Here is a 461,373-nt window from a genome sequence, read left to right on the forward strand (position 1 = left end):
TGGTATTTGGGTTATCTGTAACCTAGGGATAAAGCTGTATTTGCATTTTTGGAAGAAAAATGAGCATACCATGTTTTAACCAATGCCTTCCGTTATACACTTTTGGACAAACAGAACCATTTGAAAAAACAGTTCTGCAGGATAGATTTTGACTCAGAAAAAGGGACCTACGTGAAAAACGTATGTCTTTTCAATTCCTTTTGTAAAAGTAGGGAAATCATGGACATAAAAAAACGGTTTGTTAGCACACAAACCGTTGATTTATAAAGGTTTTCACCTTGTAGCGAGAGAGGGACTTGAACCCTCGGCCTCCGGGTTATGAACTTTAACCGCTATTTTTTGGATTTTTCAACCTATTGAAAAACAAGTAGTTATTAAATATATTTTTACTTTTTTAGTGTGAACCGTATACGGTAGCGTATGCGGTTTACTTTATAAAAATATTGAACTTTTATATATACTCCTAATAATATTTGTAAAGTGCACAATATTAAAGAAGATTGATTAGAGGTTCTAACGCTGCCGCTCCTACTTTAGCATTTCGTTAACATTTTAACCCTTATAATTAATTGATTATCAAGGTTTTGTTTTTTAAGAACTTTTCTTAAAATTTACTTTTTCACTCTAAAATCACCTGAATGAGTTAACAAATCGGTCAACAGAATTTTATTATGTTTCTTAACCTTCGGTAAATAGGTTGCTATAGAAATAGGTTCGTCGGGTAACAAGGATTAGAACATTTGCCCAAATCACTCTAATCAGTAGTTTTTTTGGTAGGTTTTAGCGTTTTAAATTTGTCGTAAACAAAATTCTAAGTAGAAACAATTGAATTTTGTTAACTTACCTATTCATTCAATTGATTTTGCAGGCAAAAGACAAACTCATAGCACACTTGAGGGGAATCATTCAATTATCCCCTAATGATGAAGTCATTGTTAGAAATAGCTTCAAGGAGATATGTCTAGCAAAAAAGGAGGTTTTACTATTTACAGGGGAAATATCCTCACACATGCAATTCATTTCAGAAGGATGTCTAAGAGCCTACTATATGGATGAAGAAGCAAAAGAGCATATTGTTCAATTTGGTATAGAAGGATGGTGGGTGAATGATTTATACAGCTACCTTACAAATACTCCTGCTAAACAATTTGTACAAGCTTTGGAAAAAAGCACCATATTGCAAATACATAGAGACACCTTAAATAGCCTCTATAATGAGGTTCCCGCCATCGAACGTTTCTTCAGATTAAAATTTGAAAAGGCATATGTTGCTTTTCAATATCGTACGATTGATGCTATGGCTAAAACAGCTGAAGAACGTTATTTAGAATTCCGCGCAAAATACCGGGATATTGAACAAAGGGTTCCCCAGTACATGGTTGCTTCTTATTTGGGTATTACCCCTGAATTTTTAAGTGCACTGCGAAAAAATTTGAAATAAAACTACTTTCTTAAACCACCTTAAGATTATTGCCTTTTGTTACCGATAGGTTTGTACTGATATTCTAAAATTCAGTACGAAATGAAAAAAATAATCGCATTTGCAGGAAGCAACAACCCGGCTTCAATAAACCAAAAATTGATAAAATACATTATTCAGGAATTTCCAAAGTCCCGAATTGAATTCCTAGATCTTAAAAAATATACATTACCTATTTACAGCCAAGAAATAGAACAAAAAGGCATCCCAAATCAGGCCAAAGAACTTTTTCAACTATTTACCTCCGCAGAAGGATTTATTCTAGCTTCACCTGAGCATAATGGTCTTCCTTCGGCTTTTTTAAAAAACACCATCGACTGGCTTTCAAGAATAGACCAGCGTTTCTTTGGGGACAAACCTCTTCTTCTCTTAAGCACATCACCAGGGGCAACTGGAGGTAGCACACATTTAGAAATCTTAGCCAACTTGGTACAGCGTTGGGGAGGTCAACTTGTAGGTCAATTTTCTTTGGGCAATTTTCAGCAGAATTTTAATGATGACACCAAAAGTCTTAATAATTCAAAAGAAGAATACGTTTTGAAAAATCTTGTAGAAAGCTTTTTAAGGAATCAACCTGTTAGTGAGGAAAATGACGCCAAGGATGTAGAAAATCTAATGAATAAAGTAACCACTCAATTCAAATCAAAGGGGTTTTTATAGTTAAATACCAACTCCCTCGAATTTAAGATACACGATTAAAAAAATACATGACAAAATGAACAAAAAAATAATTGAACATTTATTCGAGTTTTGGAAACATATAGGCCTTAATGGTGGTTTTCTCAAAAAAGAAAAGGGTTTTGACAGTACCAATCCTACTGAAAACTCATGGCCCAGTAAAATTTTCAATGTCAATATTGAAGACCTTGACCTAAAAGATCTCCAGCAAAAAATACAGTCCGGAAAGCTACCCAATTCAGTAGCGGTGTATGAACAGGATATTCCTGGAAAAATACTGACATCCAATGGGTTTGTTTTGACTTCTACATTAAAGGCCATGGCATTGACAACTAATGAAATTTCATATGAAAACATCAAGGCTTCCGATTTTCTAGAGGTATGTTCGGAATATGATGCTGGGCTATTCGCAAAAGTAGCATCCAAGTCCTTCGGATACCCCGTTAAAAGGTCCACGATAATTCCCCTATTTGATGACCCTGCATTTAAACTTTTTCTAGGAAAACACCAGAACTCTTTTCCGAGTTGTGGCATGATTTATTTGGATAAAAACGGTATTTCTGGTATCCACATGATTGGCACAAAGTCTGAATACAGGGGATTGGGACTTGGAAAAAAGATGACACAACTTTTAGTCAACGAAGCCTTAAAGAACCAAAGCAAGAAAGTATACTTAGTCGCTTCGGAAGCTGGAGAAAGAATATATGCCAAAATGGGGTTTGAAACTTATGGTGTTTTGGAAAGTTATGGGTTACAGATGAATTGAATACGAGATGTAATTCTTTATGACGGGGTAATTGTTTGTATCAACAAATGTAAAACAATTACCCTTTTTAATGTAATCAGCCGAATAAATCTGATAGTTTACTTTCAACCCATTTCATTTCTTAAACTACCTTAATATACTCCTAATTGCTTGATTATAAATTTGTTGTGAATAAATATTAGCAACAATGTCTAGAAAAACATCTTTACTCATTCTGATTTATTTGACCGTTTTAAGCGTTGCGGGTCAAGAATTGAACTTCTCACCAGATTTAGTATTTGGCAACCGTTCTGTAACCTATAAACATCTAATTAAATATTCGATCAACCCAAGACTATCTGTTGACAATTTGACACTATTCGATACCGAATATGAAGAGGATGCCAACAATATCTACTTTGTCAGGAATAATCTCTCTTATAATTTCAATGAAAAAATTAAGCTCAACACAGCAATAGGGATTAAAAACCCCGGAGCATTCTGTACAGTGTCTTTAGGTTTTTCCTCGAGAATTACCAATTTTTCCTTTGCCTATACTGCTGGCAGTACATATCAAAAGGGGTTTTCATTTGAGCAATCCGTGGTATTAAGTTATACGCCGGATATAGGTCAAAACTATAAAGGCTATATGAATCTGCTAGCAACCGCAAACATAAATGCTAACGGATATATCAGAGGATTGCAACAGTTTAAAATCGGAATACGAAAAAAACAGCTGATAACTGGGTTGGCTTTAAATCTGGATCAGTTCAACAACTCCCGAAAAAAACTACAAAACATGGGCGTATTTATAAAGTATAATTTTTAACCTTAAATATTCAATACAATGAAAAGAAACAAAAACCTTGCAATTTTTATATTAAGATTGGCAATACCATTTACCATGTTGATTTATGGTATCAACAAAATAATTGATGGTACTGGATTTATTGGAAGTCTCTTAGAACAATATGGTTTGCCGAAGATGATGGCGAATGGGGTATTTATTGGCGAGATAGTGGCACCTTTAATGCTCATGATAGGATATAGGACCAGATTGGCCGGATTGATTTTCTCCTTTAATTGCTTATTGGCGATTGTAATGGCGCAAACCCAAAATTTATTTAAATTGAACCAATTTGGGGGGTGGTCTTTGGATTTATTATTTATTTATCTCATCGCTGGAATCGTATTTTACTTAAGTGGCGCTGGCAAATATGCCTTGTCAAGATCCAATCATTGGGATTGACCCTTTGCTTAAATAAATTTTGTTAACTATTAAAATAAAACAATGCATTCTGTAATCTATAAGTTCAATGTTACCGAGGGTTTTGAAAGTGACTTTGAAATTGCCTGGAAAAAATTGACCGAAGCATTTATGACCTATTCAGGTGGTCTAGGCTCACGACTTCACAAAGATGAAGTAGGTAATTATATGGCTTACGCCCAATGGCCCGATAAGGAAACGTGGGAGAAAGCACGAAAAAAGCTTCCTGAAACCACCGATGAACTTATTCAAGCAATGAAGAAAAGCTGTGAAAGTACGGATGTGCTTTTCCATTTGGATGTTACAAAAGATTTGTTAAAAAAGGACTAAAAAACAGGGTACTTAAGAAGATTCTATAAATTCTTAATTTAGTGTCCTATGGAAAATGAGATAGTAAAACTGATTTCAAGATTTCTAGAACTTACTAACGAAGAGGCACAAGCCTTTGCTGAATGTATTCCGATAAGATGCTTTAAAAAAGGCCATATACTTTTAAAGGAAGGACAGATTTCCCGGGATTCTTATTTTGTTATTGATGGCTGTATCAGAAAATATTACATTATTGACGGTGAAGAACGAACAACGGAGTTTTATGTTGAAGACGAATCCATAGCGTCGTTACAAAGTTATAAGAACAAAACACCGGCAAACCACTATTTTGAATGTGTTGAAGATAGTAGATTGGCTGTTTTAAATGATGAAAAGGAACAAGAGTTGTTTAAACGTGTTCCTAGATATGAAACCTTGTGCAGGATGTCAATGGAAAGTGATTATGGCGAGCAACAAGAAGCCTTAGCTAAATTCATAATCTCTAGCCCAGAGGCACGTTATAGGAATCTACTAGAAACCCGCCCCGATTTACTACAACGGGTGCCACAATATCATTTGGCCAGTTATTTAGGGGTAAAACCTGAATCTTTGAGTAGAATTAGAAAACGATTAGCTAAAACATAGGTTTTATTATAAACGATTTTACCTGTCTTTAGTCAGACCTTTCTAAAAAGAATGCCCCAGAAATGAATCCCAGGGCTTCGAAATAGTTGAGATTAATTAAGTGTTGCTATTTATCTCTTTCGATCACTTTTACAGTTTTATGATCTACCATTCCCAATGAAAGAATACGAAGCCATAAACTAGACTTTGTTTCAATGGTGTACTTTTCAGCATCCAAATCAGTAACAAGTGCTTCTACATTACTTTCCTTAACATTAATTCCAAGTAAATGTAGATCACTTGTTTTTTTAAAGGTTAACTCCCTTGTCTTTTCTCCAAAAACCTTCCCTCCATTTTCAAATGGTTTTGTTTCTGTATTCACTGCAAATTGTTGCACTGAGCAGGATGATATTGATGCGAATACCAACACACCTAATATTACTTTTTTAATATTCATAATGTTATATTTATTATGAAACAAAAGTATTATGGGATTAAACCTTATTCATTGACTTTAGTTAAGAACCATTTTCTATTCAACTACCATGGTCTAATCTTTCCCTGATGCCAAAACTTTCCAGTTTCTACTTCATTGTTTAATAAGTTCAAAATATCTTCAGCAACCTCTTTAGGTAATCGAGGTGCAATTTTACCTCCCATGTCGGTTTGTGTCCAACCTGGGTCTAGTGACGATACCGTTATGTTATTACGCTCTAATCGCTTTGCCAACAATTTTGTGTACATATTTAAAGCGGCTTTAGACATTTTGTAGTGAGGCTGAAAGGCATCAAAGTTTTGTTCGCTAAATGAGCCCCAATCAGACGTGATATTGATAATGTGAGCTTTAGATTTAAATAATGGCAATAGTTTTTCGGTGAGTTTAATAGTACCAAAAACATTGATATCGAATGTCTTTTTCAATTGTTCCATATTGATTTTTGACGCATCCCATTTTTCTAGTAATATGCCTGCATTGTTTATTAAAAAGTTGAGTTTTATATCTCCTAAATTCACTGCAAATTTGGTAATGGAATCACTACTAGATAAATCGAGTTTAAAACATTGAAAATTAGCATTATCTAATGGATTATTTCCTGAGGTAGAGGAGCCAATCACCTTAAAACTTGGCTGCTTTGTCAACACCTCAACCGTTGCCAGACCAATACCTCTACTGCTTCCTGTAACTATTCCATGTTTCATGTTAAATGCCATTTTACTATTGATTTTTTATTTACTTCGGCTCCTAACTTTTTATAAAAACGAATCGCTTTTTCGTTATTGCTTTCAACTTCCCATTTTATGAGTTCAATATTGTTTGAAGCACAAAGATCTTTTGCATACTGCATCAATTTTTGCCCTATATTGTTTCCTCTAAATTGTTTGCATACAAACACATCATCAATAGCCATGTATGTACTTCCTTTCCAAATAGAATAGTTCCATGTATAAGTAACATAACCTATTAAAACACCTTTATTTTCTACTACTATGGCTTCGAATTTTGGAGGCTTAACATTTGAAAATCCTAATTCAGTCATTTGATTTAAATCTGTTTTAAGGTATTGTAGTTGACCTTCATATTTAGCAAGTTCCTTAATTAAACCGAACAACTCTTTTGCATCTTTCTGGCTAGCTTTTCTTATGGTTGTCATTTTGCAAGTATTTATTCTACCAATATTCTTTAATCATAAAAATTTTTCCATTCTTAAACTCGAAAAGTGCCATTTGTTCGTCACCTTCAACCACTCTACCATCTTCTTTTGTGATGAAGCGTTTGCTTACTGTAATTGCATTTAAACCATAAATAATGTTCTCGATTCTAATATCAACAACACTTCCATCATAGCCTCCATTCTTTTGATTACGTTTGTAACCATTATAGAGGTCTTCACGGGTATAAACCCCACCATAATTTGGATGTACATAGGTAAAATCATCGGTAAACAGTTCAAAGATTTTACCGATGTCTTTTAAGGTGGAGTTTTGTTGAAATACTTTTAGGTTGAGCTCATAATACTGATTCAAAACATAGTTGAGCGAATCTTTATGGGTATTTAGGTTGTTTTCTTGTGCCTGAGCCAAATAAAGACCAATAAACGATAGCGTTATTAAAAGTGCAGAATTGAATTTCATGCTTTCTGTTTTTTTAATTTCATGTGTAAAATCGGGTAGGGTTTTCCGGAAGCATCCAATTGAGATTTCCCAATGATTTCAAAGTCAAAATGTTTATAAAATCCAACAGCTTGTTCATTCTGTTCATTGACATCTACTTTGGTTACATTAAGGCTATTAATTGCGTATTCCAATAAAGTTTTACCGATGCTTTTTCCTCTATGTTTTGGGTGAATGAACAGCATTTCTAAGTTTTGATCAGCCACTCCTAGAAACCCAATAATTGCATTATTATCATCCCTATAACATCTCAATTCAACAGCATCTAGATATGTATTTAGAATTAAAGGCTTGAAATAGGCATGTCTTCTTCTTTCAAGAAGTGGTGCGTAGCCCTTACAGATGCCTCCCAGACACCTGCAACTTCTTTATATTCAAATTTGTCTATACAGTCTATTCCATGTTTCATTTTAAATTTCCTTTAATAATTTATGATTTCCCGAGGATCCAATTAGAAATCCCATCTAAAAAGCCATCCACAAATTTCCTGTCAAGTGTTGCATACTCATCCCTGCTCCCAGTTGTAGCCTTTTGGAAAAAATGATTGGCCTTGTCAAACGTTAGAAAATGATAATCGGTACCAGATTTAAGAAAGGCATTTTCCATTCTATCCTTGTTTTGGAAAATAGGCACCTGAAAATCCAAACCTCCAAACAAACCCAATACAGGTACTTTTAGTTGTTCGTAATCTTTTGAAGGGTCTTGATAGAGAAATGAGGTAAGTGAAGGCAATCCATATATTATTTTGAATTCATCAGCTTTTGCAATTGCTTGTTGTTTTATTTTTAAAGAGTCTACATCATGTGACGAACTCATTTTAGACAAAATGTTTTCGGTTGTTTGTTTGAATAAATGGTATACTTCATCAATATTCTTATCATCTTCAATTGCTCTCATCAATTTATTGTGTGCTGACACATCAGCTTCAATTAAATATTTTGGTAAATCTGTATGCTCATAATCTTGTCTCACCTGGTAAGTAACAACCTCTATTAGCGGTACGGCCGGTGCACCCATTAAAATCACTTTTTTTACAGACATATTTCCAGCAGCAACCTTTCCAGCAAGAATACCCCCTTGACTGTGCCCAAATAATATGAAATCATAGAATGGATGCGCTGCTGAAGATTTAAAATAAGCCATAATATGCTCCAAATCCCTTGAATGATCTTCGAGGGTACTATTGACAAAATCACCAGTACTTACGCCTACTCCTCTATCGTCATAACGGAACGAAGCAATTCCCTTTGATGCCAAATGGTGGGCAATAACTTTAAAAATTTTGAAGCCTTCTAATGTTTCGTCTCTATCCTGGTCACCACTTCCTGAACTCATAATGACTAAGGATGATGCATTTAACTTTGTTGGAATCGATAAGGTTCCTCCAATTTTAACATCATCCGCTTGGATGATTAAGTCAATCTCTCGCGAATTTTGATCATTACTGTCAATTTTCTGGGCAATTATATTCTGATGCCACAGAAGAAAAATAATTACTATGGTTATTAATTTTTTCATTTTTTTATTTATCGAATTCAATATCTTTTGCATAGGACGCTAAACTTAGAAGGTCATAAGATTTTTTTAAATCTCCCTGTATTACTGATACCGCACTATGATCAACTAGCAATGATCTAGAAACGGATTGTTTATTTCCCTGAACAATTTGTTTTATTGCTGCCTTAGCATCTTCTTTGCCTTTTGTTTCGTAAGCAAATAAGACTTTAACAGCGTTTTCTTCAGCAGTTATGGCTCTATGTTTAGGTGTGTATCCTATTTGCTTTACCATGGCTTCTGCCATTGCCCATACGGACCAAGGATTTTGACCAGTAATTACATTATTATCGTGACTTATTCTTTCAAGATACATTATGCCTTCGTTAAATACCGCTCCTTGAGATATCAGTTCGTCTTGTAATAAAAAAGGAAATATGGATACTGCATTTGGAATTAGTAATAACTCTTCCTTATTGGTAAAGCTACTTACCTGCATATTTTTTAAAAAGGACTGTCCATCATCTAAGGTAATATTTACAAATGCTGCAGGTCCATGACAGACTGCACCTATTACTTTGTTATTCTTATGGAAATCTTGTATTAGAGATTGTATAAATCTATTGTTTGGAAAATCAAACATCGCTCCTTTTCCTCCAACAAAATAAACAGCTTCATATATTTCGGGATTCACATCTTTTAATGATATACTATTATTGGTTTTGGATTGTGCAATTGAATCATTCAAAAATGCATAATCAAATATTCCCATATCATCATCATCTAACACCACAGGCGGTTTACCTCCCAAAGGACTTGCTACATCAACATCAAAACCATTGGCTTTAAAAACATAGTACGCTCTTGCTAATTCTGTTAGTTCATATCCTGTGCCTTTGCCACTTGTACCCATTATATCTGTGTTGGTTACAACAGCCAGTATTTTTCCGCGATAAGCTGGCACCTCTTTAGTGATGTAAGTGATATCACTTGCTCGACTATGAACTAGGGTTTCATCTTCTGCTGGCAATAGACTCGCTATATAGATACCAATAACAATAAGGATAGACACAATGAGGGTTAGCGTAGTGAGTATCCATTTAATAATTCTATATTTTTTAAACATGATTTATTTTTTAAATTGAATTTTACAGTCTTTAATTTCACATTGATTTAAAAAGCTCGTCAATTTTAGATTTAGCACTTTCATCTGGTGCGACTTTATAGAATTCTTCAAGTAAATCCAACGACGTTGGTTTTTTGGGATATTGATTGTTCTTCAAGAAATTTTTAAGCGCTTGGTTCACTTGTTGCTCTCCAATTAATTCGCTCAATTTTACCATAGCAATAGCTCCTTTAGAATAAGCAATATGTGTGTATCCAGGTTTTACTTTAGAAAGTGGTTGGTTGTCATACAATCCTTTCTCGTTGTCATAAATTTGCTGATGAATCTCTAATCGTTCCTTCATTTTTTCATGACCATGCATTTTCTTATACAACATCATTTCGGTGTACATAGCCAGAGTCTCCGTAAGCATTGAGGCTCCTTCTCTGTAGTCAGGATTTATTTGACTATTTCCCCACCAAAGGTGTGATAATTCGTGTCCTGCCAATTCATTAATGACATCTTGTTTTTTATTACCTTCTAGGTTGGTATGAAATATCATATCCTCTGTCATAAATATGGTAGATGGATAAGCCGTTGCTGCAAAACCTTTAGTGAATGCGGATATTTCTACAAAACTGATTGTTTTAAAAGGGTATTCACCAAAATTATCAATGCAATAATCAAGGGTGATTTTAGCATTTTTGATAAGATAATCTACATTGTCAAAATGCTTTTTTGAATAGTAGACATTAATAGTTTTGTCTTTATGTTGAATCGATTTATGCTCATATTCGGCAGAAGCCAATGCAAATCGGAATGGTACATTTTCTGCACTGTATTTATAGTAGTTTCTGTTATTCGCAGTCCATTGCTTTATCAAGTCTCCAGTACCTATAGCTGTTTGAGATTTTTCGGTAGAAATGTTCATTTCTAAATTGATAAAATCATTTTTGAATACTTGTGGACTTTCTAATGCTTTTAATTCTGAAGCCTTGCCTAAATTAAATTCAGCCCGTATTTCTACATTATCAATTTCTCTATCGTTTTGATACCCAAAAGTTGGATAGTAATTACTGATTCTCATAAAAGAACCGTTATTTACAATGGCATTAAAGGATTGGTGTCCGTTTACCGCAAACCATTTGTAGGATAAACTAAAGGTTAAATTAGCTTCTTCGTTAGGCTGTAATGGTTTATCCAAACTAATTTCTGTGACATGTTCTTCAATTTGTGTTTTTTCAAAACCACTTTCAAACAAAGCTGTTTCAATTTCTAAATCTGGATGAAAATTGACTAAAACTTTATGAATAGCTTCATTGGTTTGGTTGCTTAAAACATAATGCCCACTTATTTCATAGGCGTTTTTAGAAGGGTAAAGATGAATATCTGTGGTTACATCTGTAATTGTTGGTTGTGGTATGGCTTCATATTTTCTATAAGACTTTTCATAATTCACCGCTTCTAAAATTGTTTGTTCTTCATTTTTGGGCATATAACTTTTCATGAAAAATATACCGCTAGTAGCACCTACAATTAGTAAAACTAAAACGAGTACGGACGTCTTTTTGTTTATCACTTTCGTCTTTATAAAACTGTTTATCAACCAGATAAACGCTATGAAGCCTAATCCAAAAAAGAGGCGTTGCGAGAATGCTGACAGATAGATTCCGTAACCATTAAAATCACTATAAATGCCATTATAACCAGAGAATATGTGCAATAATGGGTAAGAAATTATATATTTTAACAAGGGACTAGCCAAAGCAAAAACGCTTACAGTAGAAACACCTAAACTAACATATCGGTTATTTATCGTATCATTTATTAATAGTAGAAACGCTGAAAATAGAATTAAAGGAATTGCATTGAAGATAAAGACACCTAAATAGGCTTTCCAATCAATACTAAAATAGCCATAACTAAATTGAAAAATCAGTGCTTCAACAATGAGAACTATTGTAAAAAAACAGACGAGTACTATTGATGAAATAAAATGACCCTTTAATTTGCTCTTTGAAAAATAAATGCTTTTTTCAATTAATGCGAAATTAGAAGCATGACTTCTCCAATATAAATCATTAACAAAATAGGCTAAAATCAACACTCCAAATAAATGAAAGTTTGATGAAATGGAAGTCGCTAAAAGACCAGATGTTGCATACTTTTCTGGCAATCGTATGCCTTTATCAATATCAGCATACATTTCCATACCTATATAAAATACGAGTAGCAAGGAAACAGCCGCAATAACTACACTTTTAAAAAGATAAATTAAGTCTAATTTGGTAAAGGATAATGCCGATTTAAAATCCATTATACTTCCAAAATTTAACTTTGGTGTCTTTATTGATTTTATATTCACTACAGTATTAATGGCATTGACTTTTATATTCTTTTTAGATTTTTGACTTTGTTTTCTTGAGAATGAGAAAACTCTATAACTAGACCACAAAAAGAATAAAGAAATAAACAGAAAAATCCCTCTGTTTAATAAAAACATTTTGGTTAGTGGAACAATACCATTATTTTTTTGAAGTACGGAAAATGATCTTGCTTCAAAAAAATACGCAGATAAACCAAATGGGTCCAATATAGCAGAGATTTGTTGCACTTCTATCGATTGTGGCATACTCCCAGACATAAATGGTGAATTAGAAAACACCAATAATACCATGTAAAGAACATAAAGTAACAGTCCACCAATGACTACTACTAATTTTTTATGTGTTGAATAGGCTATAAAAAATAAAAAGCTACAAACGAATAATGCATTGAGTATTCCAAAAACAAGTAATGGATATACATAATACCATAAATTCAAACCCATCTGCATTTCGTCACCAGTTCGTAAATTTTGACCTATGACAAAACCTAAAATTAATAAGCTAAAACTTAAAAATGTTTTCAGGTAAAAAAACCAAAACTTACCGGTTAGGTAGGTCAATTTGGAAAAAGGAAGTGAAAAAATCACCAAATCGAACTTTGCATCCCATTCCTTAAATAAAATTTGATTGGAATATAGAATAGCCAGAAATATCATGGAAAGACTAAATATACCCATCATAAACCCAATGGTATATGGTGAGTTTAGGTATATGCCTTCACCAGCAGTCATGTTGAATTTATTACCGCTAAATATTCCTAAAAGCACAAAGAGTAAAAACATTGGATATACTGCCCATCGCCTTGTGATTTGATTTAACTCGTATTGGAATATAGCATTCATAATGTAAAACATTTTAGGCAAGCGTTTTAAAATACACATGCTCCAGTAAAGGTGTTACGGCATCAAATCCTTCAGGTTTTGTTTTAGAAAAGATGGTAATATGTAGTACCCTTTCAATTAACTGCTTACTAATTATTTGATATTTTGATTGGTACTGTTCCAGTTCATCATTATTGATTGACTTTGACCAAATTTTATGTTCCAGTTCAGAAATAAGCGCTTTAGGCTTACCCGTTTTTAAAATCTGTCCCTTATTCATAATGGTCATTTCTGAACATAAATTCTTTACATCTTCAACCAAATGTGTAGACAGAATGACAATAACCTCATTACTAATGTCACTTAATAACATATTGAAACGATTACGTTCTTCTGGATCCAGGCCTGCCGTTGGTTCATCTACAATTACGATTTTGGGTTTTCCCAATAAGGCCTGAGCCACACCAAAACGCTGTTTCATTCCACCTGAAAACGTATAGACCTCTTTGTTTCTATAATCCCAGAGATTTACTTTTTCCAGTAAAGATCGAATTTGAGTTTCACGTTCTTCTTTATTTTCCAAGCCTTTTAAAATAGCGATGTGATTTAATAGATTATACGCGTTAACTTTAGGGTACACTCCAAAATCTTGAGGTAGAAATCCTAAATTCTTTTTGATATAATCAGGATTGTTAACAATATCTATATCATTGAAACCAATACTCCCTGACGTGGGTTTTTGTAGTCCAACGATGGTTTTCATTAAAGAAGATTTTCCTGCTCCATTGGGTCCCAATAATCCAAACATGCCGTTTTTAACCTCTAAAGAAATATTCTGTATTGCTTGGTGACCATTTTTATAGGTGAGTTTGAGATTATTAATTGTTAAAGTGTTCATCTTATTTTTTTTTAATCGTGCTAATTGCTCTTGCTTTCTTTTTTAATAATTTTTCTGAATCCGGATACTTTTTCAGTAAAAGATTGTAAAAGTCAATTGCCTCTTTAAAGTGATTGTGTTTCTCATAAAATGAAGCAAAGTCAGAAACCACATATCCCATGTTACTATTCATCAACTCATTAATAAATCCCTTTTTATTTAAAGCGTTTAACAGTGTTTCAAAGTGATAAAAATCGTCTGCACGCATGGCACTTCTGATAATGGTAAATTTAGACCATAGTCCAAGTTCTGGTGAAAAACCATGTCTTTTGGCTCTTTCTTTAGTGTATTGGTAGGCATAGTCAATACCACCAGCATTGATAAACTTTTGAAGGTTATTGACTTCAAATTCTTGATAGTATTTATAATAATTTCGAAGCCCATGATACAGGGTTGGGTAACCTGTTGAACGGTGTTGTTCTATATCAAGTTTTAAGAAAGACCATTTTAATCCTTTTATATTTTTTTGAGTTAGTAATGAGTCTAATTTAACGGCACTGTGTTTTACATCATATTCATCTGGGCTTACAGAAAAGTAGAGGTTTGTTGGTAATGCTGAAACATCGTTTAACTTGTCTATGGCATCCATTATAGGGAAGGCACTTGCCATGATATGGGCATCAAATAATGTTGGGTTAGATAGCATCGTGTTAAACACCAAACTTGCACCATACTCCCAACCAAAAATTAGGTTTTCATTATTCGTTCTAAAGCTTTTATTTAAATAGGGAATCAGCTCTGCACTCAAGTATTTTATGAAAGTATCTTTTCCTTCACCTAATTGTTGAAATCGTTTGGGATACTCGGTATAGATACCGACCACAATAAAATCAGGCGTTAATTGAAATTGTTTAAAAGACTGACTCAAGCTAACGGCATAATTAAAAAGTCGTTGTCCATCTAACACATAAAGTACAGGGTAGTGTTCTTTTGAATCTTCATAATTAACAGGAAGATAGATTTGAATCTGCCTTTCTTCATTTAAAACTTTAGATTTAATCAAGTGGTTTGTGCCTACAATATTATGGGCGACGCTGTTTTGAGCATTACCGCAAATAACAGATAGATAGCAAATTATATATACAATGGTTCCTTTTTTCATTGTCGCTATTATTCTAATTGATCACTGTACGTTAATAGGGCGCGGTATATTTCCCTAACTGATTGCATATCGTTTTCGGTCTCAGATGAATTGACAAAAACGATGATTCCACGTTTGTTTTTCTTCATAAAATAGGCATGGGATATAACTCCAGGGTCGTTACCGCTATGCCCTATTTTTTCGTGGTCAATAGTCCAGAACATATTCTTTTTAAAATCATCATCACTAGGGTCTTTTAACATTTTTTCATAGCTAGAAGCTTGTATATCATTTTGTTCTCCACTATACCCCTTGATTACAGCAGACAAAAACTTACTAAAATCCTCAATATTTGTCATAAAACCGCCATCACCATAGGTGATGAACTCATAATTTGGAATGGGGTAACCATACCAATATAATGTTGACATATTTTCTAACGGATTGCTTTTTGAATGCCATCCTGAGTCATCCATTTGCAATGGGTTTAAGATATGCTTTTGAAGAAAATCTGTGTAGCTATCGCCGCTTACAATTTCAATGATATAGGCGGCGATATTAGCGCCCATATTACTGTACTTATAAGAAGTGCCGGGTGAATTGCTTGAAAAGTTTTCAGGAGTGAACCATTTTCCTGCTGTACTGTACTGATTTTTGATAAAGCGTGCTGCAGGAATCATTTTATTGTTGTTAAAACGATGGATGTCTTCTTTCACATTTGGCCGTATATTTTCAGGAAGGTGCTTATAAAAACGAGGTATTTTTTCCTTAAAAACATAGATTCTATTATAATATTCAGAATCCAAAATACTAGAGGTATGGTTGGCCAATTGCCGAATCGTAATGTGCTTATCTTTGAATTTCGGATTGTAAATTTTAAAAGGCAAATACGTATTAACAGCATCGTCAAGCTGCAATAAACCAAGTTCCTGAGCTTTAATTAAAGCCATTCCGAGTAATGTCTTAGAGATAGACGCTATAGGCTGTACAGTAGTAGTTGCATATGGTGTTTTTAGTTCTTTGTTTGAAAACCCAAATCCTTTTGCATAAACAATACTATCTTTATTTACAATAGCCACACCAAAACCAACCAAATTGCTATGGTTTTTTATTTGCTCTAACTCACTGGTAATTAAATCATTTGGGTTTTGTGATACACCGGAAACAACTATTAATAGAAAAACTATTAATACGATAAGTTTTTTCATGCTTATTTAATTATGGATTTATACCATTGTTTTATCACAATAGGTAGCTTTCTCAAAATCCCTTATGTTTATTGAGATAATTGGCACCTGAGAAAACATGGCCTTTAGTTCTGTTACAATTTGCTTTGACAGATTCGCTTTCTTTTCGGTATTTCGTCCTTGCATGATATTGGCAAATACATGGATAAAATCATCTTTGGTATTCCCTGTATTATAGTATTGAAAAGGATTGATCCGTACTTTAATATCTTCAGGAGTAAACAATCCTGTCGATGCTGCCGTATCATACACCTTTTGCATGATATTTTCCGGTGTTTCTAATTTGATGATCTGCTCTGAGCAGTGTATAACAAAATGTGGCATATCGTTTAATTTTTAAGGTTTGCATTAATTACAATTGAAGCTATATCTCTAGTCGCCTTCGTTGGTGAATGACAGTCACAATTGCTAAAGCCCACTACGTAAATGTCTAAACCTGGCACATAAACGCCCATGGATTTAAATCCAAAGATACTTCCGCCATGCTCTCTTGTTGAAATACCATCTATATCCTTTAAATGCCACCCATAGCCGTAATTAATTTGTTCTCCATTGTTTAATGTATAATCGGTATATACCTTTTTCTTTGACACTTCAGTTATTAATGAATTAGTATTAATAGCCTCTTGCCATTTTAGCATATCGTCAACGGTTGACATTAATGAGCCAGAAGCATAAGGAATACTTAAACTCACCTGCATTTTGTTGGTAAACGCCCCTTTGTTGTGATAACCATAAGCTCTATGCTTTACAATTTTCCTATCGCTTGCATAACGGGAATTGTTCATTCCAAGCTTTTCGAAAATGTTTTGTTCTATAAAGTCTTCATAAGTTTTATCAGATACTATTTCTATGATGTAACCTAAAACCACATAACCGGAATTATTATAGGAAAACTGTTTTCCTGGTTTAAAATCAACGGGTTCATCCTTAAAGAAATCTACCAGCTCTTTTGGTGTCTGGTCTATTTTGGCGATGGTCATGATTGTTTTCATTTTGGTGAAATCCTTTATGCCCGACGTATGCGTCAATAAGTGATGGATGGTGATATTACTTCCGTTAGGGTAATCTGGAATATAATTTGAAATGGCATCATTTACATTTAATTTCCCTTGTTCCTCCAGCATTACGATGGCCATGGCTGTAAACTGCTTGGTCATGGATCCTATCTGAAACACATTTTCAGGATTCATCTTAACATCAAGCTCTATGTTTGCTTGACCAAATGCTTTCCGATAGATAGGCTCTCCATCTTTGGCTACCAAAAACACCGCTCCAGGTTCCTCCGAGGCTTTAAAGACAGTAGTTAATACACTATCAATTTGAGTTTCTAAGGATTGTGAATATGTAGATTGCATCGCTAAAATGGCAATGACAAAAGGCATGATTTTTTTTAAATATTCTAATTTCATAATGTTCATTTTTTGATTGATTATTTACTTGATGTATAATTAAATCAAACTTAACTGGTTAATTAGCCAATAATCTTAAGGTATCTTAATAAATGAATTGACAACGCTTCTAAACTTTTTTATGAAGGGTAATACACTAAAAGAGGTTGTAAAATTTATATGTTTTGAATTTTAAAAGGTCGTTTCTTAAAACCCTTAATTAATAGCCAGGCGGTAAATGAGAATTCACCAATCACGGATGGCACAACTACTATGATTTCGAAAACATCTTTATAATCAATATAGTTAGACATTATAAGCTTGGCTGCGCCATCTATTAAATAGCCGAATGCTGCTAACACTAATAAAATGCTCAGTGTTTTTGGAATATATGCTGATTTTATGGCCAGATATCCTAGAACAATTAAGTGAATTCCAAAAAATAACAATCCGATAGTCCAAAGTGTATCAAAATCTAATAACAACTCCGTCACTAGTTGTTCCAATTTAATAGAGCTAGAGAGGTTACTTGTTAATTGATAAATGTGTAATAATTTAAGTAGAGCAACACCAAAAAACAGAGCGTGAAGTAGTCTGAAAAACGAAGCTAGATAAGATAGATTTTTACTTATCGGTTTTGTTAAACCGAAAATTGACCAAATCAATATAGCATCAAAAAAAAGCATGACTACAAACCCAAACAATCCGTTTCCAAATTGCGAATGATTATTAATAAAATTTGAAGTCGTAATTGATGTGTTATTAGGGACTATAAGGCTTTCAAGTACCGAAAAGTTGGCGTAAAAACCAGATAAAAAAATCATCAAATAAGCAATCCCTGATATTTTTGCTAGTTGTTTCATGATGACACGTTTTAAATTTTATGCAAAATTATCGGCTCTCAAAACAGATTTCATTGACTTTAGTTAAGAAGTAAATTAAATCATATCATAATGATAGCCAGTTGTGAAACTACCTTGAATTAGCTCTTTATTTCTTAAGCTAGCTTAATTTTTACCAGAATCCTTTACAATAATTTTGTGTTATTAAAGTAAAGATCATGAACCAAAACATCAATATGATATTAGCCATCGTGGGTGGAGTTTTTCTGGCCATGCAAGGTGGATTTAACGCACAGCTGGGTGTTCAACTTAGAAATCCATTAATGGCGTCATTAGTAGCGTTCTTTTTCAGTATGGTTTTCGCTTTACTGATGGTATTAATGAGCCTCAAAAACTTTCCGAAAGTATCGCTACTGTATGATATACCTAAATATTTATGGTTTACAGGGGCACTTTTTAGTGTTTTTGGAATTTATCTTTACTACTACACCATTCCAAAACTGGGAATGTCAACGATGATATCACTTGGCTTGTTTGGTCAACTTTTATTTTCAGCAATCGCAGGACACTATGGATGGTTTGGAATGCCACAAGAACCTATGGAATTTAAAAGGATCTTAGGAGTAGCGGCAATGTTTATTGGAATATTCCTGATAAAAGAAAATTGAATTATAAAGTGAATATAAAATATGAATTTTAAAACAACTATTATGAGACTATTAGAAAATCTAAAATGGCGTTACGCTACTAAAAAATTTGATCCATCAAAAAACATACGTGATAAAGACCTTGAAAAACTAAAGGAAGCCATACAATTATCCGTTTCGTCCTATGGCCTGCAATTATATAAGGTACTAGTTATTGAAAATCAAAAATTAAGGACACAGCTTAAAAAGGCTTCATGGGATCAATCACAAATTACAGATGCTTCACATCTATTTGTTTTCTGTAATTATACAGATAGAAGCGAAAAGTATATTGACGATTATATTCAAGCCACAGCAAAAATTCAAGGTACATCTTTGGATAAGCTCACTGTCTATGGCGATTTTATGAAAAAGAGTCTATCTCAAAAAACTGATTCGGAATGGATAAGTTGGTCTGAAAAACAAACCTATCTGGCATTATCTAACCTATTGACGGCTTGTGCGGAATTAAAAATTGATGCATGTCCCATGGAAGGATTTGAACCTGACAAATACAATGATATTTTAGGATTAAAAGAAAAAGGTCTGAATGCAGCTGTGATTGCTCCAGTTGGCTTTCGATCAGAAGACGATCATACTCAATTCAGGAAAAAAGTTAGAAAGCCTAAAGAGCTGCTTTTTCAATCTTTATAAACAATCTTTGTCTTACAAAGAACCGGGTTAAAAAAATCAATTTCCATTTTATTGGGGTGGGAAATACAAATTAGGGTTTGGAATCTTTAGCCTTATGGCTTTTGAAAAATCTGAATTATAATATTGAATCTATTAAATCTTGCAAAGTGAAATTATCAAAAATACATATTGTCATTATTTTTCTCTGCCTTCTCATTACTATCTTCAGTTTTATGAATAAACCTCAAGATAGCAACGCATCACTTCGATTGGAGCTTTTCAGTTCTAATGTAGAACGATCAGTTAACTTTTATAGTAAAATTCTAAATTTTTCTATAGAAGGAGATTCAATTAATCAATCCTATCAGCAAGTGATAAATGGTGCTGTGATTTTGGGAATAGGACCTGAAGCTAAGTTGCCGGGAGACCATTATTTAAAATTGAAAGAGAATGATTCACGCCGTGGTATCGGTGTAGAAATTGTACTGGAAGTTGATGATGTATTGTCCGTTTATCAGCGAGTGAAGCGAAGCGGATACCCAATACATGCAGAGATTAATGATAGACCATGGGGGCTTACCGATTTTCGATTGATTGACCCCGATGGTTATTATATTAGGATAACTTCTAGAAAGCATTAAATACTTTCCAATCTGTTGTACGAAATAATTACTCCGCCTTTAGAAGAACTGAGACGGTCAAACTTCAAATAGGGGAGAGTTAAAAACAAATCAATTTATACAGTTTTGGTACTCTTTTCATATATTTATGTTAAGAAAGCGTCAAAAAGCCTTTCGGGTAGACCTATTCGGTTACCTATTTTGACAAAGTGATTCTAACCGTTTGGTTATTAAGGGAATAGAGAAGGGGTTTTAACCCTGCCACCCCGACTAATAAAAGCCAGACATCTTGTCTGGCTTTTTTTTCCAGCTTCAAGCTTAAATTTTTAAACAAGAGAAATAAAAAGTACAGGAAACCGAAGGTTTGCTGGCTATTACTGAGCAACATACACAACAGGTTCAGCGAAGCTAACCCTGATACACCGAATTGATTATCAGATATTTACAAATTTAATTTCGTGATTCTTTTTGGTGCTTCATTATACCCTAATAAGTCCCCCAAAGGAAGGATTCTTTTATTCTCAAAACTTCAAATTTTCATCCTTGTCCCATAGGCCCCAATAAGCCCCCACATCCCCTTCGGTACCCACTTTCCATGATTCGTCAAAAGAAGAGAAAAAGAAAATTTCAATTTCTGCTTCCTGTGACCATTTTTGGGTATTTATGAAATATTTCAAAAAGTTTTGGTACGAAGGAAGCGCACCACGTAAATTAGTACCTTGACTGGGCCATCCAGTTTCCGTAATGATAACTTTTTTCCCTTGAGCCGCTTCCTGTGCTTGACGGTACATATCCTTCATATATAAAAGTGAGTAGTCCATTTCACATCCCTCCCAAAAAGGATAACAGTTCGCCAAAATTATATCACAGGCCTCAGAGACTTTTGGATGGTCCCGAAACTCATAATAGGCATCTACATAGCCCACTGGAACGTCTTCGATCTCTACTTTGCCTCGATGAATATAATCCAATAGTTCAGACTCGGTCAAATCACCCCTATACAGTACTTCGTTGCCTATCGCAGCGATATCGACCACACCCTCATTTGTCAGTTGAATTAAGCCCTCAAGCTCCTTTTCATTGGATTCCCTATCGTTTCCGAGCCATGCACCCACAAGTGTTTTCATGCCGTATTCCTTGGCTAATCTAGGAATGTTCTCATTGCCTTCGGTACATGAGAATGACCGCACCCATTTCGTGTAGGGTTTTATTATTTCCAGCCGTCTTCGAATTTGGTTATCAGACAACTGGTCACCAGGTTTTTGGCCTTCAACATAGGGGCTAAAACATAGGCCATGCATTCCCTTTTCCAATGTTTTCCTTGCCATGGACATTAACTCGTCCTCGTTGTAACCCTTAAAGTTATAGGTTGCTAAGGATAAATATTTTTCCGCTCTACTTGAAGACATAGTTTTTCCTATGATTTTGATTAATTTTTTCGGGCTTCCAAGGCCGCCCTAATTTCATTGGCCCGTTCCTCTGTCACATCATAATTGCGCATAATCCACATGGCGACCAAAGTTCCTACCATAGGAAAAAAGCAGAAAAAAGCATGAAGGCCATCTACCGCACCTTGTTGTTCGGTCGTCATCAACTCAGGATTAAATCCTACAAAGGCAATGATCGCCCCACTCAATGCACCGGCCAAGGCAAAACCAACTTTTACCATCCACCAATAAATTGCACCAAATATCCCCTCTCGCCGCTTTCCGGAGTTCAATTCATCAATATCGATGACATCGGCCGTCATTGACATCATGATGGTAAATAGGCTACCGATCCCAAAGGAGAAAAACGGCAAACCTATAATGTATAACCATGGTTTTCCGGGCACAAACAAAAAGTACAGCATAATGTATCCTATCACTGAAATTGCCTGGGCGAGCATAAAGGCCTTTTTCTTGCCCATTTTCTTGGACATCCATGCCACAATGGGTATAACTATGAACGTGGTGCCCAAAGCCCCCAAGCAACCAAACAATGCCACCCAAATACCCGTTGCTTCTGCATCACCGTTGAAAAGTTTGTAAACGATTACAAAAAAGGTTAGTGCGGCCACGGTATTGAAGGCATTGAATATTAAAAAGGTAGCTCCACAGATTTTTCTGAATTCGGGGATTTTAAAGGCCTCCTTGAAGCTTTTGAGTATTTTCATTAAACTACCTCCAATATTTGCAGCGTTCAAAGGTTCGTAATCTTCTTGCAGTGTAGATTTGCTCTTAATGAAAATTGCGGGTACAATGGCCGCTAAGGCACACGGTATTGCCACCCAAATCGCCAATTCCCTTACTGCGACATCTGCTGAAGGAAACCAATCAGGATCGTACATGATAATCCAGAACCAAGGGGCGATGACCCATGCCCATTGACCGATCCATTGGGCAACGGCCATAATATTGGTTCGTTCGTGAAAATCGTCGCTCATTTCATAACCCATGGCCACATAAGGCACACTAAAAAAGGTAAGCCCTAAATAAAAAATGATGGACCATAAGAAGAAATACCAAAAATTATATTCCAACGAATTATCCTTATATAATTGCCACATGAAAATATAGGCGATACCCATAATGATACCTCCAATAAGTACATATTGGCGGCGTCTTCCCCATTTGGATTTGGTGTTATCCGATATAAATCCCATGATAGGGTCTGTAATGGAATCAAAGATTCTAGGGAAGAAATAGATAAGGGACCACATCCATCCAGGGAAACCCAAATCTTGGACCAGTACCACCATAAAAATCCCTAAAATGGCCGGAAACATCTGATTGGCGAACATGCCAATCCCAAAGGCCAGTTTTTGTCCAAAAGGCACTTTTCTACCTACAATAAATTCGTTTGTTGCACTCATATCGTTTGGTTGGTTTTAGTTGTTGATTTCGTTGTTAATGGAGGGAAGGGCCACATCATTTAAAAGTAGCTCCAAGTCACCGCTATATGTTTTTGAGATGGTGTTTCCATCCCTTACCATTCCTTCAAGGATTCCTTCATCTACAAGGTTCCAAAGGGCATATTTCGCGTTTCCATCTACTGTGAAAAGTCCGAAATGATTTTCTGAACCGTTCGGATTTTGCGCATCTTTCCAAGGCTCATCAAAGGCTTCGAAATAGAAACATGAAATTCCTTCGGCTTGGGTCCAGTTACGCATCAATTGGTAATAAATGGCCGACTTATATTCATCACATGCCTTTGAACCTTCGGGGCCGTAAAGTCCATCGGAATGGCTTGCCCAACCCGTTTCGCCAATATGGACCGGTTTGTCAACGCCTAGGTTCTTCATATATCTTACCACACTGTTGTACTGTGATTTGGCATAGTCCAAAGCTCGTTGCATCGCCGCATTAATTTGCTCGGTTTGTGAAAGGGATGCTTCATCATTTGTGATGCCCCAAAATTGCGGATTGTAATGGGTATCGTGCATGGGATAGGTATGTACTGATAGGTAGTCGACCGCTTTGATCAATTCGTCCAAATCCTTAACATGGTATTCTGGGCCGCCACCTCCCCAGGAGGCAAAATTGTCGGAACTCGTAATCCATAGATCTGAGGGCAGTTTTCCTTCTGATTTTAATGCCTGTAAATGGTTCACCCACTTAAGGATGATTTCCGGTTGCACGTAATAGGATTCCGCCCATTTGACCATAGCCTCGTTGCCAACGGCAATGACCTTTACAATATCCTGATAATCATTGGCCAAGGCAACGGCCCGTTTTATCTCATCGGCGTTTTGTTCACTTTCAATGTTGTGATCTACCGGTTTTCCTGTCCATGCGTTTTTACAATCGATCCATGCGCCCAGCATAACATACATTTCAAAGGTTTCGTCCTCATTTTTTAGTTCACGAATGGCCTTGAGCACGTTTGATGCATGGGGCAACTGCACATTGTAGGTTCGCAATACCCGTATACCCATAGCATTTAGCAAACGCATATCTTCCTTGAGCTGGTCCATGGTGGGTTGTAGTTGTCGTGAATTTTTTCGGTATCCGCCATACGAGATGGCCTGGTATTCTGGGTTGCCCAATATATCTCTTGCAGTCACTTGTTGTTCTTGTTTTTGTTGGTATGGGGGATTCTCATTTGCTTTTTCCTTACATGACACCAAAAGCAATATGCTTAGTATCCCTATGATATTCCGTTTTAATTTCATGGCTATCATTTTAATCGGGATGGGTTTAGGGCCACTTCAATTCGCGATACTTCGCCTTTTCGCTTGAATACAGATTCCGATAGTTTGCGATTAAGACAAAGGGTATCCATCGATTTTTTAGTACCGTCCGTAAAACCGATTATTAGGGATTCATTTTCGGCCATTTTATAAATTATTGGAACCTGACAGTAGGTGAAGGCTATCGTGTTGGATGGCAGGGGTATTTCGTTTGCAATTCCATCCACTCCAATATAGGTGAAGTTTTTACCCGCTTCCAAAAATTCGCTCTTACGCAATAAACAGGGTTCAAAGCATAATTTTCCTTCGTTAACAAAAGCTCCCAGTTCTCCAAATCGGCTTAAAATGTCCTCTTTTACCTGTCCTGTCATCCCCGGCTGTTGGGCCCCCTTGCCTGCCGGTGTGTGCGAGTAGGGGTCTGTGGGGAAGGCACCGTAAAGGGTAGGGGATTTGTGTACCCCGATCCCTTCATTGATTTCGTAATAGTGTTCCAGTAACCTGCCTACGATTTCAGGGTTTTCTCCTTCATGTACCGCTTTTAGACAGCACTCCTGGACCGCCAAAAACAGCTTGGAAACCATGTGCCAGTAGATGGAGCCCAAACCTTCGTAACCGTAAAAGGTACCCGATCTGCCGGTGAAGGCCTTATGGTTGAAAACTTCTTCAAAAACCTGAAGAATATAGTTCCGTTCTGATGGAATTAAGTTTTTATATTCTTTATTACTAAGGGAATCCAAGGCTTTGGTGACATCGTTGGCGTTGTTGAAGTTCCCGTTAAAGTGGTAAGAGCCGTCAACCGATCTTACAATGAGTTCCTTATTGCCTTCTTTTACCAACTTGGTAAGTAATTTCGATTTTTTGACCGATGCTTCCGGGATGTTGTTTTTCTCCAAAAACAGGGGAAGCTCCTTGTTGGGGTACAACAAATAACTGTATTGGTCTTCACGAAAAAGTTTACTGTGCTTCAATGCATCCAGCACGTTCAATGCTTCTTTTGAGGATAAATATCCTGAGCTTAGAACGGCCACCTGACCTTCAAGCATCTCTTCCAGGTAGGAAATGGACACTCCATTGTCTGGGGTAACGGACATAAGATTATAGGCATGGTACAAATCGTCTTTTCGCCTGTTGGCCTTAATGGAGTGTTCTAAATACCTAATTTCGAGTTCAATGAACGCTTTCAATTCCTCCAGGGATACACTTCTTTTTTCACCCGAAAAGGAATTTTCATAAACCTGATTTCGAAAGGAAGCGCCCGCCTTGCCTAGTCCATCTAGGATATTTTTTCGGGTTTGGTCATTCATGGGGCCGGTCAGGGCTTCATTATGCCTGGCCAACGTTTTTGCTACGGAATCGAAAAATTCAAAAAGTTCAATAGCGATGGTAAACTCTGGTTTTTCTATATTTTCAAAAATTTCTTTAAAAAAGTTCAAAAACCGGCGTAGGTAATAGAGCGTTACCATGGAGACGCCGTTACCTACCAGCGCGTTGTTGGCATCGTTCCATTCCGGCCGTTGGGTGTTCATCCAGATACCGCCCTCTGGAATAAAATTGGAAAGCTTTGCCAAGGTCGTTGCCAAAATCTTTTCCAGAAAATTCGCCCTTACGATGCTTCCGTTAGAATCTTGTAAAAGTGCACCATCCGCACCTAGTTCGGCCCGTTTTTGTCGGATTTCCTTATCCAGCTCTTCGTCGAATAAAATCGTATCCTTTGGGTTTTCTAGAAGCTTTTCGTACGATTTAATTTTGTACGGTACGTTGGCATACACAAAAACTTCCTGGTCCAAAAGGCTTTCCAACTGTTTGGGATTATGACTTTCGAACCGTTCCAAAAATTTAAGCAGATAAATTATCTGGTGATCGCCCCAGTACCCAATATAACTCCAAGGGTCGTCCGGCTCAATTGTTTCCCAGTCAAAGCCCCCTTTGGTCACTCGGTACGGATTGTATCCGTCAAAAGTAGATGCGTTCAGGAATTTGTGGATCATACTTTCCAAAAACTCTGGGTAAGAAATGGAAAGAGCCTCCCAATTCTGGAAGATATCCCTCCAATTGCCTTCGTAATCCAAAATTTTGGATCCATCAACTTCACTACGCGTATTGATGGAGAAACGGTTCCATGGCCGGCTAGGATCTCCGTGCCTTCTGCTAAATTTCAATGGTAGGTATTCCAAGCAAAGGCGTTTGAAATGTACATCTGTATTCGATAGCGCCTGCTGCTTTAAATCATTGGCCGCAAAAATTTCCGGTAGGGCATCAATCGGGGCACTATTATTTTTAGCTACCTCTTTGTTGGCATTTACTAGGTACGCCCTAAAATCCCGTTTTTCGATATCGTAATTGTGGTCAAAAATACCACCGCGCATGATGTTAAAGAGCGTATTGGAAAAGTGTCTGGTATCCCTCAAGACATCTTTAGTGTCCTGTAGCCCATCCGAAGCCGCGCAAAGACCAATCAGGTTTTTCGTCCCCAAATCTATATCCTCCTGGATTTTTTGGTAAAGCCCCGTATCCTCTTTGATACTTTTGTCCAAAGCGATTATGGCACTGTGGTCCTGGTTTACGTTCGCCACCAATTGCCATTCCTTTTTGGAATTTGGGGGCAAAATTAAATCGGCATGGATGAAATAAGCTCCTTTTTCTGCCTTCACATCGGTTTCCGTGCCTATGGTACCCGTTCTTCTAAAATGATCTAATTGAAGGGAGGAAACCAAATACCCTAAATTATCAAGACCTAGTGACCAAACCACATTGGCCTTTAGGGCCTCGCTGGGTTCCGCCTTGTCCACAATAATGGCACTCAGGGCATAGATGCCAAGGCCGGAATTCTTTAATAATTGATTTCTTTTATAGGCATCGACCAGATTGCTGGAATTGGTCTGGGTATAGCTTCCCACACCGTAAGGAAGCACATTTTGGATACCGTCCAAAACGGAAATTTCAATTTTTGAATCGCAGTTGTTATGAATCTGGGACTTACGCACAAAACCAAAACGGTTACTTGAATTCCACTGATAGGAAAAAGTCAATTGCAGGTCATGGTTTATTTCTTCAAAAATTAATTTATTGCCATGACTGTTTTTATATAGGTTTCGAGTGGTACGATAAGCAGTTTTTCCAAGGTTTGAAAACGGTTCCCAAATCCATACGGTGTCGTCCTTATGAACCCTAAAAATGCTTTTGCTACCCGTTATTTCTGCCGATTCTGTGATTTTATCGTCCGTATAATAAGGAAATAGGGAGAATTCGGCATTTTTACGGCCAGCTGTCAATCCGCCATTGCTTGAAATGAACATCCAGTGATTGGAATCACTTACGATACTCATGAAGAAAGGCCGCATGGAATCGTAATTGCCAATTTTAAAATAGCTTTCGTTCTCTATTTCGATATATTCTAAGGGTACCTTGGATTTTTCGGTCATTTCCGGTAATTATTTTTTAAGATTTATTGAAAAAGGCCGGCCTATTTTCAAACCGGCCTTTTCAACCCAAAATCAGCGTTAATTCTGTCGTTATTCCTGGGTTATGTCATCAAAATAGTAGATTGCCTCCGTAGCAACCGGTACTTGGTTGGACTCATCATAATCTGGGAAGATGACGATTTTATCATAACCATCGGTCAGATCAAGCGGTGTCGATGAAAAATCGAATGTCAACTCAACCCAGGTGTTGGCTTCCGTAACCGTTTGGTCTACGTTGTAGGTGACAATGGGGCCTTGGTTCCCTTCTTTCTCCAACTGAAAGCGTACATTGACACCTGCATTTGGTGACCATATTTTCATTTTAAAAGTTGTACCGCCCGTCGCTGAAAGGTCTTGTGGAAAGACATTAAACGCTCCTGAATACCAGGCGGAGCCTACAATTTTGTTAAACTGATATACCGTGGCCGATGTATTGATCCCACTTTGATCGGGGTTGGTCGCATTAGCACCATTGGCACCATTGTCAAAGGCACCTGTCAATGTACCGCCATCCTCAAAATCTACAACGATTCCAGAACCATCACCTGTATTTCCACCGCCGGTACCTCCTCCGGATCCTGTGTCACACGTAGCATTGAAAGCGACTGTATCCAAGGTGTCAGGGGCCGTAGATCTCCAGTTTCCTGCAAAAGATAACTTACTCCACTCAATGAAAAGTTCTACATTTTCAGGTGCTCCATTGGGGAAGAAAAATTCTCCCGCCCAAACTCCGGGTGAAACTTCCATAGGTGCCATTGAAATACCGGCATCGTTAGGAACCCACGCGCCAGCGGGCAATACCAATAAGTCGACCGGGTCGCTATCCGCGGAAGAGATTTCAACGCGCATGGTAGTAGCGTTTACGTTAAAAACGGACAAGAAAATATCTGAACCTGCATCACCCCCAAAGGCTTGGATCTGGGTGTTACAAAAAGCGGTCACCTCACCGGTACCTCCGCCATTTCCTGGGTTGGAATCACTGCCATCGCCACCTTCAACCAAGGAGACATTATCAATAACCACTACACCAACTTCACCTCCCATATCAAATAGGACCCGACTATTGGCGCCACCAAAATCAGAAGCGGCCAATTGCAACGTAAACGTTTGCGTCTCAGGGGTCAGGTTTACAGAAACGCTCGTGTTTGTAAACGGTGCTTCATTCAAACCGATTCCGGCTAACATCGTGCGTTCACGATCGGAAGAAGCATCAAAGGTCAAGATATAGTTGGTTCCTTGGGTAATTGCCACAACTTGGCTAAGGTTTACGTCGAATACGTTACCTGCGGCCATGACATTTGCAAAATTGAAGCTGTTTCCACCATCTTCCTGTACGTTGGCCGCATTCCCGATCCATGGGGTTACGCCTCCCTCAAAATCACCATTGGTCAATAGTCCGCTGTCAAAACCACTATCACCACCTCCGGTGTTGGAATCACTACCATCTCCGCCCTCAACTAAGGATACATTGTCTATTACCACGGTACCTATGGCTGCGCCCATATCGAACAATACGCGACTATTGGACCCGCCAAAATCAGTTGCGGCGAGTTGTAGCTCAAAGGTTTGGGTTGCCGTTGTCAAGTTAATTTCCACGTTTGTATTGGTGAAAGGGGCCTCGTTTAACCCTATACCTGCCAATATGGTCCTTTCCCTGTCCGATGAAGCATCAAACTTTAAAATGTAATTGGTGCCTTGGGTTATGGCCACAACTTGGCTCAAGTTCACATCAAATGGGTTACCCGCTGCCTGTACATCTGCAAAATTAAAGCTGTTTCCCCCGTCTTCCTGTACGTTGGCAGCATTGCCAATCCAAGGTTCCACACCGGCCTCAAAATCGCCATTGGTAAGCAGGCCACTATCAAAATCGTTTCCTCCATCTCCACCATCGCCTCCGTCATCCGGTATGGTAATCGTAAAGTTCGCGGTGGCCGTATCAGAATCACCGACCACATTTGAGGCTGTCAATGTTACCGTATAGTCCCCATTTTCATAGACCTGTGTGGGGTTTTTGGCCGTAGACGTATTTCCATTTCCAAAATTCCACGAATAGGTAGTGGCGTTTTGGGAATTGTTGGTAAACGTGACCGTACCCGTGGTCTGGTCTATGGATTGGGTGAAACTTGCAACAACTTCCGGTAAAACTTCATCATCATCACTACATCCAAGAAATAAAAGCAATAAAGCCGACATGGAAATTAATTTCCCTTTTTTAAAAAATGATTTCATAGTTAAATGTTTAATTAGTCAATTTTCTGTTTATAAAGCAATTCCTTAATTAAATACGCGTACATAGTCTACCAGCATAGTCTGGGGAAACCGGGTTTCAGAATTGGGTGGCCCCACGAAATTTCCTCCTACCGCTACGTTCATTAATAGAAAGAATGGCTTATTAAAAACCCATTCCCCAGTTACATCTTCTGGAGTTATTTGGTTGTAGAGCACATCGTCCACATAGAAGTTGATGGCAACTGGAGACCATTCAATACCAAAAATGTGATACCCCGTATCGAACCTGTCGTTGCGCAGTTCATATTCCTTTGAAATGGCATTTCCCGCCGAATAGCCTGGACCGTGCACACTACCAACTAAGATGGTGGGGTTTTGACCCCTGTATTCCATGATATCGATTTCACCGGCTCCGGGCCACGGGTTCTCATCAATATCCGCACCCAACATCCAAAAGGCGGGCCAAATTCCTTGGCCTGTTGGTAATTGTATTCTTGCTTCAAAACGACCATAAGCCTGTTCAAATCGGTTTTTGGTCAACAATCGGGCGGATGTATAGCCCACACCCTGGAAGGATTCCTGGCGGACCGTAATTTTTAAGTTGCCGTTTTCTATGGCCACGTTCGTTGGACGATCTGTGTAATACTGCAATTCTTGGTTTCCCCAACCGTCGCCATTAGGTCCCCGTCCAATATCAAAGCCCCATACATCTGGATTTGGGGCACCGTCTGTATCGAATTCCTCCGAAAGTACCACATTGGTCAAGGTCGTTACCGTCTGGGTTTCATCCACCTCACACCCGATGAATGAGCTGATAAAAAGGCCCATAAAAACTTGATACACAGTATTTTTCACAATCTTTCTTTTTCTATTAAGCATTTGAAGTTTCTTTTTCTTATTACCTGTAATAATAGATGTTGTCAACAAAAATGTCTGAAATGGTGCTGTCCGATACAAAGAACAATAGACCAATTTGTGAGCGATCGCCCAACCCTGTAAAGTCGGCCAATGGGATATCAAAACTGACCCATTCGTCTTGTCTTAGATCGGAGGCCGCCAGGGTCACCGAACCGGAGGTTTCGCCATTGCCAACGGAGTTTAACAATTGGATCCTTATAAAATCTCCCGGGTCAATGGCTTCATTGACCTTGATATCGATATGTAGTGTGGTCATGGCCGAAGCATTGATCGGTGCCACGTTCAAGAAAGTACCAATGCCCACAAAGTTGAGTTGGGTATAGTTGATGATCCTGTCCCCGTTAAAGTCTAGCGGCGGTGAGCCACCTTGGGTGGTTTGTCCGTCAGGGGTAAAAAAGCCATTAAAGTAATCTACCGCAACGTTCGCATAGGCATCGCTAAAAACCGAGATGACATCTTCAGGCGCCCGTGACGGCGGGGTAGGGGCGAATTCAAAGGCACTTTCAACATTCAGCTCCAAGGAACCTTCGGCAGGATTGTTTGCCAAGGAGGCTGTAATGGTTGTTTGACCAAGACCCGTAACCGAAATATTTCCCAACTCATTTACCTGGGCAACCCCATTATTTGATGATGAAAAGTCAAAGTACGACGGTGCGGCAATCACGGTAATATTTTCCCCGGATTCCAAGTTCACGGTTTGGGTAAGGCCGGTCAATGATTGACCAATGTTCACAAAACCGGGCTGTTGCACGTCTGCACCGTTTAGGATTGCCGGCCTCGGCTGCCCCAAGGTTCCGGTCTTTTCAAATTTTATTTCATCAAACCACAAGGTATAACCGCCTTCGTCAAATTCGTTTTCGGCACCCTCGGCTAGCCAAAACAATCCGGTTTGATTAAAAAGTTTTGAAGGGTCTGGTATGGGTATGGTGTATTTTTCCCATCGGGTACTTATTTGTAAATTCTGGGTGGTCACTTGAAATTTATTTCCTGTTTCCCCCTCTATACCAAATCCAATTTCGTTTATATCCGCCGCTTGGGAAGCCTTGGCATAAAAAGTGAGGGCATCAAAACCGGATAGGTCCCTTTTTACCGTTGTGTTAAACGTAGCTCCCACAAAACCTACACCAAATGGTGGTACATCAAAACGCATGGAGGCATTGCCAGCAAAAAATTCATCGGTATCCACGCTGAATGCTTCTGGATCCGCACCCCCATCCACAAATGGAAAATAATCCAAACCTGCCGAGAAGGTATCGATGAAAACGTCACCATTAGGCGGAAAGGACGCAAATTCCACGTCTTCTGAAAAGTTCCGTTCACATCCCAACAGCAAGGTCAGAACAATCACGGAAAACAAGGTATTTGTAGTACTGATATATCTGTTGTTTTTCATCATTCCGTTATTATTTACCAATATTGATATGTACATAAGTCATGATTTCCCATTCCGATCCGTTGGGGAAGCCTACTGGGCTAATGATCGGTTCGTTTGAAAATTCCTCGGCGGCATTGGGCGCGTATCTCGGTGAAAATTCGTTCAAGGAGCGCCAGATACCCCGAATGCCCACTTGGGTACTGGGGAGGATGAACCAGTCCGGTTTGCCCAAGGTCGTGGAGACATCCAACATCAATTGAAGGGGGAATGTCAAGTTAAAATCACGATGGTAATCAAAGGGCCCCCAATCGTTCACCTTTACATGGGAGGAAAGTTTATAATTCTTGTAAATGGCCCTGATATCCCCACCAAATCGTTTGATAAGGCGTTGGCTATCACCATTTCCCTGACCATTGCCATAATAGAAGTTACCGATAAAGCCCAGGTCCGGTCCTATTTTTGACACCATGCGGGAATGTATTTCCCAGAGGTCCTCGGCAGGAGCCGAGTTGGGGAAGGCAAAAAACTGCCTGTTGGCCAGGAAGCCAATGTGGGCGTCCATGGTGGTTGGCAAGTGCCTGTAGACAAAACCGAGGTTCATCGCAAACGGGGCGTCCTCCGCACGGTCATTGTCCCATTCATACATCCAGGTGCCCGGCGTAGGATCAAAGGATATCAATAGTTCACTACCGATGGTCTCCCTGTTGGCACGTACCGAGAAAGGGTCGTCGATGATATTCCTCAAACGGCCCGGTCCTTGAACATCATTGGGCATCGCCTCTACCAATGGTTTCTGGATCATAAAATTAGGGGCGATCTGGAATTTGCCCGAAGCAATGGTAAAACCTGTCAAAAGGCTGGTAACGTTGCCACTTCCTGTATCGCGTAGTTTCCATCCGGTAAATGTCAATGTCTGGTCCGCCCCGCCATTGGCAATAAGCCCCATGGCAGAAGCTTGACCGTACCAATTGAATTTACCGCCTTCGTACGTAATCTTGACTTTTCCGCCCCAGTTGTCGCTTGCCTGTATACGGTCTTCAAAAACAATGTAATTGCCCGTTTCGCCGCGCACATCTTGAAACGTTAGGCCGTTCAAAGGGCTCCCGGACCAAATGCCACCCAGTTCCACACCAAATTTTCCAAATTCCCGCTCTATGGCGATTGCCGCACGTTCTGTGGGCCATGGGGGTATCACACCGCTTCGTACTTGGTTGAGGTCCAATATTCGGCGACCGTTTTCATCCAGCTCCACATCGGTCTCAAAATCGCGATGATAAATGCCCGTAACGTTGAATTTACCAATATGCTTCCGGTATTTGAACAACATGGTAGGATTGGCACCCCACCACAATTGAGGCCCTACCGCGACCTTTAAGCCCTTTAAGGGTCCTTTGCCATCAATTTCAGCGCCCAAGATTTCCCCATTGTAAATATCGAGGTTTGGGCCGTAGTTGGCTTCAGGGTAAAATCCGAAGAAATCGCCTTCATAGCCCCAGTGGTAGTGCCCGGTCCTGTAGAATCCGCGAAGATCGAATTCCTTGGCGTTCCATTCAAATTCGGCCTGGTATACCCGTACCCTGTTTACGTCCGAAACTACTACATCTCCGCGATCGGTGCTCACGTCTATAGGCCGTGAATTGTTTTCGTAGAAGATTTCGTTGATGGGATTCTGGGCGACATTGCCCACCACGTTTAGATTCACTTCTGCCCGCATATTTGGAGCCGGGTTGCCTTCAACGCCTACAAAATAGGATTGCATATGGTCGAAGCCCAGTTGGTTTGGGAAGGTATTTGGGTCGTCTGGGTCTGGATTGTCGGGGGTAGTAATTAGACTTCCCCCCGTACTAAACGTAGCGAATTTAGCTAGTAAGTTGCTTATCCGTAATAAACTGCTTTGTTCAGAATTTAAAGCCGCCTTATCTCCCCTCGCCTTAAGTACGGCGTCCATAAGAACGATATTGTCAAAATAGTTTTCCAAAAAGTTCAAATCCATACCGGGTTCATACGGATTCAATTTATGGGCCTCTTGCAATGCGTAATAAGCTGCCCGAGGATATAGGTCATAAAGTCCTCGTGAGTTCGTTTGACCTTTTGCGCAGATACCGAACCATTCTTCGTTCATGTTATTAACACCTTCGCCCGCCAAATCCCTGGAATAGCCCCCATTGGACCAGGAGGCATTATTGTCGTGGACATCGGCGTTCTTACGGTCGTCAAACCCATATTTCCACCAGCCATCACTGAACTGAAAGGTAAACCCTCCTATGGAGTTGCCAGATTTCCCTAGACCTGCGGCATTGGCGTAGATTTCTTCCCAATTGCCCACCATATAATAGGCCTGAGATAATTGATCTTCCTTATTCTCCACCGCGTTGTATGCGTCCGCACCAAACTCGGTAAACATGATGGGCTTGTTCAATTTTTCCTTGACCACTTGGAACATGTCCCCAAAAGAAACACCTCGGTATACATTTGTGCCATAAATATCAACATCCGGACACTCCTCGGCAATAATATCTATGAATAGAACATCACCGTTGCAAAGTGCAATAGGATGGTTGCCATCAATAGTCTTCATTTTTTTCGTCACTTCGTTCATAAGGCGATACATGGGCCTACCACGTTTTTCACCAATGAACTGCTTTTCTTGTTCATCATCTGGGAAATCCTCCGTTTCCGCACCTTGCCAAAAAAGTCCGTAGTTGTTTTCGTTGCCCAATAAGTACATAAGTAGGCCAGGAGTGTCTTTGTACTCTTCTACGAGCAGGGTCAATTCTTGGGTCAACAATGCTTGGGTTTTAGGATCGTCGTAAACAGTTACGGGTGTCCAAACACCATCTATGGTCAATCCATACCTGCCAAAGGAGTGATTGAGCAAGGTATAAATGCCATACTCCTCATAGATATATTTTATCCATTTGGCAGGAACCCCCGTATATTGTCGTATTACATTGACCCCCATGTTTTTTAACAGGGACATCTCCGTATCCAATCCCGCTTTGATAATATCGTCCGACTTTTCCCAAAATCTTGCATTTACCGTATTGGTACCGATGGGAATGTAATCCCAGTTCATCCCATTGATCATAAAATCCTCACCGTTCACCTGAAGCTTGGTACCATTTTGGGTTTGAACCAAGGCCACTTTATCTGTTTGGGAATAACCAGAGAGTGAGCAAAGGGAGATGAATAATGCGAGAAACCTAATCTTCATGTTATATTTTTTAAAGTGTTAGGAATAGAGATATGCCAAGTATTTCGTGAATCAGGCAATCTTTTGATTGTTTTTTAGAGTTTTATCAAAAATAGCCTCGAATTTTAAGGTATTCTTAAATTTCACCGCTACAAAAAACATACACGGCAAAAAAACACTACAGAAATTCCCAAAACCCTAGTTTGAATAGTGTTTTACACCTTGTTTAGTTTTGTGTTCAATTCAACTAATGGGGCTAAAAAATAAAGCTTGTATAGGTGATGTAGTGGTAAAACAAACCACTGTAGGGTGGTCCTTATAGGTTTAAGATATAATCCACCAGGTTTTTGTCGTGTTCTAGGCCCAGTTTTTTCCGAAGCCTGTATCTCTTTACTTCAACACTTTTTGTAGAAATATTCAAAAGCGGTGCAATTTCCTTGGACGAAAGATTTAAGCGTAAATAGGCGCAGAGTCGAATGTCATTTTGGGTCAAATTTGTATGGAATTTGTTTAGCTTACCCAAGAACTCCTTATCGGCATTGTTGAAAGCTTCCTTAAATAGTTCCCAATCGTCATTCCTATTTAAACTTTCATCAATAATTTTTGTAATAGGTGTTTTTATAGTTGGGTCTTTGACCTTTTGCTCCAACTGTTTTTTTACCTCGTTTAAAACCTCGTTCTTTCTCAAAAGGCTCATGGTAGAAGCGGCGAGTTCACTACTTTTCATTCGAACGCGCTGTTTTAGCTGTTCATTTTTAAGGCGTACAATTTCTTTTTCATTTTCGGCCTTGGCGATCCGCATTTCCTTTTCTGTCCTTTCCACCAACTTTTGTTGTCTTTGTTTGTAATGTCGCCTGTATGCCAAATGCATGAAAAATAGTCCTATGATTCCCAAAACTGCATATAGTGCGATTGCCATATTCGTTTGATACCACTTCTTTTTGATGGTAAAAGAAAATGTTGCTGTTTTTTCGGCAAGACTATCACCAATTTTGGAACGGACCTCAAATAGGTAATCTCCATAGGGCAGGTTGCTGAAAGTTGCCGTATGGTTCAAGGACCAATCGCTCCATGTATCATAGATACCACGTAACCTATATTGGTATTTTGGCCGGATGTATTTTCCGTACTCTGGGGTGTAATAGGAGATTACTACATTGTTCTCATGATTTTCTAAATCGCCTTTTTCGTTTTTGTCCAAAAGTTGACGGTTATTTTTTTCCATCGTGGAGGACGATACTTCGATCTCCGCTATTTCTACAATGAAATTTTTGTCCTTATTCTTATTACTGTCCAAAATAATATAGCCCAGTCCTGTTCCTAATATATATTTACCTGGATTTTCCAGGGGTGCGATATTTTCATACCCCGAAATACTATTTCTACTGGATTCACCCAACTCGATTTGTGTAACGACCTTTTTATTGTTCAAACTACTTTTTGAAACCTTATTGATGTTGTCCTTGGTAAAGAACCATATTTCATCATTAATGGCGGCCATTTTGCCGGAAGTATAGTTGGATTCCCCATATATACGGCTAAGGAGACTATCCTTAACAAATTTATCGGCATTATCGACATACTTGAAAACACCTTTTTTATCCGCATATAACAGTTCCTCCTTGGCGGAAACAATGGCCGAATTATCCCCACGAAGCAGGGTATCTATCACAACCGATTTGACCCTCTTAAATTCATTGTCGGGGGTAATTTTAAACAAACCCTTGTATTCATGGTTTACGAAAATAAAACTGTCAAAAAGCTCAACGAACCGGGAAGAATTTCCAAAACCATCGATCTTATTACGTAATTTCCAAATATTGTCCTTTTTTTCCAAGATATATAGACCGTCATAGGCCCCCTGTATCACAAGGTCCCCATAATTCCCTACGGGCTGGAGGTTCCATGAACCCTCAGTGCCTTCAATCTTCCTCGCTTTTTTATCCTCAATGACAAAGGTGCCAGTGTGATGACAGCAAAAAAGTTTCCCGTCTATTTCCTTAAGTTGCCATACCTGGCCCTCCGTACCTTGTACAAATTGAAAATTGGACTTTGAATTAATGGGCTTATAAAACAGCCCTTGATTGGTACCTACATAAACCCTTTCATTAAATACTAGGGCGCTGTACACGCTTCCAATATCCCCAACGATATCGTCATAAATCAAAAAAGGAGAATTTAGGTCTACATGTCCAAGACCGTTATCAAGTCCAAGCCAGATGCTCTTGTCCATATCTTCGAACAACGAGAGTACCGTATTGTTCCTAAGGCCATTTTCCATGTAAATTTGATAAAGTAGCTTGCCTTCTGGGTTGAGCAAAAAAAGTCCATTGGATATGGTGCCAATGGCAATGGTATTATTTGATAGTCGTAAAGCGGTATAAACCGAGGCATCCACCAAATTCACATCTATCTGTGTTGGCCATGGTTCTACTTTATCCCCTGAAATTTGATAGAATCCATTATGTCTGGTCAGTATCAGTATTTTACCATTGAAATCCATGATTTCAACAACCTCGTCACTTGTGACCGACACCTCATTATTGACCAGTTCCTTTTCCCCATTTTTAATTTTATAAAGTCCATCGTCAATAGTATGGTAGAAAACCGTTTTTCCCAATTTCCAAATCCTTGGCAAGGTCGTTCTTGCCTCTAGATATTCCAATGTTTGCCTTGCCTCGTCATAGATGTATATCCGTTTTTTGGACTGGAACAGGACTAGGTTATCTACTTTTAGGATATTCCAAAACTCCTCGTCCTCTAAGAGTTTGTCCCGGAACCTGTTGGAAAGGGATTCATATATCAATGTACCTACCTGGTTTTTTGTCCAATATCCAAATTCCATGTAGCAACCGGTGTAGATTTTTTCATCGATTACTCTTACAGACCGCATAATCGTTTGATTGGGAGACGGATATAAGAACCATTCTGCACCATTAAACTCAAGAAGCCCTTTGTTGTTCGCTACATAGATAAGGCGATTATTGGACTGTGAGATTGACCAGTTTTGGTTTTCCGCACCAAAATCTGAAGGTGAAAAATTCTTGATTGGCGGAAGTTCCTGACCCTTTACAATAGAAGTGAATATTACAAGAAATAATACAACGTTTTTCAACTATAATTAATCTTTTTCTTAAAGATATAATTTTTACACATCTTTAGGACAGTGTTGTTTATCGTAATTATTGCAGCAAACTTTCATCAAAAAACAAAACCTTATTGAACTGAGCTTTTGATAAATAATACTGGGAATTTAGAAAAGTCAGCAAATCTTGTATATACTTTAAACCGTGATGGGGTATTATTATGCAAGATTAAAGGTTTTGTTTGAATTTTTGTGGGTGATTTTTGCTTATATATTACTGCATTTGATTGATTATATTTTATCAAATACGTTGAATAAACTTGGAGGTTACACGATTTGATTCTGAATCAAACATAGTATTTGGTGCCACAAGGTGTGAGAGTTCGAGTCTCTTCGCCTGTACAAAGGGAAAAGCCGACTTTTAGAAGTCGGCTTTTTTGTTAATCAAAAATATGTGGAACTACATTTGATATTTGGTAGATCAATCCTTCTTCGAGTTTTCCCATTTTTCCACCATGGGTTTTAAGATCTCTTCTTCAACCCCATAAACCTTTCCTTCCTTTGCAAGGGGCATAAATTCGTCAATATACCGTTGGCTAAGGGCCTCGGAATCTCCGTATAGCTTCCGCAGGGCATCCAGTTTTTGGTGGAGGTCTTTCTGTATATTGGCATAGGCAGGGTCATCATAATAATTGTGCTGCTCCAACGAATCTTTTTTTCGGTCTATCAATTCCCAATAATCCATATCAAAATAGTAATGGATCAGTTTGTAATCCTTTGTAATTACCGCATAATGTCTGTTTACGTTGTGTTCGGAGGGGTGCTCGTAGTAATGGTAATATACGGCATCCCTGTCCCAATTTTCCATGTCATCGGTCAACACCGGCACCAAACTTTTTCCTTGCATATCCGCTGGTTGCTCCACTCCGGCAACATCCAAAAATGTTTGGGCAAAATCCAGGTTTTGCACTAGTTCATCGGAAACACTTCCAGGTTTTATATGGTTTTTCCAAGAAACCAACAAAGGTGTTTTTAGGCTTTCGTCATACACGAATCTTTTATCGAACCAACCATGTTCGCCCAAGTAAAATCCTTGGTCCGAGGTATAAACGACAATGGTATTTTCCATCATATTGTTGGCTTCCAGATAATCCAGCACCCTACCTACGTTTTCATCAACGGATTTAATAGTGCCCAGATAATCCTGCATATAGCGCTGATAGCGCCATTTGGCAATATCGGTTTCGGTCATGTTGGGTAAGTTCGCTATAAATTCATCCGCAATGGCCCTATAACAGGTGTCAAATGTAGCTTTCTGGGTGGAGTCTAATCGGCCCACCGTCATTTCATACCTACGTTTATCAAAACCAATTTGCTCCTCCAATCCCAATTGATCCATAACTTCTGGATATAGTTTACTGTCCGCTGCCCAGCCCATATCACCGTCAACCTTCATTTTGGCGACTTTTGCGGCAGGCATACCTTCATGGGTGTCGAACAAGGTGACCGGCTCCGGGAATTTTTTCTGGGTAAACTCGGCCATATGACGTTCGGCCATCAACCACGAGCGGTGTGGTGCTTTGTGCAAATACATAAGCATAAAGGGTTTATCCGCTTGACGTTCGTTTTCCAGCCAATCAAGGGTCATATCGGTTACAATATCTGTTACGTATCCCTTTACATTGATCTCGCCTTCGTTTTTTGTGATGAAGTCTGGGTTATAATAGAATCCTTGTCCAGGTAAAATCTTGAACTGGTCAAAACCTTTGGGATTGTTACCAAAATGCAGTTTTCCAAACATTGCCGTTTGGTACCCTGCCTTTTGTAGGAGTTGGGGAAAGGTTACATTCGTGGTGTCAAAAGGGGATACATTGTCTATTTTTCCGTTTAGGTGTGAATGTTTTCCGGTAAGGATGGTCGCCCTAGATGGGGCACAGATACTATTGGTAACGCTTGCATTCGTGAAAAGCATCCCCATTTTTGCTATCCTGTCTATGTTGGGTGTTTCGATTAAGCGGTTATCATATGCCGAAATGGCCTGATAGGCATGGTCATCGGACATAATAAAGACAATATTTGGCTTTATGGGTGTTTCTTTTGCATCCTCATTACATCCAAAAAAAACAGAAACACATAGTAGAAGAGCTACAAAATTGAAGATGTTTTTGAATATTAGATATTTTGAGTCGGTTTCAGTTTTCATAGATAAAATATGTTTTAGCGAATAAATTAGGCTTTAAAGTAGTAATATTAGTATTTGGATTACATGTTTATCTTTTTTTGGGATACCTAGGGAATCCTATGGAGATCTTTAAAGGCGCTATATGTTGGTAACGTAATTTGTTGATATTTCTTAATTGAGTTCATATGTTGGATGTTAGTCAAAATTCATACGCTGTGATTGTAGTGGTATCATCGGATTTTTAAAGGTTCAATCTTGTTATAAGCTTTTGTAAAATTTTAATTTACAAATTATATGTTTATAGGACTTCGCCAACTGCTGGATTAAATTAGAGGAGATGTTTATTTGGCATGTAATTTTGAAACTTACCTATTATTTTGTTGGAACAAATGAGTTTGTAAGTCAATCGTATTGTTTTTCTAAATATTTAGCGACTAATACGGCTCCTCAATTTGCATGTAAATACAATTTAATTTTTTGTGATTTTTTATTAAAATATCAATTATTTTGAGAAATCAACAATATTTTGATGTGTGTATTATACACTTAATAATTAATCGGTTTTTGTGCATTTGTGATTATTTTTTCACCCCCTCTACCCCAAAATTCATGAATTTGATAGTTCTTCCCGTTTGAAATTTACCTAAGATCAATTCCGTTAAGGTAATTTTAAGGAATGTTAATTTTTTAACATAAAACAATCATAATAGGTGTGTTTGATTAAAAACCGGTCGAACCATTGACATTAATTTATTTTAACTAACAACAATCAATATTAACTTAAACCTAAATTATTTATGAAGAGTACATTCTTTAAAGGTTTTCTGCTGTTTTGTGCATTTTTATGCATTGGATTGGCAAAGGCCCAAACAGTAACAGGTACGGTTTCTGACCCAATGGGTCCTTTGCCCGGTGCCAGTGTTTTGATTAAAGGCACGACGACAGGTACCCAAACTGATTTTGACGGTAATTATACCTTGAATAATGTAAATGACAACGCTACATTGGTGTTTAGCTACATTGGTTTTAAAACGGTTGAAGTTCCTGTAAACGGTCAATCTACCATCGATGTTACCATGGAGGAAGATGCCAGTAAATTGGATGAAGTTGTTGTGACTGGGTACGGTTCGCAGGCTAAGAAGGACTTAACAGGTTCCGTCTCTGTTGTGGATACAGAGGATCTTCTCGCAGTTCCTGCAACAACATTTGCTCAGCAACTGCAAGGTAGAGCTTCAGGAATAAGTATTATCAACGATGCTAGACCTGGTGGTGAGGCTACCGTGAGAATTAGAGGATTTGGTACCGTTGGCAATAACGCTCCTTTATACATTGTTGATGGTGTTCCTACTCAGTCTCAAGCAAATTTTAATCCAAACGACATTGAATCGCTTCAAGTTCTTAAGGACGCATCTGCCGCCTCCATTTATGGTTCCCGTGCTGCAAATGGAGTTATCATCATTACCACGAAAAAGGGTAAACTTGGACAGCCTACCATTTCATACAACTCCTATTATGGGATAGGTTCTCCAGAGAAAGATCCGGAGGCACTAAATGCCCGTGAACTGGGCGAGTATCTTTACTTGGCCGATATCTATGCAGGAAAAGTGCCTAGTCATGGTCAATATACTTTTGGCCCCAATGGAGAAGTTACGATTCCTGATTTTGTCTTTCCAAGTGGAGCGAACGAAGGTGATCCGGGGACGGATCCAAGTCTATATGCTTTAGAGGAAGGTAATATTTATGCCATTACTCGATCTGCGGACACAAATTGGTGGAACGAGGTTACTCGATCGGCCCCAATTCAACAGCATAATATTTCCGCATCAGGGGCCACTGAAAGTGCCAGATATGCATTTAGCTTGGGGTATTTTGAACAAGATTACCTTGTAAAGTTTGCCAGCTATAACAGGATTTCTTTACGGGCAAACACAGAATTCAAGGCATTCAACAATAAGTTGACTATTGGCGAGAATTTTACTGCCTCTTTTGACAATCAAAAAGGTAATTTTCAGAATGACCAGGAACAGAATGCGGTTTCCGCTGCCTACAAGCACCATCCGTTATTGCCCGTACGGGATATAGCCGGCAATTTTGCGGGTAGTAGGGGGGCAAACCTTGGTAACAACTTTAATCCTTTTGCGGTTTTGTCTAGAGATCAAGATGATAGGACTTATAGGTTGCGTTTATTGGGAAATGTTTTTGCTGATCTGGCAATTACTCCAAATTTGAGTATCCGTTCAAGTTTTGGTTTGGATAGTAGGGTTCAAAGGGAACGTGATTTGGGAAGACCGCAACCCGAATATGTTGAGGGTAACTTCATCAACAGTTCTACAGCAAGGGAAGAATATGAGTATCAATGGACCTGGACCAATGGATTGACGTATACCAACACGTTTAACGATGCCCACAACGTTACCGCTTTCCTGGGAGTTGAAAGTATACAACAATTTGAGGAACGTTTTGGGGCTTCTAGACAACGATTTGCCTTTGAAACGACCAATATTCTAAGTTACCTTAATTTAGGTAATGCCACTACAGCGACCAACTATGGTTTTGTGGAACAGGATTATTCGCTTTGGTCTCAGTTTGGAAGAATAGATTATGACTACAACGGTAAATATTTGGCGCAGTTTACATTAAGAAATGATTCCTCCTCCAGATTCCAATCGGCCTCCAGAAGTGCAATCTTCCCTGCATTTAGTTTGGGTTGGCGCATTTCGGACGAGAGTTTTATGGATAATATAGGATGGATCGACAACCTTAAATTGCGGTATGGATGGGGTCAGACAGGGAATCAGCAAATAGGGGACTATAATGCGTTTACCACCTTTCAATCCAACATTGGCACGGGAGGTTATCCTATAGACGGCAACCCTTCATCCCCTGCGATTGGTTTTGCGCCCCAGGCCTTTGGTAACCCTAACGCAAAATGGGAAACTACGACGACCAATAACATTGGTTTGGATCTTACTGCTTTGGATAGCAGACTTTCCTTTGAAATTGATGTTTATAACAGGGTTACGACGGATATGTTGTTCCAGATTCCTCCAACCTATACAGCTGGACAAGCGGATGCTCCGCGTTTCAACGTAGGTGGTATTACCAATAATGGTGTAGACTTGGCTCTGGGCTTTAGTGACAAAAAAGGTGATTTTGGCTATAGTATCAATACAAATTTTTCACACTATACAAATAATGTTGACAAATTAGATGATAATCCTTCCACTAGATTCTTAGGGGGTTCCAGAAGGGTACCATCGCTTACCGTTACTCAGGCAGGATCTCCACTTTCTTCCTTTTTTGGATTTAAAACGGTTGGTATTTTCCAATCACAGGCAGAGGCGGATGCTTGGCCGGAATACGGCACCTATAATGCTCCAGGTAAGTTAAAGATTGCGGATATAAATGGAGATGGCGTTATAAATGATGACGATAGAACAGTAATAGGTAATCCACATCCGGATTTTGTTTACGGTATCAATTTGGATTTCACCTATAAAAATCTGGCCTTGAACATTTTTGGAAACGGATCTCAAGGCAATGATATTTACAACTACGTACGGTACTTCGCTGATTTTAACACCTTCCAAGGTAACCGCTCAAGAAGGGCTTTATATGATGCTTGGCAGCCTACAAATCCTCAAGCAGATCCATCTACCTGGGTTGCTGCCAATCCAGGTGCCACCGTTCCCATAATGGATGCAAACGATCAAGTAAGTAGCCGTCCATCTTCTTATTTTGTTGAAGACGGTAGCTACTTTAGGATAAAGAACGTACAATTGACATATAATTTCACTGACAATCTGTTGAATTCACTTCCGGGAGTTTCCAGGGCGTCAGTATACATTCAAGGACAAAACTTGGCTACTTGGACAAAATATTCAGGTCTAAATCCCGAAATTCAAACACCAAATAGTATAGATATTGGTTACGACGGAGGTTTCATGCCTGTAGCAAGGACTTTCCTATTGGGACTTAATGTAACTTTAAATTAAAAAAATTATGTTAGATATAATTAATATGAAAAAGAGAAATTTTATTCTTAGGGCCGTCATAGCCTTCCTGGTAATAGCGACAGGCTGTAGTGACGATTATTTGAACAGGGAACCGGAGGGTCGGTTCAGTGAAGGTGATGTTGCGACTCCAGAAGGGGTTGAGGGTCTTTTAATTGCTACATACACAATGGTTCCAGGCGGTGGACTTACTGGTCAGACCTGGCACAATGATATTCATAATTGGGTTTTCAACATTGCCTCAGATGACGCTTTGAAAGGTACTGACGCCGGTGACCAGCCGGAACAGTCCTTTATTGAGGCTTACGATTTTCAAGCCTTCAATGTGCATATTCGAGATAAATGGAGAGGACTTTATAAAGGAGTTGCTGGAGCCAATAATGTAATCAATACATTGGCACTTGTTGAAGAAGGAATAACAGATGAAAGAAGAGCACAAATTGTTGCAGAAGCAAGGTTTTTAAGGGGACTCTTTCATTTTGAGGCAAGAAAAATGTGGCGTATGCCCGTTTACATCAGTGAGGAAAACTTCGTCCTTAACGATTTAGAAAGCACCAAGATTCCTAATGATCGTGAAATATGGCCATTAATTGAGGCCGATTTTGAAGCGGCTGCTGCCGTATTGCCGGATACACAAGGTGATGTAGGTAGGCCAACTAGTTGGGCTGCTAAGGCATTTTTGGCAAAAGCAAAAATGTATCAGGGATGGGATGACAATGGTGTTGCAAACACTGCTAAATTGGGTGAAGCGAAAATAATTCTGGATGATATCATTGATAATGGGCCATTTCAGTTGGTGGATAAATTTGAAGACAACTTTTTGGTGGCCACACGAAACAATGCAGAATCTATCTTTGAAGTTCAATATGCTATAAATAGTGCTACTGGTGATGCTGCTAATAGAGGCATTGGTCTGGCGCACCCCTATACAGACCCATGGGGTTGTTGCGGTTTCTATCAAGTATCACAAAACTTGGTCAATGCCTACCAAACCGAGAATGGCTTGCCATTATTGGAAACATTTGATGATACAGATGTTTCACCAGATACTAATGCCGATGGTTCCTCAGTAGTGACCACTACATTAGACCCAAGAGTCGACCATACTGTTGGAAGGCCAGGGATTCTTTATAAAGGCTTTAAAATCTATCAAACCGATTTTGTACGTGATCTTTCCTATGCGGGCCCATGGTTTTCCATGAAACATGTTGCGGAGCCCGAGGCATTCGGTCAAGGTGGCTGGCAAAACCTTTCTGCCAATAACTATCGCATCATGAGGTTGAGCATGATTTATTTGTGGCTAGCTGAAGCAGAAGTTGAATTAGGTAACTTAGAGAGGGCGAGAGAATTGGTAAATGCTATAAGGAGTAGGGCTGCTAATCCGGAAGGTTTCGTACCTAATGCCATTCAAGGTGTAGAAAGAAACGATTTTACCATTGAAGAAGGTACGCCGGCCGCCAATTACGATATTGCAACCTATGACGACCCTTGGACCGATCAAGATTTGGCCCGACAGGCAGTACGTTTTGAGACGAGACTGGAGTTCGCAATGGAGGGTCATAGATTTTTTGATCTTCAACGATGGGGTGTGTCAGCCGAGGTGTTGAATGCCTACATTGCAAGTGAGTCACAACATCGTGCCTACCTGCAAGGTCGTTCTTTTACCGCTGGAAAGCATGAGTTTTTTCCAATACCCTTGGAAGCTATAGATCGTTCCGCATTGGATGGGCAGCCAACATTGACCCAAGATCCAGCATATTAGAAAGTATTTTTTTAAGTTAATTGTTTAAAATGCCCGAAGAAACATTTCTTCGGGCATTTTTCTAGTTTTGGGTTACAGTATTAAGAGTAGGTATTAAAATTGTCCGTAACTATCTGTTTGATTGATTTCTGGATATTTCATGGAACGGATATCCAATTTTATCGACTATTAAAGAGAATAAGTTTCTTTCTGAAAGATACCATTAAAGAATGATTCTTTAAAACTCTTGTTCATACATAGGAAAAGCGTTTTATGCTATGCCATTTGACTATTATTTTGGTCGTTCCTTTAATAATTCTTTTCTCTTTCTAAAATTCATGAATTTTACAGAATTGCCCTCTATTTTCAAGTTAAGTGACTGGTTTTTAACGTAAATTGTATATGTAGTTTAGGGCTACAAAATGTTAGAGTTAGTTTTTTTAATTTCAAAAAGGTAGTACTGGTTCCCGTACTACCTTTTTCTTTTTATAAAATTGTCTTAACCTTTTTGTGTTTCTTCGTTTAACTGTTTTATGAAGAACGACGGTAATATGCCCTGTCTCTTTTTAAAGGCTGAATTAAAGGTGTTAAGATTATTATAACCTACTGAGGCTGCTATATAACTAAGTTTTCTATTACGAAATTCTTCGTCCTGTAAGAGTTTTGTTAGGAGATGATTAATCCTAAGTTCATTTATGTAATTGTTGAAGTTAGAGCCTTTTTCAATATTGATTACTTGAGATAAGTATTTGGGATTTGTCTTGAGCTTTTCAGACAATTGATGTAGATTACAATCAGAATCTATAAAGAAAAGCTCTTCTTCCAGTTTTTTTAATCTTTTTAGTATTATTTCTTTTATGTTATCGTCTATAGTTGTAACAGTTTTATCGTCGTTTTTTATCTCTGCAAGTTTAGTGGGAATCTTTTTATTTTCTGTTCTTAATTGCGCCTCAAGATTTTCAATTGTTCGTCTGTAAATTACCTTGTTTTTTTCCTTGAATTTAACGTAGACGATAACGACGAACAAACCAAATACCAGAATTAAGACCAAAGCCGTTATAATGGCGGTTAATTCAGCTCTTTGTGACATGTTCTCTAATTCCAATGCCTGCTGCTTTAAGCCAGCTTCCTTTATCTTCCTTCTAGCTTCCAAAATAACGATGCGTTGCTCCTTTTCATTGTTGAATAAAGAGTCTCGAATGGCATCATACATTGTCTTATTCTCAATTACTTTATCCGGTTCACCTACTTTATCATATAAATCCATTAGAACCAAGATATTGGATTTTATAACATCGAAAGCATTTATGTTTTCTGCAGCATCCACACTCTTTTCATAGGTGAGAATGGCGCTGACTGTATCCTTCGTTTTAAGAAATAGCTCCGCCTGTATCATCAGTGCTCTAGGTAGTCTGAATCTATAGTTGTTGGCGTTCACCATAGTTATTGCCTGTTCCAGGTAGTTTTTAGATCGTTCGTACTCCCCAGTTGAAAGGTAAATGTCTGCCATGTTCATGTAGACCACGCTTTGAATATAACTGCCTGGGGAGTAGAGATTTTTTTCCAATTTTAAATAAAAGTCATAAGCCTTTAGGGCAGCTTCTTTATCCCCGAGTTTTGCGCACATTCTTGCTATTTCATCTACTTTTTGAAAAATGTAGTGGGTGTCCTTCTGTTCAATAATATAATCTAGTCCTTTCAAACAGTGCTCCAAAGCTTTTTGATAGTTTTCCAAACGGAGATAATAATGGGACAAAGCTGCATGGGCTTTGGATAAGATGAATTTATTTTTGGTAGTTTCGGCTATATCTAAGAGTTTCAGTCCTGTTTCCAAAGCCTTATCATATTCCCCTCTTTCGGTATATATGTCGGCTTTTAGGTTTTCAAATTCAGCGTACGTTTGTGGATATCTGCTATAATTGATTACTTTTTGTAATCCATTGATGACTTCCATGGAACGATTGAAATTTCCTTGGACAAACATGAGATAGGCCATATTGTATTTGGCCTTATAAATTCCATGTTGATAATTCAATTGCTCGGATACGGCCAGTGCTTCTTGGTTATAGTTGTTTGAGATTTCAATGTTACGGTATTTATAGAGGTGACATAATTGAAGAAGGATATCGGCTTTTTCCTTGCCAAAAACATTGTCCTTCATTGCTGTTAATGTATTGATTTCCTTATATTTATTTTGATCTTTTGTTTCGGAAACCAATTTTTCAATTCGAGTAAAATACCCCGTAATACTGTCTGTTTTTTGTTTTTGGGAAAATACTGATGCGTGTATTGTAATGAAAACAATAACGAATATTTTGGAGCTTCTGTTCAAACCGTCATTATCTATCTTAGAGAACTCTAAAATATTAAATTTACTGGTCAAATACTATTTCTGTTTTGCCCTATATTATTAAATTCATTTGATTTTCTGTAATCATTTAAAAGTTAGATAATTGAGAGTTCAAGGGCTTTGTACTCTGAATAATGTAATAGAAGAACATAAAAAAACCCTCCATAAGGAGGGTGAATTAGAGATTGTAGATTTTAATCTATAATTGAAGGATTTAACGGTTTAAATTAGGCCAAACAAGGCCAATAAGGATCCTACTGCAACTACTGCCAAAAAAGCGTTCATCGCAATAATCAGAATTGACAAGTAAGCGTCAACCCCAGTTTTAAATGATAAATTGTTCATAACATTACCTACTTTAAAGTTATTTACAATAAAGTACGCATAATTAAATCTTTAATTGTATTTGTTGTTGTCTAACAGTGGTTTAGCGTTGTGTAAGACATAAATTTTGTAGTCGGACATCTTGAAAATTAGGCCTTTTGTCGATAATCTCGAACGTTTCGCCGATGTTATAAACAAAAAAGGATGGCCCCATCACGGTGCGCATCCCAAATTTACATTTACTGTAATTACTAATCGATAATGCCCAACCAATCCAAAATTAGAGCTATTGGAATGGCCACCAAAATTCCTATCAGGCAGGCAATCATAAATTTTAAAAAACCATTGAGGAGTTTCACCCCAAAAGATAGTTCCTGTTCCATATTCTTATTAGCGTTCTTTTCTCGATAATCGAGATTCATACAAGCCAACTTCACGGCGGTTGTATAAATTTAGTTTTAATATAATCTCTTAGTTACTTTACTCTGAAAGTCTTCTCAATATACCGATTTTAAAACAAAGTTTCTGAAAAACAGGGGCTTAATTCGATTAAGGGAGAAAAATGCCCTTTAAAAAACTATAACACTGCCTTGCCTTCAATTCAAAATTCAATCTTTGGTAAGCAGATGTATCATGGCAATTCCAGGTTTTAATGTGTCCAAAGCTTTGTTCCGTTTGGGCTTGATTTGTTTTTCAGGAGGTCGGGTTTTAAAAGAACTGGAATCAATTCTTATAGAGTCCATTTTCTGAGGGGCTTCCCTATTCTTGTTATCCCTCGAATTCACAAAGGAATCCCAACAAGAGCTAAAAATAAAGGGGATGAGAAGGAGTAAAGGATAGATGATTTTGGGGCATTTCATCTGTTCTATGACTTTGATTACTTCAAATATGTACGGATTCCTTCCATGATTTGGATGCTAGCCCCTTTATTATTTAAGATATATTGTGAATTTATCTGTCCTATTTTTTGGGAGGTTATTGCATCCTGAAGCAATTTGTCCGCAGCACTTTTAAATCCTTTTTCATCCTTAATGGGAAGTATACCTCCCAGTTTCACCAAATCCTCTACTTCCAAAAAACCCTTATAATTAGGGCCGATAATTACAGGAATCCCAAAAACGGCAGGTTCCAAGGTATTGTGCAGGCCCGTGGCAAATCCACCCCCCACGAAGGCCACTGTTGCATAGCTATAAATTTTTGTCAATACACCTATGGAATCTATAATCAATACCTGCGTGTCATCTTTGGTTTTTTGTGAAATACTGGAATATAGTTCGGCCTTTTTTTGAATGGATTGAAAGAGATGGTTAATAGGGCCTTTTTTTATAGTATGGGGCGCGATTATGAATTTTAGGTCCTTTGGTGCATGGTTGATGTAGTTTGTCAGTATCCGTTCATCATCGGGCCATGTACTGCCCGCAACAAGGCATTTATTTTGTCCGCAGAAATTCTCAATAATTTCCAAGGTATTGTCCCTTTTCAAGATTTTGGATACACGGTCCAAACGCGTATCCCCCGCAATACGCACATTTTTTATGTTAATTCCTTCAAGTAGCTCCAAGGATAGTTTGTCTTGTACATAAATGTGCGAAAACCTGTAAAGGGCCTTTCGCATGAATCTACCGTAGTTTTTAAAATAGATTTTATCGGCACTGAACCTAGCCGAAATCAGGAGACTTGGGATTCCACTACTTTCCAGGGCAAAGAGATAATTGGGCCAGATTTCGTATTTGATAAAAATGGCCAACTCCGGTCTGGCGGCATCCAAAAATGAGCGCACGTTTCGCGGAGTGTCCAAAGGCAAATACGTGGTGAGGTCCGCTGGCGAAGCGTTCTTTTTCACTTCGTATCCAGAGGGCGAAAAAAAGGTCAGTAGTATTTTGTGCCGGGGATATTCCTTTTTCAATTCCTCCAAAATGGGCAGTCCCTGTTCATACTCCCCCAAGGAGGCCGCATGTAACCAGATAATCCTATCGTTTTTGGTGAATTGAACTTTCAGCGACTTCACAACCCCTTTACGCCCATTCACAAATTTTGAGATCTTTGGATTTACAAAGCCTACCAATTTTAGGATTTGCCAAGTTAGCACGACTATAAAGGAGTAAAGATGGCGCAATTTGATTTGTTTGCGACTAAATTACGGTTCTTTCCAGAAAATCATTGTGGCACGTTTCGTATTTTTGCCCTGCTTCATATAATGCCACAACATGAAAAAAATACAAATGGTAGACCTTGGCGGTCAGTATCAGGAAATAAAGGAACAGGTCAATGCGTCCATTTCCCAGATATTGGAATCCACTTCCTTTATTAATGGTCCGGAAGTCCATGCATTTCAAAAGGAACTGGAGGAGTATTTGGGAGTGAGACATGTCATTCCTTGTGCGAACGGAACCGATGCCCTACAAATTGCCATGATGGGACTTGGCTTGAAACCAGGGGATGAGGTCATTACGGCCGATTTTACCTTCGCTGCTACCGTAGAGGTAATCGCCCTGTTGCAACTTACGCCGGTCTTGGTGGATGTAGATCCCGAAACCTTTAATATAGATATAAAGGCCGTTGAAAGGGCCATTACTCCAAAAACCAAGGCAATCGTTCCCGTGCATCTCTTTGGGCAATGTGCCAATATGGATGCCATCATGGCCTTGGCGGAAGAACATAATTTGTTCGTAATCGAGGATAATGCACAAGCCATAGGAGCGAAATATTTGTCGGCCGATGGAACAAGGAAAATGGCCGGAACCATTGGACACGTAGGGGCAACCTCCTTTTTTCCGTCAAAGAATTTAGGCTGCTATGGGGATGGTGGGGCCATTTTCACCAATGATGACGATTTGGCGCATACCTTAAGGGGCATCGTAAACCACGGTATGTACGAGCGTTATCATCACGATGTAATTGGGGTAAACTCCAGGCTGGATTCCATTCAGGCTGCTGTGCTTCGGGCAAAGCTCCCAAAGTTGAATGGGTATTGCAATGCCCGTAGAACGGCCGCCAGGAAATATAATGCGGCTTTAAAAGGCCATAAGGATATTGTACTCCCAAAAACGGTCAATTCCTGTGAGGGTATTTGCGAAACCTGTGATTGCCATGTGTTCCATCAGTACACAATACGGATAACCAATGGAAAGCGTGATGGTCTGGTAAGGTTTTTGGCGGAAAACGATATTCCCTGTGGAATCTATTACCCTATTCCCTTACATCGCCAAAAAGCATATTTGGATGCAAGATATGACGAGGCCGATTTTAAAGTGACCAACCAATTGGTGAATGAGGTCATATCCCTGCCGATGCATACGGAATTGGATGATGAACAAATCGCCTTCATTACCGGGAAGGTTATCGAGTTTATGAACAATTAAACAAAAACAAAGAGTACTTTTCGCACTTGTAAACTAAAATTATGAAAATACTCGTAACCGGAGGTCTAGGTTTTATTGGTTCCCATACTGTTGTGGAACTTCAGGCAAAAGGATTTGAGGTCGTCATCATCGATGATTGCTCCAATGCCGATGAAAAAGTGCTTGAAGGCATCGAAAAAATATCGGGGAAAAAACCAATCTTTGAGAAATTTGATTTAAAGGAACGGGAGAAGGTAAAGGACTTCTTTCAACGCTACCCAGATGTGGAGGGAGTTATCCACTTTGCGGCTTCCAAAGCCGTGGGCGAAAGCGTTGAAAAACCTTTGTTATATTATGAAAACAATATTGGCACCTTGGTCTACATTCTCAAGGAATTGAGCAAAAAGAACAAGGCCAGTTTTATATTCAGTTCTTCGTGTACGGTTTATGGGCAGGCGGATACAATGCCCATTACTGAAAACGCCCCTGTAAAGGAAGCGGAGTCACCTTATGGTAATACAAAGCAAATGGGCGAGGAAATCATTAGGGATACCTGCAATGTAACCCCTAATTTAAATGCCATTGCACTGCGCTATTTCAACCCCATGGGAGCACATCCCAGTGCCGAAATAGGGGAGTTGCCCAATGGAGTACCACAAAATCTGGTGCCTTTCATTACCCAAACGGGTGTTGGGCTTAGAAAGGAACTTTCGGTTTTTGGGGACGATTATCCCACGGAGGACGGAACTTGTATCAGAGACTATATTTATGTCGTTGATTTGGCAAAGGCACACGTGGTAGCTTTGGAACGTTTGTTGGCCGGGAAGAATACCGATAATTATGAGGTCTTTAATGTAGGTACGGGAAAAGGAAGTTCGGTTTTAGAGGTTATTGGTAGTTTTGAACGAATTTCAGGCAAAAAATTGAACTATAAGATCGTAGGAAGAAGACCGGGCGATATCACAACGGCCTATGCCGATACCACCAAAGCCAATTCCGTGTTGGGTTGGAAATCACAATATACTTTGGACGAGGCTATGAAATCAGCCTGGGATTGGGAACAAAAAATCAGAAAATGATTTCCTGAGTAAGGAATCGGTTCTAAGGGGAAATATGGTTATATTTCCCCTTATTTATTTTAGACACGTATCGTATGAAGAATCTACTGGTATTTTTAATGTTTTTGATGGTAGGCCTGGTGAGCGCCCAGGACACCTACCTGCAATGTGGAAAAATTTTGGATGTAACATCCGGCAAGCTGCTTGAAGAAAGGACCATTGTTGTTTCCAACGGATTGATAAAAAGTATCCGAAATGGCTTCGTTTCAGGTACTAATGCCGATCAGGTAGTGGATTTGAAATCAAAGACCGTCCTACCCGGTTTTATTGATATGCACGTGCATATTGAAAGTGAATCCAGCCCTTCCCGATACTTGGAGCGATTTACCAAGAACGAAGCCGATGTTGCGTTCCAGTCCACCATCTACGCCAAGAAAACTTTGATGGCGGGATTCACCACCGTTCGTGATTTGGGTGGTTCTGGTGTGAACATCGCACTAAGAAACGCCATTAATAAGGGCACCATTGTGGGGCCTAGAATATTTACGGCCGGTAAGTCCATTGCCACTACGGGTGGTCATGCAGACCCCACGAACGGCACTCGGGATGACCTTATGGGGGATCCGGGTCCAAAGGAGGGCGTGGTAAATTCCCCGGAAGATGGTAGAAAGGCAGTGCGCCAGCGCTATAAGAATGGCGCGGATGTCATCAAGATAACGGCAACAGGGGGCGTGCTGAGCGTCGCCAAAAATGGGCAGAACCCCCAGTTCACCGTTGAGGAGGTACGGGCGATTACGGAAACGGCCAAGGACTATGGAATGCTCACCGCCGCACACGCCCATGGTGATGAAGGTATGCAGCGGGCCATAAAAGGAGGGATCAAGACCATTGAGCATGGAACGCTGATGTCCGAAGAGACCATGGAATTGATGATTCAATACGATGCGTATTTGGTCCCAACGATTTCGGCAGGTCAGGAAGCGGCACGGTTGGCAAAGATACCGGGATACTTTCCGCCGGTGGTGGCCAAGAAGGCCTTGGAAATTGGCCCCTACTCGGAGAAGACCTTTGCCAAGGCCTATAAAAAGGGAGTTCCCATTGCCTTTGGTACGGATGCGGGTGTTTCGCCCCATGGTGATAATGGGAAGGAGTTTGGATATATGCATCGGGCTGGCATGCCCATTCTTGAGACCTTGCAGGCGGCAACGATTACCAATGCCAAACTTTTGGGGATGGAGACTTTAGGACAGATAAAGGAAGGTTTTATAGCCGATATTGTCGCGGTCAACGAAAATCCCTTGCAAAATGTGGGCGCCTTGGAAGATGTCGTTTTTGTAATGAAAGAGGGCGAGATCTTTAAATCGGTATCTGAATAGGAAATTATACGGAGAAGGTGGAGGAAAAGAAGGTATTGGAATTATTGCAAAGGTCACAGGAAGAAGGGCTTTATCTGGATTTGTTACAGCAAATACAGAAGGATTTTCTCTTGGCGAACTGCAATTTAAAACTGGAAGATGCTATTTCTCCCCAAAACCTGTCCCTCCTGGTAAAGGAAAAATTGTACGTATTGCTCATGGAACGTTTTGATGAGTACCTAAACCTGCTGTATGTCATCGATGTCCCTGAACATACACTTCGACAAATAGATGCCATGGATGCCGTAGAGGTCGCGGAGCAAGTATCTTTTTTTGTTTTGGAAAGGGAATTGAAAAAGGTACGATCAAAAAGGCGTTATGGAAACTGACCTTAAAAAAACACACGAATGAAGGGCAATAAAGCATTGGTATAAATACTTCTATCCTCATCGAATAGGAGATTATACCTTAATCCTACCGTTACATTATACGTACTGTATCCAATTCCTAAAAATAATGCCGGGGACCAATAATTATCCTTTATAGTGTTGGGAAAGGCTTCAAAGGTTCTATTAATTCTCAATTGCTCCAATTCTGCGGAGAGCTGTATTTCCGGAATGGGATTGTAAAGGGAAAGAAGACTGCCTCCATAGGCCATTAGTTCGTCATCGTCGAATTTCGCATAGTTGAAATTGAGACTCGTCCCGGCAGAAAACCGGTCGCTAAATGGATAAATAGCACTAGGCGATACGGAAGCATTGAAACCACCGCTAAAAAAGTTAAGTCCAAGACTTCCCCCGTACCTAACATCCCGCCAAAAACTGTTGGTTATTTGGGTATTTTGGGAATAAATAAAAGACAGGGCGCACACTGAAAGACAAGTCAAAAGGATTTTTTTATCCATTGATTTTAAAAATTTGTTTGAAACCTTAAAATTTTCCAATAATACCAATCAGCATTCCGTTAGATATTGTAAATGTTGTATTTTTGTACAAATTTCTTCTAAAGATACAGAAAGTAATTCATGGATAAATATTCCTTTTTGAATGCTGTTCATACCTCCTATTTTTCCGAGTTATATGATAAGTATTTGATCAATCCGGATAGTATTGAACCTAGCTGGCGTGCCTTTTTTCAAGGCTTTGATTTCGGTATTGAAAGTTCGTTGGACGAATTGGATATCGACCCAGAAAACAGAAGTACCGTTACCATTAACGGCAACCAAGTGGAAATGCCGGAATCCTTGCAAAAGGAGTTTCAGGTCATTAGGTTGATAGACGGTTACAGGAGCAGGGGGCATTTGTTTACAAAAACGAACCCCGTTAGGGAAAGAAGGCAGTACGAGCCCACATTGGACATCGTGAACTTTGGTCTTACGGAGGCCGATTTGGATACGGTCTTCAATGCCGGCGATATCATTGGGATAGGGCCCAGTACGCTTCGCGAGATAATCGCCCATTTGACCAGTATCTATTGTGACTCCATAGGTGTGGAGTATATGTATATCAGAAAGCCGGAACGGATCAAATGGATTCAGAATTGGATAAATGTAAACGACAACCACCCCAATTTTAGTCCGGAGCGTAAAAAGCATATTCTAAAGAAATTGAATCAGGCCGTTTCCTTTGAGGGCTTTTTGCATACCAAGTACGTAGGCCAGAAACGATTTTCACTGGAGGGTAACGAATCCTTGATTCCCGCGTTGGATGTCATAGTGGAGCGTGCCGCGGAAATGGGCGTAAAACAATTTGTAATGGGAATGGCCCATAGGGGAAGATTGAACGTACTAACGAATATTTTCGGGAAATCCGCAAAGGATATTTTTAGCGAGTTCGATGGAAAGGATTATGAGCAGGAAATATTTGACGGGGACGTGAAATACCATCTGGGCTGGACTTCGGACCGCATGTCCGATAACGGAAACCAGATACGTATGAACATCGCACCAAACCCATCGCATTTGGAAACAGTAGGTGCAGTAGTTGAGGGTATTGCCAGGGCGAAGCAGGATGCCCATTATCAGGACGATTTTTCAAAAGTGCTACCTATTGTGGTGCACGGCGATGCCGCCATTGCAGGCCAAGGCTTGGTCTATGAAGTGGTCCAAATGGCCAATTTGGACGGCTATAGGACAGGAGGAACCATACATATAGTAGTAAACAATCAAATTGGTTTCACCACAAACTATTTGGATGCAAGAAGTTCCACCTATTGTACCGATGTTGGTAAGGTAACTTTAAGTCCTGTACTCCACGTCAATGCCGATGATGCGGAGGCCGTAGTCCATGCCGCTTTGTTTGCCCTGGAATATAGGATGCAGTTCGATCAGGACGTATTCTTGGATCTTTTGGGATATAGAAAATATGGCCACAACGAAGGTGACGAACCTCGGTTCACCCAGCCCAAACTATACAAGGCCATCGCCAAGCATATGAATCCACGGGATATTTATGCAGAACGTTTGATCAAGGAAGGTGTCATAAACGAGGGTTATGTGGCTGAGCTTGAGAAACAGTATAAGGATAGTTTGGAGGTAAAACTGGAAGATTCCAGGAAAGAGGACAAGACCATTATTACGCCGTTTATGGCCGATGAATGGAAAGGTTTTGAGAATGTGCGCGAGTGGGAGATGATGGACCCCATCGATACCACCTTTGAAAAGGAAAAACTGACCGAGATCGCCAAGGTCATAACCGAATTGCCAAAGGGTAAAAAGTTTTTACGCAAGGTGGAGAAGTTGGTGAAAGACCGACATAAAATGTACTTTGAGGACGACTCCTTGGACTGGGCAATGGGAGAACTATTGGCCTACGGGACCCTACTGCAGGAAGGTTTTGGGGTCCGTATGTCCGGTCAGGATGTGGAGCGGGGAACTTTTTCGCACAGGCATGCGGTCATGAAAGTTGAGGAAAGTGAGGAGGAAGTGTTGCTTCTGAACAATATTTCAAAGGAACAAGGAAGGTTTCAAATATATAATTCGCTCCTATCAGAATATGGTGTGGTAGGCTTCGATTATGGGTACGCCATGGCAAGTCCCAATACCTTGACCATTTGGGAAGCCCAATTTGGGGACTTCAGTAACGGGGCCCAGATTATGATCGACCAATATATATCGGCGGCAGAGGATAAATGGAAGCTTCAAAATGGTCTGGTAATGTTGTTACCACACGGTTATGAAGGTCAAGGCGCGGAACACTCTTCGGCCCGTATGGAAAGATATCTCCAGCTATGTGCAAGGGACAATATGTATATCGCCGATGTAACCACCCCGGCCCAAATGTTCCATATCCTTAGGAGACAAATGAAGGCGAATTTTAGAAAACCGCTTATTATCTTTACCCCAAAGAGTTTGTTGAGGCATCCAAAGGCAGTTTCTACGGTGGACGAGCTGGCGAATGGTAGTTTTAAAGAAGTGATAGACGATGCTACGGCAGATGTCAAGAAAGTAAAAAGCTTGGTTTTCTGTACCGGTAAGTTTTATTACGACCTTCTTGCCGTTAAGGAGGAATTGAATCGGGATGATGTGGCCTTGGTCCGTGTGGAGCAATTGTTCCCACTGCCAGACCAGCAGATGAAGGACATTATCGCAAAATATAAAAATGCGGACGATATTGTTTGGGCACAGGAAGAACCAAGAAATATGGGCGCATGGAGCCACTTGATGATGCATTTTAGCGATGTGGGCAAATTTAGGGTGGCCTCCAGAAGGTTTTATGCCGCCCCCGCCGCCGGTAGTGCCGTTAGGTCTAAAGCTAGGCATCAGCAAGTAATAGACTATGTTTTTGATAAGACCAAGGATAATATGTCCAAACCAAAATAACAAGAATTAAGAATAGCAAATAATAGAAAGAATGATTCTAGAAATGAAAGTTCCCTCACCTGGGGAATCCATAACGGAAGTTGAGATAGCGGAGTGGTTGGTTGAAGATGGCGATTATGTAGAGAAGGACCAGGCCATTGCTGAGGTCGATTCTGACAAGGCAACCTTGGAATTGCCGGCGGAGGCAAGTGGGACGATAACCTTAAAGGCAGAGGTTGGGGATGCTGTAGCCGTGGGTGCCGTTGTGTGTCTTATTGATACTAGCGCCGAAAAGCCGGATGGGGCAAGTAAAGCTGCAAGTTCCGCGTCGGGTGGGGACGAAGGCTCCTCAAGTAATGCCGCAAAGGATTTGGATAAACAACGAGAGGAAAAGGATACGAAAAAGGAAAGCGAAAAGGCGCCACAGCCCCCTCAGGCAAAGGAAACCTATGCTTCTGGAGTGGCTTCACCAGCTGCAAAGAAAATTTTGAACGAAAAGGGAGTCGAGGCTTCTAACGTTACAGGAACCGGAAGGGATGGAAGAATTACCAAGTCAGATGCCATGAACGCAAAGCCATCCATGGGCTCACCGGTTTCTGGAGGTAGTAGAGGCGAGACCCGATCTAAGCTATCCATGCTGCGAAGAAAAGTGGCGGAACGTTTGGTTTCGGCAAAAAATGAAACAGCCATGTTGACCACTTTCAACGAAGTGGATATGTCCCCAATATTCGAGTTGCGAAATAAATACAAGGACGATTTTAAAGAGAGACACGGTGTAAGTCTAGGGTTTATGTCCTTCTTTACCAAAGCAGTCGTAAGGGCCTTGGAAATGTACCCTGCCGTTAACTCCATGATAGATGGTAAGGAAATGGTGTCCTACGATTTTTGTGATATAAGTATTGCGGTATCAGGTCCAAAAGGGTTGATGGTTCCTGTAATCAGAAATGCGGAAAATCTTTCCTTTAGAGGTATTGAGGCCGAAGTAAAACGTTTGGCGATACGCGCAAGGGAAGGAGAGATAACGGTAGATGAAATGACAGGCGGTACCTTTACTATTACCAATGGTGGCGTGTTTGGTTCCATGTTGTCCACCCCTATTATCAATCCGCCACAAAGTGCCATTTTGGGAATGCATAACATCGTGGAGCGTCCCATTGCTAGGGATGGTGCCATTGCCATAGCCCCGATAATGTATGTAGCATTGTCTTATGACCACCGAATTATTGATGGTAAGGAATCCGTCGGGTTTTTGGTGGCCGTAAAAGAGGCCTTGGAGAGTCCGGAAGAATTACTGATGGGCAATGATGTTAAAAAGGCATTAGAAATGTAATTCCATATGTACCTAAAAATAAAAGCACCGAAATATCGGTGCTTTTTGCTTTTATAACTTTTTGACCTTTAGGTACAGTGCCTTCTTTTTGTAATCGATTATGGCTTTACCTTCGTTCAGCACATCGGCACCAATGATGCCATCAACGGGTTCCGCATCATGACTTATAAGGGCAGTATTGACGTGAACAAGATCGAACAACACTATTTTCAGCTTCTTGTGGCGCCATTTGCCAATATCTATAGTGTTTTTTTTGGAGGTGAGCGTTTCCATGTCGGTGGCCCCGGCTCCGGCCGCTTTTATTTTGGATTCTTTGGATTTCAAATTAAAATAATCGATTTTGTCAAAGCCGATACACGTATTGGAAGCTCCTGTATCCAGAATAAATCTTCCCGGTGTACCATTGATAATAGCAGAAAACTCCAAATGATTTGTTTTGGTAAGGGTCAGGGGAATTTTGTCATATCCCTTTTTCTTTAGGTATTTTTTTAGGGAGTGCATAGAAGTTTAGTTTACATCAAATGATGGGGCGAATACTTGGATTAGGCTTAAAAAAGTCAAAGATAAACCTATTTTTGCGGTATGATTATAACGGACACCCATACACATTTGTATAGTGAAGCATTTGATGAAGATAGGGAAGGCATGATTCAAAGGGCCATGGACCAAGGAGTCACCCGATTTTTCGTTCCGGCCATTGATTCCACGTATACGGAGCGAATGTTGCAATTAAAGAATCGCTTTCCTGAAAATGTTTTCTTGATGACGGGGCTTCATCCAACACATGTTAAAGAAAATTTTGATGAAGAGCTTCGGCATGTGGAAGATTCGGTAAAAAAGCGGCAATATTATGCAATTGGTGAGATTGGCATCGACCTGTATTGGGATAAGACTTATTTAAAGGAACAACAGGAAGCTTTTGCCAGGCAAATACGACTTGCAAAAACCATGGAGTTGCCCATCGTTATTCATTGTAGGGATGCCTTCGATGAAGTATTTGATGTATTGGAGCAAGAAAAAGGAGGAGCGTTAAGAGGTATTTTTCACTGTTTTACCGGAAATTTGGAACAAGCGGAGCGGGCATTATCATACGATATGAAGTTGGGAATAGGCGGGGTTGTAACGTTTAAGAATGGAAAAATTGATACTTTTCTACATCAAATCGACCTGTTGAATATCGTTCTTGAAACGGACGCACCTTATTTGGCACCTGTGCCGTACCGGGGGAAGCGAAATGAAAGTGCCTATGTTGTGAACGTCTTAAAAAGGGTTGCCGAGATTTATGGCATGGAGGAAGCGGTTGTGGCCGCTGTGACTACTGAGAATTCAAAGGAGGTATTTGGGATTTAAATTATAAAGTAAGGTTTGGACACAAGAAAAATTCTTTTGATGTATACGGGGGGAACCATAGGAATGGTAAAGGACTACCAAACGGGGGCTCTCAAATCCTTTGATTTTAATGAACTTTTAAAACATGTTCCGGAACTGAACCAATTGGACTGCACTATAGAAACCATTTCCTTTGAAAACCCATTGGATAGTTCGAACATGAATCCCGCCGAGTGGGTACGAATTGTCACCCTGATCGAGGAACACTATGAAAATTATAACGGTTTTGTAATCCTGCACGGAAGCGATACGATGAGCTATACGGCATCGGCATTGAGTTTTTTATTGGAAAACCTGGATAAGCCTGTCATCCTTACCGGTTCGCAGTTGCCCATTGGGGATTTACGTACGGATGCCAAGGAGAACCTGATAACATCCGTCCAGATCGCCGCCCTTCAAAAAAATGGAACATCGGTCATTAGGGAGGTGGGCTTGTATTTTGAATATAAATTATATAGAGGGAACAGGACCACTAAGATTAATGCGGAAAACTTTAGGGCTTTTGCATCATTAAACTACCCGCACTTGGCGGAATCCGGAGTACATTTGAATGTTTTTTCGGAATATCTTTTACCCAAGAAACGCAATAAGAAATTGGTAGTTCATAAAAAGATGGACGAAAATGTGGCTTTGGTCAAATTGTTTCCGGGAATGAACAGGAACGTATTTGAAAATATTTTAAAAACCGATGGGCTGAAGGCACTCGTCTTGGAAACCTATGGGTCCGGAAATGGTCCTACTGCAGATTGGTTTTTAGGTTCGCTAAAAAAATCTATAGCTGATGGCTTACATGTCATAAACGTTACGCAGTGTTCTGGGGGCAGTGTGTTGATGGGTAAATATGAGACCAGTTCCGCGCTAATGGACATGCAAGTAATTAATGGTAAGGATATTACCACGGAGGCTGCAATTTCAAAGGCAATGTACATGCTCGGGAGTGGGGTTTCAAACAAACACTTTAAGACAGTTTTCGAGACTTCATTACGTGGAGAAATGCACTAAAATTAACGGGTAATATTTTATTGTCTAATATTTTTTTTGTTATTTGCCCCACCTTAAAAAAGGCGAAAAATAGAGAGGTGGCCGAGTGGTCGAAGGCGCACGCCTGGAAAGTGTGTATACACCAAAAGTGTATCGAGGGTTCGAATCCCTTCCTCTCTGCGAATAAGTTTTACTTTTTTTATATTGATTTTTTTTTATCTTTAACCCTATTAACTAACTAATTTAAGTTTGAAAAAATGAAAAAATTATTTCCAAGCCTAGCTGTTGCTGGGGCGTTTGTAGCAGGTACAAATATGGTAAGTGCAAAAGTGGCGGCGGTAGCTTTGCTTGTTCAAGACGCGGCTCCTGAAGCGGATAGAGGATTTACCCAAGTGTTGAAAGAGCAGTTCATCCAAGGTGGTGCTGGCTTCATGGGGATTGTACTTTTGTGTTTGATTCTTGGTTTGGCCGTTGCTATTGAAAGGATTATCTATTTGAATATGGCTAGTACTAATACTGCCAAATTAAAACAACAAGTTGAGGATGCATTGGCATCTGGTGGAGTTGAGGCCGCTAAAGAAGTTTGTAGAAATACAAAAGGACCTGTTGCTTCTATATATTACCAAGGTTTGGATAGGGCTGGAGAAAGTGTTGAATCTGCAGAAAAAGCTGTTGTGGCATATGGTGGTGTTCAAATGGGTCAGTTGGAGAAGAATGTATCTTGGTTGTCCTTATTTATCGCCATTGCACCGATGCTTGGTTTCATGGGTACGGTAATTGGTATGATTCAGGCCTTCCAAAAAATCGCTGCGGTTGGTAACTTGAGTGCCTCTCTTATTGCAGGTGATATTCAGGTGGCGTTGTTGACTACGGTATTCGGTCTTATTACGGCTATCATACTTCAAATTTTTTACAACTATATTATCGCCAAGATTGATAGTATCGTAAATGATATGGAGGATTCATCGATCACTTTGATTGATATGTTGGTAGACCACAAAAAATAAGTTCCACATTCAATACCTAAAAATAATATCATGCAAAAAATTATAAAAATAGCATTGATTGTCATTGGCTTACTTAGTGCGGTACTTTGGTATATGTTGCCAAGTAGTGACATGCCGGCAGCCGAGGCAGCTCAAAGCGGAGCAATGAACGGAATGTTCGTTATCACATATATTCTTTTAGGAATCGCTGTGGTAGCTGCATTGTTGTTCACCTTAAAAAATTTGTTTTCTAATCCTCAAGGCCTAAAAAAGACGCTATTTGTAGTTGTTGGGTTGGCAATAGTCGTTGGTATTTCATACGTACTTTCAAGTGGTACGGATGTAGCACCTGAGTACATGGCTATGTCTAGCGAGTCTACGGTGAAAAAAATAGGAATGGGATTGAACGTGTTTTTCATTTTGACGGCAGTTGCAGTTGTTTTGATGGTTCTTCCTGGGGTTAAGAAACTATTTGGTAAATAAAAAATAAGTTATGGCTAGAAGAGCAGGAGCACCAGAAGTAAATGCAGGTTCCATGGCGGACATAGCGTTTTTACTGCTCATCTTTTTCTTGGTAACTACTACTATAGAAACGGATGCAGGTTTGGACCGTATGTTGCCTCCAATTGAACCGCCCGATCAAGATGTTGTAATTAAGCAAAAGAATATCTTTCAGGTAAACATAAACAAAAATGGTCAGTTACTGGCTGATGATGAGTTGATAGAAATTTCGGATTTAAGGGAGAAGGCCATGGCGTTCTTGGATAACGGGGGAGCACCTCAAGGAAGTCCCGATTATTGTAGCTACTGCAAGGGGTCTAGAGACGCATCTTCATCTGACAGTCCGGCAAAAGCGATTATCTCCTTAAAGAACGATAGGGAAACAAAGTATTCTACCTATATCACCGTTCAGAATGAACTAGTGGGGGCCTACAATGATTTAAGGGATAGGGAAGCACAAAGATTATATGGTAAGAATTTCGTGGAGATGGAGGCAGAATACCTTAATCCTGAAACTTCGGACGAAGCGAAGGAGGAGCTTAAAGAAAAAGTTCAGCGTATTCAGGAGTTATTTCCTCAAAAATTATCCGAAGCTGAAACCACTACCAATTAATAAAGAAGAAAAACTGAAACACTATGTCTAAATTTGCAAAGAAAAAAGATGGTGAAGTACCTGCGGTCTCAACCGCATCGCTTCCTGACATTGTATTTATGCTTTTGTTTTTCTTTATGACGGTAACGGTTATGAAGGATAGTTCCCTAAAGGTCGAGAATGTGTTACCCAATGCCAATGAGGTCAAGAAATTGGAGAAAAAGGATAGGGTAATTTACATATACGTAGGTAAGCCAACCAGGGAGTACGAAAAGGTATATGGAACGGAGCCTCAAATACAATTGAATGATAAGTTTGCCAAGCCATCGGAGGTAGGTGACTATATCTTAATGGAAAGAGCCAAGAAACCTCAAGAATTACAGAACGTATTGACCACTGCTTTAAAAGTTGATAAAAATGCCAATATGGGTCTTATATCAGACATTAAGCAAGAGTTACGTAAAGTGAATGCATTAAAAGTAAACTATACAACGTATGAAGGGGACGCCTTTAGGAACCTTCAATAGTTTGTAATTTTTCAAACTTATAGAAAGCGCTTCAAATTTTTTTTGAAGCGTTTTTTATTCGTATCAACAAAGATATTAATACCTTAAGGCACGAGCAACTTGCAAAAAGCAGCTTCTTTGTTACAATCTTAATTCTCATTTAAAGTATTTTTCGTGAATAATTTTGGAGTATGAGGCTTTTCATATTTGTGTTGACTTTCATTTTTGGCTTGGCATGTTTTGCCCAAGACACCTCTTCTGAATGCAAGGAGCGGTACTATGAAGATCAATTTTATATGGGTATTACGTACAACTTTATTCGGAATCGACCGCAGGGCTTTAATCAAAGAAACCTATCCTATGGACTCCAAGGTGGTATTATAAAGGACGTGCCATTAAATGAAAGAGGAACGAAAGCGCTTGGAATCGGCTTAGGTTTTGCCTTGAACACCTATTACTCCAATTTAGTGGTTTCAGAGCTTCTTGACGGCTTTTCCTATAATTTTGGAGGTACTATCCCGGGTTTTAAAAGAAGTAAGGTGGAGACGCATTTAATTGAGTTTCCTTTGGAGTTTAGATGGCGCAATTCCACACTGGAGGATTACAAATTTTGGAGAATATATGCAGGAGTGAAATTTGGATACGTGGTTGGGGCCAGGTCTAAATTGGTAACTTCCGACTATAGGGATGGCTTTTTCAATACAGATGTAAATAGTTTTCAATACGGACCAACTTTTAATGTTGGTTATAATACCTTCAATGTCCACATTTATTATTCGTTGACAGAATTATTGGGGGATAACGCAATTCTAAATAATGAGTCAATTGATATTAAGCCATTAAGGATCGGTTTAGTTTTCTACATTCTATAACCAAAACTTTACCGTAAGAAGTTGGGACAAAAGTCCGATCAACAAACCTACAATAATTTCTAGTTTTGAATGTGCCTTAAGGTACAACCTAGCGGAAACAACAATACCTGTCATCAAGGTCATGAAGCCAATGGCGATAATGATGTTTATCTCAAAATGGATGCTAAGGTTGATTAGGTACATGAGTATACCCGTAATCCCAACCGCATGTAAACTAGTCTTAAAATTGAAATAAATCAGCAATAAGCATGCAAATGAGGCTCCCATGAGTCCCACGAAGTAATAGTACAGTTCCGCGATGTAGTTGTTGGGGATTACCTTGAACAATATCAATCCTAGTAAGATGATATGTATGAATAAAGGGTACCTTCTTTCGTTGACAGAGTTTAAAAAAATGGAATTGGTTACCCCCAGGTTTTTTAGGATTAAAAAGGTTATTATTGGGATAATAACCGTTAGGATAAATATGGGCAGGATATTGCCGCTTTGTATTTCTAGGGGACTGTACTTTGGGGTGGTCAAGAAATAGGCTGCAGTACCCGCAATCGGTACAAAAATTGGATGAAAAATATAGGATATTGTATGAAAGAAAAGTTTCATCAAATTTCCTTTCTCAATCTGGCAACCGGAATATCCAATTGTTCTCTATATTTTGCAACCGTCCTCCGGGCAATAGGATATCCTTTTTCCTTTAGGATAGCCGCAAGTTTGTCATCCGTCAGAGGTTTTCTTTTTTCCTCATTTTTGATGACCGTTTCCAATATTTTTTTGATTTCCTTGGTAGAAACGTCTTCCCCCTGATCATTTTTCATGGATTCTGAAAAGTATTCCTTGATCAATTTTGTTCCATAGGGGGTGTCTACGTACTTGCTATTGGCCACCCTGGAGACGGTACTCACGTCCATATCTATTTCATCGGCAATATCCTTTAGGATCATAGGGCGCAGGTTTCGCTCGTCCCCAGTTAGGAAATACTCCTTTTGATACTGCATAATGGCGTTCATGGTAATGAACAAGGTCTGTTGGCGCTGTCTGATAGCATCTATGAACCATTTGGCGGCATCCAATTTTTGTTTGATAAAAAGGACCGTATCCTTTTGGGATTTGGTTTTGTCCTTGGATTCCTTGTAGCCTTTGAGCATGTTGCTGTACTCCTTGGATACGTGCAATTCCGGTGCGTTACGTCCATTAAGACTAAGTTCGAGCTCCCCTTCCACTATGCGGATGGAAAAATCTGGCACTACATGTTCTATGATTCTAGTATTACCAGAATAGGATCCACCCGGTTTTGGGTTCAATTTTTCTATTTCAGAGATAGCATCCTTTAATTCTTCTTCGGTAACATTGTGCTTTTGGATAAGCTTTTTATAATGTTTTTTGGTGAATTGATCAAATGACTTTTTAAGAATGGCCTTTGCCAACTCGATACTTGGGGTAAGCTCTTTCCGTTCCAATTGAATAATAAGGCATTCTTCCAAAGACCTGGCCGCTACCCCGGGAGGATCCAATTCCTGTACAATGGACAACACTTTTTTTATCGTTACCTCGTCCGTAAAGACATTTTGGGTAAATGCAAGATCATCCAAAATATCCGAAATTGGTCTTCTAATGTACCCGCTTTCATCCACACTGCCCACTAGAAATTCGGCAATTGCCCATTCCTCATCGTTCAGGTATACCGTATTCAGTTGATTGATTAAATATTGATTGAACGTTGTTCCTGCAGCATAGGGAACGCTCTTTTCATCATCGTCAGCACTATAATTATTGGATTGTGTCCTATAATCCGGGACTTCATCATCACTAAGATAGTCGTCTATGTTGATATCATCGGCAGCTATGGTCTCGCTATCGGATTCGTTCTCGTACATATCGTCATAATCATCCGTAGCAGTGTCCAGATCTTCCTTACCGCTTTCCAATGCGGGATTCTCCTCCAGCTCCTGTTTTAAGCGTTGCTCGAACGCCTGTGTGGGTAGCTGAATCAACTTCATCAACTGAATCTGTTGAGGAGACAACTTTTGGGAAAGCTTAAACTGTAAGTGCTGTTTTAACATCTCTTTTATTCACTATCTATAAAAATAACCAAATACGCTTAGAATTCGGCATTCTGTGGCGTTCTTGGGAATGGAATGACATCCCTTATGTTACCCATTCCCGTTGCAAATAACACCAAACGTTCAAACCCCAAGCCAAAACCGCTATGAACCGCGGTACCGAATTTTCGTAAATCCAGATACCACCAAAGTTCTTCCTCGGGGATATCCAAGGCGGCCATTTTCTGCTTAAGAACATCCAAGCGCTCCTCCCTTTGCGAACCGCCAACGATTTCCCCAATACCGGGAAAAAGGATATCCATGGCCCTAACGGTCTTCCCGTCCTCGTTTAAACGCATATAAAAGGCCTTTATTTTTGCCGGATAATCAAAAAGGATGACAGGGCATTTAAAGTGTTTTTCAACTAGATAGCGCTCATGCTCGCTTTGTAGGTCAGCTCCCCATGCATCGATTAAATATTGGAATTTCTTCTTTTTGTTGGGACTGCTATTCCTTAAGATTTCGATGGCTTCCGTATAGGTAACACGTTTAAAATTGTTGTCCGTAATAAACTTCAATTTTTCGATCAGGGCCATTTCACTACGTTCCGCCTGTGGTTTTGTTTTCTCTTCATCCAGCAATCGGGTTTCCAGAAACTTCAGGTCCTCTTCACAATGATCTAGGACATAGCGAATAACGTATTTGATAAAATCTTCGGCCAGATCCATATTGGCATCCAGGTCATAAAAGGCCATTTCCGGTTCGATCATCCAAAATTCCGCCAGATGCCTGGAGGTGTTCGAATTTTCTGCTCTAAAAGTAGGTCCAAAGGTGTACACCTTGCCCAATGCCATAGCGTAAGCTTCGGCCTCCAATTGCCCTGAAACTGTGAGATTGGTTTCCTTTCCGAAGAAATCTTCCTTAAAGTCGACCGTTCCATCTTCTTTTAATGGGGGGTTCTTTTCGTCCAATGTGGTTACCCGGAACATCTCGCCGGCACCCTCGGCATCTGAGCCGGTAATAATCGGTGCATGAAAATAATAAAATCCATTATCCCTAAAATACTGGTGGATTGCGAAGGCTAGGGCAGAACGTACGCGCATCACCGCGCTGAACGTGTTGGTGCGAACCCTTAGATGTGCCTTCTCCCGTAAAAATTCCAAAGAGTGCTTTTTGGGCTGAATGGGATAAATCTCCGGATCGGCACCTCCATGAACGAAGATATCCCTTACCTGGATCTCAACACTTTGTCCCTTACCCTGACTTTCAATCAAGGTCCCTGTAATCTTTAGGGCGGCACCGGTATTTATTTGCTTTAATATGGCATCATCGAACTTTTCAAAATCCACAACACATTGAATATTATGGAGTGTGGAACCATCATTTAGGGCGATAAACCGATTGCTTCTAAAAGTTCGTACCCATCCGTTCACCGTAATTTCCTGTAATAATTGCTTTCCTGTTAAGAGTTCTTTGATGCTTACTGAGCGCATTTTAAATCGATTGAAAATTAAAAGCCAAAGATAGGTTTTTGGCCCAAAAGAATGAATGAATAAGGATTGGTTTTAGCGGTACCTAATCGTTTTCCTCGTCCTGTGGCAGTATATCTATTTGCGGTTCCTTAAGGGTTTTCTTGTTGGCGATGCTTTTCTCTAGGGAGAGCAGTAAGGAAGGTAGCAAAATCAAGTTGGCCAACATGGCGAACAATAAGGTGGCGGAAACAAGAGCCCCCAAAGCGACCGTTCCCCCAAAATTGGAGATGATGAACACTGAAAATCCAAAGAAAAGTACAATGGATGTGTAGAACATACTAACACCTGTTTCGCGTAAGGCCGCGTACACGGATTTTTTGATCTGCCATTTTTTAGACTCCAATTCCTGTCTATACTTGGCCAAGAAGTGTATGGTATCGTCTACGGAAATACCAAAGGCTATACTGAATACCAAAATGGTTGAAGGTTTAATAGGTACACCAATGAATCCCATGATGCCCGCGGTAACGATCAAGGGCAACAAATTGGATATGAGTGATATTACGATCATCCTAAAGGACCGGAATAGATAGGCCATAAAGAGGGCAATTAATCCAATGGCCAGCGCAAGTGACATTACCAAGTTTTTAACGAGGTACTTGGTTCCCTTCAAAAATAGGAGGGCACTACCGGTCATGTAGACGGAATAACGTTCTTCGGGAAATATTTTAGTGATATTCTCCAAAAGACGTTCCTCGATCTGTTCCATGCGGCTAGTCTTTACATCGCGCATGTAGGTAGTCATACGGGCCACTTGTCCTGTGCTGTCCACAAAACTATCCAGCAGATTGCTCTCATCCGATGATTTCCGGGCCACATCCATGATAAAGGTATTTTCCTGGCTGGTGGGTAATTGATAATACTTTGGGATTCCGTTGTAAAATGCCTGTTTGGAGTACTTCACCAGATTCACTACGGATAGGGATGGTGAAAGTTCCGGGATTTCGGCAATCACTTCACCAAATTGGTCCATTCTTCGTAGGGTGGCCGGCTTCATGACGCCTTTGGGATTCTTCGTGTCCACCACAATTTCAACAGGCATGATACCATCAAACTCATTTTCAAAAAAGCGTATATCCTTAAAAAATTCGGCCTTTTTGGGCATATCCTCAATGGGGCTTCCTGAAATATTTATTTGATAAATTCCGATGATGCTCACCACCAACAAGCAAATGGAAATGATATAAACGGCGATTCTTCTGTTACGGACGATATTTTCCATCCAATTTACGAAGGCATCTATCCATCTTTTGTTCAGGTGTTTTAAGTGCCTGGTTTTTGGAAGGGACAGAAAACTATAAACGATGGGTATAATCAAAAGTGACAATATGAAAATCCCGATAATATTGATGGAGGCCACAATACCAAATTCCTTCAGTAACTTACTATCGGTTATGATGAAGGTGGCAAAACCCGATGCCGTCGTAATATTGGTCATAAGGGTGGCATTTCCAATCTTGGAAATTACCCGTTGTAATGATAAAGCCTGATTTCCATGTTTTTTGACTTCCTGTTGATATTTATTTATCAGGAAAATACAATTGGGGATGCCAATTACGATGATCAAGGGAGGAATCAATGCCGTAAGAACGGTTATCTCATATTGTAAAAGGCCTAATACCCCAAAGGCCCACATCACCCCAATTATAACAACACACATTGAAATGAAGGTAGCCCTGAAACTTCTAAAGAAAAAGAAGAAGATGAGTGAGGTCACCCCAAGCGCGGCCAAGATAAACTTGCCAATTTCGTCTATGATATTCTGGGAATTCATCGTACGCACGTAGGGCATTCCAGAGATACGAACGTCCAAGTTGGTATCTTCCTCAAAGGTTTCGATCAGTCGGCTCAGGTCTTGTAAAATAAAATCCTTTCGGACACTGGTATTCACAATATCCTTGTCCAGATACATAACTGTTCTTATGGTGCCGGATTCTTTGTTGTAGATCAGGTTTTCGTAGAAAGGAAGTTCGTTGAAAAGGTGCTGGGTGATACGATTGACCTCAGCCCTGGAATCCGGGGTTTCCTCGATCAAAGGGCGCATCACGAATTTCTGTTCAACGGTATCCTTGACAAGTTCTTTCAGGTTATCCGTAGAAAGGACAAAATCGACTTCGGGGAAAGCCTCCAATTGCTTGCTCAGTTTGTTCCACCGATTGAAATTTTGCGGAGTGAACAAGGCGGAATCCCTGATGGCGAACACTACGGCGTTGCCTTCCTCGCCAAACTGATCCAGAAACTCCTGGTATTCCAAATTTATGGGGTGGTCGTCCGGAAGAAGATTGGCCTGGGAATTGGAAAAACGCATGTTTTCCCATTGTATGGCGAGAAATATGGTAATTCCAGCAACCAAACATAAAATAAGAATCCTATTCCTCAGTATTATCCTGGCCGTTTTTGGCCAAAACCCTTTGGTAAGTTTAGCAACCATACTTGTTTTTAGGCGATTGCAAAGGTAACCATTGTGGTTAATTGAACCTAAAAAGTATTGGAAGAATATAAATACGAAAGAGAGCGGACCACTGGTCCGCTCTCTTTGCTTCATACTATTAAAAATAGATTAATAACTGGATTCTTAATCAATTCTTTTTGTAGCGGCATTTAACTTACCATAAAAAATCCCTCGATGAAAGCAGGTTTAATTAAACCTTCATTATCTCGGCCTCTTTTGCGCTCAGAAAATCGTCGATTTTCTTAACGTATTTGTCCGTTAGTTCCTGCACATCTGCGGTAGCGTTTTTTTCAAGGTCTTCGGAAACGTCCAAATCCTTGATTTCCTTATTCGCATCCTGCCTGGCACTTCGTACGCCTACTTTTGCGTGTTCTGCTTCGGCCTTTGCCTGTTTGGTCAATTGGACCCTGCGTTCCTCAGTAAGTGGGGGCACGTTGATTATGATAAGGTCGCCATTGTTCATAGGGTTGAAGCCAAGGTTGGCGTTCATAATCGCCTTTTCTATTTCGGGTAGCATTCCTTTTTCCCAAGGTTGTACGGAAATCGTCCTACCATCCGGTGTATTGATGTTGGCTACCTGGGACAATGGTGTTTGTGATCCATAATACTCTACCAATACGGAAGATAGCATCGCAGGACTGGCCTTTCCTGCCCTGATTTTAACAAAAGCCCTCTCCAAATGGGCCACTGCGGCATCCATACTTTCCTTGGCTGAGTCCAAAACAAATTGTATTTCTTCGTTCATATCAAAATTTTGTATTCAAAAGCACAAATTATACCAAAATTACATGTTCACGGTAGTTCCTACCGCTTCACCATCTACAATTTTCAATAGGTTTCCTTTTTTGTTCATATCGAACACAACAATGGGAAGTTCGTTTTCCTGACTTAGGGTAAAAGCAGTGGTATCCATAACCTTTAGTCCTTTTTGAAGAACGTCCTTAAACGAGATGGTATCAAATTTGGTGGCATTTTTATCCTTTTCTGGGTCTGAGGTATAGATTCCGTCCACCCTGGTTCCTTTTAAAATGACATCGGCTTCAATTTCAATGGCCCGTAAAACAGCCGCGGAATCCGTTGTGAAATATGGGTTTCCTGTTCCGCCCCCAAAGATAACGACGCGTCCCTTTTCCAAATGACGCATCGCCCTTCTTCGTATAAAAGGTTCTGCGACCTCGTTGATTTTAATGGCAGATTGTAATCGGGTCTGAACATTCTTCATTTCCAAGGCACTTTGTAATGCCAAACCGTTGATAACTGTGGCCAGCATACCCATATGGTCACCTTGTACCCTGTCCATTCCGGTAGCGGCTCCGGCCAGCCCTCTAAAGATGTTGCCCCCGCCAATAACAATGGCCACTTCGATACCTTTATCCACTACTTTTTTAATCTCTTCGGCATATTCATCCAATCTTTTGGCATCTATACCATACTGTTTTTCGCCCATTAGGGCTTCACCGCTAAGTTTTAAAAGTATCCTTTTGTATTGCATTGTTTGATTTGTTTCAGAGCAAAAATAATGAAAAAAATCTATGGTGGACATGGTGATAACGGGGCCCCTAAAACATAATTATTTACTAATCGAAACGGCTATCATTGGTATTTTTAATATCCTTGCAGGAGGATTTGATTTTTTGACTAATAATTTGTTTTAATGATAGAAAGAATGAAAAAAGTATTCTTTTATGTAATTGCAATAGCCTTTCTTTATGGTTGTGGTGCTGGTAAAAACTTAACGACCATTGATAAGGGGCCTGTCCAGGTCTTCATTGATTTGGTCAACGTTACCAATGATCAAGTGAAAGTAATAGTGGATCCCGGTGCCTTTACGGTAGGTCAAATATCTTTTAGAATTCCTAAAACGGTTCCTGGTACCTACAGTGCCGATGATTACGGACAATATATAGAAGGTCTTGTTGCGTATGATTACTCAGGGAATCCTATGCAGGTATCAAAATTAGATGTAAACACGTGGAACATTTCCAACGCCACGATGTTGGACAAGATATCTTATTTTGTAAACGATACCTATGATACCGAAAACGAAGTGGAGGATGCCGTTTTCTCGCCGGCTGGAACGAACATAGAAAAGGACTCCAATTATATGCTGAATTTGCATGGATTCGTAGGTTATTTTGATGGATATAAGGAAATACCCTACCGATTAATCATCGAAAAACCTTCCGGTTTGGAAGCGGCTACTTCCTTGAACCAAGTTGTATTGGACGATGCTATCGAAAATGGGGATGTATTTATGGCAAATAGGTATTTTGAAATTATTGATAACCCAATTTTCTACACCAAACCGGATAAGGAGACATTCAAGGTAGGTGGGATTGAAGTTACTTTAAGTATATTTTCGCCAACGGGAGCCTACCGAGCTAGTGATTTACGGAATCGAATGGAGGGCATGATGAGCGCACAAAAGGCATTTTTGGGAGATATTGATGCTACAAAAAGATATAATATTTTATTGTACCTGTCTACTATGGAGGATACGGATGCCAGGGGCTTCGGTGCCTTGGAACACCATACGTCTACTGTCGTGGTGTTACCTGAGGCGATACCTCAGGACAGATTGGAACAGGCCATGGTAGATGTGGTTTCCCATGAATTCTTTCACATTGTGACACCACTTTCCGTGCATTCCAATGAGATTCATTACTTCGACTACAATGACCCTAAAATGTCGCAACATTTATGGATGTACGAAGGAACTACAGAATATTTTGCCAACCTGTTTCAGGTGCATGAGGGGCTAATAGAAGAAGCGGAATTTTATGAAAGGATGCGCACTAAAATGGATAATGCAAAAGGCTATGATGATGCCATGTCCTTTACCACCATGAGCATGAATATCTTGGAAGCACCCTACGAAAGTAACTACGCGAATGTCTATGAAAAGGGAGCATTGATCAATATGGCTTTGGACATTTTAATCCGTGAAAAAAGTAATGGGGAAAAGGGAGTGCTTTGGTTGATGAAGGAACTTTCAAACAAGTATGGGGTAGATGCCCCTTTTGAGGACGACAAACTTATTGATGAGATTGTATCTATAACATACCCCGAAGTACGGGATTTTTTCAATAAGCACGTAATAGGGAACACACCCATAGATTATTCCATATACCTTGCTAAAATGGGATTGACCCTAAACGAAGTAGAGGAGCAATCAGGTTATTTTTTGCAAGGTGAAATACCTTATATCGATGTGGATCAATCCAATAATGACGCTATTTTCGTTCGAAAGGGAATCGAGTTAAATTCTTTCTTCAAAGGTTTGGGCGTTCAAGGAGGGGATGTTATCAAAAGCATTAACGGAACGGCCATAAACCTAGAGTCGATCAGACCAATTATAGGACAGAGTTTTGGATGGGGTCCTGATACGATGATAAAATTGGAATTGGAAAGGGATGGAGAAGTCGTAACGGTAGAAGGTGCCGTTGGAACCCCTACGATAGTTTTGAATAAGATTACCCCTATTGAAGATGTTTCAGATGAAATCAAAGCACTTAGAAACGCTTGGCTAAAAGGGTAGTGTCTGAAAAATTATGCAATAAAAAAATGCCGGACCAATGTCCGGCATTTTTTATTATTAGAGGGAATCGATGCTTATCCTAGCGCAACTCGCTTAAATCCGGTTACTTCTAAATTTGAATCTACCGATTTTACATACTGGGCAACACTTTGCTTGCTGTCCTTGATGAAATCCTGGTTCACCAAGGTGTTATCCTTGAAGAACCTGTTCAATTTTCCTTTTGCGATGTTGTCCAACATAGCTTCAGGCTTACCTTCTTGACGAAGTTGGTCCTTTGCGATTTCTATTTCTTTGTCGATAATGGACTGATCAACACCTGCCTCGTTCAATGCAACAGGGTTCATTGCCGCTGCCTGCATGGACACATCCTTGGCAACAACGTCTGCACCTTCTACTGCCGCTGAAAGACCTGTTAGGACGGCAATCTTGTTACCGGCATGTATGTATGATCCAACAAAAGGAGCGCTTAACCTTTCAAAACCTCCTATTTCGATTTTTTCGCCAATGACGCCAGTTTGCTCTGTCAATTTATCCTGAACGGTCATTCCTTTAAAGTCCGCAGCTAAGAAAGCTTCTTTGGTATCATAGCTTATAGCCAAATCAGCTAATTCGTTGGCCAAAGTAACGAAGGAATCATTTTTGGCCACAAAGTCGGTTTCACAGTTAAGCGATATGATTACACCGCTTGTGTTGTCATCGTTTACTTTGGCGATGGCGGCACCCTCTGAGGAATCCCTGTCGGCTCTATTTGCAGCGACTTTTTGTCCCTTTTTACGAAGAATTTCGATGGCTTTGTCAAAATCACCTTCGGCTTCAACCAAGGCTTTTTTGCAGTCCATCATACCAGCACCTGTTGTTTGTCTTAATCTGTTTACTTCTGCGGCTGTAATCTTTGCCATTTTCTATGTTTTTTGTTCCCTTTAAAGGGAGGTTTAATTATCAATTATTTATAAGAGTGCCTTTATTCAATACCACCTTTAACACTGTCCTGCCATTCCTTAAGCTCGTCCCATTGACCGTCCGCGGCCATTTGGGCCTGCTTTGGCCATGAAGTTGGGTCTAAATGCGCCATTCTGGAACTTGCTTCTGTCAAGATTTCTTTCATTTCATCAGCATCGGCTTTGGCAACCTTTGCATATGTATCCAAACCGGAATTTATAAGAGCCTCGGCAGCTTTTGGCCCCACACCTTCAATTTTGGTAAGGTCGTCGGCCTCGGCCTTTTTATCCTTCTTCACCGCTTCCTTTGTCGCCTCAACGTCAACAGTTACGTTAGGAACCTTGTCTACAACAGGGGTTGGTTTGGTGTCCACGTTGTCTGGAGTTGGCTCTAGTTTTTCCTTAGCTTCTTTCTCTTTCTTTTTGGAGCTTTTCTCTTTCTTTTCTTCTGAACCTTCCGCTTTTTCAGATTTGCGTTCGGCTAGACCTCCGGCAACTGCGTCGGTTACCTGGGTCATAATGATTTCAATCGATTTTGAAGCATCGTCATTGGATGGAATAACGAAATCCACATCCCTGGGGTCAGAATTCGTATCGACCATGGCAAAAATTGGAATGTTCAATTTTTGGGCTTCTTTCACTGCAATGTGTTCCCTCATGGTATCCACGATGAACAACGCACCTGGTAAACGGGTCATTTCAGAAATGGAACCAAGGTTCTTTTCCAATTTAGCCCTTAAACGGTCTACTTGTAGACGCTCTTTCTTGGAAAGGGTGTTGAACGTGCCGTCTTTTTTCATCCTGTCAATGGAAGCCATTTTTTTAACGGCCTTACGGATGGTTACAAAGTTGGTCAGCATACCACCTGGCCATCTTTCAGTGATGTAGGGCATGTTTACGTTCGATGCCTTCTCTGCAACGATGTCCTTCGCCTGCTTTTTCGTAGCAACGAAAAGAATTTTCCTTCCCGATGCAGCAATTTTAGCCAAAGCCTCATTGGCTTCGTCCAATTTCGCAACAGTTTTGTAAAGATTGATTACGTGGATACCGTTACGCTCCATGTAGATGTAAGGAGCCATGTTGGGGTTCCACTTTCTGGTAAGGTGGCCAAAATGCACACCTGCTTCTAATAATTGTTTTACTTCGACTTTCGCCATTTTTAAATTTAGTTTACGTTCTTTTGAAATAGCAATGACAAAGTGGTATCCTAATTTAAAGAAGGAAGCCTTCATCATTTAGATGCTAAACTAAGTTACCTTCATTTTAAATGGAATGAAGGATTTTTAAGTGTCCGAAAAGCGGACTTTCAATGAACTTGTTAATAAAAATACCGGAATTGCACCGGCAAGATCAATATAAACAAGCATCCGCCAAATGACGGATGCTTTGAAAAAATCGTTGGATTAACGCTTGGAGAATTGGAATTTCTTACGGGCTTTCTTCTGACCGAATTTCTTCCTTTCAACCATTCTTGGATCCCTTGTCAACAAGCCTTCGGGTTTCAAGATTGCACGGTTTTCACTATCCACATCGCACATGGCTCTGGAGATTGCCAATCGAATCGCTTCGGCTTGACCGGTAATTCCTCCACCAAATACGTTTACGCGTACATCAAAGTTATCCGTAGTATCCGTAAGTGTAAAAGGTTGTTTTACCTTATACTGTAAAGTAGCGGTTGGAAAATAAACGTTTAAATCCTTGTTGTTTATGGTAATAGTTCCATTTCCTTGGGAAAGGTAAACTCTGGCAACAGCAGTTTTTCTTCTACCTATTTTGTGAATCACTTCCATTACTTAATATCTTTTAAATTAACCGCAGTTGGTTTTTGTGCTTCCTGACCATGTTGGGCACCAGCATACACCTTAAGGTTTCTGAAAAGGTCCGCGCCCAATTTGTTCTTTGGAAGCATGCCCTTAACAGCTTTCTCGATAATGGCAGTTGGGTTTTTGTCCAACAAAACCTTCGCATTTGTGAAACGCTGTCCTCCTGGATAACCCGTATACCTTTGATACGTTTTGTCTGCCCATTTATTGCCGCTTAGGGTAATTTTCTCAGCATTGATGACTACAACATTGTCACCGCAATCAACATGTGGAGTAAAACTTGGTTTATGCTTTCCTCTCAATAAATTAGCCACTTTTGAAGACAAACGACCTAACGTTTCTCCTTCGGCATCTACCAACAACCATTCTTTGTTTACGGTTGATTTGTTGGCGGATATGGTTTTATAACTTAGTGTATCCACTGCTACTGTTTTTAACTATTATTCTATTCAATCCCGTGAAATGGGCTGCAAATGTACAATTATTAAAATGAATTGCAAATACTTGTTTCTAAATATTTTCAGATTTTTCCACGACTAATTTTGGATTCGATAGGAAAGGATAAAAATAGTTGTTCCCAGTACTTGGAAGAAAATGATATTTGGCAAATTATGATAATTTAAATTTGAAAATTAAAGCGTTAAAGCTTTGTGAGGGTAACCCTGATACTTTCGCCGGAACTGAAATATTTTTGAATGGAAGACTTTAATTGTTTCCAGGAAAATATTCTATCAACTTGGACGTTCTAAACTTTGGATTACGTACTCTTGACATGATGTTATTATATGTACTTAAAGAATTAATAATCAATTAGGTGAAATTTTAGTTCAAGCAAGGTGTTAATTGGAAAAAATGAGATGGATATATTCGATTTAATTGCTTCAGGTAGAAAACGTTCCATTTAATAGCAAAACCAACGTACATAAAAAACAAAAAATAAAAGATATGTAGTAAGCTACTACAAGTCTTAATACCCACTGAGATGTCCCGATAAGCTTCACGATGGCGAAATCGAAGATCCTTGAACACCCATGCTAAACAAATGAAATGATGTGAATAATTACAACACTGTGCTGAACGTAGCCAAAGCATGATCTATGACAAACAATAAAAATAAACAAATGAAAAAGACGTATTTGACGATTCTTACAACAGCCTTTTTGGCCATTTCCTGTAGTTCCGACAAAGGGAACGGCTCAGATATTGATCCAACTGCAAATATTGTGGGTGCCTGGGAGGCGACCGAGCTTCGTGTCGATGAAAATACGGCAAGTGACAATGCCATTTTTGCCAGGGAAGCCCTTGCATACCTAACGGATCAAAACTGTACTATTATAACGTTACAGTTTAATGCCGATTTGACGGCATCGGCAACAAATTCAACCGATTATTTGGAGATTGATACAACCTCTGGTTTCGATATTCCATGCCCCACAACCTTTGAAACCGAGACAAGTACCTATACCTACGAAAATAATATGGTAAGTTTTGTGAACGTAAATGGAGAGGTAGTGGAAGTCAATGTAACCATTAACGGGGATACCATGCTGGTAGATGCCGAGGATCTCCAAATCCCGGAATTTGATGAGGAAGGACAATTGGTCTTTCAACGACGATAAATAACAAATCTCGATGCTAAAACCTTCCAAGAAATTGGGAGGTTTTTTTGTTCAGTACCAAAAGATGATACGACCATTTTAAAAATGGTCATATCATTTAAAATGGTATCTTTCCCTTCTTTGCAGTAGTGCAAAAAAAGTTTGATTTTACATTTTTATTATGATACCCATTCGGTCGCTCACATTCAAAAGCAAATTTGTCAACCGTATTTTTTTTGATTTTCTTGTGAGGCCCCTTGCCGGAATCCTGGTTTTTTCTTTTTTGCCTGTTGGGTGTGTCGATCCCGTTCCGCCGGAATTTGATTATGAGGATGGCCTTATTTTTATTGAGGGTTTTGCCAGTTCCAATGCCGGTGCTTCCTATGTTGGCATAAATGAATCTGTGACGGAATTTGGGGTTAGGGGTTTGGAATTCATAACCGGGGCTTCCGTAAATGTTGAAAACCTGGATACGGGACAAACGGTCAGTTTTATTGAATCCGAGGACGCCTACCTTTCGCCTCAGGATTTTAAGGTGGCACCTGGTGAACGTTGGAAGCTTATTGTGGTCATGCCCAATGGCACTGTGTACGAGTCGGAGCCTGAGATTGTTTTAACCCCTGTACCCATAACCGATGTTTCAATCGATTACGATCCAGAGTTGGAGTTTAGGCCCTCGGCAAACCGATTCATACCTGGGCACAAGATTTCAGTCAGTTTTGATGATCCTCCAAATTCTGAGAACAATTACTATTGGAGTTATCGCTCCTTTGAAAATTTGGACTATTGCATACGTTGTAACGAGGGTATTTATAGAGATGGAGGTTGTATCCCGTATGATTTGAGTGGTAGATTGTACAGATACTTCGACTATATCTGCGAAACGGAATGTTGGACCATTAGATATCCGGAATCTGTAAATATCTTTGATGATACATTTTCCAACGGCAAAACGGTGGCCAATTTGGAAGTGGGCTCCTTACCACTATACACTAAGGAAAACATGGTAGTAGAGGTACAACAATTCTCCTTGACCCCCGCTGCCCATAAATATTACAAGGTTTTGAAGGATATTGTGGACAATGCCTCCGGGTTTAATGCCCCGCCGCCAGCGGCCTTAATTGGTAATCTTTACAATGCTAATGATTCTCAGGAAATTGTATTGGGCAGGTTTACCGCGGCCGCTTCTTCTGTAGTCAATGTGTATGTGGAAAGGGAACTTATCAACGAAGCTGCTATTGCGACCAGACAGCCACCAGCAGTGTCCTTGGAACCTACCATAGGTTCACCCTATCCCCCTCCTGCCACCAATTTGGCCCCATGTGAAGAATCGAGATATAGAACCGCTAATGAACCGGAGGGTTGGCAGTAAAACATAGAAAATGACACTAAAAACCCAATCCGTTTTAATTGTATTAGTACTTTTTTCGGCTTTCGTATGCCGTGCCCAGGATTTCACCTTTTCCCTTATAGTGCTAAACGAAGAGACGAATCTTCCCATGGAAAACGCACAGATTTCCATAACTCCTTGTAGCTGTGGGGGTATTACCAATGAGGCCGGTAGGTTTTCAATCGATTTGCCGCGTGGGGATTATACGGCTACCGTAAATTATATAGGGTATACCAAAGAAGTTTTAAATATCGGCCTAAATCAAAGTAAGGTGATTACGGTTAAATTATGGCCACAGGAAGAAGAGCTCTCCGAGGTTGTGGTCCGTGCCAAACGTATTTTGGATAATTTGGAAACCCCACAAATGGGTGCTTTGGAACTGAATGCCCAAGAGCTTAAAAAAATACCGGCCGCGATCGGAGAGTTCGATGTGCTGCGGGGTATGACATTGTTAGCGGGCGTAAACAACGCTGGTGAACTTAGTAACGGACTATCGGTACGGGGCGGTTCCTTGGACCAAAACCTTTTACTTTATGATTATGCGCCTGTTTTTAATCCCACCCATTTATTCGGTTTGTTTTCGGTATTTACTCCAGAATCGGTTTCATCCGTAGATTTGTATCGGGCAAATATTCCTTCCCGATATGGAGGAAGAACAACTTCCGTATTGGATGTAAAGGTCAAAAATCCGTATACGAATAAATTTAAATTGAGCGGCGGAGTTGGTATCATTTCAAGTCGGTTGGCCATTGAAACTCCATTGATAAAGGATAAATTGATGATGAGCCTTGGGGGCAGGGCGGGTTTTACGGATTTCCTGTTGCCACTATTTTCTGAACGTTTAAAGAATACCAAGGCCAATTTTCAGGATGCTACCCTAAAACTATTGTATTTGCCCACGGAAAAGGACCAGATATCCTTTACGGGCTTTTTCACAAAGGATTTCTATCAGTTGGATCTGATAACCAAGATCCAAAATATCAATGCGGAAAATAACCAATTTGATTTTAGGACATTGAACGGCACCCTTAATTGGACACATAGTTTTAGCAATGACCGTATTCTTAGGACCTTGTTGGTGATGAGCGATTATAATCCCAAAACCATTTTTCCAGAACAACAGAGCGATAATGAAATAGAGTTTGACTCTGGCATTAATTATTTAAGCTTTATTTCGGAATTGACAAATACCATAAATGAAAAGATTGATTACTACGCTGGGGTCCAAATCAATAAGTACACCATTCAACCTGGCAATCTAGACCCTGGCAATGGCAATAGTATTTTGCCCGTTGATTTGGCGCAGGAGAATAGTTATGTTTTTTCGGGCTATGGAAATCTGAATTGGTTGTTGGGTGAGCGGCTTAAATTTTCCGCAGGCCTGCGTTTTAATCATTTTGTGTTTGTGGGTCCTTATACCCAGGGTTCTTTTGATGATATTACGGGAGAACTTTTGGGAACCACCTTTTTTGAGAAAGGTGCCGGTGTAAAAACGTATAACGATTTGGAGCCTCGGGTGGGACTAAACTATAAACTTGGGGAAGTAACCTCCATCAAGGCGAGTTTTGCTAGATTGAACCAATACCTACAAAATGTGTATAATTCAACGACCCCTTTGCCTACCTCACGTTGGAAGACTTCGGACCCCAATATCGTTCCCCAAAGTAGCGACGCGTATGGTTTTGGTATTTATACAGGTGTAGCGGACAATACCATTGAACTCGGTTTGGAGGGCTATTATAGGACCTCGGATAACAATCTTACCTATAAACCGGGTGCCGACTTCTTTTTGCAGGAATATTTGGAGCGGGATATCGTTCAGGCAGAAGGAAAGGCGTACGGGGTAGAATTGAGTTTTAGGAAACCCAAGGGTAAATTCAATGGATGGTTCAACTATACATGGTCCAGAAGTTTATTACGGTCCCAAAATGAACGTTTGGCGGATAGAATCAACAATAACGAATGGTTTGCATCTGATTTTGACCGACCTCATGTATTCAACGGAACGGTTAATTTTGAGGGCGATCCCTACAATACATGGAGTTTCAATTTTACCGCACAAACAGGTAGGCCCTATACGGTAGCCAACAGCGTTTTTAAAATCGAGGATTTGGACGTCCCTATATTTTTGGAAAGAAATAATGCCCGATTACGCCCGTACCACAGGCTGGATTTTTCATGGAAGGTATCTTACGGTAAAAACCCCAACCGAAAATGGAAAGGGGATTGGATTTTTACCATTTACAACGTGTATGGTAGGAGAAATCCATTTAATGTGTACTACACACAAAGACAGGGCGCCGAGGATGGTGCGGTTTTCCTGGATAGTCCATTGGGGTCTTACGAACTTTCCGTTCTGAATAGCCCCTTACTGGCACTGACCTATAATTTTGTTTTCGACTAATTATTGCTTTACGAACTTCTTCTGAACCTTTTGTTCCGATGAACGGATGGAAAGCAGGTAAATTCCGGGGTCGAGGTTTGCAACTGGAATGTTCAAGGCATTGTTCTTTATTTCCCACTGATAACTATTTAATGTATTTCCATACGTGTCCGATAGAACAATGGAAGCCTGTGGTGCGTTCTTGAGGCCGAGAATATTTACGACCGTAGTAGCGGGATTTGGGAAGATTATTATTTCCTTTTCGGCAGATGCATCGTCCACAGCCTTTTTCTGTTGTGAAAATAGCAAGGTGCTAAACAAACAAAGCGAAACAAAAATCATTCTTTTCATAGCACTGCCAACCTTTAGAAACAATACCTAGAACGCCTTATAAATTCAAAATAGTATCTTTTTAAGAGTAATTAACTTTTTGATTTGATGGCTTTTGGGATACGCCTTAATCATGAGTAGACTGCCTCGGGGTATTCAACCCTTTGGCGGTGCCAATAAAATGTTATTTTGACCTAATATCTTGTTAAAATTGGCCAATCAGGTTAATATAGCATAGAAATAGGTGAAGATTCTTGTTTTTGCCCCCAAAAACGATTCTGAATTTTGTACCGTATAATTTTAATATACAGCGTTATGAAATATAGAAGAGTATACCCAACAATTTGGCAATCGATACCATTCTCTTTGGATATGATGGATCAATGGGACAACAAAGGAAATAGGATTGAAGAATTGACCTTAATAAATGACATAGCCATTGATAGGGGCGTGTCCGAAATGTTATTGAACGTTTCCCATATCTCCGTTTTGGACAATGCGGGCAAAGAACATGAAATGCCCAATTTCAAGGGCAACAAGGCTTTGAACCTAAAGGGGATGCATACAGGTTTGTATTTAAAGACCAAGGAGGCTTTGGATCTTCCTGTTCGGAATTATAGTACATTCCGTTTCTACCTAAATGGAAAAGGAAATTATTTTATTAATAAAGAAAAGGATATGGAGGCGGTTTATGGTTTTCCGTATATGGATTTCAAAATACAAAATGGATTGGCCATCACCGGAAATGATTCCAAAAAAGTTATCCTACGATTCGATTTTGAACCATATTCCTTGGCCAGTTATTTTAAACCCCTTTTGAACCTTTTTAAAAGGTCTAAAACTATGTCCCATAAGTGGGCCAATAGTTTGAATTAAGACTTGCGCAAAAAATAAAAGTAAAGGCACCCTAGAAGGGTGCCTTTTTGTTTCTATATCTACCGATTTTAATGGGCTACCAGCCAGTTTTCTCCCATACCCAGTTCAACATCCAGGGGAACGGCCAATTCATACGCATTCTCCATTTCGGATTTAATTACCTGTTTTAGGGTTTCCAGTTCGGGCTTGTAAATGTCAAAAACCAATTCATCGTGTACCTGAAGCAGCATTTTGGATTTGTATCCGCCCTCGATCAATTTCTTGTGGATATTGATCATGGCTATTTTAATGATATCGGCCGCGCTTCCTTGTATGGGGGCATTCACGGCGTTTCGTTCGGCGGCACCTCTAACAACCGCATTGCTTCCGTTGATGTCCTTTAGATAGCGCCTACGGCCCAGAACGGTCTGTACGTATCCGTGCTCACGGGCAAAATCCACCTGTTCGCTGATATAGTTTCTAAGCTTCGGATAGGTTTTATAATAGGTGTCTATCAAATCTTTGGATTCTGAACGCGATAGGTCCGTCTGATTGCTTAGCCCAAAGGCCGAAACCCCATAAATAATTCCAAAGTTTACGGTCTTGGCATTGCTTCGTTGCTCCCGCGTTACTTCTTCCAAGGGTACGTTAAAAACCTTGGAGGCCGTGGATGCATGGATGTCCTCCCCGTTTTTGAAGGCCTCGATCATGGTGTCCTCTTGGCTTAGGGCGGCAATGATGCGCAGTTCTATTTGGGAATAATCCGCTGCCAGTAAGGTATAATCCCCATTTCTTGGGACAAAGGCTTTTCGTACCTGTCTACCTCTTTCCGTTCTAATGGGAATATTCTGTAGGTTGGGGTTGTTGCTGCTCAAACGTCCGGTAGCCGCAACGGTTTGCATATAATCCGTATGTACCCTGCCCGTAGAAGGTTCTACCTGTTCCGGCAAGGCATCCACATAGGTGCTTTTGAGTTTGGTAAGCCCCCTGTAATCAAGTACATTCCTAATGATTTCGTGGTCCTTGGCCAGATAGGAAAGTACGTCTTCTGCCGTGGAATATTGCCCCGTCTTGGTTTTCTTAGGTTTGTCCACCAACTTCATTTTATCAAAAAGGATTTCGCCCAGCTGTTTGGGCGAACCGATATTGAATTCTTCCCCGGCGGCCTCATAAATTTGCTGTTCCAGATTGGCGATATCGTTCTCAAGATCTTTGGAAAGGGACTTTAAAAAATCGATGTCCAAATTGATGCCTTCCAGTTCCATATCGGCCAAGACCCTTAACAAGGGTATTTCTATATCCCCAAAAAGTCCGTCCGTTTTGGCTTCCGCCAATTCCGGTCTAAAATGTTGGGCGAGTTGAAAGGTGATATCCGCATCCTCCACGGCATATTCCGTTTGTTTTTCCAAAGGTACTTCCCGCATGGAAAGCTGGTTTTTTCCCTTTTTGCCGATGAGCTCCGTTATGGAAATGGGGGTATAGTTCAGATAGGTTTCGGAGAGTACGTCCATATTATGGCGCATATCCGGATTGATGAGGTAATGGGCCAACATCGTATCAAAAAGTCTACCGTGAACTTTGATATTATACTTGTCCAAGACCTTAATGTCATATTTTAGGTTCTGGCCGATTTTTTCAATATTCTCCGATTCAAAAAACGGGCGTAACTCCTCGATGAGTTCTTGGGCCTTGTCCCGTTCCTCTGGAAACGGAAGATAAAAACCCTTTGTCGCCTCCCAGGAAAAGGCGATACCTACCAATTCCGCCTCCAAAGGATTGATGGAAGTGGTTTCCGTATCAAAGCAGACGGAGGTCTGTTTCATTAAATTCTGTAGGAACAACTTCATGGCCATTCCCGAGGCCACACTTTGATACACATGGGGAACATCGGCAATGGTATTTCTACTGGAAGTATCCTTGATGGTTGCTGGGGAAGCCCCATCCCCACCAAAAAGGGAAAATTGGCCACTGCCTGCGGAAGCGGCTATTTTTTGAGCCGTTTCCGTGCTGGTCACTTGGGTTTCCGTAGTGTCCTCTTCCCCTGAGAATATTTTGATGAATTGCTCCTTAAGCCTCCTGAACTCCAGCTCCTCGAATATTTTTTGGACGGCCTCGCTATCCGGAACGGAAAGTTCATAGTCCTCGGCATTAAAAGTAACGTCGCAATCCGTGCAAATGGTAGCCAGTTTTTTGGAGAGTCGGCCCAACTCGGCATTTTCAATGACTTTTTCCTTCATTTTGCCTGTCAACTGGTCCGCATTTTCCAAAAGCCCTTCCAAGGACCCGAACTGCTCAATGAATTTTTTGGCCGTTTTGTCTCCTACACCGGGCAGGCCGGGGATATTGTCACTGGCATCGCCCATCATGCCCAGGTAATCGATTACCTGTTCCGGGCGTTCTACCCCAAAGCGTTTTTGGACCTCTGGAATTCCCCATATCTCGATTCCGTTGCCCATACGTGCGGGTCGGTACATAAAAATATTTTCGGATACCAGCTGCCCAAAATCCTTATCTGGAGTTACCATAAACACTTTATAGCCTTCTTTTTCGGCCTGTTTTGATAAGGTGCCTATGATATCGTCCGCTTCCCAACCTTCCAAAATAACCGAAGGTATATGCATAGCTTTTAGGATATCCTGGATATAGGGTATCGCAATCCGGATGGCATCGGGTGTTTCATCCCTATTAGCTTTGTATTCCGGGAAAAGTTCCGTTCTCTCAGTACTGCCACCTTTGTCAAAACAGACGGCCAAATGGTCCGGTTTTTCGCGCTTTATCACATCGAACAGGGAATTCATAAAACCCATAATGGCACTGGTGTCCATCCCCTTGGAATTGATTCTTGGGTTTTTTATCAGTGCATAATAGCCACGAAAAATTAAGGCGTAGGCGTCCAGTAAAAACAGTCTTTTTTGTTCCGACATTTTTGAAAATTATAGGTGTGGGGTTAAAATTACGAAGTTTGTTTTAATGCGCTAAAGGTATGGGCAATTGATCCTAGGATTTTAAATAACTACCCGAGGGATTATTCAAATGCCCATCTTTGGTGTAGGTTCTATAGGTAAATCCTGGATGTATGCAATAGGCGCCCGTTTCCCCTTTTTTATTGATGGCGATAAACCCAATTTGGAAATCCTGCTTGTCCTTGTTCTTGTCAATGATACGTTTTACGCCTTCTTCGCAGGCTTCTTGGGGCGATTTTCCCTGGCGCATCAGTTCCACGATCAAAAAACTGCCCACGGTTCGTACCACTTCTTCGCCGACCCCCGTGGCCGTGGCCCCACCCACCTCATTATCCACAAAGAGTCCGGCACCTATTATGGGGGAATCGCCCACGCGCCCGGCCATTTTATAGGCCATGCCGCTCGTGGTACAGGCACCTGCGATATCTCCCTTTTCGTCTATGGCCAACATTCCAATGGTATCGTGGTTCTCAATATTGATGATAGGTTTATACTGCGATGTTTTTTTCCACTCCTCCCATTCCTTTTTTGATTGCTCCGTCAACAAATTTTGTTTTTCAAAACCTTGCTCGTAGGCGAACTGTTCCGCTCCTTTCCCAACCAGCATGACATGGGGCGTCTCTTCCATGACCTTTCGCGCTACTGAAATGGGATTGGCAATATTTTGAATGGCCAAAACGGCCCCGCAATTGGCATCCTTGTCCATGATGCAGGCATCCAGGGTTACGTTTCCATCCCGGTCCGGCCTGCCACCATTGCCCACCGTTTGGTTGTCCAGATTGTTCTCTTCAACCATCACGCCCTGGTGAACGGCATCCAGGGAACTTCCTCCCGCATTCAATACTTCCCAGGCCTTTGACGTGGCATTACCAAAATCCCAGGTGCAGATGGCGATAGGAATAGTTGCGGTTGATTGGGTATCGATTGATTTTTGGTTATTTGCATAGTCGTTAGGTGCCGCTATTATGGGAGTTGCCAACATGCCTGCAGTAAGGGCCCCGGAATTTTTTAAAAACTTTCTTCGTTGCATTGCTTTGGTTCTTTACTTTTAAGAAATTAAATATAAGAAGATGCTCGTAGAAGTCTGTGCAAATTCAGTTGAATCTGCCCTTAATGCAGAGAGGGCGGGAGCCGATAGAATAGAACTGTGTTCCGAATTGGCCGTGGGCGGTATCACACCTTCCTATGGGTTGTTAAAATGCATCAAGGAAAAGTGTTCCCTACCCGTTCATGTATTGATCCGACCCCGAAGTGGCGATTTTACCTATTCCAATGCTGAATTCAAGGTAATTCTCGAGGATATTGCCGTGTGCAGAAAGTTGGGTGTTGAAGGTGTCGTATCCGGCGTATTGCATGCTGATTATACCTTGGACGTAGCACGGACGGCCATGTTGATGGAGGCCGCACAAGGGATGAAGTTTACCTTTCACAGGGCCTTCGATTGGGTGAAAGATCCGGAAAAAACGATGGAAACGCTGGCGGATTTGAAGGTGGATTATGTGCTTACTTCAGGTCAGGGAAAGTCCGCCTTGGAAGGATTGGCACTTTTGAGGGATTTGAAACGATTATTTCCGAATGTGGCGATCATGCCAGGTTCCGGTATCAACGAGGAAAATGTCCGGTCCTTTCTGGAAGCGGGCTTTGAGGCGGTGCATTTGTCGGGTACCAAGTTCCGACAAACATTGACCTCACCGCCTCACATCTCCATGAACTCGGCATCCTTTTTGAACGATGATAAGCTGGGGTTTTCAAACTTTGAAACGATAAAAGCCGTGGTCGATAAGGTTAAATAAAATCCAAATGCACCACTTTCCCGTCGTGCATAAAATATATTTGTAAAAAAGAAAGGAATGCTCCGCTGGATAGTTTTTGTACTGATTTACCTAGGACTGAGTTTTTATATTGTTCAGGCCTTACGGGCCTTGTTCAGGCAACCTTGGGTCTATCTGGTTTATATTTTGGTGTCATTGGCCATCCTGGTCAATTTTATTTATCAGTTTACTGCAGGGGAGGAGGCGGGTCGTGTGTTGAGCAGGCCTAAAAGTTATGCCTTTGGCTTTTTACTGACGATGTTGTCCTTTAAGTTGGTCATCATACTCTTTTTGTTTTCCGAAGATATTTTCAGAATCCTTTCTGGCGTATACCAAAAACTCTTTGGGGCATCCAAGGCGTTCACCCTCCCCGAAAGGAGACGCTTTTTGGGTATGATTGCCTTGGGGATAGCCGCTTTGCCTTTTGGCGCCCTTTTGTACGGCATGTACAAGGGCAAGTATAATTTCAAGGTGCTGAAGTATACCTTGGAATTCGAAGATCTGCCGGATAGTTTTGACGGTTACCAGATCACCCAAATATCGGACATTCATAGTGGTAGTTTTGACGACCGGAATAAAATCGAATACGGAGTGAAACTTATCAATCAACAAAAAAGCGATTTACTACTTTTTACGGGAGATATGGTAAACAACAAGACCGAGGAAATGCTCCCTTGGGCCGATTTGTTCAGCACCTTGGAGGCCAAGGATGGTAAGTTTTCCGTGTTGGGCAACCATGATTACGGGGATTACATCGCATGGGAAACGGAGGCCTCTAAACAGAAGAATTTACAGGATTTGAAGGACTTGCAACGGAATATGGGGTTTGACCTTTTGCTCAACGAACACAGATACCTGCAAAAAGGGCAGGACCGTATTGCCCTGGTTGGAGTGGAAAATTGGGGAAAAGGTGGTTTCAAAAAAGCCGGCGACCTTAAAAAGGCTTCAGCACAAATACATCCTAACGATTTTACCATTTTAATGAGCCATGACCCTTCCCATTGGTCCGAAGAAGTATTGCATGACGAAAAGCACTATCACTTGACCTTAAGCGGGCATACTCACGGAATGCAATTTGGGATAGAGATACCCGGCTGGGTGAAATGGAGCCCCGTCAAATGGCGCTATCCGCATTGGGCGGGCATCTATAAGGAGTTGGGGCAGTTTATTAACGTCAATAGGGGCTTCGGGTTTTTGGGCTATCCTGGAAGGGTGGGCATTTGGCCGGAAATTACGGTACTCACCCTTAAAAAAAAGACCTTAACATGATTTTAACTTGGCCCGTTCTACACAATACATGGGGCCGACGTTGTATTTTAACATTTTTTACTACATTTGGCTTATAACGCAAAGCCGATTCTATGTCTAAATTTGGTGAACTTATAGACTTGAACGTTCCCGTGCTGTTGGATTTCTATGCAGAATGGAACGAACAATCCACTGCCATGCATCCCGTATTGCGCGATGTGGCCGCTGCCTTGGGAGACAAAGGTAAGGTCATAAAAATCGATGTGGACAAAAACAAGGAACTTTCCCAGGCATTGCGTGTTAAAGGTCTTCCCACCTTAATGATCTATAAAAAGGGCGAAATGGTCTGGCGCCAAAGTGGCGAGCAAGACGCAAAAACCCTCATAGGCATCCTAAACGAGTACGTTTAGCGGCAGTTTTTAATTTTCCTTCACCATTTTTATTCGATCGGGTTGCCAATGGTATCCTGCAGTAAATCGGTCGTAGTTTTATCCGTACTGATTGTATCGCTCATGGGCAAGGTATCTATTATCATATCCGGGTCGTCCTGATATTCGCCTTCGGGCATTTCAAAACTATCCTCGTCCTTGTAAAAATGTTGGAATTTGTCTATGTACTCGTTGAATATCAAAGTCTCTTTTTCCGCAAAATCCTTTTCATCGTTGGCGATTACGGTATCGATGTTTCTTCGGTAGGCTTCCATATCGGCTATGATATCGTCAATATTACTGTATTGTTCGTCCAAACTTGTGGAAGCATAGTACTCCAAACGTTCCTGATATTTTTTCTTTAAGACCCCGAACAACTCTCGAGCCTTGGTAGTTTCCCCAACTTTGTAATAACCATCCACAAAAGGCTCAACCAGTGAATAATAACCAAAAATTTCTACGGGCATGTTGGTCAAGGAAATTTCGATAATTTCCTTGGCCCTGTCCATCTTGTTCTCTTTAATTAGGGCTTCCATCAATCGGGCGAGGTTTCCTCTGTAACTTACACTTTGAATCCTCGTTTGGGTGTCATGGTAAATATTCTTGTCGCCGGCGTTGCCCCAGTCCCATTTTGTTACGATGTCGTACATCAAATCTGTATCAATACGGCCCATTTCAAAGGAGTTGGGTCTTTCGGTTCTAATAGGAACCAATTTATAGGCCAGGCCGTCCAATTGCAGATAGTCCTTCATCCAAAGGTATTCCGCATCGTCAAAACTTCCTCCAGAGAAATAGAGGGGTCTTTTCCAGTCATTGTTGGCAAGGATGTCCAACATCATCATGCTCTTTTTGGTAATGACACTGGGTAAGTTGATATCGATATAATCCACGATTATGGCGGAATCCTTCGGTTTTACCAAACCACTTTCCAAAACATTCTTTTTGTTTACAGGAACACGGATTTTGTTCGTTGGGTAGTATACCATGTTCTGGGTATTTTCTGAATAGTTACTTAAATCAGCACCCTGTTGTTCCAACAAATAACCCAATTTTGTGCGCGGTTTGTCACTATCGATCCAATTGATGAAATCCTTGATGGGCCACCTGTTTTCCGTAATACCTTGATGATATAAAACATCCCTGGAACCAAATCGATATTTGTCGTGTTCGATCTGCGAAGGAATCGGGTCGCTATCGTAGGCCTTTCGCTTCATTTGATCTATGTACCAATCCGTTTCGAACAAGCTTGTACAAACGATACGGACATCCGTACGGTATTTTTCTATTTCTTGGGCGTACCATAACGGGAAGGTGTCATTATCCCCGATGGTGAACAAAATGGCCCCGGCATCTTCCTGGCAGGAGTCCAAATATGATTTTGCGGATGAATTTGCCGTAAACCTGTTGGAGCGGTCATGGTCGTCCCAGTTCTGAACGGCCATCACGGTGGGAACCGCAAAAAGACACGCCACCACGACCACAGGCGCCAAAATCTTTGGTGTGATCCAATCCTTGAATCCGTCGTAGAGTCCATATACGCCAAGGCCTATCCAAATAGCGAATACATAAAAGGACCCTACCAAGGAATAGTCACGTTCCCTTGGCTGAAAAATATAGGGATTGGTGTAAAACTGTATGGCAATACCGGTAAAAAGGAAAAAGACCATGAGCACCCAGAACTGTTTAGGGTCTTTGGACACTTGAAAAACCAACCCAATGATTCCCAGCAGGAGCGGTAAAAAGAAGTAGGTATTCCTACCCGGATTGTTCAGGATGTCACTTGGCAGATTGTCTTGGCTACCCAATCTTGCACTGTCGATAAAGTTGATACCACTGAGCCAGTTTCCGTTGTCATTGTATCGGCCTTGAACATCGTTCTGTTTTCCAACAAAGTTCCACATGAAATAGCGCATATACATGTAGCTGAACTGGAATTCGAACATGTATTTAATGTTGTCCCAAACCGTAGGTGGCTGTACTTCAATATAATCGCTGAATCTTTTTATAAAGCTAATGTATTGGTCCGCATCTATTTCACCATTTTCAAAGCCTGTCTTCACTTGATTGATGGCTTCGGCCAAATCTGCATTGTATTCCGTCATCTTAAAATCCAACGGGCCAAAATACTGCATGTAGTTGGAAGCATGCTGTGAGCTCCACATTCTGGGTAATAAGCCCTGATGGTCTGGATTGGGACCCTGTTCAGAATTTTTGTATTTGTTTACGATAATATATTTCCCCAAGGTATAATCCTTTTCATACTTGGGGGTGCCGTCCCTATCCTCACCTGCGGGAGCGAACATATCTGAATAATACGAACCGTAAACAGGGCTGTCTACCCCGGGATATTGCTCCCTGTTGTAGTAGGCCAAAAGTGCCCGGGCATCCTCCGGATTGTTTTCATTGATGACCACCTGTGCATTGGCACGTATGGGAAGCATTAACCAAGATGAGAACCCTAGAAAAAGAAACATCAAGCAAAGCACTATGGTATTTGCAACCTTGTAATTGTTCTTTCTTGTGTAATTAAGGCCGAAATAAAAGGCCCCAATAAACAAAAGTCCGATAATTATGGAACCCGAATTGAATGGGAGGCCGATGGTATTGATGAAGAATACCTCGCCCCACCCGAAAAACATCAGTACATAGGTAAGGGAGAATTTATAGACCAACATCAAAATGGCAATAACGATGATATTGGCCAAAAGGAAATTTTTAACAGTGGTCTTTTTATAGGTCTTAAAATAGTAAAGTAGTCCAATGGACGGAATCGCCAAGAAGCCCATGAACTGCACTCCAAAGGTAAGGCCAACAACAAAGGAAATTAGCACGAGCCAACGGTCGCCCCTAGGGTCGTCCAGATTGTCTGTCCATTTAAGTCCCAACCATAGCAAAAGTGCCATGATTAAACTAGCGGATGCATACACTTCGGTCTCCACCGCATTGAACCAAAAGCTATCTGAAAAAGTAAAGGCCAAGGATCCAATAAGACCACTTCCCAATATGGCAATTGCCTTGCTATTGGTCATGGGTTCAATATCGTCCAATAATTTTTGCGCAATATTGGTAATGGTCCAAAACATGAACAGGATTGTAAAGGCACTAGACACACCGGAAACTAAATTGACCATCATGGCAACTTGGCTGGGTTCCATGGCGAACATGGAAAAAAAAGCACCGATCATCTGTAACAACGGAGCCCCAGGAGGATGCCCTACCTGTAATTTAGCCGATGTGGCTATATACTCCCCGGCATCCCAAAAACTATTGGTTGGCTCAACGGTAATAAAGTAAGTTATGAAGGCAATAAAAAAGACGGACCACCCAAGAAGGGTGTCCCATTTTTTGAAGTTCTTTGAAAACATGGAACCTTGGTTAAAGCTATCCGGCGAAAATACTAATTTATATAGATACCCACCCATTATTTTTATAAACCTTTAACAGGCAGGGAAATAGGTGTTTTTGCTTATTTGGCTTAAAAAATGTTTGTTCAAACCAAACTTTGTTTTAAATTTGCACGCTCTTAAAGGTATTGGCCCATGGTGTAATGGTAACACTCCGGTTTTTGGTACCGTCATTCTAGGTTCGAGTCCTAGTGGGCCAACTGATAATAATATGAAATCCCAGCATCCTAGATGTTGGGATTTTTAATTTTGGATTTATGGGGACGAGTAGCCTCTCCAGAGCGTAGTCGAGGGAAGTGCTTATGAGTCAACAGGTTTTTACAATCTCGATAAAAGTGTATTGGCATTTTTATACTCCCTACTAATCGAAACAAAATGCATTTTAAGGAATTGTTTTCTTAAACCAATTGAAGATAAAATTATTTTTGCTTCAGTGTTTTTTCAAAGATTAAACTTTAATTACAGATTAAAGTTAAATTTGAAAAGCTATTGGTTCATATTGGCAATATATACTTAAAAGCTTGGTTATAATCATAATTTAAGGTTATAAGTTTTTTTTCTAAAACACTACTTACTATGTTGAAAACCTTTATGTTTTTACTAATTTCTTTTCTGTTTTTAACTAGTTGCAACAAATCAGAGGAAAGTTCTGTCCCGGTAATTCCAGAAGAGGAAAATGATATTACAAAACCTTCTATAAGAGTTACAAATGATTTGGAAGGTGTTATGGAAGAGGTAACTCAAATTACTTTCGTTATAACTGATAATTCTGAGAACGTGACAACTACCGTAAGAATTGATGATATTCAGGTTTTTAGTACAAAGGATAAAGAATTTTCTATTCAAATCGATCCATTTGATTTTTTAAATGGAGAACATGTACTTAATATTGAGTCATTGGATGAGGCCAATAATAAAGGAGAGCTAACCGAAAGTATTCAACTGCAAAAATTATTGTTTGTATACCCGGATATTCAAATATTGTCATTCCTTCAGTCAGAAACTCTCGAATACTATTTATTAATTAATATGATTGATGGAAATCTTATAGAGTCTAGAAAAATAGAATCTGTTGTGGAAAATCGGTTTTATGCCCCGGATGGTTTTGAGAAACAAAATTTTACTGTAACGCTATTTGGAATGCCAAAGAACGAATCTGTATTAAATGGATATGCCGTTTCGTATTCAGATTTAAGTCCTGGTTCAGTTTCATTGTCTTCGGGACAGTTGGAAGTAAGGTCTATTCCCAATATCGAAAAGGATGTAGAATTCGATTTGAGTCTTACCAATGTACAAGAAATAATAAACATAGAACTTTTTGGCAGGGAATATTTAAATGGGCCTTTTTACTTTGAATCTGATACTTACTCATCTTCAGTTTCTTTATCCTCTAGTACGGTGGGTCCATTATTGATGTATTATTCTGAAAATAAAAATGATTTAGATGATTATAGGTATTATTTTTTAAATGAATACTCAGACACCACGGTTTCTTTTAATGATTTTAATTCAGTTGCGAGTACAGTAGGGGTAAGTTCTCTTTCTAATATTGATAACTTTACTTTTGGTCTTAGGGGTTATAAAAGTCAAGTTGCTTATGAAAATGATAAGTTTAACGAAGTTTACACGAATAGTTTTGAAGGCTTTGAGTTAAATGTTTTCCAAGTCCCACAATTTGATGTGTATGAAATTTACACGCAAAGTTTCGGTGCGGATTTAGATGAAAAAACTAAGTTTTTATCTACTACTAGAGGGTTAGGGCCTGTCTCAGTTCCAGACTGGAGTGCAAGCCTTTCTGGTGATAAAGTATTAACCAGTGGTGATTATGATGTATTTCAGATGATTGCTAATTTCAGGTTGCCAACTACTGCTGGAACATTTGTTTTTGATTGGAATTATTTTATGCGAAATAACCCTGAATTTAATGTGCCTTTTACGAATTTCGAAATTCCATTGGAAATACAAGAAAAGTTTGATACTATTGGTCTAAATGTTAAGGATTTTAACAGTGCTGAAAATTTAAGATTCTCTATGGAGGATTTCGAAATACCTGTTCATATGGAGGAGGGTGCATTCACCGGGTTTAGAAGACTTAATAGAAATAAAGATTATAAATCAATTAGTATTATCGTTAAATAGTTAATGAGGTTCAATTTTCTCAAATTATTATCCACAATTAACATAAAAGTGTTGAAACTTTACAATGCTACACCCTGCAAGCTAATTTATAGGTTTACCTTTTCGCTGTTCTTCTTGTAAACATATTCCCTACTCCTCGTATTCCAGTGAAAAATGGGTTATTTACTCTAAAAGGCTTGATAAACGTTGTAACCTATCCTCTAATCGACAATTTTTGTAATACAAATCCCATATGTTGTATATTGCCCATGATTTGAGTTAAGAATTTTCGGTAAAAGAAACCTGATTTTAGCAAGTCTCTGTTAGTTTTACCCCGCCTAACGAAGCATTTTTATGAAATTGACCGTTAAAAGCTTAAAGATAATTTTACTAGTTGTTTTGCTTGGTTTTGGGATAGGCATTTACCTTCAGGATTTACAGCATAGAAAGAGTACCCAGCATGCCTGGAAGGCCAATAGGTATAATCTATCTAGATTCGATAAAATTACCGAGTACAACAAAAAAATGAACGCCGGTAACTGGCAGATGATGCGCGATAGCATTCAAGGTCAATTGGATACCTTAATGATACTAAGGTTTAGAAGGGAGGTCGATAGTATTAATGATCTGAATAGTCAGGATGGAAAACCACAAACAGCACAATTGCTAGGTGGAATGAGGTGAGAATAAAACTATTTCCAATATAATTTGTGTGGGGTTTTCTTAAATTATTTGATTGAATTCTAACATCTTATTGCATACAATAAAGAATATTGTATATTTGCAGCACTGAAAGAATAAAAGTATTCGTGAGGGGACAATTTGTCCCCTCTTTTATTACTTGGTTTTTTATGTTGAAGGAAAAGGTTAAGGTTTTATTGGAAAAGGGATTGGAAGAAGATCCTTCGTTATTTTTAATCGATTTTACGGTGTCCCCGGATAACAAAATTAAGGTAGTGATCGATGGTGATGCCGGTGTGACCGTAAATGATTGTATCAAGATAAGTAGGGCCATTGAACATAATTTGGATCGGGAAGAGGAGGACTTTTCCCTTGAAGTTGCTTCTGCCGGGGCAACGGCGCCCATGGTGATGCCAAGACAATATAAAAAGAATATAGGAAGAAAACTGGAGGTTGAGACTTCTGGTTCGTCATTCGAAGGTAAGCTGACACAGGCCAATGATGAATATATCGTTTTGGAATGGAAAGCTAGGGAGCCCAAACCTGTTGGTAAGGGAAAAGTTACAGTGCAGAAAAGAGAGGAGATCCCCTTTTCTGATATTAAAAAAGCGAAAGTTGTATTAAAATTTTAATTGTAATAACCAATGGAAAATATTGCGTTAATCGAATCTTTCTCGGAGTTTAAGGATGACAAGTTCATAGACAGGGTAACACTTATGGCAATTTTGGAGGATGTTTTTAGGAACGCCCTTAAAAAGAAGTTTGGGTCCGATGATAACTTTGATATCATTATTAACCCTGACAAGGGAGATTTGGAGATTTGGCGTAACCGGGTGGTAGTCGAGGATGGAGAAGTGGAAGATCCCAATGAGGAAATTTCCCTTTCCGAGGCACGTAAGATAGAACCTGATTTTGAAGTAGGCGAGGACGTATCTGAAGAGGTTAAGTTGATCGATTTGGGGAGACGGGCTATTTTGGCACTCCGTCAAAATTTAATCGCCAAAATCCATGAGCACGATAATACCACCATATACAAGCAGTTTAAAGATCTTGAGGGAGAGATTTATACCGCTGAGGTGCATCATATCCGTCACAAGGCGGTTATTTTGTTGGACGATGAGGGCAATGAAATTATTCTTCCAAAGGACAGACAGATCCCATCGGACTTTTTTAGAAAAGGGGACAATGTTAGGGGTATCATTGAAAGTGTAGAGTTGAAAGGTGCCAAACCCACGATCATCATGTCCCGAAGCTCTCCCTTGTTCTTGGAACAATTGTTCTTTCAGGAAATACCAGAGGTTTTTGATGGTTTGATTACCATTAAGAAGGCGGTGCGTATTCCTGGTGAAAAGGCAAAAGTGGCGGTAGATTCATACGATGACAGGATAGACCCGGTAGGGGCCTGTGTAGGTATGAAGGGGTCGCGGATCCATGGAATCGTTAGGGAGTTGGGCAATGAGAATATCGATGTAATCAACTGGACTTCCAATCCGCAGTTATTGGTGACAAGGGCATTGAGCCCTGCCAGGGTATCTTCGGTAAAACTGGACGACGAAAAAATGACCGCTCAGGTATACTTAAAGCCAGAGGAAGTGTCCAAGGCTATTGGTCGAGGAGGTCATAATATTCGCCTGGCAGGTCAATTGACCGGTTATGAGATCGATGTGTTCAGGGAAGGTGTTGAGGAAGATGTGGAGTTGACAGAGTTCTCCGATGAAATCGATGGTTGGATCATTGAGGAGTTTAAGAAAATAGGGTTGGATACGGCCAGGAGTGTTTTGGAACAGGACGTGGACGATTTGGTAAAACGTACCGACTTGGAGGAAGAGACAATTATAGAAGTTGTACGTATCCTAAAAGAAGAATTAGAAGATTAGCTATATATTAGCGGATAAATAAAAGAACGGGAATCAGTATTTATGGCAGATAATCCAAAAATAAGACTTAATAAAGTTCTTCGAGAGCTTAATATCTCCTTGGACAGGGCAGTAGATTACTTGAACAGCAAAGGACATGATGTGGACGCAAGGCCGACCACAAAAATCTCCGATGAGGTATATCAAGTGCTATTGGACGAGTTCCAGACCGATAAGAGCAAGAAAGTTGCTTCAAAAGAGGTAGGGGAGGAAAAGCGAAAGGAGAAGGAAGCCATACGGGTCCAATTGGAGCAGGAGCAGGAAGAACGAAGATTGGCACGTGAAAAAAGAAATGCTGCCCAAGAAGAAAATAGACTTACGGGAAAAGTGGAGCTTGCCGGACCCAAAACGGTTGGTAAAATCGACCTAAACCCTAAGAAAAAGGAAGAGCCTCCTAAACCAAAGGAGGAAAAAAAGGTACAGGAACCGGAAAAGGTATCCGAAGAAAAGAAGGTAGAAATAAAACCGCAAGCCGAAACACCTGTAGCTGACAAGCCGAAAGAGGTAGCGCCTGAAATTAAATCAGATGCGCCCGAAACCTTGGAGACCCAGTACAAGAAGTTATCCGGACCAAAAATTACGGGCGATAAAATAGACCTTTCCAAATTCCAGAAGCCGAAAAAGAAGAAGGAAGAGAAAAGTAGTTCGGACAGTTCAGACCGTAAGAAGCGTAGAAAGCGTATTGTAAGTAAAAATACATCGGGTCCCGGTCAATCTAAGGGTGGTAATTCCAACGACCGCAAGGGCAATAGACGCTTTGCGGCTTCCAAGGTAGAGCCTACTGAGGAAGATGTTCAAAAGCAGGTGCGTGAGACCTTGGAGAAACTGCAAGGAAAATCCAAAAAAGGCAAAGGTGCCAAGTATAGAAGGGATAAGAGAGATCAACACCGTCAGCAAACGGAAAAAGACCTGGAGCAACAAGAACTGGAAAGTAAAATCCTTAAGGTTACCGAATTTGTTACCGCCAGTGAGGTTGCAACGATGATGGATGTTTCCACTACAGAGATTATTTCGGCCTGTATGTCATTGGGTATCATGGTTACTATGAACCAGCGATTGGATGCGGAAACACTTTCGATTGTTGCGGAAGAGTTCGGCTATGAGGTAGAATTCGTGACGGCGGATATTGAGGAGAGTATAGTTGAGGAAGCGGATGCTCCCGAGGATTTGGAGCCTAGGGCACCTATTGTTACGGTAATGGGACATGTGGACCATGGTAAGACATCTTTGCTTGACTACATTAGGGAAGAGAATGTAATTGCTGGTGAAAGCGGGGGTATTACCCAACATATTGGGGCCTATGCTGTCACCTTGGACAATGGTCAAAAAATTTCATTTTTGGATACACCGGGTCACGAAGCTTTTACGGCGATGCGTGCAAGGGGTGCTCAGGTGACGGACATTGCAATTATTGTAATTGCCGCGGATGATGATATTATGCCGCAAACTAAAGAGGCCATAAGTCATGCGCAAGCTGCAGGTGTGCCTATTGTATTTGCTATCAATAAGGTCGATAAGCCAACGGCAAATCCCGATAAAATTAAGGAAGGACTTGCCCAGATGAATTTATTGGTGGAAGATTGGGGCGGTAAAATTCAGTCACATGACATTTCAGCCAAGACAGGGCAGGGTGTTCAGGAGCTTTTGGAAAAGGTATTATTGGAGGCCGAATTATTGGAATTAAAGGCCAATCCCAACAAATTGGCTTCTGGTACGGTAGTAGAGGCGTTTTTGGACAAAGGAAAAGGATATGTATCGACAATCTTGGTGCAGGCTGGTTCCTTGAATATTGGGGATTATGTTTTGGCCGGAACAACCAGTGGAAAGGTAAAGGCCATGCAGGACGAGCGAGGAAAGAGCGTTACCAAGGTCGGTCCATCGCAACCTATATCCATCTTAGGTTTGGACGGTGCGCCACAAGCAGGTGATAAGTTCCATGTCCTACAAGATGAGCGTGAGGCCAAGCAGATTGCGGCCAGAAGGTCCCAATTACAGCGGGAGCAATCGGTCAGGACTCAGCGTCATATCACATTGGATGAAATTGGAAGACGTATAGCCTTGGGCGAATTCAAGGAATTGAACATTATACTTAAAGGTGATGTGGATGGTTCCGTTGAAGCTTTGACTGATTCGTTCCAGAAACTGTCTACCGATGAAATCCAGGTGAACATTATCTACAAAGCTGTTGGGCCTATTACGGAGTCCGATGTTTTATTGGCCTCCGCCTCGGATGCTATCATCATAGGATTTAATGTTAGGCCGATGGGCAATGCCAAGGCCATGGCCGAAAATGAGGAGATAGACATCAGGATGTATTCCATTATTTACGACGCCATAAATGATTTGAAAGATGCGATGGAAGGCATGCTTTCCCCGGAAATGAAAGAGGAGATTACCGGTACTGCCGAAATCAGGGAGACCTTTAAAATATCCAAAATTGGCACTATTGCAGGCTGTATGGTAACAAGTGGAAAAATATTCAGGAATTCCAATATTCGCCTAATTAGGGACGGTGTAGTAATTTACACGGGTGAACTGGCATCCTTGAAGCGCTTTAAGGATGATGTCAAGGAAGTTTCCAAAGGGTATGATTGTGGTCTCCAGATCAAGAACTACAATGACATCAACGTAGATGATATTGTGGAAGCCTTCCAAGAGGTGGCCGTTAAAAAGAAGTTGAAATAAAGCGAAACGGATTGCTTGAATAACAATTAAAAAATCGGCCTTTTAGGTCGATTTTTTCGGTTTTAAGAGCATGGCATTGGGGTATTTTTTCCGCACCTCGTTGAATTTGCGCTCAGCCTCCAATTTCGATTTAAATTTACCAACTCGAATTCTGTATGTAGGTGAGTCGAAATCAATTTGTGAGGGTAGATCTGGGAAGTCGATTTCCACATTGCTTTTAATCTCTTGGGCCTTTTCGTTATTGCTTACAAAACCAACTTGAATCCTGTAATAATCGTTCTTGTCCAAGGTTTTCTTGTAAAGCTCCAACAATTGTGTTATTTGAACATCCTGATCAATGGAGATAGTACCTTCCTGGGCGTTCGCAAAGGTTGCAAAAAGTAAGGTGAACGCTATGTAAATGACATTTTTCATCTAAAAATGGGATGTTTTAGTTCCCTTTGCAAATGTAAATTTTTAAGGAATAAAGGGTTAGCATTTTTAACTATTTAGAATAATTATAAATTATAAGGTATAAAGACATTAACCTTTTACCAAATAAAGTCTATGTCGTATTTTTGCCATCGATTAAGGCATTTTTTTACCGTTTGTCGTTAAAATGCGGGCTAAAATCGTGCCAAGATTCCGATTGAAATATTCTATGTATGAAAAAGGTACCGTACCGCAATCAATTTTCTAAAGTCTTTGTTTTTAGTTTAGTAGTTAGCCTACTTTTTTCAGTTTCTTTATCGGCGCAAGACACTGCTGCGGAGTCTGCTGATGTTTCTGTAGAGTCAGCAGAGGCTGCTCCGACCGATGGTGATCCGGCTGCCGGTAAGGCTTTGTTCAATCAAAATTGTGCGGCTTGCCACGCATTGAATCGCAAGATGACTGGCCCTGCCCTGGCAAACGTCGAAAGCCGTTTGGCCGAAGAAGAGGGGTTGGATAGGGAATGGTTGTACGCCTGGATAAAAAATAGTCCAGGGATGATTAAGTCCGGGGATGCTTATGCGGTAAGGATATACAACGAATACAATCAAGCGGCTATGACCGCTTTTCCTACGTTGACCAACGAGGATATCGACAATATATTGGCGTATACGGCTGCTCCGCCACCGGCTCCTACAGCCCCGGCTGCCGGAGAAGCTGCTGCGGTTACGGCGGGTGCTGCTTCCGGGGGCATTTCCAATGAAATGATTTTGGGTGCTTTGGCCCTCGTTTTCGCTTTATTGGTCGTAATGTTGTTTTTGGTAAATAACACCTTGCGAAGAATAGCCGAGGCGAATGGAATTTCCATAGAAAAGGAAAGGGCTGAAAAGAGGGTTCCAATTTGGAAGGCCTTTGCGCAAAACCAGTTCTTGGTACTGGTAACCGTAATTTTTCTACTGTTAGGTAGTGCTTATTTTGCGTACGGATGGATGATGCAGATCGGTGTCGATCAAGGATATGCTCCCATCCAGCCCATTCATTATTCCCATAAAATACACGCGGGCGATAATAAAATCGAGTGTAAATACTGTCACTCGTCAGCAAGGGTATCCAAACACTCCGGAATTCCTTCCTTGAATGTCTGTATGAACTGTCATAAATCCATTTACGAGTACAAGGGTAATCCTGAGGGGCCTTCGGCTGAGGATTTGGCGAACGGTTATACCAATGAGTTTTACACCAAAGAAATCAAGAAGTTGTATAAGGCTGTAGGTTGGGACGAGGAAAACCAAAAGTATACCGGTGAATCACAGCCTGTGGAATGGGTCCGAATCCACAATTTGCCTGATTTCGCCTATTTCAACCATTCCCAACATGTTTCGGTAGCTGGTGTCGAGTGTCAGACATGTCATGGTCCGGTTGAGGAAATGGAGATAATGTACCAATATTCTCCTTTGACCATGGGGTGGTGTATCAATTGTCACCGCGAAACAAACGTTAAAGTTGAGGGTAACGAGTATTACGAAAAAATTCACGCAGAGCTTTCCAAAAAGTATGGTGTTGAGAATTTGACAGCGGCCCAAATGGGTGGTTTGGAATGTGGAAAGTGTCACTATTAATTTATATAAGAAGCTAATTACAGATATTACGTATGGCATCAAACAAAAAATATTGGAAAAGCGAAGCGGAGTTAAACCCTAACGATTCCATTGTTGAGGCACTAAGACAGAATGAATTTGTGGAACAGATTCCTGCGGATGACTTTTTGGGTGATAAACAAAATTTGTCGTCAACAAGTACCAATAGAAGGGATTTCCTAAAATATATTGGTTTCAGTACCGCCGCGGCTTCCTTGGCCGCTTGTGAGGGGCCCGTTATAAAGTCCATTCCCTATGTGGTTCAACCAGAGAACATTGTTCCCGGCGTTGCTAATTACTATGCCACCACCATAGCAAATGGATTTGATTTTGCAAGCGTACTTATCAAGACCCGTGAAGGTCGCCCAATTAAAGTGGAGAACAACACCTTGGCCAAAGTAGGCGGTGGCGCCAATGCTAGGGTTCAAGCTTCGGTACTTTCTTTGTACGATAGCACGCGACTACAAGGTCCTATGGCCAATGGAGAGCCCATTGAGTGGGATGCTTTGAACGCAGCGGTAACTGCAAAAATGAATAGTCTTAAGGGTTCTGCGAAAAAGATTGTTTTGCTTACGCAGACGTATGCAAGTCCTTCAACGGATCGTTTGATTTTGGACTTGATGACCACTAATGAAAATGTGGAGCACGTAACCTATGATGCTATTTCAGAGGATGCTGCACTAACGGCCTTTGAGCAGGCTTATGGTGAGCGCGCTTTGGCGGATTATGATTTTGAAAAGGCGGATTTGATCATTTCCTTTTCTGCTGATTTTCTAGCGGATTGGCAAGGCGGAGGATATAGTTCTGGATATTCCAAAGGGCGTGTTCCAAAAAACGGAAAAATGTCCAGACATGTACAGTTGGAGGCGAATATGTCCCTAACTGGTGCCAATGCTGATAAAAGATTTCCTTTGACGCCAACGGCACAAAAGGTCGTTCTGGCAAAATTATATGGTAAATTAAACGGAACCTCAGTAGGAGGAAATACGTCTGAGTACGATGCCATTGTGGACCAAATTGCTGCCGAGGTTAAGAAAGCGGGTTCCAATGCAGTGGTAGTTTCCGGTTTGGATGATGTAAATGCACAGTCCGTTGTTTTGGCGATAAACAAAATGTTGGCAAGTAAAGCATTTGACCCATCAGCTCCTAGATACATTAGAAAAGGAAGCGTTAAACAATTGGAAAGTTTGATTTCCGATATGAAATCCGGTAGGGTTGGGGCTTTGATTATGGATGGTGTAAACCCAATGTATTCCCTGCCTAATACTACCGACTTTAAGGAAGGTCTTGAGAAAACAGATCTTTCAGTTTTGTTTACTACCAATTGGAACGAGACTGCGGAAGCGGTTCAATACACAGCGGCTTCCAACCACTATTTGGAGTCCTGGGGAGATGCCCAGTTCAAAAAAGGACATTACAGTTTAATGCAACCCACCATCAAGGAGTTGTTCGATACAAAACAGCTCCAGTCAGCCTTATTGACTTGGATGGGGAGTGAAAGTTCTTACTACGACTACATTAAAGATACATGGAGTGCCAATATCCTTAACGGTTCAAGTTGGAATCAAGCATTGCAGGATGGGGTGTTTGTCGCTCAAGCCACTGCAATAGATATTGATGGTGAAGTGGTTGCGGTTGAAGAAGAGACAGAAATGGAAACTAGTGCAGTGCCAATTGCCTCTGCTGTGCGAAGTTTGGCCAATGCCACTAGTGGAAGCGGTATAGAACTTACTTTGTATTCAAAAGTGGGTATGGGTGATGGCCAGCAGGCCAGCAATCCATGGTTACAAGAATTTCCGGATCCAATCACAAGAGTTTCCTGGGATAACTATGTCACTATTTCAAAAGCGGACGCAGAATCCTTAGGAGTTAAGAATGTGAATGTTGCCAATGGCGGTATGGATGGCGATTATGTCAACCTAACTGTCAACGGTGTTACAATTCAAAATGTGCCCGTCGTCGTTCAGCCCGGTCAGGCAAAAGGGTCTGTGGGTCTCTCCTTTGGTTACGGTAAGACCACAGGAATGAAAGAAGAGATGCAAACCGGTGTCAATGCTTTCAAACTGTATCAAGGATTCAATGCCAATCAGATGGTGACCATTGAAAAGACTGGTGGTAACCATGAGTTCGCTTGTGTCCAGCTTCATAAAACATTAATGGGTAGGGGCGATATCATCAAGGAGACAACTTTGGAAATATTCAATACAAAGGACCATGCGGAGTGGAATCACGTTCCCCAGGTTTCTTTGAACCATCAGGAGGTTCCTGCAACTTCGGTCGATCTTTGGGAAAGTTTTGATCGTTCCATTGGTCATCATTTCAATTTGTCCATCGACCTAAATGCCTGTACGGGATGTGGAGCTTGTGTGATTGCTTGTCATGCTGAGAACAATGTGCCTGTAGTAGGTAAGAAAGAGGTACGGGTTTCTAGGGATATGCACTGGTTGCGTATCGACAGATATTATTCTTCGGAAGATACTTTTGAGGAGGATAATACTAAAAAGGAGGAATTGGATGGACTTTGGGGTGACAATGGTTCCCTAGGAGGTTTTGGTGAAATGGAAGATCCATCGGATAATCCTCAGGTAGCTTTCCAGCCGGTAATGTGTCAGCATTGTAACCATGCTCCTTGTGAAACGGTTTGCCCTGTTGCGGCTACCTCACATGGTAGGCAGGGTCAGAACCAAATGGTTTATAACAGATGCGTTGGTACCAGATATTGTGCCAACAACTGTCCATATAAGGTTAGAAGGTTCAACTGGTTCTTGTATAACAACAATGATGAGTTCGATTTCCACATGAACAATGATTTGGGTAAAATGGTATTGAATCCAGATGTAAATGTTCGTTCAAGAGGGGTCATTGAAAAATGTTCTATGTGTATTCAAAAGACACAAAAAACAATTTTGGATGCCAAGCGTGAAGGAAGGACAATCAAGGATGGAGAGTTCCAAACCGCTTGTTCCGCCGCCTGTGATAATGGAGCTATGGTATTTGGTGATATAAATGACGAGAACAGTAAAGTGGCAGAACTAAAGGAAAGTAACCGTATGTACCATTTATTGGAGCATGTTGGGACAAAACCAAACGTTTTCTATCACGTAAAAGTTAGAAATACCAACGAAGCGTAACAATACTAGAAAGTAATTATAATAGAAGTCTATGGCGTCGCATTACGAAGCACCTATACGAAAACCCTTAGTACTTGGAGACAAAGGATACCATGATGTAACCGTGGATATTGCAGCTCCTGTAGAGGGAAGGGCCAATAAGCATTGGTGGATTGTTTTTTCCATTGCCTTGGTGGCATTTCTTTGGGGAGTAGGTTGTATTATTTATACCATATCAACAGGTATCGGAACCTGGGGATTGAACAAGACAGTTAACTGGGCTTGGGATATTACAAACTTTGTATGGTGGGTAGGTATCGGTCATGCAGGAACCTTGATTTCTGCAGTACTGTTGTTATTCCGTCAAAAATGGAGAATGGCTATAAACCGTTCTGCGGAGGCTATGACCATTTTCTCGGTTATCCAAGCCGGTCTTTTTCCAATTATTCACATGGGTAGACCTTGGTTGGCCTATTGGGTATTGCCAATTCCAAACCAGTTTGGGTCCTTGTGGGTGAATTTTAATTCGCCGCTTCTTTGGGACGTATTTGCGATATCTACATATCTGTCGGTTTCCTTGGTGTTTTGGTGGACAGGTTTATTGCCGGATTTTGCGATGTTACGTGATAGGGCCATTTTACCCTTTCAGAAAAAAATATATAGCTTATTAAGTTTCGGTTGGAGCGGTCGTGCTAAGGATTGGCAGCGTTTTGAGGAGGTTTCCTTGGTTTTGGCAGGTTTGGCAACTCCTTTGGTACTTTCGGTACATACCATCGTATCGTTTGACTTTGCTACATCGGTAATTCCTGGTTGGCATACGACCATCTTCCCTCCATACTTCGTTGCAGGGGCGATTTTCTCCGGATTTGCCATGGTAAACACTTTATTGATTATCATGAGGAAGGTTTGTAGCTTGGAGGCCTATATAACGGTACAGCATATCGAGCTAATGAACATCGTAATCATGATTACAGGGTCAATCGTTGGTTGTGCCTATATTACCGAGTTGTTCATGGCATGGTATTCTGGAGTGGAATATGAACAATATGCCTTCTTGAACAGGGCTACCGGACCTTATTGGTGGGCCTATTGGGCCATGATGACCTGTAACGTGTTCTCACCTCAATTCATGTGGTTCAAGAAGTTAAGAACAAGTATAATGTTCTCTTTCTTTATTTCCATTGTCGTAAATATTGGTATGTGGTTCGAGCGTTTCGTGATTATCGTTACCTCCTTGCATAGGGACTATCTTCCATCCTCCTGGACTATGTTCTCTCCAACATTCGTGGATATTGGAATTTTTATCGGAACAATAGGATTCTTCTTTGTACTCTTTTTATTGTACTCGAGAACCTTCCCGGTTATAGCACAAGCGGAAGTTAAGTCGATCCTTAAATCATCTGGTGAGAAATATAAGAAACTAAGGGATGCCGGTCAGCCGCTTTATCAAATCTCAACGGACAGGGTTATAGTTAAGGAAGAGCCCGTTGTCACCCAGGATGTGGTAATGGGCGAAGTTGAACCAACCAAGGGCGACAAGGTTGGGGTAAACGAGCTATAAAGCAGCATTGGAACTTTTGATGCTACCAAAGAATCTCCAGATGACCTTAAGAAGGTCAAGGGAATAGGACCTCAGATGGAGGCGACTTTAAACGAAATCGGTATCTATACCTTTGCCCAGGTGGCAAGAATGACTGAAAGGGAGTATGATTTGTTGGACTCGATTACTGGTTCCTTCCCTGGAAGGGCACAGCGTGATGATTGGGCCGGACAAGCAAAAATTTTAAACAACAAAAAGTAGGCTATGGCATCTAAAGTTATACAAGCATTTTACAATGATGATGATGTGCTAATGCATGCTGTCAAAAAGGTTAAGGCTGCCAAACATCACATTGAAGAGGTCTACTGCCCCTTTCCGGTGCATGGTCTTGATAAGGCGATGGGATTGGCACCTACCAGAATAGCCATTACTTCCTTTTTATATGGCTGTGTGGGTCTGACCGTTGCCATCGTAATGATGAACTTTATTATGATCAAGGATTGGCCACAGGATATTGGTGGAAAACCAAGCTTTAGTTATATAGAGAACATGCCGGCTTTTGTGCCAATCATGTTTGAGCTTACGGTCTTCTTTGCCGCACACTTGATGGTAATTACATTTTATCTGCGCAGTAGGTTATGGCCTTTCAAGAAAGCTGAAAATCCCGATGTAAGAACTACCGATGACCATTTTGTTATGGAAATTGAAATTCATGGGAACGAACAGGAGTTGAAGGATTTGCTTGCGGGTACTGGTGCTGTGGAAATTAATATATCAGAAAAAAACAGTCATTGAATATGAACAGTTTTCTAAGAATTACGGTCATAGGATGTTTATTGGTAGTTATTGCCGCTTGTCAGGATAAGCGTAAACCAAATTACCAGTACATGCCGAACATGTATGAACCGGTAGGTTATGAAGCTTACAGTGAGGTGGATATTTTGCCTTCAAACCAAGAGGCAATGGTTCCACCGGCAAATACCATAAACAGGGGTTGGTTGCCTTATGAATTTGAGAATTCCCCAGAAGGCAAGGAACTTGCCAGGTTAAATTCAAGTCCGTTGGATTCTTTGGCCAAGGACGCCAATTTGGCTGCGGGAGCGGAAATGTATACTATTTACTGCGCAATATGTCATGGTGATAAAGGCGATGGTCAAGGTACTTTGGTGAAAAGGGAAAAAATACTTGGTGTGCCCAGCTATGATGATCCAGCAAGAAACATTACAGTTGGTACGGCATATCATGTTCAGATTTATGGTTTGAACTCAATGGGATCGTACGCGTCCCAAATGAACACGACAGAAATGTGGCAGGTAGCCGAGTATGTAATGAAGCTGAAACAAGATTTAACCAAATAATAGGTGAACAATACTATGTATACGTTTTCGAATAGACTAAAATTAGGTTCCATCATATTAATGGCCGTAGGGTTATTAGGAATTATTGGTGGTTTTGTTATGGCTCCCGGTACCGTTGAGGAAGCAAAGGCCATGGTTGCCGCCCACGATGATGGACATGAAGCCGCTGCTTCGCACGACTCGGAAAATTCCCATGCTTCTGCAGCGAGTCATGAAGGTGACCACAGTGCCTCACATGATGAGCATTTATTGGATCAGCTTAAAAATAGACCTTGGGCGGCCTTGTACGTAGCGGCCTTTTTCTTTATGATGATCGCCTTGGGCGTGTTGGCCTTTTATGCGATACAAAGGGCGGCACAGGCGGGTTGGTCCCCTTTGCTTTTTAGGGTTATGGAGGGAATCACGGCTTATTTGGTTCCTGGAGGTATTATCGTATTCGTAATTTTGGTGCTGTCCGTACTTCACATGAACCACTTGTTTATTTGGATGGACGCAGATGTGGTTGCCCATGATGAATTGTTACAAGGGAAATCGGGTTATTTGAATCCTACCTTCTTTTTGATTAGGGCGGCTATCTTTTTAGGTGGTTGGATTGCCTACAGGGAATATTCTAGAAAATTGTCCTTGAAACAGGATGAATCCAATGATAACTCAAACTTTAAAATGAATTTTAGGATTTCCGCTGCATTTTTGGTTTTCTACCTTATTTCGGAATCCATTATGTCCTGGGATTGGATTATGAGTGTTGAACCACATTGGTTCAGTACCTTGTTCGGTTGGTACATCTTTGCAAGTATGTTCGTCTCGGGTATTACCGTAATAGCCATGGTTACTATCTACTTAAAATCCAAAGGATACTTACCCGATGTAAACGATAGTCATATTCACGATTTGGCTAAATTTATGTTCGGTATCAGTATTTTCTGGACGTATCTTTGGTTTTCCCAGTTCATGCTAATATGGTATTCCAACATTCCAGAGGAAGTCACGTATTATGTAACAAGAATCGAGGATTATAAATTGCCTTTCTTTGGTATGGTAGCAATGAATTTCTTGTTCCCATTATTACTTTTAATGAATAGTGATTATAAACGTATCAATTGGTTCGTTGTTATGGCGGGTATCGTTATTTTGGCCGGACACTATATGGACATCTTTAATGCCATCATGCCGTCTACTGTGGGAGATCAGTGGTTTATTGGTATTCCAGAAATTGGGGCTATATTGTTTTTTGCTGGATTGTTCATTTTCTGGGTGTTCAGGGCGCTTTCAACCGTACCCTTACAACCAAAGCGGAATCCATTTATTGAAGAAAGTAGACACTTTCATTATTAGTGAGTTTTAAAGTATAATATCAATACATACAATGACTACATTATTGACTTTAGCTGTTTTAGTTCTCGTGGCAATTGCCATTTGGCAAATGACCAAGATATTTGAGTTGTCACAGCTTAGAACAGATAATTCAGAGGTTGCCAATGACAAGGATAACAAGAACAACGGATATCTTATGTTCGCTTTTCTGGTCTTTATTTATGGCATTACCATTTTTAGCTTTGCAAAGTATGGTAAGGTACTTTTGCCAGAGGCCGCTTCGGAACATGGGTCGGATTATGATTTGTTGATGTTGATATCCATGATAATTATCTTTATAGTTCAGATAATTACGCAGGCACTATTACATTATTTTGCTTTTAAATATCGTGGGGAAAAGGGCAAGAGGGCCCTATTTTATGCCGATAATAATCGCTTGGAGTTCATTTGGACAATCATTCCAGTTATTGTTCTTGCCGGTTTGATTCTATATGGTCTTTATACATGGACAAACATTACGGACATCAATGACGATGATGACCCGCTCATTGTAGAACTTTACGCACAGCAATTTAACTGGACGGCCAGATATGGAGGTGCGGATAATACTCTGGGAAGTGCCAACGTTCGTATGATCGATATTGATAAGGCCAATGTTTTAGGACTTGACGAATCAGACCCGTATGCAGGGGACGATGTTATCGTTAAGGAATTACACCTTCCGGTGGGTAGAAAAGTGAACTTCAAGATGAGGTCACAAGATGTCCTTCATTCCGCGTACATGCCCCACTTTAGGGCTCAAATGAACTGTGTTCCCGGTATGATTACGGAGTTTTCTTTCACGCCCACATACACCACGGAACAAATGAGGCAGAATCCGGATATTGTTGATAAGGTTAAGAGAACTAATCAAATTAGGGCGGAAAAATCTGCTGAAACTGGAGAGGTAATAGACCCGTGGGAGTTCGACTATGTTTTGCTCTGTAACAAGATATGTGGAAAGTCTCATTACAATATGCAGATGAAGATTATTGTTGAAACAGAAGAGGAGTACAATGCATGGATGGCAAGCCAACAAACGTTTAAAAATACCATGACGGCCAGTGCCCAATAAGAAAAAAATTGTCTATAATATAAAAGAAAAAACTAGATTATGTCAGCAACAGCACATGTACATGTAGATAATCACGCACATGATGATCACGGGCATCATCATCACAAGGAGACGTTCGTAACAAAATACATATTCAGTCAAGACCATAAAATGATTGCCAAACAGTATTTTATTACTGGGGTACTCATTATGGGTTTTATTGGTATAGCGATGTCCCTTTTGTTTAGGATGCAATTGGCTTGGCCAGGGGAATCAAATGTCTTTTTTGAAGCCCTTCTGGGCAAATGGGCGCCCGAAGGAGTTATGGATGCCGACATCTATTTGGCATTAGTGACCATGCACGGAACCATAATGGTGTTTTTTGTATTAACTGCAGGGCTTAGTGGAACATTCAGTAATTTATTGATTCCGCTCCAAATTGGCGCAAGGGACATGGCCTCCGGTTTCTTGAATATGGTATCCTTTTGGCTATTTTTTGTGTCCTCTGTAATTATGGTACTATCGTTATTCGTAGAGGCTGGGCCAGCTGCTGCCGGTTGGACCATTTATCCACCATTGAGTGCATTACCAATGGCCCAACCTGGATCTGGATTGGGAATGACCCTTTGGTTGGTTTCCATGGCCATATTCATTGCATCTTCGCTATTGGGTTCATTGAATTATATTGTAACGGTTCTGAATTTGCGTACTAAAGGAATGACCATGACCAGGCTGCCATTAACCATTTGGGCATTCTTTGTTACTGCAATTATTGGGGTTATCTCGTTTCCGGTATTGCTATCCGCTGCTTTATTACTCATAATGGATAGAAGTTTTGGAACATCGTTCTTTTTGTCGGATATATTCATTCAAGGGGAGGTATTGCATTACCAGGGAGGTTCCCCCGTTTTGTACGAACATCTATTCTGGTTCTTAGGCCATCCAGAGGTATATATTGTTTTATTGCCTGCATTGGGTATTACCTCAGAAGTAATGTCCACAAATGCACGTAAACCAATATTTGGTTATAGGGCTATGGTTGCCTCTATTTTGGCAATTGCATTCCTTTCTACTATTGTTTGGGGCCACCATATGTTTATTTCGGGTATGAACCCATTTTTGGGTTCCGTGTTTACCTTCACAACCTTGTTGATTGCGATACCTTCCGCTGTAAAGGCGTTCAACTATATAACAACGTTATGGAAGGGTAACCTGCAAATGAATCCAGCAATGCTATTTTCTATTGGGTTGGTATCTACCTTTATTACTGGCGGATTAACGGGAATCATATTAGGAGATAGTACCTTGGACATTAATGTGCACGACACCTATTTTGTTGTGGCGCACTTTCATTTGGTAATGGGTATTTCTGCATTGTATGGTTTATTTGCAGGAGTCTATCATTGGTTCCCTAAGATGTTTGAAGGTAGGATGCTTAACAAGAATTTGGGGTATGTTCATTTTTGGATAACGGCAATCTGTGCTTACGGTGTTTTCTTCCCAATGCACTTTGTGGGTATGGCCGGAGTTCCACGACGGTATTATGAAAACACCGCTTTTCCAATGTTTGACGAATTAGCTGACGTACAGGTTTTGATGACTGTCTTTGCTTTAATTGCCGGGGCAGCTCAGTTAATATTTGTTTACAATTTCATTTATAGTATGTTCTATGGTAAGATAGGTCCTAAAAATCCTTGGAGTTCAAATACCTTGGAGTGGACCACTGAAATAAAACATATTCATGGAAATTGGGATGGTGCAATTCCAGAAGTACATCGTTGGGCCTATGATTACAGTAAAGTGGATGCCAATGGAGAATATATAATACCTGGACAGGATTTCGTTCCCCAGCATATTCCGCTAGGGGAAGACGAAGAAGAATTAAATCATTAATTCAACGATCATTTAATATAAAATGCCTGACTATAGTCGGGCATTTTTTTTGCTTTAAACGTTTTGGGTTTGCTACTTGTTAATTTATAATATCTTTATGTAGCAAAGTGCTTAGTTTTAAGTATTCTAGTATTATGAAATGAACCTAAACCATGCTTAATATTTACTGAGATGTTTATAGGCGAATTTCGTCGGATGTTTAAAAGGTAAATAAAAGAAAAACAAATGAAAAAGTTATTGTTTATAGTTTTTGCCCTGGTATTTGGGATTCAGGCCTATTGTCAAAGGAAACCAAAAATAAAGGGAAACAGGAATGTGGTTGAGGTTAGGGAAAGCCTTCCTGCTTTTAATTCAATACAACTGGACGATGATTTGAAAGTATACTTGAAAAAGTCCTCCAATGAGGGTTATTCCTTGGAACTGGATGATAATTTGATCGATGTCTTAAAGTTCAAAGTGGAGGATAGTACCTTGTTCATTTCTTCGTTTTATAATATCACTTCAAAAAGAAAGCTTGATATAACCGTTAATTACACAGAACTGAATAAAATTACCATGAACAACGGTGAAATAAGTATGGAGGATGTTATCTCGGGCGATCGCTTGGACGTCCTAACTAGGGAGACATCCCGTTTGGAACTCAATGCTACGGCGGATATTATTAATATACATATGGAGGGTATTAGTTCTGGCGATTTTAATGTGGCCAGCGATTCCCTTGTGATGAACCTCAAGGGCCGAATAGATGTCAGAGTATATTCTGCGGGAGCAACCACTAATCTGTTCATGTATGAAAATGCATCGGCAAAGTTGGAGGGTGCCACGGATCTTCTCATGGTCAAATTATACGGAAAAAGTACCCTTAAAGGAGAACAATTGGAGGCGAAGCAGGCTATCGTAATCCTGGAAGACTCCCCAGATGCCCGGGTGAATGTTTTGGAGGATTTTCAATTATCTTCAAGAGGTTCCTCCAAAACAAGCCTGTATGGAAATCCCAAGATTACCATTTTGGATTTTCTAGATACTTCACAACTCGATAAGGAAAATAATTAATTGGCAATAGGGGCGGTCAAACAATTGTCCGGAATACCAAAACCTTCCACAAGTACATTGATGTGGGGTCTAAGCTCCGTGCACAGACGTTCCACACGCTGTCGTATGGCCTTGGATTTTGTGCCACCAATATAACCTTGTTCCAAATACCAAGAGGCATCTTTTCTAATTTCGTAGAGGGCGAATAAAGTGCCCAATTTTTGAAACAGGGTCCTTTTCTTTTCATCTTGGATGTTTTCAGTGAAATTGAAATAAGTATTATAAGCCAGTTCAATACTATAGGCTTTTCCCAAAGCCAATAAATGCGTCTGGACCTTTAAAAATGCCTGATAGGAAGGTACTCCCTTTTTAATGTAATCCCTAATGCGCATTGCCAAGGTATAGGTCAATCTGCGGGTCCTATAATCAAAGGCGTGCTTGTGGAATTTGGGATTGTACAAATGTTCTTTATCCACCTTGTTGGAGTAGATGGGATTTACAGTTGCCAATTTATCCGATAATTGCTGGCTCAGCAACTTTAAAACGGAAGAGAAACCTGCACTATTGAATTCCGATTTAAAATCTGAGAGGACACCTTTCGCCGCCAATTGCAAGAGCACGTTGTTGTCCCCTTCAAAGGTGGTAAAGATATCCACATCGCCTTTGAGGTCGGCAATACGGTTTTCCAAAAGGTATCCTTTGCCACCACAGGCTTCCCTACACTCTTGGATGGTATTGTTGGCATACCAGGTAATAATCGATTTTAGTCCGGCTACCTGTGTCTCCACCTTGCGCTTGTCAGGCTGACTTTCATCGCAATAAACCTCCATCATTTTGTCCAGTGTGGCATGATAAACATAGGCACTGGCAACCAAGGGTGTCAAACGTAATTGGTGGGTAGGATAGTCCATCAAAAGGTCTTCCTGTATTTTGATGCTATCGTTGAACTGCCTTCTCTTCAGGGCATGTTTAACGGCAATCGTCAATGCCATTTTAGCCCCGCCCAGACCGGCACGGGCCACACAGATACGACCTCCCACCAATGTTCCCAACATGGTAAAAAAGCGTTTGTTTGGATTATCGATTTCCGAATAATAGGCACCATCGTCCGTAATGCTACCGTACTTGTTGAGCAAATTTCTTCTGGGCACTTTCACTTGGTTGAACCATATCTTTCCATTGTCTACCCCGTTCAGACCCAACTTATAACCGTTGTCCTCTATCCGGATTCCGGGGAGCAGTTCATGCTTTTCATTTCTCAAGGGAACTAAAATGGAATGGAGGCCTTGATTTTTTCCATCAACGATGAGTTGTGCAAAAACAGAGGCAATCTTGGAATGCAAAGCGTTGCCTATGTATTCTTTGTTGTCGTTCTCACCGGGAGTGTGAATAACTAGGCTGTCATCTTCCTTTCTGTAGGTTGCCGTGGTTTTGATGCCCCTAACATTGGAGCCATGTCCCGTTTCCGTCATTGCAAAACAACCTAAAAGGGTTGCCTGTCCCGCATCGGATAGATATGCTTCATGGTGATATTTGGTGCCCAGTTTTTGAATACTTCCCCCAAATAGTCCAAATTGGACTCCAAATTTTATGGTCAAACTACCATCCACGTACATCAGGTTTTCAAAAATGGTAGCATACCCTTCCATGTCGCCCGTACCGCCGTATGCACTCGGATACGCCATGGCGCCATATCCGTTTTGAGCCAAAAACTTTACCTGTTCCAAAACTACCTCCCTAAAATTTTCTTTCTGTCGATGAACGTCCCAATCGAAGTTGGAATGTTGCATGAATTCTTGAAATCGATCAATGACACGGGCGTGTTTCCCTTTAAGGATGACAGAAAGCTCCTTGGCTACATACGTATTGGCACTGGCCATGTGTTCAACTTCCACCTCGAACAAATGATTGTAGTGATTGGGTTGGATGCCCAAGTTGACTTCAATATTTTTTAAATGTTCGTTAAAGGGACATGTTTCGTGATAATGGCATACTACTTTTTGACTGAAGGTTGTCAACGGATAGGTTTCCCCTTCCAATAATTTGATGCCCGAATTGGAAATTGTCTGTTTCCAATTTTTGAATTCCTCATTCTTAGGAGGATTTTTAACCTGTAACCAAGAGTTCAAAAGAACTTTTTCGGTATTCGATAGGCTCGCATCCTTTTCGATGGCTTTTTCCACAATATTGACCTCGGAAGCGGATACGAGGTCATCGGACCAAATAACATAAAAAAAGGGAATGTATTGAAGGATTCCCGGGGTGTAAATTTTCTTTTCCATTTTTTGAAAATACAAATTTCTACCTGAAATTCTATGGAATAAAGAAAACAGTAGTTCAAAAAAAATTAACGAGTGTTTGCCTATCTTTGTTGATGTATGAATGAATACCTAGACCCGTCCAAAAACGGTTTTTCGGATGCCGAACTAGATATAGAGAGGGCTTTGCGCCCCGTAAGTTTTGATGACTTTACGGGTCAGGAGCAGGTTTTGGAAAACCTTAAGGTTTTTGTGGAGGCGGCCAATCGTAGGGGGGAAGCCTTGGACCATACACTTTTTCATGGCCCTCCCGGATTGGGAAAAACCACACTTGCGAATATATTGGCCAATGAACTGGGCGTAGGTATCAAGATAACCTCCGGTCCCGTGTTGGACAAGCCCGGGGATTTAGCGGGACTCTTGACCAATTTGGATGAACGGGACGTACTTTTTATCGATGAAATCCATCGGTTGAGTCCTATCGTGGAGGAGTATCTCTATTCCGCGATGGAAGATTACAAAATCGACATCATGATAGAAACGGGCCCCAATGCCCGTACGGTGCAGATAAACCTAAATCCGTTTACATTAATTGGGGCGACCACCCGATCGGGTCTCTTGACTGCCCCCATGCGGGCACGATTCGGTATTCAAAGTCGGCTACAGTACTATGATACGGAATTGCTTTCTACCATTGTTCAAAGAAGTGCGGATATTTTAAAAGTTCCGATCACCAATGAGGCGGCCTTAGAAATAGCGGGAAGAAGTAGGGGAACCCCTAGAATCTGTAACGCCTTATTGAGGAGGGTTCGAGATTTTGCACAGATAAAGGGCAACGGTAAAATAGACATCGAAATATCAAAATTTGGTCTTAAGGCCTTAAATGTAGATGCCCATGGTTTGGACGAGATGGACAATAAAATATTGACCACCATCATTGATAAATTTAAGGGAGGCCCGGTAGGAATAACCACGTTGGCCACGGCCGTATCGGAAAGTGCAGAAACCATTGAAGAGGTCTACGAACCTTTTTTAATCCAACAAGGTTTTATAATGCGCACGCCTAGGGGTCGGGAGGTGACCGAGTTGGCCTACAAGCACTTGGGAAGGATAAAAGGGGGTATACAGCCTGGTTTATTCTGAAGTTTCGTTTTTCTTTTTATCTTGTTACAAACCTAATTAATCGGTTTGCAATAGATGCGTTTCTTTCAGTATACCCTTTTTCTTTGCCTTATCAATTCAGGATTAATCTTTTCACAAGAAAACGTCTATGTGCTGGACACATTATATCCGGTCCATTCCCTCGATCACGTTCTAAAGGTGTATCCGGATATCAATGATGTTTTTACACCCAAAAAGATTGTTGCCGATACCACCCTCTCTTTTCTCCAAGGAGATGAATTGCCCCGATATCTAGAGGTTGGAACCACCTATTGGGGAAAACTCAGCTTAAAAACAAAAGAACCATTAATTGGCTGGACCTTGCATTTTGAAGATAAAATGATCGGTCCACCGGCATGGACTAAAAGTAATGGAACCGTTGACGTCTATGGGTATGTAGACAAGGAATTTATATTCCATCAAAAAACGGGAGTCGAATATCCAAAGAAAGAAAAGACATATAAGGGTAATTGGATTATGAATGCGATTACCTTAGATTCACTGCCCGTCAATAAGGTTGTAGAAGTGATAATCAAGGTTAAAGGCAATGCTATGGGATATCCGGCCTATTTCAATTTGACTGCTAGAAGCCCTGATCAACCCTATTACCATCAGTTTAACCAGTACCACAGTAGTTTCAATATTTTTTTATTTGGTGTTACGTTCATCATATTGCTTTATCATTTTTTGCAGTACATCTATTTGAGGGAACCTATTTTTCTTTGGTTCTGTATTTGGTTGGTTTTTTGTACCCTAACCCAGGCTATGACCGTAGGGTTTATCATTGGTGGTTTGGCTAAGTTTCGCTACATAACATGGTTACTAATAGCAAATGGAATTTTTTATTCATTTTGGTTTTTTGGTAGGGCGTTTATAGATTCCAAAATCAAATTTCCAATATTGGACAGAGTGATGCTAGGCCTAGCATTGTTCATCTTGGTGGAGATACTTTTAACAACTGTTTACGTTCTATTATTAGAACCCCAAACATCCTTCACCGGGGTAGGTTTTCATTATGTTTTTCTAAATGTTTATGCCGTTGCTAGCTTGATAGTGTCAATTGTTATTGCGCTTAAGAATGATGCATTCGCCAGATATTTTGGAATTGGTTCTATTGTCGCCAGTATTGCTCTCGTAATAGGAACACTTTGGTCAATGGACTTGATGAATCCCCCATTTAGACTTGACCCTTATGCCACGGGTATTTTTCTACAAATTATTATATATTCCTTCGGTATTGCGTATAGGCGTCAAACTATAGCCAAACGAAATGAAAATGAAAGAGTGGAAGCGGAAAAATCGCGTTCTGAGATTCTTCGTATGAAGGATTTAGATGAGCTAAAGACTCGATTTTTTACCAATATTAGTCATGAGTTCAGAACGCCGCTAACTTTGATTCAGGGGCCCCTGGAAAATGCCAAAAGAGTGCAAAAGGACAATGAGATACAAGGCGTGACCTTAAGTGAAACGGAATTTAATATTGTGCAAAGAAATTCTTCCCGTTTGCAATCCTTGGTCGATGAACTATTGGAACTTTCCAAATTGGAGAGTGGGAAGACAATACTTTCCCTAACTAAAAATGATATTATACCATTTTTAAAATTGATGGTCTATTCATTTGAAAGCACCGCGGAACGTGCCGGTATTTTCTATGAGGTAACGTTCAGCTCAGATTCGGAAATTGGCTATTTCGATGCTGATAGGTTGGAGAAAATAGTCAACAATCTGTTATCCAATGCATTCAAGTATACCAGCCAAGGGGGAAAGGTTACCGTCAATGTTGATTTTAATAACGGCAATCTTGACTTTTCTGTTTCAGATACTGGTAATGGAATCTCAAAAGAAGATATTGGCAATGTTTTTGATCGGTTTTATAGAGTGGAAGGCTCTGAACGTAATGGTTCTGGAATCGGGCTTGCATTGACAAAGGAGTTGGTCGAATTGCATCAGGGAGAAATAAAGGTAGAAAGCTCCTTAGGGAAAGGCACCGCATTTTACTTAAAAATACCCATTACTTTGGAAGGTCTCCCCAAATCAGCCATGATAGTTGAGGCCCAAGCACCAACAGATACTGAAGAAGGGTATTTTGAAACATTTACCACGCTTAGTGAAAAAGGAAGTAATAGGTCCAAAAGGGATTTGCCAATTGCATTGATCGTAGAAGATAATGAAGATTTAAGAAGTTATGTGGGCGGCATTTTAGAGGAACAATATGAAATTTTACTTGCTAAGGATGGGGAGGAAGGAGAGAGGATTGCTACGACTGAAATACCGGATATTATCATTAGTGACGTCATGATGCCCAAAAAGGACGGATTTGCCTTATGTGACACGTTAAAGACGAATAGCAAGACGAGTCATATCCCCATTATATTACTGACCGCCAAGGCCGGCCAGGACAATAAGATGCAAGGACTTTATCAGGGTGCCGATGCCTATTTAACCAAACCTTTCGCTTCCGATGAGCTTTTGGTACGAATCAAAAATCTAATAGGTTTAAGAGAAAAGCTTTGGATAAAGGTGAAGGAGTTAGATGGTCTCCTGGTGGACGACCTTTCCTTAAATTCAATGGAGGATGAATTTCTTAAAAAGGTTTTTAAGGTCATCAACGAACACCTGGAAGATTGTTCTTTTTCCGTAGAGCTACTTGCCAGCTCTGTGGGTTTTAGTCGTGCCCAATTACATCGCAAATTAAAGGCGTTAACAAATAAATCTGCCAATCAGCTTATATCCGAAATTCGTTTGAATAGCGCATTTAAACTTTTACAGAATTGTACTGGTAATGTTTCTGAAGTTGCGTATAGTGTTGGTTTTTCCAATCTCTCATATTTTGCCAAGAGCTTTAAGGAAAAGTTTGGAATCTCTCCAAGCGAAGTGGCCGTCATTAGAAATTAGAGGCTTTTAAGTTATTGATAATCAATGTTTTTATTTAGGTGAGACAAATCTGTTAAGATATGCGACATTTTTGTCAAACACATATGTAGCTTCTTTTGACCTTAGCGATACTGTTCCCCAAAGGACATATAATATTTCATTTAAATCGTATCGTTATGAAAACATTAAAAGGCACAATTGCAAGTTTAGGAAGTCTATTATTACTCATAGTAGTTACTTCCTGTTCAAAAGAGGAGACTACTACTACAGAAAACGAGCTTGAATTGGTATCCGTAAAAGCAAAGAAGGAAACATTGGAATCCCAATTGAAAAAAGTTAATAGAGCAACCATGCGCTATCACAGCTTTGAACAGGCGAAAAAGGCAGGCTATGCCGATCCTTATCCATTTAATCCATCTATATATGTTCCCAACATGGGCTTCCATTATATCAATGTAGGACTTATCGATGGTGAATTTGATATGGAAAAACCAGAAATTCTCCTGTACGTGCCCAATGAACAAGGTCAGCTAAAATTGGTAGGTGTCGAGTACGCGGTTCCAAAGGCTATTTCTCCTACACCCCCAGAAGGTTTTGTGGGAGACGCGGATCACTGGGATGACAATCCCAATGTGGCGGGAGGTTCATGGACACTTCACGCCTGGATCGTTGAAGAGAACCCCAATGGAGTATTTGCAGAATTTAACCCTAATGTGCCTTTTAGTGACCCTTCCGATAATTAGGCCTATACGGATTTAACAACCAAAAAAGAAAGAAGATGAAAAATAAATTAATCGCGATCATGACCTTTTCGGTATTGATATTGGCCTCGTGCAACCGGCCTAAGGAAAAGAAGGTCGCAGTAATAGAGGAAGCAAACGTTAAAACGGTGAATTTAGAAGAGCGAGGTGAGTATTTGGTAAGTATAATTGGCTGCGCAGATTGCCATACGCCCAAGAAAATGACTGCAATGGGTCCTGTGCCGGACATGGACCGTTACATGATGGGATTTGACAGTTCCGGAGCTTTACCGCCAATCCCTGAAAATGTTCCTTTAGGCCCTTGGGCTTTGTTTGCAGGGGATTTAACGGCTGCGGTTGGACCTTGGGGAACCAGCTATGCCGGTAACCTTACGCCTCATGAAACAGGTATAGGAAGCTGGACATTAGACCAATTCAAGAAGGCAATTAAAGAGGGAAAATATAAGGGACTGGATGGTTCTAGACCAATTATGCCTCCAATGCCCGTAGAGGCCTACAGAAGTATGAATGATGAGGATGTCGAGGCGATTTTTGCCTATCTAAAATCTTTAAAACCTATTGAAAATGTTGTGCCGGTCTATATACCGCCTACTTCCTGATTAACTATTTTAAATTAAAATTAATGTACCTTCGGAATATGAACAGAAGTATATTATCACAGCGAATAAAAACCGAAGCCAAGCGCCTCGGTTTTTTGTCTTGTGGTATATCCAGGGCAGAGTTTCTTGAACAGGAAGCCCCAAGACTGGAGCGCTGGTTGAAAAAAAACATGCACGGGGAAATGGGGTACATGGCAAACCATTTCGATAAACGACTGGACCCTCGCTTGCTGGTGGACGGGGCCAAGTCAGTGATATCCTTGTTGTTGAATTACTTTCCACAAGAAACTCAAGAAAAAGACACCTTAAAGGTTTCCAAATATGCATATGGTGAGGATTATCATCATGTGATCAAAGGCAAACTAAGGCAATTGCATGATTTTATATCCGAAGAAATCGGTGAGGTGAAAGGGCGTGCCTTTGTTGATTCAGCACCGGTTTTGGACAAAGCGTGGGCAGCAAAAAGTGGTTTGGGATGGATCGGGAAGAACAGCAACCTATTGACGAAAGAGGTCGGTTCCTTTTATTTTATAGCAGAGCTTATTATCGATTTGGAATTGGATTACGACACACCTGTTACGGATCATTGCGGGACCTGTACGGCCTGTATCGATGCCTGTCCCACCCAAGCTATTATAGAACCCTATGTCGTGGACGGCAGTAAATGTATTTCCTACCTTACGATAGAACTCAAAAATGAAATTCCGACCGAGTTCCAAGCTAAAATGGACGATTGGATTTTTGGCTGCGATGTTTGTCAGGATGTATGTCCATGGAATCGGTTTTCAAAACCACATAAGGAACCTTTGTTCAATCCGCATCCGGAGTTGTTGTCCATGACCAAAAAGGACTGGGAGGAGATAACGGAAGACGTTTTTAAAAAAGTGTTCAAAAAATCGGCTGTGAAAAGGACCAAATTTTCTGGATTGAAAAGGAACATTGAATTTCTACAAAAAGAGTCCTAAACCACTACAACGTTATAGCTGGGTTTTGATTTCTAATTATCCTTCTATTTATATTTACTTTTCGTTAATTATACTATATTGCTAGACGACTTTTTATGAGGATTCAAAAAAAGGGATTGTTGTATTTTGTCAATCCCGTAATTACTTTCTATAAAATCAAATATCAGATTGTATGCAACTAACCAAACCAAGTCTTAGCTTCTGGCAGATATTTAATATGAATGTGGGATTTTTAGGCATTCAATACAGTTTTGGCCTTCAACAAACCGCTATCAATCCCATCTTTCTCTACTTGGGGGCGCCAGAAGAAATGTTGCCGATATTGAACATCGCAGGACCGGTAACAGGATTGGTGGTTCAGCCAATAATTGGCGCCATGTCAGATAAGACCTGGTCTCCAAGATGGGGAAGACGAAAGCCTTACTTTTTGATAGGCGCACTCATTGGAAGTATATGTTTGTTCATGTTTCCTTCAAGTCCGGTTCTTTGGTTTGCTGTAGGCCTTCTTTGGATTTTGGATGTGGGTAATAACATGGCCATGGAGCCCTATAGGGCTTTTGTAGGGGACAAGCTTCCAGAAAAGCAGTTCAGCCTTGGATATCAGATGCAAAGTTTGTTTGTAGGTGCGGGTATCTTATTGGCGAACGGGTCCATCGTTCTTTTTCAGTATTTGTTCGGGGATGAATCGGTAGAAGTGGCGGGCTCCATTCCTACGTGGTTGTATTATTCCTTTTACATAGGAGGTATCCTTTCTATAACTACGATATTATGGTCGGTATTGAAAACTCCGGAAATACCGCCATCGGACGAAGAACTGGAGGAGATAAACTCCGCCAAGAAGAAACCTTTGGCAGCCCGTATTGCTACACCTTTTGCCGAAATAAAGGATGCGGTAAAAAACATGCCCGTTTTCCTATGGAAACTCGGGGCGGTTTATCTGTTCCAATGGTATGCTTTATTTGTTTACTGGCAATATATTACCCCCTTGTTCAAAAGCACTATGGGGTATTCCACTTCGGAAGCTGCTTCGCAGTCGGCACAAATGAGCCTTACCTACAACATAGTAACCATGGTGGTAGCTCTGGGATTAGTGCCCTTGACTTTAAGATTTGGAGGCAAAAAGGTATATGCCTATAGTTTGGTCGGAACCGCCATTGCCCTGTTTTCCATTCCGTTTATTAATGACCCGTTACTGGTATTGGCGCCCATGGTATTGTTCGGAATTGGATGGGCGGCCATGATGGGCATACCTTATACAATGGTTTCTAAGGTAGTGCCTCAGGAAAGAAGGGGAGTCTATATGGGGATTTTAAACATGATGATCGTTATCCCTATGGGTATAGAAACGCTCACTTTCGGTCCAATTTATAAATACCTATTGGGAGGTGAGGCAATTAACGCAATGCTTTTCGCAGGTACCTTTTTTATCATTGCAGCTTTCTTGGCTATGCGATTGAATGTAGGGAAAGCAAAAATCCTTGTCGATTTATAAATTAGGGATTCATTTATTAATCTATAATACTTTCGATAAAAAGGCCTCTTTTTCATCAGGTTTTCTGTAATACCTTTACATTTGTTATTTAAATTCCCAGAAAATGAGCAAGGAAAAGCAACGAAGGGAGGCATTGGTCTATCACGCCAAACCACAGCCAGGAAAGATTAAAATAGTACCCACAAAACCCTATAGTACGCAGCGCGATCTTGCATTGGCCTACTCCCCTGGAGTAGCGGAGCCTTGTCTCGAAATTGCTAAAAACAAAGAGAACGTCTATAAATACACTTCAAAAGGAAATTTGGTGGCCATTATTTCCAACGGCACCGCTGTCTTGGGATTGGGCAATATAGGGCCGGAAGCCTCCAAGCCCGTAATGGAAGGTAAAGGACTACTCTTTAAGATTTTTGCCGATATAGACGGAATCGATATCGAGGTGGATACGGAGGATGTGGATAAGTTCATCGAAACCGTAAAAATGATTGCCCCAACTTTTGGGGGAATAAACCTTGAAGATATTAAGGCTCCCGAAGCCTTTGAAATCGAGAGAAGGTTAAAGGAGGAACTCGATATCCCCGTAATGCACGATGACCAGCACGGCACGGCCATAATTTCCGCGGCCGCTTTCCTGAACGCCCTCGAACTTGCAAAGAAAAAAATTGAAGACGTAACCATCGTGGTCAGTGGGGCAGGGGCGGCCGCCGTATCCTGTACAAAGCTTTACAAGGCCTTTGGGGCAAGGGCGGAGAACATAGTTATGTTGGATAGCAAGGGGGTTATTAGAAAGGATGCCGAAAACCTTTCGGAAGCCAAGAAGGAATTCGCTACGGATAGAAAAATAGACACTTTAGAGGAAGCGATGGTTGGGGCCGATGTATTTATCGGGCTTTCCATAGCAGATATTGTAACTCCGGAAATGCTACTTTCCATGGCGGACAACCCCATTGTATTTGCCATGGCCAATCCTAATCCGGAAATCAACTATGACCTGGCCATAAAGACCCGAAAGGATATCATCATGGCCACGGGCCGTTCCGATCACCCCAATCAGGTGAACAATGTGCTGGGATTTCCGTTTATTTTTAGGGGCGCTTTGGATGTGCGGGCAACTGGGATCAATGAAGAAATGAAGATGGCGGCCGTAAAGGCCTTGGCCCGACTCACAAAACAGCCCGTACCGGAACAGGTGAATATCGCCTATGGGGAAACCCGACTCACCTTCGGAAGGGACTACATCATCCCAAAACCTTTTGATCAACGATTGATACACGAGATACCACCGGCCGTGGCCAAGGCCGCTATGGATAGTGGTGTGGCCAGGGCACCCATTGAGGATTGGGACAAGTACAGGGAAGAATTGATGCTGCGTTCAGGAAACGATAACAAAGTGGTTCGTTTGTTGCACAGCAGGGCACGATCAAATCCCAAAAAAATCGTTTTTGCCGAAGCGGATCATTTGGATGTCCTAAAAGCGGCACAGATCGTATATGAAGAAGGTATCGCGGAACCAATTCTACTTGGTAGAAAGGATATTATTTTGGAGTTGAAGAAGGAACTGGAATTTGATGCCGATATTCCAATTGTAGATCCTTTATCCGACGAATTTGACGAGCGGCATATTAGATATGCCACAAAGTATTGGGAAAGTAGAAAAAGGAAAGGCACTACCTTGTATAGCGCTAAAATAAAAATGAGGGAGCGGAACTATTTTGGAGCCATGATGGTACTGGAAGGGGATGCGGATGGTATGATTTCAGGATATTCCAGGGCCTATCCTACCGTAGTGAAACCTATTTTGGAGGTAATTGGTAGGGCGACTGGTGTTAAGAGGGTTGCCACAGTAAACATTATGATTACGGAAAGAGGACCGCTTTTTTTGGCGGATACTTCAATAAATATCGACCCAAATGCGGAAGAGTTGGCCGATATTACGCAAATGACCGCCAATGTGGCCACTACCTTTGGGTTTGATCCCGTAATCGCACTTTTGAGCTATGCAAACTTTGGTTCTTCGCCACATCAAAACGCCATAAAGGTGCGTGAGGCGGTACGAATTCTACATCAAAGTAATCAAGATTTAGTGGTCGATGGTGAAATACAAATGGATTTCGCATTGAACAAGGAGCTTCATGAAAGTAAGTTCCCTTTCTCCAAACTGGCGGGCAGAAAGGTAAATACTTTGGTCTTTCCAAATCTTGAATCGGCCAATATAACCTATAAGATGCTGAAGGAATTGAACAAGGCAGATTCCATCGGCCCCATTATGGTGGGATTACGAAAATCTGTACACATAATGCAATTAGGTGCAAGTGTTGAGGAAATAGTGAACATGACGGCCGTTGCGGTCATTGATGCCCAAGAGAGGGAAAAAAGAAAACAGGCTAAAATAACAAAATAAAGGTTTAATAATTACTTGGTCTCTGAGGATATAATTTACAGCGGATAACAACCAACAACCAAAATAAATGATTCACCATTTAAAGGGGAAATTAATAGAAAAGAACCCTACCCATATAATTGTTGAATGCAACGGGGTGGGCTATTTCGTAAACATATCCTTGCATACTTTTTCTAAATTGCCGGATGCCGAATTGGTGAATATTTATACCCATCTTCAGGTCAAAGAGGATTCCCATACCCTTTTCGGTTTTTCGGAAAAATCGGAAAGGGAGATTTTCAGGTTGTTGTTATCCGTTTCTGGGATAGGATCTAGTACGGCCAGAACGATGTTATCCTCAATGTCACCCGTCGAAATCAGGGATGCAATAGCCAATGGGAACGTGCCGGCTATCCAGGCCATAAAGGGCATCGGTGCCAAGACTGCGCAACGTGTCATTCTGGACCTGCGCGACAAGATTTTAAAAGTCTACGATATAGATGAAGTTTCCTTAACTCCAAACAATACAAATAAGGATGAAGCGTTATCTGCTTTAGAGGTTCTGGGTTTTGCTAGAAGACAGGCTGAAAAGGTAGTAGATAAGGTTATTTCCCAAGACCCCTCTTTAAGCGTAGAGAACATTATAAAACTGGCGCTGAAAAATTTATAGCAAGTTTGAAACAAGGGGCATTTAAACAACTTAAAAATTCTTTTAAGGGTATTTTCCTATTCATTGTATTCATTGGCTTTGTGGAACGTTCCATGGCCCAGGAAACGGATGAACAGGAATTGGATTCGGTAAAGACAGGCTACGATCTGGGAAGGATCGTATTGGAGAATCCAGACAGTATCGTTTCCAAATATATTTATGATCCAAATTTGGACCGATATATCTACAATGAAAGTATCGGCGATTTCAATATTGGCTACCCTATAATCCTTACCCCTGATGAATACTATGAACTTGTCCGGAAACAAGGAATCAAAAGTTATTTCAAGGAAAAATCCGATGCGTATTCCGGTAAGAAGGCCGGAAGCGAGGAAGCCCGAAGAAATCTTTTGCCCAACTTTTACATCAACAATGATTTTTTTCAATCGGTTTTTGGCGGGAATACGATTGAGGTAATCCCGCAAGGTTCCGTTGCCATGGATTTGGGTGTCATCTGGCAAAAAAATGATAACCCCTCCCTATCGCCTCGTAATAGGACAAACCTGTCCTTTGATTTTGATCAGCGCATCAGTCTAAGTATGTTAGGCAAGATTGGGGAGCGTTTACAGGTAAATGCCAATTATGATACAGAGGCAACTTTCGATTTCCAGAATATCGTAAAGTTGGACTATACCCCAACCGAGGATGATATCTTAAGAAAAATAGAAGTAGGTAACGTCAACATGCCTTTGAACAGCTCCTTGATACAAGGGGCACAAAGTCTTTTTGGGGTAAAGACGCAATTACAGTTTGGTAAAACAACGGTCACCGCGGTTTTTTCAGAACAGCGCTCCCAGAACAATACGGTAGTGGCCCAGGGCGGTGGTACCATCAATGAGTTTTCCTTAACTGCTTTGGATTATGATGAGGACAGGCACTTCTTCTTGGCGCAGTACTTTCGGGATAACTATGACAGGGCTTTGGAAAAGTATCCCTTTATCCAGAGCAAGATACAGATTACCCGTTTGGAAGTTTGGGTCACCAACAGGAGTCAGCAAACATTGAACGTACGTAATGTGGTAGCGTTGCAGGATTTGGGGGAAACTAGGTTTGGAGACCCACTTTCTGGCGCAACCGATGAGGAAAAGACTAGAATAGGATTGATTGCTGGGGACGCATCCAGCGGATTTTTTACATCCTCTTTGAACGGTCTACCTAGAAATGGGGCAAATGCCTATGACCCTACATTGATCACAACAGGTGGAGGCGCGTTGAACGACAATATTCGGGAAATAGCCACGGTCGAGCAAGGCTTTAATTCGGTTGTGGCGGGCTATCAGGCCAATCAAGGGTTTGATTACGCTATTTTGGAAAATGCCCGCAAACTGGAGCAGGGACGGGATTATGATTTCAACACCCAATTGGGATACATTTCCTTGAACCAACGGTTGAGCAACGATGAAGTGTTGGCAGTCGCCTATCAATACACCTTTGACGGTAACGTTTATCAGGTAGGTGAATTTGCTAACGGAGGTGTGGATGCGACCACCATTTCAGGTGGGGCTACGCCCATAATTGAGAACAATACCTTGGTGTTAAAACTATTGAAAAGTAATATTACCAATGTCAGCGATCCTATTTGGGATTTGATGATGAAGAATATTTATGCCACGGGCGCATTTCGGTTGAGCGAGGATGATTTTAAGATGAATATCCTGTATTCCGATCCTACACCAAGGAACTATATTACTCCAGTGGTACAAGGGCCAGGGTCTGGTTGGCCGGAAGGTTTGGAAGACCGAATCCTTTTGGACGTGTTCAATTTGGACAGATTGAATGTCTATAATGACGTACAGCCTGGCGGGGACGGATTTTTTGATTTCTATCCAGGTATAACGGTGGATATTCAAGGAGGCCGAATCATTTTTACCAAGGTGGAACCTTTTGGGGAGTACCTGTTCGAAACCTTGGACAGCGGTACGGGAGATTACGAAAATGCTGCTTCCTATAATGACAATCAGGAGAAATATGTCTTCAGGGATATGTACGAATCCACCAAGGCGGCAGCGCTTCAGGATCCAGAAAAAAACAAGTTCCTGTTAAAGGGTAGATACAAATCCGAGGGGAACAACGGTATTCCCATTGGTGCCTTCAACGTGCCCCGAGGTTCCGTAACTGTTACAGCCGGTGGCAGACAATTACAGGAAGGAATCGATTATACGGTGAACTATCAGGCGGGAACCGTGCAGATCTTAGATCCAAGTCTGGAAGCTTCCAATGTGCCCATCAATATATCGGTAGAGAACAATGCGGTATTTGGCCAGCAGACAAGACGTTTCACAGGGGTCAATTTGGAACATCAGTTCAACAAAAACTTTGTACTGGGTGGAACATTATTGAATTTGAATGAACGTCCCCTGACCCAAAAGTCGAATTTTGGAATAGAACCTGTAAACAATACCATTTTTGGGCTTAATGGTAATTTTTCGACCGAAGTACCTTGGTTGACCAGAATGGCGAACAAATTACCCAACATCGATACTGATGTGCCTTCCAATGTATCGGTTAGGGCAGAAGTGGCATGGTTAAAGCCCAATTCGCCCAAGAATGCGGATTTCCAAGGGGAAACCACCACCTACCTTGATGATTTTGAAGGGGCCCAAGCCTTGATCGATATCCGGGGTTCCTTGGGGTGGACCTTGGCCAGTACCCCTTTGGAATTTGTGCCCGGCGGGCAGTTGATAGGAACTTCACCGGAAGATCCGGCAAACCTTGAAAACGGCTACGGCCGAGCTAAAATGGCTTGGTATACCATCGACCCTATTTTTTATACGAACCAAAGACCTTCCGCCATTACGGATAACGATATTTCTACCAATCCTACGCGTAGGGTATTCATAGATGAGGTTTTTCCTCAAATAGACATAGCCCAAGGACAGACTACGGTTCAGGGAACTTTGGATATGGCCTATTATCCTAATCAAAAAGGCCCGTACAATAACAATCCGGACTTTCAGGGTACCCAAGCAGATCAAAAATGGGGGGGTATTATGCGTTCCTTGAGCAGTACCAACTTTGAACAGGCCAATGTGGAATTCGTGCAGTTCTGGGTGTTGGACCCGTATGTGGACGGGGAGGCAACAAGTCCCGGGGAGTTGGTGTTGAACTTGGGAAATATATCCGAAGACATTTTACGGGACGGCAAAAAACAATATGAAAATGGATTGCCCGGTGTGGAAAGTAATGATTTTGTAGCGCCTACTAGTTGGGGCGAGGTGCCCGCAACCCAATCCTTGGTTTATGCCTTTGATGCGAGCGAAACGAACAGGACCTTACAGGATTTGGGATTTGATGGGTTGAACGATGAAGCCGAAGCCGCCATTTACGATGCCAATCCAGGACCGGATCCGGCCTTGGACAACTATCAGTACTATTTGAACCGGGAGGGCGGTATTTTGGAGCGGTATCTGGATTTTAATAACCCCGATGGAAACTCGCCCGTGCAAGTCACCAATACCAATAGGGGGTCTACCACATTGCCCGATGTAGAGGATGTGGACCGGGATTTGACCATGAATACGGTTAATAGTTATTATGAATACCGTATACAAATCAAACCGGGAACGACCATCGATGATAAATATGTAACCGATATCAAAGAAGGCATTACCCCTGAACTTCCCAACGGAACACAATTGAACAGAAGATGGATCCAGTATAAAATACCGCTGACCGATTTTACCGATGCCGTAGGCGGTATAACGGATTTCAGGTCGATCAGTTTCATGCGTATGTATATGACAGGATTCACGGGACCAACCGTACTTCGGTTTGCGACGCTGGATTTGGTACGTGGGGATTGGAGAACATACTTAAAGACATTGCAAGATCCGCTGGTCGATGATAATCCCGCGGACGATGGGACCACCTTGGAGGTGAACACCGTAAATATAGAGGAAAACAGCGGAAGGATTCCTATTCCCTATGTATTGCCTCCAGGTGTTGCCAGGGAGCAATTGAACAACAACAATACCATCATCAGGCAGAACGAGCAGTCTTTATCGTTGGTCGTGGAAGGATTGGAACCTCGAGATTCCAGGGGAGTGTTCAAAAATTTGAACGTCGACATCCGTCAGTATCAAAAGATTAAAATGTTCATGCACGCGGAGAAGATCGTGGATAGCGATTATGCGGACAGTTCCACACCTCTAGTAGGTTTCTTACGTATTGGTACGGACTTTACCCAAAATTATTACCAAATAGAACTACCGTTGCAGTTTACTCCGTTTACAGCGGCTTCGGAGAGTGAAATATGGCCCGATGTCAACGAAATGAATATTGCCTTGAGCGATTTGAACAAGGTGAAGTCGGTTTGGATACAGGGGGGCGATTTGAGTGAGGTTCGCTATTTTGAGGTGGAAAACGGGGAAGTCGTTCCCGTAAACGAGTTTGATGACAGGGCACCGGGTAGCATGCGTATCGGAATTAAGGGAAATCCGTCCTTGGGTAGTATCCGTAGTATGATGGTAGGTATCAAAAACCAGGATATTTTACCGGCAAGGGGAGAAGTTTGGTTCAACGAACTTCGTTTGGCAGGATTGGACAACAATGGAGGTTGGGCCGCTATAGCCGCTGTGGATGCGAACATGGCCGATTTTGCGAACGTAACCGCTACGGGCAGCAAAAGTACCTCCGGGTTTGGGTCCATTGACCAAATGCCGAACGAAAGGGCCCGGGAGGACGCCACAAGTTATGATGTGGTGACCAATGTAAACGTGGGCCAATTATTGCCCAAGAAATGGGGCATACAATTACCCTTTAATTATGGAATATCGGAGCAGTTGATTACTCCGGAATTCGACCCGGTCTATGATGACTTAAAGTTGAACGATTTAATCGATGCAGCACCGGACCAGCAAACGGCGGATGAAATACGTGAGCAGGCCGAGGACTATACCAAGCGGACCAGCATCAATTTTATAGGGGTTCGAAAAGATCGAGGTGAAGAGGCCGATGCCAATTTCTACGATGTTGAGAACTTTACCTTTAATTACTCCTACAACGAAACGGAGCATCGGGATTTTGAAATTGCGGAACTTCGGGATCAATCCGTTAATGCCGGTTTTGTCTATAACCATAGTTTCGACCCGGTGGAGGTAGCTCCCTTTGCCAAAAAGGATTCCCTGTTTACGGGCAAGTACTGGAAATGGTTAAAGGATTTGAACTTGAACCTGCTACCGGCAAGTTTTTCTGTGAATTCCAATATCAATAGACAGTTCAACGCCCAGCGATTTAGGGACGTACGGGAAGAAGGCGTAGATAGATTACCATTACCAGAGTTACAACAACGGAACTACCTTTTCAATTGGCAGTACGCGGTCAATTACAACCTGACCAAGTCCCTGCGTTTCAATATGACGGCATCGAACAATAACATCGTCCGTAACTATTTTGAAGAAGATGGGAATCCACGGTCTGAAATAGACAAGACCCTTGAACTATGGGACGGCTTTTTTGATTTGGGCGAGCCAAATAGACATTCGCAGCAGATACAGTTGAACTATGAAGTGCCCTTTGCCAAAATACCGGCTTTGGACTTTATCAATGCGCAGTACAGCTACACCAGTAATTTTGATTGGCAACGTGGCGGGGACGCCCTTGCTGAGGTAGCACAGGAAGCATTAAATGATCCCAATGCCCGTATCAATACGGTTCAGAATGCCAACACCCACGCATTGACCGCTTCCTTGACCATGCAGAAGTTCTACGATCTCATCGGCCTGAAGAAGAGGGAGGCCCCAACGGCCCAAAGAGGTGCACCTCCCCGTCCAGGTATCCTGGACCAAGCAGAAAAGGTAGAGGAAAAGGTAAAGCCAAAAACGAGTGGCTTGTTCAATACGGTGGTGGATGTAGTTACGATGGTAAAACGTTTGAACATCAACTACAACGAGAACAATGGAACCGTGCTTCCCGGTTATACCCAGTCTATTGGGTTTATAGGGACTACCAGACCTACGCTCGGTTTTGTTTTGGGTAGCCAGTCAGATGTACGTTTCGAGGCCGCCAGAAATGGTTGGTTGACCGCTTTCTCGGATTTTAATGATCAATTCATCCGCAGGACCAACAAGCAATTGAACATTACGGCCACGGCCCAGCCCACTAGGGATATCACCATCGATTTGGTAGCCGATAGGCAGTACTCCAGTAGCATACAGGAGAATTATGATTTGGAAGCCTTGTTGGACAATAGGACCGGACTCCAGAACCAATTGGGCAGTTTTAGTATTTCTACCATGATGATAGGCACAGCCTTTGGCAAGAGTGATGAGTTTGATTCGGCCACATTTGAACAGTTCAAGGAAAACAGGCTTACCATTGCGAATCGGTTGGTATCGGATCGGGGTGAGAATCCTGGCACTCTGGACGAGGATGGATTCCCACAGCGGTACGGAAAGACCCAGCAGGATGTATTGTTGCCGGCCTTCTTTGCGGCCTATACAGGTCAGGATGTGAACAGGGTTAACCTGGATGTTTTTAGGCAGATTCCCATTCCCAATTGGAACATTAAGTATACGGGACTCATGCAGAACAAGTGGTTCAAGAAAAAGTTCAAGCGTTTTTCCATCCAGCATGGGTATAGGGCCTCGTACAGTATCAATTCCTTCCAGACCAATTTGGAGAAGGAGCAATTGATAAATGATGGTATTCCCGCAATCGACACTGAAAATCAGGATGTGCTTCCAGATTTGATTCTGAACAATGTGGTTCTCACCGATCAGTTCAATCCCTTGGTGCGACTGGATTTTGAAATGCAGAATTCCGTTAGTGTATTGGCGGAAGTCCGTACGGACCGTACGCTCTCCTTGAGTTTTGATAACAACCTGATGACGGAAATAAACGGTCAGGAATACACCGTAGGTTTGGGCTATAGGATTAAGGATGTGCAATTTGTGACCAACATAGGAGGGAACAAGACCCGTCTAAAAGGTGATTTGAACTTAAAGGCAGATGTTAGCCTTAGGGACAATATTACGATTATTCGGAATTTGGATATTGACAACAACCAGATTACTTCGGGTCAAAATTTATTGTCCATTAAATTTGGGGCGGATTACGCGTTAAGCAAACAATTGAACGTTTTGTTCTTTTACGATCACAACTTCTCACAATTTGCCGTTTCTACGGCCTTCCCGCAGACTACTGTGAATGCCGGGTTTACATTGCGGTATAACTTTGGCAACTAGTCAAATCGAGATATTTAGTAACTGAAATTATTTTTTTGAATTCCTTTAGGGAATCATTTACATTTGTGCCCTATCAAAAATTAGGATTATGAATATACCCGCAGAATTAAAGTATACCAAGGACCACGAATGGGTTAGAATCGAAGGTGATGTTGCTACGGTAGGCATCACGGATTTTGCCCAGGGAGAATTGGGGGACATTGTTTATGTAGAAGTGGATACCTTGGATGAGACTTTGGATAAAGAAGCTATTTTTGGAACCGTTGAGGCAGTAAAAACTGTATCTGATCTTTTTTCTCCCTTGTCCGGAGAAATCATTGAATTCAATACAGCGTTGGAAGATGAACCCGAAGTCGTAAACAAAGACCCCTACGGAGCGGGTTGGATGGTGAAGATTAAATTTTCAGATAGCTCAGAAATAGAGACACTTTTAAGTGATACGGAGTATAAGGAAGTGATTGGTGCTTAAGAAGCTCTTCTATAAAGTACTTTTTATAAGCTGGATGGTGTTCGTCACTTTTTCCAGCTTATTTTCTTTTGAAGGCATGAAAATGGGATCTTTCGCCCTTAGGATTCCCCATTTTGATAAGCTAGTCCATATTGTATTTTATTTGGTCATGTTCCTGACAGCATTTTTTGCGATAAAGGACTATTTTTTACCAAGGTTGAAATTAAGAACCGTACTGTGGGGAGTGCTTACTTTTACTATTATCTACGGCATGATTATTGAAGTATTACAGTATACCTTTACCGTAAACAGAGAAGGAGATATCATGGATGCTTTGGCCAATTCCATGGGGGCGATTGTAGGATTGATGCTTGTAAAACGCCTTATTTATAAAGGTGGGTCGTTAAAATGAAAATTTTAATTGCATCTTTAAGGATTAATTAATTAAATTAGCAAACACTAAAATGATGAGATATGGAACCTAAAAAGAATCCAAAGGCGGATTTGACTAAAAACAGCAGCTTATACTTTGTTATAGGTCTTTTCGCTGTTATGTTACTTACTTATGTAGCATTTGAATGGAAAACGTACGACGAAGTAAATAATTATGACATCTCCATGAATGTGGATGATTTGTTGGATGAGGAAGTTCCCATGACGGAGCAGATCAAGACACCGCCACCGCCACCGCCACCAGCCGCTCCTGAAATCATTGAAGTCGTGGAAGATGAGGAAGAAGTTGAGGAAACCGTTATCGAGTCTACTGAAACAAGTCAAGAAGAGGAAATCATTGAAGTGGAGGATGTAGTGGTTGAGGAAGAAGTGGAAGATGTGGACGTTCCTTTCGCCGTAATTGAAGATGTACCTATTTTTCCAGGTTGTGAAAATGAAAGCGACAAGAGGGCCTGTTTCAACTCAATGATCCAAAAACACATCAGTAAAAACTTCCGTTATCCAGAAATTGCCCAGGAAATGGGTATACAAGGTAGGGTAAGCGTAATGTTTACAATCCAAAAGGATGGAAGTATTGGTAATATTAGAATGCGTGGGCCGGATAAAAATTTGGAGGCAGAGGCTGCTAGAATCATAGGTAAATTACCTAAAATGACTCCCGGTAAGCAGCGAGGTAGAGCGGTTCGTGTACCTTTTAGTATTCCTATTAACTTTAAGTTACAATAACAAGATATAAAAATCATTTTTAGGTCCGAACTTCGTTCGGACCTTTTTTTTTTGGAATAGCTTTAGATTTTTCAATCAGTATTTGATACAGTTCTAAGTTTTCCTTAAAATCCATATCAGGGTTTGCAGGGCAATGATTGTCAGAGTATCTTTGCATTCCAATTTTTGTGTAAGGATGAAGACGGCGGTCCGTATGGCAAAAGACAACACACTGGCAGTGATTTTTGCTGACTTTAAGGAGATTACCAAAGTAAGACTGGCGGTTAGTGTAGTGTTTTCCTCTGTTGCCGGTTATTTTTTAGGTGCCTACGAAGTAACCATTAGCGCTATTTTCTTATTGGCCTTTGGAGGATATTGCATGGTAGGGGCGAGCAATGCTTTTAATCAGGTCATTGAAAGGGATTTGGATGCCTTGATGAAACGGACTAGGAACAGGCCCATACCAGCGGGAAGAGTGTCGGTTTCTATGGCGATGACCATTGCCGTTACACTTACCCTGTTGGGAATCGTAACTCTATACCTTCTCAATCCTAAAACGGCCATGTTTGGGGCTATTTCCATTTTCCTGTACACAAGTGTATATACCCCTCTAAAGACCAAAACGCCTTTGGCTGTTTTTGTAGGAGCCTTTCCGGGCGCCATTCCATTTATGTTGGGTTGGGTCGCCGCTACGAACGAATTTGGAATCGAGCCGGGAACCTTGTTCATGATTCAGTTTTTTTGGCAATTTCCCCATTTTTGGGCCTTAGGCTGGATGTTGCACGATGATTACAAAAAAGGAGGTTTTAAAATGTTGCCTACAGGTAAAAAGGATGCGGGTACGGCATTACAGATTATCATGTATACCGTATGGATGATGGTCATATCCGTAATCCCCGTATTTGGGATTACAGGAAGACTGTCCCTTTCCATTCCGGCTGCAATACTCATATTTCTTATGGGCGGGGTAATGTTGTTTTTTGCGTTTAGGCTGTATATCAAAAGGGATACGGCAACCGCTAGAAAACTAATGTTGGCAAGTGTAAGCTATATTACACTAATGCAAATAATATACGTAATCGATAAATTTATTTAGTCTGATATGGATTTGACCACGGGTACTGAAAAGGAAAAAAGGGACCGTTCCAAAAAGATGATTCTTTGGTTCGGGATGGTGAGCCTGTTGATGGGTTTTGCTGGATGGACCAGTGCGTATATTGTTAGTAGCTCCCGAGAAGATTGGGTGAGCAGCCTTCATCTTCCTTCGGCTTTTTATGTAAGTACGTCCATAATCATCGCCAGTAGTGTCACCTATATATTTGCAAAAAATGCGGTAAAGCAAGGTAATGGTAAAAGGGGCACCACCTGGCTATTGGCAACGTTGGCCTTAGGTATCGCTTTTATAATTATGCAGTTCTATGGGTTTTCCCAGATGGTGGCTGAGGGCTATTATTTTACGGGGCCCACAAGTAACATTAAGATGTCCTATGTGTTTCTAATAGCCATGGTGCATATTGTCCATGTAGTGGCGGGCCTTATTTCCCTTTTGGTGGTTTTGTACAATCAATACAAAGGGAAATATTCAAAAGATGAATATTTGGGAATTACCTTGGGTGCCACTTTTTGGCACTTTTTGGACCTGCTATGGATTTACCTTTTGTTGTTTATGATCTTCGTAAAATAATATTTTGAAACAAAATTGGTTTTGAATCTGATTCAAGCTTTTATATAGCTGAAAAAAATGTAAATTTGCCAATGTTTTATTAAAACGATTTATAAATCTATGGATACGACAGTTACTACGGAAATTAAAGAAAGCGTGTGGGGAGGTGGCAATAGGCCTTTGGGCGCTAGCTACGGGAAGTTGATGATGTGGTTCTTTCTGGTTTCGGATGCGCTTACTTTTTCTGGTTTTTTGGCGGCATATGGTTTTTCCCGCTTTAAGTTTATGGAAACCTGGCCCATTGCGGACGAAGTATTTACGCACGTTCCTTTTTTCCATGGTAATTACCCAATGATTTATGTTGCCTTCATGACCTTTATTTTGATCATGTCTTCCGTAACCATGGTTTTGGCCGTGGATGCAGGTCATAGAATGAAGAAAAATGCGGTTATATGGTATATGTTCGCAACGATTATTGGAGGTGCCATATTCGTAGGTTCACAAGCTTGGGAATGGGCGACCTTTATAAAAGGGGATTATGGTGCTATTGAGACCAAGGGTGGCCGAATTTTACAGTTTGTGGACGCCGAAACGGGAAAAAGGGTTGCTTTGGCCGATTTCGCCAAAAGTATTGCAAGCGAGCGTGTCGCCCATGAGGAAAGTAATGGTATCTGGTTCTATGGAGAAGGGACTATGCCAAGTTTCACGGTAAATGAAGTAATTGAAGGATTTAAGGCAAATCCCGGTTTGGCGATTAAAACGGAAACAATTAATGAAGAAGGTGAGAAAGTTGTTTTAAGCCGACAGGAATCCCTTTCAAAATTGGCCGATGCCTCCCAAGTTGTAGAAGGTGCCAATTTGATTCACAACGAATACGGTAGCCGTCTCTTTGCCGATTTCTTTTTCTTCATTACGGGCTTTCATGGCTTTCACGTATTCTCTGGCGTAGTTATTAACCTTATCATTTTCTTCAATGTCATTTTGGGAACCTATGAAAGAAGGGGACACTATGAAATGGTAGAAAAAGTTGGTCTGTATTGGCACTTTGTAGATTTGGTTTGGGTATTCGTATTTACCTTCTTTTATTTGGTTTAAAAATTTTCAGGTTAAGTTTAGATAGATATTATGGCACACGAACATAAATTAGAGATTTTTAGGGGGTTATGGAAGTTTAAGTCCAATACCCAGAAAATTTGGGGCGTTTTGGCATTTCTTACTCTTGTGACTGCGGTAGAAGTTGTTTTGGGTATTTTCAAACCTGAGTTTTTAACCGACACCTACGTACTTGGTATGAAATTGTTAAACTGGATTTTTATCATCCTGACCTTGGTAAAAGCTTATTACATCTCTTGGGATTTTATGCACCTAAGAGACGAAAAAAGTGCTTTGAGAAGAGCCATTGTTTGGACACCCGTTTTTTTGGTCCTTTATCTGGCTTTCATTTTATTGGTAGAGGGGAATTATGTGTTCGATGTGTACAAGGATGGATTTGTAAAATGGAACTTCTAACGATTGCCTTAGAATTTAATTAACAAAATTGAAAGACGGTTTGCCAACCGTCTTTTTTATTTTTGTATTGTTTTCAAAATGGGTTTAACCAATGGTTCACCTAACATAAGATCTGTTTATATCGGTTGCATGAAAAAGACTTTTGTTCTTGTTGTGTTGTTCGTTTTACCCATCGTGGCCTATTTGTTCTTTGCCAGCGGGGTCACCAATTTTGGTAGGTTGCCATCACTTAAGGAGGGTATCATGGAAATCCCGCTTAATAGTGGAAATCCCATGTTTTCGGAAAAAATCTCCGTATTGGGCTTTTTAGGTAAAAATGTTGAGGGTAGAAAGGGTAATGCCTTCAATTTGAACCAGAAAATTTATAAACGTTTCCATGAGTTCGATGATTTTCAGTTTTTAATGGTTGTCCCTAAAGGAACCGAAGTAGCGGTTTCAAATTTAAAAAAGGAGCTGTCCAACTTGGATGAAACTGATAAGTGGAATTTCGCTTTTTTGGACGATCAAGACATTACACGTTTATTCGAAAGTTTGGGAACGGATAAAAAACTTGAAAGCGATCTTAGTTCTCCATTTGTGTTTATAGTGGACAAGCAGTTACATCTGAGAGGAAGAAACAATGATGAGGACGAGGGCTTTAAATATGGGTATAACACCGCTTCTGTTGCTGATTTGAACAATAAGATGGTCGATGATGTAAAGATTATCTTGGCGGAATACAGGATGGCCAGAAAGGAAAACAACCTACAGGGAAAAAACTAATGAACAAAAAATATACCTACGTTTGGGTTTCGCTTATCATACTGATATTCGGGATAATATTTATCCCTAAAATTGTCAATAGATTAAAATCAGGCGATGTGGTGGAAAATGATCGCATGAATACCGCTTCGGCAGAGGGAACCTTAGGGTATGTATTATTGAACGGTGAAAAGCGTAAGGTGCCTTCCTTTCAATTTATAAATCAGGATAGTTTGGTAATAACCGATAAGGACTATTTGGGAAAGGTCTTCGTTGTCGACTTCTTTTTCACAAGATGTCCCAGTATCTGTCCAATTATGACCAAAAACTTGGTCGTATTACAGAATGAATTTCAGCAAAATGAAAACTTTGGTATAGCCTCGTTTAGTATCACCCCAGATTTCGATACGCCACAGGTATTAAAGGAATATGCCGAAAAGTATGGCATTACCCATATGGATTGGCATTTAATGACCGGAAACAAGGAAGCGATTTATGACTTGGCCAATAGCGGATTCAATATCTTTGCAGCTGAAATGCCCGATGCCCCCGGTGGATTTGAACATTCCGGGTTGTTCGCACTAATTGATAAGGAGGGATATATACGCTCCAGAAAAGATGCCTTTGGAAACCCTATTGTGTATTACCGTGGTGCAATTACTGAAGCCATGGGGGAAAATAGCGAAGGAGAAAAGGAACAGATAAGTATTTTGAAGGAGGACATAAAACGATTATTGGAGGAGTAACATGGAGAATAATATCGCACTTAAGGAGAAAAAATTTAATAGGATGATTACCGTTGTATCTGTGGTGATTCCTATTGTGGTAGCATTGCTTTTTGGGATTAAAATTCCCAATGTGGCCCCGTTAACATTTTTGCCACCCATTTATGCGACCATAAACGGACTTACGGCAGTATTGCTCGTTGTGGCCGTTTGGGCGATAAAAAATGGCAAACAGTCCCTTCACCAAAAGCTCATGACGACCAATATTGGATTGTCGCTTATTTTCTTGGTCATGTATATTCTGTATCATATGACTTCAGATTCAACACCCTATGGTGGAGAAGGTGTGCTTTCCTATGTTTATTATTTTATATTGATTACCCATATTATATTATCCATTGCCCTAATTCCATTGGTGCTTAGGACGTATGCCAAAGCATATCTGGGTCGTTTTGAGGACCATAGAATATTGGCCAAATATACATTTCCGATTTGGTTATATGTTGCCGTCACCGGTGTTGTGGTTTATCTCATGATATCCCCCTATTATGCTTACTAATTTCAATAAAGGCTTTCCATGGAACCGTATAGACTTATAAATTTAAAAAAAACCAGTACCAAAGCCCTCTTTGTGATTTTGGTGATTGGATTGGCACTTTTCCCTTCACAACTGGAGGCCCAATGTGCCATGTGCCGTGCCGTACTGGAAAGCGAGGAATCTGGGACGGCTGCAGAAGGCATCAATAACGGTATCGTGTATCTTATGGCAATCCCCTATGTGCTTGTAGCGGGCGTATTCTATTTTGTATATCGCAAAATGCGTTCTTAACTCAATTTTAAGGATTTAACATTTTTTTTGGTTCTAATGTGTAACATTGTAGGTATTCTATAGTCTTATCCATAGTAATACTTGTATTACGTTCATCAATCAAAACCAATCAACATGTTCGACTTAGAACGATGGCAGGAAATTTTCGATACTATTCGAAAAAACAAGCTTCGTACCTTTCTAACGGGACTTTCCGTAGCTTCGGGCATATTCATCCTTGTAATTTTATTAGGATTTGGTCAAGGTATGCAAAATGGCATTGACAATGAGTTTAAGGGTGATGCAGCTACCAGTATCTGGGTTTGGCCACAACGCACGACCATGGAGTATAAAGGCCTGAATCCCGGTCGGCGGATCCAACTTAGAAACGAAAACTACGAGACGGTCTCAAAAGTTTTCGATCAAGATTTTGAAAAAGCTTCCGTTTTGTATTTTCCAAACGATGTTCAAGTAGTCTATAATAATGATCTACTGGTATACAATGTGGCCGGTACCAATGGAGACCTTCAGGTAATCGAGAACGAATTTTTATCGGAGGGAAGGTATATCAACGAAAAGGATGTTCGGGAAAATGCCAAGGTTGCGGTAATCAGCAACAAAATTAAAAGAGAGGTATTCTCAAATTTGGAAACGCCTGTTGGGGAGTACATCATGATTTCAGGTGCCGGATTTAAGATTGTGGGTGTATACGGGGAGTACGGTAGGAATGAAAGTGAAGAGGAGCGAATATTTATTCCGGTAACGACCGCACAATTGGCCTTTAATGGTGCGGATAAGATCAATAACCTGAATTTTATGCTTCCGGAAATGGATTCTTTTGAAGAGACCGTTGCCATGAACGATACCTTTACGACCAAGTTATTGGAATATCTAAAATTGTACCACGGTGTGGCCCCTGAAGATGAACGCGCCATACGGCTATACAATCCCATACAGGAGGCCAAACGATTCTATACCTTGGGAAGGGCCATTGAGCTCTTCTTTTGGGCCGTAGGGTTTTTGACATTAATCGCAGGTGTGGTCAGCGTAAGCAATATTATGTTAATCGTGGTTAAGGAACGCACCCGCGAAATTGGGATTCGGAAGGCACTGGGTGCCAAACCCTGGTCCATTGTTGGGATGATCATGCACGAGGCCATATTTGTTACTGCCGTGGCAGGATGTACTGGTCTTATTTTTAGCATGGCTTTGTTGGAATTTGTTGGGCCAAACATTGAGGTGGATTATGTTATGAATCCTTCCGTGGACTTTAATGTGGCATTATCTACAGTGATCCTATTAATATTTGCCGGGGCAATCGCGGGTTTCTTTCCGGCATGGAAGGCGGTGAACGTACAGGTAATCGAAGCATTACGGGATGATTAGGATGATGGGAAATCAATTAAATAATATTCAGGGAATTTATGTTCAATAAAGATCGTTGGAACGAAATTCTGGAGGTAATGTCCAGTAATGTGGTACGCACCATTGCTACGGCTTTTGGTGTGGGCTGGGGTATCTTTATCCTCATTATATTATTGGCGGCCGGGAAAGGACTGGAGAATGGTATACGGCAGGACTTCAACGGAGTGGCCACCAACACCATGTTCATGTGGACCGAAACGACTTCCATGGCCTATGCCGGGCTACCTGAAGGGCGCACATTCAATTTTAAACTGAGCGATGTAGAACTGCTCCGTCAAAACATTCCGGAACTACGCATTATATCCCCGCGAAACAGCATACGTCTGGAGGAAGGAGATAATGTAGTACGGGGAACGGAGACCGGGAGGTATCGGGTCTTTGGTGATTACCCAGAAATTATCGAGCAAAATCCCATGTACGTTGCCCACGGGCGTTTCTTTAACCATAATGACATTAAGGAAAAAAGAAAGGTCGTGGTTATAGGAAATCGTATTCGGGATGAACTTTATGAGGAGGATGAAGAAGTGCTGGGTACCTATCTTAAAATCAGTGGCATCAATTTTATGGTCGTTGGCACCTACAAGGAAAAAACGAGCAACGGGGGAGGCGAGAACAGTGAACGCCAGATTTTTATGCCATTTACAACTTTTTCCCAAGCATTCAACCGTGCGGATAATGTGGGGTGGATGGCCATAACGGCCAAAGACGGTAGCTCTATCAGTAATCTCACCGAGAAAATCGTGAATACCGTAAAACAAAGTCGAAAGGTACATCCCAAAGATGAACGGGCCATTGGTTTTTTTGATCTGTACGAACAGTTCAATCGGGTGCAGAGTTTGTTCGGTGCCCTGAGGTTTGTGGCGTATTTCGTTGGAATTTTGGTATTGATATCGGGAATTATCGGGGTCAGTAACATTATGTTGATCGTCATCAAGGAACGGACCAAGGAAATTGGAATTAGACGCGCTTTAGGGGAGAATCCATGGTCCATACGTTTGCAAATACTGATGGAATCGGTTTTTTTGACCATTATGTCAGGAATGATAGGGATTATTTTTGGGGCGCTCAGTATTTATGGCATAAATATTTTGTTGGACTCCGTGGGACCTGTGGATATGTTCTTAAACCCAAGTGTTAGTTTAGGCGTGGTGGTAAGTGCCTTATTGATTTTGGTAGTATCGGGATTGTTGGCGGGTTTTTTACCGGCCAATAGTGCCATTAAGGTAAGGCCCATAGAAGCATTAAGGACGGAATAATTAAAATGAACAAAAAGTTAAAACTGATTTTAGGAATTTTAGCGGTTATTCTATTTGTAATAATCAGGCTTTCCTGTAATCATCAATCATAAATAATACAAAACCAATCAAAATGAAGAAATCGGTCACAATTAGTATACTTGCTTTAATCGTGGTATTGTTTGGTGGTGCCATGTACTACCTTTATCAAAAGAATTCAGAAGATCCTGTGGTATATGAAACGGATACCCCTTCCAAGCAAACGATCGTTAGGAAAACGATGGCCACAGGGAGTATACTTCCTTTGGAAGAAGTACTTATAAAACCAAATATCTCCGGCGTAATCGAGGAAGTATATGTGGAAGGTGGCGATTATGTTAAGACAGGCGATTTGTTGGCCAAAATAAAGGTAGTGCCCAATTTAAGTGCGGTAAACGACGCCCGCGATGCCATCGATAGGGCAAAAATAGACTTGGACGATCAGCGAAGAAATCTGGACAGACAACGAACATTGTTCGAAAAAGGCGTAGTTTCTAAAACCGACTTGGAACGTGCGGAGGTGGCACATGACCAGGCTAAACAAACCTACAATGCGGCCATGAAACGGCTGGACATCATCAAAACGGGTACCGCCAGCGGATATGGGAACGAGGCAAATACCTTAATTCGGTCTACCGTTACGGGAATGGTGTTGGACGTACCCGTTGAGAAAGGGAATCAGGTCATTGAGAGCAACAATTTTAACGAAGGAACCACGATTGCCGCGATTGCCGATGTGGAGAAAATGATTTTTGAAGGAAAGGTCGATGAATCCGAAGTAGGAAAGATTAAAGAAGACCTTCCCTTGGAAATTACGGTGGGCGCTATTGAAAACCAAGTGTTCGATGCTGTTTTGGATTACATAGCACCAAAAGGCAAGGAGGAGAACGGGGCCATCCAATTTGAAATTAAAGGCACCTTGAACAAGCAGGATACTACCTTTATAAGAGCGGGTCTAAGCGCAAACGCCTCTATTATTTTGGCCAGGGCAGATAGTGTTTTGGCGATCAAGGAGGCCTTGGTCCAGTTTGATAATAAGACCAAGAATCCTTTTGTAGAAATTGCTACGGGTGAACAACAGTTTGAACGAAGGGATATTGAATTGGGGATCAGTGACGGTATTTACGTGGAGGTGAAGTCCGGTATCACCGAGGATGCCAAAATCAAGGTCTGGAACGAAATAGAAAAGGATGAACTGGCACAAAACTAAATAATGGGGAGATATTTTATTTTTTCCTGTAACAAAATCAGCGAACGTAAGTCTAACCAGTAGATCTTACTAGATTAAAGGTCTAAAACCAAAACCAACATGATTGAAATTAAAAATCTTCATAAGTCCTATAAAATGGGCAAAAACTCCCTGCACGTACTCAAAGGAATCAATTTTTCAGTCGAAGAAGGAGAATTGGTCGCCATTATGGGATCGTCGGGTTCGGGAAAATCCACCTTGTTAAATATCCTTGGGATGTTGGACGAGTTGGACGAGGGTACCTACACCCTTGATGGTGTGCCCATCAAAAATTTGAACGAGACGAAAGCGGCCCAATACAGAAACAAGTTCTTGGGGTTTATCTTTCAGTCCTTCAACTTGATAAACTACAAAAGCGCTGCGGAGAATGTGGCCCTACCCCTGTATTACCAAAGGGTAGGAAGGAAGGAACGTCAGGAGAAAGCATTGAAATATCTGGAACAAGTAGGCCTTAAACAATGGGCGACGCACTTGCCAAGCGAGCTTTCTGGTGGACAGAAACAGCGCGTGGCCATTGCCAGGGCCATGGCCGCGGAACCAAAGGTGCTTTTGGCGGATGAGCCCACAGGAGCTTTGGATAGTAAGACTTCTTATGAAGTAATGGACCTTATCCAGAAAATCAACGATCAGGGCAATACCATTTTGGTGGTGACCCATGAGGAGGATATCGCCCATATGTGCAAACGAATCGTGCATCTAAAGGACGGTGTCATCGTAGAGGATAAAAAGGTGGAACAGGTAAGGGCCGAACAATATGTTTAGTAGGGACAACTGGAAGGAAATATTCGAGACCATTCAGAAAAACAAGTTAAGGACCTTCCTTTCCGGGTTTACTGTGGCCTTGGGTATCTTGATATTCGTTGTTCTTTATGGTTTTGGAAACGGACTTATAAACACCTTCAACGAATTTTTTGAGGATGATGCCACGAACACATTTTTTGTGTTTCCGGGTAGAACTTCAAAACCCTACAAAGGATATAAATCCAACAGGCAAATAGAGTTCGATAATACCGATTTAGCCAATATTGAGGAGTCTTTCCCGCTGTTTTTGGAATATATTTCACCCAGGGTGGATCGTAGCGGTATGGTAAAATATAAAAACGAATCGAACAATTACACGACCCGGGGTGTGAGTGATGCTTACCAGTTTGCGGAAAAGACCGTCATAATGAAAGGTAGGTACCTCAATCGAGTGGACATAGAGGAAAAGGCCAAATACGCAGTGATAGGAAGGTTGGTGGAGCAAGATTTGTTCAAAAATGAAAATGCGCTAGGAAAATATATTGATATTACGGGGAGTGCCTTTAAGGTAATAGGGGTTTTTCAGGATGAAGCTGGGGACGATGAGGAACGAAGGATATACATACCTTATACTACAAGACAATTGATAGAAAAAAATACAGATAAGGTAGACCAAATCGTGATTGGCTTCAAAACCGAAATAGGATATGCCGGGGCCATGACTTTTGAGCGAAAGTTAGGCGACTTTTTGAGGGAGAAAAAATTCATTGACCCAAACGATGAAAGAGGTTTCTTTATCAGAAATGTTGCGGATCAGTTGAAGCAGAACCAACAATTTGCCGGGGTATTGCAAATCATCGTTGCATTTGTGGCATTTGGGACTATCATTGCCGGGATAATTGGAATCAGTAACATTATGGTGTTTGTGGTCAAGGAACGCACCAAGGAAATAGGTATTCGTAAGGCCTTGGGCGCAACCCCTAGATCCGTTATAAGTACTATACTTTTGGAGTCGGTTTTCATTACTACCATTTCGGGTATTTTCGGGATGATTGTAGGGGTGGCCATGTTAAGTTCCTTGGGGGATACCCTGGAGGATTATTTCATTACAAATCCATTCATTAATATGGGAACCGCGATATTTTCGACCATTGTCCTGATTTTCTTTGGAGGTTTGGCCGGATATATACCCGCTAGAAGGGCGGCAAGAATAAAACCAATTGTGGCACTAAGGGACGAATAATATGAAGTTTATTTTCGACAGAAATACGTGGCAAGAGATATTCGGTTCTATCAGTAAGAACAAGACCAGGACCATCATTACCATTATTGGGGTTCTATGGGGCATATTTATCTATATAGCCTTGTCAGGAGCCGCCAAAGGAATGGACAATGGTTTTGAAAAGGTATTTGAAAGTGTTTCCATGAACAGTATGTTCGTATGGGGACAGAATACAAGTATGCCCTACGAAGGATTTAAAACGGGCAGGCCCATGCAATTGAAATTGGGTGACGCGGCCATGTTGGAAAATAGAATACCGGAAATCAATTATATAGCACCCAGGATCAATTTGGGCAATTTTGGAACGGAACCCGTATTTACGGTCAGAGGTCAAAAATCGGGAACGTATCCGGTAAATGGCGACTATCCCATCTATACCAAAATTGCCACCAAACAGATTTTTGATGGTGGTAGGTTTATTAATGACGAGGACATCGCCCAGGCCAGAAAGGTCTGTGTAATAGGGGAAAGAAATGTACAGGAGCTTTTTGATAAGGATGAGGAGCCCATTGGTCAGTACATAAGAATCGGGGACGTGTATTTTCAGGTTGTAGGGATACATAAACTTTCTCAAGGCGTAAGCTTTGATAGCGATGCTGCGATTTTTATTCCTTTTACAACCTTCAGAAAACTTTACAATACCGGGGAAAATGTGGATTATTTCTGTATAGCGGCCTACGATGATGTGGATGTGGTTCAAGTGGAGAAGGATGTTAAGGCCTTGCTTAGAAATATCCATCGGGTAAATCCAGAGGATGAAAGGGCCTTTGGTTCCTTTAATTTGGGTGAAGCCTTTGCAAGGGTGTCCGGGTTTGCCAAGGGCATGACCTTTTTGAGCTTGGTTGTTGGTTTGGCAACGATTCTTGCGGGTGTTATCGGTATCGGAAATATATTATTGATATCCGTAAAGGAGCGGACCAAGGAATTGGGGGTGAGGCGAGCCTTGGGTGCGACGCCTGCCGAAGTCAGAAACCAGATTATTCTCGAATCCGTTTTTCTAACTATGATAGCCGGAATTATGGGAATCATACTGGGCGCAGGTGTATTGTCCATCATAAACAACCTTACCAAGGATTTGGATTTTCCATATACAAATCCAACAGTACCCATCCCTTATGTGCTTGGGGCACTGTTGATCATGGTAATCCTTGGTACCTTGATCGGATTGATACCGGCGCAACGGGCAGTAAGTATAAAACCAATAGATGCATTAAGAGAAGAATAACAACCATTTAAATAAACACTTAAAAATGAACAAAATCGTAAAATATATTTTAATAGGAGTTTTGGTGCTGGGAGCACTTTGGGCCGCGGTGTTCTTTATTAAATCGAATAGCAAATCTGCCATTACCTATGATACCAGCCAACCTTTTATTTCCAGTATTGAGAAAAAGACGGTGGCTACCGGAAAGGTTGTTCCGGAAGAGGAAATTGAAATAAAACCGCAAATATCAGGGATTATCGAGAAAATATACCTGGAAGAAGGAGCCAAGGTAAAGGCCGGCGATTTGATTGCCTTAATAAAGGTCGTTCCTAACGAACAAGCCCTGTTCCAAGCACGTGGCAGGGTAAACAATGCGAAGGTTGCTTTGGGCAACGCAGAACTCGATTTTAACAGAAACAAGACCTTGTTCGATAAAGGTGTGGTTTCCGCACAGGATTTCCAGAACATCCAGTTGACTTATGACCAGGCAAAACTGGAACTTGAAAATGCGCAAAACGATTATCAGATAATCCTTCGTGGTTCTGCAGGTGGATCATCCACCGCCAATACCAATATTAGGGCTACCGTGGACGGTACTATTTTGGAAATTCCCGTGGAAGAAGGAGATCAGGTTATCCAAAGTAACAATTTTAATGATGGAACAACCATTGCATCGATTGCAGATCTGGGCAAGATGATTTTTGAAGGAAAGGTAGATGAAGGAGAAGTTGGAAAATTGCAAGTTGGGACACCTTTGAAGATAAGTTTGGGAGCCGTTGAGGATGTTGAGTTGGATGCTAAATTGAAGTTTATAGCACCAAAGGGTGTTGAGGAGACAGGTGCCGTACAGTTTAAGATAGAAGGCGATGTAGAGGAGAAAGACGATGTCTTTATCCGTGCAGGGTACAGTGCCAATGCTTCCATCGTACTGGAGAAAAAGGATAGTATTTTGGTAATTCCAGAGGCGGTTTTACAATTTGACAAGGAAACCGATAAACCTTATGTAGAGGTAGCGGTAGGCTCCGCCGAAGAGCAAAAATTCGAGCGAAGGGATATAGAAACCGGTATTTCAGATGGGGTGAATGTGGAGGTGATATCCGGATTGACCAAGGATGACAATGTAAAACACTGGAACAAAACAGAGCCTATCAAGAAAGGTGAGGAAGAAACAGAAACAGAATAATCATCATCAATCAAAATAAAAATCAAAAAATGAAGTATACGATAACCACACTACTACTGCTTTTGGTAGCAGGTACTTCCATGGCTCAAAACAAAAAATGGACCTTGGAAGAATGTGTCACCTATGCAGTGGAAAATAACTTATCCGTTGAGCAGTTTGAACTGGATTTGGAGAATGCGAAAATCAATGAAAAGGATGCTTTTGGAAATTTTCTGCCAAACCTAAATGCCAATACCTCTTTTTCAAGTAACACTGGTTTCTCTATTAATCCAACAACCAACTTACCGACAAATAGCACTCAAAATAACGTAAATGCCGGTATCACAACGGGTGTAAATCTATTTAATGGTATGAGGGACGTGCATCAAATGAACAGATCTAAATTGAATACCATTGCCAATCAGTATCGATTGGAAGATTTAAAGGACGACATTCGATTAAATGTTGCAAATAACTACTTGCAGGTAATTTCGAACAAAGAAAGTCTTAAGGTAGCCCAGGCTCAATATGCGGTAACAGAGCAAGATTTAAAACGTACCAAAGAATTGGTGGAATCTGGCGTAGTGCCTATGGGAGATCTCTTGGATATTGAGGCCACTGCGGCCAATCAGCAGCAACAAATTGTAAATGCTGAAGGACAAGTGTTGATATCCAAAATTGCCTTGGCACAATTAATGCAAATCACGGATTACGAAAATTTTGATACGGCCGATGAGTCGTATGAAGTACCCCCTTCAGAAATATTAGCGAATTCACCAAGTAGCATCTTTGCAAAAGCCTTGGAATTTAGGAATGATATTAAATTCTCCAAAGCAAATGTAGAAGTAGCTGAAAAAGACCTTCAAATTCGGAAAGGTGCTTTATTGCCCACTATAGACGCATTTGCCAATTATGGAACTAGATATTCAGATGTTGCTCAATTACCCGTTGCCGGTCTTCCACCTGGATCCCCACCCGAATTCTTTACGCCCAATTTCACGGATCAGTTGTGGATATTCGATGGCGTTTCCTACGGTGTACAGCTGAGCGTTCCTATTTTCAATGGATTTAGCACTAGGAATAATATTAATAGGGCGAAAATAGATGTGGAGCGTGCAAAGTTGCAATTTGAACAGGATAAGTTAGATCTTGAAAATACGGTTAACCAAGCCTACGTTGCGGTGAAAACTTCCGCAAAGGCATATGAGGCTGCTGAGAAAACCCTAGAGGCAAGAAGATTGGCCTTTGAATACGCCAAGGAGCGTTTTGAAGTAGGTCTTATGAATTCCTTCGATTATAGTCAGGCGCAGGCCCGCGTGGACAATGCCGAAGCCGATGTTATACGGACCAAATATGACTATATTTTCAGGATTAAGATATTGGAATTTTATTTTGGGCTCCCAGTTGTCTTGAACTAGTAGACTGACCCATCATAAAAAAACCTGTAATATTGAATTGCAGGTTTTTTTATGGTTATTATCTACCTTTGGCAAATGGCATTGATTTTAAACTTGGAAACGGCTACTACCAACTGTTCCGTGTGTTTGTCCTTAAACGGTGAAATGGTTTCCATAAAGGAAAACAACACACCAAGCTACTCCCATGCGGAACAATTACATGTTTTCATTAAAGAAAGCATGGATGAGTCCGGATACGAAATGAGTGATTTGGATGCCGTTGCCGTGAGTATGGGTCCTGGTTCCTATACAGGCCTTAGAATTGGTGTTTCAGCGGCCAAGGGGCTTTGTTTTGCCCTTGATATTCCCCTGATTTCCATTGCAACCTTAAAAAGCTTGGCTGGCCAACTGGATGTATCCAAGGGGGATTGTATCGTCCCGGTTTTGGATGCCAGAAGAATGGAGGTCTATTCAGTAGTATTCGATGCGGATTTGAACCAAATAAGGGACACACAGGCTGAAATTGTAGATTTGGAATCCTTCCAAGACTATCTTTCAAAAAGTAAAATCCATTTTATTGGTTCCGGTGCTGAAAAAATAAAGCAAACACTACCCAATGTCAATGCCGAATTTTATATGGATGCTGTTCCATCAGCTAAGGAAATGGCAAAACTAACTTATGAAAAGTATAAGAAATTTGAATTTGAGGACGTTGCGTATTTTGAACCCTATTATTTAAAGGATTTTTTGACAACATCGACTAAAAAACAATAAAAATACCGTTTTAAAGTTCTGGTTTTAAATCACTTTTAAGGGTATTGAAAAATTGAATCAATTGAATGGCATCCTTTTGATTTCTAAGATTTAGTTCCTGTGTCGAAATATAATCTTTCAAAGTTTTTTCGTATTGCCCTAGCGCCTTTATTATAGCTCTTTTGGATAGATTTATGCATTCTGCCGGATTATTCCCGAATTTAAGGTAGTAAGAAGAAACATCCTCGTATTTAGGTGGGGAGAAACTATCGTAGCCGTTATCAGGGTTTTCAGCTTGTAAAAATACCTTTTTTGGCCTAAATAAAAGTTTGACGTCACCACTGTTCAAAGTATTGAAATAGGCCATTTTCGTTTTCTCACCTTCCATATATTCATCTACTTCATATATCAAATTATCAAAGGTGACCTTTATATTATTTTGTCGAAAAAGTTTTCTTGGCTTACCATTTTCATTTAGAATTTCAATTGCCTCGTTTACCGCATCGAATCGCATTAAGGCCTCTGATCTCACAACGCCGTTAATGTAAATTTTTCCGTTTTTATATATATCATTTATGTAGGCGCTACCTTCAATAGGTACTTCCCTGTAAACAATACCCACTTGAACATCAGTAGTAATACCATCACCATTACCAATCACCTGTCCATATCCTAAGGACAAAAAAAACATAAATAAAAAATATAACTTATTCATTTTAAGAAAGATAGTTAATTATTTTTCAAGTATCAACTTTTTGTCCTGTTTCTAAAATTCCTTAAAATAGATTTAGATGGTTTATGAAGAGGTTCCGTGAACAACCCTTTGTGGAAATGGAATTTCTATACCTTCCGCATCGAACCGGTGTTTTATTTCTTCCATCACATGGAAATGTGCCTTCCAGAAAACGTCATTATTGGCCCAGAAACGGAGTGTTAAATTGACAGAACTATCAGCTAGTTCCCCAACGTATACTTCAGGTGCGGGATCTTTTAAAATCGTATCGGTTTCTATACAAATTGCCAAAAGTATATCCTTGGCTTTTTTGATGTTGGAACCATAACCAATACCTACGTCTATTTTGTCCCTTCGGGTGTCCTCGGCATTATAATTTATGATGTTGTTGTTCGATAATTGACCGTTTGGCACAATTGCAACCTGGTTTCCAAAAGTCTTTAGCTTGGTAGTAAAAATCGATATCTCCTTCACCGTGCCATCAACTCCTTGTGCGGAAATAAAGTCCCCCACTTTAAAGGGCTTGAACAACAAGATAAGTACTCCACCTGCAAAATTGGCAAGGGACCCTTGTAGTGCAAGACCAATGGCCAAACCGGCAGCACCAATGATGGCGACCAAAGATGAGGATTGCACACCGAGTTGGGTGATAATCACTACAAAAAGTAGAATCTTTAGGGCAATGGATATTAAACTCTGAAGAAAAGATTCCAGAGATTGATCATAATCTTTTTTTGCAAAAAATTTGCGGACCATCTTGTTCGTAAATCGTATCGCATAGATTCCTACAAACAAGAGAATGATGGCGGCAATCAAATTGGGGAGTGCGTCCCAGAACCATTTTATAGCATTATCCAGATGTTCTTGATAGTTGGTGAATTGTTCCATAGTTGTTTTAAATAGTTTTGGCGACAACTTAAAAATTTGGAACAGTCCAATCAAAATTATTTCATTAAACTAATGTTAAGGCGGTTGGTTTTAAACCAGACGAGTCAAAGGTTGTTCTTTTTGAGTCAAATGCAATTCTGAAAGTGGAAATTTTGAACAGTCTTTTTATTCACAGAGATTCGATGATTGTCAATTATAAACAAAAAGAGGCTGTCTAAAATGTCTTATTTGGGATAGTTATCAGGTTGGGCATCGAAACCGATTTTTTATTATCAGTATGTTATAATAATTCGACACCCTCAATATGACATTCAGAACTACTTTTTAAACAGCCTCTTCAATATCGGTCAAATGCAAAAAACTTATTGCACCTCAAAGGTGATCTTTACATTTACCCTGTAGGTTACCATTTTTCCATCCTCTACGGTTGCACTTTGTTCGTTAATATATACCGAACGAATGTTCTTAACCGATTTTGAGGCTTGGGCCACTGCATTTTTTGCGGCGTCTTCCCAACTTTTATCGGAATTAGCCAATACTTCTATAACTTTTAAAACTGCCATAATTAGTGTTTTTTAGATCTCCTTGAAGTTACGGAATCTAAGTTGGAAATACGACTAATACGGGCATTATTTACCCGTTCAAGGCGACAACCTCGTTGACCCTATCGCCCATCATGTTTTTCAACATGGTCTCGATGCCGTTTTTCAGGGTATAGGTCGAGGATGGGCAACCGCTGCAGGCTCCTTGTAAAATAACGTTTACGGTACGGCTGTTGGGCTCATAGGACTTGAACAAGATATTCCCTCCGTCACTGGCAACTGCAGGTTTTACATATTCCTCCAAAATATCGATGATTTCCAACGAGGTATCGTCCAATTCATCTTTTATGATATTTTGGGTAGAGTCCGTTGCTTGCTTTCCTTGTATGGGTTCAGCATTTGTGGTTACAATATCCCTGCCTTCCGCTATAAAGTTTCTAATAAGTTCCCTTAGCTCTATTGTTATATCGTCCCATTCGGCAACTTCGTATTTGGTCACGGATACATAGTTGTCATCGATAAAAACTTGTTTTACAAATGGAAATTGAAACAACTGTGTGGCCAAAGGAGAGTGTTTAGCTTCATCTATATTCTTGAACTCGAACAAAGAACCTACGATCTTTTTACTGGCCACAAATTTCATGGTTGCGGGATTCGGAGTAACCTCAGCGTACACGGTCACGGCAATGGGCTTATCGGTTTCGGCTTCAATTACTACGGGCTCCCCGGCATTTAGGTATTCCACTAACTGCTGTGCCACTTCGTCCTTAACATCCTCCCAATCGACAATATCGTACCGTTCCATACCAACGAAATTTCCTGAAATGTATACCGTTTTGATAAAGGGTAGGTAAAAAAGTTGTTGTGCCAATGGGGAATTTTTGGCCTCGTCTATATTTTTGAATTCATAGTTTTGCCGTTTGACCAACATGTGGTTGGATTCAAACTTCAATATGGCAGGATTCTTGGTTTTTACGACCGTTATATTGTACTCTTTCATGTGTTCCAATTTTATAATACGTTTAAATGGATGTCAATAATCTGATAATTAGTAATTACCTTTTGTTATAGTATTTAGCTAACCATACCAAATCCCTCGATGCGGGTTTCAAAAATACGAAGGAATTCTAAGTTTATACCTACATAATAATGTACTGTTTGTACCGTTAACCATTATATTTAGTGTCATGTACACTTTTACCCCAAATTCTTGACATGAGATGTAAATTGTTCCTGTTGTTCTCCTTCCTATTATTTGGATTAAAATCCAATGGTCAAGAAGGGATTCCCGTATATTTTGATTATTTGGCGGATAATTATTATCTGGTATTTCCATCCATGGCGGGTTTTACGGAATGCGGCCAAATCAGGGCTACGGCGAGACAGCAATGGTTTGATGTGGATGATGCCCCAAACTTACAGACCTTAAACGGGCACTTTAGGTTGGGAGACTCCCCCAGCGGTTTAGGGGCCATCATTTTTAACGATGCCAATGGCTACCATTCCCAAACTGGATTCAAAGGAACCTACGCCCATCATTTGCGCATGGGTGGTGACGATGTGCGGGTCTTGAACCAGCTTTCCTTTGGTTTGAGTGGAACGGTGCTTCAAAGTAGTTTGGATGAAACGGAATTTCGTTCCGTAGCATTTGATCCTGCTATTTCAGGGATTAAGCTCAATGAGACCTATTTCAATGTGGATTTTGGAATGTCCTATGCCTATCAGGAGTTTTATACGCATTTTGCCGTATTGAATGCACTTTCTACGAGGCGAAACTTATATAGGATAAATCGAGCTGATGACCCGGATAATTTAACGGTTCCCAGGGTGGATAATCTTAGGAGATATCTCATTTCGGCTGGATATGTATTTGGCAGAAGCGAATGGCAATTTGAACCCTCCGTGCTTTTTCAATTGACGGATTTCACCAAGGAAAAGACCGTGGACATTAATGCGAAGCTTTACAAGGATGTTGATTTTGGTCGGATTTGGGGCGGTGTTTCCTACAGAAGGAGTTTTGATGGTGCACAGTTTCAAACGGCAACCAGTTTTGGGGAGCAACGCCTTCAATTGATTACGCCAATCGTGGGGGCAAATTTCAATAAATTTATGATCTCCTATAATTACTCGTACCAGATGGGCGATATACGTTTTGATAATGGGGGCTTTCACCAGATAACCTTAGGTTTCGATTTTTGCAAGCCCGAAAAAAGGTACGATTGTTACTGTCCCGCCGCGAATTAAAAAAGGGCCTTTTACCTTCGTAAAAGACCCGAATAAATCCGATTTTCGTTTAAGCTAATCCCATGTGTAGTTCTTTTGGGCCGCTTGTTTCTTGATAGCCTTGAGCATAGCACTTTCCAGTTCCCCTTGGGTGTTTTCCTTTTGATTTTCGCGGATATAACGTTCCCTTTTACTATTTAGTTCCGCAATTTCGGCCTGTATACGTTCCCTTTCCTTGCGTTTTTCATCAACGTAGGATATAATTTCTTCATCTGATTTTCCTTTTAGTTCCTCGGGCAAGCTTTTTCGGTCCATTTCCTTTAATTCAAAATCTGCATCGGCCGATGCATCCACCAAATCCCATGATTTATTATTGTAAAGTCGGGAGCTTTTGCTAACGGCTCGCTTGATCGCTACACCGTATCCTACACTCATGGCGTTTTCATCCTGTAAGGCTTGGTTTTCCTCATATTCGCCGGCCATGGCACCGTATGAAATATACGTTTTGTTCAATCTTGAATTCAATTTGATGATGATGTCGTCGTACGGTGTGTTGATATGGACTATTTCCCTATTATGGTCTATGGCCATATATTCTCCACCTGTCAGTTGGGCCCCTTTTTTCCATTCCGTTTCAATGCCCTGTTCGTAGTTTCCACAAAATATGGTGTTTACGATAACATCATGCTCTTTGGCATTGGTTAGGGCATCCTTGTAATGGAGTCTTCCTTGGGTAAAGGGTTCGTTGCCAGCAATGAATATCATTCTCAGGTTATCAGGGTCTTTGCCCCATTCCAATTGTTTTAAGGAGGTTTGGATAACCTCGCCACAATATTCCTCGCCTCCATTGGTGGTTAATGAAAATAGTTTTTCTGATATCTCGTCCAGGTCACTGCTAAAATTCAGTACTTGCTGTATGTAACCTTCCCTATAGGAAAGCGCGTCATTGCCATATTGGTACAAAGCGATTTCAAGTTCCGGTCTGGTTTCATTTCCGCACTTGGCCCTAGTGAATTCGTTGACGATGTCCCATAATTGGGATTTCGCCTGGTTTATCAATCCGTCCATACTGTTACTGGTATCCAATAAAAGGGCAATCTTAACCGTCCGCTTGTTTGATTTTTTTAGAGGTTCGACCCTTTCCGCCAAAAGGATCTGTTTTTCCTTTTTCGGTTTGTTTTTACATCCGTAGCTTACCGTCATGGATAGTACCGTAAAACCTAGGGCCAATATTTTTTGATATTTTTTCATACGTTTTAAATTAAATTAAAAGCTTGATTTTTAAATAGTTTCTTTTGTTGAGGTATTAACTTACTATATCAAATCCCTCAATGAGGGTTTCATCGTTTTATTGATTTGATTATGCTGTAAACCTAGATTGAAACTTTTTGTATACATAACCGTTTTTAGGGAACGTGCCTTTTGGATGAGGTAACCAATCCTTTCCTTTAGTAACGTGGGAAAGCAGGGTGGAAATTCAGGTAATTACCTAAAATCCACATTTTTTAGTGTGCTAGGAATCATCTAAGTTTACAGTCATGTGATCAGTAAAAAAATAGATGCGGGCATCCCTTTTACATATAATCATTCCGTTTCTTTTCGTGAGCGTTTTGGGCTTGGCCCAAAACAACGGAACCCCAAAATTTGTGCTCAGGGGCTTGGTGGAATCCCAAAATTCCCATAAACCCATTCAGGGTGTATCCGTATCCACAAGCTCCGGGCAGTTTACGTATACCAATGGTCTTGGGGAATTCAGGATTTCCGTATCCATTGGTGAGCGGTTGATTTTGGAACATCCCAGTTTTGAGACTGTTAGGCATCGAGTGACTAGCAGGGATGATATCAAACTAGAGGTAGTTGAAGAAAGTAAAAAGGATAATGCCCTAAGTAGGTCCTCAATATCCAGAAATAGGGTCCTGAGCAACCAGTCCTTTTTGGATTCCGCGGAATTCTATAAAAAAACGGATATTGCCAAAAGTATAGATTTTGTGGCCCAAAGCTTGGAGGTTTTGGGCACCGATGGCGATAAGGACCAACTGGCAAAATCCCTGACCAAATTGGGGGAAATCTATTTACATCATAAACAATATGATTTGGCTATCGATAATTTTGAGGACGCCTTAAAGGCCAATAAAACCATAGCCACGTCCTTGATGTTGGCAAGGACCTATGAAATCACCGATCAATTTGATGCGGCCGAAGCAGTGTTGAAACCGCTTGAGAGACTCAAAAATATGGTTCCCTATCAGCGTGTGGAACTCTATGAGATCTTTGGGGATATTAAGAAAGGAACCGGCAATATTCCATTGGCGGTCGACTATTACAATGAGGGTTTAAAGGTGGCCTCCCAGAACCAGATTACCCCCAAGATGGCCGATTTAAATTCCAAAATCGCCGATGCCTATGCGCGGGATAATAAGGTAATGGAGGCCGAGGTCTATTATGGTAACTCCGTTGAGCTGGCCAGTAAAATGGCCCCAAAAAGGGTACTGCAGGAGCGTGAAAAAGTGGCTGATTTCTACAACAAAAGGAACGAGTATAAAGAGGAAATAGCCATCAGAAAGAATAGTTTGGAGGCCTTGGGCAAGCTGAACACCCCAGAAGTTGATGGCACAGAGGATTTGGGGGATACCATAACAAGCCAGCGCATCAATTACAAGATTGCGAACGCCTACATCGCGCAGGACAAATACGAGGAGGCGATACCCTATCTGAAGAAGAGTATCGTTCAGGCGGATTCGGATAACGACCTAGTCGTGCAAAAAGATGCCACGAGGAAACTATCCGAAGTATATGAATTCAAAGGCGAGTACAACAGGGCCCTAGAAACCTATCAGGACTATGTGGCCCTTGTGGATACCTTGTACATACGGAAGGAACAGGAAATTTCCAGGGCGGCCCGGTTCAATAGGGAAATTGCCGTTACCCAGAGTAGGATTATCGGCTTGGAACAGGAGCGGGAACTGTCACAAAGTAAATATGAATTGGCCTTGACGGAACAGGAATTGGCCGAGGAAAGTTACAAGCGGCAACGATACATTATTTATTCCCTGATATTCGGATTATTGCTTACTGGTTTGGCGGCGTTCTTTTTTTACCGGAGCAACCAACAACAAAAGTTTGCCAACAATCTACTGGCCTTAAAATCCTTACGGTCCCAGATGAACCCGCATTTTATCTTCAACGCCTTGAATTCCGTCAACAATTATATTTCCAAGAGCGATGAGCGAAGTGCGAATCGGTATTTAAGCGATTTCTCAAGACTGATGCGGTCCGTGCTTGAGAATTCAGAGGAGGATTTTATTCCTTTGACCAAGGAGTTGGAACTTTTGGAACTGTATATAAAATTGGAACATTCACGCTTTCCGGATAAATTCGATTATGTACTTCAAGTCGATGAAAACCTGGATGTTTCCACGTTTCAGATTCCGCCCATGTTACTCCAGCCGTATATAGAAAATGCGATTTGGCACGGACTCAGGTATAAGGAAGAAAAGGGCCGATTGGAAGTGAAGGTCCAGGCAAAAAATGAAAAGGAATTGGAAATTTTGGTGTCCGATGATGGTATCGGCAGGACAAAATCAGCCGAACTTAAAACTGTCAACCAACGGAAGCAGAAATCCACGGGAATGGGAAATATAAAACAACGAATCGCCATTTTGAACGATATGTACGGCGATAAGGTGTCGGTTTCCATTTCCAATTTAAAAACGAACGGTGAGGGTACCCAAGTACTGTTTACCTTAAAGAAAGACAAATGACCTTAAACGCAATTTTAGTAGAGGACGAGGCCAATAGCAGGGAGATCCTTGGCAATTATATACATAAATATTGTCCGGATGTCAACCTTGTGGGCATGGCGGCCTCCATAAAGGAAGGTTTGGAACTGATCAAAAACAATGATTTGGACCTGGTCTTTTTGGATGTAGAAATGCCCTTTGGCAATGCCTTTGACCTTTTGGACCAAGTTCCGGACCGCAGTTTTGAGACCGTATTCGTGACGGCCTATGACCATTATGCCAAAGATGCCTTAAACCACCATGCGGCCTACTACCTTACCAAGCCTATAAATATTGATGAGCTGGTCAAGGCGGTGGACTATGTACAGGAAGTAAAAACCAAGGAAAATCGTTTGCAGGAAAAGGTGTTGAATACAAATGCTAAAAGTATCCAAGGAAAACTGACACTTCCCCAACAGGATGGTTTTCAGGTACTCAATGTGGAAGAAATCCTATATTGTAAGGCCGATGATAACTACACGGAAATCTATTTGGAAACTAAAAAGATCTTGGTGAGCAAAACACTCAAATATTTTGAGGATGCCTTGGTCGAATTCCATTTTGCAAGAATCCACAAATCCTATTTGGTCAATGTGACTGAAGTGGTGAAATATAAGAAGGGAAAGGGCGGTAGCGTGGTATTGTCAAATGGAAAGGAATTATTGGTCTCAGCCTCCAAAAAAAAGGATTTATTGTCCTATTTTGACTAAAATAAAAAGAAGACTATGATCAAAGAGGTTAATGGAAAACACCCAGAAATAGGAGAGGATTGTTTTATTGCCGAAAACGCGACGATCGTGGGCGATGTCACCATGGGAAATCAATGCAGCGTTTGGTTCAATGCCGTTATACGGGGAGATGTACATTTTATAAAAATCGGGGATAAGGTAAATGTGCAGGATGGAGCGGTCATTCATTGTACCTATCAAAAATCGCCAACAACTATCGGAAACAATGTTTCCATTGGGCATAACGCCATTGTACATGGCTGTACCATTAAGGATAATGTGCTGATCGGGATGGGAAGCATCGTCATGGACGATTGTGTTGTGGAGAGCAACTGTATCATTGCTGCTGGTGCCGTGGTGACGAAGGGGACACATATTTCATCCGGTAGTGTTTTTGCTGGGATGCCCGCAAAGAAGATCAAGGATATTAGTCCGGAGTTGAGCGCCGGGGAAATCAATAGAATCGCTGAAGCCTACATACTGTACTCCGGCTGGTTTAAGGAAAATAATTGACTTGATTGACCAACTGAATGTACCTTTAGACGATTATCATTACTTTTGCCCAACCTAAATTTAAAACGATGAACGCTTACATTTTTCCCGGACAGGGCGCACAGTTTGTGGGTATGGGATTGGATTTATACGAAAAGTATCCCGTCGCTAAAGATATGTTTCATGCCGCTAACGAAATACTTGGTTTTGAAATTACCGAAACCATGTTCCATGGAACTGCTGAAGGCTTGAAGGAAACCAAGATCACACAGCCTGCTATTTTTCTGCATTCCGTTATTTTAAGCAAGGTGATGGGCAACATCTTTAAGCCCGATATGGTTGCGGGGCACTCCCTTGGGGAATTCAGTGCCTTAGTGGCCAACGGCACCCTTACTTTTGAGGACGGGCTTCAATTGGTATCTAAGCGGGCTTTGGCCATGCAACGGGCCTGTGAGATACAGCCCAGTACAATGGCCGCCGTGTTGGGATTGGACGATGCGACCGTTGAAAAAATCTGCACGGAAACACCGGGAATCGTGGTCGCTGCGAATTACAACTGCCCAGGGCAATTGGTTATTTCAGGGGAAGTGGAAGCTGTGAACCGCGCTTGTGAAAAATTGAAGGAGGCTGGTGCCAGAAGGGCCCTTGTCCTGCCCGTGGGCGGAGCTTTTCATTCACCATTGATGGAACCTGCCAGGGAAGAGTTGGCAAGCGCCATAGAAGAAACCAATTTTGCCGCTCCAGGTTGCCCTATCTATCAGAATGTAACGACCACTGCGGTAAACGATGCCGATGAAATCAAAAAAAACCTGATTTCCCAACTGACGGCTCCCGTAAAGTGGACCCAAAGCGTGCAACAGATGATTGCCGATGGTGCAACGATCTTTACGGAAATCGGACCGGGAAAGGTACTTCAGGGATTGGTCAAGAAGATAGATGCTTCGGCAGAGACCCTATCCCCAGAGTTGGATTAGAACGCATTGACCTTAAAAAAGGTAGTTTATCAAGAAAATAGCTTTTTAATCTGTTAATTAAGGGTTTAGGAGCATTTTTTTGGTATTATTGGCTTCTGTTTTTGTCGTATTGGGCATTATTGGAACACTGTCCAATGTTTTAAAAGTAACGCTATGAACTTGAATAATAACCTCCGCACTTTACGTAAAGTCCCAAAACTTTCCTTTGCTAAGACGGTCTTTTTTGTAGTACTCTTCTTCACTCTCGGTTTGATTGGTGGGGATGTGTACGGGCAATCGGTTTCAATATCTGCTACAGAACCAAATGCAGATGAGGATGGTCCTGTGGATGGACAGTTCACGGTTACTGTTGTTGGAGGAGACCTATTAACTACCTACACCATTAGTTTAGCTTTGGATGTAAGTAGTACCGCAACAGAGAATGATGATTTTAATCTATCCTCCAATACGGTAACTATTACTCCCCTTTTTGGCACACAGGCGACCATCGATGTTGAAGTTATAGATGACAATTTTATTGAATCATTAGAAAGTGTGGTAGTAAACATTACAAGTAGTCCTGGATTAACTGTTTCATCGGGCAGCGCAACAGTCAACATTGCTGATGATGATGTTGCCGGTGTAAATGTTACTCCTACTATTGGAACTACCACAGAAGCTGGTGGCACTGCAACTTTTACATTCACGCTAACAAGCCAACCAACTGCAAGTGTTACCATACCCATAAATAATTATGATGTTACCGAGAACTCTGGGCCAGCAAGTGTGGTCATTCCACCAGCACAATGGAACACTGGCGTTGATTTGACTATAACCGGATTGGATGATGCAATTGTGGACGGGAATATTATTACAACCATCAATACTGGTAACGTAACTTCTCCAGATCCCAATTATGATGCTCTAGGAGGAGCTGATGTAGCCCAGATAACCGTCACCAATAATGATGATGATGTAGCAACATTAACTATTGAGAACAGGAGCGTCCAAGAAGGTGCTTCCATGCAATTTACTGTCACTTTAAATCTAGCGGTCCCGAATCCTTTTGAGGTTGATGTGAATTTTGGCGGTGGAACCGCAACAGGAGGAAATTTCCCTTTAAATTTCCCAGAGGATTATGATAGTGAAACACAGACTTTAAACTTCCTTGGGAATGTAGGTGAGCAACGACAATTTAATGTCCTCTCTACCAACGACAATGTTCTTGAAAATGACGAAACCTTTATAGTGACTCTAGCGGCATCCGATCCTTTAGTGGATGATTCGGATACCGCAATAGGTACCATTCTAAATGACGATGTGGGTCAAGTTACGGTGGTGACAGAATCTGGTAGAGAGACCACAAACGAAGAAGGTGGAGGCGGAAGTAATAGAGGAAGATTTCAGATAAACCTCAGTCAACCCAATACCACGGGTGGTGATATCACAGTAACATACTCATTTGGTGGAACTGCAACGGCTTCTGGGCCGGGGCAGGATTTCAATGATAGTGGAGCTGGTACGGCTGTTTTTGGAAACAACGATGATTCCATAGACATTAATATAACCCCAATAAATGATACTGCAGTGGAAGGGGATGAAACGGTAGTACTCAATTTGGGTGCGGTCAGTTCATCGGCCTATGCCATAGGCACCCCTAATTCGGCTATCGTAACCATATTGGACGATGATATTTTTACGGCAACCATTACTGCAACGGATGCCACTGCTGCAGAAAACACTCCTGCCACGGCAACCGGACTTTTTACCATAGACTTGGGGTCGCCGAATACTACCGGCGGACCTATTGTCGTTACCTACAATATTACGGGAACGGCAACTAATGGAACGGATTATGCCAATATAGGTGCTAGCGTAAGCATACCTAACGGACAACAATTTAGAACAGTTTCCATAACACCAATAGATGATCAAATACAGGAAGGTACCGAAACCGTAATTTTAACTTTGACCGATAGTTCCCCGGATTACGATTTGGGAACGGCGGGGACAAGATCTGCAACGGTAAACATTGCTGACAATGATCAAGCCACCTTAACCATTTCTGATGTTACGGCCAATGAGAATGTCGCTTCAGGAGAGATGGTTTTTGAGGTTGTACTGGATATTGCGGTAGCTGGGGGGACCACTGTTTCTTATACTATTTCTGATGGTACGGCAACAGGGGGTGGCGTTGATTACACGGCCTCAGATGGTAATTTGTCCTTTACAGGTACGGCCGGTGAAGTAGAAACGATTACAGTGACCTTAGTAGATGATCAACTATTGGAGGATAGTGAAACCTTTACGGTTCAATTGGGTTCACCTACCAATGGAGTTCAGTTTACAAATGGGGGTACGGCCATAGGAACCATCAATGACGATGATAATTGTGTGGCGGCACCAGAACTGGATACAAGCTTGGAAACAACGTTTTGTGGCGTGGAATCAACCTCAGGACCCACACCCATTTTTCAGAATACAACGATTTCTAGTTTGGATGATTATACAAGCACAACGCCCCCTGCCGGACGGGTAGGTTCCACAAGGTTAGTATGGAGTACCAGTAATGACCCGTTAAACGAGAATGCCTATTTATTACCGGCCGAGGTTGACAATCCTACTTTGGAAGGTTCTTATTTTGGATTTTTCCTAGACGATAACGGTACGCCCAATAATTTTGCCGATGACTGTGCCAGTGGTACGATTGAGGTACAACTTACCTTGAATATCATTCCTCAAATAATTCAAACAAACAATGGTGAGGCTTGTGGACCCGGAACAGTAGAGCTTTCGGCTGAGGCCAGTGGAGGAGCTTCCCTAAGCTGGTACACTTCTCCAACTGCGGTTACACCTATTGGGGCCGGTGAAAATTTCACTACCCCCAATATTTCATCGACAACCAGTTTTTATGTAGAAGCCGTTTCCAACGGATGCGTTTCCGAAAGGGTTGAGGTGGTTGCTACCATAGGTAATGAGCCTACTACGGGTACCATTGTTGCGAATGGAGGCGCCTGTAGTGTTGCCGCCTTTGGTAATACGGTCGTTGATTTGGACAGTAGATTGGTAGGTGCAAGTGCTGGAACATGGACGGCAAACGGAAATACCTTGGTCATAAATGCTGATAACGAAGTGGATTTTGAAGGCGTTCCCAATGGCCCCTATACCTTTACCTATACCACCAATGTGGCCACGGCACCTTGTACCGATATCTCCGTAGATGTGGTAATTACCGTAAGCGACTGTAATGTGGACGATGATAACGACGGATTGTTAACAGGTGAGGAATTTGCACTTGATTTAGATCCAAATAACCCAGATACTGATGGGGATGGAATCTTGGACGGGGAGGAAGTTGGTCCCGATATTCAAAATCCTTTGGATGAGGACGGAGATGGTATTATCGATGCCTTGGATTCCAATATCTTGGATTCTGATGGTGATGGTGTCAATGATCAGCAGGATCCTGCCAACGATAATCCATGTATTCCCGATAATTCTAGCCCGGACTGCCCAGTTGATTTGGAAATTACCAAAGTAGCCGATCGTGAAAATGTAGCTCCGGGAGAAGAAATTACGTTTACCATAACGGTAAGGAACCTAACAGATAAACCAGTGGATGAGGTCATCATAGTTGATGATTTGACCGGTACGGGATTTGACTATGTGTCCCATACAACGTCTTTAGGAGAATATAGCCCACTTGACGAATCATGGACATGGACAATGGTCAATTTACCGGCATTGGGAAGAGCCACTTTGGATATTAAAGCGATAGTGCTGGAGGATGGAAGCTACACGAATATGGCGGAATTAATTACTTCAACGCCATTGGATGATAATCCTGAAAATGATAAGGCAATCCTTTCAATAGAAACACAAGTATACAAAGGCATAGATTTGGACATAGAAAAGTCAGTGAACAATGAAACACCTTTGGTGGGAGAACAGATTACGTTCACCATCAAGGTAACCAATCTTACCAATGCATCGGACTTTGCGGAATCCATTGAAAATATTATAGTACGCGATAGTATCGAGGTAGGGAAAGAGTCCCTTTTTGAATATGAATTTAGTAGTGCAAGCATCGGTGTTTACACTGAAGAAACTGGTATTTGGACAATACCTTCATTACTGGCCGGTGAGGAAAATGCTGTTGAGCTGCAAATTACGGGTAGGGTTACCGCTGTGGGAAGTTTCAGGAATACGGCCATCATTGACCGTTCGTCGCCCAGGGACAGTAAGGATGCCACCAACAATCAAAGTACGATAGAAATTACCATAAACGAACGGACATCCGCTGACCCCGGTTTCCTATTCAATCAGTTTTCACCCAATGGAGATGGAACCAACGATGTTTTACGACTAAACCTAGAGGATGCAGACAACAACCTGGTGGGAATCCAATATGCCATTTCGATTGTGGACAGGTATGGAAATACGGTTTTTGAGGGGGCGGATACAGTACAAAATGGAAGCCAATCCGTTGCGGATGTATGGGACGGAACTTTCAAGGGCAAGGAAGTGCCCAAGGGGACATATTTCTACGTACTGGAATATACTTTGTTGGATGCCCTTGGTCCCATGGAAAGTAAGACGGACAAAGGTTGGATCCAATTAATTAGATAGATTGCAATGGAATACCTAAAGAACAGATCAACATTCGGTAGTATCCTTGGGTTCGTCCTAGGTGTATTTCTCGTTTCAAATACGGTTTTCGGTCAAAAGGAACCGCAGTACACCCAGTATATGTATAATATTGGGAGTTTCAATCCGGCGTACGTGGGGACCGTTGAAACACCGGAAATCGCTGCCTTGTACCGCGCACAATGGATCGATATTCCCGGTGCACCTCGAACGATTAGGATTGGTACGAACCTTCCCTTGAGCAACGAAACGATGGGGCTGGGATTCAATGTGGTCAATGATCAGATCGGACCTGTGACCCAGACCTATGCGGACCTATCCTATTCCTATCAGGTAAATCTATCAGACGAGACAAAATTGTCTTTTGGAATGGATGCGGGCGGCTCTTTTCTGAATGTCGATTTTTCCAAAGGAACCTTTGAAAACCCCGGTGAACCTTTAAATCAGGAGCAAATAACCAGATTTTATCCCACTATAGGGGCCGGTCTGTTCATGTATGCAGATCAATGGTATCTGGGAGCATCGGTACCCAATTTTCTAACGGAGGGCATTTATAATGATGACGTGGCCTCCATCGTAGAGGACAAGCTACAGTTCAACTTTATTGGGGGCTATGTTTTTGACCTTTCGGACGGACTCAAATTTAAACCGGCATTTTTGGTCAATACCTTGTCCGGAGCTCCGGTGAATATTAATTTATCCACTAATTTCTTAATAAGTGATGTACTCACCGTGGGCGCTTCGTATCGGTTGGACAATGCATTCAGTGGCTTGGCAGGCTTCCAAATTTCCAATGGTACATTTATTGGATATTCGTACGATTACAATACCAATCCGTTGGGGGAGTTCAACAGCGGTTCCCACGAGGTCATAATTAAGTTCTATCTGGGAAGAGGTTCTGGTGGCTCCGCCGATAAGGAATCGAAAGGTGCCAAGGGTAAACCCAAACAAATTGATTCTCCAAGATTTTTCTAATATGAAGAATATGAAGGTTACAACATATATTTTCTTGTTATTCATTGCCCTTCCCAGCTTATTATTTTCGCAGGGCAAAAATTCCAAGGGCGATAATTATTTCTACGGATATCAATATCAAAAGGCGATAACAGAATACCAAAAAGAACAACAAAAAGGTTCCTTGAGCAATTCGCAATTGTTGAATTTGGCCGATTCCTATTTTAAGGTTGGGAATTATAAAAATGCATCGGAAATCTATCAGGAAGTCAATAAAAAGGACTCCATAATGACCGTGCTTCAATTCAACCAATTATTGCAAAGCTTGTCAAAAACTTCCAACAAGGAGCGCGTACAGACCTTCCTTCGCTCAAAATCCCCGGTGTTATCCAATGAATTGATGGAAAATGCGGAGTTCAATTTTCAAATACTGGAAATGGGTGCCAATAATGCCAATACCGTAAACCTTGTCAACCTGCCCATCAATTCTCCACAGACCGATTTTTCACCCGCCTTTTACAAAAACAAGCTTTTGTTCAGCAGCAGCAGGCCTTTAAAGTCAAAAGGCGTGTACGTGCCGTCTGGAGAATCATATTTGGATATTTATGAAGTTGCCATAAGCGATACCGGTAAAACAGGAGTTGTACAGTTGTTCGATCAAGTGCCCGATTCCAAGTTCCATAAATCCACACCTTTTTATTCCGAGGAAAACGAAAGACTCTTTTATATTTTGTCCAATGCTGAAGAAGGAGAGTTGACCTATGATGAAAACGGGAAAAATTCACTCGCGATGGGGATGTCCTATAACTCTGGGCAGTTCAGGTTTTTGCTAAAGAACCTAAGTACATCATTCTATTATCCTTTTTTTGATGATGCAACGGACCGACTCTATTTTGCCGCGAATTTTGATGATAGTTATGGAGGTACAGATCTCTATTACGTATCCACGAACAACGGCCAGGTAATGTCGGCACCTGTGAATCTGGGTCCCCGGGTCAATTCTCCTGGGAACGAAATCGCGCCTTTCATTTTTGACGGCAGTCTTTATTTTTCTTCCGATGTTTTTTATGGCCTGGGGGGTATGGATGTCTATAAATCCAGAATCCAAAGTCGGGATGTATACGGCATACCCGTAAATCTGGGCGAGGGTATCAATTCCAAGGAAGACGATTTTGGGTTCATCATCAAACAGGAAAACGATACGTATATGGGGTATTTGGCCTCCAATAGACCCGGTGGAAAGGGTGGTGACGATATCTATGCCTTTCGCATGGATGCTATGCCCGGACTTAAGACGTTTGCTCTCCGAGGAACTGTGGTGGACGCTTCCTCCAACCAAGGAATCGGCAAGGCACAGATCAAACTATTGGACAATGAAGGGAATGTCTTAAAGGAATTGTATAGTGCGGAAAATGGCGATTTTACAGTAGAAATACCTTGGCAGGATGAAATCACGGTACAATCTGGAAAAGGGGAGTTTTCCGCATATTCAAAATCCTATTCTGGTAAGCAATTGGAAGAAATCCAAAAAAGCCCATATAGCATAAGCTTACTTCAATTGGAAGACCTGGTGGAGGAGACTGAAGGTAAAAAGGTCGTACGACTTAAAAAGTTTTATTTCCCCAAAGGCAATAGCACCTTGACCCCCGAAATTACCATGGAGCTGGACAAGGTAGTGGAAGCGGTACAAAACTTTCCCGATATTAAGTTACGCATAGAGACCCATACGGACAGTAGGGGCAGTAATGCCACCAACCAAAAGTTGTCACAGGAAAGATCGGATGTCGTTCGTGATTATTTGGTAAGCAATGGCGTCCCTTCCGAAACCATTTTGGAATCCATAGGATATGGTGAGGAAAACATCAAGAACAACTGTACCAATGGGGTGTATTGCTTGGACTTCCTTCACAAACAGAACGAACGGACTTTGATCGAGGTAGTAAGTAATTAGGGCTTAGTTCGCCAATACGCAATCGTCACAATCCTTTATTTTACCGTAGTAGGTACCTCTGTATTTTCGGAGTGTCTTAAAGGGAATACCTACGGCGTATTTTTTAATGTAGGTCACATCGGTGTAAAGAACGCCCATCTTTTGAGTGTACCTTCTTTCTTTTTTTGTTCTTCTTCTAATGGAAATAAGCTTCATGATTTCTTTTGCATTTGTCAGGTGCAAAGTTCTAAAAATCAAGGATCAATCGCAAATCGTCCCAAAACACTCCTATTTAAAAGGGTCCAGGTGGTTTTAAAAAATCACGATCCAGAAGTAGTAAAGGGAAAAAAGCGAAAGAAATAGAATGCCCAAATAGGTTAGGAGACGAAGGGCACTACCAGGTCTAAAGCGTGGGTCGATATCGGCGCTCATTACGTTTTTCAAGTTCATGTAGCCAATGATGGGTGCCACCACAAAGGATACAAATGTGGCCAGCGCCACCAAATTCCCCATGTTTGCTGAAAAAACCGAAATCACAATATAATTTACAACGGCTAATACAAGTACTGTTACCGCAAAATTCAGTTTGGTTTGCCTAGTGGTTTGTTTAGGAAGCAACAAGTCCAATATGTCCAAACTAACACGGCTGACGGCATCATGGGCCGTCATACACGTACTGAACATGGTAGCAAATGCGGATACGGCAATGAAAATATAGGCCCAAGGGCCTATATGCGTAGTGAACAGTTGTACTACTTGGTCCGCAAACTGTACCGAATTGTCACTTAATACGGTATTGGTACCATACAGGGTAAACCAACCGATGAGCATAAAGAAAATGGCGAGGAGGCCTGTGAAAAAATAGCCAAGATTAAATTCTTGAAGGGACTCCCTTAGGCTTGGCTTGTCCTGGGTCTTCCATTTTTCAATACTCCAAAGACTTACCCAACTGGACGCCTCTACAGTGGTAGGCATCCACCCCATAAGACCTATCAAAAAAAGGATACCCACCTCGTTTAAAATAGGTGTGGGTTCAAAACCAACGATTGCAGTGGTCTTCCCATTAAAAAGGACAAGGGCCGTAGTTACGATAAGAGCCACAAAAAGAATGCTGATTACAAATTTCAGGCTTATTTCCAAAAATTTGTATTTCCCAACAATTAGTATAGTACTAATAAACACAAAGAGACCAAGGGCCACCATACTTATGGAAATACCTTGCATCTTAAAAAGATTTATAAAGAGTCCGGCAGTAACCGTGTAAAGGGCTGCCAAAATGGTAAACGTGGAAAAGAGCGTGATAAAAGCATAAAACCATAGATAGCCTTTGCCTCGGTTCAAATACCCTTCAATAAGGGTTTTGTTGGTTATGCTCGTATAACGAACGCCAAATTCAAAAAAGGGATATTTGAGTACATTGGCCAAAACGATAGGGATGATCATAATCCAACCATATTGTGCACCTGCCTTTGTGGAAAGTACCAAATGTGATGTGCCTATCGCCATGCTGGCAAAAAGTAAGCCTGGCCCAAGATTCTTGATCAAAATTCGAAATGTCCCCATGAATGAAAAGAACCCAAAATTATTTTAAAACGAATGTAATCATTCGATTTTAATTTTATCCCCTGAAAATTTAGGTCGGGTGTTAAGGGCCAAATCTATAAAGACCTTTACACGGGCAAAGTATTCCCTTAATTGTACTTTTAAACCGGATTCCAAAGAGATGTCCTTGGCATTGAATCCTATGGCGTTCAACTCATTTTTGTGGGCTATGTATATAGCCCGTTCATTATGAAATTTTTGTGAGATTACAGTAACATCATCTAGTCCAAAAACCTCCTTGGCCCTTACCATGGAATCCAGAGTGCGAAAACCTGCATAGTCCAGGAAAATTTTATCGGCTGGGACACCAGATGATACTAGGTCATTTTTTATGGTAGTAGGCTCATTGTAGTAAATACTGCCGTTATCCCCACTTACCAATATAAATTCAATTTTCTTGGCTTTAAAGAGGGAAACGATTGCCTTCAGTCGGTATTCATAATATGGATTGGAACCACCCCCTTTGATGTTCTTGGCAGTACCTAAAATTATTCCTACTTTATTTTTAGGAATGGACGTAAGATTAGAATACGTTTTTCCCTCCGCAAAGGAATTGATCAGGATATTACAGACTATCAAGGATAAAAGTATAATGCCCGCAAAAAAGATTAGAATGGGTAAAAATCTTTTCCTTATACCTGAATATAGATGCTTTATCAATGTAAAGAAATATTGGTACTATCAAAAATAGGTATTCTTTTGAAGCCAACTCCTTTTGGTTATAGAATTACGAAATTCCCTCGATACAATAGCAGTAAATGCTGAAATGTCAAAATCAAGAGGGCGAAAGTGATAACGCCACCTTAAAGATTGTCAAAGGGAACTACGTTAAGTACTATAGTTTTATTAATCTAAACATTATAAAAGGTCCAAAGATTTCTAATTTTTATTACTATACTCTTGATCGAGAAATTCATAACGAGCATCAGTTTTAGCGTTGATCAACTTACTCTCTGTATCTATGACCATTACCGGTGGGGTATTGTCCTTTCCAGTGGCCGCGTCCCATTGCGGTAAACCTTCGCCATTGGGGTTGCCTGTTTTTATAAAGTTTGCAAAGTAATTCTGCATATCGGCGGAAACCTTAAAATCATCAGCTGTCCAGGCATAGTCATCCACCAAATACAAGTTCCCCATACAATACTCAATTTCACAGGCATGGGGTGCACCCACTGGTTTTGGTGCCGGGGGGACATCCTCACCTCTTTCTACGGTACCGCCTGCCAAACTACTGGCTCTGGTATTGTCCACTAATGGTGGCCTAAGTTTGCTATAGAGATAGCGATATACCGGCTGGTCGCTATTTTTTCGGTGTAAATCGAACCATTTCCAGGTACTGTAGGAAATAAAACGATCGGAGGCCAATGCCGTGGCGGATAGTTCTATTTCTTTCTCCGAACCGGCAGGATAAAGTTCCATTACCTTTTTAACGTCTTTTGGATAGGCCTCCTTTACTTTGTTGGTATAGTTTTCTACAGTGTATGGCCCTTGTGTAAATGCCATTCCAGGAATTTCCGCTGAGTTCCATCCCAATAGTAGGGGAACCATGGCTTGTTCCTCATTTTCAAAGATTTCTGGGAGCGTTTTAGGAAGAAAATACCCGTCAAGCACCGCTGGAAAGCCAAATCTTTGGGATTCATTATAAAGTTCGTACACTTCGCGGGTACTCAAACTCCGTAATTCCGCCAATGTTGGATAGCCTATTTTTTCTGCAAACTCCAAACCGATTTTTTCCGCCTCTTCCAAAGAAACGGGTGCCATGGTGGGATGTATTCCTGCTCCGCTTTCGCCAATGGCACCGGCAATCAACCCTTTGGATAGGGGAGAGGCCATTTGTTGGCTTACGCCTATGGATCCAGCAGATTCCCCTGCAATTGTTACGTGATTTAGGTCTCCACCAAAAGCGGCTATGTTTTTTTGTACCCATTTTAGGGCTGCATGTTGATCTAAAAGGCCATAGTTGCCAGAGGCCTTGTAGTTGGCTTCCGCACTAAGTTCCGGATGGGCAAGAAAACCAAAAATATTGAGTCGGTAATTGGTAGTAACCACAACAATTCCTTTTTTGGCCATGCTTTCCCCGTCATAACGGGGTTCGGAAGCATCACCTGCCACGTTTCCACCGCCGAAAAAATAGACCAAAACCGGAAGGTTTTTGGTATCTCTTTTTGCAGGCGTCCATACGTTTAGGTAGAGACAATCCTCGCTTACCCCGTTGGAACGGGATTTCATATCCCCAAAGACCATGGTCTGCATCGGCCTAGGGCCAAAAGCTTTTGTTTCCTTAACGCCTTCCCAGTTTTTAACAGGTTGGGGCGCTTTCCATCGCAGGTCTCCAACAGGAGGCTGGGCGAATGGGATACCAAAATAGCGCTGAATTCCGGAATGGGTATCATAATTTCCTTCGATGATTCCGTTTTCTATCGATACTTGAACCGGAAAGGAGTTTGTTTCTTGGGCCATAAGTAAATTTATAGATGCGAACAACACGAAAAGTGGCAGGATATATTTTTTCATGATTCTAATTTTTCTATTGTCTCAATATGATACAATAATACATCGTTTATTTGAGAATATCCTAATATCCTGAAAAATAATGGTTAATAGTACTTCGTAATACTTACGAAATACACTACCAATATCCTAAAAGAAAGATACTGAGACCCTAAAGGTTTTTAAAACCTTTGGGGTCTCATCGTCCAAAAAACTGTGGAACAACCCTGTTGTTTCCTGATAATTTTATTATTGGAAACTTTCAAAGCTCCTTAAATTTTCTTCTAACCAATGGCTCTTTGCGTCCTTTTACTTAATAGCAGGAACAAAATTCCACAACAAATCCAAGCAGGTAAGGTTACAAAGGACAGGAACACATCAAATTGTACGGATATAAAATAGAATACCCCAAAGCTTATGGCCCATGCCAGTAACACCGATTTATTAAACTGCAAATTCGACTTTTCGGCATAATCCTGGACGATGCCCATTCTTTCATGGAAGAAATGTTCAAAAACGATGATGGCACCTACGGGAGCGAGTACAAATCCACAAAAAGCAACGAAATCCAATAGTTTCATGGCGAAGGCAGGGAAAAGGCCAGCCAGTGTCGCTACGGTACCGGCCAAAATGGTCACCCAAAATGTAGATGTTTTGGGCATTATGGCCTGAAATGCCAATCCTGCCCGGTAAATGGTAGGGTTGGCCGTCGTCCATCCGGCAAGTACTACGGCTATGATTCCAAATACCCCAATGGCATTATAGGCCAAGGGACCTGGTGCGACGGAGGGTGCCTCGCCCATATTCAATAAATTTTGTGCTTCGGGAGTCCTAATGTAGACCGCATATAGTAGTGCTGCGGCAATCCAAGCCATGTAATGCCCTACATACATACCGGCAGCGGAGGTCCATCCAGAACTTGCCTTTTTTGCATAGCGAAAAACGGATAGGTCGGACATACCTATGTGCATGGCCGCATTCGCAAACCAGGACCAAAAGAACACATGCCAGAAAGTATATTTGATTTGGCCGGGAAATGGGTCACCGCCATCGCCCCATATATTCCAAAAATCAGAAAAACTTTGTACACCCAATTGCTGGAGTGCCACAAAACCACACACTAAAAATGCGAGGACAATTACGGGTGACATCCAGTTTGCGGCCCTTGAAACCATTTCGTAACCCTTGGAGGCGATTAAGGAGATGACTGCCCCAATAATCATTACAATGACTATCCAAGTGATGCCGTTGGGCATGGTATCCGTCAGTTTTGGCATTTCCATATCAAAAGGGATGCCCACCGCCGTTGCCGAAACGGTAATCATAGACCCTGCCAAAAAGCAGAAAAGAATACCGTTGGCCAAATTGTAGGCAATGACAAGTTTTTTGCCACAGATTTTTTCTAGCTGATAATAGAGGGTCAATCTTCTTTTAACAGCTATTTCCGAAGTAAGGAATCGCCAGCTCAATACGGCCATCAGGTTTCCCAGCAATAGGCCAATGATGAGGTCAAAGGCACTGACCCCGGTAGTAAGGAACAAGGGTCCGATTACAAATTCGGTTCCAGCGGCGTGCTCCCCAGCATACATGCCCAAAAAGCTTTTCCAGTTTTTTAATTTGGATTGAGGTACGGGTTCCCTTTCAAACTCACCGCCAGCGATTTCCTCGATTTCTTCCTCAATGTTGAACTGACTCATGAAATATTGTTTAGGTTGGTTATTGTTTAATGAGATGGTTTGGTAAATCCTCGACCTTTTCGCAGCATAACTGATCCATCACCTGTTGAAATTGGGTTTTGAGCATACCTATGGTATGGTCGCCGCCCTTTGGACCCAGTGCACCTACGCCGTACATAAAGGAACGACCCATAAAGGTGAATTTAGCACCACTAGCCATGACACGTGCGATATCCGGTCCTGAACGTAGGCCGCTATCCAGCATAATTTCTATTTGGTTACCATATTTGTCGGCAACGTCCTGTAGGGTTCCAATGGTGGATTGTGCGGCATCCAATTGCCTCCCACCATGATTGGAGAGGATGATTCCATCAAAGCCCATTTTAATGGCATCTTGGGTATCCCGCTCCGAGGCCACTCCTTTCAATACCAATTTTCCCTTCCATTTGTCACGTATGGGTTTTATTTTTTCTGCATTGAGCCTGCCGGAAAAGGTCTTGTCCATAAAAGCCCCTAATTGTTTTAAATTCAGCCCTTCTGGCGTATATGGTTTTAAGTTTTCGAAGGTGGGTTGTCCGTATTTTAAGGTATTGAATGCCCAAGTAGGTTTTCCCAAAATTTGTAGGATATTGGCGATGGACATTTTTGGAGGTAGGGCAAGACCGTTCTTAAAATCACGGGGCCTGAACCCAAAGGTAGGGACATCACAGAGTAATACCAAAACTGGACAACCTGCCACTTGTGCCCTATTAATGATATCGTCCCTTATGGCATCATCTACGGGGTTGTATAACTGAAACCAGGCATTACCTTCGGTCAACTCACTCGCTCTTTCAATGTTCATCGTAGTTACCGTACTTAAAATGAAGGGAATGTTGTGTTTGAAGGCTGCTTTTGCCAAAATGGCCGGTGAGTTGGGCCACATCAAACCCTGTAATCCAACTGGAGCAATCCCAAAAGGTGCGTCGAATTCCATTCCCAACACCTTGGTCTTGGTGGAGCTGGTACCATAATTTTGTAAATATCTGGGTTCTAACTGCACCTCCCGGATATCGTTGGTATTTCTTGCCAAACTTACATCCTCGTTACAGCCTCCGTCCAAATATTCAAAAGCAAACCTAGGGACCCTAGATTTAGCTTTGTTTCTTAAATCGTCTACCGAGGGATAATTTGAGTCAAAATTTTTGGACATGGCTTTTTATTTGGTAATAAAAGGTACGTGTTTTTTTAACGAGTAATTAGTCTTTAAAAACTTGGAATTTAATTTCACATCAGAAATTGCGATGGCTGCTCCCAAAGCTGATCCTAAGGAGGAATCCGTCGTTCTGAGTTTCATATCTTTTAAGGCATCGGATAACAACTGAATATAAATTTCATTATCGCTGAATCCACCATCGATATATAGTCTTTTGATACTCATAGCCCCTTGGGCCATTTTTATACTTTTTACTTGCAGTTCTACCAATTCCATCATCAATTGGTGGTAGGCCTCTTCAAAAGTATCATAGTTAAGTATGGTTTTAGTAGGCATTTCAGGACTGTTTAAAGCCTTCCATGAAAACCTGTGCTGAAAATCTTTTTTTAACTTCAGATATAATTCCATATCAAATGCAACCGAGGTGTGATAATCTTCGGAAACTTGGTAATGCTCCGTTAGAATTTTAACCTGATGACTATACTCGTTTCCTAAAAACAATCGGGTGGATTTCACTGGCTTTCCATTGATCCGCATATAATTGATGCAATCCTGCTTTACTTCAGTTTTAGATAATACCCCATGTTCAAAGGGATTTAATGTAATGCTCCATGTGCCTGTAGAAACCAATACAAACTTCTTCTCTATACTACGAACATAAGGGAGCAAAGCTGCGGAACTATCATGGATGCCAACACCAATTTTAATACGTTTTCCATTATAGTTCATATTGATACTGGTCTCCGTGGAAACGATAGGAGGGAATATTTTATGAAGACCTTCTGCATAAACCCAAGAGTGATAGTCTTTTTTAGAATAATCCCATAAAGCTGTATGGCAACCAATACTGGTATATTCGCTTAGTGGAATTCCCGTAAAAACGTAACTGATATACTGAGGAAGATGTAGAGAGTATCTAATTTTTTTAAAAAGGTCCGGTTTTTTGGTTTTCAGCCAATAAAGTTGCATCCCGGAATTCAGCATCCCTGAATTTGTGGATCCGGTAATGGCTGCAAATTCATCTTCTGGACCGTATTTTTCAAAAAACGATTCAATTATCTGGTTTTCCAAGGGTTTGGTGTAATTATACAAAAGGGTAAGCACTTCCCCATTTTCGTCCAAATGCACCAAACTGGCACCATAGGTTGAGAAATTTATGGCGATTACATTGAACTTCCCTTCGTTAAGTATGCTGTCAAAAACATTTTTTAGCCATTTTTGAAGTGCAGGTAAGTTTTCCGTAGGATGACCGTCCTCATCTTCTATGGTATCGAACGAAGTATATTCCCGGTACACCTCCTGAAAATTGGCGTCGAAAAGGAAAAACTTTTTATTGGTCTTACCAATGTCAAATATGGCCGTTACGTTCTGCATATCTTAAAGACCCGATGCTACAGAATGGAGACCTCTTTCTTTTATCAATGTTTCCCTTACTTTTAAGTTTCGATAGGCCTTTATAGGGGACAGTGCCCCTCCACGTTCCAATCGAGCTTTTTCCAATATTGGTCTTACATCGGTCCTATAGGCAGATTGAATTATCTCTTGGCAAAGGGTGACGTCATTTGCTGCTTGGGCTTCCATTAGTTTGTTTTGGTCAATGAGCATTGCTTTGGCATAGGCTTCCTGAATGGCTTCCAGGGATTGTATCAAGTCCTCAAGTGGATCTTTGATATTATGGCTAGCATCTATCATCCAAGCCGGATAGGGATTTTGGGGATTGTGCTGCATTCCTTGCACCAGTTCATTGAAGATAAGGAAAAGGGCATAAGGCTTAATGGAGCCTACGGTAAGATCATCATCCCCATATTTACTATCGTTAAAGTGAAAACCTCCCAATTTTCCCTTTAGCATTAGTGTCGCCACAATTTGTTCTATATTGGTATTGGGCAGATGATGCCCCAAATCCACCAAGGTATACGCCCTATCGCCACAAGCATTGGCCAACATAAACGAAGTACCCCAGTCTTGAATTACTGTACTGTAGAAGTTCGGCTCATAGGGTTTGTATTCGATAAAAAGACTCCAGTCTTCTGGCATGGAATTGTATATCTTTTTTAAGCTATCCTCCGTATGTTGAAGTGCCGATTGAAAGTTGCCCTGTCCCGGGAAATTGATGCCATCGGCCAACCAAACCGTTAGGCTTTTAGATCCTAATTTTTCACCTATTTCAATAACATCGATATTATGTTGTACCGCTTGTTCCCTTGCAGCGTCACTAGTGTTGCTTAGTGAACCATTTCTGTAACTTTCCTTGGCATCTTTTTGATCTTGAAAAGTGTTTGAATTTACCGCATCGAAGTTAAGGTCGTGTTGGGCTGCTTTTTGTTTGATGGCTTCATAGTCTGTTGGTATGTCCCAAGGAATATGAAGCGATATGGCTCCAGCTGTTTGGGTCAACGAGTGGATGACTCCTACATCGTCCATCTTTTGTTCCAAAGTACCTGGCTCTCCGCCATAGGAAAAACGGCCAAAGCGCGTTCCTCCTGCACCCAAGGCCCAGCTGGGAATGGCCACTTGGAAGTCGGCCAGTTTATTTACAAGATCATCTACATTAATTTCTGATTTTGCCAAAGAATTGGACAAAAAATCAAATTTATCTTGATGGTCTTGAAGTGATTTTTGATTATCCGATGCTATATCTGATTTGTTTACTATCATACCTTTTCATTAAATAGAGAAATTCCACAAGCAAAATGCTTGTGGAGATTCCCCTCAACTTAAAATTAACACGATTATCTTACAAATGCATTGGCCATACCCCCATCAACATTGATAATGTTTCCAGTGGATTTGTCCAATATGCCGACTAGGGCAAAAACCCCATTGGCAATGTCCTCTGGGTAGATAATTTCATTGAGTAGGTTTCTTTTGGCATAATGTGCGGGAAGTTCGTCCACTGTAATACCATAGGCCTTGGCGCGTCCTTCGGCCCATTCTCCTTCCCATATCTTACTACCAACGATGACACCATCCGGATTCACGACATTTACCCTAATCTTATCGGAGGCCAATTCTGCCGCCAGTAATCTAGACATGTGTTGTTGTGCCGCTTTGGCGGTTCCATAACCAACATTGTTGGGGCCTGAAACCAATCCATTTTTACTTGCTATATTGATGATATCCCCACCTAGTCCTTGCTGTCTCATGATGGCTACCCCTTGTTTGGCCAATTCAAACTGACCTTTTACCAATACATTTTGAAGGAGGTCCCAATCTTTTTCGGTCGTTTCGGTCAAGGGTTTTGAAATTGCCAAGCCAGCGCTATGAATTACAATGTCAATTCCTCCAAACTCCAAACAGGCTTTTTTATAGGCATCTTCAATGGATTCCGTTTTTGTTACGTCGCACACCGCATAACTAGCGACATCCCTTGGATACGTTTCTACAGCTTCCTGTAAACGATCTTCGGCAATATCACTTAGAATTACATTGGCGCCTTCTTGGGCCAATTTATCGGCGATTGCCTTGCCTATTCCTCCACCCGCACCGGTAACTAGAGCTACTTTTCTTGAAAGTGGCTTTTCCTTGGGCATACGCTGTAATTTAGCCTCTTCCAACAACCAATACTCAATGTCAAATGCTTCCTGTCTTGGTAAGGAAGTGTACTCCGTAATGGCCTCTGCGCCTCGCATGACGTTAATGGCATTTACATAAAATTCATTGGCGACCCTAGTAGTCTGTTTGTTTTTGGCAAAACTGAACATGCCCACTCCCGGGTAAATGATTATGACCGGATTAGGGTCCCGCATGGCCGGACTATTGGGCCGTTTGCAATTTTCGTAGTACTCTTTGTATTCCTCACGATATTTTTCGAATGCAGGTTCCAATTTTTTCAATAATGCATCGGAATCGTACGTGTCTTCGTTCACATCCAAATCTAGCACCAAAGGTTGGATTTTCGTTCTCAAGAAATGATCGGGGCAGGAGGTACCCATAGGTGCCAATCGTTCCAAGTCGTTACTATTGATGTATTCTAGAACAACATCACTATCATTAAAATGACCGATCATTCTAGCTTCAGAAGAACAAAGCCCTCTTAATAAAGGCATTAATTGCGCTGCTTTTTCTTTTCGTTCTTTTTCGGGTAATGAGGTCACTTTTTGTCCGCCGAAAACACTTCCATTCTCCTTGATTTTCTTTTCGATAAATTCAGAGGCCATTTCTATTACCTCCAAGCTATTCATGTAACAATCATAGGAAGTATCGCCCCAAGTGAACAATCCGTGGCTACCCAATACAATACCACGAATGCCTGGGTTATCGTTCAAACATTTTTCCAACTGAAGTCCCAGGTCAAAACCAGGTCGTTGCCATGGTACCCATCCCATGGTATCTCCCCAAATTTCTTTCGTAACTTTTTCACTATCCTTTGCGGCCGCCACGGCAATAAGGGCATCAGGGTGCAAGTGATCTATGTGTTTAAAGGGTAATAGCCCGTGCAAAGGGGTGTCAATAGAAGGTGCCCTGCTATCCAAATCATAAATACAATGATTGAAGAGGCCCACCATGCGATCCTCATCTTCCAAACCGCCGTACACGTTTTTTAGATTACGAAGTCTTTCCGTATAAAGACCGGCGATTCCGGCCTTGGTCAAGGTTCCTATATCCCCACCGGAACCTTTGATCCACATGACTTCCACATCCTCATTGGTCAATGGGTCCTTTTCTATGGTCTTACAGCTTGTGTTTCCACCTCCATAATTGGTAATTCGTAGATCCGCACCCAAAATATTTGATCGATAAAGAAACAAGCCAACCTGATCGTCCCCTAAAGCGGCCGCTTTCTCATCATCCCAGAGGTAGTCCACGTATTTAAAATTTTTCGTATGTGCAATCATTAAAACTTTTTTTAGTACAGGTATTATTATCGTTTTTTAGCCTTACACCTTTGTACCTATCTCTTTAACCAAAGAAAGGATTTTTTCCAGCACAGTACCTAAATGTAATGATTACAAGATTACATAAATCGGTTGTCAAACCTGTTCCGAACTGTTCTGTTGCTTTTTTTTAGTGTTACAATGACTTTCTAAGAATGACGTAAAATGGATTTTCCTTTTGGCGTTTTTGCTTATTGATGACGAGTTTCGCCGCTTCTTTTCCCAATTGTTCAAAATTTGTGGAAATTACCGTGATACCGTCCAAAAGGATTTCCTTTAATGGCGTATCGTTATAGGAAATGATGCCCACATCCTTGCCCAGTTCAATATTAGTTTCCTTTATTTTTTTTATGAGGATCACCAAATCGTTTTCCATAAGATTTATGTATGCCGTATCCTTTTCAATGATTTCATTCTCTATTTCCTCCATAATTTTAAAGTCATAGGCATATTGTCCGCAGAATTTTATAAAGCCATTCTTTATTTCGATAGGATGGTAGGTGCGTTTGCGCAAGAGTAATTTGATCTGTTTGTACTTTTTCAATTGCGGATTCAGTTCGGCAAGGGCTTCGTAAATATTCTTCTCAAAATCCTGGTAGATACACCCTACGGAATCACCTAACTGTTCTACGCGTTTATCAAGAATGACTAATTTTTCCGATGGAATATGGGTCTTTATAAAATTGATGAGGTCCTCACCGCCTTCCTCAAAATGGCAAATGATGGCATAGTGCGTGTATTCCCTAGATTTGCTGGCCTCGATCAAATTCTTGAACTGCCTGTAATTATTGTCGTAAATAAAGAAATCAATGGTGGCGCTATCCCCTAATTCCCTGGCAAAGGCATCGTAGATGATTTTCTTATGGGCGCTTAGCTTATTGAACAACAAAAAGACCTTGGCCTTAAGGACCAAGTCATCTTTCTTGATGTAATAACCTTTACCGGGAACGGATTCTATGAGCTCCATTTTTTTCAGATAGTCATAGGCCCTTACGATGGTATCCCTTGAAATATCGAACTCTATCAAAAGTTCATTGACCGATGGCAGCTTATCGTTCTTTTTGATGTCGCCATTTTCAATAGCCGCAAACAGGGAATTAATGATCTGTTTGTATTTGGGAACTTTGGAATCTTCAATTATGTCAATGAGATGTAGCATGGAAGGGTATAAATATTTTCGAATATACTAAATTAGGGAAGTGATATCTCTTAACTTTTATAATATATACCTAACAGTACGTAACGGTTGTTTTTAAATTAAGGAATATATTTCCGCACAAATTCTTCACCAAGTTTGAACTAAGAGATTGAAGACTCGAAAATTAAAATTGAATATTTTGAAAAGGATACTATCGCTTGTTACATTGTTTATATCAACGACAATTGTAATTGCCCAAACACCTACCAAAGAGCTCACAGTGGAATATTTGCCCACCCCCTTGGGCATTGATGTAGAGATTCCTCGGTTTGGGTGGCAAATGGAAACGGAACAAGACGAAATTGGTCAATTTCAAAAGGGATATCAGATAAAGGTACGTTCAGAAGGCGGTGAGTTGTTCTGGGATAGTGGAAAAGTCAATAGCAATAGTTCGCTGGCAATACCTTATGAAGGACAAAAATTACAACCAAGGACAAGATATACATGGAACCTCTCAATATGGGACCAGGATGATAACGTTTCTACCAATGCTTCATGGTTCGAAACGGGCTTGATGGACCCTGATCCAAATTCCAGCGAGTGGAACAATGCCCAGTGGATCGGGGGAGGGGATGAAGATATGGTACTGTACTCCCATTATTTGTCCGTCTTTAAGTTGGAGTATGGGATGCAATTGGATAAAAAATCCAAGAGCATAAAAGCATCTTTTGTTTTTGGGGCCAATGATAGGCGCCTAATGGATAGCGATATGAATATTCAAGGGGTGGCATCCGGTAAGGACAAAAGTTATATTCGCTTTGAATTGGATATCGCCGAAGTGGACGGTACCGAGTCTGGCTTGGCAAAATTCAATGTTTACAGGGTGGGGTATGCCACTAACGATAGCAATGAAGTGCCTTTTCGAACCTATGACATACCATTGAAGTTGATCAATCAAGAAAATAAGTTTGAAAAACACTGGGTTTACACTGAGTGTAACTTTGGAATATTCAAAATATTTCTGAACGGAAAGGAAGATCAAAATGAAATAACCAAGGACCCTAATGCAAATGCTAATCGTTTTGCTCCGCAAGGCATAAACTTAAATCCCGTGGGATCAGGTAACAATTACATTAGTTTTCCAATGGTGGCGGATATCGGCTTTTATGTAGGGGAAGGTCAACAAGCCTTTTTTTCAAATCTCCAAATCAAAAACTTTAGGGCGCCATCAAACGCATTGTTTTCAGAGGATTTAGCGGATGCTGGATCGTACGACGGTATTTTTAAGAAAGCCATGGAAAATAATGCCGATCTCGTTATAAAGCCAAATGGCATATCCATTTCGGGAGGAAAGGATGGAAATTTGATTGTGGCCGACCCCAGCAGAAATTCCGCGCCTATGCTTAGAACCACTTTCGATTTAGCGGATAAAAAAGTAGCCAAGGCAAGATTGTACGTTACGGCCAGAGGTATTTATGAAATGTACCTGAACGGGGAGCGAGTAGGACAGGATTATTTCAATCCCGGGTTGACCCAATACAACAAGACCCACATGTACCAGACCTACGATGTCACGGATATGGTGGGAAAGGAAAATGCTTTAGGTGCCTGGTTGAGTGAGGGTTGGTGGAGTGGAAATATTACCTATAGCGGGGAGCATTGGAACTTTTTTGGTGATAGGCAATCGCTACTAGCCCAATTGATCATTACCTATGAGGATGGAACTGAAAAGATGGTCACCAGCAATATCGATTGGAAACTATTTACAGACGGGCCAATTCAATATGGTAGTTTTTTCCAAGGGGAGGTATATGACGCGACCAAGGAATCTTCCATCGAAGGCTGGTCTACAACCGGTTTTGATGATGCATCATGGAAACCTGTAAAGGAGGTCGCGTTGGAAGGTACCACATATCCAGACGATGGTTTAACATATGAAAACCTTGAAATAATTGGTCAAATTGGGGAAAATGCTTCTATAGTAAAAGAATTGGCACCCGTGTCTATGGAAGAAGTAAGGCCTGGGGTGTATGTATATGACATGAACCAAAATATGGTCGGTTTTCCAGAAATTAAACTTCCACCGGGACGGGCTGGAGACACCATTACCTTGCGCTATGCCGAGGTCAAGTATCCTGATTTAAGGGAATATGACCCTAATGTGGGTATGGTCATGTTGGAGAATATTAGGGCCGCCCTCACACAGGATATCTACATACGAAAGGGTGGGGAGGAAACAATAAGACCTCGTTTTACCTTCCACGGCTTTCGGTTTTTAGAGATAACTGGGGTGGATGCCCCAGTGCCTATGGAGAATATTAAAGGATTGGTCATCAGTTCTATAGATAGTCTTTCTTCGGAATATGAAACCTCCAATGAATTGGTGAACAAACTCTGGGAAAATATCACATGGTCCTTACGAGGGAATTTCTTGTCCATTCCCACAGATACCCCCGCTAGAAATGAGCGTATGGGTTGGAGTGGGGACATCAACGTGTTTTCTAAGGCATCGACCTTTTTGGCGGATGTAGGGCCATTTTTGGACAGGCATTTGCTGGCCATGCGCGATATCCAGCGTGCCGATGGACGTTTTACCGATGTAGCCCCTGTGGGCGGTGGTTTTGGCGGGACCCTTTGGGGAAGTGCCGGTATCATAGTTGCTTGGGAAGTATATCAGCAATACGGGGATTTGGCTTTATTGGCAGAACATTATGATGCCATGAAACGGTACGAAGCTTTTTTAAGTTCAAAAATAAACCCGGAAACCGGAGTTATCAATGAAGGTCCCTTGGGCGATTGGTTGAGTCCGGAAGGATTCAAAAACGAGGATACGGCCTTTTGGACCGCCTACCACCTGCGAGATTTGGAAATATTGGCAAAAACCGCCACGTTGCTCGGCAAAGAAGCGGATGCCGAAACCTTCCAAGAGAAATATGAGGAACGCAAGAAATTCTTCAACGAAACCTATGTGGATAGTGAAACGGGCAAGTCATTGCACCTTGGGAATCAAAGCATGCGTTTTGGTCCTCCGTTGCCCGAGGACAAACGAAAAAAGGCGGGCGATTTTGTGGACACGCAGGCATCGTACGCCATTCCTTTGGGAATGGGTGTTTTGAACGAAACGAATAAGGAAAGGGCCGTTTCCAACTTGGTGTCAACCATCCAAAGAACCAATGAAGATGAACTGGGCATCGTACGTCCGGAGTATTCCTTGATGACCGGTTTTATTGGAACCGCTTCCTTGAACCCTGCATTATCTGAAAATGGAAAAAGTGAAATAGCGTATCGACTACTACAACAAACGTCCTATCCATCATGGTTGTATTCGGTAAGGAACGGCGCCACTACCATATGGGAACGGCTCAATTCCTATACGGTTGAGAACGGCTTTGGTGGAAACAATAGCATGAACTCTTTCAACCATTATTCCTTTGGGGCGGTTGCGGCCTGGATGTACAATTATTCTCTGGGCATACAACGAGATGAGGATACCCCCGGTTTTAAAAATTTCATACTTCAACCTACCCCGGATCCGGATAAGAAAATGACCTTTGCCAATGGATATTATGATAGCATGTACGGGCGCATCGAGAGTGCTTGGAAATGGGTAGAGGGCGGTTGGGACTATACAGCCACGGTACCGGCAAATACACGTGCGACCCTCATTTTGGATACGGATGCTGTCCAGAAAGTCACCATAAACGGTAAGAAAGTTAAAAAGGCCAAGGGAGTCTCTGTAGTATCCAATGACGAATTTGGACCGGTTCGATTGGAATTGGTTTCCGGTACATATGCAATTGAGATGCGTGAGTAATTAGAGGCTATTTGCAATTATTGTCTCATTTTGTTACAATAATGCTTTGTTTTCTGTTCGTTTTGTTCGTTATTTGATACTTTGGGATTTTTAAAGTGTTGAATTTGAGTAGTTCAAAAGAAAAGCGGGATTATATTCAGAATGTGTCATATGATTCCGTCATATTCGGGTTTAATGGTAGCCAGCTGAAAATCCTTGTGTTGGAATACCACAATACCGGCTATTTTGCATTGCCGGGGGGCTTTGTCAAAATGGACCAAAGTCTGGACGATGCCGTAAAAAACGGCGTCAGTCAGCGTACGGGATTACAGGATATTTACTTGGAGCAGTTTTACACCTTTGGAAGTTTGGAAAGGTCGGACCCAAAGATCATGGAAAAGATCCTTACCGAAAACAACCTGGATTTGGAGCAACACCAATGGATGTTGGGCAGATTTCTTTCCATAGGCTATTACGCCTTGATCAATTATGAGGAGGTGAGTCTAAGGCCCGATGAACTTTCGGATAGTATCAACTGGTATTCCATTGACGAACTGCCTCCACTGATGATGGATCACAAGGAGATGGTGGATAAGGCGCTTGAAGTCCTACGCGTTAATCTGGATCGAAAAATCGTTGGTACCAACCTGCTGCCCCAAAAGTTCACCATGCGGCAATTGCAGGAGGTATACGAGGCCATTTTGGGCGAAAAAATACGTCGTACCACTTTTCAACGAAAAATGCTGTCCATGGAAATACTGGTAAGGCACGAAAAACTGTTTCAAGGAAAGGCGCATAAGGCACCTTACTTATACAGTTTCAAATAAGCATTTTGAGTTTAAACATAAATCGATAATTAGTAACAACATGAACATGAAAAAAATAATCTTAAATGTATTTGTATTGGTTGCGGCTGGGTTGGTCTTTTCCTGTAAGGAAAAAGCCGATAAGGCAAGTGAGGCAACGGAGACTCCAGCGACTGTAGTGGAGGAAGAGACTGTTTTTGGTGGATTGGCCCTTTATACCGTTCGGGAAGACATGGGGACCGATGCCAAAACCACCCTCAAGGCGGTGGCCGATGCCGGCTATAAAAATATCGAGGCCGCAAGTTATGCCGATGGGAAATTTTATGATATGTCCCCAGCGGATTTCAAGGCTTATTTGGCCGAGGTAGGTTTGACCCCGGTAAGTACGCATCAAGGTTCCGTTACATTGGAGAATGCCGATCAGATGATGGCCGATGTCAAGGCGGCCGGTTTTGAATACTTTGTGGTGCCCGTTCCCCCAATGGGAATGTTTACCTTCAATATGGAAGATAGGACTATGGGCATGAAAGGTACGGCCCAAGAATTGGCCGATATTTTGGACACCCTGGGCGAAAAGGCGAATGCGGCAGGTCTTAAACTGTTGTATCACAACCATGATTTCGAGTTCAAAAAAGGAGATAACGATGTGGTTATGATTGACTATCTCTTGGAAAACTGTAACCCGGAATTTGTAAACTTCCAAATGGACCTGTATTGGGTGACCAAAGCAGGTGCGGACCCTGTAGCGTATTTTGAGAAATATCCGGGCCGATTCAAATTATGGCACGTAAAGGATATGGACGACCAGGGCAGATTTGCGCCCGTAGGTGAGGGAACCATTGATTTCGGTAGGATTTTAGCGAAAAAGGAGCTGTCTGGTATGGAGTATTATATGGTAGAACAGGATATGACCTTTGACGGACTTAAACCGCTGGAAGCCATTAAAATCAGCCATGAGGGCTTGAAGAAGTTCGGATTTGAATAAACACCGAACATGAAACGTAAAACATTCATCAAAACCACCGCGGCTTTTGCCGCGGTTACCGCTATTAATCCTTTGGCTTCCTGTAAAATGGAAAAGGCCAAATTGTCCGAAGATTTGCCTTTGGATCCTATCCGTAAAAACTGGGCCGGCAATTATACTTATAAAGCGGAAAAACTTCATGTTCCAAAAACGGCTGAGGAGGTTCAAAAACTAGTGAAGGAATTGGGCGCTCAAAAAGCCTTGGGGTCCAAGCATTGTTTCAACAATATTGCAGATAGCCCCTTGAACCAAATTTCGACAGAAAACCTTAAAGGGGTTCTGGAATTGGATGAGGAAAACATGACGGTTACCGTCGGTGCTGGGGCCAAGTATGGGGATTTTGCCCCGGAACTTCATGACAAAGGATATGCCCTGCATAATCTAGCTTCCTTACCACACATTTCAGTTGCTGGAGCCTGTGCCACAGCTACCCATGGTTCGGGTGTGAAAAACGGAAATTTGGCAACAGGTGTCACTGGCCTAGAATTGGTCAATGCAAAAGGAGACCTAGTTTCCCTAAAAAGAGGAGATGAAGCCTTTGATGGGGCCGTAGTAAATTTGGGGGCCCTGGGAATCATCACCAAGATGACTTTGGACATTCAGAAAACTTTTGAGGTAAGACAGGATGTTTTTCAAGAACTGCCCTTGGAGTCCCTTCAGGAAAATTTTGAGGAAATTTTATCGGGGGGATATAGTGTGAGTCTTTTTACAGATTGGCAAGACCAAAAAATAAGTCAGGTTTGGGTCAAGAGAAGAACGGATGAAGAAGTAAAGGATTTGGGCGACACTTATTTTGGTGCAAAGGCCGCCACTAGAAACCTTCACCCCATTACGGAATTGTCCGCAGAAAACTGTACTGGCCAAATGGGAGTTCCCGGACCTTGGTACGATCGCCTGCCCCACTTTAAAATGGGCTTTACGCCCAGTAGCGGAGAGGAATTGCAATCGGAATTTTTTGTACCCACGGAGCAGGCACTGGATGCGATTTTGGCTTTGGAAAAAAAGAGGGACCTTATTTCTTCGCAATTAATGATTACCGAAATACGTACGATAGCGGCAGATGATTATTGGATGAGCCCTTGTTATCAGCAGGATTGTGTGGCCATCCATTTCACATGGAAACAAAACCCTGAAGAAGTTGGGGCGCTTATTAAAATGATTGAGGCAGAACTGGAGCCATTTAATTACAGACCACACTGGGGCAAACTCTTTACCATATCACGGGAAAAATTAGCCAGTAGGTATAGCAAATTCAACGACTTTCTGGCATTGGCCAAGCAACATGACCCAGAAGGGAAATTCAAAAATGATTATTTAAACACGAACATTTATTCCTAGTGGTCCTACTAGGATTTTCTATGAATACCAAGTTCATTCAAACACGAAGAAAATGAAAAAATTAGTACTAAATGCGTTGTTTCTGGCAATGACTACTTTGGCCACAATGGCCCAAGAAGTGACCACGGGTAAGGATGTAGCCGTTACGAATACGGAAAGCGGCAAGGTTCGCGGATATATCCAAAATGGAATTTTTACCTATAAGGGAATTCCCTATGCCAAGGCGGAACGTTTTGAAGCATCCGTAAAGCCCGAATCCTGGGAAGGCGTACGCAGTTCCACCATGTACGGTCCTGTGGCTCCTTTGATGACGCCTACCACTTCGGTTCAGGACGAATCGGAGTTTGTGTTCGATCATGATTGGGGCTATACCAACGAAGATTGCCTCAGTTTGAACGTTTGGACCCCAAGTATTTCGGATAGCAAAAAAAGGCCCGTTATGTTTTGGATTCACGGCGGTGGTTTTACGGCGGGTTCAAGTCATGAACTCCCTTCCTATGACGGGGAGAACCTCAGTAAAAAAGGGGATGTGGTCGTGGTTTCCATCAATCACCGTTTGAATGTATTGGGCTTTTTGGATTTATCGGCCTATGGAGAAAAGTACAAGCACTCCGCCAACAACAGTATATTGGATATGGTCATGGCCCTGGAATGGGTAAAGGCGAACATCGGGAATTTTGGTGGCGACCCCAACAATGTAACCATATTCGGTCAGTCCGGGGGTGGGGCCAAGGTGAATACCTTGATGGCCATGCCCAAGGCAAAAGGACTTTTTCATAAGGCCATCAACCAGAGCGGGGCCATGAGAAGCGGTATTTTGGAGAAGGAAGATACGCAGGCCATAGCGGCGGAAACCATTTCTATTTTGGGATTGGATGCCTCCAACATCGATAGTATTCAAAAGATACCGTTCCAAGTATTGGCCGATGCCAGTGCCAAAGCATTACAAAATGTCGCCCGAAAAATGAAGGATTCCGGAAAGCCGGTCATAGGTTTTGGACTGAACTGGGGGCCCAGCAGGGATGGAGAGGACCTTCCTTTTCAAGTTAATTCAAACGAAGCTTTTGAAATGTCCAAGAACATTCCTTTAATGATAGGAACTGTTAAGAACGAATTTGCACCATTCGCCAATATGCGGTTTTTGAACGCTTCTGAATCCGAAATTATAAAACATATCAAGGACACCTACAAGGATAAGGCCGATGAATACATCGCTGCGGTTAAAAAGGCCTATCCAATTGACACGGACCCTAAGGACCTATTGGACGTGGATACGATGTTCCGTCCGGGGGCAGTTGCTCAGGCGAATAGAAAATCGAGCTTAGAAGGAGGAGCCCCCGTATATATGTATTTGTTCACATGGCAGTCTCCGGTTTTTGACGGCAAATACAAATCACTACACTGTATGGAACTACCCTTTGTTTTTAATACGGTGGACAAGGCAAATCAAATGACCGGTGGTGGTGCAGAGGCACATGCCTTGGCCGATAAGATGAGCCAGGCGTGGATTAATTTCGCCACGACAGGAAACCCCAACACGGATAATTTACCGGAATGGCCTGCCTACACAGAAGAGAATACGGCAACCATGCACTTTGATGTCAGCTGCGAGGTGAAGCCCCAATTGGATAAGGAACTTTTTGAGTTGACATCAAGCCTTTAACCACACTCAAAATATAAAGTATGCAAATATTTCATAAAGTATCGCCTTTGTTTCTTTGCAGTCTTGCACTGGTAATCGCCAGCTGTGAAACGGCTCCCAAGTTTACGGAGGAAGTAGTGGACAGCTATTCCCTGATTAAAAATACAGGGGGCGCTACCTTGGGCTATCAGCCGGAATCTGGAATAAAACTATTGACAGTTGAAGGTTTTGCATTCAAGGACCTAAACAGGAACGGGGAATTGGATTCCTATGAGGACTGGCGTCAGACGGTGGATGAAAGGGCATTGGATCTGGCCAGGAAAATGAGCGTTGAACAAATTGCTGGACTTATGTTGTACTCGGGTCATCAATCGATTCCAGCAAGGCCGAATGGGTATTTCTCAGGTACCTATAATGGAGAACCCTTTACCGAGGGAAAAACGGATCCCTCGGACTTAACAGATCAGCAGAAAAAGTTCCTTGAAACCGATAATTTACGTCATGTGCTTATAACCACGGTACAGTCCCCCGAGATTGCCGCCCAATGGAACAATAAATTACAGGCTTTTTGTGAGGGTGTTGGCTTGGGCATACCGGCCAATAATAGCTCAGATCCGCGACACGGCACGGTGGCCCGTATGGAATACGATGCCGCTTCGGGCGGGGATATTTCCATGTGGCCCAGCTCCTTGGGCATGGCAGCAAGTTTTAACCCAGATTTGGTGAGGAAATTTGGTGAAATCGCGTCCAAGGAATACAGGGCCTTGGGAATTACGACAGCATTGTCGCCACAAATCGATATTGCCACGGAGCCCAGATGGGCACGCTTTAATGGCACTTTTGGCGAAAGCTCAAAATTGGCGGCCGATATGGCACGCGCCTATACGGACGGATTTCAATCGTCCCAAGACGGTGGTTGGGGTTTTGAAAGTGTCAATGCCATGGTCAAACATTGGCCTGGCGGTGGTTCAGGTGAAGCGGGTCGTGATGCCCACTACGGTGCAGGAAAGTATGCGGTATATCCAGGTAATAATTTCCATGAGCACATGACCCCCTTTTTAGAAGGTGCCTTTAAACTAGATGGCGGTACTAAAATGGCCTCTGCGGTTATGCCCTATTATACCATTTCCTGGAACCAGGATGCCAAGAATGGTGAAAATGTAGGGAACGGTTACAATGAATACATAATAAAGGATTTACTACGTGGAAAATATGGATTTGATGGGGTGGTCTGTACGGATTGGAGCGTGACCCATGAGCATACCGTTATGGACAATTTCATCGATGGAAAACCTTGGGGACTGGAAAACCTATCCGAAGCTGAACTTCACTACAAAGCCTTGATGGCCGGTGTGGACCAGTTTGGCGGCAACAATAACGCCCAACCTATTTTGGATGCATATGAAATGGGTACAAAGGAGCATGGGGAAGAAAAAATGCGGGCACGAATGGAAGAATCCGCAGTACGTCTTTTGAGGAATATCTTTAGGGTAGGTGTCTTTGAGAATCCGTATGTAACACCAGCGGAAACGAAAAAAGTGGTAGGTCAACCGGCATTTATGAAAGCCGGATTCGAAGCACAGCTCCAATCCATTGTCCTTTTGAAAAATATGAACAATGTGCTTCCCTTGAAGGAAAAGCAGAAAGTATATGTGCCTAAGCGCTACGTGGCGGCAAGCCGAAATTTTTTGGGTATGGAAAGTCCGGCCACCAACGACTATCCGGTGAACATGGATTTGGTCAAAAAATATTTTGAGGTGACCGATGATCCAAACGCTGCGGATATCGCATTGGTTTTTATAGAAAGTCCCTCTTCTGGAATAGGGTATGATAAGGCCGATGTTGAAAAGGGTGGTAACGGGTACTTCCCGATAAGTCTGCAATACGGCGATTATACGGCGACCGAAGCTCGGGCGGAAAGTATCGCAGGCGGTGACCCGTTGGAAGATTTTACGAATAGAAGCTACCGAAACAAATCGGTTTCCACAGCAAATAAGTCCGATGCCGAATTGGTAGTGAGAACAAAATCGCTCATGAAAGGCAAACCGGTGCTAACGGTGGTACATACTACCAACCCCATGGTCTTCTCGGAAATCGAAAAACAGTCCGATGCCATTTTAGTGGGCTTTGGGGTGCAGGACCAGGCACTTTTGGAAATCATATCAGGAGAAGCCGAACCATCGGCATTGCTGCCTTTTCAAATACCGGCAGATATGGCCACGGTAGAAACCCAATTTGAGGATGTACCAAGGGATATGGTGCCGTACACGGATGCTGCTGGAAATGTATATGATTTCGCCTTCGGACTAAATTGGAATGGGCTCATTACCGACGAGCGTGTTTCGAAGTATAAATAAAAATTCAAATAACCAATTGACCAAAAAAAGAACCCGGACAATTGCCCGGTTTTTTTTTAAGGTTGCTAATGGATTACACCATCAAAAGGACTACCGTCAATAAAAATCCAGCAACGGCAAAATAGATACCCTTTTTATAAATGGGCGCTTTTGGATTGATCATAAAAAAGGCGGATACCGAAAAAAACAGCAAACCTACCCCAAATAAGATTGCTAGCCAAAATAAGGGATTCCCTTGGTGCATCTTATGCAGTTTGTTCATTTTTTCGATGACGATGGGCTGACGTTTTTCCGTATAGGATACATCGCCCGTAGCCTTGTTATAGGTGCCATTGCCAAAATAGACAATATCGCCTTCGGTCTTATCGACCTTGAAGAAGCGCATTTTAAGTTCCTCCCCAAGTTTTTCCTCATTGAGGCCTGCAGGGACGGTTTTTGTAATTGTTACCTCCTTTTTTAGGAAATCTGTGTTACGAAAGGTCAGCACAATACCGCTAATGGCATAAACGGCCATTATACCAGCAAGGAAAAAGCCTAGATAGCGGTGAAATTCCCTAAAGGTGTTCTCTGATTTTCTACTCATAATAATATTGGTTATTTAGTGTCTCTAATTTTAGAGGCCTAAAATAGGAAAAGGTTTAATGGGGAAGACTTAATTTTTGCTGGTATTCGAATGATTTTCTAAAAAAATAAAATCCCTATTTTTATAAGAGGCTTTGGAAACTGCTTATATAAATCGAAATTATAATAATTAAAAACCCTTGAAAATCATTTGATTAACAAGGGTTTCTGTACTCGAGGCGGGACTTGAACCCGCACGGGCAAATGCCCACAGGATTTTAAGTCCGGCGTGTCTACCAATTCCACCACTCGAGCAGGACTTATTATTTTAAACAAAAAACTCCACCAGGGGTGACTGAGCGGAGTTCAAGTCGAGCGAAAAACGGGATTCGAACCCGCGACCTCCACCTTGGCAAGGTGGCGCTCTACCAACTGAGCTATTTTCGCATTTTTCGAAAATCACTTCAAGCAACTAAATCTCAGATAAGAAATCTATAGCTCTATTCCTATCCAATACGTATTGGAGATATGGAATGCTATTTCGAATGTTTTTAAGAACGTACATCTCCTAAAAGATGCGGATGCAAATTTAATACAATTCTATAAATGTCAAAGTAAAAAAAGCAAAACTATGGCTTTTCTTAGGAGGTGGCTTTCTTCTTTTTTGATAACAAGCGTTTTATCTCGTTCAATTTCATCAAAGCCTCTACAGGGGTCAGCGTATCAATGTCTAAATGTAGGATTTCTTCCTTGATTTCCTCCAATAAAGGGTCGTCCAAATTGAAGAAGCTGAGTTGCATATCATCGGGCACGGAGCTCATTTTTTCCGTAAGTTCCTCGCTGGAGTGGGATTTCTCCAATTTCTTGAGAATCTTATTTGCTTTTGCGATTACCTGCTGGGGCATGCCCGCCATTTTGGCTACGTGTATACCAAAGCTATGTTCGCTGCCGCCTGGTGTCAATTTTCTGAGGAACAATACGTTATCCTTTAGTTCCTTTACGGAGACATTGTAGTTTTTAATACGGTCAAAGGTGGCCGCCATTTCGTTCAATTCGTGGTAGTGCGTAGCAAATAGCGTCTTTGCCCTCGCTGGATGTTCGTGTAAATACTCCGAAATCGCCCAAGCGATGGATATGCCGTCATAGGTACTAGTTCCCCTGCCAATTTCGTCCAAGAGGACCAAACTGCGTTCGGAAAGGTTGTTGAGGATGGAGGCGGTCTCGTTCATTTCTACCATAAAGGTCGATTCTCCCATCGATATGTTGTCACTGGCGCCTACACGGGTAAAAATTTTATCCACATAGCCAATTTGAGCAGCTTCCGCCGGCACAAAACTTCCCATTTGGGCCAAAAGCACGATAAGGGCCGTTTGTCTTAGAATGGCCGATTTACCGCTCATATTGGGACCTGTAATCATGATAATCTGTTGGCCACTGCGATCTAAGGATACGTCATTGGCAATGTAGGCCTCGCCCAATGGAAGTTGTTTTTCTATGACCGGATGGCGTCCGTTCTTAATGATAATGTCAGTAGAATCATTGAGTTCAGGGGCAACGTATTGATTTTCCTTTGCCAATTGGGTAAATCCGCAGAGACAGTCGAGCTGTGCGATCAAGTGCGCGTTGTTTTGAACGGGCTGTATGTATTCCTGCATCCACACGATCAACTGGGAGAAAAGTTGCTGCTCCAGAGAGGTGATACGTTCTTCCGCCCCTAAAATCTTGGACTCGTATTCCTTGAGTTCCTCCGTAATATAGCGCTCCGCATTGACCAAGGTCTGTTTACGTATCCAGGATTCCGGAACCTTGTTTTTGTGGGTGTTCCGGACTTCTATGTAATATCCAAAAACGTTGTTGGAAGCAATCTTAAGCGAGGAAATACCGGTAGCCTGTGTTTCGCGTTCCAGCATCTGGTCCAGATAGTCCTTCCCACGGGTTGCCAGTCCCCGTAGTTCGTCAAGTTCTTCGGAAAAACCTTCGGCAATGACATTTCCTTTTAAAATGTTTACGGGGGCTTCCTCGTTCAGCATTTCCTTGATCTTGTTTCGCAAAAGATCACAGGAATGCAATTTGTCCCCAATAAGTGCCAATGCCTCGTTTTGGGAATTGCTGGTAAGCTGTTTTATAGGTACGACGGACTCCAAGGAATTCTTAAGCTGTACTACCTCCTTGGGGTTTACCTTTCCAGTAGAAATCTTGGAAATGAGCCGTTCCAAATCGCCCATATGTTTGATGTTGGACATTAATTTGTGAAGTATTTCCTCGTTTTCGAACAAGTGTTTTACAACCTGATGCCGACTCTTTATTTTTTGTACGTTTTTAAGTGGTAAGGCCAACCAGCGTTTGATCATTCTTCCTCCCATGGGCGAAAGGGTCCTATCAATAACATCCAACAGCGTAACGGCATTTTCGTTGTTGGAATGGTACAGTTCAAGGTTTTTTATGGTAAAGCGGTCCATCCAAATATACTCGTCCTCGGCGATCCGCTGTAGGGTGTTGATATGCTGTAACTGCCTATGCTGGGTTTCGGATAGGTAATGCAAAATTACCCCCGATGCAATAATACCATGTTCCAAGTGGTCCACCCCAAAACCTTTCAGGGATTTGGTCTTAAAATGGTTGGTGAGATTTTCAAGGGCATAGTCTTCTTGATAGACCCAATCTTCCATGTAAAAGGTGTGGAAGCTAGTACCAAAGATTTCGGCGAATTCCTTTTTATGCGATTTTGCGATAAGGATTTCATTGGGCGAGAAATTCTGTAAAAGTTTGTCCACCTGCTCTTCGCTTCCTTCCGAAGTCAAGAACTCCCCAGTGGAGATATCCGCAAAGGCAATCCCTATTTTTTTTCTTCCGAAGTGAACGGCACATAGAAAATTATTGCTTTTGGAATTTAGGATATCGTCGTTTAAGGCTACGCCCGGTGTTACCAATTCCGTGACCCCTCTTTTTACGATGGTCTTGGTTTGTTTGGGGTCCTCCAACTGGTCACAAATGGCCACACGTTGCCCGGCCTTAACCAATTTGGGCAGGTACGTGTTCAAGGAATGGTGGGGGAAACCGGCAAGTTCCGTCCGGTCACCGCCATTGTTTCTATGGGTAAGGATAATGCCAAGAATTTTGGATGCCCTTACGGCATCTTCCCCAAAAGTCTCGTAAAAATCGCCCACACGAAAGAGCAACAGGGCATCAGGATATTTGGTCTTGATGGTGTTGTATTGCTTCATCAAAGGGGTCACCTTTTTCGTATTTCCTTTCGCTGCCACGTGTTCTCTAGCTATTTTTGTCGATTCAACACGAATATATGGCATTCCCCAAGCGATTTGAATTTTTGTTGATATTTACCGTCGATAGTTGAAAAGTATCATATGAGAAAATTGAGGAACGAGGAACTGGAACGACTGGATGTGGACGCTTTTAAGAAAACCGAAAAAATTCCGGTTTGTATCGTATTGGACAACATTCGAAGTCTGAACAATATTGGCTCCGTATTTAGAACCTCCGATGCCTTTTTGGTGGAAAAAATCTACCTCTGTGGTATTACCGCAAAACCGCCCCATAAGGACATCCATAAAACGGCCCTTGGCGCTACCGATAGTGTGGAGTGGGAGTATGTGGAAGACATTACGGATTTGCTGCCAAGACTTGGTTCCCAGGGCTATCTAAAGTTGGCGATAGAGCAGGCGAAAGGTGCACGGATGCTTCATGAGTTTATGCCCCAAAAAACGGGAAAGTATGCGCTGATTTTTGGTAACGAAGTGAAAGGGGTACAGCAGAAAGTAGTGGACGCCTGTGATTCCGTTTTGGAAATTCCCCAATTTGGAACCAAACATTCCTTGAATATCTCCGTGAGCGTGGGGGTGGTAATTTGGGATTTTTGGAGCAAACTTCAAAAATAAAAGCCCGGCATAACCGGGCCTTTCATATAGTTTGAGTTAGTTAGTTTCTCAAAAGAGCCTACCAAGAAAGTAAATTCATTTCTATTGTGCAAGAAATTTGCCAAAATTGTGTTAATCCCTCTGTTGAAGTGCAAAGCTGGAAATACTTTCTAAGATGGTTTTGTAATCAGTTTGTTTATTTACAAAGTCAAGCTCGGAAACATCCATAATCAATTGGTTTTGTTGTGGATACGTCCTTAAAAAATCGAGATAACCGCGATTTATTTTCTCAAGATATTTGCCGTCGATGCCCATTTCGTAGTCTCTGCCCCGCATTTTGATCTGCTGCAAAAGTCGCTCCGTGGTCTGGTACAGATAGACGTATATTCTGGGTTTTTTGACCTCCTTGTACATGAAATTGAAAATCTTTCGGTAGAGATCAAATTCATCTTTTTGAAGGGTCACCTTGGCAAAGATGAGCGACTTGAAGATGTCATAATCACTGACCATAAAGTTCTTGAAAAGGTCAAATTGATTGGTATCGTCCATGTATTGCTGGTACCTATCGGCCAAAAAGGACATCTCCAATGGAAAGGCGTACCGCGACTTGTCCTTATAAAAATTTGGCAAAAACGGATTTTCGGCAAAACGTTCCAGAATCAGTTTGGCATTGAAATCTTCGGATATTTTGGTCGCCAAACTTGTTTTACCGGCACCTATATTTCCTTCAATAGCGAGAAACTGTACATCGGAAAACAACTCCATCCTATTTTTAAAGAGTTTGATGGGCAGCTTGGTAATCTCGCTCTTGTCCCTAGTTTCCTGTAACAAATTTCGGGTGTCCTTGTTTACGATGGGATGGTAGAATTGCGGGGCGATATCGGCCAAAGGTTTAAGTACGAATTTACGTTCCGCCATTCTGGGATGCGGAAGGGTCAATTGGTCCGTATCCACCACAAGGGTTTCATAATAAATGATGTCAAGGTCTATGTTCCTGCTTTGGTATCCAGATTCTAAACTTCTTTCACGCCCTAACTGTTTTTCAATGGCCAAAAGTTGCTCCAATACCTCCGCTGGTTTCAAGGTCGTTTGGGCTTCGAGACAGACATTGTAGAAATCATCAGACTCAAAACCCCATGAGGGCGTAATATAAACGCTCGATACAGCGGTGACGTCGCCAATACGCTCCCCAATCATGAATATTGCTTTTTGTAGGTTGTTGCGTTTTTGGCCCAGATTACTGCCTATGGAAAAATAAACTCTTTGGGATTCTGTCATAATATAATGGCAAAATAACTAAAACAAATTCACATTGGTTATCTTTGGAAGCTAATAAAAATTGCGTTTTCATGAAGTTTTTGAGAAACCTTTTAGCGGCAATTCTGGGGACCTTGATTGCTTTGGGAATAGTCTTTGTGATGTTTTTTGTATTCATCGCTTTGCTGGGCAGCGGTGATGATACCGTAAAAGTCAAGGACAATTCAGTTTTGGAAATACAACTGCAGCGACCCATAGCGGATTATACCGGTAGCAGCGAACTGAATCCGTTTTCAGGTCTTTTCGAGGAATCCCAAGGTTTGGACGAAATTCTTCAGGCAATAACGGTTGCCAAGGATGATGACAGGATAAAGGGCATAAGCATCAACAATAATTTTTTACTGGCCGGATTGGCCCAGACCCAAACACTTAGAAAAGTATTGGAGGACTTTAAGGAATCCGGGAAGTTCATATACGCCTACGGCGATTTTTATTCCCAGAAGGATTATTATTTGGCCAGTGTGGCGGATTCCGTTTTCTTGAATCCGGTAGGGGTAATGGATTTTAGGGGACTTTCTTCCGAAGTACTTTATTTTAAGGACTTACAGGAAAAAACAGGTGTGAAAATGGAGGTGATTCGGCACGGGAAATATAAAAGTGCCGTGGAGCCCTATTTGGAAAATGAAATGAGCGAGGCCAATAGGACCCAGATAAAGGAGCTGATCCAATCCCTTTGGGATTCCATGATAGACGATATTTCCATTTCTCGAGGGATTTCAACTTCGGACCTAAATACCATCGCGGACACCTTGGGTGGTAGGCTGCCCAAATATGCCAAACAAAACCGATTGATAGATAACGTTCTTTTTTATGACCAATACGAAAGCGTTATCGCCAAGGCACTCACCGAAGAAGAAAATGAGGATATCAATTATATATCCTTGGACGACTACACCCAATATTCCTCGAAAAAAGAAGTTAGGTCCGGAAACGATAAGATTGCGGTCATTTTTGCCCAAGGCGAAATCCTTTATGGTGAAGGTGGACCGGATATCATAGGTCAGGGAATTATCAACGAGGCCTTGATCAAGGCGCGGGAGGATGAAAAGGTAAAGGCAATCGTGCTTCGGGTAAATTCACCTGGAGGTAGTGCCCTAACTTCGGATATTATCTGGAGGGAAGTGGAACTGGCCAAGGAAGTGAAGCCCGTAGTGGTGTCCATGGGGAACGTGGCGGCCTCTGGCGGTTATTATATTGCGGCCGGAGCCGATAAAATTTTTGCCGAACCCACCACCATTACGGGATCGATCGGGGTTTTTGGAACGATTCCCAATATCGAAGGCCTGGCCAAGGACATCGGTATCAATGCGGAGCAAGTGGGCACCAATAAGAACTCGGTAGAGTATTCCCTATTTGAGCCTATGGGCGAGACCTTTAGGAACCAGGTGCAGGAGAGTATCGAGGATACATATGAAACCTTTTTATCACGGGTTTCCAATGGCAGGAACATTTCCATGGCCCAGGCCGATAGCATTGCACAAGGCAGGGTCTGGAGCGGTGTGGACGCACAACGATTGGGCTTGGTGGACGAGCTAGGTACGTTGGAAGATGCCATTGCAGCGGCCGCAGGAATGGCCGAAATAGAAAGTTACGGTATACGCAAATACCCCAAGTACAAATCAGGTTTTGAGCGTTTTATGGAAGATATATCCGGTGCCGGAGCCAAGATGAGGGAAAATATGATCAAGGAGGAGATAGGGGAAGAAACGTATCAAGTACTTAAAGACATTAAATCCTACATGAACCAAAAAGGCATCCAGGCCAGAATGCCCTTTACCCTGAACATCGATTAAGATGGTGCAAAAGGATAAATTGTTGGCCAGACGTATCTATTTGTACCTTGGTGCGCTGTTCATCACTTCGCTGGTAGTGTCCAATCTTATCTTTCAAAAGTTTTTCTATTGGAAGCCCTTTGGGGACCTTACCGTTTTTGGAGTTTCCCTGTTCGAAATTTCAGTAGGTGTGTTGCCCTATCCCATTACGTTTTTGATTACCGACTTGATATCCGAAATTTTTGGGCGAAAAAAGGCAAACCAGATCGTGACCGCCGGTATTTTCGCTTCATTTTTCTCCATGGGACTGGTGCTTTTGGCCGATGTGGCCCCTGCCATAGAATCGTCCCCATTGGATGATGCGATTTTTAGTCGGGTATTCGCGCTCTCGCCCATAGCGGTTTTGGCCTCCATGCTGGCGTATTTGGCGGCGCAGTACATTGATATTGCCATTTACCATTTCTGGAAAAAACTGACACGAGGAAAATACCTGTGGCTTCGGAACAATTTTTCCACTTTTCTGTCCCAATTTGTGGATACGTTCACGGTGGTAGGCTTGCTCTGCATATTTAAGGTCTTGCCATGGGACCTGTTTTTCGGCCTTGTGGTAAGCGGCTTCCTTTTTAAGATATTTATAGCATTGATCGACACCCCTTTCCTTTATTTCTTCGTATATATCATGCGGAAACGATTTAACCTCGCCATAGGTGAGGAAATCGACCTAGATGCATAATAATCGCGGTGGTTTTTGAGTTCTATCGGTAGCATCAATAATCGGTAGAAAAACGTCCATAATTCCCATGGATTTTCAATAAGTTGTTGAAAGAAATTGCTTTTTTAAATTAACATATGAAGAAGATATTAAAAATAGTGGGCATTATCCTTGTACTGATTATTGCCCTGTTGGTTTCCATACCTTTTTTTCTGGAAGCTAAAATTGGGGACATCATTAGGAACAATGTAAATAGTTCCGTTAACGCGACCTTGGATTTTTCCGATGCCAAATTAAGTCTCATCCGTAGTTTTCCCAATGCCGAGGTTAGCTTAAAGGACGTGAGCTTGGTGAACAAGGCTCCTTTTGAGGGCGACACTTTGTTTGCCTCCAAGGAAGTCTCATTGTCCATGGGCGTTATGCAATTGCTGAAATCCAGCGGGGAGCCCATATCCATTTCAAGGTTACAGGTGGACAAGGCGCTTTTACATATAAAGTTGGACGAAGCCGAAAATGCCAATTACGATATTGCCTTGGAGTCCGAAACAACGGGTGCCGAAACTGCATCGGATACTGAAGGTTTTTCCTTCAACATGGAATCCTACGAAATAAACGATTCCAAAATTTTGTATGATGATTTTTCCACGGGCATTCATTTGGAAATCGATGCAATGAACCATAAGGGAACCGGGGACCTTTCCCTGGCAACCTCGGAACTGGATACCCACACGGATGCCCTTGTTTCCTTTGAAATGGACAGCACCAATTATTTGAACAGGAACAAGGTGCAACTGGATGCCCTGATCGGAATCGATTTGAACGAAAACAAATATTCCTTTTTAAGGAACGAGGCACTGGTCAATCAACTTCCCTTGGTTTTCGAAGGTTTTGTGAAATTGAACGAGGACAACCAGGAAGTGGATATTAGTTTTAAGACACCGTCGTCCGATTTTAAAAATTTCTTGGCGGTCATTCCTGAAACGTATTCCAAGAATATTGAAAATGTGACGACCACGGGCGACTTTGTGGTGGAGGGCCGCTTTAACGGAATCGTGGACGAGGAGCATATTCCACAATTCAATATCAAGATCAATTCGAACAATGCTTCGTTCAAATACCCGGATCTGCCCAAAACGGTAAAAAATATATTCATTGATGTAGCGATAAACAATAATAGTGGTTTGGCCGAAGATACGTACGTGGATATCAATCGTACATCCTTCATGATCGATGAGGATCGTTTCAATATGACCTCAAAAATTTCCGAATTAATGGGCAATACCAAAGTCGATGCCCATTTGGACGGAAAAATGAACTTGGCCAATCTTGAAAAGGCATACCCCGTACCGGCGGGACTTAGTTTAAAGGGGCTGTTGAATGCCGATATTTCCACGGCTTTTGATATGGCAACCATTGAAAGGAAACAGTACGAGAATACGAAGACGGAAGGGCAAATGACCCTGACCGATTTTGAATACAAATCCGAGGAGATTCCCAATCCGGTTGTGCTGAATGCCACATCGGTCGCGTTCAACCCAAAGTCGGTTACGTTGCGCGAAATGAAGGGTTCCACGGGGCAAACGGATTTCCGGATTACAGGTACCATCAACAATTTTCTGGGCTATCTGTTCAATAATGAAAATGTGGAGGGCAACTTTGACCTGGTTTCAAACACCTTTGCCCTGAACGATTTTATGGTGGAGGATTCTGGGGAAACATCGGGAGAAACGGCCTCCCAAACAATGCCATCGGAAGAAAAAATAAAGATACCGTCATTTTTGGACGCCAACTTTAACGCCTCGGCGAATATCGTAATCTATGACAACATCACGCTGCGTGACGTCAAAGGTAGTCTTAGGATCAAGGACGAAAAAGCGACCTTGAGAAATATGACATCCTCTTTGTTCGATGGTAAGGTCGCCTTTAACGGGGAGGTTTCCACAAAACAGGAAACCCCCACTTTTGCCATGCAGCTGGCTTTGGACCAATTGGAATTGCAAGAAAGCTTTCAGGCATTGGAATTGTTTCAGGTCTTGGCACCAGTGGCAAGAATTCTCAAGGGGAAATTCAGTTCCGATATTTCCCTTTCAGGTAATTTGACCGATGATTTTACGCCAGACCTACTTTCGTTGACCGGTAATATCCTCGCCGATGTCATTACAAGGGAAATCAGTACGGATAAAGCGCCGGTGCTATCCGCGTTGGATACCAAGTTGGATTTTATCGATTTGGAAAAACTGAGCTTGAAGGAATTAAAGACAAAACTATCCTTTGAAAATGGATTGGTCGCGGTAAAACCCTTCAGTATTAGATATCAGGATATAGAAATTAACGTGGACGGAAACCACACTTTTGACCAAAAAATGAATTACAAGGCCACTTTACAGGTTCCATCCAAATATTTGGGCAAGGACATAAATAACCTGATTGCTAGGATAGATGATCGTTCCCTGGATAGCTTAACCATTCCCGTTACGGCCAATATCGGTGGGGTTTACAATAGCCCGGAAATTACAACCGACTTGACATCGGGCATAAAAACATTGACCAACCAATTAATCGAGATAGAAAAGCAAAAATTGGTCAATAAAGGAAAGGATAAGGCCAAGGATTTGATAGGGGATATCTTATCCGGCTCAACCAAAAAGGATACCACCGGTCAGGATACCAAAACAGGAGCCAAGGAAGTATTGAGCGGTATATTGGGTGGTTCCAATAAAGCGGATTCCACAAAAATAAAAACGGATACGCTTTCTACACCACCTAAAAAGGAGGAAGCCGTGAAGGAAGCCGCCAAGGATGTGTTAAAAGGTCTTTTTGGGAAGAAAAAGACAGAAACGGAGGCTAAAAAGGATTCCGTTAACTAATGGTAAGACCAATATAGTAGCCCTCACTTCCCCGAATATTGAACACGGTATTGTCCTCAAAAATGAGATACTGACCTTTAATTCCTTTAAGGATTCCTTGATATGTTGGGGTTTTGTCCAGGCTTAGGCTCTTGACCTTCTCCGGAAATTTTAATACGGGGAATTCCAAATTAGTTTCCGTATTGCTTTCAATGAAATAGGGCAGGGCCTCTTGTGGAATGTAGGACCTAAGGGTATTGCGCCACGCTACCAAATCCTGATCTTCAATATCATTGGTGAGCATTTTGCGCCAGTTGGTTTTATCTGATACATGGTCTTTGAGTGCAACTTCCGTAATACCTGCCAAATACCTGTTGGGCACTTCCACGATTTCAATCGCTTCATGCGCCCCTTGATCGATCCATCGTGTGGGAATCTGGGTCTTTCTCGTAACTCCCACTTTTATATTGCTGGAATTCGCCAAATAAACAATGTGGGGCTGCAACTGCACTTTTTTCTCGTATTCCAGATCGCGGTCCTCTTGATTCAAATGCGCGGTGCTTAGTTCGGGTCGCATTATCCAATCGCCCGCAGCGGGAATGTCAAAAAAGCAGGATCTACAAAAGCCTTGGCGATAAATGGGTCGGTCATTACCGCAGTTGAGACATTGGTGTTTAATGAGTTTAATTTGCAATTGGCAGTCCAGTACTTGGTTCATATTCAGGAAGTCCGATTCAAATACCAAATAATACTGGATGGGACTTGCCATTTCCGTCTGCATTTTTTTTAGGACACCTTCGTATTGCATTGTTAACTCTATTAAAACTTCAATTTGAAAATGATGGGGATATACCCTATTTTTAGATGTTAAAGATACCCAAAAATGTCCATTCCACTTTTCAATTCCATAGCCTCTTGGTTACTTAAAAAGCGCTATCACCAGATAGAACTTTTCCTAAAGTATCCAGAGGAGGTACAGGAAGAGGTATTGTTGAACCTGTTGGAATTTGCAGAGGACACTGAAATTGGACGACATTATGATTTTGAGTCCATAAACAATTATGAGACATATAAGGAGAGACTTCCAGTGGTATCCTACGAGGAAGTGGAACCCATCATAGAGAGGACCAGAAAAGGGGAACAGAACTTGTTCTGGCCCACTACCGTAAAGCTGTTTGCAAAGAGCAGCGGAACCACCAATGCCAAAAGCAAATTTATACCAGTAAGTTCAGAGGCATTGGAGGACTGTCATTATAAATCTGGAAAGGACTTGTTATGCCTGTATCTAAACAATAACGAGGATTCACAATTGTTTACGGGCAAGAGTCTACGTTTGGGGGGCAGTAAGGAGTTGTATGAGGACAATGGTTCTTTTTTTGGAGATTTGTCCGCCATCTTGATCGACAATATGCCTCTTTGGGCGGAATTTAGTAGTACCCCAAGCAATAAGGTTTCCTTGATGAGCGAGTGGGAGACCAAGCTTGGCGCCATTATTAAGGAAAGCGTTCAGGAAAATGTGACCAGTTTGGCCGGCGTTCCTTCCTGGATGTTGGTTTTGTTGAACAATGTTTTACAGGAAACGGGCAAAGAACACCTATTTCAGGTTTGGGAGAACCTTGAGGTCTATTTTCATGGGGGTGTAAGTTTTAGCCCGTATAGGGAACAGTATAAGAGTCTCTTGCCGCGAAAGAATTTTCGGTATTATGAGATATACAATGCATCGGAAGGGTTCTTTGCCATTCAGGACCGGAATAATGCTGAAGATCTTTTGTTGATGTTGGATTACGGGATTTTCTACGAGTTCATCCCTATGGATATCTATGGAACGGAACAGCAGGAATGCATTCCATTATGGGAAGTGGAAATTGGTAAGAACTACGCCATCGTGATTACTACCAATTCGGGTTTATGGCGTTATAAGATCGGGGATACTGTCCGTTTTACATCCAAGAGCCCCTATAGGATTCGGATAACGGGAAGGACCAAGCATCACATCAATGTTTTTGGCGAGGAATTGATAATTGAAAATGCCGAAGAAGCCCTAAAAATGGTATGTCTAAAAACCAGGACTGAAATAAAGGACTATACCGCAGGACCTATTTTCATGAACGGAAAGAAGAAGGGATCGCACGAATGGATAATCGAGTTTAGAAAGGCACCGGAAGATTTAAATTATTTTACGGAATTACTGGATAACGCTTTAAAGTCCCTGAACTCAGATTACGAGGCGAAGCGCTATAACAACATTACCCTTGAGATACCCAAGGTCCATGTGGCTCGGGAAAACCTGTTTTATGATTGGTTAAAAATCAATGATAAATTGGGAGGACAGCATAAAATTCCAAGGCTCTCGAACAGGAGGGACTACTTGGAGAAATTATTGTGTATGAATTCCTCTTCCGGCCATCCGGTGCGTGAAGAACTTACCAAAGAAAGTTAGGATATTTAAGGCGATTTCTAATATAGGAATGGTCTTACATCGAGGATTTGGGACGAATTACCAAATAAATTACAGAATAGGCCGTTAAATAATCAATTTAAGGGTCTAGTTCCCAAATTATTAATTTACAAAATAAATATTATGGCTGAAAAACTAGTTATTGTCTCGGATATGTGGGGCACCAAAAATGGCCTTTGGATTACTTCATATTTAGGATATTTACAGCAATATTTTGATATCACTTTTTATGATAGCCAACAACTTGCGAATATTGATTTGCCAGTACAGACCGAGCAGAACATCCATGATGCTTTTGTAAATGGAGGTATCGATACCGCGGTAGCCCATCTTCTGAAAAAGGAAACTTTACCTTGCTATTTCCTAGCGTTCAGCACAGGAGGTACCATTGTTTGGAATGCCGCAAAAAAAGGTCTACCGGTAAAGTCGCTTTATGCGATTTCCCCAACAAGAATAAGGTTACAGGACGAAAAGCCTTTGGTTTCCCTAAATCTCATATATGGGGAAAGGGATACCAATAGGCCCGATGATATTTGGGCCAATAAGTTAGATGTGGAAATGGATATCGTTCCAAATTACGGGCACACACTTTATACCGATGAAAAAATAATTAGGAAAGTCTGTTTATCCTTGTTGAACGAAGTCACCTCGATAAACATCCCGGAAAAGATTGAAAAGAAAAAGGCGGTTTAAGAAACCGCCTTTAATTTTTTAACTGTTTCGTAGGACAGTTTTTGTTCTGCATAGGGCTTTGTAACCTTGAAGTCCCTTTCGTCCGTACTGGGCATCTCAAACATGGCGTCCGTAAAAATAGCTTCGCAGAGAGATCTCAAACCTCTAGCGCCCAGTTTGTATTCAATCGCTTTGTCCACTATATAATCCAAGGCCTGCTCCGTTATGGTAAACGAGATATTGTCCATGGCGAACAGTTTTTCATACTGCTTTATAATGGCATTTTTGGGTTCCGTTAATATGGCCCTCAATGTTTTTTTGTCCAGCGGATTCATATGCGTAAGTACGGGAAGCCTACCAATGATTTCCGGAATCAATCCAAATTCCTTGAGATCCTTTGGGATGATATATTGGAGGATATTGGATTCGTCCAGATTCTCCTCTGCCTTGGAAGCACTGTAACCAACCGCTTGTAGGTTCAAGCGTTTTGTGATGGCCCTTTCAATCCCATCAAAAGCACCTCCTGCAACGAACAAGATATTTTCCGTATTTACCTCGATAAATTTTTGGTCCGGATGTTTCCTTCCACCTTTGGGTGGAACGTTTACGGTAGTACCTTCCAACAATTTCAGCAGTCCTTGTTGAACTCCCTCTCCAGATACGTCCCTCGTAATGGAAGGGTTGTCGCTTTTACGGGCAATTTTGTCAATTTCATCGATAAAAACGATGCCACGCTCTGCTTTTTCCAGATTGTAGTCCGCGGCCTGTAACAAGCGGGTCAGGATACTTTCCACATCTTCCCCCACATACCCTGCTTCGGTCAATACCGTAGCATCCACAATGGCCAGGGGAACATTGAGCATTTTTGCAATGGTTTTTGCCATAAGGGTTTTTCCTGTTCCCGTTTGGCCTACCATGATAATATTGCTTTTCTGTATCTCCACATCGTCCTCCTTGGAAGCTGGTTGCAACAGTCTTTTGTAGTGATTGTAAACAGCGACCGACATGACCTTTTTTGTGCGTTCCTGACCGATAATGAAAGTATCCAAAAAGTCCTTTATTTCTTGAGGCTTTTTGAGCGTAAGTTCAGATGATAGGTCATTGGTTTTGGTCTGTCTTGTTTCCTCTGCAACGATTCCATGGGCCTGCTCGATACATCTATCACAAATATGGGCATCCAGGCCGGCTATCAATAAATTGGTTTCCGGCTTTTTCCTTCCACAAAACGAGCATTCTAAGTTTTCCTTTGCCATATAAAAGATAATCTGACCAAAAACTTAACGAATATTATTGGTTTTTGGTTCACTAAAAAATAAAATTCTAGCTTATTGGACGAAATTATTCTTTGTCCCTTACTAAAATCTCGTCAATCATACCATATTCCAGGGCAACATCGGCTTTCATCCAATAATCCCGATCACTGTCCTCATGGATTTTTTCTATGGGCTGACCTGAGTGTTTGGAAATTATTTGGTATAGTTCCTCCTTCAATTTAAGGATTTCACGAGCGGTAATTTCAATGTCGCTTGCCTGCCCTTGTGCGCCACCCATGGGTTGGTGGATCATAACCCTTGAATGGGACAAACCACTGCGTTTTCCTTTTTGGCCCGCACACAATAATACGGCTCCCATGGAGGCCGCCATTCCTGTACAAATGGTGGCTACGTCAGGCTTTATGAATTGCATGGTGTCATAGATGCCAAGACCGGCATAGACACTGCCGCCGGGCGAATTGATATATATCTGTATGTCCTTGGAGGCGTCCGCACTTTCCAAAAACAATAGTTGTGCTTGAACTATGTTGGCCACTTGGTCATTGATACCTGTTCCCAAAAAGATGATTCTATCCATCATCAAACGGGAGAAAACATCCATGGCAATGGCATTGAGCTGTCTTTCCTCGATTATGTTGGGGGTCATGTTTACAGGGTACATGCTGCTCATTATCTTGTCATAATACATACTGCTGATACCCTGATCCTTTATGGCGTAATTCTTGAACTCTTTTCCGTAATCCATAAACTCTTAATCGATTTTTAGTAGTAAAAAAAGGTGCCGAAAAATAGTTTTTCGGCACCGTAAAGATACTTAATTTATCGTTCGGATATTACCCGTAAACCTCTTTCACAAAGTTTTCATAGGTAACCTCTTTTGTCTTAAGGTTTCCTTTTTCCTTGTACAAGTTCAATAATTTTTGGCTCATAAGCTGTTCTGACAAACGCTTAACTTCATCCTGATTGCCCAAAACCCTTACTGCAATAGCCTCCAATTCTTCCTCCTTTGGGTTCATTTGTCCAAATTGCGCCATTTGAGACTTGATGAAGCCCTTCGCAAACTCCTTCAATTCATCAAATTGGACCTGAAGGTTGTTGTCCTTGATTATTTTGCCTTCGATCAATTGGTAACGTAATCCTTTTTCGGATTTCTCATATTCCTCGCTGGCCTCCTCAGGGGTCAATTCCTTATCTCCCGTCATTTGAATCCATTTGGTCAAAAACCCTGTGGGAAGTTCAAACTTGGTATTTTCTATATAATACTCCGTGACATCGTTGAGAAGCTTTTGATCGGATTGCTGTTCAAATTGCTTTTCGGAATCTTCGGCGATACGCTCTCGAAGTTCTTTTTCGGACTTTACGTTGTCTTTTCCGAAAAGTTTATCGAAAAGCTCTTGGTTTAATTCCGCGGGCTGCCGTTCGTTTATTTCGGTAATGGTGAAGGAAACCTCTGTGTCAAAATTATCGGCCTTATCCCTACCGATGCCCAAAGCACTTGATAGAAAATAATCCTCCTTAAAAAGTCCCTTGGTCTTCAAGGTAACGGTATCACCAACTTTTTTCCCAACCAAGCTATCGATTGCTTTTTTGCTTTTGAGCTTGTCCATTTCCAAGAGTGACTGATTGTCTATGCCCTCGGCCTCGTTTTCGAACTTTCCGGAAACCTCGTCATTTTTACCAACTTGCTCTTTACTCACAAGTTTTCCGTACTGTTTTTGGATACGCTCCACCTGTTCGGAAATCATTTTCTTATCGGCCACAATTTTATAATGGGTTATGGCCTTTTTGGTTTTTAAAGGAACTTCAAAATCTGGGGCCAAACCCAATTCGAATTCAAAATCCAATTCTTCCTGGTCCCAATCAAAATCGTCTTTTTGTTTAGGTAAAGGGTTTCCAAGAACATCCAATTTTTCCTCCGTAAGGTATTTGTTCAAATTGTCTTGTAGCAATTTGTTCACCTCGTCTACCAACACGGCTTTTCCATATTGCTTCTTAATAAGGCCCATGGGTACCTGGCCCTTTCTAAAACCCGGTATATTGGCCTGTTTTTTATAATTTTTTAGGATAGTGTCTACCTTGTCTTGATAGTCCTCCTTGGTGATAGCGACTTTAACTACAGCGTTCAGGTCGTCTATCTGTTCTTTTGTAATGTTCATTCCTTCAGTATCTTCTTAATTACTTAAATAAAACGGGAGGCAAAATTAGGCTATTTTCTTCTGTTGACCAAGTTTTTAAAGTCTTGAATCTCAAATAATAACTACTCTTTGTCTTCTTTTAACAGGGAAAACAAAATGGATTGTAAAAAAGAAAGCAGAAGACTGAATAAAAGGGCCCACCAGATGCCGTCCACATTGAATCCGGCTATTAAATTATCGGCCAAAAGAATTATCAACGCGTTTATAATAAGTAAGAACAACCCGAACGTAACTATGGTAACGGGTAGGGTAAGGATGACCAAAATGGGTTTGACCAAAAAGTTCAAAAGGCTCAGAACTATGGCAACGATTATGGCAGTACCATACGAATCTACCGATACATGGGGCAGGAAATTGGCCAATAGGATTACCGCCAAGGCACTTAACAAAATACGCAATACAAGTTTCATATCAATCGGGTTTAGGTTGTTATTAAAGATAAAAAAATAATGCGATAGGATCAGATATCCAAGCGACGGTTGGATTGCCCTTATTTTAGAAAGTTATATGATTTTTCAAAGAATTGATCCGGGTTTTCTGCATGTAGCCAATGTCCCGCATTGTCGATTACCGCAATTTGCGCTTTGGGAAAATGCCTTTTGATTTGTTCCGTATCGGCATTGGAGACGTATTCAGATTTGCTTCCTTTTAGGAAAAGTGCAGGTCCGTTATAACTTTCAGAACTGGAAATGTTCTCCCCGATCTCTTCCATCCGCTCGCTAAGTACGGCCAGGTTCATTCTGAACCCAAAGGTATTGTCCGCCGTTCTGTATAGGTTTTTCAGCAAAAACTGCCGCACACTAAAACTCTTCAGGTATTTTTTAAGTTGGTCGTCCGCATCGCTTCTTGTAGTTATGTTTTTTAAATCCAAATGGTTCAATGCATTGATAATATCCTGATGATGGGGCGGGTAAAACCTTGGCGCAATATCCGCAACCAATAATTTTTCCGTTTTCTCCGGATAGGTACAAGCGAATTGCATCACCGTTTTACCACCCATGGAATGTCCTATCAGGGCGGACTTTTCAATGTTTTTATCGTCTAGGTAGTGCAATAGGTCCTCGGCCAAGAGGTCATAGTTGAACTCTTGCGACCAAAAACTTCTTCCATGGTTTCTCTGGTCTATCAAGTGGACCTCAAAACCATTTTCGGCATAGAGATTCCCAAGGGTCTTCCAATTATCGGACATGCCCAAAAACCCGTGCAGGATACAAAGTGGTTTGCCGGAACCTAGGATGTTGGAATGTAAAATTGGATTCATTTCAATTTGTTTATGTACATGTTCACCACGTTTTCCAATCCCAGGTAAATGGATTCGCAGATCAAGGCATGGCCAATGGAAACTTCCAACAAACTGGGAATGTTCTGTCCAAAATATTGAATGTTGTCCAAGCTGAGGTCATGGCCCGCATTGATGCCAAGTTCCAGTTCGTTGGCCTTTTTTGCGGCTTCCACAAACGGTAAGATGGCTCGCTCCCTATCCGTTGCATAGCCCGTTGCATAGCTTTCCGTATAAAGTTCTATTCGATCCGTGCCAGTTTCCTTCGCGCCTGCCACCAGGTTTGGGTCCGGGTCCACAAAGATGGAGGTTCGTATACCCGCATTTTTGAACTCCGCAATCACTTCTTTCAAAAAGGACCTATGTTTTAGAGTGTCCCAACCGGCATTGGAAGTTATGGCATCCTCCGCATCGGGTACTAAGGTTACCTGATCCGGTTTTATCTTTAGCACAAGATCTATGAATTTCGGGTTCGGGTTTCCTTCTATGTTAAACTCGGTAGTAACGATATCCTTCAAGTCCCTTGCATCCTGGTAACGAATATGGCGCTCGTCCGGTCTGGGATGGATGGTAATTCCATGGGCGCCGAATCGTTCAATATCCGCAGCAACTTTCAGCAAATTGGGCACATTTCCACCGCGGGCGTTTCGCAAGGTGGCAATTTTGTTCACATTGACACTTAGTTTCGTCATATTGTCGATAATATACTATAAGGAGCCCAAAAATACGAATAAGGCACGCCTTTTGATATTATTAATTGTTATTTTGCGTTATAATTTCGGCTATGAATATTCAACAACATATAATTTCCAACTTACCGGTTTTCGATGTCCAGACTACGTGTGGGGAACTTATGGAGTTCTTTAAGCAAAACACGTTTTCCCATATAGCGGTCATGGAAGAGGACCGATTTCTAGGTGTGTTTTCCGAAAATGACATGGACGTTGTTTCGGACGATTCCAAGATTGATGAATACCGCTATGATCTGGAAACGTTTTTTGTAAGGAACGAAACGAGCTGGTTGGATGTGCTGGAAGTATTTGCCCGAAACGAGGCGAATCTGGTCCCTATTTTGGACGAGGTGGAAAAAGTGGTGGGCTATTATGACCTTACCGATATCGTCTCTGAATTTATAGACACGCCCTTCTTTACGGACCCGGGAAACATTTTGGTGGTCGCCACCGGCATTAAGGACTACTCCTTCAGTGAGATTTCCCAGATAGTTGAGAGTAACAATGCCCGACTCATTGGCGGTTTTATCACAGATATGCAAAATGACGTGGTACAGGTAACCATCAAAATAAGCACTGCCAACTTTGACAAGGTTCTACAAACGTTTAGACGCTATAACTACCAAATAATCTTTGGCAATAGCGACGATCAATTTTTGGAAGATTTGAAAAACAGGTCGGACTATTTGGACAAGTACCTAAACGTCTAGTATGAAGGTTGCGGTTTACGGTCAAATATACCAGGACAATGCCATTGAATATTTGGAGGAGCTTTTGAACGAAATTGCAAAGGACGCTTCTTCAGAGGTCTACATAGAAGAAGAATTCTACCATTTATACAAATCGAAAAATGCGGAAGCATCCTTTTCCACCTTCACGGCCTTAAAAGGTCTGGACACTTCATTTGATATGTTCGTAAGTTTTGGCGGCGATGGTACCATCCTTCGCGCCACGACCTTTGTCAAGGATCTTGGAATTCCCATTGTTGGTGTCAATACGGGTCGGTTAGGGTTTTTGTCCACCTTTAAGAAGGAAGATGTACGAAAAGTGGTTCGGGAATTTTTAAAGGGCGACTACACGATCGTGGAAAGAAGCCTGGTTCAGATACATGCCGATGCTTTGGACGTTGAGTTTGGGGAATTGAATTTTGCATTGAACGAAATAACGGTAAGCAGAAAGGATACCACCTCCATGATTACCGTGGAGACCTATCTGAACAATGAATATTTAACCTCCTATTGGGCGGACGGACTCATTATTTCCACCCCCACGGGTTCTACGGGTTACTCGCTGAGCTGTGGAGGTCCTGTCATGGTGCCAACCGCCAAATCCTTGGTCTTAACGCCCATTGCTCCCCATAACCTCAATGCAAGGCCTTTGGTGATTTCGGATGATACGGAAATTAGGTTGCGGGTTTCAGGTCGTGAGGAAAACCACTTGGTTTCCTTGGATTCCCGTATAGCCTCCCTTGAAAATGGCAACGAAATTACAATCACCAAGGCCCCTTTTACAATCCGAATGATAGAATACAATTCTGAAAGCTTCCTGAAGACCCTTCGGAACAAATTATTATGGGGCGAGGACCGGAGAAATTGAACTTTCCCTTGAACAATATTTACCGTTAAATTCTGTTTACCTTGTGAGAACGCCCTTTGGGCCAAAACGTCGATTATGTTAACTAAACACCCCTGTAAACGATTCTTTATATGATACGTAGCTTGGTACTGCTTACTTTTTTAATGGCATCAATGGGTCTTAATGCCCAGATGTACGAAGTAGGTGTTTTTGCCGGAGGGGCCAATATGATCGGGGATGTTGGAAGGACCAATTATATTCTTCCGTCAGATTTGGCATTTGGGGGCGTGTTTAAATGGAATATTAGCAAAAGATATGCTTGGAGAGGCAGTCTTACTTACGGGAAATTCACTGCGGACGATACAAAGTCCAGCGATACTTCCAGGCAACAAAGGGGCTATGTGGTAGATAATGCCATTTTAGAAGGTTCCGCGGGGCTGGAATTTAATTTTGTGGATTATAATTTGCACAAGTTGGGGCCCGCTTTTACCCCCTACCTATATACGGGAGTAACCTATTTTAGGTACGATTACAACTATTTCAATGGTGGAGCCTTCCGGGATTTATCACAGTCCGATGGCTCTTTTGCAATACCAATGACCGTAGGTTTTAAGTATCGTATCAACCAGTTTCTTATTTTTGGGGCGGAAATTGGTGCCAGATATACTTTTACGGATAATCTGGACGCCAGTAATCCAGAAGGTTCCAATTTTGAGGAGTTCGCTTTTGGAAATATTTTTAGCGATGATTGGTACGTTTTCTCTGGGGTGACCTTGACCTACACCTTTGGAAGAAAACCCTGCCAGGATTGCTTTCAATAAATGACAATGGAAAGTAAAATAGACGATATTGATTCACATAATTTACCACGTCACATGGCCATCATCATGGATGGTAATGGTAGATGGGCCAAAGAGCGGGGAAAATTAAGAGTTTTTGGTCATGAAAACGGGGTAAAGACCGTTCGGTCTACGGTAGAAAATTGCGTAAAGCTTGGGATAGAGTTTCTTACTTTGTATACGTTTTCAACTGAAAATTGGAACAGGCCCAAAATTGAAGTGGATACGTTAATGCGCCTATTGGTTTCTTCCTTGCGTAAGGAGTTGACAACTTTTTCGGAAAACAATATTCGTTTGAATACCATCGGTAATATTTCGGCCTTGCCCGATAAGGCCCGTTTGGAACTTTTGGAGGTCATTAAAAAGACCGAGCACCACACTGGTATGACGCTGACATTGGCACTGAGTTATGGTTCCAGGGAAGAGCTACAATCCGCCATAAAATCGATAGCATCCAAAGTTAAAAATAATATAATTTCGCCCGAAAATATTGACGAAACCATTATTAATGACCATCTTTACACGCGAAATTTGCCAGACGTAGACTTGCTAATCCGAACGAGTGGAGAACATCGGATCAGCAATTTTTTATTATGGCAGATCGCATACGCCGAATTATATTTTATTGATGTATTTTGGCCCGATTTTAATGAGCATCATTTGGTAGAGGCCATAAAAAATTACCAGAACAGAGAACGAAGATTTGGAAAAACTAGCGAACAACTCATTTAGAGATATGACCAGGTTCATATCCGTGAACCACTTACTGACCATCCTACTCCTTTTTATCTTAACAAACGCCTTCTCACAGGACCTCTCCTATGAAAATGGGCAAACATATATTTTAGGCGGTTTGGAGGTGACCGGATTGGAAAGTTACAACGAACAGACCGTAAAGACCTACACGGGGCTTCGGGTGGGTCAGCCAATTACGGTTCCAGGGGAGCAAATCAGTGAAGTTATCAATAAACTCTGGGGATTGGAGCTTTTTACATCCATAGATTTTTTCATAACCAATATTGAGGACAACAATATCTTCCTTGAACTTCAGATTATCGAGCGTCCCACTTTGACGGATGTGACCTTTAATGGCGTCAAACCTCGTAAAGTTGACGAACTCAGAAACGATACGGACCTAAAAAAAGGGAAAAAGATTACAGAGAGTTTGATTTCCAACACAAAAAACTATCTCACCAATAAATATAAAAAGCAGGGTTATCTTAATACTAGGGTCAACATCATTACCGCCGTAGATACGTCCGAAACGAATGCCCGAAAAATGGTGGTGAATGTCAACAAGGGCGATAAGGTAAAAATTAAGGAAATTGTTTTTGAAGGCAACGAGGAGCTCTCCGATAAAAAATTGAGAAAGGCCTTAAAAAGCACAAAACGTAAGCGATTTGGGAGGTTTTGGAAAAAATCGAAGTATATCAAAGATGATTATGAGGAAGATTTGGATTTGTTGGTGGATAAATATGCCGAAAATGGATTCCGTGATGCCAGGGTAATTTCCGATACGCTTGAAAAAGTAGATGAGAACAACATTCTTTTAAAAATCAAGGTAGAGGAAGGAAACAAGTATTATTTTGGGGATATCGACTTCGTAGGCAATACCGTATACACCGATCGTCAATTACATCAGGTGTTGGGAATCAAGAAAGGCGCAACCTACAATGGAGTGTTGTTACGGGAACGTATTGCGGACAATAGCAAACCGGAACCGTACGATGTAACTAGTTTGTACCAAAATAATGGATACTTGTTTTCCACGATAAACCCGGTAGAGGTTTCGGCAGCGAACGACACTATCAATTTTGAAATTAGGATTATTGAAGGAAAGGAGACCTTTCTGGACCATGTGACCGTATCCGGAAACGATAAGACGAATGATCATGTAATCTACAGGGAATTACGTACACGCCCAGGACAAAAATATAATAAGTCGGACATCATTAGAAGTATCCGTGAATTGGGCCAACTGGGCTTTTTTGATGCGGAACAGATCAAACCCGATGTCCTGAATGCCAACCCAAATGAAGGTACCGTAGATTTGGCTTGGAGCTTGGTGGAGTCGGGTTCCAGTCAAATTGAATTGCAAGGAGGCTATGGTGGAGGAGGTTTTATAGGAACCTTGGGATTGTCTTTCAATAATTTTTCGATTCAGAACTTGTTCAAAGGAGAGGCGTATAAGCCTGTTCCCATGGGCGACGGGCAAACGTTTGCCCTGCGATTACAGGCCAGCCGGACCTTTAGGGTGTATAGCTTGAACTTCGCAGAACCTTGGATGGGAGGAAAGAAGCCGGTTCGATTTAATTTGAACGTTTCAAGAACGCAACAGTTTGCCGCTTCTTTTACAAATAGGGGAATCGATGTAAACAAAGATCAGCAATTCTCGATTACAGGTGTAAGTCTTGGTTTGGCCAAAAGGGTGCAATGGCCAGATGATTTCTTTACCATTTCACATTCCTTGGGATACCAGTTGTACGACTTTAGAAACTACAACATTGGTCTATTCAATTTTGGGAACGGGAAAGCCAATTCCATTGCCTATACCATAGGAATCAATCGGAACGCTATGGAAGGTGGCCGTATATTTCCAAGAGGGGGGTCCAATTTTGAGATTACGGCGAAATTCACACCACCCTATTCTCTTTTTAGTAACAAGGATTTTGGAGCTTTGAAACAACGGAGCACAGAACTTACTGAGAAACGATTTACGACCCAAGAAGGACTTACTGCTGCTGAGGCAACAGAATTGGAAGAAATAGATCAAGAGCGTTTCAGGTTATTGGAGTATTATAAAATCAAATTCAAAGGAGATTGGTATACTACCCTGTTGGGTAGTGCGGACAAATCCTTGGTGTTGCGTACCAATGCGGAATTCGGGTTTTTGGGAAATTACAACAGCGATACGGGAGATGTTCCTTTTGAACGTTTTTTCGTTGGTGGTGACGGACTCAACAACTTCACATTGGATGGACGGGACATTGTTCAGCTTAGGGGGTACGAAAACCAATCCTTGACTCCGATTGATCCTGTCACAAGGCAACAGGAGGGTGGATTGATCTATAATAAGTTCTCCATGGAGTTACGATATCCACTTACCTTAAAACCTTCGGCATCCATTTACGGACTTACCTTTTTGGAAGCAGGTAATTCCTTCAACAATTTTCAGCAGTTTAATCCGTTTCAATTAAAACGATCGGCCGGTGTGGGGCTTCGCATCTTTATGCCAGCGTTTGGTTTATTGGGGATTGATTTTGGCTATGGGTTCGATGAGGACTTAAGGCCGCAATCCATAGGCAATGGTCCAAGCGGATGGCAAACGCACTTCATAATTGGTCAGCAGTTCTAGATTTAAATTGGAATTATAGAATCGGTCTTTATGCTAATCCTTTCATTTTAAAAGTTTTAGTAATTTTGGCACGATATTTTCTATTAGATTAAACGATATCAATAATGAAGTCAAAAACAAAAGTTCTTTTATTTCTTGTGACCGTTCTTACGGGTTTGGTTTCCATGGCCCAAAGAGGTGTTCGAATCGCCTATGTGGACATGGAATACATACTTGAAAATGTGGAGGAATACCGTGATGCCAGTGCCCAGTTGGATACCAAAGTCCAAAAATGGAAAGTGGAAATCGAGCAAAAGCAAAGTGTGGTGGAACAGATGAAGAAGGATTTAATGGCCGAAAAGGTATTGTTGACTCCTGAACTCATCGAGGAACGCGAGGAAGAAATCCAGATCTTGGAGAAAGAGATGATCGAATACCAACAAGACCGCTTTGGTCCGCAAGGGGACTTGGTGCTCCAAAAACGCCGGTTGATACAGCCAATCCAAGATCAGGTCTTTAATGAGGTTCAAAAATTGGGTGCCAATAAAAAATATGATTTTATTTTTGATAAATCTGCGGATGTTGTAATGTTGTACTCCGAAAAAAGGCACGATATTAGCGATTTGGTTCTCAGGGGTATTGCAAGGACCAGAAAGATTAGCAAGCCGAAGGAAGGTACGAACAGTAGGAGTAGGTTGGAGGCTTTTGAAGGAGAGGATGAAATAGAGGCGGAAGAGGAGGTTTCGGAAGCTTTACAGGAACGAATAGACAGAGCTGCAGAGGCTCAGGCAGCCCGGGAGAAAACCGCTGCTGAAAAGCGTGAGGAACAACTTAAATTGCGCGAAGAACGAAAGAAAGCCTATGAGGAACGGCGAAAAAAATTGTTAGAGGAAAGAGAGGCTAAGAAAAAGGAGAAAGAAGCAGAAAGAAATAACGATAACTCGGGAAAGGAATCCGATATTGACTAGTAATCAGAAACCATTAATTAATACTCAAATAAGAATTAAATTTTAACTCATGAAACAAGTAAAGAAAATTGCGGTTGCCTTAATGTTGTTCGTGGCGGCGACCAGTTTTGTAAATGCGCAGAGTAAAGTAGCTCATATAGATGTTACCCAGTTGCTTTCTGCCATGCCGGAGATGAAAGCTGCCGAGGCGGAACTAAAGAAGTTGCAGGAAACTTATGGTGCAGATATCCAGGCCTCTATGACCGAATTACGAAATAAGTACACCCAATATCAGAACGAAGCAGCTTCCAAATCAAAAGAGGAAAATGAAAAGAGGGCAGTGGAGCTTCAAGGCATGGAAAAAACGGTAGGTGAGTTCCAACAAAATGCACAACAGGAAATCCAAAAGAAACAGGCCGAATTGTTTGCCCCTATCTCTGAAAAGGCTAAAGCAGCCATAGAAAGGGTTGCCGCGGCCCAGGGTATCGATTATGTTATCGATGCACAGCCAGGTGGTGGATTGATCGTAGCTAGTGGTAAAGATTTATTGGCAGACGTTAAAAAGGAATTGGGGATTTAAGACCACCCCATAATATTTTAAAAAGCCATTCTGTACGGAATGGCTTTTTTAATTGGTCAGCTTAGATTTTATATTCTTCCATCGCAAACCGCGAATGAATTCTCCTTCTTCCGAACTTACCAAAAATGTTTCGCCCCGACTACTAGCCTGAAAATACCCTTGTAAATTGTCAAATAGGACTTTTGGTCTTTTTGATTTGAGTGCCATTTTAAGTGACGCGATAAGTGTAATCAAGAGCCCGTAACGCATGGTATACATGGCCTGTCCTTGTAACAACCTAGCTTTTCTGTTATAGGATGTTCCGGTGGGCCTGAGGTGTTTTACTTGAAGGCTCTCATCAGTAATTACTTGGAATCCGTGATATTGCGCCAATAATTCGTCAACCGTGTCCCAGCCCATGGCATTTTTAAGGCCGCCAATGGCCTCTAAACAGTTTTTGGAGTAGGACTTGAATGCGCCCCTAACATGTGTTTTGCTCATTGGGTGGTTCAAATGCCAATTTCCTTGACTGTCTTGTTCGTAGGCGAAACCGCCGGCAATACCTGCTTTTGGGTATTCGGTGAATATCTTGGAAATAGTTTGGAAATAGTGCTTCGGCAGAACGATATCGGCATCAAGTTTTACAATAAAGTCAAAATTATCATCCAACGCTTTCATTCCTTTGTTGAAGGCATTGATGACCTTGCTGCCTGGCATATGGCTTTTGTCCGATGTTGTATTCAGCAATTCGATATAAGGTACACTTTGTGCGAAGGCCTCCACAATTTCCGGGGTGCTATCGTTGGAATGGTCGTTGACGACCACAACTTTTTTAGGCGGAAGGGTCTGCAATATCACGGATTCCAAGGTCAAGGAAATACATGCTTCCTCATTATGGGCCGGTATGATTATGTAATACTTCAAGTAAAGGTTTTAACGGCTTTTTTTCCTAGTGGCGTAAACAATATAGTAACGCGGTGTAAACATTCGTAAAATAGGCCTTATACCTAGTTTTTTAACGGGATGGGTCCATTTCTTAGAATCCTGTATTTCCCAGCCTGCCTTCTCCAAAAGCCAATCGAACTGCCAATCCTCAAATTCGTGATAATGCCGGTCCCAAGGGTCGGTTTTACTTCGATAGGCTGGTGAGAACCAGAGTCGGAGTGGAATACTTGCCACCAATGTATCGGCCTTTATTTTTGAAAGCGCGTTCAAAGGGGCCAAAAGGTGTTCAAAAATTTCAAAAGCCGTCACTACCGATGCATCGGAATTGATTATCGACGAAAAATCCAGATCGAGATCTTCACCTTTCGTGTTTTCTACGGTATAGCCTTCCCGTTTCATGATTTCCGAAAAAGGATTTTCCACGCCTAGGTCCAAAATGGCCTCATTGGGATCAATGTGCTTTTTCAGAAACTCCAAGGTGTATTGAAACCTTTTATTCGGAAAGGTATGTTCGTACATTTTTAAAATTTATTAAACGACCTTGTAAACAGTCACTTGCGAATTTATTATTCCGCTTCCGCATATGCCTCTATAGGGGCACAGGTACATATTAAATTACGATCTCCATAGGCATCGTCTACCCTCCGCACCGATGGCCAGAACTTGTTGTCTCCAACATAGGGCAAAGGAAATGCCGCTTGTTGTCTTGTGTACGGGAAGTCCCAAGTATCGCTCGTCACCATTTGCAGGGTATGCGGGGCGTTTTTCAAAACATTGTTAGGGTTGTCCGCTTGGGCTGCATCGATTTCAGTGCGTATAGAAATCATAGCATCACAAAAACGGTCCAATTCCTCCAAACTTTCACTTTCGGTGGGTTCTATCATCAGGGTGCCGGCCACCGGAAACGAAACAGTAGGAGCGTGGAAACCATAGTCCATGAGTCTTTTCGCAATATCCGTCACCTCAATGCCATGCTGTTTAAAAGGCCTACAATCGATAATCATCTCATGGGCCGCCCTACCTTTTTCGCCGGTATAGAGGACCTCATATTTACCGCTCAACCGATGCTTGATATAGTTGGCATTGAGAATGGCGATTTTGGTGGAATTCGTAAGTCCTTCCTGTCCCAACATTTTGATATATCCGTAGGAAATAAGGCATACGAGAGAACTTCCCCATGGCGCTGCCGATATTGCCGAAATCGCTTTTTCACCGCCAGTTTTTATCACAGGGTTACCCGGTAGAAAAGGAACCAATTGCGGGGCGACACAGATGGGGCCTACTCCCGGACCACCCCCCCCGTGGGGTATGGCGAAAGTTTTGTGCAAATTGAGATGGCAAACATCCGCACCTATGGTAGCGGGATTTGTCAACCCCACCTGTGCGTTCATATTGGCACCGTCCATGTATACCTGGCCACCGTGGTCGTGGATCAGTTTCGTAATTTTTCTTATGGAGGATTCGAACACCCCATGCGTGGAAGGATAGGTAACCATTAAGGCCGAAAGATGATCAGCATGCATTTTTACCTTTTCTTCTAAATCGGCTACGTCGATATTCCCTTTATCGTCCGTTTTGGTCACTACCACCTTCATTCCCGCCATAACGGCCGAAGCGGGATTGGTGCCATGGGCCGAAGCAGGAATCAGGCAAATATTTCGATGTCCTTCACCATTGGCCTCGTGATAGGCCCTAATGACCATTAAACCTGCATATTCACCTTGCGCACCTGAATTCGGTTGTAGGGAAGTACCGGCAAAACCGGTAATAGTTGTTAAATCTTTTGCCAATTCCTTCAATACGATTTGATATCCTTCAGCTTGCTCCACAGGCGCAAAAGGATGGATATTTGCCCAATTGGCATTGCTCAATGGTAACATTTCAGAAGCGGCGTTCAACTTCATGGTGCAGCTGCCCAAGGAAATCATACTGTGGTTCAAGGAAAGGTCCTTACGTTCCAACTTTTTGATATAGCGCATGAGTTCCGTTTCTGAATGGTAACTGTTGAACACCTTATTCTCAAGAAAGGATGTAGTCCTTTGAATATTTTGGTGAATGGCCGATTTTTCCAGTAGCTGCGAAACTTCCTTAGTTTCTTTTTGCATGGCTTCGGAGAAGATACCAATGATTTGGTTCAGGTCGTTGATGGAGGTGGCCTCGTTTACGGCGATTACCACCGTATCGGCATTCGGATATAAAAAGTTTACCTCTTCCCGCTCCGCGATGCCACGTATTTCGTTTGCATTCGCCTTTAATTGGATGGTGTCAAAATAGGCACTGTTACTTTGATAATACCCAAGTTTTTCCAAGGCATCCGTTAACGTAACCGCCGTGGTGTGTACTTTTTGAGCGATGTATTTCAAGCCTTTTGGACCGTGATAAACGGCATACATGCCTGCCATTACCGCCAAAAGCACTTGGGCGGTACAGATGTTTGACGTTGCCTTGTCCCTTTTAATATGCTGTTCCCTGGTCTGTAAGGCCATTCTCAAGGCGGGCCTATCGTCCCTGTCTTTGGTCACACCAATGATCCTTCCGGGGATGTTTCTTTTATATTCCTCCTTGGTCGCAAAAAAGGCGGCATGAGGACCACCATAACCCAAAGGAATCCCGAATCTTTGGGAGGTACCTACGACCACGTCCACCCCAAATTCACCGGGAGGGGTCAGAAGGACCAAACTAAGGATGTCCGCGGCAACCGCTATTTTGATATCCTTTTCCTTGGCTTTTAAAACGAATGCCTTATAATCATGTACCTGACCATATTTCCCAGGATATTGTAGCAAAGCACCGTAGAAGGAATCCTCAAACTCAAATTCCTCATGGTTGCCAATGACCAATTCTATGCCCAGTGGGTTGGCCCTGGTTTCCAATAAAGCCATTGTTTGGGGCAATACTTCCTCCGAAACAAAGAATTTTACAACCTCGTTCTTTTTCTGTTCCCTGGTCCTGACCTCAAAAAGCATGGTCATGGCCTCCGCGGCAGCGGTACTTTCATCCAGAAGGGAGGCATTTGCCAGTTCCATTCCGGTGAGATCGGAAATAACCGTTTGAAAATTCAAAAGGGCTTCCAACCGGCCTTGGGCAATTTCCGCTTGGTACGGCGTATATGCCGTATACCAACCCGGATTTTCCAAAATATTTCGTTTGATTACTGACGGAGTCAAGCTCTCGTGGTATCCCAAACCAATGTAGGAGCGAAATACCTTGTTCTTTTTGGAAAGTTCCTCCAAATGGGCCAAGAATTTATGTTCGCTCATTGGGGCTGCAAGATCCAATGGGTTTTTTAGTCTGATATCATCGGGTATGGTTTCATATATCAGCTGATCTATACTTTCAACAGCTATCGTTTTAAGCATATGGTCCAAGTCTTCCTCTCGTATTCCAATATGGCGGGATGCAAACACGTCAGTCTTCATGATTTGAATAAATTAGTCGTGCAAAATTAGGCATTAATTACGTCAAAAAACACCCGTAGAATAGCTTCTTGGGGAAAGTTTTTAACCATAAACCAGGGTTATAAACAGTTTGGGTACATTTGTTTTATGAGGATGTTTAAGCGCCTGTTCAATTTCTATATAAATGCAAGTATCCATGTAGCTTTTGGGGTGTTTGCATTGACCCATGTTACAATAAAAACTTTCGGTTTTATAGGGGACGATCATTTGGCCTGGTTTCTATTTTTTGGCACCATCGTGTGTTACAACTTTATAAAATACGGGGTTGAGGCCAAAAAATATATCATAGTGGCAAATCCCTATCAAAAAAGCATTCAGATCGTAAGTTTTTTGGCCGCACTAATTGGGAGTTACCATGCCTATTTTCTACAGAGGGATATTTGGTTGGGCATACTTGTTCTGGTGCTATTAACCGGACTTTATGCCATCCCCGTATTGCCAAATGCGAGAAACCTCCGAAATTTAGGGGGTCTAAAATTATTTTTGGTAGCCTTGGTCTGGGCCGGGGCAACCGTTGTCCTTCCAACCTTAGGATCGTTGCACACTGTTACTTGGGATATTTGGGTGGAAACTGCCCAGCGGTTTTTTTTCGTTTTGGCCTTGTTAATTCCCTTTGAAATCAGGGACCTTAGGTATGATGATCCGGCACTAAGGACACTTCCGCAGCGGTTTGGTGTTCGGCGGACAAAAATGATCGGGGTGCTTTTTGTGTTGTTGTTCTACGTGTTGACCTTTTTCAAGGACGATGTGTTGGAGGCGGAAATCATCGTCAAGACCTTACTTTTCTTTGGTCTTATTGTCTTGATGTTTTCGTTCGGTAAAAATCAGGGTAGGTTTTTTGCTTCTTTTTGGGTAGAGGCAATCCCTATAGCGTGGTACTTTCTTTGGGTGCTTTGCCTTTGTTGGTGCTAGCCCTGTCTTCTGATAGTTTCTTTCATTTTTTCCTTTTCAGTCTCGGAAAGGGAACGAAGATTTGCCTTGCTGCAAAGGGAAGTCAGTTTGGTGTTCTGCTTTGCGTAAGCGGCACAGACCTTGCAATAGATAAGATGGAATTTTAATTTAAGCCGTTCCAAAAAGGTAGCCTCATTGTATTGAGCCTTTGTACAAATATCCGCCGCTTTTTCACACGAAATCATGCGTTGAACCATTTTTTATTTAAACATTCCATTAAGGCCGTTCTGGCTCTATGAATCATTACCCACAGGTTAGACGGGTTTATTCCCAATTCATTACAGATTTCTTCCGTAGAAATTCCTTGGATAGTCTTCATCGTAAATACCTGTAATTGTTTATGTGGCAACCTGTCTATACAAAGCTGAAGAGCAAGGCCCAGTTCCTCGTTTTCAATGGAGTCACTTCCCAAGTTACCGTTTGGGTCCGCTACTTTTTCTTCCAGCCAATCCCCTTCGGTCTCATCAAGGTAACCCAAACTCATGCGCACTTCGGCCTTACCCTTTTTGGAATTGGATTTGCGGTAGTAGTCTATGACCTTCCGTTTTAGGATGGCTATTAACCATGTTCTTTCGGCGGCATCGCCCTTGTAGTTTTTTGCCGATTTCAATCCGGCCAAAAAAGTTTCCGAGACCAAATCCTTGGCGACTTCTACATTGCTCACTTTACCAATGGCATAGTTGAATAGGTAATCGGCATACTGGTCTACCCAGGAATTCGGATTTAGTTGGTTCTCTGCCATCGTTGATTCTTGTCGTAAAAATAAAGGAATTTTCCTTTTTGGTTTCACATTTTAGGTATGTCCTATTTAATATTTTCATTTAAAATGGAATTTAATGTATTTTCGAAGTACATAAATTAAGGTGTATTACCAGTTGAAAAAATATAAAAATACCGTCATGAAGTATCCAGTAATTCTGTTGCTTTCTTTTCTTCTAAACCTATCCTGTGCCCAAACACAGACGCCTTCCTCAAAACCTATTAACAGTATAACTGCGGATGAAATGAAAAACGTTGTCCTGTTGGATGTACGCACTCCCGAGGAGTATGCCCAGGGCCATCTTGACAACTCCTTAAACGTAAACTGGTTCGATTCGGATTTTGCCCAGCAAGTGGAAGTAATCGACAAGGACGAAACCATTTATGTGTACTGTAAGGTAGGGGGTAGGAGTGCCAAGGCACAAGAGAAATTAAAATCCCTGGGATACAAAAATGTAGTGAATCTTGAGGGGGGATACGATGCTTGGTCGCTTAAAAACCCCAAATAGGACTGGACTTTAGATTACCTGCCCAATTTGTTTCCATCAATTTATAGTTACTTGGAAACCGGTAATTCATGAAACTATTTCAATAAATACATCAAATTTGCCAAATAATTTTGGATGTCCTCCTCTGCCATTCCAGCTGGAAAATCATTGTCGTAGGCAAATTGAATAATTGACTTTTCATCCTCCATAAAGTCGTTTTCCAAGGCGATACTGGAGCAAAGGAAGCTTTTTTCCGTATCACATTTATCAGAATGTCCAAAGCCCAGCACATGGCCCAATTCATGTTTGAAAAGGACTCCTTCGGGATTGGAAATCCACAACCTGGCATTGCTCAAAACCCCAGCATTGTTGGAAGTCATTGCATACCCTGAATAGGTACCTCCATCAATGATGGCGAACATGTCCGGCCAAAGGGCCTCCACTTCGGAGGTTTGTCCAAAGAAGAGGTGTGCATTGGATTCGTCCAAGGTTTCTACCAAGGAAATGCTAAAGTCACTGTTCTCGAAGATTTCATTGTATTCTGCCAGTGCCGCATCCACATTGTTCCGGAATTCATTGCTCAGCGTTCCGTCAAGATACAGATTGATAGGTTCGTTCCATCGGCTCGATACTTCCAGAGGAGCTCCGTGGGTAGGGGCTTTCCAAAAGGTGAGGTACTTAAAATAAGTGATAAATTCCTGTTCCTCCGTAGTCAATAATGCATATTCGTCAATATTGTTAATGGAAAGTTCAAAGGACTGCTCCACGATGGAATTTCCATCAAATACCGATACGGAAAAAGGAAGACTCTGTATTTCTTCAAAATCTAACACCGTTCCATTTGATAGGGTAATCTCGCCCGTATTTTCGTTAATCTCTAGGCCACTTTGGGATTCCATGGTGAAAGTTATTATATCCCCATCCGCGTCCGAAGCAGTTACGGTCCCAATGGAGGTCCCGGCAGGGGAATGTTCGTCTATACTGTAGGATTTTATTGTAATGGTAGGCGAACTGTTCCCGTTTTCTTCTGTATTTCCGGAAGAATCCTTGCTACAGGAAGCCAATAAAAATAAAGAAATAAAAAAACTAAGCTTTTTCATCTGTGACAGACGGTTTGTGGTTTAGGCCCACAAAATAGTTTCACCATTCCGCACATAAAATATTATGTGGTCAACCGTTTTAAAAATGTTGTGTATTGTTGTTTATGAAAATGATTACGGCCAGTTCTTCCACAAAATATTTATAGTAATCCGGCCCTTTCCAAGAGCGCTTCCACTTTGGGTTCCGCACCTCTAAAACGTTTGTAGAGTGCCATCGGGTTTTCAGTGCCGCCTTTTGACAGCACATGTTCCTTGAACCTGGAGGCCACTTCCTTATTGAATATCCCTTGTTCCTTAAAGTAGGCGAAGGCATCGGCGTCCAGGACTTCAGCCCATTTATAACTATAATACCCGGAAGAGTATCCTCCTTGAAAAATATGTGAGAACGAGGTGCTCATGCAAGTTTCGGGGGTGTCAGGATATAATTTAGTGCCCTCAAAAGCTTCGTCCTCATGTTTTTTCACATGGGTAATTTGGGAAGGGTCAATGCCGTGCCATGACATATCCAACAGTCCAAAACTTAATTGTCTAAGTGTTTGCATACCTTCCTGAAACGTGGCAGATTCCTTTATTTTGGTGATGAGTTCCATAGGGATTACCTCCCCGGTTTCATAATGCTTGGCAAATAGCTCGAGGGCTTCCTGCTCATAACACCAATTTTCCATCACCTGACTTGGCAGTTCCACAAAATCCCAATACACGGATGTCCCGGAAAGGCTTGGATATTTGGTGTCCGCCAACATTCCGTGAAGCCCATGTCCAAATTCATGGAACAGCGTGGTCACCTCATTGAACGTAAGCAGGGAGGGCTTGCTTTTGGTCGAAGGGGTAAAATTGCACACATTGCTGATATGTGGACGCACGTTTTCACCCTTTCTTTTCCATTGGGATTTAAAGGAGGTCATCCATGCACCCCCGCGTTTTCCAGGTCTTGGATGGAAGTCGGAATAAAAGAGCGATATAAAATTACCGTCCCCGTCATACACTCGGTACGTTTTTACGTCCTCATGATATTTGTCGATGTCGGACACCTCTTCAAAATTAAGGTCGAACAGTTTTTCAGCGACCTTGAAAACTCCGTCGATGACATTTTCCAGTTTGAAATAGGGCTTTAGTTTTTCATCGTCCAAATCGAACAATTTTTGTTTCAGCTTTTCGGAATAATAACTGCCATCCCATTTTTCAAGTACCTCAATGCCATCCAGATTTTTGGCAAAATCCGCCAATTGCTTGAACTCCTTTTCTGCGGCGGGTTTGGCCTTTTCTAGGATTTCATTTAGAAAATCATATACTTTTTGGGGACTTTCCGCCATACGTTCCTCGAGCACAAAATGTGCATGGCTTTTATAGCCCAGCAATTGCGCTCTTTCAAAACGCAGTTTGGCAATTTTGAGCACGTTTTCCTGATTGTCCAACGCGTCATTATGAAACCCCTTGCTGCCAAAGGCTATGGAAAGTTCCTTTCGTAATTCCCTTTTTTTGGCATATTTCATGAACGGGATGTAACTGGGATAATCCAGGGTGACCATCCAGCCGTTATCCTTTCCCTTGGCCATTGCCAATTGTGCGGCAGCTTCCTTTTCACCTTCGGGCAGCCCATCCAAGTCTTCCTCGTCCGCAAGATATAGTTGGTATTTGTTGGTTTCGGCAAGGACATTCTCACCAAATTTTAGCGAAAGCTTGGAAAGCTCGGCATCGATTTGTCGCAATCGCTTTTTCTTATCTTCCGGTAGATTCGCCCCGTTACGGCTGAAATTCTTATATTTTTTTTCCAACAAGGTTTTTTGTTCCACATCCAGACCCAATATGTCCCTTTTTCCGTAGACCTCTTTAATTCTCTTGAACAAGGCTTCGTTGAGCGTAATGTCATTGCTGAACTCCGAAAGCAAGGGCGAAACCTCTTGGGCGATTTTTTGGATATCATCATTCGTTTCAGCGGAATTGAGATTGAAAAAGATGCTTGAAATCCGGTCCAATTGTTGACCCGCAAATTCCAAGGCCTCGATGGTGTTTTCAAACGTTGGCTCCTCTGTATTGCCCGTAATCGCATCTATTTCGGCCTTTGCATCCTCAATTGCCTGTAAAAAGGCGGGTTTGAAATGTTCGGTCTTTATTTTGGAAAAAGGTGCGGTATCGAAAGGCTGGAGTAGGGGATTGTTTTTTTCTGTTTGGGATTGCGACATGATGGTAATCTGTTATTTCTTGAGTTAAGAGTTAAGAGTTAAGAGTTAAGAGTTAAGAGTTAAGAGTTTGAATAAGTTATTTTATCATTTATCATTGTTCACTGTTCATTGTTCACTGTTCATTTCTCACTGTTCATTTTTCACTGCGAACCGACTTAGCCCCCTCAATCACTTTTTGTTTCAAACCTTCTTTGTAAAAGATGATTTTATCCAGAACACACTTATCCGAACTGCCTATAATTTGGGCGGCGAGTATTCCTGCATTTTTGGCACCGTTCAGTGCTACGGTGGCCACAGGAACGCCTCCTGGCATCTGTAGAATGGACAAAACGGAATCCCACCCATCTATGGAATTACTGCTTTTAACAGGCACTCCAATAACAGGTAACGGCGACATGGATGCTACCATACCCGGTAAATGTGCAGCCCCTCCGGCGCCAGCGATAATTACAGAATATCCGTTTTTATGGGCGTTTTTACTAAAGTCGAACAGTTTTTCAGGAGTTCTGTGGGCCGATACAATATCCACATCCACCTCTATGTCAAAACCTTTTAAAATGTCTATGGCATCCTGCATTACGGGTAGGTCGCTGGTGCTGCCCATTACTACGGCTACTTTACTCATAACTTATTTACTTATTACTTTGATTTTTTCCTTGACCTCCTGTGCTACATGTCTTGCTCGGGTCATATTTTCATCGACAATGGTCACATGGCCCATTTTTCTGAAAGGTCTTGTTTGTTTTTTTCCGTAAATGTGCGGTGTCACCCCTTCTAGCTTTAAAATTTCCTCCATGTTTTCGTATACCACATCGCCAGTATACCCTTCTGCACCCACTAGATTGACCATGATTCCAGCCACTTTACTTTCCGTAGCACCCAAGGGTAGGTCCAAGATACAGCGAATGTGCTGTTCAAACTGGTTGGTATAACTAGCTTCAATACTGTAATGCCCACTATTATGGGGTCTTGGGGCCACTTCGTTCACCAATATTTGATCGTCTTGGGTCTGGAACATCTCAACGGCCAATAGACCCGTCAAGCCAATTTTTTCAGCTACCTTTAAGGCAAGTTCCCTAGCCTTGGCGGCTACTTTATCGTCAATCCTGGCGGGACAGATAACATACTCCACTTGGTTCGCTTCCGGATGAAATTCCATTTCCACAACGGGGTAGGTCTTTATGTCCCCACTGTTATTCCGCGCCACGATGACCGCCAGTTCGTTCTTAAACGGAATCATGGTTTCTGCGATACATTCGCCTTTGGGTAGGCCTTCCAAATCAGATAGTGTCCTGACCACTTTTACCCCTTGGCCGTCATAGCCAAATTGTGCGGCCTTCCATACAAAAGGCAGTTTCAATCCACCGTTTTGGACACTGTCCTCAATTTCGCTCAAATAGGCAAAGCGCTGAAATTCAGCCGTTGGGATTCCATGGTCCACATAAAAAAGCTTCTGCTTGGCCTTGTTTTGAATGATCCGAAGGGCCCTTGGTTGTGGAAACACCTTTAGCCCCTCTTTTTCCAATCGCTCCAAAGCGTCCAGATTTACATTTTCAATTTCTATGGTAAGTACATCCAGCCCTTGGCCAAAATCATAGACCGTGTCGTAATCAAGTAGATCGCCTTGTACAAATTGGTTGCAGGAAATATTGCAGGGAGCTTCGGGGGAAGCGTCCAATACCTTGGTCCAAACGTCCCACTTGCGGGTTTCGTAGAGCATCATTTTGCCCAATTGGCCTCCGCCAAGAATACCTAGTTTAAAATCGGAAGAAAAATAGTTCATATCGAAGGCAAAAATACGGTTAAATCTTAGAATCCTGATTCCCATTATTCAAAAACACGGGGCAAAACCCTATATTTGCCAACCTTGATAATATTTTAAAATTGATACGCTTACACGACAAATTTTTCAAACCTTTCCTCAGCGAATTACAGATCCAAGGAGCTGTAAGGCGTATGGCGGAGGAAATTGCCGTGGACTATGAGGATGGAAACCCCATCTTTGTTGGGGTGCTCAACGGAGCCTTTATGTTCGTTTCCGATTTTCTAAAGGCGTATCCGCATCCTTGCGAAGTGTCTTTTGTAAAACTAAGTTCCTACCAAGGGCTTACCTCAACCGGGATCGTGGAAACCCTGTTAGACTTTCCCGATAATATTGAAGGCCGCAGTATCATCATTTTGGAGGATATCATCGATACCGGACGCACTTTACAAAAACTGGTGCATTTGTTCAGCAACACCAAGGTGAAGGAATTTAAGATCGCCAGCCTTTTTTATAAAGCGGAAGTCTACAAAGGCGAATATGCCATAGATTATGTGGGGCTTGAAATCCCTGATAAATTCATAGTGGGCTATGGACTGGATTACAAGGAATTAGGAAGGAACCTTAAGGAAGTATACCAATTAAACCAAAAACATATGATCAATCTTGTACTCTTCGGCAAACCGGGAGCGGGCAAGGGCACACAAGCTCAATATTTAAAGGAAAAGTATAATTTAAAGCATATTTCTACGGGAGACGTTTTCCGGTTCAACATCAAAAACGGAACGGAATTGGGAACCTTGGCCAAATCCTACATTGATAAAGGCGATTTGGTACCCGATGAAGTGACCATAAAGATGTTGGAGGAAGAAGTGGATAAGAATCCCGATGCGGACGGGTTCATTTTCGATGGATTTCCACGTACTACCGCCCAAGCGGAAGCCTTGGATAACTTTTTGGAATCCAAGGATATGAAGATAGACGCCACCATTGCCCTGGAGGCCAACGATGACATTCTTATTGAACGGTTGTTGGAAAGAGGCAAGGTCAGTGGTAGATCAGATGATCAGGATGTCAGCAAAATCAAAAATCGGTTTGAGGAATACAATTCAAAAACAGCACCCTTAAAGGAGTATTACGAGGACCAGCATAAATTTCACAGTGTGAACGGCATCGGTTCTATAGATGAGATTACCCAACGCCTAACAAGGGTAATCGATTCCTTAAAAGCATAGTCGTTCATTGCGACAGTGCCGATGTTTTATCGGCTTAAAATCGAATACAACCCATGGCAGAGGAGGTGATAAGGCCCAAGGACGCCCTAAAGAGCTGTTTTATTATTGGATGCGGTTCCATGCTGGCGGTCGTTCTTATCGCGATAGCCTATCTGGTATACCTCCATTACTTTTATGATCCGTTGTCATAAACCCATTGCCCGTCGTTCATGCTTAATTGCGTAGCTTTGTAGGCGATTAAAACACCATATTCAACATGACCGAAGGTAATTTCGTAGACTATGTAAAAGTGCATTTGGCTTCCGGAAACGGTGGCAAGGGATCTATGCACCTACACCGTGAGAAATATGTGGCAAAAGGAGGCCCGGATGGGGGAGACGGTGGTCGCGGCGGTCATGTAATCGTAAGGGGCAATCAAAATCTTTGGACTTTGGTCAATTTCAAGTTCAAGAAGCATTTCAAGGCAGGCCATGGCGAGCACGGGGGCAAGAGCAGAAGTACAGGGGCGGATGGTGCCGATGTTTTTCTAGACGTGCCCTTGGGAACCGTTGTCAAAAACCCGGATACGGACGAGGTGCTTTTTGAAATTACCGAACACGGTGAGGAAAAAATTGTCCTGGAAGGCGGTATGGGGGGGCTTGGAAACTGGCATTTTAAGACATCCACCAACCAAACGCCTAGATATGCACAACCGGGGATTCCCGGGCAGGAGGGGTATTTTCTATTGGAACTTAAAATTTTGGCCGATGTGGGCTTGGTAGGGTTTCCAAATGCAGGGAAGTCCACACTACTTTCCGTAATAACTTCCGCAAAACCCAAAATTGCCGATTATGAGTTCACCACCCTGAAGCCCAATTTGGGAATCGTGGAGTACCGGGACTTTCAGAGTTTCGTTATGGCCGATATTCCGGGAATCATAGAAGGTGCCGCAGAGGGAAAAGGTCTGGGACATTATTTCTTGCGACATATAGAACGCAATGCCACTTTGCTGTTTTTGATTCCTGCCGATAGCAAGGACATCAGTCAGGAGTATGCAATTTTATTGGATGAACTAAGAAGATATAACCCGGAATTGTTGCACAAGGAGCGATTGATCGTTATTTCCAAATGTGATATGTTGGATGCGGAATTGATGGACGAAATGAAACAGGAACTGGATGTGGATTTCAAGGGAATTCCCTACATGTTCATCTCGTCAGTAGCGCAAATAGGAATTACGGAACTAAAGGACAAACTTTGGCAAATGCTGAATGATTAATATTTATTATTGATGAAGCGGTATTTAAAAAATATTGTTGAGTTAAATGATAATCCCAAGAGCAGATTCTTTGCCTACTTTATCCAGATTTTAATTTTTGTATCCATTATTTCTTTTTCTTTTGAGACGGTACCTGATTTGGAACCACAAACCCGTATTCTTCTCCGTGGCATAGAGGTATTTTGTGTCACTGTCTTTACCCTGGAGTATTTGTTACGCATATACGTTGCCGATAAAAAGACCAAATTTATATTTAGTTTTTACGGTGTCATTGACTTTTTAGCAATTCTCCCTTTTTACCTTGCATTGGGCATCGATTTGCGATCTTTGAGGGCCTTGCGGTTTCTTCGCTTGTTCAGGATGCTCAAATTGATGCGCTACAATAGGGCGATTAAACACTTTACAAGGGCCATAGTCATGGTCAAGGAAGAGATTTTGCTATTTCTTTTTGTCACCCTTATTCTGATTTACTTTTCCGCTGTTGGTATCTACTATTTTGAGAACAAGGCTCAACCAGAGCATTTTTCATCGGTCTTTGATAGTCTTTGGTGGGCAATAATTACATTAACTACGGTTGGCTACGGCGATGTATATCCAATAACTGTGGGCGGTAGGATCTTTACCTTTTTTATTTTGATGATCGGTTTGGGTATTGTAGCAATTCCAACAGGAATAATTTCATCGGCGCTCACAAAAAGTGTGGACAGGAAAGAGGAGGACTGAATTTTTACTATCTTAAAGTAAAATATTCAGGATGAAATATATAACAACACTGCTGCTTGCTTTACTGCTGGTTTCCTGTGGAACGATAAAGGTTCACTACGATTATGAGCGGGAAACAGATTTCTCAGGCTACAACACCTATAATTATTTTGCGGATATGCAGACCGGAATTCCGGAACTGGACGAAAAGCGTTTTTTTAAGGCCATGGATATTACACTCCAGACCAAGGGCCTCAAGTTTTCCGAAGAACCCGATATCCTTATTGATGTAAAAAGTATCATCTATGAAGCCCGATCAAGAAATACTGTAGGCGTTGGACTTGGTGGCGGTAACGCTGGTCTTGGTGGCGGTGTCTCTCTCGGGATTCCCGTGGGCGGACCCAATCTTACCCGGGAGATTGAAATTAACTTTATAGATGCTCGTAAGGATGCCATGGTATGGCAAGCCATAGGTACGCAACCTTATAAGGAAGGTGCCCCACCGGACGTAAAAGAGGAAAAGATGCAAGAATTGATTTCAAAAATATTTGACAAGTATCCCCCAAAAACAAAAAATTAAAGGCTTTCAAAAGACTTTTTTAAATACCCCGCTTTTCTTCGCCAAGCCCTAGTTTATAGGGTTTTTGAGCTATGGTAGCGGCATTATTAAGCACTTAATTTATTGTTTATCAGTATATTACATTTTAGTTAGATAAAACTTCCGTTCGGTGACGACTTTCTACCGTTCGTCATAAACCTTTTAGTTTCTCCCCCAAGGACCTGTAGTTTTACGTCGTAGTATTAATCAATTAAAAAACAGCATTATGAAAACTATTGACAAAACAAAAGCAACAGTATTGGTAATTGGGGTTCTTACCGTAATGGTATCCCTGATAGGAGCCTTGAAAGATTTAAACCTTATGAATTACTTTTTCCCATTGTATGCGGGATTGACCTTAGTGGGCGTATCCCTCTTGAACAAGGAAAACATAGTGGAAATTCCAAATAAGGAAGCCAACGTGTAAGGAAAGAAAAATAATCATGAACCGAATCCATTAATCGAAAAAACAAATAGCATGATTGCAATTGTAAAATTTATTATGGTATTGGTAATTCAAATCTTATTTTAGTTTCAGCCTACTTGGCTGAAACTATTTTTGTTCCCCCTTTAGTTACCTTTTAATACCCTTATGGCTTCCTTTATCAAAAAACACAGATGGGCAATTTCATTTTGGTTGGTCCAGTTCCTTTCTTGGGGCGGGTTGGTCTTTATTGCCTATGCCTTTACCCCGGATACCGATGGTTACAAAGCCACCAACCTTTTCAAATACGGTCTTTTGTCTACCTTTTTGATAGGTGTCTTTTCCACAAGTTTATTGCGATATTATCTAAATAGCATCATCAATTTTGATGCTTTTGGAACAGGGCAGATTATAAAAATATTAGTTGGAATTTCGCTGGTGTCCCTAATTTATTTTGGGCTTTCGTACGGCACGGGCTACTATATGGGTAAATACGGGGAAGAAAATGTTAAGGTACCGGAAATGTACAAGGATTTTGGAATCGGTTTGTTGATGATCAATTCCTTTATCACCATTTTTGGTTGGACTATTTTTTATTTATCGGTAAAAATTGCGGCAAAATTGAATGCAAACAGGGTGGAGCGTGCCGAGCTAAATGCGACCTTGAGACAGGCACAGTTGAATACCTTAAAAGGACAGATAAACCCGCATTTTATGTTCAATAGCCTGAACAATATTCGCGGACTTATGTTGGAGGATGTAGAAAAATCAAGGGATATGCTCACCAAGCTTTCGGAGATGCTTCGGTACTCCCTTACCAAGAACAATGTCAATGCCATTAATTTAGCGGAAGAGCTGGAAATGGTGGAGAACTATATTGCACTTTCCAAAATCCAGTTCGAGGATCGTATGGAATTCATAAAGGAAGTGCAGGAAAGGACTTTGGAGCAAAAGATACCTCCAATGATCATTCAATTGTTGGTGGAGAACGCGGTAAAACATGGGATTTCCAACCTTAAGTCCGGAGGTACCATAAAACTGCTAACCAGTTTGGAGGAAGGGAATTTGATTATCAAAGTTGCGAATACCGGAACATTACAAATAGCCGAGGGTTCCACGCAGCTAGGTCTTCAGAACATCAAGCAACGAATACGTCTCCTCTATGGGGATCAGGCCAATTTCTCCATTGAGGAAATACATGGCGAAGTTGTTGCCACCATAAAAATACCCTTGTCATGAGCCAAATTAAAGCAGTCATCGTAGAGGATTCAAGGCTCGCCCGAAACGAGTTGAAAGAACTCATTAAGGGCTATCCACAAATTGAGGTTATCGGCGAGGCCGAAAATGTAGATGATGGTTTCGCCCTCATCAACGAAGAACATCCCGATCTCCTTTTTTTGGATATCAATATGCCGGAAAAGGACGGATTTGAACTGTTGGAGATGCTGGATGAGGTTCCAATTACCATCTTCACGACCGCTTTTGATGAATATGCCATAAAATCCTTCGAATACAACGCTTTGGACTATTTGTTAAAACCTATAAATGAAAAGCGTTTTGCGCAGGCCATAGAAAAGGTGGAGGAAAAACTCAGCAAAAATACCGAAGCTACCACAAAGGAAAATACGGAACGATTGACGGGTAACAGTCAAATTTTCATCAAGGACGGGGAAAAATGCTGGCTTATAAAGGTGGGCGATATTTCCCATTTTGAAATCGTGGGCAACTATACCCGGGTGTTTTTTCAGGATGAAAAACCCATGCTGTACAAGTCCTTGAACCAAGTAGAGGAAAAGCTTCCAGAGAAGTATTTTTTCAGGGCCAATCGGCAGCAGATTATCAATACCAATTTCATTACAAATGTGGTGCCCTGGTTCAATGGAAAACTAAAACTGACCATGGCCAATGGAGAGGAAATTGAAGTTTCACGAAGACAATCCTACCTTTTCAAGGACAAAATGAGCCTTTAATTTCTACGGACCTTTACAACGTACGTGGCTATTTTGTCACCATTAAATACAATATGGGTGTCATATAACCCGGTGCGATTAAAGGTGTAATCCATTTGAATTTTTCCAGGTCCTAAAAAGATGATCTTTGGCTGAACTTCCACATCCTTACCGCCATTATTGAGGGCAAGCCTAAATTTTTTTACGTCCAAACCCTCAGGTATTTTAAGTTCAAAAGAAGTACTTACATCCCGTAAAACCTCCTGGTGCATTTTTTCTGGTAAGATTGGTGCAATACCAAATCTAAAAGACGCTTTGTAAATCACAGCTGCTACTATGAAATCGGTCAGGGTTGGTAACTCTTCAAGTAGCGACAATTCCGATTCCAACGGGTAGTGGTTCTTTGCGAATAATTCGGGATTCGGTAGGAAGTAGACATCATCATAATCGGCTTCAAATCGAGGTCCATCGGCATCGAGCATGATCCTTCCTGCAGCCCATGTGGCATCGCACAAATACCATTGATCGTCCAGCTGTACCGTATTCCAGGAATGGTTGGGCGGGTCGTTTTCACTTAAAAGCAAGGTGGGTGTCCGGCCATATCCGTTCACAATCTTACTTTGGAATCCGGCCAGGTTAGCCATTTCCTTGATGAGGTAGGCGTACCCAGTACAAGCTGTCCTCTTTTCTGAAACTAATTTTTCAAATACCTTGGGAGTAAAGCTTTGGTTCCATTCCAAAAAACCTGCCCTGTCCTTTTGTATCCTCTTCCTTTTTTTCCGGGTTTTCAGATAGGACTGGTAATCGTTCTCAATGTTGGTGCAGACCCATGTGAAAATAGCCCTGAATTTTTCTACGTCCTTGGTTAGGTCCTTGGTCAGCTTGTAAGTCAAAACCGGTAGATTCCTCAGGCTATGTCCTTTATATGAAAAAGAGATGCTATCGGCCTTGGAAAAGTCGGATTCATTTAAATTGACAAACTGTCCAAGACCGATAGCATGGTAAAAAAGCAGCAATAGGAATACCAATCGCATTACTTAAAGAGTGCGATGAATTTTTGGAAAATGTTTCTCTTGGATTTGTAAGCGCCACCTACCACTACATCGCCCATGAGCTCGATATCTGTAGCATCGAAAACGATGGTGATATCGATGGTATCGTTTTGAGCGGGCACTACTTTATACTCTTTGGTGTCGTACCCAATATAGCTAAAGACCAAAACGTCGTTGACTTCCAGTTTTTGCGGAAACTCGAACTTCCCGTCATAATCGGTCGTAGTGCCAATGGAAGTTCCTTTGAGTATCACATTAACGCCCGGCAATGGCAAATTGGTCTCGTCCAAAACGGTTCCCCGTACGGTATAGCTTTCGGCCACAAACTTTTCATTGCCTACTTTTTGGGAAATAACCATTTCCATTATTGGAGAGGCTTCGGCAACTTCTTGGGATTGGACAGGAGCGGTCGCACAAAGTGCCAACAATGAGAAACTGGCAATGCCCAGACTTTTTTGAAAGATATTCGTGTTCATGATGCCAACGGATTCAAATTCATAGTTCTTGAGTTGGGAGGTTCTGAAGCGGCCACAGGTGCTGCCATTGTTCTTTTTAAAATGCTGTACGACTTCCAAATCCGATAGTTCGGTAAAATCGATGACTTCCTTTTGACAGCTGTTGCAATAACCTCCTTGCTTGGTCTTTTTAAAATTAGCAAAATTTTCTGAACAAGGTTCTAGAACGGAAAGCCTAAATGAATTTTTCATAATAAGGTAGTTTTAAGGATTGACCCTAAACTACTTTCATTCTTGCGCTTTAAAAACTACGGTTTAGGCAAATAGACCTTTGAATGAGGGAAACGGTGGTATCAGTCGACCTGAACCCGAATACCCTCACTATGACTGGTAAATTCTGGGGCGTACATGCTTTGTATGGTGGTGATTCCATTACTGAAATTCCCTGTATTGTTGACCCTAAGGTCGTATTCAAAAACATACACACCTTTTGGCATGAAGTCAAAGAAAAAGTTCGTACTGGCATCTTTGGTGCTTTCGTAATACCCAAGTCCGTCCTGCCATTTGTATCTGGATAGCACATTTACCGGCTCAAAACCTGCGGCCCGCATATCCTTTAGGTGGATGAACTCCATATCCCGGTCCGATTTCAGCTCGATCCGTACCCGAACCAGATCGCCCACATTCAGTTGGGTACCTTCCTTGATTTCGGTAAGGAGTTCCCCATGGTTCGTATTCTTTTTCAGGAAGAGTTTTTTCTTTACTTCCAAGGCCTTGCCGGCCTCTTTTCCTGCTGGGGTGATGTGGTCTAAATCCTCAAAATACTGCCAGTAAAGCGCGCCCCAAGCAATTCCTTCCCCTTTCTTTTGAATACGGATTGTAGCCATTTCAGGGCTTATTTCCTGGGAATTCCAGGAGGTTTTAAAATACCCGGTACCAGCTTCTATCTTGACGTTCTCTAGTTTTTTTGGGTTAATTTCTATGGGGCCTACTTTTACATCAATGGCATCGTTGACGGACAGCCAATCGCTCCCTTGTAATAAAAGTGCATAGACCGCATTGCTCGTGGCCTTTGTCGTCTCCCATTGATTGGTCTGTTTATTTTTCAATAGCCAGACTTTTAGCTCGTCAATGGTCTTGGTATCGTTCCCAATTTCCGAAAAGGCTTCAATTAATAGGGAATGCGTTTCAATGGGTGCCCCATGCCAATACCAAGAAGGCGTGTTTTCTTTCCAGTACATACCCAATTCTTTGGATTGTACACTGTTTTCCTCCAAGGCACGGAGGATTTTCTGGGCCAATGCTTTATCTCCGGCCCGATACAATGTCAACGCAATCAAACCTTTGGAGTACAAATTTCTATCGGTCCAGTAGGTACGGGCCTGTCCCAAATAGTATTCCATAATGTCCTGCACTTTTTTGGAGGTTTTTATGTCCTTAAAAAAGCTGCGCATGTACAGGAAATGTAGTTGGTTGGGACTCAAATGGTCCTTGGAAAGATCTTTCGAATACTTTTTCATACGCTCATATTCAGCAACAAATTCGGCATCCAAATAGGAAATTGCGGATTCCAGCATTGACCTTACACTTGCATTTGAACTTGCATTTGAATTTGAGTTTGTACTTGAACTTGTATTTGAATTTGAGTTTGCACTTGAATTTGAATTTGAATTTGAACCTGTGAGTTTCTCCAAATGCCCAAAACCGATGACGATATGTTGGGTGATGAACCTATTTTCTTGTCCCCCGTTGAACCAGGGCCATCCACCCGATGGCAATTGGGACTCTTCAAGCTTCCGAAGGGCCATTTCCCGTTCGTTTCTCATTTTGTTGAGGTTGAACAAAAGTCCGATACGTTTCTTCTGCTCGGTTTCGGACTGCGCATCCCTCAACCACGGTGTTTCCTGGATCAAAAGGGACTTGAGATCCTGATTTTTCTCCAAGTTGCTCAAAAGGGCATCTGAGCTGGCCCATTGGTCGAACACCTGTTTGATTCGCGGATTGGCATTGGCGATATGGCTCGCCAAGGTATTCGCATAGTATTTGGAAAAAGTCTGTTCGTTACATTCGTAGGGATATTCCATAAGGTAGGGCAGGGCCTGTACGGCATACCAAGCGGGGTTGGAAGTTATTTCCAAAGTCAATTTCTGGTGCTCGAGCGTTTTTGAGGAAACATTTTTCAGCTTCTCCAAAACAAAGGTTCTGTTCTCATTGCTTCGAACCCACATGGGCATGGTTTCCGTAACCAACATGCGGTTAGTAAGCACAGGTAAGGCACCTTGCTCGCCATCACTATATGTACCCGACTTTGCAACGATTTTGTATTGTACCCCTTGAGTGCCTTTGGGTATGGTCAAGGTCCAGGAAATTTGCACGTTACCCTTGGCCCCCACACGAAAGGGCTTTTGTTTTTCTATATTTCCAAGTACCGCATCTATGGGTTTTCCGGTAAGAACATCGGTGAGTTCCAATTGACCCATCCCTTCCAGAGAATTTTCGGATAGGTTGGCGATTTTTGTGCTAAGGGTAATCGTATCTCCCTCGCGTAGGAATCGTGGGGGATTGGGCAGCACCATTAAGTCCTTTTGGGTGACAGTGGATAGGGTTTTGGTCGCCGATTTTAAATCCTTCGTGTAGGCCAATAATTGGAGGTTCCAGCGGGTCAAGGCCTCGGGCGTGGTAAAATTAAAGGAGACATTCCCCTCGTCATCCGTGGTCAATTGCGGAAAGAAAAGGGCCGTTTCTTGAAGGTTTTCGCGGATTATGACATCGTCAAAGTCCAGCTCTCCGTTGTTTTCCTCACTAGGTTTTGAGTTTTCCCCGATACTACCTGTCATAACGACACTTTCCTCAAGTGCTTCCCTCTCAAAACTCACATCGGCATCCATAGCATCGCTCATGGCCATCGGGGCCTCCGATTTTCGTCTAACATTTGTACCAGCCAGTCGGCCTTGAAGATCAAAACTCAACCCAAACCAATCCAATTTGTCGAATTGTAAATCCGGATATTCCTTATAAAGCCTGTCTGGATTGAAATAATCCCTAAAATTTTCGGTGCCAAAGCTCAGATAGGCATTTACATTCGAACGCGAATAGTACGTTGGTCTGTACAAGGGATTGAAATACCAATTATGTGAAACGAACTGATCTAAAGAGGCATCGTACATGCTGGCCAACAATTCCGCCGTAACCTTTTCGCCTTTGGGCCCTTTTATTTTAAAGCTCCAGGTTTCATCGGTTCCTGGGGCGATTTTATCCCGAAATGTACCGGTCTCTATTTGCAGCTCCGTGTCCGGGTAGGGCACGGATACGGGAACGGTTCCCGAATGGAAGGAATTGTAGGCCGTAAAACTGTAGCCCACGGAAAAACCTCCCAAATCTTCTTCCGTTACCGGAACGTTGATGGATTCACAATCTTTTTTCACGGTTAGAATATCTGTCTTAATGCGCTCACCGTCCTTTTCCACCCAATAGGTAATGTTTACATCCTTTGCGTTGCTGTAAAAGGTGATTTCTGCCATGTCCCCAGGGGCATACTGTTTTTTGTCAGTCGCTACATGGAACAGTTGATTGTCAGGAAGCGACTTTTCCTTGGGGTCTATAACACTTGTACTAGTTTTAGCGGTCACCTGCTGACCGAAAGCATCGGTACTTTCCACTTCAATCAAGTAACTACCGGTTTCCCATTTTTTAAGATTCGGAAGTTCGATGGATTCACTTTTTCCGGTATCAAATTCGGTTTCAAAGACCAAGGTGCCCTTCTCCCAAGATTCGACCGAATGTTCCTGCCCATAAGCTTCATGGGGAAAAAGTTTCTTAAAATCAGATTTACTCCAATATTGATAATCCGGCGCTTCCCATGGTCTTGGCCTGAGCACATGTTCGGGGGCCTGTAATTTGTACATTTTCAGCAATCCCTTGGCGGATACTTTTTGTCCGTTGAGGTTGTTGGTAGTGACGGTGATCGTATTTTCGGCATTTGCCTTGTTCAGTGACTCGTTTATAAGAATATTGGCCGTCATGGCGTGATAGCCTACGTTGACCGTGGTGTTTGCCGTTCTCGTTTCGCCGTTGACATCGGTTACATCGGCAGTAATCACATAGGAAAATACGAGAAGGTTTTCTTTGGATGCCTTGAGATCAGGCAGGGCCTTAAAATCGATACTGAAATTTCCTTCATTGTCCGTTTGTAGCTCCCCATGGGCTATTTCCTGACTTTCTCCCCAATAACTAGGGCCGCGTCGCCACGAAAACCAAATGGGGTAATTGACGCTTCGCGTTACCCGATAACTGACCTTTGCATCGGTGATGTTGCTGCCTGCAAAGGATTTGGCATTCCCTTTTACGGTGACGGAATCGTTTACTTTGCTTACCTCGGTGATGGGTTCGAAACCGACCTCAAATTTGGGTCTTTTGTATTCTTCGACCGAAAAGTAACTGTATTCCTGTACCAGGCCTGTAGGTCCGGTGACGGATACATAATACTGTCCGGTAAGTCCCGTATTTGGTATGATGAAACTGCCTTGAAAGGAGCCGAATTCATTCGTCTGCACTTCCAATTCCGATGCCTTTTGGCCATTGGCGTCGAATAGTTCAACCCTTACCTTTTCCTCGGTTACCAGGGTAGATTTATGTTCGTTTTGCTTAATCAGCACCCCTTTGAAATAGAGCGGTTGGCCCGGTCTATAGATGCTTCGGTCCTTGAACAAAAAGCTTTTAAGGACCACATCCGGTCCGTTGTTTTGCCTATATTTTTGGCGGATGTAGGTGTTTCCGAATTGGGCTTGGTCGTCCTTGTACCCAACCTTTATATTTTCGACGGACAAACTTTTGCCGCCCAACGGGATACGAACAAATCCGTTTTTATCGGTAGTATAATTTTTGCTGTTGGACAAAATCAGGTTGCCGCGGTGGTATAGGGTCACTTTGGCACCGGGTTTGGCGGCACCGTTGTTTCGGTCCACCACTTGAAAAAGATGCTCTTTATCCGTAGTGGTCTGCAGCAATGCCAAATTGGTAACCTGAACCTCGCTGTAGGCAAAACTGTTGACCTCGTCCTCTTTGGGAAGGGCCAAAATCAAATACTGGCCATTTGGAAGTTCCGGCATGGGAATTTCGATACTGTGAAGTTGATAATCGCCCTCATTTATCAAGTTGACGGACCATTCCTTGGACGGTTTTAGTTTTTGAATGAATTCCAGTTTTTCGGATTCAGGATACAGGTTGTTGAGGTCTTCCCACTGTTTGGCCGAAATGGGATAGGCACGCAAATCCAAGGACGCTCTATTTTTGTAATTGACCAAAAGCTTGGCGGGCTTCGCAATGGGAATGTATTTCTCCGTTTCCAGCTGCAGGGAAGGCGCCAGGATCTGAGATTTGAGATACGCACATTGTTGTGCTCCCCTCGAATCCGGGTATTGGCTGAGGACCTGATCACAAAGGCCGATGGCCTCTTTTAACTTCCATCTGTTTTGGGGTGCATCCGGCGTAAAGGTATCGCCTTGGTTTTTGTACAATTTGGCCAATTCATAGTTGTATAGTCCAGATGTCTCATGGTGCCGAATATTTTCTGCACTTTCTAGGAGTACTTTCTCAAGAACGTCATCCTTATCCGGGAAAACTGCATTGGCATGGATAAAATTTAACCGTTCAATATCCACCAAGGTCAGGGCTTCTAACGTGGCGTCCGAAAAGTGAAAGGAAACCAGTTCCTGATACAGTTGAAGGGCCTTTGACTGCAAGGAAGTGGCATCCTGAGTGGGGATATCCAATTGTGTGAAAGAATAGGCATCACATAGATATTCGGTTGTATCGATCTCGAACTTATCGGCAGGTCTGGTTATACTGTTTTCATCGGATTTGTAAAAATTAAGCGCATCATGGGCCAAGAGGTCGTATAATGTTGGTCTATATACTTCCGAACCTTTTTCGGTCTTGATCAATTCCTTATAATCCTTAAGGTCAGTTTTTTGGAGCGCTTTTGAATCCGACAAAGCGTTTTGAAAGTGCACATCGATTTCCTTGAACAGGGTGTTTAGGTCCCACGTCCTAAAATCGACCGAATTGACCTTGGTTTCGGTGGCAGTTCTATTGTAGAATTGATAGCGATATTGCTGAAAATACTGCCAGTACAAATTGGCGAGATAGCTTTCCAAGATATTTTTTGTGGGAAAGGATGCCTTTTTAATTTCGGTTTTAAACTTGTTTATAACGGAAAGCTGGGCATCTTCTTCCAGAATCAATAGGTACTTGGAAGTAAACAACAAGGCCTTTATTCGTTGGACTTCGTTTCCATCACCCTCCGCTTTTTGATAGACTTTTTGGACCAAATCATAGGCACTACGGGTAAGTTGGTCCTTTTCAAGTTTCAGTACCTGGTTCCAGAGTTCATTATAGGACATATTGGCTTCTTGACCGTTCATTAGTTGTGAGAACATAAGTATACTTAGGATTATAGAAATCTTTTTCATGCGTTTAGGATTGGGTCAAAGACTTGATTTTTAAACATTTCCTTTTGTATAGGTATATAACTTGCCAAAACAAATCCCTCGATGAGGGTTTCATCATGCTAAATTTACACAACAAAAGTGTGCCAAACCGATTGGGCTATCAATGAAAAATGAGCGAACAGACCTTTTGGGTTAGCCTGTGATCGATTTATTCACTTTAACCGATACTACTATAGCGATTTTAGGAGTCCGCCGTCAATGGGGATGTTCGTTCCGGTGATGAATGCGGCCTTGTCCGAAGCTAGAAAGGTAGCCAAATAGCCGTATTCCTTTGGGTCGCCAATACGATGAAGGGGAACTTTCTGTTCCATTTCCGTGCGCACCTGACTTTCTGGAACGCCCATTTGTTCCGCTTTTTTGGCGTTGAGCTGGGCGATACGGTCCGTATCAAAATAACCCGTAAGTACGTTGTTGACGGTAATTTGGTACTTACCGACATCCGAGGCCAGGGACTTGGCCCAAGTGACCACCGCCGCGCGAATAGAGTTGGACAATGCCAAATAGGACAACGGTTCCTTCACTGAAACGGACGCCACATTGATGATCCGTCCCCAATTATTTTCAATCATCCCTTTCAGTGCCAATTCCGTGGTGAGAACGACGGTTTTGAAGAGCAGGTCAAAGGCTTCCTGGTAATCCGGCACCTTCTTTTCCATGGCACCACCGGCTGGAGGACCTTGGGTATTGTTTACGAGGATATCCACGGAATTCGTACTAAAATAATCTGTGATTATTTTTTGGAACGATTGAAAATCGGAGAAATCCACTTTCAAATATTGATGTACCTGACCATGTTCGGTGGGTAATTGGGCGACTATATTTTTTAGTTTCTCCTCGCTTCGGGACATCAGGGTCACACTGGCCCCGCTTTCTGCCAATTGTATGGCGATAGCCTTCCCAATTCCGCCGCTACTTCCGCCAACCAGGGCCTTTTTTCCTATGAGGGATATTTTCATTCTTAGTTAATAGTTATAAGTTAAAAGTCTATAGTTATAAGGAAAATCAATTTGAACATTACGTCCTACATTCTATATCAGTAAATTATATCATTTTTGAACTTGATATTTGAATTTGAATTTAGTTCCCCCTTTGGGGGCAAGGGGGCAAGGGGCTTATCGATATTCCTCCCTGACCGGACAAAATACGTCCATAAGCTTACAAGTTGTTAATGCCTTTCCGCTGTGTTTTTTATGTGGTGCTATAATTACGATATCGCCCGGTTGGTAAATCCTGGTGATGCCATCCAAGGTAAACTCAAAAGTGCCCTCCAGCACGTGCATTACCTGTTCGTGCATGTGCGAATGTTCCGGGACTTCGGCGTTTTTATCGACCGTCCAATAGGCGATACTCATGGTTTCCGCGTGCACCAATTTCCCGTGATATCCGGGCATGATTTCTTTTGATGCGATGGTTTCCAGGTTCAAGTCCATTTTTTTGATTTTAGTCCTAAGGTAAAAAGAATATTACAGGCCTTAAAATGGTTTGCGCTGCTACCGTCAATCTGTATCTTTACCCCATAATTTAGGATCATGCGAATACATTTTATTGCCATAGGTGGCAGTGCCATGCACAACCTGGCCTTGGCCTTGGCACACAAAGGTTACCAAATTACCGGAAGCGACGACGTTATTTTTGAACCGTCAAAATCCAGATTGGAAGCCAAGGATTTATTACCGGAACAGTTTGGATGGTTTCCTGAAAAAATCCAAAAGGAATTGGACGCTGTGGTACTTGGAATGCATGCCAAGGCCGACAATCCGGAATTGCTAAGGGCCCAGGAGCTTGGACTGACCATTTATTCCTATCCTGAATTTCTATATGAGCAATCCAAAAACAAAACCAGGGTTGTAATAGGCGGTAGCCACGGCAAAACGACCATTACGTCAATGATCTTGCATGTACTAAACTACCATCAGATACCCGTGGATTATATGGTAGGAGCCCAATTGGAAGGTTTTGACAGAATGGTGCATTTGACGGAGGAGAACGATTTCATTGTGTTGGAAGGGGACGAATATTTATCCTCCCCAATAGATAGGAGGCCAAAATTCCATTTGTATCGACCGAATATCGCCCTGTTGAGCGGTATCGCATGGGACCACATCAACGTGTTCCCTACGTTTGAAAACTACGTAGATCAGTTTCGGATATTTGTGGATAGTATCGTTGAAGGTGGAAGTATTACTTTTAATGAAGAGGACTCGGTCGTCAAGGAAATTGTGGAAACTTCTGAAAACCAAATTAGGAAACTGCCTTACAGTACACCCGATTATGAGGTGTTGAATGGGGAAACTTTGTTGTCAACGCCTGAAGGGCCTATGCCCATTGCGGTATTTGGCAAACACAACCTAAGCAATTTGGCCGGTGCCAAATGGATCTGTCAGAACATGGGCGTGGACGAGGCCGATTTTTATGAAGCGATAGGGTCTTTTAAAGGTGCTTCCAAGCGATTGGAGAAAATAGCCGAGGGCAAGAATTGCATTGCTTTCAAGGATTTTGCCCATGCGCCCAGTAAGGTCATGGCCACCACCACGGCAGTTAAGGAACAATATCCAGATCGAAATCTGGTGGCCTGTTTGGAACTGCATACGTACAGTAGCTTTAACCCCGAGTTTTTAAAGGAATACAAAGGAGCCATGGATGCAGCGGACGAGGCCGTCATTTTCTTTTTGCCGGAATCCGTGGCCATTAAAAAGTTGAAGGAAGTAACCCCGGAACAGATTATGGAGGCTTTTGCTCGCAAGGACCTGAAAGTGTTTACGGATGCGGAATCTTTTCATGCGTTCATCCAACATATGGATTATTCCAATACGACACTTTTATTGATGAGTTCAGGTAATTACGGCGGATTGGATTTGGGCGAACTGACCCGATCCATTGAAAATGTTTAGATGAGCCTTTCTTTCCGGGAAGAATCATGTTCAATAGTAAAGAGCATCTTTATATATCTGTGATTACGATATTGTCAACCTGAAATAATTAGTTCAGTATATTTGGAATATGGAAGCTAAGCCCGTTTCTTTTTCAATCAAAAATTGGTCCGATGACGATAAGCCTAGGGAGAAACTACTTCATAAGGGACGTTCCGCCCTTTCCGATGCGGAACTGATCGCCATCTTGATAGGGTCCGGAAACAGGGAGGAAAGCGCCGTTGAACTTTCCAAACGGATATTGGCTTCCGTGGACAACAACCTGAACGAATTGGGAAAGCTCTCCATTCAGCAATTGATGAAATTCAAGGGCATTGGCGAGGCAAAGGCCATAAGCATTGCGGCCGCCCTGGAAGTTGGGAGACGAAGAAGAGGGGAGGATTCCCTAAAAATCGAGAAAATAGGCAGTAGCCAGGATGCCTTTGAAGTCCTACAGCCCATCATGGGCGAATTGCAGCACGAGGAATTCTGGATTTTGTACCTGAACAATTCCAACAAGATTTTGCACAAGGCCCAGTTGAGCAAAGGGGGAATAACGGGAACTTTGGTAGATGTGCGTTTGCTCATGAGACAGTCTTTGGAGTTGGGGGCCGTGGCCCTGATTTTGGCGCATAACCACCCTTCGGGGACCTTAAAACCTAGCCAGGCCGATACCGAAATCACCCAAAAGATCAAGAATGCATCGGAGTCTTTGGACATTCGTGTTCTGGACCACCTGATCATCACACAAAAGGAATATTTTAGTTTTGCCGATAATCAATTGTTGTAAATGTTATTGATCTATACCCATAAAATCACACCGCGCCTAACGTACACCATGAAGCAGGTATTTACCAGGATTTTGGGTATAGAAATAGGTTTTACTACCAAGGTGGAGGATTTCATAAAACATAAGAATGAAAAGATAACCTATACCAAACAGCCATTACAGAACGAGTTCTTCGTGCGCAGTCACGACCTTTTGTTCGAACAAGGTATCAACGATGTGGATATCAATGTAATGAGTTGGGACAATGTTCCCTGTTTTTTCTTTGCGGGGGAACGCAGTAATCTGCCTTTTGACATTTTTGCGGCTTCATTTTACCTGATCAGTCGGTATGAGGAGTATTTACCTCACGTTAAGGATGCCCACGGGCGTTTTCCGTCCAAGGGAAGTCTGGCCTATGAACATAAGTTCTTGGAACGCCCGGTGGTGGATATTTGGGCGATGAAACTCTTCGTGATACTAAAGGAACGGTTTCCAGTTTTGGTCCAGGGGCCTAGAAAATATAAATTCTTGTCCTTGATAGACGTAACCACTTCCCATTGTTATGCGAATAGGGGAGTTATACGGGGGGCTGCCGGATTTTTACTGGATCTAGGAACGTTCAGGATAAAAAGACTGATAGAAAGAATTGCGGTGGGACTGAACATTAAAAAAGATCCGTACGACAATTTCGCCACCTTAATAGAGTGGCACAAAAAGTTGAAAATCAATAGTATTTTCTTTTTTCAGTTTGCCAACTACTCCAAATACGATAAAAACGTATCCACAAATAGCAACAATTTTAGGTCCTTGATCAAGTATATTGGCGATTATTCCACCATGGCCCTAGCGGCTTCCTATAGTTCTTTCAACGATGTGGAACTTTTGAAAAACGAAAAACATAATCTGGAGGAGGTGGTCAACAGACCGGTAAATTATTCCAGGATGCGGTACAATCGGGTGGACGTTCCGGAAACCTATAGAAATTTGATTGCCGCGGAATTCACGGATGATTTTACCATGGGCTATAGCTATCAAATAGGGTTTAGGGCGGGCACCTGTACGCCCTTTCAGTTTTATGATATTCCTTTGGAAGTACAACAGCCCATAAAGGTCTTTCCTTTTGTACTGCATGATTATGCCCTGAGGGAAATCCATAAGAAAAAGGAATTGGAACGCAGAATGGACGCCATTTACAATGAAATAAAATTGGTGAAGGGTACTTTTATATCTGTATTCTCGAACGAATTGTTGGGTTCTGACCATACCTTCGATTGGAAGGAAGTATACCATCAGTTAATAAGCAAGTACCATGTTTAAAAATCTGGTCACGGACGTATTTTTTGATTTGGACCATACCCTATGGGATTTTGAGCGGAATTCGTCCCTAACCTTTGAAAGAATATTGGCCGAACACGGTATCCAAATCCCACTTGAGGATTTTTTAAGGGTGTACGTTCCCACAAATTTGGCTTTCTGGAAATTGTATCGGGAGGAGAAAATAACCAAGGAAGCCCTTAGATATCAACGCTTAAAAACGGTGTTCGACCAACTAAGACACCCCGTTTCCGATGAGGTGATACATAGTTTGTCCAGCGAGTACATCAATCATTTATCCTCATATACCCATTTATTTCCAGATACCGTTGCTGTGCTCAACTACCTAAGGCCTAGGTATCGGCTCCATATCATTACCAATGGATTTCAGGAAATTCAGGAAAAAAAGTTGAAGAATTCCGGTATACACCATTTTTTTGAACATATCGTAGATTCCGAAATGGCGGGGGTGAAGAAACCCAACCCCATCATTTTTGAACTTGCCTTAGATAGGGCAAAAGTCCATCCGCAGAAATCCTTGATGATCGGGGATAGTTTGGAAGCGGATATTCTTGGAGCTAAATCCGTTGGTCTGCATACCTTACATTTCAATGCCCATGGCGATCCCGTTCATGACCATGCCCCCATTATCACGCAGCTTCGGGAAATAAAATCCTATTTATAGAGTTATATCTCTTAAATGGGATAGGGAGTTTCTATCCGGTAATTGTTTCCAAAGGATGATTGTGTTACGAAAAATAGGTCTTCTGTTCGTTGGGCTTGTATTGTTGTTTTCCTGTTCCGATAAACAGGACTTTGATCAATATGACGACCTGACCATTACCCCCACTTTCGAAACCAGTATTTTCTACGTAAAGACCCAGGAATCGATAATAAATAGGGTTACGGGCATCAGTTTTTTTACCCAGGATTTCAATTTTGACGCCTTTGAAGAGGATATTTTTGCCGAAAGGGTGTTGGAAGGTTCCATAACCTATGAATTGGAAAATACTACAAGTAAGGAAATTGAGATAACCATAGAGTTTTTGAACGAAAATGGGGATGTATTGGACACCGAGTTCTTCCAAATGGATGCCGCACCAACGGCCCTATTGACCCGGGTTGTGGCGTATGGCGGTGCGGACAAAAGTCTTGATATTCTTAGGAATACCTCCCAGGTAAGGCTGAGCGCCAGAAACCTTGGTGACAATACCAGTACCTCCAATTTGCCGGATCCGGCCATCGAACTTCGTTCTAGTGCAAAATTTACGGTCAGGGTAAAATGAAGCGAATCCTTTCCATAAGCATTCTAGCGGTCTTGTCATGCAATTTTCTGCAGGCCCAGAACAAGCAGATTCTTTACGATTTTAATGAAATTCCCCAATCCTTGATGGTGAATCCAGGTGTGGAGAGCGATTTTAAATGGTACACGGGCATTCCAATGATTTCAGGGATTTCTGGCTATGCGGGTTCCAATGGGGTTTCCGTTAATGATATTTTTGCCGAGGACGGACTGGACATCAACGATAAGATTAGGGATAGAATGGTGTACGGCATGGGCCGTAGGGATGAATTTAGTGGTAATGTACAATTGGAAATATTCAACATTGGTTTTAGAAGTGGCAATCCCAATCTTTTTTATTCCGGTGGGGCCTATTTGGAGTTTGATAACATCACGTATTGGCCACGAGATTATGCCCAGTTGATCTTTGATGGCAATGCCGATCAGTTGAACAGGAGGTTTAACTTGGGGGATATAAAATCGCGGGGTTCCTTGGTGGCCGTCTATCATTTGGGTGTAAATAAAAAGGTAAACAAAAACCTGACAATTGGCGCTAGGGGCAAACTGTATTCAGGTATTGTGGATTATAACTCCACCAGAAATAGTGGTTATTTGGTCAACACGGAAGGCCAAAATAACATTCTCAATACTACCTTAAATGCCGATTTACAACTGAGAACATCCGGTTTTGGAAAGTTGGACGAGGCATCGGACAATGGAACGACAGGTAATACGCTGATAAAAAGGGCGCTCTTTGGAGGGGATTTGGGGCTAGGTGTAGATCTGGGATTTTCATATCGGCTTAATGAACAAACGGTATTTACGGCCAGTGTTTTGGATCTTGGATTTATCTATCATAGCGGGGATACCCAAAGTTATTCGCTCAATGGAATTGCCAGTTCAGAGGGAATCCAGATTAATGTATTGCGAGAGCTATCGAATTTGAATCGGGATTATTGGCAGGACCTCGTTGATGAAATCGAGGAACTGGTACCTTTTGAAGAGAATAATTCGGCTTATTTGACCTTTAGGCCCACCAAAGTAAACGCTTCATTACGGTATGATTTTGGAGCGCCCAAGGGGTCATCTGAGGACTGCGATTGTACCATTGATCCCTCCGGAGGAAATTCACCTAGAATCGCATATAGGAACTCCGTTGGGGGCCATCTTTTTTTGATCAACAGACCCAGTGGTCCACAAGCGGCGATTACAGGTTTTTACATGCGGAGGCTAGGCAATATCTTGGCGGTGAAGGCGACCTATACGGCCGATAAGTTCAGCTACACGAATCTTGGTTTTGGACTCAACCTTCAGGCAGGACCAATTAACCTCTATGCCATGGCAGATAACCTGTTATCCTATGGGAACATCGCGGCAAGTAATTATGCATCTTTTCAGTTAGGTTTAAATATTATATCTTGGGGCCGAAAGTAAGTGGACGGATTTTTGGCATGCTTTTTTCATTTACTTTGTATGAACAAAAACACCCTTGACTTTGAGAACCTTGTTAATAGTACTTACCGTTTCATTTAGTAATTTCTTGTCCGCACAGACAGACTTGAACAATTACAAATATTTTGTAGTTCCCAAACGATTTGAGGCGTTCAGGAAAACCAACCAATATCAAACCAGTACTTTGGTTAAATACCTGCTTTCTGAAAAGGGGTTTAATGCAGTTTATGATGATGCGCTTCCTCCGGACCTCGCATCCGATAGATGTTTGGGGATTTGGGTTGACCTATTGGATGATTCTTCCATGTTCACGACAAAAACCACTTTGGTACTAAAGGACTGCAATGGTGCCGATATTTTTGAAACACAACAAGGGAAAAGCAAGATTAAGGAATACAAATCGGCCTATAATGAGGCCATTGGAGAGGCCATGCAGAGTTTGGACGGAGTTGATTACGAGTACACGGCTATGGAGGCTCCAAAAGAGACGCTAACGTTAAATTTTAAGAATGATGTTAGAAGCCTAAAAAATAAGGAAATAGCTGAAAGAATGGAACCAAAGGGTATCAATACCGATAAGGTACAGCGAAAAGCTCCCAAAAACCAGAATTCAATGGTGGTACAGGAAGCTACTACTGAGAACCAGTCCTATAAAAGTTTGGAGCCCGTACCGTCCAATATCGGTTCAAAAAATGAATCACAGGTTCCAGAAAACGGGGAAATTTGGTACGCTCAGGAAATCGCCAATGGCTATCAATTGGTGGACAGTACCCCAAAGGTTCGAATGAAATTGTTCAAGAGTTCCAATGAAAACATGTTCATGGCCCAATCCGGTGAAAAAAGTGGCATGGTCTACCAAAAGGAGGGCCAATGGATTTTTGAATATTATGAGGGCGAAAACCTGGTTCAAGAACCTTTGAACATCAAATTCTAAAAGTCATACTTGTCCTTCCAACGTTTTTTTAGAAAGTCGCTCAGGGCATTTTCCCTTTGATTTTTTCCCGGTTGGTAAAACGTTGTTCCAGATAACTCATCTGGCAGGAACTCTTCGTTTACAAAATTGTTTTGGTAATCATGGGCATACTTATAATCGGCGCCATAACCTAGGTCTTTCATCAATTTTGTGGGTGCATTTCTTAAATGCAGTGGTACAGAAAGATTTCCGGTTTGTCGTACCGTTTGTTGCGCTTTGCCAATAGCCATGTAACTGGCGTTGCTTTTTGGCGAGGTGGCCAAGTAGACCGCACATTGGCTTAGAATAATTCGGGCTTCGGGATAACCAATGGTGGTTACGGCTTGGAAAGTCGTATTTGCCATGATTAATGCGGTGGGGTTTGCAAGTCCGATGTCTTCCGAAGCGGAAATCAACATCCTTCTGGCAATGAATTTTACTTCCTCACCACCTTCAATCATGCGGGCCAGCCAATAGACCGCGCCGTTTGGGTCGCTGCCTCGTATTGATTTAATGAAGGCCGATACAATGTCATAATGCTGCTCCCCGGTCTTATCGTATAAAACGGTATTTTTTTGGGCCTTGGAAAGGACTAGGTCATCCGTAATTATAATTTCTTCAGAGGGTTCCGAGTTGATGACCAGCTCAAAGACGTTCAACAGTTTTCGGCCGTCCCCACCGGATAGTCGCAGTAGGGCCTCGGTTTCCTTCAGGGTGATTTTTTTCTTTTTAAGAATTGTGTCGTTTTTCATCGCCCTCTCTAAAAGCAGTTCCAGCTCTTTTTTCCCGAAGGGGTTCAGAATGTAGACCTGACATCTAGATAATAGGGCCGGAATGACTTCAAAACTTGGATTTTCGGTCGTGGCACCAATCAACGTTACCCAACCTTTCTCAACGGCCGCTAACAGGGAATCCTGTTGCGATTTGCTAAACCGATGGATTTCGTCTATGAACAAGATCGGGTTTTTGGCTGTGAACAGGCCTCCGGCTTGTTTAGCCTTATCAATAACTTCTCGAATGTCCTTGACTCCACTATTAATGGCACTCAATACATAGAACGGTCTCTCACATTCTTTGGCAATGATGTTGGCCAATGTCGTTTTTCCCGTACCCGGCGGACCCCATAAAATAAGGGATGGAATAACACCTTTTTTTATTTGATGGGTCAAGGAACCGTTTTCACCAACCAGATGGTTCTGGCTGATATATTCTTCCAGGTTCTGTGGGCGTACCCGTTCCGCTAATGGCTCGTTCATGATGTAAAAATAGGCTAAAGTTGAGGAAGTTCCTTATTCGAGATACGATTGGGTTGACCTAACAGGTTTTTAAAACCTGTCAGGTCTGGCAATGAAAATCATCAAGACCTTTAATAAATTTAAATGACATTTTTACCGATTCCCAATTTTGGCCGATTAATTGTTAAATTGTTTCCATGTCCGATTCAGAACATTTTAAATTTTCCAACTCCGTGCTGTTCGCCCCACTTATAGGGGTGTTAACTGTTTGGTCCGTATATTGGATAGAATTGTTGAACGGGACCAATTTTAACGAATTCGGCATTTATCCTAGAAGTTTGGCCGGATTAAAAGGAATCGTGCTCAGTCCTTTCATACATGGTTCTTTGGAACATTTGTACAATAATACCATTCCATTGGTAATATTATTGGCCGCACTTTTCTATTTCTACAAAAGTATAGCCTTGCGGGTCGTTCTTTTGGGTATTGTTTTATCAGGGGTTATTACGTGGGGCATTGGTAGACCTTCCTTTCATATAGGTGCAAGCGGACTTATTTATGTCTTGGCCAGTTTTATATTTTTCAAGGGAATTATCACTAAACATTTTCGGCTGGTAGCACTATCCTTGATAGTCGTTTTTATCTATGGAAGCTTGTTGTGGTATATTTTTCCGGTCAAGGAAGGAATTTCTTGGGAGGGTCATTTGGGAGGCTTTTTGACGGGATTGATATTCGCACTTGTTTTCGACGCTAAAGTCCCAAAACCAAAAAAGTATGATTGGGAACGGGAGGATTATAACGAAGCAGATGACCCCTTTTTAAAACATTTTGATGCCGATGGTAATTTTGTAGAAACTCCTCATTTTTCAAATCAAGAATCGGAATCGGAAGATGGTCTCCAAATACGATATATCTATAAATCTTCCGAAAAAACAGACGATATTGAGAAAACTTAGTTTCTAGTTCTTTGCCTTAATGTCTCGTATAGGAAGACACCACAGGCAACAGAAACGTTCAGCGATCCTATTTCCCCCAATAAGGGTAATTTGGCGCAATAATCAGAAGCCTTTAGAATGGATGGGGAGATACCTTGGTCCTCCGCCCCCATGACGATGGCTATGGGTACCTTAAAGGAAATATCGTAAAGGGAATCATTCGATTTTTCCGTAGCGGAAACAACTTGTATACCTGAAGCCTGTAAGAAGAAAATAGCATCCTTGATATGGTCTACTTTGGCAATTGGCACTTTAAAAGCCGCACCTGCCGATGTTTTAATGGTGTCCGCAGTAACCGGTGCGGCGCCTTTTTTTTGAATGATGATTCCGTCTACTCCGGTACATTCCGCCGTTCTTATAATCGCACCAAAATTCCGTACGTCAGAGAGTTGGTCCAAAAGTAAGAATAGGGCAGGGGTGTCTTTGTTATTGGCTCTTTCGACCAATTCCTCCAATGAATAGAATCTAACGGGAGAAATATTGGCAACGGCCCCCTGATGGTTATTTTTTGTGAGTCTGTTTAGCTTTTCAGCGGGAACATACACAATATTGATTTCATTCCTTCTCAAAAGGCTTTCTAGTTCTTTTATTAAATCCCCTTTAAGCCCTTTTTGAAGAAATACCTTATCAATTTCCTCTTTTGAGTTTACAGCTTCAATAATGGCCCTTATGCCATAGATTTGGGTGGTTTTTTCCATGGGCTAAAGATAGGTATTATACCGTGATGCTTTTTGCCTTTTTTAACAACTATAATTTAGTGTAATACAATATTTACAGGAATCACAACAAATTAAACAAATCGAAAAGGAGGGTGTTTCGTTGGAACAGTTCATCTTTTGAATGTGTTATTGTGGTACTCCTAGGGAAATCAGCATGGGGAATACATGACTCATCATATTATATTTATTCTATGATTTCAGTCTGTCATTCACCCTATCCGGAGTTTTGATATAGGTTTTGCCTTTCAATTCTTCCATTTTTTCGAGTTGTTCATTTCCAAACTGTGATTTGTCTCCCTTAAACTCTATTTTCCAAATTCTTCCTTCCTTGGATTCCGAAATATAGAGTGCCCCATCTTTGTCCTGTGCCAGACCCATTGGTCTATATTTTGCATCTGGCATTGTAGCAATTGTGTCCGTTTTGGCAAAACCATCGGCAAAGACTTCCCAACTACCTGTAGGTCTTCCATTTTCAAAAGGAATAAAAGCAATAATATATCCTGCTTGTGGATAGGGTGTTCTATTTGTGGATCCATGAAAGGCAACAAATGCGCCGTTCTGATATCGTTCTGGAAATTGATTCCCTGTATAGAAAAGGAGGTCATTTGGAGCCCAGTGCGCAGGTAGCCCCATCAAAGGTTTTGTGTATTCTTTTGCCTCCAATTTTCCGTCACCACCATATTCAGGGGCGACCAACTTCTTACCTTGAAAATGGTCATAGTAACTATAGGGCCAACCATAATTATCCCCCTTTTTAATTTTCATGAACTCCTCTGCAGGAAGTACCGCTTGGTCCCATTCTGTATAGTCCTCTGGGGCGTGGTTGTGAAGGTAGTCCCGTCCGTGCTGGACCGCATATAGTGCATTGTCCTCGTTGTTCCAAGAAAATGCAACGATGCTACGTATTCCCGTGGCATAAAGTTCGCCATCCGTTTGAATTTGATTGGGTTTGTTTTTGTCAAAACGCCAAATACTTCCTAAATATTCCAACATTGGGCAAGGCATATGGCCTTTTATCTTACCCTGGGAATTAGCATCCTCACAGGCATTCGTTGGGGCTGAAAAAGTGACATACATAAAACCTTCCTTGTCAAAAGCCAATGATTTGGCATTGTGCCATCTTAATGGAAAACGATCGGTAAGTATGACTTCTGGATTTGATTCAGGTATTAATTTACCAGGTGATAGTTTTTGTCGATAAATTACCTGTTCAGAGCTAAAATATAGATAACCTTCATGTATACGCATTTCCGTGGCAAACTTGCCGTCATTTGGATATCCGCCAAATCTTTGCACAATATCCGCCCTGCCATCGCCTGTCGTGTCCCTAAGTGCAATACTTCCCGGAGTACCTTCTGTCTCCCGTAATTTTACATAAATATCTCCGTTATCGTTGACTGCCAAATGCCTGGAAGGACCTATGCTATCTACTACAGTTACTGCTGAAAAAGAATCGGGTAATAGCAAACCTCCGTTTTTCTCCCTTTCTTCTGGATTTGCTTTTTTCCAGAATACGGCTTTCTTAGATATTTCTTTTGTTGCTATTGGTTTTCTCTGCTCTTTGCAGCCAGTTATCATTAAAACTGTTGATATAAAGATTAACGGGATTCTCTTTTGCATTTTCGGGATGTTGAATTTATCCAAAGGCCATGTAATATATTCATTTTGATGCTCAATCAAAACTATGCTATAATGACCTTTAAAAATACATAGTCTTTGGCTAAATCAATAGCTTAAATTATGGACTCTGCTTTAGACTGTGAAATTCCGGTGAGAAAATGGGAGTTTAAATCTAAATGCGGAATTTTTCTTGCTTCATAGCTCGGCTCTGGAGGGGAAAAGGATAAAGTATAGATTCACTACTGCAATTTTTTAGTGAATATGAAAAGGTTTAAACTAATTCAATATTAGAGTTGTTTAAAGTCCCAACCAATAATGTGGTGTAAATCCCAAATTACTATATGAATATTTATATTACTCGTTGGAATCTTAAATTGTTTCACTACAATGTATTGAGAAAACCAAAGACATTTAATAAATCTGCTTCTTCCTTTATTTTGATTTTGTTTTCCTTTAAGTACTTTTTTAAGGCTTCTTTATCGCTTCCTTCCAAATGTTTTAATAATTTACTGTTTGAAAGCGCAATTTCATCAATTCGGTTTACTCCTTCCTTTTGAAAATAGTATTCCGTAAATTGAGAGAATCTTGCGGGGACTGCTTTTACAAAGGAGTTGGGGGCAGGCTTGCCCTCTGTAAATTTAACACGTATCCTTCTATAAAGATCATAGGTGTTACCATCATTTAAGAGCAGCAAATAGCCATTCAATGTTTGGTTTTTTGAGGTGACAAATGTTTTGAAAGATAGTTTTTTCCCATCGACTAAAAGAGAGATGTTTTTGTCTCTTGATAGGCCTTTAACAGCTTCCTCTTCTAAAAGCGTGTTCTTAATTTCTATTTCTTCGTTCAAGGCATTGTATCGATAGAACATTCTTCCCATGTTTTCTTCATTATACCAAATATCCGTTTGTTTGAAGGTGTTGGATACGTAGGGAGAGCCTTGAAATTCGTCATAATTTTTGGTTCGTTTGGCATCCCTACTGGCCATATCTCCTAATAAGGTATTTATCACTGCCGCACTTCCATCCATAGACCCTCCTGAGGAAGCATTGCTTAGTGCTTGACCAGAGTATTGAGCTGTTAAAAAGGAGGTTGAAAGTGCAAGTGTGGCTAAAAGAAGTAATTTTTTCATGTTTATTTTAATTTTACTCTTATCTAAAGGTACTAAACTTTTTTTTGAAGGTTTTGGGTTTGAAGTTTAAATATTTTTATTTTAACAATGTATCAGATTTTGTGTTTAGTTTGATTAAAATTTCAATTTTAGCCCCTGTTTTTCATGGTAACTACATATTGTATTTAATTCGAATAATAAAAAAAAGCGGTTCCAACATTGGAACCGCTTTTTTTATCTATGTACGATTTGGAATTACAACTCCAAATCCAAACAATAATCGATAAGTCCTGTAGACGTTGCAGGTTCCGGACCTAAATCCAGAATAGTATTGCCATTTGCGGAGATTACTTGGAAGGTGACCTCTTCGTCAAAGGACCCTCCATTGTAAACAATTTGGATAGCTTGTGCGCCCGCTGGCACCTCAAAGGTCAATTCCTCTGTGGTTTCATCAGGATATGGTCCTCCGTTATCCAAGCTGTTGGTCAATGTGATTGGATCGTTGTCGTCGATAGTAATACTCAAATTACCGCCGTTCCAACCATCTCCATATGAGTCGACGGTGATTACGGTCCAAGTACCTGCAGTAGGCACGATTGGGGCACAGATTACATTGGCCGTAAATCTGAACGGTGAGCTAAAAAAGCCACCGGTAAGTGTACCAGTATTCTGTCCGGAGGAAAACCTTCTCCCATCCTCGGCAACTAGTTCGAACCGCACCCTGTACTGATCTCCCGGTTCTACTGCATCCAAGGATACGCCTGCCGCACCTAAAATTTCAGTGACACCTGTACTGTAAGTAAATCCTTGAAGACCAAATTCGGTATCGTCAAAAGTACTTATGTTGGTAATAAGCCCTGATGCATCACCTGGTGTATCGCCGGTATTGTCGATGAATTCTCCGAAAACATCAACGCTAACAATTGTGGCGGATTCATCGGACTGTATTTCAAAGTTCCCTGTGAACGTACTGGCGGTGGAACCTTCTGCTACATCCGGGAAGGACGAGGACAGTGTTCGTAGCACAGCTCCCCTTGTAGTATCCGCGAGGACATCCGTGATGACACTCTCGTCTTCGGTACAACCCTGAAAAACAAGGGCCAAGGCTGCCAAAACTGTATAACTTATATTTTTGATTCTCATTGTCATAATGTTTTAAAATTAATTGGCTTGTGGAAACGCTGGACTGGCAGGATTGGTATCCCAAAATACCTGATTGGTCAAGTCCGCACGTTGTTGCAAGTTAGGATTGGTGATTACCTCGTCCTGTGGGTAGAAGAAAGATCTTGGGAACGGTCCCGGATCTGGTTCCCAACTTGGGGACAAGGTCGTAGGATATCCTGTTTTCCTGTAGTAGTTCCAGGCCTCTTGAGCACCTCCCCACTGGGCAATCCAATACTGTTCAGCAAAGATATCTTCCTGCGCATCTCCTGAAGCGGCCGTGAATGCCGCGACAGTATCGTCGATATAGTCGGAAACTTCCGTTTCGGTCGGTTCAAAGGATTTGTCGGCATTTCCGTCAACTGCACCAAATGTCTGAACCTTTGCAATGGATTTTTCCATGGCACTTCTTAAGAAGGCGGCCTTATCAGTTGCGCTTGTAGCCATCGCACCTCTCCAAAAATCTACATAAGAAGATAATATGATAGGCCTTATACCTGCTCCACCACCACCTTGGCCAAGGCCAATGGGTTCGAAACTGTTATCATCAAAACGTCCCGCAGCTGGATATACCCCGTAAGCGGTCTTAAAGAAGCCATCTGGGGGAGTTCCTTCATCGTTACCATGAGTTCTTCCCCAGTAACCATTAGGTACACTACAGAAAGTAAATCCGCCATCAACAAAGTGCTGAGGAACTGAGAATAGACTACAGCTAAGAAACTGTTCGTCCGGATCGGCGTCCGCTCCTGGAGTGGCTTCTACCTGACGGTAAAAATAGTACCGAATCCGCGGATCGTCCTTAACCAACATTGTTTCCATCAACCAGTTGCTCAAATAACCGCCAGCACCAGTTGGGCTATAGTCATTGGCGTATTCTGGATGTCTTGTGTCTGGCTGTAATACCCTTGTGCCGTATTGGAACTGGAAGTCATCTTCTACGTCTGAGATGAAGTTATCATCAGCAATAACCGCATTGAAGGCAGCAGTATTTCCCGTCAAGAAATAAGTTCTTAAACGAATGGAGTTGATCAATTTGATCCATTTGCTGCTATCGCCTCCATAATAGAAATCATCCGCTCCCTGTGTTGGAGGGTTTGTGGCGAATAATGCCTCTGCCTCGTCCAAAAGGGATAATGCGCCATCATAAACCACTGGACCGTCATCCAACACTGGCGCAGGGAATTCATCAGGATTTCCGGCTTGAGTAAACGCAGCTTGTCCAATGAAGTCCGTAAGTAACAATAAGGAGTACGCTTTAATTGTTTGTCCAACTGCCACATGAAAATCGTAGTTGATGTCACTTGCTGCATTGATTTGTTGTAATGCATCTACGTTCGTGAAAAGACCTACATCAACTGCTGATCCCGCCAAGTTGAACTCACTACTGTAGGTACGCGCCCATACGCTGTTCATAACACCACCTTGGAAGTTGTTGAAGTAGATACGCCCTGTCATATATTCTATTCTGGTGAGCTGGGCGCTTAAATCACTGAATCGTTCCATATTGGATACTGCAGCTAATTGAATCGAGTTCAATATCAGATTAGGGTCCGCCTGACTGATCGCCAGGTCGTTTGGACTGACTCTAAGGTCCAAATCCGTGGTTTCACAGGCATTGAATACAAGCCCTGTAAAAGCAACTGTTAAAACTGTTTTTAATATTTTTTTCATTTTAGCAAATTTTATAATTAAAAGGATGCAGTCACTGTCAATCCATACCTGCGGCTACTTGGCCCGTTCAAGAAATCGAAGCCCCTTGCATTTCCGATACCTGCACCAGCTACGTTGGGGTCAAAATTGGCACCATCTGGCATGTTATAGGCATCGTACCAAAGGTTGAACCCTTGTACGGTAAAGCCCAGCTTGCTGAACGGTGTCCTATCTAGGTACTTGCTAGGTAGGTTATATGTTAGGGAAACCTCTTGCAATCTAATTACAGAAGCATCGTATACTTGTAATTCGGTAGGACCGAACAAGACGTTGCTAAAGAAATACTGCGAGTTGTTGATCTGCAAATCATTGGGTTGTCCCGTGGCCTGTCTGATGCCCGGTAAGATATAGGTATTCTCCCTATTTGCGGTTTCCTTTATCAATCCCCGGCCTTGCAATAAGGCTACGGTATTGGCAACCATGTCACCTCCTGCGGTATGGCTTATCTGGAAGCCCAACCTCCAGTTTTTATAACTTAGAGTATTTATAAAGTTCATCACGTAATCCGGTACCGCATCCCCGATAATTGGCACGTTTCCATCAGCATCTACCTGAGTGGTAATATAGTTACCGGCCTCATCTATAAGTAAGTTTCCACTGGCATCACGAGCAACGGCATTACCTACGATACTTCCAAGAGACTCTCCCTTAATTGCGGCGTTACCCCCAATATCCAAATCCGTGGAACCGGCATAGATGATGATATCCTGCTCTTGTTCCTCAACTGTCTCTTTGTTAGAGAAGAAATTCACGTTGGATTTCCAGCTAAAACCATCAGGGTTTCTAAAGATATCCACACCCAAATCCGCTTCGTATCCGATGTTGCTGATCTGGCCTATGTTACTTTGTGTAAAGGTGAAGCCAGTTGAGGGAGAAAGTGGCTCACGCACAATTAGGTCATCCGTAGTCCTGTTATAATAGGTGAAGTCCAAGGATACCCTGTTTTGGAATAAACGTGTTTCTAAACCAAGCTCGAATTCCTTCAACAACTCGGGCTTTAAATTTGGATTTGCCTTAAAGTTCGCGATTTGGTTGGTCGTTACACCACCATCCTCACCGTACACCAAGGTATTCTGTTCTGCAATACTTAAGGTAGGGTATCCAGTTGGGAAATTAGCGGAAGTACCGTAACCAGCCCGTAACTTCATGTAGTTGATTCCTTTTTCAGAACGTAGGCCTGTAAAAGCTGCCGTTGGGATAAAGGATAAACTCGCCCCTGGATAGGTTAAGCTTCTATTTTCGGTAATCAAGTTACTTACCCAGTCCGTTCTACTACTTACGTTTAGGAACAGGAAGTTGTCATAGTCAAAGCTCACATCCCCAAAGACACCTACGATATTTCTTTTTTGGCTTCTTTGAATCGGTTGCTGGTTCAAGTAGTTATAGTGGCGCTTGATACCGTACACGATCTGTCCTATACTGGAAACACCCTGTCTGTCAAAGAAATCGGAACGAGCGTTGGCACCTACGTTGAACGTCATGCCTATTTTTTCACTTAAGTCGTAATTACCGCTTAATGAGGCAAAGTGGTCCCAGATGGTGTTGTTGTTGTCATAGGTGTCCAAGAATCCAAAAATATCACTCTGCTGGTCCACACCACCTTTATTTGAGGCGTTTTCGTTGCGTTCGTTATAGAAATCTAGACCGGTACGCCATGTAGCGGCCAAATTGTCATTGATGTCATAAGTCAATGAAGCATTCCAAAATACCCTGTTGGTCAATTGGCGGTTGGTCACGTTCTTGGCCAACCATCTCGGGTTCACAATATCGTTCCCGTTACGGTAGTAGACACTTCCACCGGTAATCGGGTTTTCGAAAGGTAAGCCCATCAAATCAACACTGATCGGGGTGAACATTACGTGTCCATAAACAGATACGCCACTTACACCACCGTTACCCAAACTAGCGGCGATCGGAGGAGATTTGTAATCAGTGCGCGCATAGTTCATGGTGGCCGCAATCGTAAATTTATTAGATAGTTTTGACCTACCACCAACCGAGAAGTTCATCCTATTGGTAGAGTTCCCAGGAGTAAAGCCAATATCGTTCAAATATCCAAGGTTTGCGTTGTAGGTGGTATTCCCATCCTCTGAGGCCCCCTGGAAGTTTACCGAGGTATTGGTGGCATATCCGGGTTTGAAGAAATTCTTGACAGATTCGTATGGCTGCCAAGCATATCTTGCCCCCTGTAACTCTGGGAATGCGGCCCTAGTAGCGGCTACGGCAGTCGTGGAATAGGGATGTTCCAAGGTTCCGTTCTCGTCTATCAAGGCCTGTCTCCCCCATCCGGAAACACCGCCTTCATCAAAACTGGGTCCCCAGTTACTGAAGAACCAACCAAATTGCTGGTCAAATCCATTTCCATATTGGAACTGATAATCCGGTAAGGACGCGAACTCGTTAACAAAATAAGACTGGTTGACAGTAATTTCATTTTTTTTAGATCCTCCAGTACCCGCACCAGCTTTCGTGGTAATCAATATAACCCCGTTCTTACCAAGTGTACCATATAAAGTGGTAGCGGCAAGACCTTTCAACACTTCTACATTGGCAATGTTGTTTGGGTCTATGTCCAAAAACCTTGAAGAACCCGTATTCCCACTAAGGAACGCTGGATTAGATGGGTCATTGGCATCGGCACTGGTTCCTACGTTGGTGTCATTACTAAAGGGGACACCGTCCACGATAAAAAGTGCTTGGTTACTCCCGCTAAATGAACTTAGACCACGAATGGTTACGTTCGTAGCGGAGCCAGACATACCACCTGCAGCGGTGATATTGACCCCGGCAGCTTTACCCGCCAAGATACGGGCAACGTCACCTTCGGTCCTGTTTTCAATGGATTCCGCCCCAACAGAGGTCACGGCATAACCCAAAGCTTTTTTCTCCCTTTTGATCCCTTGACCTGTCACTACAACCTCTTCTAGGGCTTGGGCATCCTCCTGCATCTGTACATTAAGGGTGTTAGATGCGCCAACGGTCTGCTTTATCTCACGCATACCTATGTAGGTAAAGGCAAGGGTTTGTCCAGCACTCGCAGTGATACTGTAATTTCCATCAAAATCAGTTTGGGTACCCGTAGTTGTGCCTTCAACCACAATGTTTACACCAGGGAGAGGTAAGCCATCCTGGTCTGTAACCGTACCGGAAACTGTTTTTTCTTGTGCATAGGATATATGCACAATCAACGCTAATAATAGCGTCAACAATCCATTTAGTTTTGTTCTCATTTTTTAATTATTTGAATTAGCTAGCAGCTAAAATCACAAAATGGCGTTAATAATCCAAGTGAATTTTAATAAAACTTTAAGAAGTAGAAGGATTCTTAGGAGTTATAGATTAAACACTATTGGGATTTTATATAATGTAATATAACAGCTCGAATTATGAGAATTCCATAATTCTTTTGAACTCACCATGTGATAAATAGTCGAAATAATTTTAGAATTTTTAGTAATCTTCTAATTGTTTTGTTTGTCTTCTTAAGTGTTGGGCTTGGCAAGGAGGTCATGATTTTTAAGGGGTTTAAAAAAGTTTCCAAAATTATTAGCTTGTGGTTTGTTTTAAAGTTAAATATCACTACATTTGCCGACCCTTAAATAAAGGGTAGTTTTTTATACATATTTATATAGTATGCCAACAATTTCACAATTAGTACGAACAGGAAGGGCCACAATTACCAAGAAGAGTAAATCGGCTGCTTTGGATTCGTGTCCTCAAAGAAGGGGGGTATGTACTCGAGTATATACTACAACTCCTAAAAAGCCAAACTCGGCAATGCGTAAAGTTGCAAGGGTAAGGTTGACAAACGGGAAAGAGGTGAACGCCTACATTCCTGGTGAGGGTCACAATTTGCAAGAGCACTCGATAGTATTGGTAAGAGGCGGAAGAGTTAAGGATTTGCCAGGGGTTAGATATCATATCGTTCGTGGAGCATTGGACACAGCAGGTGTGGCCGGTAGAACACAACGTAGATCTAAATATGGTGCTAAACGTCCTAAAAAGTAAATAACACTTTTTAATAAGAAGTAATGAGAAAAAGACAGGCAAAGAAAAGACCACTTTTACCAGATCCAAGGTTTAACGACCAGTTGGTGACCAGATTTGTCAACATGATGATGTGGGACGGTAAGAAATCTGTGGCGTTCAGTGTTTTTTACGATGCTATCGATATCGTTGAGGCCAAGAAAACAGATGACGAAAAATCAGCTTTAGAGCTGTGGAAGGATGCTTTGAGCAATGTGATGCCCCATGTGGAGGTGAGAAGTAGAAGGGTAGGAGGTGCAACTTTTCAAATACCGATGCAAATTCGTCCAGACAGAAAGATTTCAACAGCTATGAAGTGGTTGATAAGCTATGCGCGAAAACGAAACGAGAAAGGGATGTCCCAGAAACTGGCCGCCGAAATTTTAGCAGCTGCGAAGGAAGAAGGTGCAGCTGTTAAGAAAAGGGTGGATACCCATAAAATGGCGGAAGCGAATAAAGCATTTTCCCACTTTAGATTTTAATCAGAGAAATGGCAAGAGATTTAAAATTAACGAGAAACATAGGAATTGCTGCGCATATAGATGCGGGTAAAACAACAACTACGGAACGTATCCTTTTTTATACAGGCGTTAGCCATAAGATTGGTGAAGTTCATGACGGTGCCGCTACGATGGACTGGATGGAGCAGGAGCAGGAGCGTGGTATAACTATTACTTCTGCTGCTACTACGTGTGAATGGGTTTTTCCTCGAGTTAATGGAGAGCCAACTGAGGACTCAAATAGTTATCATTTTAATATAATAGATACTCCGGGCCACGTGGATTTCACTGTGGAGGTTAACAGGTCTTTGCGTGTATTGGATGGTTTGGTTTTCTTGTTTAGTGCAGTTGATGGTGTTGAGCCCCAATCTGAAACTAACTGGAGGCTAGCTGATAATTACAAGGTTCCTAGAATTGGATTTGTGAATAAAATGGACCGTCAAGGTTCGAATTTCCTTGCAGTGTGTAACCAAGTGAAAGAAATGTTAGGTTCAAATGCCGTTCCTATTGTTCTGCCAATTGGTGAGGAAGCAGATTTTAAAGGAATTGTCGACTTGGCCAAAAACCGTGCAATCGTTTGGCATGAGGATAACTTTGGATCAACTTTCGATGTTATCGATATTCCTGAGGATATGCAGGCCGAAGTCAAAGAATATAGGGCTGCCTTGATCGAAGCCGTTGCGGAATATGATGAAGAGTTGATGGAGAAATTCTTCGAGGATGAGGAATCAATCACGGAGGAGGAAGTTCACGCTGCTTTAAGGGCTGCCGTAATGGATAGGGCCATTATTCCCATGATTTGTGGTTCTTCCTTTAAAAATAAAGGTGTCCAATTCTTGTTGGATGCAGTATGTAGGTATTTACCATCTCCTTTAGATAAGGATGCCATTGAAGGTACGAATCCTGATACTGGCGCTATAATTACCCGTAAACCGGATGTAAAGGAGCCATTTGCCGCTTTAGCATTTAAAATAGCTACCGACCCTTTTGTAGGTCGCTTGGCTTTCTTCAGAACATATTCAGGTAGATTGGAGGCAGGTTCTTATATATTGAACAATAGATCGGGAAAGAAAGAACGTATATCCCGTATTTATCAGATGCATTCCAATAAGCAAAATGCAATCGATTTTATCGAGGCTGGGGATATCGGGGCAGCGGTTGGTTTTAAAGATATTAAGACTGGTGATACAATGTCAGATGAAAAGCATCCGATTGTTCTTGAAAGTATGAACTTTCCGGATCCTGTAATCGGTATTGCTGTGGAGCCTAAGACAAAGGCAGATGTTGATAAATTGGGTATGGCCTTGGCAAAACTTGCCGAGGAAGATCCAACGTTCCAAGTGAAAACGGATGAAGCTTCAGGACAAACCATTATCTCAGGTATGGGTGAGCTTCACTTAGATATTATCGTTGACCGTCTGAGAAGGGAGTTTAAAGTAGAGGTGAACCAAGGTCAGCCACAAGTTGAGTACAAGGAGGCTATTACAAAAGCTGCAGATCATAGGGAGGTTTACAAGAAGCAATCCGGTGGTCGTGGTAAGTTTGCTGATATCGTCTTCACGATGGAGCCAGCTTCCGATGAGGAAAAAACAGGCTTGGAGTTCGTGAACGAAGTTAAAGGAGGTAATGTGCCTAAAGAATACATCCCAGCGGTTGAGAAAGGATTTAGGGAAGCCATGAAGAATGGTCCTTTGGCCGGATTTGAAATGGATAGTATGAAAGTGACTCTTAAGGATGGGTCGTTCCACCCTGTGGATTCTGATTCCCTATCCTTCGAGTTGGCAGCTAAAATGGGCTATAAGGCCGCCGCGAAAGCTGCAAGAGCTGTGTTGATGGAGCCAATTATGAAGCTGGAAGTTATTACTCCAGAAGAGAATATGGGTGATATCGTGGGTGATTTGAACCGACGAAGAGGTCAGGTAAGCAATATGTCAGACCGTGCAGGAGCCAAAGTTGTTAAGGCAACCGTTCCGTTGTCTGAAATGTTTGGTTATGTTACTTCTTTAAGAACTCTTTCTTCTGGTAGGGCGACATCGACCATGGAGTTTTCACACTACGCCGAAACACCTTCCAATATATCCGAGGAGGTTATCAAGGCGGCAAAAGGTATAACAGCATAATTAAAGGTAATGAGTCAGAAAATTAGAATAAAGCTTAAGTCTTACGATCACAACTTGGTGGATAAGTCCGCTGAAAAAATCGTAAAAACGGTAAAGACTACCGGTGCTGTTGTAACGGGGCCAATTCCTTTACCAACCCATAAGAAAATATTCACAGTATTGCGTTCGCCGCACGTGAATAAAAAGTCAAGAGAGCAGTTCCAATTGAGTTCGTACAAAAGACTATTGGATATTTATAGCTCTTCATCCAAAACTATTGATGCCCTAATGAAGTTGGAACTTCCTAGCGGTGTTGAGGTAGAGATTAAGGTTTAGTGAGACTCGTTTCTCTTTGTTTAAGAAGTGAATCGCTACCCAAACAAACACTGAGTGCATACGAGGTGTCTGTGACTAAGTCAAGAGGATTCCGAAACTAGTTCGGAATATACATGTCCTGAGCTGCGAGCGAGGGAAAAACGGAGATAAAATAATTTCAGGGTTGAATTATTTTTGGCCCTATTTTTTTGAATAGTTTTTAATAAATAGTAATTAATAAATAAAGTATGTCTGGGTTAATAGGAAAAAAAGTAGGCATGACCAGCATTTTTGACGAGAATGGAAAAAACGTTCCATGTACCGTTATTGAGGCTGGGCCATGTGTAGTTACCCAAGTCAGAACCGAAGAGGTGGACGGGTATAATGCCCTTCAACTTGGTTTCGATGACAAGGCAGAAAAGCGTGCTAACAAGGCCGAAACCGGTCACTTTAAAAAAGCAGGTGCTTCTCCCAAGAAAAAGGTCATTGAGTTCCAAGGATTTGAAGGAGAGTACAAATTAGGGGACACTCTAAGTGTTGATTTGTTTGTAGAAGGAGAATTTGTGGATGTTATTGGTACATCTAAAGGTAAAGGATTTCAAGGTGTTGTAAAAAGACACGGTTTTGGCGGTGTTGGTCAGTCAACACATGGTCAACACAACAGATTAAGGGCTCCTGGGTCCATTGGTGCAGCTTCTTATCCGGCTAGGGTTTTCAAAGGAATGAAAATGGCTGGTAGAATGGGTGGTGAAAGGGTGACCGTTCAAAACCTTAGAGTTTTAAAAGTGGTTCCGGAGAAAAACCTTTTGGTGGTAAAAGGATGTGTTCCCGGTCACAAAAATGGGTACGTAACTATTCAAAGATGGCAATAATGAAGGTAGCAGTATTAGATATTAAAGGAAAAGATACGGGTAGAAAGGCTGAGCTTTCTGACAGCGTATTCGGAATAGAGCCAAATGAACATGCCGTCTACTTGGATGTTAAGCAATTTTTGGCCCATCAAAGACAGGGTACCCATAAAGCTAAGGAACGTGGTGAAATAGCTGGGAGTACCAGAAAGATAAAGAAGCAAAAAGGAACAGGAACCGCTAGGGCAGGTAGTATCAAATCTCCTGTTTTTAGAGGCGGGGGTAGAATTTTTGGACCTAGACCTAAGGACTATTCTCAAAAACTGAATAAGAATCTTAAGCGTTTGGCAAGAAAATCTGCTTTAAGTATTAAGTCAAATGAGAATGCAATCATAGTAGTGGAGGACTTTGATTTTGACACACCAAAGACTAAGGATTTTGTAAATGTTTTAAAGTCGTTAGGGCTAGAGAACAAAAAGTCCTTAATAGTGTTGGGCGATTCAAATAAAGGCGTATATTTGTCATCTCGTAATTTCAAGGGTTCTGATGTTGTAACCAATTCAGGGTTAAGTACTTACAAAATATTAAATGCATCAAGCGTTGTATTGTTGGAGGGCTCACTAGAAGGAATCGAATCAAATTTAAATAATAAGTAGAATCATGAGCGTGTTGATAAAACCAATTATAACGGAAAAGATGACCGCTGAAGGCGAGTTGAACAACCGTTATGGTTTCCTAGTTGATCCGAAGGCCAACAAGATTCAGATTAAGGATGCGGTGGAAGCTACTTATGGTGTTTCGGTGAAGAAAGTTAGAACGATGAATTATGGGCCATCTAGAAAGACCAGATATACAAAAACTGGTGTGCAGCATGGAAAGACAAACGCTACAAAGAAGGCAATTGTCGATGTTGTGGAAGGTGATATAATTGATTTTTACAGTAATCTATAAAGACAAGGAATGTCAGTTAGAAAATTAAAACCAATCACTCCTGGACAGCGTTTTAGAGTAGTAAATGGGTTTGACGCCATTACTGCTGATAAGCCGGAGAAGAGCTTACTTGCTCCGTTAAAAAAGTCGGGAGGTAGAAACAGTCAAGGAAAGATGACCATTCGCCAAAAGGGAGGTGGTCATAAAAGAAGGTACCGTGTAATCGATTTCAAAAGGGATAAGCAAGATGTGACGGCTATCGTAAAGTCGATTGAGTATGATCCAAATAGAACGGCATTTATTGCATTGTTGGAGTATGCTGATGGTGAGAAGAGATATGTTATTGCCCAAAATGGTTTGAAGGTTGACCAGCAGGTTTCTGCCGGTACAGGTTCTGCCCCAGAAATTGGAAATGCTTTGCCTCTCGGTGAAATTCCTTTGGGTACCATTATTTCCTGTATCGAGTTACGTCCTGGACAAGGTGCTGTGATGGCTAGGAGTGCCGGTACTTTTGCTCAGTTGATGGCAAAGGATGGGAAATTTGTAACCGTAAAAATGCCTTCTGGTGAAACAAGATTGGTTTTATCTGCTTGTATGGCTACTGTTGGTGCTGTTTCAAACTCTGATCATCAGTTGTTGGTGTCTGGTAAAGCCGGTAGAAGTAGGTGGTTGGGTAGAAGGCCTAGAACAAGGCCAGTTGCTATGAACCCTGTTGATCATCCAATGGGAGGTGGTGAAGGTAGGGCTTCAGGAGGTCACCCAAGATCAAGAAATGGTGTACCTGCTAAAGGTTATAGAACTCGTTCTAAGACCAAGAGTACCAATAAGTATATAATAGAACGTAGAAAGAAATAAAAAGTAGAAAGAAATGGCACGTTCACTAAAAAAAGGACCTTACGTTCATTACAGTTTAGAAAAGAAGATTCAGGAAAGTGTTTCTTCCGGTAAGAAGTCCGTAATAAAAACATGGTCCAGGGCATCAATGATAACTCCGGATTTTGTAGGACTTACAATTGCTGTGCATAATGGGAAACAATTTGTACCTGTTTTCGTAACCGAGAACATGGTTGGACATAAATTAGGAGAATTTTCACCAACAAGGTCTTTTAGAGGTCATGCAGGTGCAAAGAATAAAGGTAAGAAGTAAGCTATGGGAGTTCGTAAAAAACAAATGGCCGAAAGAATTAAGGCTGAAAAGCAGAAAGTAGCTTTCGCTAAATTGAACAACTGTCCAACATCACCACGGAAAATGAGATTGGTTGCCGATTTAGTTCGTGGCGAGAAGGTAGAAAGGGCTTTGGCTATATTGAGATTCAATCCTAAGGAAGCTTCGAGAAAGTTGGAAAAATTGTTGTTATCCGCTTTGGCCAATTGGCAAGCCAAGAACGAGGATGCCAGTTTAGAAGACGCTGATTTGGTTGTTTCCGAAATTCGTGTAGACAGTGGGGCAATGCTCAAAAGGTTGCGTCCTGCTCCTCAAGGAAGGGCACATAGGATAAGAAAACGTTCAAACCACGTAACCTTGGTTTTAGGGTCTAATACAAATACAGAAAGCTAGAATGGGACAGAAAACAAATCCAATAGGAAATCGTCTAGGAATTATCAGGGGATGGGAGTCCAACTGGTACGGTGGAAATGATTACGGCGATAAGTTGGCAGAGGATGATAAGATTAGAAAGTATATCCATGCTAGGCTTTCTAAGGCAAGCGTTTCCAGGGTTATTATCGAAAGAACCCTTAAACTTATAACGGTTACCGTAACTACGGCAAGACCTGGAATTATAATAGGTAAAGGCGGGCAAGAGGTAGATAAGTTGAAGGAAGAGCTTAAAAAGATTACCAATAAGGAAGTCCAGATAAATATCTACGAAATTAAGAGACCTGAGTTGGATGCCAATCTTGTTGCTGCCAGTATTGCACGTCAAATCGAGAGCCGAATTTCTTTTAGGAGAGCAATTAAAATGGCGATTGCCGCTGCTATGAGGATGAATGCGGAAGGTATTAAAGTACAGATATCCGGTCGTTTGAATGGTGCGGAAATGGCACGTTCAGAATCTTACAAAGAAGGTAGAATTCCATTGTCCACTTTCAGGGCTGATATAGACTATGCTTTACAAGAAGCTCAAACCACTTATGGAAAATTGGGTATTAAGGTTTGGATTATGAAAGGTGAAGTTTATGGAAAAAGGGAACTTTCTCCATTAACTGGAATGCAAAAAGGACAGGCCTCCAAACCCGGTAAACAAGAAGGTGCAAGAAAGCCACGTCGTAGAAAGTAATAACTAAAGAAGTAGAGAAAAATGTTACAACCAAAAAGAACTAAGTTCCGAAAAATGCAGAAAGGCCGGATGAAAGGTATTGCCGGCAGAGGGCATCAACTTTCTAATGGTATGTTCGGAATAAAATCTATGGACTCTTCTTTTTTGACTTCCCGTCAAATTGAAGCCGCTCGTATTGCAGCTACAAGATATATGAAAAGGGAAGGTCAACTATGGATAAAAATTTTTCCAGACAAGCCTATTACCAAAAAACCTTTGGAGGTGCGTATGGGTAAAGGAAAGGGTGCGCCTGAATACTTTGTGGCCGTTGTAAAGCCAGGTAGAGTAATGTTCGAAATTGCCGGTGTGTCAATTGACATAGCCAAAGAGGCACTTAGACTTGCGGCTCAGAAGCTACCGGTACGAACAAAATTCATTGTTGCAAGAGATTATACAGTTGACAATTAATCGTAGGAAATCATGAAAAATCAAGAAATAAAGGAGTTGTCTGTTGAAGGGCTTACGGAAAAACTTGCAGAGTATAAGAAGCAACATGCAGATTTAAAAATGGCTCATTTTGTGACTCCATTGGAAAACCCTCTTCAAATTAGAAAAGTAAGAAGAACGGTTGCAAGATTGGCTACTGAATTAACTAAAAGGGAAAACCAATAATTGGTTCTGCTTTATGGAAAAAAGAAACTTAAGAAAAGAGAGAATTGGGGTAGTAACCAGCGACAAGATGGAAAAGTCCATTGTTGTTTCTGAGGTTAAGAGAGTTAAACACCCTATGTACGGTAAGTTCGTTTTGAAAACAAAGAAATATGTTGCCCATGACGAAAAGAACGATTGCAATATCGGCGATACCGTAAAGATTATGGAGACACGTCCTATGAGCAAGACCAAGTGTTGGAGGTTAGTAGAAATCTTAGAAAGAGCCAAATAAGTTATGTTACAGCAAGAATCTAGATTAAAGGTAGCGGATAATACCGGAGCTAAGGAAGTTTTAACTATCCGTGTTCTAGGTGGTACAAAAAGAAGATACGCTTCCATTGGGGATAAAATCGTAGTTACCGTAAAGGAAGCTACTCCAAACGGAGGTATAAAAAAGGGTGCGGTTTCTACAGCCGTGGTTGTTAGGACCAAAAAGGAGGTAAGAAGACCGGATGGTTCTTATATTCGATTTGATGACAATGCATGTGTATTGTTGAATCCAGCAGGTGAAATGCGAGGTACGCGTGTTTTCGGCCCCGTAGCAAGAGAGCTAAGGGACAAGCAGTTCATGAAAATTGTGTCATTGGCCCCCGAGGTACTATAATTAGACTAGTAAAATGAAGAAGTTAAAGATAAAAACAGGAGATACGGTAAGGGTCGTTGCCGGAGACCATAAAGGTTCTGAAGGTAAGGTTATGTCCGTAAATCTTGAAAAAAATAAAGCTATTGTAGAGGGAGTGAATATGGTTTCCAAACATGAAAAACCAAGTGCACAAAACCCTCAAGGTGGTATCGTTAAAAAAGAAGCCTTGATCCATATTTCCAATTTATCGTTGATTGACTCAAAATCTGGTGAAACTACGAGAGTAGGTTACGAGGTGAGAGACGGAAAAAAGGTTAGAGTTGCCAAGAAATCAAATGAAGTAATTTAGTTATGGCTTACGTTGCAAGATTAAAGAAAGAATATAAAGACCGTATCGTAGCGGCCTTGACCGAAGAATTTGGTTACAAGAACGTAATGCAGGTTCCAAAACTCAAGAAGATTGTTGTGAGTAGGGGTGTTGGTGCTGCTGTGGCCGATAAAAAACTCATTGATCATGCTGTGGATGAGATGACAATGATTACGGGTCAAAAGGCAGTGGCTACCATGTCTAAAAAGGACGTTGCGGCTTTCAAACTAAGAAAAGGTATGCCGATTGGTGCTAAGGTGACACTGAGAGGGGACCGGATGTATGAATTTTTAGATAGATTGGTTACTTCGGCCCTTCCTAGGGTTAGGGATTTTCAAGGAATTAAGGCCACTGGTTTTGATGGACGTGGAAACTATAATCTTGGAATCACGGAGCAAATCATTTTCCCGGAGATCAATATCGATAAGATTAACAGAATCAATGGGATGGATGTGACATTTGTAACCTCTGCCGAAACGGATAAGGAAGCAAAATCATTATTAACGGAATTAGGATTACCTTTTAAAAAGAACTAGGATGGCTAAAGAATCAATGAAAGCCCGTGAGAGAAAAAGGGCAAAGGCTGTAGCTAAATATGCTGAAAAACGTAAAGCTTTAAAGGAAGCTGGAGATTATGAGGCGCTACAGAAATTGCCAAGAAATGCCTCTCCGGTACGTATGCACAACAGGTGTAAACTTACCGGAAGACCTAAAGGTTACATGAGGACTTTTGGTATCTCCAGGGTAATGTTCAGGGAAATGGCAAACCAAGGTTTGATACCTGGGGTTAAAAAAGCCAGCTGGTAAAATAAATTGAATAACTGGTTTCAGGTTTAGCAAAAGGCTAAAAACCGTCACCGAATTATATATAAATGGTAACAGATACTATAGCAGATTATCTAACAAGGATTAGAAATGCGAGTAGGGCAGGACACAGAGTTGTTGAAATCCCTGCGTCGAATTTGAAAAAGGAAATTACTAAAATATTATTCGATCAAGGATATATTTTAAGTTACAAGTTCGAGGATGACAAAGTTCAAGGTACTATAAAAATTGCCTTGAAATACGATAAATTAACCAAAGAACCTGTAATTAAAAAAATAGAGCGTATTAGTAAGCCAGGTTTGAGAAAGTATGCTTCCAACGCTAACTTGCCTAGGGTCCTCAATGGATTGGGTATTGCGATTGTTTCAACGTCACACGGTGTTATGACGAGTAAGCAAGCCAAGGCGGAGAACGTTGGTGGGGAGGTTTTATGCTACGTATATTAATAGAAAAAGAGTTAGAAGATGTCTAGAATAGGAAATAATCCGATAGCAATTCCAGAAGGCGTAACCATAGAGGTCAAGGATAAAGAAATTACCGTTAAAGGGAAATTAGGTGAATTGACTCAAGAGTTCTCTGGTGTAGATATAAAAATAGAAGACGGGCAGGCATTTGTAATAAGGCCGTCTGACTCTAAAGAGCATAAAGCAAAGCATGGTCTGTACAGAGCATTGATATTGAATATGGTGAAGGGTGTGTCGCAAGGATGGACCAAGGAATTGGAATTGGTAGGTGTAGGTTATAGAGCAAGTAACCAAGGTCAAAAACTTGATTTGGCTTTAGGTTTTTCCCACAATATTATTTTCGACTTGGCACCAGAGGTAAAAGTTGAGACCATATCAGAAAAAGGTAAGAACCCTATTGTAAAACTAACTTCACACGATAAGCAGTTGGTTGGGCACATTGCGGCGAAGATTAGATCCTTCCGTAAGCCAGAGCCTTACAAAGGAAAAGGTGTCAAATTTGTTGGTGAACAATTAAGAAGAAAAGCAGGTAAATCGGCTTAATAAAAGTATTATGGGATTATCAAAAACACAAAGAAAGTATAGAATTCGAAGGAGAATCCGCAAGGTTTCCAATGGAACTGCCGAAAGGCCAAGATTATCCGTCTTTAGAAGCAACAGCGAAATCTATGCACAATTGATAGATGATGTGAAAGGTGTTACTTTGGCGGCTGCTTCCTCCAGAGACAAGGATATCGCATCGGCAAAAGGAAACAAAACGGAAATTGCTGCTCTTGTAGGTAAGGCGATTGCCGAAAAATCTAAGGCTGCCGGTATAGAAAAGGTAGCTTTTGATAGGGGCGGAAACCTTTACCATGGAAGGGTTAAGTCCTTGGCAGAGGGTGCAAGGGAAGCAGGTTTAAAATTCTAAATAAGAGGTATGTTCCAGAAGTACAAAAATGTAGAAACAGTTAAACCAGGAGGTTTAGATTTAAAGGATAGATTGGTGGGCGTTCAGCGTGTTACCAAAGTTACGAAAGGTGGTAGGGCATTTGGTTTTTCTGCTATCGTAGTTGTTGGCGATGAAAATGGAGTGGTAGGACACGGTCTTGGTAAATCAAAAGAGGTGGCTACCGCAATCGCAAAGGCTATTGAGGACGGAAAAAAGAATTTGATTCGTATTCCTTTGAACAAAGGTACTTTGCCTCATGAGCAAAAAGGTAAATATGGTGGTGCTCGAGTTTACATTCAACCTGCATCGCATGGTACAGGTGTGATTGCCGGTGGAGCAGTTAGGGCGGTATTAGAGGCCGTGGGTGTTCACGATGTATTATCTAAATCTCAAGGATCTTCGAATCCTCACAATGTAGTAAAGGCAACTTTTGACGCTTTATTACAATTAAGGAATGCCAAAACAATTTCACAACAAAGGGGAGTTTCCTTGGAGAAGGTTTTTAAAGGTTAAGACAGTTAATTATGGCAAAAATTAAAGTAAAACAGGTAAAGAGCGGTATTAAGAAGCCACAGAACCAAAAAAGGACGTTGCAAGCTCTTGGATTGAAAGGAATAGGTCAGGTTGTTGAACATGATGCAACACCTAATATTCTTGGGATGATAAATAAAGTTAAACATTTGGTTTCTACCGAAGAAGCTTAAACATAAATCTAATGAACTTAAGTAATCTAAAACCTGCAGAAGGTTCCGTTAATAGAGAGGGTAAACGTTTAGGTAGAGGACAAGGCTCAGGTAAAGGTGGTACCGCTGCAAGAGGGCATAAAGGTGCTAAATCTAGATCTGGTTACTCAAAAAAAATTGGGTTCGAAGGTGGTCAGATGCCCTTGCAGAGACGAGTTCCCAAGTTTGGTTTTACCAACATAAATAGAAAGGACTACAAAGGAATAAACCTTGGAAAATTACAGGAGTTAGTAGATAACAAAGTAATTGAGAGTTCAGTTTCCTTCGAAACTTTGGTCGAAAACGGCATTGTAGGAAAAAATGACTTAGTTAAAATATTAGGAGGCGGTGAACTAAAGACCGCTCTAAAGGTATCGGTACATAAATTTACTGCTTCCGCAAAGGCTGCTATAGAGGCTGCGGGTGGTGAAGCAATAAGTTTATAAGTATATACGGGAACATGAAGAAATTTATAGATACAATATCCAATATTTGGAAAATAGAGGAGCTAAGGAGTAGGATACTAATTACTCTTGGGCTTCTTTTGGTGTATAGGTTTGGTTGTCAAATCGTTCTTCCAGGTATTGATTCTACCCAATTAGGTGGTTTGGCCGATGGTACTGACCAAGGTATTTTTGGTCTTCTTAACGCTTTTACGGGAGGGGCATTTGCGAATGCGTCTATCTTTGCTTTGGGTATCATGCCTTATATATCGGCCTCTATCGTAGTCCAATTAATGGGTATTGCCATACCGTATCTTCAGAAATTACAAAAGGAAGGGGAAAGTGGTAGAAAGACTATTAATCAGATTACACGTTGGTTGACCATTGGTATTTGTATTGTTCAAGCTCCTGCTTATTTATATGGTCTAGGTGCATTTGGTGTTCCTGATAGTGCCTTTGTATTGGGTAAAGGTTTGGATTTTATGATTCCGGCAGTTATTATATTGGTTTCGGGCTGTGTTTTTGCAATGTGGTTGGGTGAGAAAATCACCGATAAGGGCATTGGAAACGGTATTTCTTTATTGATTATGATTGGTATCATAGCCACGATGCCGCAATCTTTTGTACAGGAGTTTGTTTCTAGGACAACCAATAATAACGGTGGACTTATGTTCATTCTGATTGAAGTTATTGTTTGGTTCTTGGTGATTTTGGCAAGTGTATTGTTGGTAATGGCCACCAGGCAGATACCCGTTCAGTATGCTAGAAGGACCGCTTCCGGAGGATATGAAAAGAACGTAATGGGATCTAGACAATATATTCCTTTAAAGCTTAATGCTTCTGGAGTAATGCCCATAATTTTTGCACAGGCAATTATGTTCGTTCCTGGTATGATCGGTGGTGCTTTTGACGATACAACTTTTGGACAGTGGATGCAGGTACAATTCAGTGATATTTTTGGTTGGGCCTACAACTTGTTATTTGCTTTCCTTATTATAATTTTTACCTACTTCTACACCGCTATTACCGTACCTACCAATAAAATGGCGGATGACTTGAAACGTAGTGGAGGTTTTATTCCAGGAATTAGACCTGGAAAGGAAACTGGCGATTATTTGGATAAAATAATGTCATTAATTACGTTACCTGGATCAATATTTTTAGCTTTGCTGGCCGTTTTACCAGCCATCGTCGTAAAATTATTGGATGTACAGGCCGGATGGGCACTATTTTATGGTGGAACTTCCCTTTTAATTATGGTAGGGGTTGCAATCGACACTGTGCAACAGGTGAATTCATATCTATTGAATAGACATTACGATGGATTGATGAAAACCGGAAAAAATAGAAAAGTAGCATAATTTATGGCCAAACAAGCAGCGATAGAACAAGATGGATCCATTATAGAGGCATTGTCTAACGCAATGTTCCGAGTTGAATTGGAAAATGGACATGTAGTTACAGCGCATATTTCAGGTAAGATGCGTATGCATTATATCAAATTATTACCTGGAGATAAGGTCAAATTGGAAATGAGTCCTTATGACCTTACAAAAGCAAGAATTACTTATAGATACTAAGATAGCATGAAAGTAAGAGCATCAGTAAAAAAGAGAAGTGCCGACTGTAAGATTGTTCGCAGGAAAGGCAGATTGTACGTAATCAACAAAAAGAATCCTAGATTTAAACAAAGACAAGGGTAATTATGGCAAGAATCGCGGGTATTGATATACCAAAACAAAAAAGAGGCGTAATCGCCTTGACCTATATTTACGGGATAGGAAAGAGCAGGGCCAAGGAGATTTTAAGTAAAGCCCAAGTTAGTGAGGATACTAAAGTTTCTGATTGGAACGATGATGAGATTGGTCGTATCAGGGATGCAGTTTCTTCATTTACTATAGAAGGTGAGTTACGCTCCGAGATTCAATTGAACATTAAGCGATTAATGGATATTGGATGTTACAGAGGTATTCGTCATAGAGCCGGTTTGCCATTACGGGGTCAGCGTACAAAGAACAACTCTAGGACAAGAAAAGGAAAGAGAAAAACAGTTGCTAACAAGAAGAAAGCAACTAAATAATAAACAATAGAAGTCATTAGTATTTAGACGTTAGAAGAATCTGTTTGAAATGTAAAAGTCTAGGATTCCAATAACTTAAAACTAACACTAGAAACTAAAAATTTATATGGCAAAGGCAAATACAAAAGTAGTTAAGAAGCGTAAGGTTATTGTTGATTCTGTTGGAGAGGCACATATAAATGCCTCGTTCAATAACATTATCATTTCTTTGACTAATAAAAAAGGTGATGTTATTTCTTGGTCTTCGGCAGGGAAATTAGGATTCAGGGGATCTAAGAAGAACACACCATATGCTGCGCAAGTAGCGGCAGAGGATTGTTCAAAAGTAGCACATGAAGCGGGTTTGAGAAAAGTGAAGGTTTATGTGAAGGGACCTGGAAATGGTCGTGAATCTGCAATCCGTTCCATCCACAATTCTGGAATTGAGGTAACTGAAATCATAGATGTTACACCAATGCCTCACAATGGGTGCAGACCTCCAAAAAGAAGACGAGTTTAATTAAGTATTAATATTTCACCGAAGGTGTAATTACGATTATCGAAGGATAAGCCTTAATTCATAATCCCACCTTCATAATTTTAGAAAATGGCAAGATACACAGGACCTAAATCAAAAATCGCCCGAAAATTTGGTGAGGCGATATTCGGGGACGATAAATCCTTTGAGAAAAAAAATTACCCTCCAGGACAACATGGAAGCAACAGGCGTAGAGGAAAGCAGTCTGAGTATTCCGTACAGTTGATGGAAAAACAAAAAGCTAAATATACCTACGGTATTCTGGAAAAGCAGTTTAGAAACCTTTTCGCCACTGCCAAAAGAAAAGAAGGTGTTACGGGTGAGATTCTTTTGCAATTATGTGAGAGCCGCTTGGATAACGTGGTGTTCAGAATGGGAATTTCCCCTTCAAGAAGCGGTGCCAGACAATTGGTTTCCCATAGACATATCACAGTGAACGGCGATATCGTAAATATTCCTTCCTATACATTAAAGGCAGGAGACGTTGTAGGTGTTAGGGAAAAATCCAAGTCTTTACAAAGTATTCAGGATTCACTTTCGGCAAACAGTAGTGTTTACGAATGGATTACTTGGAATAGCGAAAAAAAGGAGGGGACATTCGTTTCCGTTCCGGAGAGACTTCAGATTCCTGAAAACATCAAAGAACAATTAATCGTCGAGCTTTACTCAAAATAAAAACAACACTGATCCAATTATGGCATTATTTAATTTTCAGAAACCCGATAAAGTAATAATGATCGATTCCTCAGACTTCGAAGGAAAGTTCGAATTTCGTCCTTTGGAGCCTGGTTATGGATTAACTGTTGGGAATGCACTTAGAAGGGTGTTGCTTTCTTCCTTGGAAGGCCATGCCATTACATCCGTAAGGATTGATAAAGTAGAACATGAGTTCTCAGTGATTTCGGGTGTTGTAGAAGATGTGACCGAAATTATCCTAAACTTAAAACAAGTTCGTTTCAAGAAGCAGATCGAAGATTCTGAGGCTGAAGTCGTTTCCATTTCAGTTAGTGGTAAGGAGCAATTGACTGCCGGGGATTTCCAAAAGTTCATCTCTGGTTACCAAGTGCTTAATCCAGACTTGGTCATTTGTAACATGGACCCCAAGATCAGTATCAATATGGAAATTACCATAGATAAGGGTAGGGGATATGTTCCTGCTGAAGAAAACAAGAAGTCCGGTGCTCCAATTGGAACAATAGCTGTCGACTCTATCTTTACGCCGATCAAGAACGTAAAGTATAGCATAGAGAACTATCGTGTTGAGCAAAAGACCGACTATGAAAAATTGGTTTTTGAGATTGTATCCGATGGTTCCATACATCCTAAGGATGCGCTAACGGAAGCTGCCAAGGTATTGATCCATCATTTCATGTTGTTCTCTGATGAGCGTATTACGCTTGAAGCCGATGAAATCGCGCAAACGGAAACCTACGATGAGGAATCACTGCACATGAGACAGTTGTTGAAGACCAAATTGGTTGATATGGACCTTTCCGTACGTGCCTTGAACTGTCTAAAGGCAGCGGAGGTAGATACCTTGGGAGATTTGGTTTCTTTCAACAAAAACGATTTGATGAAGTTTAGAAACTTCGGAAAAAAATCCCTTACAGAGCTTGAGGAGTTGGTAATCAACAAAGGACTGAGCTTTGGAATGGATCTTTCAAAATACAAATTAGATAAGGATTAATTAATCATATTTTGCTCCTCGTTCGACCGAGTTTGGTAGCAAGATGATAATACTATAATAATGAGACACGGTAAAAAAGTTAACCATTTAGGAAGAAAATCGGCGCATAGAAAGGCTATGTTGGCCAACATGGCATGTTCTTTAATTGAGCATAAAAGAATCAATACAACGGTTGCAAAGGCTAAAGCTTTAAAGCAATTTATTGAGCCATTGATTACAAAATCCAAAGCTGAGAATAATCAATCCGCAGAAAAAGGTACGCACAACAGACGTATCGCTTTTAAAAACCTTCGTGATAAATATGCCGTAACTGAATTGTTCAGCGTTGTTGCTGAAAAGGTCGCCGATAGACCTGGTGGTTATACTAGAATCATCAAATTGGGAAATAGATTGGGTGATAACGCGGATATGGCCATGATAGAGTTGGTTGATTTCAACGAACTATATAATGCCGGTAAGCCCAAGAAAAAATCTACTAGAAGAAGTAGAAGAGGTGGAAAGAGTTCAGGTGCCGATGCTCCAAAAGCAGAGGAGACAGAAGTGAAGGAAGTAGTTGCAGAGGAAGCGGCTCCGGAAGTCGAGACTGCCCCAAAAGCTGAATCACAGCCTGAGAACGAGGTAAAAAAAGAGGATGACTCAAAAGAGTAACATGTCAATAAATATTGATAATTATAAAAGGATAGGTCTTACAGCCTATCCTTTTTTTATGTTTTTTTGTGAACGGATAAATAGAAAAGGAACATCATGAAGTATCAAGCCAAAAAGAAAGCTTTAATATTATTGGCCGATGGAACCATTTTTTATGGTAAGTCGGTAGGGGACAAAGATGGGACCGCCTTCGGGGAGGTCTGTTTTAATACCGGTATGACGGGCTATCAGGAAATATTTACGGACCCTTCCTATTTTGGTCAATTGATGGTAACCACCAATGCCCACATAGGGAATTACGGTACGAACGTTGACGAAGTGGAATCCGAGACCATTAAGATAGCCGGGCTCATATGCCGAAATTTTAGTTACGAATATTCCCGTCCCTTGGCGGATGCCAGCTTAAAGGAATTTTTGGACAAGAACGATCTTTTTGCCATTTCAGATGTGGATACAAGGGCTTTGGTCAGTTACATTAGGGACAATGGGGCTATGAATGCGGTCATTTCCACGGAGGTTAACAATATTCCAGAGTTGAAAAAACAACTTGAGAAAGTTCCCAGTATGGAAGGATTGGAACTCGCCTCAAAGGTATCTACCAAAGAACCCTATTTTTATGGGGATGCATCAGCGCCCGTGAAAATAGCGGCCCTGGATATCGGAATAAAGAAAAATATACTTCGTAACCTGGAAAAGCGTGGTGCGTATATTAAAGTATTCCCTTACAACGCAACCTTCGCAGAAATGTCTGACTGGAATCCGGATGCCTATTTCATTTCAAACGGTCCTGGTGATCCGGAACCTTTAAGTGAAGCGATTCAAGTTGCCAAGGAGATTATAAAAACCGACAAACCTCTGTTTGGAATCTGTTTGGGCCACCAGGTCATCGCATTGGCCAATGGCGTTTCTACTTATAAGATGCATAATGGTCATAGGGGTATCAACCATCCCATCTTGAATTTACTTACCGGGAAGGGGGAAATTACCTCGCAAAACCATGGATTTGCAATCAATCGTGAAGAAACGGAGGCCAATCAGGATTTGGAAATTACCCATGTGCATTTAAATGATCAAACCGTGGCGGGAATCCGAATGAAAAACAAGGACGTCCTTTCGGTGCAATACCACCCAGAAGCAAGTCCTGGACCCCATGATGCGGACTATCTTTTTGATGATTTTTTCAAGTTGATCGAGAAAACGTCAATGCAATCCACAGAAGTTTAAAAAATCGTTATATTCCTTTGAAATGGAACAATCGTTTTAACAACGTGGGTTTAACGTTCGTATCTTTACAAATCACATTTTAATTCAGTTACTAAAGAAAATAACAAATGAGTATCATATTAAGCGTTCACGCAAGACAAATTTTAGATTCAAGAGGAAATCCCACTGTTGAAGTAGATGTTATCACTGAAAACGGTGTCATGGGAAGGGCTGCTGTACCATCTGGGGCTTCTACGGGAGAACACGAGGCAGTTGAACTCAGGGACGGAGGAAAAACTTTTATGGGCAAAGGGGTCATGAAGGCAGTTGAAAACGTAAATACTGTCATCGCTGAGGAAATACTTGGAATGTCCGTTTTTGAGCAAAACCTTTTGGACCAGACAATGATCGATTTGGACGGTACTCCTAACAAATCCAAATTAGGTGCAAACGCTATTTTGGGCGTTTCCTTGGCTGCAGCTAAGGCCGCTGCCAATGAGTTGGGCATGTCCTTATACAGATATGTAGGAGGGGTTAGTGCCAATACCCTACCTGTTCCCATGATGAACATTATTAATGGGGGGTCGCATTCAGATGCCCCCATCGCTTTTCAAGAGTTTATGATCATGCCCGTAAAGGCGAAGAGTTTTTCGCATGCCATGCAAATGGGTACTGAGATCTTTCATAACCTAAAAAAAGTATTGCATGATAGAGGTTTGAGTACAGCCGTAGGTGATGAAGGTGGATTTGCTCCAAATCTTGCCGGTGGAACTGAGGACGCTTTGGATACCATTGCAAAAGCTGTTGATAAGGCAGGCTATAAATTGGGGGACGATGTAATGATCGCTTTGGATTGTGCATCCGCAGAATTTTATGTGGATGGTAAATATGATTATACCAAATTTGAAGGAGATAAGGGAGTGGTGAGGACTTCTGAGGAACAGGCCCAGTATTTGGCGGACTTGACTGCCAAATATCCAATTATTTCCATTGAGGACGGAATGGACGAGAACGATTGGGATGGTTGGAAGGCCCTTACCGATAAAATTGGCGATAAAGTTCAATTGGTAGGTGATGATTTGTTCGTTACCAATGTAGAACGATTGTCAACAGGAATCGAGAAAGGCATTGCCAATTCCATTTTGATCAAGGTAAATCAAATTGGTACTTTGACCGAAACGATTGCAGCGGTGAACATGGCCAAGAATGCAGGATATACTTCGGTAATGTCCCATAGGTCCGGTGAGACGGAAGATAATACGATTGCCGATTTGGCCGTAGCGTTGAATACAGGACAGATCAAAACAGGTTCCGCATCCAGATCTGATCGTATGGCCAAATACAACCAATTGTTGAGAATAGAGGAGGAATTGGGAAGTATGGCCTACTATCCTCAGGAAAAGGCCTTTAAGGTCAAATAATAATAGTTTTGCAAAAAAGGCTTTCTTTTAGAAAGCCTTTTTTTTTGGAACAGTCTAAAACTTTAATTACCTTTTCTAGGTTATAAATTCCCCTATTTAAAAGTGTATGAATAATTTTTTATTTGTTTCAGCGGAAAACGATGCGATTCCAAATTGCAAGGCCGGAGGAATGGGCGATGTGGTGAGGGACGTTCCCAGGGAAATCGCCAATCGTGGGGATTTTGCACATGTAGTAGTGCCATCTTACGGGAGGTTGCATCAAAACGGGATTTTCAAGACGGATTTGGAGTTCAATTTAAGGGGAACGGTCTATAAGGCGGAGTTGTACGAAGTTGTTCCCAAAAAGATCATAAAGAATATTACACATTATGCCATTCATCACCCTGAAATCAAAGAGGGTGGTATTGCCCACATTTACCATGATGACCCAACGGAACCATTTTTTAACGATTTCGTCAAGTTCATGATATTCTGCACCGCTGTGGCAGAAGCTATTAAGGTGGGTGCCTTTGGAAAATTGGACGTAGTCCATATGCACGACTGGCATTCCAGCGCGGTTCTTTTTTTGAAGACCTATCATCCCGCTTATCGCGATTTAAAAAAAATGCGATATGTCTACAGTATCCATAATTTGGCAATACAGGGCATCCGACCCTTTTACAACAACTATGCCTCTGTAAATAATTGGTTTCCCGAGGTTCAATTGGACCATAAGGGTTTAATGGACCCTAGATACCAGGATTGTATCAATCTTATGGCCGTGGGAATTCGATTGGCGGATGCCGTACACACGGTTTCCCCATCCTACAAGGAAGACGTTATGTTGCCGAGCAGGCCGCCCGAATTTATTGGGGGTGAGGGGCTGGAAAGGGATCTTCAAAAAGCGAATAATGAAGGAAGGCTCTTCGGGATATTAAATGCCTCCAATTATAACAACATTAGAACGGCCGAAAAAGGCAATCTGTATCGGAATACCGTTAAGGCACTGTTTAGATGGTTGCAGGACGAATCCAAAAAGTACAAGGCTGATTTTCTCGCCCATACAGGGGAAAAGATTATGCAATATGTTGGGAACCGGCCCAAGTTCATTGTATCAAGTGTTGCCCGGCTGACGGAACAGAAATTTTATTTCCTAAAACGTTCGCCCGAAGCTTTTGAGGAAATTTTAAAAAGATTGGACAAAGCAGAGGGTATTTTCATGCTTTTGGGAACCGGTAATCCTGATTATGAAGATCTGTTCAGGAAGATGAGCTACAAGCATAAAAATTTTATTTTCACCAATGGCCAATCTGAAGACCTTATAGATTCCATGTATTTGGAAACAGATCTTTATTTTATGCCTAGTTTGTTCGAGCCATGCGGTATAAGTCAGATGTTGGCCATGAGAAACGGGAACCCTTGCCTGGTACACCATACAGGGGGTCTTAAGGATACTGTAACCCACATGAAAACGGGGTTTGCCTTTGAAGGAAAGACCTATGACCAGCAGATAAGGAACATGGTGAAGGTTTTTGACGACGCCCTGAACGTTTGGGAAAACGATAAACCCACTTGGAAAAGAATTAAAGCGAACGCAAAAAAAATGCGATTCACCTGGGAAGATTCCGTCGATGCTTATTACAAAGACCTCTATTTGTTATAGGTTTTTCCGTACGCCTAACTTATTGTTAATTTTAGCCCAAAGAAGTGGGCGGAATTGTTAAAATACCCCTGTTTTATTAAATTTACAGCTAATCGATTAACACGTAAAATTCAGAGATGTCAGATAAAGCTACTTTAGAATATAATGGTAAAAAATATGAATTTCCGGTAGTTAAAGGAACGGAAAATGAACTTGCCATTGATATAAAATCTTTAAGGTCCTCAACAGGAGGTATAATTACAATAGATCCAGGATATAAGAACACGGGTTCATGTGAAAGTGCCATTACTTTTTTGGATGGTGAAAAGGGTATTTTAAGATATCGGGGTTATTCCATAGAGGAGCTAGCCGAGAAAGCCGATTTTTTGGAAGTGGCCTATTTACTGATATTTGGTGAATTGCCAAATGAGGAAGAACTGGCCAAGTTCCATAAGGATATCACCGATGAATCTCATGTGGACGAAGAGATGAAGAAAATTTTGGACGGTTTTCCTAAGTCGGCCCATCCTATGGGCGTACTTTCTTCTTTAACAAGTGCCCTTATCGCATTTAACCCGTCTACTGTAGATGTAAGTTCGGAAAAGGATATGTATCGCTCCATTGTTAGAATTTTGGCCAAGTTTCCGGTTTTGGTCGCATGGACGTTACGCAAGAAAAAGGGCTTGCCCTTGGATTATGGTGACGATACCCTGGGTTATGTGGAGAACATTCATAAAATGATGTTCAAAAGACCAAATCAGGAATACAAAAAGAACAAGGTCGTTATCGATGCCTTGGATAAATTATTGATTCTCCATGCAGACCACGAACAAAACTGTTCTACTTCAACCGTACGTATTGTAGGTTCATCCCATGCCGGATTGTTCGCGTCATTGTCGGCCGGAATTTCCGCACTTTGGGGGCCCTTGCATGGCGGAGCCAATCAGGCAGTACTGGAGATGTTGGAGGCTATTGAGGCTGATGGCGGTGACACCAAAAAATATATGGCGAAAGCCAAGGATAAGGATGATCCTTTTAGGCTGATGGGCTTCGGTCACAGGGTTTATAAAAACTTTGATCCTCGCGCCAAGATTATCAAAAAGGCCGCGGACGAAGTACTGGGAGATTTGGGAATTCAAGATTCCATTTTGGATATCGCCAAAGGATTGGAAAAAGAAGCCTTGGAAGATTCCTACTTTGTAGATAGAAAACTGTATCCCAACGTGGATTTCTATTCGGGTATTATTTACCGCGCTTTGGGTATACCTACTGAGATGTTTACCGTAATGTTCGCTTTGGGAAGGCTACCCGGATGGATTGCCCAATGGAGGGAAATGAGATTACGGGGAGAGCCCATAGGAAGGCCACGTCAGGTGTATATCGGTGAAAATCTACGACCATTTGTAGATTTAAAATCTCGTTGATCAAATAATCGATTTTAAAATTTAGAACGCCCTTTTAAAGTTTTAAGAGGGCGTTTTTAATAGTACCTTAGCGCTCAAAATTGATAGTATGCTTAGGCTAAGTGTAAATGATGAAATATCGAGGTTAAGGGCCGTGGTTTTGGGTACGGCAAAAAGTCCCGGACCAATTCCCAAACCGGAAGAGGCCTATGACCCAAAATCCTTGGAACATATCCTGGCGGGTACCTACCCAAAGGAAGAGGATATGATTAGGGAGATGGAGGCTTTTTCCAAGGTATTAAAGAAATACGATGTGGCCGTCTTTAGACCTGAGGTCTTGGAGGATTGTAACCAAATATTTTCAAGGGATATCGCGTTCGTAATCGAGGACAAGCTTATCATTTCAAATATTTTGCCCGATAGGGAAAAAGAAGTGGATGCCATACTTCATGTACTCGATAAAATTGAGGAAGACCATATATTACATCCACCGGAAAAAGTGCATGTGGAGGGAGGTGACGTTATGCCTTGGAACGATTACATTTTTGTGGGAACCTATACAGGTGCCGATTATGCAGACCACATTACCGCCAGGACCAATGTGCATGCGGTCGAATATTTGCGCGAGCAATTTCCCAAGAAAAAGGTTATGTCCTTTGAGTTGAGAAAATCCAAAAATGCCAAGGAAAACGCCCTACATTTGGACTGCTGTTTTCAGCCTTTGGGAAAAGGGAAGGCCATCATCCATAAGAATGGATTTTTGGTGGAGAAGGAGTACCAATGGTTGGTTGATTTTTTTGGCAAGGAAAACGTTTTTGAAATAACGGCAGACGAAATGTACCATATGTTCAGTAATGTATTCTCGATAACCCCAGAGGTGGTGGTATCGGAAAAGAGCTTTACCCGATTAAACAGTTGGCTTAGGGAACAGGGTTTTACCGTTGAGGAGATTCCATACGCGGAGATTTCCAAACAAGAAGGACTTTTAAGATGTAGTACGTTACCATTAATACGGGAATAATTTATGATGCAGATTACCAATACCATTTTGATGATTCGGCCAGTGAACTTTCGTATGAACGAACAAACGGCCGTGAACAATTATTTTATGGAAGATTTGGATGAGAAGAACAACCAGATCAACCAAAAGGCACAGGATGAATTTGATGCCTTCGTGAGTACTTTGAGGTCTGCCGGTGTGAATGTCATTGTAGTAGATGATACTATTGATCCAGATACGCCCGATAGTATTTTTCCCAACAACTGGATTTCTTTTCATGAAAATGGTACGGTTGGGGTATACCCCATGTTCGCCGAAAACAGAAGAAACGAACGGCGCGAGGATATTCTGGAAATTATGGAGCAACACGGTTTTCTTATCGATAACATCATGGATTATACCGCCGCAGAAGCGGAAGGGGTGTTTTTGGAAGGTACCGGAAGCATTATTTTGGACCGTGTAAACCAAAAGGCCTATTGTGCCCTATCGGAAAGGGCAGATGAAGATTTGTTCATCGAATTTTGCGAGGATTTCGATTGTATGCCCGTTATTTTTACGGCCAATCAATCCGTAGATGGAAAACGATTGCCCATTTACCACACGAATGTCATGATGGCCCTTGGAGAGGACTTTGCCATAATTTGTTTGGACAGTATCGACGATAAAAAGGAGCGCAAAATCGTGATGGACCATTTACGAAACGATGGCAAGGAGATCATCGCCATAAGCGAACGGCAGATGCATCATTTTGCTGGGAACATGTTGGAAGTTCTTGGAAAGGACGGCCAGCGATTGTTGGTCATGAGTTCCGCAGCGTTTGCTAGTTTGGACGAATCCCAAATCGAGGCAATAGAAAAACGATGCAAAATAGTCCATAGTCCACTGGATACGATTGAAGCCTGTGGGGGTGGAAGCGCCCGCTGTATGATGGCCGAAGTATTTTTGCCTAAAAAGTAATGGAATTTATTACTACTTGGTAACGGGTCATTTAAAAAGGAACTTGAGTTTCTTCGCCAGTTTTTCCGGTAATTTATATGGTGGATATCGAAGTGGAATTTCTGGCCAAAAACTTTTTTTTATGATGGCTTTTTGGTGTGAAAAGGTATCGAAGGAATATTTTCCATGATAGCGACCAATACCGGAAGCACCTACGCCTCCAAACGGTAGTGTGCTATTTGTAATATGGAGCAAGGTATCGTTCATAACGCCTCCGCCAAAACTGTAGGCATGAATCATTTTCTCCCTGAACTTTTTTCTTTTACTAAAAACATATAGGGCAAGAGGCTTTTCATAGTTTGAAATATAACTATGTATGTCCTCTTCCGTTTCATAGGAAATTATGGGAAGCAAGGGGCCAAATATTTCACCTTGCATTATTTTACTTTCTAGTTTGGGTTCGTCCACCAACGTTGGGGCCATATATTGGGTCTGGTCATTAAAATCCCCACCCAGCAATATGCGTTGTCCGGTCAACATTTCCTTTAAATCCTTATAATGCGATGTATGGGCGATACGGGCCAAATCTGGGGAGTCTTCTACGGAAGGGCCATATAGTTCTGAAATGCTCTTGCCCAGTTCCGTTACCAATTCCTTCTTTACCTTTTTGTGTACCAGTATGTAATCCGGGGCAATACAGGTTTGACCGCAGTTGAGGAATTTGCCCCATACGATGCGTTTGGCACTAACGGAAATGGAGGCCGATTCGTCCACTATGCAGGGGTTTTTGCCTCCAAGTTCCAAGGTGACGGGCGTTAGGTGTTCCGCTGCCTTTTGATAGATTATTTTGCCCACTTTCGTGCTTCCAGTAAAGAAAATATAGTCCCATTTCAGGGATAATAATTCTTGGGAAGTTTCGATACCGCCCTCCGCGACGGCTACATAGTCCTCGGGAAATACTTCCGTAATAATTTCACTGATGATTTTGGACATGCTGGACGTAAATTCAGAGGGTTTTAATACGGCCGTATTGCCAGCGGCCAAGGCTCCTATAAGGGGTGAGATGGTCAGTAGGAAGGGATAGTTCCAAGGTGCAATGATGAGCGTATTTCCATAGGGTTGTGGGTAGAGCCAATCCGAGGAGGGAAAATTGACCCACGTGGAATTCACCCGTTTTGGTTTGCTCCAATGGTCTATATTTTTCAGGGCCTCGTCCAATTCGTAGAGTACGAACTGGGTTTCCGTGGCAAGGGATTCGAACTTTGGTTTTTTAAAATCGGCATAAAGGGCATCACAAATTCGGTCTTCATAAGTAATTACGGTCGCTCGTAGCTTTTTAAGATAGGATTTTCTAAACTTCAGGTCCTTTGTAGCCCCAGAACCAAAAAATTCCCGTTGTTTTTTCACCATGGATGCAATCATAGGTCATTTTGTTTTTGCAATGTTTCGAATCATACCACCAAAAATAAAATAATGAAAGGGAACGAGACTGTACCAATACAAGCGCCCCTTTAGGCCACGTGGGCGAAAAGTGGCGGTCTGATGCAAAATGTTGTCCTTGTCGATTTTAAATTCCAGCCATGCCTCACCTGGTAACCGCATTTCGGCAAAGAGCAATAGTCTTTTTTTCTTTTTGTCCGCCAAGAGTACCCGCCAGAAATCCAGGGAGTCCCCCGGATAAATTTTATCAGGATGGGTTCGTCCCCTTCTCAATCCCACACCACCTATCAGTTTGTCCAAAAATCCACGTAGTCTCCATAAGCTATTGCCGTAATACCAACCATGGTCCCCACCGATCTTCCAGATATTTTCAAGTACTTTTTTGGAATCCGAAATTTGGAGGGTCTGTTCGTCCTTGAGCACCCCAAATTTTGGCACCTGAATGTATTTCTCCAAACTCTTGTTGAAACGGCCGCTTACCATACTGTCCTTCCAGCTGCTAATGACCAAGTTTTGCTCTATTTTCTTAAAGGCCATTTCAATGGCTTCCTTATAGCTATGGGTTTTGATATGAAGTAGTTCCGCGAGTCTCTGATCCTTTGCCACCACCTCAATTTTCATACTGTCCACAAGGTTCAATGCCAATTTATAGGAAGTGGAGGTTACAAAATACAGCCAATAGGAAGACAGTTTTGGCGTCATGACGGGCACCGTAAAAATCCAGTTTTTAAAGCCTCTTACCTGTGCATATTGATGTAGCATTTCTTTATAGGTAAGTACATTGGGGCCCGCTATATCGAAGGAGTCGTCGAAGGTTTTTTCGTTGCCCAGCACACCTATCAAGAAGGATATAACGTCCCGTATGGCGATGGGATGCGTTTTGGTCAAGACCCATTTTGGGGTAATCATGATGGGTAATTTTTCACACAGATCTCTGATAATCTCAAAAGAGGAACTTCCAGAACCTACGATAATCCCTGCCCGAAGCACTGTAAGCGAAAAGGGACCTTTTGAGAGGATGTCCTCCACATTTTTACGGGAACTTAGATGCTTCGAAAGTTTTTCGTCGTTAACGATACCGCTTAGGTAAATTACTTGTAGGATGTTTGTGGTCTCCACGTAGGCAATAAAGTTTTTGGCCGTAGTGGCTTCTTTTTCGTCAAAATTGGTGGTGGAGGAACTCATGGAATGTATCAAGAAATAGGCGGCGTCCAAATCCTTGGGCAAAAGATTCGGTCGTATCGCTTCCAAAAAGTCGATTTCTATAATTTCAACTTGCGCCCTTGTTTCCTCGTCAATGGAAAACCGTTCAGAGTCCCTTACGGCACATACCACTTTATGTCCATCGGCAATCAATTGCGGTAATAACCTCATTCCTATATAACCATTCGCACCGGTAAGAAGAATTTTCATGTTTTAAAAATTGAATTAAAATGGAATATTTGGATTTCAGGACTTATAGGTCCTCCAAAGAGGTAGGCGAACTATCGGCCTTGAATTCCAATATTTTTTTAAAGAATTTTTGTACCGCCTTGGTATCGGATGCCACTTTGATAAAGTAGTGGTCTCGGTACAGCGAATACACGGAGGACTCACCCTTGTACAATGTCAGTTTATAATAGGGAACAATAAGCGCAAAGGTCTCCAAAAGAGATCGGAACCTCACAATGATACCTTTGGGCCTAAGCTCAATATTACAAGTGTCCCTATTATTGTCCAAAATGAGCAAATTCCTTATTTCAATGCTGGCATCCGTAATAATGAGTCTTGGGGAGCCAATCCCGCCTAGGGTCCAACGTTCCTTGAGGGTAAAGGGTTTCCCCACTTCGGTGTCGATTTTCTGCGTAATGGAGGGGTTTGAATAAGATACGTTCAATAGCATGCAATTCTTTTTTTTGACTTTACACAAGCGTTCTTAAAGTTACAGAAAAGAAGGGTCAAAGACCATAGTTTCGCTTTAAAAGGGCAAAAAATGCTTAGTTTTGCAGCCTTAAATCCTTGCAGATGACCATTGAAATAATTCTTGAAGCAAAAGTGAAGGAAGCCGTACAGGCTACCTACGGTGTTGAACTCATATCCGTGGAATTTCAGCCTACAAGAAAGGATTTTGAAGGGGACGTTACCGTAGTGGTATTTCCCATGCTCCGGCAGGTAAAGGGCAACCCCGTAGAAATTGGTGAGCAAATTGGTGCCTATCTTGAAAAAGAAGTGGCTGCCGTGGCCGGATATAATGTGGTCAAGGGTTTTTTGAACATCGTTATTTCGGATAGGTATTACCTGGACTTTTTCAATTCGGTGAAGGATAAGACCGATTTCGGTCTGGTACCTACCTCCAACGAAGCCGTTATAGTCGAATATTCTTCCCCAAATACCAACAAGCCCCTGCATTTGGGCCATATTCGAAACAATCTCTTGGGATATTCCGTCGCCGAAATCCTGAAAGCATCCGGTAAGAAGGTCTATAAGACTCAGATTATCAATGATCGTGGCATCCACATTTGTAAGAGCATGCTGGCATGGCAACGCTTTGGAAACGGCGAAACTCCCGTAAGTACGGGGTTAAAGGGCGATAAATTGGTGGGCAATTATTATGTTGCTTTTGATAAGGCTTACAAGGCGGAGATTGGGCAACTCGTTGAAAAGGGAGTGGATAAAAAAGTGGCCGAAAAGGAAGCACCTATCTTGTTGGAAGCCCAAAAAATGCTCCAAAAGTGGGAGGCCGGCGACGAGGAAGTTGTTTCGCTTTGGAAACAAATGAACGGTTGGGTGTACGATGGTTTTGAGATCACCTATAAAAATTTAGGCGTGGACTTTGACACCTACTATTACGAGAGCGACACCTATCTGTTGGGAAAGGACGTAGTTGCGGAAGGTCTGGAAAAAGGTGTTTTTTATGGAAAGGAAGATGGAAGTGTTTGGATAGATTTGACCGACGAAGGCCTTGACGAAAAAATTGTACTGCGTTCCGATGGTACCGCGGTATATATGACCCAGGATATAGGGACGGCCATACAAAGGGTAAAGGATTACCCAGATGTCAACGGTATGGTCTATACCGTAGGCAACGAGCAGGACTATCATTTCAAGGTACTGTTTTTGATCCTGAAAAAACTCGGGTTTTCATGGGCCGAAAAACTCTATCATCTAAGTTACGGGATGGTGGACCTTCCCAGTGGAAAAATGAAGAGTAGGGAAGGTACGGTGGTAGATGCCGATGACCTTATTGAAGATATGACCCAAACCGCGGAAGCAATCTCCAAGGAATTGGGCAAGTTGGAGGGATATTCGGAGCCTGAGCGGGCTGCCCTGTACAAAATGATCGGCCTGGGGGCCCTTAAGTATTATATTCTCAAGGTAGACCCCAAAAAGCGGATTTTGTTCGATCCGGAGGAGTCGGTCGATTTTCAAGGAAACACCGGCCCTTTTATTCAATATACCTACGCGCGTATCCAGTCCATTTTAAGAAAGGCCCAGGAGACCAAGGTAGAGAGCAACCTACCTGCCCAAATTTCCGGACTCCATCCCAAGGAAAAAGAGTTGTTGAAACAAGTGCAGTTGTTTCCCGAAACTATTCAATTGGCGGCCGAAAATTATAGTCCGGCGTTGATTGCAAATTACACGTACGATTTGGTCAAGGAATTCAATTCCTTCTATCAGCAGGTTTCCATATTGGGGGAATCTGATGAACAAAAGAAGGTTTTTAGGGTGCAATTGTCCAAAAAAGTGGGCGATACTATTAAAACGGCTTTCAGTTTGCTGGGAATAGAAGTTCCGGAGAGGATGTAAATGAGAAAGACCTTTGATTTTAAGCAAAGGTCTTTCAGAACAATTTGAGTTAGTAAAAACAAATTATTTGTTTTCAGCGGATTGTGCTGCCACTGCGGCACCATAGACTACCAGACCAAATCCAATTTTATTCACGGCGTCACCTATATTATAGATTACATCCATGTTTAGCCCCAAACCTGCTAAACCATCATACCATCCTGGCGTTCCTGCCATGTACCCTAATGGATAAATAGCCCATCCAACAAGCACGAACCAGCAAAGCATCTTATGTGCTTCCAACGTTGCTCCCCCAGCTTGTACGGCCAATTTTTTCGCACTTCCAAGCCATATCTCGTATACGATATAGAAATAGGCCAGACCAGATAACAATCCCCAGAACGCAGCATTGTCCCTGTAGACGGCTTCACCAAAATAACCGGTTACAAGCATGATTACCGAGGCGGCGATAAGCTTCCACATGAGTGATTTTTTCGCTCCGGCTACTTTTAAGATGAGGTAGAACTCCACGCACATAAGAGGTACCGTCAATACCCAGTCAACATATCTGAAAAAAGTAGGTGATTCCCCTACACCAGACCAATAATCGCGCATGTACCAATAGTGAACGGCGGCGATAAATGTAATCAATCCTGAAACTAGGATAGAAGTTCTCCACTTTCTGTCAAAGTTGTTCATCGACAAAAAGAAAAAGGCTGAAGCTGCCATCATGGCCATGCAACCTACAAAAAAGGTGAACCCAACGTAATCGTCATTAGCGATTTTAGTTACGTCGGCAAACATCGGAAAAATTAGTAATAATGTTTTCATATAACATAGCATTTTTTGTTTAAGTAAATGTAGTAAAAGTTAAACAATAAAATGATAAAAATTGTTTAAATTTTTTGTCATAACTTTAAACAAATTCAAAAATATTTTGGATATGAAAAACTGGCTACTGTTGACAACATTTTTTGGATTATGGCTTTCCACACAACTCTCCTCTGGTCTCCAAGACTATTTAGCCTATTCCTTTATTCTTACTTTTGGTGTTTTGCACGGTGCAAATGACATTGTCCTAATTAGAAAGCAATATCAAAATTTGAATACAACCGGGGCAATCATTCCTTATATATTGGTAATATCCTCGGTTACCTTATTGTTCTTCTTTTCCAAAGCCTTGGTGTTAGCCGTATTTATAGTTATAAGCGGATATCATTTTGGAGAACAACATCTTAAGGAAAGGTTGACTAATTCACATTGGTTTCATAAATTCTTATTTACCTTCTATGGTTTGACCATTTTGTTTATGATTTTTTATGCCAATATTGTTGAGGTTCAGCAAATAATTTATGATGTAACGGGGTATTTATTTCTTAGTGACTATATTAAAATGGGGCTATACATAAACCTGATCGGGTTGTCCATTTCAGTGGCCTTATTGAAATTTAAAAAAGTATTGAGGATAAATTTGGTCAAAGAATTATTTATGTTCTTTGTTTTCTATATTGTTTTTAATGTAGCCTCTTTACTTTGGGCATTTTCAATATATTTTATTCTTTGGCATAGTATTCCTTCTTTGAAGGACCAAATGGAAGTTTTATATGGTAGTTCAAAGCCTAGCTACCTTATGGACTATGTAAAGACCTCCTGGATTTATTGGGCCGTATCAATACTCGGCCTTTTAATTTTATACCTTCTATTACAGAATCATTTAGACTATTTCATTTCCGTAGTTCTATATGTGCTGGCGGCAGTAACGTTTCCACACGTCATTGTAATGTCAAAACTTGAAGGGAAATGAGATGGGGTTTTTGTTAATTGCTGGGTTAGATTTTTCTGTTACCCTTTTTAGTTTGGGGTTACTCTATTTTGATAGGTAGTTGATTTTTCTACGAAATTAACTACTACATAAGAACCTCAAAACTAATCCAACCAAAACTTGTTGGCTATCCCCAACCAACACGTATTAAAAACGAATCCGAAAACTTGCGTTGGGAGTCACACCTATGGATACCCGTTGCACCGTTTCAATTTCGTTGGTATTGTTCAGCCTGTAGTAGGTATTCAAGATGTTTTTTCTGTTCGTAAAGTTTAATACCGATGCGCCTACGGATGCCCTTATGGTCTTGCTGAGGTTGAAATCATAGGTTGCGGATGCATCGGCCCTAAAATATTCAGGTAAGCTACTGCTGTTTGGGTCCTCATAGTTTATCTCATTTGGAAATATAGAGGAGTCCAGAGGATTGGTAACGTCTGGCCTGGTATACGGTTTTCCGGACCTATAGTTAAAACCGACACCAATTTTAAAATCATTGTAATTATAATTTCCGGCCAGGGTAAAGGAATGTTCCAATTCCAGGTTGTTCGGAAAAATGGGCGGGTCAACGGTGTTAAACGTATAGTTATTGTCATTATAGGCATAACTGAACCAAACGCTATAGTCGTTCGTTTTTTTGTTGATCAAGAACTCCAGACCCTTTACTAGATACTCGCCAATCTCACCGTCAAACTGATCTTCATTCTGGAAACCTTGGGTCCTCACATTGATGCCCGTAACATTTTTATAGAAGGCCTCAACACCAACGTACAACCTGTTTTCGTCGTAGTTGAAGCCCAGCGACCCCTGTTTGCTTTGCACTATTGGCAACTCATTTTCGTCTGCCAAGGTCCATCTTCTTTTTTCCAGACCAAGAAAATTTTGTTCCAGGTCAATGATCTGGTTGGTGTATTGGCTCTTGAATTCGCCCAAGGCCTCCACCTTAAAATTACGTGCGAATTCATAGGAGATACTTAGCCTAGGTTCTATAAGGACTTTCTCAAAGGTATTGATGTTGCTAATGTAATTTAACCTTCCTCCAACTTGGGCGAAGAGTTTTCTGTCCTCCGTTTCAAAGCAGAATTCTGAATAAACGCTATGCGACCTGATTACGCCCTTTACACTACTTTCAAAAAAGGGGAGGTTGATTCGTGTAATATTTTCAATGCCCGTTTCCGTGAATTGGTATCCGTTCGTCCATTGCAAGGTGGGCGTTAGTTTGTAAACAGTATTGAGTTTTGCACCGGATTCCTTCACCAAGTTGTTTTGGTACAATTGCCGTGACGCACTTTCCGTAATACTGAAGGCCGTGAGCCTGTATTGGGTGTAATAGACGTTTGCCTGAGTGTAAAAGTTATCCGTCCATTCGCTTTCAAGGCTTCCGCCAAAGGATATGTTGATTTGGTCCAAGGAACTTTCGGTAGCATCGGTACCATCGGGCCTTAGGGAAAAATTGTCAAGATCATTATTGATATGAATGAGGCTCAGCCTTATTTTGTGATATCGGTCTATATCGTATAACAACTTGCCCGTAAAATCGTAAAAATAAAAGTCATTGTCCGTTCGTACCTCACTATCCTGAAAGGCCTTTTCCGAAAATGTAGTGTAGGTGGGTGTCTCAAGAAAATCAGTTACGGACCTTCTTCCGGAGAACTGAATGGCCATGTTTTCGGCAAGGGGTATCTGTCCGTAAACATCTCCATTGATTAGGTTGAACCCAGCGCCACCATATACGGAATTTTGGATGTCATTTTTGGTGCGAAGGTCCATGACCCCACTTACACCATCCCCGTATATGGAACTCGTTCCATTTTTTATCACTGTGATTTTATCGGTCAGATATGGGTTAAAAGCCGATATTAGCCCAAAAAAATGGCCGGACTGGTACATCTTTATGCCATCCCATAAAATCAGGTTTTGGTCATTGGTGCCACCACGGATGTTTATGTCCGATACGGTCTCGTCCACACTTTTGATTCCCGGAAAAGCTTGGGCCGATTGTAGGATGTCCGGCTCGATCAAACCCGGTAGGATCCCGAATTCCGCGGTATTCATTTGAATGCTACCATCGGAAAACTTGGCAAGGCCATCCGTAAGAAATTTATAGACGACGACCTCTTCCAGTTCCTGATAGCTAAGTGCCAAGGCTATGGACGTACAAGGAGCCTTGTTGCTCAGTTTTTTCACCGAAATAAAATAGGGTTTGAACCCCAAATGACTGATTTGGATGATCGCTGTACGGGGCACCTCCTCAAAAGCGAAGGTCCCGTCCATATTGGTGACCATGGCGATGTCAGTATCCAATACCCGTACCGTGGCGCCCGGTATCGTATTGTTCTCATAATTGTCCAGTACCGTGCCGCAAATGGAAAGTGTATCCGTAAGAATGACGGAATAATATCGGTCACTAAGTCTTTCAATTTCTAAGGGCGTTTGGGAAATTATTTGGACAATGGCGGATTCAAGGTTCTCCGTCTCCGGCCGATGGAGTTGAATATCCTCCAAATCTGCATCCGCAAAGGAAAATTTTACATTGAATTCGGTTTCCAATTCCTGAAGCAAACCAATGACGGAAATTTTTGGTTTGGATGTTTGCTGTGCCAGTCCGCCGTTCACAAGGAACAACAGAAACACTATGAAAAGATGGACACTAAGCGTTTTAAGGGGCGCTTTCCTCATAGAACAGCACTTTGTTGCCCTCTAATTTAAAACTAATTTTAAGAGGTGTGCTTATACTTTTTAATGCCAAATCCAAATTGGAATTGCTAAACGTGCCTGTAAAAAGTTGATTTTCATCAATGTTTTCAAGAGTAATTTTCAAATTATGTTGGCGTTGCAATTCTGCAAGAACATATTTAAGCGGTATGCTTTTAAAGGTACTCTCGTTGTTTACCCAAGAGGGTTTTCCGTTTACATCCACCTTTGATTTTTTCATTGTACCCTCAATGGCAAGAGCGGAATTTCCCGCCGGCAGTTGAAACTCCTCGCCGTTAAAAGTTACACGTACCAAACCTTTATAGCAGGTAACCTCAAAATAACTGTCCCTGTCCTCCACATTGAACTGGGTACCCAAAACGGTGACAGTTCCTTGTGAGGTGGAAACCGTAAACTTTTTTCCTTTGGCCACTTTAAAATACGCCTCACCGTCTAATTTGATGGCTCTTTTGGAATCCCAATTTTTTTTATTGTAAGAAAGAGTGGATTCCGCATTTAGGAGTATTTCAGAATTATCCGGCAGGGTAATTTCCCTGTTTTGGGCCAATTTGGTAATAATGGTTTCATCAAGCGTGTTAAAATAGAAATAAGCCCCTGTAAGCAACACGGCGATGACCGCTGCCACTCGTAGGAAGGCTTTAAAAGGGGATAAGGTAATGACCTTTGCTGATTCCTGGCTTTCTTTGGAAGCCTGAAGCCGCTCCCATGCCTTTTCACGATCAAATTCAGGAGCCCGTAATTCTTTGGAAGTCTCCGCTATTCTTTGATAGGTAGCATACTCTTCGGACTTCTTGAACGCTTCAAGTTCCGCCTCCGTAAGCTCATTAGTAAGCCATTTTGCCAAGTAATTTTCTTGCATATCTTTTAGCTTTATACCTCTTTAACAACTATCCAATCAAAAACCCTACTACAAATTTCAAGTTCAAACACAAATATCAAATTCAAATACTAGAATCAAGTTCAAAAACAGGAGTCAAGTTCAAAAATGAAATTTTTAACTTCACTATCACACTATCACACTATCACACTATCACACTATCACACTATCACTCTAACTCGTAACCCCAAATTCTAAATCCCCTCAATCTTTTCCCGAAGCGTTTTCAGGGCCAAGTGCATTCTTTTTTCAATGGCCTTGACGCTTACGCCCTCCATTTCCGCGATTTCCGCATATTTTTTTCCATCAATGCGATTTAACAGGAAAGTGGATCGCTGATTATCGGGAAGGTCGTTAAGGGCCCGCTCCAATTTCGCCTTGAATTCATTCTCCTCCATGAGAAACTCTGGGGACTCATGGGTGGTCTTAAGGGATTTATCGGCATATTTAAGACGCACCTTTTCCGCCTTGAGAACATTTAAGTAAAGATTGTTGGCTACCGTATATAAAAACGACTTTGCTTTCTCTGGGGCGACCTTGGCACAGTTCTCCCATAATTTTACAAAAGCTTCCTGCACGGCATCGTGTGCCTTCTCCTCATTTCCAAACTTATAATATATATAGTTGAATATCGTTTTGGAGCTAGCATTGAACAAAGCACTGTACGTACTTTCATTACACACATTTTGAGGGTCTTCTGCTTTCAAGGTCCTTTTTTTTCAAAGATATTTTAAAAAAAATTAAAAAAGCGGGTAGGGTTTTTTTTCAATGCGTTGTTTCAGTGGTAAATAATAAACAATACCAAATCGTTATGAAAAAGTTTTTAAGTTTTGCTTACCTGAGCATTTTAGCGGTGGCACTGAGTTTTACCTCATGCCAGGATGAGTTTGAAGAAATCAATACGGGCGAGGAAGCGGAAGCCATTACGGCAAGTTCTGCCGCCGGTATATTGATACAGAATACTACCGCTAGGGACGGTTCTTTTGATAACATTGTAGACGGCACTAGCTGTTACGATGTAAAGTTTCCCTATACGGTTGAGGTAAATGGCCTGGAATTGACCATCAATTCTAGGGAAGATCTAAAATTGATAGAGGAGATTTTTGATGAAGTGGATGACGATGAGGACTTTTTGGAGATTCTTTTCCCTATCACCATTACTTCGGGTGATTATACCGAGCTAACCATAAATGGTTTTGAGGATTTACGGGAGTTGGCCCAGCAGTGTAAGGAGGGCGGTGAAGATGACGATATCGAATGTATAGATTTTGTATATCCCATGACCCTGTACACCTTTGATATTGACCTAGAGCAGACTGGGGAGGTGACCGTGGAGAGTGACAGGCAATTGAGGCTTTTCTTCAAAGGGCTGGAGGATAACGAGCTCGTAAGTTTCGATTTCCCCATTACTTTGGAGTTGTACGATGGCTCAAAGATCGAGGTGAACAGCAATGAGGAATTGGTCATGCAGATTAGAAATGCCAAGGATGCATGTGACGAGGACGATGATAATGACTACAACGATGATGATTTTGACGATGAAGATTTGGAGGAGTTTTTGGTATCCTGTCCTTGGTACGTACTTGAAGTGGTAAGGGACGACGTTAGTGAGATCGCACAATATGTAAATTACTATTTCGACTTCAAGGCAGATGGAACCGTAAACGTTAGTAACAGATTAGGTTTTGAAGCCAACGGTACTTGGTCTTCCATCATGGGAGATAATGGTCCCAAAGTGACCATGAATATAGAAACCTTATCGGGCTTCAATATGGAGTGGACCATCTATAAAACTGAGGAAGGTGTCATTAAGTTCTATAATGGGGAAAGAAACCGCATCTGGATGCGTAGGGATTGTGAAGGAGACGGCATTGGATTTGATCCAGAGAATTTACGGAACATACTAAGGGAATGCGAGTGGGTCATAAAAAAAGTGGAGAATCAGGGTGAAGAGATCGACCGTCTATTAGGGTACGAGTTCAAGTTTATGGCTGAAGGCGTTGTCACCTTGAGCAATGGTGTAAATACCTCAGAAGGTACTTGGGAGATCAGATTCAACCTACAACAAAAATTGATCATTGCCATTACAATGGGGGATGAGCCCGGTGTAAGTTTTGAATGGCCCGTGCGTGAATTGACCCAAAGTAGGTTGAAGTTTGAAGTGGAGGAAATTGACTACGAATTGGTACTCCAAAGAGTTTGTAATGATAATTCCGATGATGCCGATGTCTTGGAAATTAGAAACTTCATGATGGGTGGCGACTGGATCGTGGCTTCCTATATAGATGGTGAAATTGATGAGACTATTGATTTTGGAGGGTATAGTACAGCCTTTATGCCAAATCTACAAATGGAACTTAAAGAAGGAGGAGAGGTATATGCCCCAGGACTTTGGAGAGTTTTGAGAAACAGGGATGGTAAGCTTAAGGTCTACCTAAATTTTGGAGACAATATGCCTATGAACGAATTAACGGATGACTGGGACTTTGTTTCCGTTGCCCAAGGTAGATTGGAGTTGAAGGATATTAATGATGATGGTACCATTACCACACTTGTTTTGGAAAAATAAATAAGTAGGGTCTACGGAGCCCAGCGCTTCGTAGGCCTTTTTAATCAATTATAAAAATGAACAAACTAAAAAAAACAAGCTTGCTTTTGATAGCCGTTACGGGCTTCCTTTTCCTATCCTGTGAATCTTCGGATGATTCAGACGGTGAAAATAGTATGGCAAACGTAGAGCAGGTTAAATCTACCGTAATGTCCGGTAGTTGGCGAGTTGCCCTTTTTGAGGAGGACGGCGTAACTGAAACCAATTATTTCACAGATTTTACTTTTGTCTTCGAGTCTGATGGAAGGCTGACAGCGGATGATGGGGGAACCTCCGTTTCCGGGGCATGGTCTATAACTTCGGATTCCAGTAGCAGTGACGTCGACAGTAGTTCTGATGACGATGTAGATTTTAATATATTTTTTGCCTCACCGGCCAATTTCGCGGAGATTTCAGAAGATTGGGACATCGTTTCCTTTTCCAGTGCGCGAATCGAACTGAAGGACGAAAGTGGTGACGGAAGTATCGACCGCTTGGTTTTTGTAAAAATATAGTCCATAAAAATAAAACATCCAAAAATACACCACCAGCAGTAAAGAGTTGGGCCTCGTTGGTGGTGTTGATGGAGGTTTTCTGGGAAAACGATTAAATGGGAACTTAACTCAAGTTGATATGCTTCCCGATATGTTACTATTGAAAATGTAATACCTTTTTTGCCCCACATCCCAGCGTTAAGAGCATCCCAAACCGGATGCTCTTTTTGTTTACACATTTTGATAGCGTTTATGCCCGTTTAGCAATGATATTCTTAAATTTGCATTCCCCTTAAAACGGAAAAGGATGTTTGATAATTTAAGCGAAAAGTTGGATAAAGCCCTACATGTTCTTAAAGGACATGGGCAAATAACGGAAATCAACGTTGCGGAGACGACCAAGGAGGTACGTAGGGCCCTTTTGGATGCGGATGTCAATTTTAAGATCGCGAAGGAATTTACCAATCGGGTGAAGGAAAAGGCGCTGGGCCAAAACGTTTTGTCTTCGTTGCAGCCAGGGCAGTTGATGGTGAAGATCGTAAAGGATGAACTTACCCAATTAATGGGAGGCGATTCAGAAGGAATCAATCTATCTGGTAATCCATCGGTTATATTAATGTCCGGTTTACAAGGTTCCGGTAAGACGACCTTTTCGGGGAAATTGGCGAATTTTCTAAAGAAGAAAAAATCCAAAAACCCTTTGTTGGTAGCATGTGACGTGTACAGACCCGCGGCCATTGACCAATTGCACGTAGTTGGGGAACAGATCGGTGTGCCTGTGTATTCGGATAGGGACAATAACGACCCAGTGGCCATTGCCAAGGCCGGTATTGCCAAGGCAAAGGCGGAAGGTCATAATGTGGTCATCATAGATACCGCCGGTCGTTTGGCCGTGGACGAGAAGATGATGAACGAGATATCGGATATCCATAAGGCCATCAATCCGCAAGAAACCTTGTTCGTAGTGGATTCCATGACCGGACAGGATGCCGTCAACACGGCCAAGGCCTTTAATGATGTATTGAATTTTGACGGTGTTATCCTTACCAAGTTGGACGGTGATACCCGTGGTGGAGCCGCCATTTCCATAAAATCGGTCGTAAACAAGCCTATCAAGTTTATCGGTACAGGTGAAAAAATGGAGGCTATCGACATTTTCTATCCTTCCCGTATGGCCGATCGTATTTTGGGCATGGGTGATGTGGTTTCCTTGGTGGAAAGGGCCCAGGAGCAGTTTGATGAGGAGGAGGCCCGGAAGATTCAGAAGAAAATCGCCAAGAACAAATTCGGTTTTGACGATTTCCTAGGCCAGATCCAACAAATCAAAAAAATGGGGAACATGAAGGACCTTATGGGGATGATTCCCGGGGCAGGTAAGGCTCTTAAAGGTTTGGATATTGACGATGACGCCTTCAAGCATATCGAGGCGATTATTTACTCCATGACCCCGGATGAACGTTCAAATCCGTCAAAACTGGATGCCAGTAGAAAAAAAAGAATCGCCAAGGGTAGCGGCAGGGAGGTGCAGGAGGTAAACCAATTGCTGAAACAATTTGACCAAATGAGCAAGATGATGAAGATGATGCAAGGGGGTGGCGGTAAAAAGATGATGCAGATGATGAGCGGTCTTGGACGTTAACATCTCATAATCAGTAAGAAAAACAGCGAATTGGCCGTAAACCGAAGCAATTTAAAATGAACAACCCGGGTAAATTTGTAGTGTAATGTACTGCCTACTTAAATTGCCTATTGAATACGTACTACATGGAAATTCTTGACGGTAAAAAAATTTCAAATCAAATAAAGGATGAAATAGCCGCTGAGGTGGCAAAGATGCGTGAAAGGGGGGAAAAGGTCCCGCACTTGGCCGCGGTCATTGTGGGTAGTGATGGTGCCAGCCTAACGTATGTTGGTAGCAAGGTAAGGGCTTGCGAACGTGTAGGGTTTGAATCTACCATGGTACGAATGCCCAGCACAACCTCAGAGCAGGAATTGCTAAAAAAAATCCACGAACTGAACGAGGATAAAGATATTGACGGATTCATTGTCCAGTTGCCCTTGCCGGAACAAATCGACACGCAAAAGGTCATCATGGCCGTGCATCCGGATAAGGATGTGGATGGCTTCCATCCAATGAATTTCGGTAAAATGGCCTTGGATATGAGTACGTTTATTCCGGCAACCCCATTTGGTATTTTAGAACTGTTGGAACGGTATCAAGTGGATACCAAGGGCAAGCATACGGTCGTAATAGGCCGAAGCCACATCGTAGGAAGGCCCATGAGCATTTTGATGGGTCGAAAAGGGTGGCCTGGAAACTCAACGGTGACCTTAACACATAGCCACACAAAAAATATTACCCAAATTATTTCGCAAGCGGATATTGTCATTTCGGCCCTTGGTGTGCCAAATTTCTTAAAGGCTGAAATGGTCAAGGATGATGCAGTGGTCATCGATGTGGGTATCACCAGGGTTCCGGACGATACCAAGGAAAAGGGCTATTACATTACCGGTGACGTAGACTTTGAAAATGTGAGCAAAAAGGCCTCGTTCATAACCCCTGTTCCTGGAGGGGTAGGGCCTATGACTATTGCCATGTTGCTAAAAAACACCCTATTGGCTCGGGAAAGGCATAGAAGTCGGGAATAAGAAAGAATGATTCAAAAACCTGAACCCTACAAATAAAATTGTGGGGTTTTTCGTTTTGTAAACCTTCGCTAAACGCTAAATGCTAAACGCTAAACGCTATTGGTCAGTCCAGTTTGTGTGGAATCATTCGGCCTTAAGATATCCAAGTCGTTGCTGTCGTCATAATCGCAACTACTAACGGTAAGGATTCCCAAAAAAATAATAACGATGGCAGCTAGTTTTTTCATTCGTTTAAAATTAGGTTAACAGTTTGTTTTTTAAACATTTACTTTATAGGGATATTTAACCCCGGATTATGTTTTAAAAAAGCTGTTACAGCAAAAAATCGCTTCAAAATAAAACGCTAGGCTGTATTTTCAATTTCACCATAGCGGTGCTATGCCAAAATTTCCAAACCACTTTATTTTATTGCGCTTTTTACCTTCACGACGCTCCCCTAATTCATATTCCGGGTTAACTTATCACAATAAATCCCTCGATGAGGGTTTCATAACGTTCAGGATTTGGGTGTGCTTTTTAATAGGATTCCATTGCTAAAATCCTATGCTAGTATAAAACGAATGGTTTTGATAAATGGTATGTTCGTATATACTGGGAAACAGCTTTTTTGACATCATTTTTGGTGGTCCTTGACAAAAGCAAAGCAGGCTTTTGCAATCTTGTGGAAATGAAGTACCTTTTTATCAAAAACCGACCTAAAATGATAAGAAATTTTTGTCTCGCCTGTATTGCCCTTTTACTATTGGGTTCTTGCCAAAAAGTCAAGGAGACTACTTATAGCGTCAATGTACGTTTTTCCGAAGCCGCCAGCCCAGAAGCAAAGGATGGTAGGCTTTTGCTGATGTTTTCTTCCGATGACAGTAAGGAACCCCGTTTTCAAATTAACGATGGCCTTAACACGCAATTGATCTTTGGGATGAACGTGGATAGCATGCATCCCGGTAAGCCCATTACCTTTGACGAAACTGTTTTTGGATATCCGTATCCAAGCATGGCAGATATTCCGCCAGGCGAATACAATGTGCAGGCCTTGCTACATGTTTATGAAACGTTTAACCTAGCTACCGGCCATACGGTAAAATTGCCCATGGACAATGGCGAAGGGCAGCAATGGAACAGTTCTCCCGGTAATTTGTATAGTAAGCCCTTTAAGATTCGGGTGGGCAGCAATGGTATCGCAAATGTGAGCGTGGAGATGGATCAGGTAATACCACCGATTGAAGAACCTGAGGATACGGAATGGATAAAGCACATTAAGATGAAGTCCGAAAAACTATCGGAATTCTATGGTCGGGATATCTATCTAGGGGCCCATGTTTTGTTACCGAAGGGTTTTGACGAACATCCCGAAGCAAAGTATCCCCTGATGGTCTTTCACGGACATTTTCCTTCGGATTTTGGCGGATTTAGGACAACCCCTCCAGACCCGAATCTCGAACCCGATTATTCCGCTAGGTTCGATATGAAAGGTTATAATATTATCCAGCAGCAGGAGGCGTACGACTTTTATAAGAGATGGAACGAGCCCGATTTCCCTAGGTTTTTGATTATCGAAATTCAGCATCCAACGCCCTATTATGACGACTCCTATGCCGTAAACTCGGCCAGTCAGGGGCCCTATGGCGATGCCATTACTTATGAACTGATACCTTACATAGAAAAGGAATTCAGGGGTATGGGCGAGGGATGGTCCCGCTTTTTGTATGGAGGTTCCACGGGCGGATGGGAGGCCTTGGCCGTTCAGGTGAAATATCCGGAGGAATACAATGGATGTTTTGCGGCTTGCCCGGATCCCATCGATTTTCGGGCGTATTGCCTTACCAATATCTATGAGGATGAGAACGCCTATTACTATGACGCTGCCCATAAAAAATTGGAAGTACCTTCCCATCGGGATTATTTGGGGAATATCCAATCCACCTTAAGGCAGGGAAACCATCTGGAATTGGTGCTGGGTGATAAGTCCAGGTCGGGCCAACAATGGGATATTTGGGAAGCCACCTACTCTCCCCAAGGCGATGATGGCTATCCCGTGAGAATTTGGGATAAAATGACGGGGCAGATTGACCACGATGTGGCCGAATATTGGAAGGAAAATTACGATCTTCGATATATTATGGAGCGCGACTGGGATAAATTGGGGGAGAATCTCAAGGGGAAAATTCACATTTATTGTGGGGATATGGACAATTATTACCTAAACAATGCCGTGTATTTAATGGAGGATTTTCTGGAGAGCACCACGGATCCCTATTATGAAGGGGAAGTATTGTACGGGGACCGGGCCGAGCATTGCTGGAACGGAGATCCAGAGCTGCCCAATGCCATCAGTAGGTTGCGATACAACTCCATGTACGTGCCAAAGATCATGAAACGAATTGCGGAAAGTGCTCCCAAAGGAGCCGATTTGACAAGTTGGCGCTATGAATAGGACGAATAAGGTAGCATGGTTCGTATTTGGGTTTTTGGCCATAGGTGTGGGGCTATATCCATTAATGTATGTATTTGCCCAAGAGGAAATAGGATTGTTGCTTTCCAAAAGTCAGGAATTGCTGGCCAATGTAATTTGGAATATTGGATTCTTCGGTCATATCCTTTTTGGAGGAGTGGCCCTCATGGTAGGTTGGGTACAGTTTAGCAAACGCTTCAGGAATGCCAACCTTGCCAGGCATAGGCTTATTGGAAAGATATATGTCGTATCCGTACTTATAAGTGGAATTTGTGGTGGTTTTATTGCCTTTTATGCAACTGGCGGCCCTATAGCAATGACAGGCTTCTTTCTGCTTGCCGTTTTTTGGTTGTATTTTACCATTACGGCCTATAGGGCGGCTAGGGAACAGGATTTTGAAAAGCACAAGGTCTTTATGATTTATAGTTATGCTGCTTGTTTTGGTGCGGTCACGCTGCGCATTTGGCTTCCTTTATTAACAATGCTTATAGGTTCATTTGAGCCCGCTTATCGCATTGTGGCATGGTTGGCATGGGTGCCAAACCTTGTTTTTGCCTATTACTGGGTGCGTCGCAAAGGGCTTTCAATAGGCTAAAAATTCTTGAATTTTATGAACGGAGTTCCGGGATTGATTGGTAATTGAATATCTTACCGCAAAATCCAAATGAAACCCTAATCGAGGGATTTATTATGGTATTATACCGCAACCAATTGAAATTTTTAAGAATCAAGCTATAGACCTAATTTTAAACCTATGAAGCTGTCCAAAACAAAATTCCTGATGATGATATGTAAATTGTTCCCTTGGTTTTTTTCAGTTCTCTTGTTGCTAGGGGGAACATCGGTCTTCAGTCAAAACGAAAAATCAGGTCAAATGTCCGGTAACCCCATTTTTGAGGGATGGTACGCCGACCCGGAAGGTGCGGTTTTTGGGGATGAATATTGGATCTATCCTACTTTTTCGGACGATTATGACAAACAATTGCATTTTGATGCCTTTTCCTCCAAAGATTTGATTAAATGGGAAAAGCATGAGAATATATTGGATACTACAAAGATTAAATGGTTGCGGCAGGCCCTATGGGCCCCTTCCATTATTGAAAAGGACAAGAAGTATTATCTGTTCTTTGGTGCCAATGATATACAAAGACCTGGCAGGTCATCTTATGACCCTAATAATGATATCAACCATTATGGTGGCATCGGCGTAGCTGTGGCCGATACGCCAGGAGGTCCCTTCGAAGATTATTTAGGGGAACCGTTGATATCCGATTTTTATAACGATGCCCAACCAATCGACCAATTCGTTTTTAAGGATGTGGATGGGACCCATTATTTTTTCTATGGAGGTTGGAGCCATTGCAACCTTGGTAGATTAAATGATGATTTTACAGGTTTTGTGCCTTGGGAAGATGGTAGTATCTTTAAGGAGATTACGCCGGAAGGTTATGTGGAAGGTCCTTTTATGTTTTTACGTAGGGACATCTACTATTTTATGTGGTCTGAAGGTAACTGGACGGATGGTAGCTATCGCGTGGTGTATGCGATGGCAGATAAGGCTACAGGACCCTATAAACGAATCGGGACGGTATTAGAATCCGATGAATCTGTTGCTACGGGAGCCGGCCATCATTCAGTAATCAATGTGCCCGGAACGGATGAATGGATCATGGTGTACCATCGAAGACCCATTCCCAATGAGGATAGGGACCATCGGGTGACCTGTTTGGATAATATGGAATTCAACAAAGATGGAACCATCAAGCCCGTAAAAATTACCTTTGGAGGCGTTGAAAAAAGAACAATCGGAAGTAAATAAAAATAGTAAGAATGAAGTACAGAAGGTTTGGAAAAACGGATTGGCAAGTAAGTGAAATAGGATACGGTATGTGGGGCATGGCGGGTTGGAAAGCTTCGGATGATGAACAATCTGCCAAGTCCCTTGATTTGGCCGTAGACAACGGCGTTAATTTTTTTGATACGGCATGGGGTTATGGCGAGGGACATAGCGAGGAACTTTTGGGCGACCTCGTAAAAAGACATCCCACCAAAAAACTTTATACGGCAAGTAAGATACCCCCAAAGAATTTTCGATGGCCCGCCAAACCGGAATATGCTTTTGAGGACTCCTATCCTACGGACCATATCATGGAGTACACCCATAAAACGCTTAAAAACCTCGGACTCGAACAAATAGATTTGATGCAGTTTCACACGTGGGACGATACCTGGAGCGAGCGGGAAGAGTGGCAGCGGACTGTTGAGGATTTGAAAAAGTCCGGGAAGGTTGCGGCTATGGGAATCAGTATGAACCGTTGGGAACCTGAAAATGGCATTTTGGCACTCGAAACGGGATTGTTGGATGCCGTACAGGTTATCTACAATATTTTTGATCAGGCACCGGAGGACAAACTTTTTCCGCTTTGCGAGAAACTGGATATTGGGGTCATAGCGAGGGTTCCTTTTGACGAAGGGACGCTGACGGGTAATTTGACCAAGGAAACCACGTTCCCGGAGGGAGATTGGCGGGGTACCTACTTTGTCCCGGAAAATCTAAATTCTTCCGTTGAACATGCAGATGCCCTAAGGCCCCTTATACCACAAGGTATGACCATGGCGGAGATGGCCCTTCGTTTTATTTTGGAGAACAAACATGTGGGCACCACCATACCGGGTATGCGAAAACAGCGCAATGTTTTGGCCAATACGGCCACCAGTGATGGTAAATCCCTACCAAAGGAATTAATCAAGGAACTTAAAAAGCACCGTTGGGACAGGGTCCCTACTTCGTGGTCACAATAGACTATTTGGCGAATAATTGCCCCATGTCCTTGAACGCCTTAAACTCCAAGGCGTTACCGGCAGGGTCCAAAAAGAACATGGTAGCTTGTTCACCAACCAGCCCTTTGAACCGAATATAAGGCTCAATGACAAACTTTACGCCTTTCTGTTTTAGTTCTTCGGAAAAGCTTTCAAAGGTGTCCCAGGTCAATACTACCCCATAATGTGGAACGGGGACATCATGACCGTCCACAGGGTTGTGGTGAAGCGCTTCCATTTCGGATTTAGGTTTGTAGTGGATGACCAATTGGTGCCCAAAGAGGTTAAAGTCGACCCAATGGTCGCTACTTCTTCCTTCTTCGCAATTCAAGACTTCTCCATAGAATTTTCTGCATTCCGCCAGGTTATGCACCGGAATGGCAATGTGAAAGGGTGAAACGTTGTTCATTGTTCAGTTATTTCTTAAGGCCGAAATTAACTCTTTTTTGTTCATTTTGGAACGTCCTTCAATTCCAATTTCGGTGGCTTTTTTATAGAGTTCCTTTTTGGTCCTTTCTTCATACTTGGGGGCTTTTCCGCCTTTCTCTCCAGAATCTGGCGTGTTCGCAATTCTTGCGGCCTTCTCTTTGCTGTACCCTTTTTCTACCAGCGCCTCGTACTGCTCCTCGTTCTTAATCCTTGATGTATTCTTTTCTTCAGCCATTTTTATTTTAAAATTAACCAAAGAAGTGGAGGTAGAAGAGGCTATTTGGCAATTGGGTTAATTAACCTTGTAAAAAAGCAATGATTTTCTTGTTGACCTCCTCTTGGTGCATGGAGTGGCCCAAACCTTCGGTGGAAATAAAAGTACTTTCTTTCCAAACGGCGTGCACCTTTTCTGAAGCTTGGTACGGGGTGATCTTATCCCATCGGTCGTGAAATAGCAATCCTTTTTTGGTGTTCGTCAATACGAATTTGGAAGACGAAAATTCCCGTATGGTAAATCCGAACCGATTTTTGACATACTCTTCAAGAGCCTTTAGCATTCTATCCGAAAGTCCCAAAAGTTCCTTAAAATGGCCAATGATTTCATGGAATTCCGAAGGGGAAGCGATGGTCACTATTTTTTCGATTATGTCGTTGGGATTTTCGTATTCGTTGAAAAGTATGGTCATACCCCCAACCGAGTGCCCAATTAGATGGACCGGTTTATAGGTTTGTATCATATGTTCCAATACTTCGGCATATAGAGGAACATATAGATATTCACCCGATGAATACCCATGTCCGGGGGCATCAAAAGCGATGACATTATAATCGGCCTTCGTCAATTTCTCCAGTAATTTGTGCCATCTCCATGTGTTGCTTTCCCAACCGTGTATCAAAAGAACAGTTTCCTTTTTGCCGGGCCAATTATACGTCTGTATCGTATGGCCCAATAGGTGTATTCGTTCATGTTTTACAGGGTCCAGATATTCTTTCTGATGGGGCGAAACCCTGCCTTTTCTGACCTTTGTAAAGATGGTGAAGGCTTTTTGGGCGGCGTTTTTCGGACTTACATACACGTATACATTCAACAAAGCACCGTATAATTTGGGAATGAGCTTTTTATACAAGGCTTTCATGGAATATTTCTTTAAAGTTAGAGGCCGGAGGTTTTTGGCAACCGATACTTAATCCCAACCTACCATAAGGTATTTGATTTTTGCCGCATCGGGGATTTGAACGGCCTCAATGTTCGTATTCGCTTGATAGCGCAGGTTATCCGGCAATTGCGCTTTGTCGATCGTGAAATAGATGTCACTATCCTTAAGCAGGATGATCACATTGTTGATGGAAGTAATTATCTTTTTTATTTCATATTTCTCCTGAATATCCTTGAAGGTGCTTTCAATGCTGATACCTTTATCGGTCTTGAACCGTTTATCGTTGATCAAAACATTTTGGATCGTAGGAATACTATCCGTATTGGGTGTAAGCGTGAGCAGTAAGGCACCTCCTTTTTCATAAATTTTAATTTTACTGGAGCCGTTACCAAAGTTGGACTGTATGGTATCCCTAACCACGGAGTCGTTTTCGTAAATAAGATCTAGATCCCTGGCCAAGCTTGTTTTATCCAATTTGCCCACGGCATCTGTAGAAATCTTAAATGTTTTGTCATCTTCTTTAGTGCACTGCGCGATGATGATTATAGAAAAAAGGATCAGGATGGTTTTGATTGATTTCATGTATTTGTAGATACAGTTTATAGGTCATACTTAAACGTTGCTCATTATTAGGCTTATTATTTTTGGTGTCCCAGGTTAGTGTCATGGTCCTTTCGTATAATTAGCGCATGACTTTTTTTAATACACCCAAGACTCCCCTTATAAATGTTGCACTGGTGAGTACCTTGATTACCGGGTTCTGTCTGGTACTTCTTCTGGTAGGGGTACTTCTTCGTGGGGTCTGGGCTTTTTCTTTTTCCTTTTGGGCAAGTTCCTCCGCTTTTTCAATTTTCTCGTTTAATATTTCGTAGGCACTCTCGCGATCGATTACTTCGCTATATTTTTTTACCAATTTGGAATTGTCGATGAGCTCCTTTAGTTCAGATTCCGATAAGATATCCATCCGGCTCATGGGTGCCCTCAGCAAGGTGGCCGCCAAGGGTGTGGGCCTTCCTTTTTCGTCCAATGCCGAAATCAAGGCTTCCCCGATGCCCAAGGATGTCAGCACTTCCTTGGTGTCGTAATAATCCGAAATAGGATAGTTTTCGGCCGTAAGTTTAATGGCTTTTCGGTCCCTGGCTGTGAAGGCCCGTAGGGCATGTTGTACCTTTAAACCCAATTGTGCCAACACTTCGTTGGGTACGTCCGTTGGGTTTTGGGTCACAAAATACAGCCCGATTCCCTTGGAGCGTATCAGTTTTACGATACTTTCTATCTGATCCAAAAGGGCCTTGGAGGCTTCGTTGAAAATAAGGTGTGCCTCGTCTATGAACAAAATCAGTTCTGGTTTTTCGCTATCGCCAAGTTCTGGGAAGGTATCATATATCTCCGCCAATAAACTCAGCATAAAGGTGGAAAATAGTTTGGGCCTGTCCTGAATATCTGTGAGCCGAATGATATTGATATATCCCCGTCCATTTTCATCGATTCTGGTAAGGTCATTGACTTCAAAGGATTTTTCACCAAAAAACAGGTCGGCTCCCTGTTGTTCCAACTCGATTATTTTTCTTAGGATCGTTCCAGTGGAGCTGGTTGAAATTCGCCCATATTCCTCCGTAAATTCCGACTTGCCCTCGCCCGTAGCATATTGCAATACTTTTTTAAAGTCCTTGAGATCTAATAGCGGTAATTTATTGTCGTCACAGTACTTAAAGATTACCGCAACAATCCCTTCCTGGGTTTCGGAAAGATCCAGAATTCTTGAAAGCAGTATCGGTCCAAATTCCGAAACCGTGGCCCTTAGCTTTACCCCGTCCTGTTCTGAAAGGGATAGAATCTCCACGGGAAATTTTTTGGATTCGAACGGAATTCCAATTTTGGCATGGCGCTCGTCAATTTTTGGATGACCGGGACTTGGTTGGGCCAATCCGCTCAAATCGCCCTTCAAGTCCATCAGGAGAACAGGAATACCCTTGTCCGATAAATTCTCGGCCAATACCTGTAAGGTTTTGGTCTTACCGGTTCCCGTAGCCCCCGCGATCAGACCGTGTCGGTTCAAGGTTTTCAAGGGAACCTTTACCAAAGCATTGGTCATTGCTTCCCTGTTCAACATTGCGGCACCCATCGTTATATAGTCGCCTTTGGTAGCATATCCGTTTTCAATATGTTCAAAAAATTCCTCTTTGGACGCCATACTCAAAATTTTTGCTAAAAATAGCGGATTTTTGAGCAAAAGAAAAAGGGAATGTATGCCTTGAGGCAAAAAGGTGCCACGGTCTCCATTTCTGTCCCTTGTTTTTGGGACGCAATGTGTATCTTAGGGCTTGGGAAGTGTGGCTTTCCTTACCACAGGATTTGTTCAATAGTACAATTTCGGGGAGGTTCAAGGGGGATTTTCCACGGATTACCGATACATCATTTAAATAGGGATAATGTCATTTTTTATACCAAAAGGCCATGTTTTAATGCTTTTGGGCCTTAGTTTCGCCTTTTTTTCGTGTAAAAGCAATGGTGAAAAGGATATTGCCAATACAGGAGACCAAGGGAGCACCTACCGTCAGGATGAACTATCCGTACAGGAAGGCATGCAATTGTTCAATACACATTGTGCCAGTTGTCATGATTTTAATGCAAATAACATAGGACCAAGTTTGGCCGGTGTAACCGGAGAGGTAGATAAGGCCTGGCTTATCGATTTTATAAAAAATCCCAAACATAAAATAGAGGCCGGTGACGTAAGGGGTGTACGACTTTATGAAACCTATGGTACGTATATGCCGGGTTTTGAGCATTTTTCCCAGGATGATTTTGAAGCCCTATTAGGTTTTGTACATAAGTATTCCGAGGCGGAAAAAAAGAGTAAAAGAAAAAGGTCCGGTGCCATTACGGATCCCATTCCTGAAAAAATAACCCATTCCAATCTCTTGCTGGTTTTGGAAGAGGTGCTTCAAGTACCCGCCAGTGCAGATCATCATCCTAAGGCCCGTATCAATAAATTTTTTGCCTTGCCCACACCTGAAGGGGAACGACAGTTTATTGCCGATTTGAACGGTACATTATTCGAGGCCAAGGAATCTACGGTCAGCAGCTATCTGGATATGGCCGGGGAACTGCCAAATTTCATCAATGTTCCCGGTTTTGGTACGGGTCTTGGCAGTTTTGATTTTCACCCCAATTTTGATGATAACGGACTGCTGTTTACAACCCATACCGAGCCGGCCCATACGCGAAAGGCAGATTTCCCACTGCCTGATAGCCTAAAGGTTGCATTACAATGGGTACTTACCGAATGGAAGGCAGAAGACCCCTTATCCTCAAAGTTCAAGGGAACAAAAAGGGAACTGCTACGGGTTGATATGATAGGTAGCGCGCACGGATTTCAAGAGGTTTCCTTCAATCCCATGGCAAAAAAGGAGGATGCAGATTATGGACACCTATACCTCGGTGTTGGTGATGGTGGTGCTATTTATGCCGATCAACCTCAATTAGTAGGCCAAAAGGATCAGATATGGGGATCGGTAATCCGAATTGACCCTTTGGGAAGTAACAGTGATAATGGTCAATACGGAATTCCTTCGGATAATCCCTTTGTTGGGAATGGAGAAGGTATTCCGGAAATATGGGCTTATGGTTTCAGAAACCCCCATCGGATTTCGTGGGATGGCAAGGATCCGCGTCGCATGTATGTTTCCAATATAGGCAGGCATAGTATAGAAGAAGTGAACCTTGTGGAAAAAGGACGTCATTATGGTTGGCCTAACAGGGAAGGTACCTTTTTATTTGATTCCAGTGCCAATACGGAGGTCGTATATCCGCTGCCCAAAGATGACGAGGGCTATGACTATCCCATCATACAATATGACCACGATGAGGGCAATGCGGTTTCAGGAGGCTTTGTTTATCACGGTACGTTGGAAAGGCTCGAGGGCAAGTACCTTTTTGGCGATATTCCAAGGGGCACCCTTTTTATTGCAGATGTAGATAATGTCACCAACGGCCATCAGGCAAACATCCAAAAAATGGAATTTCTATTTAACGGGGAGACCACCACCTTTGATGCCTTGTTGGGTGGTGCCCGTGTAGATCTTAGATGGGGTATGGACAGTACGGGCGAACTCTATCTTTTTACCAAATATGACGGCAAGGTTTATAAGGTAGTAAATTGTATCGCCAAAGATGCTCCTTCGACCTAAAATTGCTTCCCTAGGGGAAAACTATGCCCAAGTCTTTTCCTATCTTTGCCAGATGCAAGAAAATAATGTTTTGGAGTTGGTGGACAAAGGTTTTTACCTTCCCTTAATGGAGGAATTCTACACGATTCAGGGCGAAGGATTTCACAAGGGTACAGCTGCCTATTTCATTAGGGTCGGTGGATGTGATGTTGGATGCCATTGGTGTGATGTGAAGGAGAGTTGGAACGCTGAGACACATCCGCCTACGGATATAGAACACATAGTCGAAAATGCGGCAAAATACTCGGATACCATTGTGGTCACGGGGGGTGAGCCCTTGACGTGGGATATGGGACCTTTGACGGAAAAGTTGAAAGCCCGAAACCTGAAAACCCATATCGAAACTTCGGGGGCATATACACTGACGGGAACTTGGGATTGGATCTGCTTATCGCCCAAAAAGAACAAATTACCTGAGGGGCGGATTTACGATGAAGCCCATGAACTCAAAGTGATCGTTTACAACAAGCACGATCTGATTTTTGCCGAAGAACAGGCCTCCCAAACGAACAAGGAATGTATCCTTTATCTTCAGCCAGAGTGGAGTGTACGGGAGAAGGTGACCCCACTGATCGTTGAGTACGTTATGAAAAACCCCAAATGGAAGGTTTCCTTACAGACCCATAAGTATTTGAATATTCCTTAGACAAAGAAACTATCTGGCCCCATTGCCTTGGATATCTTCAATACAAGCGGCATCCAAACCCGGAATTTCAACAGATCTGCCCGTTTTTGAGGGCTGCAAAAGGCTCATCACGGTAGTACCCGATAATACACATGCCGGATTGAGATTCGCAGCATAGGTACTATTTTTAGGCTCTAAAATAGATTTTCCCGAAAGCGTAAATTGCAGTTCCGCGCGCATTAGGCATCCATCCACATTGCAGTGGTTTTCCGCAGCGGTATCCTCATGGTCGGACAAAGCCGGGGTGCCCAAATCGACCAGACCAAAAAGATGCCCGAATTCATGGTTCAGGGTAGCCGCCTCTACATCGGCATTGCTTACCAAGATACTTTGGGCCGCCAATCGCCGGATGGTGGCCTCATGAATGATCATCGAAGTATTTCTGTACACAGCACCCAGAGTAACCAAACCCTCCTCCGGCTCGTCATCCTCCGCAGGAGCATCGGAAAAATAAATATAGACAGCCAAAGTAGAGCCATTATTGTAAGCGGTCCTGTTCTCACTTTCTAAATCTGCGATTTCCTGAAGGGTAAGATTTTCCTCATTAGGAGATTCCAATTCTTGGTATATAAATTCAATGTCCTCTTTGAAGGTGTGTAGCCTTAAAAATTTCGTAAAGTCCGAAATAGCCGTAGCCGACGGCCTAAGCCCGGAAACATAGGCAATCTCTATTTGAAGTTTATCGTATGTGTCATTGGAGAGTATATCATTGGCGGAATCCCCCGTACCCTTTAAATTTAAGGTTTTGTCGATACGTACATCCGGTTCGGTAGTGTCCTTTGAACAGGAACCCAATAGGATAATAAGAACCAAAAGGGACACTATTTTAAACTTTTTCATAATCAACTTTTTCAATAGCACAACGTTAAATATACTACAGAAGTATCACAAAAAGGTCAAACGGGCCAAATAGTCGTCGCTCTCGCCTTGTTTTACCATTTCGCAATTCAAACCGTTAAACGTAGCCGCTCTTTTTAAGGTATTAAAATCTACGTACAACCAATCAAAAGGTTCACTTTCCTCGTTTTTATAGCGCATCGTAAAAGTCACCTCCCCGTAATAGTCCACATGCTGCGGAATCCAGTAGCCTCCATCTTCTTCGTCTGATTCGTACATATATAAAATATCGCTGGAATCCAATAAAACCTGTCCATTGGGCTGGAGCAACCGCTTCATCTGGTTCAAATACGTATCTAGGTTTTTTAGTTTTCCGGTAATCCCGATGCCGTTCATCAATAGCAGAAGCGTATCGTATTTTTGTCCGTCCAAACGTAGAAAATCGGTATGTATGGTTTTCAATAACCCTCGCTGTTTACAAACGGATATCGCCCCGACGGATGCGTCCAGACCGGTTACTTCAAATCCTTTGCCCTGCAAATAGAGGCTATGGTTACCGGCCCCGCAGCCTACATCCAGTACGGTACCTTTGCAATGCCCCAAGGCAACTTGTTCCAAAATGGGCATTTGTTTAAAATTTCTGAACATGTAAGGAAGTGGTAATTGGTCCTCCTCGTCCAAGGAAGAATAAGTGATGATATCTTCCGTATATTCCAGATTATGGTAATCCAAAAGGGCCTTGCCCAAAATATCCTTTGACAATTTTCTAAATTTTGTCCAACAAAAGTCCCCTTTTAAAAAGTACTTACCTAGTTTTGGAGCGAAAATTTGGATGATGGACAAGGTACTGAAACAACTTCCGCAATGGGCTTCCGATAAAAAGACTGAGAACAAAAAGTTCTTTGCCAAATTGAAGAAGAAACCGCCCAAGAATTTGGATTATCTGATGCAGGAATTGCACACGGCCGAATTTGAACGGACAGACTGCCTAACCTGCGCCAATTGCTGCAAAACCACGGGTCCGTTATTTACCAATGCCGATATTGAACGAATTTCCAAGTATTTTAGACTGAAGCCCCAGCAATTTATCGATGCTTATCTACGCATCGATGAGGAAAACGATTATGTGCTGCAAGAAGTTCCCTGTAATTTTTTGGATGCCGATAATTACTGCACCATCTACGACGTTCGACCCAAGGCCTGTCGCGAATTTCCCCACACCGACCGGAAAAAGTTCCAACAGATAAGCCACCTCACTTTAAAGAATGTAGCCATTTGTCCTGCAGCCTTCAATATTGTAGAGGAAATGAAGAAGCGGATTTCCCTATAATCTAGTTTAAAGAAACTGCTTGATTTCTTATATTTAATGCTATGGAACAATTAATTCAATACTTTGAAACGATTCCTTCGGCGCATCGTTCCTTGATTCTGGTAGGAGGTATTACCTTTTTTTGGGTTTTGGAAGGTATTGTTCCGTTATTCACGGTACGCTATAAAAAATGGAAACATGCCGTTCCTAATTTCTTCTTTACCCTAACGACCATCGTCATTAATTTTTTCTTGGCTTTTTTATTGTTGAAAACATCAGACTGGACCGTAGGCAATGATTTTGGCATACTTAATTGGCTTCCGGCCATGCCCTTGTGGTTGTATGTACTGCTTGGGGTGATGCTGTTGGATTTGATAGGGGCGTATATGGCCCATTGGGTGGAGCATAAGGTAAAACCTTTGTGGATGGTCCACTTGGTGCACCATTCCGATCACCACGTGGATACGACCACGGCGAATAGACACCATCCGTTGGAATCTTTTGTACGTTATCTATTTACGCTACTTGGAGTGCTTTTGGTAGGGGCGCCAATTGGCATCATCATGTTATATCAAAGCTTGTCGGTCGTATTGTCCCAATTCAACCACGCCAATATCAAACTACCTACAAAATTGGATAAATTTTTAAGTTATCTGATTGTCTCTCCGGATATGCACAAGGTGCACCATCACTATGTATTACCTTATACAGACAGTAATTACGGAAACATTTTTGCCATTTGGGACCGATTGTTCGGCACCTATATGTATTTGGATAGGGAATCGATCGTGTACGGTGTGGATACCTTCCCAGATGAAAGAGAGAATTCCAGTATATCTGGATTGCTAAAACAGCCTTTTCATAAATACCGTAGGCCTACTACGGTTGGGGAATCCAAGTCTGCGGTATAACAAACCCTTGTATTTTATTCTGAGTTGAGCTCTTTCACTTTTTGACATTCTAAGTGGAGCGAAGCACAACGAAGAATCTGTTACATGTTCGGTACAATTAACTAAAACCGCAATCTCTTCGAGGATTCGTTGCTACAATAGATACTTCACTACGTTATATATGACAAAGAAACCAATACTATTCGTACATCAAATACTTGGCTCGTATTTTCTTGAATTTCTCCAATTTCGGCTGCCAGGAAGCCTTTATTTCCCTTTCTGTAAGCCCTGACTCAATTTGTTTTTGAAGTTCCCGGGTGCCGGCGTGCTTTGTAAATCCATCGGTCAAAAAGAACTTACTTTTATCTAGGGTGTTTTTATAGGCATCCAAAATCCATTGCAAGGACACTTCGTTCATTCGCGGGGTATTGGAGAGGTCCTTTCCATAACATTTCTTTCCTTCTTCCTTGGGATATTTGCTTCCAAAATTGGGTTTCGGAACATAGGTAAAGCTATAGGCCGTTGAATCCAAAAAGGAAGCCCCGTACCGCTGAAACTGAAATTCCGTACCGCGACCTGCATTGACATTGGTGCCTTCAAAAAGACCCAAACTGGGATATAGATTTATGGAAACATCGTTCGGTAAATTGGGGGAGGGACGTATTGGGATTTGGTAAATTCGTTCGTGTGTCCAGTTTTCCAAGGGAATAACGGTTAGGTCACATTTCCTGCCTCCTTCCAACCAACTTTCTTCATTGATCATGTTGGCGTATTCGCCAATGCTCATGCCATACACTAAGGGAATTTCGTTCATGCCCAAGAATCCTGTGTGTTCCTTTTTCATGGTGGGGCCATCCACATAATGGGCGTTCGGGTTAGGTCGGTCCAAAACCAAAACGGGAATATTACTATGGGCACAGGCTTCCATGATCAATTGTAGGGTGGCGATATACGTGTAAAACCGGGTACCCACATCCTGTATGTCGAACACAACCACATCCAATCCTGCCAGTTGTTCCGCAGAAGGTTTTCTGTTTTTTCCATAGAGTGAAACGATGGGAAGCCCCGTTTCCTCATCCGTACTACTGTCGACTTTTTCACCGGCATCGGCCTTACCTCGAAAACCGTGCTCCGGTGAAAAGACCTTTTTTATGTCGACATTTAATTTTAACAAGGAATCCACCAAGTGGGTGTATCCGTTTTCGTTAAATATCACCGAGGTCTGGTTTGCCACAACGCCCACAGATTTCCCTGCCAACAGCGGAAGATATGCATCGGTTTTATTGGCCGCTACAACTATGGGTTCGGGTTCCTCAAGCAGCGTCTCCTCGGCCGAAACCTGAGAACTGTCCGCATCTTTTTTGCCCGAGTTTCCACAGGAGATGCAAATCAAAAAAGATAAAAAAAGGGTATTTTTGAATCGGTATAAAAACAACATCATTTGAACTTAGAATATTTTATTGCCAAACGGCTTATTACGGGCAAGGAACATAAAGTTAGTATTTCCGCGCCAATAATAAAAATAGCGATAGCCGCCGTAGCCATTGGTGTTGTCATGATGTTGATTGCCATCGCTACGGGAGAAGGGTTAAAATATAAAATTCGGGAAAAGGTTACCGCTTTTAACGGACATATCCAGATTTCCAACTATGACAATAATCGGTCCGAAGTATCGGTTTCACCCGTATCCATGCAACAGAATTTCTACCCTAGGTTTACAGATGTTGACGGAATTGCCCATGTACAGGCCGTGGCCACCAAGGGAGGGATTATCCGTACGGAGGACACTTTTGAGGGCATCCTAGCCAAGGGTGTGGGGGCGGATTACTACTGGACGCCCATCCACGATTTTTTGGTGGCCGGAACCTTGCCGAATTATACGGGCGAACTCAACTCAGATGTCCTTATTTCCGAGATAACCGCTAACCGTTTGAAGTTGGGGGTGGGGGATTCCTTTTTTACCTTTTTCCTGCGGGACGACGATACCAATAAAATGCCCAACCAACGTAAGTTCAACATTGTGGGCATCTATGACAGTGGCTTTGAGGAGATTGACGACAAGTATATTTTTATCGACATTAGGCACATCCAACAGATGAACAAATGGGCCGATGATGAGGTGGGCAATTTTGAGGTTTTACTGGACAATTTTGACGATATTGATGCCAAGAGCAATGAAATTTTTGGAAAGACCGTCTCCACCTTGGATACAAAATCAATACGGGATAAATATTATAAAATATTCGAGTGGATCGGCCTGTTCGATTTTAATACCGCCCTGATCATTGGCATCATGATCATTGTTGGGGGCATCAATATGATTACAGCCCTTCTGGTGCTTATTTTGGAACGTACGCCCATGATCGGAATCCTAAAGGCCCTGGGCACGACCAATTGGAGCATACGAAAAGTGTTTTTGTACAATGCGGCCTATCTAATCAGCATCGGACTGTTTTGGGGAAATTTGATCGGCTTGGGCTTTATTTGGCTCCAGGGACAATACCGTTTGTTCAAGTTTCCCAATCCGGAGGAATATTACATTGAGTACATTCCCGTGCACATCAACTGGATTACGGTGTTGCTGCTCAATTTCGGGGTGCTCTTCCTATGCCTGTTTATGTTGTTGATTCCCTCATACATCATCACCAAGATTACGCCCGTAAAGGCTATTCGCTTTGAGTAATTTTTGCTAGACCTGTCAGGTTTTGGATACCTGACAGGTATGAATTCGTCATTCCATTTATGTTCGCCGCCAAAGGGTTTAATACCCTTAGGATAGCCCTCCTGAACACTTGTCTGGCAGGCTTCGAAGATAAAAACTAGATTGCAACGAATGCCCTCGAAGACTTGCCCAGAGAGCGCTTACTTTTAATCTAAATAATTCCTCGACGGCTTCGCCTCGAAGTTTCCGATTATACCTCCCCTTGGGGGAGGTCGGAATTGCCTTTTCACAATTCCGGGTGGGGCAAATATAAAATTTCGGTTCCCGATGGTAATGAGGATGAAACTGGCGGAATACCCCTATGGCTTGTCTTGGGGATAGTCTGTTCCAAGAAATTTTTTATTATCTGATTTAGGTATATTTGAATCAAACCAAACGTTATGATTCGAAAAATCCTATTCGTCCTTCTCTTGTTCCCGATTTTCCAAAATGTAGCGGGACAAAAGTTATCCCGCACCGAAAAAAAGATCATCAAAAGTATCGAGGCCAATAACTCCAATGCCATCGGCTTTTTGGAAAAGGTGGTGAACATCAACAGCGGCACCTTGAATCTGGAAGGGGTGAAGAAAGTGGGTGCCGAATTCAACTCGGCTTTTGGCGACATCGGTTTTGAAACGAATTGGATTCCCATGCCCGCGGAAATGAACCGAGCGGGGCATTTGTTCGCCGAGACCAAAGGTTCCAAGGGTAAAAAGTTACTGTTGATCGGACATCTGGATACCGTTTTTGAGGAGGACAGCCCTTTTCAGACTTTTACCATGGTGAACGACAGTACGGCGCAGGCCCCGGGTGGCAATGATATGAAAGGTGGCAATGTCATCATTCTGTATGCCTTAAAAGCCTTGCAAGAAAATAATTTGTTGGGCGATGCCCAGATTATTGTGGCCCTAACGGGCGATGAGGAAAGTGCCGGGGATCCTTTGGAGATAAGTAGGAAGGACTTGATTGATGCCGCCAAAAGAAGCGATATTGCCTTGGGATTTGAAACATCGACCGGGTTTAACTACGCTACCGTAGCGCGCCGTGGCTCATCTGGATGGAAAGTGGAAGTGGAAGGGAAGCGTGCCCATTCCTCGGGTATCTTTAGTGAAAATACGGGTGCGGGGGCCATATTTGAAATATCGAGAATTCTTCATGGTTTTTATACCGATGTAAAAGGGGAGGAACTTTTGACCTTCAACCCCGGGACCTTGTTGGGAGGTACCTTTGTGACCTTCGATGACATGACAAGCAAAGGCACCGTTTTTGGAAAAACAAACGTGGTCGCCCAAAGGGCCGAGGTACGGGGTGGGCTGAGGTTTATTTCCGAGGAGCAAAAAGAACGTACCCGGGAGAAAATGAGGGCGATCGTTGCGGAAAACCTTCCAAAAACGTCGGCGACGATTTCCTTTTCCGATATGTACCCGGCCATGGCGCCGACCGAAGGGAACCATGCCCTCTTGCAAAAATTGAATCAAGTCAGCCTCGATTTAAATCAGGGCGAGGTAGTCGCTTATGATCCCGGAAGAAGAGGTGCTGCGGATACCTCCTTTGTGGCGGAATATTTGGATTGCCTCGACGGATTGGGCACTATGGGCACGGGTGCCCACACACCCCAGGAAACCGTGAATTTGAACACCATTGAAGCGTTGACCAAAAGAACCGCAATTTTGATTTACCGATTGATAAACGAATAATATGACGATACTTACCTTACCTAAACAACAAGTACGGATCGACCAAGGCGAACTGGTAGGCTATCTTGTGGATGGCCACGAATTGATACATCAAAAAGGGAATCCAGGTTGGCGAAATTCCGATACCGAGATGTTTCCCATTATTGGACCCACAAACGAGGCCGATTTCAAAGTGAAAACCCCCAGGGGTGAGGCCTTTCAAGACCAGCATGGACTGCTCCGGGAACTGGAATACGAACTTTTGGAATCCACCGAAACAAAAGCGGTTTTTGAAAAGCGCTATCAAGCGAATACACCCATAAAAAATTCCAAATACCCAGGGAAGTCGGCCGCACCGGAACTTTTTTGGCCCTACGATTTCAACTTCAAAAAAGCATACCATTTGAAAGAAGATGGTCTGGAAATCTGTTTTGAAATCGAAGGGGAAGACGGCATGCCCTTTATGTTGGGATACCACCCGGCCTTCAACCTTGCAACGGAGCATCCAATTATCAAAACCCATGAAAAGGAGATTTCCATCCCGGAAGTTATGGCGGTGGGGAGCAGGGCCCTTCAGGTACCCAAGGAATCCTCGATCATACTCAATGACCAATTGGAACTGACCATAAAAACCGAAGGTTTTGAACACTTTATGCTGTGGACGGAAGTCCCCAATATGGTCTGTATAGAACCCATCACTTTTTACCCCTATGCCGTGGAGCAAGCTAATTTGGATACCGGGTTTTCGTATCTTGAGGGAGGGACGGTCAAGCGTTTTAAGGTCTTTATATATCCTATTTAGGTAACATTAAAACCAATGAGAAATCTAATTCCAATACTAATTTTATTTTTTTCCTCAAGTTGCGCAACAAAGAAAAATTATTTGACCGACCTTGAAAAAATTGGACTATTAGGAAATGTAAAATATTTGAAATTTATCCATCAGTCCAACCAAGAAAATGAATTTGATGATTCAGATGAAGAAGTTGCAATTATTGATAATGAATACTTTTTCAATAAAAGTGGAATGATTGCGGAACAAAGAGAATACAGCTCCAATGAATTAAGCCAAACGATTCTCTTTTCGTATGACAAAAACAATTTATTAATCTCAAAAGGGTATTATGATGGTGAAAAAAAGCTTACAATGAGGTCAATATTTGAAAACAAACTGAACAATGAAAGGAAACTTTATAGACAAACGGAATATAGGGCATGGGAAAAGTCTTTGTCCGATACTACGAATGTGCGTTACAATATCTTTCCTTATGAAATCATTGAGTATTTATACGAGGGCAACGGTAAACTAAGTAAACAAAACTATTATCAATCGAATACTTCGTTTAAAATTGCTCTTGAATACCAGGAAAAAAGAATATTTAAAGAAACCATCATCAGCTTATCTGATGAGAGTATATGGGGTTCGACTCAATATAACTGTTTAAAATTCGACCAAAATCAAAATTGTATTGAATACAAGGACACAAAAGTTAAAATTGAATATTATAAATAAGGATACCTAAACCCCCTCCGCTGGCGCAAGCATCCGTGCTTGTGCCTTTCCACGTACCTCGCCCTTTCAGGGCTTACTATGTATATGTGTTATTCGGTGGGACTGCTTCTCTAACTTTGGTCTTACCTAATTTTGCCACGTGGGATTTGTTTACTTTTGAAACGTGAACCGTTTTCTACCATTTTTGGAATGGGCTACTACCTATAAAAAGGCCTATTTTATAAAAGACCTGATCGCAGGGTTTACCGTGGGCATAGTTTTGGTCCCGCAAGGTATGGCCTACGCCATGATTGCCGGTTTGCCTCCAGTCTATGGTTTGTACACCGCCTTGGTTCCCGTGTTGACCTATGTGTTTTTAGGCACCTCACGCAAAGTGGCCATGGGGCCCGTGGCCATGGATTCCCTATTGGTAGCCGCGGCTTTGGGAACGTTCGCTATAAGCAATGTTGCGGACTATATTGCTTTGGCGGTCGTGTTGGTGTTGATCGTTGGGGCTGTACAATTACTTCTGGGCATATTCAGGATGGGCTTTTTGGTCAATTTTCTGTCAAAGCCTGTTATCAGCGGATTTACTTCGGCTGCCGCCATTATCATTATGGTAAGTCAGCTAAAGCACTTGCTGGGAATCCCTGTCCCGAATAGCAATCATTTTCATGAAATTGTAGCCTTGACATGGCAGCAGCTGGGGAACACCAACCCCTATGATTTGGGATTGGGCATTCTAGGTATTGTACTGATTCTGGGATTTAAAAAATGGAAAAAAAGCTTTCCCGCAGTGCTTTTAGTGGTCGTATTGGGCATACTGGCCGTTTATTATTTTGGTTTGGCTGCATACGATATGAAGTTGGTGGGCGAAGTTTCCAAAGGCTTACCCTCCTTTGACCTTCCCAAAATAACCTTTGAAAATATAAAAAGCCTTTGGCCCATGGGCGTTGCATTGGCCTTGGTAGGTTACTTGGAGACCATATCCATAGGTAAGGCTATGGAAGAGAAAAGCGGGGAAGAGACCATAGATGCCAATCAGGAATTGATTGCCTTGGGGGCATCCAATATCCTAGGTTCTTTTTTTCAATCCTATGCTTCCACGGCCAGTTTTTCCAGGTCGGCCATCAATCAGGAAGCAGGTGCCAAAACCAATTTAGCGGGCTTTTTCAGTGTGGTCTTGGTTGTGCTTACGCTGTTGTTTTTTACACCTGTTTTCCAGTACCTGCCCAATACGGTACTGGCAAGTATTATTATGGTTTCCGTTTTTGGGCTAATAGATTTGGACTATGCCAAGTACTTATGGGTAGACCGCAAGGATGAATTCGGGGTGTTGTTGCTTACTTTTTTGATTACCCTTTTTATCGGGATTACCCAAGGAATCGTTGTGGGAACGCTGCTATCATTATTGCTGATGGTGTATCGAACCTCCAAGCCCCACTTTGCGGAGTTGGGCAATCTGAAGGGGTCCGATTATTATAAGAACATCAATCGGTTTAACGATGAGGTCATAATCCGTAAGGATTTATTGATTGTTCGGTTCGATTCCCAGCTCTATTTTGGGAATTCAGGCTATTTCAAAAAGAAGATGCTAAAGCAAATCAAAGGAAAGGGGTCCGATCTAAAGGCGGTCATTTTGAATGCCGAGGCCATGACCTACATCGATGCCACGGGTGCGGACGTGCTTTCCAAGCTCATCCATGAAATCCATGAAATGGGGCTGCAATTCTATATTGCAGGTGCTATCGGGCCCATGCGCGACATCATTTTTACCACCAATATCATCAATGAACTTCAAAAGGAATTTCTCTTTGTAACCACCAAGGAGGCTGTCGATTATTTTGATAATGCCAATCAATTGTCCCAACTTGGGGCGAGGGTGGCCCATGAAAACAAAAGGGCACGGTAAGGTTTTTTCAAGAAAATGGGCTTTATGATAGAAATCATAAAATTGTATATTCCTCCAACGTATTTTTAAGCAATTATTTGAAGGTTTATAAAGCCTTTTAAGAAATGCCATAGTACAACCTATATAACTGAATTTTTATGAAAACCATACTGCCATTAGTAAACTGGAGCAACGGGATTATCATGATCGGCGTTTTTGCCGCTGTGGTGATTGCCCTTGTTGTGGTCACCCTTAGACTTATGAACAGCGGAAAGGGAAAACAGTCTTAGGGTAATCCCTTTGATTGAACACATATTTTCGTACATTTAAATAAACCGGAATCAGGGGAGGGTTAGTTTCTGTTCCCTTTGCTTTCAATTTATTTAAAGTATGCTGAAGAGTTTTATCAAACGTATAGGGGTAATGAATTGTATTATGCTCCTAGTCGTGCTTTCCATTATAGTGGTATCCGAGGTCATGTTCCTGACAGGACAAAAGCTGGAGGCCATATTCATTGCATTTTGGGCACCTACTATCTTGGGCTTTATGAACTATTTAAAGTACAGGAAATAGTGGAGGTAGTATTGATTTATTCCATCATCGTAGGGATTGTTTTTGTCCTTTGGTTGTTTTTTGTGATCAAGATGTATCACAAATTAAAGGACTGACCGTATTCAATAGGTCTCCGCTCTCGTAAAGCTCAGAATGCCTTTCGAACTTTTCCTAACGAAGGCTTCCACAATACGTTGCGTTTCCAAGGTGTTTTTCTGCCTGGTAAGATAGGATTCAAAATCATCCTGGGTACTAAGGGGTGTGTCTTTGGGTACGAAACCGTATCCCGTATACAGGTTCTCCCGTACCAGCACAAAACCGTTCTCTTCTGGGTTTCTCCCTTTAAGTCTAATGGCGAAGTCCGATTTTGTTTCTCCAAGTGAATCTATGGCCTTCCGTACCCGCGCATTGTATACTTCCAAATGATAAATATCGGAACATATCCCGATGCAATTTTTTATCCTAAAATGAGAACAGGTGTCCACATTATCCTGTAGGTGGCAATATTTTGGACAGAGCCCAAAGCTTTCGCACAGTGCTTCCAAAAAGGTCCTACATTCAGAAATACTGTATAGCACCAGCAACGGATTGGGTGCCATGTTGATTTTGTTGTAGGCCAAATGCAGGATTCCGTTGCGGTCCTCATAACTAAATAGGGCGTACTGCTGAATTTTTCGTTTCTGGGCGCGATTGAATTTTGGATAGTGCTTCTTGATTTCCGCAGATTCCAACAAAAGCGCGATCAATTCGTTCCCGGTTTCCTCAAAGTCCAAATAGGCCGTTTCATTGCACAACGCAATTTCCTTGGTGGATTTATCGTAGAAATGTCCCAACACCCTCTTTTTAATGTTGATGGCCTTGCCCACATAAATAATATGTCCCTTACCATCCTTAAAATAATAAATGCCCGGCGTGGCGGGTAACTTTTCAAATTCGCTTTTGGGCAGGGAAGGGGGTAGCGTAGCTTCCTGTGATTTCGCGTTCAGGAAGGACTTAAATACTTTTTCGGCATCGTGGGACCGTAACAGTTTATGGAACAAAAGCATGGTGGCATGGGCGTCACCACGGGCCCGGTGTCTGTTGGAAAGGGGTATCCCCACGGCGGAGCATAGTTTTCCTAGACTGTAGGAATGATACCCGGGAAGCAGTTTTCTGGACAACCGTACCGTGCAAAGCTTCCTTCTTGAAAACTCGAGTCCAAGGAGCTGTAGCTCGTTTTTGATGACATTGTAATCAAAATTGACGCTGTGCGCCACAAAAATGGCATCTGAAGTAATCTCCAGGATTTTTGGAGCTATTTCGGCCAATTTGGGAGCATTTCGCACCATATCGTTGTCAATCCCCGTAAGTCCGGTAATGAAAAAGGGTATCTCACATTCCGGATTTACCAAGGAGGTAAATTCATCCACCACCTCATGCCCATCGTATTTAAAGATGGATATTTCGGTAATACTGTTACCCTTGATTCCGTTTCCGGTGGTTTCTATGTCTACGATGCAGTACAAAATAGCGATTGGAAAAGGCCACTTTAAAGTTAGTTCAATTTACGGAAAGGGGGATAGGGCATCGATAGGAAATACTTATTTCGATCGTTCCAAATGGACGATAATGGATTTACTGATGGGGGTGTTGCTTTTATCCGCGTAGTGGTTGTGGGGAACCACCATATTCGCTTCCGGGAAATAGGCACCCAAATTCCCTTGCGGAATGTTGTACGGAACCACTAGGAATTTCTTGGCACGTCGCTCTACCGAATCGTAGCTGCTTACCAAATCCACTATATCCAAGGTTTTGTAGCCGAATTGCTCGAGGTCCTTGGGGTTCATAAAAAGTACGCGGCGTTCGTTCTGTATACCCCTGTACCGGTCGTTTAGGCCGTAAATGGTGGTGTTGAACTGATCGTGCGACCGTATCGTCATCAGTAGGAATTCATTTGGCTTACGTTCATGTGACGCCATTTTGCAAAGACTGAATTTGGCTTTTCCATGTTCCAATTTACTAAAATCCAGCTCCCTAACGTTATTTGGTAAATAATAACCGGATCCTTTGGAATCTTTTTGAACCGATTCAAAACCTATCAGGGTTTCGGACATTTTTTCTCGGACCCTATCATAATCCTTGCCCAAAACTTCCCACGCTACGGGATGCTGGTTTTTAAAATACGCATTTGCAATACCCCCAATTATCTCCGGTTCGCTTTTTAAATGTTCCGATTTTGGTTGTAGCACTCCTTTGGTCCTGTGCACTTTACCCATACTATTTTCCACGGTCAGGAATCTTTCTTTTCCGTTGGAATTGTCTTTTTCGGACCGACCCAATGTTGGTAATATCAACGCGGTCTTGCCAGTAATCAAATGACTCCGGTTCAGTTTTGTACTTATCTGAACTGTTAGGTCGCAATTTTGAAGTGCTTCCGCTGCATAGTGGGTATCGGCCACGGCAGATGCAAAATTTCCTCCCAGCCCAATGAACACCTTGGCCCTTCCTTCGTGCATGGCCTCAAGGGCCTTTACCGTATCCAAGCCTTCTTTGTTAGGTGGTGTAAAGCCAAATACCTTTTCAATACTTTGGTTCAGTTCCTTTGAAACATGGTGCATGATGCCCACCGTGCGGTCTCCCTGGACGTTGCTGTGACCCCTTACCGGACAGGTTCCGGCGCCCGGTTTTCCCAGACTTCCTTTTAGGAGAAGGAGGTTCACGCATTCCTTAATGTTGTCCACGCCATTTTTATGCTGGGTAAGACCCATGGCCCAACAGATGATGATTTTATTTTTTTTCGCTAGCAAGCTAACCGCTTCGTCAATCGTTTCTTCGGGAATACCGCAACGTTCCAAAAGTTCGTTTTCGGAGTATCGTTCCAAATCCTTTAGGAGTTGATCAAATCCCTCGGTATAGGTTTCAATGAAGCTGTGGTCGAACACGGTTTTGCCACTTCGTTCCAGATGGGCCAACTTTTTCAGTAACAATTTGAGCAGGGCCACGTCCTCATTGATTTTTACCTGAAGATGGATATCCGTAAGGGAAGTCCCTTTGGTAATCCCGGATAGGGATTGCGGGTCCTTAAACCGGATCAGTCCGGCTTCTGCCAAAGGATTGATACTGATGATCTTTCCGCCGTTCTTTTTACATTTTTCCAGGGCGGACAGCATTCGAGGATGGTTTGTACCCGGATTTTGGCCCATAACGATGATTACTTCGGCCTCGTCAAAATCCTCCAATTTTACAGATCCCTTGCCAATGCCCAAGGTTTCGGACAGGGCAACGCCACTGCTTTCGTGGCACATGTTGGAACAATCCGGCATGTTGTTGGTGCCAAAGGCACGCACAAAGAGTCCGTATAAAAACGCCGCCTCGTTGCTCGAGCGTCCCGAGGTGTAAAAAATAGCTTCGTCCGGGGATGCCAAGGATTTTAGATGTACGGCAATCTTGTCAAAGGCGGCATCCCAGGAAATGGGTTCGTAGTGGATACTTCCTTCCCTTAAAATCATGGGCTGGGTCAATCTGCCACTTTTTCCAATATGGAAGTCGGACCATGTGGAAATTTCCTCAACGCTGTGTTTTTTGAAAAAATCGGCGTCCACTTTTTCATATGTAGCCTCTTCCGCAAGGGCCTTTGCCCCGTTCTCACAGTATTCGCCAAGCTTGGAAGGTTTTTCCGGATCGGGCCACGCACATCCGGCACAGTCGAATCCGTCCTTTTGGTTCATTTTGGAAAGCGTGCCCAAGGCTTCCAAAGCCCCCATTTCCTTAAAAGTATGCTGAATCGCCACTTTAATCCCTGGAAATCCTGCGGCAAATTCCTTGGAGTCTGTCAGTGAGATACCGGTCAATCGTGTGTCACCGGTAAGTGAAATGTTTCGTTTAAATGGGGAAGGCATAGAAAATGTTTCCCACTAAGGTAATCTAAAGAAAGGAAAAAGAAGTCCGCGAAAAGGACGATTGCTGCACCAAAAAGGTTTCTTGATTAATTTGACTCCTCTACTGTATCTATTTCTGCTAGCCTACCCGTATCGTTTTGGTCGATTGACGTCGTACTGTCTTTGATAACAAATTCAGAAACCAAGTCCGTTTCCTTGTTGCAGGAGGTTGAAAATATAATTAGAACAAAAGCAAGTAGTGCTAGGGTAGGGAACTTGGAAAGGCGTATTTTCATTTAAATTGCTATCAGTAAATGGGCATTTGGTCAATTGGTTCGGCCAAAAATAGATTTTGAAATTATTTTCACGATTAAAAGAGCAATTTTTTCGATGAAATGCACGCATAAAGTTATTAAGATAGATTGTTAATAACTTTTTAACCGAGGTCCAAAGCATATTTTGGCTAGTTTTAGGCGGAAGTTTGAGAAGAAATAAAATTGAAATACGATGAACATAAAAATCCCGATGCTTCTTCTTTTTATAGTCCTAGCCGGTGGCTTGGCCAAGGCACAAGAGGGTCAAGCCAACATAGTTCTGATAAGCCTGGATGGTTTTCGCTGGCAGGAGCTGTTCTCGGGTGCGGATTCCCTCTTGGTAGCCCATAGCGACTATGTCCATGATACTACGGAGTTACGGAAACTGTTTTGGAGGAGTTCCCCAATGGAGCGACGTAAGGCCCTTCTACCCTTTGTTTGGAACACCGTAGCGTCCATTGGACGGATTCATGGAAACCGAAATCATGGGAGCAAGGTGGATTTGACCAATGCGATGTGGTTTTCCTACCCGGGGTACAACGAGATATTGACCGGAAAGGCCGATGACGACCGTATTACAAGTAATGATAAGATTCCAAATCCCAATAGGACATTTTTGGAAATTGCCCACAGTGATACACGATACCACGGCAAAGTGGCCGCCTTTGGGAGTTGGGACGTATTCCCGTATATCATCAATGAGGAACGTTCAGGGGTTCCGGTCAATGCAGGTTTTGATGTTGCCAAAGGTGACGATATCACAGAGCGGGAAAAATTCCTGAACGAATTGCAACCAAAAGTGCCAAGTCCGTGGGGCTCTGTTAGGTTGGATGCTTTTACGCATTATTTCGCATTGGAAGAAATGAAAAAAAACCACCCAAAAGTGGTATATATCGCTTATGGGGAAACGGACGACTTTGCCCATGATGGGGATTACGGAGCTTATTTGAAATCGGCCCATACAACCGATACCTTTATAAAAGAGTTGTGGGATTTTACACAATCCGACAGTTTTTATAAGAACAATACGCTTTTTGTAATCACAACGGACCATGGACGCGGGACACAACCCTTGGATACGTGGAAAAGCCATGGATCGGAAATAGCAGGTGCCGGAAGTGTTTGGTTGATCGCTTTTGGAAAGGGAGTTAAGGCAAAAGGGGAGGTTACGACAAACGAACAGTTGTTCAGCAATCAAATAGCGCCAACAATTCTTCAACTATTGGGTTTACAAAGTGACGATATCAAAATGCCCGGAGCCGCCTTGAATTTCGAATAGCGGAAAAGCGATGGTAACGATGCTAACCCTGGACGTAAGTAAGGACAATTGACAAAAGGGATTTTTTTTAAAGTTTCACCTCTATTTCCCGAACCTTTATGGCTTGTTCCCGCAACAGGTTTTGAAAAATGACGACCGTTCTCTCCTGATATTCCTCCGGAATCCTACCACCGATCATCCAATTTTTTTTGATAAACCGCTTGTCGTTCAATTTGAACTCATTGCAAAGACAGGTAAGGGCTGCCTCGCGGGTGGAGTCGTTCATGTTACTGAACATGGTTTTGATATTTTTTATCATCGGTAAAGATGGTCGGTTTTCAAATATAAATAAATATTGATACCGTTCGCTTCTTTTTAATCAACAGGTTTTTAACAGTGTACGTCTTTCCCTTGGTTCCAAACCGCTGATTTAAAACCATTAAGATTGCTACGTATGGAGACCAAACCTTGCCCCGAACCGTGATTTATTGCTTGAAATTTTATTTTGTGCTCGAACACATTTTTTGTATCATTGTTCTATTGAAGTTTAATATCGTGGAAAATGGCTTCGGATTTTAGACTTTGCAATGAGCGTAACGTTAAGAAATTGAACCTTGTTGGATACGAGAATACATATTGTGGCCCCCGGGAGGACCTGCCTTTTTGGCGACCATCAGGATTATCTGGGGCTTCCGGTAATTGCCTGTGCCATAAATCGGTATATATTTTTGAAGGCAACACCCAATGAGAATGGGGTTTTTAGAATTCAGATGGAGGATATCGATTCCAAAAGGGTTATCCCCATTTCTCAGGAATTCAAAACATTGGAACCCCGTGATTATTTTGGGTCGGCACTTCGCGTTTTAAAACGGGAAGGCTGTGTTCCTGTCCAAGGGTATAATGTGGAAATTACGGGAAATATTCCCATTAATTCCGGAAATTCCAGTTCCTCGGCGGTCTTGCTGGCGTGGATTTATTTTTTGGTGGAGGCCTTTGGCCTGGATAGACCGGTAACCAAGGAATTTTTGGCGGAATTGGGCTATTGGGCGGAAATTTTGGAACATAAGGAACCGGGCGGAATGATGGACCATTTCAGCATTGGCGTGGGTGGCGTGTTACATATCAAAACAAATCCGCCTTTTGAATGCCAGACCATCGGTTCTCAACTGCAAGGGATGGTAACGGGCGTATCAGGGGTTCCAAAAGAAACGGTGGGACTTTTGGCAAGGGTAAAGGGGAACGCCCTAAAATCCATTCAACGGGTAACGGATAAATTTCCGGATTTCAATATTCAAAAAGCCACTATTTCGGACCTAAAAAAATATACTTCGATTCTACCAATGGAATTGGTACCCTATTTTGAAGCGGCCATTGAAAACCATGATATTACCCAAAAGGCATTATTGGAATTTCAAAAACCGAATCTTAACCTACCCGAAATAGGTAGGTTGATGACCGCCCATCATATCATTTTAAGGGATAAATTGAAGATTACCGTACCTAAAATAGATGCCATGATCGATGCCGTTTTACAACAGGGTGCCTACGGTGCCAAAATTGTGGGCTCCGGTGGCGGAGGAAGTATCGTGGTTCTTACGGAACCCGGAACAGAAGGTAAAATAGTTGAAGCCCTCCTCTCCGTTGGGGCCAAGGAGGCATATCCCATACAGGTCGATGCCGGATTGCGCATCCAAAATTCGACCCATTTTAAAATCTAAAATCTTATCAAAATGAAATCAAAATCCAGAAGAAATTTTATCAAATCCACTTCCCTTGCGGCCACAGGTGCGGCCCTTTGGCCACAGTTTTCCATGGGAATGAACTTTTCTGCCCAAAAGCTCAGGGTGGGTATGATCGGGGTAGGGCTACGAGGAACCAATCACCTGAGTAACTTATTGCAACGTAACGATGTTTTGGTAACCGCTATTTGTGACATCGACCAAGCCCGTGTAAAGATTGCCCTGGAGATGATTTCTGAAAAAGGGGGTGCCAAACCACAGGTATTCAGTAAGGGCGATTTGGATTATAGAAATCTTTTGGAGCTTAAAGAGGTGGATGCCGTTATCATCGCGACCCCATGGCTATGGCACACACGAATGGCCAAGGATGCCATGCTGGCCGGAAAGTATGCAGGATTGGAAGTATCCGCAGCGAACACCATGGAGGAGTGCTGGGATTTGGTAAATACCCATGAGAGTACGGGAACCCATATGATGATTTTGGAGAACGTAAACTATCGTAGGGATATCTTGGCGGTATTGAACATGGTCCGTCAAAATGTATTTGGGGAGCTGGTACATTTTAGATGCGGCTATCAGCATGATTTACGGGGCGTTAAGTTCAACGATGGAAAGGAACCCTACGGTGTTGGGGCCGAATTTGGCGAAAAGGGAATTTCCGAGGCCAGATGGCGTACGCAACATTCCCTGTTGAGAAATGCCGATGTATATCCCACCCATGGCGTGGGACCCATTGCCGCGATGTGCGATATCAACAGGGGGAACAGGTTTGTTTCGCTTACATCCCATGCCACAAAGGCCATTGGGTTGCATAACTATATCGTGGAAAAGGGCGGTGAGGACCATCCAAACGCCAAATTGAAATGGAAGCAGGGCGATGTGATTACCACCACCATCGATACCTCGAACGGGGAGACCATCATCGTTACCCACGACTGCAACCTGCCCAGACCTTATTCCTTGGGCTTTAGGGTACAAGGGGCGAACGGCCTCTGGGAAGTGGACGGAAACCGCATCTATATCGAGGGTCAGTCCCAACCTCACCGCTGGGACGCCGCGGATGAATGGCTCAAAAAATATGACCATCCACTTTGGGTTAAATATGGGGAATACGCCACCGGCGCGGGCCATGGCGGTATGGACTTTTTTGTGATCAATGCCTTTGTGGAATCGGCCAAGGCCAATATCGCTCCGCCCATGGACGCCTATGACGCTGCGGCCTGGAGTGCCATAACCCCATTGTCAGAACTATCCATCGCCAACAATGGCGAACCCCAGGATTTTCCGGATTTTACCCGGGGCAATTGGGTCAAAAGAAAACCGTACAACTGGATAAAGGATACGTATTAACGGTTATTCCATAATCTTTCACATGACCGATTAAACACCTTTTTCGGTCCAGATTTTACGTTGAACGAGCAATGGATAAAAGAAACTTTACCATAAAGGACATCGCCTCCATGGCCGATGTATCCCGGGGAACCGTAGATCGTGTTCTCAATAATCGCGGCAAGGTTTCGGAGAAGGCCAGAAGGAAGGTAGAGGAAGTACTGCAACGTATTGATTACCGTCCCAATTTGATCGCCAGGACCTTAAAGAACCATCGGTCATTTACGATTTGGCTGCTTACGCCAGACTACACAAATGATCGGTACTGGCAGCAAATGCATCAAGGCGTGATGGATGCCTATGCGGAGTTGGAGCCTTTTGGGATTCGTATTTCGTCCGTTCGCATGGGAAGTACGGCCGATACCTACTACCAAAATTTTAGCTCCGTGCTACAAAATAGCCCCGATGCCCTGGTCATTGTTCCTTTTTTTACGGATACCTGTTTCAATCTATACCGAGAACTCGAGGAAAGGAAAATCCCCTTTGTTCTTTTGAACTCCCCAATAAAGGATGTTGATTATGGCTGCTTTATAGGTCAGGATTACTTCATGAGTGGACGTACCGCCGCCTATTTTATGGATATTTTGACCCGGAGTGTAGCACCCAAAAGAACTATTTTGATACTCCATATAGGTGTACAGACAGAAAATGCCACCCATGTAGAGGAAAAGGAAATCGGTTTTTTGGATTATTTCCGTGAAAGGGACGCTTCAAGTACCTTTGAGATTATCCGGTTTGAAGCCGAATTGGATATGGGCTTATTGGATCATAAATTAAGCAAGACCGATGGATTGTTCATAACCAATTCAAAGACCCATGTAGCTGAGGACCTCCTAAGAAAACACCCATCGGTCAAAATTATTGGGTATGATATGATTCCCGAAAATATCGAACTTTTAAGGGAAGGCACCATCGATATACTACTTAACCAAAACCCGAAACTTCAAGGCTATCACGGCATATCTATAGTAACGGAATATCTGCTCTACCAGCGGGAGATGCCCAAAAACAGATTACTGCCCATAGATGTGCTCACTAAAGAAAATGTTTCTGGGTACCTATAGTTCTTCAAACTTTTAAGAAGCGTTTTTGAGTTCCACCTCGTTCAGCAAAAAGCCGATGTTCTCAATATTTGCCACGTGATAACTTATCAATCGGTTTAAGGACATCATATAGCTCAGTTGCTTGGAATCCTTTTTGATTCCGGATTCTGAAAGGATCTCTTGCAAGTTCTCCGTAATCTCCTGTACGATGGAATCCGTCGTATTACCCGGATTTACATTGATGTGCCTAAGTGATTCGGCGATGTCGTTTTCATATTTACAACTAAGCTTTAGGTACTCTTCCAGCATTGTTTTTCGTCGTTCGTTCAAAAACCCGATTTTGCTACCGTTGAAAAAATGGTTCACCTGTTTTGAAATGGCATAGAGGTTACTCAGTTCCTTCCCTAATAATTCATCTTTGTCCATGATATCATTTTTTTATGAATACAATGTATGGGAAGACTCCGACATTATGTTGTGCAAAAGCCAATTTTTATAACCCGAACGTTCCGTTTAATGGACGGTCCCTAGGCCTCCAGTACATCGACCCGTTTTACCGTACGGCCTCTTTTTCTTAGTAGTTTGATGTCTTCCAGAATCAAGTAAAGACAAGGTACGATTACCAATATAATAGCTGTGGCAAAAACAATTCCGAAACCTAATGAAATGGCCATCGGTATCAAGTAAAAAGCCTGACTGGATGTTTCCAGAATAATAGGTGCCAAACCACCGAACGTGGTCATCGTGGTTAGGATAATGGGCCGGAACCTACGAAGTCCCGCTTCATGGATGGACTCGTAAATGGAGTCTCCGGCCAACCGGCGTTTGTTGGCAAAATCGATCATGATGAGCGAGTCGTTCACTACCACCCCGGAGAGCGCAATGACGCCCATAAGACTTACCAAGGAAAGGTCATAGCCCAACAAAATATGTCCTATGACCGCACCCACGATTCCAAAAGGAATGGCGGTCATCACGATCAATGGCTGTGTATAACTGCTGAAAGCGATGGCCAATAACGCATAGATCAAGAGCATGGCAATGGAAAACCCAGCTTTTAAAGTGTTGGTACTTTCCCGCATATCTGCCTGACTACCCTCAAAGGTCCATGTGGTACCCGGAAAATCACTCCGCAGTTGTGGTAGGACTTCTTCTTGCATGGATGCCAATACCCGACTCACGGAATTGGCCGGTTCTACGTCCATACCCACATTGACGACCCTTCTACCGTCCCGTCGATTGATGCTGGTGAAGGCTTCGCGCTCCTCAACTTCCACCACGTCCATTAGGGGTACTTCGATACCGTCTGAAGTGCGGATAAGAAAATCCTGTAGATTCTTTATATCCTTACGCTCCTCCAATGGAAGTTTTACCCGAACCTCGATTTCGTTCATGCCCCTAAGCTGTCGCATGGCCAAGGCCCCAAAAAATCCATCCCTCACTTGTCTTCCAATCTCATCGGAGGTAAGGCCCAAATTTCGCCCTTGTGGAAGGAGCTTAAAATCATATTGCAGCTTTCCTTTGTTATAATTGTCCGTAACATCGCGCGTATTGGAAAATTCTTTCATACGCTCCACAAAACTGGCACTTGCCCTTTCCAGCACATCGATATCCGAATGACTAAGGTCCACACTGATTGCCTGCCGGGCCCCGCCCGGTCCACGTTCCGCCTCAAAGGTAATTTGGTCCACGCCTTGAATATCACCAATATTATCCCGCCAAAGGGCGATCATTTCCCCGGCCGTGATATCACGCTGGTCCGGGGGTAGCATTACAATTTCCACATCGATAAAGTTCTGTCCCCTAACGTTGGTCTTTATTCCCTCGGCTACTTCGTATAGATTATGCTCCTCGAACATTCGCTGTGTGGCATCGGAGATTTCCTTCGCGACCTTGGCCGCTTGATCTGGCGTAGTTCCAACAGGTAACCGTACCCCGCACTCTATTTCATCCGCAGCGACTTCCGGCATCATGATCATTCCCATATGACCACTGTAACCGTATCCGCCAACGATCAATAATAAGGTCACGGCCGAGCATAGGGTAATGTAGCGATACTGGAGGCATTTGTCCAAAACGGGTCGGTACCTATTTTCAATGAAATTGTCAAATCCTGTAGCAAAGGTCCGCTGCCAACCTTCCAGTTTACGAACCCATTTATTTTTGTTCTGTTCCTTTTTAAGGTGGGCCAAATGGGAGGGAAGGATGAAAAGTGCCTCGATCAAGGAAACCCCAAGAATAACGATTACAACCGCAGGCAAGGGTTGCCAAAATTTGCCCGTTTCCCCTGGCATAAAAAGCAAGGGCACAAAGGCAATAATCGTAGTTACAATACTGAAAGTGACAGGTAGCGATACATCCTTGGTTCCCGCAATTGCCGCTTGCATTGGGCTGAGACCCTTTTGTCTATACTCATAAACATTTTCACCCACCACGATGGCGTCGTCTACCACTATACCCAAAACGACCAAAAAACCGAACATGGATATCATATTTACGCTTATGCCGATCAATGGTAGTAAAATCATTCCACCAATGAAGGAAACGGTCATTCCCATCATGACCCAAAAGGCCAATCGGTATTCCAGGAACAAGGTCAGTATGACAAGGACGATAAGGATGGCAAGAACGCCGTTTTCGGTCAAAAGGGAAAGTCGCTCTTCGTAGTCGGCGGCGCGGTTGCTATCCGTTCTATATTTTATACCCGGAGGTAATTGAAAGTCGTCCAAGATTCCTTGGACTTCCTCCGCTATTTTTAGCGGGGACTGATCTCCAATCCTAAAAATACGCAGCTCCACATAATTTTCTTGGTTGAACTGCCCATGGAAACCTACTTCCTCAAAACCATCTGTAATCGTTGCAATGTCCTTGAGAAGGAGGTTGGCACCGTCTGGAGAGGAAACGATGGTGATGTTCCCATATTCCTCGGCCCATTGCTTTCGTTCCTGCATACGCAGTAAAATCTCTCCACTTTGGGTCTGAACGGCCCCTGCGGGAACGTCGTTGCTACTTTGCCGGATGATATTCGCAATTTGACCCAGGGTAAGATTGTACTTTTGAAGATTGCGTCGGGGTACTTCGATACGTGTTTCATATTCGGGCACATTGCCCAATTCCACTTGGGTAATCTCCGGATTGTTCAGTAATATGTTCCTGAGCCGCTCTGCCAATTGCCGTAAGGTCCAGATATCGGCATTGCCATATAAGCCGATTTGTATCACATCGCGTTGCCTGTTTTGTAAGGCCACTTCGGGTTCCTCGATATCATCGGGAAAGGTGCGGATCCGGTTAATGGCCTGATCGATGTCCTGAAAGGCCCTCATTCTTTCGGTCCCGGCCACCAGCTCTATGGTTACCTGTCCGGACCCTTCCCGGGCCTCCGATACGATTTCCTTGATGCCGTTGACTCCACGGACCGCCTCTTCCACAGGCTGTAGAATTCCCTGTTCCACTTCCGCAGGGGAAGAACCCGGGTAGGCTACCGATACTTCCACAAAATCCAATTGAAACTCCGGGAAAACCTCTTTTTGGATGGTGTACATGGTGAATATCCCACCGCCCAGCAATAATAACATCAATAAGTTGGTAGCAATGGAATTACGGGCCATATAGGCTATGGCACCTTCTTTTCTGGGACGCTTTTTTTTTGTTTTTTCTTTTTCTTCCATGCGATTTTATTCTGTTGTTTCCGTAGTACCCTGTCCTTCCGTACGAAGGCCGATGCCATTGCTTACGGTACTTAGATCCGTGGTGACCACCTTGTCACCTGTTTGTAATCCGTTTGATATATAGGCATACCGATCATCCGTGAGGACAACATCCACCTCCCGTATTTCCAATTTACGGTCTTTCATCACCCAAACGGTCTCGCCCGTACGGACAAGACCTTTATCTAAACGGACGACATTCTCAATGGGAGTTGCATTGATATACACTTGTACAAAGGAACCTATGATAAGCATGGGCATGTCTTCAGAAATGGACTTTTGACCCAGGGGGTCTTCCACACGGACCAAAACCCGAGCCAAGCGTGTCTGGCCATCCAAGGCCCCAATTTGTCGGTCCAAATAGCCCTCTCTGTAGGAACCGCTGGGCCAGGTTGTTGAATTTTCTATCCGAACTAGGGACCCTTTTTCAGCACTATTCTGTGGAAATTTCAACCATTGAAGTTTGGAAACGGGAACCGTGGCGTTCACCCAATAATAATCGGTGCCAACGATTCTACCTAGATTATCCCCTTGGGAAACTTGCGAACCCGTAGAAACATTTTGGGTAAGGATATGGGCATCGAAAGGTGCTCGTATGGTGGTCCTTTCCAAATTAAGTTGGGCCTGTTTTACCGAAGCCTTGGAAGCCTCAATGGTCGCCTTTACAGCATTTAGCTGCGGTTTTCTAAGTACCAGTTGGCGTTCTTCTTCAGATAAGGGATTACTTCCGAATAAGGAATCGTCCACAATAAGCTGGAGATCTTGGGATGCAATTTGTTGCCGACCCATTTCGGTATCCAAGGATGTTTGGGATTGCATCAGCTCACTTCTTCTAAGCTCAAGTGTGTTTTCATAGTCCGATGGATCTATCTGCAGCAATACTTGGTTCTTTTTTACGAAGCCACCGGGTGTGAAGGCAGGATCTCTTCTAATTATTTGACCGGGCACCAGCGGACTCAACTGAACGTCCTCTACGGGCTGCACGGTACCCGTGGCCACGATGACAGGCTCAAAAGTGCCCTGTTCCACTTCCGTAATATCGACCAACATGGCGGTTTCCACGGTGGCACCTTCGGTTTGGGCCTCAGGTTCCGTTGAGAAAATAAGCGTGGTGATAGCAACACCTGCCAGTAAAATCCCCAAACAAATCCACAGTATTTTTTTGTTGGTCATAATTGTTTTGTTTTTTCCATTTCCATTTCAATTTCCATTTCACGGTCCGTTTCAAACCCTCCGGCCAATGCGCGGTACAGGTCTATTCGAATCTGAATCTGCTGCAATTGTGCGGCCAAGTAGTCCCTTCGCAACTGTTGCTCTGCATCCAGTCCAATGAGTACGTCCAGGTACGGGCTAAAACCGTTCAGGAACTCGACCCGTAGTTGCTTGTTGCTTTTCTCCGCTAGGTCCAATTGCCTTTCGATGTTCTCAAGGCGCTCTTTTTGCATGATGTCCCTAGTGACTCCGTTTTCCACTTCTTGAAAGGCCGTTAGGGTAGCCTGTCCGTATTCATACAATCTTTGGCGTTTGATGGCCTCTGTTCGATTCACTTCGGCACTGAGTTGGCCACCATAAAATAAAGGCGCCAATAGATTTCCGGCGATGGAATAGGCCCAGTTCTCAAAGAGATTGTCAAAATTATTGGAACGCAATTGTCCCCTTGCGCTCAAGGAAAGTCTTGGGTATTTGCTCTTTACTGCGGAGGCCATATCACGGTCGGCTGCAAGCAACAAGGTATAGGACCTCTGTAAATCTGGCCGCCGCCTAACCAGTTCAAGAGGTAGTCCCGTTTCCGGAAGTTCATCTAACTGGGGTAGGGGTTGGGACTCAAGTTCCAAAGGTTCCTGCGGTTGTTTTCCAAGAAGCACGGCAAGCTGGTTTTCCAACAATTCCACGTTGGTCCTAAAAATGATACGCTGTTCCTTGGTGCTCTCCAATAATTGCGCTTGTCGTAATATATCAACGGCCCTAATTTGGCCGCCCACAAACCTGGAACGTATGAGTTTGATGATATCCTCGTTAACCGCGATCTGCTCTTCCGTTATTTCCAATTGTTTTTTGGCGACGAGCAACTGGTACCACGTTGAGGCAATTTGGGAAGATAGCGTTATCGCAGCCGTTCTATAATCGAATAGACTTGCATCTGCCCGTAGTTTTTCCGCCTGCACCGCTGTACGGATTCGTCCCCATAAGTCTACTTCATAGGAAGTGGCGAGTCCCAATTGGGTGTTTTCACCACCAACAAAATCCGGTTCCGGAAAATTACGGGCCGTTTGCGCAGAGGCATCTATTTGTGGCCATTTGATGGAGGCCTCCCTGCGCAAAACTGCTTTGGATGCCCTAAACTGCTCCCAAATGGCGGCCAGATTCATATTAGAATGTAAAGCGCTATCTATTAGGGTGTTTAATTGTTCATCTTCAAAGGCAGTCCACCATTCGTCCTCTAATACAATACTGCCGGTAGTTGAAAATTCCTGAACATTGTCAATGGGTACTGCAACGTTGGTATACCTAGGAGAACAGCCTATTATTACGATTGCGGAAAAAATGATGTATAACAAGAGAAAACCCTTTGTTCTTGTTGTTTTTAAGGGTGTATTTTTTAAGGATTTGCGGGTAGTTGGTTGCGGTAATTGTACCATAAAGCTTAAAATACCCCTTTTGGCGGAATATGTCTATTAACAAAAACTTAAAAATGGCGGGATTTAGGGCCTAGGCCGAAATGAGTTAAAGATTGAACCGAAAGAGCACTCGTACTTATTAGTAACGGGAGAGTACCTACCTAAAATTATTTTTTGGGGTTGGCATCGTTAAAGCTGATACGATCACGGATTTCCCCGTTCTCCCGATGGATGATGACATCGGCATTATATTTCTTCGCCAGGGCTTTGGCCTTGTTTATCGCCGTACTTTGTTTTCTATGCTTGCTGGTAATCCGTTTGTTTCCTTCCCTGCGAACGGCCCAAGCGTCTTCGTAAGGAACTACGTGTTGATTCCATGTCCGCCCGCGTTTTAAGCTTCGTGAACTGTTGAAAAAGATTTCTATTAGTTCGGTTATAATGTGAAATAATGACTTTTTCTCGGGCATAATAATTATAAATTATTGAGGATTTTTACAATTGAAAAACCTCATAATAGTTTGTTACTATATTAGCTACATTTAACGATTTCTAACTAGAATTAATTATTCTTACCTTTTTCAATAATTCCTTGAGTATGTTAGGTGCTATAAAAATTAATACTGATAAGTTAAGTCAATTTACAACACATAAAACCGAAGGATTCATTTTTGGAATAAAAAGAAATAATGTTTTTGTCGGAGTGAATAATTCTGGTAAAAGCAGGCTGCTAAGGGAAATAGTAAATAAAAATGAAGGTCTTGAATTTTTTAGAAATGATATTAACCAAGACGAATTCAAAAGAATTCGAAGCTCTTTTATTTCATTATATTCGAATGCAATTAGATATTCTAGGCAACTTGGTTTTAAAATCAAAGACGAATTCAATTATACTGAAATAATAAACAAAATTTCTATTGATAACTCAATTAAATTCTTGGAATTTGCGATAAAATCATCTAATATCGGAGAAGAAGCTTTTGATTTATCAGTAAATCATCAGAAAAGTCATCTTGAAGAGGTGATAACTCAATTTAGGAATTTAAGAGACAACATTCTAAGTCAGTATAGACAGTTTTTGCTGAATAAAAATGTAAAAACTCTATACGTTCCAATATTAAGGGGTTTAAGACCCATCCAGTATACTGAATCAAATACATTTAATAATAAAGATTCTTTTTTAGAAAGGACAAAATTTGATTATTTTAAGACAACTGCTCAAAATCTATCAATTTATACAGGTCTATCTATTTACGACGACATTAGAAAATTACTTCTAGGGACGGAGAACCAAAGAAAAGAAATAAAGGAATTTGAAGTTTTTTTAGGAGAGCATATTTTTAAGAGAAATGTCACTTTAATACCCAAATATGATGAAGATGTACTCCACATCAAACTGGGGAATGATAAGCAGTATGAGATTTACAATTTGGGTGATGGTTTGCAAACCATAATTTCAATTTTATTTCCCATTTTTTTAAAAAGAAATGAAGAAGTTATTGTTTGTATAGAAGAGCCTGAAAATCACTTACATCCGGCATGGCAATTACGCTTGTTAAATGCCCTTAAATTATTTTCTAAACATATATTCTTTTATTCTACACACTCTAATGTATTTATAAATGATTCTAGTATATCACTCTATTCAATCAGTAAGTCTGGTAAACAGTCATTTATAAGTTTTTTAGAACTAGAGGAGGAGAAGTTAAAAATAATCCAAGATTTAGGATATAAGCCTAGTGACTTGTTTCAAACAAATTATGTTCTATGGGTCGAGGGTCCTAGTGACAAATTATATTTAAATTATTGGATTTCGGAATTGGCTCCAGATTTAAAGGAAGATGTTCATTATTCAATTATGTACTATGGAGGTGAAACATATAAGTCCTTTTTGATAAATAACGGGGAGCTAGAATTAAAATTGATTAAGAAACTTAATCAGAATTTTGGGATTATCTTAGATAGTGATAGAAGGAATAAATACGAAAGCCATAATCCAAAGAAAAAGCAGATAGAGCAATTATTTTTGGAGACAGGTAATTTTTGTTGGCTGATGAAATATCGTGAAATTGAAAACTATATTCCTTTGGAAGTTTTTAAAGAAGCAATTCAGCAACTGTATAATACAGAAATTAATATTAAGCCTGGTGAATTCGAAGATAGATGTTTGGTTGAAGATTTAAATGCCAAGGTTCAGTTTAGATCTACAATAAAACTTCCTCAAGAAATATTTGCAAAAATTCAAAAAAACGGAAATGGATCTACAAAGGGAATATCTTCTCGTGAACTAAGAAAGCACATAGAAAAAGCTCTTCAAGAAACGACAAAAAACTCATTCAAAATTAGGAAGGTTAAAGTTGCGGAAGAGGTTATAGGCTTGAAACCAAAAATCATCGAAAATGAATTAAAAAGTCAATTAAACCGGCTTATTGAAAAAATTAAAAAGGCCAATCAAATACATTAAATTAAATAAAAAAAGCCACCCAAGGGGTGGCTTTTGTATATGGAGTCAGATTTTTATTTTTTTGATGCTAATACTAAAACTAAAAATCCTGACCCATCGTTCAAACACTTAATTCTTCATACACCTTCTTGTTTGTAGGCTTGGAAATTTTTTCATCTTTTACTTTTGTATTTATGTCCTGATGTGGTTTCCACAATACCTCTTTATGGGTTTCCGGATCCATAATGACAAGGTGGAGCCACTCATTGATTATCAAGGATTTTAAAGAGTCGTTCTTTGCTAGAATATTGTCCACTCGGTTTATGGGGGCGTTAATGACAACTGTCAAACGCAAAGGTGGATGATACGGCATATCCTTTTCCTCAAATAAGGATTCCCATGGAAGCCCACGTTTAAGATCCCCACCATTGCCCTGCACCACACCAAATTTTCCTGTAACGTTATGGGTGGTTTTGGTTCCCGCGCCAAAGGTTTCGTTATCCACAGTAGAAAAGTAATAGTGGTTGTTGATCCATTGGGTTACCACCATGGGTCCTTGCATAATACCTTCCAAGGCCTTTCCTTCGGTATCCGTTTTCCAATCGTAGGAATGGAGGAAGCATCGCCCGTCCAAATTATGGTTCTGTGTCAGTTTTCGTGGACCGATAACAAAACTGGCATTCTTGGCAAGTCCCCATTCCGGTCTAGTCTCTCCCCAGTTGCTGGCGTTCAATTGCGCCAGGGAAACACTATTTTTAGTGCGTCCCAGTCGCTCCTGAGTGGCCGTAATTTGTGCCTTTTTCAAATTTTCTTTTAGACTCTCCAAAGCTTTATGGTGCGATTTTGGTACATCGGAATCAAAAAGTACGATTTCATCCGTAGTGGTGTTGTGTTCCGCACCTAAGAAGTGGGTCGACTTTGGAATGTCCACACCATGCTGGTTGAACAGCTGTTCCCGTACCTCTTTGTCATTGGCGAGTTTTGCCAACATCCTGGCATTATGCCTTCCCGGGGTTGCGGCGCAGGCACCACAGTCCAGACTGGAACCAAATGGGTTGTTGGCAGAATGGCTACCATGGCCCGCAAAAACCACTAAGGGCGCAAAGTCCTTCCAACCCATTAAATCAAAGGCCGATTTCACGATGCCGACTTTTTCGGTCAGGGGGATGGAAATTTCCCGATGACCGGCAGTGTCGATGTTTTTAATCTCCGGCCTACAGACCTCCTCATAAATGTTCCGGTCTTTACTTCTCCATCGGTATAAATACTTGGGAAAAAGGGTGCGTGCTGTGAGGTTGAGTCCGTAGACGAATCCGGAGCCTTCCACAAAACCGAATGTGGAGGGCAGCATATTTTTCATCCGCTTTAGAAAGTAATGCCAAAAAGTACCGAGCTCGTTTTTTCGGTCCAGACGCATTTTGGAGGCATCTTGATTTTCATCGGCCTCTTCGGTAACCACATAACAAGAGTCCAAAATTGGCGGACAGGCTTTTTGTGACAGGCCGTTTTTAGGGTTCTTGTAATCCATCGCAATTCCAAAAAATCCCGCATACCCAAAAGTTTCATACTTTCCGCTGGATTCTACATGCCTTCGGATAAGTTCCGATCGGGTGTCGATACAGAATACAAGCTGTGCGTCCGGTCGCGAATCCTTATTTTCGGAAACATCGATGGCGGATTTTTTCAGCGTCTTGAGCAGTTCTTTCTGCCAAGATCTCTCCCATGCCAGCAACCATACATAGGGAAGTCCCGCACGTTGGTCCTGGGTGTTCTCCAAAACATTCTTTTTTACAAGTGGGAAGCCCAACTTTTTATTCGCCCAAAGTCGGACCGCAAGATAATCCTTTAATTGGATAGGTGCCTCCTGTTGCCAGGCTTTAAGGTTTGTAGCCCTGTGTTTTATGTAACCTGTCCATCCCGGAAGCGCGGCCAAATGTTGGGTAAAAGCCTTCAAAATTGTTTCCTGAGATTGACCGTTCAATATGATTTCCAAGGCTTCGTCACTGGTCTTGGGAATCATGGTCTGGCGCACGGTGCCCAAACTGCCATCATAGGGGGCCAGTTTTCGCCAAGCATGGAAGAATCCCTCCTGCTTATAGGGCATTTGCCACTCCGCCAGCCCTTCGTCCATAAAGGAAGAAAGCCATTTTACCATGTATTGGTCCAGCGCATGCTGTTGATTTTCTGTTTTCTTGCTGGCCTTTTTGAACATTATATTTAAGGACTCCTCCGGCGTTTGGGAATAGCCGTGCTCCTTTAAAAGTTCCTGTATTTCGTTAGGGTCGATGGCCCCGTTATCCAAGGCTTTTTTATACACCGATGCTTTAGGGAACATTTCTGCATCCAAAAGTGATCCGGCTTCCTGTGTCGCCCGTAAAAAATGTTTTCCTTCAAGACCACTTAGGGGATTGGAGGTCACAAATGAATACAGCGGCCATGTGTTACCAACATATTCAGTTGCCTTGTCTATAAGTATATCGATGTCCAAATGATTCATTGTCTTAGTTTTTAAAGGATAGGAAGGTTTTTTTAGCGGGCTGTGATAAGCTTAAAAGTCTGACATAAAGCCATGGAATCTTTCTGTAACTACCAAGTTTCATGATAAAGAATCCGATTAGGAATACAATACCGAATGCCATTTGAAATGGTGAGATGGAGGTTGGCGCGGCAATAACTTCCATCCCGGTCATGAAGGTGGTCACTGTAGTGTAGACTAGGGCATATACCGCGATTCCCGATATAAAAAGTACGGGCGGTAGCACTATTTTTTGCCATCCGTTAAGCGGGTTTTGCTTTACGAGATTATAGGTCATCTGTCCCACCGCAATGGCGGCGATCAGTGTTAAAAAGATGCCACTGTCCCATGCCATGCCCTTGCCTGTGAGAAGGGCGAAAAGATAGGCGCCCATCAGACTAAAGACCAGAACTATCAGGCCCTGATACCATTTTATACGGATGGAAGGTGGCGCTTTTGGATGTAGTTTTTCCACCTCTTCCCCGCTGGACAGGAACAAGGATGCCTTATAAAATCCATGGAGGATAAGATGGGCGATGGCCGCACTGAAAAATCCCAGACCGCATTGCATAATCATGAAACCCATCTGGGCAATGGTAGAACATGCCAAACGTTGTTTTACGTTGACTTGGATCAATTTGGTAAACTGTGCTATAATAGCGGTTAAACCACCTATAATGAGCAGCATGTCCAGGGTATTCGAAGCGACCAGAATTGGGGCCAATATGGTTAGTATGATACCGGATCCGTTTACAAAACCGGCGTGCATCAATGCAGATGCCGGAGTAGGGGCGGTCATGGAGGATAGGAGCCATTTATGAAATGGGAAAATGGCGGATTGAATCAATGCAGCGGTAATGATACAAAGTGTGGAAAGCAGCATGATGTATTTTGGGGTTTCCCAGATGGCGTCCGTCCAAGCACTCAAGATGATACTGTTATGGTAGGCGGCGGGCACCAAAAGCCCGACTCCCAACAGAAAACTGCCCACCAAAAAATAGTTTCGGGACAGTTTTTTGGCCTCTTTGGCCTCTCCCCAATCCGCATGGAAGCCAATAAGTCTTGACATGACCAAGCCCATGAGCAACCATCCCAGAAGTAACAGCAGCAAATGTTCCGAAATGATAAAGAAAAGAACTGCAAATGTAAATGCTAGGCAGAGTACCATGAATTTTGACCGCTGCCCCCGTTCCTTAAAATAGAATTTGGCATAGGTACTTATGATGGCACTGAAAAATGATACGGTGGTGAATAGTAGGAGGGTAAAACCATTGGTTCTGAACAAGTCGCCCCATCTCCATTCTGGAATATTCGGAAAATTAACTAGGGCGAAAACTACATTGGCAAGGAATAGGATCCAGAATAAAAAAGGCACCATCCCGGTTACATCGGCTTTGCCTGATTGTCTATCTGATAAGGTCGGAAAAGTTGTGTATTGTGATGTCATTCTGTTGCTTTTTATGATTTCCCTTCGGCCCTCTCATTGTCCTGCTCCATCTTCTTTATGTCCCCCAATAGGTGCACAAGGCCGGTTAAGCCAATAATGAAGGAGCAAACCAATATCTGCTCCAAGAAAATGGACTTGTTTAGATAGGATACCCCAATAAGGACCAGAAGTGCCAGGGAACCTAGCAGCATAAGCTTTATTTTTTTACTTAATTGCATTTTTTTGTTTTTGAATTCGGATTTTATTTGGTGTTAGTTTATGAGGATAGAAGGGAAGGATCAATCCACAAATTTTAGACTTAGTGTACCGTTGATGGCAATATTGGTTCCTTTGGAACGCGCCTCGTTTATGATTTCCCGGGCCAATTGTTTTTCCTTCATCAATTGTTCGATCCTACCGTCGAGCCCATTGGTGTTGCACTTATGATTTCCTTCCCACAATTGTAATCTTTGAATTTTATGAAAATTGATTTTTTCATCGATCAATGCGGTTATCACATCGGATGCCTCGCTGGGGGTGAACGTTCCGTCCACTAGTTGAATCGTTCTTTGTTCTTTTTTGACTTTGGGTAATTCTTTGGTTTCCATGGATTTCGTTTTTAAATTTTACAGTGCAAAGATGTACCATTAAAATCATTAAATTTTATTTATATTTATAATGTTAAACATTAAAATATTTTATGAACTATACGTTGCACCAGCTTCAGATATTCCTAAAAATAGCTGAATTACAAAGCATTACGAAGGCATCGGAAGAATTGCATTTGACCCAACCTGCAGTATCGATACAATTAAAAAACTTTCAAGATCAATTTCCAATTCCATTAACGGAAGTGGTTGGGCGCCGACTTTTTATAACCGATTTTGGAACTGAAATCGCCCAAGCGGCCCAAAGGATCCTGGAACAGGTACAGGAAATTGACCACAGGACGGTGGCCTATCAAGGGAAGCTTTCGGGTAGATTGAAACTATCGGTCGTATCTACCGGAAAATATGTCATGCCCTATTTTTTGTCGGATTTTATCAAGGAACATGATGGCATTGAGCTGATCATGGACGTGACCAATAAAACCAAGGTCGTACGAAGTTTGGAGGAGAACGAGGTCGATTTCGCCCTGGTGTCCGTACTTCCCGATAAATTAAGTGTTTCCGGAGTGGAGCTAATGCCCAACAAACTGTTCTATGTAAGCAATTATCATCGGGAATTGCCCAAAAAGGTCTCTAAAAAATACCTATTCGAAAAAATTCCCCTTATTTACAGGGAACCTGGATCGGCCACCAGAAATGCTATGGAGTATTTTATTTCCCAAAACCGCTATTCGGTCACCAAAAAATTGGAGCTTACTTCTAACGAAGCGGTAAAACAGGCCGTAATTGCCGGGTTGGGTTGTTCCATAATGCCCTTGATCGGCATCAAGAACGCCTTAAAAAGCAACGAACTCAAGATTGTTCCCGTTCAGGGACTCCCCATCACAACAACATGGAACCTCATTTGGCTCAAATCCAAAAATTTGTCGCCAGTTGCCTTGGCACTTTTGGAGTATTTGGAACAGGAAAAAGATGTCATTATCCAGAAAAAATTCGGGTGGGTGAATGGTTTTTGAACCCCTGTGTGAATATCTTCTTATTAACTAAAATTCAAAAAAAAAGCTCCCTGTCTTCTCCTATTTTTGATTTCCCCCGAAACTCAAAATGGTTATCAACAAGGAGCTTTTTAAATTCACCTCTATTTAAGAGGTGCTATTGAAACTAACTCAAATATCCGCCGATAGTATGGACCAAGTTTGGAATTGGCCTTCTTCCTGGGCTTGACCTTGACCAAAAACCACGTAAATCTTGTCGTTAAAAACAGCCATGGAATGAATGGTCTCCAGATTCGGGCTGGAAAGATTGGTCTCCAATTCAGTAAAAACACCTGTGTTTGTATCATAGACACCCAAATAAGGTTCCCGGTCCAATAACATGTTCTCAGGGGACACAGTTTCTATTCTACCTGCCACATATATTAGGTTTTGTGTCCTACCGGTAAAACTAAAATCGATGGCTGTGGGCAATTGTTCCACTGTCAGTTCAGAAGTGTTTAGATCAAAAATATAAATGGTATCCTTGGCCGGTGGTGTAAAAAAAGCGGTCTGTCCACCAAAAATATAAAGCTTGTCGTTCACAATTTCGGCACGGGCTCCCGATCTAGGTTCTGGCATGGTAGCAAATTCTTCAAGGGTCTGTGTTTCCGTATCAAAAACCAGGATTTTATCTGTCAGGTTATTGTCTAGGTCACCGCCTACTATATAGATTTTGTTGCCAAGGACTGCCGTTCCAAATCGGCTAAGTCCCAAAAATGGAATTCCAAGGGCCGCACCGTAATCCTGTGTGCTTACCGGATCGTTCTGTAATTCCAAATCGTAAATGTTGATTCGTTGACCACCGGCCACATAAATTTTATCGTCAATGATATTTACTTGTTTGGAAACAAAGTCAAGTAGTGGATTAATTTTTTCGCTAAGGGATCCACTGGAAATATCAAATTTTCTTATTTTTTCGATATTGGCATCAAGTGTAGGATCGTATTCCCTGTTTGCCAAGTAAAAACTATTGCTCGTAAGCGAACCAACCATTCCAGGAGCACCACTATCTATAAAGTTGGAAGCAAAAGTGAACGCTTCGGTAAATTCTAGCATGGAACTGGGCACCTGTTGGTAGTCTGTCGCCAATTTGGGAACCAATGTTAGTTCCATGCTTCTATTGTCACCAAAATCCCAAGTCGCCATTGGGTTTTGGGTTGAAAGATCCAACACAAAGTTGTTGTTAAAGGCCTCAATCTGTGTGGAACTGTTTTCGACGAAATCAAAGGTGCTCTCGGCAGGACTCGCGTAGAGTTCCGTCAATGCGTCCACTTCGCTTAAGGCACCAATATCGAATGCGAAACCAGGATTCCAGACTAAACTACCTTTAAACTCCGATTTACCGGTGGCATTGACCGTGTTTTTAAATATAAACTCGTCGTCCACGATATTGAAAGCCCCCGTAATATTAAAACTACCATTGGAATTGGTCAGTATTGCCGAGGCTATACGCCACACCTTTTCATTGTCCGCTGTAATTTCGGTAATGATTTCAGCGCGTTCGGCGGACAGAATTTCCTCCGGACTTGGTTGGGGTTCCTGTTCTTCCTCTACTGTTTCCTCCTCGGTTTCTTCCGTAATTTCCTCTATGACACTGGGGGTATCATCATTGTTACAAGCTAAAATAAGAACTGCGGTAAGGGTCATTAGAAATAATCGTTTCATCTTCATTTTTTTGTGTTTTGTGGGTTTTGGATATCATTTTGCCTTTTAAGAGGTGCTGATTTTCCAAAAGCCGGATTTCAACAAAGGTTTATTGTTGGCAAACTAGATAGATGTATTAGGAAAGTAAATACCCAACAATGGGTATTTTAAAGCAATATTCATTTAATATAATAAGGAAAGAGAAAGGGTAAATTCTAAAGGGAAGATGTGGGGACTCCAATATTGGAACTTGAACTGGGGGATTACCTTCGGCTCTCCCTCCTTGCCGTAGTTGAAAATCTAAATTTCAATCCTATGAATCGTAAATGTTTTCGCCCAAAACAGCAAAACCGCACATAAATGTGCGGCTTTTTGCTTAATCGTGGAGCCAGGGACGGCCGAGCGTTAAAAAAAGGTCTAGTAGACCTTTTTTGCGCTTCGGCTACGCTCAGCATAAACATAGGAGCGAGCTTGCCGCGCAGGCCTTCAATGCTCGATGGCGTAACGAAAAAAGCCACCTAAAATGGTGGCTTTTGGAGTGGAGCCGGAGGGATTCGAACCCTCGTCCAAACAAGCAACGTCAGTGCTTTCTACATGCTTAGTATCTGTTTGGTTTTCGATGTGCACCTGACCAGAAACCGCCTAATGCACACTTATCTTCTTAAGGTTTTAGAGGCACCGCCAAAGCGAGCGGATACCCTTGTGTTGACTTTTCTGGTGCTCCTAAATGAATCGCCGTCAACAAGGGCTATTCAGGAACATCTCGCTTCCCTACCTTGTAGGGACGAGGCATATCTTACTATAATTCAGATTATGCGGCAAGAGCGTAATTATTTTCGCCAATTAAAAGTGTGAAGTATGATATTAACGAGCTGTACCCCAGCGCTCGGCATGCTTACAATGCCATTGGTCTCGCTGTCAAAACCAGTCGGCCCCGTAATGGGATGTCATTCCCGCACCGGCAGGAATCTATCACTTTTTTGTCAAAGAACTACAACGGTACGTAGTACGGTAATGGGTTGGGCGTTCCCCTTTTCGTAAAACTTCAAAGGGTCAGGCTATCAGCTTTATCTTTTTCTGTTATTTCGAACGGAGTCGAAAAACAGAAAAAGGATATTGCCTCTATCCTTAACGCAAATTTTCAACCAAGTCATCCTGAGCGTAGTCAAAGGATCTAACGCGCGGGACGCAAAGCTAACAAAAGTTTGGCATACGCTACAATTTTGGGCAAGCCTAATCCCAACTCTCCTTATTTACTTATTTTAGCGCAAAATCCATACCAAGAATATATGAAGTTCGGAATCATCAGAGAGCGTAAGAATCCCCCAGATCGCAGGGTGGTATTGTCACCACAGGCCTGTCAAAAAGTCTTGAGTACCTTTCCTAAAGCAAGGATTTTCGTGGAACCATCGCCCATTAGGGCCTTTGATGATGAATCGTACAGGCAATTGGGGATACCGGTTGAAAACACCATGGAAACTTGTGATGTGCTTTTGGGCGTGAAGGAAGTACCCATCGATGCCCTCATTCCCAACAAAAAATACTTTTTCTTTTCGCATACGATAAAAAAGCAGCCGTATAATCGGGATTTGCTTCGCGCCATCTTGGAAAGAAATATCGAACTTTACGATCATGAGGTCATCACAAATCCAAAAGAACAACGTTTGGTAGCCTTTGGAAGGTATGCGGGTATCGTTGGGGCCTATAATGGATTCCGCACATACGGATTAAAATACGACCTGTTCGAGTTGCCCAAGGCCAATGCCTTACCGGATCAGCAAACGTTAATCCGGGAATTGAAAAATATAACACTCCCCAATATAAAAATACTGCTTACCGGACGGGGTAGGGTGGGGAACGGATCTCGCGAAATGTTGGACGGAATGGGCCTGCGCCGTGTAAACGTTTCAGAATATTTAGAGGAGAACTTCAACGAACCCGTCTATTGCCAAATCGATGCAGGTGAGTATAACAAGCGTAAGGATGGGGTGCGTGGGAACAAGGCCGACTTCTTTGCAAACCCTGAAGAATACAGATCCAATTTTTTCCGGTTTGCCAAAGTGACCGATTTCTACATTGCCGGACATTTTTACGGCCAAGGGGCACCGTATCTGTATACACGTGAAGATGCCAAACATCCTGATTTTAAGATACGGGTAGTCGCAGATGTCAGCTGCGATATTGACGGTCCTGTGGCATCCACGATCAGACCATCAACTATTGAAGATCCCATTTATGGGTATGACCCACAAACGGAAAACGAAACCGATTATAAAAATCCCGATGCCATCGCCGTTATGGCCGTGGACAACCTTCCCTGTGAATTGCCCCGCGATGCCAGCCAAGGTTTTGGCGAGGCTTTCGTAAAAAATGTAATTCCCGCTTTCTTTAATGGGGATGCGGACGGTATTTTACAAAGGGCAAGGATGACGAATGGTGGGAAATTGACACCAAGATACGCTTATCTATCGGACTATGTTTCAAACTGACCGTCTAAAACCGTTGTGGGATTATCTCTGTATTGTTTAAGATTGGTAATTCAATTTCTATGGGTCTTTAATAGCGAATATCCCAAAAAATAACCCCCAATACTGACAGTCCGTATATTACATACTATTAAATATTCGTTGTCGATAAAAACCGCAATAAATCGGTTTACAGGAATTGTACATTATAGAACAGGTCTTGTAAAACCTACTATCCATCTTCAGTGAATCGTAGTTCGTCGAAACATGTGACACTATTGGAATTCCTAACACACTTAAGGTGTGGGAAGGGCGTAATTTCACAATATAAATGGTAGTGCTATGTTTCGAACTTTTGGTGCAATGGACGACTTTGAGCTACGGAGCTCCCGTCCCGTTCTTTTGCTAATATCACCCGGTCTGTATCTGTACAGTATGGTCATTGGACACCTGGATCCAGATCGGGTGGAATTGGATTGGGCATCGGAGATTTTGAGTCTTTTGTTCCTGGTCGTGTGGCTGGCTCCTTTTTTCTTTACATCTTGGTGCCAAAGGTATTTTGGATATATCGTGTTCGCTGCCCTAACGATTTTCGCCCATTACTTGATAATTACAACGGCCCTGAACCAATTTCACCTGTCTTATCTTTTGGGTACCTATGTGGTCCTTTTTGGAGGTATTCTTCTGCTGAACCATCGGATCTGGATAATTATTTATACATTTTCCTCCTTTGTTCATTTATTGGTTCAATTACGGTCGGCGGACTTTTCCCCATCCGATGGTGGAGCAATTTTGTTGTCGCTAGCAACCATTTTTGTTTTTTCAACATTTATCCAAAACGGGTTCATTCGGTATAAATATAAACTGCGTAAGCAAAATATCGATTTGGAGTCCAAGATAAAGCAACGCACCAAGGCCCATGAAAAACAGGCTAAGGAATTGTCGGTTAAAAATAGGGAGTTGGAGGAATTTGCCTATGTTGTTTCACATGATATGAAAAGTCCCCTGCGCTATGTACATTCCTTGGGTACCTGGATTTTGGAAGATATAAATGATGGACGCTTGGAGCAAGGAAAGGTCAACCTACAACTATTAATGGACCAAGTGCCACAAATGGACCTACTTGTAGATGGAATTCTAAAGTACTCCTTAGGAATCGAGAAAAAGACGGTTACTACGCTTTTGGATTTAAATGAGGTTTTGGATGGACTTATCAGGGCCAATAGCTCGGATAAGGTGGTCATAGAGAAGGACAGTTCCCTACCACGGCTGTTGTTGGATAAAACCCAAATGATACAGGTTTTTCAAAATTTAATCCAAAATGCCATTAAATACAATGATAAGCCAATCGCCTACATCAATATTGGTGTCATGGACAAGATAGACCGATTCACTTTTTATATCCAGGACAATGGTATGGGCATTGCACCTGAACATTTTGATCGTGTCTTTAAACTATTCCAAAAATTGGACGAAGACAAACGCAAGGACTCCAGTGGTATTGGGCTGGCGGTAGTAAATAAGATTGTATCCAAAAATGGAGGCGAAATCTGGTTAAAAAGCAATGAAGGGGAGGGAACCAGTTTTTACTTCTCCTTTTTCAAGGAAGATGTCCTTTTAAATTTTGGGAACAAAAAAATCAGAAGGAATCACTGTCCTACTCGGAGGGCCCATGAAATTATGGGATTTGTTCTAGGGGCGATATAAGCGCCCAGGGCCTTTAGCTCCAAGGTCAGTTGTTCGATGCTTTCCAAGGTTTTGATTCGCAAGGTTTCCGAAGTTCCTGCCTTAATTGTGAAAATGGCCGGTTTGCTATAAAACGAGTACTTCATGGCATTCTCTAAAATTAGGTCGCTACTGCTCAAATTTTCCAGCACCACTTCCAATACCTGGGTGTCCTCTATATATTTCACGGAATTTACCTTAATACTTTTTTGGATGAGGGGCACAAGATAGGTGTCTCTCCCTACCAGAAGATCATTGTAAACGGCTACCGTCCTTCCTTCAAAAAGGGCTTCCTTGATGGAGGGAAGCGATTTTTCCTTCGCAAAAACCAAGGTAATGGGGCGGTGGTTTCCCTTTTCGGTATAGTCCCAATCGATGAGTCCGTGCACATCACTTGTTCCCATAATGGTAAGGTTGTACTCCAAGGCGAGCGCAAGGGATTCCTCTGCATAGTCCAAACTGTTAATGACCTCTATGCCATGCAGTTGTCCTTTCTCCACAAGGCTTTTTTGAAAATTGCTCATGATGGGCGTACCTTTTGGACTTTGTGCATACCACGCCGGATGGTTCCAAAAAACATAGGCACCTTGCTTATTGGCCTCTTTAAATGCATTTTCCGCTTTTTCCTGAAGAATTGGATTGGCGTCCTCGATGAAAACCGCGTTGTTATGTCCCATAGGAGCGCTTCTGGTTATTTCCGAACCGTGCACGATCAATAGGTCATGGTCCTTGGCTTCCTGAAGTGCAATTTCGTACGAACGGTTTCTGTCCGGATGGGGTATATCCTCGGAATGCGGCTGATACTCCAAGTGCTCCGTCAAACTTATTACGTCCAAATTGTCCCTGAGGGCTTCTTGCACACGGATATTTGGCCATACATTTCCATCCGAAAATACGGTATGCATGTGTAGGTCGGTCTTTACGGTTTTGTAGTTAGGAATATCCGGGAAAGTTAATGGTCTGGAACTGCGATGCGTGTGCTCTTGGCCCGAAACCAAGAATAGGGAAAATAAAAAGAACAGAACGGAGTAATTATTTTTCATGGTGTTTAAAAATAGTACTTTTTGTATTTTCAGTGGTTACCTAAGCGTATGCCCAAGATTATTAAATAGTTAATTTGAAAATAGTTATTGGTTTGGTTCGAATAGATCCGTATTGGGCCAAGCATCCTGTCGTTCTATAATGTTGTTCATAAATGTATGGATAGCGTCCAAAACCGTGGCAAAATTCGATTCCCCACTATTTACAAGTACAACATAAGAAAATGGATGTCCAACATGCAAAGCGGCCAATGTTCCTGGTAATGCCCCGTTATGTGTCCAACTACTTCTTAAAAGGTAACTTACTCCATTCCCTGCTGGTAATATATTGTTAACATTGAATCTGCCATCTGATTTTACTGCAAGTAGGGCCAAGGATTTTGCATTGGATACCCATCCACCGGCAGCTTCTAATCGTTCTATATTCATGCTGTAAGGAGAAGCCCAAGAAGAATAATATTTGGTTTCATCAGGTAGTTTACCTTCAAGAGTGCTTTTTCCCATGTAAATCTCATTGATTAAATTGGGTTCCAAAATGTTCTCTTTTACATAGTCTTTATAGCTTTGGCCGCTTTTGGCTTCAATGATTTTGCCTAATAAGGCGTACCCAAAATTGGAGTATTGAAAGCGGAGACCGGGTTCAAAGGTCAATGAGCGCTCATCCAAGACCCTATCTGCTAGAACGTTAAAATTTAAATCGACTTGCTCAAACATGATATCGGTTGGTTCGTTAGCAAAACCAGCTGTATGTTCCACTAGGTGGTCAACGGTAATTTGCAACTCGTTATTTTCTATGGGAAGGTTGCCGTAAGTGTTTCCTAAGATTGAATTGGCCCCGAAAACACGCTCATCCAAACTGAGTTTTCCATCAAGTATCAATTTTGAGATTGCTAAAAGGGTAATGGGTTTTGATATACTTGCAATCCTGAACAAAGTGGAGTTGGAAACGGGTAAATTTTTCTCGACATCTGAAATCCCAAAAGCTTCGAGGTATACCAATTTTTCATTTCGGATAATGGCAATTTGGGCACCAGGAAAATTGTTTTGGGCCATGAATCTCTCAAAATCGGAAGTTATTTCATTTAGGGAAACCTGAACAGTAGGTTGTTGCCCTTGCTCCTCATTAAATTCAGTAGGAGGGGAAGCCTCTTTGATTTCGTTAGTTTCTGGAGTCGAAATGGGCGCATCCGTGCTTTCTTTTTCACAAGAAAACATTAAAAAAGAGAGAAAGCTGAAAAGAAGTATTTTTGTCATTATACCTAGTTTCAATATGATTTAAAGATACTAATAATCTCAATTTGAAGCCAATTGAAACTACCTACAGATTAATTGGTGATTATGATAAATCATAGGTTTAGATAACCTTGGACCCTAAAGAACAATTTTGGAAAATCTTTGGTATACAAAAATTAAAGTATCTACCAAGAGTAAGATTCATTGGTTTTTGGAATAACATTTAGTATTGAACTCGATTTTAATTATGCCTTTCGATTTTTGAAGATTTCAATTTTTATTTTCAGAAAATAAAAATATCGATATGTCTGAAAATATCTGGTTAACTTGTAGCGGTTATGAATCCGGCCGAAAACTATATTTTAAATCAACCTGAGCCTTACAGAAGCATTTTACTTCATATAAAGGCCGTGGTTGAACATTCTATTCCAGCAGCCTCCATGAAGTATAAATGGCGAATTCCTTGTTTTTATATTGGAAAGACTCCTTTATGTTATCTGAACGTGTCCCTAAAAAAAGGGTTTGTGGATGTTGGTTTTTGGAACTCGGCCCACCTAACAAAACATTTGGACAAAATGGTTTCGGAAAAAAGAAAAGTGGTTAAATCCCTTCGTTATAATACTTTGGAAGAAATTAACGAAACCATTCTCAAAGAGGTGCTCTTGGAGGCCGAATCCCTAAAAAGCAAAGGTTTTTATAAAAGGGAGGACTTAACCTAGAACGTATTCACTACCTCCCGTAAGGCTACCAAATCTGTCAGCAATTTTCCCATCAAACTTAAATCCAGCATATTGGCTCCGTCACTTTTGGCATTGGCAGGGTCAAAGTGGGTCTCGATAAAGAGTCCATCGACTCCTGCAGCAATTCCCGCTCTGGCCATGGTCCCTATCAAAGCCGGTCTGCCGCCGGTAACCCCAGAGGATTGGTTGGGCTGTTGTAGTGAGTGGGTAACGTCCAATACCACAGGGGCAAACTGTTTCATGGTGGGAACGCCCCTAAAATCGACAATCATGTCCTGATACCCGAACATAGTACCACGATCGGTAATAATAGCTTGTTGGTTTCCGGTTTCAGTGACTTTGTTTACGGCATGTTTCATGCTTTCCGGACTCATAAACTGTCCTTTTTTGATATTTACCGTTTTGCCGGTTTCCGCTGCGGCCACCACCAAATCGGTTTGGCGGGCCAAGAAGGCAGGAATCTGTAGAACTTCCACGTATTCTGCCGCCATTGCGGCATCCTGTTCCGTGTGAATGTCCGTAATTGTGGGAATCTTAAAGGTTTCGGACACTTTTCTTAGAATTTTTAGGGCCTTTTCATCCCCAATACCCGTAAACGAATCCAACCGACTCCTATTGGCTTTTTTAAAACTGCCCTTGAAAACATAGGGGATTTTCAGCTTTTCTGAAAGGGAAACAATATGATCGGCTATTCGTAAAGCCATATCTTCACCTTCAATGGCGCAGGGCCCTGATAGCAGAAAGAAGTTGTTGGAATCGGTGTATTTTATTTGGGAAATCTTGGACAAATCCATCTTATAAATTTTTCATAAAGATAGTACTATTCCCTGGTATTGTTTTTAGATTTAAATGCGACAACCATCAATCGAAATGAACAAAATTCTCTTTTTTCTACTCGTTTTAGTAGGGTTAACAGTGCAATCCCAAAGTTATGGGGTCACTGAAAAAGGGTTTGGAATTGTAAACCTGGAACGACATCAATTTAGGTTTGATTTGCTATCTCCTGGAATTTCCTATGAATTGGGGCTTTTTAAAAACGTGAGTGCATCGGGTGGCCTGGGACTGGGATATGCCACGTACGAAGAAGGGTATGCGGTTGGGGTAACCTTACATACCAGGGTTCGATATTACCATAATTTTAATAGACGCATTCGAAACAACAAAAATGTTTCTGGGAACTCCGGGGATTATTTTGGGGCGGCCCGAAGTATATTTTTCTCACAAGGTAGATTGGCGAGCAATATTGAAGGTCCGGACGATTTTAATTTAGGAGTATTTGGTGCGGTATATGGCATTCAACGTACGTATCCCAAGGGTTTTAATTTCAATGTGGAGTTGGGAGCGGGTTATTATAGGGGCGATGGGGTTCCCAATGGTTACGGGCCTTTGGTGAACTTTACTTTTGGTTGGGTCGCTACCAAGCGTAAATCCAGAAAACCGACATTTGATTAAAGCATTATTTTTTTAATAGCATCCATATAGCCTCTACTTACCCTTACCACTTCATTGTTTTCCATGGTGATGTCGTAAGATTTACCATACTTGTGAAGCTCTTTCACTTTGTTCAGGTTGATTAAGGATGATCGGTGTACCCTCAGAAAGGATTTTGGATTCAATTTTTCCTCCAAAGCGGAAATACCGTAATTACTTACTAAAACATCCGAAGCGGTATGTAATTTGGAATAATCGCCATACGCTTCGATCCAGATAATATCGGCAACGGCAATGGTAATAAGTTTATCCTTTTTTTCTACCAATACCCGTTCTGGATAATCGGTTTTATCCATCAATAATGATTGAGTAAGCGAACCGACTTTTTCTGTCGTTTGATTCAATTTTTCAATAGCTTTTGTAAACCGTTCCTTGGTATAGGGTTTGAGCAGATAGTCGATTGCATGTACTTCAAAGGCCTGAAGGGCATACTTATCGTACGCCGTAGAAAAAATAATGTTGGGTATTTCCTCTAAGCGTGTTAAAACCTCAAAACCGGTAAATCCCGGCATCTGAACATCTAAGAAGACCAGATCCGGTTTAAACTCGTTAATTTCCTTCACTGCATCCACCCCGTTATTGACCTCGGAAATGAGAATCAAGTCAGGAAAACCTTCTAAATATTCCTTGATCAATTGGCGTCCCGCTTTTTCGTCATCGGCAATCAGCACCTTTTTCATCTTCTTGTCATTAGTTGTTCTTTGTCGGACAGCTGTAATTTGTCATTAACTATTCGTGAACATTCCATCTTTTTTAGTTTCCGCGTTTTATATGGAAAACAATATTTTCAGTCCTTGTGGTTTATTATCCAGCAATTCCATCTGGGAATTGTACATTTTTTGGAGCCGTAATCGGGTATTGTTGAGGCCGATACCTTTTTCGAATGCTGCTGTCTTTTCTCGTATTCCAATACCCGTATCGGAAATCTCGAATTTTAATTTACCTTCTGTTTTTTTAATGTTGATGGATATGGTTCCTCCATTGATCAAACTGGCCAGTCCGTGTTTGACCGAATTTTCCACTAAGGGCTGCAATAGCATGGGCGGCACCATTTCATCCAACAGGTTTTCGGGTACGTTGATATCAATTTGCAATCGTTCATCAAACCGGGCCTTTTCCAGGTCTAAATATTTTTTTACAAATTCCAGCTCTTCCCGCAAGGGAACCAGCTCGGTTTGGGAGGCCTGCAATTGGTACCGGAAAAGATCGCTCAATTGTGCGATCATCTGTCTTGTTTTTTCATTTTCAGGGGGGAGCGAGGCATTTATCGTATTGAACACATTATAAAGAAAGTGCGGATTTAATTGCGCTTTTATCGCGGCAAGTTCACTTTTCAACGCGGCCTGCCGTAACTCCCCTTCCAATTTGATCTTTCGTTCGTTCTCCCTGAAATACCGGTAGGCAAAGAAACAACCGAATTGTATAAAAAGAAACAAGAGCGGAATGTACCAGTCCCAAATGGCTCCAGAACCTTCCAGATGATTCATTCCCATAGCCTCAACAATCATGTACCTTATTTCCCTTACGAAGTAGGTCACGATGGGCAATAAAAGTAAAACGGTTAAAATCTGCCATTTTCTGGATTTATTTCGGAAAAGATAATACCCAAAAAACCAGATTAAAACCGACGCCAATAATAGGAAGGCATATTGTTGTCCGGAGGCAAACCAAAATCCCCTCAAGTTTGTCCATCCCCAAATTCCTTCTTCTTCATACCACATCCCGTTATACCATAGTACGATACGGTATAGCCAAGCAAAAAAGAAATAGAAAAGAAAAATGGCCAATATTTCCTTTACTGTGGTATTAAAGAATGTAGTCTTGTTTTTCTCGCTCATTTTTAAAAGTTTAATTCACTGGATATCGAAAACGTACCAAAACTCTCCATCGTATGGGTCAAAACTTGCTTTCAGAAGACCATCCGGTGTTTGTACAAGATACTGATTTGTAACCTCAATTTCTTCACTATTAAGCCAAGCCCTAACCACCCCATCCTCATATTTGAATACCAATCCGTTGTTGAATACGGCCAGAAGATTATAACTTTTTGGATTTACTTTCGAAAGCTTAATTTCTTTTCGCTCCAAACCCGGCTTATCTTCATGTTTATCGTACCAAACAATTTGAGAACCGTTTTTAAAATTTTGGGTCCAGTTGCGGCGCTCCGTGGGCAATATGAAAATTTCCAGTTTTCCACCTTCACTTTTAATGATTTCTGGGGATGATTTCCAAAATGTTTTTATGGATAGGGTATAATCGCCTTCCAGGGTCACGGCTTCGTCCTTTCCTAGTATTTGTTGGCTGCCGCTTTCATTTATCAACGTAAATTCAGCACTCTCGGGATAATTGTACGTGGTGTTCTCATTTTTGACTACGACCGCAAAATAATCTTGGGCAGTTACATATTTGCCAATAAGTAAGGCTATAATATACAATAAGACTTTCAGCATGAGTTCCAATTTAGGATTCGACCATAAATGTAAACCGGTACTGACACTATTTAAAATACTTTCAGACGAGCTGTCCTATACGCGGATGAATTGCCCAGGGTCCATTTAACGCTACACGGGTCTATTCATCAGTTTTTCCTTGAACTGAGGGAATCAAAGCCTGAATTTTGGATCAAATCAAAAAACGAACGATCATGAGACTTTTTTTCACACTTATGCTATGGACAACCTTTGGATTTGGATATGCACAATCCATAACAGGGAAAGTACTTTCACAGGAACAAGAAGCTATTCCCTATGCCACGGTTACGTTAAATCAACTACAAGATTCTAGTCTGGTAAAGGCTGTTATTACCAATGAACAGGGTTTTTTCGAAATCAAGGATGCATTCAGTGGAACTTACATTCTCAACATTTCCAATATCGGGTTTGTTGGTTATAGTAAGACAATCTTGGTTAATGATACTTCGTTGGACTTAGGCGTCATTATTTTGGAGGCAGCTACGGAAAATTTGGACGAGGTTACGGTCGTTGCCGAAAAACCGATGGTTCAGGTATTGGCCGATAAAACGGTATTCAACGTGGAAAAAACCATAAATGTTACCGGTACCAGTGCGTTTGAACTACTTCGTAAGGCACCTGGGGTTGTAATAGACAATAACGGTGGTCTTATTGTGGAAGGTAAAGCGGGCGTTCAAATTTTTATAGATAACCGGCCATCGGTCCTACAAGGCCAAGACCTGACCAATTATTTGGAAAGCCTGCAATCTACCGATATCGAGGCCATAGAAATCATTACCCAACCCTCGTCCAAATACGATGCTGCCGGTAACGCGGGTATCATCAATATCAAACTCAAGAAGGACAAAAGCCTGGGAATCAATGGTTCCGTAACTTCTGGAATTACTATTGGGGATTTTGCCCGCTACAATTCCAGTATCAATTTTAATTCGAGAGGAAAAAGGGGAAACCTTTATGGGACCTACAGTAACAGGTATGGAAAGAGTAGTAATTTTTTAAACCTTTTACGTACACAGTCCGGTACACAATTCAACGCGCGTACCAATAGTATTTACGACCAAAATAGCAATAACGTGAAACTGGGATATGATTTCTACGCCAACCAAAAAAGTACTATCGGAGCCATTTTTAACGGGAATTTCAACAACGGGTTTGGCAATAATAACTCCAGAACGCCCATTCGACCGGTCGCTAATACGGCAAATGATAGTGTGTTGGTTTCCAATAACCGAACCACCAATACAACCTATAATATCAATGCTAATTTAAATTATAAATATGCGGATACCCTTGGGCATACCCTGAATATGGATTTTGATTATGGGCGGTATTCGAGTGACCGGACAGCCTTGCAACCCAACGTTTATTTTAATGGGGATGAGACCCAGGTTATTCGGGAAAATGCTACAAGCCAGAATACCCCCACCGATATTGCAATTATCACGTACAAGGCAGATTATGAACAGGATTTGTTCAAGGGGAAACTAGGTCTGGGCTTTAAGTTTTCGTACGTAAATACGGCTAATACTTTTGATTTTTTCAATCAGATCAATGGCGAATTTGTTTTGAACACCATGCAAAGCAACCAGTTTGATTACACTGAAAAAATAAATGCCGCCTACATCAATTATAATTATAAATGGGAGAAGTGGAACCTGCAAATGGGGCTTCGGGCGGAGAATACAGTTTCAGATGGCAATCTGGTCAGCAATCAACAAAATGGGGATAGCCGGGTGGAACGCAGCTATACCAATTTCTTTCCTTCTGGGGGATTGACCTTTCAACTGAACCAAAAAAATCAACTGGCACTTATCTACAGCAAGCGCATACAACGGCCTAACTATCAATCCCTAAATCCGTTCGAATATGTAATAGACGAGCTTTCCTTTAGCAAAGGAAATCCTTTTTTACAACCTCAGTATACGGACAATATTAAGTTTTCACATACCTATAACTATCGTCTAACGACCTCTTTGAGCTATAGTTACGTTTCGGACTTTTTTGCCCAAGTGACCGTGGCGGAAGGCGAGAGCCGTAACTTTCTTACCACTAGGAATGTGGCGGACCAGGAAATCGTTAATTTGGGAATCTCTTACCCAAAACAAGTGAAGGAATGGTGGAACATTTATTTTAGCCTCAATGCCTACGTGAGCAATTACAAGGCCAATAGTCCGGAGTTTTTGCCGGTGAAACAGGAAACCTTGAGTATATACGCCCAAAATACGTTTAACTTACCCAGGAAGTACACGTTGGAGGTTTCCGGCTGGTACAGTTCGCCCAGTGTTTGGGGAGGCACATACCGGACCAGTGCCTTAGGTTCTTTGAATTTGGCTTTCCAAAAGAGATATTTTAAAGAAAAACTTACGGCAAGGTTGGCCTTTAATGATATTCTATATACGGTTCCCTGGCGGGGAACCACACAATTTGGAGACTTATTTATTGAGGGTAGCGGGGGTAGCGACAGTAGGCAAGTAGCTTTTAGTCTAACCTATGACTTTGGCCGGGATGAGATTAAAAAAGCCCGAAATAGAAAAACCGGATTAGAAGATGAAAAAGATAGGATAGGAAATTGAGTTTCTGTGATAATTGGTACGAGATTTGCTATGCTAAAATGATTCAATTTAACTCAAAATCTATCCATGAAAAACAGTCTTTTTGTTTGTCTTTTTTTTTTTTTTTCACTTTCAGCCCAGTCCAACAAAAATGTTGAGAATGGACTTGTTAAGGTAAATGTATTTATCCCGGGGGCTTCATATGAGCTAGGAGTAAGCCAAAGTTCCACCTTAAATTTTGATGTTGCCTTGATTCCTGGTGGCCGATATAATTCCTTTTCGGGAAGCCAGTTGGGGATTCTTCCAGGGGCCCAAGTGGAATATAGATATTATCACAATATGGGAAGAAGGATTTCTAGGTCAAAGAATATATCAGGTAACAGTGGAAATTATGTTGCTGCGGTGAATCAATTTTATTTGGGTAATTCAATTATTGGAAACTTACGGATGGATAGTTCATTCTACAACATAGTCGCTCTTAGCTATGGTATTCAAAGGACAAAACTTAAAGGATTTTATTGGGGGATCTCCTTTGGACCAGGAGTTGGTTTTAGTCAGTTGGATACACAACCTACATTATTTGTAGATGCCAAACTTGGCTGGGTTATTTCCAAAAGGAAATAATGATATAAATCTCTTTCAAAACCCCTTAAAATCAATAAGATAAAAATAACATTTGTTTGGTCGGAGGTACGGAAATTAAGACTATCTTTGCGCGCTTAAAATAAGGCCTTATGTCCAAGACAAAAAATATTGCGATCATCGCACACGTAGACCATGGTAAAACCACGTTGGTTGACAAAATTATGTACCACTGTAGTTTGTTCCGTGAGAATGAAAATGCGGGGGATTTGATTCTTGACAACAACGATTTGGAAAGGGAGCGCGGTATAACCATTGTATCCAAGAATGTATCCGTTGTCTATAAGGACACAAAAATAAATATCATCGATACCCCGGGACACGCGGATTTTGGTGGAGAAGTTGAGCGGGTGTTGAACATGGCCGATGGTGTTTTGCTATTGGTGGATGCCTTTGAGGGACCCATGCCGCAGACCCGTTTCGTACTTCAAAAAGCCATTGATCTTGGTTTGAAACCTTGTGTGGTCATCAATAAGGTAGATAAGGAAAACTGTACCCCTGAGGAGGTACATGAAAAGGTATTTGACCTAATGTTCGAGTTGGGCGCGGAGGAATGGCAGTTGGATTTTCCAACGGTTTACGGTTCTGCCAAGCAGAATTGGATGAGCGATGATTGGAAGAACCAGACCAATACTATTGAACCCTTATTGGATATGGTCATCGAACATGTACCTTCTTTTGAACCCAAGGAAGGCAACACACAGATGTTGATAACATCCCTGGATTTCTCTTCTTTTACAGGTCGTATCGCCATTGGAAGATTGCAACGAGGTACATTGAAGGAGGGTCAGCCTATTTCTCTTGTGAAAAGAAACGGGACCATCGTCAAATCCAAGATCAAGGAATTGTTCACTTTTGAAGGCTTGGGCCGTAAAAAAGTACAATCGGTTGAAGCAGGAGATATATGTGCCCTGGTTGGTGTAGAAGGCTTTGAAATAGGGGATACCGTGGCCGATTTTGAAAATCCGGAAGGTTTGAAGACCATTGCCATTGACGAGCCAACCATGAGTATGTTGTTCACTATTAACGACAGTCCGTTTTTTGGAAAGGACGGTAAGTTCGTTACTTCCCGCCATATCAAGGAACGTTTGGAGCGAGAATTGGAAAAAAACCTGGCACTTCGTGTAAACGAGACCGATAGTGCCGACAAGTTTTTGGTCTTTGGCCGTGGGGTACTTCATTTATCCGTACTGATAGAGACCATGAGAAGGGAAGGTTATGAACTTCAAATTGGCCAACCACAAGTAATCATTAAGGAAATAAACGGCGTGAAATGTGAGCCCATCGAGCATCTGACCATCGATTTGCCCGAGGATGTTTCGGGGAAGGCCGTTGAAATGGTTTCCATCAGAAAAGGGGAGATGACCAGTATGGAGGCAAAGGGCGACAGAATGGTCTGTGAGTTCCAAATTCCTTCTAGGGGCATCATCGGACTTAGAAATCAATTGCTAACGGCAACCGCCGGTGAGGCCATTATGGCACATAGATTTTTGGAGTACCAACCCATGAAAGGCGACATACCACAGCGCCAGAACGGTTCCTTGGTTTCCATGGAAACCGGCAAGGCGATTCCATATTCTATTGACAAATTACAGGAGCGTGGTAAATTCTTTGTGGATCCTGGAGAGGATATCTATGAAGGACAGGTAATTGGCGAGAATTCCCGAGGGGACGATATGACCGTGAATATTACCAAGACAAAAAAACTTTCCAATGTACGTTCCTCCGGTGCAGATGATAAGGCACGGATCGTACCTGCCATCAAATTTTCCTTGGAAGAAGCCTTGGAATATATACAAAAGGACGAATATGTTGAGGTAACGCCGAAGCACCTTAGGTTACGAAAAATATACTTAACGGAAAACGACCGAAAACGAAATAAAATAGCATAAAATCAAGCCCTGATTTTTCAGGGCTTTTTTTAGTTCTTGTCGGTTTGTGAAAATTACTTTGTTTAGTTCTGGATAGGTCGGTTTTGGGTCATAAACAGCCTTTGTCAAACTGTTAATTTTTTAATAGCTTTTTTCTTTTTCCCAAATAGAACGTGGGTAAAAAATAACGTTTTCGTAATAATTTCTTCAAGCCCTATTTTCTTTAAGGCGACCACGTTTTTTTTTCTAATTTGAAGTCCCATAACAACTTGGGCTAACCTTCAAAAACTCATAGGGACTAACATGCAATTAAAAGGAAAACGGGTACTCATAACAGGGGGTACAAGGGGTATCGGTAGATGTATGGTGCAAGAAATGATCGATGGCGGCGTAACGCACCTAGCCATCATTGCAAGGGACAAGAAAAAGCTAAAGGAATTGTCAGAGGCATATCCTGAGGTCAAATTCATGAGGATTTCCGGCGATGTCGCAAATATTGATGTCCTTAGGGAGGCAGCGGCCCGTATCGAGGATAAATGGGGGTATCTGGATATCTTGATAAATAATGCAGGCATCGTTTCGGCGGGGCCTTTGGAAGAATTGCCCGATGAGGAAATCTACGATCAGGTGGCAGTCAACCAAACTGCCATTTTATTATTGACAAAATACTGCGTGCCTTTATTGAAATCGTCTGAGGAAGGGGCCATTCTCAATATTTCATCTGGATTGGGCCTCATAGGGATGCCGTTTTATGCAGTGTATGGCAGTACCAAGGCAGCAGTTAAACAGTTTTCAGATTCCATGCGAAGGGAATTGGCTCCGTATAATGTTTCCGTTACGTGCTCCTTTCCTACGGCCACGGCTACGGATATGATGCAGAAGTTTGATGGAAGGGAAATGGATTCCCCGGAGTTTGTGGCCAAAAGATCCATCGAAGGCCTGCTGAACAAAGAATTACATGTGATTTTTGGCGGGGAACAGCGAATAAAGGATAGCGAGGTCAACTTTATGGAGCCCAAAAAATTAGATGCCAAAGTTGCCGAAACCTACGAAGATTTTAAAGCGTCCAGTGAAGGCCATAAGGCTTTGTAGTATGGAAAGCAATTAAAAAATTAAACCTTGGGAGCCTTGTGGAGACTCGCCACGGCCGCACCTATAATTCCGGCATGGTTTTGCAGTTCTGCAGGTATGACGGGGGTTTCAATTTTAATTTTTTTCTTGAACTGTTTAAAGTCCTTTGAAGCGCCCCCTCCTAGAATGATAAGGTCGGGCGAAATAATCAGTTCCACATACTCCAAAAAAGTATTGAATCTTTTTCCCCATTTTTTATAGGAAAGCTCCTCACGCTCCATGGCGCTCCCCGCGGCCCATAGTTCTATTTTCTCGTATTTTTTATAAGGTATTTGGCCAAGCTCAAAATTGGGAATCAGTTCCCCGTTATAAAAGGCCCCGCTCCCCAGTCCCGTACCAATGGTAATCATTACGACCAGTCCTTCCTTACCTCTTCCTACACCATAGTTCATCGTGGCATATCCAGCGGCATCGGCATCGTTTATTACGGTAAAATCCAAGCCCGTTTTTTTTTCCAATAGCTCTTCTACATTGACGCCTAACCAGCTTGGATCTAAATTTCCGGGCGATTTACAAACACCCTTTTTGATGATGGTAGGAAACCCGCAGCCCACTTTACCGGAGTAGTCGAAATGCTGCACGATTTCTGCAATAACGTTAGACATGGCTTCTGGCGTTCGTGGTTTTGGTGTGGGAATACGGAACCTTTCGGTCAGCATTTCACCACTTTCAGAATCCACCAATGCGCCTTTGATTCCAGAGCCGCCTACATCAATACCAAGTAAAGTCATTACGAAAATTTAAAAGAGACCACAAAGAAACAAAAAAGATTCCTTTCCCTGAATTTTCCGCCCTACTACCTTGTTTTTAGGGAAATTGTAAAACAAAAAAAGGACCGAGGTCCTTTTTCCAAGAGTTTCGGGAATATGGGTTATTCAATTAATTTCAGGGCGATAATGGTGTTGTATTCCATTTCATCGTCCTCCCCCATTTCCAAGGTAAAGGTGATATTGAACAATTTTCCGATTAGCGCTTCGTCCATAAGGTCAAAAGCTTCAGATGCCTCATCGGTAATGTCATGAAATTCATAGATTTCTCCCTCATCGCCCATAAAAAAATAAACTCCGTCCTCATGTCTGTCATAAGTACCGTTTACCTTTACGGTGTCCTGAGGAATACTTCCGTAAAATGTGGTCGCGAACATAGCGAACGCGATAAAAAGTGTTTTCATTTTGTATGTTTTTTCTGTTTTTTAATTCTTGTCTTGATTCTATTCCTGCGATGGACAGGATTGGAAACCGACACAAATGAACTCATTTTTTTTGAATGTTCATTATTTTTTCAGTTTTTTCAAATCAAGTTTTTTAAAAATGTAATGTACTGTAAAACAATTAGTTGTTATTTAGTTTATTTTACTTTAGAAAGTATTGGTATTAGAATTTATCATTATCCTTTAATTATGGGGCGTTAGAGCTGGAAATAGAGGGTCGGTTCAAAATGCTTTCTTTTTCGGATTCTTTCTTTTAAATACGTTGCTTAGACAATTTTTTATTAAAAGCCGGTTAATACAACATCCATAAAGCAAGGCCGATATCTTTTGACCTCAAATTAACTTGTGGTTTTGGTAAATTATAATGGATTGTAAGATCAACAAAATAAAAGTCGGCCTACAATAATAGCAATACTTCAATAGTTGTATGCACGTTTAATAGTTGAACAAATAAATTTTATTTTTAACACTTTTATGGGCATCGCCTCTGGGTGTAATACCTAGTGGGCTGCCAACAATTGTTCAGGTGGTTTTGCTACTAAGTTGAAAGTATATTTTTTCCGAACATCTAATGGGCTGGCCCCTAGGTTGTTCGACCTCAAACTGGAAGGGCAGGAAACATTTAAAAATAGGAGGTTTGCCAATGTTGTTCCATTTGATAATAAAGAATTCAGATTTATGACCAAAAAAAATGCCGAGCAGCAACGTCTTGCCGTTGGGGACAATTACAAGAATTGGAAACGATGGGGACCTTATCTGGCGGATCGCCAGTGGGGTACGGTTCGTGAGGATTACAGCGTAAACGGACAGGCATGGAATTTTGTAGATCATGACAAAGCCCGTAGCAATGCCTACAGATGGGGCGAGGAAGGCATCGGCGGATTCTGCGATTCCAGGGAAATCCTCTGTTTGGCACCGGCGTTTTGGAACGGAAAGGATGCGATACTCAAGGAACGACTCTTCGGTCTCACCAATGGTGAAGGAAATCATGGAGAGGATGTAAAGGAGCTGTACTTTCATCAAGTGTCAACCCCAACACATTCCTATAATAAATTCTTGTACAAATATCCTCAAAAAAAGTTCCCATATTCCGATTTGGTAAAGAAAAATAGGGCCAGAAGCAGGGAAGAAGCGGAGTATGAGATTCTGGACACCAAGGCCTTTAGGAACAATACCTACTTTGATTGCTTTATTGAATATGCCAAGGCAGATGTGGGCGATATCCTAATGAAGGTTACCGTAGTGAACAGGGCATCCAAAAAGGCATCCATCCATGTTTTGCCACATTTGTGGTTCCGTAATTTTTGGAAGCACAACAAGCGGTTTGAAAGACCTAGCATGAAGGCTATTTCGGAAGATTGCGTAATGTCCAGAAGCGTCAGGAACGGCCGTTATTATCTGTACCATGAAAAGGGAAATCAGCTTTTTTGCGATAATGAGACCAACAACAAGCGCATTTATAACGTGGACAACGAGGTTCCCTATGTAAAGGATGGCATTAACAACCACGTTGTAAACGGCATGGATACCGTAAATCCGGATAAAACAGGTTCCAAGTTTGCTGTTTGGCATAAATTGACCTTACGGGCCGGTGAGGAAAAAACGGTTAGGATTCGATTGAGCAAAGGAAAATTGGACGACCCATGGTCTGGATTCGATGCTATTTTCCAAAACCGGATGCAGGAATGCGATGAATTTTACAACGATATTCTTACCGATAGGAATTTGCCCAAGGAACATCGGGAAATCGTAGAGAAGGCATTTTCTGGCTTGTTATGGACCAAGCAGTTCTATTATTACGATGTTTATAAATGGCTTTTTGGCGGTCCTGGCGAACCAAAACCTTACAGGGAAAGCCCCCGAAATTTCAGTTGGCAGCATTTGACCAACAGACATGTCATTTCCATGCCCGATAAATGGGAGTACCCGTGGTACGCTGTATGGGACTTGGCCTTTCACATGGCCTCTTTCGTTGAGATTGACCCATATTTTGCCAAGGAACAGCTTATATTGATGTTACGCGAAAGTTACATGCACCCAAATGGGCAGATACCCGCTTATGAATGGAATTTTAGCGATGTGAATCCGCCCGTACATTCTTGGGCCGTTTGGAACGTCTACGAAAAGGACAAACAAAAGACCGGCACTGGCGATATCCATTTTTTGGAAAAGGCCTTTCAGAAGTTGTTGATCAATTTCACTTGGTGGGTCAATCAAAAGGATAAAAGCGGAACGGACCTTTTCGAGGGCGGTTTTTTGGGCCTGGACAACATTGGTGTCTTTGACCGCAACCACATGCCACCGGGAATTACCAGAATGCAGCAAGCCGATGCGACCAGCTGGATGGCCATGTTCACCCTGAACATGCTGCGAATGAGCTTGGAGCTTTCCAAAAGCAACAAATCCTATGAAGACCTGGTTGCCAAGTTCTTTAGGCATTTTTTGAATATTGCCTGGGCCATGCACCACATCGGTAAAAAGGATATTTCCCTTTGGGACGATGAGGATAACTTTTACTATGACGTAGTGGAGATGGATAGCGGTATGACCAATCGGCTGAAAGTCAGGTCACTGGTGGGTATAATTCCATTGTTCGCAGTTGAGATCATCCACAAGGACCTTTTTGAGGAACTTAAGGAATTTAGGCGAAGGGCCGCGGATATCGTTAGGACTAGGCCAGATTTGGCATCCCTTATCTCCAATATTGAGGAAACAAATGCCGATGGCAATTACCTGTTCTCCATCATGCGCGGATTTCGTCTGGAGCGTTTGTTGAGGCGTATGTTGGATGAGGATGAATTTTTATCGGATTATGGCATTAGGTCCCTTTCAAAATACCATGAGGAACATCCGTTCGTATTCAAACATCACGGGCATCATCAAATTCAGTATGAATCCGGGGAAAGCCGCTCCAACATGTTTGGCGGTAATTCCAACTGGCGCGGACCAATATGGTTGCCGCTGAATTATATGATCATACAATCCCTACGGAAATACTATCTATTTTACGGAGACACCTATCAGTATGAATTTCCATTCGGTTCCGGTAGGAAGCTCAATTTGAAGCAAATTGCCAATGAACTGAGCAAAAGGCTATTGAAGCTCTTTGAACGCAATGAGGACGGAAAGTTCCAATATCATTCAGACGATGAAAACAAGTTCTTTACCAATGACCCTCATTTTAGGGACCATCATTTGTTCTATGAGTTTTTTGATGGCGACCATGGAAAAGGCTTGGGAGCGTCACACCAAACAGGATGGACGGCATTGATCGCCAATTTAATTTTGGAGATGGATTAGGTTCCTTGGTTTTTTAAACCGGTACTGGTATAGAGGTAGATGGATATTTTTAAAAAATCATCTTTTTGGGGCAATTCGATCTTCGATTTTGGATTATATTCATTCCAATTATTTAGATAAGAGATGGATCTGAAGGATGGCGTAAAAACCTCGGAAAATAAAGTTTCATCAGAGGCTCGTAAATTGAGTGCCTTTGTTCGTGACCGTTCCAAATCGCTCGTAGATCGATTGGAGTGTTATGAGGATATAATCAGTCTGGAGATAGGGGATACGGGGCTCAGCAGGGCAAAAACCTTGGAGCGGGAGTTTGACCTTAGGCAACTTTACATCAAATATGAGGGCGATAATCCAACGGGAACCCAAAAGGATCGGATAGCCTTTGCGCAGTTGTACGATGCCCTCAGAAGGGAATATGATACCGTCTCCTTGGCCACCTGTGGCAATTACGGCGTTGCCGTGGCCCTTGCGGCGAATTTGGCCGGGGTACGCTGTAAAATATACATTCCGGAAACCTATCATACCGATCGCATCACGGAGATGGAGCAGCTGAATGCGGAAATCATCAGATTGCCGGGAAGTTATGAGGACGTGGTTATGGAAAGTTCCAAACTTGCCGAAAAGAACGACTGGTACGATGCCAATCCTGGAGGTTCTAATACGCCTTTGCAAATTACCGCGTATTCACAATTGGCCTTGGAAATTTTTGAGGATTTGGGTGACGCTCCCAAATATTGCGCGGTTCCCGTATCGAATGGAACGCTGATTGCGGGTATTTTCAGGGGCTTTGTAACGTTATATAAACGAGGGAAGACTTCTAGGATTCCCAAAATGATAGCGGCTTCCTCTGCCAATAAAAACCCCATAGTGTATTCATTTTTACAAGGAATGGATCATTGTAAAGATTTAAAACCGGATATGATAAAGGAAACCAAACTCAACGAACCTTTGATAAATTGGCATAGCTTTGACGGTGAAGAGGCACTTTATGCCATAAAGGAGTCCAACGGAGAGGCTTTTAACATAAGTGATAAGAAATTGCGTGATATGACTACCCTTTTGAACAAAAAGGAGGGGTACAAGGTTCTACCTGCCGCGACCGCCGGATTGATAGCCCTATTGGAACTTAATGAAAGAATGAATTTTGATGCGGACCGTTTTGTGGCCGTACTCACTGCAAAAAACTGATTTTGATATGAAGAGAATAATAGATGGAAAGGCCTTGGTTTATTGCCAGGGCGCCTTTAATACGCCAAATGGAAAAACGGCACACGGATTGGTGAGGTTTACGGAACGCTATGAGATTTTAGGGGTGCTGGATTCTAATTATGCCGGGCAGGATGCTGGACACGTGTTGGATGGCAGACCTAACGGAATACCCATTTTTAGGGATTTGCAGGAAGCCATTGCAAATCTGGATGTTACTCCGGAATATTTGGTGGTTGGATTGGCCCCGGATGGTGGCCGATTACCAGTAGAGGCGAAAGGAAGTATAAAATTGGCCCTGGAGCAAGGGATGAACGTCGATAGTGGTCTGCACGATTTTTTAACAAATGATGCCGAGTTGGTTGCGCTTGCCAAAGAAAAGAATGTAACCATTCGGGATATACGAAAGACCCCGGACAGGGATAAACTGCATTTTTTTACGGGCGATATCGAAAAGGTGGATTGTCTTAAATTGGCCATATTAGGAACGGATTCCGCTTTGGGAAAGAGGACCACCGCTTGGATATTGGTACATGCGCTCCGCGAAGCGGGAAAAAAGGCCGAAATGATCGGAACGGGCCAGACCGCTTGGATGCAGGGGGCCAAATACAGTATGGTCATGGATAGTTGTGTCAATGATTTTGTTTCCGGGGAAATAGAACATGCGGTGGTAAGTGCCTGGAAAAATGAACATCCGGATGTTATAGTCATTGAAGGACAAGGGAGTTTAATGAATCCCGCGTACCCCGGTGGTTTTGAAATTTTGGCAGCCGGCCGGCCGGATTATGTCATTCTGCAACATGCTCCCAAAAGACTGGAGTACGACGGATTTCCAGGATACCGTCTTCATTCCTTGGAAGAGCAGATCAACGCAATACAGGTAATTTCTGGAAGGGAGGTCATTGCCATTACGGTAAACCATGAAGGAATGGAAAAGAATGAAATACCAGAGGTCTGTAAACGTATCACATTGGAAACAAAGTTACCGGCGTTCGATGTATTGGAGTACGGCGCGAAGGAATTGGTAGACTTGGTAAGGGGTAAATTACAATGAAGATTACCAAGGTTAGCTATGAGCGATTGGACCTGGAACTTGCAGTTTCCTATACCATTGCCTACCAAAGGATTGATGCGACCACCAATTTCATACTGAAACTAGAAACCGATGGCAATTGGGTAGGTTATGGATGTTCCGTACCAGATATGGAGGTAACCCATGAAACTCCTGAGGACGTTCAAAATGCCTTGGACTCTATCATAATACCGTACCTAAAAAACAAAGATCCGTTTACCTTCGCCCTAATACTTTCCGAATTACGAACACTTTTAGGTAAAAAATCGAGTTGCCTGGCCATGGTAGATCTTGCACTATATGACTTATTGTCCAAAAAGGCTCAGGTTCCATTGTTCAAGTTTTTGGGAGGCTATAGGTCGAGCATACCCACCAGTATAACCATTGGAATCCTGAATATGGGGGAGACCGTTCGACAGGCCTACGAATATACGGCTATGGGTTTCTCGATCCTAAAAATTAAGGGCGGCTTAAATCTCGAGGAGGATATCGCCAAGATGATCCGCTTACATGAGGCATTCCCCCATGTTAAGTTTAGGTTTGACGGTAATCAGGGGTACACCGTACAGGAGTCCATCGCCTTCGTAAGGGCGACGTCGACCATTGGCATCGAAATTTTTGAGCAACCTACCAAACAGGAATCGGACGAACACTTAGGGGAGGTCACCGGGCAGGTGGACATTCCCGTTATGGCCGATGAAAGCCTAAAAACCTTGACCGATGCTTTTCGGTTGGCGCAGAACGAACGGGTGGATATGGTGAACATCAAACTTCAAAAAGTAGGCGGAATTCTTACCGCCAACCATATCAGTTCTGTTGCAAAGGCGGCCAAATTGGAGACCATGGTAGGATGTATCGATGAATGCGGATTGGGTATTTCGGCCGGACTGCATTTCGCCCTATCAAGACCTAATATTGTATATGCCGATCTGGATGGCCATCTAGACTTGGTGGGGGATCCTTTTAAAAATATTTTTCGGTTGGAAAAGGGCGTTCTTTATCCAACGGAAAGGTATGGATTGGGATATTCGGAATAATTCATGGAAATATTAGACCGCCTTTTGGACCACTTCAAAAACTTTATTCGCGTCGCACTTTATGGTTTTTGACGGATATTTGAGAATCAGTGCATAATCATGGGTCGCCATCAAGATGGTGCGTCCAGATTTGTTTATTTCTTGAAGCACCTTCATTACTTCCACGCTGGTTTGGGGGTCAAGGTTTCCGGTAGGTTCATCCGCCAAAATGAGTTCTGGGTCGTTCAAAAGTGCCCTGGCAATGGCAACGCGCTGCTGTTCCCCGCCCGATAGCTCATGCGGAAACTTGAAGCCTTTGGTCTTCATGCCAACCTTCTCCAAAACCTCCACCACCCGGGCGTCCATTTTGGCCTGGTCCTTCCACCCGGTTGCCTTTAGAACGAACAGCATGTTTTGGTTTATGTTCCGATCCGGCAGGAGCTTAAAGTCCTGAAAAACGATTCCCAGTTTTCTCCGTAGGAAAGGAATATCATTTTCCTTAAGTGTCTTTAAGTTAAAATCCACGATTTTCCCCTCTCCTTTTTGCAAAGGAAGGTCTCCATAAAGGGTTTTCATAAAACTACTTTTGCCACTGCCCGTCTTCCCGATGAGGTATACGAACTCCCCTTTTGCTACATGGATATTTACTTCGCTTAGCACCAGACTTTCCTTTTGGAAAATGGATGCATTCTTTAACTCTAAAACCGTCTCTTCCATAAATGCTCTGTTAATATAAAAGTAATAAGTTCCTTTTGATAACGGCGTACCCTAAAACAAATTCTTTTCTTTTGTAGGCACAACCCACATACTTAGGTACAATATTTGCCGTTATCCTTTGTGATACTTCGGTAATTCAAAATAGTAATAGAACACTATGTTTCATAAAATCACCGCTTTTCTTCCATTGGCCATGGGAGTTATTTGGATGGGAACTGCCCAGGAATCCAAAATCTACACACACGAAAACAAGGACTTTCAAGACGCCTTAACGCTTTATAACAATGAACAGTTTCAGGCGGCCCAAACCATATTCGAAAAAGTAAAATCAACGACCAAGGACGAGGAGATTGCCGCCAATAGTGCCTACTATGAGGCCAATGCTGCGGTTCGATTGAACCAGCCCGGCGCGGACCGAATGATGGAGGAGTTCGTTGAAAACTATCCAACATCCACCAAAACAAATTCCGCCTATGCAGATGTAGCGGAATACTATTTTGATACGGGAAAGTATCCATATGCCCTTAAATGGTACAACAGGGTAGATCAAAGCGCCTTGTCGCGGGGCGAAATGGACAAATTCAACTTTAACTACGGATATTCACTCTTTTCCTCAAGTAAGCCAAAGGAAGCGGAGCGCTATTTGGAAAAGGTGACCACGTCCCCGGTATATGGTTCCCAAGCCAAATATTATTTGGGATACATTTCCTATCAACAGGACGACTACGAGGCCGCCAATGAGCGCTTCGACCAGATTACGGACCAGAACGTTCTCGAGGAGAAATTGAGTTATTATCAAGCCGATATGAACTTTAAACTTGGTAAGTTCGAGGAAGCGATCGCTTTGGCCAAGAAGCAACTTCCAAAATCGGACAGAACGGAAGTATCGGAACTCAATAAAATCATCGGGGAGAGTTATTTTAACCTCGGTCAATATGAAAATGCCATCCCCTATTTGAAGGAATACAAAGGCAAGCGTGGCAAATGGAACAATACGGATTATTACCAATTGGGATACTGCTATTACAAACAGGGCGACTATGCCAATGCCATTGCCCAGTTCAACAAGATTATTGGCGGTACGAACAGTGTTTCCCAAAATGCCTACTACCATTTGGCGGAGTGCTATTTGAAACAGGACCAAAAACAGGAAGCGTTGAACGCATTTAGGAATGCCTCTCAAATGGATTTTAATCCAGATATAAAGAAGGATGCCTTTCTCAATTATGCGCGATTGAGCTATGAAGTGGGGAATGCCTACGAGCCTGTTCCACAGGTAATAACGAACTATCTGGATGCCTATCCCAACGACGAAAATAAGGAGGAAATGCAGACCCTTTTGGTGGACTCCTTCATTACATCCAAAAATTTTGCGGGGGCGATGGAACTGTTGGAGAGGAACCAAAATTATGCCACCAAGGAAACCTATCAAAAGGTGGCCTACTACCGGGGTCTGGAATTGTACATGGAAGGGGATTACAGTGCGGCATCGGAAGTTTTGGGAAAATCCTTGGGCAGCGCCGTCAATGATTCCTTTAGGGCACGTGCAACGTATTGGAAGGCGGAAGCGGATTATCTGCTAAATCGGTTTGATGCCGCTGCGTTAGGGTTCAGGGAATTCAAACAAAACCCTGCTTCCAGAAATGTAAATGAAGGAAATGACGTGGATTATGATTTGGCTTATGCATATTTTAAACAAAAGGACTACGCCAATGCCATTACCTATTTCAGTGCTTTTACAGATGCCCAAAAGGACGATGTTGAGAAGTTGCATGACGGTTATCTGCGATTGGGCGACAGTTATTTTGCGACCAGCAAATACTGGCCAGCCATAGAGACCTACAACAAGGCCTTGGCCTTGACCGGACCTGAAAAGGATTACGCGGCTTATCAAAAGGCGATGAGCTATGGTTTTGTTAATAGGACAGAAAGTAAAATTGAAAACCTCGAGAATTTCGTGGCACAGTACCCAAGGTCAACATTTAAGGACGACGCCCTGTTTGAACTCGGCAATACCTATGTATCCGCAGGGCAAGAGAGCAAAGGGCTCCAGGCCTATGACCGATTGATCAATGATTTTAGGGGAAGTTCCCTTGTGCCTCAGGCCCTTATGAGACAGGGGCTCGTCTTTTACAATTCCGGAAGGAACAATGAGGCACTGGGCAAGTTCAAAACCGTGGTACGGGATTTTCCCAATACCCAGGAGGCCATTCAGGCAGTTTCCACGGCCAAGTTGGTATATGTGGATTTGGGTAGGGTGGATGAGTACGCCAGTTGGGTAAACGGACTGGATTTTGTGGAAGTAACCGATGCTGAACTGGACAACGCCACTTTTGAATCGGCCCAAAAACAGAATTTGGAGGGCAAGACCGATGCCGCAATTCGCGCCTATAAAAAATATATCCAGGAATTCCCCAACGGACTCCATGCCTTGGACGCAAATTTCAGTTTGGCACAGCTGTATTTTGGTGCCGGGGATAAGGATGCCGCTTTGCCTTATTACAAATATGTGGCCGATAAGACTACCAGCGAATATGCGGAGCAAGCCTTGACTAGGGTCTGCGAGGTATACATCGGAAAAGATGAATATGCTACCGCGCTTCCCTATCTTTTGAAATTGGAGGACCAGGCCAACATCCAACAGAACAGGACCTTTGCCCAGTCCAACTTGATGAAAGGATACTACGAGCAAAAGAACTACCCAAAAACCTTGGAGTATGCGGATAAGGTTTTAGCTACCGCTAGTATTGATGACCGTATCAAAAGCGATGCCCAGATAATGATCGCACGCTCCGCCATAGCTACCGGTAACGAATCCAAGGCAAAATCTGCTTACGCACAAGTGCTGACCATCGCATCCGGGGCAACGGCTGCCGAGGCATTGTACTACGATGCCTATTTCAAGAATCAGGAAGGAGATTATGAATCGTCCAACATCTCCGTGCAGAAATTGGCAAAGGATTACGCCACTTATAAAGAATGGGGCGGAAAAGGGCTGGTCTTGATGGCCAAAAACTTTTACGCTTTGGGCGACTCGTATCAGGCGACCTATATTTTGGACAGTGTGATATCCAATTTTAGTCAATATCCAGAAATTGTTGCCGAAGCCCAAGGAGAATTGGCTATCATAAAATCCAAGGAATCCCAGCGCAATTCTTCCGTAGATCCAAATCAAGAGTAAACCAGCATAGCAATAGAACACGTATGTACAAAAGCATCAAAACAGGAATAGGATTGGTAATGTTGATGATGGCCCCATGGGCCATTGCACAAGAAGAAACCGAGGATTTAGGTACGGAAACCGTTACGGTGACCAAGGCCTATACCCCTACGGTCTCAGATGCCTTCAAAATAAAGTCCATGCCCAATCTAAACGATTCCATCGTTTTGCAGAAAAAGAAAATCAACTACAGCATTTTTTCCGTTCCGGTGGCCTCCACCTTTACACCATCCAAGGGAACCGCTTCACGGGTTGAAAGAATTCCACCGCCGGAACTTTTCAATACCTATGCTTCGGCGGGGGCGGGCAATTATGGGAATGCAACGGCAGAATTCTATACGACCCGCGAAGTAGATCGGGACGCGACTTTCGACTTGGGTTTTAACCACAATTCTTCCAGGGGTGACATAGAAGGCGTGCAGCTCGACAATATTTTTGCAGATAGCCGTTTGGACGCATCCTTTAAAAAGCGGGACCGCGATTTTGATTGGGGTGCCAATGTTGCTTTCCAGCACCAATTATACAATTGGTACGGTCTTCCCGATGGTGTGTATGATGAAGCTACCGTTAACGGAATTAACGAACGCCAAAACTATTATATGGGGGAAGTTGGGGGTCACGTCAATGTGGAGGAGTCCTTTTTCAGGCGTTTGGACCTGAAATACAGAAGGTTTTTTGATGCCGTGAAGTCCGGTGAGAATAGGGCCATCTTGAATACGTCCTTTGAGGCCCCGTTAAATGATGAAGTCTTTGCAATAGGTGCTAAAGTGGATTATGTGGCGGGAAATTTTGAAAATGCCAGTGTCAATAGTGCCACCAACGATGAGGGGATTACATATGGCCATCTACAGGTGGGCGTCAGCCCTGGTCTCGTCATGCGAAGGGACGATTTTTCACTAAACCTGGGCGTGAACCTTGTATATGGAATGAACCTGGAGGCCAGTGAGGGAAATTTTTATATCTACCCGGCCGTAAAAGCCTCATACCGCTTGTTGGATGAGACCGTCATTGCCTATGGTGGTGTGGAAGGGGAGCTAAGGCAAGACTCCTACTATGATTTCGTGGAGGAGAATACCTTTGTTTCCCCTACGTTGACCATTGCGCCAACGGATAGCCAATACAATGCCTATATTGGTTTACGCGGACAATTATTGCCAAATCTCAGCTACAATATCAAAGGTTCGTATACCGCAGAGAATAATACGCCTTTGTTTAAACTTAATGCCCAGAATAATTTTAGGGATGATGAAAAGGGATATTACTTTGGTAACTCCTTTGAGGTATTTTATGACGATATAAAAACCATTGGAATTTTTGGGGAGTTGAATGTGGACGTTAATAGGAATTTTACTTTGGGTATCAATGCCGAAGTATATGATTACAATACGGAAACGGACAACCCTGCCTGGAACCTGCCTAATTTAAAGGGCTCCCTGTTTATGGACTACCAGATTGGTGAAAAATGGTTCGCCGGCGCCAATTTGTTCTATGTAGGGGAAAGGGAGGATTTTTCAACGGTGGTGGTGCAAAATGCTCCCGTATCCGATTTTCCAGCAACCTTGATCAATTTGGATAGCTTTTTTGATGCCAATGCCCATTTAGGATATAGGGTAGACAATCAATTATCCATCTTTTTGAAGGCGGCGAACATTGCCAACAACAACTACCAGCGTTGGGCAAATTATCCCGTTCAAGGCTTGCAGGTTTTGGCAGGTGCTACCTATAAGTTCGATTTGTAACCAAGCACGTACACTTTCCAGAATTTTAATGAATGTTTAACATTTAAGACTGAACCCTGTTTTTAATACTCCGTAGGTATAGTTGATTTAGTATTAATTAAACCTAAAGATTATGAAAAAACAATTCATGAATAAGACCTTATATTCCCTATTGATTTTGGGAATTTTTGCAATTGCATCCTGTAGTGATGATGACAACCCCATGGAAATGCCTCCCATGCCAACCTGTTCTGATGGGATGATGAACGGAGATGAAACGGGAGTGGATTGTGGCGGTTCTTGTCAACCCTGTGAAGATGGTATGGTAATGCTCGGTAGGCGAACAGAACTTTTCGTTACCAACAATACCGATGGAAATATAACAAAGTATAGTATAACAGGTGACTCCTTGGTTACTTTGGTCACTCCTTCCTCTGCCGCCGAAGGAATTTATTACGATGCAATGACAGATGTTGTAGTGCAGGCTTCACGTTCGGCATTGCAATTGGAAGCATATTCAGATGTTAGTACGTCTATGTCCGGTACCTCCGTTTCTCCTGCCTATACCAGTAGTGCTGATATGGAAAGTCCGCGTGAGCTGGCCGTTAGTGGTTTCAGTTATGTTGTAGCGGACAACGGATCTAATAAATTTTTTGTTTATGAGAACAGTGGTAGCGGTTTTACACTTATGAGCACCGTAGAAGTTCCGTTTCCTGTTTGGGGAATTGCCTTTAAGGGGGATGACCTGTATGCCGTGGTGGACACAACTGGCGACTTGGCAGTATTCTATAATTTCCTGTCCAACGCTGTTGATGGTATTCTAAGACCGTCAAAAAGGGTAACTATAGAAGGAATTGTACGAACTCACGGTTTGGTTTATAGTGGTGCCGATGATGTTATGGTTTTAACGGATATTGGTGACGCCGGTAATACCATGGACGATGGGGGGTTTCATGTAATTTCCGATTTTTCTTCTAAGTTCGATGCTCTTTCGGATGGGGAGTTGCTTTCTATTGGTATGCAAACAAGGGTTGCAGGACCTTCAACACTAATGGGTAACCCAATAGATGTGGCCTACGATTCTGAAGAGGATGCAGTTTATATATCCGAAGTTGGAAATGGAAAAGTACTTGGATTCACTTCTATTGGTAGTGGTGGCGATTTGACGCCATCTTTTAATAAGGATTTGGCTACTGCTTCTTCCATCTATTTCAGTAGTGATGAAACGGATGGTGATGTGGGCATGTCTACAGATAATGCAATGACTAGATTGTATGCTACAAGCACCGCTAATGGTGATGTCTCGGTTTACGACGGTTCTGGTATGTTGGACAAAACTATAAATACGGCTTCAACGTCATCCGAAGGAATATACTACGATGCCATGAATGATGCTATCATACAAGCCTCAAGGTCTGGCAACTTATTGGAATATTACGGTACTTTCTCGGCCGTTACGGATTTGACGTCGATTTCGGTAGATTTTTCCGGAAATGCTGATTTAATGAGCCCTAGGGAGATAGCTGTATTTGGAAATAAAGTGGTTGTTGCAGACAATGGAATGGACAGGTTTTACGTGTACATGTACAATGGAAGCAGTTTCTCTTTGATGAACACGTTTGATTTGGATTTCAATGTTTGGGGAATCACGTTTATGGGGAACCATTTGTTGGCCGTAGTGGACAATACAAGTGATTTGGCCATTTTTGACAATTTCTTGATGAATAATACCATGGACGGAACCATTATGCCGGATAAGCGAATAACCGTTGAAGGCATTGTAAGGACACATGGTATCGATTATAGCGAGGCCGATGATGTTCTTGTGATGACGGATATTGGTGATGCCGCCAATGCAAATACCGACGGTGGTTTTCAAGTAACCCAAGATTTTAGCTTAAAAATAATGGATATCCAGGATGGTGGTACCCTTACGTTGAGCGAACAGACTAGGGTAGCTGGACCTTCTACGGTAATGGGCAATCCTATTGATGTGGCGTATGATCACAAAACCAAAACAGTTTTTATTGCTGAAATAGGAAATGGTAAGGTATTAGGTTTTTCAGACGCCCTTAATATTACAGGTGACATAGCTCCAACAGTGAATAATGATTTGGAAGCCGCTGCTTCAATATATCTCTACAATAATTAATATTCGTTGAGTTTTTGATTTGTTAAGTCCCTTTCACAATTGAAAGGGACTTTTCATTTGATGACCATTTCAAAGATTTTTAATTTTTAACTTAGGGGAGTGAGGTGCTCTTCTAATTTATATAATTGCATAATTCCTATTTTGTGGATTACCGGGTGTCATTTGCTGTATGGACAAAATCTGGTAAAAAATCCCAGTTTTGAGCTATTTGTAAACTGTCCCAAAAAATTGGGGAACCTTAAAGAGGATTTAATCGATTGGAATATGCCTACGCTAGGTTCCACAGATTATTTCAACGGATGTAGCCAGGCCATGGGAACACCAAAGAATTTTAATGGGGAACAACCTGCAGAGTTTGGGGTGGGTTATGTGGGTTTATATTTATTCGCTCCCGATGATTACAGGGAGTATTTGCAGACGCGTCTCGTTAAAAATCTCCAAAAGAACCAAAAATATAGACTTTCCTTTTATGTAAGTTTGGCAGAACGGTCGGACTTTGCTGTCAAGGAATTCGGGATTCTCTTTTCGGAAAATCCCATCCAAATAGATACACGAAAGGTACTTTCAAGAATGCATTTGTCCAAAGTGAAGGGTGATGTTTCCAATACATTTGAAATCAAATATTCCAACTTTTATTCGGATGACGAAGCTTGGCTGAAGGTGGAAAAGGAATTTGTGGCGAACGGAACGGAGAACTATCTGATTATAGGGAATTTCAAGGACAATAAAAGGACACAGACCTTTAAGACCAAGGGCAGGGCAACAGAGGGCTCGTATTACTATTTGGATATGGTCTCGTTGGTGGCCATTAGCGGTGAATCAAAGGTCGAGCAATTGACAGCGGAAGGAAATTCGGAAACAAGCTACGCCATTAATGAAGTGAATACTTTCAAGAGTGTCCTTTTTGAATTTGACAGTTTTGATATTTCCGATGATGCCATAGCTGAGTTGATGCAGATCGTATCCTATTTGAATTCAAATCCCACGGTGTCGATTTCGATTATGGGCCATACCGATGCCATTGGGACAGCAGCCTATAACCAGTTTCTTTCAAAAAAGAGGGCTTCGGCCGTTGCACAATTTCTAATGCAAAATGGCATAGCAGCCAATAGAATAGATTATGATGGTTTTGGTAGTTCCCGGCCGATAGGGACCAACAATACGAGCGCGGGCCGTCATGAAAATCGCAGGGTGGAGTTTGTGTTTATGAAAAACGATTAATAATCGGAATAATCGGTAGGATATAAAAGCCAGATATCGGCCTTGCTTACATTGTTCTTATATTTCTCTTCGCTTAAAAGCTCCTGCCACTTATCCGATGCCACAAAGGCTTTCCATAGGGCGTCCCTTTTTTCCATGTTCTCGTAGGTTGTCATATACATTAGGTTGGGCATACGGTCTCCCGAAAGTACTTCGCCATAAAAAACGGCATTGGCATCCAGGCTTTCGAACAATTCAACCTCCTCGCCTTCGTTGAACATGGACACTTTGTTTATGTAAAAGGCCTCGGTAGGGGACTCATAACTTCGCAGTTCATAGACCCTGTCCTTGCGCGGGGACCCTATCGGGCTCGGTTTCATTTTCGGCATTTTTGAGAAGGCCCGCATCAAGGTGGAACTGATACGTTCATAGGGAGGGTTGTCATGTGTTGCCGTGATATAGTCCTCACCGGCGGCTAGATGGGTTTTGTCCACGGCCAGGGAAGCTTCCATTTTCACAAATTCGTCCACGGAGGAAAATGGGATAAGCACAAAGATTTTATCGGCCTTAACGAATTTACCAGGTCGGATTTTGAAAACCCCTATATTCCCAAAGCCCATCCTCTTTAAAGTCGGTAGATAGGCCTTTTCGAGATAATCATCCACCCTTTTTTCCTGGGCCTCGTTCTTAATGGTATATGTTTTCAGTTCGTAGTACTCCTGTTTTTGGACCTGTGCAAAAACATTTGCAATACTTGTAAAAAAAAGAAAAAGGATAATGCGAATCGATGTGATTTTATTGTTCGTTGCCATGCTTTGGTTTGTTAATTTCAGGGTTTAAGTTACTAATTCTATTTAGTTTCGATGTAGGTTCCGATAAATTTTGGTAGTTTGGAATCTATATATCTAAGATGTCCAAAAGCGCACCCATTCTTTTTATAGTTTTTGTCTTTTGTTGGGGACGTATTTTTTCCCAACAAGTGGATCTTCATATATCGGACAAAAATGCTGTATTCCTGGAAGGAAAGGACAGTGTACTCGTCTATCAAAAAGAGCCAAAATCCTTGAATGGAAGCTATGAAAGGGCCAATTACATACATCCCTTATTTTCTTTGGACGGTGTTTCTATTACAGAAGATTTCCCGGAGGACCATTTGCACCATAGGGGCATTTTTTGGGCGTGGCATCAGTTGTATATCAACCGGAAAAGAATAGGTGACGGTTGGGAAGTAAAGGATTTTGAATGGAATGTTATAAGTACATCCGAAACTGTAGGACGCAATGGTGCAATCACACTAAAAAATCAGGTGCTTTGGGAATCGGACTTGTATATTGATGGAGATGGTACCAGAGAACCGTTTGTATCGGAAATAAATTGGATAACCGTCTATCCCAGAATGTTGAATTATAGGGTGGTGGACATCAAGATTGAACTGAACGCCTTGCTGGAAGGAATTGCCATAGGAGGCTCTGAAGATGAGAAAGGATATGGCGGATTTTCGACACGGGTAAAACTGTCGAAAGATGTGATGTTTAAGGATTCCGAAAGAAAAATAACTCCGGAAAACACGCCGGTTCCGGGTAAGAACTGGATAAACATCCTCAGCAAGGTCGGTAAAGATAAAACACCGTATGGTTTAACGATCATTCCTTCAAAGGACAATCTCCCTCATCCAAATCCGTGGATTCTGCGTTCCCAGAATAGCATGCAGAACGCAGTGTATCCATTTCCTGGGGCCAACCCCGTACCCTTATCGCGAGAAAGCCCCCTTGTTTTGAAATATAGGTTGGTCGTTCATGATGGTTTTATTCAAACTACAACCTTATTCGATTTACAAAAGGAATATTATAAATTATCGGAATAGCATTACAATTTAATATCCGCCCATTGTTCAAATAGGGAGAAAACCCTGTAACTTTACGCAAAACAACACAAATGGACTTAAACTTGGCCGTGCTTATCGATGGTGATAATATACCCGCCGGGTATGTTAAGGAAATGATGGAGGAAATCGCAAAATATGGAAACCCTACCATCAAGCGTATTTATGGGGATTGGACCAACCCAAGATTGGGAAAGTGGAAAAACCTGCTTTTGGAAAATGCCATCACGCCAGTACAACAGTACGGATATACGCAAGGTAAAAATGCTACGGATTCTGCCATGATCATCGATGCCATGGATATTTTGTATTCCGGGAAAGTGAACGGTTTTTGTTTGGTAAGCAGTGACAGCGATTTTACACGATTGGCCACCCGTCTTCGGGAAGCCGGTATGCAGGTTTTTGGTATCGGTGAGCGAAAGACGCCAAACCCGTTCATTGTAGCTTGTGACCGTTTTATCTATCTGGAAATCCTCAAGAGTGAGTCGGATGATTCTACATCGGCCAAAAACAGTTCAAAAACGGAAAAGAGCAATGTTGACAAAATTACACCCAAGGACCTTCGGTTCATAGCGACAACGATTGATGATGTTGCGGACGACGACGGCTGGGCATTCTTGGGCGATGTTGGAAGTTTGCTCCAGAAAAAGCAGCCAAATTTTGATTCAAGAAACTATGGCTTTCAAAAGCTGACCCCTTTGATCAACTCCATACCACATTTTGAAATTGAGCGGCGTGAGGATTCCAAGGGTAGGAACAAGCTCATTTATGTGCGGATAAAGGAAAAGAAACATAAAAAATCGAAATAGAGCTATAGCATCCTAAAAACCACTGACCATGAATTGCAAAGGATTAATTTTAGCAATAATACTATTGCTTGGAGCCTGTACACCAGAGCGTAAAACTACAAAAGAGGATACCGGGAACATAGATAGTCTTTTTGTTGCTTTTTACGATTTTCAAAAAGAAATTAATCCCATAGAGGCCACAAAAGCGGGAATTGATATCTATAATGATACTGTTGTCAATTATATTTCGGACGGGCATCAGGAATTTCTTAGGGATTCCTACACTTCGTTTTTATCCGAATTGGAAAAATATCCCGTGTCCGAGCTTTCCACGGAGGATGCCTTGAGTGCCCGGGTCCTGGAATGGGACTGCCGGATGAAATTGGAAGGGCTGAACAACTCCTTGGTAACCATGGCATCTCCCATTTACAACCTCCCCAGTTTTGAACTTATGCCCTTGTTCCAAGTACAGTCGCTCCATCTATATGTGGCCCAATTGGCCGGGGGTACCAGTGTACAGCCCTTCGCCACTAAAGAGGATTATGAAAATTGGTTACACAGATTGGAAGACTACCTTCAGTTTTTGGATACATGTATGGAACATATGCGGGAAGGAATGAAAAAGGAAATCGTTTTACCCAAGGTCCTAACATTAAAAATGCTACCGCAGATTAAGGCATTCATAGATATTCCCCTGGAGGAAAATCTTTTTTATCAGCCAGTGCTCCACTTTCCGGAAGCGATTCAGGAAGATGTTAGGGTAGGCTTGAAAGCCGATTATGAGAGAATAATTACCCAAGAAATCCTTCCCATGTACGAAGAATTGTATCAATTTTTGGAACAGGAATATCTTCCTGTCTGTAGGGAAACGGATGGACTGTCCGCCTTACCAAATGGGCGTGGGACCTATGATTATTTGATCCGTTTGCATACGACCACGAAGATGACTGCAGAAGAAATCCATGCCTTGGGTAAGCAAGAAGTAGAACGCATCACAGGCGAAATGGAAAAAGTTAAGGAAGATTTGGGGTTTGAAGGCGAATTAAATGATTTTTTCAATATGGTTCGAACCAAGAAAGAACTAATGCCATTCAAAAATCCAGAGGAGGTAATAGCGCATTTCAATGGGATACGTGAGCGGTTAAGCCTACGATTGGATAGTGTGTTCAATCTTCGTCCAAAGGCTGATTTTATAGTAAAACGTACTGAAGCCTTCAGGGAGGCATCGGCCAGTGCTGAATACGTTCCGGGTTCTAAGGATGCCAAAAGGCCAGGAACCTTTTATGTTCCAATCCCCGATGTCAAAAGCTACAATGTGGTTCACGATGAGGCCTTGTTCCTGCATGAGGCCATACCAGGTCATCATTATCAATTGAGTTTGCAGCAGGAAAACCAAGGTTTGCCTGAATTTTTACACCCTGAAAGTATGGGTGTCTTTGTGGAAGGGTGGGCACTTTATGCGGAATCCCTTGGCAAGGAATTGGGGCTTTATGAAGACCCTTACCAATATTTTGGGATGCTCAGTATGGAGATGCACCGCGCAATTCGATTAGTAGTGGACACGGGAATCCATGCAATGGGTTGGACCCGGGAAGACGCCATTGCCTATTCCTTGGCCCATGAGGCGGAGTCCGAGGAAGGTATCATTGCCGAAATTGAAAGATATATGGCCACTCCCGGTCAGGCGCTCTCTTATAAAATTGGTCAATTGAAGATATTGCAATTACGTAATAAAGCCAAAACAGAATTGGGTCCCAAATTTGATTTGAGGGAGTTTCATGACCAAGTGTTGGGTTCGGGTAGTTTGCCTTTAGTGCTTTTGGAGGAGAAAATAAATTCATGGATTGCGAGTTATGAATAAAAATCAGGTGGAATTATTGAGAAGTATTTTATAGTCTTATAACTTTAATTGTTGGGGCTTTCAGTTGGAAAAGCACAAAATGTTTTCAGAAACCTTGTAAATGAATAAGCTCTAGATTACACGGAACCTAAGGTTATTTTGTATTACGAAGTGGCGTGTTTGGACCATGGCTATAGTCTAGGTCTTTTGATAATTGACAAAACGGAAGGTAAACATGATTTGCTTGTTAAGTTGCATAATGGTGAATCGCTGATTGCGTATGACCTTCTGGTAGCAGGTGACAAACTGCAATTTCATGTAAAACCTGATCGTGTGTAGCGCGTTGCCGTTATTCTTACTATGGAGGGAGACGCGCTTGTGGGGGAGGTTTTTGCAAAGGAGGTCAACTACGCGGTGAACGGAATAAGGTAATTACCGGAAAATTAAAAGTTAAGGACTTTATGCCATTGCCTTAAAATTAAAACAAAAAAAAACGGACCTAAGTCCGTTTTTTATTTTTAAAAGTATGGTTACCATGTAATAGGAACCGCCACTCTTGTTTTGTCCCATCCCATGACCATATGAGCTCCTTTATCCACTTCTTTAAAAGCGATGGAAAACTCTTCCAAGCTGGCAGAATCAGAACCGTTTGGTACGGATACTCTAGCAACATCTGCACTGTCTTCATAGAAATAAGAACCCCATTGATTTAAATTTTTGTTCAGGATAACGGTCCATTCTTCTTCACCGGGAATTGTGAACAAAGAATACGTACCTGCGGAAATGTCCCTACCGCCAAAATTAACATCTTGGTAAAAAGTGATTTCCGCGGCTTCATTGGCACCCGTTCTCCAAACTTCCCCGGCAGGGGCCAGTTCCGCCAAGGAACGATTTTTTAGTTGTGGGCGTCCATATATGATGCGCACTACTTTTTCTGATACTTTGTAATCTGTAGGATAAGAAGCCATATCCATGGGGCTTTTGTCCAATCCAGAGAACTTTTGCGCACTTAGGCTGTTTGAAAATCCTAATACGGCAATGAATAGGGATAGGTAAATAACTTTTTTCATGATTGAATTTAATTTAGTGTTCCAAAGCTAAGCAGTTCACCTAGCTAATACTTTTAAAAAGTCGTTAAATTTTAACATACTTACAAAATAGTCGCGTAATTTTCATTTTGTGGGAATATGGTTTTTTTTTTATATAGAATATCTTTTATAGGTTTAAAAATGTAATCATATTTACACAAAGTGTTTTATATTATAAACATGTGGTTCATTTTTGTAATCAAATTATTATAAACAGTAGAATATGTGCGGAATTGTTTGTGCGTTTGATGTCAAGGAAAGTACGGAAGTACTAAGACCTCAATTGCTGGAAATGTCTAAGAAGGTGCGACATAGGGGTCCCGATTGGAGCGGTATTTATGCAGATGACAAGGCCATTTTGGCCCATGAGCGTTTAGCTATTGTAGACCCTGCTTCAGGGAAGCAACCTCTAATAAGTGAAGATGGTAAATTGATTTTGGCCGCAAATGGCGAAATATACAACCACCGGGAGTTGCGTAAACAATTTGCAGGTAAATATAATTTTAAGACGGAGTCCGATTGTGAAGTGATTTTGGCACTTTATAAGGAAAAAGGAGCAGACTTCATTGATGAAATGAACGGAATTTTTGGCTTTGCTATTTATGATTCCGAAAAGGACGAATATTTTGTGGCACGGGACCATATGGGAATCATTCCTTTGTATATGGGCTGGGACCAAAACGGCACCTTCTATGTGGCATCTGAGCTTAAGGCCTTGGAGGGTACTTGTACAAAGATAGAACTGTTTCCACCGGGGCATTATTTGCATAGTGCGGACGGGGAATTGAAGCGATGGTACAAAAGGGATTGGATGGAATATGATGCCGTGAAGGAAAACGAAACCAGTATCAAAGCTATAAAAGAGGCCTTGGAAGCCGCGGTACACCGTCAGTTAATGTCCGATGTTCCTTATGGGGTATTGCTTTCTGGCGGACTGGATTCCTCCGTTACTTCGGCCATAGCCAAAAAATATGCCCAGAAGCGAATTGAGTCGGGAGACACGGCAGATGCTTGGTGGCCCCAGCTGCATTCCTTTTCGGTGGGTCTGGAAGGTTCCCCAGATTTGGCCGCCGCCCAAAAGGTTGCGGACCATATCGGCACCGTACATCATGAGATCAAGTTTACCATCCAAGAAGGCTTGGATGCCATCAGAGACGTAATCTATAACCTGGAAACCTATGATATTACAACGATTAGGGCATCAACTCCAATGTACTTGATGGCCCGTGTTATCAAATCGATGGGGATAAAAATGGTGTTGTCTGGAGAAGGTGCGGACGAGCTTTTTGGAGGCTATCTGTATTTCCACAAAGCTCCAAGCCCAAAGGATTTCCATGAAGAGACCGTTCGTAAGCTGGACAAGCTGCATATGTACGATTGCTTAAGGGCCAACAAATCCTTGGCTGCATGGGGCATAGAGGGCCGCGTGCCGTTTTTGGACAAGGAATTTATGGATGTGGCGATGCGTATCAACCCTAAGGACAAAATGATCAACGGGGAGCGCATGGAAAAGTGGGTCGTCCGTAAGGCTTTTGAGGATATGCTGCCGGAAAGTGTGGCCTGGAGGCAAAAAGAGCAATTTTCAGATGGTGTAGGATATAGTTGGATCGATACCCTAAAGGAATTGGTGGCGAACGAGGTAACCGATGACCAATTGGCGAATGCCAAGTTCAGGTTCCCGTTACAAACGCCTACCACGAAGGAGGAATTTTACTATCGCTCCATATTTGAGGAACATTTCCCTTCAGATGCGGCCGCATTGTGCGTACCCCAGGAACCATCCGTAGCCTGTAGTACCAAAATAGCATTGGAGTGGGACGAGGCATTTAAAAACATGAACGATCCATCTGGTCGTGCGGTGGCCAAAGTTCATGCTGATGCCTACGTAAAGTAGTTGATTTCACGATAATTCTGTTTACCTGTCTCGGAGAAGAGCAGTGCAGTTTTTATTTTTTAATTAGTCCTTGAGAGGTGCCATCCATTGGCACCTCTTTTGTTATATCAGTTTCTTATTTTCAGCCCTTCCCCTACCACAATACTGAACCGTTTGTGGGGGTGAAAATAGCTGTAATTTTCCACAATTTTTGTTGATAACTTGACGACCCTTAACTCATAGAAAGGTCATATTTCATGGGGTATTCCGTATATTTGTAAGATTGCAAAATTTGAAGTAAAAACAACTTTTAACTTATGAGCGAAGAAGCAAATAAAAAGCAATATTCTGCGGACAGTATACAGGCGTTGGAAGGAATGGAGCACGTAAGGATGCGTCCTTCCATGTACATTGGCGATGTAGGTGTCCGCGGTCTGCACCACTTGGTTTATGAGGTAGTGGACAACTCCATTGACGAGGCCATGGGTGGGCATTGCGATACCATTAGCGTGACCATAAACGAGGACAATTCCATTACCACAAAAGACAATGGTAGGGGTATTCCGGTAGATCTGCATAAGAAGGAAGGTGTGTCCGCCTTGGAGGTAGTAATGACCAAAATTGGGGCAGGTGGTAAGTTCGATAAGGATTCCTATAAGGTTTCGGGTGGTTTGCACGGTGTGGGTGTTTCCTGTGTGAACGCGCTCTCAAATCATTTAAAGGCGACCGTACATAGGGATGGAAAAATATGGGAACAGGAATATGAAAGAGGCAAGGCCTTATATCCGGTGAAAAGTGTTGGGGAAACCGATTATAGGGGCACCATTGTAACATTTAAACCGGATGATTCCATTTTCACCCAGACTATTGAATACAGTTATGAAACACTCTCCAACAGAATGCGGGAGCTTTCCTTTCTGAACAAAGGCGTAACCATCACCATAACGGATAGAAGACGAAAGGACGATAAAGGGGAATTTATTTCAGAAACGTTTTTCTCCAATGATGGACTCAAGGAATTCGTCAAGTTTTTGGATGGTAATCGCGAACCTTTGATCCAAAATGTGATTTCCATGGAAGGGGAGAAGAACGATATTCCCGTAGAAGTGGCCATGATCTACAATACGAGTTATACGGAGAACCTGCATTCCTATGTGAATAATATCAATACGCATGAAGGAGGAACACATTTATCCGGATTTAGAAGAGGTTTGACTACCACGTTGAAGAAATATGCCGACTCCTCCGGAATGTTGGACAAACTCAAGTTCGAGATTCAAGGTGATGACTTTAGGGAAGGATTGACGGCCATTGTATCCGTAAAGGTGGCGGAACCCCAGTTTGAAGGACAGACAAAAACCAAATTAGGAAACCGGGAGGTATCCTCCGCGGTGAGTCAGGCCGTTTCTGAAATGTTGACGGATTACTTGGAGGAACATCCGGACGATGCCAAGATAATCGTACAAAAGGTGATTTTGGCTGCCCAGGCTAGACATGCGGCAACCAAGGCGAGGGAAATGGTACAGCGCAAGACGGTAATGAGTGTGGGTGGATTACCCGGGAAATTATCCGATTGCTCTGAACAGGATCCTGCACAATGTGAAGTGTTCCTTGTGGAGGGGGATTCTGCCGGGGGTACTGCCAAACAAGGTCGGGATAGAAATTTCCAAGCCATCCTGCCATTAAGGGGTAAAATTCTGAATGTAGAAAAGGCCATGCAGCATAAGGTTTTTGAGAACGAGGAAATCAAGAACATTTATACGGCCCTTGGCGTAACTATTGGTACCGAAGAGGATAGTAAGGCCTTGAACCTTGAAAAATTACGATACCATAAAGTGGTCATCATGTGTGATGCCGATGTGGATGGTAGCCACATTGAAACATTAATTTTGACGTTCTTCTTTCGATATATGCGGGAATTGATCGAAGGAGGCCATGTGTATATAGCAACACCTCCGCTATATTTGGTCAAGAAAGGTCAAAAGAAACAATATGCCTGGACCGATAAGGAGCGTGATGAAATTGCGGCCAGCTACAGCGGTGGTGTAAGTATCCAGCGCTACAAAGGTCTTGGGGAAATGAATGCGGAGCAGTTGTGGGACACCACAATGAATCCAGAGTTCAGGACATTGCGTCAAATCACCATTGAAAATGCGACGGAAACGGACCGCATATTCTCCATGCTCATGGGTGACGAGGTTCCTCCCAGACGGGAATTCATTGAGAAAAATGCCGTCTATGCGAACATTGACACATAGAAAAAGCCCATTACACAACAAAAACCTGCGCCAAAAACGCAGGTTTTTTAGTTTTAGAAAAAATTAAAAAAATGAAGAATTTACTTACATGTTTTTTGTTGTGCGGTTTTAGTGCCGCTATGGCCCAGGACTTGAACGACCTTTTGGCGGCAGGTGTGGAAGACGCGGAACAATTTACAACGGACTATTTGGAGCCACTTTCAGAAAGTGCCGTATATAATTTTGCAACAGGCTGGTATAATACCGCCGATGCCAAACCACTTGGGGGATTTGAAATTTCAGTGGTTGGTAACCTAACCAATTTTAAAAATAAGTCGGACAAAAAAGCATTTGTCCTTGATCCCAATGATTATCAAAACCTGGATTTTGTAAACAATCCGGGGGTAGCAAGGGAGGTTTCCTCAGCTTTGGGAGATATTAGCGGGGTGGAGGTGTTTGTTGAAGGACAGGTTTCCGGTACCACGGTAAGACAAACTTTTGAATTGCCTTCGGGACTTTCAAGGGAGGGTATTGATTTTGTGCCTTCTGGATACTTACAAGGCAGCGTGGGTCTTATCAAGGGAACCGAGATTAAGGCCCGGTTTTTGCCCAAATTGGAGTATGAAGGTGCGGCCGTAGGCTTGATCGGTTTTGGATTGCAGCACGATTTTACTAAACTTCTGCCCGCGGACAAAATATTGCCTGTAGCCATTTCTGCCATTATAGGATATACAAAGGTGAACGGGGATTACGACCTAACGGATATTAACTTGGTACAAGGGAATGATCAGCGCATTGAGGCCGCTATCAGCACCTGGGCCTTCAATGCCGTGGTCTCCACCAAGCTTCCCATCATCAATTTTTATGGGGGACTGGGCTATGTAACGGGAAAATCGGTAACGGATGTTCTGGGAACCTATGAGGTCACTGCTGGTCCATTTGCTTCGGAAACGTACGAAGACCCCTTTTCAATTACCAAAAAAGTAAACGGTGTTACGGGCAATGTAGGCGCAAAATTGAAGTTGGGCTTCTTTAGATTGAATGCGGATTATACCCTTGGCGAGTTCAATACTTGGACCTTTGGCGTCAATTTCGGGTTTAGATAATCATCGGAAAAATACAAATAATGGACCCGGCAAATTGCCGGGTTTTTTGTACCTGTCTGGCAAATTTTGGTTTGGTCTTTTTTCATACATGAAGAGCCTGCCCAGATTTCTCCGAACAGGCTCTTTCCCATGGCCCTGTGAAAATTTTTATTCCCTAATGGCTACGTGTTCACCGTCTACCTTTTCTAAAATAGTACCTTGGTCGGTTTCGATAATTTTCAACCGATCAACAGGTACATTTTCAAGTCCCCTATATTCTATGGTATAAATGTCTCCTTCCTTGGACCACTTAAAATCTGTTTGTAGGGTAATGTTATTTCCGTTGATTTCATGATACCTACCAAGGTAGACATCATTGAAAATCCATTCTTTACGGAGGGTACTTTTGGAAGAACCGTTACTGATTTCCGTTCCGGTCTGAAACCAAATGCCAATAATGGGGTCGTTGTTCTGTTCTACACGGGAACAGTTGGCAGAAAAGATAATGGCACATATGGCCATTAACGAGAGGAACTTTTTCATTATTAAGTAGGTTTTGTTTGGATTTGGGATCCATAGCTATTAACGGGGCTTCTTTAGGGATATTACTAAAAATCGATGTATGGCAACTTTTTTACGATTTCTTCGTTGAAAGGTATCTTATTTTAACGCGAGCTGCATTTTATCGATGTTTTTTAATGGTGGAAATCGGCATATATTACACCATTCTCGCCTGCTAAATTGTTAATAATTGAGTATTTTTGGCAAGCTTAAAAGGTGTTTTGAACCTTTTGTTTTATCATAATCAATTTAAATCATAAAAATATACTAACATGAAAGTTACAGTAGTTGGAGCTGGAGCGGTAGGGGCCAGTTGTGCGGAGTACATTGCCATTAAGGATTTTGCTTCGGAAGTAGTAATTCTGGATATAAAGGAAGGTTTTGCAGAAGGTAAGGCCATGGATTTAATGCAGACAGCATCATTGAATGGCTTTGATACCAAAATCACCGGAAGTACCAACGATTATTCAAAAACAGCCAATAGCGATATCGCCGTTATCACATCGGGTATTCCAAGAAAACCGGGCATGACACGGGAAGAGTTGATCGGCATCAATGCGGGTATCGTAAAGACGGTCTCCAGTAATCTGATTGAACATTCCCGAAACGTTATCATCATCGTGGTTAGCAATCCTATGGATACCATGACCTATTTGGTGCATAAAACAACGGGTCTGCCCAAGAACAAGATAATAGGGATGGGCGGGGCTTTGGACAGCGCTCGTTTCAAATACCGTTTGGCTGAGGCCTTGGATGCGCCAATTTCAGATGTGGACGGAATGGTGATCGGTGGCCACAGTGATACAGGAATGGTTCCCTTGACTTCACATGCTACAAGAAACAGTATAAAAGTCTCTGAATTTTTATCCGATGAAAGATTGCAACAAGTAGCCGAAGATACCAAGGTTGGTGGTGCAACTTTGACCAAATTGTTGGGCACCAGTGCTTGGTACGCTCCCGGTGCAGCGGTTTCCGCTTTGGTACAGGCCATCGCCTGCGACCAAAAGAAAATGTTCCCTTGTTCCACTATGTTGGAAGGGGAATACGGCCTAAACGATATTTGTATAGGCGTTCCGGTCATCTTAGGTAAAAACGGTATCGAGCAGATTGTGGACATTCCTTTAAGCGATGCGGAAAAGGCCAAAATGAAGGAAAGTGCAGAGGGTGTTTCCAAAACGAATGGCTTATTGGAGCTATAGTTTTAAATACCTTATAACTTACTATGAAAACCTTTGGAATTTGATTCCAGAGGTTTTCCTTTTTTTAGAAGGCCGCTCCGTATGATACGTATTGTCAATTATTTACTTTCAACAATAATCTTTCTTTTTATATTTGCGCCATGAATGCAAAATGGTGCATAAGTATTTTATTGGTCATCTTTGCCCTATTGGGGCTGAGCCAACCGCATAAAAAGGTTTCCAACCAGCAGATTTCCCTGCAGTTTGGCGATGTGGAAGTGGCCTCTGAAAACGCTCGTGAGGAGGTTTTATCGAATATCACGAATAAGCTGTTGTTCTTGGGTGTTGAGGGAATCGAGGTCTACGAGGACGTTACTGGCCAGGTAAACATTCGTTATTACAGCGATATCGATGCGAACGTTGTAAAGGAATTCCTTTCGGAGGAAGACTCAATGTCATTGGAACATGGGGAAGAACTTCCATCCAAATCACCAAAAGAACCCATACAGGATAATTACAGTCTGGTAGTTTCAGATTTGCACCAACAAGGGCCCCAAGGTTTAAAAATCAGTGGGGATGTGGTTTCCAATCAACAGGAAATATGCAGCGGATTTTTCAATACCCTGGCGATAAACCCTACTAATACGTTCCATTTACGGCTGGTTTTCGACCAAACGGCTTTCAAGACGTACCATACTATTGCCATGGCAATAGACAACACTTCACGGAATATACCAGAAGGTAGGGCGGGACCTTTCCTACATGGCATAGGCTAATATCCAATTAGAATTTCACAAAGGTTTTCAATTACTTTCTGGAAGAAGTAGTTTGCCTTGTTTCAAATTATAAAATCAAAATCGACATAACTTAAATTAAACATTAAAATGCAAAATAAGGGACTTATTAAGCTGTTCGCTTTATTATTCGGGTTAGTTAGTATCTATCAGCTATCCTATACGTTCATTACCAATAAGGTTGAAAAGGAGGCGGAAGTATTCGCTGCAAGCCGAATTTCGGAAGGGGAAGAGGATTATATCTCAAAAAGGGAGGCCTTGGAAGCCAGTTATTTGGATTCCATTGGCAATAATACCATCTTGGGGTATACCAACTACAACGAGGCCAAAAAGAAGGAGTTGAACAAAGGTCTTGACCTTAAAGGTGGGATCAACGTGACGCTACAGATTTCCGTAAAGGATATCTTGAAAGGTTTGACCAACAATACAAAAAATCCTGTTTTTAATAAGGCCTTGGCCGATGCGGACACCGCATCAAAGAACAGCGACGACAACTATATTGACCTGTTCTTTGAAGCTTTTGACAACATCAAGGGGGAAACAAAATTGGCTTCACCCGATATTTTCGCGAACAAGGGATTGAGCGATGAAATCAACTTTCAGATGTCCGATGATGAGGTAAAACCTATCATCCGAAGAAAAATTGATGAGTCCGTAGTATCCGCATTTGAGGTATTGCGCGAGCGTATCGATGGTTTTGGGGTAACCCAGCCCAACATCCAAAGAGAAGGAAATTCCGGTAGGATTTTGGTGGAATTACCAGGAGCCAGGGATATCAACCGTGCCCAGGACTTGTTGTCCAGTACGGCCCAATTGGAGTTTTGGGAGACGTACAAACAGAGCAACCCTTCCTTTAGTACCTTCCTGATTCAAGCAAATGAAAAGTTGAAGGAAATCGTGGATGTTAAAAAGCCGGAACCCGTTAAGGAAGAATCTGAATTGGATTCGTTATTGTCAGATGTTGCCGCTGATTCCTTGGATTTGACCACACAAGTAAATCCACTTTACGAATTGTTGATTCCTGCAAATCCTGGAACTCATGCCATGTTCAGGGCGGCTATCAAGGATACGGCTACGATTGGTTCTTATTTTAGGATGCCTGAAATTAGAAGGTTATTGCCCGCTGATATCCAATTCGTAAAGTTCGTTTGGGAAAGACCAGCTACCGAGGATACGGAGGTTATCGACTTGTACGCTTTGAAATCGAACCGAGAAGGGGTGCCAAGGATCAGTGGTGATGTAGTGAGCGATGCCAGAGATGATTTTGACCAATTTGGCAAGCCTGCCGTTTCCATGACCATGAATACCAAGGGCGCCAAGGAATGGGAGCAATTGACTGGGGATGCCTATAACAACCAAACGGGGATTGCCATCGTTTTGGACAATAAAGTATATACAGCTCCAGGGGTTTCCAGTGGTCCTATCAGCGGAGGCCGTTCTGAAATCACGGGAAATTTTACCGTAAACGAGACCAAGGATATTTCTAATGTATTGCGAGCGGGTAAACTACCTGCCTCCGCAGAAATCATTCAATCTGAAATCGTTGGTCCGTCACTAGGTCAGGAAGCGATCGATAGTGGTTTTATGTCCTTTTTGATCGCCATGGCCATTGTATTGTTATGGATGATAGCCTATTATGGAAAGGCTGGAGCCTTTGCCGATGTGGCGTTGTTATTGAACATCCTTTTGATTTTTGGGGTATTGACAAGTTTGAACGCGGTATTGACCTTGCCAGGTATCGCGGGTATCGTTTTGACAATAGGTATGTCCGTGGATGCGAACGTGCTTATTTTTGAGAGGATTAAGGAAGAGCTGGCCAAGGGCAAAGGAAAAGGTCTTGCCGTTTCGGATGGTTTTGGAAACGCCCTTTCCTCCATTTTGGATGCGAACATTACCACAGGTCTTACGGCAATCATCCTATTTGTTTTTGGATCCGGTCCAATAAAGGGGTTTGCGACTACCTTATTGATTGGTATTCTTACCTCCCTGTTTACGGCCATTTTCATTACCCGATTGTTAATTGATTGGTACATCAGTGGCAAAGGTAGAAGTTTGGATTTCTCAACAAGTCTTACCAAAGGTTTGTTTCAGAACCTTTCTATCGATTTCTTGGCCAAAAGGAAGATTTCCTATGTGATATCCGGAATTTTGGTATTGGTTGGATTAGCGTCCTTATTTTTTGGACCAGGACTTCAGCAAGGTGTGGATTTTGTAGGTGGACGTTCCTACACCGTACGTTTTGAACAGGCTGTGAATCCGTCGGAAATCGCATCAGAATTGAACGATGTATTTGGAAGCGGCACCAATGTGAAGACCTTTGGTGAAGCTAACCAAATCAAGATCACAACGCCGTATAAAGTGGATGTGGAAGGAATTGAGGTCGATACTGAGATTCAGGACAAATTATACTCTTCCTTGCAAAAGTACCTTCCCGATGGTACTTCTAAAGATGCGTTTGCCATTGGAAGCGAAGGAAAGTCTATTGGAATTTTACAGTCCGTAAAAGTTGGGCCTACCATCGCGGATGATATTAAAAACAATGCTTTCTTGGCAATTTTGGGGTCCTTGGCCGTGGTTTTCCTTTACATCTTGATACGTTTCCGTAGATGGCAATTCTCCTTGGGAGCTGTTGTTGCGGTATTCCACGACGTGTTGATTGTATTGGGCGTGTTCTCTATTTTCGGAAAAATAATGCCGTTCAACATGGAAATTGATCAAGCCTTTATTGCGGCCATTTTAACGGTCATTGGATATTCCTTGAACGATACCGTGGTGGTTTTCGACCGTATACGTGAAACTTTGGCCGAAAGAGGTTGGAAAGGTGGGGAGAATGTCAATTCTGCCATCAACAGTACATTGGGAAGAACATTGAATACGTCCTTGACTACCTTGGTAGTATTATTGGCCATCTTCATCTTTGGTGGGGAGTCGTTACGCGGATTTATGTTCGCTATGATCGTGGGTGTGGTAGTAGGTACCTACTCCTCTGTGTTTATCGCGACACCTGTCATGTTCGATGCCTTGAGCAAGAAAATTACCAAGGTCCTAAATTAGGTCTTTGACCACAAATAACTCAAGAAGGTCGCTATGTACTGCATAGCGGCCTTTTTTATTGGAATAGCTTAGTTTGCCTAGACCTGACAAATTTTTGAAACCTGTTAGGTCTATTCTATAATGCCTATGGAACCTTTATCGGTATGTTTTAATTCAAGGATTTTCTTGGGGTTGAGTCCGGGTTCTCTTCGGTGGCTAACAAAAAGGATGGTGGTCTGCGTTTCTTGGGCTATTTTGTTGACAAGTTGGACAAGTATGCTGGCGGAAACATCGTCCATGCCACTGGTGGGTTCGTCAAGTATTAATAAGGGTGGATGTTTTACCATAGCCCGGACGGTCATGACGAGGCGCTGGTCCCCAAGTGACAAATCGTTGAATTGAACGTTTCTCCGCTCCCATAGACCTAAAAGTAAAAGCCACTCCTTACAAATTCTTTTTTGAGTTTCGGTAGGTTTTATATACAATCCGATGGAATCCAATAATCCGGAAATTAGCATGTTTTCGACCGAATGTCTTCCGGAAAAGCTATCGGTCATGGCAGGGGAGAAGTAGCCGATCTTTTCCTTGATGTCCCAAACACTTTCCCCGGAACCTTTCTTGTTCCCAAAAAGGTATATTTCTTGTCCGAAGGCTTTTGGATTATCGCCGGTTATCATGGAAAGAATGGTTGTCTTGCCGGTTCCATTGTTTCCTATCAGTTGCCAAAATTCGCCGGTTTTCACTTCCCAGTCAATATCCTTTAGGACGTGTTTTTCACCATAGGAAACTGAGACTTTTTCAAAGGTGATCAATGTTTCCCCATTGAACGGTATTGGTTCAATGGCAGGAGGGATACTTCCCAAGAAAATGGTCGCTTCCTTGTCTTCTCCTTGTATATCCTCGGTTAGTACCCTAAGTTGGCCATCAATGACTTTTGCAAAGTTGCGGATATTGGGAAGCATGTCAGACTTTCTACTGGCCAATTGTATCAGCAAGGTTCCGCTAGCCTTTTCTAAAAGAAGTGTTTTTAAATCATTTTGAAATGAAATATCCAAATTATCAAACGGATTGTCCAATAGGATATAGTCCGGTTTTTGGTCGAGGATATGAAAAAGCAAGGCCTTTTTTTGTTCCCCGCTTGACATGGTTTTCAATGCCTGTCCTTTTGTGGAAATATATTTTGTTCCATGTTTTTCCTCCTCTTCCATAAACCTTCTTACCTCCAATTGGGAAAATAGTTTCCCGGATATATCCTTTAGGTTTACGATGTCTGAAAATTCGTTGTTTTGGAGCTTTCGAATGAGCTCTTTTTTGTTGGTTTGATTATCCGTAAAAATCCCTAAATGTTCCATACTAAAGGTCTATTCTAAAGATGTAAACGGGATTGTTCTTATATACCGTTCTTTTTTCCAAGTGCATCCCATTTTTAAGGGCCACTTTTTTTGACGGTTCATTATCGATATGGATAATGGATATAAGGCGATTGGCCCATCCATTTTTAAAGGCGGTTTCCTTGCATTTTTGGGCGGCTTCGGAAGCGAAACCTTTACCCCAATGCGTCGGTAGAACGGAATACCCAATTTCCAATTCTTCTTGGCCGTCCACAACTTGTATCAACAAGCCACACAAACCAACGAGTTTATCCGAGGTTTTATCAGTTAGGGCGAACATCACGCCAAGACCTTTCTGATAGCGTTCAAAAACGCGGTCAAACTGTTGGGAACAGGCAGCAATTGGATTTTGAGGAATGCCCGACCAAAACTTCGACGATCTAGGGTCTTCGTGAAAAGGCAACCAGGCATCAAAATCGTCCCTAGATAATTTTCTGAATAGTAGTCTTTCCGTTTCGGCACCTTCCATGGAATAGTTCATGGGCTATAATCTTTCGAACGAAATGCGGTCGCCAACTTCAATAGACCAAGTATCCGATAGCCCTGCATTGACCTCCAGTACATATTTTACGGGCACTTTGGAGGATAGACCGTTTTCATTGAACGGCTGTGCATTTTTTTGGATACTGGCAACTTTCAAGTCTTCATCTATGAATAGGATATCCAAGGGAAACTCGGTATTCTTCATATAGAACGAATGCATGGCGACATCTGGAAAAATGAACAGCATTCCCTGATTCGTTTCCATGCCTTTACGATACATGAGTCCGGTCTGCGTCTCATAATCGCTTTCGGCAATTTCAATATCCAAGGAGGAGATTAGCGAGTCATTTTCCTGTTTGAAAATCTTTAAAGAACCTTCCTTTGTGAAGGTTACGGGCGTTGTTTTGATTACTTTTTTCGCTTCTTCTTTACAGGATGTCAAGCCAACCAATAAAACAATCGCCAAGCCTAAAAAATGCCTTGAAAGATGCATGTGTCTTATTTAATTAGTTTGATTTTACGGGTCTGAACATGAAATAAAGGCCTAACAGGATAAATGGAATACTCAACCATTGCCCGGTTGAAAGTACCCCTAAAGATTCCTCAAAACCGCCTTGGCTTTTCTTGACGAACTCCACAAAGAAACGAACGGTCCATAATAGGATTAAAAATAATCCAAAAAGATAGCCGGGCTTGTTCTTTTTATCGGTCTTCCAATAGAGAAAATACAATAGCACAAAAACAAAAATATAACAAACGCCTTCATACAATTGCGCAGGATGCCGATAGGGAATCTCCATTAAATATTGTGAAAATTGGGGGTCGTTCTCAATGGCATCATAGGCCGCGTTCAGTGTTCTTTCCTTGGTTACGCCCAAGGCTTTTGATGGATGGAGATCGTCAGAATCCCTGATGAATTTTGTCGCAAATATGAAAGATTCGTCAACCTTCTTTCCATTGATTTCAGAATTGAAAAAGTTCCCTAAGCGCACACAAAAAGCTCCAATAGCTACGGGTATCGTCAACCTATCAAATATCCATAGCATGCTGAAACCCGCATGTTTTCTGGTGAACAAATAAGTGGCGATTATAATGCCAATAGTTGCCCCATGACTGGCAAGACCCGTAAAACCGGTAAATTCATAGCCGTCAATCAGTCCAAAAAGGAGACTGCCCGTATCACTTTCCCTAATGGGTAAGAGTATTTCCAACAAGTGATTTTTATAATAAGGCCAATCATAAAAGAAAACGTGGCCCAGTCTGGCTCCTAACATGGTGCCTAAAACGGTATAAACAAAAAGTGAGTCCAATTGTTCCACCGGTTTTTTTTCATTGACGAATATCTTTTTCATAAGATACCATCCAATGGCAAAAGCAATAATCCAAAGCAGGTTATAATACTTTATTTGGATGGGGCCTAAATTGAAGAGGGTCTCGTTGGGATTCCAGATAATTCCTAAGAAGTACATGCGAGTTATTTTTGAAGGGCTAATATACGTAAATAGGAGCTATTAGGGCTGGGAAAATGACGCATCTTACGTTTGAAAGTTTTCCGGTCATGGAACGGGGTCGTAGCCTTTTCCACCCCACGGATTGCAACTGAAAATACGTTTGATGGATAACCAGCCGCCTTTGAAGAGACCATGTTTTTTCAAGGCTTCCAAGGTGTATTGCGAACAAGTGGGCGAGTACCTGCACGTGGCGGGCGTATAGGGGGAAATGGCCAACTGGTAAAAGCGCACCAAAAGCACAAAAGGAGCAATCAGTATATTTTTAAATGTAGGTTTCAACCGAAAATATTAGGATGGCAAGTTACGCAATAAATTGTGTTGAAAAAGCGAAAGGCCCGTATGTTCTACAGGCCTTAATTTAATGATATCTATAATTTAATAATTACTCCCCCACTCGAACAGGCTCCAAGTTTTCCGCCTCTTCTGGGGAGTAGAGTCGGGATTTGATAATGAAACGAATGCCCATAGGTATTTCCAAGGAAAAGCTGGCCCCTCTACCGGGGGTGACATCGACCGTTAGTTGGGTGTGCTTCCAATACTCAAATTGATCCTTGGAAATATAAAATTCACATCCCTCTACGGTACCCAACCAAATATCGTTATCGTCGATCATTAGTTCTCCCTTTGGAAAGCACATGGGGGAAGAGCCGTCGCAACAACCCCCACTTTGGTGAAACATAAGCTCCCCGTGTTTTTCCTTGAGTTCCTTAATGACCTCTACAGCTTTTTCACTGACCAATACCCTTTTGGTTTTCATGTGTTTATTCTTTATTGTTTTGATATGGACATACTTTGGCTTCGCTCAGCACAGGCATGTAACCTTTGATGATTAAAATAATCATTTCGCAGTGTGTTTAACGCTTATTTTAATCATGTCGGTTTCATTTTTATGTTATTAAAAAAATCCCATAGGCTTCTTATCGTAAGAGATAAGCATGTTCTTCGTTTGTCTGTAATGCGCTAGCATCATCTTATGGTTTTCCCTACCGATACCGGATTTTTTATATCCACCAAAGGGCGCATGAGCAGGATACAGGTGATAGCAGTTCACCCAGACCCTACCGGCCTTGATAGCCCTAGAAACCGTATAGGCTTGGTGTGTATCCCTCGTCCATACACCAGCTCCCAGTCCGTACAAGGTATCGTTGGCGATTTCAATGGCTTCTGCCTCATCCTTAAAGGTAGTTACACAAACTACGGGTCCAAAAATCTCTTCTTGGAATACGCGCATTTTATTATTTCCTTTTAGCACGGTGGGCTGAATGTAGAATCCGCCTTCCAAGCCTTCATTGTAAGCCTGTTCACCACCGGTCAAGACCTCACAGCCCTCTTCCTTGCCAATTTGGATATAGTTGAGGATTTTTTCAAACTGGTCGCTGGAAGCTTGGGCCCCCATCATGGTATTTGGATCTAGTGGATGTCCCATTTTAATGGCTTTCGTTCTTTCGATTACACGCTCCATAAAGGCTTCAAAAATACTTTCCTGAACGAGCATCCTAGAAGGACAAGTACATACCTCACCTTGGTTTAAAGCGAACATATTCGCCCCCTCGATACACTTGTCAAAGAATTCGTCGTCTGCGTCCATGATATTCTCAAAGAAGATATTTGGGGACTTTCCGCCCAATTCCAGGGTTACAGGCGTGATGTTTTTGGAGGCATATTGCATAATCAATTGCCCGGTTGTAGTCTCTCCGGTGAATGCGACCTTATTGATTCTTGAGCTTGATGCCAAGGGTTTGCCTGCTTCGGCTCCAAAGCCGTTAACGACGTTAAGAACACCAGCGGGAAGAATATCCTGGATCAACTCAACAAGGATAAGAATCCCTACAGGGGTCTGTTCAGCGGGCTTTAGGACTACACAGTTTCCTGCTGCCAATGCTGGGGCCAGTTTCCAAACCGCCATCAAAATAGGGAAGTTCCAAGGAATGATCTGTCCAACTACTCCCAAAGGCTCGGTAACGTTTAAGGCAACGGTATTACTGTCCAATTCACTTACGGATCCTTCTTCGGCCCTGATAACCCCGGCAAAATATCTAAAATGGTCTATGGCCAATGGTAAATCAGCTGCCCTTGTTTCGCGAATGGCCTTGCCGTTATCCCACGTCTCCGCTCTCGCCAAAACCTCCAAGTTTTTTTCCATTACATCGGCAATTTTCAAAAGCATATTGCTTCGTTCTGTTGCCGATGAATTGTTCCAAGAAGATGCCGCTTCCCATGCCGCATCAATGGCTTTTTCAATATCCTCCGCAGTAGATCTCGGGATTTTTGTAAAGGATTTCCCGTCTACAGGCGAGGTGTTTTCAAAATACTCACCTTTTACAGGCGCTGTCCATTTTCCACCAATAAAATTTTCGTATTGGTTCTTGAATGTCGGTTTTTGTAGCACATCTTGGGCTACGGTTGCAGTGTTGCTCATCTTTTAAAATGTTTAAAAATTAAAAATTGGTTATGCGTTTGTACAGTTCTTTAAAATGATTCTTTTAAAATTACTTATTGGAAAATGGAATGGTCTGACGAATTCTATGAATAAGGTGAACAATCCTATCATAATTTGCCATAATGATTATTTTGGACATAAATATTTGTATATTCATTATTATTTGATTGATAAATATTAAGGAATGTTAAAGCTGTCCGATGCTTTTTTAGAAGGGAGACGATTGGAGACCATGGTGGAGAACCAAACATCTTATATTTTGAAAAATGCCGCCATGCATGTTTTTGAAACCCATGAACAAGCGGATAAGGTAATACTGAAATTTGACCAACCCGTTCTGGCCAGTATGATAGAAGGAAAAAAAGTGATGCATCTTAGGGATTACGAATCTTTCGATTTTTTGCCGGGGGAATCCCTTGTGCTGCCCGCCAATGAAACCATGTGTATCGACTTTCCAGAGGCAAAATCCAAAAACCCGACCCGTTGTCTGGCCATGGCTATTTCAGAAGAAAAAATTAGGAATGTCCTTCAGTTCATGAATGAAAGCATGACAAAGGATGACGAAAAAGAATGGAGCTTAATGGATTACAACTTCCATTTTGTGAACGACCAGGGGATTTTTCAAATTTTACAGCGATTGCTTTTTCTTTTTTCCGAAAACCATCCCTCCAAGGACTTCTTTGTAGATAATATGTTACGGGAACTCATCATACGCATATTGCAGACCAACGAACGAAAAATCTATACGAGTTCACAAATTGCCATCAATAGCAATAACCGACTTTCCTATGTCATTAGGTACATACGTGAAAATCTCCATGAACCTTTGAATGTGGAGGATTTGAGCAAAAAGGCTTACATGAGTCCCTCGCATTTTCATAGGGTCTTTAAAAATGAACTGGGAATTTCGCCCATTGAGTTTATAAATAACGAACGGATAAAACTGGCGACCGGTCTGCTTCAAGACCCAGGATTGAATATAAAGGATGTGTATATGCAATGTGGTTTTGAAAGTAGGTCCTACTTTAACCGCGTTTTTAAGCACAGGCAACAACTCTCCCCTGGGGAATACCAATCCAAAATCAAAACGATACGGTATTAACTGCGATTATAGGCTGTACGTAGTACCTTCCTTACCATCCTTTAGTTGGATGCCCAGTTCGGCCAATTGATCCCGAATTTTGTCCGAAGTGGCAAAATCCTTGTTCTCCCTTGCTTCTTTTCTTAACTGTATCAACAACTCTACGACCCCGCTCAATTTTTCCAAGTCCGCATTGGAGCTTTGCTTGTCCTCAAGGCCCAACACGTCAAAGACAAAACTCTTCATCGTATCAAAAAGAATTTCCTTGTCCTCTTTGGTAATCGTTTCGGAACCTTCCTTGATAAGATTGATATGCTTCACGGCATCAAAAAGTTTCGCAATGAGAATTGGTGTGTTAAAATCGTCGTTCATGGCATCGTAGCAGGAATGTTTCCAAGTTGGTACATCAAAATCCGACTTGCTTCCAATCGGCAGGCTATTAATGGATTTGATGGAATCCATTAGTTTATTGAAGCCTTTTTCCGAAGCTAGTAAAGCATCGTTGCTGATATCCAAAATACTTGTATAATGTGCCTGCATCATAAAGAAACGTACCATGGCCGGTGAAAATGGTTTGCTAAGAATATCGTTTTCACCCGAAAAAATTTCCCCGGGAAGGATGCTATTTCCAGTGGATTTTGCCATTTTCTTGCCGTTTAAGGTCAACATATTGGCGTGCATCCAGTATTTTACGGGCGACTTCCCATTACTAGCTTCAGCTTGCGCTATTTCACATTCGTGGTGCGGGAATTTCAAATCCATTCCCCCTCCATGGATATCAAAGGTCTCCCCAAGATATTTGGTGCTCATGGCGGTGCACTCCAAATGCCAACCAGGAAATCCGTCACCCCAAGGAGAAGGCCATCGCATGATATGTTCCGGCTCCGCTTTTTTCCATAGGGCAAAATCCTGTGGGCTTTTTTTATCGTCTTGGGCCGTGAGTTCGCGGGTATTGGCGATCATGTCCTCCAATTTTCTTCCGCTTAATTTACCGTATTCGTTGGTCTCGTTGAACTTTACAACATCAAAATAAACAGAACCGTTCACCTCATAGGCATAACCCTTCTCCAGGATGTCCTTTATGATTTCAATCTGCTCAATGATATGTCCGGTCGCCGTAGGCTCTATACTTGGCGGAAGAAAATTGAATTTTTCCAGTATGTTGTGAAAGTCCACGGTATATCGCTGCACCACTTCCATAGGTTCCAACTGTTCCAATCGTGCCTTTTTTGCAATTTTGTCCTCACCATCTTCCGCATCGTCCACCAAATGCCCGGCATCCGTAATGTTTCGCACATACCTCACTTTATAACCCAAATGACGGAAATATCTGAAAATCATATCGAAGGACATGAAAGTCCTACAATTTCCAAGATGCACGTTGCTATACACGGTGGGGCCACAGACGTACATACCAATGTGGCCTTCGTTTATGGGAATAAAAGTTTCTTTTTTGCCAGTAAGTGAATTATGGACCTTTATTGTTTGCTCTTGATACAATGGCATTTTATGAGGATGAAATTAAAATTGCGTGTCCATGTTTATATATTCGAGGAATTCATTCCTGATGGCCTCTTGCTTGAACTTGCCGCCATATTCTGCAGTTACCGTACTGCTTTCAATATCACGGATACCCCTGGAATTCACACAAAGATGTTTGGCGTCGATGACGCAAGCAACATCCTCGGTTCCTAGAACTTTCTGTAGTTCCCGTACAATCTGAATATTCAATCTTTCCTGAACTTGAGGTCTTTTGGCATAGTAATCTACAATACGGTTCATCTTGGAAAGTCCCACCACGGAACCATTTGAAATATAAGCGACATGGGCCCGGCCTACAATAGGCAATAAATGGTGCTCACAGGTAGAGTAGAGGGTGATGTTTTTTTCTACCAACATCTCTCCATACTTGTATTTGTTGTCAAATGTGGAGGAATTGGGTTTTCTATCGGGGTGCAGGCCACCAAAAATTTCCTTCACGAACATTTTTGCAACCCTATTAGGCGTACCTTTAAGACTATCATCCTCCAAGTCCATTCCCAAAGTGAGCAGGATTTCCCGAACACTTCCCTTGATTCTTTCTATCTTTTCTTCATCACTAAGAAGGAAGGCGTCCTTGCGTAAAGGAGTCTCTTCCGACGAGGAAATGTGGTCATCTCCCAATTGTTCAAAATGTTCCTCCAATGTACCCTCTGTTTTCATGTAAACTGAACTTTAACAAGGGGCAAAGATATGCATTATATAATACTTAATGACATTTCAAGGTCCCATACCTATTATAAATCGATGTTAAGTTTGGCCACTTTGCATTATGGTGATTACTACTTAAAATCCCTTGGAAAACATATTTCATTTCCTCACTCTGTGGTCTTGGTAAGCTTGTCATTAATAGGATTTTCAAAGGAGTTCAAATCGACCGCATGTGCCGTTTATCGATTAAGTGTCCAAATAATCCGGTGAAAAATACTAAACCTAGTATAACCTAGTTATTATATACGTTAAAGTATATTACTAGCCCCATTGAAATATGCGAACACTCGTCGCTACTATTTGCTGTTTGCTCCTACTGGTTGGCAAGGCAAAAGCCCAAAACTCTCCAGATTGTAGAACGGCCATCCCTGTCTGTGCCGATGCCCCTATAATGGGTTTGGCTGACGGTGGTGGCGATATCGATGATTTTGACCCGGAAGTTATTAGGCAAACTGGATGTTTGGAAAAAGGCAGCGTAAGCTCTGCGAACATAGAAAACAATACCTCTTGGTTTGTATTTAGGGCGGGTACCGGAGGGCAGGTAGGTTTTGATATTGAGGCTTTACCGTCCGGAGGAAATTCAACCCCAACAGCCGAATGGGATTTTGCCGTTTATGGTCCGTACGACCAATTGAGTGGACAGAATTTTTGTTCTATTATTGGTGATGGCACCTCGGAGCCCATACGTTGCAATTACGAAGTGAACAACACGAATTTTACAGGTATAGGCGTAAATCCCGAAAACGGTCAGGAAGGAGCTCCCTTTTTGGTGGGTAGCCAAAATACCTATGATGAATGGTTGGATGTCCAACCTGGTGAAATCTACTATATCTTAATCAATAATTTCAATACGAATTTCGATGGCGACCCGGAGCCTTTTATGTTAACGTTTACGGGTAGTTCCGTAAACGAGAATCAAAATACGGCCTTGGATTGTACGTTGCGCGACGAGTTTTTGGGTTTGGATATCATAGCTTGTGAAGGGGACCCTGATATCGTTTTGAGTGCCTTGAATTCGCCCGCAGGTTCTGATATTGCAAATGTTGAATGGACGGTGGATTATGAAGACGATGGAGTTGTGGATGGCACTTTGGCCGGATCTGGTCCTTTTGGAGCGGAATTAGTAGTTACCAGTCCAAATTCAGGACGATATTTTGCCACTATCACCACAGCATCGGGTACTCCGCCAACGGTCGCCGACCTAGGTGGTATTCTAATTACCTTCTATGGAGTTCCAATTTTGGATCGCGTGGAGGTTTTGGAGACCAATTTGTCCGTTGACCCAGACGCCAACAATGTTGAGATATTTGTGGATGGTGATGGTGATTATGAGTATGCCATAAACGGAGGGGCTTTTCAAGATGACCCCGTGTTTCTAGATATTCCACCCGGTATCAATACGGTGGTAATCAATGATAAGAACGGCTGCGGTATTACGGAACCGGTTGAGTTTTTGGTAGTTGGATATCCCAAGTTTTTTACGCCCAATGGGGATACTGTCAATGACGAATGGAACGTAAAGGGAATTGAAACCCTTACGAATCCAATTGTATATATTTTTGATAGATACGGAAAACTGTTAAAACAATTGGGTGCAGTTGAAGGTTGGGACGGTACTTACAATGGTAGACCCATGCCATCGACAGATTATTGGTTTCGGTTTGAGTACGAAGAGGACGATGCAGGCGTTCTGGTGGCCAAAACACGACAATCCCATTTTACCCTAAAACGATAAAAAAAAAAAGGACCGAATCATTCGGTCCTTTTTTAATATTATTTAATCGGATTAAAAATTCAGGGTGTAGCTCAAAGTACCAAAGGTGTTAGTCCTTGTAATCATGGCGGGCGTGTTCAGTCCTGTGTCAAAAAGCCTTTCGTTCATATCCTGCGAAGTTTGGCTTAGTGCAAGATCCAATCGACTTCCTCCAAAATTAAAACCAACACCCGCCGAGAAACCGTTTAGGTCATTTATAGTATTTCCATTCACATAGGGACTTTGTTCGTATCTATATCCTCCACGTAGACTTACCATTCCCAATCGGTATTCACCTCCAAGTCGTATGGCGGAAACACCGCCCAACTCATTTGAAATTTGATTGTTTACGGTTTGAAAGCTATTGTCGTTTGCGGGTCTTAATTCGGCCTGTGAGAAATCCTGATAACCATAGTCCAAACTTAACAATCCGTTTTTACCAAAGACCAAGGCAACGCTACCGTTTAATCTGGCGGGGGTTTTGACGGTATATCTTTCGAACAGGTTTACGATGTTGAAATCGATAAAATTAATATCGTCATCGGCCAAATCGGAATTTATTCTTTGGGAAAAATCATCCGTAAGTCTATACCATGTAGGGGATTGATAACTAGCGCCCAAACGAACAAAATCGTTTAATTTGGCAATCGCCCCTAAACTAAATGAAAACCCGTTTCCTTCGGTGCTCAATAAATTGTCAAACGTTGTATTTTGGATAGGTGAATCCGTATCGTAACCATTTTCGGTGAACTGCGTCAACTGGTCGTAGATAACATTGTGAAAATTCAGGGAAGCCCCTAAATATAGGTTGTCCCTAAATTGACTGGCCGCATTTACGGTAAACTTACTATTGTATCCCGTAGTCGTTTTTAAAAATTCTTGGTTCACGGAGGAGTATCCTGTATTGCTTATGTAATTCGTGGTGGCGTCATCCGGACTTTCAGGATCTAAAATTCCGCCATAATAACCTAAGAATGCCTGTTGGTCACGAAAACCTTGAACCGCGCCAATATCAAGATAGGCATCTTCGATAAATTCATCCTCTTGAATAAGAATGGAGCCAAAGGGTACTCCTTGGGCAAAATTCAAGAAGTAATTATCGATGCCTTGATTGCTATTTCCTGTAATGAAGACCTCGTTCTCAAAACTTTGGGTCATGTCATAGTTGAAAGCCAAGGAAAACTTTTTCCAGTCGGAATTTTGATCTGTGTTGTTAAAGACAAAGGCACCCCCTATTTGGTTCAAATCGATTTCATTCCGATTTGTATTGGATAACGTTCCAAAATAATTTGCATCGTTTTCCCTTCTAAAATGAGTACCTGAAAGGGTCATTAAGCTATTGTTAAAAACCGCGGAACCAGCAGGGTTTATGTTTATGGCGGACATATCTCCTCCTAGTGCGCCAAAAGCGCCACCCATGGCCTGAAATCTTGCCGTGCCCGGGAGTTCCTCGAGACCGTAACGCAGGACATCGTTAATATTTTGTGCGCTGGCCGTAAGGCAAAGGCATAGTGTTATGAAAGTGAATATTCTTTTCATCTTGCAATCTTTTTAAAGTTGAACTGATTAGCGGTTGCTACGGCCACCTGAAGATCTACCACCTCCGGAAGATCTACCTCCGCCACCGGATGAACGGGACGACCCGCCACCTCCTGAGCTTCTGTAGCTACCGCCAGAACTACTCCTTCCAGAACTATAATTACCTCCGGAACTACTTCTGCCGGAACTATAGCTTCTACCGGAACTATAGCCCCTACTGGAACCCATGCTCCTGGAAGTGCCATAAGAAGAACTACTTCTTCCAGAACTGGATCCTCTATAGGTAGAGGTTCTAGGGGTTACGGCCCTACTGGTCCTACCGGACATGTCACTCCTGCTATAGGTTGATGATGACCTTGCCGTTCCACTGTAATAGCCATTACTTCTTGAATTGCTATAATATCTTGGTGTGGCCCGTGTGCTCCTACTGGTTCTATAGGCCCTGTTCTGGTCAGCGCTTACCGTACGTCTGCTCAATGAGCTGCTTCTTGTGTTGGCAGAACTCCTTGAGGAAACCGCCCTATCCGAAGTTCTGTATCTAGGGGAAGTACCCCTTGTATTTACGTTTGATCTGCCACGCAATGCGGTTGAACCATTGTTTACGGTATCGTAATAGCCGCGTCTTGTCCTGTTGTTTGAGAACGCATAATTTCTTCTTAAGTTGTTGCCATAATAGCCTCCCCAGCCCCAATTACCGGCCCAGCCCCAATTGTTCCATCCGTTCCAGCCCCAATTGTTCCAGCCCCAACCAAAGCCGCCTCCCCAGCCCCAGTTGTTCCAGCCCCAAGGGTTGTTCCATCCCCAGCCCCAACGGTTCCAGCGATTCCAGCCCCAATTGTTCCAGCCCCAAGGGTTGTTCCATCCCCAGCCCCAACGGTTCCAGCGATTCCAGCCCCAATTGTTCCAGCCCCAACCGAAGCCGCCACCCCAGCCCCAGTTGTTCCAAAGCCAAGGATCGTTCCAGCCCCAACCGAAGCCACCACCCCAGCCCCAATTGTTCCAGCCATTATCATAAACATTTATAACAACGTTTTGGCCGTTATCGCCCCAACCTCCAAAACCTTGGTAGTCGTTTGGGCTATCATAATAATCGGTCAATTGATTTTGAGGAATACTATCGCTAAGGTCGTTACTGGAATACGAATCTACGTCCGTAAATATCTCGCTATCCAAGATTTGACCATATTGATCGGCCTTTTGTCCAAAATACTCCGTAAAGGTATCGGACTCCTCTGACCTGGTCGTAGGATTGTATTGCCTATCCGGTCTACGTTCCACGGTTCTAGGGGCATCATCGGCGTAGATTCCGTCGTTGTCGTAATAAGAAGCTTGTTGGTATGAACCACAGGAAACCACTAGCATTGCCAGTGAAGCAACCATCAGTCCATATAAATATTTGGTGTGGGATGTGGAATATATCATCGTTCTAAAATTATATTGTTGAACATAGTAAAAATAACTAGTTTTACCGCATTATTTTCTTTAATAAGCACAAGATTTGTGCCAAACTCCGAACAATGGGTAAAAATTTGACTTCTAGAAGCGAGGATTATTCCAAATGGTATAATGAGTTGGTCGTTAAGGCCGATTTGGCCGAAAACTCCGGCGTAAGGGGCTGTATGGTCATCAAGCCCTACGGCTATGCTATTTGGGAAAAAATGCAGGCAGGCCTTGACAAAATGTTCAAGGATACGGGACATGAAAATGCCTATTTTCCGCTATTCATCCCCAAATCATATTTGAGCAAGGAGGCCAGTCATGTTGAGGGCTTTGCAAAGGAATGTGCCGTGGTAACCCATTACAGACTAAAAAATGATGAGGATGGAACCGGAATCATTGTAGACCCCGATGCAAAACTGGAAGAGGAATTGATCGTGAGGCCAACTTCGGAAACCATCATCTGGGATACCTTTAGAAAGTGGATCCAATCCTATAGAGATTTGCCTTTGTTGATAAATCAGTGGGCGAATGTTGTTCGTTGGGAAATGCGCACCCGACTTTTTCTGAGAACCGCCGAGTTTTTATGGCAGGAGGGGCATACGGCCCATGCCACGGAACAAGAAGCGATCGAGGAGGCGGAACAGATGATGCATGTTTATGCCGAATTTGCGGAGGAACATATGGCCGTTCCGGTTATCAAGGGATTAAAAACCCCAAGCGAGCGATTCGCGGGAGCCATTGAAACGTATTGTATAGAGGCTTTGATGCAGGACGGTAAGGCATTACAGGCTGGTACGTCCCATTTTTTAGGTCAGAATTTTGCCAAGGCCTTCGATGTTAAATTTGCGAGCAAAGAAGGAAACAAAGAGTATGTTTGGGCCACTTCTTGGGGGGTTTCTACACGCTTGATGGGTGCGTTGATCATGACCCACTCAGATGACAATGGTTTGGTGCTTCCTCCAAAATTGGCACCAATTCAAGTAGTAATAGTACCTATTTATAAAGGTTTGGAACAGTTGGACGAAATTTCTGAAAATGTAATGCCTCTGGTAAAGGAATTAAAATCTAAGGGAATATCCGTAAAGTATGACGATAGGGATACTCAGAAACCTGGATTCAAATTCAACGAATACGAATTGAAGGGGGTTCCCATCCGTTTGGCAATAGGGCAGCGCGATCTGGCCAATGGTACTTATGAGGTGGCACGAAGGGACACTTTGGAAAAATCCACGGTACCGGCGAGCGAAGTCGTTGAGAAAATCGAATTTTTGTTGGAGGATATTCAAAAGACAATATATAAGAAGGCCTTCGATTACAGAAAAGAGCATATTACAAAGGTTGAAACCTATGATGAGTTCAAGAATATTCTGGAAACCAAGGGAGGCTTCATATCCGCCCACTGGGATGGAACCGCAGAAAGTGAGGATCGCATAAAGGAAGAAACCAAAGCAACCATTCGTTGTATTCCTTTAGATGCTAAGGATGAGGAAGGTAGTTGTGTTTTGACGGGTAAACCATCTTCTAAGAGAGTGTTGTTCGCAAAGGCTTATTAAAAGATTTTAAAAAATCATAATTGGGAGTTGCGATAGTGAAAAATAATTGTATTTTTGCATCCGCAATTACGCAAAGTAATGGCCCGTTCGTCTAGGGGTTAGGACGCCAGGTTTTCATCCTGGTAACAGGGGTTCGATTCCCCTACGGGCTACGAAAATTTGGAACTTAATGTTCCGTATTGGCTTAATGGCCCGTTCGTCTAGGGGTTAGGACGCCAGGTTTTCATCCTGGTAACAGGGGTTCGATTCCCCTACGGGCTACAAGAAATAAATGGATGTTGGAATCCACCAAAAATATAATTAGGAAATAAGATGGCAAACCATAAGTCGGCATTAAAGAGAATTAGAAGGAACGAAGCGGTACGCTTACGTAATAGGTATCAGCACAAAACCACACGTAATGCAATCAAAAAATTGCGTACTGAGGGAAACAAAAAGGATGCCGAGGCATTATTGCCAAGTGTGGTAAGTATGATAGATCGTTTGGCAAAACGCAATATCATCCATAGCAATAAGGCCGCCAACTTAAAAAGTAAATTGGCAAAGCACGTAGCTGCCCTTTAAGAATATTTAAAAAATAATTTTTTAAGACCCTCCATAATGGAGGGTTTTTTGTTTTATCCAAAGGCTCTTTTTCTGGAAACAAAAAAACCAATGCAGAAACTCAAGTGCATGAGTATAATTAGAATGTGTAGAATTGACCGAAAACCATAGTCCAGCCAAAGCTGATATCTCAGATATCCGACTACGAAAAGTATTGGAGCGAAAATGTGAAAAATGATTAAACCCAGACTCACCCAGAAAACAAGGTTGTAGGGTTGAACAACGGGAAGATGCGATTTCCGTTTATCGTAGAAATATAGAAAAATGATGAATAATAGCGTCCAAGAAGCAACGGCATTTGCATAGAAAAGGGTGGTATGCGTAGGATTTTGGAAAAAACAGGATATCAAATAGGTTAGCATTGCCAAAATACTTACGGTACGTATCCAACTTTTGTACTTCTTGTCTTTAATCAAATTCCAGTACACGTAGAAAAAGAAAGGAAAAAAAATCAAATCATAGATATTGTAAATAATATCGTTGAATCCTGTGTCCTGGACATTTGGAAAAAATGAAAAATCCGGATAGTATCTAATGAAATAACCCAAAATTTCATTCAACAGTGTATAGGCCAGTATTGCCGGTAGGTACTTTAAATACGTATCGAAATATTTCGGGTAGGCGATTATGGACAGGATTAAGGAAAAAATATAGGCAAAAATGAAATAGTCCCTCTGTAGGAAATCAACTAGTTCTTGTAGCATCTGTTAGAAGTCGGTTTTGGGTGGAGGTCCTCCATTCCCTCTATTTAAAGTCAGACTTGTTCCTCCTTGCAAAACCGGGGCGGCGTTTGTTTTAGGGATGAATGAGGCTTCGGATTTTTCCCTTCCCTCCTTTGAATTATCACCTTGTTGGGAAGCAATCCAATCGCGCACTAACTTGGCCTTCCCTTCTGCATCAATAAAAATGCCCCCGTAGGCCCCGTCAACTTGGGCTGTGGGTAACAGAAATACCGTGTTTTTATTAGGATATCCTCGGCTTGTGTTTCCATAATTTCCCAGATATATCCGAATGCTATCGGCCTCTGTACCTCCATTTTTTGCCTCCTGTTTCACATATTTGAGGTAGTTTTCAAGAACTTCTATTTCAAAAGAAATAAACTGGGTAGGTTCAAAAGGATTTTCGTCCTTTTGGTTTTCCGATTCCATTTTTTCTATGAAAGCGGCCCTTCTATTTTTGTAGTTTTCGTAAAGTGAGTCCGCTTCCTCTAGGGATATAATTTGTTTGGGGGCGGTAAGTACTTCTTCCTTGACTTCTGTAGGCGGTTTTTCCTGATTTTGTTTGCAAGAAACCAAGGGAATCAAAAAAATAAAAATCAGGAGAGGTTTGCATAAATTCTTCATAGGTTCAGGATATTGGTTAAATTCTCAGGGGAAACTTCTTTAAAGATAGGGTTTTATTTCAATTTAGGGTATAAAAAAGCTCCAGTGGTGACCCATTGGAGCTTTAATTTATTTGGTCCAGGATTACTGATTCATAGTCATTAAGAACTCCTCGTTGTTCTTTGTTTGTTTGAATCGTTGCTCTATGAACTCCATTGCTTCAACCGGGTTCATATCTGCAAGGTACTTGCGCATGATCCACATACGTTGTAAGGTGTTTTCATCCAATAACAAATCGTCTCGCCTTGTACTTGAAGAAGTAAGGTCTATGGCGGGGAATATTCTTCTATTGGCAATTTTACGATCTAATTGAAGTTCCATATTTCCGGTACCTTTAAATTCCTCAAAGATAACCTCGTCCATTTTAGAACCGGTTTCGGTAAGCGCCGTAGCGATGATGGAAAGGGACCCTCCATTTTCAATATTTCTGGCCGCTCCAAAGAATCTTTTTGGTTTATGAAGCGCATTGGCGTCCACACCACCACTGAGCACCTTACCTGAAGCGGGTTGAACCGTATTGTAGGCCCTTGCCAATCGGGTAATGGAGTCCAGGAGTATCACTACGTCATGACCGCATTCTACCAATCTTTTCGCTTTTTCAAGAACGATGTTCGCTACACGAACATGTTCAGAGGCTTCCTTGTCAAAGGTAGAGGCTACAACTTCGCCACGAACGTTTCGTTGCATATCGGTAACTTCTTCAGGTCGCTCGTCAATTAACAGTATAATTTGATATACCTCTGGATGATTTGCCGCAATACCGTTGGCAATGTCCTTCAATAACATCGTTTTACCGGTCTTGGGCTGTGAAACAATCATGCCCCTCTGTCCTTTTCCAATGGGTGAGAACAAATCGATGATTCTTGTTGAGATGGTACTTTGCTTTTCTGCCAAATTGAATTTTTCCCTTGGGAAGAGTGGGGTCAAGTGTTCAAACGATACCCGGTCACGAACAACTTGCGGATCGATTCCATTAATCTTATTGACCTTGATCAGTGGGAAGTATTTTTCGCCCTCTTTTGGGGGTCGGACATTACCCAATACCGTATCTCCTGGTTTTAGGCCAAAAAGACGGATTTGGGATTGGGACACATAAATGTCGTCTGGTGAGGACAGGTAATTATAATCTGAAGATCTAAGAAATCCGTATCCGTCCTGCATAATGTCCAGAACGCCCTCGCTAGTGATGATACTGTCGAACTCATATTCGGGTTCTTTGTACCTATTTTTAAGGTCTTTGTCAAAATTACTCTTGTCATGGGTGTTACGCGAGTGATTTTGTTTTCGATTGTTCTGATTTTTATTCTGTTGCGAGCTTTTTTGATTGTCCCTTTTAGAATCGTTATCGTTACCTTTTTGACGGGGCTTGGTGTTCCTTTGCTCGTTGGAATTTGTTTTTGGGGTATCGTTGCTTTGGGCCTCGTTGGTTTCCGTTGGCTTTGCGGAAGCATCCTTCTCTTCTTGTTTTTCGACCTTGCTTCTGGAAATCCTAGGTTTTTTGGTCTTTGGTTTTTCCGGTTCCGAGGGTGCCACGGTAGCCGCCACTTTTGGGTTTGCCGCCTGTAAGTCTAGAATCTGATAGACGAGGTCCAGTTTTTTTAAGGTCTTAAATTTGGGAACGTTTAGTTCTTTGGCAATTTCCTGAAGCTCAGGAAGCTTTTTTGATTTTAAATCTGAAATCTCAAACATTAAATATGTAAATAAGTTAAATGTATTTTCTAGGGATACGAAGAAATCTGACTCTAAATTAATAGGATAAAGAGGGATAAGGTTTCCCTTTGGTAAGTGTTAAAATCATTAACGTTACAATATTACAAATTATTTTCAATATTTGGTGGATAATTCTTAAAAAGACCTTTATTTTTGTGCCTCCAAGGACCACAAAGAGTATGATTCAAAGAATTCAGACCATTTATTTAATTGTTGTTGCACTATTGTCCGGTGTGCTGCCGTTCTTTGTAAATCTGTGGTCAGATGCCAAAGGGCAGGAAATTTATGCGAGCAATGAGATTTTGGTATCCATATTGTTTTATATAATTGGGGCCTTGGCCTTATGGACCATTTTTTTATTTAAAAAAAGAAAGAACCAGTTTGTGTTGAACCGGTTGAACATGATATTAAACCTTTTTTTACTAGGACTTTTCGTTTATCGGTCCCTAAATCTATCCGGAGAGACTACAGTTTCTGAGAAGGGTATTGGGATGCTGATTCCTGTATTTTCTATCGTTTTTTTAGCCCTTGCCAATAGGGCGATTAAAAAGGATGAAGATCTTGTAAAATCTGTGGATCGTCTACGTTAAACCTAACATCTTAGTAGTATTAGTGCGAAAACCCGGGGTAGTTCCCGGGTTTTTATTTACAATACCAAAGGGTTTAAATATTCCGGTTTGAGTTACTTGCAATTAAGTTTTTTTTCTGCCGATACTTTCCTTGGAATTGACCATAAGGCTCCCAATCCGTTTGTGCGGGCTTTCTAAACCTAGCTTACCTTTTTCCAAGCTCTATAACTTCCAAATCTTTAATTTCCTTTCCGTCTATGGTAAACCGTAACATGGTCCTCACTTGGTGAAACCCATGTTTGCCGCAGGCACCGGGATTCATATGTAACAGACCTACATTTTTATCCCACATAACTTTTAAAATATGGGAATGGCCGCAGATGAAGAGTTTTGGGGGATTTTTTTTGATTTCCCCGCGTGTGTTGGGGTTGTACTTGGGAGGGTATCCTCCAATGTGTGTAATCCAAACATCCACTTCCTCGCACATAAACCTATTGTTGAGCGGGTATTCCTGTTGGATACTGTGATCGTCAATATTGCCGTAAACGGCCCTTAACGGTTTTAAAGCGGAAAGTGCATCACATACCTCTAGCGAACCAATGTCCCCCGCATGCCAGATTTCATCCGCCATGGCGGCATATTTCAAAATGGTCTCGTCCAAATGGGAATGGGTATCGGAAAGCAAAAGGATTTTGGTCATAATATTGGTATCGGCATAAAGGCCTTGTCTTCTAATTTTTGGTTTTAATATCTTTGTTAGCTACAAAACTAGCGTATCCCTTTGAGATATTTTATTCAGTTCTCCTATTTTGGAAAGAAGTACCACGGGTGGCAAAACCAGCCCAACGCTATTACCGTTCAGGAAGTATTGGAAGGCGTGGTATCAAAACTCTTGAGGAGTCCCGTTGAAATTGTGGGTGCCGGAAGAACGGATACAGGGGTGCATGCCAGGGAGATGTTCGGTCATTTCGATTTTGAACCCATCGTCGATATAGAAAATCTTATCTATAGAATAAATGCATTTCTCCCCGGGGATATTGCCGCCCAAGGTATTTTTCCCGTTCAAGACGACACCCATGCCCGATTTCATGCAATCTCCCGTTCGTACGAATATTGGGTCTGTCAGAAAAAGGACCCATTTTATAAGGATACGGCTTTTTTCGTGAAAAAACCGTTGAATCTTGATTTAATGAATACGGCCGCTGAACTGCTCCTGGGAAAGCAGGATTTTGAATGTTTTTCCAAATCAAAAACAGACGTGAAGACCTATTTTTGTGATGTTAGAACAGTATATTGGGAACAAGAAGGTGATAAACTTGTATTCAAGATTACCGCAGATCGCTTTCTTAGGAATATGGTCAGGGCTATCGTAGGGACACTTTTGGATGTGGGTCACGGGAAGTACCCACCAAAGCATGTTAAGGCTATCCTAAAAAGTAAGGATCGGTCGGAGGCCGGTGTTTCGGTACCTGCAAAAGGACTATATTTGACATCGATTACCTATCCAAAGAATATTTTCAAGCATGAGCGATAATACCGGCAACGCCTTTGATACAAGACTGTTCAAGCGCTTGATGAAGTATACGGGGCCGTACAGGCTTACTTTTTTTGGCGTGGCCTTGGCCGCAATTCTTTTATCGGCCTTTGCCGTGCTCACGCCATTACTTCTAAAGAAAATCATTGACGATGCCATTAAAGGTAGCGATGCCGATAAACTGCTATACCTAACATTGGCCATGCTGGCGGTACTTCTGGGGCAGGTAATTTCACAATTGCTGTTCAATTATTACGCTAATTGGTTGGGGGAATCCGTAATCAGGGACGTACGCATAAACCTGTTCCAGAAAATGCTGGGATTCAAAATGAAGTATTTTGACAATTCCTCTTTGGGCGTTTTGGTGACAAGGGCGGTAGCGGACATGCAGCGCATTGGGGAGATTTTCAGTCAGGGTTTTTTTGTAATCGTGGCGGATTTGTTGAAAATGGTAGTAGCTGCTGGCGTAATGATCTACATCAATTGGAAACTGGCCTTGTTGGTCTTTTCAGTGCTGCCCATAATTTTATATGCCACCCGACTCTTCCAGAAGGCCATGAAAGTCGCTTTTACAGAGGTAAGAGCGGAGGTTTCCAACCTAAATTCCTTTGTGCAGGAACGTATTACGGGAATGAAAATCGTACAATTGTTCACCAGGGAAAGGATAGAGAGTGAAAAATTCAGGGAAATCAATGAAAAGCATCAAAATGCCTGGCTACGGACGGTTTGGTACAATTCCATTTTCTTTCCCATTGCCGAAATCGTTTCTTCCATTACGGTAGGTTTGGTAGTTTGGTACGGTGGCTTGCAGAACGTAGCCAACATTACAAACGATGTGGCAGGTACGGTCTTTGCTTATATAATGTTGATCGATTTACTCTTTAGGCCCCTAAGACAGATTGCGGACAAGTTCAATACCCTACAAATGGGTATGGTCGCCGCGAACAGGGTCTTTAAGATTTTGGATACCGATAGTTCCATTGAGGATAATGGCCAAATAGAAAAGACTCACGTAAAGGGTACGATCCAATTTAAGGATGTCCGCTTCGGGTATTTGGAGGATGAGGAAGTATTGCACGGCATCTCCTTTGATGTAAAGGCCGGTGAAACCATAGCGATCGTGGGAGCAACGGGAGCTGGTAAATCCACCATAATAAATTTATTGAACCGGTTTTACGAGATCAATTCCGGTAAGATTCTGGTAGACGGAGTCGATATCAAGGATTATACATTATCCTCGCTGAGATCCCATATTGCGATCGTACTACAGGATGTCTTTTTGTTTGCCGATACCATTGCCAACAATATTTCCCTAAAAAATCCCGACATATCCGTTGGGGACATCGAGGAGGCCGCCAAGGCGATTGGCGTGGACGAGTTCATTGCAAGCCTTCCGGGCGGTTATGAATACAACGTAAAGGAACGAGGAAGCATGCTGTCCAGCGGTCAAAGACAGTTAATCGCCTTTTTGCGAGCCTATGTTAGCAGGCCCAGTATTTTGGTGTTGGACGAGGCTACTTCCTCCATTGATACCTATTCTGAACGTCTGATACAACAGGCTACAGAGCGTATTACCAAAGGAAGGACTTCCATCGTTATCGCCCATAGATTGGCAACCATAAAAAAGGCCGATAAAATCATTGTCATGGATGCAGGAAACATCGTGGAAATGGGATCCCACAAAGAACTCTTGAAAAAAGGCGGATATTATAGAAATCTTTACGAAGCCCAGTTCTTGGCAGAGGAAGTGGCGTGATGGTCGGTTCTAAGCAGTGGGTTTAAAATCCTCTGGCTGAATAGTTCCCGTCAGAAAAAGAATTATTGGGATGATAATGGATAGACTGAAATAAAAGATGGTAAATAACATCCAAAATATCAGGACCTTTGACCAAAGCTCAATTCCTTTTTCACCTGCGATCCTTTTTATAACATAGGCAGAATACAAATACATGAAGAAAATTGCTATGAAACTAAATTTCATGTAGAAACTTGGTATTAAGGCTAAAATTATGAGGGATGGTATAAAAATACCCAATGAATATTGCGCCAGGGTATAGGTGAATATGACAATCCTTTCGGAAAAGTTGTATTTTTTTGCCTGGAAATTCAGCCACCCCGCAATAGCCATCATCGGTATATATAAAACGAATAAAATGGCTTGGTAGTCGAGAATTGCGTCCCAGAATTTTCCCTGCCAAGCTTGGGACTGGCCCGTTCCTAAAACATCCATATCGAACTGGCCACTGTTCTTTCGCATAAAGAATACGAGAAGACCGGAAAGTGTAATGGCGATTCCCAAGTAACTGATTGGGTTTAAGTACTTTTTACGTATTCCTTCAATATAACCTACAATTACCGATTCTGGTTTTGAAAAAAGATGGGTAAATGTCCGTAAAAAAGTGTTGTCCACATTAAAATACCTTTCAATGGCATCATACCAAAGATTTTTTACGGTTAGCCTATTGCGTATCACTTGGGCTCCGCAATCCGGACAATAACTGTAGTCCGTTCTTAAAGTATTCCCACAATTTTTACATTGCATTATACAAGGTCTTTTTTCAAAAGCGTTATCAATTGTGCGCCAGACTCAAACAGTATAAATTCCCCGTTTTTTATATAGGAAATCTGTCCGGTTTCCTCGCTTACCACCAAACAGAGTGCATCCGTTTTTTCGGTTATGCCTATGGCGGCTCGGTGCCTAAGACCGTACCGGAGCGGAATACTACGTTCATTGGTGACGGGTAAAATGACTCGGGTCGCCACAATGTAATTATCCACGATTACCGCGGCACCGTCGTGTAAGGGGCTGTTCTTGTAGAAAATACTTTCTATGATGGGCTGGGTGACCTCAATGTTCATTCTGTCGCCCGTACTTTTTATAAAATCCAAGGAATTGCCCCTTTCTATGACCAAAATTGCTCCGGTCTTTGAAGCCGACATTTTTTCACAAGCCTTAACGATTGCCTCCACATCAATACTCGTAGTATCTCCCTCCTGTTTTAGGAATTTAAAATGCTTTACGAAGTTTCGTTTATTGGCAAAATTTGTGGAACCGATCATTAGAAGGAACTTTCGTATCTCCTGTTGAAAAACGATTATTAGGGCTATAAGCCCCACCTGCATGAAGGCACCCACGATGCTACTGATCATCTCCATGCCCAAAAGCTCCGTAAGTTTCCAGAAGGCCCAAACAATGACAATACCAATGAAGATGTTAATGGCCGCAGAACCACGGACCAATTTATAAACATAGTAGAGGAGTACGGCCACCAAAACGATATCCAGGATATCCGTAATCTTAAAATCGATAAAATTTAAAAAATCCAAAGAGTGCCGTTTCTGTAAAATTAACAAAAATAGATGAACAAGTATCTCCAAACTTAAGCGGTCAATTGCTTGTAAATCTTGATACATTCCATGGCCTCCGCAACATCGTGCACCCTTAAAATGGATGCCCCTTTTTCTAACGCTAACATATTGAGGGCGGTTGTTCCATTGAGGGCATGCTGGGCGTCCGTACCCAAGAGTTTGTATATCATGGATTTACGGCTAAGTCCGGCCAAAATGGGTCTATCGGTCATGGTCAACAAATCCAAGTTTCTCAATAATTCATAGTTCTGTTCCAAGGTTTTGGAAAAGCCAAAACCTGGATCGATGAGGACATCGATGATTCCCTTGGATCTTGCCACGGACAGTCGTTCGGAGAAATAGAACATGATTTCCTGTAGCAAATCCTCATAGAATATTTGTTCCTGCATGGTTTTGGGATTGCCCCGCATGTGCATCATAATGTAAGGAACGTGGTATTCCGCTATTACTTCCATCATGGCTTCGTCCAAAAGTCCGGCAGAAATATCGTTGATCAATGCGGCGCCCCGTTCAAGAGCCTCTTTGGCTACTTTTGATTTGAACGTGTCTATGGACACCAGGGCGTCGGGAAATTTGTTTAGGACAAGTTCAAGTACGGGCAATAAACGTTTCAGTTCCTCATCGGTGCTGATTTCGTCGGCTCCGGGCCTTGTACTGTAAGCGCCAAGGTCGATAAAAGTGGCGCCCCAAGAGAGCATTTTTTCCACTTGTTCCAAAATGTCACGTTCATTATTGTACTTACCGCCATCGTAAAAGGAATCTGGGGTAAGGTTGAGGATGCCCATCACTTTGGGATTTGTCAAATCAATAAGTTTTCCCTTACAGTTTATCGTCATACGGTCCTTTTGGTCATTGGGATGGTTTTAAGTTTGAACTCCCAATCTTGATGGTTACAAATTTTTGAGCGAAATTTACACAAATTACAACAACCACATGCAAAAAACGGAAGAGCAGTATAATGCCGTAATCAAGGTTTGTCAGGATCTTTACGAAAAGAAAATGCTTGATTACGGGTGCGCATGGCGCATTCTCCGTTTACCCTCCCTTACCGATCAAATATTTATCAAGGCGCAACGGATACGTAGCTTGCAGGAAAATGTCGTTCGTAAAGTGGACGAGGGCGAGGTTCCGGAGTTCATAGGAATAATAAATTATTCTGTGATGGCCTTGATACAGCTTGAGCTAGGCGTGGCGGAACAGCCAGACCTAGATCCCAAAACGGCCCTATCACTCTATAAAAAGCATGTGAACGCAACCAAGGAACTCATGCTCAATAAAAACCATGATTATGGTGAGGCCTGGCGGGACATGCGCGTAAGTTCCCTGACGGATTTAATACTGCAAAAATTGCTCAGGGTGAAATCCATTGAGAACAATAAGGGGAAAACCTTGGTGAGCGAGGGTATTGATGCCAACTATCAGGATATGATAAACTATGCTGTTTTTGCATTGATTCACCTAGGTTTGTCTGAAAATTAATTAAGGATTATGAAATGAGCCATAACAAGTCTTATTGCCCACCAAGATGGTTATTGGCGAATTGCATCTGACCTATGGAAAACAAAAAAAATAAACAGATGAAATATGTAATTGGAGTAGTTCGAATTTTTGTAGGGGTTCTTTTTATTATCAGCGGGTTCATAAAATTGAACGACCCTGTTGGATTTTCTTTTAAGTTGGAGGAATACTTCAGTCCCGGAGTGCTCAATATGCCTTTTTTTGAACCGCATGCATTGACCATTTCCTTGGTAGTGGTCATTTTTGAAGTGCTTTTGGGAGTATTCCTTATACTGGGTATACTGCGAAAATTTACCCTATGGAGTCTTTTGTTGATGATCGTGTTCTTTACGTTTTTGACGTTCTATTCCGCATATTTCAATAAGGTAACGGATTGCGGTTGTTTTGGGGACGCCATCAAGTTGACCCCATGGGAATCCTTTTCAAAGGATGTGGTTCTCCTTATTCTAATACTATTATTGTTTTATGGGAAGGAATATATCACGCCACTTTTTAGGGCCTTTATTAACAAGGTACTGGTGGCGATTTCCATAGTTGGCTGCATCGGTTATGCCTACTATGTCCTGAATCATTTGCCCGTAATCGATTTTAGGCCTTATGAAATCGGAAAAAATATAGAAGAGGGGATGGGTATCCCGGAAGATGCACCCAAGCCCGTTTATGAGTATTCTTGGAAATTTAAGGTGAACGGGGAAGAACAGGTCATAGTTACCAATGGGGATTATCCCACGGTAGATGGGGAATTCGTAGGTGTTGAGACCGAAGAGATACAGAAGGGCTACGAGCCTCCTGTACACGATTTTACCATTGAACAGGAAGGCGAGGATTTTGCCGCGAGTCTATTACAGGAAACCAAATTGGTCATGGTCATCGCCTATGATTTACGAAAGGCGAATATGGAAGTTTTTTCTGAATTGAAAAAGGTTACGGACAAGGCCATGGAAAGGGGATACAAGGTTATTGGTATGTCTGCTTCCGGGCCTGAGCAGACGCAGGTTTTGAAACAGGAGTACAATTTGGGATTTGAGTTCTATTTCACCGATCAAACGACCTTGAAAACCATTGTAAGATCCAATCCCGGGGTTTTGGTCTTGGAAAAGGGAACCATAAAACAAAAGGTGCATCACAATGATTTGGAGGCCCTTACATTTGAATGATCGATAGTTATATTATAAATTAAACAAGCATAAACAGTATAGCAATGAGAAGTAAGATAGTAGCAGGAAATTGGAAAATGAACAAAAACCTGGAAGAGACCGAAGACTTATTGGTGGAATTGGCCGCCAAACTGCCGGATACCAAGGCAGAGGTTATGGTAGCGCCAACATTCGTAAACTTGGCGGCGGCGGTTCGCAATTTGGAAGCTTCTCGGATAGAAGTGATAGCACAGAATATGCATTTTGCGGAAAGTGGGGCATATACCGGGGAAATTTCTGCGGATATGCTATTGAATATTGGTGTGGATACCTGTATTATCGGACATTCAGAGCGGAGGGCCTATTTTGGCGAAACCGATGAAATCTTGGCCAAAAAGGTGAGAACAGCCTTGGAGAAAGGCATTAGGGTGATGTTTTGCTTTGGTGAGGAATTGGAGGACCGCAAATCTGGAAACCATTTCAATGTGGTGGAAAACCAACTTAAAAATGCGCTGTTTTCTCTGGATAAAACCGATTGGAGCAAGATCATACTGGCCTACGAACCTGTTTGGGCTATTGGAACGGGAGAAACGGCATCACCGGAACAGGCACAGGAAATGCATGCTTTTATCAGAAAGGTTATTTCAGATGTTTATGATAGTTCCGTGGCTTCCAACGTTTCCATTTTATACGGGGGCAGCGTGAAACCTGGGAATGCAGAAGAGATTTTTTCAAAACCCGATGTTGACGGTGGTTTGATTGGAGGTGCTTCCTTGGTATCTGACGATTTTGTGGCAATTATCAAAGCGATTTAAAGAACCATAAAATTGATTGTTTTATAAAAAGGGTATCTTGGATACCCTTTTTTAAATATTGGGAAATGGACGATATCATTTACATGGAATACAAATTTTTGATAGCACCGTTGCAACCTGCTTCGGACATCCTTATCGCCGAGTTGGGGGAAGTCGGTTTTGAAAGTTTCGTAGAGGAAGAAACGGGGGTTTTGGCATATATCCAAAAGGAAGAATGGAGTGAAAACATTTTGGATGGACTATATATACTGAACAATGGAAATTTTGATATCTCATTTACCTGTAAGGAAATCGCCCAGGAAAACTGGAACGCGACATGGGAAAGAAATTTCCAACCGATTTTGGTGGACGATAGATGCATGGTACGGGCGCCTTTCCACGAACCTCTTAATGTTGAATATGACATTATCATAGAACCTAAAATGAGCTTTGGCACGGGCCATCACGAAACCACCCATATGATGTTGCAGCATATCCTTACTTTGGAGCTGGATGACAAAACTGTATTGGATATGGGTTGCGGTACGGGGGTTCTGGCCATATTGGCATCCAAACGGGGGGCCAAAGAACTTGATGCCATTGATATCGATAATTGGTGTTATCTAAATTCCCAGGAGAACGTGGAACGAAATGGTATCGGGAATATTTCCGTATTTGAAGGCGATGCGGCACTTTTGGGTGAAAGGAAGTATGATGTTATCATCGCCAATATCAACCGTAATATACTCTTGGAAGATATTCCAACGTATGTCGATTGTTTGAAAAAGGAAGGTGTACTTTTGGTCAGTGGCTTTTATTTGGAAGATTTATCGTTAATTACGGAAAAGTGCAATGAGGTTGGCCTTCGGTTCGAAAAAAATCTTGAAAAGAACAATTGGGTTGCCGCAAAATATGTATTTTAGGCTATAGCAAAATCGATTGTAATGAGCACTAAAGAAAAAATTTCCGAAGAGCTCCTCTTGGAGGAAGAGACGGTCAAACAAAATGAGATAGTTCTTTTTAATGACGATGTAAATACCTTTGATCACGTCATAGAGACACTTATAGCGGTCTGTGATCATACCCCGGAGCAGGCGGAGCAGTGTTCCCTTATCGTTCATTACAATGGAAAGTGTACTGTTAAGACAGGTGAGTACAATGATTTGGCACCCCAATGTACAGGACTTTTAAATGCCGGCCTTAGTGCGGAAATTGTTTAGGGCATTCAACGGCATATCGGTAAATCTTCCAATTGCAACGGATTTTACAACACTTTCTTAAAAAGAATAATCAATCCCATTGCAAAGCAAAAAATCACCATTATGGGTAGCACGTACTTTGCTGCCAAGTTTGACATTTCGGCCATTCTTTTTCGGGCCATTTCAGATTTTTTCTGGTCCTTTTTCATTTTTGGTTTGTTGGCCGGCAAAGTTCGCTGCAAAAAATGGGTACAGGTAAAATAATTGACAAACAGTACTTTAACTTGGATGTTTTGTAGTTTAATTCATGGCTTAAAGGACACCCAATAAAAAACCCCTTTAAGAAGGGGCGTAATATGATTATTAAGAACTGGATTTAAACGAGAGGAACTCCATTTAAACGTTTCTCTATTTTTTTCTTTTTCTCTGTCAACCTTTTCATGACATCCATTAGGTTGGGATCTTTGGTTTCCTTATAAACCTCGTTTATACTCAATATTAAAGCTTTTGCTTCTCTGGACGCCTCCACCCTATCACTGGTGGACATATTGCTCATTTTTCTGTTTTCAAATTCCTGAGCTTTTTCAAGTAAATCCATGTACGTTTTTTTTCAAAGTTAGCATAATAATCAAATTAAGCAATTCTTGGCCAATAGTAACTAATTATGGCACAATTAGATTGATGTATTTATGATGAATTTAACTTTTTGAAAGTAGTGGATTCCCTAAACCCAGTTGTTAAAACTCCATGCCTTACGAACCTTAATGCCGTACAGGTTCAACCTTCATTATTTTCAAAATGGTACGGATTCACCCTTTTTTAACGTTTTTTTAGCAACCCTTTTATGTTATCTCCGTAGGTACAATTGAAAGTATAACCTAAAAAAAGGAGTAGTATGAGTAAAAAAGTTATTAAAGTGGATATGGCCAACAGGACCAGAAATCGGAGGAGATTTCTAAAGTTAAGTGGTCTTGGATTGGCAGGAGCGGGTCTATTTGTGGCTTGTAGCGATGACGATTATAATGAAGGTATGAGCCCAATGCCTCCTACCGGGGAGGGAATTTTTGACTTGGGATCAGGAGACTTGGGGGTATTAAATTATGCCTATGCCCTGGAACAACTGGAAGCCGATTTTTATACCAAGGTTGTAAATTCTTTTTACGCCAATATTTCAGATGTAGAAAGACAGGTTTTTACAGATCTATACAATCATGAAGTTAATCATCGGGAGTTTTTCAAGGCTGCTATTACAGCTGCGGTCGGATCAAATACTGAGCTCGTTTTACCGGAACTGGAGTTCGATTATGGTTCGCTGAATTTTGGGAGTCGGGATGAGGTTCTTGGAACAGCAAGGGTTTTGGAAGATACGGGAGTTGCCGCCTACAATGGCGCGGGAAGGTTAATATCGGACCCCAACTATTTACTGATAGCTGGTAAAATTGTTTCCGTTGAAGCGCGACATGCATCGGCGATCCGGTCACTGATCAATCCAGAAAGTGCCGATTTTTCGGGTGATGATATTATAGATGTTGCAACAGGATTGGATGTTGCCATGGACCCATCGGAAATACTCGCAGCCGTTGGTGCTACCGGGTTCATTACCACTCAGTTCACGGCAAACAATTTACCATAACTAGTAACATACAAATACGATAACATCATGAATATTATAAAATTTTTAGACGAATTTACAACCGATAATCTCATCGACGGAAAAACCTCTAGAAGGGACGTTTTTTCAAAATTTGGAGCACTTTCTAAAAAGGCTGCCATAGCAGCTGTACCTTTTGGACTTGCGAGCGTTCCAAAAAAGGCCTTAGCACAGTCAATGAGTGCGGACCCTGTAGGAGCACTGCAACTTGCCTTGACTTTGGAGTATTTGGAGGATGAATTTTACGACTTGGCACTTCAATCGGGTGTTTTGCCTTCAGGTAGGCCGGAGATTGTCTACATGCAGATATCAAAACACGAACAGGCCCATGTAGACTTTTTAAGGGCCGGACTGGAAGGTGCAGGTGTTACACCTGTGGAAAAGCCAACTTTTGATTTTACGGTAGGCGGTATGTTCGACCCCTTTAACGATAATGGAGTAGGGCAGGAAACGGCCTATGCACAGCTTTTGGCCTTGGCACAAGCCTTTGAGGACACCGGTGTAAGGGCCTATAAAGGCCAGGCCGGTAACTTGCTAGGTTCGGATTTTTTAACGCCCGCCCTGCAGATTCATTCCGTAGAAGCACGACATGCCTCCGAAATTAGAAGACTCAGAGGTTTGAAGGGTTGGATTACCAATAACGATCGGGGCATGGGCATGCCGGAAGCTACGCAGGCCGTTTATGATGGAGAGGAGAATATCGTACAAGGTGGGGTCGATGTAACCACCTTGGGGTCCGATGGCCCATTTACTATGGAAGCCTCTTCAGAAGCCTATGATGAACCGCTTTCCGGAGATGATGCTACAGCAATAGCTAGTCTATTTATTGTAAACTAATTTTGTTTAGGTTAGGTTGATTGTTTTAGGGGTATCCATTTTGGATACCTCTTTTTTTAAATCTTGAAATTGAAGCCCTCTTCAACCTTACGATTGTACTTTTCCTCATTGAATTTATATAGAAAGGCCCCTTTTTTGGAAGAGCTCATATCCTTTTCATCCAATTTGATGAGAATATCGAAGGAATTGAATTTGCTGATAAAGTTCCGCTTGTCCAGTTTTTTCCCCATGATGCCTTCGTACAGTTTTTGGAGCTGTCGCATGGTAAATTTTTCGGGCAGGAGTTCAAAACCTATGGGTTTGCTCAAGGCCCTTCTTCGAAGTCTGGCCATGGCCCTTTCAACCATGTCGTTATGGTCAAAAATCAAATTTGGAGCCTCTTTGATGGGAAACCATTTTGCGGAATTTTGTTTTATCAATTCCTTGTCGTGATTTGCAATATCGATAAGCGCATAATAGGCAACGGATAGGGTTCGATCTGCAGGATCTCTATCAACCTTACTGTAGGTATAAAGTTGCTCCATGTAGATATTGTTCAGGCCCGTCAAATGATAGAGTACCCTACTGGCGGCAATATCAAGGTCTTCCTCTTTTTTAAGAAACCCCCCAATTAGGGACCACTTTCCTTTTTCGGGTTCAAAGCCCCTTTTTACTAATAATATTTTCAGCTCTTCTTGGTCAAAACCAAAAATGATACAGTCTACAGCAAGTAGAACCTTGTCCTCGTGGTCGTAATAAGCAAGTGATAAAATTTCTTTTTGGTCGGTATTCTGCAATGTTGTGGAGTTGTTGGTATATTTAGCTAGGAAATTTAGTTAAAATCAGGCTATTTTCATATACATTTCATTACTTAAAATATATAATTGCGAAAAAATATTACTTCCAATTAAGATTAATGCTTAAATCAACTTGGAAAATTCAAATATCTGCTGTTTATTTACACGTGTTAAAAATACACTTTTAATAAGCTGATTAAATTAGCGGTCATGAGTTATAAAGCGTAATAGCTCACTTGGTTTATCGGAGAACTTGCCATTTTTTGAGTATTATGATGGTGGATTATTTTAAGTAGGGGTCCGAAACTATAAAATATTGGATGAACTCCAGCATTGTATTTTAATATAAAGGCCTGATGCGACTACATGAATTGAATTTTTTGAAAAAAAGTAATTATCGGAACACAAACAAAAACACTTTATGAAAACACTTAGATTTTATGGTTTAACAACTTTAATTCTTTTTTTAGGTCATGGCGTTGTCATTGGTCAGTCCAAACAAAGCACTATTAAAATTGAAGATTTTGATGACGCTCCCATAATTAGTAAACACATCTATGGACATTTTGCCGAACATTTGGGTAGATGTATTTATGAGGGTTTTTATGTTGGAGATAATAGTATGATACCTAATACCGAAGGCGTACGAAACGATATCATCGATGCACTGAAAGAACTACAAATCCCCAATTTACGTTGGCCCGGTGGTTGTTTTGCAGATACATATCATTGGAAAGATGGTATTGGGCCCCAGGAAAATAGACCAACTATCGTTAATACCTGGTGGGGTGGCGTTACAGAAGACAACAGTTTTGGAACCCATAATTTTTTGAACTTATGTGAGGTTCTTGATACGGAACCTTATCTCTCTGGAAATGTAGGAAGTGGTACGGTACAGGAATTGGCGGATTGGGTACAGTACACCAATTTTAAAGGGAAAAGCCCCATGTCTGATTTACGAAGGGAGAACGGTAGGGATGAACCTTGGACCGTCAAATATTGGGGAATTGGTAATGAAGCCTGGGGTTGCGGTGGAAATATGCGTCCGGAATATTATGCGGATATCTATAAAAAATATGTCACTTTCATGTCAGACGCAGACGTTGAGGGAGGTCTTTACAAAATAGCTTCGGGTGCCAGCAATGACGACTATAACTGGACAGAAGTGCTAATGAAAAATATACCTAAGAAAATGCTCCAAGGCGTTGCCTTGCATCACTATAGCGTGATTGATTGGAGCGCAAAGGGTTCTGATGTGGATTTTACGGAGGACCTCTATTTCAAGACCATGAAGGAGTCATGGCTTATGGAGGAATTGATTGTCAAACATACTGCCATAATGGATAAATACGACAAAGAAAAGCAGGTGGACCTCATTGTGGACGAATGGGGCGGCTGGTATGAGGTTGCCGAAGGAACCAACCCAGGTTTTCTTTATCAGCAAAACACGATGCGCGATGCAATGATTGCCGGTATGAACCTCAATATTTTCAATAATCACGCGGACAGGGTAAAAATGGCAAATCTCGCCCAGACCGTGAACGTACTTCAGGCAGTTATTTTGACAGATAAAGAGAAAATGATTCTTACCCCCACATATCATGTAATGAACATGTACAAAGTGCATCAAGATGCCAAATTGATTCCGCTTTCCTTTGAATCTCCTGAGTACACTTATGAGGGAGAAAGTCTTCCTGCAGTAAATGCCTCTGCATCAATGGATGATTCAGGTAAGATGCATATATCTCTTGTGAATATAGATGCACATAATGAAAACATGGTCTCCATAGATTTGAATGCATTGGGAATAAGGGAAGTTACAGGTCGAATTTTAGCATCGGATAAACTACAGGACCATAATACTTTTGACAATCCCAATAAAATAGAGCCTAAAGATTATAAGGGCTTTACGTTCAAAAAGGGTGTTTTGGAGGTTGAGTTACCGCCTTTTTCCGTTGTTGTATTGGAAGGAATTAAGTAAACTAAAAGGTATAAAAGGATGAATAAACAAAAGCGGTTTTTTTATTGTATCATTTGTTTCCTTTTGATAATCTCTTGTAAGACTGAGGTTAAGGAATTTGCTTCTGATGTTAAAGAAAAAGCGGCTGGTTATCCAATAACGCCCGTAAACATCCAACATGTTCGATTAACGGATAAATTTTGGTTGCCATGGATACAAAAGGTTCAGGAAAGGACCATTGAATACGCCATTGAAAAATGCAGGGAAGAAGGTAGGTTCGATAACTTTTTGATAGCCGGGGGCAAAATGGAGGGAGCTGTTCGTGGGGTAATGCCTTTTGATGATTCCGATGTTTATAAAATCATAGAAGGAGCCTCTAATTCTTTGATAAGTTCTCCAAATCCAAAATTGGAAACTTTGTTGGATTCCTTGGTGGGAATCATAAAAATTGGTCAGGAGTCCGATGGTTATTTGACCACATGGCGTACCATAAATCCGGCAAAGCCACCCGCAACTTGGGTGGAGGTAAAGGAGGGAAAAAGATGGGAATCCCTTGCGGCAAGCCATGAACTTTACAATGCCGGCCATATGTACGAGGCCGCAGTGGTACACTATAAAGCTACCGGAAAACGGAATTTCTTGGATATCGCCCTTAAAAATGCCAATCTAATGGTGGCAACTTTTGGGGAGGGTGATGACAAGATAGCTGCAGTACCAGGGCATCAGATAATAGAAACCGGACTAATAAAATTATACGAGGTTACCGGAAAAGAAGACTACCTTAATTTGGCCAAGTATTTCTTGGACAATAGGGGCAACCCAGATAATCATGAACTCTTCGGTACCTATTCACAGGACCACGTTCCCGTAGTCAATCAGGACGAGGTTGTGGGGCACGCCGTAAGGGCCGTTTACATGTATGCAGCAATGACAGATATAGCTGCTATGAAAAACGATTCTGCCTACCTGAGCGCCGTGTATAAATTATGGGACAATATGGTGGGTAAAAAAATGTATATCACAGGAGGAATCGGCGCCAGGCACGACCAGGAATCCTTTGGCGAGAATTTTGAGCTGCCCAATTTGACAGCCTATAACGAAACTTGTGCCTCCATTGGCGACGTATATTGGAACCACCGGCTGCATAATTTGACAGGTGAAGTAAAGTATTTTGATATTATAGAACGTACCTTGTATAACGGCCTTATTTCTGGAATATCCTTGGACGGTACCCATTTCTTTTATCCCAATGCCTTGGAATCCGATGGTAAATATGAATTCAACCAAGGGGCCGCTACCCGCAAATCTTGGTTCGATTGTTCGTGCTGCCCTACCAATGTAGTTAGATTTGTTCCGGCAATCCCCGGTCTTTTATATTCTAAGAGTGATGATACTGTTTTTGTAAACCTATATGCTTCCAACGAGGCAACAATCGACTTGCCAACACAATCTTTGGAGGTTAAAATTGAAACGAATTATCCTTGGGATGGAAGGGTCGGAATCAATGTTAAGGATAGCAAAAATCCCAATTTTAAAATGAAACTTAGGGTGCCAGGGTGGGCACGCAACGAGGTTTTGCCCAGCGACCTGTATCAATACAGAAATAATCTTTCTAGCCCCATCACGCTAAAAATAAATGGTGAAAATAGGAAGGTAGAATTAAACGATGGATATATTACTTTAGATGGCGCTGAGGTAGCTGGTAAATCCATCGAATTGGAGTTTCCCATGGAAGTCCGTTTGGCGGAGACGTCTGTAATGGTGGCTGAGAACAAAGGAAAGGTAGCCTTGGAATACGGGCCATTGGTCTATGCTCTAGAAGAGGTGGACAATAAGGCTGGTTTTGAAGATATTGCCGTTACGGACAGTTCTAATTTTTCGGTGACCATGGAAGAAAATTTTTTGGAAGGGGTGAATACCATAAATACCGAAAGTTTCAAGGCAATTCCATATTATGCATGGTCCAATAGGGGGGTAGGAAAAATGAAGGTCTGGTTGCCCGGGAAGAATTCAAAAAAACAAATCAAAAATTGAAGACATCATATGTTATTGGGTTGGATTACGGTTCGGATTCCGTCCGGGCCGTACTTATCAATACCCAAAATGGAGAGGAGATAGCCTCAGAAGTTTGTTGGTATAAAAGATGGAAGCAAAATAAGTATTGCAATCCGTCCATTAATCAGTTTCGGCAACATCCCTTGGATCATATCGAAGGGCTGGAGCACACAGTAAAAGCGGTTATGAACCGGAGCAATATAGACCCGGCCGATGTAAAGGGAATCTGTATAGATACCACGGGATCGTCTCCGGTGCCTGTAACCAAAGACGGTACACCGTTGGCCTTGGTGGAGGGTTTTGCCGAAAACCCAAATGCCATGATGGTCTTATGGAAGGACCATACGGCCATTAAGGAAGCGGAACTCATAAACGAATTAGGGGTTTCATGGGGCGGTGAGAATTTTACGAAATATGTGGGCGGAATTTATTCTTCGGAATGGTTCTGGGCCAAAATCGCCCATGTTGTCCAGCAAGATGAGGCTGTTAGGAACAATGCCTATACTTGGATGGAGCATTGTGATCTAATGACCTACCTCTTGATTGAGGATAAAAATTTGGAAACCTTTAAACGCAGTAGATGTGCCGCGGGTCATAAGGCGATGTGGCATCAAAGCTGGGGCGGATTGCCCCCAAAGGATTTTTTGGGCAAAATACATCCCTATCTTTCGGATTTAAGGGACCGTCTATATGAAGAAACCTTTACATCTGACGAGGTAGCAGGCACATTGAGCCAAGAATGGGCAAATCGTTTGGGACTCACCACGGATACCGTTGTTGCCGTAGGCACTTTTGATGCGCATTCCGGGGCCGTGGGTGCAAAAATTGATGAGCATGCCCTGGTACGTGTTATGGGAACCTCTACCTGTGACATTATAGTGGCCACTGATACTGATATAGATGGTAAAACGATAAAGGGTATCTGCGGACAGGTAGATGGTTCGGTCATACCTGGTTTGGTGGGTTTGGAAGCGGGTCAGTCCGCTTTTGGAGACTTACTGGCCTGGTTCAAGGACGTACTTTCATGGCCTATCGATAATTTGGTTTTGACTTCCGATATTTTATCGGAACAACAAAAAATAGATTTAAAGGAAGAAATAGAGCGCGATTTTATCAAAAAACTATCTGATGCGGCCGAAGCAATACCCTTGTCCGAAAGTATACCCACCGCACTGGACTGGATCAATGGGCGCCGTACCCCGGATGCCGATCAGAATTTGAAAAGTGCCATTTCCAATCTTTCGTTGGGGAGTAAGGCACCCCATATTTTCAAGGCCTTGGTGAATGCTATTTGTTTTGGTTCCAAAAAAATTGCGGACCGTTTTCAGGAAGAGGGCGTACAAATCAATTCGGTGATTGGTATCGGTGGTGTGGCAAGGAAGTCACCTTTTATCATGCAAACCTTGGCTAATGTTATGGATATGCCCATTAAAGTGGCAGCCTCGGATCAGGCGCCGGCCTTGGGTGCGGCGATATATGCCGCCGTGGCATCGGGAATCTATTCAGATGTTGTTGAGGCCGGTACATATATGGGAAGCGAGTTTGAAGCGGAATATCATCCCCAGCAAGCTACCGTTGAAACATACAGACATTTGATGAAATCCTACAACGAACTGGGAAATTTCATTGAAACATCCATAAAATCAGAATAAGAAATGAGTTCAAAATACGAAGCACTGAAGCAGGAATGTTTTGAAGCGAATATAGAACTGAACAACCTAGGTCTGGTCATTTATACTTTTGGGAATGTAAGTGCGGTGGATAGGAAAAATGGCGTTTTTGCAATTAAGCCAAGTGGAGTGCCCTATGAGAAACTGAAACCTGAGGATATCGTCATCTTGGATTATGACAATACTATAATCGAAGGTTCGATGCGGCCTTCCTCGGATACCAAGACCCACGCCTATTTGTATAAAAACTGGGAACATATTGGAGGTATAGCGCACACCCATGCGACATACTCGGTAGCCTGGGCACAGGCCCAAAAGGATATTCCTATTTTCGGTACGACACATGCGGATCATTTAACAAAGGAAATTCCCTGTGCTGAACCAATGCGCGATGAACTTATAGAGGGTAATTACGAACACAATACCGGAGTTCAAATATTGGAATGTTTCAAGAATCGAAATCTTTCCCCTGAAGAAGTGGAAATGGTGCTGTTGGGAAACCACGGCCCCTTTGCTTGGGGCAAAACGGCGGCCAAGGCCGTGTATAACAGTAAGGTTTTGGAAACGGTGGCCCAAATGGCCTATCTAACGTTGCAAATAAATCCCGAAGCCCCAAGACTAAAGGATTCCCTTGTAAAAAAACACTACGAACGTAAGCATGGAAAAAATGCTTACTACGGACAAAAATAACTAACAACAGATTTATAATTAAATATATGGCAGAGAAGGAAATTTGGTTTGTAACGGGAAGCCAACATTTATACGGACCTGAAACACTTGATCAGGTCACAAAAAATTCACAGGAAATCGTTAAGGGATTGAATAGATCGGCATTTATCCCATTGCGTATTGTATATAAACCTACAGTAAAGACACCCCAGGAAATAACGGATATCTGCTTGGAAGCTAGTTCAAATAAAGATTGCATTGGCATAATTACTTGGATGCATACCTTCTCACCGGCAAAGATGTGGATAAAGGGTCTAAGTGTTCTTAACAAGCCTCTTTGCCATCTGCATACCCAATTCAATGCGGAAATACCTTGGGAATCCATAGATATGGATTTCATGAACCTGAACCAATCTGCTCACGGAGATCGGGAGTTTGGTCATTTGATGACCCGAATGCGCAAAAACAGAAAAATTATTGTCGGGCATTGGCAAACGGAAAGGGTACAGCAAAAACTGGGAAATTGGAGTCGTGTTGCCCTTGGATGGAACGAATTTCAAAATTTAAAGGTCGCCCGCTTGGGGGATAATATGCGGGAGGTTTCGGTGACCGATGGTGATAAAGTCGAGGCCCAGTTTCGTTTTGGCTTTTCCGTGAATGGATATGACTCGTCAGATGTGGTCAAGCACATAAAGGGATTGGACCAAAAGGAGGTCGATGCATTGGTTGAGAACTATGAGCAGGCATATGAATTGAGTGATTCTTTGAAAGAAGGAGGAAATCAGAGAAGCTCCTTAATCGAGGCGGCCAAGATAGAACTTGGACTCAGAAAATTTTTGGATGAAGGCGGATTTAAGGCCTTCACAGATACTTTTGAGAATCTTGGTGAATTAAAACAATTACCAGGAATCGCTACACAAAGATTGATGGCAGATGGTTATGGCTTTGGGGCGGAAGGAGATTGGAAAACATCCGCATTGCTCAGGGCAATGAAAGTAATGGCAGAGGGACTTGAAGGTGGAACTTCTTTTATGGAGGATTATACCTATCACTTTACCCCTCAAAAATCCTATGTTATGGGATCTCACATGCTGGAAATTTGTCCGACCATAGCGGATGGAAAGCCTTCTTGTGAAGTACATCCTCTGGGAATAGGGGGTAAGGAAGATCCGGTGCGTTTGGTCTTCAATTCTCCCGCTGGGCCGGCAATCAATGTTTCCTTGGTGGATTTGGGGAATAGGTTCCGTTTGATCGTCAATGAAGTAGAGGCAGTAGAACCAGAGGGTAAATTACCTAACTTACCGGTAGCTAGGGTTTTATGGGATGCCCATCCAAATTTGGAGGTAGCCGCCACGGGCTGGATTTTGGCTGGAGGTGCACACCATACGGTTTATACCCAAGCGCTGACCACTGAATTCATAGAGGATTTTGCCGAAATGGCAGGTATTGAACTCGTGGTTATCGACAAGAATACGACCCTTAGGGATTTAAAGAATCAATTGAATGCCAATGAAGCCTACTTTCAATTGTTTAAAAATAACTTGTAAATAACTTTAAAAATGAAAAATTCAACCAACATTTATTATACATGTGCATTGCTGCTTTCACTGGTGGTAATTGTAAATTGTAAGGATAAAAAGGATAAGGAAATGAAAGAAGAAACGCCCAAAAAGAATATATCCAAGGTCGGTATTACTGAAAGTAATTATGGAACGACCCAAGACGGAAAAAAGGTAACCCAATTTTTCTTGAAAAATGAAGGTGGTATCGAAGTGGATATTATCACCTATGGAGGTCGGATTACTTCTTTGAGAACCCCAGACAAGGACGGAAACATGGAAAATGTAGTCCTAGGCTTTGATGATTTGGCCCAATATGAAAAGGACAATCCTTTCTTTGGGGCTTTGATAGGAAGATATGGCAACCGTATTGCTAAAGGAAAGTTCAGTATCGGAGAAGAAGAATATACCTTGGCGCAAAACAATGGGGAAAATAGTTTGCATGGCGGTATCAAGGGATTTGACAAACAGGTTTGGGAAGCCAAGACGGAAGTAGGTGAGAATTCAGCTTCACTCATTCTTACCTATTTGAGCAAGGACATGGAAGAGGGCTTTCCCGGAAATCTAAGTACTACGGTTACCTATACCTTGAATGACGACAATTCCCTGGATGTATTGTATGAAGCTACGACGGATAAGGCCACCGTGGTGAATCTAACTCAACATGCTTATTTTAATTTATCGGGAGATTTTTCCAACACTATTTTGGACCATGTGGTTGAAATCGATGCAGATACCTATTTACCTGTGGATAGTGGCTTAATACCTACTGGAGAATTGAGGCCGGTTGAAGGTACCCCTTTTGATTTTAGGGAACCCAAGACGGTAGGTGAGGATATTTCCGAAGAGAACGAACAGTTGAAACTGGGGGGCGGTTATGATCACTGCTGGGTATTGAATGACCAACAGGCAGGTTTTAGAAAAGTGGCTAGCGCTTATCACCCTGCAACCGGTAGATTTTTGGAAGTCTCTACCGATGAGCCGGGAATACAGTTTTATACAGGAAATTTCTTGGACGGTACCCTTCCTGCTCCAAATAATAGCACATATGCCAAGAGAAGTGGATTTTGTTTGGAAACCCAGCATTATCCGGATTCTCCTAACCAAGAAGAATTTCCTTCTGTAGTTCTAAATCCTGGTGAGACTTATACTACCAAGACAACATTTACATTAATGACCAAATAACGGCACAACTAAACCAATTAATTATGCAAACACTTGACACTTTTGACTGGGTAGCCATTGTATTTTATTTTTTAATTCTACTCAGTATTGCCGTTTGGGTTATTCGAAAGAAAGAGGACAATACTGAAGATTATTTTTTGGCAGGAAGGAATGTAGGTTGGTTCGTAGTAGGGGCTTCCATTTTCGCTTCCAATATCGGTTCGGAGCACGTGGTAGGACTTGCAGGAGCTGGGGCCAGCGATAAGCTTCCCATGTTGATTTACGAAATCCACGCTTGGATCGTCCTCATTTTAGGTTGGGTTTTTCTCCCCTTTTATGCCCGTAGTGGTGTGTTTACCATGCCAGAATTCTTGGAAAAGAGATTTGACGCCCGGTCCCGTTGGGTATTGTCCATCTTTTCGATTGTTGCCTATGTGCTGACGAAAATATCCGTTACTATTTATGCTGGTGGGGTAGTCGTTTCCGCCCTATTGGGCATCGACTTTTGGACGGGTGCCATCGCCACCGTAATATTAACAGGTATTTACACCGTGTTAGGGGGTATGCGAGCCGTAGTGTATACGGAAACCTTACAGGCCGTACTCCTTGTTTTGGGAGCCGCAGTACTTACCTATCTCGGATTGGAAAAAGTTGGAGGTTGGGGTAGTCTGGTGGAAACTGTAAAGCCAGAGTATTTGAATATGTGGCGACCACCTAGTGACCCGGATTTTCCTTGGCCGTCACTCGTGATTTCTAGTACCATCGTTGGAATTTGGTATTGGTGTACTGACCAGTACATCGTACAAAGGGCCCTGACGGCCAAAAATATCAAAGAGGGTAGGAGAGGTACCATTTTTGGCGCGGTTATGAAATTGATGCCTGTGTTTCTCTTTTTGATTCCTGGGGTTATTGCCTTGGCCCTAAAAATGAGAGGCGAATTGCATTGGGATTCTCCGGATGAAGCATTTCCCGTATTGATGAGCAATGTGTTGCCATCAGGGTTGCGTGGTCTGGTAGCTGCCGGTCTATTAGCGGCCTTGATGAGTTCCTTGGCCTCGGTTTTCAACTCCGTTTCCACACTGTTTACTGTTGATATTTACAAAAAGCTTAGGCCCAATACCCCAGAAAAGAAATTGGTGCGTACAGGTCAGTTGGCGACTGTGGTAGTGGTAATCATCGGCATTATCTGGATTCCTATCATGGCCAATATTTCGGGAGTGCTTTATGAGTATTTACAGAGTGTACAGTCCTATATTGCGCCACCGATAACCGCCGTGTTCCTTTTAGGTATTTTCCACAAGCGCATCAATGGATTGGGAGCTTTTGCTACATTGATTATGGGTATTATCGTTGCTGCCATCCGAATTGTTTTGGAATTGATAAAGGGGGATTTGGATCCGGATGGATTTTTGTACGAAATGGGCAGTATGAACTTTTTGACCTTTGGAGCTTGGTTCTTTTTGGTATGTGTGGTTTTTGCGGTAGTGACCAGTCTTTTTGCTCCGGCACCATCTGCAGAGAAAGTGGCCAACTTAACCTTTGGAACCATTAGCGCAGAAGAAAAAAGTAAAAATAAAAATAGTTACAATTGGAAGGACGTTGTTATCTCCATATTGGTTTTAGCAGTAGTTGTTGGTGTTATGATATTTTTCAATGGAAAGTAAATTATAATTACTTGACTTTGTTTGAAATAAGAATGGTAGAATTATGCCAGGCTCCTGAGCCTGGCTTTTTTATCTTGGATTAATTTCTCAACTATGACAAAAGACATATTATCAGAATTAAATTCGTAGTATTTTTAAAGGAATTATAAATGCTAAGATCTACTTTTATGAAATCAGTATCTACAACCCTAATCATTGCTTTTTTGTTTTTTGCAGGCACTCCTCAAGTAAAAGCCCAAAAGAAATTGGATCAACAGACCGTGGCGGATTTACAAACAACACCCAAATACGGTTTTATACTTACAACTGAAAGGCACTTTAAGGGGGTACTTGGCATGTATGACCTTTTGATTGAAAACGGATTGGAAATTGAGGAATATGAAATTGTGGTAAAAGGTATGGTGGTCAAAGCACTTACAAAGGGGTCAGAGTTGGAGGCCTTTTTTGAAAAGTACAAGGGAAAGATAAAGGTGAGTGTATGTAGTGTTGCCATGGAAAAACTGGGTGTGGAAGCAGAAACCCTTTTGGACGGTTTGGACATCACTCCAACCGCTTCCGTAAGAATGCTTCAACTTCAAGCACTTGGCTATAATACGCTAACGTATTAGTTAAATTTTGTATTTAACGATAACCAAGAATTTATGATTTTGAAGATAGGATGTTGTCCAAAGTCATAATGAATTTTTTTAAGTTGTCAAGAGTAATAAATACATGGCTAAATTTCGGGTCGCATGTAAAATTTATTGTTAAATATCCGTAATGTCTATGTTAAGGGACGTTTGGCTTTATTGGAAATTCTATACAATCCATTTTCCCAAGTATAACATAAACTAGCTTTCATTTTACTTATCTAAGAAATGTTCCATTCGCCATGTATGAAATGGGAAAAAGAAATCGTAGGATAGGTAAAACGGTAAGTTCGTATTATGTAATTGGATCTTCATATAATGAGTAGTCTTAAATAAAGAATTCAGTTTTTATTAATATTCTGTCATTTTGCAATTTACTTATGAGGTACATTGCCAAAAAAACACCTTCTATTTAGTTGGGATACCGGGTAAGGTCAGGATTCATATTTATCAACTTTAACAAAAAGTTGGGTTTTCATTGATCAAAATTAAGAATTCATCTTTTATATTTGTATATACAAATGTTGTATAGACGTTAATTAATGTATTTTTTAATCAATTATCAATTGTAATGGAAAAAATAAGTAAATGGGTAATAGACCCTGCACATTCAGAAGTAAGTTTTAAGGTAAAACATATGATGATTTCTACGGTTACTGGGCATTTTGAAAAATTTGATGCTACTATAGAAACTGAGAATGACGAATTTGAAAATGCTTCCTTATCGGTAGAAATCGGCATAGACTCGATAAATACTAAAAATAAGGATAGGGATGGCCACCTTATGTCCGATGACTTTTTTAAAGCGGACGAATATCCAAAAATGACATTTATCTCCAAGTCTTTCGCCAAGGATAAAATTATTGGTGATTTGACCATACGTGATGTAACAAAGGAAGTTGTACTGGATGTAGATTTTAACGGTATTGCAATAGACCCTTATGGTCAGACAAAAGCTGGTTTTGAAATTAGGGGAAGTATCAATAGAAAGGATTTCAATTTAACTTGGAGTGCTGTAACGGAAGCAGGGAATGTGGTAGTGTCAGATCAAGTAAAAATGGTCATCGATGCCCAGTTTATCAAGCAAGCTTAATTACCGTTGGTTATATTAAAGTCATTGTGAAGGTGTACCTTCTTTGATGACTATAAATACCGGTAATTCTTAAACAATGTAAAAATCAACCAAAGGATATATAGCTTTTGGTTGATTTTTTAGTTTAAAAAAATAGAAAGCCCAAATGACTTTGCACATGCTTTTATTAAAATTTTTTACTTAAAACTTCATAAAGAAAATTCGATATTGAAAACGCAAAAAACAGTTATAGGATTTACATGCTTGTCAAATGAATCGTGACCTCTACAGATTTAAATCAATTCCATCTATCAACATATTTCAGTAGCTTCAATTTTATATTAAAAACTTTTAAACCAATTTGTTGACGAATGAAACCAAATCAAATCAATTAAAATGATGGTCCAAAAAAGACAAAACCTTGCAAATCATAGATTTTGCAAGGTTTTCCTTTTGTTTGGAGTTTCCTCCTAGTGACCTTGGTGGAACAGAGTTCAAACTTATTGAAGGAGGATATTGAAATTATTGTCAAGAAATCACCTCATATTAGAAGTGCTTGAATTCTATTTATCCAATAATTTTAGGAAATGAAGGTAGAGATTTTACTTACATTTCTAATATTTGTGTTTAATAACTTGCATCCAGAGGTATGGGATATGTTTTATTTGACACAAAATTAAATCTCATTTTCTTTACAAAAGAGAAACTCAGACTCCTTCATTTTCAATTATTGATATTCCTTGACTAGGAAAAGTGAAGAAATAAGAAAGAGTTATACCAAACGTTTCTTTGTAAGCTTTTGAAGCCTTATCCACAAATTGATCAATACCGTCTACATGGATAAGGTTTAAGGTACAACCGCCAAAACCACCGCCCATCATTCTTGCCCCTAATACCAAAGGGTCCTTTTCTGCAATCTCCACTAGAAAATCCAATTCTGGGCAACTCACTTCATACTTTTTGCCTAGCCCTTGATGTGTTTGGCCCATTAGCTTCCCGAATTTTTCCAATTCCCCTGCTTTTAAGGCTTTCACTGCATCTTGTACCCGCTGTATTTCCTCTATGACATACGAACATCGGTTATACAATAGAATGCCTAATTCGTTTCTGGATTCGTCGAGCATTTGAGGGGTAACATTTCGAAATGATTTTTCAATTCCAAATCTTTTGGAAAGTAACGCCAGACCATCTTCGCACTGTGCTCTGCGAATATTGTATTCTCCGGTGGACAGGTTATGTGAAACATTGGTGTTCAGTAGTAATAACTTATATGGGTCTAATTTTGTGGGGATGTATTCAAAATCCAACGAACGACAATCCAATAGCATTGTATGCCCTTTTTTCCCCATAACAGAAGAAAACTGATCCATAATACCACATTTTGTGCCCACAAAATTATGTTCTGCACGTTGACCCAATTTTACCAATTCCCATTTGTCCAATCCCAAATCGAACAGCTCATTAAGTCCGAAAGCAATCCCACATTCCAAGGCTGCAGACGAACTTACTCCGGAACCTACTGGGATTAGACTTTCCATGTAGCAATCAAAACCCCGTAGTTTTGGACTCAATTTCTGTATTTCGTAAAGTACTCCCAATACATAATTATGCCATCCTTCCGTACTTTTTTTAAGTTTATTGAGATTTGCCACTAAAATACTGTCAAAGCCATCGCTTTTAATCGTGCAGCGACTTGCATGGCCATTGACCGAAAACTCCATGGAAATACTTTTATCTATGGCAGCGGGTAACACAAAGCCGTCATTGTAATCTATATGTTCGCCAATAAGGTTGATCCTGCCGGGAGAGGCAACTTTTATTTTCTTCATTAAGCTAATCTATGTATTGAGGGTCTTTCAATTGCAATAATTGTCAGATGTTCCTACTATCTAATTGTAATTTATGTAGTGTCTTTGAATTGGGAGATTGATTGGAATTATTGTTCATTCTAGGAAATTATTTGATGATTCTACCTACAAACACTTTCCATCCGTTTTCAAATTGGTTCTGCCGACAAGTATATTTTTAATTACTTGTTACTATCCAAAGACGATAGAAAAAGATTGCAACGCTCAGGCATAAAAAGGTATAGCATCCTATGGATATAAATCAAAGCAAAATAGGTCTCGATCTAATTGGTATAGATGTCCTTAGTGTCAAAATTAGTATCGTTACCGGTAATCTTCAACTTGTCCAAATCACTTAGTTCCATGGTTTTGGATGGGTTGAAGGAATCACTTTCCATATAGTTCAACAAGCTTTTTCGAAGTTGTCTGGCCACGGGCCTGTTTTTTAAGTTCGAAGAGAGGTCAATAGAGGTGAAAACCAGTGTTCCGGCACCAATTTTGGCCTCAAAAACATTACTCAAGCTTCGGTTCGTCACAAAATTATCGATGACACGTACAATAGGTTCCACGTTCAAGGAATCGATGGGGATCGATTTTGAATTCAAGCACAAATCCCACCACTGCCAATTTGTATGGTTTTCCGTTGGGAATTTGGCCAGTGCTGGATGTTCCTTATCCATTAATAAGCCCATGGTGGAAGGCTGGTTAGGAAAATGGACAGGGCTCCAAAAGACAGGTACAAAACGTCCTTCAATACCTTGTAGTGTTTTATAGTTTGGATTCAGCAAAACTTTTTTTCCATTATTAAGGGCTTCTTTCGCCTTTTGTATGCTTGTTGTATATATGACATTGTTGGAACTTACATTTACATCTTTAGGATATTCCCAAATAGGCCAGCTATTCTTATACTTTGTATCCTTCAAGGAAACGGTAATGTTCAGTTTTCTTGCTGTTTCCGTATTAATGGGATACGATATGGTACCCAAGTTCAGGTTATTTCCTATTGTTAAATGAATATCGGATACCTCACCCTGCTTTAAGACCTCCCCTTGATCATTGGTGATACGCCAATTCAGGGTTTTATTTTGAAGTTCTTGGTAGAAATTTGCGACTTCTATGGTAGCGGAAAAGGTTTCCCCATCTTCATACACAGCTTTCTCGAATCGTAAAAGTGGTACAAGTTCACTATTGAACTGACTGAATTCTTCGGGTGAGATAATACCTTTTGATTTCCAAAAAGCGTTTAGCAGTCCCACCAAAGCGGTACCCTGCCCAGGAAAATCTTGAAGCTGTAGCAATTGAAATCCATCAAAACTAGGTGTTTTTAAGCCCCTTTCTATTTCCTCCTTATACAATAGGGCGGCCAATTTTCCCGAGGAAAGTGTAAAGCTTTGGGCTAGGTCGATCAATCCTTTTTCTTTTAGATCATTTTGAATCGCAATAAAATTCAAGGGTTCCAATACTCCCGTATATTTTGGAATTTCCGATAGGTCTGGATATACTGCATATTGCCCAATTTCATGCGATATCAATGGAACTCGAATGTGTTCGCTATTTTCAGAATAATCGGCATTAAAATGCGGTGGCTTATCGTTGAAAATTCCTTGTCCGCGTATCCAGCCTTTATCCGTCCATTGGGTAACAAAATACTCATCTTGTGGTTCTGGTCTTTCGCCCAAAGGTTTTTGAAAGGAAAAGGTTGTGGTCATGTACAAATGACGGGGGTCTTTCTTTTTAAGTTCGCCAACCATTTCATTCATTAAAGTTGCATCGCCCTCCAGTTCATTGCCCAAGGCCATGAATAAAAATGAAGGATGATTGCCGTAATCCTTTAGGATTTTGTCGGCCTCTTCTCTTAAAAATTTGGTGGTTTCTTTGTCTTCTCCCACTTTTAGGCTCCAATGCGGCAATTCTACTTGGAAATAAAAACCCAATTCGTCGGCAGCTTCGAAAGCAGCTCCTGGCGGACACCACGAATGAAAACGCAAATGGTTAAGACCATAATTTTTGGCTTGTTGAATCAAGGTGATCCATTCTTTTTTCTCTAGGGGCGGATGGCCGGTCAGAGGAAAAATGGCACACTCCAAGTTGCCTCTTAGGAATATACGATGGCCATTTAACATTAGGTTCCCATTTTGGTATTCAGCGTGTTTGTAGCCAAACCTTTTGGTCAATTTTTGCTGATCGATTGTTACGCTTAGATCGTACAGTGCAGGATTGAACTCGTCCCAATATTCCAACTTTGTCGGTCTTTGAAAGGTAAAACTTACGGTACCATTTTGAATGACGGGTTCTTTTGCGATTCCATTGGAAATTTCATTTCCCTGTGCGTCCTTAATTTCAAATTGAATCTCTGGTATAGTACTGGTATCAATTTTTTCAAAGGTAACTCTTAAACTATTTTCCGAATAGTTTGGATATACCTGTAAATTGGTCGCCGCATTCTTTTCCGAAGCGGTCAAGACCATGGAGCCCAAAATCCCGTTCCACTTAATTTGGGTGTGATTGGTATAGGCATGTGCCATGTCTTGGTTGATGGGGTCGGGATATTTGGAACCGGCCACATTGATATTAGGAAATTTATTGGAATTATCGATGGCTATGGTGAGGATATGATTTCCCGGACTCAGATTTTTTAGCTCAAACTCATGATTGCCTATCAAACTATTGGCAATGCCCATTTTTTGCCCATCCAAATAAACTGTTGATTCCCAAAGTACTCGTTCCAAGCTTAGCTTTATGTTGTTGTCCTTCCAGTTATTAGGGATATTAATTTCCTTTTGGTACCAAGCTTTTCCTATATATTGATGTTTTCTGGCAAGGTTTGACATTACATAATTGTTGATTTCTGGTTTCAAAGTATTTGGTTTTCCCAAACCCGCATCGTCCAATGTACCCGGCAAACGGATCTGGGTACCTTCAAATTTGCTGTTGGCCCAATTTTCTTTCACACCAATATCGGTTGAATCCAATTTTACCTGCCATGCCCCAGAAATGTCGATTTCTGAAATATTTGAGTGATTGCAATTGGATAATAGCGTTATAAATACGATGGTTAAAAAAAGTATCCTCATAAAGGGTAAATCTTAAATGCGATTATTCAATCTTTTTTTTCAATTTGTACCGAAGCCGCGTGAATGTGCGCGGGCAAATGAGAAATATTTCTGTCCAGGACTTCATTAAATGCCTGTAAAGCTTCAGCATTATTTTCGAGGCCCAAATGCCCCAAACCGATAAGATAATTGCAGTGTATCTTGTTGATGTCATTCAAATCTTCTTCCCATATCAACAAATCCGGAAGGGAAATGGCAAAATAATCCATTTTTACATCGTCGTTCATATGTGCCATTCCGTAATTCAACAAGTTTTCGAATCGTGTTTTGGCTTCTTCTTTGGCTCCCAACTTTAAAAGGGCGAGTCCCTGATAGAAAATTTTATCAGGTTGTTGGTCATTGTAAAAAATAGCGGGACTTGGATCGCTACTACCTTTGGAGGCCTTTTGAAAAAAGTCCTTAGCCAATTCCTCGTCATTAAGGCCTTCGCAAGCACAGCCCAGCCAGTAATCTATGTCGTTTTCTACGGTACCGTAAAGTTTGCCCTCACCAAGGTTGTTAGGATATACTTTAGCCTGTTCAAGAAGTGTTATTGCTTCATCAAAACGTTTTAGGCAGATGTTTTTTTTAGCTAGTTCTATATGGCAGGTAAGGTATTGAAAAGGCACCTTGCCTTCGCCGCCCTCCCAAGGATGGAACTGACGTTTTTCAATCAACGATTTCGCTGTTTCAAATTTGCCCAATAAATTATACAGTGCGATACGTTCCAAATAAAGATCATCCCTAGAGTTCGTGAGATCAAGATGTTTTTCCAAAAAGTCCAGGCGTTGCTGGTTGGGTATATTTATCTTTTTGTACAATTGATCAAGTTCCATAAGAAGGCGGGAATCCATCCTGTCCAGTTGAAAGGCTTTTTCCAGATGTTTGACCGCTAGTTCTTTTTTGTTGGCCTTGTTAAAGTACAGTAGGGCCAAATTACGATGGGTAATGGCAAAGGTATCATCAAGATTAACAGAGGTTTCCCAACAAACTTGTGCCTCTTGGTACTGTCTGTTGGCATACCAATAATTACCGAGATAATAGAATGCCCTTGCATCGGTTGGGTTCATTTTAATGGCCGCCTGCAACGCCAATACCTCCTCGATTCTATTGGGAAAGCAATAATCGGATGGCATGGTAGCTGCCCTTCGATAATCCGCCAAGGCCCTTTCATTTTGGTCCAACTGGTTATAATACCACCCGCGGAAATAATAGGCCATGGGATAGGGCTGTACATTGTCATCGATGTAAAGGCCCAAAAAATCTATAGCTTCCTTGAACAATCCTGTAGAGGCATAATCAATTGAAAATTCAATATAATTGTGGACATAATTTCGAAGCAAGCCTTTTAGCTGCTCTACATCTTCTTGGGCATTGGAGAGCAGATATTTTTCATAAATGACCCCAAAATTGAATTTGTCAATTTTAAGAGAGTCCTCAATTAAGGTGTTTGCCTCACCAATTTTTCCGGTTTTCCGCAAAAGTATAACCTTTAAATGCCTTGCTTTATGGTTGTGCCAGTTTTTTACGAGGGCCCTATCGACCAAGTCCAAAGCTTTGGTCAAATTGCCTCTGGCGCAATCGATCTGTGCCAGGTTAAAATAGGAGGCATCTTGCCATTGGGCGTTCCAACAAGCTTTAAAGAAACTTGAATAGGCTTCTTCTTTTCGGCCTAGGAAGTTCAGTGCTAATCCCTTGTTAAAATATGGTTCGCCATCATAAGGATTGGGATTGTGTCTGGTCAAGGATGCAATAGCCGTTTCGAAAAAGGGGAGGGACTTGTTTACTTGTCCTTTGCGCAGGTACCAAAGACCAATTGCATTGTTATTCCTTACATC

At 41.9% G+C, this 461,373-nt stretch carries 393 protein-coding genes, 6 tRNA genes and 1 other RNA gene (1 of these 400 only partly in view); 239 read left to right on the forward strand and 161 right to left on the reverse strand.

Going from position 1 to position 461,373, the window contains the following annotated elements:
• The first annotated feature begins 892 nt into the window (after positions 1 to 892).
• The 7 genes from PP181_RS04940 (at position 893) to PP181_RS04970 (ending at position 5,124) form a co-directional block, all read left to right on the forward strand.
• Positions 893 to 1,441: a Crp/Fnr family transcriptional regulator gene (locus tag PP181_RS04940; RefSeq protein WP_272636612.1), complete on the forward strand. Its 549-nt coding sequence runs from the start codon at positions 893 to 895 to the stop codon at positions 1,439 to 1,441.
• A gap of 81 nt (positions 1,442 to 1,522) precedes the next feature.
• Entirely contained in the window at positions 1,523 to 2,140 is a 618-nt protein-coding gene (locus PP181_RS04945) for an NADPH-dependent FMN reductase (RefSeq protein ID WP_272636214.1), read from the forward strand.
• A gap of 55 nt (positions 2,141 to 2,195) precedes the next feature.
• Positions 2,196 to 2,924, forward strand: coding sequence for a GNAT family N-acetyltransferase (locus PP181_RS04950; RefSeq protein WP_272636215.1), 729 nt, complete (start codon positions 2,196 to 2,198; stop codon positions 2,922 to 2,924).
• 187 nt (positions 2,925 to 3,111) lie between these two features.
• A complete protein-coding gene (locus PP181_RS04955) occupies positions 3,112 to 3,732 on the forward strand; it encodes a hypothetical protein (protein ID WP_272636216.1) in 621 nt (206 codons plus the stop codon).
• 18 nt (positions 3,733 to 3,750) lie between these two features.
• Positions 3,751 to 4,152: a DoxX family protein gene (locus PP181_RS04960; protein WP_088697183.1), complete on the forward strand. Its 402-nt coding sequence runs from the start codon at positions 3,751 to 3,753 to the stop codon at positions 4,150 to 4,152.
• A gap of 42 nt (positions 4,153 to 4,194) precedes the next feature.
• Complete coding sequence (locus tag PP181_RS04965) at positions 4,195 to 4,500, forward strand: antibiotic biosynthesis monooxygenase family protein (protein ID WP_272636217.1); 306 nt, start codon at positions 4,195 to 4,197, stop codon at positions 4,498 to 4,500.
• 48 nt (positions 4,501 to 4,548) lie between these two features.
• Positions 4,549 to 5,124 carry a Crp/Fnr family transcriptional regulator gene (locus tag PP181_RS04970; protein ID WP_272636218.1) on the forward strand — a complete coding sequence of 192 codons (576 nt, stop codon included), beginning with the start codon at positions 4,549 to 4,551 and terminating at the stop codon, positions 5,122 to 5,124.
• Between the two features lie 106 nt (positions 5,125 to 5,230).
• On the opposite strand, the gene PP181_RS04975 is transcribed toward PP181_RS04970, so the two are convergent.
• The 15 genes from PP181_RS04975 to PP181_RS05040 form a co-directional block, all read right to left on the reverse strand.
• Entirely contained in the window at positions 5,231 to 5,560 is a 330-nt protein-coding gene (locus PP181_RS04975; protein WP_088697186.1) for a hypothetical protein, read from the reverse strand.
• A gap of 83 nt (positions 5,561 to 5,643) precedes the next feature.
• Positions 5,644 to 6,303, reverse strand: a complete 660-nt coding sequence (locus PP181_RS04980; protein WP_272636219.1) for an SDR family NAD(P)-dependent oxidoreductase — start codon at positions 6,301 to 6,303, stop codon at positions 5,644 to 5,646.
• Positions 6,300 to 6,755, reverse strand: a complete 456-nt coding sequence (locus PP181_RS04985) for a GNAT family N-acetyltransferase (RefSeq protein WP_272636221.1) — start codon at positions 6,753 to 6,755, stop codon at positions 6,300 to 6,302. Before PP181_RS04985 ends, PP181_RS04980 begins: the two co-directional genes overlap by 4 nt.
• 16 nt (positions 6,756 to 6,771) lie before the next feature.
• On the reverse strand, positions 6,772 to 7,236 hold the full coding sequence (locus PP181_RS04990) for a nuclear transport factor 2 family protein (protein ID WP_272636222.1): 465 nt from the start codon (positions 7,234 to 7,236) through the stop codon (positions 6,772 to 6,774).
• Positions 7,233 to 7,529, reverse strand: coding sequence for a GNAT family N-acetyltransferase (locus PP181_RS04995; protein ID WP_330072463.1), 297 nt, complete (start codon positions 7,527 to 7,529; stop codon positions 7,233 to 7,235). The genes PP181_RS04990 and PP181_RS04995 overlap by 4 nt, the downstream gene beginning before the upstream one ends.
• 29 nt (positions 7,530 to 7,558) lie before the next feature.
• A complete protein-coding gene (locus PP181_RS17705) occupies positions 7,559 to 7,684 on the reverse strand; it encodes a hypothetical protein (protein ID WP_330072464.1) in 126 nt (41 codons plus the stop codon).
• Positions 7,685 to 7,704: 20 nt separating this feature from the next.
• Complete coding sequence (locus tag PP181_RS05000) at positions 7,705 to 8,793, reverse strand: alpha/beta hydrolase family protein (RefSeq protein ID WP_272636223.1); 1,089 nt, start codon at positions 8,791 to 8,793, stop codon at positions 7,705 to 7,707.
• Between the two features lie 4 nt (positions 8,794 to 8,797).
• Entirely contained in the window at positions 8,798 to 9,895 is a 1,098-nt protein-coding gene (locus PP181_RS05005; RefSeq protein ID WP_272636224.1) for a type 1 glutamine amidotransferase domain-containing protein, read from the reverse strand.
• 37 nt (positions 9,896 to 9,932) lie between these two features.
• Positions 9,933 to 13,103, reverse strand: a complete 3,171-nt coding sequence (locus PP181_RS05010; RefSeq protein WP_272636225.1) for a M1 family aminopeptidase — start codon at positions 13,101 to 13,103, stop codon at positions 9,933 to 9,935.
• A 13-nt stretch (positions 13,104 to 13,116) separates the two neighbouring features.
• Positions 13,117 to 13,980: an ABC transporter ATP-binding protein gene (locus tag PP181_RS05015; protein ID WP_272636226.1), complete on the reverse strand. Its 864-nt coding sequence runs from the start codon at positions 13,978 to 13,980 to the stop codon at positions 13,117 to 13,119.
• Position 13,981: 1 nt separating this feature from the next.
• A complete protein-coding gene (locus PP181_RS05020) occupies positions 13,982 to 15,121 on the reverse strand; it encodes an alpha/beta hydrolase-fold protein (protein ID WP_272636227.1) in 1,140 nt (379 codons plus the stop codon).
• A gap of 8 nt (positions 15,122 to 15,129) precedes the next feature.
• On the reverse strand, positions 15,130 to 16,308 hold the full coding sequence (locus tag PP181_RS05025) for a serine hydrolase domain-containing protein (protein WP_272636228.1): 1,179 nt from the start codon (positions 16,306 to 16,308) through the stop codon (positions 15,130 to 15,132).
• Positions 16,309 to 16,326: 18 nt separating this feature from the next.
• Positions 16,327 to 16,671: a 5-carboxymethyl-2-hydroxymuconate Delta-isomerase gene (locus PP181_RS05030; protein ID WP_272636229.1), complete on the reverse strand. Its 345-nt coding sequence runs from the start codon at positions 16,669 to 16,671 to the stop codon at positions 16,327 to 16,329.
• Positions 16,672 to 16,676: 5 nt separating this feature from the next.
• Entirely contained in the window at positions 16,677 to 17,759 is a 1,083-nt protein-coding gene (locus PP181_RS05035) for a serine hydrolase domain-containing protein (RefSeq protein ID WP_272636230.1), read from the reverse strand.
• Between the two features lie 155 nt (positions 17,760 to 17,914).
• Positions 17,915 to 18,601: a DUF4386 domain-containing protein gene (locus tag PP181_RS05040; RefSeq protein WP_272636231.1), complete on the reverse strand. Its 687-nt coding sequence runs from the start codon at positions 18,599 to 18,601 to the stop codon at positions 17,915 to 17,917.
• 197 nt (positions 18,602 to 18,798) lie between these two features.
• Here PP181_RS05040 and PP181_RS05045 point away from each other — a divergent pair, with 197 nt between their 5' ends.
• The 3 genes from PP181_RS05045 (at position 18,799) to PP181_RS05055 (ending at position 20,540) form a co-directional block, all read left to right on the forward strand.
• Complete coding sequence (locus PP181_RS05045; protein WP_272636232.1) at positions 18,799 to 19,248, forward strand: DMT family transporter; 450 nt, start codon at positions 18,799 to 18,801, stop codon at positions 19,246 to 19,248.
• Positions 19,249 to 19,290: 42 nt separating this feature from the next.
• Positions 19,291 to 19,920: an NAD(P)H-dependent oxidoreductase gene (locus PP181_RS05050; protein ID WP_272636233.1), complete on the forward strand. Its 630-nt coding sequence runs from the start codon at positions 19,291 to 19,293 to the stop codon at positions 19,918 to 19,920.
• Positions 19,921 to 20,066: 146 nt separating this feature from the next.
• Positions 20,067 to 20,540, forward strand: a complete 474-nt coding sequence (locus PP181_RS05055) for a VOC family protein (RefSeq protein ID WP_272636234.1) — start codon at positions 20,067 to 20,069, stop codon at positions 20,538 to 20,540.
• Positions 20,541 to 21,040: 500 nt separating this feature from the next.
• Here PP181_RS05055 and PP181_RS05060 read toward each other — a convergent pair whose 3' ends face one another.
• From PP181_RS05060 to PP181_RS05105, 10 genes are all read right to left on the reverse strand, one after another.
• Entirely contained in the window at positions 21,041 to 21,928 is an 888-nt protein-coding gene (locus tag PP181_RS05060) for a glycoside hydrolase family 17 protein (RefSeq protein WP_272636235.1), read from the reverse strand.
• A gap of 20 nt (positions 21,929 to 21,948) precedes the next feature.
• Positions 21,949 to 23,373: an MFS transporter gene (locus tag PP181_RS05065; RefSeq protein ID WP_272636236.1), complete on the reverse strand. Its 1,425-nt coding sequence runs from the start codon at positions 23,371 to 23,373 to the stop codon at positions 21,949 to 21,951.
• A 15-nt stretch (positions 23,374 to 23,388) separates the two neighbouring features.
• On the reverse strand, positions 23,389 to 24,672 hold the full coding sequence (locus PP181_RS05070) for a glycosyl hydrolase family 17 protein (RefSeq protein WP_154917211.1): 1,284 nt from the start codon (positions 24,670 to 24,672) through the stop codon (positions 23,389 to 23,391).
• 5 nt (positions 24,673 to 24,677) lie between these two features.
• Positions 24,678 to 28,112, reverse strand: a complete 3,435-nt coding sequence (locus tag PP181_RS05075) for a hypothetical protein (RefSeq protein WP_272636237.1) — start codon at positions 28,110 to 28,112, stop codon at positions 24,678 to 24,680.
• A gap of 90 nt (positions 28,113 to 28,202) precedes the next feature.
• On the reverse strand, positions 28,203 to 30,380 hold the full coding sequence (locus PP181_RS05080) for a PKD domain-containing protein (RefSeq protein ID WP_272636238.1): 2,178 nt from the start codon (positions 30,378 to 30,380) through the stop codon (positions 28,203 to 28,205).
• 45 nt (positions 30,381 to 30,425) lie between these two features.
• Complete coding sequence (locus PP181_RS05085) at positions 30,426 to 31,235, reverse strand: glycoside hydrolase family 16 protein (protein ID WP_317131721.1); 810 nt, start codon at positions 31,233 to 31,235, stop codon at positions 30,426 to 30,428.
• A gap of 43 nt (positions 31,236 to 31,278) precedes the next feature.
• Positions 31,279 to 32,727, reverse strand: coding sequence for a carbohydrate-binding protein (locus PP181_RS05090; RefSeq protein WP_272636239.1), 1,449 nt, complete (start codon positions 32,725 to 32,727; stop codon positions 31,279 to 31,281).
• Positions 32,702 to 35,887 (reverse strand): glycosidase, encoded by a 3,186-nt coding sequence (locus tag PP181_RS05095; protein WP_272636240.1) that lies wholly within the window; start codon positions 35,885 to 35,887, stop codon positions 32,702 to 32,704. Before PP181_RS05095 ends, PP181_RS05090 begins: the two co-directional genes overlap by 26 nt.
• A 295-nt stretch (positions 35,888 to 36,182) precedes the next feature.
• Positions 36,183 to 38,981, reverse strand: a complete 2,799-nt coding sequence (locus tag PP181_RS05100; protein ID WP_272636241.1) for a helix-turn-helix and ligand-binding sensor domain-containing protein — start codon at positions 38,979 to 38,981, stop codon at positions 36,183 to 36,185.
• A 451-nt stretch (positions 38,982 to 39,432) separates the two neighbouring features.
• On the reverse strand, positions 39,433 to 41,154 hold the full coding sequence (locus PP181_RS05105; RefSeq protein WP_272636242.1) for a sulfatase family protein: 1,722 nt from the start codon (positions 41,152 to 41,154) through the stop codon (positions 39,433 to 39,435).
• A 776-nt stretch (positions 41,155 to 41,930) separates the two neighbouring features.
• Between PP181_RS05105 and PP181_RS05110 the strand changes: the two genes are divergently transcribed.
• Both PP181_RS05110 and PP181_RS05115 read left to right on the forward strand, forming a co-directional pair.
• On the forward strand, positions 41,931 to 45,128 hold the full coding sequence (locus tag PP181_RS05110) for a SusC/RagA family TonB-linked outer membrane protein (protein WP_154917204.1): 3,198 nt from the start codon (positions 41,931 to 41,933) through the stop codon (positions 45,126 to 45,128).
• Positions 45,129 to 45,153: 25 nt separating this feature from the next.
• Positions 45,154 to 46,908, forward strand: a complete 1,755-nt coding sequence (locus PP181_RS05115) for a RagB/SusD family nutrient uptake outer membrane protein (RefSeq protein ID WP_154917203.1) — start codon at positions 45,154 to 45,156, stop codon at positions 46,906 to 46,908.
• 478 nt (positions 46,909 to 47,386) lie between these two features.
• Here PP181_RS05115 and PP181_RS05120 read toward each other — a convergent pair whose 3' ends face one another.
• From PP181_RS05120 to PP181_RS05130, 3 genes are all read right to left on the reverse strand, one after another.
• Positions 47,387 to 49,270, reverse strand: coding sequence for a helix-turn-helix domain-containing protein (locus tag PP181_RS05120; RefSeq protein ID WP_272636243.1), 1,884 nt, complete (start codon positions 49,268 to 49,270; stop codon positions 47,387 to 47,389).
• A gap of 542 nt (positions 49,271 to 49,812) precedes the next feature.
• A complete protein-coding gene (locus PP181_RS05125) occupies positions 49,813 to 49,983 on the reverse strand; it encodes a hypothetical protein (protein ID WP_161598196.1) in 171 nt (56 codons plus the stop codon).
• A gap of 455 nt (positions 49,984 to 50,438) precedes the next feature.
• A complete protein-coding gene (locus tag PP181_RS05130; RefSeq protein ID WP_272636244.1) occupies positions 50,439 to 51,677 on the reverse strand; it encodes a 3-deoxy-D-manno-octulosonic acid transferase in 1,239 nt (412 codons plus the stop codon).
• 91 nt (positions 51,678 to 51,768) lie between these two features.
• Here PP181_RS05130 and PP181_RS05135 point away from each other — a divergent pair, with 91 nt between their 5' ends.
• The 4 genes from PP181_RS05135 (at position 51,769) to PP181_RS05150 (ending at position 55,704) form a co-directional block, all read left to right on the forward strand.
• Positions 51,769 to 52,923, forward strand: coding sequence for a DegT/DnrJ/EryC1/StrS family aminotransferase (locus PP181_RS05135; protein ID WP_272636245.1), 1,155 nt, complete (start codon positions 51,769 to 51,771; stop codon positions 52,921 to 52,923).
• A 41-nt stretch (positions 52,924 to 52,964) separates the two neighbouring features.
• Positions 52,965 to 53,981, forward strand: coding sequence for a UDP-glucose 4-epimerase GalE (galE, locus tag PP181_RS05140; protein ID WP_272636246.1), 1,017 nt, complete (start codon positions 52,965 to 52,967; stop codon positions 53,979 to 53,981).
• A gap of 74 nt (positions 53,982 to 54,055) precedes the next feature.
• Positions 54,056 to 55,336, forward strand: a complete 1,281-nt coding sequence (locus tag PP181_RS05145) for a metal-dependent hydrolase family protein (protein WP_272636247.1) — start codon at positions 54,056 to 54,058, stop codon at positions 55,334 to 55,336.
• Between the two features lie 17 nt (positions 55,337 to 55,353).
• Positions 55,354 to 55,704, forward strand: coding sequence for a hypothetical protein (locus tag PP181_RS05150; protein WP_272636248.1), 351 nt, complete (start codon positions 55,354 to 55,356; stop codon positions 55,702 to 55,704).
• 2 nt (positions 55,705 to 55,706) lie between these two features.
• Here the strand turns inward: PP181_RS05150 and PP181_RS05155 are convergent, their stop codons facing one another.
• Positions 55,707 to 56,219: an alpha-ketoglutarate decarboxylase gene (locus PP181_RS05155; RefSeq protein ID WP_154917195.1), complete on the reverse strand. Its 513-nt coding sequence runs from the start codon at positions 56,217 to 56,219 to the stop codon at positions 55,707 to 55,709.
• A 120-nt stretch (positions 56,220 to 56,339) separates the two neighbouring features.
• Between PP181_RS05155 and PP181_RS05160 the strand changes: the two genes are divergently transcribed.
• Together PP181_RS05160 and odhB are read left to right on the forward strand one after the other, a co-directional pair.
• Entirely contained in the window at positions 56,340 to 59,135 is a 2,796-nt protein-coding gene (locus tag PP181_RS05160) for a 2-oxoglutarate dehydrogenase E1 component (protein ID WP_272636249.1), read from the forward strand.
• A gap of 31 nt (positions 59,136 to 59,166) precedes the next feature.
• A complete protein-coding gene (odhB, locus tag PP181_RS05165) occupies positions 59,167 to 60,444 on the forward strand; it encodes a 2-oxoglutarate dehydrogenase complex dihydrolipoyllysine-residue succinyltransferase (RefSeq protein ID WP_272636250.1) in 1,278 nt (425 codons plus the stop codon).
• A gap of 51 nt (positions 60,445 to 60,495) precedes the next feature.
• On the opposite strand, the gene PP181_RS05170 is transcribed toward odhB, so the two are convergent.
• A complete protein-coding gene (locus PP181_RS05170) occupies positions 60,496 to 60,945 on the reverse strand; it encodes a retropepsin-like aspartic protease family protein (protein ID WP_154917192.1) in 450 nt (149 codons plus the stop codon).
• Between the two features lie 81 nt (positions 60,946 to 61,026).
• Between PP181_RS05170 and PP181_RS05175 the strand changes: the two genes are divergently transcribed.
• The 8 genes from PP181_RS05175 to PP181_RS05210 all read left to right on the forward strand — a co-directional run bounded on the left by PP181_RS05175 (position 61,027) and on the right by PP181_RS05210 (position 66,271).
• Positions 61,027 to 61,794, forward strand: coding sequence for a TatD family hydrolase (locus PP181_RS05175; protein WP_272636252.1), 768 nt, complete (start codon positions 61,027 to 61,029; stop codon positions 61,792 to 61,794).
• Positions 61,795 to 61,809: 15 nt separating this feature from the next.
• The gene (locus tag PP181_RS05180) at positions 61,810 to 62,835 is read left to right on the forward strand and encodes an asparaginase (RefSeq protein WP_272636253.1); all 1,026 of its coding nucleotides are present in this window, start codon (positions 61,810 to 61,812) and stop codon (positions 62,833 to 62,835) included.
• A gap of 71 nt (positions 62,836 to 62,906) precedes the next feature.
• Positions 62,907 to 62,994, forward strand: a tRNA-Ser gene (locus PP181_RS05185).
• Positions 62,995 to 63,071: 77 nt separating this feature from the next.
• The gene (locus PP181_RS05190) at positions 63,072 to 63,821 is read left to right on the forward strand and encodes a MotA/TolQ/ExbB proton channel family protein (protein ID WP_099545962.1); all 750 of its coding nucleotides are present in this window, start codon (positions 63,072 to 63,074) and stop codon (positions 63,819 to 63,821) included.
• Positions 63,822 to 63,851: 30 nt separating this feature from the next.
• A complete protein-coding gene (locus tag PP181_RS05195) occupies positions 63,852 to 64,283 on the forward strand; it encodes a hypothetical protein (RefSeq protein WP_138258813.1) in 432 nt (143 codons plus the stop codon).
• A gap of 10 nt (positions 64,284 to 64,293) precedes the next feature.
• Positions 64,294 to 64,914, forward strand: a complete 621-nt coding sequence (locus PP181_RS05200; protein WP_154917189.1) for an ExbD/TolR family protein — start codon at positions 64,294 to 64,296, stop codon at positions 64,912 to 64,914.
• 23 nt (positions 64,915 to 64,937) lie between these two features.
• Positions 64,938 to 65,420 carry an ExbD/TolR family protein gene (locus tag PP181_RS05205; RefSeq protein ID WP_125221272.1) on the forward strand — a complete coding sequence of 161 codons (483 nt, stop codon included), beginning with the start codon at positions 64,938 to 64,940 and terminating at the stop codon, positions 65,418 to 65,420.
• Positions 65,421 to 65,590: 170 nt separating this feature from the next.
• A complete protein-coding gene (locus PP181_RS05210) occupies positions 65,591 to 66,271 on the forward strand; it encodes a porin family protein (RefSeq protein ID WP_272636254.1) in 681 nt (226 codons plus the stop codon).
• On the opposite strand, the gene PP181_RS05215 is transcribed toward PP181_RS05210, so the two are convergent.
• From PP181_RS05215 to pyrH, 6 genes are all read right to left on the reverse strand, one after another.
• Entirely contained in the window at positions 66,266 to 66,871 is a 606-nt protein-coding gene (locus tag PP181_RS05215) for a hypothetical protein (RefSeq protein WP_272636255.1), read from the reverse strand. The two genes, PP181_RS05210 and PP181_RS05215, sit on opposite strands and share 6 nt — an antisense overlap.
• On the reverse strand, positions 66,871 to 68,328 hold the full coding sequence (gene rpoN, locus PP181_RS05220) for an RNA polymerase factor sigma-54 (RefSeq protein ID WP_154917186.1): 1,458 nt from the start codon (positions 68,326 to 68,328) through the stop codon (positions 66,871 to 66,873). Before rpoN ends, PP181_RS05215 begins: the two co-directional genes overlap by 1 nt.
• A 38-nt stretch (positions 68,329 to 68,366) precedes the next feature.
• Entirely contained in the window at positions 68,367 to 69,800 is a 1,434-nt protein-coding gene (gene asnS / locus PP181_RS05225; RefSeq protein ID WP_272636256.1) for an asparagine--tRNA ligase, read from the reverse strand.
• 82 nt (positions 69,801 to 69,882) lie between these two features.
• A complete protein-coding gene (locus PP181_RS05230) occupies positions 69,883 to 72,270 on the reverse strand; it encodes an efflux RND transporter permease subunit (protein ID WP_272636257.1) in 2,388 nt (795 codons plus the stop codon).
• 211 nt (positions 72,271 to 72,481) lie between these two features.
• Entirely contained in the window at positions 72,482 to 73,036 is a 555-nt protein-coding gene (gene frr / locus PP181_RS05235) for a ribosome recycling factor (RefSeq protein WP_138258806.1), read from the reverse strand.
• A 39-nt stretch (positions 73,037 to 73,075) separates the two neighbouring features.
• Complete coding sequence (gene pyrH, locus PP181_RS05240) at positions 73,076 to 73,783, reverse strand: UMP kinase (RefSeq protein WP_154917183.1); 708 nt, start codon at positions 73,781 to 73,783, stop codon at positions 73,076 to 73,078.
• 174 nt (positions 73,784 to 73,957) lie between these two features.
• On the opposite strand from pyrH, the gene PP181_RS05245 reads away from it, so the two are divergent.
• Entirely contained in the window at positions 73,958 to 75,829 is a 1,872-nt protein-coding gene (locus tag PP181_RS05245) for a M61 family metallopeptidase (RefSeq protein ID WP_272636258.1), read from the forward strand.
• A gap of 74 nt (positions 75,830 to 75,903) precedes the next feature.
• On the opposite strand, the gene tsf is transcribed toward PP181_RS05245, so the two are convergent.
• From tsf to rplM, 4 genes are all read right to left on the reverse strand, one after another.
• Positions 75,904 to 76,728, reverse strand: coding sequence for a translation elongation factor Ts (gene tsf, locus PP181_RS05250; RefSeq protein WP_138258803.1), 825 nt, complete (start codon positions 76,726 to 76,728; stop codon positions 75,904 to 75,906).
• A 62-nt stretch (positions 76,729 to 76,790) separates the two neighbouring features.
• Positions 76,791 to 77,924: a 30S ribosomal protein S2 gene (rpsB, locus tag PP181_RS05255; RefSeq protein ID WP_154917181.1), complete on the reverse strand. Its 1,134-nt coding sequence runs from the start codon at positions 77,922 to 77,924 to the stop codon at positions 76,791 to 76,793.
• Between the two features lie 246 nt (positions 77,925 to 78,170).
• Positions 78,171 to 78,557, reverse strand: coding sequence for a 30S ribosomal protein S9 (gene rpsI, locus PP181_RS05260; protein ID WP_154917180.1), 387 nt, complete (start codon positions 78,555 to 78,557; stop codon positions 78,171 to 78,173).
• A complete protein-coding gene (gene rplM, locus PP181_RS05265) occupies positions 78,557 to 79,012 on the reverse strand; it encodes a 50S ribosomal protein L13 (RefSeq protein WP_138258800.1) in 456 nt (151 codons plus the stop codon). The genes rpsI and rplM overlap by 1 nt, the downstream gene beginning before the upstream one ends.
• A 699-nt stretch (positions 79,013 to 79,711) precedes the next feature.
• Between rplM and PP181_RS05270 the strand changes: the two genes are divergently transcribed.
• From PP181_RS05270 to PP181_RS05280, 3 genes are all read left to right on the forward strand, one after another.
• The gene (locus tag PP181_RS05270) at positions 79,712 to 80,209 is read left to right on the forward strand and encodes a lipocalin family protein (protein ID WP_272636259.1); all 498 of its coding nucleotides are present in this window, start codon (positions 79,712 to 79,714) and stop codon (positions 80,207 to 80,209) included.
• 160 nt (positions 80,210 to 80,369) lie between these two features.
• Positions 80,370 to 81,560: a DUF4249 domain-containing protein gene (locus tag PP181_RS05275; protein ID WP_272636260.1), complete on the forward strand. Its 1,191-nt coding sequence runs from the start codon at positions 80,370 to 80,372 to the stop codon at positions 81,558 to 81,560.
• Between the two features lie 10 nt (positions 81,561 to 81,570).
• A complete protein-coding gene (locus PP181_RS05280) occupies positions 81,571 to 83,982 on the forward strand; it encodes a TonB-dependent receptor (RefSeq protein WP_272636261.1) in 2,412 nt (803 codons plus the stop codon).
• Here the strand turns inward: PP181_RS05280 and PP181_RS05285 are convergent, their stop codons facing one another.
• Complete coding sequence (locus PP181_RS05285) at positions 83,983 to 84,312, reverse strand: T9SS type A sorting domain-containing protein (protein ID WP_154917176.1); 330 nt, start codon at positions 84,310 to 84,312, stop codon at positions 83,983 to 83,985.
• A gap of 294 nt (positions 84,313 to 84,606) precedes the next feature.
• On the opposite strand from PP181_RS05285, the gene PP181_RS05290 reads away from it, so the two are divergent.
• Positions 84,607 to 85,167 carry a hypothetical protein gene (locus tag PP181_RS05290; RefSeq protein ID WP_154917175.1) on the forward strand — a complete coding sequence of 187 codons (561 nt, stop codon included), beginning with the start codon at positions 84,607 to 84,609 and terminating at the stop codon, positions 85,165 to 85,167.
• Positions 85,168 to 85,235: 68 nt separating this feature from the next.
• On the opposite strand, the gene polA is transcribed toward PP181_RS05290, so the two are convergent.
• Positions 85,236 to 88,070: a DNA polymerase I gene (polA, locus tag PP181_RS05295; protein ID WP_272636262.1), complete on the reverse strand. Its 2,835-nt coding sequence runs from the start codon at positions 88,068 to 88,070 to the stop codon at positions 85,236 to 85,238.
• A gap of 73 nt (positions 88,071 to 88,143) precedes the next feature.
• On the reverse strand, positions 88,144 to 89,139 hold the full coding sequence (locus tag PP181_RS05300; RefSeq protein WP_272636263.1) for an isoaspartyl peptidase/L-asparaginase family protein: 996 nt from the start codon (positions 89,137 to 89,139) through the stop codon (positions 88,144 to 88,146).
• Between the two features lie 40 nt (positions 89,140 to 89,179).
• Here PP181_RS05300 and PP181_RS05305 point away from each other — a divergent pair, with 40 nt between their 5' ends.
• The 3 genes from PP181_RS05305 (at position 89,180) to PP181_RS05315 (ending at position 91,578) form a co-directional block, all read left to right on the forward strand.
• On the forward strand, positions 89,180 to 89,902 hold the full coding sequence (locus PP181_RS05305) for a copper homeostasis protein CutC (protein WP_272636264.1): 723 nt from the start codon (positions 89,180 to 89,182) through the stop codon (positions 89,900 to 89,902).
• Positions 89,903 to 89,959: 57 nt separating this feature from the next.
• The gene (locus PP181_RS05310) at positions 89,960 to 91,189 is read left to right on the forward strand and encodes a metallophosphoesterase (protein ID WP_272636265.1); all 1,230 of its coding nucleotides are present in this window, start codon (positions 89,960 to 89,962) and stop codon (positions 91,187 to 91,189) included.
• Positions 91,190 to 91,281: 92 nt separating this feature from the next.
• Positions 91,282 to 91,578 carry a thioredoxin family protein gene (locus PP181_RS05315; RefSeq protein WP_138258789.1) on the forward strand — a complete coding sequence of 99 codons (297 nt, stop codon included), beginning with the start codon at positions 91,282 to 91,284 and terminating at the stop codon, positions 91,576 to 91,578.
• 29 nt (positions 91,579 to 91,607) lie between these two features.
• On the opposite strand, the gene PP181_RS05320 is transcribed toward PP181_RS05315, so the two are convergent.
• Entirely contained in the window at positions 91,608 to 94,961 is a 3,354-nt protein-coding gene (locus PP181_RS05320) for a DUF2723 domain-containing protein (protein ID WP_272636266.1), read from the reverse strand.
• Between the two features lie 168 nt (positions 94,962 to 95,129).
• Here PP181_RS05320 and PP181_RS05325 point away from each other — a divergent pair.
• From PP181_RS05325 to infB, 6 genes are all read left to right on the forward strand, one after another.
• Positions 95,130 to 95,200: transfer RNA gene (locus tag PP181_RS05325), tRNA-Gln, on the forward strand.
• A gap of 376 nt (positions 95,201 to 95,576) precedes the next feature.
• Positions 95,577 to 97,139, forward strand: a complete 1,563-nt coding sequence (locus PP181_RS05330; protein ID WP_272636267.1) for a hypothetical protein — start codon at positions 95,577 to 95,579, stop codon at positions 97,137 to 97,139.
• Positions 97,140 to 97,472: 333 nt separating this feature from the next.
• A complete protein-coding gene (locus PP181_RS05335) occupies positions 97,473 to 97,802 on the forward strand; it encodes a hypothetical protein (RefSeq protein WP_272636268.1) in 330 nt (109 codons plus the stop codon).
• Between the two features lie 167 nt (positions 97,803 to 97,969).
• Positions 97,970 to 98,431, forward strand: coding sequence for a ribosome assembly cofactor RimP (gene rimP / locus PP181_RS05340; protein WP_272636269.1), 462 nt, complete (start codon positions 97,970 to 97,972; stop codon positions 98,429 to 98,431).
• 12 nt (positions 98,432 to 98,443) lie between these two features.
• Positions 98,444 to 99,676, forward strand: coding sequence for a transcription termination factor NusA (gene nusA / locus PP181_RS05345; RefSeq protein ID WP_138258784.1), 1,233 nt, complete (start codon positions 98,444 to 98,446; stop codon positions 99,674 to 99,676).
• Positions 99,677 to 99,718: 42 nt separating this feature from the next.
• Positions 99,719 to 102,400, forward strand: a complete 2,682-nt coding sequence (gene infB / locus PP181_RS05350; protein ID WP_272636270.1) for a translation initiation factor IF-2 — start codon at positions 99,719 to 99,721, stop codon at positions 102,398 to 102,400.
• Between the two features lie 42 nt (positions 102,401 to 102,442).
• Here the strand turns inward: infB and PP181_RS05355 are convergent, their stop codons facing one another.
• Positions 102,443 to 102,814 (reverse strand): SPOR domain-containing protein, encoded by a 372-nt coding sequence (locus PP181_RS05355; protein ID WP_138258782.1) that lies wholly within the window; start codon positions 102,812 to 102,814, stop codon positions 102,443 to 102,445.
• 230 nt (positions 102,815 to 103,044) lie between these two features.
• On the opposite strand from PP181_RS05355, the gene PP181_RS05360 reads away from it, so the two are divergent.
• From PP181_RS05360 to PP181_RS05400, 10 genes are all read left to right on the forward strand, one after another.
• Positions 103,045 to 104,427, forward strand: coding sequence for a cytochrome c3 family protein (locus tag PP181_RS05360; RefSeq protein ID WP_272636271.1), 1,383 nt, complete (start codon positions 103,045 to 103,047; stop codon positions 104,425 to 104,427).
• A 32-nt stretch (positions 104,428 to 104,459) separates the two neighbouring features.
• Positions 104,460 to 107,576 carry a TAT-variant-translocated molybdopterin oxidoreductase gene (locus PP181_RS05365; protein WP_272636272.1) on the forward strand — a complete coding sequence of 1,039 codons (3,117 nt, stop codon included), beginning with the start codon at positions 104,460 to 104,462 and terminating at the stop codon, positions 107,574 to 107,576.
• A gap of 31 nt (positions 107,577 to 107,607) precedes the next feature.
• A complete protein-coding gene (gene nrfD / locus PP181_RS05370; protein ID WP_419776370.1) occupies positions 107,608 to 109,116 on the forward strand; it encodes an NrfD/PsrC family molybdoenzyme membrane anchor subunit in 1,509 nt (502 codons plus the stop codon).
• A gap of 75 nt (positions 109,117 to 109,191) precedes the next feature.
• Entirely contained in the window at positions 109,192 to 109,356 is a 165-nt protein-coding gene (locus PP181_RS17735; protein ID WP_419776371.1) for a hypothetical protein, read from the forward strand.
• A 3-nt stretch (positions 109,357 to 109,359) separates the two neighbouring features.
• Positions 109,360 to 109,890 carry a DUF3341 domain-containing protein gene (locus tag PP181_RS05375; protein WP_138258778.1) on the forward strand — a complete coding sequence of 177 codons (531 nt, stop codon included), beginning with the start codon at positions 109,360 to 109,362 and terminating at the stop codon, positions 109,888 to 109,890.
• 2 nt (positions 109,891 to 109,892) lie between these two features.
• A complete protein-coding gene (locus PP181_RS05380) occupies positions 109,893 to 110,453 on the forward strand; it encodes a c-type cytochrome (RefSeq protein WP_272636273.1) in 561 nt (186 codons plus the stop codon).
• A gap of 15 nt (positions 110,454 to 110,468) precedes the next feature.
• On the forward strand, positions 110,469 to 111,788 hold the full coding sequence (locus PP181_RS05385; RefSeq protein WP_272636613.1) for a quinol:cytochrome C oxidoreductase: 1,320 nt from the start codon (positions 110,469 to 110,471) through the stop codon (positions 111,786 to 111,788).
• A 31-nt stretch (positions 111,789 to 111,819) separates the two neighbouring features.
• Positions 111,820 to 112,881 (forward strand): cytochrome c oxidase subunit II, encoded by a 1,062-nt coding sequence (locus PP181_RS05390; RefSeq protein WP_272636274.1) that lies wholly within the window; start codon positions 111,820 to 111,822, stop codon positions 112,879 to 112,881.
• A gap of 39 nt (positions 112,882 to 112,920) precedes the next feature.
• A complete protein-coding gene (locus PP181_RS05395; protein WP_272636275.1) occupies positions 112,921 to 114,753 on the forward strand; it encodes a cytochrome c oxidase subunit I in 1,833 nt (610 codons plus the stop codon).
• Positions 114,754 to 114,978: 225 nt separating this feature from the next.
• Entirely contained in the window at positions 114,979 to 115,806 is an 828-nt protein-coding gene (locus tag PP181_RS05400) for a GIN domain-containing protein (RefSeq protein ID WP_272636276.1), read from the forward strand.
• Here the strand turns inward: PP181_RS05400 and PP181_RS05405 are convergent.
• The gene (locus PP181_RS05405; protein WP_272636277.1) at positions 115,803 to 118,067 is read right to left on the reverse strand and encodes an acyl-CoA dehydrogenase family protein; all 2,265 of its coding nucleotides are present in this window, start codon (positions 118,065 to 118,067) and stop codon (positions 115,803 to 115,805) included. The genes PP181_RS05400 and PP181_RS05405 overlap by 4 nt on opposite strands.
• A 96-nt stretch (positions 118,068 to 118,163) precedes the next feature.
• Here PP181_RS05405 and ruvB point away from each other — a divergent pair, with 96 nt between their 5' ends.
• From ruvB to tsaB, 29 genes are all read left to right on the forward strand, one after another.
• Positions 118,164 to 119,186 (forward strand): Holliday junction branch migration DNA helicase RuvB, encoded by a 1,023-nt coding sequence (ruvB, locus tag PP181_RS05410; protein WP_272636278.1) that lies wholly within the window; start codon positions 118,164 to 118,166, stop codon positions 119,184 to 119,186.
• Between the two features lie 129 nt (positions 119,187 to 119,315).
• The gene (locus PP181_RS05415; protein ID WP_272636279.1) at positions 119,316 to 122,099 is read left to right on the forward strand and encodes a hybrid sensor histidine kinase/response regulator transcription factor; all 2,784 of its coding nucleotides are present in this window, start codon (positions 119,316 to 119,318) and stop codon (positions 122,097 to 122,099) included.
• A 155-nt stretch (positions 122,100 to 122,254) separates the two neighbouring features.
• Positions 122,255 to 122,821, forward strand: coding sequence for a hypothetical protein (locus tag PP181_RS05420; RefSeq protein ID WP_138258770.1), 567 nt, complete (start codon positions 122,255 to 122,257; stop codon positions 122,819 to 122,821).
• Positions 122,822 to 122,856: 35 nt separating this feature from the next.
• Positions 122,857 to 123,438 carry a c-type cytochrome gene (locus PP181_RS05425; RefSeq protein ID WP_272636280.1) on the forward strand — a complete coding sequence of 194 codons (582 nt, stop codon included), beginning with the start codon at positions 122,857 to 122,859 and terminating at the stop codon, positions 123,436 to 123,438.
• 38 nt (positions 123,439 to 123,476) lie between these two features.
• On the forward strand, positions 123,477 to 124,403 hold the full coding sequence (queG, locus tag PP181_RS05430; protein ID WP_272636281.1) for a tRNA epoxyqueuosine(34) reductase QueG: 927 nt from the start codon (positions 123,477 to 123,479) through the stop codon (positions 124,401 to 124,403).
• A gap of 172 nt (positions 124,404 to 124,575) precedes the next feature.
• Positions 124,576 to 125,895, forward strand: a complete 1,320-nt coding sequence (locus PP181_RS05435) for an MFS transporter (protein ID WP_272636282.1) — start codon at positions 124,576 to 124,578, stop codon at positions 125,893 to 125,895.
• A 103-nt stretch (positions 125,896 to 125,998) separates the two neighbouring features.
• Positions 125,999 to 128,293, forward strand: a complete 2,295-nt coding sequence (locus tag PP181_RS05440; protein WP_138258766.1) for an NADP-dependent malic enzyme — start codon at positions 125,999 to 126,001, stop codon at positions 128,291 to 128,293.
• Between the two features lie 67 nt (positions 128,294 to 128,360).
• A complete protein-coding gene (ruvA, locus tag PP181_RS05445) occupies positions 128,361 to 128,942 on the forward strand; it encodes a Holliday junction branch migration protein RuvA (protein WP_138258765.1) in 582 nt (193 codons plus the stop codon).
• Between the two features lie 5 nt (positions 128,943 to 128,947).
• Complete coding sequence (gene sov, locus PP181_RS05450; RefSeq protein ID WP_272636283.1) at positions 128,948 to 136,165, forward strand: T9SS outer membrane translocon Sov/SprA; 7,218 nt, start codon at positions 128,948 to 128,950, stop codon at positions 136,163 to 136,165.
• 88 nt (positions 136,166 to 136,253) lie between these two features.
• Complete coding sequence (gcvH, locus tag PP181_RS05455) at positions 136,254 to 136,634, forward strand: glycine cleavage system protein GcvH (protein ID WP_154917153.1); 381 nt, start codon at positions 136,254 to 136,256, stop codon at positions 136,632 to 136,634.
• A 34-nt stretch (positions 136,635 to 136,668) separates the two neighbouring features.
• Positions 136,669 to 137,025 (forward strand): VanZ family protein, encoded by a 357-nt coding sequence (locus PP181_RS05460; RefSeq protein WP_272636614.1) that lies wholly within the window; start codon positions 136,669 to 136,671, stop codon positions 137,023 to 137,025.
• A 62-nt stretch (positions 137,026 to 137,087) separates the two neighbouring features.
• On the forward strand, positions 137,088 to 137,792 hold the full coding sequence (locus PP181_RS05465; protein ID WP_138258761.1) for an energy transducer TonB: 705 nt from the start codon (positions 137,088 to 137,090) through the stop codon (positions 137,790 to 137,792).
• 175 nt (positions 137,793 to 137,967) lie between these two features.
• A complete protein-coding gene (cyoE, locus tag PP181_RS05470) occupies positions 137,968 to 138,867 on the forward strand; it encodes a heme o synthase (RefSeq protein WP_272636284.1) in 900 nt (299 codons plus the stop codon).
• A 6-nt stretch (positions 138,868 to 138,873) separates the two neighbouring features.
• Positions 138,874 to 139,455 carry a cytochrome c oxidase subunit 3 gene (locus PP181_RS05475; RefSeq protein ID WP_154917150.1) on the forward strand — a complete coding sequence of 194 codons (582 nt, stop codon included), beginning with the start codon at positions 138,874 to 138,876 and terminating at the stop codon, positions 139,453 to 139,455.
• Between the two features lie 99 nt (positions 139,456 to 139,554).
• On the forward strand, positions 139,555 to 140,529 hold the full coding sequence (locus PP181_RS05480; RefSeq protein WP_138258758.1) for a cytochrome c oxidase subunit 3: 975 nt from the start codon (positions 139,555 to 139,557) through the stop codon (positions 140,527 to 140,529).
• 30 nt (positions 140,530 to 140,559) lie between these two features.
• Complete coding sequence (locus PP181_RS05485) at positions 140,560 to 140,943, forward strand: cytochrome C oxidase subunit IV family protein (protein WP_154917149.1); 384 nt, start codon at positions 140,560 to 140,562, stop codon at positions 140,941 to 140,943.
• 129 nt (positions 140,944 to 141,072) lie between these two features.
• Positions 141,073 to 141,705, forward strand: coding sequence for a hypothetical protein (locus PP181_RS05490; protein WP_138258756.1), 633 nt, complete (start codon positions 141,073 to 141,075; stop codon positions 141,703 to 141,705).
• Positions 141,705 to 142,430, forward strand: a complete 726-nt coding sequence (locus PP181_RS05495; protein ID WP_138258755.1) for an SCO family protein — start codon at positions 141,705 to 141,707, stop codon at positions 142,428 to 142,430. Before PP181_RS05490 ends, PP181_RS05495 begins: the two co-directional genes overlap by 1 nt.
• Before the next feature lie 43 nt (positions 142,431 to 142,473).
• On the forward strand, positions 142,474 to 142,968 hold the full coding sequence (locus PP181_RS05500; protein WP_419776372.1) for a DUF420 domain-containing protein: 495 nt from the start codon (positions 142,474 to 142,476) through the stop codon (positions 142,966 to 142,968).
• Positions 142,969 to 142,986: 18 nt separating this feature from the next.
• Positions 142,987 to 143,238, forward strand: coding sequence for a hypothetical protein (locus PP181_RS05505; protein ID WP_170257972.1), 252 nt, complete (start codon positions 142,987 to 142,989; stop codon positions 143,236 to 143,238).
• Between the two features lie 114 nt (positions 143,239 to 143,352).
• Positions 143,353 to 144,603 carry an ABC transporter permease gene (locus PP181_RS05510; protein WP_154917145.1) on the forward strand — a complete coding sequence of 417 codons (1,251 nt, stop codon included), beginning with the start codon at positions 143,353 to 143,355 and terminating at the stop codon, positions 144,601 to 144,603.
• Between the two features lie 38 nt (positions 144,604 to 144,641).
• Positions 144,642 to 145,898, forward strand: coding sequence for an ABC transporter permease (locus PP181_RS05515; protein ID WP_154917144.1), 1,257 nt, complete (start codon positions 144,642 to 144,644; stop codon positions 145,896 to 145,898).
• Positions 145,899 to 146,010: 112 nt separating this feature from the next.
• Positions 146,011 to 147,126, forward strand: coding sequence for an efflux RND transporter periplasmic adaptor subunit (locus PP181_RS05520; protein WP_154917143.1), 1,116 nt, complete (start codon positions 146,011 to 146,013; stop codon positions 147,124 to 147,126).
• A gap of 99 nt (positions 147,127 to 147,225) precedes the next feature.
• Positions 147,226 to 147,927 (forward strand): ABC transporter ATP-binding protein, encoded by a 702-nt coding sequence (locus tag PP181_RS05525; protein ID WP_138258750.1) that lies wholly within the window; start codon positions 147,226 to 147,228, stop codon positions 147,925 to 147,927.
• A complete protein-coding gene (locus tag PP181_RS05530) occupies positions 147,920 to 149,149 on the forward strand; it encodes an ABC transporter permease (protein ID WP_272636286.1) in 1,230 nt (409 codons plus the stop codon). The genes PP181_RS05525 and PP181_RS05530 overlap by 8 nt, the downstream gene beginning before the upstream one ends.
• Before the next feature lies 1 nt (position 149,150).
• A complete protein-coding gene (locus PP181_RS05535; RefSeq protein ID WP_154917142.1) occupies positions 149,151 to 150,413 on the forward strand; it encodes an ABC transporter permease in 1,263 nt (420 codons plus the stop codon).
• A 25-nt stretch (positions 150,414 to 150,438) separates the two neighbouring features.
• On the forward strand, positions 150,439 to 151,575 hold the full coding sequence (locus PP181_RS05540) for an efflux RND transporter periplasmic adaptor subunit (RefSeq protein WP_272636287.1): 1,137 nt from the start codon (positions 150,439 to 150,441) through the stop codon (positions 151,573 to 151,575).
• 29 nt (positions 151,576 to 151,604) lie between these two features.
• Positions 151,605 to 152,972, forward strand: coding sequence for a TolC family protein (locus PP181_RS05545; RefSeq protein WP_272636288.1), 1,368 nt, complete (start codon positions 151,605 to 151,607; stop codon positions 152,970 to 152,972).
• Between the two features lie 75 nt (positions 152,973 to 153,047).
• Positions 153,048 to 153,725 carry a tRNA (adenosine(37)-N6)-threonylcarbamoyltransferase complex dimerization subunit type 1 TsaB gene (gene tsaB / locus PP181_RS05550; RefSeq protein WP_272636289.1) on the forward strand — a complete coding sequence of 226 codons (678 nt, stop codon included), beginning with the start codon at positions 153,048 to 153,050 and terminating at the stop codon, positions 153,723 to 153,725.
• Positions 153,726 to 153,735: 10 nt separating this feature from the next.
• Here the strand turns inward: tsaB and PP181_RS05555 are convergent, their stop codons facing one another.
• The 4 genes from PP181_RS05555 to PP181_RS05570 all read right to left on the reverse strand — a co-directional run bounded on the left by PP181_RS05555 (position 153,736) and on the right by PP181_RS05570 (position 156,867).
• Positions 153,736 to 154,395: a hypothetical protein gene (locus PP181_RS05555; RefSeq protein ID WP_272636290.1), complete on the reverse strand. Its 660-nt coding sequence runs from the start codon at positions 154,393 to 154,395 to the stop codon at positions 153,736 to 153,738.
• Between the two features lie 105 nt (positions 154,396 to 154,500).
• Positions 154,501 to 155,325: a mechanosensitive ion channel family protein gene (locus PP181_RS05560; protein ID WP_272636291.1), complete on the reverse strand. Its 825-nt coding sequence runs from the start codon at positions 155,323 to 155,325 to the stop codon at positions 154,501 to 154,503.
• A 362-nt stretch (positions 155,326 to 155,687) separates the two neighbouring features.
• Positions 155,688 to 155,888: a dodecin family protein gene (locus PP181_RS05565; RefSeq protein WP_138258742.1), complete on the reverse strand. Its 201-nt coding sequence runs from the start codon at positions 155,886 to 155,888 to the stop codon at positions 155,688 to 155,690.
• 70 nt (positions 155,889 to 155,958) lie between these two features.
• On the reverse strand, positions 155,959 to 156,867 hold the full coding sequence (locus PP181_RS05570) for a NifU family protein (RefSeq protein ID WP_272636292.1): 909 nt from the start codon (positions 156,865 to 156,867) through the stop codon (positions 155,959 to 155,961).
• Between the two features lie 215 nt (positions 156,868 to 157,082).
• On the opposite strand from PP181_RS05570, the gene PP181_RS05575 reads away from it, so the two are divergent.
• Positions 157,083 to 158,111 (forward strand): PorP/SprF family type IX secretion system membrane protein, encoded by a 1,029-nt coding sequence (locus PP181_RS05575; RefSeq protein ID WP_272636293.1) that lies wholly within the window; start codon positions 157,083 to 157,085, stop codon positions 158,109 to 158,111.
• 54 nt (positions 158,112 to 158,165) lie between these two features.
• Here PP181_RS05575 and PP181_RS05580 read toward each other — a convergent pair whose 3' ends face one another.
• A complete protein-coding gene (locus PP181_RS05580) occupies positions 158,166 to 159,341 on the reverse strand; it encodes a vWA domain-containing protein (protein WP_272636294.1) in 1,176 nt (391 codons plus the stop codon).
• Between the two features lie 308 nt (positions 159,342 to 159,649).
• Here PP181_RS05580 and PP181_RS05585 point away from each other — a divergent pair, with 308 nt between their 5' ends.
• The 7 genes from PP181_RS05585 (at position 159,650) to PP181_RS05615 (ending at position 171,594) form a co-directional block, all read left to right on the forward strand.
• Positions 159,650 to 161,851, forward strand: a complete 2,202-nt coding sequence (locus PP181_RS05585; RefSeq protein WP_272636295.1) for a histidine kinase — start codon at positions 159,650 to 159,652, stop codon at positions 161,849 to 161,851.
• Positions 161,848 to 162,579, forward strand: a complete 732-nt coding sequence (locus PP181_RS05590; protein ID WP_154917134.1) for a LytR/AlgR family response regulator transcription factor — start codon at positions 161,848 to 161,850, stop codon at positions 162,577 to 162,579. Before PP181_RS05585 ends, PP181_RS05590 begins: the two co-directional genes overlap by 4 nt.
• 15 nt (positions 162,580 to 162,594) lie before the next feature.
• Positions 162,595 to 163,110 (forward strand): gamma carbonic anhydrase family protein, encoded by a 516-nt coding sequence (locus PP181_RS05595; protein ID WP_272636296.1) that lies wholly within the window; start codon positions 162,595 to 162,597, stop codon positions 163,108 to 163,110.
• A gap of 68 nt (positions 163,111 to 163,178) precedes the next feature.
• Positions 163,179 to 164,063 carry an ACP S-malonyltransferase gene (fabD, locus tag PP181_RS05600; RefSeq protein ID WP_272636297.1) on the forward strand — a complete coding sequence of 295 codons (885 nt, stop codon included), beginning with the start codon at positions 163,179 to 163,181 and terminating at the stop codon, positions 164,061 to 164,063.
• A gap of 153 nt (positions 164,064 to 164,216) precedes the next feature.
• Positions 164,217 to 168,671 (forward strand): Calx-beta domain-containing protein, encoded by a 4,455-nt coding sequence (locus PP181_RS05605; RefSeq protein WP_272636298.1) that lies wholly within the window; start codon positions 164,217 to 164,219, stop codon positions 168,669 to 168,671.
• A gap of 6 nt (positions 168,672 to 168,677) precedes the next feature.
• Positions 168,678 to 169,664 (forward strand): PorP/SprF family type IX secretion system membrane protein, encoded by a 987-nt coding sequence (locus PP181_RS05610; RefSeq protein ID WP_272636299.1) that lies wholly within the window; start codon positions 168,678 to 168,680, stop codon positions 169,662 to 169,664.
• 10 nt (positions 169,665 to 169,674) lie between these two features.
• On the forward strand, positions 169,675 to 171,594 hold the full coding sequence (locus PP181_RS05615; protein WP_272636300.1) for an OmpA family protein: 1,920 nt from the start codon (positions 169,675 to 169,677) through the stop codon (positions 171,592 to 171,594).
• A 3-nt stretch (positions 171,595 to 171,597) separates the two neighbouring features.
• On the opposite strand, the gene PP181_RS05620 is transcribed toward PP181_RS05615, so the two are convergent.
• The 10 genes from PP181_RS05620 to PP181_RS05665 all read right to left on the reverse strand — a co-directional run bounded on the left by PP181_RS05620 (position 171,598) and on the right by PP181_RS05665 (position 184,572).
• A complete protein-coding gene (locus tag PP181_RS05620) occupies positions 171,598 to 171,789 on the reverse strand; it encodes a hypothetical protein (RefSeq protein ID WP_272636301.1) in 192 nt (63 codons plus the stop codon).
• Positions 171,790 to 171,885: 96 nt separating this feature from the next.
• Entirely contained in the window at positions 171,886 to 173,079 is a 1,194-nt protein-coding gene (locus PP181_RS05625) for an NRAMP family divalent metal transporter (protein WP_330072467.1), read from the reverse strand.
• 96 nt (positions 173,080 to 173,175) lie between these two features.
• Positions 173,176 to 173,754 carry a SanA/YdcF family protein gene (locus PP181_RS05630; RefSeq protein WP_272636303.1) on the reverse strand — a complete coding sequence of 193 codons (579 nt, stop codon included), beginning with the start codon at positions 173,752 to 173,754 and terminating at the stop codon, positions 173,176 to 173,178.
• A 300-nt stretch (positions 173,755 to 174,054) separates the two neighbouring features.
• On the reverse strand, positions 174,055 to 175,689 hold the full coding sequence (locus tag PP181_RS05635) for a carboxylesterase/lipase family protein (RefSeq protein ID WP_272636304.1): 1,635 nt from the start codon (positions 175,687 to 175,689) through the stop codon (positions 174,055 to 174,057).
• 260 nt (positions 175,690 to 175,949) lie between these two features.
• Positions 175,950 to 177,362: a purine-cytosine permease family protein gene (locus PP181_RS05640; protein ID WP_272636305.1), complete on the reverse strand. Its 1,413-nt coding sequence runs from the start codon at positions 177,360 to 177,362 to the stop codon at positions 175,950 to 175,952.
• 19 nt (positions 177,363 to 177,381) lie between these two features.
• Entirely contained in the window at positions 177,382 to 178,533 is a 1,152-nt protein-coding gene (locus tag PP181_RS05645) for an alpha-hydroxy acid oxidase (protein WP_272636306.1), read from the reverse strand.
• 6 nt (positions 178,534 to 178,539) lie between these two features.
• Positions 178,540 to 179,910: an FGGY-family carbohydrate kinase gene (locus PP181_RS05650; protein WP_272636307.1), complete on the reverse strand. Its 1,371-nt coding sequence runs from the start codon at positions 179,908 to 179,910 to the stop codon at positions 178,540 to 178,542.
• A gap of 3 nt (positions 179,911 to 179,913) precedes the next feature.
• Complete coding sequence (locus PP181_RS05655; protein ID WP_272636308.1) at positions 179,914 to 181,194, reverse strand: TIM barrel protein; 1,281 nt, start codon at positions 181,192 to 181,194, stop codon at positions 179,914 to 179,916.
• 74 nt (positions 181,195 to 181,268) lie between these two features.
• Entirely contained in the window at positions 181,269 to 183,374 is a 2,106-nt protein-coding gene (locus PP181_RS05660) for a bifunctional aldolase/short-chain dehydrogenase (RefSeq protein WP_272636309.1), read from the reverse strand.
• 175 nt (positions 183,375 to 183,549) lie between these two features.
• Complete coding sequence (locus PP181_RS05665) at positions 183,550 to 184,572, reverse strand: GntR family transcriptional regulator (RefSeq protein WP_272636310.1); 1,023 nt, start codon at positions 184,570 to 184,572, stop codon at positions 183,550 to 183,552.
• Positions 184,573 to 184,750: 178 nt separating this feature from the next.
• Between PP181_RS05665 and PP181_RS05670 the strand changes: the two genes are divergently transcribed.
• From PP181_RS05670 to PP181_RS05695, 6 genes are all read left to right on the forward strand, one after another.
• Positions 184,751 to 188,365 carry an alpha-L-rhamnosidase gene (locus PP181_RS05670; RefSeq protein ID WP_272636312.1) on the forward strand — a complete coding sequence of 1,205 codons (3,615 nt, stop codon included), beginning with the start codon at positions 184,751 to 184,753 and terminating at the stop codon, positions 188,363 to 188,365.
• A 104-nt stretch (positions 188,366 to 188,469) separates the two neighbouring features.
• A complete protein-coding gene (locus PP181_RS05675; protein ID WP_272636313.1) occupies positions 188,470 to 189,171 on the forward strand; it encodes an NUDIX hydrolase in 702 nt (233 codons plus the stop codon).
• A gap of 46 nt (positions 189,172 to 189,217) precedes the next feature.
• A complete protein-coding gene (locus PP181_RS05680; RefSeq protein WP_272636314.1) occupies positions 189,218 to 190,135 on the forward strand; it encodes a sugar phosphate isomerase/epimerase family protein in 918 nt (305 codons plus the stop codon).
• Positions 190,136 to 190,144: 9 nt separating this feature from the next.
• Positions 190,145 to 191,512 (forward strand): D-arabinono-1,4-lactone oxidase, encoded by a 1,368-nt coding sequence (locus PP181_RS05685; protein ID WP_272636315.1) that lies wholly within the window; start codon positions 190,145 to 190,147, stop codon positions 191,510 to 191,512.
• A gap of 52 nt (positions 191,513 to 191,564) precedes the next feature.
• Positions 191,565 to 193,175, forward strand: coding sequence for a carboxylesterase/lipase family protein (locus PP181_RS05690; RefSeq protein WP_272636316.1), 1,611 nt, complete (start codon positions 191,565 to 191,567; stop codon positions 193,173 to 193,175).
• Between the two features lie 20 nt (positions 193,176 to 193,195).
• A complete protein-coding gene (locus tag PP181_RS05695) occupies positions 193,196 to 195,511 on the forward strand; it encodes a glycoside hydrolase family 3 protein (protein ID WP_272636317.1) in 2,316 nt (771 codons plus the stop codon).
• Positions 195,512 to 195,584: 73 nt separating this feature from the next.
• Here PP181_RS05695 and PP181_RS05700 read toward each other — a convergent pair whose 3' ends face one another.
• The 4 genes from PP181_RS05700 to mutS all read right to left on the reverse strand — a co-directional run bounded on the left by PP181_RS05700 (position 195,585) and on the right by mutS (position 199,296).
• Entirely contained in the window at positions 195,585 to 196,094 is a 510-nt protein-coding gene (locus PP181_RS05700; protein WP_272636318.1) for a PepSY-associated TM helix domain-containing protein, read from the reverse strand.
• Between the two features lie 209 nt (positions 196,095 to 196,303).
• Positions 196,304 to 196,387: transfer RNA gene (locus PP181_RS05705), tRNA-Leu, on the reverse strand.
• 59 nt (positions 196,388 to 196,446) lie between these two features.
• Positions 196,447 to 196,519 (reverse strand) — tRNA-Gly (locus PP181_RS05710).
• A 194-nt stretch (positions 196,520 to 196,713) separates the two neighbouring features.
• Positions 196,714 to 199,296, reverse strand: a complete 2,583-nt coding sequence (mutS, locus tag PP181_RS05715; RefSeq protein ID WP_272636615.1) for a DNA mismatch repair protein MutS — start codon at positions 199,294 to 199,296, stop codon at positions 196,714 to 196,716.
• A gap of 141 nt (positions 199,297 to 199,437) precedes the next feature.
• Here mutS and PP181_RS05720 point away from each other — a divergent pair, with 141 nt between their 5' ends.
• Positions 199,438 to 199,968, forward strand: coding sequence for an RNA methyltransferase (locus PP181_RS05720; protein WP_272636319.1), 531 nt, complete (start codon positions 199,438 to 199,440; stop codon positions 199,966 to 199,968).
• Positions 199,969 to 200,079: 111 nt separating this feature from the next.
• Here the strand turns inward: PP181_RS05720 and folK are convergent, their stop codons facing one another.
• Entirely contained in the window at positions 200,080 to 201,225 is a 1,146-nt protein-coding gene (gene folK, locus PP181_RS05725; protein ID WP_154917077.1) for a 2-amino-4-hydroxy-6-hydroxymethyldihydropteridine diphosphokinase, read from the reverse strand.
• A 71-nt stretch (positions 201,226 to 201,296) separates the two neighbouring features.
• Here folK and sppA point away from each other — a divergent pair, with 71 nt between their 5' ends.
• The 3 genes from sppA to PP181_RS05740 all read left to right on the forward strand — a co-directional run bounded on the left by sppA (position 201,297) and on the right by PP181_RS05740 (position 206,615).
• A complete protein-coding gene (gene sppA / locus PP181_RS05730; protein WP_272636320.1) occupies positions 201,297 to 203,057 on the forward strand; it encodes a signal peptide peptidase SppA in 1,761 nt (586 codons plus the stop codon).
• 1 nt (position 203,058) lies between these two features.
• A complete protein-coding gene (locus PP181_RS05735; protein ID WP_272636321.1) occupies positions 203,059 to 203,769 on the forward strand; it encodes a queuosine precursor transporter in 711 nt (236 codons plus the stop codon).
• 116 nt (positions 203,770 to 203,885) lie between these two features.
• Positions 203,886 to 206,615, forward strand: coding sequence for an AsmA-like C-terminal region-containing protein (locus PP181_RS05740; protein WP_272636322.1), 2,730 nt, complete (start codon positions 203,886 to 203,888; stop codon positions 206,613 to 206,615).
• Here PP181_RS05740 and PP181_RS05745 read toward each other — a convergent pair.
• Complete coding sequence (locus PP181_RS05745; protein ID WP_154917073.1) at positions 206,608 to 207,402, reverse strand: DUF2797 domain-containing protein; 795 nt, start codon at positions 207,400 to 207,402, stop codon at positions 206,608 to 206,610. The genes PP181_RS05740 and PP181_RS05745 overlap by 8 nt on opposite strands.
• 75 nt (positions 207,403 to 207,477) lie before the next feature.
• Here PP181_RS05745 and PP181_RS05750 point away from each other — a divergent pair, with 75 nt between their 5' ends.
• Positions 207,478 to 209,034 carry a GH3 auxin-responsive promoter family protein gene (locus tag PP181_RS05750; protein WP_154917072.1) on the forward strand — a complete coding sequence of 519 codons (1,557 nt, stop codon included), beginning with the start codon at positions 207,478 to 207,480 and terminating at the stop codon, positions 209,032 to 209,034.
• A 141-nt stretch (positions 209,035 to 209,175) separates the two neighbouring features.
• On the forward strand, positions 209,176 to 209,745 hold the full coding sequence (locus PP181_RS05755; RefSeq protein ID WP_272636323.1) for a hypothetical protein: 570 nt from the start codon (positions 209,176 to 209,178) through the stop codon (positions 209,743 to 209,745).
• On the opposite strand, the gene clpX is transcribed toward PP181_RS05755, so the two are convergent.
• The 6 genes from clpX to PP181_RS05785 all read right to left on the reverse strand — a co-directional run bounded on the left by clpX (position 209,742) and on the right by PP181_RS05785 (position 215,164).
• Positions 209,742 to 210,977 carry an ATP-dependent Clp protease ATP-binding subunit ClpX gene (gene clpX / locus PP181_RS05760; protein WP_154917070.1) on the reverse strand — a complete coding sequence of 412 codons (1,236 nt, stop codon included), beginning with the start codon at positions 210,975 to 210,977 and terminating at the stop codon, positions 209,742 to 209,744. The two genes, PP181_RS05755 and clpX, sit on opposite strands and share 4 nt — an antisense overlap.
• 85 nt (positions 210,978 to 211,062) lie before the next feature.
• Positions 211,063 to 211,743, reverse strand: a complete 681-nt coding sequence (gene clpP, locus PP181_RS05765; protein ID WP_138259060.1) for an ATP-dependent Clp endopeptidase proteolytic subunit ClpP — start codon at positions 211,741 to 211,743, stop codon at positions 211,063 to 211,065.
• Between the two features lie 88 nt (positions 211,744 to 211,831).
• Positions 211,832 to 213,154: a trigger factor gene (gene tig / locus PP181_RS05770; RefSeq protein WP_272636324.1), complete on the reverse strand. Its 1,323-nt coding sequence runs from the start codon at positions 213,152 to 213,154 to the stop codon at positions 211,832 to 211,834.
• Between the two features lie 101 nt (positions 213,155 to 213,255).
• Complete coding sequence (locus PP181_RS05775) at positions 213,256 to 213,603, reverse strand: phage holin family protein (RefSeq protein WP_138259062.1); 348 nt, start codon at positions 213,601 to 213,603, stop codon at positions 213,256 to 213,258.
• An 80-nt stretch (positions 213,604 to 213,683) separates the two neighbouring features.
• Positions 213,684 to 214,454, reverse strand: a complete 771-nt coding sequence (locus tag PP181_RS05780; protein WP_154917068.1) for an alpha/beta fold hydrolase — start codon at positions 214,452 to 214,454, stop codon at positions 213,684 to 213,686.
• Complete coding sequence (locus PP181_RS05785; RefSeq protein ID WP_272636325.1) at positions 214,451 to 215,164, reverse strand: pyridoxine 5'-phosphate synthase; 714 nt, start codon at positions 215,162 to 215,164, stop codon at positions 214,451 to 214,453. The genes PP181_RS05780 and PP181_RS05785 overlap by 4 nt, the downstream gene beginning before the upstream one ends.
• Before the next feature lie 92 nt (positions 215,165 to 215,256).
• Between PP181_RS05785 and PP181_RS05790 the strand changes: the two genes are divergently transcribed.
• The 7 genes from PP181_RS05790 (at position 215,257) to PP181_RS05820 (ending at position 222,478) form a co-directional block, all read left to right on the forward strand.
• The gene (locus PP181_RS05790; protein WP_154917066.1) at positions 215,257 to 215,913 is read left to right on the forward strand and encodes a CBS domain-containing protein; all 657 of its coding nucleotides are present in this window, start codon (positions 215,257 to 215,259) and stop codon (positions 215,911 to 215,913) included.
• A gap of 1 nt (position 215,914) precedes the next feature.
• On the forward strand, positions 215,915 to 216,799 hold the full coding sequence (locus PP181_RS05795) for an NAD kinase (protein WP_154917065.1): 885 nt from the start codon (positions 215,915 to 215,917) through the stop codon (positions 216,797 to 216,799).
• A gap of 110 nt (positions 216,800 to 216,909) precedes the next feature.
• The gene (gene porG, locus PP181_RS05800) at positions 216,910 to 217,599 is read left to right on the forward strand and encodes a type IX secretion system protein PorG (RefSeq protein WP_272636326.1); all 690 of its coding nucleotides are present in this window, start codon (positions 216,910 to 216,912) and stop codon (positions 217,597 to 217,599) included.
• 6 nt (positions 217,600 to 217,605) lie between these two features.
• Complete coding sequence (locus PP181_RS05805) at positions 217,606 to 218,349, forward strand: isoprenyl transferase (protein ID WP_272636327.1); 744 nt, start codon at positions 217,606 to 217,608, stop codon at positions 218,347 to 218,349.
• A gap of 4 nt (positions 218,350 to 218,353) precedes the next feature.
• Positions 218,354 to 220,972 (forward strand): outer membrane protein assembly factor BamA, encoded by a 2,619-nt coding sequence (gene bamA / locus PP181_RS05810; protein ID WP_154917062.1) that lies wholly within the window; start codon positions 218,354 to 218,356, stop codon positions 220,970 to 220,972.
• A 104-nt stretch (positions 220,973 to 221,076) separates the two neighbouring features.
• Positions 221,077 to 221,919, forward strand: a complete 843-nt coding sequence (locus PP181_RS05815; RefSeq protein ID WP_272636328.1) for an OmpH family outer membrane protein — start codon at positions 221,077 to 221,079, stop codon at positions 221,917 to 221,919.
• A 49-nt stretch (positions 221,920 to 221,968) separates the two neighbouring features.
• On the forward strand, positions 221,969 to 222,478 hold the full coding sequence (locus tag PP181_RS05820) for an OmpH family outer membrane protein (RefSeq protein ID WP_125221169.1): 510 nt from the start codon (positions 221,969 to 221,971) through the stop codon (positions 222,476 to 222,478).
• A gap of 48 nt (positions 222,479 to 222,526) precedes the next feature.
• Here the strand turns inward: PP181_RS05820 and PP181_RS05825 are convergent, their stop codons facing one another.
• Genes PP181_RS05825 through gcvP form a run of 3 tightly spaced genes read right to left on the reverse strand, consistent with a single transcriptional unit; the run spans position 222,527 to position 226,821 of the window.
• A complete protein-coding gene (locus PP181_RS05825; RefSeq protein WP_272636329.1) occupies positions 222,527 to 223,381 on the reverse strand; it encodes a glycosyltransferase in 855 nt (284 codons plus the stop codon).
• A 9-nt stretch (positions 223,382 to 223,390) separates the two neighbouring features.
• A complete protein-coding gene (locus tag PP181_RS05830) occupies positions 223,391 to 223,921 on the reverse strand; it encodes a methyltransferase (protein ID WP_272636330.1) in 531 nt (176 codons plus the stop codon).
• A gap of 47 nt (positions 223,922 to 223,968) precedes the next feature.
• The gene (gcvP, locus tag PP181_RS05835; protein WP_272636331.1) at positions 223,969 to 226,821 is read right to left on the reverse strand and encodes an aminomethyl-transferring glycine dehydrogenase; all 2,853 of its coding nucleotides are present in this window, start codon (positions 226,819 to 226,821) and stop codon (positions 223,969 to 223,971) included.
• A gap of 126 nt (positions 226,822 to 226,947) precedes the next feature.
• Here gcvP and PP181_RS05840 point away from each other — a divergent pair, with 126 nt between their 5' ends.
• The gene (locus PP181_RS05840; RefSeq protein ID WP_272636332.1) at positions 226,948 to 227,772 is read left to right on the forward strand and encodes a hypothetical protein; all 825 of its coding nucleotides are present in this window, start codon (positions 226,948 to 226,950) and stop codon (positions 227,770 to 227,772) included.
• Here the strand turns inward: PP181_RS05840 and PP181_RS05845 are convergent.
• Positions 227,769 to 227,996, reverse strand: coding sequence for a hypothetical protein (locus tag PP181_RS05845; RefSeq protein WP_154917055.1), 228 nt, complete (start codon positions 227,994 to 227,996; stop codon positions 227,769 to 227,771). The genes PP181_RS05840 and PP181_RS05845 overlap by 4 nt on opposite strands.
• Positions 227,993 to 228,553 carry a sigma-70 family RNA polymerase sigma factor gene (locus PP181_RS05850; protein WP_272636333.1) on the reverse strand — a complete coding sequence of 187 codons (561 nt, stop codon included), beginning with the start codon at positions 228,551 to 228,553 and terminating at the stop codon, positions 227,993 to 227,995. The genes PP181_RS05845 and PP181_RS05850 overlap by 4 nt, the downstream gene beginning before the upstream one ends.
• Positions 228,554 to 228,710: 157 nt before the next feature.
• On the opposite strand from PP181_RS05850, the gene PP181_RS05855 reads away from it, so the two are divergent.
• Entirely contained in the window at positions 228,711 to 229,079 is a 369-nt protein-coding gene (locus PP181_RS05855) for a rhodanese-like domain-containing protein (RefSeq protein WP_272636334.1), read from the forward strand.
• Between the two features lie 74 nt (positions 229,080 to 229,153).
• Here PP181_RS05855 and PP181_RS05860 read toward each other — a convergent pair whose 3' ends face one another.
• The 4 genes from PP181_RS05860 to PP181_RS05875 form a co-directional block, all read right to left on the reverse strand.
• Entirely contained in the window at positions 229,154 to 230,158 is a 1,005-nt protein-coding gene (locus tag PP181_RS05860) for a cadherin domain-containing protein (protein ID WP_272636335.1), read from the reverse strand.
• Positions 230,159 to 230,298: 140 nt separating this feature from the next.
• Positions 230,299 to 232,341 (reverse strand): M3 family metallopeptidase, encoded by a 2,043-nt coding sequence (locus PP181_RS05865; RefSeq protein ID WP_272636336.1) that lies wholly within the window; start codon positions 232,339 to 232,341, stop codon positions 230,299 to 230,301.
• A gap of 133 nt (positions 232,342 to 232,474) precedes the next feature.
• Positions 232,475 to 232,966, reverse strand: a complete 492-nt coding sequence (gene purE / locus PP181_RS05870; protein ID WP_272636337.1) for a 5-(carboxyamino)imidazole ribonucleotide mutase — start codon at positions 232,964 to 232,966, stop codon at positions 232,475 to 232,477.
• Positions 232,967 to 232,969: 3 nt separating this feature from the next.
• Positions 232,970 to 234,124, reverse strand: a complete 1,155-nt coding sequence (locus tag PP181_RS05875) for a 5-(carboxyamino)imidazole ribonucleotide synthase (protein WP_272636616.1) — start codon at positions 234,122 to 234,124, stop codon at positions 232,970 to 232,972.
• Between the two features lie 101 nt (positions 234,125 to 234,225).
• Here PP181_RS05875 and PP181_RS05880 point away from each other — a divergent pair, with 101 nt between their 5' ends.
• The 8 genes from PP181_RS05880 to PP181_RS05915 all read left to right on the forward strand — a co-directional run bounded on the left by PP181_RS05880 (position 234,226) and on the right by PP181_RS05915 (position 240,290).
• Complete coding sequence (locus PP181_RS05880) at positions 234,226 to 235,338, forward strand: adenylate kinase (protein WP_272636339.1); 1,113 nt, start codon at positions 234,226 to 234,228, stop codon at positions 235,336 to 235,338.
• A 53-nt stretch (positions 235,339 to 235,391) separates the two neighbouring features.
• On the forward strand, positions 235,392 to 235,529 hold the full coding sequence (locus PP181_RS05885) for a hypothetical protein (RefSeq protein WP_272636340.1): 138 nt from the start codon (positions 235,392 to 235,394) through the stop codon (positions 235,527 to 235,529).
• A gap of 65 nt (positions 235,530 to 235,594) precedes the next feature.
• Positions 235,595 to 236,596 (forward strand): GTPase ObgE, encoded by a 1,002-nt coding sequence (gene obgE, locus PP181_RS05890; RefSeq protein WP_138259082.1) that lies wholly within the window; start codon positions 235,595 to 235,597, stop codon positions 236,594 to 236,596.
• 12 nt (positions 236,597 to 236,608) lie between these two features.
• Positions 236,609 to 237,319 carry an ion transporter gene (locus PP181_RS05895; RefSeq protein ID WP_272636342.1) on the forward strand — a complete coding sequence of 237 codons (711 nt, stop codon included), beginning with the start codon at positions 236,609 to 236,611 and terminating at the stop codon, positions 237,317 to 237,319.
• A 31-nt stretch (positions 237,320 to 237,350) separates the two neighbouring features.
• Entirely contained in the window at positions 237,351 to 237,878 is a 528-nt protein-coding gene (locus tag PP181_RS05900; protein ID WP_272636343.1) for a DUF4136 domain-containing protein, read from the forward strand.
• A gap of 244 nt (positions 237,879 to 238,122) precedes the next feature.
• Positions 238,123 to 238,323 (forward strand): hypothetical protein, encoded by a 201-nt coding sequence (locus PP181_RS05905; protein ID WP_138259085.1) that lies wholly within the window; start codon positions 238,123 to 238,125, stop codon positions 238,321 to 238,323.
• A 165-nt stretch (positions 238,324 to 238,488) separates the two neighbouring features.
• On the forward strand, positions 238,489 to 239,559 hold the full coding sequence (locus tag PP181_RS05910; RefSeq protein WP_272636344.1) for a sensor histidine kinase: 1,071 nt from the start codon (positions 238,489 to 238,491) through the stop codon (positions 239,557 to 239,559).
• Complete coding sequence (locus PP181_RS05915; RefSeq protein WP_272636345.1) at positions 239,556 to 240,290, forward strand: LytR/AlgR family response regulator transcription factor; 735 nt, start codon at positions 239,556 to 239,558, stop codon at positions 240,288 to 240,290. Before PP181_RS05910 ends, PP181_RS05915 begins: the two co-directional genes overlap by 4 nt.
• Here PP181_RS05915 and PP181_RS05920 read toward each other — a convergent pair.
• The 5 genes from PP181_RS05920 to PP181_RS05940 form a co-directional block, all read right to left on the reverse strand.
• Positions 240,287 to 241,303 carry a transglutaminase domain-containing protein gene (locus PP181_RS05920; protein WP_272636346.1) on the reverse strand — a complete coding sequence of 339 codons (1,017 nt, stop codon included), beginning with the start codon at positions 241,301 to 241,303 and terminating at the stop codon, positions 240,287 to 240,289. The two genes, PP181_RS05915 and PP181_RS05920, sit on opposite strands and share 4 nt — an antisense overlap.
• Positions 241,303 to 242,028 carry a carboxypeptidase-like regulatory domain-containing protein gene (locus PP181_RS05925; protein WP_272636347.1) on the reverse strand — a complete coding sequence of 242 codons (726 nt, stop codon included), beginning with the start codon at positions 242,026 to 242,028 and terminating at the stop codon, positions 241,303 to 241,305. The genes PP181_RS05920 and PP181_RS05925 overlap by 1 nt, the downstream gene beginning before the upstream one ends.
• A gap of 101 nt (positions 242,029 to 242,129) precedes the next feature.
• Entirely contained in the window at positions 242,130 to 248,246 is a 6,117-nt protein-coding gene (locus PP181_RS05930; protein ID WP_272636348.1) for an alpha-2-macroglobulin family protein, read from the reverse strand.
• Between the two features lie 209 nt (positions 248,247 to 248,455).
• Positions 248,456 to 249,241, reverse strand: coding sequence for an SDR family oxidoreductase (locus tag PP181_RS05935; RefSeq protein ID WP_272636349.1), 786 nt, complete (start codon positions 249,239 to 249,241; stop codon positions 248,456 to 248,458).
• A gap of 156 nt (positions 249,242 to 249,397) precedes the next feature.
• Entirely contained in the window at positions 249,398 to 249,715 is a 318-nt protein-coding gene (locus PP181_RS05940; protein WP_272636350.1) for a cupin domain-containing protein, read from the reverse strand.
• Positions 249,716 to 249,814: 99 nt separating this feature from the next.
• Here PP181_RS05940 and PP181_RS05945 point away from each other — a divergent pair, with 99 nt between their 5' ends.
• From PP181_RS05945 to PP181_RS05975, 7 genes are all read left to right on the forward strand, one after another.
• A complete protein-coding gene (locus PP181_RS05945) occupies positions 249,815 to 251,176 on the forward strand; it encodes a UDP-N-acetylmuramate--L-alanine ligase (RefSeq protein ID WP_272636352.1) in 1,362 nt (453 codons plus the stop codon).
• Between the two features lie 109 nt (positions 251,177 to 251,285).
• Positions 251,286 to 251,984, forward strand: coding sequence for a RadC family protein (radC, locus tag PP181_RS05950; RefSeq protein ID WP_272636353.1), 699 nt, complete (start codon positions 251,286 to 251,288; stop codon positions 251,982 to 251,984).
• Positions 251,985 to 252,032: 48 nt separating this feature from the next.
• A complete protein-coding gene (locus PP181_RS05955; protein ID WP_272636355.1) occupies positions 252,033 to 253,280 on the forward strand; it encodes a polysaccharide deacetylase family protein in 1,248 nt (415 codons plus the stop codon).
• Entirely contained in the window at positions 253,273 to 253,962 is a 690-nt protein-coding gene (locus tag PP181_RS05960) for a YjjG family noncanonical pyrimidine nucleotidase (RefSeq protein WP_272636356.1), read from the forward strand. The genes PP181_RS05955 and PP181_RS05960 overlap by 8 nt, the downstream gene beginning before the upstream one ends.
• A gap of 61 nt (positions 253,963 to 254,023) precedes the next feature.
• The gene (locus PP181_RS05965; RefSeq protein WP_272636357.1) at positions 254,024 to 254,563 is read left to right on the forward strand and encodes a hypothetical protein; all 540 of its coding nucleotides are present in this window, start codon (positions 254,024 to 254,026) and stop codon (positions 254,561 to 254,563) included.
• The gene (locus tag PP181_RS05970; protein WP_272636358.1) at positions 254,560 to 255,993 is read left to right on the forward strand and encodes a DUF5723 family protein; all 1,434 of its coding nucleotides are present in this window, start codon (positions 254,560 to 254,562) and stop codon (positions 255,991 to 255,993) included. The genes PP181_RS05965 and PP181_RS05970 overlap by 4 nt, the downstream gene beginning before the upstream one ends.
• A 61-nt stretch (positions 255,994 to 256,054) precedes the next feature.
• The gene (locus PP181_RS05975; RefSeq protein ID WP_272636359.1) at positions 256,055 to 256,945 is read left to right on the forward strand and encodes a hypothetical protein; all 891 of its coding nucleotides are present in this window, start codon (positions 256,055 to 256,057) and stop codon (positions 256,943 to 256,945) included.
• On the opposite strand, the gene PP181_RS05980 is transcribed toward PP181_RS05975, so the two are convergent.
• The gene (locus PP181_RS05980) at positions 256,942 to 258,219 is read right to left on the reverse strand and encodes a replication-associated recombination protein A (RefSeq protein ID WP_272636360.1); all 1,278 of its coding nucleotides are present in this window, start codon (positions 258,217 to 258,219) and stop codon (positions 256,942 to 256,944) included. The genes PP181_RS05975 and PP181_RS05980 overlap by 4 nt on opposite strands.
• Before the next feature lie 176 nt (positions 258,220 to 258,395).
• Here PP181_RS05980 and PP181_RS05985 point away from each other — a divergent pair, with 176 nt between their 5' ends.
• Positions 258,396 to 259,154, forward strand: coding sequence for a rhomboid family intramembrane serine protease (locus PP181_RS05985; protein WP_272636361.1), 759 nt, complete (start codon positions 258,396 to 258,398; stop codon positions 259,152 to 259,154).
• Here the strand turns inward: PP181_RS05985 and rlmB are convergent.
• The 6 genes from rlmB to PP181_RS06015 form a co-directional block, all read right to left on the reverse strand.
• Positions 259,151 to 259,891 (reverse strand): 23S rRNA (guanosine(2251)-2'-O)-methyltransferase RlmB, encoded by a 741-nt coding sequence (gene rlmB / locus PP181_RS05990; protein WP_272636363.1) that lies wholly within the window; start codon positions 259,889 to 259,891, stop codon positions 259,151 to 259,153. The two genes, PP181_RS05985 and rlmB, sit on opposite strands and share 4 nt — an antisense overlap.
• Positions 259,892 to 260,101: 210 nt before the next feature.
• The gene (locus PP181_RS05995; RefSeq protein ID WP_154917029.1) at positions 260,102 to 261,532 is read right to left on the reverse strand and encodes a PQQ-dependent sugar dehydrogenase; all 1,431 of its coding nucleotides are present in this window, start codon (positions 261,530 to 261,532) and stop codon (positions 260,102 to 260,104) included.
• 382 nt (positions 261,533 to 261,914) lie between these two features.
• Positions 261,915 to 262,661, reverse strand: a complete 747-nt coding sequence (locus tag PP181_RS06000) for a hypothetical protein (RefSeq protein WP_272636365.1) — start codon at positions 262,659 to 262,661, stop codon at positions 261,915 to 261,917.
• Positions 262,662 to 262,895: 234 nt separating this feature from the next.
• The gene (locus PP181_RS06005; RefSeq protein ID WP_138259105.1) at positions 262,896 to 263,783 is read right to left on the reverse strand and encodes a hypothetical protein; all 888 of its coding nucleotides are present in this window, start codon (positions 263,781 to 263,783) and stop codon (positions 262,896 to 262,898) included.
• An 18-nt stretch (positions 263,784 to 263,801) separates the two neighbouring features.
• Positions 263,802 to 265,397 (reverse strand): SusD/RagB family nutrient-binding outer membrane lipoprotein, encoded by a 1,596-nt coding sequence (locus PP181_RS06010; RefSeq protein WP_272636366.1) that lies wholly within the window; start codon positions 265,395 to 265,397, stop codon positions 263,802 to 263,804.
• A 92-nt stretch (positions 265,398 to 265,489) separates the two neighbouring features.
• Positions 265,490 to 268,741 (reverse strand): SusC/RagA family TonB-linked outer membrane protein, encoded by a 3,252-nt coding sequence (locus PP181_RS06015; RefSeq protein WP_272636367.1) that lies wholly within the window; start codon positions 268,739 to 268,741, stop codon positions 265,490 to 265,492.
• Between the two features lie 403 nt (positions 268,742 to 269,144).
• Here PP181_RS06015 and rpsL point away from each other — a divergent pair, with 403 nt between their 5' ends.
• The 38 genes from rpsL (at position 269,145) to ctlX (ending at position 294,070) form a co-directional block, all read left to right on the forward strand.
• A complete protein-coding gene (rpsL, locus tag PP181_RS06020) occupies positions 269,145 to 269,519 on the forward strand; it encodes a 30S ribosomal protein S12 (RefSeq protein WP_027078345.1) in 375 nt (124 codons plus the stop codon).
• Between the two features lie 23 nt (positions 269,520 to 269,542).
• Complete coding sequence (gene rpsG / locus PP181_RS06025; protein ID WP_138259108.1) at positions 269,543 to 270,019, forward strand: 30S ribosomal protein S7; 477 nt, start codon at positions 269,543 to 269,545, stop codon at positions 270,017 to 270,019.
• 8 nt (positions 270,020 to 270,027) lie between these two features.
• Positions 270,028 to 272,157, forward strand: coding sequence for an elongation factor G (gene fusA, locus PP181_RS06030; RefSeq protein ID WP_138259109.1), 2,130 nt, complete (start codon positions 270,028 to 270,030; stop codon positions 272,155 to 272,157).
• A 9-nt stretch (positions 272,158 to 272,166) separates the two neighbouring features.
• Positions 272,167 to 272,472 carry a 30S ribosomal protein S10 gene (gene rpsJ / locus PP181_RS06035; RefSeq protein ID WP_007094989.1) on the forward strand — a complete coding sequence of 102 codons (306 nt, stop codon included), beginning with the start codon at positions 272,167 to 272,169 and terminating at the stop codon, positions 272,470 to 272,472.
• 227 nt (positions 272,473 to 272,699) lie between these two features.
• Complete coding sequence (rplC, locus tag PP181_RS06040; RefSeq protein WP_138259110.1) at positions 272,700 to 273,323, forward strand: 50S ribosomal protein L3; 624 nt, start codon at positions 272,700 to 272,702, stop codon at positions 273,321 to 273,323.
• Complete coding sequence (rplD, locus tag PP181_RS06045; RefSeq protein WP_272636368.1) at positions 273,323 to 273,955, forward strand: 50S ribosomal protein L4; 633 nt, start codon at positions 273,323 to 273,325, stop codon at positions 273,953 to 273,955. The genes rplC and rplD overlap by 1 nt, the downstream gene beginning before the upstream one ends.
• Positions 273,956 to 273,959: 4 nt before the next feature.
• Positions 273,960 to 274,250 (forward strand): 50S ribosomal protein L23, encoded by a 291-nt coding sequence (gene rplW / locus PP181_RS06050; RefSeq protein ID WP_138259112.1) that lies wholly within the window; start codon positions 273,960 to 273,962, stop codon positions 274,248 to 274,250.
• A gap of 9 nt (positions 274,251 to 274,259) precedes the next feature.
• A complete protein-coding gene (gene rplB, locus PP181_RS06055; protein ID WP_138259113.1) occupies positions 274,260 to 275,084 on the forward strand; it encodes a 50S ribosomal protein L2 in 825 nt (274 codons plus the stop codon).
• Positions 275,085 to 275,097: 13 nt separating this feature from the next.
• Positions 275,098 to 275,376 carry a 30S ribosomal protein S19 gene (gene rpsS, locus PP181_RS06060; protein WP_138259114.1) on the forward strand — a complete coding sequence of 93 codons (279 nt, stop codon included), beginning with the start codon at positions 275,098 to 275,100 and terminating at the stop codon, positions 275,374 to 275,376.
• A 3-nt stretch (positions 275,377 to 275,379) separates the two neighbouring features.
• Positions 275,380 to 275,787 carry a 50S ribosomal protein L22 gene (rplV, locus tag PP181_RS06065; protein WP_138259115.1) on the forward strand — a complete coding sequence of 136 codons (408 nt, stop codon included), beginning with the start codon at positions 275,380 to 275,382 and terminating at the stop codon, positions 275,785 to 275,787.
• A 1-nt stretch (position 275,788) separates the two neighbouring features.
• Complete coding sequence (rpsC, locus tag PP181_RS06070; protein WP_138259116.1) at positions 275,789 to 276,508, forward strand: 30S ribosomal protein S3; 720 nt, start codon at positions 275,789 to 275,791, stop codon at positions 276,506 to 276,508.
• Positions 276,509 to 276,529: 21 nt separating this feature from the next.
• On the forward strand, positions 276,530 to 276,955 hold the full coding sequence (gene rplP / locus PP181_RS06075; protein WP_138259117.1) for a 50S ribosomal protein L16: 426 nt from the start codon (positions 276,530 to 276,532) through the stop codon (positions 276,953 to 276,955).
• A gap of 12 nt (positions 276,956 to 276,967) precedes the next feature.
• Complete coding sequence (rpmC, locus tag PP181_RS06080; RefSeq protein ID WP_094996004.1) at positions 276,968 to 277,159, forward strand: 50S ribosomal protein L29; 192 nt, start codon at positions 276,968 to 276,970, stop codon at positions 277,157 to 277,159.
• Positions 277,160 to 277,172: 13 nt separating this feature from the next.
• Positions 277,173 to 277,430 (forward strand): 30S ribosomal protein S17, encoded by a 258-nt coding sequence (gene rpsQ / locus PP181_RS06085; protein ID WP_094996003.1) that lies wholly within the window; start codon positions 277,173 to 277,175, stop codon positions 277,428 to 277,430.
• Between the two features lie 3 nt (positions 277,431 to 277,433).
• Positions 277,434 to 277,802 carry a 50S ribosomal protein L14 gene (rplN, locus tag PP181_RS06090; protein WP_027064819.1) on the forward strand — a complete coding sequence of 123 codons (369 nt, stop codon included), beginning with the start codon at positions 277,434 to 277,436 and terminating at the stop codon, positions 277,800 to 277,802.
• A 13-nt stretch (positions 277,803 to 277,815) separates the two neighbouring features.
• Entirely contained in the window at positions 277,816 to 278,130 is a 315-nt protein-coding gene (gene rplX / locus PP181_RS06095; RefSeq protein WP_138259118.1) for a 50S ribosomal protein L24, read from the forward strand.
• A gap of 2 nt (positions 278,131 to 278,132) precedes the next feature.
• A complete protein-coding gene (gene rplE, locus PP181_RS06100; RefSeq protein WP_094996001.1) occupies positions 278,133 to 278,684 on the forward strand; it encodes a 50S ribosomal protein L5 in 552 nt (183 codons plus the stop codon).
• 1 nt (position 278,685) lies between these two features.
• A complete protein-coding gene (gene rpsN / locus PP181_RS06105; protein ID WP_138259119.1) occupies positions 278,686 to 278,955 on the forward strand; it encodes a 30S ribosomal protein S14 in 270 nt (89 codons plus the stop codon).
• A gap of 65 nt (positions 278,956 to 279,020) precedes the next feature.
• Positions 279,021 to 279,419, forward strand: a complete 399-nt coding sequence (gene rpsH / locus PP181_RS06110; RefSeq protein ID WP_138259120.1) for a 30S ribosomal protein S8 — start codon at positions 279,021 to 279,023, stop codon at positions 279,417 to 279,419.
• Positions 279,420 to 279,437: 18 nt separating this feature from the next.
• On the forward strand, positions 279,438 to 279,980 hold the full coding sequence (gene rplF / locus PP181_RS06115; RefSeq protein WP_272636369.1) for a 50S ribosomal protein L6: 543 nt from the start codon (positions 279,438 to 279,440) through the stop codon (positions 279,978 to 279,980).
• Between the two features lie 10 nt (positions 279,981 to 279,990).
• On the forward strand, positions 279,991 to 280,347 hold the full coding sequence (gene rplR, locus PP181_RS06120) for a 50S ribosomal protein L18 (RefSeq protein ID WP_138259122.1): 357 nt from the start codon (positions 279,991 to 279,993) through the stop codon (positions 280,345 to 280,347).
• A 9-nt stretch (positions 280,348 to 280,356) separates the two neighbouring features.
• On the forward strand, positions 280,357 to 280,881 hold the full coding sequence (rpsE, locus tag PP181_RS06125) for a 30S ribosomal protein S5 (RefSeq protein ID WP_138259123.1): 525 nt from the start codon (positions 280,357 to 280,359) through the stop codon (positions 280,879 to 280,881).
• Positions 280,882 to 280,892: 11 nt separating this feature from the next.
• On the forward strand, positions 280,893 to 281,072 hold the full coding sequence (gene rpmD / locus PP181_RS06130; RefSeq protein ID WP_138259124.1) for a 50S ribosomal protein L30: 180 nt from the start codon (positions 280,893 to 280,895) through the stop codon (positions 281,070 to 281,072).
• An 11-nt stretch (positions 281,073 to 281,083) separates the two neighbouring features.
• The gene (gene rplO / locus PP181_RS06135; protein WP_138259125.1) at positions 281,084 to 281,536 is read left to right on the forward strand and encodes a 50S ribosomal protein L15; all 453 of its coding nucleotides are present in this window, start codon (positions 281,084 to 281,086) and stop codon (positions 281,534 to 281,536) included.
• A gap of 14 nt (positions 281,537 to 281,550) precedes the next feature.
• Positions 281,551 to 282,894 (forward strand): preprotein translocase subunit SecY, encoded by a 1,344-nt coding sequence (gene secY / locus PP181_RS06140; protein ID WP_154917022.1) that lies wholly within the window; start codon positions 281,551 to 281,553, stop codon positions 282,892 to 282,894.
• Between the two features lie 3 nt (positions 282,895 to 282,897).
• Complete coding sequence (gene infA / locus PP181_RS06145; protein WP_013305172.1) at positions 282,898 to 283,113, forward strand: translation initiation factor IF-1; 216 nt, start codon at positions 282,898 to 282,900, stop codon at positions 283,111 to 283,113.
• A 6-nt stretch (positions 283,114 to 283,119) separates the two neighbouring features.
• A complete protein-coding gene (gene ykgO, locus PP181_RS06150; RefSeq protein WP_013305171.1) occupies positions 283,120 to 283,236 on the forward strand; it encodes a type B 50S ribosomal protein L36 in 117 nt (38 codons plus the stop codon).
• A 2-nt stretch (positions 283,237 to 283,238) separates the two neighbouring features.
• Positions 283,239 to 283,613: a 30S ribosomal protein S13 gene (rpsM, locus tag PP181_RS06155; protein ID WP_138259127.1), complete on the forward strand. Its 375-nt coding sequence runs from the start codon at positions 283,239 to 283,241 to the stop codon at positions 283,611 to 283,613.
• A 106-nt stretch (positions 283,614 to 283,719) separates the two neighbouring features.
• Positions 283,720 to 284,112: a 30S ribosomal protein S11 gene (rpsK, locus tag PP181_RS06160; protein WP_099546252.1), complete on the forward strand. Its 393-nt coding sequence runs from the start codon at positions 283,720 to 283,722 to the stop codon at positions 284,110 to 284,112.
• An 87-nt stretch (positions 284,113 to 284,199) separates the two neighbouring features.
• A complete protein-coding gene (gene rpsD, locus PP181_RS06165) occupies positions 284,200 to 284,805 on the forward strand; it encodes a 30S ribosomal protein S4 (protein WP_099546251.1) in 606 nt (201 codons plus the stop codon).
• Positions 284,806 to 284,824: 19 nt separating this feature from the next.
• Positions 284,825 to 285,817, forward strand: coding sequence for a DNA-directed RNA polymerase subunit alpha (locus tag PP181_RS06170; protein WP_125221120.1), 993 nt, complete (start codon positions 284,825 to 284,827; stop codon positions 285,815 to 285,817).
• 60 nt (positions 285,818 to 285,877) lie between these two features.
• On the forward strand, positions 285,878 to 286,465 hold the full coding sequence (gene rplQ, locus PP181_RS06175) for a 50S ribosomal protein L17 (protein ID WP_272636373.1): 588 nt from the start codon (positions 285,878 to 285,880) through the stop codon (positions 286,463 to 286,465).
• Between the two features lie 96 nt (positions 286,466 to 286,561).
• Positions 286,562 to 287,689, forward strand: coding sequence for a glutamine-hydrolyzing carbamoyl-phosphate synthase small subunit (carA, locus tag PP181_RS06180; RefSeq protein ID WP_272636374.1), 1,128 nt, complete (start codon positions 286,562 to 286,564; stop codon positions 287,687 to 287,689).
• Between the two features lie 107 nt (positions 287,690 to 287,796).
• On the forward strand, positions 287,797 to 289,089 hold the full coding sequence (gene eno, locus PP181_RS06185) for a phosphopyruvate hydratase (protein ID WP_138259131.1): 1,293 nt from the start codon (positions 287,797 to 287,799) through the stop codon (positions 289,087 to 289,089).
• A 106-nt stretch (positions 289,090 to 289,195) separates the two neighbouring features.
• On the forward strand, positions 289,196 to 290,731 hold the full coding sequence (locus PP181_RS06190; RefSeq protein WP_272636375.1) for a glycogen synthase: 1,536 nt from the start codon (positions 289,196 to 289,198) through the stop codon (positions 290,729 to 290,731).
• Positions 290,732 to 290,847: 116 nt separating this feature from the next.
• Positions 290,848 to 292,134 carry a citrate synthase gene (locus tag PP181_RS06195; RefSeq protein ID WP_272636376.1) on the forward strand — a complete coding sequence of 429 codons (1,287 nt, stop codon included), beginning with the start codon at positions 290,848 to 290,850 and terminating at the stop codon, positions 292,132 to 292,134.
• Positions 292,135 to 292,222: 88 nt separating this feature from the next.
• Positions 292,223 to 293,134, forward strand: coding sequence for a dimethylarginine dimethylaminohydrolase family protein (locus PP181_RS06200; protein ID WP_272636377.1), 912 nt, complete (start codon positions 292,223 to 292,225; stop codon positions 293,132 to 293,134).
• Positions 293,135 to 293,137: 3 nt separating this feature from the next.
• A complete protein-coding gene (gene ctlX, locus PP181_RS06205) occupies positions 293,138 to 294,070 on the forward strand; it encodes a citrulline utilization hydrolase CtlX (RefSeq protein WP_272636379.1) in 933 nt (310 codons plus the stop codon).
• Between the two features lie 27 nt (positions 294,071 to 294,097).
• On the opposite strand, the gene PP181_RS06210 is transcribed toward ctlX, so the two are convergent.
• The 3 genes from PP181_RS06210 to PP181_RS06220 are packed head-to-tail and all read right to left on the reverse strand — an operon-like array spanning position 294,098 to position 297,371.
• Positions 294,098 to 295,471: an aldehyde dehydrogenase gene (locus PP181_RS06210; protein ID WP_272636380.1), complete on the reverse strand. Its 1,374-nt coding sequence runs from the start codon at positions 295,469 to 295,471 to the stop codon at positions 294,098 to 294,100.
• A gap of 3 nt (positions 295,472 to 295,474) precedes the next feature.
• A complete protein-coding gene (locus PP181_RS06215) occupies positions 295,475 to 296,902 on the reverse strand; it encodes an SDR family oxidoreductase (RefSeq protein WP_272636381.1) in 1,428 nt (475 codons plus the stop codon).
• A 43-nt stretch (positions 296,903 to 296,945) separates the two neighbouring features.
• The gene (locus PP181_RS06220; RefSeq protein ID WP_138259137.1) at positions 296,946 to 297,371 is read right to left on the reverse strand and encodes a hypothetical protein; all 426 of its coding nucleotides are present in this window, start codon (positions 297,369 to 297,371) and stop codon (positions 296,946 to 296,948) included.
• A gap of 122 nt (positions 297,372 to 297,493) precedes the next feature.
• On the opposite strand from PP181_RS06220, the gene argS reads away from it, so the two are divergent.
• Positions 297,494 to 299,275, forward strand: coding sequence for an arginine--tRNA ligase (argS, locus tag PP181_RS06225; protein ID WP_272636382.1), 1,782 nt, complete (start codon positions 297,494 to 297,496; stop codon positions 299,273 to 299,275).
• A gap of 63 nt (positions 299,276 to 299,338) precedes the next feature.
• Here the strand turns inward: argS and PP181_RS06230 are convergent, their stop codons facing one another.
• On the reverse strand, positions 299,339 to 300,058 hold the full coding sequence (locus PP181_RS06230) for a bacteriorhodopsin-like (RefSeq protein WP_138259148.1): 720 nt from the start codon (positions 300,056 to 300,058) through the stop codon (positions 299,339 to 299,341).
• A gap of 139 nt (positions 300,059 to 300,197) precedes the next feature.
• Here PP181_RS06230 and PP181_RS06235 point away from each other — a divergent pair, with 139 nt between their 5' ends.
• Complete coding sequence (locus PP181_RS06235) at positions 300,198 to 301,058, forward strand: Brp/Blh family beta-carotene 15,15'-dioxygenase (RefSeq protein WP_272636383.1); 861 nt, start codon at positions 300,198 to 300,200, stop codon at positions 301,056 to 301,058.
• 165 nt (positions 301,059 to 301,223) lie between these two features.
• Here the strand turns inward: PP181_RS06235 and PP181_RS06240 are convergent, their stop codons facing one another.
• The 3 genes from PP181_RS06240 to PP181_RS06250 all read right to left on the reverse strand — a co-directional run bounded on the left by PP181_RS06240 (position 301,224) and on the right by PP181_RS06250 (position 305,372).
• Positions 301,224 to 303,752, reverse strand: a complete 2,529-nt coding sequence (locus tag PP181_RS06240; protein ID WP_272636385.1) for a TonB-dependent receptor — start codon at positions 303,750 to 303,752, stop codon at positions 301,224 to 301,226.
• Positions 303,733 to 304,647, reverse strand: coding sequence for a FecR family protein (locus PP181_RS06245; protein ID WP_272636386.1), 915 nt, complete (start codon positions 304,645 to 304,647; stop codon positions 303,733 to 303,735). Before PP181_RS06245 ends, PP181_RS06240 begins: the two co-directional genes overlap by 20 nt.
• A 212-nt stretch (positions 304,648 to 304,859) precedes the next feature.
• A complete protein-coding gene (locus PP181_RS06250) occupies positions 304,860 to 305,372 on the reverse strand; it encodes an RNA polymerase sigma factor (RefSeq protein WP_272636387.1) in 513 nt (170 codons plus the stop codon).
• Positions 305,373 to 305,476: 104 nt separating this feature from the next.
• Here PP181_RS06250 and PP181_RS06255 point away from each other — a divergent pair, with 104 nt between their 5' ends.
• The 4 genes from PP181_RS06255 to PP181_RS06270 all read left to right on the forward strand — a co-directional run bounded on the left by PP181_RS06255 (position 305,477) and on the right by PP181_RS06270 (position 310,395).
• Positions 305,477 to 307,234 (forward strand): hypothetical protein, encoded by a 1,758-nt coding sequence (locus tag PP181_RS06255; RefSeq protein WP_272636389.1) that lies wholly within the window; start codon positions 305,477 to 305,479, stop codon positions 307,232 to 307,234.
• 56 nt (positions 307,235 to 307,290) lie between these two features.
• On the forward strand, positions 307,291 to 307,767 hold the full coding sequence (locus PP181_RS06260; RefSeq protein WP_272636390.1) for a hypothetical protein: 477 nt from the start codon (positions 307,291 to 307,293) through the stop codon (positions 307,765 to 307,767).
• A gap of 286 nt (positions 307,768 to 308,053) precedes the next feature.
• On the forward strand, positions 308,054 to 309,385 hold the full coding sequence (gene ffh, locus PP181_RS06265; RefSeq protein WP_272636391.1) for a signal recognition particle protein: 1,332 nt from the start codon (positions 308,054 to 308,056) through the stop codon (positions 309,383 to 309,385).
• A gap of 125 nt (positions 309,386 to 309,510) precedes the next feature.
• Positions 309,511 to 310,395, forward strand: a complete 885-nt coding sequence (locus PP181_RS06270) for a bifunctional 5,10-methylenetetrahydrofolate dehydrogenase/5,10-methenyltetrahydrofolate cyclohydrolase (protein ID WP_154917010.1) — start codon at positions 309,511 to 309,513, stop codon at positions 310,393 to 310,395.
• Positions 310,396 to 310,484: 89 nt separating this feature from the next.
• Here the strand turns inward: PP181_RS06270 and PP181_RS06275 are convergent, their stop codons facing one another.
• Complete coding sequence (locus PP181_RS06275; protein ID WP_272636392.1) at positions 310,485 to 310,622, reverse strand: hypothetical protein; 138 nt, start codon at positions 310,620 to 310,622, stop codon at positions 310,485 to 310,487.
• Positions 310,623 to 311,095: 473 nt separating this feature from the next.
• Here PP181_RS06275 and PP181_RS06280 point away from each other — a divergent pair, with 473 nt between their 5' ends.
• From PP181_RS06280 to PP181_RS06295, 4 genes are all read left to right on the forward strand, one after another.
• Positions 311,096 to 312,826 (forward strand): alpha/beta hydrolase-fold protein, encoded by a 1,731-nt coding sequence (locus PP181_RS06280; RefSeq protein WP_272636393.1) that lies wholly within the window; start codon positions 311,096 to 311,098, stop codon positions 312,824 to 312,826.
• Positions 312,819 to 313,439 carry a DUF2306 domain-containing protein gene (locus PP181_RS06285; protein WP_272636394.1) on the forward strand — a complete coding sequence of 207 codons (621 nt, stop codon included), beginning with the start codon at positions 312,819 to 312,821 and terminating at the stop codon, positions 313,437 to 313,439. Before PP181_RS06280 ends, PP181_RS06285 begins: the two co-directional genes overlap by 8 nt.
• Positions 313,440 to 313,598: 159 nt before the next feature.
• Entirely contained in the window at positions 313,599 to 314,663 is a 1,065-nt protein-coding gene (locus PP181_RS06290; RefSeq protein WP_272636395.1) for a glycoside hydrolase family 43 protein, read from the forward strand.
• A gap of 11 nt (positions 314,664 to 314,674) precedes the next feature.
• Complete coding sequence (locus PP181_RS06295) at positions 314,675 to 315,646, forward strand: aldo/keto reductase (RefSeq protein ID WP_272636396.1); 972 nt, start codon at positions 314,675 to 314,677, stop codon at positions 315,644 to 315,646.
• 1 nt (position 315,647) lies between these two features.
• Here the strand turns inward: PP181_RS06295 and PP181_RS06300 are convergent, their stop codons facing one another.
• The 5 genes from PP181_RS06300 to PP181_RS06320 all read right to left on the reverse strand — a co-directional run bounded on the left by PP181_RS06300 (position 315,648) and on the right by PP181_RS06320 (position 319,444).
• Positions 315,648 to 316,073, reverse strand: coding sequence for a VOC family protein (locus PP181_RS06300; protein WP_272636397.1), 426 nt, complete (start codon positions 316,071 to 316,073; stop codon positions 315,648 to 315,650).
• Positions 316,074 to 316,076: 3 nt separating this feature from the next.
• The gene (locus PP181_RS06305) at positions 316,077 to 316,328 is read right to left on the reverse strand and encodes a DUF7218 family protein (RefSeq protein WP_154917006.1); all 252 of its coding nucleotides are present in this window, start codon (positions 316,326 to 316,328) and stop codon (positions 316,077 to 316,079) included.
• 61 nt (positions 316,329 to 316,389) lie between these two features.
• On the reverse strand, positions 316,390 to 317,229 hold the full coding sequence (locus PP181_RS06310) for an alpha/beta fold hydrolase (RefSeq protein ID WP_272636399.1): 840 nt from the start codon (positions 317,227 to 317,229) through the stop codon (positions 316,390 to 316,392).
• A gap of 48 nt (positions 317,230 to 317,277) precedes the next feature.
• Positions 317,278 to 317,832 carry a hypothetical protein gene (locus PP181_RS06315; protein ID WP_138257377.1) on the reverse strand — a complete coding sequence of 185 codons (555 nt, stop codon included), beginning with the start codon at positions 317,830 to 317,832 and terminating at the stop codon, positions 317,278 to 317,280.
• Positions 317,833 to 317,932: 100 nt separating this feature from the next.
• A complete protein-coding gene (locus tag PP181_RS06320) occupies positions 317,933 to 319,444 on the reverse strand; it encodes a helicase HerA-like domain-containing protein (protein ID WP_272636400.1) in 1,512 nt (503 codons plus the stop codon).
• A 238-nt stretch (positions 319,445 to 319,682) separates the two neighbouring features.
• Here PP181_RS06320 and PP181_RS06325 point away from each other — a divergent pair, with 238 nt between their 5' ends.
• Positions 319,683 to 321,443, forward strand: coding sequence for a PQQ-dependent sugar dehydrogenase (locus tag PP181_RS06325; protein ID WP_272636401.1), 1,761 nt, complete (start codon positions 319,683 to 319,685; stop codon positions 321,441 to 321,443).
• Between the two features lie 52 nt (positions 321,444 to 321,495).
• The gene (locus tag PP181_RS06330; RefSeq protein ID WP_272636402.1) at positions 321,496 to 322,128 is read left to right on the forward strand and encodes a 7-carboxy-7-deazaguanine synthase QueE; all 633 of its coding nucleotides are present in this window, start codon (positions 321,496 to 321,498) and stop codon (positions 322,126 to 322,128) included.
• A 9-nt stretch (positions 322,129 to 322,137) separates the two neighbouring features.
• Here the strand turns inward: PP181_RS06330 and PP181_RS06335 are convergent, their stop codons facing one another.
• Positions 322,138 to 323,007: a hypothetical protein gene (locus PP181_RS06335; RefSeq protein ID WP_272636403.1), complete on the reverse strand. Its 870-nt coding sequence runs from the start codon at positions 323,005 to 323,007 to the stop codon at positions 322,138 to 322,140.
• 45 nt (positions 323,008 to 323,052) lie between these two features.
• Positions 323,053 to 323,766: a class I SAM-dependent methyltransferase gene (locus tag PP181_RS06340; RefSeq protein WP_272636404.1), complete on the reverse strand. Its 714-nt coding sequence runs from the start codon at positions 323,764 to 323,766 to the stop codon at positions 323,053 to 323,055.
• 73 nt (positions 323,767 to 323,839) lie between these two features.
• Here PP181_RS06340 and PP181_RS06345 point away from each other — a divergent pair, with 73 nt between their 5' ends.
• The gene (locus PP181_RS06345; protein WP_272636617.1) at positions 323,840 to 324,334 is read left to right on the forward strand and encodes a YkgJ family cysteine cluster protein; all 495 of its coding nucleotides are present in this window, start codon (positions 323,840 to 323,842) and stop codon (positions 324,332 to 324,334) included.
• 41 nt (positions 324,335 to 324,375) lie between these two features.
• Positions 324,376 to 325,224 (forward strand): sterol desaturase family protein, encoded by an 849-nt coding sequence (locus PP181_RS06350; protein ID WP_272636405.1) that lies wholly within the window; start codon positions 324,376 to 324,378, stop codon positions 325,222 to 325,224.
• A gap of 178 nt (positions 325,225 to 325,402) precedes the next feature.
• On the opposite strand, the gene PP181_RS06355 is transcribed toward PP181_RS06350, so the two are convergent.
• A complete protein-coding gene (locus PP181_RS06355) occupies positions 325,403 to 326,641 on the reverse strand; it encodes an exo-beta-N-acetylmuramidase NamZ family protein (RefSeq protein ID WP_272636618.1) in 1,239 nt (412 codons plus the stop codon).
• Between the two features lie 3 nt (positions 326,642 to 326,644).
• On the opposite strand from PP181_RS06355, the gene PP181_RS06360 reads away from it, so the two are divergent.
• The 7 genes from PP181_RS06360 to PP181_RS06390 all read left to right on the forward strand — a co-directional run bounded on the left by PP181_RS06360 (position 326,645) and on the right by PP181_RS06390 (position 333,536).
• The gene (locus tag PP181_RS06360; protein ID WP_272636406.1) at positions 326,645 to 327,886 is read left to right on the forward strand and encodes an ABC transporter permease; all 1,242 of its coding nucleotides are present in this window, start codon (positions 326,645 to 326,647) and stop codon (positions 327,884 to 327,886) included.
• 419 nt (positions 327,887 to 328,305) lie between these two features.
• Positions 328,306 to 329,601 (forward strand): M20/M25/M40 family metallo-hydrolase, encoded by a 1,296-nt coding sequence (locus PP181_RS06365; protein WP_272636407.1) that lies wholly within the window; start codon positions 328,306 to 328,308, stop codon positions 329,599 to 329,601.
• A 1-nt stretch (position 329,602) separates the two neighbouring features.
• Positions 329,603 to 330,382, forward strand: a complete 780-nt coding sequence (locus PP181_RS06370) for an aldose epimerase family protein (protein WP_272636408.1) — start codon at positions 329,603 to 329,605, stop codon at positions 330,380 to 330,382.
• A 15-nt stretch (positions 330,383 to 330,397) separates the two neighbouring features.
• Positions 330,398 to 331,093: a hypothetical protein gene (locus PP181_RS06375; protein ID WP_154916994.1), complete on the forward strand. Its 696-nt coding sequence runs from the start codon at positions 330,398 to 330,400 to the stop codon at positions 331,091 to 331,093.
• 163 nt (positions 331,094 to 331,256) lie between these two features.
• Complete coding sequence (locus PP181_RS06380) at positions 331,257 to 332,984, forward strand: SulP family inorganic anion transporter (protein WP_272636409.1); 1,728 nt, start codon at positions 331,257 to 331,259, stop codon at positions 332,982 to 332,984.
• Between the two features lie 137 nt (positions 332,985 to 333,121).
• Positions 333,122 to 333,253 carry a hypothetical protein gene (locus PP181_RS06385; protein WP_272636410.1) on the forward strand — a complete coding sequence of 44 codons (132 nt, stop codon included), beginning with the start codon at positions 333,122 to 333,124 and terminating at the stop codon, positions 333,251 to 333,253.
• A gap of 133 nt (positions 333,254 to 333,386) precedes the next feature.
• The gene (locus PP181_RS06390; protein WP_246160789.1) at positions 333,387 to 333,536 is read left to right on the forward strand and encodes a hypothetical protein; all 150 of its coding nucleotides are present in this window, start codon (positions 333,387 to 333,389) and stop codon (positions 333,534 to 333,536) included.
• A 101-nt stretch (positions 333,537 to 333,637) separates the two neighbouring features.
• On the opposite strand, the gene PP181_RS06395 is transcribed toward PP181_RS06390, so the two are convergent.
• The 3 genes from PP181_RS06395 to PP181_RS06405 form a co-directional block, all read right to left on the reverse strand.
• The gene (locus tag PP181_RS06395) at positions 333,638 to 335,020 is read right to left on the reverse strand and encodes an exonuclease domain-containing protein (protein ID WP_272636411.1); all 1,383 of its coding nucleotides are present in this window, start codon (positions 335,018 to 335,020) and stop codon (positions 333,638 to 333,640) included.
• 75 nt (positions 335,021 to 335,095) lie between these two features.
• Entirely contained in the window at positions 335,096 to 337,393 is a 2,298-nt protein-coding gene (locus PP181_RS06400; protein ID WP_272636412.1) for an FdhF/YdeP family oxidoreductase, read from the reverse strand.
• An 86-nt stretch (positions 337,394 to 337,479) separates the two neighbouring features.
• Positions 337,480 to 337,668, reverse strand: coding sequence for a hypothetical protein (locus PP181_RS06405; protein WP_272636413.1), 189 nt, complete (start codon positions 337,666 to 337,668; stop codon positions 337,480 to 337,482).
• 211 nt (positions 337,669 to 337,879) lie between these two features.
• On the opposite strand from PP181_RS06405, the gene PP181_RS06410 reads away from it, so the two are divergent.
• Positions 337,880 to 338,965 (forward strand): sulfatase-like hydrolase/transferase, encoded by a 1,086-nt coding sequence (locus tag PP181_RS06410; RefSeq protein WP_272636414.1) that lies wholly within the window; start codon positions 337,880 to 337,882, stop codon positions 338,963 to 338,965.
• Positions 338,966 to 339,032: 67 nt separating this feature from the next.
• On the opposite strand, the gene PP181_RS06415 is transcribed toward PP181_RS06410, so the two are convergent.
• Positions 339,033 to 339,263, reverse strand: coding sequence for a hypothetical protein (locus tag PP181_RS06415; RefSeq protein ID WP_138257396.1), 231 nt, complete (start codon positions 339,261 to 339,263; stop codon positions 339,033 to 339,035).
• Between the two features lie 298 nt (positions 339,264 to 339,561).
• Here PP181_RS06415 and PP181_RS06420 point away from each other — a divergent pair, with 298 nt between their 5' ends.
• From PP181_RS06420 to PP181_RS06430, 3 genes are all read left to right on the forward strand, one after another.
• Positions 339,562 to 340,662 carry a mevalonate kinase family protein gene (locus PP181_RS06420; protein ID WP_154916989.1) on the forward strand — a complete coding sequence of 367 codons (1,101 nt, stop codon included), beginning with the start codon at positions 339,562 to 339,564 and terminating at the stop codon, positions 340,660 to 340,662.
• A 12-nt stretch (positions 340,663 to 340,674) separates the two neighbouring features.
• A complete protein-coding gene (locus PP181_RS06425) occupies positions 340,675 to 342,033 on the forward strand; it encodes a Gfo/Idh/MocA family protein (RefSeq protein WP_272636415.1) in 1,359 nt (452 codons plus the stop codon).
• A gap of 71 nt (positions 342,034 to 342,104) precedes the next feature.
• Entirely contained in the window at positions 342,105 to 343,136 is a 1,032-nt protein-coding gene (locus PP181_RS06430; protein WP_154916987.1) for a LacI family DNA-binding transcriptional regulator, read from the forward strand.
• A 12-nt stretch (positions 343,137 to 343,148) separates the two neighbouring features.
• Here the strand turns inward: PP181_RS06430 and PP181_RS06435 are convergent, their stop codons facing one another.
• The 5 genes from PP181_RS06435 to PP181_RS06455 form a co-directional block, all read right to left on the reverse strand.
• Entirely contained in the window at positions 343,149 to 343,541 is a 393-nt protein-coding gene (locus PP181_RS06435) for a hypothetical protein (RefSeq protein ID WP_272636417.1), read from the reverse strand.
• 101 nt (positions 343,542 to 343,642) lie between these two features.
• Positions 343,643 to 346,783, reverse strand: coding sequence for an efflux RND transporter permease subunit (locus PP181_RS06440; protein WP_272636419.1), 3,141 nt, complete (start codon positions 346,781 to 346,783; stop codon positions 343,643 to 343,645).
• A gap of 6 nt (positions 346,784 to 346,789) precedes the next feature.
• Positions 346,790 to 347,995: an efflux RND transporter periplasmic adaptor subunit gene (locus PP181_RS06445; protein ID WP_272636420.1), complete on the reverse strand. Its 1,206-nt coding sequence runs from the start codon at positions 347,993 to 347,995 to the stop codon at positions 346,790 to 346,792.
• Positions 347,992 to 349,380, reverse strand: a complete 1,389-nt coding sequence (locus tag PP181_RS06450; RefSeq protein WP_272636421.1) for an efflux transporter outer membrane subunit — start codon at positions 349,378 to 349,380, stop codon at positions 347,992 to 347,994. The genes PP181_RS06445 and PP181_RS06450 overlap by 4 nt, the downstream gene beginning before the upstream one ends.
• 227 nt (positions 349,381 to 349,607) lie before the next feature.
• A complete protein-coding gene (locus tag PP181_RS06455; RefSeq protein ID WP_272636422.1) occupies positions 349,608 to 349,907 on the reverse strand; it encodes a DUF2188 domain-containing protein in 300 nt (99 codons plus the stop codon).
• A gap of 128 nt (positions 349,908 to 350,035) precedes the next feature.
• Between PP181_RS06455 and PP181_RS06460 the strand changes: the two genes are divergently transcribed.
• A complete protein-coding gene (locus PP181_RS06460) occupies positions 350,036 to 351,901 on the forward strand; it encodes an ATP-dependent nuclease (RefSeq protein WP_272636424.1) in 1,866 nt (621 codons plus the stop codon).
• 100 nt (positions 351,902 to 352,001) lie between these two features.
• On the opposite strand, the gene PP181_RS06465 is transcribed toward PP181_RS06460, so the two are convergent.
• Genes PP181_RS06465 through PP181_RS06480 form a run of 4 tightly spaced genes read right to left on the reverse strand, consistent with a single transcriptional unit; the run spans position 352,002 to position 356,429 of the window.
• On the reverse strand, positions 352,002 to 354,377 hold the full coding sequence (locus tag PP181_RS06465; protein ID WP_272636425.1) for a DUF2309 domain-containing protein: 2,376 nt from the start codon (positions 354,375 to 354,377) through the stop codon (positions 352,002 to 352,004).
• Positions 354,378 to 354,381: 4 nt separating this feature from the next.
• Entirely contained in the window at positions 354,382 to 355,842 is a 1,461-nt protein-coding gene (locus tag PP181_RS06470) for a proton-conducting transporter transmembrane domain-containing protein (RefSeq protein WP_272636427.1), read from the reverse strand.
• Positions 355,843 to 355,853: 11 nt separating this feature from the next.
• Entirely contained in the window at positions 355,854 to 356,060 is a 207-nt protein-coding gene (locus PP181_RS06475; RefSeq protein ID WP_272636428.1) for a hypothetical protein, read from the reverse strand.
• Between the two features lie 60 nt (positions 356,061 to 356,120).
• Positions 356,121 to 356,429, reverse strand: a complete 309-nt coding sequence (locus tag PP181_RS06480; protein WP_272636429.1) for a hypothetical protein — start codon at positions 356,427 to 356,429, stop codon at positions 356,121 to 356,123.
• A 92-nt stretch (positions 356,430 to 356,521) separates the two neighbouring features.
• Here PP181_RS06480 and PP181_RS06485 point away from each other — a divergent pair, with 92 nt between their 5' ends.
• Positions 356,522 to 357,445 carry a LysR family transcriptional regulator gene (locus PP181_RS06485; RefSeq protein WP_272636430.1) on the forward strand — a complete coding sequence of 308 codons (924 nt, stop codon included), beginning with the start codon at positions 356,522 to 356,524 and terminating at the stop codon, positions 357,443 to 357,445.
• A gap of 150 nt (positions 357,446 to 357,595) precedes the next feature.
• On the opposite strand, the gene PP181_RS06490 is transcribed toward PP181_RS06485, so the two are convergent.
• Together PP181_RS06490 and ssrA are read right to left on the reverse strand one after the other, a co-directional pair.
• A complete protein-coding gene (locus PP181_RS06490; protein ID WP_272636431.1) occupies positions 357,596 to 359,128 on the reverse strand; it encodes a Kelch repeat-containing protein in 1,533 nt (510 codons plus the stop codon).
• A gap of 515 nt (positions 359,129 to 359,643) precedes the next feature.
• Positions 359,644 to 360,043, reverse strand: a transfer-messenger RNA (tmRNA) gene (gene ssrA / locus PP181_RS06495).
• 353 nt (positions 360,044 to 360,396) lie between these two features.
• Between ssrA and PP181_RS06500 the strand changes: the two genes are divergently transcribed.
• Complete coding sequence (locus PP181_RS06500; protein WP_272636432.1) at positions 360,397 to 361,596, forward strand: NAD(P)-dependent oxidoreductase; 1,200 nt, start codon at positions 360,397 to 360,399, stop codon at positions 361,594 to 361,596.
• A 318-nt stretch (positions 361,597 to 361,914) separates the two neighbouring features.
• Positions 361,915 to 363,279, forward strand: coding sequence for a sensor histidine kinase (locus tag PP181_RS06505; RefSeq protein ID WP_272636433.1), 1,365 nt, complete (start codon positions 361,915 to 361,917; stop codon positions 363,277 to 363,279).
• Here the strand turns inward: PP181_RS06505 and PP181_RS06510 are convergent.
• Positions 363,222 to 364,340 carry an Sb-PDE family phosphodiesterase gene (locus PP181_RS06510; protein ID WP_272636434.1) on the reverse strand — a complete coding sequence of 373 codons (1,119 nt, stop codon included), beginning with the start codon at positions 364,338 to 364,340 and terminating at the stop codon, positions 363,222 to 363,224. The genes PP181_RS06505 and PP181_RS06510 overlap by 58 nt on opposite strands.
• Positions 364,341 to 364,424: 84 nt before the next feature.
• A complete protein-coding gene (locus PP181_RS06515; RefSeq protein WP_272636435.1) occupies positions 364,425 to 365,591 on the reverse strand; it encodes a serine hydrolase domain-containing protein in 1,167 nt (388 codons plus the stop codon).
• A gap of 317 nt (positions 365,592 to 365,908) precedes the next feature.
• On the opposite strand from PP181_RS06515, the gene PP181_RS06520 reads away from it, so the two are divergent.
• Complete coding sequence (locus PP181_RS06520) at positions 365,909 to 366,289, forward strand: DUF1801 domain-containing protein (RefSeq protein ID WP_272636436.1); 381 nt, start codon at positions 365,909 to 365,911, stop codon at positions 366,287 to 366,289.
• Here the strand turns inward: PP181_RS06520 and kdsA are convergent.
• Entirely contained in the window at positions 366,286 to 367,104 is an 819-nt protein-coding gene (gene kdsA, locus PP181_RS06525) for a 3-deoxy-8-phosphooctulonate synthase (protein WP_138257421.1), read from the reverse strand. The two genes, PP181_RS06520 and kdsA, sit on opposite strands and share 4 nt — an antisense overlap.
• Positions 367,105 to 367,180: 76 nt before the next feature.
• On the opposite strand from kdsA, the gene PP181_RS06530 reads away from it, so the two are divergent.
• Positions 367,181 to 367,762 carry a hypothetical protein gene (locus PP181_RS06530; protein WP_272636437.1) on the forward strand — a complete coding sequence of 194 codons (582 nt, stop codon included), beginning with the start codon at positions 367,181 to 367,183 and terminating at the stop codon, positions 367,760 to 367,762.
• On the opposite strand, the gene PP181_RS06535 is transcribed toward PP181_RS06530, so the two are convergent.
• The 3 genes from PP181_RS06535 to PP181_RS06545 form a co-directional block, all read right to left on the reverse strand.
• Positions 367,759 to 368,481: a LytR/AlgR family response regulator transcription factor gene (locus PP181_RS06535; RefSeq protein WP_138257423.1), complete on the reverse strand. Its 723-nt coding sequence runs from the start codon at positions 368,479 to 368,481 to the stop codon at positions 367,759 to 367,761. The genes PP181_RS06530 and PP181_RS06535 overlap by 4 nt on opposite strands.
• A gap of 87 nt (positions 368,482 to 368,568) precedes the next feature.
• Positions 368,569 to 369,639, reverse strand: coding sequence for a sensor histidine kinase (locus PP181_RS06540; protein ID WP_272636438.1), 1,071 nt, complete (start codon positions 369,637 to 369,639; stop codon positions 368,569 to 368,571).
• A 15-nt stretch (positions 369,640 to 369,654) separates the two neighbouring features.
• Positions 369,655 to 370,251, reverse strand: a complete 597-nt coding sequence (locus tag PP181_RS06545) for a hypothetical protein (protein ID WP_272636439.1) — start codon at positions 370,249 to 370,251, stop codon at positions 369,655 to 369,657.
• Between the two features lie 194 nt (positions 370,252 to 370,445).
• Here PP181_RS06545 and PP181_RS06550 point away from each other — a divergent pair, with 194 nt between their 5' ends.
• The 4 genes from PP181_RS06550 to PP181_RS06565 all read left to right on the forward strand — a co-directional run bounded on the left by PP181_RS06550 (position 370,446) and on the right by PP181_RS06565 (position 376,429).
• Complete coding sequence (locus PP181_RS06550; protein WP_272636440.1) at positions 370,446 to 372,845, forward strand: TonB-dependent receptor domain-containing protein; 2,400 nt, start codon at positions 370,446 to 370,448, stop codon at positions 372,843 to 372,845.
• A 66-nt stretch (positions 372,846 to 372,911) separates the two neighbouring features.
• Positions 372,912 to 373,448: a hypothetical protein gene (locus PP181_RS06555; protein ID WP_272636441.1), complete on the forward strand. Its 537-nt coding sequence runs from the start codon at positions 372,912 to 372,914 to the stop codon at positions 373,446 to 373,448.
• A gap of 110 nt (positions 373,449 to 373,558) precedes the next feature.
• Positions 373,559 to 375,358 carry a translational GTPase TypA gene (typA, locus tag PP181_RS06560; protein ID WP_272636442.1) on the forward strand — a complete coding sequence of 600 codons (1,800 nt, stop codon included), beginning with the start codon at positions 373,559 to 373,561 and terminating at the stop codon, positions 375,356 to 375,358.
• Between the two features lie 282 nt (positions 375,359 to 375,640).
• Entirely contained in the window at positions 375,641 to 376,429 is a 789-nt protein-coding gene (locus PP181_RS06565) for an SDR family NAD(P)-dependent oxidoreductase (protein WP_272636443.1), read from the forward strand.
• Between the two features lie 20 nt (positions 376,430 to 376,449).
• Here PP181_RS06565 and ppgK read toward each other — a convergent pair whose 3' ends face one another.
• Both ppgK and PP181_RS06575 read right to left on the reverse strand, forming a co-directional pair.
• A complete protein-coding gene (gene ppgK, locus PP181_RS06570; protein ID WP_154916965.1) occupies positions 376,450 to 377,199 on the reverse strand; it encodes a polyphosphate--glucose phosphotransferase in 750 nt (249 codons plus the stop codon).
• A gap of 140 nt (positions 377,200 to 377,339) precedes the next feature.
• Positions 377,340 to 377,639 (reverse strand): hypothetical protein, encoded by a 300-nt coding sequence (locus tag PP181_RS06575; protein ID WP_154916964.1) that lies wholly within the window; start codon positions 377,637 to 377,639, stop codon positions 377,340 to 377,342.
• A 717-nt stretch (positions 377,640 to 378,356) separates the two neighbouring features.
• Here PP181_RS06575 and PP181_RS06580 point away from each other — a divergent pair.
• The 4 genes from PP181_RS06580 to PP181_RS06595 all read left to right on the forward strand — a co-directional run bounded on the left by PP181_RS06580 (position 378,357) and on the right by PP181_RS06595 (position 384,290).
• Entirely contained in the window at positions 378,357 to 380,978 is a 2,622-nt protein-coding gene (locus PP181_RS06580; RefSeq protein WP_272636445.1) for an MGH1-like glycoside hydrolase domain-containing protein, read from the forward strand.
• 123 nt (positions 380,979 to 381,101) lie between these two features.
• Positions 381,102 to 382,163, forward strand: a complete 1,062-nt coding sequence (locus PP181_RS06585; protein ID WP_138257432.1) for a pyridoxal-phosphate dependent enzyme — start codon at positions 381,102 to 381,104, stop codon at positions 382,161 to 382,163.
• Positions 382,164 to 382,170: 7 nt separating this feature from the next.
• Positions 382,171 to 383,235 carry a DUF1611 domain-containing protein gene (locus tag PP181_RS06590; RefSeq protein ID WP_272636446.1) on the forward strand — a complete coding sequence of 355 codons (1,065 nt, stop codon included), beginning with the start codon at positions 382,171 to 382,173 and terminating at the stop codon, positions 383,233 to 383,235.
• Positions 383,232 to 384,290 carry a mandelate racemase/muconate lactonizing enzyme family protein gene (locus PP181_RS06595; RefSeq protein ID WP_272636447.1) on the forward strand — a complete coding sequence of 353 codons (1,059 nt, stop codon included), beginning with the start codon at positions 383,232 to 383,234 and terminating at the stop codon, positions 384,288 to 384,290. The genes PP181_RS06590 and PP181_RS06595 overlap by 4 nt, the downstream gene beginning before the upstream one ends.
• A gap of 12 nt (positions 384,291 to 384,302) precedes the next feature.
• Here PP181_RS06595 and PP181_RS06600 read toward each other — a convergent pair whose 3' ends face one another.
• A complete protein-coding gene (locus PP181_RS06600) occupies positions 384,303 to 384,986 on the reverse strand; it encodes a cell division ATP-binding protein FtsE (RefSeq protein ID WP_138257435.1) in 684 nt (227 codons plus the stop codon).
• 157 nt (positions 384,987 to 385,143) lie between these two features.
• On the opposite strand from PP181_RS06600, the gene PP181_RS06605 reads away from it, so the two are divergent.
• From PP181_RS06605 to PP181_RS06620, 4 genes are all read left to right on the forward strand, one after another.
• On the forward strand, positions 385,144 to 388,167 hold the full coding sequence (locus PP181_RS06605; RefSeq protein WP_272636448.1) for a tetratricopeptide repeat protein: 3,024 nt from the start codon (positions 385,144 to 385,146) through the stop codon (positions 388,165 to 388,167).
• Positions 388,168 to 388,190: 23 nt separating this feature from the next.
• On the forward strand, positions 388,191 to 389,945 hold the full coding sequence (locus PP181_RS06610) for a TonB-dependent receptor (RefSeq protein WP_272636450.1): 1,755 nt from the start codon (positions 388,191 to 388,193) through the stop codon (positions 389,943 to 389,945).
• 127 nt (positions 389,946 to 390,072) lie between these two features.
• A complete protein-coding gene (locus tag PP181_RS06615; RefSeq protein ID WP_272636451.1) occupies positions 390,073 to 392,076 on the forward strand; it encodes a hypothetical protein in 2,004 nt (667 codons plus the stop codon).
• A gap of 228 nt (positions 392,077 to 392,304) precedes the next feature.
• Entirely contained in the window at positions 392,305 to 393,297 is a 993-nt protein-coding gene (locus PP181_RS06620) for an OmpA family protein (RefSeq protein WP_272636452.1), read from the forward strand.
• On the opposite strand, the gene PP181_RS06625 is transcribed toward PP181_RS06620, so the two are convergent.
• Positions 393,294 to 394,088, reverse strand: a complete 795-nt coding sequence (locus PP181_RS06625) for an NIPSNAP family protein (RefSeq protein WP_272636453.1) — start codon at positions 394,086 to 394,088, stop codon at positions 393,294 to 393,296. The two genes, PP181_RS06620 and PP181_RS06625, sit on opposite strands and share 4 nt — an antisense overlap.
• Before the next feature lie 98 nt (positions 394,089 to 394,186).
• Here PP181_RS06625 and PP181_RS06630 point away from each other — a divergent pair, with 98 nt between their 5' ends.
• From PP181_RS06630 to PP181_RS06640, 3 genes are all read left to right on the forward strand, one after another.
• Positions 394,187 to 395,140, forward strand: coding sequence for a DUF6807 family protein (locus PP181_RS06630; RefSeq protein ID WP_272636454.1), 954 nt, complete (start codon positions 394,187 to 394,189; stop codon positions 395,138 to 395,140).
• A 71-nt stretch (positions 395,141 to 395,211) separates the two neighbouring features.
• Positions 395,212 to 395,967, forward strand: coding sequence for an NYN domain-containing protein (locus tag PP181_RS06635; RefSeq protein WP_154916956.1), 756 nt, complete (start codon positions 395,212 to 395,214; stop codon positions 395,965 to 395,967).
• A gap of 28 nt (positions 395,968 to 395,995) precedes the next feature.
• Positions 395,996 to 397,807: a DUF885 domain-containing protein gene (locus tag PP181_RS06640; RefSeq protein WP_272636456.1), complete on the forward strand. Its 1,812-nt coding sequence runs from the start codon at positions 395,996 to 395,998 to the stop codon at positions 397,805 to 397,807.
• 509 nt (positions 397,808 to 398,316) lie between these two features.
• On the opposite strand, the gene PP181_RS06645 is transcribed toward PP181_RS06640, so the two are convergent.
• Positions 398,317 to 398,856 (reverse strand): DUF2911 domain-containing protein, encoded by a 540-nt coding sequence (locus tag PP181_RS06645; protein ID WP_272636457.1) that lies wholly within the window; start codon positions 398,854 to 398,856, stop codon positions 398,317 to 398,319.
• A gap of 241 nt (positions 398,857 to 399,097) precedes the next feature.
• On the opposite strand from PP181_RS06645, the gene asnB reads away from it, so the two are divergent.
• The 3 genes from asnB to PP181_RS06660 all read left to right on the forward strand — a co-directional run bounded on the left by asnB (position 399,098) and on the right by PP181_RS06660 (position 404,090).
• Positions 399,098 to 400,768 carry an asparagine synthase B gene (gene asnB / locus PP181_RS06650; protein WP_272636458.1) on the forward strand — a complete coding sequence of 557 codons (1,671 nt, stop codon included), beginning with the start codon at positions 399,098 to 399,100 and terminating at the stop codon, positions 400,766 to 400,768.
• A gap of 296 nt (positions 400,769 to 401,064) precedes the next feature.
• Positions 401,065 to 403,005 carry a DNA topoisomerase (ATP-hydrolyzing) subunit B gene (gene gyrB, locus PP181_RS06655; protein WP_272636459.1) on the forward strand — a complete coding sequence of 647 codons (1,941 nt, stop codon included), beginning with the start codon at positions 401,065 to 401,067 and terminating at the stop codon, positions 403,003 to 403,005.
• Between the two features lie 71 nt (positions 403,006 to 403,076).
• Complete coding sequence (locus tag PP181_RS06660) at positions 403,077 to 404,090, forward strand: DUF6588 family protein (protein ID WP_272636460.1); 1,014 nt, start codon at positions 403,077 to 403,079, stop codon at positions 404,088 to 404,090.
• A 147-nt stretch (positions 404,091 to 404,237) separates the two neighbouring features.
• Here the strand turns inward: PP181_RS06660 and PP181_RS06665 are convergent, their stop codons facing one another.
• Positions 404,238 to 404,612 (reverse strand): hypothetical protein, encoded by a 375-nt coding sequence (locus PP181_RS06665; RefSeq protein ID WP_272636461.1) that lies wholly within the window; start codon positions 404,610 to 404,612, stop codon positions 404,238 to 404,240.
• Positions 404,613 to 404,902: 290 nt separating this feature from the next.
• Between PP181_RS06665 and mdh the strand changes: the two genes are divergently transcribed.
• The 3 genes from mdh to secDF all read left to right on the forward strand — a co-directional run bounded on the left by mdh (position 404,903) and on the right by secDF (position 409,656).
• Positions 404,903 to 405,829: a malate dehydrogenase gene (mdh, locus tag PP181_RS06670; protein WP_272636462.1), complete on the forward strand. Its 927-nt coding sequence runs from the start codon at positions 404,903 to 404,905 to the stop codon at positions 405,827 to 405,829.
• Between the two features lie 140 nt (positions 405,830 to 405,969).
• The gene (locus PP181_RS06675; protein WP_272636463.1) at positions 405,970 to 406,584 is read left to right on the forward strand and encodes a hypothetical protein; all 615 of its coding nucleotides are present in this window, start codon (positions 405,970 to 405,972) and stop codon (positions 406,582 to 406,584) included.
• A gap of 108 nt (positions 406,585 to 406,692) precedes the next feature.
• Positions 406,693 to 409,656, forward strand: a complete 2,964-nt coding sequence (secDF, locus tag PP181_RS06680; protein ID WP_272636464.1) for a protein translocase subunit SecDF — start codon at positions 406,693 to 406,695, stop codon at positions 409,654 to 409,656.
• Between the two features lie 110 nt (positions 409,657 to 409,766).
• Here the strand turns inward: secDF and PP181_RS06685 are convergent, their stop codons facing one another.
• The 7 genes from PP181_RS06685 to exaC all read right to left on the reverse strand — a co-directional run bounded on the left by PP181_RS06685 (position 409,767) and on the right by exaC (position 415,439).
• Positions 409,767 to 410,987: an ATP-binding cassette domain-containing protein gene (locus tag PP181_RS06685; protein WP_272636465.1), complete on the reverse strand. Its 1,221-nt coding sequence runs from the start codon at positions 410,985 to 410,987 to the stop codon at positions 409,767 to 409,769.
• 1 nt (position 410,988) lies between these two features.
• Positions 410,989 to 411,507 carry a GNAT family N-acetyltransferase gene (locus tag PP181_RS06690; RefSeq protein ID WP_272636466.1) on the reverse strand — a complete coding sequence of 173 codons (519 nt, stop codon included), beginning with the start codon at positions 411,505 to 411,507 and terminating at the stop codon, positions 410,989 to 410,991.
• Between the two features lie 3 nt (positions 411,508 to 411,510).
• Positions 411,511 to 412,002 carry a DUF192 domain-containing protein gene (locus tag PP181_RS06695; RefSeq protein ID WP_138257451.1) on the reverse strand — a complete coding sequence of 164 codons (492 nt, stop codon included), beginning with the start codon at positions 412,000 to 412,002 and terminating at the stop codon, positions 411,511 to 411,513.
• Positions 412,003 to 412,015: 13 nt separating this feature from the next.
• Positions 412,016 to 412,978 (reverse strand): prolipoprotein diacylglyceryl transferase, encoded by a 963-nt coding sequence (gene lgt, locus PP181_RS06700; protein WP_272636467.1) that lies wholly within the window; start codon positions 412,976 to 412,978, stop codon positions 412,016 to 412,018.
• Positions 412,979 to 413,065: 87 nt separating this feature from the next.
• Complete coding sequence (yidD, locus tag PP181_RS06705) at positions 413,066 to 413,299, reverse strand: membrane protein insertion efficiency factor YidD (RefSeq protein ID WP_138257453.1); 234 nt, start codon at positions 413,297 to 413,299, stop codon at positions 413,066 to 413,068.
• Positions 413,300 to 413,402: 103 nt separating this feature from the next.
• A complete protein-coding gene (locus tag PP181_RS06710) occupies positions 413,403 to 413,777 on the reverse strand; it encodes a DUF779 domain-containing protein (RefSeq protein ID WP_272636468.1) in 375 nt (124 codons plus the stop codon).
• Between the two features lie 138 nt (positions 413,778 to 413,915).
• Positions 413,916 to 415,439 carry an acetaldehyde dehydrogenase ExaC gene (gene exaC, locus PP181_RS06715; RefSeq protein ID WP_272636470.1) on the reverse strand — a complete coding sequence of 508 codons (1,524 nt, stop codon included), beginning with the start codon at positions 415,437 to 415,439 and terminating at the stop codon, positions 413,916 to 413,918.
• A 205-nt stretch (positions 415,440 to 415,644) separates the two neighbouring features.
• Between exaC and PP181_RS06720 the strand changes: the two genes are divergently transcribed.
• On the forward strand, positions 415,645 to 416,562 hold the full coding sequence (locus tag PP181_RS06720) for an AraC family transcriptional regulator (protein ID WP_272636471.1): 918 nt from the start codon (positions 415,645 to 415,647) through the stop codon (positions 416,560 to 416,562).
• A gap of 6 nt (positions 416,563 to 416,568) precedes the next feature.
• Here PP181_RS06720 and cysS read toward each other — a convergent pair whose 3' ends face one another.
• Positions 416,569 to 418,047, reverse strand: a complete 1,479-nt coding sequence (gene cysS / locus PP181_RS06725; protein WP_272636472.1) for a cysteine--tRNA ligase — start codon at positions 418,045 to 418,047, stop codon at positions 416,569 to 416,571.
• A 15-nt stretch (positions 418,048 to 418,062) separates the two neighbouring features.
• Positions 418,063 to 418,743 carry a GTP cyclohydrolase I FolE gene (folE, locus tag PP181_RS06730; RefSeq protein ID WP_272636473.1) on the reverse strand — a complete coding sequence of 227 codons (681 nt, stop codon included), beginning with the start codon at positions 418,741 to 418,743 and terminating at the stop codon, positions 418,063 to 418,065.
• Between the two features lie 325 nt (positions 418,744 to 419,068).
• On the opposite strand from folE, the gene PP181_RS06735 reads away from it, so the two are divergent.
• Complete coding sequence (locus PP181_RS06735; RefSeq protein ID WP_272636474.1) at positions 419,069 to 420,526, forward strand: T9SS type B sorting domain-containing protein; 1,458 nt, start codon at positions 419,069 to 419,071, stop codon at positions 420,524 to 420,526.
• A 51-nt stretch (positions 420,527 to 420,577) separates the two neighbouring features.
• Here the strand turns inward: PP181_RS06735 and PP181_RS06740 are convergent, their stop codons facing one another.
• Positions 420,578 to 422,083, reverse strand: a complete 1,506-nt coding sequence (locus PP181_RS06740) for an OmpP1/FadL family transporter (protein WP_272636475.1) — start codon at positions 422,081 to 422,083, stop codon at positions 420,578 to 420,580.
• A 27-nt stretch (positions 422,084 to 422,110) separates the two neighbouring features.
• Complete coding sequence (locus PP181_RS06745) at positions 422,111 to 423,505, reverse strand: hypothetical protein (protein WP_272636476.1); 1,395 nt, start codon at positions 423,503 to 423,505, stop codon at positions 422,111 to 422,113.
• A gap of 95 nt (positions 423,506 to 423,600) precedes the next feature.
• On the opposite strand from PP181_RS06745, the gene proS reads away from it, so the two are divergent.
• The 4 genes from proS (at position 423,601) to rpsT (ending at position 425,640) form a co-directional block, all read left to right on the forward strand.
• Positions 423,601 to 425,076, forward strand: a complete 1,476-nt coding sequence (proS, locus tag PP181_RS06750) for a proline--tRNA ligase (RefSeq protein WP_272636477.1) — start codon at positions 423,601 to 423,603, stop codon at positions 425,074 to 425,076.
• Between the two features lie 80 nt (positions 425,077 to 425,156).
• A tRNA-Glu gene (locus PP181_RS06755) sits at positions 425,157 to 425,228 on the forward strand.
• A 37-nt stretch (positions 425,229 to 425,265) separates the two neighbouring features.
• A tRNA-Glu gene (locus PP181_RS06760) sits at positions 425,266 to 425,337 on the forward strand.
• A gap of 51 nt (positions 425,338 to 425,388) precedes the next feature.
• A complete protein-coding gene (gene rpsT / locus PP181_RS06765; RefSeq protein ID WP_272636478.1) occupies positions 425,389 to 425,640 on the forward strand; it encodes a 30S ribosomal protein S20 in 252 nt (83 codons plus the stop codon).
• A 53-nt stretch (positions 425,641 to 425,693) separates the two neighbouring features.
• Here rpsT and PP181_RS06770 read toward each other — a convergent pair whose 3' ends face one another.
• The 3 genes from PP181_RS06770 to rho form a co-directional block, all read right to left on the reverse strand.
• Entirely contained in the window at positions 425,694 to 426,383 is a 690-nt protein-coding gene (locus tag PP181_RS06770; protein WP_138257463.1) for a hypothetical protein, read from the reverse strand.
• 3 nt (positions 426,384 to 426,386) lie between these two features.
• A complete protein-coding gene (locus PP181_RS06775) occupies positions 426,387 to 427,022 on the reverse strand; it encodes a hypothetical protein (RefSeq protein ID WP_272636480.1) in 636 nt (211 codons plus the stop codon).
• A 123-nt stretch (positions 427,023 to 427,145) separates the two neighbouring features.
• A complete protein-coding gene (gene rho, locus PP181_RS06780) occupies positions 427,146 to 428,750 on the reverse strand; it encodes a transcription termination factor Rho (protein WP_272636481.1) in 1,605 nt (534 codons plus the stop codon).
• A 200-nt stretch (positions 428,751 to 428,950) separates the two neighbouring features.
• Here rho and PP181_RS06785 point away from each other — a divergent pair, with 200 nt between their 5' ends.
• Complete coding sequence (locus tag PP181_RS06785) at positions 428,951 to 429,361, forward strand: DUF4293 domain-containing protein (protein ID WP_272636482.1); 411 nt, start codon at positions 428,951 to 428,953, stop codon at positions 429,359 to 429,361.
• A gap of 184 nt (positions 429,362 to 429,545) precedes the next feature.
• Here the strand turns inward: PP181_RS06785 and PP181_RS06790 are convergent, their stop codons facing one another.
• The gene (locus PP181_RS06790; protein WP_272636483.1) at positions 429,546 to 430,040 is read right to left on the reverse strand and encodes a metallophosphoesterase family protein; all 495 of its coding nucleotides are present in this window, start codon (positions 430,038 to 430,040) and stop codon (positions 429,546 to 429,548) included.
• Between the two features lie 81 nt (positions 430,041 to 430,121).
• Here PP181_RS06790 and truA point away from each other — a divergent pair, with 81 nt between their 5' ends.
• The gene (gene truA / locus PP181_RS06795; RefSeq protein ID WP_272636484.1) at positions 430,122 to 430,874 is read left to right on the forward strand and encodes a tRNA pseudouridine(38-40) synthase TruA; all 753 of its coding nucleotides are present in this window, start codon (positions 430,122 to 430,124) and stop codon (positions 430,872 to 430,874) included.
• The gene (locus PP181_RS06800; protein WP_272636486.1) at positions 430,864 to 432,630 is read left to right on the forward strand and encodes an ABC transporter ATP-binding protein; all 1,767 of its coding nucleotides are present in this window, start codon (positions 430,864 to 430,866) and stop codon (positions 432,628 to 432,630) included. Before truA ends, PP181_RS06800 begins: the two co-directional genes overlap by 11 nt.
• A 9-nt stretch (positions 432,631 to 432,639) precedes the next feature.
• On the opposite strand, the gene PP181_RS06805 is transcribed toward PP181_RS06800, so the two are convergent.
• The 3 genes from PP181_RS06805 to folP are packed head-to-tail and all read right to left on the reverse strand — an operon-like array spanning position 432,640 to position 435,079.
• Positions 432,640 to 433,416, reverse strand: a complete 777-nt coding sequence (locus PP181_RS06805) for a DUF3667 domain-containing protein (RefSeq protein WP_272636488.1) — start codon at positions 433,414 to 433,416, stop codon at positions 432,640 to 432,642.
• Positions 433,416 to 434,201, reverse strand: coding sequence for a diadenylate cyclase CdaA (cdaA, locus tag PP181_RS06810; RefSeq protein WP_138257471.1), 786 nt, complete (start codon positions 434,199 to 434,201; stop codon positions 433,416 to 433,418). Before cdaA ends, PP181_RS06805 begins: the two co-directional genes overlap by 1 nt.
• 53 nt (positions 434,202 to 434,254) lie before the next feature.
• The gene (folP, locus tag PP181_RS06815; protein ID WP_154916926.1) at positions 434,255 to 435,079 is read right to left on the reverse strand and encodes a dihydropteroate synthase; all 825 of its coding nucleotides are present in this window, start codon (positions 435,077 to 435,079) and stop codon (positions 434,255 to 434,257) included.
• Between the two features lie 97 nt (positions 435,080 to 435,176).
• Here folP and PP181_RS06820 point away from each other — a divergent pair, with 97 nt between their 5' ends.
• From PP181_RS06820 to PP181_RS06840, 5 genes are all read left to right on the forward strand, one after another.
• On the forward strand, positions 435,177 to 435,722 hold the full coding sequence (locus PP181_RS06820) for a DUF1599 domain-containing protein (RefSeq protein WP_154916925.1): 546 nt from the start codon (positions 435,177 to 435,179) through the stop codon (positions 435,720 to 435,722).
• Positions 435,723 to 435,820: 98 nt separating this feature from the next.
• Complete coding sequence (locus PP181_RS06825; protein ID WP_272636489.1) at positions 435,821 to 436,918, forward strand: BT_3928 family protein; 1,098 nt, start codon at positions 435,821 to 435,823, stop codon at positions 436,916 to 436,918.
• Positions 436,919 to 436,962: 44 nt separating this feature from the next.
• The gene (gene tpiA / locus PP181_RS06830) at positions 436,963 to 437,712 is read left to right on the forward strand and encodes a triose-phosphate isomerase (RefSeq protein WP_272636490.1); all 750 of its coding nucleotides are present in this window, start codon (positions 436,963 to 436,965) and stop codon (positions 437,710 to 437,712) included.
• 65 nt (positions 437,713 to 437,777) lie between these two features.
• A complete protein-coding gene (prmA, locus tag PP181_RS06835; RefSeq protein ID WP_154916922.1) occupies positions 437,778 to 438,614 on the forward strand; it encodes a 50S ribosomal protein L11 methyltransferase in 837 nt (278 codons plus the stop codon).
• A 21-nt stretch (positions 438,615 to 438,635) separates the two neighbouring features.
• Positions 438,636 to 438,911: an ATP-dependent Clp protease adaptor ClpS gene (locus PP181_RS06840; RefSeq protein WP_154916921.1), complete on the forward strand. Its 276-nt coding sequence runs from the start codon at positions 438,636 to 438,638 to the stop codon at positions 438,909 to 438,911.
• Positions 438,912 to 438,955: 44 nt separating this feature from the next.
• Here the strand turns inward: PP181_RS06840 and PP181_RS06845 are convergent, their stop codons facing one another.
• Positions 438,956 to 439,099 (reverse strand): hypothetical protein, encoded by a 144-nt coding sequence (locus tag PP181_RS06845; RefSeq protein ID WP_161598189.1) that lies wholly within the window; start codon positions 439,097 to 439,099, stop codon positions 438,956 to 438,958.
• 167 nt (positions 439,100 to 439,266) lie between these two features.
• Positions 439,267 to 439,488 carry a hypothetical protein gene (locus PP181_RS06850; RefSeq protein ID WP_138257478.1) on the reverse strand — a complete coding sequence of 74 codons (222 nt, stop codon included), beginning with the start codon at positions 439,486 to 439,488 and terminating at the stop codon, positions 439,267 to 439,269.
• Between the two features lie 297 nt (positions 439,489 to 439,785).
• Between PP181_RS06850 and PP181_RS06855 the strand changes: the two genes are divergently transcribed.
• Complete coding sequence (locus PP181_RS06855; RefSeq protein WP_154916920.1) at positions 439,786 to 440,523, forward strand: ferritin-like domain-containing protein; 738 nt, start codon at positions 439,786 to 439,788, stop codon at positions 440,521 to 440,523.
• A 27-nt stretch (positions 440,524 to 440,550) separates the two neighbouring features.
• Positions 440,551 to 441,378, forward strand: coding sequence for a ferritin-like domain-containing protein (locus PP181_RS06860; protein WP_154916919.1), 828 nt, complete (start codon positions 440,551 to 440,553; stop codon positions 441,376 to 441,378).
• 56 nt (positions 441,379 to 441,434) lie between these two features.
• Here the strand turns inward: PP181_RS06860 and PP181_RS06865 are convergent, their stop codons facing one another.
• The gene (locus PP181_RS06865) at positions 441,435 to 442,154 is read right to left on the reverse strand and encodes an NUDIX hydrolase (protein WP_138257481.1); all 720 of its coding nucleotides are present in this window, start codon (positions 442,152 to 442,154) and stop codon (positions 441,435 to 441,437) included.
• 421 nt (positions 442,155 to 442,575) lie between these two features.
• Between PP181_RS06865 and PP181_RS06870 the strand changes: the two genes are divergently transcribed.
• From PP181_RS06870 to PP181_RS06910, 9 genes are all read left to right on the forward strand, one after another.
• Positions 442,576 to 444,135: an alpha-N-arabinofuranosidase gene (locus PP181_RS06870; RefSeq protein ID WP_154916918.1), complete on the forward strand. Its 1,560-nt coding sequence runs from the start codon at positions 442,576 to 442,578 to the stop codon at positions 444,133 to 444,135.
• Between the two features lie 18 nt (positions 444,136 to 444,153).
• On the forward strand, positions 444,154 to 446,148 hold the full coding sequence (locus PP181_RS06875) for a glycoside hydrolase family 127 protein (protein WP_272636492.1): 1,995 nt from the start codon (positions 444,154 to 444,156) through the stop codon (positions 446,146 to 446,148).
• Positions 446,145 to 447,821: a ribulokinase gene (locus PP181_RS06880; RefSeq protein ID WP_272636493.1), complete on the forward strand. Its 1,677-nt coding sequence runs from the start codon at positions 446,145 to 446,147 to the stop codon at positions 447,819 to 447,821. Before PP181_RS06875 ends, PP181_RS06880 begins: the two co-directional genes overlap by 4 nt.
• Positions 447,822 to 447,824: 3 nt before the next feature.
• A complete protein-coding gene (locus tag PP181_RS06885) occupies positions 447,825 to 448,529 on the forward strand; it encodes an L-ribulose-5-phosphate 4-epimerase (protein WP_272636494.1) in 705 nt (234 codons plus the stop codon).
• A gap of 26 nt (positions 448,530 to 448,555) precedes the next feature.
• Positions 448,556 to 450,055 carry an L-arabinose isomerase gene (gene araA / locus PP181_RS06890; protein ID WP_419776377.1) on the forward strand — a complete coding sequence of 500 codons (1,500 nt, stop codon included), beginning with the start codon at positions 448,556 to 448,558 and terminating at the stop codon, positions 450,053 to 450,055.
• A gap of 12 nt (positions 450,056 to 450,067) precedes the next feature.
• Positions 450,068 to 451,252 carry an aldose epimerase family protein gene (locus PP181_RS06895; RefSeq protein ID WP_272636495.1) on the forward strand — a complete coding sequence of 395 codons (1,185 nt, stop codon included), beginning with the start codon at positions 450,068 to 450,070 and terminating at the stop codon, positions 451,250 to 451,252.
• A gap of 23 nt (positions 451,253 to 451,275) precedes the next feature.
• The gene (locus tag PP181_RS06900) at positions 451,276 to 452,895 is read left to right on the forward strand and encodes a sodium:solute symporter (protein WP_154916912.1); all 1,620 of its coding nucleotides are present in this window, start codon (positions 451,276 to 451,278) and stop codon (positions 452,893 to 452,895) included.
• Between the two features lie 167 nt (positions 452,896 to 453,062).
• Positions 453,063 to 453,503, forward strand: coding sequence for a DsrE family protein (locus PP181_RS06905; protein WP_272636496.1), 441 nt, complete (start codon positions 453,063 to 453,065; stop codon positions 453,501 to 453,503).
• Positions 453,504 to 454,095: 592 nt separating this feature from the next.
• Positions 454,096 to 454,617: a YceI family protein gene (locus PP181_RS06910; RefSeq protein ID WP_272636497.1), complete on the forward strand. Its 522-nt coding sequence runs from the start codon at positions 454,096 to 454,098 to the stop codon at positions 454,615 to 454,617.
• Between the two features lie 686 nt (positions 454,618 to 455,303).
• Here the strand turns inward: PP181_RS06910 and galK are convergent.
• The 3 genes from galK to PP181_RS06925 form a co-directional block, all read right to left on the reverse strand.
• Positions 455,304 to 456,425 carry a galactokinase gene (gene galK, locus PP181_RS06915; protein WP_272636498.1) on the reverse strand — a complete coding sequence of 374 codons (1,122 nt, stop codon included), beginning with the start codon at positions 456,423 to 456,425 and terminating at the stop codon, positions 455,304 to 455,306.
• A gap of 302 nt (positions 456,426 to 456,727) precedes the next feature.
• Positions 456,728 to 459,517 carry a sugar-binding domain-containing protein gene (locus PP181_RS06920; RefSeq protein ID WP_272636499.1) on the reverse strand — a complete coding sequence of 930 codons (2,790 nt, stop codon included), beginning with the start codon at positions 459,515 to 459,517 and terminating at the stop codon, positions 456,728 to 456,730.
• 26 nt (positions 459,518 to 459,543) lie between these two features.
• Positions 459,544 to 461,373: the 3' portion of a DUF5107 domain-containing protein gene (locus PP181_RS06925; RefSeq protein ID WP_272636500.1), read on the reverse strand. The gene runs 1,479 nt beyond the window's last position; only the last 1,830 of its 3,309 coding nucleotides appear in the window; its start codon lies beyond the right edge, outside the window; its stop codon occupies positions 459,544 to 459,546.

Origin of the sequence: Maribacter sp. PR66, from assembly GCF_028464205.1 — a bacterium.
In the GTDB taxonomy this organism is placed as follows: domain Bacteria; phylum Bacteroidota; class Bacteroidia; order Flavobacteriales; family Flavobacteriaceae; genus Maribacter; species Maribacter flavus.

Bases quoted from the DNA above. Each gene is read 5' to 3' on its own strand.
- PP181_RS06610 (WP_272636450.1), top strand. From the start codon at position 388,191: ATGTACAAAAGCATCAAAACAGGAATAGGATTGGTAATGTTGATGATG.
- PP181_RS05790 (WP_154917066.1), top strand. From the start codon at position 215,257: ATGAATATTCAACAACATATAATTTCCAACTTACCGGTTTTCGATGTC.
- PP181_RS06335 (WP_272636403.1), bottom strand. From the start codon at position 323,007: ATGAAAAAGTTTAAAATAGTGTCCCTTTTGGTTCTTATTATCCTATTG.
- PP181_RS05735 (WP_272636321.1), top strand. From the start codon at position 203,059: ATGGTGCAAAAGGATAAATTGTTGGCCAGACGTATCTATTTGTACCTT.
- PP181_RS06595 (WP_272636447.1), top strand. From the start codon at position 383,232: ATGAAGATTACCAAGGTTAGCTATGAGCGATTGGACCTGGAACTTGCA.
- PP181_RS04960 (WP_088697183.1), top strand. From the start codon at position 3,751: ATGAAAAGAAACAAAAACCTTGCAATTTTTATATTAAGATTGGCAATA.
- PP181_RS06285 (WP_272636394.1), top strand. From the start codon at position 312,819: ATGAATAGGACGAATAAGGTAGCATGGTTCGTATTTGGGTTTTTGGCC.
- PP181_RS06385 (WP_272636410.1), top strand. From the start codon at position 333,122: ATGAAAACCATACTGCCATTAGTAAACTGGAGCAACGGGATTATCATG.
- PP181_RS05775 (WP_138259062.1), bottom strand. From the start codon at position 213,603: ATGAAACTTGTATTGCGTATTTTGTTAAGTGCCTTGGCGGTAATCCTA.
- PP181_RS06850 (WP_138257478.1), bottom strand. From the start codon at position 439,488: ATGGATTTACTTGAAAAAGCTCAGGAATTTGAAAACAGAAAAATGAGC.
- PP181_RS06455 (WP_272636422.1), bottom strand. From the start codon at position 349,907: ATGCCCGAGAAAAAGTCATTATTTCACATTATAACCGAACTAATAGAA.
- PP181_RS05945 (WP_272636352.1), top strand. From the start codon at position 249,815: ATGCGAATACATTTTATTGCCATAGGTGGCAGTGCCATGCACAACCTG.
- PP181_RS05865 (WP_272636336.1), bottom strand. From the start codon at position 232,341: ATGTCGCAATCCCAAACAGAAAAAAACAATCCCCTACTCCAGCCTTTC.
- PP181_RS05985 (WP_272636361.1), top strand. From the start codon at position 258,396: ATGTCCGATTCAGAACATTTTAAATTTTCCAACTCCGTGCTGTTCGCC.
- PP181_RS04970 (WP_272636218.1), top strand. From the start codon at position 4,549: ATGGAAAATGAGATAGTAAAACTGATTTCAAGATTTCTAGAACTTACT.
- rpmD (WP_138259124.1), top strand. From the start codon at position 280,893: ATGGCAAAAATTAAAGTAAAACAGGTAAAGAGCGGTATTAAGAAGCCA.
- radC (WP_272636353.1), top strand. From the start codon at position 251,286: ATGGAAGCTAAGCCCGTTTCTTTTTCAATCAAAAATTGGTCCGATGAC.
- clpP (WP_138259060.1), bottom strand. From the start codon at position 211,743: ATGGATTACGGAAAAGAGTTCAAGAATTACGCCATAAAGGATCAGGGT.
- PP181_RS05580 (WP_272636294.1), bottom strand. From the start codon at position 159,341: ATGAAAAAATATCAAAAAATATTGGCCCTAGGTTTTACGGTACTATCC.
- PP181_RS05520 (WP_154917143.1), top strand. From the start codon at position 146,011: ATGAAGAAATCGGTCACAATTAGTATACTTGCTTTAATCGTGGTATTG.
- PP181_RS05050 (WP_272636233.1), top strand. From the start codon at position 19,291: ATGAGACTATTAGAAAATCTAAAATGGCGTTACGCTACTAAAAAATTT.
- PP181_RS05105 (WP_272636242.1), bottom strand. From the start codon at position 41,154: ATGAAAACTGAAACCGACTCAAAATATCTAATATTCAAAAACATCTTC.
- PP181_RS06465 (WP_272636425.1), bottom strand. From the start codon at position 354,377: ATGAATCATTTGGACATCGATATACTTATAGACAAGGCAACTGAATAT.
- rho (WP_272636481.1), bottom strand. From the start codon at position 428,750: ATGTTTGAGATTTCAGATTTAAAATCAAAAAAGCTTCCTGAGCTTCAG.
- PP181_RS06430 (WP_154916987.1), top strand. From the start codon at position 342,105: ATGGATAAAAGAAACTTTACCATAAAGGACATCGCCTCCATGGCCGAT.
- PP181_RS06685 (WP_272636465.1), bottom strand. From the start codon at position 410,987: ATGGAACATTTAGGGATTTTTACGGATAATCAAACCAACAAAAAAGAG.
- PP181_RS05425 (WP_272636280.1), top strand. From the start codon at position 122,857: ATGAAAAATAAATTAATCGCGATCATGACCTTTTCGGTATTGATATTG.
- PP181_RS06605 (WP_272636448.1), top strand. From the start codon at position 385,144: ATGTTTCATAAAATCACCGCTTTTCTTCCATTGGCCATGGGAGTTATT.
- PP181_RS05500 (WP_419776372.1), top strand. From the start codon at position 142,474: ATGATTACCGTTGTATCTGTGGTGATTCCTATTGTGGTAGCATTGCTT.
- PP181_RS05690 (WP_272636316.1), top strand. From the start codon at position 191,565: ATGAAAAAATTAGTACTAAATGCGTTGTTTCTGGCAATGACTACTTTG.
- rpsH (WP_138259120.1), top strand. From the start codon at position 279,021: ATGGTAACAGATACTATAGCAGATTATCTAACAAGGATTAGAAATGCG.
- PP181_RS05850 (WP_272636333.1), bottom strand. From the start codon at position 228,553: ATGGCAGAGAACCAACTAAATCCGAATTCCTGGGTAGACCAGTATGCC.
- PP181_RS05805 (WP_272636327.1), top strand. From the start codon at position 217,606: ATGGAAAGTAAAATAGACGATATTGATTCACATAATTTACCACGTCAC.
- PP181_RS05700 (WP_272636318.1), bottom strand. From the start codon at position 196,094: ATGAGTAGAAAATCAGAGAACACCTTTAGGGAATTTCACCGCTATCTA.
- PP181_RS05885 (WP_272636340.1), top strand. From the start codon at position 235,392: ATGGCAGAGGAGGTGATAAGGCCCAAGGACGCCCTAAAGAGCTGTTTT.
- PP181_RS05615 (WP_272636300.1), top strand. From the start codon at position 169,675: ATGAAGGTTACAACATATATTTTCTTGTTATTCATTGCCCTTCCCAGC.
- PP181_RS05175 (WP_272636252.1), top strand. From the start codon at position 61,027: ATGATTATAACGGACACCCATACACATTTGTATAGTGAAGCATTTGAT.
- PP181_RS06735 (WP_272636474.1), top strand. From the start codon at position 419,069: ATGCGAACACTCGTCGCTACTATTTGCTGTTTGCTCCTACTGGTTGGC.
- PP181_RS06345 (WP_272636617.1), top strand. From the start codon at position 323,840: ATGGACAAGGTACTGAAACAACTTCCGCAATGGGCTTCCGATAAAAAG.
- sppA (WP_272636320.1), top strand. From the start codon at position 201,297: ATGAAGTTTTTGAGAAACCTTTTAGCGGCAATTCTGGGGACCTTGATT.
- frr (WP_138258806.1), bottom strand. From the start codon at position 73,036: ATGAACGAAGAAATACAATTTGTTTTGGACTCAGCCAAGGAAAGTATG.
- PP181_RS04955 (WP_272636216.1), top strand. From the start codon at position 3,112: ATGTCTAGAAAAACATCTTTACTCATTCTGATTTATTTGACCGTTTTA.
- PP181_RS06590 (WP_272636446.1), top strand. From the start codon at position 382,171: ATGAAGAGAATAATAGATGGAAAGGCCTTGGTTTATTGCCAGGGCGCC.
- PP181_RS05970 (WP_272636358.1), top strand. From the start codon at position 254,560: ATGAAGCGAATCCTTTCCATAAGCATTCTAGCGGTCTTGTCATGCAAT.
- PP181_RS06415 (WP_138257396.1), bottom strand. From the start codon at position 339,263: ATGATAAAAAATATCAAAACCATGTTCAGTAACATGAACGACTCCACC.
- PP181_RS05555 (WP_272636290.1), bottom strand. From the start codon at position 154,395: ATGTTTTTTTTGTCCTTAGGATATGGACAGGTGATTGGTAATGGTGAT.
- PP181_RS06315 (WP_138257377.1), bottom strand. From the start codon at position 317,832: ATGAAATCAATCAAAACCATCCTGATCCTTTTTTCTATAATCATCATC.
- PP181_RS06630 (WP_272636454.1), top strand. From the start codon at position 394,187: ATGTCCAAAAGCGCACCCATTCTTTTTATAGTTTTTGTCTTTTGTTGG.
- PP181_RS05440 (WP_138258766.1), top strand. From the start codon at position 125,999: ATGAGCAAGGAAAAGCAACGAAGGGAGGCATTGGTCTATCACGCCAAA.
- rpsN (WP_138259119.1), top strand. From the start codon at position 278,686: ATGGCTAAAGAATCAATGAAAGCCCGTGAGAGAAAAAGGGCAAAGGCT.
- PP181_RS06460 (WP_272636424.1), top strand. From the start codon at position 350,036: ATGTTAGGTGCTATAAAAATTAATACTGATAAGTTAAGTCAATTTACA.
- PP181_RS06245 (WP_272636386.1), bottom strand. From the start codon at position 304,647: ATGCAAGAAAATTACTTGGCAAAATGGCTTACTAATGAGCTTACGGAG.
- infA (WP_013305172.1), top strand. From the start codon at position 282,898: ATGGCCAAACAAGCAGCGATAGAACAAGATGGATCCATTATAGAGGCA.
- PP181_RS05115 (WP_154917203.1), top strand. From the start codon at position 45,154: ATGAAAAAGAGAAATTTTATTCTTAGGGCCGTCATAGCCTTCCTGGTA.
- PP181_RS05530 (WP_272636286.1), top strand. From the start codon at position 147,920: ATGTTTAGTAGGGACAACTGGAAGGAAATATTCGAGACCATTCAGAAA.
- PP181_RS06490 (WP_272636431.1), bottom strand. From the start codon at position 359,128: ATGAAACGATTATTTCTAATGACCCTTACCGCAGTTCTTATTTTAGCT.
- PP181_RS05915 (WP_272636345.1), top strand. From the start codon at position 239,556: ATGAGCCAAATTAAAGCAGTCATCGTAGAGGATTCAAGGCTCGCCCGA.
- PP181_RS05585 (WP_272636295.1), top strand. From the start codon at position 159,650: ATGCGGGCATCCCTTTTACATATAATCATTCCGTTTCTTTTCGTGAGC.
- ruvA (WP_138258765.1), top strand. From the start codon at position 128,361: ATGATTCACCATTTAAAGGGGAAATTAATAGAAAAGAACCCTACCCAT.
- PP181_RS05070 (WP_154917211.1), bottom strand. From the start codon at position 24,672: ATGAAATTAAAACGGAATATCATAGGGATACTAAGCATATTGCTTTTG.
- PP181_RS06300 (WP_272636397.1), bottom strand. From the start codon at position 316,073: ATGAACAACGTTTCACCCTTTCACATTGCCATTCCGGTGCATAACCTG.
- rplP (WP_138259117.1), top strand. From the start codon at position 276,530: ATGTTACAACCAAAAAGAACTAAGTTCCGAAAAATGCAGAAAGGCCGG.
- PP181_RS05010 (WP_272636225.1), bottom strand. From the start codon at position 13,103: ATGAATGCTATATTCCAATACGAGTTAAATCAAATCACAAGGCGATGG.
- PP181_RS06530 (WP_272636437.1), top strand. From the start codon at position 367,181: ATGAACAAAATTCTCTTTTTTCTACTCGTTTTAGTAGGGTTAACAGTG.
- rplQ (WP_272636373.1), top strand. From the start codon at position 285,878: ATGAGACACGGTAAAAAAGTTAACCATTTAGGAAGAAAATCGGCGCAT.
- PP181_RS05980 (WP_272636360.1), bottom strand. From the start codon at position 258,219: ATGAACGAGCCATTAGCGGAACGGGTACGCCCACAGAACCTGGAAGAA.
- PP181_RS05160 (WP_272636249.1), top strand. From the start codon at position 56,340: ATGGATAAATATTCCTTTTTGAATGCTGTTCATACCTCCTATTTTTCC.
- PP181_RS05900 (WP_272636343.1), top strand. From the start codon at position 237,351: ATGAAATATATAACAACACTGCTGCTTGCTTTACTGCTGGTTTCCTGT.
- gyrB (WP_272636459.1), top strand. From the start codon at position 401,065: ATGAGCGAAGAAGCAAATAAAAAGCAATATTCTGCGGACAGTATACAG.
- PP181_RS05305 (WP_272636264.1), top strand. From the start codon at position 89,180: ATGCTCGTAGAAGTCTGTGCAAATTCAGTTGAATCTGCCCTTAATGCA.
- PP181_RS06355 (WP_272636618.1), bottom strand. From the start codon at position 326,641: ATGTTGTTTTTATACCGATTCAAAAATACCCTTTTTTTATCTTTTTTG.
- PP181_RS05215 (WP_272636255.1), bottom strand. From the start codon at position 66,871: ATGAAACTTTTCTTTCATACAATATCCTATATTTTTCATCCAATTTTT.
- PP181_RS06320 (WP_272636400.1), bottom strand. From the start codon at position 319,444: ATGGCGTCCAAAGAGGAATTTTTTGAACATATTGAAAACGGATATGCT.
- PP181_RS05375 (WP_138258778.1), top strand. From the start codon at position 109,360: ATGGCATCTAAAGTTATACAAGCATTTTACAATGATGATGATGTGCTA.
- PP181_RS04950 (WP_272636215.1), top strand. From the start codon at position 2,196: ATGAACAAAAAAATAATTGAACATTTATTCGAGTTTTGGAAACATATA.
- prmA (WP_154916922.1), top strand. From the start codon at position 437,778: ATGGACGATATCATTTACATGGAATACAAATTTTTGATAGCACCGTTG.
- PP181_RS06555 (WP_272636441.1), top strand. From the start codon at position 372,912: ATGAAAAACAGTCTTTTTGTTTGTCTTTTTTTTTTTTTTTCACTTTCA.
- PP181_RS05745 (WP_154917073.1), bottom strand. From the start codon at position 207,402: ATGCAATACGAAGGTGTCCTAAAAAAAATGCAGACGGAAATGGCAAGT.
- PP181_RS06000 (WP_272636365.1), bottom strand. From the start codon at position 262,661: ATGAAAAAATTACTTCTTTTAGCCACACTTGCACTTTCAACCTCCTTT.
- PP181_RS06770 (WP_138257463.1), bottom strand. From the start codon at position 426,383: ATGCTACAAGAACTAGTTGATTTCCTACAGAGGGACTATTTCATTTTT.
- PP181_RS05695 (WP_272636317.1), top strand. From the start codon at position 193,196: ATGCAAATATTTCATAAAGTATCGCCTTTGTTTCTTTGCAGTCTTGCA.
- PP181_RS05995 (WP_154917029.1), bottom strand. From the start codon at position 261,532: ATGCAAAAGAGAATCCCGTTAATCTTTATATCAACAGTTTTAATGATA.
- PP181_RS04990 (WP_272636222.1), bottom strand. From the start codon at position 7,236: ATGAAATTCAATTCTGCACTTTTAATAACGCTATCGTTTATTGGTCTT.
- PP181_RS06615 (WP_272636451.1), top strand. From the start codon at position 390,073: ATGAATAAGACCTTATATTCCCTATTGATTTTGGGAATTTTTGCAATT.
- eno (WP_138259131.1), top strand. From the start codon at position 287,797: ATGAGTATCATATTAAGCGTTCACGCAAGACAAATTTTAGATTCAAGA.
- PP181_RS06745 (WP_272636476.1), bottom strand. From the start codon at position 423,505: ATGATATATTCCACATCCCACACCAAATATTTATATGGACTGATGGTT.
- PP181_RS06875 (WP_272636492.1), top strand. From the start codon at position 444,154: ATGAATAAACAAAAGCGGTTTTTTTATTGTATCATTTGTTTCCTTTTG.
- cysS (WP_272636472.1), bottom strand. From the start codon at position 418,047: ATGCCATTGTATCAAGAGCAAACAATAAAGGTCCATAATTCACTTACT.
- PP181_RS06410 (WP_272636414.1), top strand. From the start codon at position 337,880: ATGAACATAAAAATCCCGATGCTTCTTCTTTTTATAGTCCTAGCCGGT.
- asnB (WP_272636458.1), top strand. From the start codon at position 399,098: ATGTGCGGAATTGTTTGTGCGTTTGATGTCAAGGAAAGTACGGAAGTA.
- proS (WP_272636477.1), top strand. From the start codon at position 423,601: ATGGGTAAAAATTTGACTTCTAGAAGCGAGGATTATTCCAAATGGTAT.
- PP181_RS05635 (WP_272636304.1), bottom strand. From the start codon at position 175,689: ATGAAAAAATATATCCTGCCACTTTTCGTGTTGTTCGCATCTATAAAT.
- PP181_RS05610 (WP_272636299.1), top strand. From the start codon at position 168,678: ATGGAATACCTAAAGAACAGATCAACATTCGGTAGTATCCTTGGGTTC.
- PP181_RS06195 (WP_272636376.1), top strand. From the start codon at position 290,848: ATGTCAGATAAAGCTACTTTAGAATATAATGGTAAAAAATATGAATTT.
- PP181_RS06425 (WP_272636415.1), top strand. From the start codon at position 340,675: ATGAAATCAAAATCCAGAAGAAATTTTATCAAATCCACTTCCCTTGCG.
- PP181_RS05045 (WP_272636232.1), top strand. From the start codon at position 18,799: ATGAACCAAAACATCAATATGATATTAGCCATCGTGGGTGGAGTTTTT.
- PP181_RS05855 (WP_272636334.1), top strand. From the start codon at position 228,711: ATGAAGTATCCAGTAATTCTGTTGCTTTCTTTTCTTCTAAACCTATCC.
- PP181_RS05665 (WP_272636310.1), bottom strand. From the start codon at position 184,572: ATGCTACATCTCATTGACATAATTGAAGATTCCAAAGTTCCCAAATAC.
- PP181_RS06260 (WP_272636390.1), top strand. From the start codon at position 307,291: ATGAACAAACTAAAAAAAACAAGCTTGCTTTTGATAGCCGTTACGGGC.
- PP181_RS05390 (WP_272636274.1), top strand. From the start codon at position 111,820: ATGACTACATTATTGACTTTAGCTGTTTTAGTTCTCGTGGCAATTGCC.
- PP181_RS05245 (WP_272636258.1), top strand. From the start codon at position 73,958: ATGAAAAAAGTATTCTTTTATGTAATTGCAATAGCCTTTCTTTATGGT.
- PP181_RS05405 (WP_272636277.1), bottom strand. From the start codon at position 118,067: ATGGAAAAGAAAATTTACACCCCGGGAATCCTTCAATACATTCCCTTT.
- PP181_RS05135 (WP_272636245.1), top strand. From the start codon at position 51,769: ATGAAAAAAATACAAATGGTAGACCTTGGCGGTCAGTATCAGGAAATA.
- gcvH (WP_154917153.1), top strand. From the start codon at position 136,254: ATGAATATACCCGCAGAATTAAAGTATACCAAGGACCACGAATGGGTT.
- PP181_RS05840 (WP_272636332.1), top strand. From the start codon at position 226,948: ATGAGGATGTTTAAGCGCCTGTTCAATTTCTATATAAATGCAAGTATC.
- PP181_RS06645 (WP_272636457.1), bottom strand. From the start codon at position 398,856: ATGAAAAAAGTTATTTACCTATCCCTATTCATTGCCGTATTAGGATTT.
- rlmB (WP_272636363.1), bottom strand. From the start codon at position 259,891: ATGGAAAAAACCACCCAAATCTATGGCATAAGGGCCATTATTGAAGCT.
- PP181_RS05330 (WP_272636267.1), top strand. From the start codon at position 95,577: ATGTTGAAAACCTTTATGTTTTTACTAATTTCTTTTCTGTTTTTAACT.
- queG (WP_272636281.1), top strand. From the start codon at position 123,477: ATGAACAGAAGTATATTATCACAGCGAATAAAAACCGAAGCCAAGCGC.
- PP181_RS05750 (WP_154917072.1), top strand. From the start codon at position 207,478: ATGTCCATTCCACTTTTCAATTCCATAGCCTCTTGGTTACTTAAAAAG.
- tsf (WP_138258803.1), bottom strand. From the start codon at position 76,728: ATGGCAAAGATTACAGCCGCAGAAGTAAACAGATTAAGACAAACAACA.
- PP181_RS05910 (WP_272636344.1), top strand. From the start codon at position 238,489: ATGGCTTCCTTTATCAAAAAACACAGATGGGCAATTTCATTTTGGTTG.
- PP181_RS05575 (WP_272636293.1), top strand. From the start codon at position 157,083: ATGAGATGTAAATTGTTCCTGTTGTTCTCCTTCCTATTATTTGGATTA.
- mdh (WP_272636462.1), top strand. From the start codon at position 404,903: ATGAAAGTTACAGTAGTTGGAGCTGGAGCGGTAGGGGCCAGTTGTGCG.
- PP181_RS05210 (WP_272636254.1), top strand. From the start codon at position 65,591: ATGAGGCTTTTCATATTTGTGTTGACTTTCATTTTTGGCTTGGCATGT.
- PP181_RS05535 (WP_154917142.1), top strand. From the start codon at position 149,151: ATGAAGTTTATTTTCGACAGAAATACGTGGCAAGAGATATTCGGTTCT.
- PP181_RS05645 (WP_272636306.1), bottom strand. From the start codon at position 178,533: ATGTCCAAAAATTTTGACTCAAATTATCCCTCGGTAGACGATTTAAGA.
- PP181_RS05830 (WP_272636330.1), bottom strand. From the start codon at position 223,921: ATGTACGAACATACCTTTCCGAATAAAAGGTTTCAATACACCTTGGAG.
- PP181_RS05060 (WP_272636235.1), bottom strand. From the start codon at position 21,928: ATGTCTTCAAGTAGAGCGGAAAAATATTTATCCTTAGCAACCTATAAC.
- PP181_RS06905 (WP_272636496.1), top strand. From the start codon at position 453,063: ATGAAATCAGTATCTACAACCCTAATCATTGCTTTTTTGTTTTTTGCA.
- PP181_RS05480 (WP_138258758.1), top strand. From the start codon at position 139,555: ATGGATACGACAGTTACTACGGAAATTAAAGAAAGCGTGTGGGGAGGT.
- PP181_RS05650 (WP_272636307.1), bottom strand. From the start codon at position 179,910: ATGCAGAACGTAACGGCCATATTTGACATTGGTAAGACCAATAAAAAG.
- PP181_RS06665 (WP_272636461.1), bottom strand. From the start codon at position 404,612: ATGAAAAAGTTCCTCTCGTTAATGGCCATATGTGCCATTATCTTTTCT.
- porG (WP_272636326.1), top strand. From the start codon at position 216,910: ATGATACGTAGCTTGGTACTGCTTACTTTTTTAATGGCATCAATGGGT.
- PP181_RS05395 (WP_272636275.1), top strand. From the start codon at position 112,921: ATGTCAGCAACAGCACATGTACATGTAGATAATCACGCACATGATGAT.
- PP181_RS05860 (WP_272636335.1), bottom strand. From the start codon at position 230,158: ATGAAAAAGCTTAGTTTTTTTATTTCTTTATTTTTATTGGCTTCCTGT.
- PP181_RS06015 (WP_272636367.1), bottom strand. From the start codon at position 268,741: ATGAGAACAAAACTAAATGGATTGTTGACGCTATTATTAGCGTTGATT.
- rplC (WP_138259110.1), top strand. From the start codon at position 272,700: ATGTCTGGGTTAATAGGAAAAAAAGTAGGCATGACCAGCATTTTTGAC.
- rpsI (WP_154917180.1), bottom strand. From the start codon at position 78,557: ATGGAAGTGATTCACAAAATAGGTAGAAGAAAAACTGCTGTTGCCAGA.
- rpsB (WP_154917181.1), bottom strand. From the start codon at position 77,924: ATGGCGAAAGTCGAAGTAAAACAATTATTAGAAGCAGGTGTGCATTTT.
- PP181_RS06510 (WP_272636434.1), bottom strand. From the start codon at position 364,340: ATGAAAAATAATTACTCCGTTCTGTTCTTTTTATTTTCCCTATTCTTG.
- PP181_RS05155 (WP_154917195.1), bottom strand. From the start codon at position 56,219: ATGGATAAAAAAATCCTTTTGACTTGTCTTTCAGTGTGCGCCCTGTCT.
- rplF (WP_272636369.1), top strand. From the start codon at position 279,438: ATGTCTAGAATAGGAAATAATCCGATAGCAATTCCAGAAGGCGTAACC.
- tsaB (WP_272636289.1), top strand. From the start codon at position 153,048: ATGGCATTGATTTTAAACTTGGAAACGGCTACTACCAACTGTTCCGTG.
- purE (WP_272636337.1), bottom strand. From the start codon at position 232,966: ATGAGTAAAGTAGCCGTAGTAATGGGCAGCACCAGCGACCTACCCGTA.
- rpsK (WP_099546252.1), top strand. From the start codon at position 283,720: ATGGCAAAGGCAAATACAAAAGTAGTTAAGAAGCGTAAGGTTATTGTT.
- PP181_RS05090 (WP_272636239.1), bottom strand. From the start codon at position 32,727: ATGTACATATCAATATTGGTAAATAATAACGGAATGATGAAAAACAAC.
- PP181_RS05080 (WP_272636238.1), bottom strand. From the start codon at position 30,380: ATGAAATCATTTTTTAAAAAAGGGAAATTAATTTCCATGTCGGCTTTA.
- rplV (WP_138259115.1), top strand. From the start codon at position 275,380: ATGGGAGTTCGTAAAAAACAAATGGCCGAAAGAATTAAGGCTGAAAAG.
- PP181_RS05095 (WP_272636240.1), bottom strand. From the start codon at position 35,887: ATGAAGATTAGGTTTCTCGCATTATTCATCTCCCTTTGCTCACTCTCT.
- PP181_RS06170 (WP_125221120.1), top strand. From the start codon at position 284,825: ATGGCATTATTTAATTTTCAGAAACCCGATAAAGTAATAATGATCGAT.
- PP181_RS06190 (WP_272636375.1), top strand. From the start codon at position 289,196: ATGAATAATTTTTTATTTGTTTCAGCGGAAAACGATGCGATTCCAAAT.
- PP181_RS05680 (WP_272636314.1), top strand. From the start codon at position 189,218: ATGAAAAAAATAATCTTAAATGTATTTGTATTGGTTGCGGCTGGGTTG.
- PP181_RS06675 (WP_272636463.1), top strand. From the start codon at position 405,970: ATGAATGCAAAATGGTGCATAAGTATTTTATTGGTCATCTTTGCCCTA.
- PP181_RS06825 (WP_272636489.1), top strand. From the start codon at position 435,821: ATGAAATATGTAATTGGAGTAGTTCGAATTTTTGTAGGGGTTCTTTTT.
- PP181_RS06215 (WP_272636381.1), bottom strand. From the start codon at position 296,902: ATGAAAATTCTTCTTACCGGTGCGAATGGTTATATAGGAATGAGGTTA.
- PP181_RS06350 (WP_272636405.1), top strand. From the start codon at position 324,376: ATGGAACAATTAATTCAATACTTTGAAACGATTCCTTCGGCGCATCGT.
- PP181_RS05565 (WP_138258742.1), bottom strand. From the start codon at position 155,888: ATGGCAGTTTTAAAAGTTATAGAAGTATTGGCTAATTCCGATAAAAGT.
- PP181_RS06310 (WP_272636399.1), bottom strand. From the start codon at position 317,229: ATGAAAGCCTTGTATAAAAAGCTCATTCCCAAATTATACGGTGCTTTG.
- PP181_RS05020 (WP_272636227.1), bottom strand. From the start codon at position 15,121: ATGAAAAAAGGAACCATTGTATATATAATTTGCTATCTATCTGTTATT.
- rimP (WP_272636269.1), top strand. From the start codon at position 97,970: ATGTTGAAGGAAAAGGTTAAGGTTTTATTGGAAAAGGGATTGGAAGAA.
- PP181_RS05905 (WP_138259085.1), top strand. From the start codon at position 238,123: ATGAAAACTATTGACAAAACAAAAGCAACAGTATTGGTAATTGGGGTT.
- PP181_RS05280 (WP_272636261.1), top strand. From the start codon at position 81,571: ATGACACTAAAAACCCAATCCGTTTTAATTGTATTAGTACTTTTTTCG.
- PP181_RS06370 (WP_272636408.1), top strand. From the start codon at position 329,603: ATGACGATACTTACCTTACCTAAACAACAAGTACGGATCGACCAAGGC.
- PP181_RS05625 (WP_330072467.1), bottom strand. From the start codon at position 173,079: ATGGCGATAGGCACATCACATTTGGTACTTTCCACAAAGGCAGGTGCA.
- lgt (WP_272636467.1), bottom strand. From the start codon at position 412,978: ATGTACTTCTTAGGAATTATCTGGAATCCCAACGAGACCCTCTTCAAT.
- PP181_RS05595 (WP_272636296.1), top strand. From the start codon at position 162,595: ATGATCAAAGAGGTTAATGGAAAACACCCAGAAATAGGAGAGGATTGT.
- PP181_RS05845 (WP_154917055.1), bottom strand. From the start codon at position 227,996: ATGATTTCGTGTGAAAAAGCGGCGGATATTTGTACAAAGGCTCAATAC.
- PP181_RS06375 (WP_154916994.1), top strand. From the start codon at position 330,398: ATGAGAAATCTAATTCCAATACTAATTTTATTTTTTTCCTCAAGTTGC.
- PP181_RS06635 (WP_154916956.1), top strand. From the start codon at position 395,212: ATGGACTTAAACTTGGCCGTGCTTATCGATGGTGATAATATACCCGCC.
- nrfD (WP_419776370.1), top strand. From the start codon at position 107,608: ATGGCGTCGCATTACGAAGCACCTATACGAAAACCCTTAGTACTTGGA.
- PP181_RS06515 (WP_272636435.1), bottom strand. From the start codon at position 365,591: ATGACAAAAATACTTCTTTTCAGCTTTCTCTCTTTTTTAATGTTTTCT.
- PP181_RS06870 (WP_154916918.1), top strand. From the start codon at position 442,576: ATGAAAACACTTAGATTTTATGGTTTAACAACTTTAATTCTTTTTTTA.
- PP181_RS05920 (WP_272636346.1), bottom strand. From the start codon at position 241,303: ATGCGATTGGTATTCCTATTGCTGCTTTTTTACCATGCTATCGGTCTT.
- PP181_RS06305 (WP_154917006.1), bottom strand. From the start codon at position 316,328: ATGGCTGAAGAAAAGAATACATCAAGGATTAAGAACGAGGAGCAGTAC.
- PP181_RS05420 (WP_138258770.1), top strand. From the start codon at position 122,255: ATGAAAACATTAAAAGGCACAATTGCAAGTTTAGGAAGTCTATTATTA.
- obgE (WP_138259082.1), top strand. From the start codon at position 235,595: ATGACCGAAGGTAATTTCGTAGACTATGTAAAAGTGCATTTGGCTTCC.
- rpsM (WP_138259127.1), top strand. From the start codon at position 283,239: ATGGCAAGAATCGCGGGTATTGATATACCAAAACAAAAAAGAGGCGTA.
- PP181_RS06200 (WP_272636377.1), top strand. From the start codon at position 292,223: ATGCTTAGGCTAAGTGTAAATGATGAAATATCGAGGTTAAGGGCCGTG.
- PP181_RS05125 (WP_161598196.1), bottom strand. From the start codon at position 49,983: ATGAATCTCGATTATCGAGAAAAGAACGCTAATAAGAATATGGAACAG.
- PP181_RS06295 (WP_272636396.1), top strand. From the start codon at position 314,675: ATGAAGTACAGAAGGTTTGGAAAAACGGATTGGCAAGTAAGTGAAATA.
- PP181_RS05270 (WP_272636259.1), top strand. From the start codon at position 79,712: ATGAAAAAGACGTATTTGACGATTCTTACAACAGCCTTTTTGGCCATT.
- PP181_RS06290 (WP_272636395.1), top strand. From the start codon at position 313,599: ATGAAGCTGTCCAAAACAAAATTCCTGATGATGATATGTAAATTGTTC.
- galK (WP_272636498.1), bottom strand. From the start codon at position 456,425: ATGAAGAAAATAAAAGTTGCCTCTCCCGGCAGGATCAACCTTATTGGC.
- PP181_RS06470 (WP_272636427.1), bottom strand. From the start codon at position 355,842: ATGACATCACAATACACAACTTTTCCGACCTTATCAGATAGACAATCA.
- PP181_RS05505 (WP_170257972.1), top strand. From the start codon at position 142,987: ATGGAACCGTATAGACTTATAAATTTAAAAAAAACCAGTACCAAAGCC.
- PP181_RS06365 (WP_272636407.1), top strand. From the start codon at position 328,306: ATGATTCGAAAAATCCTATTCGTCCTTCTCTTGTTCCCGATTTTCCAA.
- rplX (WP_138259118.1), top strand. From the start codon at position 277,816: ATGAAGAAGTTAAAGATAAAAACAGGAGATACGGTAAGGGTCGTTGCC.
- PP181_RS06785 (WP_272636482.1), top strand. From the start codon at position 428,951: ATGATTCAAAGAATTCAGACCATTTATTTAATTGTTGTTGCACTATTG.
- polA (WP_272636262.1), bottom strand. From the start codon at position 88,070: ATGTCGGAACAAAAAAGACTGTTTTTACTGGACGCCTACGCCTTAATT.
- PP181_RS06405 (WP_272636413.1), bottom strand. From the start codon at position 337,668: ATGAAAATACGCCTTTCCAAGTTCCCTACCCTAGCACTACTTGCTTTT.
- PP181_RS05460 (WP_272636614.1), top strand. From the start codon at position 136,669: ATGGTGTTCGTCACTTTTTCCAGCTTATTTTCTTTTGAAGGCATGAAA.
- PP181_RS05930 (WP_272636348.1), bottom strand. From the start codon at position 248,246: ATGAAAAAGATTTCTATAATCCTAAGTATACTTATGTTCTCACAACTA.
- PP181_RS06885 (WP_272636494.1), top strand. From the start codon at position 447,825: ATGAGTTCAAAATACGAAGCACTGAAGCAGGAATGTTTTGAAGCGAAT.
- PP181_RS06005 (WP_138259105.1), bottom strand. From the start codon at position 263,783: ATGAGAATCAAAAATATAAGTTATACAGTTTTGGCAGCCTTGGCCCTT.
- PP181_RS05475 (WP_154917150.1), top strand. From the start codon at position 138,874: ATGGATTTGACCACGGGTACTGAAAAGGAAAAAAGGGACCGTTCCAAA.
- rpsL (WP_027078345.1), top strand. From the start codon at position 269,145: ATGCCAACAATTTCACAATTAGTACGAACAGGAAGGGCCACAATTACC.
- PP181_RS04975 (WP_088697186.1), bottom strand. From the start codon at position 5,560: ATGAATATTAAAAAAGTAATATTAGGTGTGTTGGTATTCGCATCAATA.
- PP181_RS05310 (WP_272636265.1), top strand. From the start codon at position 89,960: ATGCTCCGCTGGATAGTTTTTGTACTGATTTACCTAGGACTGAGTTTT.
- pyrH (WP_154917183.1), bottom strand. From the start codon at position 73,783: ATGCAATACAAAAGGATACTTTTAAAACTTAGCGGTGAAGCCCTAATG.
- PP181_RS06280 (WP_272636393.1), top strand. From the start codon at position 311,096: ATGATAAGAAATTTTTGTCTCGCCTGTATTGCCCTTTTACTATTGGGT.
- PP181_RS05335 (WP_272636268.1), top strand. From the start codon at position 97,473: ATGAAATTGACCGTTAAAAGCTTAAAGATAATTTTACTAGTTGTTTTG.
- rpsQ (WP_094996003.1), top strand. From the start codon at position 277,173: ATGGAAAAAAGAAACTTAAGAAAAGAGAGAATTGGGGTAGTAACCAGC.
- PP181_RS05015 (WP_272636226.1), bottom strand. From the start codon at position 13,980: ATGAACACTTTAACAATTAATAATCTCAAACTCACCTATAAAAATGGT.
- PP181_RS05315 (WP_138258789.1), top strand. From the start codon at position 91,282: ATGTCTAAATTTGGTGAACTTATAGACTTGAACGTTCCCGTGCTGTTG.
- ruvB (WP_272636278.1), top strand. From the start codon at position 118,164: ATGAATGAATACCTAGACCCGTCCAAAAACGGTTTTTCGGATGCCGAA.
- PP181_RS06695 (WP_138257451.1), bottom strand. From the start codon at position 412,002: ATGCATCTTTCAAGGCATTTTTTAGGCTTGGCGATTGTTTTATTGGTT.
- PP181_RS05570 (WP_272636292.1), bottom strand. From the start codon at position 156,867: ATGAAAGAGTACAATATAACGGTCGTAAAAACCAAGAATCCTGCCATA.
- PP181_RS06545 (WP_272636439.1), bottom strand. From the start codon at position 370,251: ATGCTGAAAGTCTTATTGTATATTATAGCCTTACTTATTGGCAAATAT.
- cyoE (WP_272636284.1), top strand. From the start codon at position 137,968: ATGAAGACGGCGGTCCGTATGGCAAAAGACAACACACTGGCAGTGATT.
- odhB (WP_272636250.1), top strand. From the start codon at position 59,167: ATGATTCTAGAAATGAAAGTTCCCTCACCTGGGGAATCCATAACGGAA.
- PP181_RS05355 (WP_138258782.1), bottom strand. From the start codon at position 102,814: ATGAAAAATGTCATTTACATAGCGTTCACCTTACTTTTTGCAACCTTT.
- PP181_RS05875 (WP_272636616.1), bottom strand. From the start codon at position 234,124: ATGAACTATTTTTCTTCCGATTTTAAACTAGGTATTCTTGGCGGAGGC.
- PP181_RS06230 (WP_138259148.1), bottom strand. From the start codon at position 300,058: ATGTTTGCCGACGTAACTAAAATCGCTAATGACGATTACGTTGGGTTC.
- PP181_RS05465 (WP_138258761.1), top strand. From the start codon at position 137,088: ATGGAACCTAAAAAGAATCCAAAGGCGGATTTGACTAAAAACAGCAGC.
- rplW (WP_138259112.1), top strand. From the start codon at position 273,960: ATGAGCGTGTTGATAAAACCAATTATAACGGAAAAGATGACCGCTGAA.
- PP181_RS04980 (WP_272636219.1), bottom strand. From the start codon at position 6,303: ATGAAACATGGAATAGTTACAGGAAGCAGTAGAGGTATTGGTCTGGCA.
- PP181_RS06900 (WP_154916912.1), top strand. From the start codon at position 451,276: ATGCAAACACTTGACACTTTTGACTGGGTAGCCATTGTATTTTATTTT.
- PP181_RS05490 (WP_138258756.1), top strand. From the start codon at position 141,073: ATGAAAAAGACTTTTGTTCTTGTTGTGTTGTTCGTTTTACCCATCGTG.
- PP181_RS06475 (WP_272636428.1), bottom strand. From the start codon at position 356,060: ATGCAATTAAGTAAAAAAATAAAGCTTATGCTGCTAGGTTCCCTGGCA.
- tig (WP_272636324.1), bottom strand. From the start codon at position 213,154: ATGAACATTACAAAAGAACAGATAGACGACCTGAACGCTGTAGTTAAA.
- PP181_RS06210 (WP_272636380.1), bottom strand. From the start codon at position 295,471: ATGATTGCATCCATGGTGAAAAAACAACGGGAATTTTTTGGTTCTGGG.
- PP181_RS05380 (WP_272636273.1), top strand. From the start codon at position 109,893: ATGAACAGTTTTCTAAGAATTACGGTCATAGGATGTTTATTGGTAGTT.
- PP181_RS05065 (WP_272636236.1), bottom strand. From the start codon at position 23,373: ATGAGTGCAACAAACGAATTTATTGTAGGTAGAAAAGTGCCTTTTGGA.
- clpX (WP_154917070.1), bottom strand. From the start codon at position 210,977: ATGGCAAAGGAAAACTTAGAATGCTCGTTTTGTGGAAGGAAAAAGCCG.
- PP181_RS05820 (WP_125221169.1), top strand. From the start codon at position 221,969: ATGAAACAAGTAAAGAAAATTGCGGTTGCCTTAATGTTGTTCGTGGCG.
- rpoN (WP_154917186.1), bottom strand. From the start codon at position 68,328: ATGTTAAAACAGCACTTACAGTTTAAGCTTTCCCAAAAGTTGTCTCCT.
- PP181_RS06485 (WP_272636430.1), top strand. From the start codon at position 356,522: ATGAACTATACGTTGCACCAGCTTCAGATATTCCTAAAAATAGCTGAA.
- PP181_RS05435 (WP_272636282.1), top strand. From the start codon at position 124,576: ATGCAACTAACCAAACCAAGTCTTAGCTTCTGGCAGATATTTAATATG.
- folP (WP_154916926.1), bottom strand. From the start codon at position 435,079: ATGACGATAAACTGTAAGGGAAAACTTATTGATTTGACAAATCCCAAA.
- PP181_RS05655 (WP_272636308.1), bottom strand. From the start codon at position 181,194: ATGATAGTAAACAAATCAGATATAGCATCGGATAATCAAAAATCACTT.
- PP181_RS05110 (WP_154917204.1), top strand. From the start codon at position 41,931: ATGAAGAGTACATTCTTTAAAGGTTTTCTGCTGTTTTGTGCATTTTTA.
- tpiA (WP_272636490.1), top strand. From the start codon at position 436,963: ATGAGAAGTAAGATAGTAGCAGGAAATTGGAAAATGAACAAAAACCTG.
- PP181_RS05685 (WP_272636315.1), top strand. From the start codon at position 190,145: ATGAAACGTAAAACATTCATCAAAACCACCGCGGCTTTTGCCGCGGTT.
- infB (WP_272636270.1), top strand. From the start codon at position 99,719: ATGGCAGATAATCCAAAAATAAGACTTAATAAAGTTCTTCGAGAGCTT.
- galE (WP_272636246.1), top strand. From the start codon at position 52,965: ATGAAAATACTCGTAACCGGAGGTCTAGGTTTTATTGGTTCCCATACT.
- typA (WP_272636442.1), top strand. From the start codon at position 373,559: ATGTCCAAGACAAAAAATATTGCGATCATCGCACACGTAGACCATGGT.
- PP181_RS06235 (WP_272636383.1), top strand. From the start codon at position 300,198: ATGAAAAACTGGCTACTGTTGACAACATTTTTTGGATTATGGCTTTCC.
- PP181_RS05815 (WP_272636328.1), top strand. From the start codon at position 221,077: ATGAAGTCAAAAACAAAAGTTCTTTTATTTCTTGTGACCGTTCTTACG.
- bamA (WP_154917062.1), top strand. From the start codon at position 218,354: ATGACCAGGTTCATATCCGTGAACCACTTACTGACCATCCTACTCCTT.
- secDF (WP_272636464.1), top strand. From the start codon at position 406,693: ATGCAAAATAAGGGACTTATTAAGCTGTTCGCTTTATTATTCGGGTTA.
- PP181_RS05510 (WP_154917145.1), top strand. From the start codon at position 143,353: ATGTTCGACTTAGAACGATGGCAGGAAATTTTCGATACTATTCGAAAA.
- ykgO (WP_013305171.1), top strand. From the start codon at position 283,120: ATGAAAGTAAGAGCATCAGTAAAAAAGAGAAGTGCCGACTGTAAGATT.
- PP181_RS05025 (WP_272636228.1), bottom strand. From the start codon at position 16,308: ATGAAAAAACTTATCGTATTAATAGTTTTTCTATTAATAGTTGTTTCC.
- PP181_RS05795 (WP_154917065.1), top strand. From the start codon at position 215,915: ATGAAGGTTGCGGTTTACGGTCAAATATACCAGGACAATGCCATTGAA.
- PP181_RS06390 (WP_246160789.1), top strand. From the start codon at position 333,387: ATGAATTGTATTATGCTCCTAGTCGTGCTTTCCATTATAGTGGTATCC.
- PP181_RS05365 (WP_272636272.1), top strand. From the start codon at position 104,460: ATGGCATCAAACAAAAAATATTGGAAAAGCGAAGCGGAGTTAAACCCT.
- PP181_RS06690 (WP_272636466.1), bottom strand. From the start codon at position 411,507: ATGAACTATTCCATGGAAGGTGCCGAAACGGAAAGACTACTATTCAGA.
- PP181_RS05285 (WP_154917176.1), bottom strand. From the start codon at position 84,312: ATGAAAAGAATGATTTTTGTTTCGCTTTGTTTGTTTAGCACCTTGCTA.
- PP181_RS05785 (WP_272636325.1), bottom strand. From the start codon at position 215,164: ATGACGAAACTAAGTGTCAATGTGAACAAAATTGCCACCTTGCGAAAC.
- PP181_RS06325 (WP_272636401.1), top strand. From the start codon at position 319,683: ATGTCATTTTTTATACCAAAAGGCCATGTTTTAATGCTTTTGGGCCTT.
- PP181_RS05935 (WP_272636349.1), bottom strand. From the start codon at position 249,241: ATGAAAATATCCCTCATAGGAAAAAAGGCCCTGGTTGGCGGAAGTAGC.
- PP181_RS06540 (WP_272636438.1), bottom strand. From the start codon at position 369,639: ATGAGCGAGAAAAACAAGACTACATTCTTTAATACCACAGTAAAGGAA.
- PP181_RS06500 (WP_272636432.1), top strand. From the start codon at position 360,397: ATGAAGTTCGGAATCATCAGAGAGCGTAAGAATCCCCCAGATCGCAGG.
- PP181_RS06520 (WP_272636436.1), top strand. From the start codon at position 365,909: ATGAATCCGGCCGAAAACTATATTTTAAATCAACCTGAGCCTTACAGA.
- araA (WP_419776377.1), top strand. From the start codon at position 448,556: ATGGCAGAGAAGGAAATTTGGTTTGTAACGGGAAGCCAACATTTATAC.
- PP181_RS05640 (WP_272636305.1), bottom strand. From the start codon at position 177,362: ATGAGTCAGTTCAACATTGAGGAAGAAATCGAGGAAATCGCTGGCGGT.
- PP181_RS05755 (WP_272636323.1), top strand. From the start codon at position 209,176: ATGGCTGAAAAACTAGTTATTGTCTCGGATATGTGGGGCACCAAAAAT.
- PP181_RS05205 (WP_125221272.1), top strand. From the start codon at position 64,938: ATGTCTAAATTTGCAAAGAAAAAAGATGGTGAAGTACCTGCGGTCTCA.
- rplE (WP_094996001.1), top strand. From the start codon at position 278,133: ATGGCTTACGTTGCAAGATTAAAGAAAGAATATAAAGACCGTATCGTA.
- PP181_RS04945 (WP_272636214.1), top strand. From the start codon at position 1,523: ATGAAAAAAATAATCGCATTTGCAGGAAGCAACAACCCGGCTTCAATA.
- rplO (WP_138259125.1), top strand. From the start codon at position 281,084: ATGAACTTAAGTAATCTAAAACCTGCAGAAGGTTCCGTTAATAGAGAG.
- PP181_RS05590 (WP_154917134.1), top strand. From the start codon at position 161,848: ATGACCTTAAACGCAATTTTAGTAGAGGACGAGGCCAATAGCAGGGAG.
- PP181_RS06580 (WP_272636445.1), top strand. From the start codon at position 378,357: ATGACCAAAAAAAATGCCGAGCAGCAACGTCTTGCCGTTGGGGACAAT.
- PP181_RS06625 (WP_272636453.1), bottom strand. From the start codon at position 394,088: ATGGCAACGAACAATAAAATCACATCGATTCGCATTATCCTTTTTCTT.
- PP181_RS05960 (WP_272636356.1), top strand. From the start codon at position 253,273: ATGTTTAAAAATCTGGTCACGGACGTATTTTTTGATTTGGACCATACC.
- PP181_RS06220 (WP_138259137.1), bottom strand. From the start codon at position 297,371: ATGCTATTGAACGTATCTTATTCAAACCCCTCCATTACGCAGAAAATC.
- PP181_RS05515 (WP_154917144.1), top strand. From the start codon at position 144,642: ATGTTCAATAAAGATCGTTGGAACGAAATTCTGGAGGTAATGTCCAGT.
- PP181_RS06775 (WP_272636480.1), bottom strand. From the start codon at position 427,022: ATGAAGAATTTATGCAAACCTCTCCTGATTTTTATTTTTTTGATTCCC.
- PP181_RS05195 (WP_138258813.1), top strand. From the start codon at position 63,852: ATGCAAAAAATTATAAAAATAGCATTGATTGTCATTGGCTTACTTAGT.
- PP181_RS06845 (WP_161598189.1), bottom strand. From the start codon at position 439,099: ATGAAAAAGGACCAGAAAAAATCTGAAATGGCCCGAAAAAGAATGGCC.
- PP181_RS04985 (WP_272636221.1), bottom strand. From the start codon at position 6,755: ATGACAACCATAAGAAAAGCTAGCCAGAAAGATGCAAAAGAGTTGTTC.
- PP181_RS06800 (WP_272636486.1), top strand. From the start codon at position 430,864: ATGAGCGATAATACCGGCAACGCCTTTGATACAAGACTGTTCAAGCGC.
- exaC (WP_272636470.1), bottom strand. From the start codon at position 415,439: ATGAGCAACACTGCAACCGTAGCCCAAGATGTGCTACAAAAACCGACA.
- PP181_RS05035 (WP_272636230.1), bottom strand. From the start codon at position 17,759: ATGAAATTAGAATATTTAAAAAAAATCATGCCTTTTGTCATTGCCATT.
- PP181_RS06740 (WP_272636475.1), bottom strand. From the start codon at position 422,083: ATGAAAAGAATATTCACTTTCATAACACTATGCCTTTGCCTTACGGCC.
- fabD (WP_272636297.1), top strand. From the start codon at position 163,179: ATGAACGCTTACATTTTTCCCGGACAGGGCGCACAGTTTGTGGGTATG.
- PP181_RS05720 (WP_272636319.1), top strand. From the start codon at position 199,438: ATGAGAAAATTGAGGAACGAGGAACTGGAACGACTGGATGTGGACGCT.
- ppgK (WP_154916965.1), bottom strand. From the start codon at position 377,199: ATGACTTTACTTGGTATTGATGTAGGCGGCTCTGGAATCAAAGGCGCA.
- rplD (WP_272636368.1), top strand. From the start codon at position 273,323: ATGAAGGTAGCAGTATTAGATATTAAAGGAAAAGATACGGGTAGAAAG.
- PP181_RS05660 (WP_272636309.1), bottom strand. From the start codon at position 183,374: ATGATTGCACATACGAAAAATTTTAAATACGTGGACTACCTCTGGGAT.
- PP181_RS06805 (WP_272636488.1), bottom strand. From the start codon at position 433,416: ATGCAATGTAAAAATTGTGGGAATACTTTAAGAACGGACTACAGTTAT.
- secY (WP_154917022.1), top strand. From the start codon at position 281,551: ATGAAGAAATTTATAGATACAATATCCAATATTTGGAAAATAGAGGAG.
- PP181_RS05895 (WP_272636342.1), top strand. From the start codon at position 236,609: ATGAAGCGGTATTTAAAAAATATTGTTGAGTTAAATGATAATCCCAAG.
- PP181_RS06440 (WP_272636419.1), bottom strand. From the start codon at position 346,783: ATGGAAGAAAAAGAAAAAACAAAAAAAAAGCGTCCCAGAAAAGAAGGT.
- PP181_RS06910 (WP_272636497.1), top strand. From the start codon at position 454,096: ATGGAAAAAATAAGTAAATGGGTAATAGACCCTGCACATTCAGAAGTA.
- PP181_RS05540 (WP_272636287.1), top strand. From the start codon at position 150,439: ATGAACAAAATCGTAAAATATATTTTAATAGGAGTTTTGGTGCTGGGA.
- PP181_RS06275 (WP_272636392.1), bottom strand. From the start codon at position 310,622: ATGAAAAAACTAGCTGCCATCGTTATTATTTTTTTGGGAATCCTTACC.
- PP181_RS05040 (WP_272636231.1), bottom strand. From the start codon at position 18,601: ATGAAACAACTAGCAAAAATATCAGGGATTGCTTATTTGATGATTTTT.
- PP181_RS05400 (WP_272636276.1), top strand. From the start codon at position 114,979: ATGAAAAAGTTATTGTTTATAGTTTTTGCCCTGGTATTTGGGATTCAG.
- folK (WP_154917077.1), bottom strand. From the start codon at position 201,225: ATGACAGAATCCCAAAGAGTTTATTTTTCCATAGGCAGTAATCTGGGC.
- PP181_RS05275 (WP_272636260.1), top strand. From the start codon at position 80,370: ATGATACCCATTCGGTCGCTCACATTCAAAAGCAAATTTGTCAACCGT.
- PP181_RS05000 (WP_272636223.1), bottom strand. From the start codon at position 8,793: ATGAAAAAATTAATAACCATAGTAATTATTTTTCTTCTGTGGCATCAG.
- PP181_RS06660 (WP_272636460.1), top strand. From the start codon at position 403,077: ATGAAGAATTTACTTACATGTTTTTTGTTGTGCGGTTTTAGTGCCGCT.
- PP181_RS06575 (WP_154916964.1), bottom strand. From the start codon at position 377,639: ATGAAAACACTTTTTATCGCGTTCGCTATGTTCGCGACCACATTTTAC.
- asnS (WP_272636256.1), bottom strand. From the start codon at position 69,800: ATGCGCTCAGTAAGCATCAAAGAACTCTTAACAGGAAAGCAATTATTA.
- PP181_RS06895 (WP_272636495.1), top strand. From the start codon at position 450,068: ATGAAAAATTCAACCAACATTTATTATACATGTGCATTGCTGCTTTCA.
- PP181_RS05005 (WP_272636224.1), bottom strand. From the start codon at position 9,895: ATGTTTAAAAAATATAGAATTATTAAATGGATACTCACTACGCTAACC.
- nusA (WP_138258784.1), top strand. From the start codon at position 98,444: ATGGAAAATATTGCGTTAATCGAATCTTTCTCGGAGTTTAAGGATGAC.
- PP181_RS06640 (WP_272636456.1), top strand. From the start codon at position 395,996: ATGAATTGCAAAGGATTAATTTTAGCAATAATACTATTGCTTGGAGCC.
- rpsS (WP_138259114.1), top strand. From the start codon at position 275,098: ATGGCACGTTCACTAAAAAAAGGACCTTACGTTCATTACAGTTTAGAA.
- gcvP (WP_272636331.1), bottom strand. From the start codon at position 226,821: ATGAAGACTGACGTGTTTGCATCCCGCCATATTGGAATACGAGAGGAA.
- PP181_RS06505 (WP_272636433.1), top strand. From the start codon at position 361,915: ATGTTTCGAACTTTTGGTGCAATGGACGACTTTGAGCTACGGAGCTCC.
- rplN (WP_027064819.1), top strand. From the start codon at position 277,434: ATGTTACAGCAAGAATCTAGATTAAAGGTAGCGGATAATACCGGAGCT.
- ctlX (WP_272636379.1), top strand. From the start codon at position 293,138: ATGATGCAGATTACCAATACCATTTTGATGATTCGGCCAGTGAACTTT.
- argS (WP_272636382.1), top strand. From the start codon at position 297,494: ATGACCATTGAAATAATTCTTGAAGCAAAAGTGAAGGAAGCCGTACAG.
- rpsC (WP_138259116.1), top strand. From the start codon at position 275,789: ATGGGACAGAAAACAAATCCAATAGGAAATCGTCTAGGAATTATCAGG.
- ffh (WP_272636391.1), top strand. From the start codon at position 308,054: ATGTTTGATAATTTAAGCGAAAAGTTGGATAAAGCCCTACATGTTCTT.
- rpsD (WP_099546251.1), top strand. From the start codon at position 284,200: ATGGCAAGATACACAGGACCTAAATCAAAAATCGCCCGAAAATTTGGT.
- rpsT (WP_272636478.1), top strand. From the start codon at position 425,389: ATGGCAAACCATAAGTCGGCATTAAAGAGAATTAGAAGGAACGAAGCG.
- rpsJ (WP_007094989.1), top strand. From the start codon at position 272,167: ATGAGTCAGAAAATTAGAATAAAGCTTAAGTCTTACGATCACAACTTG.
- PP181_RS05955 (WP_272636355.1), top strand. From the start codon at position 252,033: ATGAAGCAGGTATTTACCAGGATTTTGGGTATAGAAATAGGTTTTACT.
- PP181_RS06400 (WP_272636412.1), bottom strand. From the start codon at position 337,393: ATGCCTTCCCCATTTAAACGAAACATTTCACTTACCGGTGACACACGA.
- PP181_RS06435 (WP_272636417.1), bottom strand. From the start codon at position 343,541: ATGGACAAAGATGAATTATTAGGGAAGGAACTGAGTAACCTCTATGCC.
- PP181_RS06855 (WP_154916920.1), top strand. From the start codon at position 439,786: ATGAGTAAAAAAGTTATTAAAGTGGATATGGCCAACAGGACCAGAAAT.
- PP181_RS05525 (WP_138258750.1), top strand. From the start codon at position 147,226: ATGATTGAAATTAAAAATCTTCATAAGTCCTATAAAATGGGCAAAAAC.
- PP181_RS06840 (WP_154916921.1), top strand. From the start codon at position 438,636: ATGAGCACTAAAGAAAAAATTTCCGAAGAGCTCCTCTTGGAGGAAGAG.
- PP181_RS06600 (WP_138257435.1), bottom strand. From the start codon at position 384,986: ATGGAAGAGACGGTTTTAGAGTTAAAGAATGCATCCATTTTCCAAAAG.
- PP181_RS05385 (WP_272636613.1), top strand. From the start codon at position 110,469: ATGTATACGTTTTCGAATAGACTAAAATTAGGTTCCATCATATTAATG.
- carA (WP_272636374.1), top strand. From the start codon at position 286,562: ATGAAGTATCAAGCCAAAAAGAAAGCTTTAATATTATTGGCCGATGGA.
- PP181_RS05075 (WP_272636237.1), bottom strand. From the start codon at position 28,112: ATGACCGAAAAATCCAAGGTACCCTTAGAATATATCGAAATAGAGAAC.
- PP181_RS05620 (WP_272636301.1), bottom strand. From the start codon at position 171,789: ATGAAGCTTATTTCCATTAGAAGAAGAACAAAAAAAGAAAGAAGGTAC.
- PP181_RS06270 (WP_154917010.1), top strand. From the start codon at position 309,511: ATGGAAATTCTTGACGGTAAAAAAATTTCAAATCAAATAAAGGATGAA.
- rpsG (WP_138259108.1), top strand. From the start codon at position 269,543: ATGAGAAAAAGACAGGCAAAGAAAAGACCACTTTTACCAGATCCAAGG.
- PP181_RS05170 (WP_154917192.1), bottom strand. From the start codon at position 60,945: ATGCACTCCCTAAAAAAATACCTAAAGAAAAAGGGATATGACAAAATT.
- mutS (WP_272636615.1), bottom strand. From the start codon at position 199,296: ATGAAGCAATACAACACCATCAAGACCAAATATCCTGATGCCCTGTTG.
- PP181_RS06720 (WP_272636471.1), top strand. From the start codon at position 415,645: ATGTTAAAGCTGTCCGATGCTTTTTTAGAAGGGAGACGATTGGAGACC.
- PP181_RS06255 (WP_272636389.1), top strand. From the start codon at position 305,477: ATGAAAAAGTTTTTAAGTTTTGCTTACCTGAGCATTTTAGCGGTGGCA.
- PP181_RS06920 (WP_272636499.1), bottom strand. From the start codon at position 459,517: ATGAGGATACTTTTTTTAACCATCGTATTTATAACGCTATTATCCAAT.
- PP181_RS05030 (WP_272636229.1), bottom strand. From the start codon at position 16,671: ATGCCACATTTTGTTATACACTGCTCAGAGCAGATCATCAAATTAGAA.
- PP181_RS05145 (WP_272636247.1), top strand. From the start codon at position 54,056: ATGAAGAATCTACTGGTATTTTTAATGTTTTTGATGGTAGGCCTGGTG.
- PP181_RS05360 (WP_272636271.1), top strand. From the start codon at position 103,045: ATGAAAAAGGTACCGTACCGCAATCAATTTTCTAAAGTCTTTGTTTTT.
- PP181_RS05740 (WP_272636322.1), top strand. From the start codon at position 203,886: ATGAAGAAGATATTAAAAATAGTGGGCATTATCCTTGTACTGATTATT.
- PP181_RS05200 (WP_154917189.1), top strand. From the start codon at position 64,294: ATGGCTAGAAGAGCAGGAGCACCAGAAGTAAATGCAGGTTCCATGGCG.
- PP181_RS06820 (WP_154916925.1), top strand. From the start codon at position 435,177: ATGCAAAAAACGGAAGAGCAGTATAATGCCGTAATCAAGGTTTGTCAG.
- PP181_RS05560 (WP_272636291.1), bottom strand. From the start codon at position 155,325: ATGGAACAATTCACCAACTATCAAGAACATCTGGATAATGCTATAAAA.
- rpmC (WP_094996004.1), top strand. From the start codon at position 276,968: ATGAAAAATCAAGAAATAAAGGAGTTGTCTGTTGAAGGGCTTACGGAA.
- rpsE (WP_138259123.1), top strand. From the start codon at position 280,357: ATGTTCCAGAAGTACAAAAATGTAGAAACAGTTAAACCAGGAGGTTTA.
- PP181_RS06330 (WP_272636402.1), top strand. From the start codon at position 321,496: ATGCAAGAAAATAATGTTTTGGAGTTGGTGGACAAAGGTTTTTACCTT.
- PP181_RS06240 (WP_272636385.1), bottom strand. From the start codon at position 303,752: ATGAGGAAAGCGCCCCTTAAAACGCTTAGTGTCCATCTTTTCATAGTG.
- PP181_RS05320 (WP_272636266.1), bottom strand. From the start codon at position 94,961: ATGTTTTCAAAGAACTTCAAAAAATGGGACACCCTTCTTGGGTGGTCC.
- PP181_RS06790 (WP_272636483.1), bottom strand. From the start codon at position 430,040: ATGACCAAAATCCTTTTGCTTTCCGATACCCATTCCCATTTGGACGAG.
- PP181_RS06550 (WP_272636440.1), top strand. From the start codon at position 370,446: ATGAGACTTTTTTTCACACTTATGCTATGGACAACCTTTGGATTTGGA.
- PP181_RS05780 (WP_154917068.1), bottom strand. From the start codon at position 214,454: ATGAATCCAATTTTACATTCCAACATCCTAGGTTCCGGCAAACCACTT.
- PP181_RS05495 (WP_138258755.1), top strand. From the start codon at position 141,705: ATGAACAAAAAATATACCTACGTTTGGGTTTCGCTTATCATACTGATA.
- PP181_RS05605 (WP_272636298.1), top strand. From the start codon at position 164,217: ATGAACTTGAATAATAACCTCCGCACTTTACGTAAAGTCCCAAAACTT.
- PP181_RS04965 (WP_272636217.1), top strand. From the start codon at position 4,195: ATGCATTCTGTAATCTATAAGTTCAATGTTACCGAGGGTTTTGAAAGT.
- PP181_RS05485 (WP_154917149.1), top strand. From the start codon at position 140,560: ATGGCACACGAACATAAATTAGAGATTTTTAGGGGGTTATGGAAGTTT.
- PP181_RS17705 (WP_330072464.1), bottom strand. From the start codon at position 7,684: ATGAAACATGGAATAGACTGTATAGACAAATTTGAATATAAAGAAGTT.
- PP181_RS05190 (WP_099545962.1), top strand. From the start codon at position 63,072: ATGAAAAAATTATTTCCAAGCCTAGCTGTTGCTGGGGCGTTTGTAGCA.
- PP181_RS05545 (WP_272636288.1), top strand. From the start codon at position 151,605: ATGAAGTATACGATAACCACACTACTACTGCTTTTGGTAGCAGGTACT.
- PP181_RS05940 (WP_272636350.1), bottom strand. From the start codon at position 249,715: ATGGACTTGAACCTGGAAACCATCGCATCAAAAGAAATCATGCCCGGA.
- PP181_RS06480 (WP_272636429.1), bottom strand. From the start codon at position 356,429: ATGGAAACCAAAGAATTACCCAAAGTCAAAAAAGAACAAAGAACGATT.
- rplB (WP_138259113.1), top strand. From the start codon at position 274,260: ATGTCAGTTAGAAAATTAAAACCAATCACTCCTGGACAGCGTTTTAGA.
- PP181_RS05300 (WP_272636263.1), bottom strand. From the start codon at position 89,139: ATGCAACGAAGAAAGTTTTTAAAAAATTCCGGGGCCCTTACTGCAGGC.
- PP181_RS06860 (WP_154916919.1), top strand. From the start codon at position 440,551: ATGAATATTATAAAATTTTTAGACGAATTTACAACCGATAATCTCATC.
- folE (WP_272636473.1), bottom strand. From the start codon at position 418,743: ATGAAAACAGAGGGTACATTGGAGGAACATTTTGAACAATTGGGAGAT.
- kdsA (WP_138257421.1), bottom strand. From the start codon at position 367,104: ATGGATTTGTCCAAGATTTCCCAAATAAAATACACCGATTCCAACAAC.
- PP181_RS05290 (WP_154917175.1), top strand. From the start codon at position 84,607: ATGAAATATAGAAGAGTATACCCAACAATTTGGCAATCGATACCATTC.
- PP181_RS17735 (WP_419776371.1), top strand. From the start codon at position 109,192: ATGGAGGCGACTTTAAACGAAATCGGTATCTATACCTTTGCCCAGGTG.
- fusA (WP_138259109.1), top strand. From the start codon at position 270,028: ATGGCAAGAGATTTAAAATTAACGAGAAACATAGGAATTGCTGCGCAT.
- PP181_RS06710 (WP_272636468.1), bottom strand. From the start codon at position 413,777: ATGAAAACCAAAAGGGTATTGGTCAGTGAAAAAGCTGTAGAGGTCATT.
- PP181_RS05925 (WP_272636347.1), bottom strand. From the start codon at position 242,028: ATGAAAAATTCATTTAGGCTTTCCGTTCTAGAACCTTGTTCAGAAAAT.
- PP181_RS05230 (WP_272636257.1), bottom strand. From the start codon at position 72,270: ATGGTTGCTAAACTTACCAAAGGGTTTTGGCCAAAAACGGCCAGGATA.
- PP181_RS06445 (WP_272636420.1), bottom strand. From the start codon at position 347,995: ATGACCAACAAAAAAATACTGTGGATTTGTTTGGGGATTTTACTGGCA.
- PP181_RS06535 (WP_138257423.1), bottom strand. From the start codon at position 368,481: ATGAAAAAGGTGCTGATTGCCGATGACGAAAAAGCGGGACGCCAATTG.
- PP181_RS06565 (WP_272636443.1), top strand. From the start codon at position 375,641: ATGCAATTAAAAGGAAAACGGGTACTCATAACAGGGGGTACAAGGGGT.
- rplR (WP_138259122.1), top strand. From the start codon at position 279,991: ATGGGATTATCAAAAACACAAAGAAAGTATAGAATTCGAAGGAGAATC.
- PP181_RS06585 (WP_138257432.1), top strand. From the start codon at position 381,102: ATGGATCTGAAGGATGGCGTAAAAACCTCGGAAAATAAAGTTTCATCA.